We start from the raw sequence: 461,373 nt of genomic DNA, 5'->3' as shown, positions 1-461,373 counted from the left end.
TGTGTGACCGTTTTATCAAAGAAGGATATTTTGTTATTGGAATGGATAACCTCATAACTGGCGATTTAAAAAACATAGAACATTTGTTCAAATTAGAACATTTTGAATTTTATCACCATGATATTACTAAGTTTGTTCACGTTCCAGGACAATTGGATTATATCTTACATTTTGCTTCACCAGCAAGTCCGATTGATTATTTAAAAATACCAATACAAACGCTTAAAGTTGGTTCTCTTGGTACGCATAATCTTTTGGGTTTGGCTCGCGTAAAAAATGCCAGAATCTTGATTGCTTCCACTTCTGAAGTGTATGGTGATCCACTAGTACACCCTCAAACCGAAGAGTATTATGGAAATGTAAATACCATCGGGCCTAGAGGTGTGTATGATGAAGCCAAACGTTTTCAGGAATCAATAACCATGGCATATCATACTTTTCATGGTGTTGAAACTAGAATTGTTCGAATTTTTAATACCTACGGACCTAGGATGCGACTCAATGACGGTCGCGTAATTCCTGCATTTATTGGGCAAGCACTTCGTGGGGAAGACTTAACCATTTTTGGAAATGGTCTGCAAACGCGTTCTTTCTGTTATGTAGACGATCAAGTCGAAGGAATTTTTAGATTATTGCATTCGGATTATGTATATCCAGTAAACATTGGGAATCCAGACGAAATTACTATTAAAGATTTTGCCGAAGAAATCATAAAATTGACGGGAACGAATCAAAAAATTGTCTATCACGCGTTACCGGAAAATGACCCTTTACAGAGACAACCAGACATTACTAAAGCCAAAGAAATATTGGGTTGGGATGTAACTGTAAATCGTGCTGATGGAATGAAAATAACGTATGATTATTTCAAATCTTTATCCAAAGAAGAACTTTCCAAAGAAGAGCACAAAGATTTTACGGCTTATATTAAATAGTAGGTCTATAAAGCAAGCATTAATAATATGCAAAGCATCAAGAACAGGTTAGCCAATCATGACAACATCCAAAATAGGAAGATATTCTAAATATATTAGGCCCATTAGTATTCTAATGGACTTGATGGTGATCTCTTTTTTGGCTTATTTTTTATTTAGTGACCTTAATTTAAACATTCCTTATTACATTATTTACCTCAATATTGGTTGGGTTTTAACTGCAGTTTTTTTGAAATTTTATGCGATTTTTCGTTTTACAAAAACGATAGAAATAATCTCAAAAATAATTAAGCAAGGAATTATTTTTCTTCTAATTGTCATTGCCTTTTTTCCATTTTATGATCAAGCTGTTTTTAATTCAGAGTGCATCGTTTTATTTATTGTAGGTAGCTTGGTTTTGATTACAATTTCAAAATTCTTTTTGTTTTATTGTTTAAAAAAATACCGATTAATAGTAGGAAGTAATTTTAGATATGCTGTAATTGTAGGGTATACACCTGAATCGATTCAATTAAAGGAGCTTTTTGAAACTAGGAAAGAGTATGGATATCAGTTTTTAGGCTATTTTTCAGATAAAAAAATAAATAAAGAGATTAAAGGTAATTTGCTGGATTTGAAAACCTTTGCTCTAACTAATCAAGTGGACGAAATATACTGTTCACTAAACGAAGTTTCTAATGTACAGCTAAAAGACTTGCTTGAATTTGCCGATGAAAACAATAAAACAATAAAATTTATACCAGATACAAAAGATATTTTTTCAAAGAATTTAAAAATAGACTATTACGATTTTTTCCCAGTATTGTCGTTAAAAGAAACTCTTTTAAATGAGCCCGTAATAAAAATTTTTAAACGATTTTTTGACATTGTTTTTTCGTTAACAGTAATTATTGGTATTCTATCATGGTTAGCTCCCTTATTAGCTATTTTAATTAAATTAGAGTCCAAAGGGCCTGTTTTATTCAAACAAGGCCGACCAGGAATTGGTGAAAAACAGTTTTACTGTTATAAATTTCGTTCTATGAGAATGAACGGTTCAACGGAAACAGAAGCTTTAAAAAACGACCCTAGAGTAACTAATATAGGCAAATTGATGCGAAAATCGAGCATGGATGAAATGCCTCAATTTGTAAATGTTTTATTTGGAGAAATGTCTGTAGTAGGACCACGCCCGCATTTATGGTCGCAAAATAAAATATATGGTAGTAAAATTAAAAAATACATGGTGCGCCATTATGTAAAACCAGGGATTACAGGTCTAGCTCAAGTAAGCGGTTTTAGGGGAGAAATTGAGACCGAAAAAGACATGATAAACCGAATAAAAATGGATGTTTTCTACATTGAAAACTGGTCATTAATTTTAGATCTAAAGATAATTTACATGACCGTTATCAATATCTTAAAAGGAGATAAAAAAGCATATTAATATGGGACAACCTTTGGTTTCGATACTAATTCCAACATTCAATTCTGAAAAATTTATTTCAGAGTCTATTCGTTCCGTGCAAAACCAAACATATACAAACTGGGAAATTATCCTTGTTGATGATTGTTCTACAGATTCAACTCTTTGCCTTGTTGAGGAACTAGCTATAAAAGACAACCGAATTCAATATTCTAGATTAGAAAAAAATTCTGGAACTGGTGTGGCTAGAAATTCGGCATTGGCGTTAGCCAAAGGACAGTATATTGCTTTCCTAGATGCCGATGATCTGTGGAAACCTGAAAAATTAAAAAAGCAAATTGATTTTCTTATAAACAAGAATTTGCCATTTACTTTTTCCTTTTATGATTGCATTGATGAAGCAGGAAATCCTTTAAATAAGAGAGTAGAAGCACCAGTACATTTGAGTTATCGCGAATTGTTTTTTTGTAATTATGTGGGGAATCTTACCGCTATTTATGATATCAATTTTTTTGGAAAAATTCCCATTTCTTCCATTCGAAAACGCCAAGATTGGATGCTTTGGTTAACGGTACTAAAAAAGATAAAAATAGCACATGTTGTACCTGAAAGTTTGGCTTATTATAGAGTACGAAACGACTCTATTTCGACTTCAAAGTTGGATTTGATAAAATATAATTTTGCCGTTTATAGAAGGTTTCACGGTTTTAGTTTTCTAATTGCGGTGGCTTGTATGAAGCTTTTTTTATTCACTCAATTATTTATAAAACCAAGGTATATTAAGCAAATTAAACCATCGATTTAAACTGTTTCAATTTTCCTCTTTTGTTTCTTTTTAAACTATTTTTTCTAATGAAACTAAACTTCAAGTTGGGTTCTAGATAGAGAATAATGGCTTTTTCAATTTTTTTAATTTGTGCTAAATTCAATTCCGTTTCACTAACATATTTGATTTCAAAAGTGTCGGTTTGAGTTTGTTTAATGACAAATTCTTTTACATTTCCATCGTCTTCAATGATGCTTTTTGTAATATAATAAAAGGTTAAACCTGGTGCTTTTTTTCCACTTGGTAGCACAGCAACATCATTTGTTCTTCCAATTAATTTTTTCAGAATGGGTTTTTGCAAGGTGCTTTTTTCATCCAAAATTCCAATATCACCAATTTCATATCGAATAAAAGGATGTGCTTTGTTAAAAAGAGAAGTAATTACAATGCGCCCTTCTTGACCATAAGGAAGTACTTTATTATTTTCGTCCAGTATCTCCACAAATAAAGTTTCTGAATTTACTTGCCATTCTCCTTCTGGATTTTGAAAAGCAATTAAATCAAGCTCAGATGCTCCGTATTCATTAATGATAGGTATTCCCAATTGTTTTTCTAACAGTATTTTATCATCTTCAAAAAGCATTTCTGAGGTAACCATACAAGCCTTTAGGGTTGGGCAAATAGTTGTTAATACGATATTCTTTTTTTGTAAAAATTTAGCAAATAACACAATCGAACTAGTATAGCCATTGATGTAATCAAATTTTTTGGTTCTAAAATGAATTATAAAACCCTCCAAAACAGCATCTGATAAGTCAAAAATGGTAAAGCGGAAGCGGTGGCTTAAAAAGTCTTTTAAACGTTCTTTTTTATTGCCAATGAAATCCATAGGAATTCCATAAAAACGCGCTTGATAGGAATGATTGAAATCAATTTCATACCATCCAAAACGATAGATATTGGAAGCCCAGGTTAGGGCATGGCTGTATTTGTCTTTGGCAAAAATAAAAGGATCACCACTAGAGCCTGAAGTTTTATTGAGATAGCTATTTTTAGTATTGTATCCGCTAGAAAGTCTCTCTAATAAAGGTTTTTGGAGATTTTTTTTATTCAAAATTGGTAAATTGGACCAATTCTCATAATCTGAAGTACCAACAAGTTCTTTATAAAAGGAATTATTTTCTAAATGAAAGGATACAATTTCCTTTTTTTTATGTGTTAAAAATGCTTCATATTCTTTTTGAGATAAAGCTGCAATTTGTCGCAATTCAGCAGTGGACTGCTTTATGGGATAACCGTTTAACTGGAGCGATAAGTCAAAAAGTGGTAGCATTTTAGGTGTTTATTTCTTCAAAAATAATATTTAACAACAACTAATTAGGAAGAACCAGCAAGTTTTTAAAAATTAATTATTTTTTACGTCCAAAAGCAATTATTTTTGCACCACAACTAAAAAACACACACATGAATATTTTACTATTGGGTTCAGGAGGAAGAGAGCATGCTTTTGCATGGAAAATGATTCAAAGCCCACTTTGCGATACTCTTTTTGTTGCACCAGGAAATGCAGGAACCGCATCGATTGCGACGAATGTGAACATGAGTCCTACTGATTTTGATGCGATGAAAGCATTTGTATTAAGTAATAATGTAAGCTTGGTAGTTGTAGGACCAGAAGATCCTTTGGTAAAAGGAATCTTTGATTTTTTTAAAAACGATGATCAAATAAACCATATTCCAGTTATTGGGCCATCAAAAATTGGTGCTCAATTAGAAGGAAGTAAAGAGTTTGCCAAAGAATTTTTGGTAAAACACAATATCCCAACCGCTGCTTATGATAGTTTTACAGCTGAGACTGTAGAAAAAGGATGTGACTTTCTTGAAACCTTACAACCGCCTTTCGTTTTAAAAGCGGATGGTCTAGCAGCAGGAAAAGGCGTTTTGATTATTCATGATTTGGCAGAAGCCAAAGAAGAATTACGCAATATGCTTGTGGGTCAAAAATTTGGTGACGCAAGTTCAAAAGTAGTTATCGAAGAATTTCTTGACGGTATCGAACTAAGCTGTTTTGTACTTACAGATGGTAAAAGTTATAAAATTCTACCTACAGCCAAGGATTACAAACGCATTGGCGAAGGCGACACAGGATTAAATACAGGCGGAATGGGAGCAGTTTCTCCAGTTCCTTATGTTGATGCTGTTTTGATGGAAAAAATCGAAACGCGCATCGTTAAACCAACAATTGAAGGTTTCCAAAAAGATGGTATTGAATACAAAGGATTTGTTTTTATTGGGTTAATCAATGTGAAAAATGAACCTATTGTTATTGAATACAATGTGAGAATGGGTGATCCAGAAACTGAGGTTGTTGTTCCAAGATTAAAAACGGATTTAGTAGAATTGTTTTTGGCTGTAGCCAATGAAAAACTAGACGAAATCACTTTGGATATTGATGAAAGAAGCGCCACTACTGTGATGCTGGTATCGGGTGGTTATCCTGAAGAATTTGAAAAAGGAAAAGTAATTTCGGGACTAGAGAACATCACTGATTCTATTGTTTTTCATGCAGGAACAAAATTAGTGAACAATGAAGTAGTTACTAATGGCGGTAGAGTGTTGACAGTTACCTCATATGGAGATGATTTTCAAGAGGCTATAAAAAAATCTTATCAAAACATAGGTAAACTAAGCTTTGATAAGATGAATTTTAGAAAAGATATTGGTAACGATCTTTTATAAATAAAGAAATCTTCCTTAATCCTAAGTAAATAGGATTAGGGAGGTTTTATTTTAAGAAAGAATGTGCCGTAGTATCTTGATTTTCTTCTCCGTTTGCATCAAAAATGCTCAATTGTTTGATCCAGTATACCATTGCTGCTGCGCAGATAGCCATGAAAATCCAGTTGATAGTATTTGCACCAAACCAAGTTCTAAGTTCTAATGAACGTAAGAAATCATGAGGAGCAAATAAAATATTTACAAATAAGTATTGAATTCCTTCAAAAAATGCTTTCATATCGAATAAAGTTATGTTGTTGTTTTTAATTTCTCAAGATTAAAGAACTCTTTTTAAAGAATCTTTTTCAACTTGAGGGTTTCCTTTTTAAACAAGTATTATATTTACAGTCACAAAAGTATAAAATATCCTTATGATAACAAGTGTTTTTAAAAAATCTACACCATTAAATTTCACCTTAGTAGTATTTTTAATACTCGTTTTCTTTTCAATCTATCAATTTCAAGATTTTAGTTGGACGAATTCGACTATTTTAATTTTTGAAAAAATAGGGATAATTACCGTTTTATTGGCGTCTATTTTTATGACCAACTTTATTTCAAAGCGCAACGGACTGAGTAAAGACAGCAGCTACACGATTTTATTCTACTTTCTATTCTTGCTTTTTTTTCCTTCTGTTTTGGACAATATCAATTTGGTTTTTTCTAATTTCTTTATCCTTTTAGCACTGCGTAGATTAATTTCGCTTCAGTCCTTAAAAGCATCAAAAGAAAAAATATTTGATGCCTCCTTATGGATATTTTTGGCGTCTTTGTTTCATTTTTGGAGTATTCTTTATATCGCACTGGTATTTATATCTATAATTTTTCACGTAGCAAGAGATTACAGAAATTGGATTTTACCATTTATCGCTTTTTTTACTGCGGGAATTATTTTTGTTCTTTTTTCAATTGTATTTAATATTGATGCTCAAGGATACATTAATAGCAGTGTAATGACCAATTTTGAAATTAACTATTTTACTAATAATTATCAAAATGCCGCCTTGTCAATCTATGCAACAGTGGTTTTATTCTTTGTTATATCCATGTTTGCAACATTGTCGAATAGGCCTTTAGTACTGCATGCATCTTTTAAAAAAATAATAGCTTCCTTTTTTATTGGGGTATTAATTTATTTGGTTTCTTCGAATAAAAGCAATGATATACTAATTTTTACGATTGCGCCTTTGGCTATAATGGCGACAAGTCATATCGAGATTCCTCAAGTAAAATTAAAAAAAGAAATGGTGTTATTTGTACTGATCGCTTGTAGCTTTTTTGCTTTTTTCTCCCAGTTATAATTTGGTTCCATACGCTAAGTCACCAGCATCACCAAGTCCCGGAACAATATAATCGTGTTCATTTAGTTTTTCATCTATTGAAGCGATCCACAGATGGCAATTATCAGGCAGGTGTTTTTCTAGATAAGCAATTCCTTCAGGTGCGGCAATTACAACAGCGATATGAATAGCTGCCACCGTTCCTTTTTCTATTAACTTATTATAAACAGCAACAATGGATTGCCCTGTAGCAAGCATAGGATCAACAAGGAGTAAGTATTTGTCATTAAAGTCAGCGATAGCTTGGTATTCCACTACAATATCAAAATAGTCATCATTATTAGGATGATGCCTGTAGGCCGAAATAAAACCATTTTCGGCTTCATCAAAATAATTCAAAAAACCAATATGTAACGGTAAACCGGCGCGTAAAATGGAACACAAAACCAATTGATCTTTTATGGCTGTTGTTTTTTTAACCCCAAGAGGTGTTTTTATTTCAACTGTTTTATAATGGAATTCTTTACTCATTTCATAAGCCATGATTTCACCGATGCGCTCAATGTTTCTTCTAAAACGCATGCTGTCTTTATGGATAGTTACATCTCTAATTTGACCTAAAAAATGATTGAGGACACTATTTTTTTCTGATAAATGGTGAATTTGCATGGTATAATTTTATTATTTATTTGGGTGATAAAAGGCAGTTTTTACTGCAAATAGTTATCCTAAAACAGATTTATGAATTGTAATTTTTTTATAAAAGTATAAAAAGTATCTTTGTCTCATTAAAATATATAAATATGTTTTCAAAATTAGCTTATTCCGTATTCGAACAAAGTATTAACGATTATCATCAATTTGATAACGTAGATCAACCAATAAATAATCCTTTTCCAAAAGATAAATTTGAACATTTATTGTACGTGAAAAATTGGATTGATACCGTGCAATGGCATTTTGAAGATATCATTCGTGATCCAAATATTGACCCAATCGCCGCTTTAACTTTGAAAAGAAGGATTGATGCTTCAAACCAAGAACGTACCGACATGGTGGAATATATTGATGGTTATTTTTTACAAAAATACAGCGATGTTAAAGTAAAAGAAGACGCGAAAATCAACTCAGAAAGTCCAGCTTGGGCATTTGACCGATTGTCAATTTTAGCATTAAAGATTTATCACATGAATGAGGAAGCTACTCGTGAAGAAGCATCTCAAGAGCATAGAGATAAGTGCCAAGCGAAACTAAATATCTTACTAGAACAAAGAACCGATTTATCATCAGCAATTGATGATTTATTGACTGATATTGAAAACGGTGATAAATTCATGAAAGTGTACAAACAAATGAAAATGTACAATGACGATGAATTGAATCCTGTTTTGTACCAAGGAAAAAAATAAATTGCCAACTAATATCAAGCATATCGCCGTCATGAGACTTTCCGCAATGGGAGATGTCGCCATGACGGTTCCTGTTTTACGCGCTTTTGTAAATCAGTATCCAGATATAAAAATCACGGTGGTTTCCAGACCCTTTTTCAAACCTTTTTTTGATACGATTCCCACTGTTTCCTTTTTTGCTTTCGATGAAAAAGAAAAACACAAAGGGTTTATTGGATTGTTGCGTTTGTTCCAAGATTTAAAACGGTTGGAAATCGATGCTTTTGCTGATTTGCATAATGTTTTACGTGCTCAAGTAGTCCGTACGCTTTTTGCTTTAAGCGGAAAAAAAGTGGCGGCGGTAGATAAAGGAAGAGCAGAAAAGAAAGGATTGACCAGTCTTGAAAATAAGGTTTTTAAACCACTTGCTTCTATGTTTGAAAGGCATGTTGCCGCATTTGCTAAACTGGGTTTTTCAATTGATTTGTCTCATCCCATGTTTCCTGCAAAAGCAGTTTTAAACGAGGAACTAACCAACATAATTGGAACTGAAAACCAAAAGTTAATTGGAATTGCTCCTTTTGCGCAATATGATTCTAAAGTGTATCCTTTGGATTTAATGCAAGAAGTAATTGCTCAATTGGCTAAAAATCCGCGACACAAAATCTTGCTTTTTGGTGGAGGAAAAAAAGAAATGGAGATTTTAGATGCTATTGCGGCACCGTACAGAAATGTGATTAATATGGCTGGGAAAATTAAATTTCAGCAAGAATTACAATTAATTAGTAATCTTGATGTAATGGTTTCCATGGATTCGGGTAATGCACATATTGCAGCTATGTTGGGGGTGAAAGTCATTACACTTTGGGGTGCCACACATCCGTATGCCGGATTTATGCCTTTTAATCAGCCAATAGAAAACAGTTTGATTTCGGATAGAGAAAAATATCCTTTGTTGCCTACTTCCGTTTATGGAAATAAAAAAGTAGAAGGCTATGAAGAAGCCATGCGAACGATTCCTGTAGACAAAATAGTACTTAGTGTTCAGTAAATAGACTTTGTATATTCTGTTGGTTTGAAAGACAACTGTTAGTTGAAAATCTAAGTGATGAATAACAAATACTCAACAAGAAAATTGCAAGTGAAAATAACTGAAAGAGTAAAAACATATAGTCAACAGGGTTTTCGAGATAGGTTTCTTGAGAATGATATTGCCAAAGACTTTCTTTTTAAGTCAAAATCAGAACAATTCTTTTGCTTAAAATTAGAAGAAATTAATCAACTCAAATTTCCTGTACCACCATCCAAACACATTTCTCACACTTTACTATTTATTATTTCCGGAACCCACAAAATAAAGATTGGGTTCGAGGAATATACTACCCAATCTAATGAGATTATAGTAGTTCCAGCAGGTCAAATTTTTTCAATAGAATCGATACCCATTGACTTAAAGGGGTTTATTTGTCAGTTTCACCCTGATATTCTAATTGGAAAATATGGGAATTTAGAAATGATAAATGATTTTAATTTTTTAAAAATAGGGGGAAATCCAAAACCTTGTTTTCCAGATAAGGAATCTCAGTTTATCCTACAGTTATTACATCGGTTACAGATTGAATATACAGAATCAGGTATCACAAATTTGGATATTTTACAGCCATATTTGATTGCTTTACTTTGTGAGATTAATAAAAATGCTTTAAAAGCAGCTAAAAAAGGGACAGCTGCTACCGTGCTAACATCTAAATTTAAAGAACTCATTTATGCTAATATTAATCAACAGCATCAGGTTGATTATTATGCTTCAATACTTAATGTGTCTCCAAATCATCTAAACAAATCAATAAAATCGGTAACAGATAAGTCGCCTACAAAATGGATTGAAGAGACCATTTTATTAGAAGCCAAATATTTGTTATACCAAACTAATCTGAGTATCAGTGAAATTGCCATGCGGGTTGGTCATTATGATCAGTCTTATTTTAGTAGAATTTTCAAAAAAAACGAAGGTATATCTCCAATTCAGTTTCGTAAAAGGATTGATAAGTCCTAATTATTGATTATGGAATCCTACTATCCTATCTGGTAATTATTGAAATTTGCAGGCCTAAAATAAGCCAAATAATGATTTATATTTTTAAAACATCAGTAGACACAAAATTAAAATTTGAAGAGGCAACGGTTATGCTTAATAGGCTTTTACCAAATACTATCTGGAATTTTGACCTTGAAGATTGCGATAATATTTTAAGAATTGATTGCAAAACCGAATTTTTGGAATCGATATTAAATAATGGCATTTTTGACTGTATAGAATTAGAAGGTTAATCACATTTGAACAAAAATCTGCAACAACGTACTATTATGGATCTCTTACTTCACCAAAACAAAACATTTGAAAATATTGATTATTCAGAACAAAAAATAACGGATAGTGAATATTTTAAGTGTGAATTTATAAACTGTAACTTTTCAAAAAGTGATTTAAGTCATAATGATTTTATGGAGTGTAGTTTTCAAAACTGTAATTTCTCCTTAGCAATACTTAATAACACTGGGTTAAAAAGCATTAAATTTATTGGATGTAAATTAATGGGTTTGGATTTTACAATTTGTAATAACTTCTTGTTTTCAATGAGCTTTGAAGGTTGTATTCTGGACTATTCTACTTTTTTTCAAAAGAAAATGAAAAAGACAAATTTTATGGATTGTTCCTTACAAAATGTAGATTTTTCAAATGCCGATTTAACGATGGCTTTGTTTAAAAACGGTGACCTCTCGGGCGCTATTTTTGCAGGGACAAATCTTGAAAAAGCAGATTTTCGTACTGCTAAAAATTATTCTTTTGACCCAGGAGAAAATAAAATGAAGAGAGCAAAATTTTCAAAATCTCAGCTTGCGGGTTTATTAGATAAATTCGATCTTGATCTTGAATAATTAGTTCTACTATTAATAAAAAAAGTTTGCGTAAAGCAAACTTTTTTTATTAAATGGAGATAAAAACGAGTTTCTAAACATCATCAAAATCGATATAAATATTTTCTGAAGTAGGATGAGCTTGACATGTCAATATCAATCCACTTGCAATTTCTTTATCTGTTAAAATGGAGTTTTTTGTCATTTCAGCAGTTCCTACAGTAACTCGTGCCAAACAGCTGCTACAAATACCGCCTTGGCAAGAATAAGGAGCATCAATCCCTTGTTTTAAGGAAGCCTCAAGTATGGTTTGTTTTTGCGACATTTCAAAAGTAGTTTCTTCATCATCTACCATTACAGTAATTTTTGAATGTCCTTCTAATGATTCTGTAATTACATTTTCATGGGTAGAAGTAGTGAAAAGCTCATATTTTATGGCTGATTCTTTTACATTTTTCTCTTTTAAGACATTTGAAACGGTTTCAATCATTGCTTCTGGCCCACACAAATAAAACTTGTCAAATTCCAGTTCCTTGTGTTTATTGTTTAAAACAAAATTGACTACTGATTTGTCTATACGACCAAACAAGGCATGATCAGCTTTGGCTTGACTGTATACATAATGTACAAATAAGCGACTCACATATTGTAAATGGAGGTCATGCAATTCCTGATGAAAGATCGTTTCTTCAGGTGATTTATTCCCATAAACCAAAACAAATGAACTTTTAGGTTCGCTCTTTAATACCGACTTTAAAATTGATAGTGCAGGTGTAATTCCACTTCCCGACACGAAAGCCACATAATTTTTTTGACGATCTGCTTGGGGTTCAAATGTGAATTTTCCTTCTGGTTTTCCTACTTCAAGTACATCTCCCGCTTTTAGTTTTGTGTTGGCAAATTGAGAAAAAGCACCGTTTTTAACTGCTTTCACTGCAATTCGTAAATCACCACTTTCAGGGGATGAACATATAGAATAGGCACGACGAATTTCTTGGCCGTCTAATGTTAGTTTCAAGTTAACATATTGTCCAGCAACAAATTTATAGTTTGGTTTTAATTCTTCGGGAACATTAAAAAGTATCGAAACGGCAGCAGCGGTTTCGCGTTTTACTTCTTTTATAATTAATTTTAAAAAGGATGGCATAGGATAATTTTTTTACAAAAATAGGAAACGGTAAATAAATGGAAGATATTAATTGAGGATTATTTTAGTAAGACGGTAACTTTTCATTATTTTTATCTACTTACTATTAAACGAAATATAAAAACAACATGTTCAAGCATTTTATAAATTTAGAATTGAAAGCCTTTTTTCGATCGGCAAGTGTTGGAAAAAGTATTGGATTGAAAATTTTAATGGGGTTTTTGGTAGTTTATTTTCTACTTGTTTTTCTTGTTTTGGGAATTGCATTGTATCCTATTTTAGAGAAAAGTTTTCCTGACCAAAAACCATTAGCCATAGTTAATAGTTTTGTTGTTTTTTGGTTGTTTTTTGAATTGGTACTTCGCTTTTTTATGCAAAGTTTACCTGTAATGAACATCAAGCCGTTACTTGTTTTGCCAATTAAAAAACAATCGGTGATTCATTTCGTATTACTTAAAAGTTTGACTTCAATTTATAACATTTTTCCATTGTTAGTCATTATCCCTTTTGGAGTGTACAATATTACCAAGGGAAATTACAATGCACTAAATATGATTGTGTGGATGGTTTCAATGTATGTTTTGGCTTTAGTGGTTAATTATTCTAATTTTTTAATCAAAAAGAAATTCGCTGAAAACATCATCGCCTTTCTTCCATTTGTGGCAATAGGGCTTGTGTTCTTTGGTCTAGATTATTATGGGTTTTTTAAAATTACAATAGTATCAGGAATTCTTTTAAATGGATTAGTAGGGCAGCCCATATTAGTTGTAGTTCCAATAGTAATTTTAGCAGGATTGTATTTTCTAAATTTCAACTACTTAAAAACTAATTTTTATCTGGACAGCTCTTTACAGTCCAAAGTAGAAGAAGCAAAAACGTCTGATTTAACTTGGACGAAACGTTTTGGTGATATAGCGCCATTCTTAGCATTGGATCTAAAAATGATTTGGAGAAATAAAAGGCCTAAAACGGTGATTTGGATCTCGTTAATCTTTCTGGCTTATGGCATGTTGATTTATACCAATCCACATTACAAAGATACACCAGCGTTTTTTGTTGTGGTAGGAGTTTTAATGACAGGTGTTTTTATGCTTAATTTTGGGCAATTTGTGCCGTCATGGGATAGTAATTATTACGGAATGATGATGTCACAAAACATTCCTATGAAACAATACTTAGCATCAAAAGCGGGATTAATGTCGGTTTCAGTAATTGTATTAGCAGTTTTAAGTACGCCCTATCTTTATTTTGGTTGGAATGTATTAGCAATAAATCTGTCTTGTGCTGTTTATAATTTAGGGGTAAACATCCCCATTTTATTATTTGCAGGATCCTATAATAAAAAAAGAATTGATCTCGAGAAAAGTCCTTTCATGAATTACCAGGGAACTGGAGCAACGCAATGGATTGTTGGCCTGCCATTAATGTTGTTTCCTGCATTGATTTTCTTTGCTTTTTATAAATTAGTCAATGTAGAAAGTGCAACAGTTGCTATTGCGACATTAGGTATTATTGGTTTGGTTTTTAGAAGTTTTATTTTAAGTAAAATCGCCGATGGGTACACCAAGAGAAAATACGAAACCATTAGCGGATTCAAACAACAAGAAAATTAGTATTGCTAACTGTGGACTGGAATAACAAATAAGAAAAAGATGATACAAGTAAATAATATTTCAAAAAAATATAACGGAACTACAGTTTTAAAAATTGACATTCTTGAAATTCCCAAAGGACAAAGTTTAGGTTTAGTAGGGAATAATGGAGCTGGTAAAACGACTTTTTTTAGTTTACTACTCGATTTAATTAGACCTACAACGGGTACAATTGTTAACAATGAAATTCAGGTTAATACTAGCGAATCTTGGAAGCCTTTTACGGCTGCATTTATTGACGAAAGTTTCTTGATTGGGTATCTAACTCCCGAAGAATATTTTTACTTTATAGGCGATTTGCGCGGACAAAATAAAGCCGACATTGATGCGTTGTTAACCAAATATGAGGAGTTTTTTAATGGAGAAATTCTAAATAATAAAAAGTATTTACGCGATTTGTCCAAAGGGAATCAGAAAAAAGTAGGGATTATAGCCACTCTTATTGGAAATCCCAAAGTAGTAATTCTAGACGAGCCTTTCGCAAATTTAGATCCGACAACGGTAAACAGATTAAAAAAAGTGATAAAAGAACTGGCTCAAGATCCAGAGACAACCATTTTAGTTTCTAGTCACGATTTGCAACATACCGTTGAGGTTTGTGATAGAATTGTTGCTTTAAATAAAGGAGAAATTGTAAAAGACATACAAACTTCAGAAGAGACACTTCAAGAGTTAGAAGCGTTTTTTGCCGTTTAAAATATATTTTTCAGGGTATGACCACGCCAAAAAAGCGTGGTCGGGCTTTCATTCTCAATCTTTTTTATTTTAAAAAAATAAAATAAAAAAGGATTTCCACTACATCCCTCATGCAGCATCGCTCAAATAACTACATATAATTTTCACTTTCTCAAAAAGAAACGTATTTTTACCAGTCACTATACTAAAAAGCTTTTTTAAAAGTTTAATGATAAAAACGTTTGCCATTGAAAACTAATATATTTAAATATTCAATTCCTGTAGGATTTTTGGTTTTTTTGGTAGCTTGTTCTACCAAAAAGGATAGTTTTTTGTCTAGAAATTCCCACGCTTTGAGCACGAAATACAATATTTTATACAATGGGCAAATAGGTTTAGATAAAGGAGTTGAAGGGATTAAATCTAAAAGTACAGATGATTTTTGGAAGCGTTTGCCAATCGAAAGAATGCAAATAGGCGATGATCCTACAAGCACTGAAAAAACTAAAAATGCAGATTTTGAATTGGCGGAAACCAAAGCTACCAAAGCAATTCAAAAACATTCCATGAATATTGATGGAAGAGAAAGAAATTACCAAGTGGACGAAGCCTATTTATTACTTGGAAAATCAAGGTATTACGATCAAAGGTTTATCCCAGCCTTAGACGCTTTCAATTATATTTTATACAAATACCCAACAAGTAGTAGAATTTACGAAGCTAAAATATGGCGTGAAAAAACCAACATGCGTTTAGGTAATGACGCCGTTGTTGTAAAAAACATGACCAAACTGCTGAAAGAACAAAAACTTAAAAAGCAAGTTCTGGCCGATGCAAATGCATTGCTATCCGAAGCATTTCTAAATCTTGAAGAAAGAGACAGTGCTGTTGCTAAACTAAAATTGGCTGTAGATTATACCAAAAACAATAATGAAAGAGCGAGATATCGTTTTATTCTAGGTCAGTTATACGAAGAATTGGGGAAAAAAGACAGTGCTATTTACAGTTATGAGTCAGTTATAAAAATGAATAGAAAATCCGAAAGGAAATATGTCATTCAAGCACATGCTAGAAAAGCGCAGTTATTCGATTATGAAAAGGGAGACTCTACTGCTTTTTTAAAAACCTATAATAAATTAATTGCTGATCGAGAAAACCGACCTTTTCTGGATGTCTTATACTATCAAAAAGGGGTTTTTTATGATAAAAACAACAATAAAAAACAAGCCTTGCAATTTTATAACCGTTCTCTAAAAAATGCTAAAACAGATCAATATTTAATTGCTTCAAATTATAGAAATATTGGAAATGTGCATTTTAAAAGTGCGGAATATGCTACTGCAGCAAAATATTATGATAGTACTTTAGTAAAAATGCAACCTAAAACTAGAGAGTTTATCCATATCAGTAAAATTAGAAAAGATTTAGATGATGTCATTTTATATGAAGCCATTGCCATGCAAAACGATAGTATCCTTCATGTTGTTTCTTTGTCTGGACCAGATAGAATAACCTACTTCGAGAATTATATTGTTAAGTTAAAAGCAGCTGATGATGTCAAAAGACTTTTAGAAGAAAAAGAAAAAGAAAAACAAGAAAATATTGCAAGAAACAGTTCAGCGGGACCAGTTAACAATGCAATTTCTACTCAAAACCCAGGAGCGCCAACACGAAAATCTTCTCTTGCACCACCTACTATGGCCTCTAGTACTGCAGCTACAAGTGTATTTTACTTTTATAATCCTTCAACTGTTTCATTTGGAAAAGTAGAGTTTAAAAAACTATGGGGAGAAAGAAGTTCAAAAGGAAATTGGAGGTTGTCAGAAGCTGTAGCAAATACAATTTCTAATGACACTTTGAACTCTGGTGTTTCAGTAGCTGATAAAAAAGAAACAGAAGCTGATAAAATAATTCCACAATACACAACCGATTTTTATTTAAAACAATTGCCTACTGCACAAATAGCAATTGATAGCATTGCTAAGGAACGCAATACTGCTTATTATCAACTTGGAGTTATTTATAAAGAAAAATTTAAAGAATACGAACTGGCAACTAACAGGCTAGAGCAATTATTACAAAATAATCCTGAGGAGAAACTCATTCTCCCAACGATGTATAATTTATATAAAATTTACCAAATCACGAATAGCGGCAAGGCGGAATCGATGAAAAGCAAGATAAATGGGCAGTTTCCTAATTCTCGTTATGCACAAATAATTAATAATACAAATCAAGAGGAGACTTCACAAGAAGGAAGTCCTGATGCTGTGTATGAAAAATTATATTCCTTATATGGACAGGAACAATTTACAACTGTTTTAGAACAGGTAAACATCGCTATTACTCAATTTCCAGGTGATGAAATTCTTCCTAAATTAGAATTATTAAGAGCCAATACAATAGGGAAACTAAGAGGCTTACTTGCCTATAAAAATGCATTACAATATGTAGCAGATACCTATTCGAATACTGAAGAAGGAAAAAAAGCGCAGGATGTTTTAACGAATCAAATTCCGCTTTTAGAAAAAATTGATTTTGGAACAGTAGAAACTAAGAACTGGAAAATAGTGTATAAAGTTGCTTCTAGGGAAGCCGAAAATACAAAAAGCATAGAAGAAAAAATAAAAAAATTCATTGCCAATTTAAATCCAAGACTTACCTATTCGTATGATGTCTATACGGAAAATGAAAGTTTTATAGTGATTCATGGTATGTATAGTCAAACCGAAGGGCAAAACGTGATTGATCAATTAAAAGAAAACAAAGAATATAAAATAGTAGATCCGGCAATACTAATTTCTAATGAAAATTATAAAGTGATTCAAATTAAGAAAAATCTTAATGACTATTTAGTTGCAAAAAAATAAAGAATATGTTTAATAAGAAACCAAAGCCTTATACTGAACTTTTAGGAAAAACGAATAGAATTGTTGAAGGAACAATTATTAAAGGCGATATTATTTCACAGGCCGATTTTCGTTTAGATGGTGAGTTGACCGGGAATTTTCATTCTACTGGAAAATTAGTTATTGGACCAACAGGCAGTGTTGTGGGTGATATCAGTTGTAACAATGCCGATATAGAAGGAAAAGTTAATGGAAACATTCAAGTTACTGAGGTGCTCAATGTTAAGTTAAAAGCAAGTATTCATGGCGAAGTTACTGTAGGTAAATTATCTGTGGAACCTGGAGCTGATTTCAGTGCTTCTTGTATAATGAAATCTGATGTAGAAAAATTGATGATTACTGATGGACAAGAAACCCAACAAAAAACAAGCTAGTAAGTGGTTAGCACTTATTAATATTCCCATTCAAATGGGAGTTATTATTTTCCTTTTTGCTTATTCGGGAAATTGGCTTGACGAAAACTACCCCAGCCCAAAAGTGTATTACAATAAAATCTTAGTGATGGTAGGAGTTGTTTTGGCATTATACAATGTAATCAGGCAAGTGAATGAGATTAATAAGTCGCAATAATTGATTTCAAAGAATAGATAATAGTAATTAATATTTAACATAGGTTATTTGTGATAAATTTAATTTAAAATAACTTTGCTACTTACTGTCTTCGGGGCACAAATGAAATCCAATGAATTTTAAAAGTTACAAGCCTTTATTGTTTTTAACAATCTTGGCGGGAATAGGTTATTTGCTTCATAAGCTTATTTTTAGTTATCTAAATATTAATGATAATGCCTTTCTATATTCAATAGAATTTCTGTATTTATTTTATTACAGCTTATCGTTTATTGTTTTTATTATTTTAATAAAAGTAAAAGAACGAAGTTTTGATAATGTAGGAATGTCATTTCTTTTGAGTACAAGTGTAAAAATGATTTTTTGTTATCTAATTTTAAAACCTATCTTGCAGATAAAAATTTACGACAACACAATAGAGAAAATTAATTTTTTTATGACATTTGTTCTCTTTTTAGCAATAGAGACCCTTTTAACGATACGAATATTAAACGAAAAACAGTAATTGGATATAAAGAGGACATAATTAGAAAAAATAAATTTTTATATTCTTTTGAATATTAATAAAAAATGTACCTTTGCACCAAATTTTAGAAACGTAAAAAATTAAGATATTTAACAGTTATGGTGATTTCAAACAAACCACTTAGATTTATAATAGCGACTTTAGTAGCGTGTCTTCCTTTAATGAGTTTTGCAAATCCAGAAGTGGATTCAGTAAAAGTTAAGACCGAAATGACTCACGAAGTAACGGAACAAACACATGAAGGAGCTCATGCTGAACCAACAGATGTAAAATCTAAGATTAAAGCATTTATAGGTCATCACGTGTTAGATTCTCACGACTTCACTTTCTTTTCTGACGAAGTAGAAGGGAAGCATTACGGATTTTCTTTGCCAGTTATTCTTTGGGATAATGGATTACACGTTTTTTCTTCTTCTGAATTCGAACATGGAGAAGCAGTAGCGGAGTCAAACGGAAACTTTTATAAAATCAACCACCACGATGGTAAGATTTACAAAGTAGATTCGGCTGATGGTAAAATAACTGAAAACGAAGAAACAGGTTTCCCTGCTAATGTTCGTCCAATTGACTTTTCAATTACAAAAACAGTTTTGTCTATAATGATTGCTTCATTAATCATGTTTTTGATTTTTGCTGGTTTGGCAAAATCATATGCTAAAAATAAAGGAATTGCTTCTGGAGTTGGAAGAATATTTGAACCAGTCGTATTGTATATTCGTGATGAAATTGCAATCCCTAATATTGGAGAAAAGCACTATAAGAAATACATGAGTTATTTATTGACTATCTTTTTCTTTGTATTGTTCTTAAACATATTTGGTTTGATGCCATTTGGAATTAATGTAACAGGTAATTTAACTATTACTTTTGCATTAGCGATAATGACATTCTTAATCACAAACCTTACTGCTAATAAAAATTACTGGGGACACATTTTCTGGATGCCAGGAGTGCCTAAAGTAATGCGTATCGTATTAGCTCCAATTGAGTTGTTAGGAGTATTTATTAAGCCATTTTCATTAATGATACGTTTGTATGCAAATATCTTTGCAGGACACATTGTATTGATGAGTATTATTGGTTTAATGTTTATTTTTAAAAGCTGGTTAGGAAGTAGTTTGTCATTTGGATTGTCATTTGTACTTTCTATTCTTGAGATATTAGTAGCTTTTTTACAAGCCTATATTTTCACCATGTTATCTGCATTGTACTTTGGTTCAGCTGTAGAAGAGCATCATCATGAGGAGGCTCATCATTAATGGGTTAACCGTTTAGCTGTTTATTTGTTTAAATCGATTAACCGATTAAACAAATAACCGATTGAACAAAAAAATTGAATGTTTAATTTTTAATATATATATTATGCAAATTCCAACTATTGTAGGAGCAGGATTAATTGTAATCGGAGCAGGTTTAGGTATTGGTAGAATTGGTGGTTCAGCAATGGACGCTATTGCTCGTCAACCAGAAGCTTCTGGAAAAATCCAAACAGCTATGCTTATTGCAGCTGCACTTATTGAAGGTATTGGTTTCGCTGCGTTATTCGCTGCTTAATTAAAATCAAAAAAACAATAGTTACAACGGTTGGTTGTAACTATTGTTTTAAATTAAAACATTACAAATTGCCTTTGAGCAATAAAAAAGATAATTTAAAATTTATAATTATATATAATGGATAAGTTAATAAATCAGTTTGAGTTAGGTTTGTTCGTTTGGCAAGTATTAATATTTGTTGGATTAATATTCTTATTGAAAAAATTCGCTTGGAAACCAATTCTTGATGCAGTAAATGATAGAGAAGAAGGAATCAAAAATGCTTTACTTTCTGCTGAAAATGCTAGAAAAGAAATGCAAAACCTTCAAGCTGACAACCAACGTATTTTACAAGAAGCAAGATTAGAGCGTGACAACATGCTTAAAGATGCGCGTGAAATGAAAGAGAAAATGGTTGCTGATGCAAAAAATGAAGCGCAAGTTCAAGGATTGAAAATGATCGAACAAGCTAAAGCAGCAATTGAAAGTGAAAAAAATGCAGCGATGGCTGAGTTGAAACTTCAAGTTTCTACTTTATCATTGAATATTGCAGAAAAATTATTGAAAGACGAATTATCTAACAAAGAAGCTCAAACTAAATTAGTTGAGAAAATGTTAGGTGACGTAAAGCTAAACTAAGATTATGGCAAGTACAAGAGCAGCAATTCGTTATGCAAAAGCAATTCTAGAGATCGCAGAATCTAAAGGAGTAGCAAAAGCAGTTAGTGATGATATGAATTCTATAGCTTCAACTATAAATGGAAATGTAGAATTGAGCACTTTTATTCAAAACCCAACTTTAAGAGTAGAGGTTAAAGAAAATGCCTTATTGGAAGTTTTTGCAAATACTAATAGTGTAACTAAAAGTTTATTTCATTTGTTGTTTGAAAACAAAAGATTTGAAATTCTAGAAGCAGTAGCAGTAGAATACAATGTTTTATTTGATATTATGAATGGTGTTGAAGTGGCTAAGGTGACTACAGCTATTCCTATGGATGCAGCATTAGAAGCTAAAGTTTTAGCTAAAATTGCTTCTTTATCTGATAAGAAAATTACAATTGAAAATACAGTAGATGCTTCAATTATTGGAGGGTTTATTTTAAGAATAGGTGACAAGCAGTACAATGCTTCTGTTGCTAACAGATTACAAGTATTAAAAAGAGAATTAAGTAACTAGTTTTATTGCACATTTAAGTGTCTAAATTATAAATTAAGATGGCGGAAATCAAACCTGCTGAAATTTCAGCAATATTAAGAAAGCAAGTAGAAGGTTTTGAATCTGGCGCAACGCTAGAGGAAGTAGGAACCGTACTTCAAGTTGGAGATGGTATTGCTCGTGTTTACGGGCTTTCTAATGTTCAATACGGTGAGTTAGTAGAATTCGACAATGGCTTAGAAGCGATTGTATTGAATCTTGAAGAAGACAATGTTGGGGTGGTACTTTTAGGACCATCAACAGGAATCAAAGAAGGTTCTACAGCTAAAAGAACACAACGTATCGCTTCTCTTAAAGTAGGTGAGCAAATGGTAGGACGTGTAGTAAACACTCTTGGTTTTCCAATTGATGGAAAAGGACCAATTGGTGGAGACTTATACGAAATGCCTTTGGAAAGAAAAGCTCCAGGAGTTATCTTCCGTCAACCAGTTACTGAGCCATTACAAACAGGAGTAAAAGCAGTAGATGCTATGATCCCAGTTGGTCGTGGGCAACGTGAGCTAGTTATTGGTGACCGTCAAACAGGTAAATCGACTGTTTGTATCGATACTATCTTAAATCAAAAAGAATTTTACGATGCAGGAAAACCTGTATTTTGTATATATGTTGCAATTGGACAAAAAGCGTCAACTGTAGCAGGAATTGCAAAAATGTTAGAAGAAAAAGGAGCAATGGCATATACCATTATTGTTGCTGCTAATGCTTCTGATCCAGCTCCAATGCAAGTGTACGCTCCTTTCGCAGGTGCTGCAATTGGAGAATACTTTAGAGATTCAGGTCGTCCAGCTTTAATTGTTTATGATGATTTATCTAAACAAGCTGTTGCTTACCGTGAGGTTTCTCTTTTATTAAGAAGACCACCGGGACGTGAGGCATATCCTGGAGACGTTTTTTACTTACACAGTCGTTTATTAGAGCGTGCTTGTAAAGTAATTGCTGATGATGGAATTGCTAAAAACATGAACGATTTACCAGATTCATTGAAATCTATCGTTAAAGGTGGTGGTTCATTGACTGCTTTACCTATTATCGAAACTCAAGCTGGTGACGTTTCTGCATATATCCCAACAAACGTAATTTCGATTACTGATGGTCAAATTTTCTTAGATGGAGATTTGTTTAACTCTGGAGTTCGTCCGGCAATTAACGTAGGTATCTCGGTATCTCGTGTTGGAGGTAATGCTCAAATTAAATCAATGAAAAAAGTAGCAGGTACTTTGAAACTAGATCAAGCACAATTCCGTGAATTGGAAGCGTTTGCTAAATTTGGTTCAGACTTAGATGCAGTTACTTTAAACGTAATTGAAAAAGGTAGAAGAAACGTTGAGATCTTGAAACAAGGGTTGAATGATCCTTATACTGTTGAAGACCAAGTAGCAATTATCTACGCTGGTTCTAAAAACTTATTGAGAAATGTTCCTGTAAATAAAGTAAAAGAATTTGAGAAAGATTTCTTAGAATTCTTGAACACTAAACACAGAGCAACTCTTGATGCTTTAAAAGCAGGGAAGTTAACAGACGAAATTACTGATGTAATTCAATCTGTAGCTAAAGAAGTTTCAGCAAAATATAACTAGAAGTTATTTTAAGTTTTGAATTTTAAATTATGAAAAGTCAGTCTTTTTGTAATTTAAAATTTAAAATTTATAATTCAAAATAGAAAAAAATAAATGGCAAATTTAAAGGAAATCCGTAATAGAATTACTTCCGTTTCATCTACGATGCAAATTACATCAGCGATGAAAATGGTTTCTGCAGCAAAGCTAAAGAAAGCACAAGATGCAATTACAGCAATGCGCCCTTATGCCGAAAAATTAACGGAATTATTACAAAACCTTTCTGCTACACTTGAAGGTGATGCAGGAGGAGAGTTTACTACACAACGTGAAGTAAAAAAAGTATTACTAGTTGCTATTACTTCTAATAGAGGTTTATGTGGTGCATTTAATACAAACGTAATTAAAGGTGCTAAAAGTCGTGCTGCTTTTTATGAAGGTAAACAAGTAGATATTTTTGCAATTGGTAAAAAAGGAAACGATGTATTAACTAAAACAAATTCAGTTGTTGCTAACGAAAGTGCGGTATATGACAACTTGACATTTGATAATGTGGCTGCAATTGCAGATACATTAACTCAAAAATTTGTTTCTGGTGAGTATGATAAAATCGAATTGATTTATAATCAGTTTAAAAATGCTGCAACTCAAATCGTTCAAACAGAACAATTTTTGCCGTTAGCACCAATTAAATCTGATTTAACAGTTTCAACAGGAGATTATATATTTGAACCTTCAAAAGAAGAAATTGTATTGACTTTGATTCCTAAATCATTGAAAACGCAATTGTATAAAGGAATTCGTGATTCATTTGCTTCTGAGCATGGAGCGCGTATGACTGCGATGCACAAAGCAACAGATAATGCAACTGAATTGAGAAATCAATTGAAATTAACATACAATAAAGCGCGTCAAGCTGCTATTACTAATGAGATCCTTGAGATTGTTGGTGGGGCAGAAGCTTTAAAAGGGTAAGAATAATTTTATCTTATTTTATAAAAAAAACCAACATACGTTGGTTTTTTTTTATGCCTAAAAATCACGTATAAATACCTAGTCTTTTTTGTAAATAAATATTTACATTTGGTGAATTAAATGATTTATTTATAATAGTACTAGCTATGGATAATTTTCCAATTCAGTTGTCTGAGAATATTTTGTTAGAGGCACAGCTTAGCCGTGACACATCATCTTTAAGAAGAGAACTTTATTATATTAAAGATAAAAAATTAGAGTCTTATTTAGATAGTGATGAATTGAAAAATATCTTTTGGTCTAATATTTACAATGCGTATGTTCTAATTATAGCAAAAGAAGCCAAAGAAGAAACCGCTGTTTTTAAATATAAAAGAATAAAAATTGCCCGTCATCTTTTATCCTTAGATGATATTGAATTTAAAATTTTGGGAAAGAACAATCACAATCCATTACATAAATTTATAAATAATTTATTCAGTCCAAGATTTATTAAAAGTGCGGCAGTAAAGAATGTTGATTCTAGTTATCTAATTCGTTTAGATCGAACAGCTTTGAATACTTCTTTAGTTGTGAATTGATTTTAAACAGTTTTACTTCTATCTTAGCAAGTTCTCTCTACATATTTTGCTGTTTATCTAATATTGCTAATTTTTTTGATACTGTTTTCATTACTATTTAACCCGTTATTTTAATGGTATCGGCACTTGCCAATTATTAGTTTTTGATTAATTTTAACCCAAAATTAATTAAAAAAGTAATCCCTTGAATATTAAAGAATTTACCACTATTGCCGAAATGCTAGCTCAAATTGAAGTGATGCAACAGTTATATCCAAAACTTAGTGTAGAGAAGTATGAAACCTATCTTCAAGAGATGGTTCCTCATAATTATACGCAAATTGCTGTATTTGAAGATGAGATCTGTTTAGGGATAACAGGTTGTTGGTTTTCAACAAAATTATGGAGTGGTAAATATTTAGAAATAGACAATTTTATAGTTCATACAGACCATCGTTCAAAAGGAATAGGTAAATTGTTGACTGATTATGTGGAGCAAAAAGCGATTGATTTAGAATGCACTAATATCGTTCTCGATGCTTTTACTTCCAATTTTTCAGCCCACCGATTTTATTACAATCAGGGATATGGTCCTAAAGGTTTTCATTTTGTGAAAATCTTGAATGAAGAAGGGTTGACTTAAATTTATGTTAGATGCGTTTTATAAACAGAGGTATTGTCGTTGTTATAATCTTGTTTTGCTTTTCATTTTGTGTTTCACAAAATGAGTTTCAAACTCGCTTTCCAGTGCCAATGGATTCAGTTTATTACAGTACGAAGATAGGGAGTCAAGAAAAGGATACTATTAAAAGTGATATTCATATCGTTTTTATCGAAGCGTTACCTAATACAATTCAGTTGATAAAAGTGTATTTCAATAACCAGGTGTCTACCATTGATAAAGTAGATGAAAATAATTTTATGGCTTCTTTTTTTAAATTTGTTCCTAAGCCGGATTTAATTTTAAATAGCGATAGTAAATTAGAATATGGAAATGAAGCGCCCGTAATTACTAAACCAAAATTCATATTAAGTCCCAATGATGCCGTTTTGGAATATAAAATGAAAAACAAAACTTATTTTTTTAAAATCATTAATCTAAAAGAAAGACAATGATTAACAAAGCTTCGGTGATTAAACCAAAGAATTAGTTATTTTTGTTTTTTAAAATTAATAGACACACCACATTTTGGGATTATATAAAAATCTTTTTAAACAAACAGCTATTTACGGACTCGCGACAGTTTTACCGCGAATGTTTAGCTTTTTGCTAGTGCCACTTTATACCGATTTGCTGCCTAAAGCAGAATATGGAAAAGTCTCCATCATTTTTGCTTGGATGATTTTCTTTAATGTTATTCTAGCTTACGGGATGGAAACTGCTTTTTTTAGGTTTTATAACAATGAAAGCAATAAAAAATCAGTGCTAGAAACATCAATGGTTTCTATCTTTTGGACTACTATTTCTTTCTTGTTTATTGCGTTATTATCTAGGAATACATTGGCAGCTTGGTCAGGTATTGATTCACAGTATATTGGATATACCATTTGGATTTTAGCTTTAGATGCTTTGGTAATTATTCCTTTTTCTAAATTAAGGGCTTTTCAAAAACCAATGGTTTATGCGGTTATAAAAATTGGTAATGTATTGGTAAACCTTATTTTGAGTGTCTTTTTTCTACTTTATATGCCTAAGGTAGTCGCTTCAAATCCTCATGGATTTTTAAGCTCTTTGTATGTAGAAAATTTCCAAATAGGCTATATTTTCTTGGCAAACATTATTGCTAGTTTATTAACTTTTGTAGCATTATCTCCAGATTATGTTTTTCTAAAATGGAAATTCGATTTGGATTTATGGAAACGCATGATGCGCTATGCATTGCCAATAATGGTAGCCGGAATTGCATTTGCAATCAATGAACAGTTTGATAAAATTCTTTTAGGACGATTGTTACCAGACAATATTGCTGAAGCCGAAGTGGGTGTTTACTCTGCCTGCTACAAATTAGGCTTGTTTATGGTTTTATATAGAACAGCCTATACATTAGGAATTGAACCGTTCTTTTTTAGTCATGCTTCTGATAAAAATGCGCCACAAACGTATGCTATGGTGACAAAATATTTTGTCATTTTTGGATCGTTCATCTTGCTATCGGTAATCGTTTTTGCTGATTTATTCAAAATGCTTATGATTCGTGATGAATCGTATTGGGTAGCCATGAAAGTTGTGCCCTTAATCATATTGGCCAATTTCTTTTTGGGGATTTACACTAATCTTTCTGTTTGGTATAAATTGATTGACAAAACGTATATTGGTGCTTACATTTCCATTGTAGGAGCTGTGATAACATTAGGACTTAACTTTTTATTGATTCCTACAATGAGTTATTACGGATCAGCAATTGCAACAATAGCCGCCTATGGAAGCATGATGTTTATTTCCTATTACTTGGGGAATAAATATTATCCAATTCCGTATGATTTAAAGAAAATAGGAGGCTATCTGTCATTATCGATATTCTTTTCGGCAATATCGTTTTATGGATTCAGGGAGAATTACTTTGTAGGGATCTTATTATTGATTGTATTCCTCTATTTTATATATCACAACGAAAAAGAAACCCTTTTAAAAATTGTAAAACGTAAAAATAACTAGTATTTCCTTACTGGTTTTTTGGAGCTATTTCCTGCTGTCCGCTATATCTTTTCTTTCCTGAAAAGTCAAGAAAAGGATGTCACTTCCATCAGGGCTAGAAATCCTGCTAACAATTCAAACAAATTAAAATGAAAATAAACATCATCAATAAATCACAACATGCCCTGCCTAACTATGAAACCATAGCTTCAGCAGGAATGGATTTAAGAGCTAATTTAATAGAATCAATAACATTACAGCCCTTAGAAAGAACTATTGTTAAAACAGGGCTTTTTATGGAGTTACCCATAGGGTATGAGGCTCAAGTAAGACCAAGAAGTGGTTTGGCTTTCAAGAACGGTATTACAGTATTGAATTCGCCTGGAACAGTTGATGCCGATTATCGTGGTGAAATTGGTGTGATTTTAGTAAATTTATCCAATCAGGCATTTGTTATCCAAAATGGGGAACGCATTGCGCAATTAATCATTGCAAAACACGAACGGGCTGACTGGATTGAAGTAGAAGAGTTGTCAGAGACTTCTAGAGGAGCGGGTGGTTTTGGTAGTACAGGTGTAAAATAAAATTTATTAATTCAAAGATTGTAATATTTAAAAATTCGAATAGAATTCTTTAATCGTTCAATCATTTAATCTTTCAATATCATTAAAATGAAAATAATAGTGCCAATGGCAGGACGTGGTTCACGTCTTCGTCCACATACAGTTACCGTTCCTAAGCCATTAATCCCTGTTGCTGGAAAACCTATTGTCCATCGATTGGTAGAAGATATTGCTAAAATATTAAAAGAACCAATTGAAGAGATTGCTTTTATTCTAGGCGACGAAGCTTTTTTTGGGGATGATGTAGTAAAAAGTTTAGAAGAATTGGCTCAAAGTTTAGGTGCCAAAGCTTCTATTTATCGTCAGGACTTACCTCTAGGAACTGGACATGCTATTATGTGTGCCAAAGAATCCTTGTCAGGACCAGCAGTAATTGCTTATGCAGATACATTAATCAGAGCTGATTTTGATTTAGACCCTACTGCTGATGCTGTTATTTGGGTAAAACAAGTAGACCAGCCTGAAGCTTTTGGAGTGGTGAAGCTGAACGCTAACAATGAAATCACAGAATTAGTGGAAAAACCAGCTGAATTTGTAAGTGATTTGGCGGTTATTGGGATATACTATTTCAAAGAAGTGGGTAATTTAAAAAAAGAACTTCAAAACGTATTAGACAACAACATTCAAAACGGTGGGGAATACCAGATTAATGACGGAATCAAAGCGATGATGGCTAAGGGTAACGTTTTTAAAACGGGTAGTGTAGATGAATGGATGGATTGCGGGAATAAAAACGTAACTGTAGAAACCAATACTAGAATGCTGGGCTTCTTGCATAATGACGGAATTCATCTGGTGGATTATGATGTTAAGTTAGAAAATTCGACTATTATCCCGCCCTGTTTCATTGGTGAAGATGTTGTTTTAGTAAATGCAATTGTTGGGCCTAACGTGTCTCTTGGCAAAGGAAGTCATGTAGTCGATAGCGCTATAAAAAACAGTTTGATTCAAACTCATGTACACATCAAAAATGCTAATTTAGATAATGCCATGATTGGAAATCATGTTGTTTTTGATGGTAATTTTACCAGTATCAGCATTGGTGATTATTCTGTTTTGGAATAATTTTTTCTAGTTTTAGAAATTACTTTTTATTATGAAAAGATCAGCTTTAGTACTATTGTTTTTTGTTTTGCTTGGCAATCCTGCTTTGGTATTGGCACAAACAGAACCGGACCAAATAAAGCTAGATAATAATAAATTTCAAGATTTGTTTTACGAGTCGTTAAAACAAAAAGCAATAGAAAATTATGATAAAGCAATAGTAGCTTTAGAACAATGTTTAAAGATAGACCCTCAAAACGCGACCGTTCATTTTGAGTTAGGTAAAAACTATTTGGCATTAAAGGATTATAAAAACGCCTATACTTATTTTGAGCAGGCGAGTAAAATAGATCCTACGAACAAATGGTTCTGGATAGGAATGTATGATGTTAATTATGCAACCAAAGATTATGAGCGTGCTATTTACACAATCAATAAACTGATTCCATTTGATCCAAAGTTCAAAGAAGATTTAACTTCGCTTTACATGAATACGGGGCAGTTTGACAAAGCATTAGCACTTATTAATGAACTAAATGAAAGTATAGGTAAATCAGACAGAAGAGAATCTTACAAAATCCAGATTTTATCGCAAGGGAAATATCAAAATACTGAAATCGTAAATTTAATTGATCAGATAAAGAAGTATCCCAAGGAGGAGTCCAATTATATTTCACTAATATATTTGTATTCTAAAAACAATGAAATAGATAAAGTCCTTGAAACGGCACGAAAATTGGAGAGTGAAATTCCAACATCGGAATGGGCACAAGTAAGTTTGTTTAAGTTTCATCTGGATAATAATGATGGGGATAAAGCAGTTAAAGCGATGAACATCGTTTTGGCTAGTTCCAAAATTGATTCAAAAATAAAACACCGGGTTCTAAATGAATTCTTGATTTTTACAAATGCAAATCCGCAATATAACTCCGACTTAGAAAAAGCGATTGGTTATTTTGATTCTGATCCTGAAGTGAATGTGGCAAAGGAAATAGGGAAATTTTATCATGCTAAAAAACAATGGGATAAAGCCATTGTGTACTATGATAAAGCGATTAAAAAAACGGCGGATGTAGATGTTGAAACAAATTTACTTTTGCTTCAAGCGTATATTGAAACCAAACAATTTGATCTAGCAGCAAAAAAAGCCATGGATATGGTAGATGTTTTCCCTACACAGCCACAGTTTTATTATTATGCTGGCTTAGGATACAATCAATTGGTTCAGTTTAAAAAAGCCAAAGAAATTCTCGAAATGGGGTTGGATTATTTAGTTGAAGATGTTGCTTTAGAAATAAACTTCAATATTCAATTGGGAGAATCTTATAATGGTTTAGGAGATAATAAGAAAAAAGAGTTCTATTTTTCAAAAGCCAATCAATTATTAAAACAATAAAAATCGAATGAAAAAAATACTCGCTATTCTGTCAATCCTTGTATTGATTTCTTGTAAGTCAAAAGCCGTGGCTACATCCGCTGCTGTTCCTGTTGATTACTTAGCCGCAAAAAAAATTATAGCAAGTCACTATAACAATAAAAGTGATTTTTCTACATTATATATTAAAGCAAATGCGAGGTATAGTGATGATAAACAATCACAAAATGTTACTGCTGAAATTAGAATTAAGAAGGGCGAACAAATTCTAATAAGCATCCGTTTTTTAGGGATTACAATGGCAAAAGCTTCTATAACTCCAACATCTGTGAGTTATTACGAAAAAATTAAAGGAACCTATTTTGAAGGAGACTTTAGTTCATTAAGCCAATGGTTAGGTACTGATTTGGATTATAATAAAATTCAAAATATGTTGTTGGGAGAAGCTTTAGATGATTTAAAGAAGGGAAAATATACAGAGTCATTAGTGGAGCAATTGTATCGATTGGATGATTTATCGAATGGAAATACAAAAAAGACATTTTATATCAATTCAAATGATTTTAGCGTTAATAAACAAGAAATAACACAAGTAGCCGAGGGTAGGATGATTCAAGTAGCCTACGTTGACATTAAAGAATATAAAGAAGCCTTGATGCCTACAAACGTGCTTATAAATGCCTATCAAGCCAAAGGAAAAACGGAAATTAACTTAGACTATAAAACAATTTCATTCAATGAAGAACTTTCTTTTCCATATAGTGTCCCAAATGGTTACAATAGAATTATAATTAAGTAAATTTGCAAAAAATATATTTTTAAGATGCCAAAATTTCTCCTTAGCTTAATTTTTTTATGCATGACCTCAGTTATATGGAGTCAGTCTTCTCAACAAGAAAAATTAGAACAACGTAAAGCCCAAATCCAACAAGAAATAAGGGATAACGAAAAGTTATTGCAGTCCGTGAAGTCCAAGGAAAAATCGGCGATGAATGTATTTACGATTCAGAAAAATAAAATTAGACTGAAAGAAATATTGATAAATACGACTGAGAAACAAACCAAACTTTTGGCAAATGACATGTATGTTAATCAGGTTAAGATCAATAAGCTTAATAAAGAGTTGATGATTCTTAAAGAAGATTATGCTAAGATGATCTTGAAATCGTATAAAAGCCGATCGGAGCAAAGTAGAGCAATGTTTATTCTGTCGTCTGAGAATTTTTTACAAGCGTATAAAAGAGCACAATATTTAAAACAATATACCAATTTTAGAAAGGCACAAGGAGAAGAAATATTTTCTAAGTCGACTCAACTAATTGATTATAATAAAAAGTTGAATGTTCAAAAAGTGGCAAAACAAAAACTAATCGTTGAAAACGAAAAAGAAAAAAAAGGATTAGTAAAAGAAAAAGAAGAACAGGAAAAACTAGTAAATTCAATTAAAAAAGACAAGAATAGAATTGTTTCGGATATTAGAAAAAAACAAAGAGAATCCAAAACGATTGACAAACAAATAGACCGTTTAATTCGCGAAGCTATTGCTGAGGCCAATAGAAAAGCAGCGATAGAGAGAGCTAAAGCCAAAGCACTAGCATTAGCAAATAGCGCAAAGTCTACAACAAAAGGGGATACTAAAGAAGCCGTACGAGAAGCTGCAAAAGAAGCTGCAAAAGAATCCGTTTCTTCTTCCAGAATTGAATTGACACCAGAGTCAAAAATAATAGCTGATAATTTTAGAGCTAATAGAGGGAATTTACCTTGGCCAGTAGAAAAAGGGTTTATATCGTTGGGTTACGGAGATCAAGCGCATCCTATTTATAATACATTAGTGATTCATAATAGCGGTGTAGAAATAACAACTAGTGAAGGGGCATCTGCAAGAGCAGTTTTTGGTGGTGAAGTAGCAAGTGTTATGGTATTATCGCCTGTTAATAAAGCCGTGATGATACAACATGGAGATTACTTTACTATTTATCAAAATTTAAGTTCTGTATCGGTTAGTAAAGGAGATAAAATAAGTATAAAACAAACGATTGGTAGAGTAAGAACAAATGGTGATACTGGTAAAACAGTAATTAAATTCTTGCTTTTACAAAATACAACGTATACGGATCCAAAAGGATGGTTATCAAATAAATAATATTGTATATTATAAAAAAGGAGGGATCAAGCTTTGATTCCTCCTTTTTTGGTATTAATTACTTTTATTATTATTATTATTGTTGTTGTTGTTGTTGAAGTTGTTGTTTCTCAATGTGATTTAGTTGTTCTTGAAGCTCTGCAGATACTTCATGTAGTAGTACATCATTCACTTCTTCAAAATGCCTGCCGTCTTCATAGCCAATTGAAACTGAAACCGACAGTGTTTGTCTTGCAAGACCTTTAAATGTTCCTTTTACAAGGGTGCAATCATTGAAATTCCTCCCTGTTGAAAGTTTGACATGATTGTCCATTGTCCAAATGTCATTAGTAGGATCTAATCCTAACCAACCTTGATTAGGAGAATATATTTCTACCCAAGCATGTGTAGCACCTTCTCCGCGCAGTTCATTTTTATTGGGACAAATATATCCACTCACATACCTTGAAGGAATTCCCGCGCTACGTAATAGTTGCAATAATAAAATGGCAAAATCTTGACATACTCCTTTTTTAATTTCCAATATTTCATCTATTGTAGTTTCTATATTGGTAATCCCTTTTGTATAAGTGAAATTTGTAAAAACATAGTGATTACATTGTTGGGCAATTTCAATTATGGATTTGTTTTTATAATCGATTTCATCTAATATAGCATCAATTTCGTTTTGTTTGTTGATGATTTCTGGGTAACAAAGTCGAAGTAAAAGGATGCTTTTTTCTTTTTCCTTTTCTAAATCTTTTACCGTCGTATCATCGATTTCTGGAATTTTAAGAGAATGATTGACACGTACCAACATTCTAGTTTCTATGGTTGTTTCAGAATGGGAATGTAAAATATTAAAATTCCCCACTCTATTTCCATAGTAGTCCTCTGAAAGTGCTACCTCAGGTTTTTGAGATATCATTAGCTGATATTGTAACACATCTTGGTTGTCAAAATTATGAGGAAATAAACGAATCTCGTTTATACTTTCCTTAATAGGCCAATTGTATTGGTATTTTGTGGTGTGTACTATTTTATAAATCGCCATTAGTTGTTAGGTATAAGAAAAAAATAATTTAGAAAAATCTTTCGAAAATTGCATCAATTGTTTTTTTGTATTGTGAAGTACTTCCTCTAATTGTTGGTTATCTAAATTTTGATAATCGGTAAATTCAATATAACTTTTGAGTCTTCCAAATTGATTTTGTAACACTCGTCCTTCGTTTAAATAATTTTGTTTCAACAGGCTTTCTAAATATATTTCGATGTACTCTAAAGTATAATAAACAGAATGGGCAAAATCTTTATTAAAAATCACATGTTGAATTACTTTCTGGTTGTGAGGAATATTACTATAACTCTTCATATACATTTCATAACCTGAAAGGGATAACAGTAATTTTCTCCAGTACAGTAAATCTTCATTTCCATTTACGTTATAATTGATAGGAGCATAATAAGCCTGAGTCATTGAAATGGTTTGTAAACAACGCTCAATATGCTTGCCTATGCTTGAAAAGCACCATCCTAATCCTCTTGGCATGGTAACTTGAATGATACCATTATAAAGCAAAAAGTTTTTATTTAATTTGGCCAATACATCTAGTGCTTTGGCTGTTTCTAGTTTTTTAGGCAAGTCTGGAGAATTAATATAAAGGTACATGGAGTTAATATGTTCCCATAATTCTTTTGTTATCTTATCTTGAGAGCCTCTTGCATTTTCACGTGCCTTAGTAATTAGGTTTTTAACCGAGTTGTGATTATTTTCATCACAAATAATATATTTTAGAACAAAATTAGTATCAAACTGAACTTCTCTAATTTTATCATTTGACAATATGGTGTAGTATTCTAATAACGGTTTGTAACCTTGATAATCATTAGTTTCTTTGTCAAAAGATAAAGCATAAAGAGTGTTAAGGGTGAGCAACATTCCATCTGTTCTTTCCATATATCTGTTAAGCCAATACATTCCATCAGCAACACGGCTTAGCATATTTACTTCCATAGTGTGTGTTTTTTTAAGTTCGTAAACAATTGCTTTTATTTTATGATCCAAGTGTCTTTACTACCACCTCCTTGCGAGGAATTTACGACTAAGGATCCTTCGGTAAGCGCAACTCTTGTTAGCCCTCCAGGTACTATTTTAACTCCGTTTGGGCCACATAATGCATAAGGCCTTAGGTCAACGTGTCTCAGTTTAAGTTCTCCGTCGATAAAACAAGGAACGGTGCTTAGCTGGATAATGGGTTGTGCAATGAAATTTCTAGGATTATCAATAATTGCAATTTTGGCGGCTTCAAGTTCTGCTTCGGTAGCTTTATTCCCCATGATCATTCCGTAACCACCACTCTGGTTCGTTTCTTTAACCACCATGTTTTCCATATTAGCAAATACAAGTTCTCTTTCTTCCTTATTACCCATTTGATAAGTAGGCACATTTTTTAAGATAGGTTCCTCGTTTAGATAGTATTTTATCATATCTGGAACATAGGCATAGACGGCTTTATCATCAGCGACTCCATTTCCTACCGCATTTACCAAAGCAACGTTTCCTAATTTATAAGCGCTTATCAATCCAGGAACACCAAGTGTGCTGTCTGGTTTAAAAACAAGGGGGTCTAAATACTCGTCGTCTAATCGTCTGTAAATTACATCCACTTGTTGAAGACCGGAAGTTGTTTTCATATAGACTTTGTTGTTATTCACAACTAAATCTCTTCCTTCAACTAATGGTACTCCCATTTGTCTCGCGAGGAAAGTATGTTCGTAGTAAGCGGAATTATAAACTCCTGGAGTGAGCAAAACTACATTTGGGTTTGATATATTTCTTGGAGAAAGAGATATTAAAATATTATGAAAAATCATAGGGTAATTGACCACCATGCTAACATCATTGTTGCTGAACATTTCAGGAAACACTCTTTTGGTTATTTCTCTGTTTTCCATCATGTAACTCACACCACTAGGGCATCTTAGATTGTCTTCTAAGACATAAAATTCTCCATCGGCTCCTCTAATTAAATCAATACCCGCAATGTGTACGTGGATATTATGGGGTAGTTTTATTCCGTGTACTTCTTGAATATAATGAGGGCATGAAGCAATTAATGCAGCAGGAATAATGCCTTCTTTTATAATAAGTTGTTCGTTATAAATATCTTCCAAAAATAAATTAAGAGCTTTTAGCCTTTGCGCTATCCCTGTTTCTACTTCTATCCAATCTTTCTGGGTAATTATTCTAGGAATAATATCAAATGGGAAAATTCTTTCAATTCCCTGGTCGTCATCGCTATAAACCGTGAATGTTATCCCTTGGTTCATGAAAATATCTGAAGCCTGTTTTTGTTTTTCATTTAGTTGCTCAATACTTAAACTTTCCAATGTTTGTAGTACTTGGCGGTATGAGTCTCTAACACCTTCTTTTGAGAACATTTCATCCCATCCATTTGAATTTAAACTAGGTGTTAATTTTATCATATATTATCGTTATTAAAAAATTAAACAAATGCTATTTATGGTGTGGAAAACACAATTTTTCCTCTAAAATAACTATTTTATTTGTTAAAAAAACTATTTTTATTAATTATTCAATAATAAATATACTATTCCTTTTTTAATATCAATTTTTTGAATGATTTATTTTTATTCTATGTTTTATTGATAATTCAGTAGTGTTTATAGTACCAGTATTATAAACTATCTCCCTTTAAATCATCGTGATTTGGGTCTTTTTATGAAGAATTAGAGCACGGAAAACAGCACAAGTCATTACTAAGATGTTAAATCTAGTTTTTGACATATGCTGTTTTTAAAATGAAGTCTTCTTAAAAAGGATAGTAGGAATATAAATCAGGGCTTGTTAAAACTAGATTCAATTGCTTTTAGCATTCCATCTGCTGTCCAAGTACCGGAAACTATTATCCTTCTTATGGTATAAAGAGGGTCGTTTGGGTCTCTTTTTGTAGATAAAATAAAAGCCATTTGATATCCACTTTTTTTGATTTCTGGGATAACAGAGGTATTCCACAGCCCAAAAGGATAGGCGAAGTACGTTACTGGTTTTCCAATGATTTCTTCCAGTTTAGTTTTTGGTTTATTAAGCTGAATATTCCAGTCATCCCCACTATATTTAGTTACCATATGATGGTCCCAAGTATGTGCTGCAATTACATTACCAGAGTCTGATAAGTCTTTAATTTGTTCTTTACTTAAATATTTTGGTCGATTAATAGAGACGGTCATCACAAAAAACACCCCTTTAAAACCGTATTTTTTCATTTCAGTTGCTCCTAACGTATACTGCTCTTCTCTTGTGTCATCAAAGGTTATCATTATTGGCTTTTCGGGTAGTGGTCCATCATGAAGGAGATATTCATACAATTGATCAGGTAATATGGTATGATAACCATCATCTGCCAATGCTTTCATTTGAGCTGAAAAAACAGCTGGTTTAACAGTATAAGTCTTTATATCTCCGCTAGCTGTATTACTAAATTCCCGAATGTTATGGTAGCATAAGATGGGCACTTCCTTTTTAGCAAGAATAGTGGCCGTATTTGCAGTTTCTTTTTTTGGTGCCTTTTCCGGACTAGCAATTGAAACTTGGGTAGTTTCTTTTTTATCGGTTTCTTTCTGCTCCGTTTTAGATTGGCATCCTATCAAAATGGTAAAGCAGCTTATAACTACTAATATACTCTTTTTCATAGTTCTATTAATTATTGGTATTGAATGTAAAGTGGTTTTGGAGTAAATTTTAACAACTCTTCAGGAGTGTACATTTTCCAATCGTTCCAATTGTCATTTTTATAAAACAATTTAAATCCTGTAAATTGAACAGGTTCTCTATAGATATAAGTAAGGTAAGTAGATCTTTTAAGTACTTTGCTACCAAAACCATCCATATCCATTACTACCTGTACTTCAGGAACTGTTTTTATTTTTTTATAATTAGTGACCATTCCTTGTGTAAAGCGATGTACGATTAACACCTTTGGAGTCAATTTATTTTTTTTGACCAAATTAGCAAGGATATCAATGGCGTCATTAATATCATCTGCGGTAAACGTTCCTATTTTTGAGCCAGGAATTTCTCCGTTTTTCAAAGAAAATTCAGGGTCAATTCCAAGGTGAACATTTGGTAATGCAAGATATTGCTCTAATTGAGTCACTTCAGTTTTAACGTTGCTATGTCCTACTTGAATATCTAAAAAAACTAAAGCATTTATAGGTTTTGCCCAACTTAAAATAGTGTCAATTTGCTTAAAAGGCATTCTCATGCGGTGCATACTTTCTTTCCCAGGTGAGCCTTGAGCAGTAACTGCAATATAATGCAAAGCAGGAATTGTTTTAACTGTAGGGTCAGCTGCTGCCCATTTGGCCACTTCTCCTTGTAATTGTTTAAGCATTTGTTCTTTTGGGATTTCTCCAAGTATCCCCATTCTTTTTGAATACAAATTTCCATAAAAAGCAATAATCCTATTGTATGGTAGTAATGCTCCGGGCAAAGGATAAGGTGTTTTTACAGGCCATCTTCCTGTAGTGTCATTATTGCTAATCGCTAGCATTCTTTTATTATAATCTAAGGTATCTATAGTAGAAACTATTTTTTTCTTTACAGAATCTGTAACGACTTTAGTAGTTTGTTTTTCAATTATTTTTTCGTCCGCGGCTTTACCTTGATTGCAACTAGAAAAGACAATCAAAATAGAAATAGAAAGTGATAGGATAACGGAATTTTTCATAAAAATAAATTAGATGTTTACACAAAGGTAAGTCTATTTATATGCTATTTGTTATGTTTATATGGTATGATTTTATAATATAATCATTAAGAAAGAATTTTTTTTAGCAGCTGTTTTTTTAGCAAAAAATCAGCTACATTTTTTTAACTCTCCTTTTGTTTTTGAATGTTTTTTTAGTTGTATTATCCTTATCTATAGTATTCCTATATTGGTTTTGATTTTACTGCCAATTATTATATGAAATTCCAAGACGTGCTACTTTAGTTGTTTAAAAAAAGGAAACAGTTTTCTCCTGTAAATACCGTCTTAAAATTAAATAGCTGTAATTTTGAAAAATAATTTAAGAGCAACATTTTGAAAACATATTTAGATATTGAAAACTGGCCTAGAAAAGAGCATTTTAATTTTTTTAGAAAATTTGAAGAACCTTTTTTTGGTGTAACCGTAGAAATTGATTGTACTAAAGCCTATCAAACTTCAAAAAAACTGGAAAGCACTTTTTTTATTTATTACCTCTACAAAACGTTAGTGGCAGTGAATACAATTGAACCTTTTAGGTACCGAATTTCAGAGGATAAGATTATTATTTACGATAAAATTGACGGTTCAGCAACGATAGGAAGAACAGATGGTTCTTTTGGTTTTTCATGGATAGAATACGATGCTGATTTTGAAATTTTTACCGCCAATGCGGTATTAGAAATAGAACGGGTTCAAAATGCATCAGGCCTTTTTACTCGTGCTTTTGATACGGATAATGTAATTCATTTTTCGGCAATTCCATGGATTAATTTCACATCCCTTTCGCATGCCCGCAGTTATACTTTTCCCGATAGTTGCCCAAAAATTTCATTTGGAAAAATGAGTACTAATGAAGCTGGGAAAAAAACGATGTCAATGTCAATACATGTTCATCATGGATTAATGGATGGTTTGCATGTAGGGCAATTTGTAGACTGTTTTCAAGAGTTAATGAATCAATAGTCTTTTCTTTTTTGTAACTTTATAGAAAACATTTAGTTATGCTATCAAAAAATATTGAATCCGCACTGAACGATCAGGTTCGTATTGAAGCTGAATCTTCGCAAACCTACCTTTCAATGGCTTCATGGGCAGAAACTCATGGACTAGAAGGGATTTCTAAATTTATGTATGCACAATCAGATGAGGAACGCGTACATATGTTGAAGTTAATTAAATTTATCAACGAACGTGGTGGACATGCTCAAGTAACCCAACTAAAGGCTCCCAAAACAACCTATCTCACTTTTCAGGAAATGTTTGAAGAGTTGTATAAACACGAAGTTTTCGTTTCGGAATCGATTAATGAATTGGTTCATATTGCTCTTTCCGAAAAAGACTATGCGACTCATAACTTCTTACAGTGGTATGTTGCTGAACAAATAGAAGAAGAAGCGCAAGCTAAAAACATACTAGATAAAATACATTTGATAGGAGATGACAAGGGAGGTTTGTATTTGTTTGATAGAGATATCCAACAATTAACGGTAAATAGTGTGACTTCAGGTCATTCGAAGTAAGAGACTCTTAATTTCTGAATTATAATTGCTTTCTTAATTTTAACTCTTTACAAATTGAGTAAAAAGGATAAAAATAAAGCCAAAAAAAAGGATAAAAAAAAACTCCTTAAAAAAGATAAGTCTGATAAAGGGTTAAAGAAAAAGTGTTGTGAGAACTACAAAGACGGAGAAGATAAGCGATGTAAACGTTGCCCTAGATTTGATCAACGATAAGTAAGAACTATTTTAGTGTCCCGTCCTAAAAAAGCGATACAGATTATTAGCTAAAATTAAATATTAAACAGTAGCAAAAACGTTTTTGCTACTGTTTTTTGTTTTATAAGTTCTCATCTTCGTTTTGTTTTGAGAATGCATTTGGTTTGGAGTCAGCATAAAATTCGAATAATGAGGCCTAAGTCCATTGTAAATAGTAACTGATTCCTTGACAATTTGATTTGTTATTTTTGCTCCTTGATTGTATTTATCAATGCTAAATTCTTGTTTTAAAATTCCATTTATTCTTTCTGCAACAGCATTTTCATAAGGATCTGAATTTTGTGTCATGCTGCATAAAACCCTTTTTTTGATGAGCTCTTCTTGGTATTCATTGGCACAATATTGAATTCCTCTATCAGAATGATGTATCAATGGTAAATTAAAATTCTTTCTTTGCTTAAGAGCCATTTTTAAAGCCATTACACTACTTTGAGTATTTAAGTTGTTAGCCACAAAATACCCCATTATCTTCTTTGAATAAGCATCGGTAACCAAACTTAGGTAGCAAGGATTATCTCTTTTTCCAATGTACGTGATGTCTGACACCCAGACTTGTTCAGGCCTGTTTATCTCTAAATCTAAAATTAAATTCTCGTGTTTTCTAAAACGATGATGGGAGTTAGTTGTTATATGATAAGAACGTTTTGGCTGTATTAATAAATGATTGGCTCTTAGTATATCAAAGAATTTATCTCTGCCTATTTTTATCAATAGGAGTTTGTCTGACAAAAGATAATATAGTTTTCTAGTGCCTATTCTAGGCATTATTTTTCTGATAGCATCAACCATCAAAATAACCTGTTCTGTTTTATCTTGTTTAACTATTTTTCTTCGAATTCTTCGATAATAAACCTGTCTGTCTATCCCGAACAAATAACAGGTAAATGCTATTGTTTGTTGTTCTTTTGTCTTGAAATAATCGATTGTTCGGGTACAGAGTTTTTTCGGATATCGATTTGATATTCTTTTTCTGCTAAATCAATCATCATATCAAACAGGGTAGCCTTCTTGTCTGCAACAAAAGCCTGTCGCTCCAGGAATGCCTTTTGTTTTTCTAGAAGCTTGACTTGAACTTCAAGCTCCATAATCTTTTGTTCGGGTGTTTTTTCCATCTTTGAAGGGATTTGGTTCTCCCAATCAAAGTTACCAAATTTAATTAGCCATTGTACAACTGTCTTTCTACATTGAATACCGTAATTCTTTGTTGCTTGGCTAACTGTAAGTTGTCCTCGTTCTATTTCTTGAACGATTTCTAATTTTAAAGACATAGTGTAGTCTTTTTGCGTACGCTTTAAATAGCGCGTTTGTTGTAATGATTCCATAGGATACTTTTTTGTGTATCGCTATTTCAGGACTAGACATAGTTTAAATAAAAAACCATCGACTAGTATCGATGGTTTTGTGTTTATTGACTTGTTAAAAAATAGTTCTTAAATAAAATTACTTTCCTAATAAAAGGAGTTCCGTTACCACTACCTCGGTTACATAGCGTTTTTCCCCATTTTTATCGTCATAGCTTCTGTGGGTTAATTTTCCTTCAACAGCAATTTCCTTCCCTTTAGTTACGTATTTTTCAATTATTTCGGCCGTTTTCCCCCAAGCTATTAGTCTGTGCCATTGGGTTTCCTCTACTTTTTCTCCCTTGTCATTTTTATAGGACTCATTCGTCGCTAATGTAAAATTGGCTAGTTTTTTTCCTCCGTCAAAATTTTTGATTTCAGGGTCGTTTCCTAGGTGTCCGATTAACTGTACTTTGTTTCTTAATGCATTCATGGCGTGTAAATTTTAAATGTTATTGTTAAGTGTAAAAATCGTGCCGATGTTTGTTTGTTTCGACATGGCAAAGATTCGACAATAACTAAAACTTATTCGGTTAGTATTCAATTACTTTCGGTTGTAAATATTTGTAAACGTTTGTAAACGGATAATAAATTCCTTATATTTGTCAAAAAATATTTACATATGCCAAGTACAATACAGTCTATTGAATTAAGAAATTTAAAAATAGAGGATTATAAAGAATTAAAAAAATCAATGATTGAGTCGTATCCAGAAATGGCTGAATCATTTTGGAAAGAAGAACAATTAGAGACCTTATTAAAAATATTTCCAGAAGGACAATTGGTAATTGTTGTTGATGGAATTGTAGTTGGCTCTGCATTATCTATTTTAGTTACAGAAGATTTTGCATTCAAGACTAGAACGTACAAAAATATTACAGGTAATTATACTTTTTCAACTCATAACCCTTTAGGAGAAGTTATTTATGGTATTGATGTTTTTATCAATCCTAAATACCGCGGACTTCGATTAGGAAGACGTTTGTATGATGTTAGAAAAGAATTGTGTGAACAATTAAACTTAAAATCAATCATTTTTGCAGGTAGAATTCCATCTTACGGAAAATATAAGGATGAAATTACTCCAAAAGTATATATTGAAAAAGTAAAGAAAAAAGAAATATACGATCCTGTTTTATCATTTCAATTAAGTAATGATTTCCATGAAGTTCGTGTGCTTAAGAATTATTTAGAAGGAGATACGGAATCTCTTGAGTATGCTGTTCTGTTAGAATGGAACAATATTTATTATGATGACAGTCCAAAGTTAATTAACACAACCAAAAGTGTGGTGAGACTTGGATTAATCCAATGGCAAATGCGTTCATTAGCTAATCTAGATGCGCTTTTTGAACAAGCTGAATTTTTTATTGATACCGTTTCGGGTTATGGAAGTGATTTTGCTTTATTTCCAGAGTTTTTTACTGCGCCCTTAATGGCTGACTTCAACCATTTGTCAGAAGCCGAAGCGATTCGTGAACTTGCAAAACATACAGATGCAGTAAAATTAAAATTTCAAGAATTTGCGATTTCCTATAATATCAATATTATCACGGGTAGTATGCCTTTCATAGAGAATGAACATGTTTATAATGTTGGTTTTTTATGCAAACGGGATGGTACAAACGAAATGTATCGCAAAATACACATTACCCCAAATGAAATTTTCCACTGGGGAATTACAGGAGGAGACACGATACAAACCTTTGATACTGATTGTGGAAAAATAGGAATTGTCATTTGTTATGATGTAGAGTTCCCAGAACTTTCTAGGTTAATGGCTGATGAAGGAATGAATATTTTATTTGTCCCTTTCCTTACTGACACCCAAAATGGATATACACGAGTAAAACACTGTGCACAAGCAAGAGCCATTGAAAATGAATGTTATGTTGCCATTGCAGGTTGTGTAGGTAATTTGCCTAAAGTAAATAATATGGATATTCAATACGCCCAAGCAGCTGTATTTACTCCTTCCGACTTTGCGTTTCCAAGTAATGGAGTAAAAGCGGAAGCAACACCAAATACGGAGATGACTTTAATTGTGGATGTTGACATTAATCTTTTAAGAGAACTACACGAACATGGAAGTGTAAAAATCATGAAAGACAGAAGACACGATTTATATAGTTTGAAAAAAATATAATAAATGAAAAATTGTTTAGAATGTGGTGAGAAAATTGTAGGGCGGGAAGATAAAAAATTCTGTAGTGATGGTTGTCGCAATGCCTATAATAACAAAATAAACAAAGACAACAATAATTTTATGCGCAATGTTAATAATAAATTGCGCAAAAATTATCGCATCCTACTAGAACTTAATCCCGATGGAAAGTCAAAAACAACCCGAGCTAAATTACTTAGTAAGGGGTTTGATTTTGAATTTTTCACTAACATATTGAATACTAAAACAGGAAATACCTACTATTTCTTGTATGATCAAGGCTATATGCTTTTGGACAATGATTTCTATATGTTAGTTAAAAAAGATATTTAATACCACAACACCCCAAATCCCCCAAGTATGAAAAAAGGTTTTTCCTCCCTGTTTTACATTTTGTTTATTCTTATTGTACTAGGAGTACTTTATTTTACAATGATGCCAAAATGGATTTCTAATGATGCCGTTCCACTATCTGAATTTTCAACTAATAGAGCTTTCACTCAAGTAGAAGCGATTTCAAAACAACCCCATTATGTAGGTTCGACCAATCACGAAAAAGTCGCTGAATACTTGCAACAAGAACTACATAAATTAGGACTAGAAACATCTATACAAGAAGGATATACCTTAACTGACTGGGGAAACTTAGTTAAATCTAAAAACATCTTAGCCCGAATAAAAGGGACTCAAAATACAAAAGCCTTATTATTGCTTACCCATTACGACAGTGCCCCACATTCGTCTTCTCGTGGCGCCAGTGATGCTGGTTCTGGGGTAGCTACAATTTTAGAAAGTTTACGTGCTTTTTTATATGCGAAAACACCTCATAAAAATGATGTTATTATTCTTTTTTCGGATGCCGAAGAATTGGGTTTAAACGGAGCCGCTCTTTTTGTAACAGAACACCAATGGGCAAAAGAAATTGGATTGGTTCTAAATTTTGAGGCGCGTGGTTCTTCAGGACCTAGTTATATGCTTATGGAAACAAACGGGGGTAACGCTGGGTTAGTAAAAGAATTTGCTGCTGCGGGGGCACCAATGCCAGTAACCAACTCTTTGATGTACAGTATTTATAAAATGCTCCCTAACGATACTGATTTAACTGTTTTTAGAGAAAAAGGAAACATTCAAGGGTATAATTTTGCATTTATTGATGATCACTATAATTACCATACCGCTCAAGATGATAGTAGCCATTTAAATAAAAACACATTGGCACATCAGGGAAGTTACTTGATGCCTTTATTGCATTACTTTTCGAATGCGGACTTAAACAGCACTCAAATTGCAAATGACGATATCTATTTCACCATTCCTTACACCTTTATACATTACCCTTTTAGCTGGGTTTTACCAATGTTATTCATAGCATTACTTCTTTTTATGTTTTTAATTTTTATAGGAATTGCTAAAAGAATTTTAACTTTTTCAGAAATCATAAAAGGATTTGTCCCCCTTTTAGGTTCAATACTAACTGCTGGATTGGTGACCTTTTTTGGATGGAAAGGACTCTTGATAGTGTACCCGCAGTACAACGACTTACTCAATGGCTTTACCTATAATGGGCATGCTTATATTGCTGCCTTTGTGCTATTAAGTTTAGCCACTTGTTTTGCATTTTATCAAAAATTGTCTGTTGAAAAACGCACAATGAACCATTATGTAGCTCCTTTGTTCCTGTGGCTTGTTATTAATGGATTTATTGCTTTCTATTTACAAGGCGCTGGATTTTTAATTATTCCTGTATATTTTGGAATTTTTGTTTTTGGAATTTTTATCATCACACAAAAATCGAGTCTACTTTTAAACCTTATTTTAATTATCCCTGCTTTATTGTTGATTGCGCCCTTTATTCAAATGTTCCCTATAGGATTAGGGTTGAAAATTCTTTTTGGAAGTGCGATTCTTACGGCATTAACTTTTGCATTGTTATTACCAGTTTTTGGGACTTTTGTTAAAAAGGGAAGATGGGCAGTTGTCTTTTTATTACTTTCTATCGGATTTTTTGCGAAAGCACACTACGAATCAGGCTATGAAAAAGGCAAAGCCAAATCGAACAGTTTGGTTTACATTTATGACGCAGATAAAAATAAAGCCCATTGGGTTACCTATGATAAAAACCTAGATGTTTGGACTAAAAGCTATTTGGGTGAAAACCCAAAACATGCAACTTCTTGGGCTGAAACTCCGTTGTTCAGTAAATACGATTCTCAATTTACTTACGCCACGGAAACGCCTGTGAAAGAATTAGCAAAACCTACCATTGAATTTCTAAAAGACAGTGTAGGTGGAAATCACCGCTATTTTAAAATTAAAATCAGTCCCAATCGTACCGTTAATCGCTATGATATTTTTGCTAATGAAAAAATAGTATTTTATGATTTTAAAGCCAATGGAGCAAAACAACTAGAACAAAATGGATCAAAGATGAATCGCAACGGTAAGAAAATTCTAAGTTATTATGTAGTTAATAACGAACCGCTAGAGATGCAATTTGCCATAGATAAATCAGGGCTGTTTGATATGCAGCTTTTAGAAAGCTCTTTTGATTTAATGTCTAACCCATTATTTAAGATGACTCCAAGGGCGCCCTGGATGATGCCAACTCCCTTTGTTTTAAATGATGCTGTAGTGATTAAAGAAAGAATAAAACCCTCTCCTAAAGTGATTGAAGTTCCAATAATTATAGAGACAATTAAAACGGTCCAAAGAACGCCAGTTTTAAAAGTAAAGGATAGTTTAAGTGTAGAGCAATAATTCTATTTTTTAAATATTTATTTGATTTTAAAGTCTAAAATTAACCGCAAATTCACCAATTAAAGCTGTGAATTTGCGGTTTTTAATTTTAGAATAAAACTAAAAATGACACTAAAATTTTTATCGAAAATCCTTTCGATTTATACTACTTTTGTATTCTCTATTTAAGTTAAAAATGAAACAAATTAGCATTCTAGGTTGTGGTTGGTTGGGTTTGCCTTTGGCGAAAGCTTTAGTTGAAAAAAAATTTATTGTAAAAGGCTCAACAACTTCAGTAGAGAAACTTTCTACATTAGAAAATGCAGAAATTCAACCTTTTTTGTTGGCTCTTGAAAGCGAAAGCGTTCCTGATGCTATTCCTGCTTTTTTTGAAGGAAGTGAAACACTTATCATTGCCATTCCGCCCAAATTAAGAGGAAAGAACAAGGATTATTCGGATGCCAATAACAATTCATTTGTGAAAAAAATAGCAGGTCTTTTACCTTCACTCGAAAAGTCTTCTGTTCAACAGCTCTTGTTTATTAGTTCAACAGCTGTTTATGGCGAGGCCAATGCTGTAGTTGATGAACATACAAAACCGATACCCGTAACTGAAAGTGGCAAACAATTACTAGCAATAGAAGAATTATTAGTAGAGAATACTCATTTTAAAACGACCATTTTGCGTTTTGGAGGTTTAATTGGCAATGATCGTCATCCTGCCCGATTTCTAGCTGGGAAAGAAAATGTTGACAATCCTGAAGCACCTATCAATCTAATTCATCAAGATGACTGTATTGGTATTATCTTGAAAATTATTGAAACTAATATTTGGGGCGACACCTTCAATGCAGTTACTCCATTTCATCCTTCAAGAGAAGAATATTATACTCAAAAAGCATTAGAAGATAACTTAGTCCCACCACAGTTCAATCACGAAAAAGGGTCGGTAGGAAAAACGATATTAAGTGATAAATTAGAACAAACACTTCATTATTCATTTGCAATAAAACAGTTATAGAGTGATAAAAAAAATTCAAAATTCATTTTCAAATAAGATTAATGAAATTGGCTTGCCTATTCTAGCACTTTGTGTTGTGTGTTTTTTTTGGGGAACCACTTGGATTGCTTCAAAAGAAGGAGTGAAGCATATGCCTGCTTTGCAATTGGCAGGAATTAGACAGTTCATTGGTGGGTTACTTTATGTTTGTTTTTTTCTTTATAAAAAAGCACCTTGGCCTAAAGGGAAACAGTGGAAAACAATTATCATATTGAGTTTGCTTAATTTTGCATTGAGTAACGGTTTGAGTACTTGGGGAGTTAAATATATTAGTAGTGGACTGGGTGCAATTATAAATGCTGTTTTTCCTTTATGGATTGTGATTATTACTTTTTTTAGAGGAGAGAAATTAGCTAAACAGGCTATATTAGGTTTGATAGTAAGTTTTGGTGGTGTTTGTGTTATTTTTTACGATCATCTAACTGATTTCTTGCAGCCTGATTTCAGATTTGGAATTCTACTTTCAGTAATATCTACGATAAGTTGGGCTTTTGGAAGTTTATATACTAAGAAAAAAGCGGCCACTTTTAATCCTTATTTCAGCCTCGGATTACAAATGCTTATTTCCAGTATTTTCCTTTTGACGATTACTGGGGCAACAGGAACGGGGGTGAATATAACATCAATTCCAGTAAATTCTTGGTGGGCAATTGCATATTTGGTAATCATTGGATCGGTTATAACCTTTATTGCATTTATCTATATGCTACAAAAATTGCCGCCTGAAATAAATAGTATTTATGCTTACATTAATCCTATTGTAGCGGTGCTATTAGGTGCATTTATCTTTGGAGAACTACTTACAATGGCCATTGCTTTAGGTGGAGCAGTTACGCTTTGTGGCTTGTATATGGTGAATCATTCGATACGAAAAGCCCGTAAAATAGCCTTGGAAAATATAGCATAAAAACATGTTTACTTATAGATACAAAAAAACCCAAGTTCTCACTTGGGTTTTGATTTTATAATACTTTTTCTTACCAGATTTTAACTCTTTTTTCGGGTTCAATATACATACCGTCTCCTTTTTTTATTCCAAATGCATCATAGAAAGCATCCACATTTTGGATAGGTACGTAAGCACGATACATTCCTGGAGAATGCGGATCCGTTTTTACTTGATTTTTTAAGGCTTCATCACGGGATTTAGTTCTCCAAACTGTTGTCCAAGCAATAAAGAAACGTTGTTGCGGTGTAAAGCCATCGATAAGACCTGGGTTTTTATTGTCTTTTAAATACAATTGTAATCCATCATAAGCTGCATTCACGCCTCCCAAATCACCAATGTTTTCTCCCAAGGTAAATTTACCATCTACATGAACTCCTGGTAAAGGTTCTAAAGCACTGTATTGATCCGCAAGTGAAGTTCCTAGTGCAGTAAATTCTTTTAAATCATTAGCAGTCCACCAGTCTACTAGGTTTCCATCAGCATTGTAACGCGCTCCTGAATCATCAAATCCATGAGAAATTTCATGACCAATAACGGCGCCTATTCCGCCATAATTTACGGCTTCATCTGCTTGGTAGTTATAAAATGGAGGTTGTAAAATTGCTGCTGGGAAAACAATTTCATTATAAGAGGGATTGTAATAGGCATTTACCGTTTGTGGTGACATGTACCATTCCGTTTTATCTACTGGTTTGTATAGTTTGTCAATATCTTTTTGAAAGCTCCATCTTGCTAGATTTTTTGAATTTTCAAAATAACTACCACCATCAGTAACTGCTTTAATATCTAATTTGGAGTAATCCTTCCATTTGTCAGGATATCCAATTTTGATGGCAATCTTACTTAATTTTTCAATTGCTTTAACTTTGGTTTCTGCTGACATCCAAGTTAAATCATTAATTCGATTTTGATACGCAATAATAATGTTTCTAATCATTTTCTCCGCTTTTGCTTTTGCTTCAGCAGGAAACATTTTTTCAACGTATAATTTCCCTAAAGCTTCTCCCACAGATCCATTTACGGTTTGTAGTGCTCTTTCTTCTCTTGGTCGTTGCTTAATTGCACCAGTTAATGTTTTACCATAGAAATCAAAATTGGCTGATTCAATTGTAGTAGAAAGTAAGCTAGTAGATTTGTTTAATAATGTCCATTTCATGTATTCTTTCCAAGCTGTAACATTATTTTCTACAAGAATAGTTTGCAATGCTTTCATGTATTTTGGCTCTGAAACTATAACTGTGTCTAATTTTGTAAAACCAAGACCTGAAAAATAATTTCCCCAATTTATTAGCGGAGTTATTTTTTGTAATTGAGCAATAGTCATTGGATTGTATTGCAATCTTCCGTCTCTACGTTCTACTCTGTCTAAACGTGGTTTTGACAATTCAATTTCCAAGGCTAAAATCGCACTAGCACTTTCTTTGGCTTGCTCTGGAGTTTCTCCTATGAATTGTAGCATTCGAGCAATATGTAATTCGTATTTTTGTCTTTTTTCTTTCGTGTCTTTCTCTTCTGATGTATAATAATCTTTATCAGGTAACCCTAATCGAACTACTCCTAAGTTAAGTGCGTTTTTAGAACTGTTTTTATCATCAGCTCCTACACTTACTCCAAAAAAACCAAGGCCACCAATGGGTTCCATTTCAATCAATACTTTCTGAAGGTCTTGAGAGTTTCTTATTTTATCTATTTTGGCTAAGTAGGGTAATAATGGAATGATATCTTGTTTGTCTCTGTTGACTGTGTCTAAAATTGAATTGAAAAGATTAATCGCTTTTCCTTGATCTGTGTTGAACTTATATTTAGGATTTTTTGCAGCTTCTTTCAAAATGGCAAGTGCATCTTTATCCGTTTTTTTAAGTAATTCATTAAAACTTCCCCAAGAAGTTCTATCACTTGGAATTTCTGTTTTGTCTAGCCAAGCTCCATTTACAAATCTAAAAAAGTCATCATTTGACCGAATGCTTTTGTCCATATTTGAAACATTAATCCCAGGATTTTGATGTACCGGAACGTTTTGAGCCTGAATGGTCGCTAATCCAAAAATTGCAGGAATCGTAAAGAAAAGAGTGTTGTTGAAATATTTTTTCATTTTTATAATGGTTTAGACTGATACACAAACATATCAATAATATTTTAAATAAGATGTTAAAATTAACATGTAGTCGATGTTTTGTTAAATAATCTATCCAAAGGCTTTTTTTGAATAACATTATTTCTCCCAGTTATAATGTAAATGGTTGAAAATTATAATACTAATTTTATTAGAGGAGTCGTTTTTCAACTTCTTTTAATAGGAAAACAACTGTTCTAAACAAAAAAATGACTAACTTTATTCTGCAAGAAGAACTTCATTCTTAGAAATAATTTAGCAGTATTGTGTCAAACTCAAATAGGAAATACGATAAAGCTATTTTTGAAAAAGATAAATTTAATAAAAATAGGGATTGACAACGTCTACCAACAAAATGCTCCAAAGTTGATGACTATTTAAAATGCAACTATAAACAAATATTTTATAGAGTTGGTCGAGATCTATCAGGCAAAACTGAAGTGACTATTTTAGTCAACGAATATCAATTAGTAATAAAAAAAGGAACGATGAAAAAGTCTTTATTTATTATATTGGTTCTCACAGTAAATATTGCATTTGCACAACAAATAGTAACTGGGGTAATAAGTGATAAAACAAACAGGCCTATTGAAAGTGTAAAAGTCAGTGTGAAAAATACGGCCCTAAAAACTTTTACAGATGCCGCTGGTAAGTATTCTATTGAAGTGCCAGAAACGTATAGTACCCTTGAATTCACTAAAGAAAACTATAAAGATCAAGTAGTCGAAATTACCAATGATGTTATAAACATAACTATGTCTTTGATTACTGATGTTGATTTATTTGAACTCAGTTTGGATGAACTAATGAATATTGAAGTGATAACAGCTTCGAAAAAACCACAGAATCAAAAAATTGCACCTGCAACAATTTATGTAGTCACCGAAAAAGATATTATAGAAAAAGGATATTATGATTTAACCAGTTTATTAGAAAACATTCCAGGTGTGGTCCCGATAAGAACTGACCATTTTACTTTTGGAGGACAACGAGGTTTTCTAAGTAATTTTTCACAAACACTACTGTTAGTCAATGGGAGAGAAATGCAAAATTTATTTGCTTCCGAGACTTTTATTTCAACACAATTTGCAACGCATAATATAAAGCAGGTTGAAATTCTGCAAGGTCCTGCATCAGCCCTTTATGGTGCAAATGCTTTGGTTGGTGTAATTAATATTATCACAAAAAATGACTCTTCTGATTTTAATAAAACGGAGTATCACACTGAAATTGGAACACAAGGAACACAATCTCAGAGTATTGTTTTTGGGAAAAATTTTGCTGATTTTCGTATTAGTGGTAGTTTTCGATATTTTCGATCTAACCTTTGGGATTACAAAGACTTTATAAAAGACACCGTAAATTTTAGACAAGCAGTTCCTACTAAAGCATTTCCTGTAAATCAAGAATTTAAAAAGAGAAGTTGGTCACTTCCTTATGCTGCCAAAATTTCTTACAAAGGGTTTTATGTGGGAATTGAAGGGTATGAGCTTCAAGGAAGTAAAGGACTTGAAAACATTTCATTAGATTACACAAATCAAAGTGATTTCCGTGAATTGGCCTTGTATTATGCAGGTGTTGAAAAAAACATTACAGCTAAACTTAAAATTAATTCAGAAATTCAATTTTATAAAGAAAGATTTTGGGGAGTGAACTACACTTTTGATAATGTAATCTATGACACTATGGTAAAAAACGGACATAATCCGGAATTTCCCCTTACTGAACAAGAAATTAAAGACAATTTTATGATGGCTTATTCACAACAATCGAGCTCGGGTTCAAAACGATATAAAGGAAATGTACAATTAGATTATGAACCGAGTCAAACGTTATCTATAATCGGTGGCTATACTTTTGATGAGTTTGATTTATTAGGTTTAGCTCTTTCTACAGAGCGATTAAACCCTAGTTTTGATGAAACACGTTCGATCGAAAATAGTATGCGTAAACCCTTTTATCGTCAGTATAAAAACTCATTATTTTTACAATTGCAAAAAACACTATTTGATAAATTATACGTTACGCTAGGTGGACGATTTGACTATCACAATATTTATAAATCTATTTTTACCTTTCGTAGTGGTTTAGTTTACACCCCTTTTCAAAAAACGTCTATTCGATTTCTTTTTGGGCAGGCTTTCCGTGAACCTAATATTTTTGAACTGGGTGCTTCCTCAGTAAATAATGTTATTAACGAGCTTAATCCAGCTAAGATGAATACTTTCGAACTTGGAATAAATCAATCGTTTACAAGTAATTTGATAGCTAATGTTGTTGCCTATCGAAATACAGCAACAAATTTTATTGAGCCTACAGAAACGGGTGGTTTCGTAAATTCTGGTAAAATAATAAATGTCTTTGGTGTTGAGAGTCAATTATTTTATAAAACAGGAAAAATCAGAACCGAAATAAGTTATTCCTATGTTAGAAAAGATGCTGATGAATATGCAGGTGTTAGCACGGTAAATCTAGGTGTTTATCCACATAGAATAACTGGAGGCTTGACGTATAATATAACAGAGGACTTTACAGTCAATTCTAGAATAAATTATTATTCAGAAATAAAAGCAAAACACGGTAATAAAGACATTAATGAAATACTGACGATCCCCTCTTTTTCTAAAGTTGATCTGACATTTTCGTACACAAAAATAAAAGTCTATGATGTCGAAATTACTACACAATTACTGGTTACGAATGTGTTTAATACCCAATTTTATCAACCCAACGTAAGGATAGGCGGGCCAAAACAATTTTTACAGCATGGAAGACAACTATTTTGCAATGTAATTGTTAAATTTTAACAACGAAAAAAAGAATTCAAGAATATGGATTTACAAAACAAGTTTTTTTTTGATATTTAAAATTGATTTCATTGTAGATTCTTTTTTAAAATTACCTTTTCGTATTTTTGCAAAAATTATTTTTTATGAAATCAATTTTCAGTAGATACCGAAAATTTTTAGGTGTTTTTGTTGTACTATCATCCATTATACTATATTTATTTTATACGGCCCTAAAACCAAGTAAAACACTTCCAATATTTAATCCTGCGGATGTAAATCCTGAATTAGTTGACAGTACCGTACAATACATAAGTAAATACCATACGATTGCCGACTTTTCCTTTACAAATCAAAACGGAAAAACGATTACTCAAAAAGATTATGAGGGGAAAATTTATGTTGCTGATTTTTTCTTTACTACCTGTGGTTCTATTTGCCCAAAAATGACGGCCAATTTATTTGATGTTCAAAAAGCCATTCTCAATAACCCAAAAGTAATGTTGCTTTCTCATACTGTATTTCCTGAGGTAGACAGTGTTGCTGCTTTAAAAGCCTATGCTATAAAATATGGTGTTAATGATAGCAAATGGAATTTAGTTACTGGTGATAAAAAGGAAATATACACGATGGCTCGAAAATCATATTTAGCAGTCAAAATGGGAAAGCCAAGTGAATTATACGATATGGTTCACACGGAGAATTTTGTGTTAGTAGATGCTAAACGAAGAGTTCGTGGTTTTTATGACGGTACTAAAAAAGAAGATATTCAAAAGTTAATTGAAGATATTAATTTTTTATCAAACCAATAATTTCTTTTTATTTCCTACTTGTAAAAGTAAAAAGAACAGTCTTGTTTTCAGAATTTTAATTTTCTTGGAATAAAGACAAAAATGATAAATATCATTCATTTTTATATTATAATATGTATTTTTGCAATATTAATTCAATCTAAATAAGACTTGCGCACCACGATAAATTCACTTAAAAAAGGCGAAAAGGCCATTATCAAAGATTTTGATATTGATATCATTCCATTGAAATTACTTGAAATGGGCTGTTTACCTGGTAATATGGTTGAATTATTGCAAATTGCTCCATTTGGAGACCCATTATATTTAAATATTAATGGTTCTCATTTGGCCATTAGAGTGGAAACAGCAAACGAGATTGAAGTGGAAATGATAAAAATCAAGCTATAATGATTAATAAAAACATCAACGTAGCTTTAATAGGCAATCCAAATACAGGAAAAACATCAGTTTTTAATCAATTAACCGGACTGAATCAACAAGTAGGAAACTACCCTGGGATTACTGTTGAGAAAAAAATAGGTTTTTGTAAATTACCCAATAATATAAAAGCCAATATCCTAGACTTACCAGGAACATACAGTTTAAATGCCAGTTCTATTGATGAAAATGTGGTTATTGAACTGTTGCTTAATAAAAACGATAAACTATATCCTGATGTTGCGCTTGTTGTTACTGATGTTGAAAATTTAAAACGTAATTTATTACTTTTTACCCAAATAAAAGACCTTGAAATTCCGACCATTTTAGTCATTAATATGGCTGACAGAATGGAACACAAGGGAATCACTTTGAATATTCCATATCTGGAGGAACATTTAAAAACTAAAATTGCTTTAATCAGTTCTAGAAAAGGATTTGGAATAGAGGAGTTAAAAAAAATGATAATCACTTACAAAACGATATCAAGCGAACCTTGTTTGAATGCATCGGTAATTGATCCGGAGTATTTTGACAGCTTGCGCAAAGCGTTCCCAAACCAATTGTTGTATAAATTGTGGCTGGTTATTACTCAGGATGTTAACTTCTTAAACTTAGAACGTAAAGAAATTCACAGTTCCTTTACAAAATCACATTCGGATTTAAAACGATTACAGCAAAAAGAAACGATAAAAAGATATCAGTTTATCAATGACGTACTCAAAGAAGGATTAAACGTTGATGCCTCAGTTGCAAAAGATTTCCGTTCTAAACTGGATCGTGTTTTAACGCATAAAGTGTGGGGGTACTTCATTTTCTTCGTCATTTTGTTTGTTATTTTTCAATCTATTTTTGATTGGTCAAAAATACCAATGGACTTTATAGACAGCACGTTTGCCTCATTGAGTACCTTGGCAAACGATACTTTACCAGCAGGTGTTTTAACCAATTTAATTTCTCAAGGGATCATTCCTGGTATCGGCGGAATTTTAATATTTATTCCTCAAATTGCATTTTTGTTTTTATTCATATCCATCTTAGAAGAAAGTGGTTATATGAGTAGAGTGGTTTTCTTGATGGATAAAATCATGCGAAAGTTTGGGTTATCAGGAAAAAGTGTTGTTCCATTAATCTCAGGAACTGCCTGTGCTATTCCGGCAATTATGGCTACTCGAAATATTGAAAACTGGAAAGAACGAATCATTACCATACTAGTCACCCCTTTTACAACCTGTTCAGCTAGACTGCCTGTTTATGCCATTATCATTGCGTTAGTAATTCCTGACACTCGTGTTCTGGGAATATTTAATCTTCAAGGTTTAACCTTAATGTTATTGTACCTTTTGGGTTTTGGAATGGCAATATTCTCTGCTTATGTTTTAAATAAAATATTAAAAATTAAAGGGAAAACATTTTTTGTAGTTGAAATGCCAAACTACAAATTACCAATGTTTAAAAACGTAGCTATTAATGTAATTGAAAAAACGAAGGCTTTTGTTTTTGGAGCAGGAAAAATAATCTTAGCTATTTCCATTGTATTATGGTTTTTAGCCTCTTATGGACCAGGAAAGAAGTTCAATAATGCCGACGAAATAATACGCACTAAATCTGAAAACACGACCATTACTCCACAGGAATTAGATAATAAAGTGGCTTCTTACAAATTGGAGAATTCTTATATCGGAATCATGGGAAAAACCATTGAGCCTGCCATTTCACCATTAGGTTATGATTGGAAAATAGGGATTGCTATCATCAGTTCATTTGCAGCTCGTGAAGTTTTTGTGGGCACATTAGCAACTATTTACAGTGTGGGTGGAAGCGATAATGAAGATACCATTAAAAACAAAATGGCTGCGGAAATAAATCCTGAAACTGGAAAGAAAATATTCAATTTTGCCTCTGGAATTTCCTTGTTATTGTTCTATGCATTTGCCTTACAATGTGCCAGTACATTAGCCATAACGCGTAAAGAAACCAATTCATGGAAGTGGCCTTTAGGACAACTTATTTTCATGAGTGGTTTTGCCTACGTTGTAGCATTAATTGCCTACCAAATTTTAAAGTAAAACAGTATGTTCCAGCAAATAATCGCCTTTACAGCTCTCGGAATTGCCCTAGTTTTTTTAATCAAAAAATTCTTTCTTAAAAAGAAAAAATCGGATAAAAATTGTGGTGATGGTACGGATTGTGGTTGTCATTAAAGGAGTATCGTTTTAATACTTTCTTTTAAAGTAGAAACTAACTTAAAGCCAGTAAAATTTTCTTAAAATACTAATAAACACCACTGTAATCAATAAATTTTGATTAAATTTATAGTACAAATCTTGTAGTTAAATGCTTAAAGTCAATTGATTATCTTTTTTTATTCCTAAAAACAATATTTAAGATATTGCAAATAATAGAAGCTGTTTAAAAGTAATTTCAAGACTTCCCGCTTTATATCTACAATAGCAATTGAAATTATAGAACTATTATGAATTTTAAACATTCATAATTTTTAGTGCTTTATCTTATTCGTAAAAAATTATAACTCAAAAAATCACTTCCTTTTGAATTAGTGCTTACTTCTTAGTAAGAGTGTTTTATGCTACTTCTTTTCAAAAATTTTAATAGAAAGGACAAGGAAATAAGCCGTTTTAATTAAAAGTAAGTTTGTTCCGTTTTCTTGATGAGTCTTTTTATTCAATACTTATTCCAAAAGGAAACAGCGAAGTATTGATGAAATCACTTTTATGATTTTATGTTGCCATTGATTTCAAACAAAAGCGAACCAATACCAACACATTATGAAAAAATTTATTTTAATATTATTTTTTCTGAAGGTTGCTTTTCTTTATTCACAAAAAGAAATTTCAGGCTTTGTCATTGACAATGCTGGTGTCGCTTTGGCTGGAGCTAACATCACGGAAAAAGGAACCAATAATAGTGTCTTTACTGATATTAATGGGGCGTATTCAATTATTGTAAAAGAAGGTGCCACTTTGGTTGTTAGTTATTATGGCTTTTCTAAACAAGAATATGAAGCCAGTGAATCTATATTGAATGCGGTATTATCACAAAATGGGGGGCAGAATAGAGATGAGGTTTTGGTTACAGGAACTAGAACTGTACCAAGGAGTAATACTACAAGTTCACTTCCGATAGATGTTTTATCATCGGAAGATCTTATATCTACAGGCCAATTCACATTGGATAAAGCATTGCAATACAAAATTCCCTCCTTCAATACCGTTCAAACACCTGTAAATGATGCCACTTCCTTATTGGATCCCTATGAAATTAGAAACATGGGTCCTAGTAGAACCTTAATTCTTATCGACGGCAAACGCAAAAACCTAAGTGCTTTACTTTATTTGCAAACCTCACCTGGTCGAGGTGAAACGGCTGCCGATATTTCGGGTATTCCAATTGATGCAATTGAGAGGGTAGAAGTTTTACGTGACGGTGCCTCAGCGCAATATGGTTCTGATGCAATAGCAGGTGTGATCAATGTTATTTTAAAAAAAAGACCAAATAACGGGGCAGTTACAGTACGAACTGGAATAACTAAAAAAGGAGATGGAGAACTATTTGGGGTGAGTTTGAACAACGGTTCTACATCGGGTAACAACGGCTTTGTAAACTATACTATTGATTTTTCAAAAGTAAATTTGGCTAATAGACCTGGAAAAGTAGATGCAGAAGGAGAATTTAATGATTTTATCAAAATAGACCCTAATGAACCGTCCAGCTATATAAACGATGATCATACCCTAAACGGAACAAATATTGATGGAATGACCGAGGATGGGATTAGTGCAGTTTTTCAAGGATACAAAGGCTCACCCGATTATAATGCAAAATTTGCAACTATAAATAAAGGGAATGTTTCAGGGAGAGAAGCAGTTGATTCTTTTTTAAAAAACTATCCTGATGCGAAAAACATAAATGGTTCGCCAGAAACTGTTACAGCTAAATTCTTAATTAATGGTGGGTTTGATTTATCCAGTGAAACACAAGTGTACTACAATGCCCTCTATGTGTTTAAAAAAGTTAATTCATTTGCCAATTATAGAACTCCATATTGGAGATCCATACAAAATCCTTTTGAAAATAATTCTATTGCAAACTGGAGTACCGCATCAACATATCCCACTTATTTGAAAGATTTTTTTGGCAATGGAACGGTAGCTTCTTACAATGGATATCTTCCCACATTTACGGGAGATTTAAATGATTATAATGCCACCTTAGGATATAAGTCCATAAGAAATGGATGGAACACTGATGCAAGTGTTACAATTGGGGGAAACTCACAAACCTATACTGTAGAAGATTCACAAAATAAATCAGTCATAAAAGATCAGAATGGGGCGAGCGTTTATCAAGAAAATAGTCCCATAAATTTTAAACCAGGCGGAGTAGCTTTCCATCATGTAGTAGGGAATTTAGATATTTCAAAAGTTGTTTCCGATAAAATTAGTGTTGCATTTGGTTCAGAAATCCGAACTGAAACTTTTGAAATTACCGAAGGAGACCGAGCGTCTTGGGAGGGAGAAGGAGCCGATTCCTTTTCTGGAAATAGACCTGAAAATTCGGGTAAATGGAACCGTTATAATTTTGGAGGGTACATCGATTTGGCATATGATTTCTCTAAAAACTTTATACTAAATGGAACCGTTCGTTATGAAGATTATAGCGATTTTGGGGGCGCAACGGTTTGGAAAATTAGTTCAAGATATAAATTTCCTAATGATAAAGTCATCATTCGTGGATCCTTTTCTACAGGATTTAGAGCACCAACATTGCATCAAATTTATTCCCAAAAATCACAGTATTCATTTGTAGCAGGACAAGGAATAAAAATTAGTGGATTGATCAATAACATTTCTGCTCAGGCGCGCATTTTAGGAATCCCAAAATTAGATGCAGAAAAATCTAGAAATATGACTATGGGTATAGGGTCAAACCCTTTTAAAAATGTAAATTTTACTATTGATTATTATACAATTACAGTGAATGATCGAATACTTTTGGGAGACAAAGTGGAAACACAGTTTGGAACAGTCTCTTGGTTTGAAAACTCATTTGATTCCAGAACATCTGGATTAGATGCAGTTATGAATTATGGAGAGATTCCCATTGGAAATGGGAAATTAGGGATGAATTTATCGGGAAATGTGGTTTTTGAAAACAAAAGAATTTCAGCTGTTACTAGCGATAATTTTAGTCCTACTTTAAGCGCTTTAATGTTTACCTCAAGACCTAAAACAAAATGGGTTTTGGGTGGGGTTTATAAAATTTCAAAATACGAATTCATTCTTAATAACACCTATTTTGGAAAAACAACATTCAAGCAAGACGGTTTAAATCCAAATTTAAGAACAGAGTTTACCCCAAAAATAGTTACTGACTTAGGCATTAATTATTCCCCTACAAGTCAATTGGTTTTTGCTTTTAATGTCAACAATCTATTTAATGTGTTGCCCCAATGGAAATTTAAAGCCGAAAATGAAGCTGGAGCTGCAATTTTAAAAGATTCGTCACAAGTTAAGTCACAATTTAATTTGATTACTTTCAACGGGCGTTATTCTCAAATGACATATGAAGGATATCATTTCAGCCAATTGGGAACCCAGTTTAGTCTGGCACTTAACTATAGATTTTGATTTCAAAAAGAGCTGGTTTATTAAGGCATAAAAGAACTGTTTTAAAAATAAAAGTATGAAAACTATAACTCAATTGTTTTTTTTGTCGTTGACCGTATTGTTGTTGGATGGCAATCTAGTAACCGCCCAAGAGAATGCTGGAGGAAAGGAATATGCTTTAAAAGCGGCTTTTCTGTATCGTTTTATAGATTATGTTAATTGGAAAGATTATTCTAAAAACCAAGCTTTTAAGATCGCTATTTTAGAAGGAAGCCCAATTACAACTTCATTGCTTGCTGTGCCTAAAACTAAAAAAATTGAGATTAACGAATATGGAAATTTGGAGGAAATCGGTTTTTGTAATATTTTATTTGTTCCTTACAATAGCACGATACCAATTGAAACTATTCTTTCTAAATTTTCTGACAAACCAGTATTGATAGTCACTGAGCGAAATGGTTATGGCAAAAAAGGAGCTCAAATGAATTTTGTTATTGTCGATAACAAATTAAAATTTGAGGTAAATCTAAAAGCAATAAATAAAGCGGGAATTGGAATTAGTTCATTCTTATTGCAACACGCGATTATTGTGCAATAGTACTGAAGCTCCATTTGTCAACTTATGGAATGAAAAAGAGTTTTTAAAATATTAAAATAATATACATATGCTTAATCCACGTAACATATCCATTAAAAACAAACTCGTGCTAATGCAAGTATTTACTTCTGCATTTGTACTGATTATTTGTATCACAGCCTTTGTTTTAATCGACATAAAAGGCTTTAAAGACCGTAAGGCAGTAGGTTCGAAAGCCATAGCTCAAGTAGTTGGTTTTAATAGTATTTCTGCACTTGATTTTTTGGACAATTCAGCTGCAAGTAAAATTTTATCTGAATTAAATGTTCAGCATGATATTTTAAATGCGGTAATTTTAGACAAGAAAGGAAAAGTATTTGCCTCTTATGCAAAAGAAGGTACCGATTCAAAATATCAATTTAATGTTTCTAAAGATGTCTCAGATAGATTCGAATTTACTAGTAATGAACTTTTTGTATACAGTAAAATTAAAAAAGACAATGAAGTAATAGGTAGTGTTCTTATTCGATTTGAACTTTCGGAATTGAATAAAATAAAGATGGATGTTTTGCGTCTGGGAATCGTGCTGCTTATAGTGGGAATTGGGCTTGCATTTTTAATTGCCATTTTTATTAAAAAATACATCTCTAAACCATTGCTGAATTTAGTCACTGTTATTCAACAAATAAAAGAAACAGAAGATTATAAAATTAGAATGGCCGTTGAAGGTAAAGATGAAATTAGTACCCTTTCTATTGGTCTCAATGATATGCTAGAAACCATAGAAAAAAGAAGTAATGAAGTAGCACAATCTAAAGAGCAATTAAATAAACAAAACACACTCTTGCAATCCGTTATACAAAACATGGGAGATGGATTAATAGTTGTTGATGAAAGTAATAAATTCCTATTGTGGAATACTGCTAGTGAAAAAATTATAGGAATTGGTGCTATTGATATTCCTAAAGAGAAATGGGCTGATACTTATGGTTTCTTTTTGCCAGATTCCAATACTCTTTTTGCTACTAATGAACTTCCGTTAGTGAAAGCATTAAACGGAGAAGAAGTTGATAATCAGGAAATGTTTATTCAAAATTATAGAAAAACGGCTGGTCTTTTTGTCACTGTAACGGCCAGACCTTTAAAAAACACATCAGGAGAAACAGTAGGTGGTGTTTTAGTTATTCATGATATTACAGAGCGAAAAAATTCTGAAAATCTAATTAAGAAACTCAATGAAGAACTAGAGCAAAAAGTAAGTGAGCGCACTGCGCAATTAGCTGAAGCCATTGAAACCCTTAGAAAAAGTGAAGAGAAATACCGTGAAATTGTTGAAAACACAAGTGACGTGGTACACACTACTGATTACAAAGGCAACTTTACTTACATTAATCCTGCTTGTGAAAAATTAACGGGTTTCAGCCAAAATGAATTGATGGGTACCAATATAATAGATCTTGTTTCGCCAGAATGGAGAGATCGTGTGGCAGAATTTTATTTGAATCAGTTTAAAAATAAAATTGATGAAACATTATTTTCTTTTCCAATTATAACCAAAACCAGAGAACAAAAATGGATTGAACAAACGGTTATGCAATTAAGAGTAGGAAATAGGATAACTGGTCATCGCTCTATAATGAGAGACATAACCGATAGGAAACTTGCAGACCAAAAGCTAAAAGAAAGCGAAGGTCAATTGCAAACCATTTTTAATGAAGCTCCTGATGCTTTGATTGTGATTAATGATGAAGGGGACATTATAAGATGGAATCCGCAAGCCGAAAAAATATTTGGTTGGTCAATTCAAGAAGTTTTAGGTAAAAAAATGAGGGATTTAATTGTTCCGGACCAGTATAAAGAAAGTCATATGAAAGGATTTACACATTTCCTTGAGACTGCAGAAGGACCTTATATTAATAAAACAGTCGAAATCACGGCGCTTAATAAAAAGAAAGAAGAGTTTGAAATTGAATTAACAGTATCTCAAGCAACTATTTCAGGGAAATATATTTTTATTGGATTTATAAAAGACATTTCTCTAAGTAAAAAACTAGAAAACGAAAAAATTGAAGCCGATAAATTGGTACGCCTTAATGAATTAAAATTGAAATTGATTCTAGAAAATATAGGTGAAGGAATTATTGTAACAGATACTCATAAGAGAATTGTGCTTTCTAATCATATGGCCGAAGAAATTATAGGAATTAAACAAGATTCAGGAATGCCAACGACTCTTGATTGGTCGGCTAAATATGATTTATACTATCCAGATGAGCGTACTATATTTCCAGCTCAAAACCTTCCTTTAGAAAAAGCATTAAAAGGGGAGTCTACAGATGATGTTGAAATAGTAATAGAAGACTCGGAAACACGAGATAAAAAAAGAGTAGTAATTAGTGGCCGACCAATAATTGATGACAACAACTATATTATCGCGGCTGTTGCCAATATAAAAGACATTACATCCTACAAAAACATGGAGGTTGCTCTAGAAGAAAGTGAACAAAAAATTAGAAAATTAATAGGTTTTAAAAGCGATAACAAATAGGATGATTTTCTATTTCAAGTAGCCAATTTTCAAGTAGTAATCCTTAGGGTTGATTTTAATACCTTCTTCAGGGTAAGGAAAAACAGTGATGGTTTGTAGGTTCTGTTTATTGATAGGCAAATAACGCACCAACCAATCTTTGTTTTCTTGAAAATTATTTCCAGAAATAGTTACCGCTTCATCCGTAATAAAATGTTTGTCTTGATAAACTGAAACTAGTAATTTTATTTCTCCTGCCCATATGCAGTTTACGCCTTTGGGACAACGGGAATCCGAAACGATTTGTTTTAAAACGAATTGATAGCCTTTTTTTGGGAGACATTCCTTTTGAGTAATTTTAAAATAACTTAGGTTTTTATTTTGAGCAAAAGCGGTTAAATTAAAAGTCAATAATAACAGCAGTATACATTTTTTCATTTCAAATCTATTGATTAGGTTAGGGTCAAGATTACTTGAAAATGGTTAATTTGTCTTTACAAAAAGGTTGCTAGCAATCTTATTTGAAATCGTCAAATTCTTGCCATCTACTTTTATTTTTAGTGATAAATCAAAAGTCTCTTTACTTAAAATTTCAATTTTAGAACCCAAAGCAATTTCTTGCTTGTCCAGATATTTTAAAAACTCAGATGAGGTGTCTTTAACACCAACACACATTCCTTTTTGATTTACCAAAAGTTCTGAAAGTAATTGTTTTTCGATTTTGAATATTTCCCCTTGCGCATTTGGTATCGGATCTCCATGTGGATCTTCGGTGGGGTTGCCTAGAAAATCATCTAGTTTATTGATGAGTTTCTCTGATTTGATGTGTTCTAATTGTTCGGCAATATCATGCACTTCATCCCATGAAAAATCCAATTTATCTACCAAGAAAACTTCCCAAAGGCGGTGCTTTCTCACAATCATTTTGGCAGCTAGTTTACCTGGTTCTGTTAGGGAAACGCCTTGGTATTTTTTATAATTAACCAAGTCTTTTTCAGCCAATTTTTTAAGCATATCTGTAACCGATGAGGCTTTGGTTTCCATCATTTCCGCAATGGCATTAGTACTCACATCAGCATTTGAAACTACGGTAAGATGGTATATGGCTTTTAGGTAATTTTCTTCTGAAAGTGTCATTGTTGTTTTTTTTAGCCCCGATAGCAGCGACATCCTTTATCTTTTTTTCTTTAAAAAAGATAAAGATAAAGCGAATAGCGGGAATGAGCTCCTATGAATATTAATTTTTAACGATATATAAAGGAATGGAAATTTTATGTCTCAATTTATCGACTGTAGTTCCAAAAATCAAATCTTTGAATCCTGTGTGTCCATGCGTTCCCATCACCAAAACGTCAAAATTTCCTTTATTAATGATTTCTGGTATCACTTTGTTTGGTTTACCAAAGCCCAACTGAATACTGACTTTGAATCCTTTTTCAGACAGCATTTCTTGGTATTCTTTCAATAATTTTTCATCTACCAAAGTTTCGTGATCGTCAATATGTTCTCCATAAATGAGCGCTCCAACGGTTTCAACAACATGAATTAATGTATAGTTGGCCGCAATTCCGCCTAATTCAAAAGCACTATTTAAAGCCACTTCATCGGCACTCGAGAAATCTACTGAAACAGCAATATTCTTTTTATCATACGTTTCTGATTTAGAAAAACGGAGTTTTAAGTTGTGCGGAGAATGATTGTGGAATGCAGTTTTGGATTTGGTAATTAAAGGTTTAAACACAATGAACAGCAACAAAATTAAGAAACTTATTGCTAATGGAACTACTGTTAACCACAATATCATTGGGTTATCTGAAGTTTCAAGCCAGCCACTTATTTCATCCAAAACTAATTTTGCGTTCAGCACCACGATAATTGAGGCTACGATCCAAGAGGCAATTTGGGTCCATATTCCAATGTGAAACCCTTTCATTTTTGATTTGTCACTTACAAAATGGATTAAAGGAATGATGGCAAAACCCAATTGTAAACTCAAGATCACCTGACTAAAAATCAGCAATTTTCCGGTTACACCTTCACCAAAAATAGAAATGACAATAACGGCTGGAACTATCGCAATTAATCGAGTAATAATTCTACGTACCCACGGCTGGATTCTTAAATTCAAATAGCCTTCCATGATGATTTGTCCTGCTAATGTTCCTGTAACTGTGGAGCTTTGTCCAGCAGCGATAAGTGCAACGGCAAATAAAATGGGTGCCCATTTAGTTCCTAGAAGTGGTTGCAAAAAGCGATGCGCATCTTGAATTTCGGCTACTTCATGCATTCCTATTTTGTAAAATGTGGCTGCAGCCAAAATTAAAATGGCGGCGTTGACAAAAAAAGCAAGGTTTAAGGCAATGGTTGAATCGATGAAATTGTATTTTAAGGCTTGCTTGATGCCTTCAGTAGTTCGATCAAATTTTCTGGTTTGTACTAATGAGGAATGTAAATATAAATTATGTGGCATAACTGTCGCCCCAATAATCCCGATAGCAATATATAAAGCCGTTTCATTAGGCATGGAAGGTATTAAACCTAGAAGTACCTTATCCATTTCTGGTTGTGCAAAAATCATTTCGAATATGAACGAAACCCCAATGACTAATACCAAAGCGATAATGAACGCTTCCATTTTTCGGATGCCTTTGTTGATTAGAAATAATAACAAAAAAGTATCTAAAACGGTAATCATTACGCCTTCAATCAGCGGAATGTCGAATAGTAAATTAATACCAATGGCCATTCCTAAAACTTCTGCCAAGTCACAGGCGGCAATAGCAATTTCAGCTAAGAAATAAAGAATGTAGTTAATAAACGGGGAGTATGTTTCACGAGAAGCCTGTGCTAAATCACGTTGGGTTACAATACCCAGTCGCGCGCTTAAACTTTGCAAAAGCAACGCCATGATGTTACTCATCAATAAAACCCAAAGCAAAGAATAGCCAAATTGACTTCCTCCAGCAAGGTCCGTTGCCCAGTTTCCAGGATCCATATATCCTACGCTTATTAAGTAGGCAGGACCAAAAAAGGCTAATATTTTTCGGAAAACTGATTTCTTATTTTGAGTGGAAACCGATTGGTTTACTTCTTCTAACGACTTACCCATTTTATAACTGTTTGATGCAAATATAATTATGTTTTTTTGTTTTATCAAATATTTATTTTAGTTTTGTCTAAATATTTATTTAAGCTATTGAAAAAATGAAAAAATCACACCTTTCTATTATAGTAATCATTTTGTTATACAATGTTGGATTTGCACAAAATATGCCTTCCATACAAACTGACAGGCCGGATCAAACCGAATGTCCTTTTATTACTCCTGTGGGTTATTTGCAATTAGAAAATGGATTTTCATTTGAAAAAACAAAACAAAATGCAAATGAAATTCAGGCAGCAGCCGTATTAGTTCGTTATGGAATTAATCAAAATTTCGAATTGAGATTAATTTCTGAATTTATAATCGATAAAAATAATTTGGAGAAAAAAGCGGGAATAAATCCTATTTTAATTGGTTTCAAAACAAAACTGATGAACGAAAAAGGGATTATTCCTACCACTTCCTTTATTGGGCATATTACAATTCCAAAATTGGCGTCAAATCCATACAAACAAAAATATTATACTCCTGAATTTCGCTTTACCATGCAACATACCATTAGTGATAAACAAGCATTGAGTTACAACTTGGGTGCCGAATGGAATGGGGAAACGACCGAACCTACTTTTGTTTATACCTTGACAACAGGGTATTCGATTACGGAGAAATTAGGTGGATATGTAGAACTCTATGGTTTTATCCCTCAAATTGAAAAACCAGATCATCGCTTTGACGCTGGTTTCACTTACTTATTCAACCCAAATCATCAATTAGACATTTCAGGTGGACTGGGATTATCTAAAATTTCACCCGATTATTTCTTGTCTTTGGGCTATTCATTCCGATTTAAAATCTAATTTTAATTGTCTATTTTTGATAAAAATTGGACACCACTTTAAATGAAAAACTACGATTACATTTTTACAGGCACAGGTTTAGCAGCATTGATGACTGTTTATAAAATGATTCAATCAGGTAATTTTAGGGAAAAATCCATTTTGCTTATCGATGAAAATACCAAGAAAACCAATGATAGAACTTGGTGTTTCTGGCAAGTAGAGCAATCAACTTGGGAACAATCAATTACTAAAAAATGGGATTTGGCTTTATTTGCCAATGAAAAATTCAGTAGAGATTTAGAATTAAAGCCGTATCAATACAATAGAGTAAAGGGATTGGATTTTTACAATCAAGTATTTGATTTGATTTCGAAACAAAAAAATATCGACTTCCTTAATGAGAAAGTGACCGATATCAACGAACTCCAAACGCATGTTTACGTTGCTACCGAAACCAAAAATTTTACTGGCGATAAACTGTTTAATAGTATTTATAGAAAGTTTGCCGTCGAAAGCCAAACTAAATATCCCGTTTTGCAACAGCATTTTATTGGTTGGTTTATAAAAAGTAAAGAAGCGGCTTTCAATCCAGTGCAAGCGACTTTCATGGATTTTTCGGTAGAACAAAAAGGGAATACACGTTTTATGTATGTTTTGCCTACTTCCACAACCGAAGCGTTGCTGGAATACACCTTGTTTTCACATGATTTATTAGCCAAAAGCGAGTACGAAGATGAAATTCAAAACTACATTACAAAACTCGGTATCACGGATTATGAAATCATCGAAAAAGAACAAGGTAGCATCCCGATGACCTGCTATCCTTTTTGGAAAAAAAACACCCAACGCGTCCTCAACATTGGAACCGCCGGCGGATGGACCAAAGCCAGTACGGGTTATACCTTCAAGAATTCTGATAAAAAATCGACTGCCTTAATCACTTTTTTACAAAAAGAAAAGGACTTCAGGAAATTCCATAAACAAACTAAATTTTGGTTTTACGACTTGCTTTTGTTGGATATTCTGGATCGAAAAAACGAACTGGGAGCAAGTATATTCTCTTCAATGTTTAAAAAGGGGAGTCCCGTTTTGATTTTTAAATTCTTAGACGAAGAAACATCGCTTTATGAGGATATAAAAGTAATTTTAAAATGCCCTAAAATGCCTTTTGTCATGGCTTTAATGCGATCTGTTCGTTATTTATTCCAGAAAAATCAAATGGCTATCAAACAATAACAAAACTTTATAAAGCAAATAATGGAGTTCTTTTTAAACTTCGTAACTTTGCACTTTCAACAATTAATATTTAAAATACAAAGATATGTATCCAGAAGAAATGGTAAAACCAATGCAAGCTGAATTGACAGTAGCAGGTTTTCAAGATTTACATAGCGCAGATGCGGTAGACAATGCGATCAAAGCCGAAGGAACAACACTAGTAGTTGTGAATTCAGTTTGTGGTTGTGCAGCAAGAAACGCACGTCCAGGAGCAAAAATGAGTTTGGACGGAGCTAAAAAACCAGATCATTTAATCACGGTTTTTGCAGGAGTTGACAAAGAAGCAGTAGATGCAGCAAGACAACACATGTTTCCTTTTCCTCCATCATCACCATGTATGGCGTTGTTCAAAAACGGAGAATTGGTTCACATGTTAGAGCGTCACCACATTGAAGGTCGCCCAGCTGAAATGATTGCTGAGAACTTACAAGATGCTTTTAACGAATACTGCTAGTATTTAAACGCGAAGAACACAAAGTATTGCGCTAAGTTCGCAAAGGTTTTAACCGCAGCTTCACCCATTTTAAATGTGTGGGCTGCGGTTTTTTATTTGGAGCTATTTCCAGCGGTACACTATATCCTATTTTGGCAGTGTTCACCAGAATAGGATATAGTGTACCGCTGGCAAGAGTGAACTGATTAATTAAAATAGCTCTAAAAACCAAATTATCTCAATTAAAATCGTTTTCCTAGTTTAAGACCAGCATAAGGAATTAGAATAGTTCCGTCTTCATTACCAGTGTCTAACCCAGGTCCAACATCTACTCCAAAATTAAAACCTTTCAATCCGTAATAACTAAGTCCGATGGGTAAATAAATAACTACAGCATTACCGTTAAGTAAATAACCATTTCCAAAATCAACATAAGTTGCTGTTAATCCAGTATTAAACATCATTTTTTGCTCTTGGATTTTACTAAAAAAAACTTTGGCTCCAATACCTACACTTGGTAGTCCAACTCCAATTTCTAAACTCACATAGTTCGAGACAATTCGTTCATAAGTCAACCCAATTACAGGGGTTGTTCCTAAAATTGTAAAGGATATAGCATTCTTTTTTAAACCTCCAAAATCGTTTTTGTTTTCCTGAGAAAACACGGTGGCGGAACTTAAAAGTACCAAAATAATAAGGATAAAGTTTTTCATGGTTTTTTGGTTTAGTTAGTTGGTATTGGTTTATGGTTTGATATTTAAGCTAATAAACATTTTTATTTTGGGTAAAACTAAAAACAACTACAAATCAATAAAAGAATCAACAGTTTTTACAATTGAAGTCCTCCTCTTCTTACAAATAGACCTCCTACTAAAATGTGCCATTTCCTTTGTCAAAATTGAATAATTGCAATTCAGAACTCATTGTCAATCCAGATTGCTTCGCTTGAAGTGGTAACATATTATAGTGACGAAAAGCGATATAAAAAGCCTAAACTTTGATTCTCTGCATCTCTGTAACTCTATTTCTCTGCAACTTTGAAACTCTCTAACTTTTCCCTACTTTTGCAAAAATAATTTTTCACACTTAAACCGTTTATAGCATGCAACTGTATAACACTTTAAGCGCAGAAGAAAGAGCCATCATGATTGATGATGCCGGAAAACAAAGACTTACTTTGTCTTTCTATGCTTATGCGCAAATTCAAGATCCAACACAATTCCGTAACGATTTATTCCGCGCTTGGAACCCACTTGTGGTTCTTGGTCGTATTTATGTGGCCAAAGAAGGAATTAACGCTCAGCTATCACTTCCGGCAGATAATTTCTATGCATTCAAAGACACTATAGAAGAATATGATTTTATGAAAGGAATGCGCTTGAATATTGCCGTGGAGCATGACGATCACTCTTTCTTGAAGTTAACAGTAAAAGTACGTGACAAAATTGTTGCTGACGGATTAAACGATGAAACTTTTGATGTTACCAACATTGGAGTGCATTTAAAAGCCAAAGAATTCAATACTATTTTAGACGATCCAAATACAATTGTGGTTGATTTTAGAAATCATTACGAAAGTGAAATTGGTTATTTTAAAGGCGCTATTACACCAGATGTGGATACTTTTAGAGAGTCATTGCCTATCATTAATGAACAATTGCAAGATTTTAAAGAAGATAAAAACCTAGTAATGTACTGCACTGGAGGAATCCGTTGCGAGAAAGCTTCGGCTTATTTTAAACATCAAGGGTTTAAAAACGTATACCAGTTAGAAGGAGGTATAATTAATTATGCCAAACAAATTAAAGAAGAAAATCTAGAGAGTAAATTCATTGGTAAAAACTTTGTATTTGATCATCGCTTAGGCGAAAGAATCACTGACGATATCGTTTCACAATGTCACCAATGCGGAAAACCTTGTGATGTGCATACCAATTGTGTCAATGAAGGGTGTCATTTATTGTTTATTCAATGTGAAGAATGTGCGCAAGCCATGGAGGGTTGTTGTTCCGCCGAATGTGTGGATGTGATTCATTTACCTGAAGAAGAGCAAAAAGCAATTAGAAGAGGAATAAAAAACGGCAATAAGATTTTCAAAAAAGGAAAATCAGATGTGTTGACTTTTAAAAATAGAGAAGCCAATCAAGACCCTTTGGCCGCAGTTCCTAATCTTGCCGATTTGACAAAATCGAAAGCATTGGCTAAAAAAACGCCAAAAATTAAAAAACAATACATTGGGAAAGGAACTCATTTTTATCCAAAACCAAGCATTGGTCAATTCTTGATTGAAGAAAATGAAATAAAAATTGGAGATACAATGCTGATTAAAGGAGAAACTACTGGAGAACAAAAAGTATTAATATCTGAAATGCTTGTAAATGATAAAGTTGCTGAAAAAGCGGTTGTGGGAGATACATGTACTTTTAAGCTTTCTTTCCGAATTCGTTTGTCAGATAAATTATATAAAATTATAGACTAACCCCCTATTTCTTAAAAATTCATTAAGACCTTTTCCAAATAGATGGAAAAGGTCTTTTTTTTTAATAAAACTTTAATTCTTTGTCAGTTGTAACTTTTGCATCTTACGCTTAAAAAATACTATCTTTACGAATTAATCGTTTTAAGAACATAAGTTGTGTTTATCACAACACTATATATAAAATTATGGCATGTACAAGTTGTTCAACTTCTGATGGTGGTTCACCTAAGGGTTGTAAAAATAATGGGACTTGCGGCACCGATAGCTGCAATAAATTAACTGTTTTCGATTGGCTTTCTAATATGAGTTTACCTAATGGGGAAGCGCCTTTTGACTGTGTTGAAGTTCGATTTAAGAATGGACGTAAAGAATTTTACCGCAATACGGAAAAATTAACTTTATCGATGGGAGACATAGTGGCTACGGTCGCTTCTCCAGGTCATGATATCGGAATTGTTACTTTGACGGGAGAGTTGGTTAAAATCCAAATGAAGAAAAAAGGAGCGAATTACAACGGTAATGAAATCCCAAAAATCTATAGAAAAGCATCTCAAAAAGATATTGATATTTGGTCTGCTGCACGCGAACGTGAAGAACCTATGAAAGTTCGAGCACGTGAATTGGCTATAGCCCAAAAACTAGAAATGAAAATATCTGATATTGAATTTCAGGGAGATGGATCTAAGGCTACTTTTTATTATACGGCCAATGATAGAGTCGATTTTAGACTTTTGATTAAAGATTTTGCCAAAGAATTTAGCACTAGAGTAGAGATGAAACAAGTAGGTTTCCGTCAGGAAGCAGCTCGTTTAGGTGGTATTGGATCTTGTGGTAGAGAATTGTGTTGTTCTACTTGGTTGACGGATTTTAGAAGTGTAAATACTTCTGCGGCACGTTACCAACAACTGTCTTTAAATCCACAAAAACTAGCTGGTCAATGCGGAAAATTGAAATGTTGTCTCAACTATGAGTTAGACACTTACATGGATGCGTTGAAAGGGTTTCCTGATTTTGAAACGAAGCTAGTTACTGAAAAAGGAGATGCTATCTGTCAAAAACAAGATATTTTTAAGGGCTTAATGTGGTTTGCTTACACCAATAATTTTGCAAACTGGCACGTATTAAAAATCGAAAAAGTCAAAGAAATCATTGCAGAGAATAAGCTGAAAAACAAAGTTTCATCACTAGAAGATTTTGCTATTGAAATTATTCAAGAAACAGAAAAAGACTTTAATAATGCGATGGGACAAGAGAGTTTAACTCGTTTTGACCAACCTAAGAAAAGCAAAAGACCGAACAAAAAACCGAAGAAAGTAGGTGAAAATGTTATCACTGCGGCTCCTAAAAAAGGTGGGGAAAATGCAATTGTTCCTAATAATAAAAAACCGGTACATAAAAAACAAGGAAATCCAAATCAAAAAACGCCAACTGGAACAGAGCCTGCACCAGCAAGAAAACCAATAATTATTACTAAAAATGAGTCTAAGAAATAGCTTTTTATTGCTTTTGATTACGGCAGTCTTTTTTTCATGTGATAAAAAAAGAGCTTTTGATGAGTATAAATCCGTTGGAAGTGCCTGGCATAAAGACAGTATTGTATCTTTTAATTTACCGGAATTAGATTCTACGAAAAGATATGATTTGTTTATAAACTTGAGAGACAATAACAATTATAAATACAACAATCTTTTTTTGATTGTGACCTTAGAAAAACCAAATGGCTACACGAAAGTAGATACTTTAGAGTACCAAATGGCTGATCCCGATGGAACATTACTTGGGGATGGTTTCACGGATATTAAGGAAAGCAAATTGTTTTACAAAGAAAATGTGCGTTTCAGAGGAAAGTACAAAGTCAATATCAAACAGGTGGTACGGGAAACAGGGAAAGTTCCTGGAGTTGAAAGCCTGGAAGGTATAACAGAAGTAGGTTTAAGAATAGAAAAAAAAGAATAGAATAGATATATGGCTGCTAATAAAAACAATAATAAAGGTAATACTGTAGATAAAGATTTCAAGTATTATACTAAAACATTTTGGAGGTTTTTCTTTTACGGAATGGGAGCTGTCGTTCTTTTTTTCTTGTTTGCTTCTTGGGGAATTTTTGGCTCTATGCCGTCCTTTGAAGATCTAGAAAATCCCGATTCTAATTTAGCTACAGAAATAATCTCTTCTGATGGGGTTGTTTTAGGAAAATATTTTCAGAAAAACCGTTCGCAATTAAAATATTCTGATTTACCTAAAAATCTAGTTGATGCTTTGGTTGCAACTGAAGATGAGCGTTTTTATGAGCATTCTGGGATTGACGGAAGAGGAACATTAAGAGCCATTGCAAGTCTTGGAACTAGCGGTGGGGCAAGTACCTTGACACAACAACTAGCCAAACAATTATTTCACGGTGAAGGGTCTAAATTTTTGCCGTTTAGAATTGTGCAAAAAGTTAAAGAATGGATTATCGCCATCCGATTAGAAAGACAATATACTAAAAACGAGATTCTTGCCATGTATTGCAACGTATACGATTTTGGTAATTATTCCGTTGGGGTGAGTTCAGCTGCACAAACCTATTTCTCAAAAGAACCAAAGAATCTAACGACTGATGAATCAGCAATTTTGGTTGGGATGTTCAAAAATTCAGGATTATACAATCCGGTAAGAAACCCACAAGGGGTGAAAAACCGTAGAAATGTAGTGCTTTCTCAAATGGAAAAAGCGCATATGATAACGGAAGACCAAAAAGTAAAAATGCAAGCAATGCCCATCACTTTACATTTTAAATTAGAAAGCCATAGGGAAGGGACTGCAACTTATTTTAGAGAATACTTACGTGATTACATGAAAAAATGGGTTGATGAAAATAAAAAACCAGATGGATCTGATTACGACATCTACAAAGACGGTTTAAAAATATATACGACTATTGATTCCAGAATGCAATTGCATGCTGAAGAAGCTGTTGCTGCTCATATGGCCAACTTACAACAAGAGTTTTTTATTCAGGCTAAAACCAATAAAAACGCTCCGTTTGTAAATATTTCTGATGCCGAAACCCAACGTATTTTAAACCAAGCCATGAAGTCGTCTAACAGATGGTCCGTTTTAAAATCATTAGATAAAAGTGACGAGGAAATAATCGCGTCTTTTAAAGTCAAAACAAAAATGACAGTTTTCACCTGGAAAGGAGAAAAAGATACCATCATGACTCCAATAGATTCTATTCGTTATTACAAACATTTTTTACAATCTGGTTTGATGGCAATGGAACCACAAACAGGGAATATAAAAGCGTGGGTTGGAGGAATCAATTACAAGTATTTTCAATACGATCACGTAGGGCAAGGAGCTAGACAAGTAGGTTCAACATTTAAACCTTTTGTTTACGCTACTGCAATCGAGCAATTAAATATGTCTCCTTGTGATTCTATCATCGATGCACCATTTACAATTCCAGTTGGTCGTCACCATGTTACTGCTGCTTGGACACCTAAAAACTCTGACAATAAATACAGAGGAATGATTACGCTGAAAAAAGCATTAGCCAATTCTGTCAATACCATTTCGGCGAAATTAATGGATAAAGTAGGGCCAGAAGCTGTCGTTAAATTGACACATAAATTAGGTATAAAATCCGAAATTCCTTTGCAACCTTCTATAGCCTTAGGAGCTGTAGATATTACAGTGGAAGACATGGTAGCTGCCTACAGTACATTTGCTAATCAAGGAGTGTATACTAAACCACAGTTTTTAACACGAATCGAAGATAAAAGTGGGGTTATTATTTATGAGCCCATCCCAGAATCACATGATGTGTTAAATAAAGACATCGCTTTTGCTATTATTAAATTATTAGAAGGAGTTACCGAAGGGGGATCTGGAAACAGATTAAGAACTGAAGGTGGTGGTTATGGTTACAATAGAATCACAGGATATCCTTATAAATTTACAAACCCTATTGCTGGTAAAACGGGTACCACACAAAATCAATCCGATGGTTGGTTCATGGGAATGGTTCCTAATTTAGTAACGGGTGTTTGGGTAGGTTGCGAAGATCGTTCTGCACGTTTTAAAAGCATTACGTATGGTCAAGGTGCCACTGCAGCTTTACCAGTTTGGGCCTATTTCATGAAATTGTGTTATGCTGATTCGGAGCTTAAAGTATCCAAAGAAGAATTTGAAAGACCCGCAAACCTGTCTATAAAAGTAGATTGTTATTCGGCTCCAAAAGTAAAAGATTCTACAGCTGTTCAAAACACAGATGAATTTGAATTTTAAATTTTTTTAGAAGCCATTTCCAGCTCTACGCTTTATCTTTGTGGCTGAACACCAGCCACAAAGGATGCCGCTTTGATCTGGGCTAGAGATTGTACTATTAATTACATCATTAGAACCAAAATATATGATTAATAAAAAAGTAAATACAGTTCAAGACGCACTGAAAGGAGTGCAAGATGGAATGACCATTATGCTAGGTGGTTTTGGCTTGTGTGGAATTCCGGAAAATTCAATTGCCGAGCTTGTTATAAAAGAAACCAAAGAACTTACCTGTATTTCTAATAATGCTGGGGTTGATGATTTTGGACTTGGATTGCTTTTGCAAAAGCGCCAAATCAAGAAAATGATTTCTTCTTATGTAGGAGAAAATGCCGAATTTGAGCGCCAAATGCTCTCTGGAGAATTGGACGTAGAGTTAACTCCTCAAGGAACTTTAGCCGAAAAATGCCGTGCAGCACAAGCGGGTATTCCTGCCTTTTTTACCCCTGCAGGATACGGAACTGAAGTAGCCGAAGGGAAAGAAGTGCGTGAATTTAATGGAAAAATGCACATTATGGAATTAGCCTACAAAGCTGATTTTGCCATCGTAAAAGCATGGAAAGGAGACGAAGCAGGGAATTTAATTTTTAAAGGAACCGCTCGTAACTTTAATGCCTGTATGGCTGGTGGTGCAAAAATTACTGTTGCCGAAGTAGAAGAACTTTTACCAGTGGGTTCATTAGACCCAAATGAAATTCATATTCCAGGAATCATGGTACAACGCATCTTTCAAGGTGAAAAATTCGAAAAAAGAATTGAACAAAGAACTGTTAGACAAAAATAATAGATTCTGTAATCCCAAAATTCATGGTGATTACTTTTATATAAAACACTTAATTATCCTTAATTCCTTAATGGTTTAAATATAAAGTATATGTTAGGAAAAGAAGAAATCGCAAAACGAATAGCCAAAGAAGTAAAAGACGGCTATTACGTAAACTTAGGAATCGGAATTCCTACATTGGTAGCTAACTATGTTCGTAATGATATTGCTGTTGAATTTCAAAGTGAAAACGGCGTTCTTGGTATGGGCCCTTTTCCTTTTGAAGGAGAAGAAGATGCTGATATAATTAATGCAGGAAAACAAACCATAACGACTTTACCAGGAGCTTCTTTCTTTGATTCCGCTTTGAGTTTTGGAATGATTCGTTCTCAAAAAGTAGATTTAACCATTCTTGGTGCAATGGAAGTAGCTGAAAATGGGGATATTGCCAACTGGAAAATCCCTGGCAAAATGGTAAAAGGAATGGGTGGCGCAATGGATTTAGTCGCTTCGGCAGAGAATATTGTTGTGGCGATGATGCACGTAAATAAAAAAGGAGAATCTAAAATTCTTAAAAAATGCAGCTTACCCCTAACTGGTGTAGGTTGTGTGAAAAAAGTAGTTACTGAATTAGCCGTGCTTGAAATAACCCCAAAAGGATTTAAATTACTAGAACGTGCTCCAGGTGTTACAGTAGAATATATTATTGCTTCCACAGAAGCGGAACTTATTATTGAAGGAGATATTCCTGAAATGGTGATTGATTAATGCTTTATTAAACAGCAAAACAAAATAATATAGGTAGAAAATATACTTATAAAAATAGGCTGCCCTTTTTGAGGACAGCCTATTTTTATTTATTGCTATTGTTGTGGTCTATTGTAAGTAATATATATAACCCACATTAAGCCATACTAACCAGTCATTAGCTTTGTTTTCTTTATAAATAGCAGGGTTTGGATTTAAACCATCTACCCAGTTAGAAAAATAATATTGAAATCGTAAGTCAATCATTAAATCACGTAAAGGAGTTAATTTATATCGTGTTCCTACACTTGAAACTACTGACCAAACTGTACCTCCTTCATTTGAAAACCCATAGGGACGATTGTCAGTAGGAGTTAAGTATTTAGGGAAAGTAGTTAATGGTGTTCCTAAAGGACCTAATGTGGAAGAGGCCGTAGCATTGTAATAACTGAATTGACCTCCAAGACTTATAAATGGACCTAGACTACCTATTCTAGAAGTGAAATCTCGAATACTAAAAGGGAAATATTCCAGTTGCATACCAATGTTTGTTACAGCGGTGCTACCTCTCATTGCTCTTAATTGATCAGCACCAAGTGAAGTTCTGTCAGGGCTTACCCATTCTCCAAAATGTTTTAACTCTGTTTTATTGTATGACAATTCACTCCTAAGCTTGAAATGATCGTTAAAATAGGTTTCGGGAGTATAACAGTTACAAGATGCCTTGTATGAAAAGTTAATATAATGAATGATTCCTATCCCTAAACCTGTATTTCCAGCATTTGTAGTTAAATTATAACGTTCTCCATAGTCAGATTGAAAAGCTACTGGACCAGCTATAATTCCTACTTCATGCGAAAAGCCAAATTGAGCATTTGAGCTGTTTGAAAAGCCCAATAAAATCAATAGAGTTAAGGTTATTTGTTTAAGCATTTTTTAGTTAAAATTTCAAGTCTTGACAAATATATAAAAAACATCATTCAACCTTTGAAATTAAAATTAAAAATAAGTAATTAAATTCCTAAAATGGCTAAGAAAAAAGCAACGTTTTCGTTTAAACTACAACTTCAAAAGCTGAATTCTTCAAGAATGATTAATAAAAAGATAAATCGATAAAACATACTTAATAATTAATTTGAAATAGTCGCATTAAATGTATATTTGTACACTCTAACGAAAACGTTTTCTTAAACGTTAATAATCTAATAATCATGTCACAAAGTATTTCTACTTTTATTGAAGAGGTTACTAAAAAAAACCCAAACGAACCGGAATTCTTGCAAGCAGTTTTGGAAGTTGCTGAAACTGTGATTCCTTTTATCGAAGAAAATAAAAAATACCAAAACAAAATGCTTTTGGAAAGAATGGTCGAATCTGATCGTATCATTATGTTTCGTGTAGCTTGGATTGATGATAAAGGCGCTACTCAAGTAAATAGAGGATACCGTATTCAAATGAATTCAGCTATCGGACCATATAAAGGTGGACTGCGTTTTCACCCTTCAGTGAATTTAAGTATTTTAAAATTTTTAGCTTTCGAACAAACATTTAAAAATAGCTTAACTACTTTGCCAATGGGTGGAGGAAAAGGTGGAGCAGATTTTGATCCAAAAGGAAAATCAGATAATGAAGTAATGCGTTTTTGTCAAAGCTTCATGACGGAATTATCTAAACATATTGGTGCTAACACGGATGTTCCTGCGGGAGATATTGGAGTTGGAGGAAGAGAAGTAGGTTATTTATTTGGTCAATATAAAAGACTAAGAAATGAATTTACGGGTGTTTTAACTGGAAAAGGAATTTCTTTTGGAGGTTCTTTAATTAGACCTGAAGCAACTGGATACGGAGCAGTTTATTTTGCTCAAAGTATGTTAGAAACAAAAGGAAATAGTTTTGCAGGTAAAACAGTTGTTGTTTCTGGTTCTGGAAACGTGGCGCAATATGCTACTGAAAAAGCAACTCAATTAGGTGGTAAAGTGGTGACTATGTCAGACTCTGCTGGATATATTTACGATGCTGATGGTATCGATGCAGAGAAATTGGCCTATGTAATGGAAATTAAAAATGAATTAAGAGGTAGAATTAGTGACTATGTTGCTAAATATCCAAAAGCTAAATATTTCGCAGGGAAACGCCCATGGGAAGTAAAATGTGATATTGCTTTACCATGTGCTACTCAAAATGAGTTAAACGAAGACGAAGCAAAAACACTTGTTGCAAACGGATGTCTTTGTGTAGCTGAAGGGGCTAATATGCCAACAACACCAGAAGCAGTTCACGTAATCCAAAAAGCTAAATTGTTATTTGCTCCAGGAAAAGCGTCTAATGCTGGTGGAGTAGCTACTTCAGGTTTAGAAATGTCTCAAAATTCATTGAGATTGAGCTGGACTTCTGAAGAAGTAGATGATAAACTAAAAGGGATTATGTTAAATATTCATGCTTCATGCGTTAAGTATGGTTCTGATGGTAATGGATATGTTGACTATGTAAAAGGAGCAAACATTGCTGGATTTGTAAAAGTAGCTGATGCTATGCTAGCTCAAGGGGTGGTTTAAGTCTTTTTCAAATAATAGATTAAAGTCTTCTAGCCAAATTTTGGTTGGAAGGCTTTTTTTTTGATCCCAACAAAAAACGAATACTTTCGTTTGTGCTATATTTGTGAATCAATTGCAATCCAAAGAATGAAAAAAAACGTTTTACTATTGCTGTTACTCTTGCTAATGCAAATGACATTTGCTCAAAACAATTTGTCATGGCAGGGCTATTTTTCATACAATGAAATTAAAGATGTATCGGCTTCTTCAAATACTATTTTTGCCGCTTCTGAAAATGCACTTTTTTCCAGAAATACTAGCACGAACTTAATTAAAACTACAAACACTGTCGACGGACTCTCGGGTCAAACCATAAGCGCACTGTATTATAGTTCACAATTCAATAAATCAATTGTAGGTTATGAAAACGGTTTACTCATTGTAATTAACGAAGCCGATGGGAGCATGTTAAATGTGGTTGATATTATTAACAAGCAACTTCCTGCCAGCACGAAAAGAGTCAATCATTTTATGGAGTATGAAGGGGTTGTTTATGTTTCTTGTGATTTTGGAATCGTACAATTTAATTTAGAAACGATGCTTTTTGGAGATACTTATTTTATTGGAGATAATGGTGCCGAAATAATTGTTTCACAAACTGCAATTTACAATGGGTTTATCTATGCGTCTACAAATAGTGGGATTCGAAGAGCCTTAATTGCTAATAAGAATTTGAATGATTATGCACAATGGCAACAAGTAGCTGGGGGGAATTGGACAAGTATTGAGACTTTTGACACGGAGTTAATCGCTATAAATTCTTCAGGGGATATTCATAAATACAATTCAAGTACCAATTCTTTTGTAAGTTTTATTGCTCTTTCTCAACCTGTTTTAGATATGAGGGCAAATGATTCTTATCTAATTGTAACCGCAAGCAATAGCATATTTATTTATAATAAACAGTTGGTACTAGTACGTCAAATCAATAGCAATCAAATTCCGGGTACTAGCCCTATTTTTAGTTGCGCTACCAGTATCGAGGATGTAATTTATATTGGAACAAAACAAAATGGATTGTATACAACAGTAATTACAGCTACTGATTTTGAGAATATAACACCAATGGGGCCGCTACGGAATAGTATTTTTTCACTTCAAGCAACTCCAAATCTTTTTTGGGCTGTATATGGGGATTATACGGTAGATTATAATCCGTATCCATTAGACAATTATGGAGTGAGTAAATTTTCGTCCTCGGGTTGGTTAAATATTCCGTATGATGCCGTATTGGGAGCAAAATCAATAAGCAGGGTGACTATTAATCCAAGTAATGAAAATGATGTGTTCGCTAGTTCTTTCTTTTCGGGATTGTTGAAAATTGAAAATGATGTGCCTACTTTTTTATATAACCAAACGAATAGTGGTTTAGAAACATTAACCTTTGCTGGAGCTAATTATTTTGATGTTAGAATTAATGGAGCAGCTTTTGATAAATCAGGTAATCTATGGGTTACTAACAGTAGGGTTAAAAACGGTTTAAAAGTTTTAGGAACCAATGGGCAATGGCAAAGCTTTTCAATGGATAATATTTTAGATGCTAGTCAAGACAATAGTTTTGGTAGAATGGTGATTGATCGCAATGGAACAAAATGGATGACGACAAATCGAGATGGAGTTATAGCATTTAATGAAAGTAATAATACATTTAAGAAAATTACTTTTGGACCAGATACGGGTAATTTGCCCATTTCGGATGTGCGAGCTGTAGCCGTTGACAATAGAAACCAACTTTGGATAGGAACGACAAAAGGACTTCGGGTATTATCTAATGTAGGTAATTTTCAAACCGACAATCAATTGACAACCAATTCCATTATTATATTGGATAATAACCTTGCTCAAGAATTGTTGTATGAGCAGTTTATAACTGATATTGTAGTAGATGGCGCTAATAATAAATGGATAGGAACTGCAGATTCGGGTGTGTTTATGGTGTCGCCAAATGGTCAAGAAACCAAATATCATTTTACCATAAACAACTCACCATTACCAAGCAATGTGATTAATGATATTGATATAAATAGTGCAACAGGTGAAGTTTTTATAGCTACAGCCAAAGGATTGGTTTCTTTTAAAGGAGTTTCTACTGCTGCAAATGAAGATTTGACACAAGCGTATGTGTACCCCAATCCAGTTCGGCCAGAATATCAAGGAACAGTAAAAATTGCAGGTTTGCTTAATAAAGCAAATATTAAAATCACTGATATAGAAGGCAATCTTGTTTATGAAACTACTTCAGAAGGGGGTATGATTGAATGGGATACCACTGCATTTGGAAAATATAAAGTAGCTTCGGGTGTGTATATGATTTTTATTTCGGCACAAGACGGGGTAGAAACCAAAGTGAAGAAAGTAATGATAATCAGATAATTAGTTTTTAGTTTACATTTTGGTCATTAACTACAATCCCAAACTTTAAACTTTAAACTTTAAACAAAAATAATGCTCGTAAAAACCAAAGCCATTGTCATTTCGTCGATAAAATTTCAAGAAAAAAGCTTGATTGTGAAATGCTTTACGCAATCGCATGGTTTGAAATCCTATTTTGTTCGGGATGCTTTTTCGGGTAGAAAATCAAATCAGAAAATTGCTTATTTTCAACCGCTTTCTATTCTAGAAATTGAAGCAGTACATAAGAACAAAGGCACTTTGGAAAACTTCAAAGAAATTAAGTTAAGCACGCCATTTACAAGCATTCATACAGATATTTATAAAAGTACCATCGTTATTTTTATTTCCGAAATATTGTACCATTCCATTCATGAAGAGGAAAAAAACGAATCGCTTTTCAGCTTTCTGGAAGCGGCTTTGCTTTGGCTGGATCATCATGATGAAATAGCTAATTTTCATTTAATTCTAATGCTAGAAGCTACAAAATACCTTGGTTTTTACCCTGATATTTCTGATATAGATATGCCTTTTTTTGATGTAAACGAAGGTGTTTTTTCTCCTTTTCATGCGGTCAGTTCATTGACAGAGCATGAAACCAATTTGTTTAAAAAACTAATTGATTTGCGATTAGATAACGATCAAAAAGTCTTCCATGTAATCGAACGCCAAATTGTGCTGAAAATACTTATTGAATACTACAGTTACCATCTTGACGGTTTTAAAAGGCCAAAATCTTTGGAGGTTTTAAAGGAAGTTTTTTCTTAAATTAAAGGAAGTTTTTAGACTTTAACCCAAGTGTATAAACAAAATTCATGTCAATTCGTGAAATTTGTGTTTAATTATTCAAAATTCCTTACTTTCGCACTTCGATTAAAGAAAAGGATAAAATGAGCACAAAATTTACTGAATACAAAGGACTTGACTTGCCAACAGTAGCGTCAGAAGTACTTGATTTTTGGAAGAAAGAAAACATATTTGAGAAAAGTGTAACTACCCGTGAGGGAAGTACACCATACGTATTTTTTGAAGGGCCACCTTCTGCAAATGGATTACCTGGGATTCACCATGTAATGGCGCGTGCCATTAAAGATATTTTTTGCAGATATAAAACTCAAAAAGGGTTCCAAGTAAAGCGTAAAGCAGGTTGGGATACTCATGGATTGCCTGTAGAATTAGGAACTGAGAAAGAACTCGGAATTACAAAAGAAGATATAGGAAAGAAAATTTCTATCGAAGAATATAACGAGGCGTGTAAAAAAACCGTGATGCGTTATACGGACGTATGGAATGATTTAACCGAAAAAATGGGGTACTGGGTAGATATGGAAGATCCGTATGTGACTTACAAACCCAAATATATGGAGACGGTTTGGTGGATTTTGAAACAAATCTATAATAAAGATTTGATGTACAAAGGGTACACAATCCAGCCGTATTCTCCAAAAGCAGGAACAGGATTGAGTTCTCACGAAGTGAACCAGCCAGGAAGTTATAGAGATGTAACGGATACGACTGTTGTAGCTCAATTCAAGGCAATTAATGATACCTTGCCAGCTGCTTGGCAAGAAATTGGCGAGATTCTTATCTTGGCTTGGACAACAACTCCTTGGACATTGCCTTCAAATACGGCGCTGACTGTAGGTCCTAAAATTGATTATGTTGTTGTGAAAACTTTCAATCAGTATACTTTTTTACCAACGAATGTAGTTTTAGCCAAAAACTTAGTTGGAAAACAATTTGGGAAAGGGTTTTTTGCTAGTGAAGAAGTAGCCGACTTTGAGAACTTCAAAGCAGGAGACAAGAAAATACCATTCCAAGTGATCGCTGAAGCAAAAGGAGCAGACTTAGTTGGAATCAAATACGAACAATTAATGCCATTAGTGCTTCCGTATCAAAATCCTGAAAATGCATTTAGAGTTATTTCAGGAGATTTTGTAACGACAGAAGATGGAACAGGAATTGTACATACAGCGCCCACTTTTGGTGCTGATGATGCAAAAGTTGCTAAAGAAGCCACTCCAGAAATTCCGCCAATGTTAGTTTTAGATGCGGATGGAACACCAGTACCATTGGTAAACTTACAAGGAAAATTCATCGAGGGATTAGGTGATTATTCAGGTAAGTATGTTAAAAACGAATATTATAATGATGGTGAAGCTCCAGAACGTTCTATAGATGTTGAGATTGCCATTCAGTTAAAAGAAGAAAATAAAGCCTTCAAAGTAGAGAAATATGTGCACAGTTACCCACATTGTTGGAGAACAGATAAGCCTATTTTGTACTATCCACTAGATTCTTGGTTTATAAAAATCACCGAAGTTAGAGATAGAATGTTTGAATTGAACGAAACCATCAACTGGAAGCCAAAAGCAACAGGAGAAGGTCGTTTTGGGAATTGGTTAAAGAATGCCAATGACTGGAACTTATCGCGTTCAAGATATTGGGGGATTCCATTGCCTATCTGGAGAACGGAGGACAAACAAGAAGAAATTTTAATTGGTTCTGTTGAAGAATTATACAACGAAATAGAAAAATCAATAGCTGCTGGTTTCCAAAAAGAAAATCCTTTCAAAGGGTTTGAAATTGGGAATATGGACGAAAGTAACTATGATTTAATTGACTTGCATAAAAATGTAGTTGATCAAATTACTTTGCTTTCTCCTTCTGGAAAACCAATGACGCGTGAAGCTGATTTGATAGATGTATGGTTTGACTCTGGTTCCATGCCGTATGCACAATGGCATTACCCTTTTGAAAACAAAGACAAAATTGATGAGAATAAAGATTTCCCTGCAGACTTTATTGCCGAAGGAGTCGATCAAACGCGTGGATGGTTTTATACTTTGCATGCTATTGCCACTTTGGTTTTTGATAAAGTAGCCTATAAAAACGTGGTTTCGAATGGTTTAGTATTAGACAAAAACGGACAAAAAATGTCTAAACGTCTAGGGAATGCTGCGGACCCATTTGAAACTTTATCAGAATATGGACCTGATGCTACTCGTTGGTATATGATCTCTAATGCAAACCCTTGGGATAACTTGAAGTTTGACTTAGAAGGAATTGCTGAGGTGCGCCGTAAGTTCTTTGGGACTTTATACAATACGTATTCTTTCTTTAGTTTGTATGCTAATATAGATGGGTTTAAATACGAGGAAGCCGAAATTCCAGTAAATGAAAGACCAGAAATTGATCAATGGGTTATTTCTGAGTTGAATACTTTGATAAAAGAAGTAGATGGTTTCTATGCTGATTATGAACCTACAAAAGCAGCACGCGCTATATCAGAATTTGTTCAGGAAAATTTGAGTAACTGGTACGTTCGTTTATGTAGAAGACGTTTCTGGAAAGGAGAATATGCTCAAGACAAAATTGCGGCTTATCAAACGCTGTATACATGTTTATTGACGGTAAGTAAGCTTAGTGCTCCTATTGCTCCTTTCTTTATGGATAAGCTTTACAGAGACTTAACTTTAACAACACAATCAGAAAAGTATGACAGTGTACATTTGGCCCAGTTTCCAATTTCGGTTGAAAACTATGTTAATAAAATGTTAGAGAGTAAAATGCAGAAAGCACAGACCATTTCATCACTAGTTTTATCACTCCGTAAAAAGGAAATGATTAAGGTGCGTCAACCCTTGCAAAAGATAATGATTCCAGTACTTGACGAAGCACAAAGGCTTGAAATCGAGGCGGTTTCTGACCTTATAAAAGCGGAGGTAAATGTTAAAGAAATACTACTTTTGGATGATGCTTCGGGTGTCTTAGTAAAGCAAATTAAACCTAATTTTAAAACTTTAGGACCAAGATTTGGTAAAGATATGGGGTTGATTTCTAAGCAGATACAAGGGTTTTCGGCAGATGATATTAACAAGCTAGACAGTGAAGGTACCATAGATGTTGTTATTGGTGAAAAAAGCATAACTTTAACATTAGAAGATGTTGAGATTTCATCTCAAGATATTGAAGGTTGGTTGGTTGCTAATTCAAATGGAATCACGGTTGCGCTTGATATTGTTATCTCACCGGAATTGAAGAAAGAAGGAATAGCAAGAGAGTTAGTGAACAGAATTCAGAACATTAGAAAAGATTCTGGATTTGAAGTGACAGATAAAATAAAAGTACACTTACAGCAAAATGATGTTTTAAAAGAAGCTGTAGGCTCTAATGAAGAATATATAAAATCAGAAACCTTAACAGAAGAATTGGTTTTTGATGAAGAGATTGAAAATGGCATAGAAATTGAATTTGACGAGATAAAAACAAAAATAAAAATTACTAAATAATTAGGATATGGTAGATGCACCAACAAGATACTCTGACGCTGATTTAGCAGAGTTCAAAGAAATAATTCTAAATAAAATTAACAAAGCGCAAGCTGATTTAGATTTGATAAAGAGCGCCTACATGAATGATTTAAATAACGGTACAGATGATACGTCTCCAACATTTAAAGCATTTGAAGAAGGAAGCGAAACCATGTCTAAAGAAGCCAACTCACAATTAGCGATTCGTCAAGAAAAGTTTATTCGTGATTTGAAAAATGCTTTATTCCGTGTGGAAAACAAAACCTATGGATTGTGTAAGGTAACAGGTAAACTAATTAGTAAAGAAAGACTAAAAATTGTTCCTCACGCAACGATGAGTATTGAAGCTAAAAATCTACAACGATAAGCGCTTTTTCAATTTAAATATTTAACGCTCCATTGGGAGCGTTTTTTTTGATAAAATTATTACTTTTACGCCACTTAAAAATTAAAAAATGTCATTACGAAAAGCGTATCTACTTATCTTCATTGTATTAATCGTTGATCAAGTTTCGAAAATATTTGTAAAAACTAATTTTGTATTAGGGGAAGAAGTAGAAGTTTTTAATTGGTTTAAAATTCTTTTTATTGAAAATGAAGGAATGGCTTGGGGGACAAAAATACCCGGAGCATATGGTAAGTTATTCCTTACCCTTTTTAGATTAGTCGCTGTGGGCGGGATTGGATATTGGTTGTGGGACTCTGTAGAGCGAAAACACAGTTCTAATTACTTAATTATAGCCATTGCCTTAATTTTGGCAGGTGCCTTTGGTAATATTATTGATTCTGTTTTTTACGGTGTTATTTTTGACGATAGTAACGCACAATTAGCTACACTATTTTCTGAAAAGCCCTATGGAACATGGTTTCACGGTCAAGTAGTGGATATGTTTTACTTCCCATTTTGGCATGGAAGTTTACCAAGCTGGATTCCTGTTTGGGGCGGAAGAGATTTTACTTTCTTTAATGCTATTTTTAATGTTGCTGATATGGCAATATCAACTGGAGTAGGGATATTGATTTTTTTCAATAAAAAAGCGTTTCACCATAAATTAGATTAATTCTTCAACGAATAATTTGCAAAATAAAAAACAAAGACCCATTCAGTATATTTGAATAGGTCTTTGTTTTTTATTAGATTTATTTGTTGTGTCCTGGTGCATAACGTTTAGCGCTTTTTCCACCATATATTTTTTTAGCTTGACCTGGCGGAAGTTTTTTGGCTTTATAAGTAGACCTGCTGGTTCTGGTTTGAATGCTGCAGCTTGATATTGAAGCAGTAAATAAAATAACCATAAAGGTTAAAGCAAATCTTGAGTATTTAAATGTTTTCATAACTGAATTAGATTTTATCTGATGCGAAAGTACGAATTCAATTTTAAAAAGTGTGAAAAGAATTTGGTGTCACGCAATAATCTAATTTCACATCACCCTCAAAGATATCAGTAATTAATTCTTCGGGTTCAAAGAATGAGAGTCCAATTTTGATTACATCTAGTTTGCAGTCCGAAAGAAACTTGTCATAAAAACCTTTACCATATCCCACTCTATTTCCTTTAATGTCATAAGCCAAAAGAGGAATGAAAACAACGTCAATTTTTTTTGAAGGTACTTCAATACCATCAATTGGTTCTGGAATATTGTATTCGTTTTTCTTTATTTTTGTGTTATCAGTAAGTAAAAAGTGGGTCATTTCTCTTGTCGTAAAATCAGATTTTGAAATAATAATTTCTTTATCTTTCCCTGAAAGAAGATGTAAGATCAATTCAGTATCGACCTCTTTGTGTTCTACAATAGAAAGAAAAATATGGAAATACGTTTTCTCCCAAATGGGGAGTGCTAATAGTCTATTGGCAATAGCTAAACTCATCTCCTCAATTTCTATCTCACTAAGATTTTGTCTTAACTTTTTATACTTAGTTCGTAATTCTTTTTTATTACTTTCCATCACCAATAGTTTTAGAAATATGATAAATTGCATCCCCTTGATATACAATAGGTGAATGATTGGCATTTATTATGTAACCGTCATTGGGTGCTTTTACTTTGCGTTCAAATTTTCCAAATGGATCAGTAATTGTAGCTAAGACAGTTCCTTTTTTTACAAATGAACCAATATAACCACTATCATGTAATAAACCAGAACACTTGGCTCTTATCCAAGCCGATTTTTCAATATAAATGGTATTCTTCTCTTGTTTTTCAATACTATGTTTGGGGTCCAGCATGTTTAAATGTGACAAAATTCGTTTTACTCCATCAATTCCAGCATCAGCGATTGATTCGTTAATGTCCAGTGATTTTCCACCTTCAAAAAGCAGCATTTTTACGTTTAGCTTCGAACTTGAATTTCTAAAGGAACCAGCAATATTTTTTGAGTATAAGGTAAATGGTGCATTAAAAACATCGGCCAATATTTTTAATTCTGTATTATTTGGTGCAAGTCGTATTTGTGGGGCGTTAAATCGGCTTGCGCCTCCAGCGTGAAAATCTACAGCATAATCAACTAATGGCATTATTTCTGTTAGAATATGATAGGCAAATCGACTCGCTAAAGATCCTTTTTTACTTCCAGGGAAAACTCGATTTAAGTCTCTACCATCAGGAAATTGACGGGACATGTTTACAAATCCAAACATGTTGATTATAGGAATACAGATAACAGTTCCTGTTTTAGGCTTATTGATTTTTTTTGTAATTATTTGGCGAACAATTTCTACTCCATTGATTTCATCGCCATGTATCCCAGCTGAAAAAAGGACAATAGGACCGTCAATTTTTGATCGCGAAACAATAATTGGAATTTTAAGTTTTGCCGTATTATGCAGTTTTGCGATTTCCATGTCAATGGTTTTGCTTTCGCCTGGTAAAATAGATTCTCCTAAAATTGTTATTGTTTTTGTGCTTCTCATATTTAATAAAAAAGCTAAATGTAGAGATTATTATTTGGAATTCGTAAATTTGAAATGAATTCAAGAATTAACTTCAAATTAATACAATCACAATAGGTCAATATGTACCACTGTGTATCTTTGTGAAATAATAATACAATGCAAAACCCAACGCTAGATCTTCAAATACAAACATTACCTGATAGCCCTGGAGTTTATCAATATTATGATAAAGAGGGAAAAATATTGTATGTAGGAAAAGCTAAGAATTTAAAGAAAAGAGTTTCATCCTATTTTAATAAAATTCATGATACTGCAAAAACGAATGTGCTTGTCAAGAAAATTGTCACGATAAAACACATAGTAGTTCCTACGGAAACCGATGCGCTTTTATTAGAAAACAACTTGATAAAAACGTTACAGCCCAGATATAATGTGTTGTTACGGGATGATAAAAGTTATCCTTGGTTGTGTATTAAGAAAGAACCTTTCTCGCGGATTTTTGCTACTAGAAGAATGGTTAAAGATGGTTCGGAATATTTTGGTCCCTACACTAGTTTCAAGACTGTCAATACTATTTTAGAATTGATAAAGGAGTTGTATCCCTTACGTACTTGCAATTTTGATTTAAGTAAGTCCAATATAGAAAGTGGTAAATTCAAAGTTTGTCTGGAATATCATATTGGAAACTGTAAAGGACCTTGCGAGGGGCATGAATCTCTCGAAGTCTATCAAAAACAAGTGGATGCTATTCGTGAAATTCTAAAAGGGAATTTTAAGGAAAGCATGAAAGACTTTAAAAAAGTAATGACGGACTTGGCACAGAACATGCATTTTGAAGAAGCGCAGAAAATAAAAGAAAAAATAGAAGTACTCGAGAATTACCAATCGCGCTCTACTATTGTGAATCCAAAAATCACGAATATTGATGTATTCTCCATTGTTTCTGATGAAGCAGCAGCCTATGTCAACTTTTTACAAATTTCTCATGGCTCGATTATTCGTTCACATACCATGGAAATTAAGAAGAAACTTGAAGAAACCGATGAAGAATTATTAGAGCTGGCAATTATTGAGCTTAGAGAGCGATTTCAATTGCTGTCCAAAGAAGTATTGGTGCCATTTGAAGTTGATTTAGGAGAAAATATAAAAGTTACTGTGCCACAGCTTGGAGATAAAAAGCAAATTCTAGACCTTTCTATCCGCAATGCAAAATTTTACAGAATTGAGCAGCTAAAACAATTGCAAATTGTAGACCCGGACCGTCATGCCAATAGAATAATGGCGCAAATGCAAAAAGATTTACGATTGCCTGTGGAGCCAAGGCATATTGAATGTTTTGATAACTCAAATATTCAGGGAACAAATCCTGTTTCGGCTTGTGTAGTTTTTAAAGACGGGAAGGCAAGTAAGAAAGATTACCGCCATTTTAATATAAAAACAGTTGAAGGTCCAGATGATTTTGCATCGATGACTGAAGTGGTGTATAGACGGTACAAACGATTACTAGAAGAGGAAGAGCCGCTGCCGCAATTGATTATTATTGATGGAGGGAAAGGGCAGCTTTCTGCAGCGCTTAAGAGCATTGATGATTTGGGATTGCGCGGGAAGATTGCGATAATAGGAATTGCAAAACGTCTTGAAGAATTGTTTTACCCAGGAGATTCAGTGCCTTTATATTTAGATAAAAAATCTGAAACTTTAAAAGTAATACAACAATTAAGAAATGAAGCGCATCGATTTGGGATTACGCATCATAGAGACAAAAGAAGTAAAGCAGCATTAAATTCATCTATAGAATCAATTCCTGGAATTGGAGAAAAAACGATGTTAGCATTGATTCAACAGTTTAAAAGTGTAAAAAGATTAAAAATAGCAACAGAAAAAGAAATTTCTGACGTTATAGGAGTATCAAAAGCAAAAAAAATTGTCGACTTTTACAAATCTGTAACGAAATGATGGTAAGATAGATACAAAGCAAAATAATTTATGAAAAAATATATTCTTTTAATCTCCCTATTTTTTACAAGTTTTATATTGCTTTCCCAAGTCCAAAACAAACCTAAAGTAGGCTTGGTGTTAAGTGGCGGTGGTGCCAAAGGATTTGCTCATATAGGTGTTTTGAAAGTACTGGAAGAAGCAGGTGTTAAAATTGATTATATTGGAGGAACAAGTATGGGCTCAGTAGTTGGGGGATTGTATGCTTCAGGTTATACAGCATCACAAATAGATTCTATATTTCAATCCACTAATTTTGATGAATTAATAAATGATTTCATTCCTAGGTCTTCTAAAAATTTTTATGAAAAAAGGAATGATGAGTTATATGCATTAGTCTTGCCTTTTGATAAATTTAAAATTGGTATACCGGAAGCGCTTTCTAAAGGGATGTACAATTTTAACTTATTAAGCAGTTTGACTAGAAACGTAAGGCATGTAAGAGATTTTAATAAATTACCAACTCCATTTTTATGTATAGGTTCTAATATAGAAACAGGGAAACAAGTAATTTTAGATAAAGGGAATTTGGCGCAAGCGATGATTGCCAGTTCTGCATTTCCATCTTTGTTTTCTCCAGTTGAAATTGACGGAGCGCTTCTGGTGGACGGAGGAGTTACTAATAACTATCCAATTGATGAAATTCGAAAATTGGGTGCTGATATCATAATTGGGGTGGATGTTCAAGATGATTTAAGGGACAGAAACTCGCTTAAAGATGCTACAAAAATTTTAGTTCAAATTACCAATCTTCATTCGATAGAAAAAATGAAAAGTAATATTGAAAAAACGGACATTTATATAAAGCCTGATATAAAAGACTATGGTGTGATATCATTTGATAAAGGAAAAGAGATAATTAAAAAAGGAGAAGATGCTACTTTTTCAGTTTATGAAAAGATAAAAGTGTTGGGGGAGGGCTCAAATTATTACAGTAAACCTAAATTAAAAATTCAATCGGACAGTTTACAATTAAAGAATATAAATTGTAATGAATTAGATAATTTTACAAAAGAATATGTTTTAGGGAAGTTACGTTTCAAACCAGGTTCAAAAATAACATACCAACAACTAGAAAAAGGAATAAACAACATTAATGCGACTAATAACTTTAGTGTTATAAACTATACATTAAATTCCAATGCTGGAGATGATGATTTAGACCTTAATTTAAAAGAAAACCCAATAAAATCTTATTTGAAATTTGGTTTACATTACGATGATTTATTTAAAAGTGGAGTTTTGGTAAATTTCACTCGCAAAAAAACTTTTTTTAAAAATGACATTGCTTCATTAGATATTGTTTTAGGGGATAATTTTCGATATAATTTTGATTATTATATCGAAAATGGATACAATCTAAGTTTGGGGTTTAAGTCTAATTTCAATCAATTTAGTCGAAACATACCAAGTGAGGTCAGTGGTTTGGATTATGGTGCTTTGGGAGTAAATTCAATCTTTGTCGATTTTTCGGATTTGACAAGCCAAGCTTATTTTCAATCCCTGTTTGTTCAAAAATTTTTAATAGGTGCTGGAGTTGAGTATAAATATTTAAAAATTAAGTCGGAAACCTTAGCAAATACGGATCCTATAATTGACAAAAGTAGTTATCTGAGTGTTTTTGGATATATGAAATACGATACTTTTGACAACAAAGACTTTCCGAAAAAAGGGTTGTATTTTTCGGGAGATATTCAGTCCTATTTCTTGTCATCAAATTATACGGGAAAGTTTAATCCTTTCTCTATTGCCAAAGCTGATTTTGGTGTAGCAGCCACATTATTCAAACATGCCACAATAAAAATTCAATCCGAAGCAGGTTTTTCATTTGGTAATGAGAGTGTCCCTTATTTCAATTTTGTATTAGGAGGGTATGGTTTCAATACCATTAATAATTTTAGACCGTTTTATGGTTATGATTTTTTAAGTATAGCGGGCAATAGCTATATAAAAACAACAGGAACGGTTGATTATGAGTTTTATAAAAAAAACCATTTGAATTTTTCGGCTAATTTTGCCAATTTGGGCAGTAATATTTTTGAAACAGTTGATTGGATATCAGTTCCTAAATATTCGGGTTACGCAGTAGGATACGGTTTAGAAACTATTGTTGGTCCTTTAGAAATTAAATATTCATGGTCACCAGAAAACGCAAAAGGGTATACTTGGTTTAGCATCGGATTTTTATTTTAAATTCAATCTATTTCATTAAAAATTCCGATATTTGTTATAATGAAAACAAAATGGACAGGTTTATTAGAGTATCTTCAATTCCTTATCAAGAGAAATCCTGAATAAGTCACTATTTTTTGATTTAGAATAACGAATAGCAAAGCCTACTCGCTTTATTAGTTACACTTTAAAACAAAAAAATCATGCCATTATATCATAAATTAGGGGTTTTCCCTCAAAAAAGGCACACTCAATTTGAAAAGCCAAATGGAGGTTTGTACTACGAACAGCTCTTTGGTACTGAAGGGTTCCATGGAAACTCTTCATTGCTATATCATGTCCATAGGCCAACACAGGTAAAGGAAATCAATAAGTCCTACTCAGTTGAACCTAAAATTGCTATTGGGAAAAACATAAAATCATTATTGCTTAAAGGGTTTGAATTAAAATCCGCAGATGATTTTTTAGACAGTCGCAAAGCCATGCTAGTCAATAAAGACTGTACAATTGGGCTTGCAGCACCTCGGAAATCATTGACAGACTATTTCTATAAAAATGCCGATGCTGATGAAATGATTTTCATTCATAAAGGAAAAGGAAAATTACGTACCATGATGGGGAATATCCCTTTTGAGTATGGAGATTACTTAATCATACCGCGCGGAATTATTTACCAGATTCAGTTTAACACAACAGACAATCGCTTGTTTTACGTCGAGTCGTTCGCCCCTTTTTATACGCCAAAACGATATAAAAATGAATCGGGACAACATTTGGAGCATTCGCCATTTTGCGAACGAGATTTTATTTTACCAAACGAGTTAGAGACACACGATGAAAAAGGAGATTTTTTAATCAAAATCAAAAAAGAAGGAATGATGCATGAAGTAGTCTATGCTACGCATCCCTTTGATGTTGTGGGTTGGGACGGTTACAATTTTCCATACGGATTCAGTATTCATAACTTCGAGCCAATAACGGGTCGTGTTCATCAACCGCCACCAGTGCATCAAACGTTTGAAACTTCAACTTTTGTAGTATGTTCGTTTGTTCCTAGATTGTATGATTACCACCCAAAAGCAATTCCAGCGCCTTACAATCATAGTAACATTGATAGCGATGAGGTGTTGTATTACGTAGATGGTGATTTCATGAGCCGCAATAATATAGAACAAGGACACATCACATTGCACCCCAAAGGAATTCCCCACGGTCCAGCGCCAGGGGCCATGGAGCGTAGTATTGGTCACACAAGTACTGAGGAGTTAGCCGTTATGGTAGACACTTTTCGCCCACTGATGGTAACCGAAGAAGCTATGGGATTAGACGATGGGCAATATTATAAGTCGTGGGTGGAGTAGTTTAAGGAGCTATTTCCTGCTATCTGTTGCAATCTTTTTTTCGGTAAAAACCTCAAAAAAGGATTTCCACTACTATCAGGGCTAGGGCTTAAGTGCAAATAAATAACAATTTTCAAATCAATAAAATCTGTGTAAATCAATTTGATCCGCAACAGTTGGGTACTAAAAGTAGGTTTCACATAAAAAAATAAATACAATGGCAAAGGAAGTTAAATCAGTAGAATACGGGCTAGAAAAAATATTTGAAGGAGCGCAAGATTTCCTTCCATTATTAGGAACGGATTATGTAGAATTCTACGTAGGAAATGCAAAACAATCCGCACATTATTATAAAACCGCTTTTGGATATCAGTCCTTGGCGTATGCTGGATTAGAAACAGGAGTTAGAGATCGCACTTCTTATGTGTTAAAACAAGATAAGATTCGTATTGTACTTACTACACCGTTAACACAAGATTCTCCAATACATGAGCATTTGAGAAAACACGGAGATGGAGTAAAAGTTGCGGCACTTTGGGTTGAGGATGCTACAAGCGCATACGAAGAGACTATGAAACGTGGTGCACGCTCTTTTATGGAGCCTACTGTTGAGAAAGACGAACATGGAGAAGTAGTGCGCTCTGGAATTTATACCTATGGTGAAACCGTTCATATATTTGTAGAACGTAAAAACTATAATGGTGTTTTCTTACCAGGATATAAAGAATGGAAATCGGATTATAATCCAGAGCCAACAGGATTGAAATACATTGACCACATGGTAGGAAATGTGGGTTGGAACGAAATGAACACTTGGGTGAAGTTCTATGAAGAAGTAATGGGATTTGTAAATTTCCTTTCTTTTGATGACAAACAAATCAATACGGAATACTCTGCTTTGATGAGTAAAGTAATGTCTAATGGAAACGGAAGAATAAAATTCCCAATCAATGAGCCAGCCGAAGGAAAGAAAAAATCTCAAATCGAAGAGTATCTGGACTTTTATGGCGGACCTGGAATACAGCATATTGCCATCGCTACTGATGACATTATTAAAACGGTAAGCCAGTTAAAAACAAGAGGAGTAGAATTTTTATCGGCACCACCTCATACCTATTATGAAGCAATTCCGGAACGTTTGGGAGCGCATATGGGTATGATGAAAGAAGATATCAATGAAATTGAAAAATTAGCCATTATGGTTGATGCCGATGAAGATGGATATTTATTGCAAATTTTCACAAAACCAGTACAGGACAGGCCAACTTTATTTTTTGAAATTATTCAAAGAATGGGCGCTAAAGGTTTTGGAGCAGGTAACTTCAAAGCACTTTTTGAATCAATAGAACGTGAGCAACAATTGCGAGGAACGTTGTAAAATGCGATTTTTTTTGCATAATGTGAAAAAATAACTATTCAAACGAGTGTAATTTTGTCAATGTTTTGTTAAACTTTTTTTTTTGAATATAAAACTAAACTTGTTGGCTACCTTTGCACTCGCAAAATGGAAGGGGTGGTTTCCTTCCGTATTGATATAAATTTCATAATTTATAGTTTTTTGGTTAGTTAATAGCATAAAAACTCAGTCATTATTTGACTGAGTTTTTTTGTTTTAATATATTTGGAACAACTTTTGCAAGAACAGTCAGTAAAAGACAAAGTAAGTTATGAAAAAAATAATACTATTCTTAATATTGATTTTAACTGTAAGTTTTGACTCTCATAATGATGACGCCTATGATGTGGGTGAATGGTTTAAGTTTCGAATCCATTATGGGTTTGTCAATGCAGGTTATGCCACGCTTGAAGTAAAAGACGCCACCATCAATAATAAAAAAGCATTTCATGTAATTGGGAAAGGATATACCACAGGGATGTCTCGATTTTTCTTCAAAGTAGATGATTTATACGAAAGTTATATCGATAAAGAATCTGGGAATCCATCCCAATTTGTAAGAAAAATAAACGAAGGGGGCTATACCAAAAGTCAAGAAGGGTTTTTTAATCAAGCATCTAATAAGATTTTGGTGAAAGATTATAAAAACAAGAATGAAAAAACCTTTGTAATTCCCAAAAATACTCAAGATATCTTATCGGCTTTCTATTATTTAAGAAATTATCCAAGTATTGATAAAATTAATCCTGGGGAATCGATCGTGATTGATATGTTTTTTGATGATGAAACCACAAAATTTAAGTTAAAGTTTATAGGTCGTCAAGATATTACCACTAAATTTGGCGTCGTGTCTTCAATGGTTTTTAGACCATTAGTTCAATCAGGACGTGTTTTTAAAGAACAAGAAAGTTTAACTGTCTGGATTTCAGACGACGACAACAGATTGCCTATTCGAATAAAAGCAGAGCTTGCGGTAGGGTCAATCAAAGCAGATCTAGATGCATTTAAAGGATTAAAAAATCCGTTTAAAAGAAAAAACTAATGAACATTAATGCGAATAAAGAAGCAATTTTAAAAGAAATTGAACTTAAATATGATTCCATAAATCAAAAAACAGAAACGCAACTCGAGGGCTTACTTTGGTCAAAACCCATTACATATTGGGATTATATCCAAACTGATGCCTTATTGAATTTACAAATTCAAAGAACGACACTCCCAGATGAAATGGTTTTTATCATGTATCATCAAGTAAATGAATTAATTTTTAAAATGATTCTTTGGGAAATGAATCAAATTGGTTATTCTCAAAACAGTAATGCCGAATTTTTTTCAGAACGATTAATGAGAGTGAGTCGTTATTTTGATATGCTTACCACATCATTCGGTATTATGGAAGAGGGCATGGATGTTGATCAATATATGAAATTTAGAACTACTCTTACTCCTGCAAGTGGTTTTCAAAGCGCACAATATCGCTTAATAGAATTTTCTTCTACTGATGTAATTAACCTTATTGACTATCGTTTTAGAAATAAAATAAAGGTTAAAGATTCTTATGAAAATGCATTTGAACATTTGTATTGGCAAGCTGCCGGAAAAGATTATCAAACAGGTGAAAAATCCTATTTGCTAGAAGAATTCGAAAAAAAATACAAAGGGATTTTCATGCGTCACATGGAAGAATATAGCACCATTAATATTTGGCAAAAATTCAAACAACTACCAGAAATAGAACAAAAAAAACTGGAAATTATAAAGGCAATGCGTCATTTTGATTATACGGTAAATATTACTTGGGTGATGCAGCATTTAAATGTTGCCATAAAATACATCGATCAAAGCGGTAAGGGAGATGGAGAAGCTACTGGAGGAAGTGATTGGAAAAAATACATGCACCCTAAATACCAACGAAGGATATTTTTTCCAGAATTATGGAGCGATGAAGAGTTGGCTAATTGGGGTGTAGAAAAGTAAGTTGAATTAAAAAAAAGAGACGGTTTGAAGCAGGTATTCATGATTATCATAGTATTAACCACAATACTATCTTGTAATAAGTCTAATGATAAATCCGAAAATGTAGTTAAGGTTAAAACCGTAAAACCAATTGCAGACAATTCTGATTTTGGGTTTAATTATTCTGATTTTAATGTTGTACAAGATACTGTAAAAAGAGGGGATACTTTTGGAACAATTATAGATAAACAAAATATTGGAGATAGAAGAGTATTTGAGATTGTCAAAAGTGTAAAAGACACTTTTGATGTTAGGGTAATACGACCTAATAAACCTTATACGATGCTTCGGTCAAAGGATAAAACAAATAAGTTACAGGTTTTTATTTATCAACCCGATGCTATAAATTATTATATTTTTGATTTACGTGATTCTGTAGTTGTAGCTCATAAAAGAACCAGGCCCATAACCATTAAAAGAAGATCTATTGGCGGGGTTTTAAAAGGATCTCTATCAGAAACCTTAGGTAATGCAAGTGTTGAAGCAGCTTTAGCTAATAAAATAACAAAAATATATTCTTGGTCTATTGATTTTTTTAAACTTAAAAAAGGGGATCGATTTGGTATCATTTTTACGGAAAGATTTATTAATGATTCTGTATATGATGGAGTTGAGGACCTTGAAGCTTCTTTTTTTGAATATAAAGGTAAAATCATATATGCCTTTCCTTTCGCTCAAAACGAATCTTCGGGAAAGATTGAATATTACGATGAAGAAGGTAAGACATTAAAAAACTTCTTTCTTAAAACACCTATTAAGTTCAGTCGAATTACTTCTAGATTTACAATGAGTAGATTTCATCCTGTACAACACAGATGGAAAGCTCATAAGGGGACTGATTATGCTGCGCCAACAGGAACGCCTATTTCAACTACCGCAGCGGGAATAGTTGAAAAGACGGGATATACAGCTGGAAATGGTAATTATGTCAAGGTGAAACACAATGGAACTTATTCTACACAATATTTACATATGTCAAAAATATTGGTGAGACGTGGTCAACATGTAAATCAAGGAGATGTGATAGGAAGAGTAGGTAGTACGGGATTAGCTACTGGTCCTCATGTGTGTTATCGATTTTGGAAAAACGGAAAACAAGTCGATGCCTTAAAATTAAACTTACCAAATGGAGAGCCGATGTATGGAGCTAATAAAACTCGTTTTTTAAAATATATAGAGCCCTTAAAGTTTGAATTAGATAGTATAGCTAATTTATAATTTTAATCATAGTTTACATAATTTAGAGAGAACAGGTCAATTTATAATTGATTTTGTTCTCTCTATTTCATTGTAGCCCTATTATCTTTTCTATTTCTATTAAATTGTTATATAAATCAAAAGTGTTTATCATTTAAAACTAAATTCTGTATTTTTGCAAAAAAAATAATATTAATATTAGAATCTCGATATAAATGGCCTTAAATACAATAAATCCTACAGAAACCCTTTCGTGGGGGAAGCTTCAGAATCATTTTACAGAAATGCAAAAAGTTTCTATGAAAGAAATGTTTGAAGAAGATAAATCAAGAACTGAAAAATTTAATCTACAATGGAATGATTTTTTAATTGATTATTCTAAAAACATTATCAATCAAGAAACAATTACTTTATTGTTGGATTTGGCAAATGAAGTGGGACTAAAAGATGCAATTTCTGAATATTTTGAAGGAGCATTAATAAATCAAACCGAAAATAGAGCGGTTCTTCATACTGCCTTAAGAGCTAAGGAATCAGCTGTTGTAAATGTTAATGGTGAAAATGTAGTCCCAGAAATATATGATGTAAAAAGTAAAATTAAAGCTTTTACAAATGAAGTAATTTCAGGAGCTAGAAAGGGATATACAGGAAAAGTATTTACTGATGTGGTAAATATTGGTATTGGTGGATCTGATCTTGGCCCAGTTATGGTTGTGGAAGCCTTGAAATTTTATAACAATCAGTTAAATATTCATTTTGTTTCAAATGTTGATGGGGATCATGTAAATGAAGTTGTTAAAAAGTTAGACCCAGAAACTACACTTTTTGTAATTGTTTCTAAAACGTTTACAACACAAGAAACACTTACGAATTCTGAAACAATTAGAAAATGGTTTTTAAAATCGGCTACACAAGAGGATGTTGCGAAACATTTTGTTGCGGTTTCTACTAATATTCAAAAAGTTACCGATTTTGGAATTAATCCTGATAATGTTTTTCCAATGTGGGACTGGGTTGGTGGACGATTTTCCTTATGGAGTGCAGTTGGACTTACTATAAGTTTAGCAATTGGCTTTGATAATTTTGATGAATTATTAGGTGGTGCTAATGAAATGGACGATCATTTTAAAACGGCAGATTTTGATAAAAATATGCCAGTGATTTTGGCTTTATTAAGTGTTTGGTATAATAATTTCTTTGGTGCCGAAAGTGAAGCATTGATTCCTTATACACAATATTTACAAAAACTAGCTCCCTATTTGCAACAAGGAACTATGGAGAGTAATGGTAAAAGTGTAGGGAGAGACGGTAAGCCAGTTAATTATGAAACGGGAACTATTATTTGGGGAGAACCAGGAACAAATGCACAACATGCTTTTTTTCAATTAATCCATCAAGGGACAAAATTAATTCCATCAGATTTTATTGGTTATGTAAAGCCATTATATGGAGATGAAGATCACCACGATAAATTGATGTCTAACTTTTTTGCACAAACTGAAGCTTTGATGCAAGGAAAGTCGGCAGTCCAAGTTCAATCAGAATTTGATAAACAGGGACTTTCAGCCGATAAAGCTAAATTCCTTCTTCCATTCAAAGTGTTTAATGGTAATAAACCTACCAATACTATTCTTATTGATAAATTAACACCAAATTCTTTAGGTTCGTTAATTGCATTATATGAGCACAAAATTTTTGTGCAAGGAGTGATTTGGAATATATTCAGCTTTGATCAATGGGGTGTAGAATTAGGGAAACAGTTGGCTAATTCTATTTTGGAAGAAATCAATACTGAAAAAGTTAAAAGTCACGATAGTTCAACTGAATTTTTATTGAATTATTTTTTGAAGAATAAATAAATTATATTTTTTTAATTTGTTATAAAAAAACTCGAATTTTACTAAAATTCGGGTTTTTTTATTTTTCCCAAGTCTGTATTTTATATTTACTTTTTTTACTGAATTGCTATTTTCAGTGGGTTATTGAGGTTTATTTCGCATTATTTTCTGTAAAATGAATGATTTATTGATTTTTTATTTGAAAAAATATTATTTGAAAAAAAAATTTCTTAACATTGCGTTAACTTTTTAAGGTAAAAATGTTATAATTTTGCCAAAAATTAATAAACTAAATAAAAATGAAGACAATGAAAAATTGGTTACTCTCTGGATTACTGTTTTTAGTAGCTGTAAGTGCATTTTCTCAAGGGAAAATAACTGGAACAATTACTGATGGTCAAGGTTCATTACCTGGTGCTAATGTTGCTATTAAAGGTTCAGCAACTGGAGTATCTGCGGATTTTAATGGTAAATTTTCAATTAATACTACAGTTACATCTGGAGAATTAGTTATTTCTTTTATAGGTTTTGAACCTAAAACAATCAAATTCTCTGTTGCAAATGGTACTACAAAAAATGTAGGAGCTATTGTTTTAACTTCAAATTCTAACGATTTAGATGAAGTGGTTGTTACAAGTACTATTCTTGGAATTGCAAAAGACAGAAAAACTCCAGTTGCTGTTTCAACAATTAAAGCATCTGAAATTCAAGAAAAATTAGGAACTCAAGAATTCCCTGAAATCTTAGCAAATACACCTTCAGTATATGTAACTAAACAAGGTGGTGGTTTTGGAGATTCAAGGATTAATATTCGTGGTTTTGATCAAAAAAACGTAGCTGTTATGATAAATGGTGTTCCTGTGAATGACATGGAAACGGGTGCTGTTTATTGGAGCAACTGGGCTGGACTTTCTGATGTAACTTCTGCTATGCAGGTTCAAAGAGGTTTAGGTTCTTCAAAATTAGCTATTTCATCTGTTGGGGGAACAATAAATGTTGTTACTAGAACTTCAGAAATGAAAGAAGGCGGGTCAGTTTCTACAGGTTTTGGTAATGCAAATTATTTAAAAGTTCAAGGTTCTTACTCTACAGGATTAATGAAAAACGGTCTTTCAGCTTCTGTATTGTTAAGTTCAACTACTGGAGACGGTTATGTTGACGGAACTAAATTTGAAGGGAAAAATTATTTTATTGCTTTTGGTTATAAACCAAATGACAAACATGATATTCAATTTACTTTTACAGGTGCTCCTCAATGGCATCACCAAAGAAGTTTTGCAAATCCATTATCAGAATATATTAAATATGGTAAAAATGGAGAGCCAAATATTAAATACAACTCAGATTGGGGTTACAAAAATGGTGAAGAATATTCTTTTTCTAGAAACTTCTATAGTAAACCGGTTGCCTCTTTGAATTGGGATTATAAAATCAATGACAAGACAAAATTATCATCTGTATTCTATGGTTCATGGGGTAGAGGTGGAGGAACGGGAAGTATAGGAAAAAGTCCTTATTCTTCAGCTTATAAAACTGCTGATGGTTTGCTTCCTATTGATGAATTCGTTAAATACAATACTGGCCAATCTAATTCAGTGGGTACAACTGCTGTGCCTTACCTTAAATCAGTTGGTGGAGAACGTATCGCAAGTTCTTCAAGTTCTACTGGTGGTTTTATTAGAAGAGCGTCTATGAATTCACATAACTGGTACGGTGCAGTTATAGATTTAAATACAAAATTATCGGATAAATTGACTCTTGATTTTGGTGTTGACGCAAGATCATATGTTGGATTTCATTACAGAATTTTGACTGACTTACTTGGTGCTGATGGATTTAAAGATACTTCAGATAAAAACAATCCATCAAGAGTGTTATACAAAACGTACGATGCTACACCAAGCTTGAATCCTTTTGTAAATATTAAAGATCAAGAAAAAATTGCTTACAATAACAATGGTTATGTAAACTGGTTAGGTGCTTTTACACAATTAGAATATTCTAATGAAAACCTTTCTGCATTCTTTCAAGGAGCAATTTCTGAGCAAGGATTTAAAAGAGAAGATACTTTCCTTTATTTAGCAACCGATCCTCTTTATAAAACTAAATTTGAAAATTTATTAGGTGGAAACGTAAAAGGTGGAGTTAATTATAACATCAGCGAAAAAAGTAATGTATTTGTAAATTCAGGTTTTTACTCTAAACAACCATTCTTTAATGCGGTTTATCCAAATAGTCAATCTATAGTAGCTTCAAACTTAGTTAACGAAAAAGTTTTAGGTTTAGAAGGGGGATATGGTTTCCGTTCTTCAATGTTTAGTGCTAATTTAAATGTGTATTACACTTCTTGGAAAGACAGATACCAAAGAAATTCTGATTCAGCGGCTGATAATATTGGTGGATATTATGACTTTAATGGTTTGACAGAAATTCACTCAGGTGTTGAGCTTGAAATGAATGCTAAGCCATTACCGAAATTAAGTTTAAACGCAATGATCTCTATTGGAAACTGGATATATAAAGGGAACGTAGCTAGTAATAGATACGATGCTGAAAACAATAAAATAAGTGGTGGTACTTCTACAACTTTATACTTAGATAAATTAAAAGTAGGTGATGCTGCTCAAAATACAGCTAGTATAGGAGCAAGATATGAAGTGTTTGAAAGAGTAAGTTTAGATGCTAACTATAGAGTTGCTGATAAATTATACGCTTCAATTGACCCTACTAAATTTACAACTGAACAAAATGATGGAACATTGCAATTGCCATCTTATGGTTTAATGGATGCAGGTTTTTCATATAAAATGTTAGTTGGTAAAGACAAAAGTGACTCTGTTAGTTTCAGATTAAATGTAAACAACGTTTTAGACGAAGTTTATATCTCTGAATCAAGAACTAATAACTTTGCTACAGGTAATACACCTACTTATGATGGTGTTGCTACTACAAATCAAGTTTATTTCGGATATGGAAGAACTTGGAACTTTAGTTTGCGTTACAACTTCTAAGAGTTAAATTAATATATACTAAAACGGCATTCACTTTAAGTGTAATGCCGTTTTTTTATGCTTTTTTGTTTATATTTGTTTTAAAAAAATAATTACTCTATGTACGAATTTATTGTAAAATTTCATTCTGGTTGGGCATATTTAGCTCTTTTATTGTTAGTTGTTGCAGTTTTTAATGCTGTTCTTGGTTTAGTTGGTAAAAAAGAATTTACTGCTAAAGACAGAAAAATTGCTATTTTTGGATTGATAGGGACACATACGCAATTGTTGATTGGATTGATTTTGTATTTTATTTCACCAAATGGGTTTTCTGCTATTGTTAATTCAGGAATGGGTGAAGTAATGAAAAATGCTTCACTTAGATTAACTGCTGTAGAGCATCCAGTGATTAATATTATTGCAATAACGCTCATTACAATAGGCTGGTCAAAGCACAAAAAATTAACAACAAGCGAATCTAAATTTAAAACATTTACTATTTTTTATACGTTAGGTTTAGTACTAATTTTAAGTAGAATACCATGGAGTTTGTGGTTTTAAAATAAAAAAAAGTCCTTTTTACAGGGCTTTTTTTATCTAGGTACGGTTTTTGTAAAAATGCATTACATAAAAAAGAAATATGAGAAAATTAATAACATTGTTTTTTTTAATAGCTATTATAGGTTTGGCAAGTAGTCAAAGCTCCATTGCGGATAAGATAAAAACATCTCTACAAAAACCTACAATACAAAAAGACACTGTAAAAAAAACAAAAACGATAATTGCACAGCAAGAAGTGGAGAAAGACACTTTGACAGAAAAAATGGGAAAATTGCTTCCTTATAAAAAAGGGTCACATGCTTCTTATTATGCTGACAAATTCCATGGTCGACGTACTGCTAGTGGAGTCCCATTTGATATGAATAAGTATACTGCTGCCCATAAAAAATTCCCTTTTGGTACTAAATTAAAAGTGACAAATGAGGCAAACGGTAAGTCGGTTATTGTAGAAGTTATTGATAGAGGTCCTTTTGTAAGATCAAGAGAAATTGATCTTTCTAAAAGAGCTTTTATGGAAATTGCTAAAAATAAAGGAATAGGAGTTATGACTGTGACAATTGAAGTTTTTACAAAATAGTTACTTCCAGCTTTTATAGGGATTAGTGCTCAAATAGGAGTTATAGTAACGGTTGTCATTTGTTACTTCTTGTCCTAGCCAGTATGGTTTTTCGAAATTTTCATTTTCTGAAGTAAGTTCTATTTCGGCCATAATCAATCCTTCATTCTCTCCGTAAAATTCATCTATTTCAAAGATATGTTTTCCTTTTTTTACTTCAAAACGAGTTTTGTCGATTACCCCTTTTTCACATAGTTCAAGTAATTTAGTTGCTTCGTCGATTGAAATTTCCTTTTCCCATTCAAACCGGGATAACCCTGACTCGCTAGAGGCTCCTTTTACGGTCATAAATGCACGATCTCCTTTTGTTCGAACTCTAACAGTTCGTTCTGGAGCGGAGCTTAAATACCCTTGTTTAATTCTGTTCTGAGTAAAAGCTTCTTTTTTGAATGCTTCTGAGGTAACCAAAAATTTTCGTTCTATTTCAATCATTTCTTATCGATTTGTCTTTTTTTGTAGCTTCTTCCAGCACTTCACTGTATCTTTCTTATACTGAACTAGGTTTCAAAATCTTGAAACTAGTTCAGTATAAGAAAGGATGTCGCTTCGATCTGGGCTAAAAGATGACATCAAATGTATCAAATAATTCCCTTCATTTGAATGTTTTCAAGTAAAACCTATTTAAATTTGTGTCATGCTTGATAACCCAATTAATAGAAAAATTATTCACATTGACATGGATGCATTTTATGCTTCTGTAGAGCAAATGGATAATCCTGATCTACGAGGGAAGCCCATTGCAGTTGGGGGGTCAGAAAACAGGGGGGTCGTTGCTGCTGCTAGTTATGAGGCTAGGAAGTTTGGAGTACGTAGTGCGATTAGCGGTGTCATGGCTAAAAAAAATTGTCCAGATCTTATTTTTGTAAAACCTCGTTTTGATAGATATAAAGAGATTTCTGGAAAAATCCATAAAATTTTTAGAGAATATACGGATTTGATTGAACCGCTGTCGCTAGATGAAGCCTATCTTGATGTAACAATAAATAAAAAGGGAAACCCCAGCGCGAGTTTATTAGCCGAAGAAATTAGATTACGCATTTTTAAGGAAGTAGGGCTAACAGCTTCTGCAGGAATTTCTATTAATAAATTTGTTGCTAAAATAGCCAGTGACTATAATAAACCGAACGGACAGAAAACAGTAAATCCGGATGAAGTTATTTCATTTTTGGAAGTATTGCCAATTCGAAAATTTTATGGAGTTGGAAAAGTGACCACTGAAAAAATGTATCAGTTGGGGATTTTTACGGGAGTTGATTTAAAAAGTAAATCATTGGAGTTTTTAGAGAAACATTTTGGGAAATCGGGTAGTTTTTATTACCATGTCGTACGTGGAATTCACAATAGCGAAGTTAAATCGGATCGGATAACTAAATCAGTTGCTGCAGAACATACTTTTGACGTTAATCTTTCGTCGGAGGTTTTCATGATTGAGCAATTAGATAAAATCGCTACATCATTAGAAAAAAGATTGAAAAAACATACGATTTCTGGAAAAACAGTTACCTTAAAAATTAAATATAGTGATTTTACACAGCAAACAAGAAGTAAAACACTTCCTTATTTTATTTCAGACAAAGGGTTGATTTTGGAAACAGTTAAGGAACTTTTGTATCAAGAAAAGATGAAAGATTCTGTAAGATTACTTGGGATATCCATGGGGAATCTAAATACTGAAGTTAAAAAAGCGGTTGTAGTTCAACTTAGATTTGCATTTTAAGTAAGGGAATGTGTAAGGTTCAACAATAGTTAAAACATTCTTATTGGTGTATTATTTTTCGAATATCAATTATATTTGATAAAAATAAGTCTCATGATTAACTTTGAACACTACGAAAATGCTGTCGCTGAACATCATAAGAGTATAAGAATAAAAACGACTCCAGTATCTTCTTGGGATTTTCATTGTGTCATGATAAATGATATGAAAAATTCATTTATAGATTTTAATATGTTAGAGCAAATTGCCTCTATGTATAAATGGAATAATCCATATTGGGATATAAAAAATAAGCTTTCAGAAGAAGAAGTGATTATTGTAACTGATGCTCAGTTGTCGATTGTTTTTGCCTCGCAAAACATCACTAAAATGAACGGTTATACACCAGATGAAGTGATTGGTAAAAGTCCAAGTATGTTTCAGGGGAAAAAGACTAGTGCTTTTGTATCAAAACAAATTAGAAAAGCAATTCAACTTAAGCAACCATTTGAAAAAAAGATTTTGAACTATAAAAAAAATGGAGATATATACACCTGTTTAATTAATGGTTATCCCATCTATAATGTAAGCGGTGAATTTTCACACTTCATTGCTTTTGAAAAAGCAGCATAAAAAAACCCTTCCAAATTTGAAAGGGTTTTTAAGAGAGCTATTTTTTCAGTCTTTACTTGAAAGCTTAGAGAGTAATCGTAAGAATTCGATATACAACCAAACCAAGGTTATCATTAACCCCATGGCCCCAAACCATTCCATGTATTTTGGCATTTTTTCTTGGACTCCTTTTTCTATTCTGTCAAAATCCAAGAATAAATTTAAAGCAGCAATTATAATTACGAATACGCTAATTCCAATACTCATCATGGAATTTCCGTAGTGTACTGGTTGAAAACTAGTGAACATAGAAAATACCCATGAAATAAGATAATAAGTGGCAATGGCAAGCGTAGCAGCTACCACCACTGATTTAAATTGTTCAGTAACTTTGACGATTTTAAATTTATATAACCCCAAACAAACAATGAATGTTACAAAAGTAGCGCCAACTGCCTGAATAACAATTCCAGGATATTTAGCCTCAAAAATTGCCGAAATCCCACCAATAAAAAGCCCTTCAAATAGCGCATAGCCAGGAGCTAAATAAGGGGAGTATTGCGGTTTGAATGCCGATATAACAACTAACACTAATCCTACAATAGCGCCACCAAAAGCTGGAACCATTGGATTCATGCCATTGAAAGTCATCCACCAGATAACCATCGCAGAAGCAGTAAGTAGCATGAATAAAAGCAGTGTTTTATTGATTGTTCCAGACAGAGTCATTTCTTGATTGTAATCAATGAAGGTGGCCTGATGTACTTGATCTTTGCTTGTAGCAGAAAAAGATTTATTATTTAAAAAAGGATTTTTCGATTTGAATTCCATAGTAGTTGAACTAATTTTTATCAAAGATAAATGAAAAATAAACGAAGCACAAAAAAATCCGTCTTGTTTGATTTCTTACAAGACGGATTTTTTATTATTTTAAAGCTTTACTTATTCTATTTCAGAAACTCTCATGGTATTTACCATTCCTTTTTCTTTGATAGGCATTGCAGCTAAGTTGATAAGAAAGTCACCTTTAGTAACATATCCTTTTTCTCTTGCTATTTCATTTATATCAGTAACAGTCTCATCTGTACTTACTACTTTATCATAGAAATAAGATTTAACTCCCCATAATAAACTTAGCTGAGTTAAGATTCTTTTGTTAGATGTAAATACTAGAATATGTGCTGATGGTCTCCAAGCTGAAATTTGAAATGCAGTATACCCACTATTTGTCAAGGTACAAATTGCTTTTGCTTGAATAGCATTAGCCATAAGGGCAGCGTGACGACAAATTGTTTTAGTAATAAAACGTTTTGTTTTTATTTGTGGTGTGTTTTGTGGTACTTGAATAAGCGGTGAGTCTTCAACTGCTTTAATGATTTGGGTCATTTTTTCAATTACCTGTACTGGATAATTACCTGTAGCCGTTTCTCCTGAAAGCATAACTGCATCTGCACCGTCCATTACTGAGTTCGCAACGTCATTTACTTCAGCACGTGTTGGAGTTAAGCTAGTAATCATAGTTTCCATCATTTGCGTCGCAACAATAACTGGAATACGAGCCATTTTAGCTTTACGTATTAATTCTTTTTGAACTAGGGGTACTTCATGAGCTGGAAGTTCAACTCCAAGATCTCCACGAGCAACCATTAATCCATCACAATAAGCTACAATCTTATCGATGTTTTCTAATGCTTCAGGCATTTCGATTTTCGCAACAATCGGAATTTTATATTCTGAATGTTCTGCAATTAAGTCCTGTAAATCTTTTAAATCTTGAGGTGTTTTCACAAAAGATAGAGCAATCCAATCTACTTTTTGTCCAATTGCAAATATAGCATCAGCGATATCTTTCTCTGTCATTGCTGGAAGAGAAATTTTAGTATTAGGTAAGTTTACTCCTTTTTTTGATTTCAACTCACCACCTTGTATTACTCTTGCAACAACTTCGGTTTTTTTATCAGTTTCAACAATCTCAAAAATAAGTTTTCCGTCATCCAATAAAATTCTTTCCCCAGGATTTACATCGTTTGGGAAATTTTTATATTTCATGAACACTTTTTGTGCTGTTCCAAGAACTTCTTCAGCAGTAGTAAAAGTAATTAAGTCACCGTCATTTACAACTACTCCTTCATTCATTACTCCTACACGAAGCTTTGGTCCTTGTAAGTCTCCAAGTATCGCTGTAGTGTATCCAAATTCTTCGTTAAGTCCTCTTATGATATTGATTTTTTCTGTAACATCAGAATAATCTGCGTGTGAGAAGTTAACTCTAAACACATTTACCCCTGCGTCGATCATATCTTTTATAATCTCTCTGGTACTACATGCAGGTCCAAGTGTGGCTACAATTTTGGTTTTTTTGTTTGTAATCATTTTTATTAAAAAATTAAATTGTTTTTTGATTTTATTTGATTTGTATCTACTGTGTAAACTGTAGATATACTTTCAATGGTATTTAATATTTCTTTAATTTTTGACACATTAATCGTGTCTTGAGTATTTTCAATTTTTAAAAAATAATCTGCTTTTTTAAATTCTGGGAGCAAATAAACTTTTGTCGAAATCTCCATTGTTATATTTGAAAATAGATTTTGAGCTATATCTTTTTTTTGATCTTGATAAACCTCATTTTTATTTTGAATTAAATTCCAAGAAATAGCATTTTCTGAGTCATAATAATAAAATCTAGAAAATTTTGTTTCTCCTTCTTTTATGTTAATTTGAACTTCATCCTTACTTTTTCCTAGAATTATTGGAAGTTTTTGATTGATAAAAAACGCTAATCGATAATCTTCCAGTGCAGTATGTATAGCAATAAGATTATAGTCTATTTCGTCAAATTCTCCAAGATCCAGTTTATGAATAGCCATATTCATGTAAAATATGTTGTAAATATAGTATTTCTATCGAAGTTAAAGAACGGAAAATGTAATGATTTCGTTAATTTATGAACGAAAACGTTGTAGTTTTAGTGGATTTAATATTATTTCTTATCCATTTTTTCTTGAAATGCAAAATAAGCACGTTGTGATGCTTTTTCTTCAGCCTTCTTTTTTGATGTTGCTCTTGCTTTTGCGATGACTTTTTCGTCAATACTTAATTTAACTCCAAAAAGACGTTCTCCATCAATGCCGTTATCTTCATAAATGTCATAATGGAATATTTTCTTTTCTTTTTGACACCATTCGATAACTAAACTCTTATAACTGATTACTTTTCCTTCTAACCTTGAAATATCTACATAAGGAAGAACTACTCTTTTTTGAATAAATTTTTCGCAATATTCATATCCTTTATCAAGATATATTGCACCCACTAATGATTCAAAAATATTTCCATGAATATTTTCTCCAAAATGTTGCACGGGTACTTTGCTTTCGATAAAGCGAATTAAATTTAGGTCTTTTCCTAATTCATTCAAGTGTTCTCTACTTACAATTTTTGAGCGCATCTTTGTGAGGTATCCTTCATCACCATGTGGTGCTTTATTGAATAAATGTGCGGCTATTACAGCACTTAACATGGCGTCACCTAAAAACTCTAGTCTTTCGTAATTTATTGGGTTGCCTTCTGAGTTTAATTTATTTGAAGAACGGTGTGTGAATGCTTTTCTGTAATGGTCAATATTTTTTGGTGCAAAGCCTAAAATTTTTTGAATAGCATCAAAAAAAATCCCGTCTTCTAGAGAACGGGATTTCGAAAATATTTTTCTTATTATACTCATAGGTTGGTTACAAGTCTAATTTTTTTACTAATACGCATGCGTTGTGTCCACCAAATCCAAAAGTATTACTCATAACCACTTTCATGTCTCTTTTTTGAGCTACATTAAAAGTAAAGTTTAATTTAGGGTCAATATTTTCATCATCTGTAAAATGATTTATTGTTGGAGGAACTAATCCGTGTTTCATGGAGAGAATTGAAGATATGGTTTCAACAGCACCAGCGGCACCTAGAAGGTGACCAGTCATTGATTTTGTTGAATTCAAATTCATGGTGTATGCATGATCGCCAAAAACATGCTCAATTGCTTTTGATTCGGCTAAATCTCCTAATGGAGTTGAAGTTCCGTGCATATTTACTCCATCTACATCTGTAGGCTTCAATCCAGCATCTCTTAAGCAATTTAACATTACATTTTTAGCACCTAATCCTTCAGGATGTGGAGCTGTAATGTGATGTGCATCTGCAGACATACCGCCTCCACCTATTTCGCAATATATGTTTGCACCTCTAGCGATTGCGTGTTCGTATTCTTCAAGAATTAAAGCTCCAGCACCTTCTCCAAGTACAAAGCCATCTCGGTCTTTATCCATTGGTCTTGAAGCAGTTTTTGGATCATCATTTCTTGTTGATAGTGCATGCATGGCATTAAATCCACCCATACCAGCAATTGTTACTGCGGCCTCAGATCCACCAGTTACCATGACATCTGCATGTCCTAGTCTAATATAGTTAAAAGCGTCAATAATGGCGTTTGTAGAAGAAGCACAAGCTGAAACGGTTGCAAAGTTTGGACCTCTAAAACCATATTTAATGGAGATATGACCACTGGCAATATCTGAAATCATTTTTGGTATAAAGAAAGGATTGAATTTTGGTGTACCGTCGCCAGCGGCGAAGTTCAACATTTCGATTTGAAATGTTTCAAGTCCTCCAATTCCAGAACCCCATATTACACCCGCTCTGTCTTTGTCTAATTTTTCAAAATCAAACCCTGCGTCACGAACTGCTTCTTCAGATGAAACCATTGCATATTGTGCATAACGATCCATTTTTCTTGCTTCTTTTCTGTCTAGAAAATCTTCGACATTAAAATTTTTCAATTCGCAAGCAAACTGTGTTTTGAATTTTGTAGCGTCAAAATAAGTAATTGGAGCTGCGCCACTAACACCGTTAATAAGGGCGTTCCAATATTCTTGAATATTATTTCCTATAGGAGTAAGAGCACCTAAACCTGTTACAACAACTCGCTTTAATACCATAACTTATGTATTTTGTTATCTTTAAACAAATAAAACCCACGCTTTCTTTACTGTATTGTTATTACAAAAAAGCCGTGGGTATTAGATTATAAATATCTTTTGGATTGAACTTCAATCCCGAATTTCATATTTAAAAAAATAATAACACCCGCTTACAAAAGTTGCAAGCGAGTGTGTGTTTATTATTTTTTAGCTTCTTCGATGTAAGAAATAGCTTGACCAACAGTAGCAATGTTTTCTGCTTGATCGTCTGGAATTTGAATGTCAAATTCTTTTTCGAATTCCATAATAAGCTCAACAGTGTCTAATGAGTCAGCTCCTAAATCATTAGTGAAGCTTGCTTCTGTTACAACTTCGTTTTCGTCAACGCCTAATTTGTCTACGATAATCGCTTTTACTCTTGATGCAATGTCTGACATAATCTTTAATTTTAGAATTTAATTTGTTGGCAAAAATAAAAAACTTTATTTTAAAACAACCAATAAGTTAATAAATGTGTCAACTAAATTATAAAATAAATTAAAACAAAGGCTTCTCAATGTTATTTATTTTCATTTTTTATTCCTTTTTTTGCGTTATTAAAATTGTGTAGATTATGAAAAAAATAGTTGTTTTCGCTTCCGGATCGGGTACTAATGCTGAAAATATCATAAAGTACTTTAAGGAAAATGAAAGTGGGACTGTTGTTGCAGTGTTTACAAACAATTCTAAGGCAATGGTTATTGAGCGTGCAAGTAAACACGAAGTTCCGACGGAAGTTTTTTCTAAAGACGATCTATTTGAAGGTAAAGTACTACAAAAGATTAAGGCAATTCAACCTGATTTGATCGTTCTTGCCGGATTTCTATTGAAATTCCCCGAGAATATTATTCATGCTTACCCCAATAAAATCATTAATATTCATCCTGCATTATTACCTAAATATGGAGGAAAAGGAATGTATGGTATGAATGTGCATAGAGCGGTGGTTGAAAATAGAGAATCAGAAACTGGAATTACGATTCATTATGTTAATGAGCATTATGATGAAGGAGGGATTATATTTCAAAAGAAAGTGACTGTTTTAGGTACGGATACATCAGAAGTTGTTGCCGAAAAAATACACGATCTAGAGCAAAGGTATTTCCCAGAAGTTATAGGGGATCTTTTGAAAAAATAAAACAATACATTTTTTATCGCTAGATAAATTAAAATTCAATAAATGGACTACGAAGTACATATATATACTGATGGTGCTGCAAAAGGAAACCCTGGAAAAGGAGGCTACGGTGTAGTCATGGAAAGCGTTGTGGAGGGTAAGACGTATAGAAAAGAATTTTACGAAGGTTTTAGACGAACTACTAATAATAGAATGGAGCTATTGGCGGTAATTGTAGGATTAGAAAAATTGAAAAATCCCAATACAAAAGTGTTAGTGGTGTCGGATTCGAAATATGTAGTAGATTCTGTTGTTAAAAAATGGGTGTTTGGCTGGGAGAAAAAGAAATTCGTTGACAGAAAAAACTCCGATTTATGGAAACGGCTCCTAATTATCTATAGAAAACACCAGGTTGATTTTAAGTGGATTAAAGGGCATAATAATCATCCTCAGAATGAAAGATGTGATGAACTTGCTGTTATGGCTTCCGTGCAAAAAGAGGTTTCGGTTGATACTTTTTATGAGAAAGAAGAAGGTAAAGTTTTATGAAAATTTTGCGAGTTTCAACCTTTGCAACTCTGAAACTTATAAACTATCTTTGCGCCTTAATTCGAAATTCATAAAATGAACAAATTATTGATTGTTGGAACAGTTGCTTTCGACGCTATTGAAACTCCTTTTGGTAAAACAGATAAAATTTTAGGTGGAGCTGGAACTTATATTGGTCTATCGGCTGCTTTTTTTAATTTACAATCTGCCATAGTTTCTGTGGTTGGGGATGATTTTCCACAAGAATATTTAGATTTATTGACCGAAAGAAATATTGATATTTCTGGTCTTGAAGTAGTTAAGGGAGGTAAGACATTCTTTTGGAGTGGGCGCTACCATAACGATTTGAATTCTAGAGATACTTTAGATACGCAGTTAAATGTATTGGCTGATTTTCAACCCAAAGTACCTGAAAATTATAAAAATGCGGATGTAGTAATGCTTGGAAATTTACATCCGTTAGTACAAAGTAGTGTTTTGGACCAAATGGAAACCAAGCCTAAGTTAGTTGTTTTAGATACAATGAATTTTTGGATGGATTGTGCATTACCTGAATTGCTTGATGTGATTAAACGCGTTGATGTGATTACGATTAATGATGAAGAAGCAAGACAGCTTTCTGGAGAATATTCTTTAGTTAAGGCTGCAGCCAAAATTCAAGCAATGGGACCAAAGTATGTTGTAATTAAAAAAGGGGAGCATGGTGCATTATTATTTCATGATAAACAAGTTTTCTTTGCGCCCGCCTTGCCATTAGAAGAAGTATTTGACCCTACAGGAGCAGGGGATACATTTGCAGGTGGATTTGCAGGGTTTATTACTCAAAGTGAAAATGTATCTTTTGAGAATATGAAAAATGCCATTATCTATGGATCTAATTTAGCTTCTTTCTGTGTGGAGAAATTTGGTACAGAGCGAATGGTTGATTTAGATAAAAATGAAGTGATTTCAAGATTGAAACAATTTAAATCGTTAACACAATTTGATATAGAATTATAACATTCAAACCTCGGAAACGGGGTTTTTTTGTTCAAAATAAAAAGTAAGGATTATCCAGTTAAAAGAAGTTCTTCTTAAGCTAGGTTAAGAGACGGAGAACAAAAAAAGTCGGAATTTTGTAATTTCAAAACATAAAATATTAAAGGTTACGAAAGTGAGTTTAATATTATAAAAATAAACACAACAAACAACTACACAATGAGCGATGCTTTACAACACGAATGTGGAATAGCCTTAGTTAGACTACTTAAACCGCTTGAATTTTACAAAGAAAAATATGGTACTGCTTTTTACGGAATACAAAAAATGTATCTCCTTATGGAAAAGCAGCACAATCGAGGTCAAGATGGTGCTGGTTTTGCAAGCATAAAAATGGATGTTAATCCAGGGGAGCGTTACATTAGCCGCGTACGATCCAATAATGCGCAACCAATCCAAGACGTCTTTGCTCAAATAAATGATAGAATAAATGAGGAGATGTCTTCTCATCCTGAATATGCTGATAACGTAGCGCTTCAAAAAGAAAACATTCCCTATTTGGGGGAATTGTTTTTAGGACATGTTCGTTATGGAACTTTTGGAAAAAATAGTATTGAAAGTGTACATCCTTTTTTACGTCAAAGTAATTGGATGCATCGAAATTTAATTTTGGCAGGAAACTTTAACATGACTAATGTTAAGGAGCTTTTTGAGAACTTAGTTGAATTAGGGCAACATCCAAAAGAAATGGCGGATACGGTTACAATTATGGAAAAAATCGGTCATTTTCTAGATAAGGAAGTGATGCAATTGTATCAAGATTGTAAAGAAGAAGGTTTGTCAAAAAGAGAGGCGTCACCTGTAATTGCAGAGCGATTAGATATCGCTAAAATTTTAAGACGTTCCTCTAAAAACTTAGATGGAGGATATGCTATGGCAGGACTTTTAGGACATGGTGACTCATTTGTGTTTAGAGACCCTGCAGGAATTCGTCCAGCTTATTTTTATCAAGATGACGAAGTTGTTGTTGTCGCTTCTGAAAGACCGGTTATACAAACCGTTTTTAATGTTCCTTTCGAAAAAGTGCAAGAAATTGAGCCTGGAAATGCATTAATAATCAAGAAAAACGGTACTGTTACAATGGAAGAAATTCTAGTTCCAACAGTAAAAAAAGCATGCTCATTTGAAAGAATTTATTTTTCTAGAGGAAGTGATGCCGAAATATACCAAGAAAGAAAAAACTTAGGGAGATTGATATTGCCTGCTGTTCTTGAAGCTATTGATGAAGATACTGACAATACAGTTTTCTCCTATATTCCAAATACGGCCGAGACTTCGTTCTATGGTTTAGTGGAAGCGGCTCAGGATTTCTTGAATCAACGTAAGAATAATTTTATTTTAGAAAATAGAAATACACTAACTAAAGAGACTTTACAAGAGCTTCTTAAAGTAAAAATCCGCACAGAAAAAGTAGCTATTAAGGATGCAAAACTTAGAACTTTTATCACTGAAGATAGTAGTCGTGATGATTTAGTGGCACATGTATATGATGTTACTTATGGTGTTATTAAGCCAACTGATAATTTAGTTATTATTGATGACAGTATTGTAAGGGGAACTACATTGAAAATGAGTATCATAAAAATGATGGATCGTTTAAATCCAAAGAGGATTGTTGTAGTTTCATCGGCACCTCAGATTCGTTTTCCTGATTGTTATGGAATTGACATGGCTAAATTAGAAGGATTAGTTGCCTTTAAAGCAGCTTTGGAGTTATTGAAAGAAAGAAACTTATATCATATTGTTGATGAAGTATATGCTAAATGTAAAGCGCAAGAAAACTTTGTAGACACTGAGGTTGTGAATTATGTAACTGAGATTTATGCACCTTTTCAGCCACAAGAAGTTTCAGATAAAATTTCAGAGATGTTAAGCTCACCTGAAATCAAAGCTGAAGTTAAAATTATTTTTCAAACAGTTGAAGATTTACATATAGCATGTCCTAAAAATTTAGGGGATTGGTATTTTACAGGGGATTATCCAACTCCTGGAGGGAATAGAGTAGTAAATAGGGCATTTATGAATTTTTACGAAGGAAAAGATGCAAGAGCATATTAAGAATTGTTAAAACAGGTAATTTATCGGTTTTATGAGTTGTTTGTCTTAAATATTTGGATTGATGAAGCAACTAGTATAAATTTGAATCACCATAACATTAGTAGGTTAAGTTTATGGTAGATTTGGGGCAAAAAAGGTGGAAGGAATTCCACCTTTTTTATTGGATTAAAGTTTCTGAAAAAGAAAAACAGAAAAAAGAAGAAAGAGAATCGGACATAGAATAAAGACGAGTAAGCTAATTAGTTTGTTCGTCTTTTTTTATTGGAATAAAGTTCTTCAATAACGAGAAAAAAGTGGGTTTAGAGCAAAAAAAATAGACAAACAACTTTCTAGTCATTTGTCTATTCTTGATACTATTTATTTTATGTTCTTGTGAAAAAACTATTTTTCAGAAGCATATCTTCTTGAAACTTCAGTCCAATTGATAACATTGAAAAAAGCTTCAATATAATCAGGTCTTCTGTTTTGGTAATGTAAATAATAAGCATGTTCCCAGACATCCATTCCTAAAATTGGTGTTCCTCCACAACCAATTCCTGGCATTAAAGGATTGTCTTGATTAGGAGTTCCGCAAACATCTAACTTACCTCCTTTATGAACACATAACCAAGCCCATCCTGAACCAAATTGTGTTGCGCCTGCTTTGCTGAATTTAGCTTTAAATTCCTCAAAAGATCCAAAAGCAGCTTCAATTGCAGCAAGTAAATCTCCTGTTGGAAGTCCACCGCCATTTGGTGACATTACAGTCCAGAACAAGTTATGATTATAAAATCCTCCACCGTTATTACGTACAGCAGCGTTTTTCATATCAAGATTAATTAGAATGTTATCGATTGTTTTACCTTCCATATCTGTACCTGCTATAGCAGCATTAAGGTTGGTCGTATATGCGTTATGATGCTTTGAATGGTGGATTTCCATAGTGCGTGCATCAATATTAGGTTCTAATGCATCGTATGCATAAGGTAACTGAGGTAATTCAAAAGCCATGATATATTTGTTTAATGATTTATAAAATTTATTCAAATTTAAACATTTAACTTTGGAATTGGAAATTCTATTTAGTTATAATTTCATTAAAAAAATCTATTACCAAGAAGATATGTGTTTTTTTGTGTTTATTTTTCCTAAGAAAATGGATATTATTTAAATACATTAGTTGGGTATTTGATTCGATTTTAAGATTGTGCCATTGCTATGCAAACAATACTGATTTTTGCACCAGGAATTTTCAGCAATGCACGTGAACATGCTTCAAGTGTTGCGCCAGTTGTTATAACATCATCTATTAGTATAAAATGCTTGTTATGATATTTTTCTATAGTTGATACATCAAATACAGATTCAATTCCTTCTGTTCTACCTAGAAGGTTTTTCTTGGATTGTGTTTTGGAATAGACTTTTCGAATTAAAATGGAGTCGTTATACGCTATATTTAGTTCGTTAGATAATGCTAGCCCAAAAGTGGTGACTTGATTATAGCCTCTTTCACGAAGCTTCTTTTTATGTAACGGAACTGGAATAATTATATCTGCAGTTTGTAGGATAGTAATCTTTTTTAAATCATCGGCATACCAATTCCCTAATACAGTACCTATTTCTTCTTGTCCTTTGTATTTTAATTTATGAATTATTTCTTGTACGATTCCTTTTTTATGAAAATAGAGATGAGCCGACGCATATTCAATCGGAATTCTACCATAGAATTTTTTAAAAGCTTCATTTTCGGGGTTCAAATGATGGTTTGTTAAAGGGATATGATGTCTACAAAGGGTACAAATTGTATTTTCATTGGCAACTAATAAAGAATCACAACCAGCACACGCCTTAGGAAAGAATAGGTTTATAATGTTTTTGAACATACAAATAGTAATTTATTTATAAAAATATGAAAATCAATGCTTCAATCTTCATCAATTTTCTTTTTTTTAAGTTGACTTTTTATATTTTTGCATTACTATGGCAAAACAAGAAGATATATTTAAGAATGTAATTTCGCATGCAAAAGAATACGGATTTATTTTTCCGTCTAGCGAAATATACGATGGTTTAAGTGCAGTTTATGATTATGCACAAAACGGAGTGGAATTAAAAAAGAACATACGTGAATATTGGTGGAAATCAATGGTTCAGATGAATGATAACATTGTGGGATTAGATGCGTCAATATTAATGCATCCAACGACATGGAAAGCATCAGGACACGTGGACGCTTTTAATGACCCATTAATTGATAATAAAGATTCAAAAAGAAGATATAGAGCTGATGTTTTAATTGAAGATTATGCTGAAAAGCTGAATGTAAAAGCAATTAAAGAAGTCGAAAAAGCAAAAGTTCGTTTTGGTGATGCATTCAATGAAGAAGAATTTGTAGGTACAAATCCGAGAGTTGTTGAATACAAAACTAAAGAGAGAGAAATTCTGGAACGATTGGGACGCTCTTTAGGAAATGAAGATCTAGAAGATGTGAAAGCTTTAATTGAAGAGTTAGAGATTGCATGTCCAGAATCAGGTTCTCGAAATTGGACCGAAGTGCGTCAGTTTAATTTGATGTTTGGTACTAAATTAGGCGCATCAGCAGATACAGCTATGGACTTGTATTTACGTCCAGAAACGGCTCAAGGTATTTTTGTGAATTTCTTGAATGTTCAAAAATCAGGTAGAATGAAAGTTCCTTTTGGAATTGCACAAACTGGAAAGGCATTTAGAAATGAAATTGTTGCTAGACAATTTATTTTCCGCATGCGTGAATTTGAACAAATGGAAATGCAATTCTTTGTGCGCCCTGGAGACGAAATGCAGCATTATGAGTTTTGGAAAGATGCGCGTTTAAAATGGCATTTGTCTTTAGGTTTAGGAAAAGAAAATTATCGTTTTCATGATCATGAAAAATTAGCTCATTATGCAAATGCAGCGGCTGATATCGAATTTAATTTTCCTTTTGGTTTCAAAGAATTAGAAGGAATTCATTCTCGTACCGACTTCGACTTAAAAGCACACGAACAATTCTCAGGTAGAAAATTACAGTATTTTGATGCTGAATTAAATAAAAACTATGTCCCTTATGTGGTGGAAACCTCGGTGGGATTGGATAGAATGTTTTTAGCGGTTTTTGCAACTTCATTAAAAGAAGAAGTTTTAGAGGATGGATCAACTAGAACGGTCTTGAAATTACCATCTGTTTTAGCGCCTACAAAAGCAGCGGTTTTACCTTTAGTTAAAAAAGATGGCTTGCCAGAAATTGCTCATAAAATTATAGATGATCTAAAGTGGGATTTCCAAGTAACTTATGATGAAAAAGATGCAGTAGGTCGTCGTTATAGAAGACAAGATGCATTAGGTACGCCATTTTGTATTACTGTTGATCACCAGACAATCGAAGATGAAACGGTAACGATTCGTCATAGAGATACAATGAAACAAGATCGTGTTAAAATATCGGATCTGAACGAAATCATTGAAAATGAAGTTGCAATGAAAAACTGGTTAATGAAGATCTAATAACACTTATTATAGTGCATAAAAAAAGCTTTCCTATTGGAAAGCTTTTTTTATGCACTATAAATAAAAAGCGAAAAAAAAGACATTGTTCGTTTTCTTTCAGCCCCACTGAATATGCGCTTAATCGGATTTATTTGCAGTTCATCAAAATGTATTAACATTTATTTAAAATATGTTAACATTAGAGAGTTAAAATGCTGTAAACATGTATTTTTAAAATGTTAAATAACAATTTCTGAAGTAAAAATCGGTGATTTTATTTAAAATAGTTTCCCAAAACTACTATAATAAAGCTATTGTTTTTGATGTATTCTCTAGTTTAGAGTGTGTATTAATATACCTATAATTTAGGAAAAGCTATAGATGAACTATTCGTACATTATTATTGACGACAATCAAGAAAGTGTTTTGAAAACAAAAGCCATGGCTGATAGTTTTTCGGAGCTTGCTTTTGTAGCTACAGCCCATAACTATGAAGATGGTTTGAATCTTATATTAGAAAATACGCCAGACTTAGTTTTTCTAGAAATTGACCCAACTAATAAAAAAAGTAATTTATCCTTATCGCTTATTAATGAGTTGCATAGGTATTTAAAAGTGGTTCCCAAAATTATTGTTACCACTTCTAAAAAAGACTTAGCTTATGAAGCGATACAATATGAGGTAACGGATTACCTTTTAAAACCTTTAGCACGTATTGATTTTGTAAAATTTATTTTAAAATTAAACAAATCAAATACTGAAGCTGAAGTTCAAATTTTGAAGCCAACAGTTTCTACTGAAGAGCGACCAACCGTTTTTGTTCAGCATGAATCGACAAGTAAGGAAGAACCTCTCATATTGTGTATTAAGTCTTATGGTGATTACAGGTATATTGACGCTAGAGATATTTGTTATCTGCAAGCCGATAATAACTCTACTGATATACACTTAAATAATGGGGAGATGGTCACCGCTTTCAAAACATTAAAGCATTTTGAGGGGGTGTTAACCTATCCTTTTACAAGAATCCATAACAGTTATATTGTTAACAGCCACTACATTTCAAGAATCCATACGGGTAATTCATTGTGTTATATTAAAAACACGACTACAAAACTTCCGTTTTCTAAAACATATAAGGTAAATATTGACCTTATTATCTCTGAAATTTCTAACGGGAATTACCTTGAAATTTAAAAAATAGTCATTCACCCTAATTTGACTATCATTCACTATCAGACGATAGCATTCTACCATTGAGACTCTTTTTTGTAAGAAAAAATGGGATGTCCTGTGTATTTTTACATCGTGATACTGCTGATATGCAGGTCATTAAACAAGTAAACAATTTTAAAAACATAAAATCCCCAAATTATGAAAAAATCAATCTTAACAATCGCTTTATTCTCTTTAGTAATGGTATTAACATCATTTACTACACCAGAAACAAATAATGTAGATATTATTGGCGGAAATGCTACTGGCGGAAATGTAAAAGTAGATATTATTGGCGGAAATGCTACTGGTGGAAATGTAAAAGTAGATATTATTGGCGGGAATGCTACTGGCGGGAACGTAAAAGTAGATATTATCGGCGGGAATGCTACTGGCGGAAACGTAAAAGTAGATATCATTGGTGGGAACGCTACTGGTGGGAACGTAAAAGTGGACTAAATATTAAAATATTTTAAATTATATTAAAGGCTATCAATTATTTGATAGCCTTTTTTTATGTCAATAGTTTTATTTTACTATTTTTGGTGAAACTCATTAGTGGATATTGAAAATTAAATACTACATACTTTTTTTTATTTTTTTTGTTTTTTTTGGGTGCTCCAATAAGAAAACAGAAAGTATAATTGTAACTTCTTCAGAAGATAGTCTTTCTACTTATTTTTCATTAGCCAACAATTTTAGTTTGGCCAAAGAGAAGAGGTTATTGTTTACTCAAAAAGCATTTAACATTGTTGTAAATCAGGAGGAAGATTCTATTAATAGAGTGAACCTTTTTAAAGTGGCCAATCGTTATTATAACATAAACAAATGGGGAGAGTTCAATAAAACAGTCCATTTAGTCTTGGAGAAATCAGAAAAGGCTAAGGATACATTAAATGTAATAAAGGCCTACACGTATTTGGGTGATTATTATGAGTCACAAGCAATTTTAGACAGTTCTTTTCAGTTTTATTATAAAGCAGAAAAAATGTACGAAAAACTAGGGGATAATTTAAACTTAGGTAAGATACTCATAAATAAAGCAAATTTACAGTTTAAAGCAGGGGATTATTTTGGGTCTGAAAAATCAGTTTTCAGTGTTTTACGAATAACTAAGGACAAGAAACAATTTAATAATATTTTGTATGATGCTTATAATCTTTTAGGAATCATATATAGTGAGCTTGGTGAATATGAAAATGCAATTACTTATCTTAATAAAGCATTGTTAATTAGTGATGACGAAATAATACCTGCGGTATTTCAGTCAAAAGCGACTACTTATAATAATATTGGATTTCTGTATCTCAATTCTGGAAAATACTTACTTGCTAAAGAATATTTTCAAAAAGGATTAAAACAACCCAATCTAAAATTACAAAAGCCATACGTATATACTATGTTATTGGATAATTTAGCCTATTCTAAATTTAAGATGGGAGAAAATGATGGGCTTCCTGAACTTTTTTATCAATCTTTGAAAATTAGAGACAGTCTTCAATTAACAGCTGGGATATTTATCAATAAAATCCATTTAGCTGAATATTTTGCTTCTAAAAATAATAAAGTGAAAGCGTTGCAATATTCCAAAGAAGCTTTGTCACTTGCTCAAAGCACTAATATTTCAAGGGATATTTTAGTTGCGCTTAAACTAATGGCTGTGATTGAACCTGAAAAAGCTTCAATTTATACAAAAGAATACATTCAAGTAAATGAAAACTTGCAAAAATCAGAACGCAGTATGGGGGATAAATTTTCACGTATTGAATTTGAAACAGACAAGATAAAGGATGAAAACAGTAGTTTAGCGGATCAAAACAGGAATTTAGTTTATGTTTTTAGTTTCATCACCATTTTAGGATTGTTTTTATATATCATCAAAGCGCAAAAAACCAAGAATAGAGAATTGTTGTACAAACAACAGCAACAAAAAGCAAATGAGGATATTTATAACTTAATGATCTCGCAGCAAAATACGATTGAGACCAACAGGGTAAAAGAGAAAAAACGCGTTGCTCAAGAATTACATGATGGGGTTTTAGGGAGAATGTTTGGGGTGCGAATGAATTTAGATGGTCTAAATAGGTTTAATGATGATATGGCTATTGAACAAAGAATTAGTTATTTATCGGAATTAAAAAATATTGAGCAGGATATTCGTGAAATTTCTCATGACTTAAATAGAGAAAAATCGGAATTAATTAATAACTTCGTAGCAATTGTTGATAATTTATTTGAAAAACAACGTAATACTTTTAAGCCCAGATTGATTTCTAATATTGATAGAAATATTAAATGGGAATTATTAGTAAATGCTGTAAAAATCAATTTATATAGAATCATTCAGGAATCACTTCAAAATATTAATAAATATGCCAACGCTGAAAATATTAATATTGAGCTGAGAAAACAAGGCGATAATTTAGTATTAACGGTAACAGATGATGGCATTGGATTTAATGCCAGAGTTAAAAAAAAGGGAATTGGAATGCAAAATATGTTATCTCGAACTAAAGAATGTAATGGGATATTTAATGTAAAATCCAAAAAAGGAGAAGGCGCAATTATTACTGTTATAGTTCCATTAGAACAAATACAAATACCATCATAGAAATGACAACCGAATCTACTTTAATGCTAAAAGTAAAAAAAAACATATTAATAGTTGACGATCATCCGTTCATTATACAGGGATATAAAAATGCTATAACTAGGTATGATGCTGATAATTATGAGTTTTTTATAACAGAGGCAAAAGATTGTGAGTCAGCTTATCATGTTATTACTAATCCTGAATCGGCTATTTTTGATATCGCTTTTTTAGATATCAGTATGCCTTCGTATGAAGAACAAAATCTTTATTCGGGTGAGGATTTGGCAAAATTGATTTTAGAGAACATGCCAAATTGTAAAATAATTTTGTTGACTATGTTTACTGAGTTTTTAAAGATTAAAACAATCATAAGTAATATAAATCCAAAGGGGTTAGTAATTAAAAATGATTTAACCTTTGATGAACTTTTATTTGCTTTTGATAAAGTGATCAAAAATGAATTTTATTACAGTAAATCTGTTTTAGAGATGTTAGAATCGCATGAAAATGACATCGAAATAGATTTATTTGATAAGCAAATTCTTTTCCATTTGTCAAAAGGAACTAAAGCAAAAGACATTCCTCAATACATTCCAATTTCGTTAAACGCAATTGAAGCGCGAAAATTAAATCTCAAGGAATTATTAAAAGTAACTGATGGAAGTGATATCGAATTGGTTCGGGAAGCTAGAAAAATCGGTTTGTTATTTTAATATTGGAAATTACATAAAAAAAAGCGACACCTAATGATGTCGCTTTTTTTTATTCTTTTATGGCATCCCAACCTCTAGCCTTTAGAGGAATTCGAGTATTTGCTCTTGTCACTAAATGGATTCCTTCACTTTCTTGAACCATGTGTCCAATAATAGAGAAATTTGGATTTGCTTTTATTTTATCAAAATCTTCCATAGCAATAGTGAAAAGCAATTCATAATCCTCACCACCATTTATAGCAACTGTGGTGCTGTCAATATTGAATTCTTCACAAACACTGATGAACTGTGGATCAAGAGGAAGTTTATCTTCATATAAATTACAACCCACTTTAGATTGTTTACATAAATGCATAATTTCTGATGATAACCCATCAGAGATATCAATCATTGAAGTAGGTTTTATTTCTAAAGCATGTAATAAAGTTCTAATGTCTTTACGGGCTTCCGGTTTTAATTGACGCTCAATTATATAAGTATAAGAATCTAGATCTGGTTGTGAATTAGGATTTACTTGAAAAACTTGTTTCTCTCTCTCTAAAACTTGTAGTCCCATGTACGCAGCTCCAATATCACCAGACACAACTAGTAAATCGCTTTGTTTTGCTCCATTTCTATAAACAATTTCATCTTCATTGGCTTCGCCAATAGCAGTTATGCTTATAATTAATCCTTTTTGAGAAGAGGTTGTGTCGCCGCCTATTACATCTACTTTGTATTCATTGGCTGCATGAGTAATCCCTTCAAATAATTCTTCTAAAGCTTCCAATGGGAAACGATTGGATACAGCTACAGAAACTGTTATTTGAGTTGCTTTGGCATTCATTGCACAGATATCCGAAATATTTACCACAACTGCTTTATATCCCAAATGTTTTAATGGCATATATGCTAAGTCAAAATGAACTCCTTCTATTAATAAATCGGTAGAAACCACCACTTTTTTATCCTTGAAATCAAGAACAGCAGCATCGTCACCAATTCCTTTTAGGGTGGATGCTTGGTTGATTTCGAAGTTTTTTGTCAAATGATCTATCAATCCAAATTCTCCTAATTGAGCTATACTAGTACGTTGCGGGTTTTTATCTTCAATCATTATCTTTATTTTAAAGATGCAAAGGTACAAAGTTGTAACCCTTTAATGAGATAAAGTAGAAGAGATTTTAGAATTGCCTTTATGAATATAATTTTTTTTCGCATCTTTAAGAATAATTAAAAAAGTTTACAATGAAATCATTTGATATAATTACACTAACAGTAAACCCCGCTTTGGATAAAAGCGCTCATTTTTCGGGATTAGTTCCTGAACAAAAAATAAGATGTGAAGCACCCCTTTATGATGCAGGTGGAGGGGGAATAAACGTTTCTAAAGCGATATCTCGTTTAGAAGGGAGCTCTTTAGCGGTAATGGCTTCTGGCGGTCCGTCAGGCGAAATTATTAAAGAAATTCTAAATAAAGAGTCAATTTCGTTTCGAGCTATTGAAACTAAAAATTGGACAAGAGAAAGTTTTGTTGCAGTTGATGATAATACCAATTCGCAATACCGTTTTAATTTTCCTGGAACTGCAGTTACGGAAACTGAAAAAAATGAAATTATCCAAGTTGTAGAAGGACTTGAATTTAAATTTCTCGTTTTAAGTGGAAGTTTAAGGGAGGGGTTACCTATTGACTTTTACCAAAAAATGGCCGAAATCGCAAAAAAAACAAATTCAAAACTCATTGTTGATACCGCTGGTGAAGCTTTAGAAAAAGTATTAGAAACTGGCGCTTATTTAATTAAACCCAATGTAGGAGAATTAGCAAAATTGATTGGAGTGGAACGCCTCGAAATGGAGGAAGTAAACGAAGCTGCCAAAAAAATCATTGCTAAAGGCGGTGCGGAAATTGTTGTAGTTTCTCTTGGTCCTCAGGGTGCAGTTTTAGTCACTAAAGATGTGTATGAATATGTTCCCGCTCCTAATGTTGCTAAGAAAAGTACTGTTGGTGCTGGAGACAGTATGGTAGGAGGAATGGTTTGGGCATTGTCTCAAAATAAAAGCTTGAAAGAAGTAATTCGTTGGGGAGTAGCTTGCGGTTCAGCAGCAACTATGAACGAAGGAACACAGCTGTTTAAATTAGAAGATGCGAAACGATTGTTCGTGTGGTTGCAGGATAAATAATGCTCTATAAAAACCCTGATAATTTTTACATCATCAGGGTTCATTTATAATTTAAAATTCAGAATTTAAAATAATTTTTAATCATTCAATTTCAATACAGCCATAAACGCTTCTTGTGGAATCTCAACATTTCCTACCAATCTCATACGTTTTTTACCTTTCTTTTGTTTTTCAAGTAACTTACGTTTACGAGAAATATCTCCACCATAACATTTGGCAGTTACATCTTTACGCAAAGCTTTAATGGTTTCACGAGAAATTACTTTCACTCCAATCGCCGCTTGAACAGGAATGTCAAACTGTTGACGCGGAATCAATTCTTTCAATTTTTCACACATTTTTTTACCAATAGAATAAGCATTATCAACGTGCATCAAGGAAGATAAAGCATCCACAATAGTAGCATTCAATAAAATATCTACTTTAACCAAGTTGGAAGTTCTCATTCCAATAGGTGTATAATCAAATGAAGCATATCCTTTAGAAACTGTTTTCAATCGGTCGTAAAAATCAAATACTATCTCTGCTAACGGCATATCAAATGTCAACTCTACTCTTTCTGTAGTCAAATACGTTTGATTGGTAATCAATCCGCGTTTTTCAATACACAAACTCATTACGTTACCTACATAATCTGCTTTAGTAATGATTGTAGCTTTGATAAAAGGCTCTTCAACATGGTCCAAGCGAGAAGGCTCAGGCAAGTCGGAAGGATTGTTTACAATAAGTACAGTTGTTGGATCTTTCTTAGTAAACGCATGGTACGAAACATTGGGAACAGTAGTGATTACTGTCATGTTAAACTCACGTTCTAGACGTTCCTGGATAATTTCCATGTGTAACATTCCTAAGAATCCACAACGGAAACCAAAACCTAATGCTGCTGAACTTTCCGGTAAAAATACGAGTGAAGCATCATTCAACTGAAGTTTCTCCATTGAGTTTCTCAACTCCTCATAATCCTCAGTGTCTACAGGATAAATTCCAGCAAAAACCATTGGTTTTACATCCTCAAAACCTGTAATTATATTTGTTGTTGGATTTTTCGCATCCGTCAATGTATCTCCTACTTTTACTTCTTTGGCTTCTTTAATTCCAGAAATTAAATACCCAACATCACCAGCTGAAATCACTTGTTTTGGAACCTGGTTTAATTTTAAAGTACCAATTTCATCTGCAAAATATTCATTGCCAGTAGCCATGAATTTAATTTTTTGACCTTTCTTTATTTGTCCATTTTTCACACGGAAAATAACTTCAATACCTCTAAAAGGATTGTAATGAGAGTCGAAAATCAATGCCTGTAATGGTTCGTCAACATTTCCTGATGGAGGTGGAATTTTCTCAATAATTGCAGCCAAAATATTTTCGACACCAAAACCTGTTTTTCCCGAAGCATGAATAATATCTTCCAATTTACATCCAAGTAAATCAATAATATCGTCACTTACCTCTTCTGGGTTCGCACTCGGTAAATCCACTTTATTTAAAACTGGAATAATTTCCAAGTCATTCTCTAAAGCTAAGTATAAATTTGAAATCGTTTGTGCTTGAATACTTTGTGCAGCATCAACAATCAAAAGCGCACCTTCACAAGCAGCGATTGATCTCGAAACTTCATAAGAAAAATCGACGTGTCCCGGAGTATCAATCAAGTTCAAGATGTATTCTTGTCCTTTGTAGGTATACTCCATTTGTATGGCGTGACTTTTTATGGTAATCCCGCGTTCGCGTTCCAAGTCCATGTTGTCAAGCAATTGTGCTTTTTCTTGACGAGCGGTTACTGTTTGTGTAGCACCAAGTAAACGGTCAGCAAGTGTACTTTTCCCGTGATCAATATGTGCAATAATGCAAAAATTCCTTATATGTTTCATCTTCTATTTATGTCAATTTTTTAGGGCGTGACCACAAGGGTCGGGTTATTCGTTTCAATCTTTTCCTTTAAAAAAAGGAAAAGGATTTCCACTGCTACCCCTCACGCGAAAGCGTCGAACAACGACAATTAATCTGCAAATATACGCTAAAATCAATAGCTTCAAAGCCTAGAATTAGTAAACTAATAGGTTAAGTTAGAAGTCTTTTCGATAACTACTTTCTGCGATTCATCTAAATGTTGTAATTTTGCACAAAATTAAACGAAGATGATTAAGATTGGCAACATAGAATTACCAGATTTCCCTTTACTTCTCGCTCCTATGGAGGACGTGAGTGACCCACCTTATCGTAGGTTGTGTAAAATGCATGGTGCCGATTTGATGTACTCTGAGTTTATTTCTTCTGAAGGTTTAATTCGTGACGCAATCAAAAGCCGAATGAAATTAGACATCTTCGACTACGAACGCCCCGTTGGAATCCAGATTTTTGGAGGTGATGAGGAAGCGATGGCTTTGTCTTCTAAAATTGTTTCAACTGTAAATCCAGATCTAATTGATATCAATTATGGTTGTCCAGTTAAGAAAGTGGTTTGTAAAGGTGCAGGTGCCGGAGTCTTAAAAGATGTGGATTTAATGATACGCTTGACGAAAGCCGTTATTGACAGTACTCATTTACCAGTAACGGTAAAAACGCGTTTGGGTTGGGATGACAATTCGATTAATATAGATGAGGTGGCAGAGCGTTTGCAAGATATTGGTGTTGCTGCTTTAAGCATTCATGCTAGAACTCGTGCCCAAATGTATAAAGGCCATTCGGACTGGTCGCACATCGCCCGAGTAAAAAACAACCCTAGAATCACCATGCCTATTTTTGGTAACGGAGATATCGACAGCCCAGAAAAAGCATTGCAATATAAAAATGAATACGGTATCGACGGAATTATGATTGGTCGTGCCGCGATTGGGTATCCTTGGATTTTCAACGAAATCAAACATTACTTCAAAACGGGAGAACATTTAGCTAAACCTACAGTTGCTGATAGAGTAGAAGCCGTGCGCAATCACTTAACCTGGGCAATGGAATGGAAAGGAGAGCGATTAGGAATTGTTGAAACCCGTCCTCATTATACTAATTACTTTAAAGGAATTCACTCTTTTAAACCCTTCAAACAACAATTAGTTACACAAGATAATCCTGCCGAATTGTTTGCTATTTTAAATAACATAGAGCAAGCATATGCTGGTTATGAAGTGGTGTAGAAATTTTTGACAAAATAGTTAAACACGAATTCCACTAATTTACACAAATTGATTTGTGTAAATTAGTGGAATTTTTATTTACATCTGAAATCTTAATCCAATAACTTTTTACTTACTCTACTACTTGCAATCAATGAAGCAATAAAGCCAAGCGTGACTATTGTTCCCATCACAATCAATACATTTTCAAGAGAGAAAACGACAGGATAAGCCAGTGTAGGAGTAATCATAACGAGTTGGAAATGTTGTTGTAACAAAACGATAATTATTCCTAAAACTAATCCGATTATCCCACCAAAAACGCTCAATAAAGTACCTTGAAGTAAAAATATTTTTCTCAAATCTTTTATTTCAGTTCCTAAATTAAATAGGGTTTTCAAATTTCCTTTTTTGTCTAGAATCATCATAATCAATGCGCCAATGAGGTTGAAAAGAGCTACCACTATCACTAAAGTAAATATTAAGTAGACCGCAATATTCTCTGTATTCAACATTTTATACAAGGACTCATTGAGTTGTGCTCGGTTCTTTACGGTGATTTTATTTTTAAAAATAATATTCAGTTTGTCTGTAATCGCATTTTCATCTGCTCCTGCTTTTTCTTTAATTTCTATGCCAGAAATCTGATTGTTTTTGTATTCTAATAATTCTTGGGCTAGACCTAAATCCGAAAAAACATATTTAGAATCCAGATCTTCACTGATAGCATAAATACCAATAGGGAAAACTTCACTTTTGTTAAAAGCCTGTTCCGCATTTTCAATTGTTCCCTTTCCAGGTTTTGGAACTAGAACTTCTAGAGTTTTATTATAATCAAGCAAGCCCATCGAAAATTTTTGTGCAATGCCATAACCTACTACTACTTGATCTGTATTAGACTCAATCCATTGCCCATTGTAAAGTGTTTTTTTGATGTCGTTGACTTTACTAAAGTTTTGATCAACACCTTTCAAATAGGTTACTTCTTGCTTGTCATCAAAAACAAACAAAACGCGCTCTTCTATTATTTTAGAATAAGAAACAACACCTTCTATTTTTTTGATTTGGTTTTCTTGTTCTGGAGTAACAAAAAATGATTTACCTAAAGTGCTACTGATTTTTAGATCGGGATCAATATCATTGGTAAACGAAAGACTAAAAACTTTCAATCCACTAAAAACGGACAACACCACAAACAAAGCCATTGCACCAACAATGATTCCCATACTCGCAATGCGATTAATGATATTTATAGCATTGTTTTTACTGTTACTTAAGATGTAACGTTTGGCTATGTAAAGGGGAAAATTCAAATTATATCAGCTTGCGTTTTTCTAGCAAATCTCTGTTTTCAATAGGATTGTCTCTATTTGCCAAAGCATTATCTATCTTTTCAATATAATCTAAAGAGTCATCAATAAAGAAAACTAAATTAGGTACTTTTCTCAATTGTAAACGCACTCTTTGTGACAAATCATGTTTTATGTTTTTAGCATTTGACTTAACCGCTTCTAAAATCTCTTTTGCTTTATCCTGAGGAAAAACACTTAAATGCACTGTAGCCACTGATAAATCTGTAGTTACAGTAACCTTGGATACCGAAATAATTAAATTACTTACTCCGTTTTTTCTCACTTCACCTTGCAGAATGTCAACCAAATCTTTTTGGATAACCCCGCCTATTTTTTTCTGTCTATTTGTTTCCATAGTGCAAAAATACTACTTTTAAACATTAATCAAACAATTTTTAAAAGCAACCTAATATTAAAGCTGTCTTTTAGTAGCTATTTCCTGCTGTACACTCTATCTTTCCTGCCGAACCCCGGCAGTAAAGGATGCCGTTGCCATCAGGGCTAGGGCATTCGAGAAATCTAAAATCGTTAATCTAAAATTGAAATGCAAAGACCTTCTTTCTCCATATATGACGCATCGGCTGGTTCAGGAAAAACCTACGCATTGGTAAAAGAATACCTGAAAATTATTCTAGTCGCTCATAAAAATGATGCCTATAGAAATATTCTTGCCATTACGTTTACCAACAAAGCAGTACACGAAATGAAAAGCCGTATTGTAGGAAGTCTTTCTGAATTTGCCAAAGATGAACCTTCGCAAAAAGCACAGGATCTAATGCAGGATTTAGCCACAGATACGGAACTTTCAATAATTGAAATCAAAACCAAATCCCAGCAAATTATCAAGCATATTATTCATAATTATGCTGCATTTGATATTTCGACCATTGATAAATTTACACATAAAGTGATTCGCGCTTTTGCGCATGATTTAAATTTACCTATGACTTTTGAGGTAACGCTAGATACCGAAAATTTATTGATAGAAGCCGTAGATGCCATCATAGCCCAAGCAGGAGAAGATGAAACTTTAACCAAGTTACTCATCGATTTTACAATGGAAAAGACCGATGACGATAAATCTTGGGATATTTCGCGCGAAATTCTAGACACAGGTCGCTTGGTACTCAATGAAAATCACCGTAATGAAATCACTCATTTTCACGATAAATCCATTGCTGATTTTGTTGAAATAAAAAAGAAATTAGTCGGAACGTGTAAAGTTCTCGACAAAGAAAACGCTTCCCTTGCAGAAGGGCTTTTAATATTAATAGAAAATAATGGAATCGATTTAAAATCGTTTTCTAGAGGTACTTTCCCAAATCATTTGGTAAGTATTCGAGATGGGAAATTCAACCCAAAAAACAAAACTTTTCATGAATTCGATGACATTGCCATCAATAAAACCGCCAAAGATCGCGCTTTAATAGAAAATCTAATTCCGGAGTTAATCCAGATTCTAGCAACGATTTATAAAAATTTCGAAAAAAGAGATTTTTACAATGCTTTTCTTAAAAATATTACGCCACTTTCTTTATTAAATACGGTAAGTAACGAGTTGGCTAAAATTCAAGAAGAACAAAATGTACTTTCGATAACCGAATTCAATGCCATAATTCACCGCGAAATTCAAAATCAGCCAGCTCCTTTTATATACGAAAGATTAGGAGAGCGCTACCGTCATTTCTTTATTGATGAATTCCAAGATACGTCTGAAATGCAATGGCAAAACTTGATTCCGTTAATTGACAATGCACTTTCGGGTCAAGATGATTTTGGAGAAAAAGGGACTTTGATGATTGTAGGTGATCCCAAACAATCTATTTATCGCTGGCGTGGAGGAAAAGCGGAACAGTTTATTGAGTTAAGCAAAGACAATAATCCGTTTAATAATCCAGATAAAAAGCTAGAACATTTAGATAAAAATTATCGTTCATATTCTCAAGTAATTGATTTTAATAATGAATTCTTTAAGTTGATCTCGGGTGAATTTGAACATCCAGATTATAAAGATTTGTATGAAAACCATAGTCATCAAAAAACGAATAGTAAAACCGGTGGATATGTGAATATTTCTTTTATTCCAAAAGTTGAAAATAGTGAAGACGATGAAGAAGCGCTAGATAAAACAGAATTATATGTTTTAGCGACTTTAAATACCATACAAAAAGTGTTACGTGAAGGTTTTGAGTATAAAGATATTGTGATTTTGACTCGCAAACGAGATCAAGGAGTTGCGATTGCTAATTATTTGACAGAGCAAAACATTCCGCTTTTGTCGTCAGAAACCTTGATGATTCAAAATGCAACTGAAGTGCGTTTGATAATTCATCTTTTAAAATACTTAAAAAATAACGCTGACTTAGAGGCAAAAGCGTATTTTCTGCATTACATCGCAGAGCACGTTCAAGATAAATTAGCGGTTCATGATTTCATCGCCCAAGGTATGGAACAAAAAAACGAAGTGGATTTTGAGAATTGGCTCACGAGTTTTGATATCTCACTTTCGTTTCAAAACATTCGAAAAAAATCATTGTATGAGGCTGTAGAAATTGTGATTTCAAAATTTTTGTCGCCAGAACTCGCTAAAGGTGGCGGAGCGTATGTGCAGTATTTCCTTGATATCGTTTTAGAACGTGATGTTCGTAATCAAGCAGGAATTACTGATTTCTTGAATTTCTGGGATAAGAACGCTGAGAAGTTTAGTATTCCGTCACCAGAGGGAAATAATGCGGTTCGTATTATGACCATACATAAATCAAAAGGACTGGAATTTCCAGTAGTGATTATGCCTTTTGCTGAGGAAGATTATAGTAGGAAACCAAAAGATAAATTGTGGTTGGATGCTTCCGAAATGGATTTTGGTCTGCCTAAGGTTTTAATAGACAATAGTAGTGCTGTTGAAGGTTTTGGTGAAGAGGCAAAATCAGTTTATGATTTAAAAAAACAAGAAGAGCTATTAGATAATATCAATGTTTTATATGTGGCATTAACCCGTGCAGAAGAACAATTGTATATTATTTCAAATATGAACTTAACGAGTAAAGGAGAGGTGAAGACCAATAATATGTCAGCTTTCTTTATTAATTATTTGAATAGCAAAGATGGTTTTGAACCAGAGAAATTCGAATATGAATTTGGAAATTCGGCAAAATTATCATCAGCATCAAAACATGTGGATACTTCAAAAAAGATTGAAGTAGTAGCTGAGACGTTAGATGCAAAAAACATTAAGATTGCCCAACGAGAAGCATTAATGTGGGGGACGCATCAACAAGAGTCCATTGAGTATGGAAATGTCGTACACGAAATTTTATCATTTGTGAAAACTAAAGGAGATATCGTTTTGGCTGTCGAGAAAGCGATTGAAAACGGATTGATCAATTTTGGACAAAAAGAGTTGGTCTACCAAACCATCCAGGATATTGTTAATCATAGGGAATTGGAATTCTTTTTTGCTGAAGGGAATGTTATTTTGAACGAACAAACTATTATTCAAAAAGAAGGAAGTACAATAAAACCGGACCGTATGGTAGTGAATAACAACAATGAAGTCTATTTATTAGATTATAAAACGGGGGGGCATAATGCAAAATATCAAAAGCAATTAGAAAATTATCAATATGCAATTGAGTTAATGGGTTATAAAGTCGTAAAAAAATCATTGATTTACATCGGAAAAGAAATCGATGTAGTAAATTTGTAGCTTAAAAATGAATTATTCGCAAAATCCAAACTTATAAAAAGATAAAAAATGTACGGAAAGATAAAAGAACATCTTCAAAACGAATTACAAACAATAGAAGATAACGGGATATTTAAAAAAGAAAGAATCATTACTTCTCCACAAGGAGCAGAAATTACGATTTCTACAGGTGAAACAGTTTTAAATTTTTGTGCCAATAATTATTTAGGCTTGTCATCTCATCCAGAAGTGATACAAGCTGCGAAAGATGCTATGGATACACATGGTTTCGGAATGTCATCTGTACGTTTTATTTGTGGGACACAAGATATTCACAAAACATTAGAAAGAAAAATCTCGGAATTTTACGGTACAGAAGATACGATTTTGTATGCGGCTGCTTTTGATGCTAATGGTGGAGTTTTTGAACCTTTATTAGGAGAAGGAGACGCAATAATCTCAGATAGTTTGAATCATGCTTCTATTATTGATGGAGTTCGTTTGTGTAAAGCATCGCGCTACCGTTATGAAAACAGTAACATGGAAGACCTAGAACAACAATTAATCAAAGCAAATGAAGCGGGAAGTCGTTTTAAGATAATTGTAACTGATGGAGTTTTCTCAATGGATGGAGTTGTAGCGCCATTAGATAAAATTTGTGACCTCGCTGATAAATATGATGCAATGGTAATGGTTGACGAATGTCATGCCGCTGGGTTTATAGGAGCAACTGGTAAAGGTACGCTTGAAGCAAAAGGAGTAATGGGAAGGGTAGATATTATAACAGGAACTCTCGGAAAAGCTTTAGGTGGAGCCATGGGAGGTTATACTACAGCTAAAAAAGAAATAATCGAATTGTTGCGTCAGCGTTCAAGACCGTATTTGTTTTCTAATTCATTAGCTCCTGCAATTGTAGGGGCGTCAATTAAAGTTTTTGAGCTTTTAGAAAAAGACACTAGTTTAAGAGATCAATTAGAATGGAATACGAATTACTTTAAAGCCGGAATGAAAAAAGCCGGATTTGACATTGTGGAAGGTGATTCGGCTATTGTACCAGTTATGTTATATGATGCTAAGTTGTCCCAGACCATGGCAGATGAATTATTGAAAAAAGGAATTTATGTAATTGGATTCTTTTTCCCTGTAGTTCCTAAGGATAAAGCAAGAATTCGTGTTCAGCTATCTGCAGCACATACAAAGGAACATTTAGATAAGGCGATTTCAGCTTTCATTGAGGTTGGACGTTTATTAGATGTTGTATAATTATTATTGAAAGTTATGAAATTGCCACTTTTTGTGATTTTAAAGGGTTTTTTTTAACATTTAGTTTTGTAATTAATAAATATCGCATTACTTTTGTTTGTAATTAACTAAATTGTAATTAAATAAATTAAGTATGAAACATCTTAACAAAATTTTAGTTGCTGCAATGATGGTGATGGGGTTAAGCTCTCACGCACAAGACAGTAACAACCCGTGGGCTATCTCTTTTGGAGTTAATGCCGTAGACACTAGAACAAGTGCTGGTGGTGGAAATGGATGGTTGGATCAACATTTTTCTCAGCCATTTGCTGTTAAAGATAATTGGAATGTTCTTCCTTCTGTATCTTACATTGGTATATCTAAATACCTAGGAGATAATTTCTCTTTTGGTGTTCAAGGATCTGTGAATAAAATTGAAAAATATGTAAAATTTGATCCTACTGCAACAGGTCATGATTCTCGTGGAATGGTTGTTTCTAATCCTGGAGATTTAATGTATTATGGTATTGACGCAACGGTTAAATATAGCTTCATGAGCTTAATTAACTCTAAAGTTATCGATCCTTCGTTACACGTTGGTGGAGGTTATACTTTCTTTGGAGATAGTAGTTATGGTACTGTAAATCCAGGTGCTGGATTAACTTTATGGTTTACTGAAAACATAGGTTTGTCATTTGAAACAAGCTATAAAAAATCATTTGGTGATAGAGAAGATGCTTCAGGTACTCCTGATGCTCCATCTCACTTCCAACATACCGCTGGTCTTACTTTCAAATTTGGAGGAAAAGATACTGACGGAGATGGAATTTACGACAAAGATGATGCTTGTCCAGAAGTTGCAGGTTTAAAACAATTCAACGGTTGTCCTGATACTGATGGGGATGGAATTATCGACGGAAATGATGCTTGTCCAGATGTATTTGGTTTAGCTGCATTAAACGGTTGTCCTGACACTGATGGAGATGGTATCGCTGATAAAGATGATGCTTGTCCAGATGTATTTGGTTTAGCCGCTTTAAAAGGATGTCCAGATGCTGATGGTGATGGAATTACTGATAAAGATGATAAATGTCCTACTGTTGCAGGTCCAAAAGAAAACGCAGGTTGTCCTTGGCCAGATACTGATGGAGATGGAGTATTAGACAAAGATGATAAATGTCCTACTGTAAAAGGAACTGTTGCTAACAAAGGTTGTCCTGAAGTTACTGCTGAAGTTATCAAACAATTAAACGAATATGGTAAAACAATTTTGTTTGATTCTGGAAAATCTACTTTCAAGAAACAATCTTATACAGTTTTAGAATCTATTGCATCAATCTTAAAAGAATATCCTAATTCTAGATTTATGATTGAAGGTCATACTGATAGCGATGGTTCTAATGCTTTAAACCAAGATTTATCTCAAAATAGAGCTCATGCCGTTAAAAATTACTTAATTGAAAATGGTATTGCTGCAGATAGATTAGAGCACACAGGTTATGGTGAAACTAAACCAATTGCTACTAATAAAACAGCAAAAGGAAAAGCTCAAAACAGAAGAGTTGAAGTTTCTTTAATTAAAGAATAATTTCTTCTAAAATAATTATAGAAAACGCCTCGATTTATCGGGGCGTTTTTTTTATTTTTATGAAATGATAAATACTTCTTTTTTAGATAAAATTGCACATGTTTTAATTCAAGATTACTCCGATAAATTATCGAATACAATAGTAGTCTTACCCAATAAAAGAGCTAAGATATTCTTAATTGAAGCTTTAAAAAAACAAGTGACTTCTAATATACTCTCCCCAGAGATTATTAGCATAGAGGATTTCATTCAAGACATTTCGGCTATTCGTACAGTAGACCCTATCGAATTATTATTTGAATTCTATGAAGTTTATTTATCCATTACTGAAAAATCAAATCAGCAATCTTTTGAGTTATTTGCCAATTGGGCTAAAATGCTTTTGCAGGACTTCAATGAAATTGATCGCTATCTATTAGATCCTACTCATGTTTTGTCTTACCTAAAAGACATTGAGGATATCAAAAAATGGGGAATAGAGGTAGAGAACAAAACCCAACTACTAGAGAACTACATTGACTTCTGGAAATTACTGCCCAATTACTACCAATCATTATATGCTCATTTGCTAAAAAAAGGGATAGGCTATCAAGGTTTAATTTACCGTCAAGCAGTAGAAAATCTTATTCATTTTTCGAAAACAATCACCGATAAGCATTACGTTTTTGCAGGCTTTAATGCCTTAAATGCTTCTGAAGAAAAAATTATTCAACACCTTATTGCTGCTGATCAAGCCAAGATATATTGGGACGCAGATCAAACGTTTCTAAATGATCCCTATCATGATGCAGGGCTGTTTTTAAGACGATTTAAAGCGAACTGGAAACACTATAAATCCAATCCTTTTGAATGGATTGTAAATGATTTTTCGGAAACAAAAAATATCCAAGTCATTGGCACACCAAAAACAATTGGTCAGGCCAAAATTACTGGAAGTATAATTGAAAAAATTATCAACAAGAATCCTTCAGCTTCACTTGATAAAGTAGCAGTTGTTCTTGGTGAGGAAAATGTGTTAGTTCCCCTTTTGTATTCGCTACCCTCAACCGTTGGTGCTTTGAATATTACCATGGGGTATTCGAGTAAAAACAATCCAGCTCAAATTTTGATTGCAAAGCTTTTCAAGATGCACACCAATGCTCTGTCTCGTAATGCTAAAAATTATGTGTTGTATTACAAAGATGTCTTGGATATTTTGACACATCCATTAGTGGAACCCTATGCCAAAACATCAGGATTGGTTACTATCATCAATCAAAATAATTATACATTTATTACCCATCAAAAGGTGATGGAATTAAATCCTGAACCTACTGATTTGTTTCTACTATTATTTAAAAAATGGGAGCAAGGGTCAATTGCAGTTTTAGATACTATTTCCGGTTTATTACTGACCATTAAGAACAACTTGAGTAATGATAATGAAGAAGAAAAAATTACAAAAGCCTTTGTTTTTGCTATTTTTAAGGTCATTAATAAATTGATTAATTATTATTCGCAACACGAACATATTGACAAAATAGACACTTTACATGCTATTTACAAACAAGTAATTGATTTGGCGGAGGTTTCATTTGAAGGCGAGCCACTCAATGGTTTACAAATCATGGGTGTCCTTGAAAGTCGGGTTTTGGATTTTGATACCGTAATTGTTACATCTATGAATGAAGGGAAGTTTCCGGCAGGAAAATCACAGAATTCTTTTATTCCTTATGATGTGAAACGCGAATTGGGATTGCCTACTTTCAAAGAAAAAGATGCGATTTACACCTATCACTTTTATCATTTACTGCAACGTGCAAAAAACATCTATTTGCTGTATAACACCGAAAGTGAAGGACTAGATGCAGGTGAAAAAAGTCGTTTTATTACACAGTTGGAAGTAGAAAAACAACGTAATCACAACCTAACACATGAAATATACAATGCAGTACTGCCAGAAACGGCTTATACGCCAATGAAGATTGAAAAATCGGAAGCAGTGATGACGCGATTGAAGGAAATTGCCACTGTTGGTTTTTCACCTTCGGCATTGACAAGCTATATCAGGAATCCGATTCAGTTTTATTTTCAGAAGATTTTACGCATTCGCGAAGTCGAAGAAGTCGAAGAAAATATTGCGTTGAATACGTTAGGAACTATTATTCATGAAACATTAAAAGTCTTGTATGAGCCTTTTATTGGTAAATTCATAGCCGAACATGATATTCAAAATTGCTTTAAGCAAATAGATGCTGAAGTACTCAAACAATTCAAGGCCGTATACAAAGAAGGAGATATTAAAAAAGGGCGTAATCTACTTGCTTTTGAAGTTGCTAAGCGAAATGTTTCTAATTTCTTGAAAGTAGAATTAGAAAGTATTAAAGCAGGTGATGCGATCAAAATCATTGCCTTAGAACAAACTTTTGAACGGACGTTAACGCACCCAAGCTTGCCTTTTCCTGTATTGATAAAAGGGAATGTCGATAGAATCGAAGAGCGTAACGGCACTATCCGAATTATCGATTATAAAACGGGTAAAGTAGAGAAGTCGAGTGTGACTTTGAAAACGTGGAAAGGACTAACTGAAGAAATTAAAAACGATAAGATCATTCAGGTTTTGGCCTATGCTTTCATGTATGAAAAACTAGCGGATTCAAAACCTATTGAAGCTGGGATAATTTCGTTTAAGAATTTAAAATCAGGATTTTTACCTTTTAATTTTAAGGAGGAAAAAGACAGTGAATATGTGATAAACGATATTATTATGGCTAATTATTTAGAACAAATTGTGCTGCTTTTAAAGGAAATTTTGGATGAGAAACTTCCTTTTGAAGAGAAAGTTTAGTTTTTTTAATCACAAAGAGAACAACGTTTTTGGTTAAGTTTTCTTAAAAAAATGAAGTAAAACGCCAGTCAGTTCTTCTTGGTTTTCAATATGTGACATGTGTCCGTCAGGAAAAGTAATTAATTCTACATTGGTATTTTCAACTTGAACTTTGGTTTCTTCGTAGTCTAAAACAGGATCTTTTTCGCCTAAAATCAATATTTTTGGATAAGGAGTAAGATGCAGTAAAACTTCTCGGTCTTTGCGTATTTTCATGCCTTCTAGTGAAGCAACAATAGCTTGAAGTGGTGTTTTTAAAGCTTCTTTTTTCACAATTTCAATTTGGTCATTTAATCGCTCTCGATTGTTTTCACTGAATAAATTGGTTATCGCCATGCTTACAAATCCTTTGTAGCTTTGTTTAACAGCCTTAATTGCTCGATCTCGATTTGTTTTTCGTTCATTACTATCTGCTTTTGCAGTTGAATTCAGTAAAACTAAACCTTTTACGGCATCAGGATGCATTTCGGCGAAAGCTAGCGCCACATAACCGCCCATAGAATGCCCAACGAAAATCGCTTTACGGATGCGTAACTCGGATAAGACTGCATGAACAGCTTCAGCATTGTCTTCCATGCTTTGCACATAACCCAAACATTCTGTTTCGCCATGACCCAATAAGTCAATCGTGATTACTCGATTTTTTTTGGTAATAGGGGCGATGAGGTTGTTCCACATTTTTTGATTTTCAAGAAAACCATGGAGGAAAACTATTGCGGTTCCTTTTCCAGTATCGGAGTAGGCAATACTTGTATTTTTGAATTGTATGTGATTCACTTTTTACTTTCGTTTTTGAGGGACAGCAAAATTAGTAATTTAATTACGTTTAAATCCTATAAGTTTTTAAGATAGTAGGCAAGATGGTTTTTTAAACGATATAAAGTATAGAAGTACATGTAAGTTTTTAGTTTCTAATTCTAACAACTGTCGTTATTTTGTCATTTAGACGGAGGAGAAATCACATAATAGGAGAAACTAGCGAGATGCCTCCTTCGCTGTATGACATGTTTGAGGAATAGTGTTAGTTGTTAAAATCGATTATCACCATCCAATAAATTTCCTAAACCGCCTAGTAAGCTTCCTTCGTCACGGCTGTTTCCACCTGCTTTGGGTGCGGAGGCTATGATTCTATCGGCTAGTCGGCTGAAGGGTAATGATTGTACGTAAACAGTTCCAGGACCACGTAGTGTGGCATAAAATAATCCTTCACCTCCAAAAACGGAATTCTTGATGCCGCCAATGAACTCGATATCGTAATCGACATCTTTGGTGAATCCTACAATACAACCGGTATCTACTTTTAATACTTCGCCTGCTTTTAATTCTTTTTTGGCTAGCGTTCCTCCTGAATGTACAAATGCCATTCCGTCTCCTTCAATTTTTTGCATGATGAAACCTTCGCCACCAAAAAGACCGCGACCTATTTTTTTAGAAAATTCGATACCAACAGAAACGCCTTTAGCAGCGCATAAAAACGAACTTTTTTGGCAGATGAATTTTCCTTGAAATTCGGTTAGATCAATTGGGAGGATTTTACCTGGGTATGGTGATGCAAAAGAGACTTTTCCTTTTCCGTGATGCTGATTGATAAAGGCTGTCATGAACATGCTTTCGCCTGTTAAGACTCTTTTTCCTGCACTTAAAAGCTTGTCAAAAATCCCTGATTGTTGTTGTGATCCGTCGCCAAAAATGGTTTGCATCTGAATGTTATTGTCCATCATCATGAAACTGCCTGCCTCGGCAATGACAATTTCTTGTGGATCTAGTTCGATTTCTACATACTGCATTTCTTCGCCGAAAATCTGGTAATCTATTTCGTGTGCTGTCATAATTTTGATTGTATTGATTTTTAAAAGATGATTTATGTGTTTGAACCATTAAGGAATTAAGGTTCATTGTATTTTATTCTTTTTATAAGACGTAAATGGAGTGATAAAGTTACATTTTTTGGTGATTTTAGAATTCTTGTTTTGGAAAATTTAACGTTGTTGTAATGCGCAAGGGATGGCAGCGGATAGCCCACAGTCCCGTTTTTTAGGGACGAGGACTAGAAGCGTACAGCCCGACCCTGCCGGAGTTTACGGAGGCGGGATGCGCCCAAGAAAAAATGTTTAATCGTTTATTTGTTTAATGGTTGTTTGTTTATTTGGGTTTTGAATATAAAAAAACGGCTCACATTGCTGTGAACCGTCTTTTTTTTTCTCTTGATTCTATTTTCTTACGAATGCATCAAACTTTCTATTTCGTCTGCCTCGATAGGAATGTTGCGCATTAAATTGAACGGCTCTCCTTTTTCTTGAATGACAACATCGTCCTCAAGACGGATTCCAAAACCTTCGGCTGGGATATAAATTCCAGGCTCTACCGTGAAAACCATATTGGCTTGCATAGGTTCAGTCAAGATTCCGTAATCATGCGTGTCTAGACCCATGTGGTGGGAAGTTCCGTGCATGAAATATTTTTTATAGGCAGGCCATTCTGGGTTTTCATTTTGCACATCGGCTTTATCGATTAAACCCAAACCTAATAATTCTGAAGTCATTAATTTACCCACTTCAACATGGTATTGTTTCCACATTGTTCCTGGAACAAGCATTTTTGTCGCTTCGTTTTTAACGTTTAATACGGCATTGTAAACTGCTTTTTGTCGGTCAGAGAATTTCCCTGATACAGGAATCGTACGTGTCATATCACTAGAATAATTTGCATATTCAGCTCCTACGTCTAGTAATATTAAATCACCCGCTTTACATTGTTGGTTGTTTTCGATATAATGTAACACATTTGCATTATTCCCTGAACCAATGATTGGCGTGTACGCAAAACCTTTGGAACGATTGTAGAGGAATTCATGAATAAATTCGGCTTCAATTTCGTATTCCATTACATTTGGTTTCACAAAAGAAAGGATGCGTCTAAATCCTTTTTCGGTGATGTCACATGCTTTTTGAATAAGGTCTAGTTCTTCACTTTCTTTCACTGAACGGATGCGTTGCAGGATAGGATTGCTTTTAGCAACAGTGTGTGCAGGATATTTTTCTTTCCACCATTTTACAAAACGGGCCTCACGAGTTTCAGTTTCTACTGTCGCTCTATAGTGCTCGTTTGTATTGATATAAATCGTATCAGAATGTGTCATTAATTCGAATAAAACTTTCTCGAATTCTTGTAACCAGTACACAGTTTTGATTCCAGAAACAGATAACGCGCGTTCTTTGGTTAGTTTCTCTCCTTCCCAAACGGCGATATGTTCGTTCGTCTCTTTTAAGAATAATATTTCTCTTTGATGCTCATAAGGAGCATCTGGAAAAAGTAATAAGATGCTTTCTTCTTGGTCAACGCCACTTAAATAAAAAATATCACGGTGTTGCGCAAATGGCATGGTGCTATCGGCACTTATAGGATAGATGTCATTTGAGTTGAAAACAGCAACACTTTTAGGCTTCATTTGAGCCATGAATTTGGCGCGATTTTTTATAAATAAGTCACGGTCAATTTGATGGTATTTCATAACGATCTTGTTTTTTACTTTTATTTATTCAAAAATACTAAGTTTAAATTGTTTCTAGTTATGAATTCGATAATTTTAAGTAAAAAACAACAAAAAACGCATTGGCTTAAAAAGAGTCTTTTTAAACCAATGCGTTTTGCAATTGAATTAGTAAGTTGTTTTATTTAAACTGTGCCGTTTCTGTTGAGTCTTTCATCGCTGTTGTTGAAGATCTTCCAGTGGTAACGGTATTTTGTACGGCATCAAAATAGGATGTCCCTACAAAGCCTTGGTGTTTAACCGCTTTAAATCCGTGCTTTTGCAACGCAAATTCACGCTCTTGTAATTCAGAATATCCTGCCATTCCTCTTTCTTTATAGGCTTTTGACAATTCAAACATACTGGTGTTTAAAGCATGAAATCCTGCCAAAGTGATGAATTGAAATTTGTATCCCATTGCAGCAAGGTCTTCTCTAAAGGTTTCCATTTCTGCAACGGAAAGTTTTGCAGCCCAGTTGAATGAAGGCGAACAGTTGTAGGCTAACATTTTGCCTGGGAATTCTTTGTGAATGGCATCGGCAAATTGTTTTGCATAAGCTAAATCTGGGTTGCTCGTTTCCATCCAAATCAAATCAGCATAAGGCGCATAACTTAACCCTCTATCAATTCCTTGTTGTACACCACAGTTTACATGGAAAAAACCTTCGGATGTTTTTTCACCTGTAATAAATTTGGCATCTCTTGGATCAATGTCGCTTGTTAATAGATTTGCCGCATCCGCATCAGTACGTGCTACAATTAATGTTGGTGTTCCCATAACATCCGTTGCTAAACGTGCAGCAACCAATTTGTTAATAGCCTCTTGGGTTGGAACTAATACTTTTCCGCCTAGATGACCGCATTTTTTAGCTGAACTTAATTGATCTTCAAAGTGAACTCCTGCAGCTCCCGATTCAATCATGGATTTCATTAATTCGAATGCATTTAGGTTTCCACCAAAACCTGCTTCGGCATCCGCTACAATTGGTACTAAATAATCTTTTTTATTTTCTTCTCCGTTTACAACCTGGATTTGATCAGCACGTAATAATGCATTGTTGATTCTTTTTACTACTAGCGGAACGCTATTAGCGGGATATAAAGATTGGTCAGGGTACATTTCACCGGCAACATTAGCATCAGCAGCTACTTGCCACCCACTCAAATAAATAGCTTCTAATCCAGCTTCTACTTCTTGAATGGCTTGATTTCCCGTTAAGGCACCTAATCCAGCTACAAAATCTTGAGCGTTTAGTTTTTTCCATAATTTCTCAGCACCCATTCTTGCAATACTGTGTTCTATTTTATAAGAACCTTGCAAGTTGATTACTTCTTCAGCTGTGTATGGGCGCTCAATGCCTTTCCACCTTGGGTTAGTGATCCAATCCGTAACTAATGCTTGAATTCTTTCTTCTCTAGTTTTCATAATTTCTTTTTTTTTGGTATTTTTTTTGGTTTGTTTATAAGTATTTGTAGCCTGGAATAGTTAGGAAGTCAATAAAATTGGGATTTACAACGAGCACATCTAACAATTGTTCGGCTAGTTTATATTCTCCATTTTCGTGGCAGTCTTCTCCAACTAGTTTTTTAATTTTTTCATATTCTTCCATAGCTAAACGATGGTAATAATTGTTGGTCAGTTTTTTGTTATTGTCCAAAGTGACTCCGTTTTGTAGCCACTGCCATAGTTGTGATCTCGAAATCTCGGCTGTTGCTGCATCTTCCATCAAATGATGAATAGCGGCTGCACCTTGACCATGAAGCCAAGAAGCGATGTACAGAATAGAAACATTGATGTTTTTTCGAATGCCTTCTTCTGTAACGGTTCCTTTTGGCACTTCTAATAAATCACTCTCTGTAATGTGTAAATCGGTTCTTTTTACGTGAATCTGATTTTTTGTTGGCATTTCTCTGCCGAATACTTCCATGGCAAGCGGAATCAAATCTGGATGTGCTACCCATGTGCCATCATGCCCGTTTTTAACTTCTCTTTCTTTGTCGGCAATTACTTTATTGAAAGCAGTTGTGTTTGCTTCTGGATTGTTTTTTATCGGAATCTGCGCAGCCATTCCGCCAATTGCATGAATGTTTCTTTTGTGGCAACGCTGAATTACCAGTTGCGAATACGCGCTCATAAACGGTGAGGTCATGGTTACTTGGTCTCTATTTGGAACAATATAAGCGGGGTTATTTCTTAGTTTTTTGATGTATGAAAAGATGTAATCCCAACGTCCGCAATTCAATCCTACGATATGTTCTTTTAATTCGAATATGATTTCGTCAAGCTGAAAACTCGCTGTTATCGTTTCTACCAAGACCGTCACTTTGATCGTTCCTCTTTGCATACCTAGATAATCCTCGGTAAAATCAATTACTTCATTCCACCAGCGTGCTTCAAGATAATGTTCCAGTTTTGGAATGTAATAGTAAGGTGCTGAACCGTCTTTTAGCAATTGTTTGAAATTGTGAAAAGCATATAATCCAAAGTCAACGAGTGAGCCCGATGTTTCTTGATCTTCAATCAAAATGTGTTTTTCTTGCAAATGCAAACCTCTTGGGCGGACCAGTAAAACGGCAGTCGTATCATTCAGTTGGTATTTTTTATTTTTTGAAACATCTTCCAGAACGATGGTTTTGTTTACAGCATCTATTAGATTTTGTTGTCCTTGCATTAGATTACTCCAAGTAGGCGAGGTGCTGTCTTCAAAATCGGCCATAAATGTTTTTGCACCGCTATTCAAAGCGTTAATAACCATTTTTCTATCGACTGGACCAGTAATTTCGACTCTACGGTCTAATAAATCGTCTGGTGTGGGAGCGGCTAGCCATTCATTTTCACGAATGTTTTTTGTTTCCAATGGAAAAGTTGGCAAGGCGCCTGCATCAAATAATAGTTGTTGTTTTTTGCGATCTTCTAATAATACAATTCTTCGATTGTTGAATTGATGATGCAAATTAGTTAGATACTCCATCGCATCTTCAGTTAATACATCTGGGAATTGTTGATTGGCATTAGCCTTAATTCGCAATGTTTTTTCAATTGTGTGGGTTGATTGTTTCATGGTTAATATGTTTTACATGACAATGTTACGAAAAGTTTTTTACAAAACAAGCGAACGTACGCTAAAAATGTAAAAAACTTTTTTTTGCTGTTTTTATTTTTTAGCGTATATTTGAAATATGAACATGGAAAAGGATTACATCAAGTTAATTTTTGGGTTAAAACTCAAGCAAGCACGCACGAATAAGAATTTGTCTCTATTTGGTTTAGCCAAAATCACCGAGCTCTCTAAATCGTATTTGAATGAAATAGAGAAGGGGAAAAAATATCCCAAGACCGATAAGATTATTCTACTAGCTGAAAAGCTAGAGGTTTCTTACGATCATATGGTGTCTTTGAAATTGGATAATAATTTGGCTCCTATTGGTGAGATTTTGAAATCGGGAATTTTAAAAGAGATACCGCTTGACATCTTCGGAATCCAAGAAAATGATTTGATTGATATTATTGCAAATGCTCCAGCCAAAGTCAATGCGTTTATAAGTACGATTATTGAGATCGCGCAACACTACAATTTAAGTAGGGAAAGTTTTTTCTTGGCCACCTTGAGATCTTATCAAGAAGCGCACAATAATTATTTTGAAGATTTAGAACAAAAGGTTTTGGATTTTTCCAAAGCGTTTCACATTGATATGAACAACAAAATTTCGTTAGATGAATTAACGGCAATTTTGAAAGAAGAATACGGCTATACGATTCAGGAACTTGTTTTTTCGGAGCAAGAAGAGTTGGGGGATTTGCGTTCGATTTATGTTCCCAAAAGCAAAACTTTATTGCTTTCACTTGAGATTGATGAACAACAAAAAGCGTTTATTTTGGCAAAAGAAATTGCCTATAATTATTTAGAAATTCAAGATCGTTTGTATACGTTTAGTTGGATAAAGTTCGATAATTTTGATCAGGTTTTGAATAATTTTTATGCCTCTTATTTTGCAGGCGCATTGTTGATTCCAAGAAAAAAACTTATAGGGGAGCTCAATATTTTTCTGTCTAAGAGTAATCCAACATCACAAGAAATGATTGATTTGATGGGGCAATTTAATGTGTCGCCAGAATCTTTTTATCAAAGGTTAACAAACATTCTACCAAAGGATTTTCAGTTAAAAAACTTATTTTTCCTGCGTCTTTCTCATAAAATAGGAGCGGATACCTATCAGATAAAAAAAGAATTGCATATTACCAATCAGCAAGAGCCTCATGCTAATGAAATGAATGAGCATTATTGCCGAAGATGGATTTCTGTAAAAACAATTGAAGCGGCTATTGCCGAAAAAAAGAGTCATTATTTTGGAGCTCAAATTTCCCGTTATGACAATAGTAGTAATGAGTATTTGGTTTTTTCATCAGCTACCGATGATCCGTTTAAGAAAGATTGTTTAAGAAGTATATCGGTTGGGATTTTAATAAGTCCTGCGATGAAAAAGAAATTCAAGTTTATCGATAATGAAAGTATTAAAAGACAAATTGTTGGTGTTACTTGTGAAACTTGTGCGGTTAAAAACTGCGAAGAACGCGCGTCACCCCCCATTCAATTAGAGCAAAAAAAGCGGAATGAAAATACCGACTTAATTGTACAGCAGTATATGGCTAAATTTAGTTAGTCAAAAATATTTTAATTAAAAAACCTCGATTGTAAACTAGTTGCAATCGAGGTTTTCCGTTGTACTAATCTACCCATTTGTAATAACGAGCACCAAGAAGATTTGGAATTTCTTTTTCCATTCGGTCTAAAACCCATTCATTTTTTGGTTCTTGAATACTAGCACTTTGTTCTTTTTTATGTAGTTTTTCATAAGTGTCAAAGTTTATTTCGTGACTCTGTGCTAACGTTTCAAAAAGCTTGCAATTTGCAATAGCGACTGTCCATTCTGGTTGAATTGTTCCTTCAAAAACTTTTGATTTTGAGCCACTACCATAAGCTAGGAAGCCAAATTTAGCACCATTTATTTCCTTCTCAGTATCCTGAAAATGTGCCAAAGTAGATAATAATCCCATGAAAATAGAACCTGTGTATAAATTCCCAATTAAAGAAGAAGCGAGTTCAGCGGGCATTAATTTTTGGATTACAAAATTCTTGTATTCCTCTGATTTGCTGGTTTCTTTTAGTTTGTTTTGGTACTCTTGAGCGTCTTCGTTTCCAGTGATCGTTTTGTTTTTAGCGTCTAAGGTGTAAATTTCAGATAACATGCGGCGTCCTTGAAAAGCATACGGTAAATGCATGATAATACTTTCCCATGAATTGTAAATAGGATCCTCCGTTTGTTTTAATTTTTTGAAAGAAAAATAAGCGTCACGAGTCCGATCCATATAACATTGATTCGAATATTGTCCATCAAAAACAGGTTGCTCTTTGTGAATTTCTATTTCGGATTCTAGGTTATCAAACCAAGGTTCATTGGAGTTATTTCTGGTAATAGCTTCTTTAGAAATGGTTCTGTAGGGTTTAAAGAAGTCAAAAACGCCTTTGGTACTTGTTGCCCAGTTATTCTCAAAAGAAATAATTCTTGGATTCGACGCTATCAAAATCGCAACTGCTCCAGCGCCTTGGGTGTATTCTCCAGTAGAATTCAAATCGTATTTAGCCAAATCTGTAGTGACAACTATGGCTTTCTTTGTTGGATTTAGTTTTACAAAATCAATGCAGTTGTGCATCGCGTCTACGCCACCAATACAGGCAAAAGTAAAGTCAACTACATCACATTGAGATAAAGTATTTTCTCCAAATTTTTGTTCCATCAATGCTATCAAGAAAGAACTGATGGGTTTTGAGCTATCAATACTGCTTTCGGTACCTATATATATACGGGCAATTTCATTCAAGTTGATGTTGTTGTCTTGAATTAATTTAGTTAAGGCATTAGCTCCAAAAACTACAGTATCTTGATGAACATCTGCTAAAGTCATTTTCAATAATCCGAGGCCTTTTTCTAGTTTTTCGGGTTCAATATTTCGGGCTTTCGCCAAAGTGGTAATGGGTAAATGTATCTTGGCAACATCAAAAGATATGCTATCAATTCCTACTTTCATTTTGATTTTTTTTAACTTGTAAAGTTAAAATCACGCAGGCAGAATGCAATTTTTTAAATGCACAAAATGCCTCTTTTTTGTGTTTTTATTAATTTAAAAGGAAAGGGCGGCTAAAATTATATGATTGATAATTATAACTCTTTATGGAGGGCCATTATTATTTATTTTACAAAACCATATTTAAGACTTTTTTGTCATTTGTTTAACTAACTTACCGTTGTATAAAGGGTTAGCGCTTATTTTTTAGGAATTCAATAGTTTTTTGGCTAAAACACTTTAAAATCATTATAAATAACAACGAAAAGGTTGTAGTTCAAGTCTATTTGCTTTATTTTTGTCCTATTTTTCAAAACAAACTTATTCAAAACTTATGGCACAATCTGCATTATTGAAGTCGTCAATAGCTAAAAAAGTGGCTATGGCGCTTTCAGGACTTTTTCTGATGTTGTTTCTAGCACAGCACTTCTTTATCAACATGACTTCGGTGTTTAGTCCCGACGTATTTAATTCTATATCTCATTTTATGGGGAATAATCCCTTGGTTCAATTTGTAATTCAACCCATCTTAATTGTAGGTGTTGTTTTTCATTTTATTATGGGATTTGTTTTAGATTTTAAAAATAGAAGCGCAAGACCAATCGCTTATGCAAAAAACAACGGAGCTGCAAATTCTACTTGGGCATCAAGAAATATGATTATTTCTGGTTCAGTAATTTTGGCGTTTTTAGGATTACATTTTTATGATTTCTGGGTTCCAGAAATGGTTTATAAGTATGTAGCTTTTAATCCACTAGATGACACTAGATATTTTCATGAATTAGCAGAGAAGTTTGAAAGCCCAGTTCGTACCGCTTTGTACTGTATTTCATTTGTACTGTTGTCTTTACACTTACAACATGGTTTCAGTTCTTCTTTTCAGTCGATAGGACAAAACAACAAATACACAAAAGGAATGAAAAATTTCGGATTAGGTTTCGCAATTGTTATCCCTTTAGGATTTGTATTTGTAGCATTATTTCATCATTTCAATCATTAATATTAAATTATAATGGCATTAGACTCAAAAATTCCAAGTGGTTCGATTTCGGATAAATGGACAGATTATAAAGATCATATTAATTTAGTAAATCCTGCAAACAAGCGTAACTTAGATGTTATCGTTGTTGGAACAGGACTAGCTGGAGGTTCTGCTGCTGCAACATTAGCAGAATTAGGATATAACGTAAAAGCTTTTTGTTTTCAAGATTCACCTCGTCGTGCGCACTCTATTGCAGCACAAGGAGGAATCAACGCAGCAAAAAACTACAAAGGAGACGGAGATTCTGTTTTTAGATTGTTTTATGACACTGTAAAAGGAGGAGATTACCGCGCTCGTGAGGCAAACGTACACCGTTTGGCTGAAGTTTCTACTAATATTATTGACCAATGTGTGGCCCAAGGAGTTCCATTGGCACGTGAATATGGTGGATTGCTTGACAACCGTTCTTTTGGTGGAGCCTTAGTTTCTCGTACATTTTATGCACAAGGACAAACAGGACAACAATTATTATTAGGTGCTTATTCAGCAATGAACCGTCAAATCGGTCGTGGAAAAATAAAAATGCACAACCGTCACGAAATGCTAGATATAGTAATCGTAAACGGTAAAGCAAGAGGGATTATCGCTCGTAACTTGATTACAGGTGAAATCGAAAGACATTCTGCTCATGCAGTTGTTATTGCTTCTGGAGGATACGGAAACGTATTTTTCTTGTCAACAAATGCAATGGGGTCTAATGCTACTGCAGCTTGGAAAATCCATAAAAAAGGAGCGTACTTCGCAAACCCTTGTTACACACAAATTCACCCAACATGTATTCCAGTTTCTGGAGACCACCAATCAAAATTAACGTTGATGTCGGAGTCTTTGCGTAATGATGGACGTATCTGGGTTCCTGCAAAAATCGAAGATGCTAAAGCAATTCGTGAAGGAAAGAAAAAAGCCAAAGATCTAACGGAGGCAGAAAGAGATTATTACTTAGAAAGAAGATATCCAGCATTTGGTAACTTAGTTCCTAGAGACGTTGCTTCTCGTGCAGCTAAAGAAAGATGTGACGCAGGTTTTGGAGTTAACAAAACAGGTGAAGCGGTTTATTTAGATTTTGCAGCAGCAATTCAACGTTACGGAAAAGAGCAAACCTATGTAAAAGGACTTGATTCTAATGATAATGCGCTTGTAACTAAATTAGGTACTGAAGTTGTAAAAAGTAAATATGGGAATTTATTCCAAATGTATTATAAGATTGTAGATGAGGATCCTTATACTTCACCGATGATGATTTACCCAGCGGTACACTACACAATGGGGGGAACATGGGTTGATTATAACTTGATGACTACAATTCCAGGTTGTTTCTCTATTGGAGAATCTAACTTCTCAGATCACGGAGCGAACCGTTTAGGAGCTTCCGCTTTGATGCAAGGTTTAGCTGATGGATATTTTGTATTGCCTTACACAATTGGTGATTACTTATCTCCAGATATTAAAATGGGACCGATCTCTACTGATTCTCCAGAATTTGAAGCTGCAGAAAAAGGGGTAAAAGACCAAATTGTGAAATTCATGAACAACAATGGAACACATTCTGTTGACTATTTCCACAGGAAATTAGGAAAAATTATGTGGGACAAAGTTGGTATGGCTCGTAATGCTGAAGGATTGAACGAAGCTATTACTGAAATTGCTGCTTTACGTGAAGAGTTTTACAAAGATGTTAAAGTACCAGGAACGGATAAAGGTTTCAACCAAGAACTAGAAAAAGCGACTCGTGTTGCCGATTTCCTTGAACTAGGTGAATTATTCGCAAAAGATGCATTACACCGTAACGAATCTTGTGGAGGTCACTTTAGAGAAGAGTATCAAACGGAAGATGGTGAAGCAAAACGTGATGACGAAAACTTCGCATACGTTGCTGCTTGGGAGTACAAAGGGAAACCAAGTGACGCTGTATTACATAAAGAAGATTTGGTATTTGATGCCGTTAAACTAGTTCAAAGAAATTACAAATAGCAATTAGTCGAAAGGCAAAAGTCTTACAGTCAAATGACTCCATGTCAAGCGACTTTCGACTTTCGACTTTATGACTTTCAAACTAAAATAGTATGAAACTTACATTAAAAATATGGCGTCAAAAAAACGCCCAAGATAAAGGAGCAATGGTTGATTATCAAATCGACGGAATTGAGCCAGATATGTCTTTCCTTGAAATGCTAGACGTTTTCAATGAAGATTTAATGAGTAAAGGGGGTGAGCCAGTTGCATTTGATCACGATTGTCGCGAAGGAATTTGCGGAATGTGTTCTTTGTACATCAACGGTGAAGCTCACGGACCAGATAGAGGAGTAACCACTTGTCAATTGCACATGCGTATGTTCAAGGACGGTGATACTATTACTATTGAACCTTTCCGTGCAGCTGCTTTCCCAGTAGTAAAAGATTTAGTAGTTGACCGTAGCTCATTTGATAGAATCCAACATGCAGGAGGATTTATATCAGTGAATACTTCAGGAAATACAATCGATGCCAATACCATTCCAATCAACAAAGAGGATGCTGATAAAGCATTTGATGCTGCAGCTTGCATTGGTTGTGGAGCTTGCGTTGCAACTTGTAAAAACTCATCGGCTATGTTATTCGTAGCAGCCAAAGTTTCTCAATATGCATTATTACCACAAGGGAAAATTGAAGCAGTTGATCGTGTATTAAACATGGTGCACCAAATGGATGCTGAAGGTTTTGGTAACTGTACAAACACTGGAGCATGTGAGGTTGAATGTCCTAAAGGAATTTCTTTAGAGAACATCGCTCGTATGAACAGAGAGTACATGTCAGCAAGTTTAAAAGGATAATAATCCAAAATATTCTTTGTCAGTTCGAGCGCAGTCGAGAACACACAAAGAATCTACATTTTAAAAAACGCATTCATTCATTTGGATGCGTTTTTGTTTTTTGGGGTGTCCTCCGCAAAAGCTCCGGTCGGGCTATGCGTTGCAATCTTTTATTTCATTGCATTTCATAAAAGGATTCCCACTGCTATCCCTCACCCGAGAAAGAACAAAGAGGAGAGAAAAAACAATATACTTTATTAAAAATTCAGTACTCATTTGTAGTAAATTATTTGTTATATTTGATTGAGATGATATAACAAATAAGCAAACGAACCTTCGCTTATAAGATCTAAATTGGATGTAAAGGAGCAAGTTTGCAACTAGTATAAATAAGTTAGTTACTATTGCCAAAAAAACAAACTTCAAAAATGGAACAATTTGATAACGAAGTTTTAAGCCTTTTAGAAGAATTAAAACAGAAACACGATATAAGATTCGAAACACACGACGAGAATTATTGTGGTGTTTCTCAACAAAACAATACAGCTACCGTTTTCTATAATCCAAAGCAGTTTAACAATGCATCAATAGCGCATGAACTTTTACATGTTTGGTTGAGCAAATTTGAATATCATGTTGGAAGTCATATCTATTTGATGTGTTTATCTGATTCGAAATTATCAAAAATCATGACGAAATTTTTGTGCGATTATATTGAAAACCTTTTCGATCATAATAAGATGTACCCAAAATATAAAGAAATGGGATATTCGGATGAAGATTTTATAGTAAATGGTTTAGAACAAAAATGTTCAATTTCTGATATTAAACAACTTTCATTATCTCTTCTAAATGTTTATAACGCAAATTCGATTAATAGATTTATTGGATATTTGCTATCAATTTACGCCGACCATGTTTTTCACGATTATCTTGAACATCTATCTTTGCTAAAAAATAAAAATGCTGAACTTTTTAAAATTGTAACCGTGTTTTGGAATCGTTGGCTGATTTTTGATGTTACAGTTATAGATCCAATTTTTAATTCGTCATATGAAATCTCAAATTCCTTTCTTGATGAAATGGAAACTTGGGTTGCAAATAAAAAGATAAAGTAAAGGCAAAGCCTCCAGACTTTGCGCCTGTAACAATGAGAAGAAAACACAAGTCGGCGGACTAAAACAGCATAATTTTTTTTGATTAAATTTGGGTCTAAATTTCAGATTGAAGTTAGTATAGTGTATTTAAATACGGGTACAAAGTGGGGAGACTTTGCATAGTAAGAAAATATTGAAAAGTTAAATAAACGTGTGAAGCTAAATTAAAACAACTATATAGAAAATGAATCAGCAAAAAATTGAACAAGTTAAGAAGATATTAACGCACTGGAACCCTTTAGGAGACGCTAAACATAGGGTGACTGATTTAAATGACTATGAAACAGAAGTTGAAGATATTATTTTTGGACTTTCAATAGAATATGATTTTCCAGAAAAAGACATTACAATACAGCAGTTGTCTATAATCACTAAAGAAGTTTTGAATCAAGCTTTTAATTTGTATTTAACCAACTCAGAATGTGATGCCTATTCTGAAAAAATATTAAAAATTCTTAAATAGAAATAAATCGCATTTTCGTTTAGCCTTAAACACTCCTATTTTATAACTTAAAAAAAACCCGCTGTCCGAAGTGTTTAGTTTGTCGGTGCGTGCTGCGCAAAGTCTCCCAACTTTGTGCCTACAACAAGGAGCAGGAAATACAAATCGACAAACTAAAATAGCATAATCTTTTTTTAAACCCTTCTTTACTATCCGTGTAAATCCGTTTAAATCCGCGTCATCTGCGTCATCTGCATTCCAATTTCACATGTCATAATTCACGATAAAACACCATCATCTGTATTTCATTTTTTAGTAACTTTATAAAATGAAAGTAGTAGTAATACAGTCGGCCATAGTTTGGGAAAACCCAGATGCAAACAGAACTTATTTTGAAGAAAAAATCAATGCAATTGAGGATAGTATCAATCTCATTGTACTTCCTGAAATGTTTACAACCGGTTTTACGATGGAACCAGGCCAAGTGGCGGAGCCAATGAACGGCAAAACAGTGTTGTGGATGCAAGCTTTGGCGAAAGCCAAAAACTGCGCCATAACTGGAAGTGTTGTCATTGTAGAGCACTCAATTTTTTACAACCGCATGTTATTTGTATTTCCCTCTGGAGAAATACAGCATTATGACAAACGACATTTGTTTACACTCGCAGGGGAAGATAAAGTATACTCTAGAGGTGCTCAAAAATTGATTGTAGACTACCTAGGTTGGAAAATTTGTCCATTGGTATGTTATGACTTGCGATTCCCGGTTTTCTCTCGTAACGTAGAGGATTACGACCTATTGATTTATGTAGCAAGTTGGCCTAAAACTAGGATTAAAGCTTGGGATACTTTACTTGCAGCACGTGCTATTGAGAATATGAGTTATACTATTGGTGTAAATAGAATAGGGAACGACAATAATGGATATGAATATGTAGGTCACTCACAAGTGGTAGATTACTTAGGAGAACATTTGATTGAACCAATGGAACAGGAAGGTGTTTTTATAACCACTCTTGATAAACCTAAATTAATTGAAGTTCGTAAAAAGCTTAATTTTTTAAGTGATAAAGATAATTTTGAAATTATAAATTAAAAACTAGAATTTTTCTTGGGATCTATTTTCTTTTTTGGCTCAGGCGTATAAGGAAGGCTTACATCAAAAACTTGGTCTACATCCCAGTTGGCACGCACATCTATTTCTTTAGAAAAATAAACCACTTCTTCGGCGTATCTTTTTTCTAAATAATTACCAGCGTCATATTGTTTGTTTTTATTATCATCATAAATAATTCGAAGGGTAAATAGTGCGGGGTCAAGTAAATTGAAGTCGACGACATTGTTTTTTTCAGAATATTCTGAAGCGATGACGTCTCCTTTTGCATTGGTAAGCTCCACTATTACTGGAAAATGCTTTACGTTTTGCAATTGTACGCGTAGATTACCATATTCGGCAGTATTCTTTGTAGTTAGATTGTAGGTTAAGCTATCATTAGTTTTTTCATAAAAATCAGTAAGCGCACCTGGTAAAAGTGAAATAGTGTATTTTTCAGCAGGAGATTTTTTGAAATCAAAATATAGTTTTTGATTAAAATCATCATATTCGGTTGTAAAATCTATTGCTGTTGAATCTTTTGAAACTAATTTTATTTTTGAATTGTCAAATTTAATAAGCGGTATTGAGCTTTCTAAAGTGAATCGGTCTCTAAAATTCAATATCCCATTCTGCAAGGCAGATATGTTTAAAGAATCCTTTTTCTGATCTTTAACTTTCAACATGAAATTTTCTTGGTATTTCCCTTTGGAAACAGATAAAGCCAAAGAGTCTGCTTTTATAGGTTTATACCATATTTGTAAAGAATCTTTTTTTGGCATTTGTGTAATGATGGTTGGAATCACATCAGAACCTTTTTTAAGCGTGATTTGAGGTTTTGAGTTCTTTAAGTTTTGTTTGCCATTATAACCGAGTAATAATCGATTACCAGAAGCTTGACTAGGTTTTAAAGCTTTATAATCTAGTGTTTCTTTGAAGAGCTCCAACTCAAAAATGGAGTCGTTTGGGATAGTAATATATTGTTTTCTAAATCCTATTTTATCTTCTTTAGGGTTGAATTTATTGTTACTATTTTTATCTTTTAGAGCTACTAATAGATATTTTCCCGCTTTTAAATTTTCTAATCGAAACGTTTTTAAGCTATCTAAAGTATTAGTAACATATCTTGGAGTGTCTTTGTAGACAACCGAATCTTTAAAGCTGTCATTTACTTCATACAACATGACAGAGACAAAAGACTCTACTTCTTTATCGTAAGCATCTTTTATTTTGCCGCCTATAGCTAGTGAATCAATAAAATCTCCTGTAGAGAAGACATATTTAAATTGATTGTAAGGGTTACCTTCGTTGTTGTCAGCAATACTTTGACCAAAATTAAAACTGTAGGTGGTATTGGGTTGTAAGGTGTCTTTTATTTTTATGGTTAGAAACTTACTAGCAGTTGTAGGTAATATTAGAGGCTCCTGTTTCATAGGAGGTGAAATAATTAATTGCTTGTTTAGGTTTTTTAATTTTATGTTTTCGTCAAAAACTAATTTGATTTCATCGCCTTTAAAATTTGTGCTGAAGTTTTTTGGGAAGCTCATTGTTAAAACGGGAGCAATAGTGTCTTTAAGACCGCCTGTTATAGTTCCTCTTTTAGCACAATTGGCTAGTGATAATGCTAAAAGTATAAATATAATGAGTGTGCTATTTTTCAACATATAGAATTTGAATTTGATAATACAAAATAACAATTATATTTACGGTAATTGAAATTTTTATAGATTTATTATGATTGCCTAATTTGAATTGAAATAGAACGCTTTCATATGCTATAATGAAATAAGTTGTAGTTGTATTTTTGGGTAAAATTTTTTTGAGATTTTAATTAGTAAATTTGGAGTATTGTACAACAGGTTATACAAGATAAAGTTATTTAATAAAATTAGAGGAATGAGAAAAATTGAACATATTGGAATTGCAGTTAAAGATTTGGATGTATCTAATGCTTTATTCGAAAAATTATTTGGAGCTCCAGCTTATAAATCAGAAGAAGTGGCTAGTGAAGGTGTGATGACTTCTTTTTTTCAAAATGGCCCTAATAAAATCGAACTTCTTGCAGCTACAAACCCAGATAGTCCAATTGCTAAATTTCTTGAGAAAAAGGGAGAAGGCATTCATCATATTGCATTTGATGTGGAAGATATCGTTCAGGAAATTGCCCGATTAAAAAAAGAAGGCTTTATAGTATTGAATGATGTTCCAAAAAAGGGAGCAGATAATAAAATAGTAGCCTTTTTGCATCCAAAAAGCACAAATGGGGTGTTAATTGAGTTGTGTCAAGAAATAAAATAATTTTAGAATTCTTATAATCAGTAGTTTTGAATTTTTATGGTTTTATAATTGCAATTATCTAGAAAACTAAGTAAAAAATATTTGGAGTAAAGAAAAAATAGTAGTAATATTGCAAACTCTAAACCGGTCCTATAGCTCAGCTGGTTAGAGCACCTGACTCATAATCAGGTGGTCCCTGGTTCGAGCCCAGGTGGGACCACATTAACCCTTCAAAATTATTATTTTGAAGGGTTTTTTAATATAGGCAAAAACCAGACTAGTTAAAATATCGTATCTTTATATGTTAAAGGAGATTGTATGTTATTTAAGGTTAAATAGATTTTTTTTTGTCAGCTAATTTACTATTTTTGAAGCCAATGAAGATTGTGTCAAACAAATTTTATATTTTATTCATTTTCCTATTTTGGATTATGGACCTTACTGCTGGCAATGGTGCTGGTTCAGGTCCACCGTCTCCGACTGGAAAAAAACCACCACCTCCACCAGGGCTTCCAATAGACGATAATATTATAGTTTTATTTATTTTAGCGCTATTATTTGGGATATATATTATTTATACAAATACGTTAAAAACGAAGACTTCAGTTTAATAGAAGCTCTTGTAATTTTATACAAAAAGCCCCGTCAAAATATTTTGACGGGGCTTTTTGTATAAAATTAATTATGTTGTTATGCTATTAAATCTAGTACTAATGAGGGAAATAAACCTAAAGCAATATTCAAAACAATTGCAATTACCGCAACAGCATATATTACAACTGGCGTTCCTGTTCTTGTTTCATTAGCTTCTTTCGTATACATTGCAAGAATTAATTTAAAGTAGTATCCTACGCTTATAATCGAATTTACTACAGCAACTATTACTAAAGCAATATAACCAGCTTGAATCGTTTGATTGAATAAAACCATTTTTGCAAAGAATCCAGCAAAAATTGGAATACCCGCCATCGATAACAAGGAGGCAGTTAGAATTGCGGCCAATAAGGGATTAGTTTTTCCTAATCCATGAAAATTGGTGATATCTTCATTTTCGGTATTTTTACAAACATACAATATAACACTAAACGCTGCGATTCCTGCTAACGCATAAGCAGATGTATAATACAGTAAACTTCCAGCAGCATTTGTAATACTTAGTAATGTCATCAACATAAATCCAGCATGTGAAATTCCAGAGAAAGCCAACATACGCTTTACATTTACTTGACGCAATGCCATAATGTTACCCACTGTCATGGAAGCCATAGAAATGATTACAATTACGATTTGGAAAGAAGGAGACAAGTCTGCATTCATTACTGTTAGTAATTTAAATAAGGTAGCGATAGCAACAACTTTTGCCAATGTACTCATTAAAGCAGTCGTCAAAGCTGGTGAACCTTCATAAACATCAGGAGCCCAAAAATGAAAGGGTACAGCAGCAATTTTGAAAAACATTCCTATTGTTACTAATGCAATTCCGATAGGAAACCAAACTGGTAATTCAGCTGATCTTGACAATTCACTGATTTCAGTTACATCAAAAGTTCCCATAGCTCCGTAAATTAAACAAATACCGAACAAAATAATTCCTGAAGCAAAAGATCCCATTAAGAAATATTTCAATCCGGCTTCATTACTTTTGATACTTAATCTATTGCTAGCCGCCAAAATATAAAGAGCAATAGACAACACTTCTATTCCTAAAAAGAACATGGCTAAGTTCCCAAATGAAACCATTGCTACAGTCCCTGCCAATAAAAAAACTTTAATGGCGATAAAATCAGATATCTTAGTTTGGTGATTTTCATAAAATTTATGACTCAATGCTACTAAGAAAATCGTTAGTATGATAAACAAACCAGTGAATGCTGTAGAAAACTTACTCACAATAATCATATTATTGTAATACGATTGTGGAGAATTAAATTCAGATATGTTCAGACCAAGAATGGCCAATAATCCAATAATTGTTATAGGAACAATGGCTTTTCTTAATTCGAAAATTTCAAATAAAAGGCATAAAACACCTAATCCTATTATAGCTATTAATGTATTCATTTTTTTTATTTGACTAGTTAATTCTATTAATTTGAGTTAAAATATTTTCCAAACTTGGAGTAATCAAGTCTGTAATTGGTTTTGGATACAATCCGAAAAAAAATAATACTGCAATGATAAGTACCAAAGCTAATCCTTCTTTTAAAGTTACATCAGCAAACACTTTTGTATTGGTTTCTCCTAACATTACTTGTTGGTACATTTTTAACATATAGTAAGCTCCTAGGATAATCGTTGTTCCGCCTAAAAGAGCAAACCAAACATTGATTTGAGATAAACTATATAAAACCGTAAACTCACCCACAAAGTTGAAAGTAGTAGGCAAGGCAACTGATGCCAATACTAAAATCAAGAACATGGAAGCAAATTTTGGTGATTGTGTACGAATACCACCCATTTCAGCAATGGTTCTCGTTTCATATCTTCTGAAGATTATTTCAGAGATAAAGAACAATCCAACTACTACAAATCCGTGCGCAATCATTTGTAAAACCGCACCTCGTAATCCGTCAACAGTCAATGTATAGGTTCCTGCTGCAATTAGCCCTACGTGTGCTAACGAAGAGTAAGCCAGTAATTTCTTTAGGTCTTTTTGTCTTAAAGCGACAATCGATCCGTAGATTACTCCAGCGATTCCTAGAGCGATAAAGATGTTCATGTATTCTTTGGCTGCAAGCGGAGCAATTGGCAACTGCCAACGAATCACACTATATAATCCCATTTTTAACATGATACCAGATAGTAACATCGTACCTGCAGCGGGTGCTTTTTGGTACACATTCGCTTGCCAAGTATGGAAAGGAATAATTGGAATTTTAATAGCATATGCTAAAAAGAACGCCAAAAAGATCCATAATTGTTCTGCTGCGGATAAATTTAATTTATATAAATCTTCGATTAAGAAACTTCCTGCTTTTTGATATAGATAAATAAAAGCAACAAGCATAAATAAAGAACCTGCTAAAGTGTAGATAAAGAATTTTACAACTGCTTTTTTACGCTCTTCAGCATCGCCATTACCCCAAATTAATGCGATAAAGTAGATTGGAATTAAAGATAATTCCCAGAAGATATAATATAAAAGTCCATCTGCTGCAAGGAATGTTCCTACCATGGCAAATGACATAAATAAGATAAGTGCATAAAATGCTTTCGCATTTTTATATTCAGTACCAAATGAAGTGTAAATAATGATCGGTGTCAATGCTGTTGTCAATAAAAGCATGGCAATTGCTAATCCATCTGCCTTTAAAGCAAAAGAAACATTGGGTTGATTTATCCATTGGCATAAAAAGCTTATGTTTTCACCTAAATTATAATGGTTTAACAATACAATCGAACAGCCTAATGCTGCTATTCCAAAGAACAAAGCCACTTTTGAAGCTAGTTTATCACCAGCGATATAAGTTGCAAATGCGCCAACTAAAAGTATAATTAATATTAGAGATACATTCATAGTATAAAATTATTGAGCTAAAAATAAATAGGTTATGATGGCACAAATGCCTAATACAAAAACAAACAGATAACGTCCGATACTTCCGTTTTGTATTTTTTTACCTTGAAAACCTATTTCGTTGGTTACTTTTCCTAGACCGAAAACTAAAGACGATAAAGTAGTTTCTACATTATCTCTAAAGAATTTTGATAAACCGTTTATTGATTTTACAAATATAGAATCATAGATTTCATCAACATAGTATTTATTATAAAGTACTTTGGCAAATCCAGTAATTTGTGAATCTTCTTCTGGAACGCTATTTTGTTTAATGTATTTGGCGTAAGCAATCCCTATTCCAACTAATCCACCAATCACAGCAATTAACATCAAAGTGTATTCTGTTGTTCCAAAATGGTGTTCTTCAGTAGCTACTTTTGTAAATAATGGAGCCAAGTATTCGTTCAACCAGCTATTTGTAGGTAAACTAATTAATCCGCCTATAGTTGCTAAAATTGCTAGAACAATTAATGGGAACGTGATTAAAGAAGGACTTTCGTGTAAATGACTTTTTTGTTCAGCCGTACCTCTAAAATCATTAAAGAAAGTAAGGTATAATAAACGGAACATATAGAAAGCTGTCATTAAAGAAGCTAATGAAGCGATGAACCACAGTATTTTGTTGTGCTCAAAAGCAACCATCAATATTTCATCTTTCGAGAAAAACCCTGAAAAAGGAGGGATTCCTGAGATGGCTAATGAAGAGATTAAGAAAGTAATAAAAGTAATACCCATTACTTTTTTCAATCCACCCATTTTTCTCATGTCTTGTTCGCCATGTAACGCATGTATTACTGAACCTGATCCAAGGAACAAACAAGCTTTAAAGAAAGCGTGAGTGATGACGTGGAATACAGCTACTTCGTAAGCTCCTAATCCTAATGCCAAGAACATTAATCCTAGTTGAGAAACAGTAGAGTAGGCTAGTACTTTTTTAATATCCGTTTGAACTAATGCTATTGTTGCAGCTACAAGAGAGGTAACAGCTCCTACAATGGCAATGATGTTTTGAACATCTGGTGCAAGATCAAATAAGTAATTCAATCTGGTGATCATAAAGATTCCTGCAGTTACCATCGTTGCCGCATGTATTAATGCTGAAACTGGTGTAGGTCCTGCCATCGCGTCTGGTAGCCAAGTGTACAATGGGATTTGTGCTGATTTTCCACAAGCTCCTATGAACAATGCAAAAGCAGCGATAGAAATCCAATACATATTAAGATCAGTAGCACCTGTAATTGCAGTTTTTAAAGTAGCATAATCTAAAGTAGAAAACATAGATCCAATAATGAATATCCCGATTAGTAATCCAAGATCTCCAATTCTATTCATGATGAATGCTTTCTTAGCAGCATCATTGAATTCTTGATTTTTATGCCAGAACCCGATAAGAAGGTAAGAACAAAGTCCAACTCCTTCCCAACCGATGAATAATACCAATAAATTGCTTCCAATTACCAAAGTAATCATGAAGAAGATAAATAAATTCAAATAAGCAAAATACTTGTGCATGTTCTCGTCATCATGCATATAGCTGATCGAGTACATATGAATCAATGAACCAATACCTGTTACAAAAAGCAACCATAAAATAGATAATTGGTCTAAAAGAAAACCAAAGTCTACTTTGTAATTACTAATTTGAATCCAATCAAACAATTGAATTTGGATTGCTTGATGAGTTTGGCTAATCTGCATGAAAAAGTACACAGAAGCTGCAAATGAAGTTGCGACAGTTAATGTCCCAAGAATTCCAGAAGCCGATTTACCGATGCTTTTTCCGAAGAAAACATTAAATAAAAATCCTATAAAAGGAGCTAGTAATAAGAGTAAAGTTAAACTTGTATCCATTGAAATTTATCCTTTTAAGTTTTTTAAATTATTGATGTCAATTGAACCTAAATTTCTAAATATCGAAACTAGTATTGCTAATCCTACAGCAACCTCGGCAGCGGCCACGGCCATAGAGAAAAATACAAAAATTTGTCCTTGTGCATCTTGATGGTAAGTAGAAAAAGCAACAAACAAAAGATTGACAGCATTAAGCATAATTTCGATTGACATAAATACGATGATGGCATTACGTCTATATAATACTCCGAAAACTCCAATACTAAAAAGTATCACAGAAAGGAAGATATAGTTTTCGATGCCTATTTCATTTAAAATATTGTTCATGTTATTTCTCTGTTTTTTCTTTTTTAGACAATAGAACCGTTCCAATCATTGCTACTAAAAGCAAGATAGAGGCAAATTCGAATGGAACCATGTACTCATTCAATAGTACTTTTCCTAAAACTTTTATTGATTGGTAATCTTCACCAGTAAAGTCGTATTCACCAGTAATTGGTTTCGAGTTGATGAAAACAGCAAGTAGAACCAAGCAAATCAAACAAAAGGAAACAATAGCTCCTAAACGAGTGATTCTAGGTTTATGAACTTCATTTTCTTTATTCAAGTTCATTAACATGATCGTGAATAGAAACAAAATCATAATTGCTCCCGAGTATACTATGATATGAACCACGGCTAGAAACTGTGAGTTCAATAATAAATAATGTCCTGCAATCGAGAAAAAACAAACAACAAGATATAGCGCACTGTGAATTGGGTTTCTGCTAAAGATTGTCAAAAATGCAGTTGACAATGTGATGGCAGCTAAAACACAAAATATAATAAGTATAGTTGACATTAGTTGGCGTTTTTAAGTTGTGCATTTTTCATTGCGATATCTAATGGCATAACCAATTTATCTTTTCCAAAAATAAAATCTTCTCTTTCATAACTGGAAGGAACCAATACTTTTGAAGTAGTCAGGTAAATAGCGTCTTTTGGACAAGCTTCCTCACACAAACCACAAAAAATACAACGCAACATATTGATTTCATAAATCGAAGCATATTTTTCTTCACGGTACAAATGTTTTTCTTCCGGCTTACGTTCTTCGGCTTTCATGGTAATTGCTTCCGCAGGGCATGATAAAGCGCATAATCCACAAGCAGTGCAGTTTTCTCTTCCTTGCTCATCGCGTTTCAACATGTGTTGACCACGGTAAACGGGACTCATTTCACGTACTTGTTCTGGATATTGAATCGTAACTTTTCTTGTAAATAAATGCTTGATTGTAATCATCAAACCCTTGACAATTGCAACAATGTACATTCTTTCCAAAAAACTCATCTCTTTATTAGAGACTTGCTTTTTTCTTCCCGATAAGGATATGGCTTCTATTGACATTTTTTTATTTTTTATTTAAAGCTTCTTCCTGCTATTCGTTTCAATCTTTTATCCTGAACTTGTTTCAGGATCCTGAAACAAGTTCAGGATAAAAGGATTTCCACTGCTATCAGGGCTAGGCGTTTTTTTGATGCTATTTAAAATCCGAAATAAATGGCGATTTGATCTCTCAAAATCACAATTCCAGTGATTATAATATTGATGATTGATAACGGAATTAATACTCTCCAACCTAAATGCATCAATTGATCGTATCTAAATCTTGGAATAGTCCATCTTACCCACATGTAAAAGAAGATGAAGAAACATATTTTTCCAAATAAAACTCCAATTCCTATTACGTTAGCAATATTCACTCCCCAGTGTTCTACTGCCCAAGCCATTCCTGGATAGTTGTAAGCTCCAAAGAACAAAACAGCTATAATGGTAGAAGAAATAAACATATTTGCATATTCAGCAAATAGGTAGAATCCCATTTTCATAGAGGAATATTCCGTATGGTATCCACCAATCAATTCACTTTCGCATTCCGCTAAGTCAAATGGTGTTCTATTTGTTTCAGCAAAAGCACAAATTAAGAATATGAAAAATGATAATGGTTGGTAAAATACATTCCAGTGCATTCCGGGTTGTTGCGCAGCAATTTCTCTCAAACTCAATGTTCCTGTCATCATCAACAAAGCAATAATAGACAATCCCATAGCAACTTCATAAGAAATCATTTGTGATGCAGCACGAACCGCTCCCATCAAAGAGAATTTATTATTAGATGCCCATCCACCAATCATGATTCCGTAAACTCCCACTGACATTACACCAAATACATATAATAAGGCTACATCAATATCAGTCGCTTGTAAAATAATGTCTCTACCAAAAAGGTGAAACTTATCTCCCCAAGGAATTACTGCGCTGGTCATCAAAGCAGTACTCATAGCAATTGCTGGCCCTACGAAGAATAAAAATCTATTTTTTGTGTCAGGTTCAAATTCTTCTTTCGAGAATAATTTTAAACCATCAGCTAACGGTTGAAGAATTCCACCTTTACCAGCTCTATTTGGTCCAATTCTATCTTGAAGCCAAGCTGCTACTTTACGTTCAGCAAGCGTAGAATACATCGCCATTACCATTGTAATTGCAAAAACAACTAAGATGATGACACTTTTTTCTATAATTATAGTACTATCGATCATAGGTTAAAGATTTCCGTGATTAAATTTTTCTTGATCTTCTTTATCCAATGGGATAGCAGGCATGCTTATCTTTTTACGATCTTGTTCTCTACCTTTTAGAATTCCTTCTTCGGTAGCAATCGTTACTGTGTCTAGTTTTTGTGTGTAATTGTTTTGATTGATAACCGAATCTTTATCAAATTCTCTTGGTCCTTCAATAACCCAGTCCGCTGGATCTTTGTGGTCAAAACGACATTCATTACAAATGAATTCTTCTACTTCATGGTACACATCTTTACGACCTGTAACTCTTTGAATTTCGTCACCAAACATCCAAACCGTAGTTTTTCCACAACATCCTGGAGTAGTACACTCTCTGTGTGCATCGTAGGGTTTGTTGAACCAAACTCTTGATTTGAAACGGAATGTTTTGTCAGTTAATGCACCTACTGGACATACATCGATCATATTTCCAGAGAATTCATTGTCAATTGCTTTGGAAATACAAGTAGAAATATTCGAATGATCTCCTCTGTCCATAACTCCATGTACACGATTGTCTGTCAATTGATCAGCAACCATTACACAACGGTAACAAAGGATACAACGGTTCATATGTAATTGAATATTTGGACCTATATTTTCTGGTTCGAATGTTCTTTTTTCTTCTATGAAACGGCTTTTTGATTTTCCGTGTTCAAAACTTAAATCTTGTAAATCGCATTCTCCCGCTTGGTCACAAACTGGACAATCTAAAGGGTGATTGATCAATAAAAATTCAGTTACAGATTGTCTCGCTTCTCTTACTCTATCCGAAGATTTGCTGTTTACTTCCATACCATCCATGCATCCTGTTACACAAGAAGCCATCAATTTTGGCATAGGTCTTGGATCTGCTTCACTACCTTTAGCTACTTCCACTAAACAACAACGGCATTTTCCACCGCTTCCTTTTAGTTTAGAATAATAGCACATCGCTGGGGGAACAGATTCACCACCAATCATACGTGCTGCTTGCAGGATAGTTGTTCCTGGTTCTACTTCTATGCTTTGACCGTCTATTGTTACTTTCATTTCTTACTTTTGTTTTTTTAGTTTAAAGTTTAAAGTTTCAGGTTGTTACACTTGAAACTAAAAAAAACTTGAAACTTGAAACTATTTTAAACTGTTTGTTTTGTTACTAAGTGCTTTACTTGAGCAAATGGTTCTTCTACAAAGTGATTTCTATTTTTTATTTTTTCTGGGAAACGAACATGGTATTCAAATTCATCTCTAAAATGACGAATAGCTGCTGCTACTGGCCATGAAGCAGCATCTCCAAGTGGGCAAATCGTGTTACCTTCAATTTTACTTTGAATACTCCAAAGCAAATCAATATCTTCTTCACGACCTTGTCCGTTTTCAATACGCCACAATACTTTTTCTAACCAGCCTGTTCCTTCACGACAAGGGGAACATTGTCCACAGCTTTCATGGTGGTAAAAACGAGCAAAGTTCCAAGTGTTTCGTACAACACAAGAAGTGTCATTGTAAACGATAAATCCTCCAGAACCTAGCATTGATCCTGTTGCAAATCCTCCATCACTTAAAGACTCATACGTCATCAAACGATCATCACCGTTTGCTGTTTTATAAATTAAATCAGCAGGTAAAATGGGTACAGATGATCCTCCAGGTACTAAAGCTTTCAAAGGTCTATCAGAACTCATTCCGCCAAGATATTCGTCAGAATTCATAAATTCATAAACAGATAAGCCCAATTCAATTTCATAAACACCAGGGTTTTTTACATGTCCTGAAGCAGAAATTAATTTAGTTCCAGTAGATCTTCCAATCCCTATTTTGGCATATTCATCACCTGAATTGTTTACAATCCATGGCACTGAAGCAATTGTTTCTACATTATTTACCACAGTAGGATTTGCCCACAATCCAGAAACTGCTGGAAATGGAGGCTTGATACGAGGATTTCCTCTTTTTCCTTCTAATGATTCAATTAATGCAGTCTCTTCACCACAGATGTAAGCACCAGCCCCACAGTGAACGTAAAGTTCTAAGTCGTAACCTGTACCTAATATATTTTTTCCTAACCAACCGGCTGCTTTCGCCTCGGCAATGGCTCTTTCTAATATTTTATAAACCCACATGTATTCTCCACGAATGTAGATATACGATAGGTTTGCACCCAATGCAAAACTAGAAGTAATCATTCCTTCGATCAATAAATGAGGAATAAATTCCATCAAATAACGGTCTTTGAAAGTTCCTGGTTCTGATTCATCGGCATTACAAACTAAATGTCTTGGTTTTCCTGATTTTTTATCAATAAAACTCCATTTCATTCCAGCAGGGAATCCAGCACCACCACGACCACGAAGTCCTGATTTTTTTACTTCTTCAACAACTTCGTCAGGAGTCATTGCTTTCATTGCTTTCTCTACAGATGCGTAGCCACCTTCTTTACGATATACTTCGTAAGTTTTGATTCCGGGAACGTTTATTTTATCTAATAATATTTTTTTTGACATCTTATTTATCGTGTAATATTATTTTATTATCTCTACAATCAGCGATTAACTGATCAATTTTGTCTTCGGTAAGGTTTTCTTTGTAAAAATCACCCAATTGCATCATTGGTGCGTATCCACAAGCACCTAGACATTCAACTCCTTTTACTTCAAATAGACCGTCAGCAGTGGTTTCACCTATTTTAACGCCCAATTTTTCACAAGTATAGTCCATCAAATCTTCAGTTCCTTTTAAACAACAAGGAGAAGTTTGACAAAATTCAAACATATATTTTCCAATAGGTTTTTGATTGTACATGGAGTAGAACGAAACTACTTCATAGACTTCAATTGGTAGAATTTGAATAATTTCAGCGACTTTGTCCATTAGTTCTGTGCTAAGCCAATTTTCATGAGCATCTTGCACTTCGTGTAGAACGGGTAATAAAGCTGATTTTCGTTTGTCTGCGGGATAATGACTAATTAATTCATTGATGCGATTCATCAACTCGTCAGTCATATTTATTTCTTGTTTGTAAGGGGTACATTTCATAATTTATGCGTCTAATTCTCCTGCGATTACATTTAAACTTGATAAAATAACAATCGCATCTGATAGTAATGAACCTTTTATCATATCTGGATAGGCTTGGTAATAAATAAAACAAGGTCTTCTAAAATGCAATCTATAAGGAGTACGACTTCCGTCTGTTACTAAATAAAAACCTAGTTCCCCATTTCCACCTTCAACAGGATGATATATTTCTGCCACTGGAATAGGAACTTCTCCCATTACAATTTTGAAATGATAGATTAATGACTCCATATTAGTGTATACATCTTCTTTTGGAGGAAGATAATAGTCTGGAACATCTGCATGAAAATCATTTCCTTCTGGCATTTTTGCTAATGCTTGACGAATGATACTTAAGCTTTCCCAAACTTCGGCATTACGAACGCAAAAACGATCGTAAGTATCTCCTGATTTTCCAACAGGAATTACAAAGTCAAAATCTTCATAAGAGCTATATGGTTGTGCAACACGTACATCATAATCAACACCTGCAGCACGTAAGTTAGGACCTGTGAAGCCATAAGCCATAGCTTGTTCAGCAGAAATTGCACCTACATTAACTGTTCTATCAATAAAAATCCTGTTTCTTTCGAATAGGTTTTCAAATTCTTTCCAAGCTGCTGGAAACTCTTCTAAAAAAACATCTAATTTTCTAAAAGCTTCTGGTGACCAATCTCTTTCGAAACCACCAATTCTTCCCATATTAGTTGTCAATCGAGCTCCACAAATTTCTTCGTAGATTTCGTATACTTTTTCTCTAAATTGAAATACATAAAGGAAACCAGTATAAGCTCCTGTATCTACTCCTAAAATAGAGTTGCAAATAATATGATCTGTAATTCTGGCTAACTCCATTACAATTACTCTTAAATATTGTGCGCGCTTCGGTACTTCAATATCCAGTAGTTTTTCCAAAGTCATCCACCATCCCATATTGTTAATAGGAGACGAGCAATAATTCATTCGGTCTGTAAGTGGTGTAATTTGGTAAAAAGGACGGTTTTCAGCTATTTTTTCAAAAGCTCTATGAATATAGCCAATAGTAGGTTCCGCTTCTAAAATTCGCTCCCCATCCATCAACAAAATGTTTTGAAAAATTCCGTGCGTAGCGGGGTGAGTAGGACCTAAATTTAGAATTGAAAGCTCGCTTCCATCTTCGTTTAGCTTCTCTTTTATTATTTTAGCATATCGATGCTCTGGTGGTAATAATAGTTCTGACATTTATAGAATGTGAAAAATTATATATTCTGTTTTTAGCAATTGTCTATTGTTCTACCGAAAAAACGGTCGTCTTTATCGGTTCTTCCGCCGTCTTCCATTGGGAACTCTTTTCGCATTGGAAAAGAAATCATCTCATCCATATTTAAAATACGTTTCAATTGAGGGTGACCAATAAAGTTAACTCCATAAAAATCATACGTTTCTCTTTCCATCCAATTGGAGCTTAAGAAAATGTTTGATATTGTTTTTATTTCTGGTTTTTCACCATTAATAAAGGCCTTAATTTTTATGCGTTTGTTTTCGTACCAATTGTGCATATGATATACAATTGCAAACTGTCTGTCTACTTCGTTATCTGGATAATGAATACCACATAAATCAGTTAAAAAGTGAAAACGCAATATAGGGTCATTTTTCAAAAAAAGGATCACTGCCGTTATTTTGTCGGAAGCTACTTCTAATGAAAACACATCTCTTTCTTGATTAAAATTGAAGACCGTAGCACCAAATGTCTCTGTCAATTTATCCTGAATTTCTATTGTTTCTAAAGCCATTTTGTTATTTGATATTATAAGAAGCCAATAATTCTTGGTATTCTGGAGAACTTCTTCTTCTTACAGATTCTGTTCTAACTAATTCTTGTAATTTCATTACTCCATCTACTATTTGCTCTGGTCTTGGCGGACATCCAGGAACATATACATCTACAGGGATTACTTTGTCTATACCTTGTAATACAGAATACGTATCAAAAATTCCTCCTGAAGAAGCACAAGCACCAACAGCAATTACCCAGCGAGGTTCTGCCATTTGCTCGTATACCTGACGTAAAATTGGAGCCATTTTTTTAGAAATAGTTCCCATTACCATTAACATATCTGCTTGACGAGGAGAAAAACTAACTCGCTCAGATCCAAATCGTGCTAAGTCATAATGTGATGCCATAGTAGCCATAAATTCAATTCCACAACATGAAGTTGCAAAAGGCAATGGCCAAAGTGAATTGGCGCGAGCCATTCCTACTACATCATTCAGTTTTGTAGCGAAGAATCCTTCTCCTACAACACCTTCTGGCGGGGCAACCATTTTTATATTCGAATCGCTCATTTTTTATTTTTTTGAATTATATATTAGAAATATAGAATTGAAATTCAATATTTAAAATTATTCTTTATTCCCAAACTAACGCTTTCTTTTTGATGATATAGAAAAATCCAACCAATAGTAAAAGCATGAAAATTACCATTTTCACCATTCCTTCCATTCCTAGTTCTTTGAAGTTAATTGCCCATGGATACAGGAAAATTACTTCCACATCAAATAGAACAAATAATATCGCGACTAGAAAGTATTTAACAGAGAAAGGAATACGTGCATTACCAACGGATTCAACGCCACATTCAAAGTTTTTGTCTTTGATTTCTGACTTTCTTTTTGGTCCTAATTTGCCAGAAACGATAATGGTTCCTACTACAAATCCTACAGCAAGTATAAACTGTATTAAAATGGGAATATAATTTAGTTGATCAGATTGCATAATTATTATTTTTAGGTACTAAAATAAGTGACAAAGATAGGTTTCAAGGAATTAAAACACAAGTTAATGAATGAAATTAGTTTATTTGAAAATGTGTTTTTTAATTAATTTTTAATGATTATAAATAGTAGTGTATTTCGGTTTGAGTATAATCAAAAAAAAACGCTTCGAAATAAATCGAAACGTTTTTAAACATTCGTAGGCAAAAAATAATTTTTGCTTAGATAACTGCTACTTTCGCAGCAACTTTTCCTTTTCTTCCTTCTTCTTCTTCATAGCTAACTCTGTCACCTTCGCGTAATTCTTCCGCGTTGATTCCTGAAGCGTGAACAAAAATGTCTTTTCCTGTTTCTTCGTCTGTAATGAATCCGTAACCTTTTGACTCATTGAAAAATTTAACTGTACCTGTACGCATTGTAATAGTAATAATAATTTATAATGAGGCAAATATAATATATAATATAATACGAATACTATCAATGTCATTTTTTTTATTAAAATAATTGATATTCAACGTTTTCCAACAAATAGTACCGACTAAATACCTTAGCTTAATTTGATGTGTAGTTCTTTTAATTGTGTTTCGTCAATAGGAGACGGCGCATCAATCATCACATCTCTACCTGAATTGTTTTTAGGGAAAGCAATGAAGTCACGTATTGTTTCTTGACCTCCTAAGATAGCAACTAATCGATCTAATCCAAAAGCTAATCCTCCGTGTGGCGGGGCTCCAAACTGGAATGCGTCCATTAGGAATCCAAATTGTGCTTTGGCTTCATCCTCAGTAAATCCTAAATATTTAAACATTAATTGTTGTGTTGCTTTATCATGGATACGTATAGAACCTCCTCCAATTTCATTTCCATTCAAAACCATGTCATATGCATTGGCACGAACTTTTCCTGGATTGGTTTCTAATAAGTGCATGTCTTCTGGTTTTGGTGAAGTAAAGGGGTGATGCATAGCATGATAACGTCCTGATTCTTCATCAAATTCCAATAATGGGAAATCAACAACCCATAATGGTGCAAATTCTGCAGGATTTCTTAGACCTAATCGTGTAGCTAGTTCCATACGCAAGGCACTTAGTTGCGCTCTTGTTTTGTCAGCAGGACCAGATAGTACAAAGATCATATCTCCAGCTTGCGCTCCTGTAGTTTTTGCCCAATTGGATAAATCAGCTTGGTCATAAAATTTATCTACAGATGATTTATAAGTCCCATCTTCGTTACATTTCACATAAACCATTCCTGAAGCACCAACTTGTGGACGCTTTACCCATTCGATTAATGCGTCAATTTCTTTTCTGGTGTAGTTTCCAGCTCCTGGAACGGCGATTCCGACAACTAATTCAGCAGCATTGAAAACCGGGAATTCCTTGCTTTTAGCTACTTCGTTTAATTCTCCAAACTCCATTCCAAAACGGATATCTGGTTTGTCATTCCCGTAGGTTTTCATGGCATGTTCATACGTCATACGAGGAAATTTATCTACTTCAATTCCTTTTATTTCTTTTAGTAAATGACGGGTAAGTCCTTCAAAAACATTTAAAATGTCTTCTTGTTCTACAAATGCCATTTCGCAATCGATTTGTGTGAATTCTGGCTGTCTGTCCGCACGTAAATCTTCATCACGGAAACATTTCACGATTTGGAAATATTTGTCCATTCCACCTACCATCAATAATTGTTTGAAGGTTTGTGGGGATTGAGGTAAAGCATAGAATTGTCCTTCATTCATTCGAGAAGGTACAACAAAATCTCTAGCTCCCTCTGGTGTTGATTTAATTAGGTATGGAGTTTCTACTTCACAAAAATCCAAATCGGAAAGATATTTTCGAACTTCCATGGCTACTTTGTGACGAAAAAGCAAACTGTTTTTTACAGGATTTCTTCTTATATCAAGGTAACGGTATTTCATTCGAATGTCTTCACCACCATCTGTTTCATCTTCAATAGTGAAAGGTGGTGTTAAGGCGGCGTTCAAAATGTTTAGTTCAGTAACTAAAATTTCAATTTCTCCTGTAGCAATGTTTTTGTTTTTGGCTTCACGTTCGATAACCGTTCCTTTAACTTGAATTACAAATTCACGTCCAAGAGTTTTTGCTAGTTCAAATACCGTTTTTTCGGTACGACCTTCGTCAAAAATTAATTGTGTAATACCATAACGATCTCTTAAATCAACCCAATTCATAAATCCTTTGTCACGAGATTTTTGAACCCAACCAGCTAAAGTTACTTCAGTATTTATATGTGAGGCATTTAATTCGCCACAATTATGACTTCTATACATTATTACAATTTTATATTATTTCAACAGTAGGCCATTTGACCCAGCTGCAAATTTAGGACTAATTATGAACAATGAATTGAGAAATTAGATTTTTTAGTAATTCTAAGTTAATATATTTTCAATTTCCAATGTTAAGCTTTCGTCCAATGTTACTAAATTGTTATCAAATAGTTTTTTAATTGTAAATACATCGTTATATTTGTGGAGATAACAATTAAAACCTTATACGATGAAAAAATATATAATGATTGCAGCCGTGTTAATTTCAGGTATGATATTCGCACAAAATAAAGAACCAAAATTAGAAGCTGTTGGAAATATGGTGAAAGTTACTTATCACCATGAAAATGGACAAGTACAACAAGAAGGATTTTATAAAAACGGAAAATTGCAAGGACAATGGGTTTCTTTTGATGCCAATGGGAATAAATTAGCAGTTGCTGAATACGATAAAGGACAAAAAGTTGGTAAATGGTTTTACTGGAATGATTCCGTTCTAAGTGAAGTTGATTATTCGGATAATAGAGTTGCTTCTGTTAAAAACTGGAAAAAAGATAATTTAGTTAACGTTGATTAATTAAAAAATATAATTCAATAAAAAGGCTTTCAGTTTATGAAAGCCTTTTTTTATGCCCGAACAATGGAGCAATCGATTTTGAAGTTTAGAAAATAGTATTAGACATAATTTCGACTTAGTAGTTAGTAATTGTAGAACTCAGATGAATGTACAATTATCATTCAATTGCGGTTTTGTATGTGTTTTAAATGTATCAGACTTTTTTGCTTTCTAGGATTTTAGTATAAAAAAACCTGTTCAAATTAATGAACAGGTTTTTAGAATTATAAATTAAATTAAGGTATTACAGTGTATGTTTTGGATTAAATCCATCTTCACTCAATTCTTTATGCTCATAGTCAGCAACCATTTCTGCTTCGTAATCTATTTTTTCTCCTTTACTGAACTTAGCAATTATTTTTTCCATGATTTCATAAATCACAGGAACTACGATTAGCGTAAGAAAAAGAGAACTGATCAGTCCACCAATGATTACCCAAGCTAAACCATTTTTCCATCCTGCACCTGCACCAGAAGCTAATGCAATTGGGAACATTCCGAAAACCATTGCAATGGTCGTCATCAAAATGGGACGAAGTCGTGCATGATTGGCCTGAATTAATGCTGTTCTTATTGTTTCACCAGCAGCTCTTCGCTGGTTGGTATAATCGACAAGCATAATCGCATTTTTACAAACTAATCCAATTAACATAATGATACCAAGAATGGTAAATATATTCAATGTATTGTTAGTCAATGCTAGGGCTAGTAGAGCTCCAATAAACGATAAGGGAATTGCAAACAATACAACAAATGGATGTGCAAAGCTATCATATAAACCAACCATAATAAGATAAACCAGTATAATAGCTGCTAATAAAGCAATACCTAATGTTCCAAAACCTTCACTTTGGTTCTCTTGATCACCACCCCAAATGTAATTTACACCTACAGGTTTTTCTAATTTATCTAGTTTTACTTGCCATTCAGCTACAATAGTACCAGCAGGAACTCCTACATTTTGTCCTTGAACGGTAACAGATGCTGTTTTATCTCTACGTTCTAATTGACTAGGACCAGAACCTTCACTAATAGTTGCAAATTGTGATAGTTTAATTTGTTGACCCGCATTATTGATAAAAATTAGGTTACTAACATCTGTAATACTTTTTCGATCAAAAGCATTGTATTTAATATTGATATCGTATTCATATTCTCCTGCTCTAAATTTACCATCAGTATTACCGCTATATGCAGTTTGCATTGTCATACCAACGGTTTGAAGAGTTAGTCCTAATGCGCTCATTTTATCGCGATCTACTTGAACATTGATTTCAGGATTTCCATCCTCAACAGTCAATTTGATCTCAGTTGTACCAGGAATAGTGCGCAATTCAGCTTCTGCTAATTTAGCAAACTTCATGGCACTTTCTACTGAAGGTCCCGTAACAATTAATCCAAGTGTTGCATTTTCAGCTGTTCCTAAAATACCAACTGGAACGGTTTTTACTTTTGCTCCAACTAATACTTTTTCCAATTTGCGTTTGATTTTCGCGGCATAAACTGATGCTCCATCTGTACGCTCTTTTTGGTCAATCATTTTTACATCAATCTCCGATTTATAAGCAGTGGCCTGTGAAGCACCCATTCCCTCACTTGTTTGTCCAACTGTTGTAATTTGGCTATAAACATATTGTTCTTTTTTCAAAAATGCTTCTGCTTTTTGGGTCATGAAATTAGTTTGTTCTAATGACGCATCTTTAGGCATTTCAATTTGAACTAAAAATTCCCCACTATCTGATGCTGCAAAAAACTCACCACCAATAAATCCTGCAGGAATTAGTGCAATAGAACTAAAAAATATTAATAGAACAATTGCTAATGTAGTTTTGTAATGATCCAAACACCAAGTTAGTAAACCTGAAATCCAGTTGATAAAACGTGTTAAATAGCTTTCGAAACCAAGAATAATTCTTCCAAACAAGTTTTTACCTTCAATATGCTCTAATTTTCCAAAACGAGAAGACAACCAAGGGATAATGGTAAAGGAAGCCAAAAGGGAAAGCAATGTTGAGATAATCACGGTCACACAAAATTGTGTAATGATATTAGAAACCAGACCAGAACTCATTGCAATTGGTAAAAACACCACCACAATTACTAAAGTAATCGAAGTTACTGTTCCACCAATTTCAGCTGTACCGTCATAGGAAGCTCGAATTCTATTTTTACCCATTTCCATGTGACGGTAAATGTTTTCTAACACCACAATTGCATCATCAACTAATATACCAACAACGAGTGATAGTCCTAATAAACTCATTAAGTTTAACGTATATCCTAAAAGGTAAATTCCTATAAAGGTTGCAATTAATGAAGCAGGTATTGAAACCATTACAATTAATGAGTTACGAATACTGTGCAGGAAAAACAACATTACAAAGGCTACCAAGATAACCGCAATTAATAAATCATGAAGTACAGAATCTGCTGCTTCTAAAGTATATATTGTACTGTCTTTAGCTATTTCTAGTTTTACATCATTCGTTTTATAATCTTTTTCTAATTGGTTGATACTCTTAACCAATTCTTCACTTACTGCAACTGCATTGGCATCAGATTGTTTTATTACTTGTAAAATAATTGCACTTTTTTGGTCTACACGAGATATTTTTTCAGCAATTTTCTGTGCATCTTGAACATCAGCGATGTCTTTTAATCTAATTTGAATTCCACCATTTGAAGAAACCACAAGATTTCTTAATTCTTCAACACTTTTATATTTTCCAGCAAGACGAATTAATATTTTTTGTTCCCGTGTTTGTATGTTTCCTGTTGGGAAATCCAGGTTGGAAGTTAAAATAGTTTGCTGTACTTGGGGAATGGAAAGACCATAACCTTGCATTTTAACGGCATCCAAATTCACTTGAATTTCACGTTCTTGACCACCCACAATATTTACTTGTGCTACACCAGTAACACGAGATAATACAGGAGCTATTTTTTTATCAATCAAATCATAAAAAGCGGCTTCATCCATTTTTCCATTAGCACCAATAGTCATAATTGGTAAATCACTTAATGAGAATTTAGAAAGCGATGGTGCTTTAGCATCATCTGGTAAATCACTTATTATGGCATTTATTTTACGCTGTGCGTCGTTCATCGAAATATCGACATCGGCATTTGAATTCAAAGAGATCGATACAATTGACAAACTTTCGTATGATTTAGAATCAATTTTTTTAATATTTTCTAAAGAAGCAATTGCATCTTCAATTTTTTTAGTTACTGTGTTTTCTACCTCACTTGGAGAAGCTCCAGGATATATTGTTGAAACAGTAATTACGTTTTGTTCGAATTTAGGAATCAATTCGTAGCCCAATTGGCTATAGCTAAAGAGTCCACCTAGGATTAGAATCGTAAATAATACGATTACTAACGAGGGACGTTTTATAGATATTTCTGCTAATTTCATATTTTTTAGTTGTAAGTCGTGAAATGGATTTTAAAATTTAAAATTCATTTTTTAAATTATTTTATGATCTCCACTTTATTGCCGTCTTGTAGATTAATTTGTCCAGTTACAATAACATTTTCACCGTCTGACAACCCATTTATGATTTCTACTTTGTCTCCTAAAATTCTTCCAGCAGTAACGGTTTTTAGTTTGGCGATTCCATTTTCAGCTACAAAAACTTGATTGCTACTCACACTTCCTACAAAAGCATTTCTAGGAACGGTCATCATAGATTGTTTTTGTTGTTTTGAAGCAAATTCAGCAGTTCCATACATACCAGCTTTTAAATCATTGTTGGAATTATTTGCTATTTCTATTTCTACTGGAAAACTTAAACTTGAATCTGCTTTTGGTGCGATAAAAGTTATTTTACCAGAAAAGGTAACGTCAGGGTAAACACTAGCTGTAACGTTTACTGCATTTCCTAGCTTTAAACTAGCAACTTGGCTTTCGTTTACGGATACTTTTAGTTTTAATTTAGATACATTTACAATTTCAAACATTTGAGTTGCAGCTCCTAATACTGAACCTGGTTCAATGTATTTTTTGTTTACAATTCCATTTATAGTTGACTTGATGTTTGTGTCTCCAATATTTACTTTGGCTTGCTGTAATCTTGACTTAGAAGTTACTAAACTTAGTTTTGCTTGATCCAATTGTTGTTTGGTAACACCACCAGTTTTATAAGCATTTTCAAAACGATTGTAATCCGTTACTGCATTTTGGTATGCTGCCTCAGCAGTTTGTAAATCAGCATTTATTGATTCGCTTCGTACAATAGCTAATGTTTGACCTATTCTAACGCTTGAACCTTCATCCACAAGTACTCTAACAACTCTTCCTGGTTTTTCGGCAGAGAAGTTTAATTCTTGAAATGGTTCAAAACTACCATTTACAGAAAAATCCAAAGAAATTTCTTCTGTTTTTACAGGGTTTATTTTTACGGTAACACTAGCGTTTTTTTCTGCAACAATAGCAGTTTTTGCTTCGTTCTCTTTTTTATTACTTGTTAGAGTATATGCTATAAGTCCTAAAGCAGCTATAATTACTATTCCGATTAGTATGTTTTTTTTCATTTTTATTAGTTATTTATAAGTGTTTTTAGTTCTCCTTTTGATTTGATTAATTGTATTTCTGCTAGTTTGTAATCTAATATTGCAGCTGTATAGTTATTTTGTGCTTCAGTAAATGCGTTTTCTGCGTCCAGTAGATCTGTTAAAGAAGCTAAACCTTGAACATAATTGTTTTTAGTATTACTTAAAACTTCTTTTGCCAATTGCGCATTTGCTTTTTGATTTTGAATAGTTATCATACTGTTGTCTATTTGTGTTTTGGCATTAGCATAATCCAGATCAAGAGACAATTTTGTATCCTTTAAATCTTCTTGTAAAGATCGAAGTTCCACATCTGCTTTTCTTATTTTTGATCGGGTTTCAAAACCTGAAAAAATTGGTACTTTTAAATTCAATCCCACGGAAGAGAAATCAGACCAATATACACCGTCAGTAGGTTTTCCTCCCCAAGGCATTTTTGGTCCTTGTCCGATGTAGTTATATCCCGCTGTAAGAGATAGTGTTGGGTAGAGACCTGCTATTACTGACTTTTTTTGAAATTCTAGTAATTGCTCTTGCTTTTTCATTAACAAAAACTCAGTTCGAGTCTCTGTGTTTGGAGTTTCAGTAAATGATTGGGGACTTACTTCAAATGCAGCTTGGGGAATTTCAATTTTAGTCTCAATTGGCATTCCCATATAAAATTTTAAGGCATTTTCTTGAATTTGTACGGCATTCAAAACTTGTTGACGTTGTGTATTTATGTTTGAAATTTTCACCAATATCCTGTCTAAATCAATTTTCTTAGCGAGTCCGTTATCAAATTGTCCTTTAATAATATTCTTTACTTTAGTTGTATTTATAAAAGTGCTGTCAAGCACATTTAAATTTTGTCTTTGTACATATACTTGATAATAGTTATTAGCTACGCGTTCAATAACTTGTTCTTCTGTTAATTGTTCATTAATTTGGTAGAATTCTCGAGTTGATTTGGCAGCTTTTAATCCAGTAAATACGGACTGATCAAATAAATTTTGTGTCAAGGAAAGTCCAGCTGTTGAGCTCCATTTTTGTCCAAAATTTGCTTTTATTGTTTGTCCAGGTGTACCTCCAAAAGATCCTGCATCTAAAAATGTAGTTTGAAGAATTGGATTGTAAGTAAGCCCTCCATTAGCGGATATTTGTGGTAAAGCTCTAGCGCGTACTTCTTGAATTTGGTATTCGCTATTTTCAACTTTTAATTTCGCTTTTTTTGCATCTGCTTTGTTTTCTAATGCATAAGTTATTGCATCTTTTAGCGTTAGCGATTTAATTTCTTGCGATTTTGCTGTAATGGCAAAAGTTAAGAATGTTAATATGATTATTTTTCTCATTATATTTCTGGGTTAAGTAAGTGTTTTTCTAGTTCAATAAGTCCTTCTTGAGTAGCCATGGCTCTGGTGTGGTATTCTAATATTTCAAGCTCTATTTTTTGACCTTCTTTTTCTGAGCTAATGCTTCCTTTGATACTAAAAATGAGGTTGTAATAAAATTTTGTATAGTTTTCAGTATCAATATTTTTTCGATATAAACCTTGTTTAATTCCGTCCTCTATGTTTTTTCTAAAAACGGCATTGCACTCATTTATTTCTCTATCTATTACTTTTTCATATATTTCTGGATAATGTTTTTTCAATTGATAGACAGGCGAGGTGTCGGATGACTTAAACATTTCTTTAAACATTTTTCTAATTTCAAAGTTTTCTTCAATTGCGTTGTAATTATTCGTAATTATTTGATCGATAATCTGATGTACTTCTTTATGAATGGCATTTGTGCTTTCTTCAATCAGTAATTCTTTATTACAAAAATACTTGTAGATTGTTTTTTTTGAAATACACATTTCTCCAGCAATATCATCCATTGTGATGCTCTTAAAACCTAATTTTAAAAACATTTCACTTGCTTTTTTTATTATTTTCTCTTTCATGTTCATTTACTTTTTACACTGAAAACTCTAAATTGGCAATCAGCTTTATATCTTGCCCCATCGCTATACCTCCATTGTGATTGTAAGAGTTCGAGCTTAATTTAAAATCTTTTCGTTGTATTTGACCAACCACTTCAAAAACAGCTTTTTCGATACCGTTATAAGTTTTTATGCCTATAAATTCAGCATCTAGTTCAACTATTTTTGTTATATTATTGATTGTTAATTCTCCTTTTAGAAAATTAATATTGTTGTTTATTTTTTGAAAAGATGTAGATCTAAAATGGATGTATGGGAACTCATTGATATCTAGAAAATCATTTAGTTGTAAATGAGTGTCCATTTGCTCCAGTTTTGTATCCTTGTTGTTTACATCTAAACAAAATTCAATAGATGCATCTTCAATTGCATTTTCATGAATGTCGATGTGTCCTTTGAACTTATTAATTGATCCGGCTATATATGCAATTATTGAATGTCTTGCTTTTATTAAAACGTCAGATTGATTTGAATCAATAGTCCATTTTGTTGCTGATAGTGGTAGAGTAGTATTCATAACTTTAAATCCTAGTTTTGATTTCGAGGGCAAATGTAATATGGAAACTTTGAATACCGAAATAGTTTCCATTGTTTTTCTATTGTTTTTCCATTTTTTTAACGTTTCATTAACAAAAGGAGTTTGCATTCAATTGTGAATGCAGTAAATTAGCCAAAAATTACTTTTTATGCATGCCATTTTTCAGTACCAAGATTTTTTTATAAATTTCCTACAAAAACAGTCAATAACTAAAGAGCCAAAGAATCTTTACGATCCTATTACCTATATTTTAGGCCTAGGAGGAAAAAGAATGCGACCGGTATTAACGCTAATGGCAACAGAAGTTTTTAATGCCAATTATGAAAAAGCCCTTCCTGCAGCGATGGCTGTTGAAGTTTTTCATAATTTCTCCTTAGTTCATGATGATATTATGGACGATGCTCCTTTACGACGTGGTAAAGTAACAGTACATGAAAAATGGGATATTAATACTGGTATTTTATCCGGTGATGCAATGCTTATTTTAGCCTATCAATATTTTGAGCAATACGAACCTTTAGTTTTTAGAGACTTAGCGAAGTTGTTCAGCAAAACAGCACTTGAAGTTTGTGAAGGGCAACAATGGGATGTGGATTTTGAAACACGTACTGATGTTACTATTCCGGAATACCTCAAAATGATTGAGTATAAAACGGCTGTTCTTGTTGCTGCTGCAATGAAAATGGGCGCTATAGTTGCTCAAACCTCAGATGAAAATGCAAACTTAATCTATGAATTTGGATTAAATTTGGGACTGGCTTTTCAGTTGCAAGATGATTATCTAGATGCTTTTGGAGATCCGGAGACTTTTGGAAAACAAGTGGGTGGAGATATTATCGAAAATAAAAAAACGTATTTGTACTTGAAAGCAATTTCTTTTTCTTCTAAAGAGGATCGCGATAAATTGATGGCTTTGTTTTCAACTCAACCAGATGAGTATGTAGAAAAAGTCAATCATGCAAAAGATATTTTTAATAAATCTGGTGCATCAAAAGCAACTCAAGATGCTATTCAAGAATATACTTTTAAGGCTTTTGATACATTAGAAAAAATGAATATCACTGCCGATAAAAAAGCAATCTTAAAGAGCTTTGGTGAAAACTTAATGGATAGGAAGGTCTAGTGCGTAACTAGTATTGTTGAAAGAATTCAATGAATCGCAAATACAAATCACTTTAGATGTTTATAGCTCCACAAAATACCGATTTATTGTTATCTGAGGCCGAAGGGGAATCATTGTATCTTAAGTTAATTGAACAAATTAATAAGGATTTTAATTTGGCAAATGAAGGAATTGATTTCCCAATGAGTATCTCACCTAATGAATTGAAAATTCAAATGCATGAAAAAATCTATAGATTAATTCAGTATAAATTTGCCGAATATCTGAATCTTCTTTATATTATTGATGTGTCTGAAGAAGAGATAAAAAGATTAGATGGTTCAGATCTAGTTGCGCTTGCGGAACAGGTTTCTTTTTTAGTTTTAAAAAGAGAATGGCAAAAAGTGTGGTTTAGAAATAAGTTTAGTTAGTTCATTTTAAAAATAAACTCTTACAAAAGGCATGAAGGCGTCACTATAAACACTTTTTGTGTTGTCTTGTAATACATTGTAACGTGCACCAATAGTGACATTTCCGGCTCGATAACCGGCTCCTAAAAACAAACCAGTATTCCAATAATCTTGAGAATTACTATTAGAACCGTCTAAATTTACATTGACACGTAATTCTTCTAATTCTACTGAGAGTTGAATTTGATTGATAGGATTGAATAAGGCTATAATACTGCCGCCGTACAAATGGGAGGCGTAATAATCTCGCTGTTTTATATAAGTATATTGTGCGCCCAATCCCAAAGCTACATATTCATTAAAATTGTAAATCGCACTAGGTGCTATTGAAATGTCTGTGTAGCCAGATCCAAAACCTAAACCTAGGCCACCGCCAAACTGTACATGATTCCAAAAATCGCTTCTTGATTTACGAGTAGAAGGTTGTTGTTGAGCAATTAAATTATTGCAAACAAATAAGATAATGGTAAGTGAAATTGATTTTGAAACCCTCATAAAGGCACTTTTTTTCATAAGTATCTAGTTTTTTAACATTTTAATACATAAAATGTATTTAAAAGTAAATGTAAATTTAGTTGATTATTGTACTTTTGCCAAACTATTTTAACAAAAAGTATATTCAATAAATATTATGGATAGGTTTTCATTTTTAAACGCAGCACATACAGAATTTTTTGCACAATTATACGATCAGTACTTAGAGAATCCAGATAGCGTTGAGCCAAGTTGGAGAAGTTTTTTTCAAGGTTTTGACTTTGGAATGGAAACTTATAACGGTGAAAATCCAGTTCAGCATATAATCAGTGAAACCTCAGGCAACGTTGACTATTCTCAAATTTCTGAAAAACTTCAAAAAGAGTTTAATGTTTTGAAATTAGTTGAAGGATATCGTTCTCGTGGACATTTGTTCACCAAAACTAATCCAGTAAGAGACAGAAGAACATTTGAGCCAACACTTGAGATTACTAATTTTGGTCTTTCAACTGCAGATTTAAATACTGTTTTTGATGCAGCAAAAGTAATAGGTATAGCTCCTTGTACATTAACAGATATAATAAAACATTTAGATAACATTTACTGTCAACACATTGGTGTGGAGTATATGTATATTAGAAAACCAGAGATTATTCAATGGATTCAAGATAAACTAACTGTAAACGACAATCAGCCTAATTTCTCTGCAGACGAAAAGAAATCAATTTTAAATAAATTGAATCAGGCCGTTTCTTTTGAAAATTTCTTACATACTAAATATGTAGGACAAAAACGATTTTCACTAGAAGGGGGTGAGTCTATTATTCCTGCACTTGACGCTTTAATCGAAAGAGCAGCCGAAAAAGGAGTGGAGCAGTTTGTAATGGGAATGGCACACCGTGGCCGTTTGAATGTTTTAGCAAATATATTTGGGAAGTCTACTCAAGATATCTTCGGAGAATTTGACGGGAAAGATTACGATCAAGAATATTTTGATGGGGATGTTAAGTACCACTTAGGACTCACTGCTGATAAGATCACGAGCACAGGTAAAAAAATTAATATCAATTTGGCTCCAAATCCTTCTCACCTTGAAACAGTAGGTGCGGTAATTGAAGGAATTACAAGAGCAAAACAAGATAAATATTTTCCAAATGATTTTTCTAAAGTATTACCAATCGCCGTTCACGGTGATGCTGCGATTGCAGGACAAGGGATACTTTACGAAATTGTGCAAATGGCACAGTTAGATGGATACAAAACAGGTGGGACCATACATATTGTAATTAACAATCAAGTAGGGTTTACTACAAATTATTTAGATGCTCGTTCGTCAACTTATTGTACGGATGTGGCCAAAGTAACATTGTCACCAGTATTACACGTAAATGCAGATGATCCTGAAGCGGTAGTTCATGCTATTGATTTTGCTTTGGATTTCAGAATGCAATTTGGTCGTGATGTATTTATTGATTTATTAGGATATAGAAAATACGGTCATAATGAAGGTGATGAACCTCGTTTTACACAACCCGTATTGTATAAAATTATAGCGAAGCATAAAAACCCAAGGGATCTTTACGCAGAGAAATTATTAGCAGATGGTGTTATTGATTCTAATTTTGTAAAAGGACTAGAAGTTGAATACAAATCTAGAATGGAAGAGAATTTGGAAGCATCTCGTAAAAAAGATTTGACCATTATAACTCCATTTATGAGAAATGAATGGTTAGGTTTTGAGCAAGTTACCGATAAACAAATGTTGCAAAATGTTGAAACTTCTTATTCAAAAGAAGGTTTGACTCAAGTAGCCAATGCGGTTTGTAATTTACCTTCGGATAAAAAATTCATCAGCAAAATCCAAAAACTAATCAACGACAGAAAAACGATGTTTTTCGAAACGAATAAATTAGATTGGGGAATGGCGGAACATTTAGCTTATGGCTCGTTATTACAAGAAGGATATGATGTACGTATTTCTGGGCAAGACGTAGAAAGAGGAACTTTTTCTCACCGTCATGCCGTAGTAAAAGTGGAAGATTCTGAAGAAGAGGTAACATTAATCAATAGCTTAGAAGGTAAAAAAGGAAATTTTAATATCTTTAATTCTCTTTTATCTGAATACGGAGTACTGGGATTTGATTATGGTTATGCTTTAGCAAATCCTAATACGTTGACTATTTGGGAAGCTCAATTTGGAGATTTCAGCAATGGAGCTCAAATCATGATTGACCAATACATCTCTTGTGGAGAAGATAAATGGAATAATCAAAACGGTATCGTGTTGTTATTGCCACATGGATATGAAGGGCAAGGAGCTGAACATTCATCAGGAAGAATGGAGCGTTACTTACAGCTTTGTGCAAGACAAAATATGTTTGTGGCCGACTGTACCACTCCAGCGAATTTCTTTCACTTGCTAAGAAGACAAATGAAAACAAAATTCCGTAAACCATTAATTGTGTTTACACCTAAGAGTTTATTGCGTGACCCAAGATGTATATCTACCATTGAAGAGTTAGAAAACGGAAGTTTCCAGGAAACTATAGATGATACTGCAGTAAATAAAGCAGATGTGAAAACATTGGTTTTTTGTACAGGAAAATTCTACTATGATATTACAGCCGAAAGAGAAAATAACGGTCGTAAAGATGTTGCAGTAGTTAGAATCGAACAATTATTCCCGTTACCAGTAGAACAATTAAAAGCGATTATTGCATTATATCCTAATGCTGATGATTATGTTTGGGCGCAAGAAGAACCAAAAAACATGGGAGCTTACAGCTTTATGTTGATGAACTTCAACTTGGTAAAATGGAGATTAGCTTCGTTAAAAGCATATTCAGCATCAGCATCAGGAAGTTACACAAGAGCAAAACGTCGTCAGGCCGATGCGATAAAAATGGTTTTTGATAAAAATTTATTCAATTAGAAGCTATTTCCTGCTGTACGCTGTATCTTTCTTGTCCAGAACTTGTTTCTGGATCCTGAACTAAATTCAGGACAAGAAAGGATGCCGCTACCATCAGGGCTAAAAAATAAAACAAACAATAAACAGTAGTTGTTTCAATAACAACTCAAACAATAAAATTCATAATTTAAAAATTATACAAGATGATTTTAGAAATGAAAGTCCCATCACCAGGGGAATCTATAAAAGAAGTTGAAATTGCAACTTGGTTAGTAAAAGACGGAGATTATGTAGAGAAAGACCAAGCAATCGCTGAGGTTGATTCTGACAAAGCAACTCTTGAATTACCTGCAGAAGCTAGTGGAATTATCACATTAAAAGCAGAAGAAGGTGATGCAGTAGCAGTAGGGGCAGTAGTTTGTTTAATTGATACTGCGGCAACAAAACCATCTGGTTCAGCTCCTGCACCAGCAGCAGCTCCAGTTGCCGAAGCACCAAAAGCAGCTCCAGCTCCAGTAGCAGCAGCTCCAGCAGCGACATATGCTTCAGGAACGCCTTCTCCAGCAGCAAGAAAAATATTAGACGAAAAAAATATAGCTCCAACAACTGTAACAGGAACTGGTAAAGACGGAAGAATAACTAAAGATGATGCTGTAAATGCAGTACCATCAATGGGAACTCCTACAGGAGGAAGCCGTGGAAGTGAGCGCACTAAATTATCAATGTTGCGTCGTAAAGTAGCGGAGCGTTTAGTTGCTGCCAAAAATGAAACGGCTATGTTAACTACTTTCAACGAAGTAAACATGACGCCAATCAACTTGATCCGTAATCAATATAAAGACGAATTCAAAGCAAAACATGCTGGTGTAGGTCTTGGATATATGTCTTTCTTTACAAAGGCAGTAACAAGAGCGTTAAAATTATATCCAGATGTGAACTCTATGATGGATGGTGATTATAAAATTGCTTACGATTTCTGTGATATTTCTATCGCAGTATCTGGACCAAAAGGATTAATGGTTCCTGTTGTTCGTAATGCGGAGAATTTAACGTTCCGTGGTGTTGAAGCGGATATCAAAAGATTAGCAATTAGAGCACGTGATGGACAAATCTCTGTTGATGATATGACTGGTGGTACATTTACTATTACTAATGGTGGTGTATTTGGGTCTATGTTGTCTACACCTATTATCAATCCTCCTCAATCTGGAATTCTTGGAATGCACAACATTATCGAGCGTCCTATTGCAGTAAATGGGAAAGTAGAAATTCACCCAATGATGTATGTAGCACTTTCATATGACCACAGAATTATTGATGGTCGTGAGTCTGTTGGTTTCTTAGTAGCTGTAAAAGAAGCTTTAGAAAACCCAATGGAATTATTGTTAGACAACAATCCTAAAAGAGCTTTTGAACTATAATTTACTAGTTTGAAATTTTAAAAAAAACTGCCTCAATAATTGAGGCAGTTTTTTTTTAATTATAGTAAATACAAAAAATGGTTGTAATAATCTACAATTGCTTTTCCTTTCATCAATACATCGGCGCCAATGATACCATGTACTGGTTTTGATTTATGCTGAATTAATGCTTCATTGACATGAGACAAATCAAAAATCACCAAATTGAATTCAACATCTTTCCAGAAGCCCAATTGTAGCGTATTATTCGAAGCCATCTGTGTTTGCATTCCTGTAGCTCCTGCTCCTGAAGCCAATGTTTTTGAGTCCTCAGCTTCGACTTGAAATAAGGTTACACTTTCAAAACCAATACAACTATTGGAAGCTCCTGTGTCCAAAATAAAATTCCCTTTCACACCGTTAATCTTTGCCTTTAATAAAAGATGTTGTGTTTTAGTAATTTTAAATTTAATTTTTTTATATTTTTCCTTTTTTAAGACTTCGTGGAGGTTTTTCATAGTTTGAAACTGATATTCAAAAGTAATCTAAATTACCAAGAATCTAAAAAAACAACAATTCAAAATAGTAACTTTGCTTCTTTAAATTAATAGAATGATACTAACGGATACGCATACCCATTTATATTCAGAAGAATTTGACCAAGATCGAGACGAAATGATACAAAGAGCTATTGAAGCTGGAGTTTCTCGTTTTTTTATTCCTGCCATAGATTCTAGTTGCACAAATGCAATGTATGAGTTAGAAAAGAAACATCCCAATCATGTTTTCTTGATGATGGGATTGCATCCTACCTATGTGAAAGAGAATTATCTGGAAGAATTACAACACGTAGAAGAAGAATTAGCCAAAAGGAAGTTTTATGCTATAGGAGAAATTGGAATTGATTTGTTTTGGGATAAAACCCATTTAAAGGAGCAGCAAGACGCTTTTAGTAAACAAATTCAATTGGCTAAAAAATACAGGTTACCCATTGTGATTCACTGCCGAGATGCTTTTGATGAAGTTTTTGAAGTTTTAGAACAAGAAAAAGGAGATGATTTGTTTGGAATTTTTCATTGTTTTACGGGAACGCAAGAACAAGCTTTACAAGCTATTTCGTATAATATGAAACTAGGAATAGGTGGGGTTGCGACTTTTAAAAATGGGAAAATAGATCAGTTTTTGAAACAAATTGATTTAAAAAATATTGTGTTAGAAACAGATTCTCCTTATTTAGCCCCTATTCCTTATAGAGGAAAACGAAATGAAAGTAGTTATTTGTTAAATGTAGCTGATAAATTATCTCAGATATATGAATCTCCGATAGAAGTTATTGCTGCAATAACAACTGAAAATTCTAAAGCAATTTTCGGTATTTAAAGCTAAATTCGCTATAAATTGATATTTTTTTTGTTCATTTGCCCACTTAAAATTACCAAAATGCAAAAATTTGACGCTATTCGGCCATTTTATGATTCCGAAATTAATGATGCCATTCTAGATGTAGTGAATCATCCGATGATGAAAGCTATGATGAATTTTACTTTCCCTGATTCAGATGATGAAGTTTGGAAAGAACAGCTTAGAAAAACACATTCTATTCGTGATTTCCAATGTAATTTTATCTATCATACGATACAAAAAGTATTAGAAAAAAGTTCTGACGGATTGACGACTTCTGGTTTTGAAAAATTAGACAAAGGAGAGTCTTATTTGTTTATTTCTAATCATAGAGATATCCTTTTGGATACGACCCTGCTAAATGTTGCATTATTTGAACATGGATTGGTAATGACAGCTTCGGCAATTGGAGATAATCTGGTTAAGAAAGATTTCTTAAATACGTTAGCTAAACTAAATCGTAATTTTTTGGTTCAAAGAGGGTTGACACCAAGGGAAATGTTACTAAGCTCCAAAACACTTTCTGAATATATTGGCCACTTGTTGCAACATGAAAACCGTTCTGTTTGGATTGCGCAAAGAGAAGGTAGAACAAAAGATGGGAATGACGAGACAAATCCAGGTGTTTTGAAAATGCTCGGAATGGGTTCTGATGAGTCAAATTTAATGGATTATTTTAAAAAAATAAAAATTGTTCCCGTTTCTATTTCTTACGAATACGATCCAACGGATGTTTTAAAAATTCCGCAATTAATGGCTGAGGCCAATAACGAAGTTTATATTAAGGAAAAAAACGAAGACTTCATGACGCTTCTTAGTGGAGTAATGGGTCAAAAGAAGCGAATCCATATCCATATTGGTGACGTTCTTGATAAAGAAATTGATGGTATTAAAAATGAATTTGAAAATTCAAATAAGCAAATACAAGCTTTAGCTCAAGTTATTGATGATGCAATACTTCGCAATTATAAGCTTTATCCTACCAATTTCATTGCGTATGATATTTTGAATAAAACGAATACTTATTCTCATTTATATACTGAAAATGAAAAATCACTGTTTGAACGTAGATTAGAGATGAGGATAGATGCCGAAAACCCGGTGGCTTTGCAAGGGATTTTGAATATGTATGCTAATCCAGTTGTTAATCAATTAAAACACATTTAATGAATACAAAAGCTAGGATTTTATTGATATATACTGGTGGTACAATCGGGATGAGTAAAGATTTTGAAACTGGCGCACTTAAGGCGTTTAATTTCAGTAAATTATTGAAAAACATACCTGAATTGAAACAACTAGATTGTGCAATTGAGACCTATTCTTTTGAAGATCCAATAGATTCATCCAATATGAATCCAGAACAGTGGTGTAATATTGGTTCTGTCATTGAAGAAAATTATGCCTCATTTGATGGTTTTGTAGTTTTACATGGGTCAGATACGATGTCCTACTCAGCATCTGCATTGAGTTTTATGCTAGAGAATTTGTCTAAGCCAGTCATTTTTACAGGCTCTCAGTTGCCTATAGGTGATTTGCGTACAGATGCCAAAGAAAATTTAATTACCGCTATTCAAATCGCTTCTTTATTGGAAAATGGTAAGCCCGTTATTCAGGAAGTTTGTTTGTATTTTGAATATAAATTATACCGAGGAAACCGTACAACTAAAATTAATGCGGAACATTTTAGAGCCTTTACATCTCCTAATTATCCTGAATTAGTGGAGTCAGGAGTACATTTAAAATTATATCCTGAATTGTTTCTTTCAGAAATCAGCGACAAGCCTTTGCAGCTTCATAAAAAAATGGATAATAATGTGGCTATTGTCAAAATGTTCCCAGGAATGAGTGAAACAGTTTTGTCAGGTATTTTATCAATAAAAGATTTAAAAGGAATTATTTTAGAGACCTATGGTTCAGGAAATGCTCCTACCGAAGATTGGTTTTTAAACCTAATGCGCAAAGCAATTTTAGACGGAATACACATTGTTAATGTTACTCAATGTTCGGGCGGAAGCGTGAATATGGGACAATATGAAACAAGTACCGTTTTAAAAGAAATAGGTGTTATTTCTGGTAAAGACATTACCACTGAGGCTGCAATCACAAAATTAATGTACCTATTAGGACATGATATTGCGCCAAATGCTTTTAAAACAGTTTTTGAAACCTCTTTGAGAGGAGAAATTGCATAATAAATTGATTTTGCTTTTCTAACTCATTTTTTTTCATGTTATTTGCAGCCTCAAATAAAAAGAGAGGTGTCCGAGTGGCTGAAGGAGCTAGCCTGGAAAGCTAGTATGTGGGTAACTGCATCGTGGGTTCGAATCCCATCCTCTCTGCAAAATTATTTATGCTTCCTAAAAGGGAAGCATTTTTTGTTTTATAGCTTTTATAACCTATTTTTCGTATGCGTTTAAAGGCAAAAAGGAATTTGGAAAGCATAAACGATTATTTCTTTGGGAAATACTCTCCTTACGATGCTACCTAATTAATCACTTCCTTTCAACAATAAGAACAGACTTTCTTTTTAGAAGCTTTTTTGCTTAAATTTTTAAACTTTCCAAAACGGACAAATAATGTATTTTGCTAATAAAAAATTGCTAATAAACAATCTTTATTTTTTGATTTTTGTTTTGCGTATTTCTGAGTGTGGAATGTTTGTTTATTCTTTAAAACCTGTACCTCTTTATTTAATTTTTTTAAAGTTTTAGTGATTATTTTGAGCCAATTATGAAGTCAAGATTTCTTTTGTTAGGATTGTAGTATGTCTTGTAGTTGTATAAAATTAAAATATAAGAAAAAACACATTTAAAATGATAAAAGATGTATTTAATCGATTTAATTTGTTGTTTAAACGGATTATTCCGTAGATTTAACTAACAAAAAAATTGAATACTAACGAATAATAATTTACTAATGAAAATGGAAAATAAAAAAAACGAGATGTTTTTATACATAGGAAGCTTTTTTGTTATGGCAGCTAGTCTTTCCATAGGTGTATTAATTTTGATGGTTTTTTAATTTATATCGGTATCAGGGTATGCGGTTTTTTGAATTAAAAAAACGGCTGCAACAAGATATTACGAATTGATAAATTAAAAGAATTGTACTGAGTTTTATAATTCTACGCAAATACCCCACTAAATATATTTAGTGGGGTATTTGCATTTATATAAATGACAGTTTTTTTTAAAAACATTAGGTAGCATAAACCTGTCAAAATCCTATATTTGTACTGCTATAAAGAATAGCAATAGTTGAGAATATATTTAATTATGATTATGGAAATGTCATCAAACAAAAATAAGACTATGCGATTTTTTTTAAGTTGTTTCCTTTTAATTCCCTTTTTTAATGCTTTTTCGCAAGAAGAAAGTGTGCCGTTAGCGGAAAAAGCACCAACTAAGATTGATTCTTTATATAGAGAAGATCAGTTTTATTTTGGCTTTACATACAACACTTTACAACAAAAGCCTGCTGGGTTATCTCAAAAAAAATTCTCAACAGGACTTTCTTTGGGGTTTCTTAGGGATATGCCTATAAATAAAGACAGAACCGTTGCAATTGCATCTGGATTGGGTTTTTCATACAATAATTACAATCAAAATGTAGCAATTACAGGAACGAATCAATTGCCGGTTTATGACATAATCGATTCTAAAGCAACATATAGCAAAAATAAATTCACCCAGCTATTAATAGACCTACCTGTTGAGTTTCGATGGAGAACCTCTACATATGAGAGCCATAAGTTTTGGAGAATTTATGGAGGAGTTAAGTTTAGTTATTTAATTTATGACAAATCTGTTTTTAGTGATGGTGATGGAAAAACGACCATTACAGGAAATAAAGATTTTAATAAATTTTTATATGGATTGTATGTGTCTTCGGGCTACAATACAATAAATGTTTATGCTTATTATGGTTTAAACTCAATTTTCAAAAAAACGGCTCAAATTAATGGGGAGCAACTAGGTATTAAATCACTTAATATTGGAGTTATTTTTTACATTCTATAGCCATAAGTACATTAGCAATACTTGAGGAAGTGCACCTATTAAAAAGCCAATAATTAATTCTTTAACGGTATGTGCGTTCATTTCTAATCGGGATGAAGCTATAAAACCGTTCATCAGAATTAAAAATAGTATCGAAAAAATATTTTGTGTTTGAAAGTGTAAATTTAAACCCAATACAAAAAATGTCAAAGCACTTATTCCAATCATATGCAGGCTTACTTTCATTTTAGCAAATAAAAGAAGCAACGCTATTAGAGTACTTAATAAAGCCCCCAAAAAGAAAAAATGCAATTCTGGATAACGTTCGATTGTGATGTTGGTGCGAACCAAAAAAATGATTAAAAAACATTGAAGTACTAATGGAATTTTACGTTCAGAGAGAAGCGGCGCCATTGCCGAACTGATTTTCCCTGTTGAGCGCAACCCCCAGAAGAACAAAATCGGAAGGAACACGGTGATTATTACAACTTGTAGTAAAACTAAATATTTTTCTTTATTTAAAAAGTAAGAATTATTTGAAAAAAGATAGAACAAGGTGGCGTAAACAGGAATAAAAATCGGGTGCAAGATATAAGAAAATAGGGGAAGGATTTTTTTCAAGACTTCTATATTTGGTTAGCGTAGCAAAGATAAGAAATCTAGTAAAATAGGAAATCAAATCTACTCTAGAATTGATAATGATTTTAATTTAAGAGGAATTTGAATGAAATTGTTGTAAAGTGAATACTAGCATTATAAAAAGAAGTCTTATTTTTGAGGGAGATTAACCAATCCGTAAAAACATACGTTTAAAACGTTAGCTATAAATGAGTATATTAATAAAAAACATAATACCAATTCTTGAAGCCAAATGGTTTGGCACTGATTCGGATGCTGCAGTGGATACGGTTTCTATTGATAGTCGATCCTTGCAAAATAGTTCACATACTTTGTTTTTTGCGTTAATAGGGCCTAATAATGATGCACATTTGTATATTAAAGAGTTGATTGCTATTGGTGTTCATAATTTTGTTGTGAATTATATTCCTGAGGGTTGTGAGAGTAAAGCTAATTTTTTGGTTGTCAAAAATACTTTGGATGCTTTGCAACAATTTGCGTCTTATTACCGCAATTTATTTCATTTTCCAGTTATTGGTTTAACAGGCAGTAATGGAAAAACAATTGTAAAAGAATGGCTCAATTTTTTATTAAGTCCCGATTTTAATATTATTCGGAGTCCTAAAAGTTATAACTCACAGGTGGGTGTGCCTTTGTCTGTAATTGCTATTAATGAAAAACATAATTTAGGGGTTTTTGAAGCAGGGATTTCCACTGTGGATGAAATGGGAAAACTTGAAAAGGTAATTCGACCTACAATAGGAATTTTGACAAATATTGGTTCTTCGCATGATGAAGGGTTTCAAAATTTAGAGGAAAAAATAAAGGAAAAACTAACACTCTTTAAAAGGGCTGAAGTTGTTATTTATCAAAAGAATAGTTTAGTTGATAACTATATTCTACCAACATCAAAAAAGTTCAATTGGAGTTTTGAAAATGAAGATGTAGATGTTTTTGTATTTAAAAAAGAAATAAAAAGCGAAAGCATAATATTGTATTATAAGTACAAAGGGAATCAGTTTACATTAGAAATTCCTTTTCTAGATAGCGCATCCATTGAGAATGCTGTGTGCTGTTTAATGACCCTGTTATATTTCAATTATGACAACGAAACAATTCAGGCAAGAATGTTATTACTTTATCCTGTAGAAATGCGGTTGAAAGTAAAAAACGGAATCAACAATTGTAGTATTATTGATGATAGTTACAGTTCGGATTTTCAATCTTTAAAAATAGCATTGGATTTCTTGGAGAGTCAAAAACAATTCCAAAAGAAAACGATAATTCTATCGGATATTTTTCAAAGTGGGTTGGCCAATGAGGAGTTATATTCCCGAGTTGCCACCTTAATTGTTTCCAATAATATCAATCGAATTATTGGAATTGGAGAAACTATATCAGCATTTAAAGATAAATTTGCCAATTGCATTACGTATAAAAATACAGCTGAATTTATTGCTGATTTTGAAAATCTTGAATTTGCAAATGAAACGATTTTGATCAAAGGAGCACGTTCTTTTCAATTTGAAGAAATCGTTCAATTATTAGAAGAGAAAACGCACGAAACAGTTTTAGAAATTAACCTAAATGCCATTAGTTACAATCTCAATTTCTTTAAGTCCAAGCTGAAACCCAAAGTGAAAATCATGGTTATGGTAAAAGCTTTTGGTTATGGAAATGGAGGTCTTGAAATTGCTAAACTGTTAGAACATCATAAAGTGGATTACCTGGGTGTGGCTTTCGCTGATGAAGGTATCTCATTGAAAAACGGAGGAATTCATTTGCCTATAATGGTTTTGAATCCAGAGAACACTAGTTTTTCGGCCATTATACAACATCAGTTAGAACCTGAGATTTATTGTTTGAAAGGACTTTATGCTTTTTTAAAAATTGCAACTCAAAAGAAACTAAAACATTTTCCTATTCATATTAAATTAGATACGGGAATGCATCGTTTGGGTTTTGAAGAAAATACGATTGAAGAGCTTATTACTACTTTGAAAGGAAATGAAACTGTTGAAGTCAAAAGTGTCTTGTCGCATTTGGCCACTAGCGATGATTTGAAACATCGTGAATTTGCTTTAGCACAGATTGCATTATTTGAAAAATTATCGTCCAGAATTTGTACTGAATTGGAAATAAATCCCATCCGACATATTTTGAACACCTCTGGAATAAGCAATTACCCCGACTCTCAATTTAATATGGTTCGTTTAGGAATAGGGCTTTACGGTGTTTCTAATGATCCATCAGAACAAAAGTACTTAGAAAACGTGGGTACCTTAAAATCGGTTATATCACAAATTAGAACTATTTCTGCTGGTGAAAGTGTAGGATATGGACGGAAATTCATCGCCAGTAGAACAACCAAGGTAGCAACAATTCCCATAGGTTATGCCGATGGCATTTCAAGAGCTTGGGGAAACGGACTAGGGTTTGTCACTATAAAAGACGAAAAAGCGATGATTTTAGGAAGTATTTGTATGGATATGTTGATGGTTGATGTTACAGATATTGATTGTACAGAGGGAGATTCTGTGATTATTTTTGGTGAAAACCCTACAGTATCATATATCGCAAAAAAACTGCACACGATACCTTATGAAATACTAACCAGTATCTCTCAGCGGGTAAAACGTGTTTTTTATCGTTAATTTCTTATAATTATCGATAAATGGTTCAATACTGTTGAAACTTTATTATTTTAGATGTTCAAAAATATTTTTTTAACCTAAAAAACAAAATTATGGGATTTTTCAGTGATTTTAAAGCCTCTTTAATGAAGGGGGATGTATTAAGTTTAGCAACTGCTGTAGTTATTGGTGGTGCATTTGGTAAAATTGTAGGTTCTGCAGTTGATGATGTTATTATGCCTATTGTGGGTTTAATAACTGGTGGAATTGATTTTACTACAAAATTCATAACATTAGATGGTAATAGCTATGTTGATTTAGCTGCAGCAAAAACGGCGGGCGCTGCTGTAATTACTTATGGTAACTTAGTTCAAGCTGTAATTAACTTTGTTATTATTGCATTGTTTGTTTTCATTATATTGAGAGCTGCTGAAAAAATGAAAAAGAAAGAAGAAGTTGTTGCAGCTGCTCCAGCAGGACCATCTCAAGAAGAGTTGCTTACTCAAATCAGAGATTTGCTAAAAAAATAATACCGCTACACTTTATATTCTAACTAAACCGCTTCTTAATTGAGGCGGTTTTTCTTTTTTTAGCTTTAAATGATAAGGAAACTATAAAAACATACAAAATGTTTTATTTGTAACATTTTGTTATTTTTTGTGAACACTCTTGTTTTGATTTGAATATTACTTACTTTTGTACTTCAAAAATTAATATTCAATAATAAAAATATAAGATGAGAATAGCAGTTGTAGGCGCTACTGGAATGGTAGGCGAAGTAATGTTAAAAGTTTTGGCTGAAAGAAATTTCCCGGTTACTGAATTAATTCCTGTTGCTTCTGAAAGATCAGTTGGGAAAGAAATTGAATACAAAGGAAAAAAATATAAAGTAGTTGGAATGCAAACTGCCGTAGACATGAAAGCTGATATTGCTTTGTTTTCTGCAGGTGGAGATACATCTTTAGAGTGGGCTCCAAAATTTGCTGCGGCCGGAACAACAGTTATTGATAATTCATCTGCTTGGAGAATGGATCCTTCTAAGAAATTAATTGTTCCTGAAATCAACGCAGCCTCTTTAACCAAAGACGATAAAATTATTGCAAACCCAAACTGTTCGACTATTCAAATGGTTTTGGTTTTAGCACCATTACATAGAAAATACAATATCAAGCGTGTAATTGTTTCTACTTACCAGTCTATTACTGGAACTGGAGTTAAAGCAGTACAACAATTAGAAAATGAATACGCAGGTGTTCAAGGGGAGATGGCTTACAAATATCCAATTCATAGAAATGCTATTCCTCAATGTGATTCATTTGAGGAAAACGGATATACTAAAGAAGAGATGAAATTAGTTCGTGAGACTCAAAAAATTCTTGATGATAAAACCATTGCGGTTACAGCAACTGCTGTTCGTGTGCCTATTGTAGGTGGTCACAGTGAAGCGGTAAATGTGGAATTCTCTAATGATTTTGTGGTTTCGGATATTCAAAACATTTTGCACCATACTGATGGAGTAGTGGTTCAAGACAATAACGATACGTATACTTACCCAATGCCAATGTATGCACAAGGGAAAGATGAAGTTTTTGTAGGTAGAATTCGTCGTGACGAAAGTCAAGCGAATACATTAAACATGTGGATTGTTGCTGACAATTTACGTAAAGGTGCAGCTACAAATACAATTCAAATTGCGGAATACCTGATTGCAGCTAAATTGGTATAAGTAGAAATACCATACTATTTTAAACCATCTAAGTTAATAATTCTTTATGTTTTGTTAATTTAGATGGTTTTCTTTTTGATGTTTTCCTACATTTGCAGTGTATGAAAAAGAAACAGCTCTTACTCAGTTTTTCTTTGGCGTTGATTATAGTGTTTTCTATACTATTTCAATCGTTACATACTTATGAGCATTTTGTAAAGCAATTTTCGCAAACAGAATGCCACCACAAATACAATGTTACCCATACCGAAATAACACACAAACATCATAATTTTGATAATTGTAAAGTATGTCATTTTACATTTGGTTCCTATGTTTCTCCGCTACAGTTTTATTACACACTACACTCTAATTACCAGTCGCTTCCTTATTTTTTTGAAAATGGCGAGACTGTTATTTCCTTTTCAGGAAGCTTATACTCCCATCGTGGTCCCCCAACTTTAATTGTTTAAACTGCTCTGTTATTTAAACTAAAAGATAATTTTAAATCATTAAGCTCTAAATTGAGTGATTCAATTCGTGATAAACGATTTCAATCCTTAGTTTTTAGACTATTTGGGTTTTTATAAATTGCCTTTGTTTTAAATCGCATTATAATTTCAAATACAATTAAAAACAATCTCACGCATGGAGTGCTGTTACTTTGCACCCATGAGAATACAATCATTTTCAATGAAAAAAATTATAATTACACTATTGTTAGGGTTTTCGGCTCTGCTACAAGCGCAAAATACAGTATCAGGTACCGTTTTAAATTTGGCAAATCAGCCTATAAAAGGAGTTTCTGTTTCTGCTCCAGAATTGCATAAAGGAACCACAACAGATGCAAATGGAAAATACAGTTTAACAAACCTTCCTAATGGGGATTTAAAACTGGACTTTACCTTCGTCGGTTTCACTACTCAAAATAAAACCATTCAAAAAGTACAAAAAGAGAATACACTAGATGTCATCTTAGAAGAAAGTATTTTTCAAATGGATGAGGTAATTGTTTCTACTGCTTTCAATAAATTGCAGTCGCAAAACGTGATGAAAGTAGAGCATGAGAGTATGAAGTCATTGCAACAAAAAGGAACGTCTACCTTGATCGAAGGATTAGCTACGATACCAGGAGTTTCGCAAGTTTCAACAGGAACATCTATCGGGAAACCGGTGATTCGTGGTTTGAGTGGCAATCGTGTTTTAGTATATTCTCAAGGAGTCCGTATGGAAAATCAACAATTTGGAGACGAACATGGTTTAGGATTAAACGACGCGGGAGTAGAAAGTGTTGAGGTGATAAAAGGGCCTGCTTCCTTATTATATGGTTCGGATGCGCTAGGAGGTGTTTTGTATTTCAACCCAGAGAAATTTGCCGACGCTAATACGTTCAAAGCTAATTTTAGCCAAAAATTATTTTCTAATACTTTAGGAAGTAATTCATCTCTTGGATTAAAAACATCCACAGACAACTGGAAATTTCTAGCTCGTGGGAGTTACAATACGCATTCAGATTACCGTATTTCTGGTGGTGATCGAGTGACAAATACGCGTTACAATGAAACCGATTTCAAAACAGGAATTGGATATAGTAATGCAAAGTTTTCTAGTGTGTTGCGTTACAACTTCAATAAACTGGATTTGGGAATTCCTGAAGATGGAATAGCAGCTCAATCTTCGAGCAAAAAGACGGGTTTTCCTAGACAAGGAGTTTTTAATAATTTACTGAGTTTAAACTCTATTTTCTACTTCAAAGATTCAAAACTGGATGTCGATTTAGGATACATCGCAAATGATCGTTCAGAGTTTGTAGATAGTAATGTGGCCGGTTTACATATGAAACTGAAAACCTTTAATTACGATGCAAAATACCATTTGCCTAAAATGGGCAAACTAGAATCAATTGTGGGAATTCAAGGAATGCATCAAACGAATACCAATTTCGGAAATGAATATTTAATTCCTGATGCTACAACGAATGATTTTGGTGTTTTTGGTACCGCTAATTATGAATGGGGGAACAATAGTGCAGTTCAAGCAGGTTTGCGATTTGATAACAGACAAATTTCAAGTGTCGAACACGGAACTGTTGGTCAAGAGGGGTATTTCAAAGCGGTTGATAAATCATTTGACAGCTTTAATGCTTCGTTAGGATATAAAACAAACTTAGCCGATGATTTTACTTTAAGATTAAATCTAGCTTCTGGATTTAGAGCGCCTAACTTGGCTGAACTTACTTCAAATGGGATTCATGAAGGAACCAATCGTTACGAAATAGGAAATAGCGATTTAAAAACGGAACAAAACGTACAAACGGATTTGAACTTGGAATACAAGGCCGATCACTTTGAGTTTTTTGTCAACGGGTTTTACAACCACATCAACAATTATATTTATACTTCACCTACAGGAACCATGTTGTCAAACACGGACGTATTTAATTATATTCAAAATAATGCGAAACTGTATGGAGGAGAAATTGGGTTGCATTTTCACCCACATCCTTTAGATTGGTTGCATTACGAAACCAGTTTTGAAACCGTTACAGGAAAGAAACAAAACGGAGACTATTTACCGTTAATTCCTGCGAATAACTGGAGCAATACCCTGAAAGGAGAATTCAAAATCAAAGAGTGGCTTGAAGATGGATTTGCTACTTTTAATGTCAATACCACTTTAAATCAAAGTAATGTAAGCGGTTTTGAAACTAAGTCCAATGGGTATACATCAATAAACTTAGGCCTTGGTGGAACAGTGAAATTAGGAAAAACGGTTTTTGATGTCAATTTAAATGCAAATAACCTTTTAGACAAAAGATACATTGCTCATTTATCAAGATTAAAAAATGATGGTGTTCCTAATATAGGAAGAAACATCGTGCTTGGGGTGAACTTCGGCTTGTAGTTTTTACAGTCTAAAGCTTTTTAAACCATTAAGGGATTAAGTTTCATTAAGTATTTATAACCATGTAAGGCTTTTAAGGTCATATAAGTTATTAGCTTAATTTTCTTAATTTCTTAATGGTTTTTGTAAATCTGCTTGTAGTTTTTGTTTCACAAAGAGCCGCAGAATAACCGCAAAGTCTCGCTGAGGCTTTTTAACCTATAAGTCATATAAGTTTTTTAGTTGTTTGTTTCGCAAAGAATCACAAAGTAAACTCAAAGTCCCGCTGAGCTTCATTTTCTTAATTCCTTAATGGTTTAATAACAAAATCTTTGTGATTCTCTGTGAAACAATCTTCTCTCACAATCTAATAAGAAAAGCGTATCTGAGTTGTATGTTTAAGATAGCGATTGTTTGAAATACTTTTTACACAAAGCTTATATGGCCTTAGATACTTTATATGGTTTGTTTTTTATTGCTTTGCGACTCCAGTTAAAATACTTTTCAACACAATCAGCTAAAAAAAACTTATATGACTTATATGCTTTAAAAAAAACAAGCCCAAAACGGTCAAAAAACGTATCTGACTTATCTCTTTATATTTTGATTGTCTATTTTTGTTTTAACCAATTCCTTTTTTTAATGAAAAAACTACTCTTTATAATGGCAATACTTCCAACAATAACAACTTTTGGACAAAACAACAATCCAATCCAATACCCTAAAACTCCAAAGGGAACAGTTGTCGACCAGTATTTTGATACAGTTGTCAATGATCCGTATCGTTGGCTAGAAGACGACCGCTCTACGGAAACCGCAGCCTGGGTAAAAGCACAAAACGAAGTCACTTACGGCTACCTAAGCCAAATTCCTTTTCGAGAAGCACTAAAAAACCGAATGGAAAAACTATGGAATTATGAAAAAATAGGTGCGCCATCCATAGAAGGGAAATTCACCTATTATTCTAAAAATAACGGACTGCAAAACCAGTCGGTGGTGTATCGCAAAGACGCCTCGGGTATTGAAGAAGTTTTCCTAGATCCAAATACTTTTTCCAAAGATGGAACGACTTCTCTAGGCGGAATGGATTTTTCCAAAGACGGTTCTATAGTAGCCTATGCGATATCCGAAGGAGGAAGCGACTGGCGAAAAGTAATTATTATGGATGCTTTGTCCAAAAAAGTAATTGAAGACACCCTTGTCGATATCAAATTCAGTGGCATTTCATGGCTTGGAAACAAAGGATTTTATTACTCTAGTTACGAAAAACCAAAAGGAAGCGAACTGTCGGCCAAAACGGACCAACATAAACTCTATTTTCATCAGCTAGGAACCGCTCAAAAAGAGGATAGAATCATCTTTGGTGAAGACCAAAAACGAAGATATGTAGGCGGTTATGTGACCGAAGACGATAATTTCTTGGTCATCACAGCGGCCAATTCGACTTATGGAAATGAATTGTACGTCAAAGATTTAAGAAAGGCTAATAGTCCTATTGTGACACTTGTTGATAATTTCAATAGTGATAATACCATTCTTGACAATCAAGGAAGTAAACTCTTTATCGTTACCGATTGGAAAGCACCCAATAAACGCGTGGTAGCGGTAGATATAAAAAATCCAACACAAGAAAACTGGAACGATTTTATCCCCGAGACTCAGGATGTTTTATTTCCATCAACAGGAGGCGGATGCATTTTTGCAAATTACATGAAAGATGCCGTATCAGTAGTGCAGCAGTACGATTACAATGGCAAAAAGATTCGTGAAATCCAGTTGCCGGGACTAGGAACAGCAGGAGGTTTTGGCGGAAAGATAAACGACAAAACACTCTATTATTCATTTACAAACTATACAACTCCAGGAACCATTTTCTCATTTGAACCCAAATCAGGAAAATCAGCGGTGTATGCCAAGCCAAAAGTAGATTTCAATAGCGACGATTACGAGTCAAAACAAGTGTTTTATACGTCAAAGGATGGGACCCAAATCCCCATGATTATCACTTACAAAAAAGGATTAAAACGAAACGGACAAAACCCAACCATGCTTTACGGTTACGGTGGATTCAATGTGAGTTTAACCCCAAGTTTTAGTATTGCCAATGCCGTTTGGATGGAAAACGGAGGTATTTTTGCTGTTCCTAACTTGCGTGGAGGAGGAGAATACGGTAAAAAATGGCACGATGCCGGAACCAAAATGCATAAACAAAACGTCTTTGATGACTTCATCGCTGCAGCTGAATATCTAATTGACCAACAGTACACCTCTCCAAACTTTCTTGCCGTTCGTGGTGGGTCAAATGGAGGTTTGCTAGTAGGAGCCACCATGACCCAGCGTCCTGATTTGATGAAAGTCGCTTTGCCGGCCGTGGGCGTTATGGACATGTTGCGCTACCATACCTTTACGGCAGGAGCGGGCTGGGCGTACGATTACGGAACCGCGCAGGACAGCAAAGAAATGTTCGAATACATCAAAGGGTACTCACCAGTGCACAACGTAAAATCAGGCACACACTATCCCGCGACGATGGTCACTACGGGCGATCATGATGACCGAGTGGTGCCGGCACATAGCTTCAAGTTTGCTGCCGAGTTGCAAGAAAAACAAGCGGGAAGCAACCCAACCTTAATTCGCATTGATGTCAAAGCGGGTCACGGCGCAGGAAAATCGGTGGCGGCAACCATTCAGGAAAACGTCGATATCCAAGCCTTTACCTTATACAACATGGGCATCACCCAATTGCAAAAAGAAGACAACTAAGATTTGCATTTCATTTATTTTTAGGAGCTTTTTCCTGCTGTCCGCTGTATTCCCGATAAATAAAAACTACGGCTTGAAAAAAGCCTTGTTTTTCTAAATCGGGAGATGCCGCTCCCATCAGGGCTAGGGACAAAGAGGAATTAACAACTTTATTTTCATAAAACGCTATTCGAAAGAGTAGCGTTTTTTTGTTACTAGTCATCAAGTTCTCTTTGTCATCTCGAAGCAAGAGAGATCACATAAAGAAAATAGAAAAGGATAATAAGATTGATTCTTTCCTTGCAATGGCGAGAAACGGAGTCGCTTTACGTTTTGACAAAAATAACTCTGACAAACTACAACCACCAAATCCCTGCCCGTTATTTAATTACTTGAACTACAATAGATAACAGTCTGTAAATAGGGCTTGTTTTAAACTTTTTTAGTATCTTTAATATCCTAATAATGAAAGTTTAGTTGCTATAATAAGGCAAATAACACACTGTATTTAAAAGACTTTTTACCACGATATTTAAAAGCCTCACTTATTTTTATTTTAAAAATGAAGCTATGAGAGTTGCTGTTACCCGAAAAAATGTAAAATTCACCCCAGATTCCAGTAGAGTGGTGGCTCGCTATTTTATGAATGGCGAGCAGCGAACCCGCGATATGGTAAGTCATATCATGGTGTTAGACGAAAAACAAGTCATTCATACTCTGGAACACACACTACGCGAGTTTGCTAGAAGACACCGTAATATTTCACGTATATTCTTCAAGCATTGTGAAAACATTCGTGGCATCATTGAAGAAATGCAAATCAACTATGACGGCATTTCTGAGGAACGAAAAATGCTCATTGGTTCGTACTGCACGATGGAATACGCCATTGAATCGGCTGCTTTTTTCAATCCTTCCATGATGGAGGATTTCGATCAGTCTTTTCTGGGAAAACAGGAAAAGCGGGTTATTATTTCTTTCAGGGCCACAGGAGAAGGCCATATTTCTTCGGTCGTTTTTAGAAGAGGAATTCTCGATAAAAACAACGACCTCCAAATGATGAAGATAGGTGCTAATATCGATAAGGCCGAGATTGTACACAAATCCTTGTTTGACAAAAATAGATTTGTCAAGAAATTAGCCGAGATGAATACGCCAGATAAATACACGGCCATGATATTGCAAGACATGCCCGAGAAATTTGGATATGAAATTATAAAAAACGCCATCAATAAGGTGCTGAAAGATCCATCTATAAGCCAAGATCAGCGCAGGGCATTGGAAGAAATCATCTGGTTGGCAGATTCTTTTTATGACATACAATTCAAGCACGACTCGGATATCACGGAACGGGTTATATTTCCCATTTCAGACTCTGAAAGCCGGGGTATTGAAGATGCCCGTTTTGTACGATTCTTTGACGATGGCACATCCCACAAAATTTTTGGAACCTATACTGCATACAACGGCCACGTGATTATGCCAAAACTCATTTCAACCGAAGACTTTTATTCCTTTCATATCATGCCTTTATATGGAGAAGGGGCAAAAAATAAAAACCTGGCGATGTTCCCTAGAAAAATAAAAGGCAAGTACGCCATGCTTTCTAGAATCGATGGGGTCAATAATTACCTCATGTATTCAGACAGGCCTACGGAATGGAATAATCCTTTGCTCATCCAGCAACCCCGATATCCTTGGGAATTCACACAAATAGGAAACTGTGGTTCTCCCATCTGGACCGCCGAAGGTTGGCTAATAATCACTCACGGAGTAGGTGCCATGAGACGCTATTGTCTAGGCGCTTCCTTGTTTGATCTTGACGATCCTTCAAAGGAAATTGGCCGACTGGCCGAGCCCTTGCTTGCCCCACTAGAAGACGAGCGCGAAGGTTATGTGCCTAATGTGGTCTATTCGTGTGGTTCGATTATCCATAACAACAACCTCATATTGCCCTATGCCGTATCTGACTATTCCTCCACTTATGGAGTGGTTGACATGGTAGAATTACTCGATGCTTTAAAAAAGAGTAAATAATAAAACCAAGAACCTCTTTTTTTGTTTGGAGTTATTTCGTGCTTTTCATTGCAAGCCGTCGCAAAAATAAAAATCAATCCGTAAACAACAATTCGGCGAGTTTTTCATCATGGCCATAGATATCGTCATAAAAATGTACTTGGCCTTCCCGATCCACCCAAGCGGTGAAATAGCCTATGTAAACGGGGATTTTGGTCTTGAGGTTGTAGGTTTTTTCTACTTCACGATTCATGGCTGCGTCAATTTTTTCTATAGGCCAGTTGGTATCTCCTTCTAAAACCATAATTGCCAAATCGCGAGGGCGAGCCACACGAATACAACCGTGACTAAAAGCCCTTGTATCTTGGTCAAACAAGCTTTTGGAAGGTGTGTCATGCATATAAATAATATGCGAATTAGGGAATACAAACTTCACCTTACCCAAAGCATTTTGCTCTCCGGGTCGCTGCCTTACGCGGTTGCCCACCCATTCCATATCGTGTTGTACTAGGTAGTTGGAGTTCTTGGCAATGGCGGGTAAAATCTCTTTTCTTAAAATACTGGGAGGCACGTTCCAATAGGGACTAAAAATAACCTGACTCATCTGACCACTAAAAACCGCTGTTTTATTCATGGATTTCCCCACGACTACTTTGGATATCAAAGCAGGTTTGCCGTCCTTAAAAAAAGTAAGGGTAAAAGCAGGAATATTCACGATAATGTAGCGGTTGTTTTGAGTTAAGCTAGGGGAAATCCATCGGCAGCGCTCCATATTAATCATAATGGTTTTAATGCGTTCACTCACGGTAACATTCATTTCTTTGATGTGTTTGGGCAGTAGGACAGAGTCAGTGGTAAAAGCATTGCGTTCTTTGTATTTCAAAATACCAGTTAGGAGCTCATTGTCAAACACGTTTTTTTGAGAATCTGTTTTTAAATCCCCACTTATAAAAAGCCGTTTCCTAATTTGGAGCACCACAGCCGAGGTGTCGCCTAGTTGCAATGATTTCATTTTTTTGGGAATTTCAATGGGATTCCATCCTCCTTTTTTTTCAATGTTTCGGTAGTTTTGGAGCGCTTCTTTTAATAAATAATATTGCCCTAAAACCCCTTTGTTTGGTTTGTTGATCAGTGCAGGATCTTGTAATAATGAATCCAAGCGGTTCACATAGGATTGTTTTTTTCGAGGCAAGTACCAACCCAGTTCCGTACTTTTCTGGATGTCCAATCCTTTGAATACATTGTCAGCATAAAAAAAATATAGTGTGGACAGTAAGAGCTCTACCTCTAAGTTTGATTTGTTCATTTTCTCTTCATCCTGAAAAATGTCGCGCAACTCTTGTTGATACGGAACCTTGATGCGCACCCCTTCTTGATCCAAGTTGTTGATTTTGTTATACAATAAATCAGCAAACTCGTTGATGCCTTTGCTGTCGTACCATAAATAGTGAAACTGGTGTTTACTATAGAGTTCCATCACCTCTGGCTTGAGGAAATTGAATTTGGAATATTTTTTAAAAAAAGGAGCAATCAGCGTACTATCAAATGGGGTAAGTGGAAAAGCAGGGATTCTTTGGTATTTGACAGCTAGGTTTAGTAACAACACTTTTTTAGTGGTGGCCTTTGACTCATTGGTCATACCCAACAAAAAAAAGAACCCAGCAAAAAAAAAGAATGAAATAGGGAAGTGTTTCATGTTGTTACTATTTGATAATCAGTTATAAAGATACAAAAAAGGGAGATGAATATAGGGTTCTGATTCCTTATTAACAGTAGGTGTTTTAGTCTAAATTAGAGTCAAATAGCAGTTCGGCTAGTTGATTGTCTTTGAAATAAATATCAAAATAAAAATTAATTTCTCCCGCTTCGTTTACCCAAGCAGTAAAATAGCCAATATGAATGGGAATTGGTTTTTTTAGAACACAGGTGGTTTCAACTCCACTATTCATGGCTTCATTTATTTTTTCTAACGGCCAGTCCGGATAATCTGCCAAAATCAAATAGGCTAATTCTTTGGCTTTTTGCATATTAATGCAACCGTGACTGAATCGAGGAAAATCATAATTAAAATTGAGTTTGTAAGGAGTGTCATGTAGATAGATGCTATAGGTATTAGGAAAAACAAACTTGACGACTCCCAATGCATTGTCAGGTCCTGGTCTTTGTCTGAGACTTTTTTTGTTCCATTCAAAATGGTGCCTGGTCATATAAGTTGAATCTTTTTCCATAGCAGGTTTTATCTCGTTGTCGAGAATGCTTTGGGGAACATTCCAATAGGGACTAAAAACCACACGGCTTATACTAGAACTGAAAAGTACCGTTTCCATTAGGTTGAAGCCCACGAAGACTTTAGAAACTAAAATATTTTGACCGTTTTTTTTATAGATTAAAGTAAACGACGGAATGTTTATAATAATAAATTCGTCCGCTTTTGCTAATTTGGGAGGAATCCATCGACAGCGTTCCATATTAACCATAATGGTTTTTATGTAGTGTTCGATGGGGAGGTTCATGCGGTTGAGGTGTTGGGAACCTATGGTATAATCGGGTTTGTAACCATTTCTTTTTTTGAAATTCAGTATTCCTGCCATCAGTTCGGCATCATAGATATTGCTTTTAGAATCGGTATTCAAATCTCCCATAACAAGCAATCGATGCCTGATTTGAGCAATAGTTTTTGAACTGTCGCCCGGCTGGAATTCTTTAACTCCAGATTCGGTTTCAATGGGTGTCCATTCGCTATTTTTTTCAATTTGGCGGTACTGCTTCAAGGCATCTCGCAGTTTGTAATATTGCCCAAAAAGTTGTTTTTCATTTTTATCTAACAATTGCGGACGGGTTAATAACGAATCCAGTAGCGTTTTATAGGAAACATTTTTTTGGGGTAAAAACCAGCCCGTTTCATGAATTTTTTGGCTGTCGATACCATGAAATACTTTTTTAGCATAATAGATATATAGTGTGGACAGTAGCAGCTCTTTTTCGGTCTTTGTAATTTCAATTGCTGATTCCGTATTAAAAATAGAATGAATTTTATCTTTGTAAGCCAAGTTGAACTTCAATCCCTCATTCTCAAGTTGGTTGACTTTCGAATATAATACATTCGCAAATTCAATAAGCTGCTTATCATCATACCAAATGGATTTGTAGTTTCGGTTTTTGTACAAAAGAATCACATCTGATCGGTATTTTTTTAAATTGGAATAGGTATTAAAAAAACGGTTGAGAGTAATCAAGTCAATAGTAACGAGGGAATTGTTGGTAGTAATTTCCTTAGAGTTAGAAATGCAATACAAAGCTTTGTCCGTGACATTTTTTGTAGTATCACGGTGAATTGCGGCATCAGCATAGTCCGATAATAAAACGATAAGGAACCAAAAAAAAGGTCTCATGGCAAAAACGTTTCTTAAAGTTAAGAAAAGTATTGGGAATTTTAAAGTGTATTAGGATGGAATTAACGGTAGGATTGTTTTTTGGTTTTTTATTCGAAAATCTTGCTTTCTTTTCATAATGTTTTATTAATTGCTTCGTTTTTTGAGGGAATTAACCTTAGTTTTGAAAGACAATCTTAAAATATTTAATACTATGAAAATACAGATTAACACAGACAAAAATGTAGAAGGACACGATAGACAAGAAGCTTATTTTTCTACTGAATTAGCAAAATCACTATCTCGTTTTGATGATAAAATTACACGTATAGAAGTTCATTTTACGGATGAAAATGGAGAAAAAGTGGGAACTCATGATAAAAAATGTCTTATAGAAGCACGTCCTGCAGGAATGCAACCTTTAGTAGTTTCAGATTATGCTGATGTTACTGAGAAAGCATTTCATGGTGCTCTAGACAAAATGAAAAAGATCCTAACTACTGCTTTTGAAAAACAAAAGGCACACTAAAAAAAATTAAGGGTTAAAATATATATTCAAAAAAAATGACACTTCCTTTTCAATAAGGAGTGTCATTTTTTTTTTTTGACTCTAAAAAAGTAAAGGTTTTATTTTACAAATAACAAAGAAGCTAAGGCTTCGTCTCTTTTATACACATCGTCATAAAAGTGAACCGTATTGTCCTCATCTACCCAAGCGGTAAAATAACCAATGTAAACAGGAATTTTATTTTTTAGTGTGTACCAAGATTCTACTCCGCTGTTCATTGCCTCTTCAATTTTTGCAGCATCCCATTTTGTATCGTTTCTAAGAATCGTTTCGGCTAGTAAATTAGGGTTTTGTATGCGAATACATCCATGGCTAAAGGCTCTATCCTCACGATTAAACAAACTTTTTGAAGGCGTATCATGCAGGTAGATGTCATTAGAATTAGGGAATAAAAACTTGATGAGTCCCAATGAGTTTTTTGGACCTGGTTTTTGTCGGACACTATTGTTGTGCCATTCCATATTGTGTTCTGTAAGGTAGTTTTCGTTTTTCTCAATCCCAGGAAGGATTTCTTTATCAAGAATACTTTTGGGAACATTCCAGTACGGACTAAAGACGATGTATTTCATAGGTGCACTAAAAATGACCGTTTTATTCAGTGCTTTCCCTACAACAGCCTTTAATCGTAGCGCCGGTTTTCCATCAATAAAATAACTTAGTTGATAGGAAGGAATATTGATGGCAATAAATTCTTTGGCTTTAAAGATGTCATTCGAAATCCAACGGCAACGCTCCATATTGATAGTAAGGGTCTTTATGCGTTCTGCTACAGAAATATTCAGTTCTTTAATGTGTTTTTGTAAAATAATGGTGCTGGCAAAAGTGCCCATTCTTTTTTTATATTTTAAGACGGCTTTAGATAATTCTTTATCGTAAACAGCACTTTTAGAATCAGTTGTGATATCGCCAGAAATAAATAGACGCTGCCTTATTTGGGCGATGACTTTGGCGCTGTCGCCTACTTTATAAGAAGTAACGGTAGAATCTATTGAAATCGTTTTCCAGCCTCCCTTTTTTTCCATTTCGCGGTATTTTTTTAATACCTTTTTTAATAGAAAATATTGGGCAATTAGCCCTTTTTCATTCTTGTTGATTAATCCAGGATTGGTTAATAGGGAATCTAAATAATTGACATACGATTGTTTTTTTCGAGGTAGATGCCATTCCATTTCTGTAGATTTTGTGGCGTCGAGTCCATGGTAAACAGTGTTGGTGTAATAGAAATACAAGGCGGAGTTTAATAACTCGGTTTCTATATTTGGCTTTTTCGAGTTCGTGGGATTGACGTAAATTAAATCTACTTCTTCTTTATATGGAACTGAATTTTCAATTCCTTCCTCTTCGAGAGTGTTGATTTTATTATGCAACAGATTACCAAATTCATTGACGCCACTTTTGTCATACCAAATATAATGGTACTGGTGTTTGCGATATAGTTGTAGTACTTCGGCTTGGTAGTCTTTCAGTTTAGGGTGTTTCTCAAAAAAAGTTTGTACTAATGTGCTGTCAAAAGGAGAGGCAAGGTCATCCGTAATAATAGCAATGGATTTGTATTCTTTTTTCTTGCAGGATAGGATTGTAAGGAAAAGAATAGAAACCATAAGGGCAAATGAAAAGAATAACTTTCTCATACTTGGGGACTTTCTTGATAATAGGATGCCGTAAAAATAAGTAAAATTGTATTCATTTGAAGTTGCTATTAGCGCATTAAGGACTAATATCCAAAAATTATATAAGAATGGTCACTTATGTCAGTTTTGATTAATAGCTATTTTTTTTTCCACAGTTAAATTAGATATTCCTATTTTTGATAAAAATCAAATTTGTTATGAAAAATACAATGGTACTGTTTTTAAGTTTTTTATTATTTTCTGCCTTTACTACAAACAGTCCAGAGCAAAATAAAGAGAAAGACAAAATTAATTGGATGCTGAATTCATGGCATAAAGCTGCTGCTGATGCAAAATATGACTCTTATTTTAGTATGATGACTGCTGACGCCATTTTTATTGGCACAGATGCTACCGAGAATTGGAATAAAGCTGATTTTAAAGTGTGGGCAAAACCTTTTTTTGATTCAAGGAAGACGTGGAATTTTACGATGTTGGAACGCCATATTTATTTTGATGAAACGGGTAAAACAGCTTGGTTTGATGAATTACTGAATACACAAATGAGAATTTGCCGCGGTTCAGGTGTTTTAGTCAAAATAGGAACGGAATGGAAAATAAAACAGTATGTTTTGTCTATGACTATTCCAAATGATGATGTTGATGCTGTAATTAAAATAAAAGCACCTATTGAAGATGGATTAATTAAAAAGATATTGGAAAAAGGAAGTAAATAGACTCTTTTAAATTGGATGTGAATTTAATTTAAACATAATTCTCAAAAAAGAGCTCAAATTACGGTCGTAAAATCAAGTACTCGTATTGAACGGTACTATAAATTATTAATTTGACTTAAATCAATTCTTGCTCCCCTCTTTAGCTCCGTTTTTTTAATAAAATTCAATTTTTTTTTACCTTTGCCCCCTATTTTGAAAGGGTAAATTAAATTAAAATGAAAATTGAGAAACGCTGGGTTATTTCGTTTATAATTATAAGTATTGTTTGTATTTTTGGAGTTTTATGGCCAGCAGTAACCGAAAAGAATCCTGTTCTATTGCAATTTGGAACTATGGATCAAATTGTTCCAGCTGATGTTGCTTGGATGTTAACGTCCTGTTGTTTGGTTTTAATCATGACTCCTGGATTGTCTTTTTTTTATGGAGGAATGGTAGGAAAGAAGAATGTAATATCGACCATGTTGCAAAGTTTTATTTGTTTGGGAGTTGTTACGTTGTTATGGGTTGTTGTGGGATTTAGCTTGGCTTTTGGTGAACCTATGGGAATACATATAGGGACTGGTTTTTATAGTTTTGTAGGGAATCCTACTACTTTTGCCTTTATGGATTATGTGGGTATTTTACCTCATAAAGAAATAGCTACTACGGTCCCTTTTATGTTGTATGCTTTGTTTCAAATGAAGTTTGCAGTAATTGCACCTGCAATTATTACAGGTTCGTTTGCGGAGCGGGTTCGTTTTATCTCGTATCTACTTTTCATATGTTTGTTTACGCTGTTTATTTATGCTCCATTGTGTCATGCGGTTTGGTATCCTACTGGAATTTTGGGTTCGTTTTTTGGAGTTAAAGATTTTGCGGGAGGAACGGTTGTACATATGAGTGCAGGGTTTGCTGCACTAGCAGGAGTAATTGTTTTAGGTAAAAGAAACAATAGCAATCATGTACCTACCAATATTCCTTTTGTATTATTAGGAACGGGAATGCTGTGGTTTGGTTGGATTGGTTTTAATGCAGGTTCTTCCTTAGAAGCCAATGGAGTTGCAGCAATGGCTTTTGCAACGACTACCACAGCCTCTGCAGCAGCCATGCTAACTTGGATTTTCTTTGATCGAATTAATGGTAGAAAAGTTTCGGCATTGGGTGCTTGCATTGGTGCGGTCGTTGGTTTGGTTTCCATTACGCCAGCAGCTGGTTATGTATCAGTTCCAGAGAGTATGTTTTTTGGATTTATTGCAGCGATAGTTTCTAATTTTGTGGTGCATGCTAAATTTCTAAATAGAATTGATGATACCTTAGATGTATTTGCTTGTCATGGTGTTGGGGGAATTATGGGAATGATTCTTACTGCTATTTTTGCTCATGGTGAAGAGGCTAGTTTACTTCATGGCGGTTGGGGTGTTTTTGGGCATCACATGGTGGCTTTAGTACTGGTGTCAATTTTTACTTTTTTTGGTGCGTATATTTTATTCAAAATTACCAATAGAATTATTCCGATGCGTGTTTCTGAGGAATCAGAAATTATAGGTTTGGATTTATCGCAACATGACGAAACCTTGTTTCCAATTGAATGCACTGAATAACTGATTAATTTTTTGCAAATAGTAGTCTAAGAAGTCAAAAACGTATCGAAGAGTTTTATTAAGAAATCCGAGTTAGTCAAATTAAAAAATTTGCTATCATGTCCTTCGGTCTTATATATTTCCTTAATTTTGCGCAAATATTCAAAAAATCGTGGGAAGCAAAAATAAGTTAAAGAGATTCAAGGAAAACGAAACATTTACAAATGTTTTTCAACCAACAAGGGAAGAGGTAGTAGGAGATTTGTTTCCTTTAAAGGGGAACTGGAATACTGAATTCTTCAAGAATGACAATCCTTTAGTGCTGGAATTAGGTTGTGGTAAAGGAGAATATTCCGTTGGATTGGCTGAAAGATATCCAAATAAAAATTTCGTTGGAATTGATATTAAAGGAGCTCGTTTTTGGCGTGGTGCTAAAACGGCTGTAGAAACTGGGTTGCATAATGTGGCGTTCATTCGTACACAAATAGAACTAATCAATCATATTTTTGCCGAAAATGAAGTAGATGAAATTTGGATTACTTTTCCAGATCCACAAATAAAATACAAGAGAACAAAACACCGTATGACGAATTCGGAGTTTTTGCAATTGTATAAAAAAATACTTAAAAAAGACGGTGTTGTCAACTTGAAAACGGATAGTGAATTTATGCATGGATACACACTTGGTTTGCTACATGGAGAAGGGCACGAAGTATTGTATGCCAATCATAATGTGTATGTAAATGAGGGAAGTCCAGAGGAAGTTACTGCTTTTCAGACCTTTTACGAAAAACAATATTTGGAAGTTAACAAAGCAATTACGTATATTCGATTTAAAATTAAAGAATAATAATACGTTTTTTGCCGGAATAGGTAACCCATTTTGAATGTTTGACAACCAATAAATGAATTTTATTTTACCCTTATTTTTAGGATTTATTACAGCAGTTATAGGGATTATTCCGCCTGGATTAATCAATATGACGGCTGCCAAAGTGAATCTAAAAGAGGGAAGAAGAAATGCCTATTGGTTTGTTCTTGGGGCTATAATTATCATTTTTTTTCAAGCCTATCTAGCGATTCTATTTGCTACTATTATAAATATACGCCCAGATATTGTCATTTTGTTCCGAGAAATTGGGTTTGGTATATTTGGCGCTTTAACGGTTTATTTTTTATGGATAGCCAAAAAACCAAAAATCAAGAAAGCTAAAATTGACAAGAAAAGTAAAAAGAAACGTTTCTTTTTAGGGATGTTATTATCTGCTTTGAACTTTTTTCCCATTCCTTATTACGTTTTTATCAGTATTACATTGGCATCTTACGGTCTTTTTACCTTTGATACGCTTACTATTTTTACCTTTGTCAGTGGTGTAGTTTTGGGCTCTGCTTTTGTTTTTTACTGTTATATTCGTTTCTTTCAAAACATTGAAAATAAGGCGGATTATCTGTTAAAAAATATGAACACGATCATTGGTAGTATTACTGGTGTTATTTCTATCATTACCTTGTTTAATATTATACGATTTTATTTAGAAAAATAAAGAAAGAACCTAAAAGTACCTTTCTTATTACCCCATAAAGTCATGTCAAACGATAATTTTTTTGAACGTGTTTATGCTGTTGCTAGACTTATTCCTTATGGGAGAGTAACCTCTTATGGTGCTATCGCAAAAGCATTGGGCACAGCTCGTTCAGCAAGAATGGTGGGATGGGCCATGAATGCGTCGCACAATATAGAGGATGTACCTGCGCATAGAGTGGTGAATAGAAAAGGATTGCTTACCGGGAAATTCCATTTTGACGGTACTAATCTCATGCAGCAGTTGTTAGAAAGCGAAGGGATTCAAGTAATCGACAATCAAATCATCGAGTTCGAAAAACATTTTTGGGAGCCCGAGGTCCTAAGATAGTTAGGATTGTTTCATTTTTCTTTCGAGAAATGGTGTTTTTTAAATCCATAACTACAGTTAATCTGCGCATCAATAAATGCAATACAAAAACCTTTAGAATAAGAACTTAATCTGTTATCTTTGTAATCTGAAATCAGTTTAAATAAAGATAATATTCGGGTGCTAAAACGCCTTTGGAAAACAATAAACTAAAAATGAAATTAGACAGGAAAGATATTCTGAAAGCTTTAGAAACAATTACTATAGCTGGAGAAGGAAAAAACATGGTGGAAAGTGGAGCAATAGCAAATGTAATCACTTTTGGCGATGAGGTAGTAGTGGATTTAGTTTTACATACACCTGCAATGCATATAAAAAAACGTGCTGAAGACGACATCAAAAAAGCAATTCTTGAATTGGTATCTGCTGAAGCAAAAATAAAAATCAACAGTAAAGTAGAGGTTCCAGACAAACCTGAGATAAAAGGAAAAATGATTCCTGGAATAAAAAATATTATTGGAGTAGCTTCTGGTAAAGGGGGAGTAGGAAAATCTACTGTTACGGCAAATTTGGCTGTTTCTTTGGCCAAAATGGGGTTCTCAGTTGGTATCCTTGATGCTGATATTTACGGACCTTCTATGCCAATCATGTTTGATGTAGAAAACGAAAAACCAATTTCGGTTACTATTGACGGGAAATCAAAAATGAAACCAGTAGAAAGTTACGAAGTAAAAATACTTTCTATAGGATTTTTTACGGCACCAAGTCAAGCAGTAATCTGGAGAGGTCCTATGGCTTCAAAAGCATTAAACCAAATGATCTTTGATGCTGATTGGGGAGAATTGGATTTCATGTTAATCGATTTACCTCCAGGAACAGGAGATGTACACCTTTCTATTGTGCAATCATTGCCTATTACAGGAGTGGTGATCGTAAGTACACCACAAGCTGTAGCTTTGGCTGATGCTAAAAAAGGAGTTTCCATGTTCATGTCTGAAGCAATAAATGTCCCAGTATTGGGTATCGTGGAGAACATGGCGTATTTCACACCTGAAGAACTTCCTGAAAATAAATACTATATCTTTGGTAAAGAAGGAGCTAAAAACCTTGCTGCCGATTTAGAAGTGCCTTTCCTTGGAGAAGTGCCTATCGTACAATCGATTCGCGAAGCGGGTGATTACGGTCGTCCTGCTGCCATGCAAACAGGATCGTTAATTGAGTCTGTTTTTCAAGAAATAACACGTAATGTAGTTCAAGAAGTAGTGAGTAGAAATGAAAATTTACCAGCTACTGAAGCAGTTAAAATTACGACTATGGCAGGTTGTTCTGCAGTAAAAAAATAAAAAATTAGACTATTTGAAATGATTTCTAATCTTTCAATCTTTAAATAAAGAAAATGACAACAGAAGAATTAACAATAGAAGTTCAAAAAGCACTCGAAGAAATTAGACCTTTTTTGAATTCAGATGGTGGCGACATAACATTGATTTCCATAGAGGAAGACAAACATGTCAAAGTTAGACTGGAAGGAGCTTGCACTAGCTGTAGCGTAAACCAAATGACGCTTAGAGCAGGAGTGGAAACGACCATCAAGAAGTTTGCGCCCCAAATTGAAACTGTTGTTAATATCCTATAATTTTTGTTGGGCATGTCCCTTTTCATAAAAAAGGCTAATCCACTTTGTGTTGATAGGCCTTTTTTATGAAAACGGTCGGGCTATACGCACTACTTTGGTAGCTTGCTTCTATCCCTCATGCAAACCCTATAACACACAACTAACTAACTAACTAACTAACTTATAACTCATAATTTGTTTATGGATGTATTAATAAAAATCAAAGATAGAGAAGGAGTAGTGCATGACCTGCAAGCTCCTACTGATATGGCCATGAATATCATGGAACTGTGTAAAGCATACGAACTTCCAGTAGAAGGAACTTGTGGCGGAATGGCCATGTGTGCCTCATGTCAATGTTATGTTCTTAATGACGTTGCCTTGCCAGAAATGGGAGATGATGAAGAAGCGATGTTATCTGAAGCGTTCTATGTAAAACCAAACAGCCGTTTGGGTTGTCAAATCCCAATCACTGAAAGTCTTGAAGGTTTAGAACTGGAGTTGGCTCCAGAAAGTTAATATAAAGTCCCGATAGCATCGGGACTTTTTTATTTTTTAATGGCAGTAATAGCTTTAGGTAAAATACGTTCTACAAATTTAGAATAAGCGAGCTGAGATGGATGTAGTCCGTCTTGTGCTACAAGATTGGGATCGGTTAATCCTTCTCGAGTGATGTCAGTAATGTTGATGAACTCAATCCCATTGTCGATGCAATACTTTTTCGCAAAAGCATTGTAGGCGTCGATTTCAGTTGAAATCCGACCTTGATTGCCTGTTTGTTGACCAAACGGAGTGTAAGCATAATCCGGTATAGAAACCACGATCACCTTTCCTTTGTCACCTTTTGCGAAAGCAATAGCTTTAGTTACTAATTCGGGAAACTCCTTTTCATACAAAGCAAAAGACCTGTTTTGATATTGATTGTTTACGCCAATTAATAGTGTAACTAAATCATACGTTGAAGGAGGATTCTGAGAATCAATTGCCGAAAGTAAATTGGAAGTAGTCCAGCCCGTTTGTGCGATAATCGTTAATGGGTAAGTATTAGTTGGATTTGTATTGCCCAAGCTTTTCTTGAGTTGTTCTGGAAATCGACAACTTTCACATACGCTTTGCCCTATTGTGTAACTGTCGCCAAGGGCTAAATAGCTATAGGATTTTCCTTCTGTTTGTGAGGAAGGGGTTGCTATTGGTGTTGTTTCTGTGATAACAGCTTCGGTGCTGCAACTTGCTGCGAAAAGAAGGGGTAGAAACAGAACTAGTATTAGAATTTTGTTTTTCATTAGTTTGAAAATTGGGATTAAATCAATTCTAATACTAGTTACGTTGTTCTGCTTTTATTGGTTTTAAATTTTAAGCCATTTCTACTTTCATCGTAATTGTTTCTTCTATGGCATCCCATAGACCGATTCTCTTTTCTAAAGCCAGTATTGATACTTCTTCTACATCGGCCCATTTTTGAGGATCGTCACCACAAAGTTCGGTAATCATTTTCATCGCCATTGGTCCGTGCTCATCGGCGTCTAATTCGATATGTCTTTCAAAATAATAAATCAATTTGCTTAGATCAGTGTCTGGGAAATTAGTTTGAAAGTTTTTTAAGATTACGGTAAACATATTTGGAATCAAATCTTCTCTACCAAAAGTAAAAGCGGCAGCAATTTCATGTGGTTTTCCTTCTTCAATAACACGAAATGTAAAGTCGAGAAATGCTTTGATATTAGGATGTAAGTTGCTTGTTTTTATCGCGACAAAAATGTTTTGTAAGGAATTTAACTCAGTTAAAAAATTGTCAATTTCCATTGTATTGGCGCCACAATCTTTCATGGCTTCTATGTACATTTCGTAATGACTTTGTCTGCGACCATCTAACGTCAAATCAGATTCTTCGGCAAGTACAATTTCATTAATTAAATATCTTGTTTCAGGATTTGGTGTGGCAAACCAAGGCGTAGTAGTACAGGTTAACTTGGATTGTAATGCTTTTAATAAGGACATAAAATCCCAAACAGCAAAGACATGGTTTTCTAAGAAACAATGTAAGTCAGTAATTGTTTTTACTTTCTCGTATAACGGGTGTTGTAATAATATTTTTTTTTGAGGTGTAATTGTGTCCTCGATATGCTGAATATTCATAAAATTTATTTTGGGTGTAAATATAAAAAAGCTTCTTGTTTCCAAGAAGCTTTTGCTATCAATTTTATAAATACTTTAATAGTTTTTCACATTATTTAAATGCTGGAATTCCAGTAATATCCATTCCTGTTATCAATAAATGAATGTCATGTGTTCCTTCGTAAGTAATTACTGATTCTAAGTTCATCATGTGTCGCATGATGGAATATTCTCCAGTAATTCCCATTCCGCCAAGAATTTGTCTCGCTTCACGAGCTATGTGAATAGCCATGTCTACATTGTTTCTTTTAGCCATTGAGATTTGAGCTGTAGTTGCTCTTCCTTCATTTCTTAAAACACCCAATCTCCAAGTCAATAATTGCGCTTTTGTGATTTCAGTAATCATCTCGGCCAATTTTTTTTGTTGCAATTGAGTTCCAGCAATTGGTTTGTCAAATTGTATTCTTTCTTTGGCATAACGCAAAGCCGTATCATAACAATCCATTGCAGCACCAATAGCACCCCAGGCAATACCATAGCGAGCAGAATCTAAACAACCAAGTGGGGCTCCCAATCCAGATTTGTTGGGTAATAAATTAGCTTTAGGAACTTTTACATTATCAAATATTAATTCACCAGTAGCTGATGCACGTAGTGACCATTTGTTATGTGTTTCAGGAGTAGTAAATCCTTCCATTCCGCGTTCAACTATTAATCCATGTATTCTTCCTTCTTCACTTTTTGCCCAAACGATGGCAATGTCTGCAAAAGGGGCATTAGAAATCCACATTTTGGCACCATTTAATAAATAATGGTCTCCCATATCTTTAAAGTTGGTGATCATGCTTCCGGGGTCAGATCCATAATTAGGTTCTGTCAATCCAAAACACCCAATGAATTCACCAGTAGCTAATTTTGGAAGGTATTTCATTCTTTGTTCTTCGTTTCCGTATTTCCAAATAGGGTACATAACTAAAGAGGATTGAACTGATGAAGTAGAGCGTACTCCTGAATCACCTCGTTCTATTTCTTGCATGATTAATCCGTATGATATTTGGTCTAAACCTGCACCACCATATTCCACAGGGATGTAAGGGCCAAAACCACCAATTTCACCTAAACCTTTTACGATTTGTTTTGGAAATTCCGCTCTTTGCGCATATTCTTCAATAATAGGAGAAACTTCTTTTTTTACCCATGCACGTGCAGAATCACGGACTAGTTTATGTTCTTCTGTCAATAAATCGTCTAATAAGTAATAATCTGGCGCTTGAAATAAATCTGGTTTCATAGGTAGCTTTTATTTGTTTAGTAATTAAATAGCGTTTGGGTACCTTTTGTAATTCTTTTTTAGAATGGATCAAATGGTAATTTTAAAAAACAAATTTACGCAAAGAAATATAACAAAACCATTATAAATTGTTATATTTTTATATTTGAATAAAAAAACTATCCTATATAACATTTTATAGTATTGGAATGGTAAGAATTTGAAAAAACAACAAGTTAAAAGCATTTTCTAAATAAGAAAAACTAACTTTTGTAATGGAGAAAAAGAGGTTTTGAATTACATCTTCAAATAAAACTCCTTTGTTAATTCAATGTATTCAGGTGTATATATATGTCTGGCTGTTTCAATGATTAATTCATCGATAGGAAAATCAGAAATTTCGTTTCGTGTAAAAGCCATCAAACTGCGTTTAACTTCTGTAGTAGGTGTTCCTTTGACACGGGTGATTTTCATAGGATACAATTCGCTTTCTTTGGCTAAAGCCAAAAAATGATCTTCTTCTTTAAAAGGAATGATGATAGATAAAATTCCGTTTTCAGAAAGTAATAAGTCGGCTGCTTCTATTAAATCTTCAAAAGGCATCGCATCTTGAAAGCGTGCTTTATCTCTTTGGTCAGTTTCGGTTTTATAATCTTCACTATAAAAGGGAGGGTTGGAAACGATTAAATCATATTCGTCTTCCGGTTCTTCTATGAATTCATCTAAGCCAGCATGAAAACAGAATAAGCGATCCCTCCAAGGGGAGTTTTCAAAATTATCAACCGATTGTTCATAGGCTTCTTCGTCAATTTCCAAAGCGTCAATCTGTTCTGCTTGACTTCTTTGTGCCAGCATTAAGGCAATTACACCTGTTCCTGTTCCAATGTCTAAAATGCTAAAGGGATTGTTTTCAATTGAAGTCCAGGCGCCCAGTAAAACTCCATCGGTGCCAATTTTCATGGCGCAACGGTCTTGTTCAAGAGAGAATTGTTTGAATTGGAATGTAGACATAAAGAGTTTAGTTTTTTTCGATTAAACGATTAAACAACTAACCGATTGAATCTGTCTATAAATACATTTCGATCAAACCTTCAGGAAGGTCCATGATGACTTTTTTATTCTCACGATCAATTTTTACAAGAAAATGATCAATCATAGGAATGAGAATTTCTACATCACCTTTGAGAACTTCAAATAAAGGTTGGGCAGTAGTATCGTTTATGGATTGGATGTCTCCAACATAGCCTAAGCGTTTGTCTTCCACTTCAAAACCAATTACTTCATGGAAATAGAATTTATTACCGGTAAGTTTTGGCAACATTTTCAAAGGAAGGTATAGGTCATTTCCTAATAAGGCTTCCGCTTCTTCTTCTGTATTTACATCTTCAAAACGAATTCTAAGAAAATCGTTTTTGTGTAGTGAGCTATTTTCAATAAAAAAAGGAACCAAGTGTTTGTTGCATTCAACAAACACTGATTCCAAGTTTTCGTATAACTCAGGTTCATCCGTGTCTAAATAGGCAAGAACTTCCCCTTTGAAACTAAATTTTTTAGCGATTTTACCTAAGTAGAAACAATCTTCTTTACGCATCGTCGCTTATAAAATTATGCTTGAGTTTCTTCGTTGTTTTCTTCAGCAGCAGGAGCTTCTTCTTCAGTTGAAGCTTCAACTTCTTCAGCAACTGGATTTGCAGCAGCAATTGCGTCAGCTTCTGCTTGTGCAGCTGCAGCTAAACGTTTTGCATTTACATCTTGTTCTGCTTTGAAAGCTTTTGCTTTAACATCAGCTTGTGCTTTAGTTAAACCATCTTTCTTAGCATCAACAGTTCCGTTTTTTGCTTCTAACCAAGTAGCTAATTTTGCATCAGCTTGTTCTTGAGTTAAGGCACCTTTACGAATACCACCATCAAGGTGATGTTTCAATAAAGCTCCTTTGTAAGAAAGAATTGCTTTAGCAGTATCAGTTGGTTGTGCACCATTGTGCAACCATTTCACTGCGCTATCAAGGTTTAAGTCGATAGTTGCTGGGTTTGTGTTTGGATTGTAAGTACCGATTTTCTCTAAGTATTTACCATCTCTTTTTGAGCGTGCATCTGCAGCTACAACCCAGTAAAAAGGTTTTCCTTTTTTACCGTGTCTTTGTAATCTAATTTTTACTGACATAATCTTGTATGATTAAATTTTGAGGTACTCGACCTCTGTTAATTAAGGGTGCAAAGATATTAAATTTATTTGAAATAACTAATAGGTTGTTATTATTATGAAAGAGAATGCTTTAGGTCTTTTTTAATGGTTTTTTTGGCTCCTAATTCTGTTTTTTAATGTATAATGTTATACTTTTGTTTGTTTAAAGACGCATTTTATGAAAAAACATTTTCTGTTTATTATCGTGCTATTTTCCGTTATATCTTGTCAAGAAGATATAAGGTTTAATAATCCTTCTTTTCAAGGAGTAAAAGACAACGTTTTTTGGCGTGCTATCCAAACGAAAGCATCGTTAGGCGCTAATGGGTCTTTGATTATTGAAGCTTACTCTGGAAATGAAGTTGTTACTTTTAAAACAACATCTAAGTTGCCTCAAACTTACCTTTTAGGAACTAGTTCTTCTAAAACGGCTACTTATGTCTTAACAGATAGTAATGGGTCTATTACGTTTGCCACTGGTTCTGGAATTGGTGACGGTCAAATTAAGATTACCGAATATGATGCTGTAAGTAATACCGTTTCGGGGACTTTTAAATTCAATGCGGAAAATATATACAATAATCCGTTGGCTGGACCAGTTTTAAATTTCCAACAAGGAGTTTTTTATAAGATACCTATAACTACAACAGTCCAGTAGGAGTAGTGGGAGGTTAATTTTAACATACACTTTAGGGTTTAGTTTTAGTAGTTTGTTTCTTTTTAAATCAAAATAAAAACATAAATAAGCTAATTTATAGTTGTTTAGAAAAAAATTAGACTACATTTGTTGCAATTATTATAAATAAGTACATATGAATATTTTTGTTGGAAGCCTTCCATTCAGTATTGAGGAAGCAGATTTAAGAGAGTCTTTCGAGGCTTACGGAGCAGTTGATTCAGTTAAAATCATTACTGATAAATTTACTGGAAGAAGTAAAGGATTTGGTTTTGTTGAAATGACAAATGATGATGAAGCTCAAAAAGCGATTGACGAATTGAACGGAGCTACTGTTCAAGGACGTGCTATTGTGGTTAACAAATCTGAGCCAAAACCAGAAGGAGAAAGAAGAAGTTTTAATAACAACCGTGGTGGAGGTGACTCTCGTGGTGGTTATGGTGGAAACAGCCGTGGTGGAGATAACCGTGGTGGTGGAAACAGAGGAGGATATTAATATTCTTTTTAACAACTATAAAAAAAGGGGACAATTTACATTGTCCCCTTTTTTGTTTGATATATTCCTTTTAGAGATGCACTACAGTGTATCTCTAAAAGGAATTATTATTTTTATAGATTAGCGACTAACCAATCTCCAACATCACTTGTTTTATATGCTGTAGCTCCTTTTGGTGCTAAATCTTCGGTAACGATTCCTTGTTCCAATGATTTATTAACTACAGCTCTAATCGCTTCCGCTTCTTCTTTTAAACCAAAAGCATCTTCAAACATCATTGCTGCCGATAATATGGTTGCTAATGGATTTGCTATATTTAATCCAGTAGCTTGCGGGTAAGACCCGTGAATTGGTTCGTATAGCGAAGTATGTACTCCTACTGATGCAGATGGCATTAATCCCATAGATCCTGAAATTACAGATGCTTCATCAGTTAAAATATCTCCAAATAAATTCTCAGTAATCAATACGTCATACGAATTTGGCCATTGTACCAAACGCATTGCAACAGCATCAACAAATTCATAGCTAACAGTTACTTCAGGATAATCTTTTTCCATAGCTTGCACTGTTTCTCTCCATAAACGAGAAGTCTCTAGAACATTAGCTTTGTCAACGCAACACAATTTTTTTGTGCGTGTCATTGCTAATTCAAAACCTTTTTTTGCCAAACGTTGTACTTCTGCTCTTGTGTAAACACAGTTATCAAAAGCGGTTTCTCCACCGTCTCTTCTTCCTTTTTCTCCAAAGTAGATTCCTCCGGTTAATTCTCTTAAGAAAACCAAATCAGTTCCTTCAATACGTTCTCTTTTTAAAGGAGAATTGTCAATTAGAGAAGGGAAAGTGAAAGTAGGGCGAACATTAGCAAATAAACCTAGTTTTTTACGCATCAACAATAACCCTTGTTCTGGTCTAACTGGTGCAGAAGGATCATTATCGTATTTTGGGTGACCAATAGCTCCAAATAAAACGGCATCAGCAGCCATACATATTTCATGTGTTTCATCTGGATAAGGAACTCCAACAGCATCAATTGCACAGGCTCCAGTAAGAGCTGGTGTCCAAGTGATTTCATGGTTGAATTTTTTTGCAATGGCATCCGAAACTTTTACAGCTTCATTGATTACTTCAGGTCCAATTCCGTCTCCTGCCAAAAGTGCGATAGTATATTTCATTATGATATTTTTTTATTACTGATTCTTTCTTCTTTTTTTGTAAAAATAGTGCTTTAGTTGGTAACTACGTTAAGCATTTTTTGAGTTGCTATAATTGCAGCAACAGTTTGATCGGAGTCTAGTCCTCTCGTTTTAAACTCTTTTCCATTGTTGGTCCAAGTGATAATGGTTTCACACAAAGCATCTGAGCTACTACCAGGAGGGATACGTACTGCATAATCAATCAGCTTTGGTAAAACCAATTTTTTGCTAGTATATATTTTCGCTAATGCATTCATAAAAGCGTCAAACTGTCCGTCACCTTGTGCATGTTCTTCGATTATTTCGCCATCAATTTTCAAGCACAATGTAGTTGAGGGGCGCATACCTTTGGCGTGTGACAGTAAATAAGATTCTACCGAAATTTTTTCTTCATAGGAATGACTGTCCAGTACATCCGAAATGATATAAGGCAAATCTTCTTTGGTTACCGTTTCTTTTTTATCACCTAGTTCAATGATTCGTTGTGTAACTAGTTTTAAATCTTCTTGGTTTAATTTCAGTCCTAATTCTTGAAGGTTTTTTTCAATATTGGCTTTTCCAGAAGTTTTTCCTAGCGCATATTGCCTTTTTCTCCCGAAACGTTCTGGAAGTAAATCATTAAAATAGAGATTATTTTTATTGTCTCCATCGGCATGGATGCCCGCGGTTTGTGTAAAAACATTATCTCCTACAATAGGTTTGTTAGCAGGAATTCGATATCCAGTGAAGGTCTCTACTAATTTACTCACAGAGTATAAAGAAGATTCTTTTACGCCAATTTCTATCTGAGGTAAAAAGTCATTAATAACTGCAACGGTACTTTCAAGCGGTGCATTTCCAGCACGTTCTCCCATTCCGTTTACCGTTACGTGTAGCCCTTGAATTCCAGCTTTTACCGCTTCCATAACATTGGCAATACTTAAATCATAATCGTTATGAGCGTGAAAATCAAAATGGGTATTTGGGTATCTTGCTATGATTTTTGAAATAAATTCAAAAGTTTCTGAAGGAATTAAAACTCCTAAAGTATCGGGTAATAAGACTCTTTTGATAGGTTGTTTAGTCAAAAAGTCTAAATATTGAAATACATATTCGGGTGAATTACGCATTCCATTACTCCAGTCTTCTAAATAAACATTTGTTTCAATATTATTTGCTGAGGCTAAAGTTATTGCTGTTGCAATTTCGGAAAAATGTTGTTCGGGAGTTTTTTTTAATTGATGTGTCAAATGATTCAATGAGCCTTTGGTCAATAAATTTTGAACTTTGGCTCCTGCTTTTTTCATCCATTCAATTGATAATCCGCCGTCTACAAAAGTCAAAACTTCTATGCGGTCCGTATACCCTTTTTCTTTGGACCAAGCCATAATGCCTTTTACGCCTTGAAATTCTCCTTCGCTTACTCGAGCAGAAGCAATTTCTATTCGATCAATATTTAATTCTTCCAGTAATAATTGGGCAATGGTTAGTTTTTCTGCGGCAGAAAAAGATACTCCTGAGGTTTGTTCACCATCGCGGAGTGTCGTATCCATTATTTCAATTTTTCTTTTTTCCATATTCCTGTTCTAAATTCCTTTTAAAGGAAAATTATTGTTGTGGTGATTGGTTTTTTCCTCTCACCTCATTTAATTTCATTGTCATCGAAATCGCTTCTGTTTCTATCCAATTATTATATTCTTCAATGGCTTTCAATCGCAAATTATTGTCTAAATAACCTTCTTCTACCATTTGTGTTGAGCCTGCCACTTTTGACCAAATACTTATTTTCGATTTAAAATTGGAATCTTCTTTATTGTAAAACTCATCTGAGTTAATTTTTTCAATCGAATGAAAACCTACTTCTTTAAATAAATTAGGTAAATCTTCTGCAATTCTGTTATTCATTCCAGCATCTGCTCTCCATTTTAAGAACGTATTGTAAAATGTTTGCATACTTTCTGGTGGGGATGGATTCCATATCATATTTATGTGGTCATAATCAAGAATCGAAATTTGTCCGTTTGACTTTAATAATGATTTCATTTTTATCAAAGCTTCTTTTGGATTGCTCAACCATTGTAATGTTCTGGCTGAAACAATTAAATCAAATTTTTCATTTGGATGGAAATCAAATAAATCAACATGAATAAGTTCTAGATTTACGCTATTACCATACGATTTTTTGCCACTTAAAATAAAATTTTCTGTATTGTCGATTCCGGTTATTTTTCCTTTTGGTCCTATAATATTGGCAATATCCTTCGAAATTGTACCTGTCCCGCAACCTACATCTAAAACCTTCATACCAGGTTTCAAAATTTGAATCAAGTGCCTGTAATCTTTTTTTAGACTTCTATTATCAAATATTTTATTAGCTTCTTCGTCTCTTTGTATGTGTTTGTTAGCTTTCATTTATAATTGAATTATTTAAATTTATTTTTTGTCGAATAATTTTAAACAATTATACTGATTTGCTTAATTTAGAAAGACCCGACAGCTTTTAAAAATCTGTCAGGTCTAAATATACTGAACTCGATTTTTTAGTATGGCAGTTTATCTGCAAAACCTACTATTTCTGGTTTGATATTTTGTAAATAATCAATATCATCAAAACCATTGATCATATTGTTCTTTTTGTATCCATTAATATCAAAAGATTCTTTTTCTCCAGTAGCTTTCAAAGTAATCGTTTGCTCCTGCAAGTTGATTTCTAATTCTGTTTTTGGATCCGCTTCAATTGCTTTGAAGATTGCATCAGCAAATTGAGGGCTCACTTGAACAGGTAAAACACCAATATTTAAACAGTTTCCTTTGAAGATATCTGCAAAGAACGAAGAAACTACTGCGCGAAATCCATAATCGTAAACCGCCCAAGCAGCGTGCTCACGTGATGAACCTGAACCAAAGTTTTTCCCTCCTACCAAGATTTTTCCTGAGTAAGTTGAGTCGTTCAAAACGAAATCTGCTTTTGGAGTATCGTCTCCGTTGTATCTCCAGTCTCTGAAGAGATTGTCTCCAAAGGCTTCACGTTTAGTAGCTTTCAAGAAACGAGCAGGGATGATTTGATCTGTATCTACGTTTTCTATAGGTAGTGGCACTGCACTACTGGTAAGGATGTTAAATTTATCGTATGCCATTTTTTGTAATTTTAGATTTTAGAATTCATATTTTAGATTCTCTTTTGAAAGACTAAATTGATATTCCAAAATGTTTTTTATTAATCATGTAAATCATTTTTCGATTGAAGATTTTAGGTTGTAATTCAGTAAAAGCTATTCGTTAGCGAAATCTGAAATCTAAAATCTGCATTCTGAAATTTTTAAAACAAATCTCTAGGATCTGTTAATTTTCCAGTAACTGCCGCTGCTGCTGCCATGATTGGTGAAGCTAACAGAGTTCTTGAACCTGGACCTTGACGCCCTTCGAAGTTTCTGTTTGAAGTACTTACCGCGTATTTTCCTGCGGGTACTTTGTCATCATTCATTGCTAAACAAGCAGAACATCCTGGTTGACGCAGTACAAAACCAGCTTCAGTAAGAATGTCTAATAATCCTTCTTCTTTGATTTGTGCTTCGACAACGTGAGATCCTGGAACCAACCAAGCTGTTACGTTATCTGCTTTTTTACGTCCTTTTACAATTTCTGTAAAAGCTCTAAAATCTTCAATACGACCATTTGTACAACTACCTAAGAAAACAAAGTCAATAGGTTTTCCTATCATTACATCATCCTCTTCAAAGCCCATGTAGGCTAATGATTTTTTATAGGTTTCAGCTCCACCTTGAACTTGACTAGCATTTGGGATACTTTTAGAAATACCAATTCCCATACCTGGATTAGTTCCATAAGTAATCATTGGTTCGATATCTGCTGCGTCGATGTTTAATTCGGCGTCAAAAATAGCATCCGCATCTGTTTTTAATGTTTTCCAGTATTCAACTGCTTTTGTCCAAGCTTCTCCTTTTGGCGCATATAATCTACCTTCAAGGAAATCGAATGTTTTTTGGTCTGGAGCAATCATACCTCCACGAGCACCCATTTCGATACTTAAATTACAAACTGTCATACGACCTTCCATAGACATGTCTTCGAAAACGTTTCCGGCATATTCAGCAAAATAACCTGTTCCTCCAGAAGTTGTCAATTGAGAAATGATATAAAGTGCTACGTCTTTTGGACCTACACCTTTACTCAAAGTTCCGTTTACGTTGATACGCATTTTCTTTGGTTTTGGCTGCATAATACATTGAGTAGCCATAACCATTTCTACCTCAGAAGTTCCTATTCCAAAAGCAATCGCTCCAAAAGCTCCATGAGTAGAAGTGTGTGAATCTCCACAAACAATGGTAGCACCAGGTAAAGTAATTCCGTTTTCAGGACCAACTACGTGAACGATTCCGTTTTTTTGATGACCTAGTCCCCAGTGTGAAATTCCATATTCAGCAGCGTTATCCTCTAATGCTTTCAACTGATTTGCTGATAAAGCATCTTCAACTGGTAAATGTTGGTTTATTGTTGGTGTATTGTGATCGGCAGTAGCAAAAGTGCGCTCTGGATATAAAACTTTAATTCCTCTTTCTTTTAAACCTAAAAAAGCAACAGGACTAGTCACTTCATGAATGAAATGACGGTCAATAAAAAACACGTCTGGTCCATCCTCAATTTTACGCACCACGTGCGAATCCCATACTTTGTCAAATAATGTAGTACTCATTTTTAATATTTTTTAAGTGTATTTCTTTAGTTCCAATCAAGTTAACTTTCTAAAATTGTAAACATGGAGAGCAAATTTAATAAAACAATTAAAGTTGTCAATTTCGATTCTTCATTATATACGATACCCAAACTGTTTTTACGGTTGCTTACCACTTCCTTTTATCTATTTGGTGTTTTGTAAACTGTTTTTATTTTTATTTTTATTTTCTTTCGCGGATGGTTAAAAAAAGAGGTAACGGGATTTTAAAGTTTTGATGATTTAATGCCTAAAACACTAAAAGCAAACTTTTTTATGATTAAAAAACTAATATTTAGGTATTTTTGTATCGAATAGTCAATGATTGTTTGTTTTTTATTTTTGGAGTAGACCTCTTTTTATTTGATTTTTAGTAGAATTAAAATTGCTTTTTCGACTTGATTGTATTTGTTTTTTTTAAGTAAATACTACGACATCCAAAAAAATGGCAGTGCAATTTTTTGTGACTTTGCCCTTCCTTTTTTGAGTTTAGCAGTATTGAAATTGAATTTAATTTACGAATTGTGAAGAGCAATAAGATTTTTATAGTAGTGTTCTTTTGTTGATAACTTGCGTTAGTTTTTACTTAAAAAAACAACTAAATTTGACATTCATTTTTTGTAATTCACACAAATTGCAATCACCTCATTTACAGCTATGTATTTAATATTCGATACGGAGACCACAGGATTACCAAAGCGTTGGGATGCCCCTATAACCGATACAAACAACTGGCCTCGATGTATACAAATCGCTTGGCAGCTGCATGACGATATGGGAAAACTCATCGAGCATCAAGATTATTTGGTCAAGCCCGAAGGTTTTAATATTCCGTATGATGCAGAACGAATTCATGGAATTTCTACCGAATTGGCTCAGGAAAACGGGATTTCTTTAGCTGAAGTTTTAGAGAAGTTCAATGAAGCGTTAGGTAAAGCTAAATTTATTGTAGGTCAGAACTTAGGTTTTGACGTCAACATTATGGGTTGTGAGTTCCATCGTTTAGGAGTTGAAAGTCCAATGGCTTCCATGCCTGTCCTTGATACTTGTACGGAAGTGACTGCAAAATTACTGGAACTCCCAGGAGGTCGTGGGGGACGTTTCAAGTTGCCAACGCTAACCGAATTACATCAGTATTTATTCAATAGGCCTTTCTCTGAAGCGCACAACGCTACTGCCGATGTAGAGGCAACTACCCGATGTTTCTTTGAATTGATTAGAAGAGAAAGTTTTACTAAGGAAAAACTAGATGTTCCAGCTGGTTATTTTCAGGATTTTCAATCAAAGAATCCAAGGGAAATTCAGCTTATTGGGTTAAAACATATTAATTTAAAAGAAGCTTCAGATAAAATTCGTCAGCAGTTTGGCGAAAAGCAAGCGGCTGTACTTTCTAAACAAGAACTTACTGAGAATAAAAAAGTACTTGTAGATACTGACTTTGTTCATTTACACAATCACACCCAGTTTTCGGTTTTACAATCAACTATTAGTATTGCACAATTGGTGAAAGCGGCTGCGCAACAAAAAATGCCTGCTGTCGCGATGACGGATCATGCGAATTTAATGGGAGCCTTTCACTTTGTTAGAGATGTTTTAAATCATAATAAAGCAGCTGAAGCTAAGAATGCAACTTTAATTGCTGATGGTGAAGAACCAACTGAGGTTCCTATGAAACCAATTGTGGGTTGCGAGTTTTTTGTATGTGAAGATCACAAAGATAAGTCTCGAAAAGACAATGGATACCAAATAGTACTTTTGGCGAAGACCAAAAAAGGGTATCATAACTTGGCTAAAATGTCTTCAATCGCGTATACTGAAGGTTTTTATTATGTTCCCAGAATTGATAAAAAAGTCATTCAGCAGTACAAAGAAGACATCATTGTTTTATCAGGAAATTTGTATGGAGAGATACCAAATAAAGTTTTAAATCTTGGTGAAAACCAAGCTGAAGAAGCCTTATTGTGGTGGAAAGAACAATTCAAAGATGATTTCTATATTGAGGTAATGCGCCACAATCAAGAAGATGAAAATAGGGTGAATACCACTTTGATTTCATTAGCGAGAAAGCATGAGGTCAAAATTGTAGCGACAAATAACACCTTTTATATTGATAAGGCCAATGCCAATGCGCACGATATTTTACTTTGTGTGCGAGATGGTGAAAAACAAACTACACCTATAGGTCGTGGTCGGGGTTATCGTTTTGGGTTACCCAACCAAGAATACTATTTCAAGACCGGTGAGGAGATGAAAAAACTCTTTACCGACTTGCCAGAATCGATTTCGAATCTAACTGAAATTGTTGATAAAATCGAAATTTACAATCTGGCACGGGAAGTTTTGCTGCCTAAGTTTGAAATCCCAGTAGAATTTAATGTTCCTGAAGATGCAGTAGATGGTGGAGTTCGAGGGGAAAATGCGTATTTAAGACATCTTACTTACGAAGGAGCTAATAGACGATACCCAGAAATCACGGAAGAGGTAAGGGAGCGTTTGGATTTTGAATTATTAACTATTTCAAATTCAGGTTATCCAGGTTATTTCTTGATTGTACAAGATTTAATTGCCGAAGCGAGAAGAATGGGGGTTTCTGTAGGTCCTGGACGTGGATCTGCAGCGGGTTCAGTAGTGGCGTATTGTTTAAAAATCACCAATATTGACCCTTTAAAATACAACCTGCTTTTTGAGCGTTTCTTGAATCCCGATCGTGTGTCATTACCCGATATTGATATCGATTTTGATGATGAAGGACGTAGCAGTGTGATGGATTATGTGATTCGAAAATACGGGTCAAAACAGGTAGCGCAAATTATTACTTACGGAAAAATGGCAACCAAATCAGCGATACGTGATACGGCTCGTGTATTGGATTTGCCTTTGTTTGAAGCGGATAAAATTGCAAAACTAATTCCTGGGATGATGCCATCCAAATGGAATTTAGCACGATTCCTGAATGAGGATGAGGCGCTTATTAAAAAAGCGGTTCGCCCTGAAGAATATGATAAAATAAAAGAACTAATTGAGCTGGCTGGGGAAGATGGATTAGGTGGTGAGACGATTCAGCAAGCCAAAGTGTTAGAAGGAAATCTTAGAAATACAGGGATTCACGCCTGTGGTGTAATTATTACGCCTAGTGATATTACCGATTTTGTGCCTGTAGCTACGGCCAAAGATTCCGATTTATATGTAACCCAATTTGACAACTCCGTTGTTGAAACTGCTGGTTTGTTAAAGATGGACTTCTTGGGTTTGAAAACCCTGACCTTAATAAAAGACACGGTTAAACTAGTTAAATATAGAAGTAATATCGATTTGAATCCGGACGAGTTTCCAATTGATGATTTGAAAACGTACGAGCTTTTTCAACGTGGAGAAACGGTAGGGATATTTCAATATGAGAGTCCTGGAATGCAGAAATACATGAAGGAATTGAAACCGACAGTTTTTCCCGATTTGATTGCCATGAATGCACTCTATCGTCCTGGACCAATTGCTTATATTCCAAGTTTTGTTAAAAGGAAAAATGGAGAAGAAGAGATTATTTATGATCTTGATGCTTGTGAGGAACTGTTGAAAGATACTTACGGGATTACAGTTTACCAAGAGCAGGTAATGCTTTTGTCTCAAAAATTAGCCGACTTCTCCAAGGGTGATGCTGACGTTTTACGTAAAGCAATGGGAAAAAAGCAAAAGGATGTATTGGATAAAATGAAGCCTAAATTTATTAATCAGGCTGCAGCCAAAGGGCATGCTGAGGATAAATTAGAAAAAATATGGAAAGACTGGGAAGCCTTTGCGGAATATGCCTTTAATAAATCACACTCCACTTGTTATGCATGGATTGCGTATCAAACGGCCTATTTAAAAGCGAATTATCCGGCTGAATACATGGCAGCAGTACTCTCGAATAACATGAGTGATATCAAGCAAGTTTCGTTTTTTATGGAGGAATGTAAACGTATGGGCTTAGAAGTTTTAGGTCCAGATGTCAATGAATCGTACTATAAATTTACTGTAAATGACAATTATGCAGTTCGTTTTGGGATGGGAGCCATAAAAGGAGTGGGACAAGGAGCCGTGAATACTATTGTTGAAAATAGAAAAGACGGTCGATATAAATCAGTGTTTGATTTAACCAAACGTATTGATTTGCGTGCTGCCAATAAAAAGGCCTTAGAAAATCTGATACTGGCAGGCGGTTTTGACTCTTTTGAAGGGACTTTACGCTCTCAATATTTTCATGATGATGGCGATGGAATTACTTTTTATGAAAAAGCCATTCGTTATGGTGCCAAGTTTCAAGAGAACGAAAACTCCTCACAGGTAAGTTTGTTTGGCGAAAGCAGTGATGTTCAAATTGATGAGCCTATTGTGCCGCCTTGTGAAGATTGGAGCACTATGGAAAAACTGGCTAAAGAAAAAGAAGTAGTTGGAATTTATATTTCGGGACATCCATTGGATGATTATAAATTTGAGATGAAATATTTTTGCAATGCTAAGTTAGAAGCGCTTAAAAACTTAGAACTTCATGTAGGTAAAAATTTGACCTTTGGAGGAATTATAAATAATGTGCAACATCGAGTTGCCAAAAACGGGAAAGGCTGGGGGATATTCAATTTGGAAGGATATGACGAAAGTTACGAGTTCAAGATTTTTGGAGAAGAATATTTAAAATTCAGGCATTTCTTCATTCAAAATAATTTTACTTATATGAAAGTGTTAGTAAAAGAAGGCTGGGTAAATCAAGATACGGGTAAAAGGAGTGAGCCAAGAATTCAATTTATGTTGGTTCAATATTTACAAGATGTATTGGATACGTTTGCTAAAAAATTGGTTGTTTTATTGAATATCACCGATTTACAAGCAGAGTTTATCCATAAATTAAGTCATCTTTTTCAGGAAAATAAGGGAGACGGTCAAGTTTCTTTTGAAATTATGGAATTGGAAAAGATTAAAAAAATTGTAGAAACTGTTGCTGAACTGCCAGAAGGAGAAGATTTTGTAGAAGAAAACGAAGATGTTGAGGTGTCAGATGAAGTAGGAAATAAGGCGATTAGCGTTACTGAAGTGGAAGAAATTAAAGTAGTGACTAAGTTGACCATGCCTAGTAGAAGGCTTAAAATTAAGATTTCAAATGAATTGTTATTTGAATTAGAAAAATTACAAATTAATTTCAAGTTGAATTAGTAACTTAATAAATAAGGACTTTTTTTAACGGTTAAATTTTTGGTTTTTTTATGTTTTAATATGTTAAATCGTACTCAAATAGGGATTAATTTATCTAATAACTTGGGGTATTTGTATTAATAGTTTATGTTTTAAAATGACTTTAATTTACTACAAATTTAATTTAAATTTGTAGTAAATTAAATATAGAAAACATGAAAAAGAACCTATTTTTATTAGGATTTATAGCTTTTACAATGTCTGTTTTTGGTCAAACTGAAAAGAAGGAAAGTTGGTATTTTAAATTAGGAGGATCGTATTTTGTACAAGCCGCTGCGACTGAGTTTCCAAGTGTTAACGGTAGAGAACCATTAAAACAGGTGTATGAAAATGGAGTGCTCGTTTCGAAAGAAAGTATAACAGGATCGTTTGGAGAAGGATTTAGAACTGGTTTGTCAATTGGATACCGTTTTACGGATCGTTTAGGTGCTGAAATGGGGGTTAATTATTATGCGAGCAATAGTAAAACTATGGTAGAGACCATTTCTCAGGATGTAACGGTTTTACAAGCTAAAGGTCAAGTAAGGGCACTAGATTTAGCTCCTGCATTAGTATTGTATTTAGGTAAAGTAAAAGGATTTGAACCGTATACGAAAGTGGGGGTAATTGTGCCAGTTAATGGTAAACTAGATATTAAAACCAATGCAATATCTAATGGAGCTGTGATTTATCGTGAAGATGTAATTAAGCCAAATCCGACCGTAGGGTTCCTTGCTGCATTGGGGACTTCCTATAAAATTTCCGGAAAACTAGCCGCTTTTGGAGAAATTGAATACCGTAATTTTACAGTTCATGGTAAAGATAAGGAAGTAACAGCCTATACTTATAATGGTACGGACCGTTTGACTTTGCCAGAGGGGCATCCGCTATATGTAACTACTGCTGAGCGATATACTAATTATTCGGATCATATAGATCGTAACTCAAACAATCAAGAGACTAACGCATCTGGTTTTGATAGTTCAAAGCCAACAGATGATTTAAGTTCTTATATTAGTATTAGTGGTGTTGGTTTAACTTTAGGGTTAAGATATAGTCTATAAGCAGTGAGTTGATTTTATAAAAAGGAGTGGTAGGTTATCTCTTTTTTAGCCCTGATGGTAACGGCATCCTTTTATGGACTGTTTTGACGAGGTACGAGGCAATCAGGTCATAAAAGATATAGCGGACAGCAGGAATAGCTTCATAAAAACAAGAAAACAATTCATTTGCAGGTTTTTTAAGATTAAAGATTTCACAATAAATCTAAGATTTTGGAGGTATAACGAATTACAATGCTTTTATAATCAAAACTAATTTACGAATAGTGTTTGGTTTGTTTTTAATTTCTAAATTTGTACTCTAGTTTTGAAATCGATTAAAACTTTAAACTTTAAATAAAGATAATATGGCTTTAGCAATAACAGACGCTACTTTTGAAGAAGTAGTTTTGAAATCAGACAAACCAGTGATGGTGGATTTTTGGGCAGCATGGTGCGGACCTTGTAGAATGGTTGGACCAATCATTGACGAATTGAGTACTGAATACGACGGGAAAGTGGTAATTGGGAAAGTTGATGTTGACGCAAACCAAGAATTTGCTGCAAAATACGGAGTGAGAAACATCCCAACAGTTTTGGTTTTTCATAACGGAGAAGTAGTAGGAAAGCAAGTAGGAGTAGCTCCTAAGCAAACTTACGCAGATAGTTTGGACGCTTTGTTGTAATCGGTAGATTATGATTTATTATAGAATTTTTAAATAAATTCAGATTAAAGGTTTGGCGCAAGTCAAGCCTTTTTTTGTATCCGATAAATATGTTTTGAGCCTCTGTGGTTCTATTTATTGTGCGTTTGCGTTTTGTAATCTTTTAATTTTTAATTCATTCAATCTTTTAATAACTTTGGAATATGAAGATCGAATCGCAAATAGAGAAAATTTCCAGTTTTCAACATCTAGAATTGTTGGCAAACCAAGTGGTCGAAGGATTTATATCGGGCATGCATAAAAGTCCGTTTCATGGTTTTTCGGCTGAATTTGCAGAACACAAGGTGTATAACGTGGGCGAGAGCACCAAACACATTGACTGGAAGTTGTTTGCCAAAACGGATCGATTGTATACAAAACGGTTTGAAGAAGAAACTAATTTGCGTTGTCATATTATTATTGATAACTCTTCGTCCATGCATTATCCCAAATTAAAAGCAGATCAAAATTTCTACGAAAATAAGGTGGGCTTCTCTGTTTTGGCCTCAGCGGTCTTAATGAATCTTTTAAAGAAGCAAAGAGACGCGGTGGGCTTGAGTGTGTTTTCGGATAGTTATGAGTACTATGCTCCCGAAAAAGGGAGTGATCGTCACCATAGAATGATTCTGAATACATTGGAGAATTTGTTGGTTACCCCTACAATTAAAAAAAGTACGGATACGGTTACTTTTTTACATCAAATAGCGGAGAAAATGCATCGCCGTTCGATGATTATTCTATTTACGGATATGTTTCAAATGGGTGAGGAAGAAGTGTTGTTAAATGCTTTGCAACATTTGAAGCATAATAAACACAAAGTAGTCTTGTTTCATGTGGTGGATAATAAAACCGAATTGAATTTTGACTTTGACAATGGACCAAGAAAGTTTATTGATGTAGAGACTGGGGAAGAAATTTCGGTTTTTGCCGATAATGTGAAGCAGGAATATGAAAAACAGATGCAATCGTACTTTAAAAAACTAGCGTTAACTTGTGCTCAAAATAGAATTAAATACGTTCCTGTAAGTGTAAGTGACGATTTTGAAAAAATACTAATGACATACTTGGCTGAGAAACAAAACTTTGGATAATACTTCGAAAAAAAAGCTATTTTTTAAGTAAAAACGTTTGTGTAACTCGAAATCTATTGTATCTTTGCCACCGCAATACGCAGCTGGTCTGGTAGTTCAGTTGGTTAGAATACCTGCCTGTCACGCAGGGGGTCGCGGGTTCGAGTCCCGTCCAGACCGCATATTGGGGAGAGCCTTTCTTAACGGAAAGGCTTTTTTGCCCCTAAAAGGTTTTTAAGATTAGTTGTGTTGTTTGGTCGAGTTGGTAGCAACGAGACCGGGTTTAGTAGTTAGACCAATGAAAAGCTTTCCCGTTTCTCGGGATGGCTTTTTTGATTTAAGGGCATTTTTAATTAACAGCTATTGGATAGGAATCCAATTTAAAGCTTGTTTTTGAAGTAATTTTACTTTTATTTGGTTTTAAAACAATAGTAATCAGAAGGTTGTGTTTTTTCTTTATTATTTTATTTAAAAAAGGCATAAACTATTGTATTATTCGAGTTCTATTGTATCTTTGCAACCGCAATAATGAGTGGGTCTGGTAGTTCAGTTGGTTAGAATACCTGCCTGTCACGCAGGGGGTCGCGGGTTCGAGTCCCGTCCAGACCGCATATTGGGGAGAGCCTTTCTTAACGGAAAGGCTTTTTTGCCCCTAAAAGGTTTTTAAGATTAGTTGTGTTGTTTGGTCGAGTTGGTAGCAACGAGACCGGGTTTAGTAGTTAGACCAATGAAAAGCTTTCCCGTTTCTCGGGATGGCTTTTTTGATTTTAAACTGTTTTGGAAATTAAAACAAGGCCGATTTGTATTGCCAAACAATCGAAATAAACAATCCCAAATAAAGGATTGCAACTAAAAACTGCATAAAACTAGAAACCAGAAAACCTATCAATGATCCTGTCGCAGCTTTTAGTGCGCGCGTATGGTTTTTTGAATCATATAGTAATTCGCCAAGGAAGGCTCCAAGAAAAGCACCTATTATAAACCCAAAAGGGATTGGAATAAGGAGTCCGATAAATAAGCCAATATTTGTTCCCCAAATTCCATAAGAACTTCCCCCGAATTTTTTAGCGCCTTTGGCAGGAATGAAATAATCTAAAACAGAAAGAAGGAGTGTAATTAGTAATGTAATTCCCAAAACCCAGTAATTTACGGGAATAGTATTTGTAAAATAAAGTAATAATAAGCCAAACCAACTTACACTTAATCCAGGAATTACAGGCATAAAACTGCCAAAAACACCTATAATCATGCAAATAAAACCAATGATTAAAAGTAGTATGTCCATAATTTAATTTTTTAGTAATTTTGCATTAATATAATAGCTTTTAATTTAGAAACGAATATGAGAAAAATTAAATTAATAATAGGGTTAATGTTGTTTTTCAATATTTTTTCAGGAACGCTTTATGCTCAAACGAAAGCCATTAATACCGAAGATAGCTTGTTGAAAGATTCTATTTATATTGCGAATAAAAAGAAAGTTTCTAATTTTTCATTGAAACAATTTGATCAACTTTTTTTTGAATTTTCTAGTAAAAAAGGAATGCCTGATTTCATATTAACAAAGAAAGAGTTTTATAATTATACCATTCAAATTGGAGCATTCTCCGATAGATTGGCAGTTTTATATCCAGCGGAAAAAGAAGCTGCTGAGGCAAGTAAAAGGAAATGGTTCGCCGAAAGCTATCAAGATTATTTGCTTTCGAAAGCATCACATAAATAATAATTGTATTTTTATAAAATATTAGCCCAATTCAAAACCAAAACATTGAAGCACTATTACTTTTTTTTAGTATTCTTACTTTTTTCTTCCTGCCAATATTTCGAAAAGCAAGTGCCTTCGGAAAAAGAATTGTTGCAAAAAGAGTTGAAAGCCATCAATTGGAAAGAAGTCGATGAATTTCCTTCTTTTGTTGATTGTGATAAATTGGAGAATAAGGAGCGCAGACAACAGTGTTTCTTTACCTTTTTAACTCAACTAATACAGGAAAAATTAAGCAGTGATACCCTTTCAATCTTGTATCCTGAATTAGACACTATCGAAGTAAAAGTCACGATATTTCCAAATGCAAAAATGAAATTTGAGCCACTATTTCCTAAAGATTCAGTTGCTTATGACACCATAAAAATTGATAGTATATTGCATGTTAGGCTCGTTGATTTTCCTAAAGTGAATCCAGCTATAAAACGAGGAATACCTGTGACAACACAATTTATTCTTCCAGTAATTCTTAAAGTAGAATAAATAATGCCTTTTACCTTATCACATCCAGCTATTATTTTACCGTTTTTAAAAAACAAAAAATTGTCAGCTACCGCTTTGATAGTAGGTTCTATGTCACCTGATTTGGAGTATTTCTTCCGAATGAGAATGCAAAGCGAGATCAGTCATACTTTGCTTGGTATATTTCTAATTGATTTTCCCTTGGGCTTTATAGTGATGTTTACTTTTCATGAAATTATAAAAAGACCATTTATAGAGAATACTCCTGTTTTTTTTCAAAAAAGAATGCAAGAATTAAAAGAATCAAATTGGGTTAATTATTTTAAAAATAATATTTTCACCGTTTTAATTTGTTTCTTTTTAGGAGCTGTATCTCATATTTTATGGGATTCTATGACACATTGGGATGGCTTTATGGTTCAAAATTTTTCTTTTTTTAATATAGAAATTTACGGGATCCCTGTATATAAGATTGCACAGCATGTTAGCTCAATAATTGGTTTGATATGGATTGCATATTATATTTATAATTTGCCCGAAAAAAATAAAGATATCAAAAGAATTAACTTGAGTTACTGGTCGATAGCTGTACTTTTTGCTATGGTTTTGATTGCGATGCGATTTTATTTTGGGACAGAATTGGAAAAAATCGGGAATGCCGTTGTGAGTATTATTTCTCCAATGGTGATTGCCATTACTTTGACAGGTTTAATTTTTAGAAATAAAAAAACTATTTAGAAAATGGTCGTCCTTTCCATTCGTATTTTCCAAATAGAGAATATAAGGCCACACTAACACTAAAAAAAGGATAGAATAAACTACTCAGTAGAAGATAAGATGTTTTTTTTGAATTTAAAAAGTGATTGGATTGCAAGATTAAAATGGCATCGACAATAATTTTAAATGCAAGCAAATTTAAAAAAAGAAGACTACTGCTAAAGTGTAAAAGCCCATATCCAAGAGTCCAAATGCAAGCTAAATTACCAGTAAATACAATTATACCTAGTGTTTTTCCAAAAACACTTTGATACGAACTTGTCTTTGAAGCCCAACGCACTCTTTGATAAAATAAGGATTTCCAATCGTCCAAAGGTTTTGTAACTACAATATTATTTTTTGATTTTAGATAATGCACTTGCTTTGGGAATGCAACAATCGCTTTTTGCAATAAAAAGACATCATCACCGCTGGCAATTTTATCATTTCCTTCAAAACCATTTAATTTTTGAAAAAGGGATTTGGTGTAGGCCAAGTTAGCGCCATTGCACATGAACCCTTTTTTTATTCCAAAACTTCCTATTGTGGCGCCTTGTAAACTGGCGATGTCTAGTTGTTGAAACTGATGTAAAAAAGTGTTTTGACAATCGTAAGTCACAGCACCAGCAATCATAGTAACCTTATGCGTTTGAATGTAATTATCGAGAATTAATAACCAGTTTTTATCAACTACACAATCAGCATCAGTGGTAATAATCCAATCCGTTGTTACGGTATTCATTGCCGTTACGATAGCATCTTTTTTTGGCGATTTTGAAATTCTGATGTTGTTTAGTACCGAAACCTGAAAGGTGAAAGTTGGAACCAGAAATTTTTCTTTAGAATCATCATCTACCAGAATTACTTTGAATAAGTTTGTTGGATAATTGAGTTTGGATAAGCTAGCCAGAAGAAGGGGTAAGTTATCGGTTTCATCTCGAAACGGAACAATAATAGTGAATTCCGTCTTTGGTTCTAAGCCAATAGCATCATACTTTTTTATTTTTGTAAAGCCATAAATTAAAGCACCAATAGTTATGAAATAAATGGATAATATGATGATTAAAATAAGCATTATGCAATTTTTTGGGATTTAAAACTCAGTACATAGTAACTACCTATGAATACTGGCAAAACTACATTTAGAAACCACATCAGTGTAGATACAAATATGACAATCCATTCATTTACACCTAATATTCCAAAGAAAAAGATGGCGACACTCCCTTTTACTGCAAAGTCCAAAAACTGAAAAGTAGGTAGCGAGGAAGCTAAGAAATAAACACTAGTTACGGCAGCCATCAAAGTCAAGTAAGGTAAGTCGACATCAAAAGCCAAGAATAGAAAATAATATTGATGCGAAAAAACGAGGTAACGGGAAAAGCCTAATACTATGTTTTTCTGGTGAATTCGTTTTGGTATTTCATTGATTTTATGAATCAGTTTTTCGATAGAATAGCCTTTAATCGCAATTTTTTTCACTGAAAATAACACTATAAATGTTAGTAATAATGCTCCAAAAATAATGGCAACCGTTTTTGTAGTAATCACATTGTATTTAGCATTAAAATACAACAAGCCAAATATTCCTATGATTACTGTCAATACCATTTGGATACCATTGCAAATCAGGTTAAGGAATACTACTTGCTTCGTATCTTGTTTTTCATAGTACAATGCTTTTCCTGCATATTCACCTACACCATTTGGCGTAAAAATTCCCGCTGTTAACGCGGCCAAAACTTGTTTAGTAGCTTCAGATAGGGAAATAGGTTTAATATAGGAAGCCAGGTTTTGCCATTTTAAAATCTCAAAATAGCGATTCAAAACACTCAAAAGTAATATAAAACCAATTCCAAGTACAGATTGGTTCTTTTTGAATTTAACTATAAACTGAACCCAGTCTAGTTTGTCATTATTGGCGAGTTGATTGTAAATGAAATAAAATGCGCCACCCACAATCAAAACTTTGATTAGAAGTACGAGGAATTGCTTAGTTTTGTGAGGAATTGAAATCATGAGTGCAAAGAAACAAAACTTTAAACTTTGAACTTTAAACTTTAAACAAATCTTTTGGCAAAATCTTCTTTCATATTATTATTTCTGGTTCTGTTGTTTATTTCTTGTAAAAAAGGAAAAATTGTAGAAAATTCAGCTGTTTATGTAAGAGTTCATGGAGATAATTCGTGGGGATTTAATGACTCAAAAGGAAATGTGGTTATACCTCTTGGAAAATATACTTTTTTGAATCCTATTGATGAACATAAAATGATTCATGCTATGAAAGGGAATAAATATGGTTATATTGATATTCATCAAAATGAAATCGTCCCCATTATATATGAAGAATTAGATTTGTATTCAGAAGGGCTTGCAGCTGCAAAAATTAAGGGGAAATATGGTTTTTTGGATAGAAAAGGGAAAGAGATTATCGTTTTTCAATTTGAAGAAGTTGAAGACTTTAATCATTTAGGACTAGCCAAAGTTAAGATGGGATCTAAATATGGAATAATTAATGAAAAAGGAGAACCGATTATTTCTTTTGAGTTTCAAAATATTATTTTGTTAGAATCAATTAAGTTAATTGCAGTGTGTAAAAATAATAAATGGGCATTTTATTCAAATTTAGGAAAACAATTATCTGATTTTATTTATGATGAAGTAAGTTTTTCTAAAAGCAGTTTGATTTTAGTAAAGAAGGAAGGGAAAGTAGGATATTTAGATTCTAATTTATTTGATAGAATTCCATTTGGAAAGTATCGTTCGGGAACTATTTTTAATAAAAACGGCTTGGCAATTGTAGCCTTAAAAAACGGTTATGGTGTAATTAATGAAAAAGGGATTCAAATAATTAAAACCGAATTTGATTCTATTGGGTACCTTCAAGAGCAATATAATGAATCAGATAGTTATGTAGGGTTTAAAAATAATAATCTCACTTTATTTGACGAAAAAGGAAATTTAATAATTGATAATGTAAAAGATTATTTTAAGGACTATTCTAAGATAAATAATAAAATCAAAGGAATCTATCAGGTTAAAGGGTTAAATGGACTTACGGGAGTTGTTGATGGCAAAGGGAAACTTTTAATTCCTTTGAAATACCAAGAAATAGAACGATTTGGCGGTTCGAAAAAAACAGTTGTAAAGAAGAATGGGAAATATGGATTGATAGATTCTAATAATAACATAGTGTTGCCGATTGATCATGAATACATCGAATCATATAAAGGAGAACAGTACTATATTATAAAGAAAACGGATCAAGTGGGGATTGTAGATTATAATTTTAAAAAAATATTTGATTTTATTTATCAAGATATTTCACCTTGTACTTATGATAAAGAAAATCGTTTCATTGTTAAGTTAAATGATAGATACGGTGTAATAGATAGATTAGGTAACGTGATTATTCCTTTCGAATATAGTGAAATATCAAATTGGGTGGAGTATGGACCGGGTTCTAATTATCATTTTGTTACAAAAAACCAGAAGTTTGGTTTAATTACAAAAGATGGAAAAGTTGTTATTCCAGTTATTTATGATAAATTATATTATAAAAGTAATCAAACGATTATTTTGGTTAAAAATAAAAAATATGGAGTTGTAACAATAGAAAACAGTCTCGTTATTCCTTTTGACTATGAGATTATTTGCTCTCAATCATTTGCTCCTAATAAAGGTAATGAAGAGTTTTATGTTCGGAAAAAAGAACATTTTTTTGTTATAAACAACAAGAATGAAGTTATTAGAAATAAAATTTCAAGGAAGGAAAAAGAAGTGATAAATTTAGAAATGAAATTTTTAAAATAATAATGGCAAACGAACGCATCATATTAGGAATTGATCCAGGAACCACCATAATGGGGTTTGGTTTAATACGTGTTATCAATAAAAAAATGGAATTTGTACAATTGAACGAATTGCAATTGTCTAAATACGATAACCATTATCAAAAACTAAAAATCATTTTTGAGCGCACTATTGAGTTAATCGACACCCACAATCCAGACGAAATTGCCATTGAAGCACCTTTCTTTGGAAAAAACGTACAGTCAATGTTAAAATTAGGTCGTGCTCAAGGTGTAGCTATGGCTGCGGGATTATCAAGAGATATTCCAATAACGGAATATGAACCCAAGAAAATAAAAATGGCTATTACCGGAAACGGAAACGCCAGTAAAGAGCAAGTGGCCAAAATGCTACAGCAATTATTAGGCTTGAAAGAATTACCCAAGAATCTAGATTCAACCGATGGATTAGCTGCAGCCGTTTGTCACTTTTTTAATTCTGGAAAAGTCGTAGGCACGAAAAGCTATATCGGTTGGGATGCTTTTGTAAAACAAAACGAAGAACGAGTTAAGAAATGAGCGGCATCTACATTCACATACCCTTCTGCAAGCAAGCCTGTCATTACTGCGACTTCCATTTTTCGACTTCCATGAAGAAAAAAGAGGAAATGGTTTTGGCTTTGGTCAAAGAAATTCGCTTACGCAAAAGTGAATCAAGTAACGAGAAGGTGGAGACTATTTATTTTGGAGGTGGTACGCCAAGTGTTATGAGTTCGGATGAAATTGATTTTTTGATTGCGGCAGTTTATGAAAATTATACAGTAATAGAAGATCCTGAAATCACATTGGAAGCCAATCCGGACGACTTGTCAAGCGAACGAATTTTGGAGCTTTCGAAAAGTAAAATCAATAGGTTGAGCATTGGAATTCAGTCTTTTTTTGAAGATGATTTACAAATGATGAACCGCGCGCACAATTCGGTGGAAGCCCGAAAATGTTTGACAGAAGCCACGCAATGTTTTGATAATATTTCGATTGATCTCATCTATGGAGTTCCAGGAATGAGTAATGAAAAATGGCAGCAAAATATTGAAACGGCCTTGTCTTTTGGTATTCCTCATATTTCTAGTTACGCTTTGACGGTAGAGCCCAAAACAGCTTTGAAAAAGTTAATTCAAACTGGAAAAATAGCAGAGCCAAATGACGAAGTCGCTCAAGAACATTTTATGATTCTGGTGGAAACACTTCAAGCAAATGGTTTTATTCATTATGAACTATCCAATTTTGGTAAAGAAGATTACTTTTCTAAAAATAATTCGGCTTACTGGCTAGGTAAAAAGTACATTGGTATAGGACCTTCAGCTCACAGTTATGATGGGATTTCTCGTAGTTGGAATATTGCTAATAATCCGTTGTATATAAAGTCAATTAATTTGAATCAATTGCCAAATGAGATTGAAATTTTATCCCTTTCTGATCGATATAATGAGTATATTATGACAGGATTGCGAACGATTTGGGGCGTTTCTTTAGACAGAATTGAATCAGAATTTGGACCAACTTATTTGGATTATTTAAAGAAACAAGGACAAAAATATTTGGATGACGATTTACTTTTGATAGAAAATAACATTTTGAAACCTACTAAAAAAGGAAAGTTTCTGACTGATGGAATTGCAAGTGATTTGTTTATCCTGAACTAGTTTCAGGATCTGTTGAACTAGTTTCAGGATCTGTTGAACTATTTTAGGGTGAAACTTTTTAATTTTTATTATGGAAAAAGGATTTACATATATCTTGACTAATAAGAACCATACTGTTATATATGTTGGCGCCACTAAAAATTTAAAAAACAGAATTGATTGTCATAGAAACGGTACTGGCGAGCTTTTCACAAAAAAATATAATGCAACTATTTTGATTTATTTTGAAGAATTTTGTAATTCTTCGGAAGCGTTTAAAAGAGAAAAACAATTGAAGAATTGGCATAAAGATTGGAAATGGAATTTAGCAAAATTATCTAATCCTGAATTAAAAGATTTATATTTGATATTATAAAAGTATCTCAAGATGAGATGCTGAAATAAATTCAGCATAAATGAAAACTACCATTCAACACAACAATACAACATTTCAAGTCGATTTGTCAAAACCCATTGATATTTCTATTCCACTAACTAATACTGATGAAAATCCAATTGCGTGGTATATTAGTAAACCCGTAATGGAACCCGTGAAATTTGATGAATGGATAGGGAAAGTTGCATCAGGAATGTCTTCAACTAATTTCAATAACATTCAATTCAATCCGCATGGTCACGGTACGCATACGGAATGCTTGGGTCATATTACCCATGATTTTTATAGTGTAAACCAATCTTTGAAAAAATTCTTTTATATAGCAGAATTGATTTCAGTAGAGCCGGAATTGATTAATGGCGATTTGGTAGTCACTAAAAATCAGATTGAAAATGCCTTAAATGGGAAAACACCTGAAGCTGTTGTAATTAGAACTTTACCTAATAACGTAAACAAACTTTCCAAAAAATACTCCCATACGAATCCGCCCTATTTGGCTGAAGATGCGGCAGGTTTCATTTGCGAAAGCGGCATTCAACATTTATTGATTGATTTACCAAGTGTAGATAAAGAAAAAGATGAGGGGAAACTTTTGGCTCACAAAGCCTTTTGGAATGTAACGGATGTTAAAAATTTGAATGCAGATGCAAGATTGGATAGTACCATAACCGAAATGATTTTTGTTGCTGATGAAGTGCAGGATGGAAGTTATTTGTTGAACTTACAAATTGCCTCTTTTGAAAATGATGCCAGTCCCAGTAAACCCGTTTTGTATAAAATATGATAACCATTTCTACAGTAAAAAGTAAATTAGATGTTCCTTTCATTCAGCACTTTTTGAAAGACATTTATTGGGCCGCCGGACGTACAATCGAAGAAGTTCAAACAACGATTGACCATTCGTTTTGTTTTGGTATTTATTTAAATGACCAGCAAATTGGTTTTGCCAGGGTAATTACGGATTATGTTGTTTTTGCTTATGTGATGGATGTTTTTATCACTGAGGAACATCGTGGCAAAGGGTATTCTTCTCTTTTAATCGAAGAGATGATGAAAGAACCAAAACTGCAAGAGGTAAAGATTTGGCGTTTGGCCACATCTGACGCCCATTTTTTATATAAAAAATTTGGATTCAATGCATTAGCATGTCCAGAAAAGATGATGGAAAAAACAATCAAATGAAAACAATACTCAAACTAGAAGAATTAGGCTTATTCGTTTTTGGAATCTTTCTTTTCAGCCAACTGGATTATGCTTGGTGGTGGTTTTTGGTTCTGATTTTGGTTCCTGATTTCTCTATGATTGGTTATGCTTTTGGTAATAAATCTGGAGCTGTGGCCTATGATTTATTTCATCATAGAGGTATTGCTGTACTTGTTTATTTAATTGGAATTTACAGTTCGAATCAAGTTGTTCAGCTTATTGGGATTATTTTATTTGCCCATTCTTCCATGGATAGAATGTTTGGATATGGGTTAAAATATGATACTGGATTTAAATTTACACATTTAGGTGAAATAGGTAAAAAATAAAATTATGAATTTAGAAAGTTATTATCAATATTGCTTGTCTAAAAAAGGTGTGACGGACCATTTTCCTTTTGATGAAGACACTTTAGTTTTTAAAGTTGGGGGGAAAGTATTTGCTTTAAGCTCTTTAAAAAAGTGGGAAATTGGCGAGCCGTCTGTCAATTTAAAATGTAATCCGGATTATGCACAGGAATTACGTGCGCAGTACGAAGCTATTGAGCCAGGGTTTCATATGAATAAGAAACATTGGAATACCATTGCTATAAATCAAGAAGTTCCAGATACGCTTGTTAAAGAGTTAATAGATCACTCGTATGATTTGGTTTTTAAGAGTTTGACTAAGAAAATTCAAGAAGAGATTTAAAAAAGAGTAAAACCATTCGTCGACACTTTATTACGATTGAACTATAGTATTTTTTTAATTAACGAAAATTAAATTCATTGTTTTTATAATTATAGTACTTTTAAAGTCCACGAATTATATATAAAACAAATGAACAGATCCCTAAATATTTTATTAATTGAAGATGACGCAATTGAAGTAATGAAATTCAATAGAGTTTTAAGTACGATGGATTTAAAACATAAAATAATTGAAGCAAATAACGGTGAAGAAGCACTAACCATTTTAAAGGTTAAAGAGATCATACCGGATATCATTATATTAGATTTGAATATGCCTAAAATTAATGGGATTGAATTTTTAGAGATTTTAAAAGGAGATGATCATTTAAAATATATTCCATCTGTAATTTTAACAACTTCTAATAATCGGAAGGATGTTATGGAATGTTATCGAATAGGAATTGCAGGTTATCTATTGAAACCTCTTAAGTATGATGATTATGTGGATCGAATAAAAAAATTAATCGACTATTGGAGTTGTAATGAATTAATATCTCAGTAAAATATGTACGGAATTGTAAATAAAGCAATTGAAGAGTTGGTTGTTGCTAATTTTGGAGAAGATAAATGGGATGCTATTAAAATTCGTAGCGGTATAGATATTGATTATTTTATAAGTAGCGAACCTTATGATGACGACATTACTTTTAAGTTAGCTCAGGCCGTTTCTGAAGAAATGGGAATGACATTAAGTGCCGTTTTAATTGCATTTGGTGAATGGTGGGTTATAAAAACAACTAAAGAAAAATATGGTGGTTTAATGGAAGCCGGCGGAGATGATTTAAGAGAGTTTTTAATAAATTTACCACTCTTCCATAATCGGGTCATGCTTATTTACCCTAAATTGACACCTCCGGAATTTAAAGTAAGCGATATTACTAAAAACAGTATTAATTTACATTATTTGTCAAAAAGAGAAGGGCTTCAAGATTTTGTTAGAGGTTTAATTCAAGGATTAGGGATAATGTATAATACGCCAGTTACTATTAATTTAATCCAAAGTCGTGACGAAGGCAGCCCACATGAAATTTTTAATGTAATTTGGTAAAAAAAGGATGAAAAAGGTAGAATTTAATTTTGATGAAGATAGTTTCAATAAACTATTCCCTTTTTATATTCTAATTAGTTCAGATTTAAAAATAAAAGGGTTTGGTAAAAGTTTAGCAAAGACTTTACCATTGATTAGACTGAATGATGATTTTGCGACCTCTTTTAGAGTTAAAAGACCCCAGATTGACACTCCTACTTTTGAAAACTTAGTAGCTATTTTTAATCAATTAGTAGTAATAGAAGCAACGGCTGAATCTATTGATTTGAGAGGCCAATTTCAGGAACATAACGGAGCTATCTTATTTGTTGGATCTCCGTGGTTTGTTTCTATGAATCAAGTGAGGGAAAGAAAATTAACACTACACGATTTTGCTTTCCATGATCCTTTATTGGATTTATTACATGTGCTAAAGACGCAAGAAATTACTACCCAAGAATTAAAAGAATTATTAATTAAAATTAATAATCAAAAAAAAGCATTAAAAAGCGATCAAGAGGAGTTAAATCGACTATCACTTGTGGCAAGTGCTAATGAGAATGGAGTTGTTTTTACTAAACCTAATGGTGAAATTTTTTGGTGTAATGAATCCTATTTAAAATTGACTGGTTTTTCAAGAGAGGAAGTAATTGGGAAAACACCTATTCAACTTGGTAAATGTGATGAAACCAGTGAAGAAGAGTTACTTAAAATGGTAGTTCCGTTCATAAATGGGGATCTGTTTAATGTTGAACACCTTCATCGCCGAAAAAACGGTGATAACTTTTGGGTTAAAACTAAGGGGCAACCTATATTAGACTCCGATGGAAAAGTATTAGAATACTTTGCCATGATTGAAGATATAACCGAAAAAAAGAATGCTGATTTTAAATTAATTGAATCAGAGGATCGACTTTCATTTTTAATACGGAATCTACAAACGGGTATTATTTTAGAAGATGAAAACAGAAAGCTTTTATTGACGAATAAAAAATTTTGCTCCATGTTTGATTTTGAAGAAGATCCAGATGTTTTAATAGGGATGGACTGTTCAAATTCAGTAGAAGATTCTAAACGATTTTTCAAAAACCCAGATTTGTATACGGAGCGACTTAGAAATGTTTTTAAAAGTAAAAAATCTACTTTTAATGAAGTGTTGGAACTTGTTGATGGTCGGTTTTTTGAGCGAAGCTATATTCCTATTTTTAGAGATGGTATTTATAAAGGAAACCTTAGGGCGTACGTAGATATTACTTTAAAAAAGAAACACGAAGAGATATTACGAAACGAAAAAGAGAAATACAGTAACATTATTGCCAACATGAACTTAGGTTTGATTGAAGTTGATCAAGATGAAAGGATTGTTTTAGCCAATAATAGTTTTTGCGATTTTAGTGGATATAGCTTAAAAGAGTTAATTGGTAAAGAAGCATCAAGTTTACTTTTTACAAATGAAAGTAAGGAATTAATTAAGGCTAAAAATGCATTAAGGATTAAAGGGGTTACGGATTCTTATGAAATACAGGTAAAGAATAAAAGTGGAGAACTAAGACATTGGTTAGTCAGTGGTGCACCAAATTATGATATAAAGGGTGAAGTGACAGGGTCTATAGGGATTCATTTAGATATAACGGAACAGAAAGAACAGGAAGAAAAGCTTTATTTGTTATCCTTGATAGCTGAGAAAAATATAAATGCAGTTATCATCTCAGATATAGAGGGTAAAATTGAATGGGTTAACTCCAGTTTTGAAAAAATGTCTGGATATTCTAAAGAGGAATTGGTTGGAATAAAACCAGGCCATTTATTACAAGGGGAAGAAACAAATCTAGAAACAGTTCATTATTTGAAAAATCAAATAAGAAAAGGACAACCTTTTACATGTGAAATTATAAATTATTCCAAAGCTGGAGAGAAATATTGGGTAAAAATTCAAGGTCAAGCTTTGTATAATAAAAAAGGAGAAATAGTTCGGTTTTTTGCAATTGAAGAGAACATAACCAATAAGAAATTATTAGAAAATCAAAGAGAAGAATTAGTAGCCAGTTTAGCAAAATCAAATAAAGAACTAGAGGATTATGCACAAATAGTATCACATGATTTAAAATCACCTATGCGTAGTATACATTCTTTAATCTCATGGATTAAAGAAGATAATGACAAAGCCTTTAGTGAGCAAACCTTACAGTATTTTTCAATGATTGAAAATAAAGTAGAAAAAATGGATCATTTAATTGAAGGAATCTTGACTTATTCTAAAATTGATAAAGAAGAGATGGCCATTGAAAAGGTAAATACACAACAAATTATTCAAAGTATAATTGATATTATCCATATTCCCCAGCACATTACGATCACTATAAAAAACACCTTGCCAGTAATTAATGCTGATCGGTATAGGATCCAGCAATTGTTTCAAAACATAATTGGGAATGCTGTAAATTATATTGAGAGAACAGTAGGTTTAGTTGAGATTTCTTCGGAAGAATTTGATTCTTACTATGTTTTTTCTATTAAAGATAATGGGGTTGGAATTGCAAAAAAACACCACGATAAAATATTTAATACTTTCCAGTCGTATTCCACAAATGAACATTCAACAGGACTAGGTTTATCTATAGTTAAAAAAATTATAGAAACGTATAATGGAGAAATTTGGATTGAAAGTGAAGAAGGAGTAGGTTCAACTTTTTTCATAAAACTTAATAAATAAATAATGAAAATCATTCAAGCTTCTAAAATTGAAAATCAAGAATGGAACTATTTTCAGCCGAAAAAAGTATTAAACAACCCTTTAGTATTGGTTTTTGGGAATCGAATTCTTTTAGAAAAGGAAGAAATCATAAATAATATTAGGCAAGAATTCCCGTATGAACATATTGTTTTTGGGTCAACATCGGGAGAAATATTATGTTGTAATGTAAACGACAATTCGATCTCTGTAACTGCAATTGAATTTGAAAAAGGTTCCTTTATTGTTGAAAGAGAAAATATTCTAGACTATGATAAAAACGCAAAAAAACTAGGTGAAACACTCTATCATAAAATTCCAAAAAAGAATTTAAAACACTTATTTGTTTTATCAGAAGGGAGTTTTGTAAATGGAAGTTCTTTAATAAACGGTTTAGAAAGTGATGTTGATTTAGCAGTGTCTATAACAGGTGGTATGTGTGGTGATGATGCCCGTTTTGAAAAAACTCTAGCTTCCTATAAAGAGAATCCAAAAGAAGGTGAAGTTATTTTAATTGGGTTTTATGGCGAAACTTTGGAAGTCTCTTATGCTAGCTTTGGCGGATGGATTCCGTTTGGACCTGAACGCATAATAACAAAATCAGAAGCGAATATTCTTTATGAAATTGATGGACAGCCTGCGCTAGATTTATATAAAAAATACTTAGGTGATAAAGCGGAAGAGTTACCGCAAGCTTCTCTATTATATCCTTTAAATGTAACTCCTGAAGGAAAAAAAGAACCTGTAGTGCGTACGATTTTGAATATTGATAACGAGAATCATTCCATGACTTTAGCGGGAGATGTTCCAATGAATTCAAAAGTTCAATTAATGATGGCTTCCGTTGATGGTATTGCAAATGGAGCACATATTGCAGCTGAATTTGCTATGAAAAACAGAAGGAACGCTCCAGAAATTGCAATATTGGTTAGTTGTATAGGCCGAAAATTAGTGATGAATCAAAGGGTAGAAGAAGAAGTTGAGCAAGTTAGAGAGTCAATTGGAGAGAAAATACCAATGACGGGGTTTTACTCCTATGGAGAAATGGCCCCTTTTAATGGAAGTGCCTCCTGTGAACTGCACAATCAAACAATGACATTAACCTTAATAAGTGAATAATGAACCCATTACTAAAAAGGCAAATTGATAAAAAACTAAAAGGAGGATTGAATGATCTGGATCTTTTTCTAGATGCAATTGATGATTCATACAAAAATTTTGAAGATCAGATCGCATTATTGCAAAGAGCTATGAAAATTAGTTCTGATGAGCTTTTTGAAGCCAATCAAAAATTACGAGATGAGGCAGAGAGTCTAAAAGAAGTGAATAAAAACCTTGAATTTATTCTTAATTCAATGAGCCTTGACGAAGGAATTGTTTCAAAAACAGCCGTTTTTAATTCGTCGGATTACATTAAACAACAATCTATAGAAATTGTAAAAATCAATAAACAAAGAGAGGAATTGTTAATGAATCTTGAAAAACAAAATCAGGAATTAAATGAGTATGCTCATATGGTTTCACATGATTTGAAAGCACCTTTGCGAAGTATTGACACGCTAATCAATTGGTTTATGGAGGATAACCCAGAAATGATGAATGAAGTTAATATTAAATCGTTAAATCTAATACTCTCTAATGTGGAGAAGATGGATTTATTGATTAAAGGAATTTTAGATTATTCATCAATAGAAAAACAAGAGGCAGAGAATAGAGTAATAGATTTGAATAATTTGGTAGACGAGATTTTAAGAACAATTCATATTCCGGATCATGCTGATGTTACTGTAAAAAATCAATTACCTAAGGTGTATGGTAATGACTTTAGATTCAAACAGTTATTTCAAAATCTAATTCAAAATGCCTTAAAATATAATGATAAAGAAAAGATTTTGATTGACATTGGTCATTCAGAAAAGGATAATGAGTTCTGTTTTTTCATTAAAGACAATGGAATAGGAATACCAAAACAATATCAAACTAAAATTTTCGATATTTTTTCTAAATTGGAAAACAATGATCCTTCATCAGGAATTGGACTTTCTATTGTGAAAAAAATTATAGATTTATATAAAGGGAAAATTTGGCTTGAAAGCCAAGAAAATAGTGGAACAATTTTTTATTTTACAATAGCTAAAGAAAATGGAACAGCCTAATTTGAATTATATAAACGAGCTCTCAGGAGACAATTTGGAATTTAAGAATAAAATAATAGGGATTCTCAAAAAAGAGCTACCACAGGAAATTATAGTTTATGATGGAGAATTTAAAAAGGGCAATTATTTATTAGTGGCACAATCTGTACATAAATTAAAACATAAAATATCTATACTTGGTTTAGAAAAAAGTTATTATATTGCTGAAGAATATGAAAATAACTTAAAAAAGAACTCAACAGATTTGAATGCTGATTTTGAAAATATTTTAAAAAGCATGGAAGAATTTGTAGATCATTTGTAACACTCTTTGACTTATGAATTGCATTATAATTGACGATGAAGAAATGGCAAGAGCAATTATTGCACAATTCATTTCAAAGAATACAGAGCTAACAATTGAAAGTGAATTTTCAAATGCTTTGCAGGCTATCAAATATTTAAATCAAAATGATGTTGATTTAATATTTTTGGACATTCATATGCCTGATTTTACTGGTTTTGATTTTATTCAAACGATCAAAAATCCACCCAAAGTAATTTTAGTTACTTCAGATAAAAACTTTGCCATAGAAGCATTCGAATATGAATGTATAGTAGATTATTTAGTAAAACCTATTACTGAAGAGCGTTTTCAAAAAGCAATTCAAAAAGCAAGCGCATATAAAATAAATTCAAACTCAAAAGAAACTACCGTTGTTGCTGAGGACAACGTAAATGAATTTTATATCAATATTGACCGAAGGTTGATTAAAATTGAAATGGCTTCTGTTAATATTGTTGAAGCCAAAGGAGACTATATTCATATAAAAACGGAGGGTAAAAATTATATTGTGCACTCTACGCTTAAAAAGATTGAAGATAAATTACCTAAAGATTTATTTTTAAAAGTGCACCGTTCTTTTATAATTAACACTAAAAAAATCATTGATATTGAAGATAATAGTGTCTTAATTGCCAAAGATGTAATTCCTGTAAGCCGGGCCAATAGACCTGAATTAATGAAAAGGTTAAATCTACTATAATCGATTCATCGTCATTAAACCGCATTTCAACTATAGTAAATACGGACTAAACTAATAGTTAATTTTAGATCACATTGATTTCATAATTTCGAGTAATAAATTTAGATAATTTAAACTTGAAATCTATGATCAACTCTACTCAATATAAAAACGGAAATTCTTTTTTAGGTATTTTTACTTTTATTTCTTTCTTGTTGCTTTTTGGATTTGTAAGTAAATTAAGTGCTCAAACCGCACCAAATTTTGGATCGGTAGCTAAATTTGTACTTTTTTCTGGAAATGGAGCAGTATCAAATACGGGAAGCTCTACTTTAAAAGGAAATGTTGGAGCAAATATTGGAGCAGTAACTGGATTTCAATCTCCTACAACAATAGATGGAACTATAGAAAATGTAAATGCGCTTACAGCACAAGCTGCTTTAGACTTGAAAGCAGTTTGTATTCAATTGCAAAATACTATAGCAACAAACACAACCCACAGCACAATTTACGGAAATGGAGAAACGCTAGTTCCAGGTGTATATTCTGCTGGAGCAGCAGCATCCATCGCTGGTACTCTTACGTTAGATGCTCAAGGAAATCCAAATGCTTTGTTTATTTTTAAAATTGGAGGAGCGCTTACGACAGCTGCTGGCGCTACCGTTACTTTGAGGAATGGTGCTGTAGCAGCCAATGTTATTTGGATTGCAAACGGGGCAATTGCTATGGCTGCGGGTACTACTATGAATGGTACTTTAATTGGATATGATGGCGCGGTTTCTATGGGTGCGGGTGGTATTCTTAACGGAAGGATGTTTTCTAATGTTGGAGCTGTTTCTGTATATGGAACAATAGCAACAATTCCTCCAGTACATTTATCTTATAGCTTTTTAGGTCCCTATACTTCAGATGGAACACCACAATATTTTGCAACGAGTGACGTAGTAAATTCATCAACGATAGATCTAGTTAAAAATTCATTACCAGAAAGTTTTCCAGTTCCAGTCTATAACCCACAATACATTTCTTCGGGTTATGATACGGATTTAGTTTTGGAAAAAGCAGCTGATGTATGGGTTACCTTTATTAGTGAGGGGGCAGGATATAGAAATGTGCTTGGTTTTTATACATACGATATAAATAATCCACCAACCACTGTACCAACAGTTGATCAAATAACGATAGTTTTTCCTAACGTATCTGGAGCTGGAAGTGGTGGGAGTTTAATTGCGGGAAATAAAGTAAAGATTGGAACTTTTACTGCTGGTACAGGGATTGGTTGGGTTTTATTAGCCAATGGATGGGATGGAACTAAAGTAACTCCAGGATTATGGCAGTTATTCTCTAATCCTAATTTTAATCCAGAAGCAACGGCTGCTTTAAGACAGCACAACGTGCTTTTAAGCGATCCTGCTAATGAGAGAATTATTCTTGGTTTTGAAGATATTAGAAGAGATTATTCTTCTTGTGATAATGATTTTAATGATGCGGTTTTTTACGTTTCGGCAAATCCTTTTGATGCGATAAGAATTAATAATGTTGCTGATGTGAGTATTGCGGCAAAGGTGACGTCGGGTAATAACGGTGGTTTGGAGAGTAATGGTGATTTGGCTACATTAATTGCTAAAAGAAATTTTAACAGAATCAAGGCTAACAGTTTTGCTGATAAAAAAACAACACAAAAAAAGTTCATTTCTTCTTCCATCACTGCTAAAACATCAGGTTCAAGTGTTGATTTTTCAACCATTATCCCAAATACAGGTATGTTTGGTACAGAAACAACTTATGTTTCCAGTCCTACTGATTTAATTGGAATTACAAATGCTAGTCAAGTATATTCAGTTGATTATTATGAAGGTGATAACCGGTTGGCAGCTGTATTAGCAACTGCAACTACGGGATCTATTTATGGACATTCAAAAGCAATTTGTGATCGTTTGAATAATTCCTCTTTGGAAGATATTAGAACCATTAATTTAAATGGGTACGAAATAATTATGGCCAAATTAAAAAGAGCCAATGGGGAGATGGAATATGCTTTGAATTTTTCGATCCAAGACTTAGGTGCCGAAAATAAACTACATAGTTATTGGAATATTGACCAATATCCGAAAGGAGATTACCTTAATTTTCAAGTTTGGGGTTCATCAATGGGACAAATTTGTAGCATTACAAATGCTATTCTAACTAAATTTCAACAACAAGGAACCTTGTCTTCAGATGCAGTTGATAATAGAATTCCAACTGTTTTTGTAAAAAAAGGGTTGTATAGTAACGGTAAACTGTATTTGACATTAATTAATAAATCTAAAAATACCAATGTGTCTTTTCAAGGCAATAAAAAAACAACCGAATTGACTACTTCTGATTTTGTGGATCAAAATATATCTTTAACTGGTGCTTACGAAGAGCATGTTGAAGTAGAATTAGGAAGGTTATTTGACATTGGATTTTCAATAATTGGGGATACATCAAAACAGCTAGACGCCTTATATTTAGCAGATGGCCCTTGGGGTTTAGATTATTCTAAAACGGAGACTACAATTACATCTTATGGGATTGACAATGATGCTAATGACGCTATTGCAACAGATGAATATGGTATTGAAAGAAATACATCTGTTACAGGAGAGCTATATGGTACATTGAATGTGTTTAGAAACATTCTTCCTGGTGAATTAGTATTTGATGCTAGTTTATATTCTACTGTAGGTTTTGCGGTTCATAATTCATTGCCTATTGAGGTTGTTTTGGTAACGGAAAATACAACAGACTGGAATAACAGATTGCGTTTTCAAATACCTGTAAATACTTCTACTGCCGAAATGAATATTCTATTAGATCAGTTTACAAATCCTCAAGGGCAGAAATACACTAATGAAAAAATCAAAGGGATTGTGTTTTCTGTTCAAGGAGATTACAAGGTTTTTCAACCGTTTGCAGTTAACGTTTCCCAGTTAACATTTAAAAATGCAAGCACCTTAAGCGTACCTAGTTTTGTTACTTCTAATGCTAAAAATATTTACATCTACCCTAATCCTTGTGTGCAATCTACGACAATTGTATTGCCTAAGGTTACCGAAAGTGCTCATGTACAAATTGTAGATATGACAGGAAGAATCGTAAGTAGTAAAAATGTTATTCCTTATAATAATGAGATTACAATGGGATTAGACAACTTGAGTAAAGGAGTTTATTTATTTATTGTAACTACTGAAGAAAAAGAACAATTCCAAAACAAATTTTTAATCAATTAGTTAATTAAGATTTTTGTTTAAAAGGCTGCCAACCACGGGCAGCCTTTTTTATTGACCTAATTGCTATACATTTCATTACGCTACTATCTAAATATTTGATTGTTACTGGTGTTTTAATTTTTTGTAGCTAAAAAAGTACATTTAAATCGTATTAGTGTATTTAATCGTTTTAATTATGTATTTGAGCTGATTTTTATTATTTTAGGTAAAGAAATTTAATAAGAAAAGGATGAAAATATTAGAACCTAAAGTAAATAAAGATACGGCATCTAAGTTTTCGGATAGTGATAATGGGTGTTTTTTAGTCTCCATAAAATGGTCTATTTTAAATGATGAGTACATTACTTTTGTGAGAAAAAGTGCTATAGGCTACTGTTATAATGTAGATTGGGCTGGACCTAAAAGTAAGTTTGAATTAGAGCAGTATGTGAAAAAGGAAGAAACAATTATAGTACAACTTTTTCAAATTCAACCATTTTTAATTCAATGCCGTGTTGAAAACAACGATTGTTTTATGTTGCCCAATACTGATGAAGTAAGAGAATCCATAGGGTTTAAAAGTACGGACTTTCAACTTGTAATTTAAAATCAATTACTTAGTATAGTGCTAATTATAGTTAAATTATAGAATATTAAATACAGTTTAACCTTAGCTGTATAACTCCTCAAATGTTTATTTTAAACAAAAAATTACCCCCAAATAGTACGTTACTTTTTGGGGGTAATTAGGGAGTAAATCTTTTTATTATGTGGCTCTGTTTTAATTTAATTTAAAAATAGGCTTGTCAAACAAACTCCATTTTAATCGCAATCCAATTTCATTAAAGGTAAATCCAGCGGCTGTAGTGGAGGCAATATTACTTCGGGTTCCATAAATGTTAGTCAATAATCGATCTGAGAATTTATAACCAAATTTTGCTTGTACTCTGTATGTCCATTGCTTACTATTGTCTTCAATAAATTGAAAACCTGTAGCCACATTAGCATTATAGAACCACGACTTTGCTTCTACAATTTTTTCGTCTTTTAGTATTTCTAAAAAAAGTTCTACAGCATTGAATTTCTTTGGACTAAAATAATCCGTTGGAACTTGGTTTTTGAAAGCAATATATTGATAGTTAAGTCCCCCTTTCAACACAGGTTTAGACATGAAATTATAATAGAAAGAAGTAAACAAAAGGTTTCTTGTATTGTTATCCGTTTGTGAAGTATAGAAATATTGGGTAAACCAACCAAAATTAAAATTGGTCCCCATGTTATAGTTAAAATAATAATTATTGGCAGCAATTTGTTTGTCAATCAAATCCGAGTTGAAATTTTGAACTTCTCTTTTATACCCAATTTCTAAATCTTGTAATTTAAAAGGTTTGATTTTAAAATAAGTATTGATCAATAATTGATTGTATTTAGTCGTATTTGAGTTGGCTGAGGTTACCCCAGCATCCAAAGTATAACTGATTTTAGGCAGGAACTTATAATCAATTCCCAATAGAAAATCGTTGGTTTTTGCGCTTACCTTAGTTGTTGTGTTTTCCGTTTCGCGATATTGGTATGTTGTATTTATGGTAAGTTTTGTAGATAATGGAAGTGAAATTAATGTTCTGGTTGCTTTTGCTGTATTGTCGCCGTTATCAAATGAGTAACTTAATTTTTCTTCAAGATAGGGTGTGAATTCTTGGTTGATTTTCTTCATGAAATTCATAGCGTCATTTTGGTTTTTAAAAATCTCCAATGTTGTATTTGCGGCAGCAACTGCATTTGAAACTTCTCCTGAAGCATAATAAGCATTAGCAATTCCTAGATTTCCATCAAATGATTTGGAGTCGTTTTCTAAAATTGTTGAATAGTATTTTATACTGTCTTTAAAGTCACTGCGGTATATTGCTAAAGTTGCTGAAAGTGCTAATAACCAATTTTCATTGGCATACTTGGTGTTCAGTTCGTTTATTTTGGCTTCGGCCAAAGTGTATTTTTTATTCCATATTAACGCTTGTACATAACGCTCTTGTGTTTGTTTTTTTATGGTTTCGTCATTTGTATTTTGTGCTTTTTGAATTGCTTCTTGAGCCAGTGTCAACGCTTGTTTGTCTTTTCCATCAATATGTTCAATTAAAGACAATCCATTTAATGCAATAATAGGGTCGTTTTTAGCAATTATATTATACGTTTCTTTTCCCTTTGTGATGTTTTTGGTGATTAAATATAAGTTGGCTTTATTTAACAAGGTTTCTTTATCATTAGGAAAGTCCACTAAGATTTCATCGTAAAATGCATCGGCCTCTGTGTAGCTTTTTTCATTTACTTTTTGATTGGCATATCCTAATTTAATGTATTTTCTTGAAATCAAAGCGCCAGGATTGGCAGGAGATAATTCTAATGCTTTATTAACATTGATTAAAGCTTCTTTGAATTCTTTTAGATTCGATAATGTATTTGCAAACCCAAGGTGAGCTACAAAACTAGTTGGGTTTTTTGCTACAAGAGCAGTGTAAAAGACTTTAGCTTCATCAAATTTTTTGTTCCAAAGTAAGGCTTCAGCATAATTGAGTTCAATTTCCAGATCGCCAGGATTTTCTTTTTTTAAATCTATAAATAGATCTAAGGCTTTTTCGGCTTGTTTATTAAGACCAATTGCTCTAGCATAACACAAGCGAGCGGTTTTGTTTTGAGGATAGTCTTTTAAAATGTTTTTGAAGAATACTTCCGCTTGAGCAAATTCTCCTTTTTCCAGATTACTGAACCCTTTACTCATATCTTGAGCGTTTGTTACATTACTTAAAATAAGGAGCAGAAAAAAGATTGTTTGTTTTAATATTTTCATTCGTTTTGATTCTTGATTTATATAGATGCAAGTTAAGTATAAAGCTGTGATATTTCACCTACAGCAACTTGCCATTCATCGAAGAATTAAATGCTTTCATGTGAATTCGAAAGATATTTGTGTCAGTATTAACAAATAAACACAAATAAGATGGCAATTCAAATCACATACAATGCAGGAGTTTATGAAATCAATGGGACGTTAGTTTCGCAAAATGGGAATGCTCTAAAAAGCCATATTGAGACTTTGTTGAACTTCTCGAAGGGGATTGTTATTTCTTTAAATAAAGTTTTAGAAATTGATAGTGAGGCTGTAAAAAGCATAGAATCATTATATAATAAAGCTTGGGGAAATGACAAGATGTTTTATATCGTAGGGATGGAAAATAAAAAGGTAAGTGACCTCTTTACTTCATTAAATTTAAATGATATTTTGCTTTAATATTTTTTGTAATTTTTAAAAAATTAATAGAAATGAAAATAGCTTCTTTTACAATTCCTGCTATCCCAAGAAAATTAAGTCCAGAACAACTCTTTATGGTTACAATTCTTTTTGTAAACGGGGGGAATTATCTATATAATTTATTGTTAGGCCGTATACTAGGACCAGCCGCTTTCTCAGATGCAGCTATTTTAATCACTTTTTTATTGATTTTATCCTTTGTGGGAATGACTTTTCAAATCGTTTCGGCCAAGTATGCCGTTTTATATAAAGATAAAAAACTATCCTTATTTACACAGAGCATTACAAAATATGCAGCTTTGACAGGGGTATGTATAGGTGTTTTAATATTTGTTTTTAATAAAGAACTGCAAGAATTATTTCATACTAAAACAGCAACAATGTTCGTGATTTTTAGTTTTGGAATTCCTCTTTATTTTTTAATGAGTATCAATAGGGGATTGTATCAAGGCCAAAATGTAATGAACAAACTAGCTTTTACCTATCAAACCGAAATGGCTAGCCGATTATTGCTTACCATAGCGGCTATTTTATTATTTCCTGATTTTCCACCTTCTATCATAGTAGCAACAGGAATTACGGTATCATTTGTTTTTGGGCTTTATCCTTTTCAAAAAAATATTGTAGGAGATTTAAAAATTAAGAAAGAGTTGGTTTCTGCAGATGATTTAATTGATAGTAAAGGGGTTTTTACTTTTTTCATGTTAACTGCTTTTTATGAACTAACACAAATCATTATCAACAACAGTGACATCATACTTGTAAAACACTATTTTGATAATGAGCAGGCAGGATATTATGCTTCATTGGCATTAATAGGTAGGGTCGTTTACTTTGTCGCTTGGATGTTTGTGATGTTGTTATTGCCCAAAGTAATTCAGCTAAAAAAGGACGGAAAGGAAACCCAACCTCTCTTAATGAAATATGTATCTTATATTGCTGTTTTATCTACTGTAATTGTTTTGGTCACTTTTCTTTTTCCAGAAACGGTAGTGAACTTAATGTTTGGAAAAGAATACCTTTCTATAGCCTTCTTATTATGGAAATACGCTTTGGCTACTTCAATTTTTGCCATAGCTAATATTTTTGCCTATTATTTTTTATCTATAAATCAATACATTCCAGTTGTAGTTTCGGCAATAATAGGATTAACTCAAATTGGGTTGATTGTATTTTTCCATGACTCACTAGAACAAGTGGTTCATGTACAAATCATTGCTATGGTTATCCTGTTGTTTTCCCAATTATCGTTTTTCTTTTATCAGAACAAAAAGAATGTTCGTCTACGCTAAGTTTCCATTCACCGAAAATTAAAAAATAGCCCTTGTAAAATAAAGATATTCGTACTGTAATTAAAAACAGAACAAATATGAAAGTAGCTATTATAACGTCGTTTCCACCAAGTAAAGTAACCTTAAATGAATATGGATATCACTTAGTGAAGAATTTTGTACAGAATGAAGATGTATCGGAATTGGTTTTAATAACAGATAAAACAAAAGAACCAAAACAATTGGATTTTGAAAATAGTAATAAAGTTAATGTTAAAGACTGTTGGTCTTTTAATAGTTATTTTAACTTCTTTACCATTATCAAAACGGTATTAAAAGAAAAACCAGATGCTGTTTTATTCAATTTGCAGTTTGTAAAATTTGGTGATAAAAAAATCCCTGCAGCAATGGGATTGTTAATTCCTATGTTTTTAAAATTATTAGGATGTAATACAGTTGTTTTATTGCATAACATATTAGAACAAGTAGATTTAGAAAGTGCTGGTTTTACCAAGAATAAATTAGCTTCAAAAATCTACAACTTCATTGGGACTAACCTAACTAAATGCATCCTTAAAGCAGATATTGTTGCCGTTACGATCAGTAAATACGTTGATGTGTTAGGAGATAAATATAAAAGTGAAAACGTATCATTGATTCCTCATGGTTCTTTTGAAAAACCACAAACACCTAATTTTAAATTACCAGCTGGACCTAAAAAAGTTATGGCTTTTGGAAAATTTGGAACGTATAAAAAAGTAGAAATTTTAATTGAAGCCATTGAAATCATCAGAAAAAAATCAACTGAAGCGATCGAAATTGTGATTGCGGGGACAAATAGTCCTAACACTCCAGGTTATTTAGAACAAGTACAAGAAAAATATGCACATGTTCCTGGGATTACATTTACAGGGTATGTAGAAGAAAATGAGGTTCAAAATATTTTTAATGACAGTACGATGGTAGTATTTCCTTATACTTCAACTACAGGAAGTTCTGGAGTATTGCACCAAGCAGGAAGTTATGGTAAAGCGGTTGTAATGCCAGATCTAGGGGATTTAAGCCTATTAGTTAAAGAAGAAGGGTATAATGGTGAGTTTTTCAATCCAGAGTGCGCAGAGTCATTAGCAAAAGCCATTTCAGCCATTCTTAATAATGATGAGTACAGAGTGCAACTGGCCAAAACCAATTATAGAGCCGCAAGCGCCTTATCAATGGATAAAATTGTTGGAATGTACATGGAAAGCTTTAGACAAATTGAATACAGTAAATTAGAAGGACAATTAGTAAGTAATATATAAAAAGGATGGTTTTTTATTTCCTTTACTATCTAAGAAACCAAATTTTTTCTGTCTGATTTTTTGCCAAGGCCATTTCCCAGCCACTTGACTTGGAACTTGAGGAAAATCATATAAAGTCCACGACATAAATGCAAGCTTGTTCTTTTTGAATAAGGCTTGCATTTTTTTATGGTATTGCGCTTGATCTGCTTCACTATATCCTCTTAAATTCCATATGCCATTATAAGAAGGAACACCAAACTCTTGAATTACTACTGGTTTTTTTACTGCTTTTTCTAAGGTAGTATTTTCTTTTTCAAAATCCTCGATTGCATTATAAAAGTGGTAGGATACAAAATCTACTTTATTGGATAAATGTGTTGCTTCGTAGGCATTAGACCAACCAATAGTTACTAAATGATTAGGGTCAAATTTTTTAATGACAGCAACCATATGGTTCAACCAGTTGAGTACATTATCCTTGTCTCTGTTTTCAAAATCCAGATTGGGTTCGTTTTTTAAATCCCAGGCCAAAATAGCTTTGTGATTCTTGAATGTGGAAACTATTTTTTCGGCATGACGGTGGGTTAACGTCCAGTTTTCTAACGTGTAATCGCTATAAAAGTCAAAAAGAGTAACGATTACAGCCAAATTTTTGGATTCAGCCAAATCTAATATCTTTTTTAGCTTGTCTAATTTTTCTTGTTTTACATCGGCTTTGCCAAAGTCATCATACTGTATGAAAATCCGAATGGAATTAAGTTTTGCTTTCTTGATAATGTCAAAATCTTTAGCAATGGTATCGATGTTAAATAGTGGTCCAAAAGTATCCCAAGCCGAATTTTTTGGGTAATAATTAATTCCTTTAATCGTATAATTGACTTTGTCTTTGAGCATGTTTTTACCTTGAATTGTATAAGTAGGATGCGATTTTATAGTATCTGCAGCTAAAGTTTCTTTTTCCATTTTTTGCATATGCCTCACTCTCCAAAACCCATCTTCAAGAAGCATCATTACCTTATAAGTCGCTGTATCTTCAACAGTAGTAATTAGTTTATCTTGTTGGTAAATTTTTTGAAATTCGACTACATTTTTATCCGTAAAAACGACTAGCTGCCCGTCTGCACTATAAAATTCTAATGTGGGATGATGCTCTAATGTAGTGCTCTCAATAGTAATTTTATTTTTTTTATTGTAATTGATGGTGTTGTATAGATTGGCACGGGTATTTTGGGTATAATAATCTTCAATGCCTTCTTTAGTGTTGTCTTTAAAAGATTTGTTTTTAACAACCCATGAAAAAAGATAATCTTTTTCTACCTCTTTAAGTGTGTTGGCCTCCATTGCTCTACCCACATTTGTAACAGTTTCCCATATTGTTTTTGGTAAATACGTATTAATGGTTTCTTTTTCTAAATGGAGCATTGAAATTCTCTCGGCACCTGTATTTAAAAATATCAAGGTCTTATTGATTCCTAGTAATAATAAAAGGTTCAATAAAATAAAGGAGACAATTAGAATAGTCCTATAAACGCTTCGGTTATTTATTATAGACATAATTTTTAGTTTCAGTTTTTTTAATAATACCTAGAGTTTGAATTTCAAAGCGATAGTTTTTTTCTTTATAAAAGTCCGAAGGAATATAAAATTGTACCATTCCTTTTGAGCTGTCTTCTTGTAAACTGCTGATTAATTGATTATCATGGAATATTTTTAGAACTACTTTAATTCCATCGGGTACTAATTGTCCCATAAAGCTGTTTAATGGCCCGACTGTAAGTTTTCGATTATAATCAGAAAAAGAATATGTAAAGTCAGAAAGTATGGGTTTGTAATCAATTTCCAAAATGTTACTTTTTGCAATTCCTGTGATATATCCTTTTACGCTATAATGGTCTGGATGGTCTGGATGAAGGATTTGTCCTGAAGCAATTCCGTTTATAGTGGTGCCAAAGGTTTTTAACGCCATATTGTTTTTGGTAGTAATGTGAAAAACGACCATAGTTCCATCACTTACAGTATTGTTGTACGCATCTTTAATCAGTGAAGTAGTTAGAGTTGTAATTTGATTGCCATCTGCATAATCGTGATTTCTGGTATAATAAATTGAAAAATCAGTGGCTATATTTGGATAGACTTCGGTTTCTATTTCTTTAGTGACCGTTTTTTTACAGGCTGTAGAAGCCAGAATTTGTCCTGATTGAGTATTCGAATATATATTTTCCCAAATTATAAAGTCTTTTGTATTTTTTGAAATGGTAGTTACATTGTTTAAAAATTGATGTTTTATAACCACGGGCGTATTTTCTAATTTTGGATTGTCAAATCCGTCAGTAGGAACTGCAACCATCATTGTAAATTCCTTTCCACCAGCCAAGATACTTCTTGGGCCCAGATAATTTTCCATCTGAGTTTTGGTTTTTTCATTTGGAATTATTTCAAATGTACCGTTTGTAACTGTTTTTTCGTTGTCTATTAAAAACCAAGAAACAGTTCCTGTTTTTTTTGTGTAAACTGTAGGAATTGTAAAGGTGATTTTCCCATTAGAATTTTTTCCATCTATAATAGTTTTTCCATACGAATGAATGATGAAAAGTTGTGGTATAGTCGTTTTTGATGTTGAAGAAAAGGTTAGTTTCATATTGTCTCCAGCAACAAATACTTTATTTGTTGAGCTCAAATAAATAGTATTTTCTTTTGCAATAAAAGCAGCCATCTCAAATGCGAATAAAAGCAAAAGAGCGAAGGAAAGTACGATGTATATTGTTTTCTTCATTATTTTGGATTTCCAATATAATTATTGATTTCTACTTTTATATAGCTAAATCCTTTTCCATTTACTTTTTGGAGTTGTTCTCCTTCTTGATCCAATCGTCTATTAGGAACAACTTCTTTCGCAATAACATCATTTGGTAATCCATTGACAAAACAGTTCTTTAAAGAAGACTGAATAAGAGTTAATCTCTCTAAATTTAATAAATTATATTCAAAATATTGTTTGCGTTGCACTCTAACTCCTTCACGAATAAAAAAATGATCTACATAAATCAATTTTTTGTCACTGTTGTAATAGGAGATTAATAATCCGGGAATGGTTACTTCTTGAATGCCATAATTAAACAATGTCCCTTTGATTTTGTTGTTACTTATTTCAAAATCAGATAAGGCCACTTGAGTGTATAAGTCAGTAATGGCAACATTTCCAGCACATTGAATATTGAAGTTTACAGGGTTTCGTTTTATTTCTAATGGAGTAAACTCATTTGGATTAAAAGTGGTAGGTTTTACATCGGTCATTTTTAACCAAGCTGTTTCTTCAAAATTAACTTTAAAGCTGGTTATTTCTTTAGGCATCAATTTGTGTTTGATTACAAATTTGGCATTAAAAGAGGCTAGCTTTTTATCTAATTTATCATATAAAGTTGCTTTCAAAACAACATCTGCGGGTACGTTGTCTACGTTTTGGACTTCGCCAATTACGATATATTGTTTGTCAAGCTGGATTAAATTTGCCGAAAGGATTTCAAGTACAGGTTGTTTTAAAACATCATCATGATAGGTTTGCTGAGTAGATATAACTCTTCGACCGTGCTTAAAGAATTCAGTAGTATTAGAGGATAAAAACTGGTTTGGTGGGATATCTAAATCTAGTTTTTTAGGTTTTATGTACCATTTCCCATTTATTTTTACGACATCATGGCGGTACTCTTTATTTATAATCTCTAGTGGAGTAATCCATTTTGTTTTGGCAAGCAGGATGGCTTCGTTTTCGGTTTGTGCCATTATTTTTACTTCTATGGCGTCCAGTTTTGCATAGGAGTTTAGGATTCCATCGGCTACTGATGTTTCTAACATAAATTGAGATACCGTCAATTTACTTTCAGGACTGATAAAGGAATAGGCCTTTTCGAATTCTTTAAAATCAATGGCATCATAATAGGAGCGTACTACGTTTTTTGGGCTTATTTGGTAAGCCGTATTGATATAGAACTGGTAGATAAAATAACCTATAACCAACAATAAAAGGGCTGCCCATACATGTAAATAAGATATTAATCGATTGGAGAATTTGGTGTATGAAATGCCTAGTGATAAAAACTGAGGTTTCTCAATAACTTTTAGTTTAAGGGTTTTGTAAAACATCATTTGTATGTTTAATACAAATGCTATCACAACAGTTAACATTGGGATAATTCCCCACATTAATTTTTGATATAATGGAACATCCTCATATGGAAGTATTTTTGATAAGGGAGGGACATTCAATTTTTCCCAAACCATAATCCCATTTTCCAACTGTGACAAACGATGCCAACCACAGAAATACAATATGGGGTCGTAAAACTTATCATTCGAAAAGACATATTTTAAATTGTATTTTTCAGGAACGGTCAAGAATTGTTGTAGGGAACCTAGCCCTTCCAGTCCTCTAAATTTTGAATTTTCTAGGCGTTCTACAGCTCTAGATGTCAATTCAGGAAGTCTCCTTGCCGAGTGGTAATTACCGTCAACGGTTAACGCTTTGGTTTGATAAGATAAAGTGGCCATTTGATCTCCAAAACCCAATGGTAAATACCGCCATTGATCATGCTGGTCTTGATTTAGGAAATTGATAATGGGTAATGTATTTATCTTTTGGGGCTGAAACGGTCTAAAGTATCCTAATGTAATTGTAAAAACAGCCATGGTTAGAAAGGTACCTGCAATAAAACCACCAATGATTCTATGGTAAACGAGTCCAAAGCGCGCTTGCATTGCATCTTTCAAGTCCCCTTCAACAAAACGATATATGAATTCACCAAATAAGGGTAAACACATAATAGATGCCCATAACGTAAAGCGGTCAAGAGTAAGTATGTTAAATGCATTTTCACCTAATACCATTAATGGAATTGGTGTTGTACCACCCGTCCCTAATATTAATAATAAAGTTAATGACAAGCCAAAAAACAAATACCGTTTACTATAAAAGCGATAAAAAAGATACGGTAAAAAGAATAATAAAATTCCCCAAGGAATTAAAAAAAACATCAAACCGGAAGAAGTTACCTCTAGAAAATTATCCCTGCTTCCATGAGGAATAGGAACTTGGGTTATTGGGTTTTTCTTTGAATTAATCCAATAGGGTAAAATACATACTATAATTAAAATCAAAGAAGCACCGCCAAAAGAGACTATTCTTTTAAATAAACGGAGGAAAGATTGGAAAAATATTTTAAAAGTGATGTCTTTATAATTGGCTGTTTTTTCTCTAGAAACATCCATAATGACCATACCTATTAATGGGAAAATAAAAAATACCATTCCAAAAATAGGGGTAACATGATGGGAACATATGGTTACTGCAAGAAGCGACAATGAAGTAAAAAAGTATTTTAATCTACCTGTTTTTAACCAAAGATATATTTCGGGGAAAGAGTGCATTAATAGCGACATGGCTATCACACTAGGTAATTGACCGAATATATGTAATGTTTCTACAAATGAAGATGAAAACACAGCTACTAGTGCCGTATATCCGGCAACGTTTCTATTTCCAGTGAGGAGCAAAGAAAAACGGTACGCACCAGTTATAAATAGGATTACGCCAATTATTGCAACGGCAAACATCCCAAATTTCAAACCACCTATTAAAGATAATAATGCAATAGCTTGGTGAACTAATGGGGGATAACCCATAACTGTAAAGCCAGTGTACCAACTGTAATTCCAAGGTTCAAACCAACTATGAGCATAATGGTTAGCAAAAAACAGATGTATTAAAGCATCGTATGTATTTTCTAAAGTAAAGAAAATAGCACTGGAGTGAAATACGACTCCTATCAATAGCGCAACGATTAAATATTTGTTAGTTTTTTCCTCCACTTAAAGCTGACTTAGTATCATAATTGTAAATATAGGAAATAAACAATACACAGTAGAATTTATAATATCTACATCATTTATCCATTCGTCGTACCATTCACCTCCACTGGTCTAATTTATAAAAATAAACAAGGGTTTCGAAATATATTTGTATAGAAATAACAATGAAAAACACAACACCATGAAAATATTAGTAATCGACGATCAAGAATTAGTTATCCTTTCTTTAAGCAAATGTCTAACAGATTTAGGATATGAAGTTAAAAGTGCTAATAACGTTTTTAATGCAATCATTGCCTATGATGAATTTCAACCGAATCTTGTAATTGCAGATATTAACATGCCTGTTTTAACTAATTCAATAGATACGAATCAGCCTTTTAGTGTGAACGATAAAGCATCAGGATTGGAAATTGTGAAATACATTAAACAAGTAAAAAAACACGACACACCAGTTATGATTTTATCTGGAAATAATGATGAAGAGGTTATTTTAAAAGGGTTTGAATTGGGAGTTTCAGATTATATGAAAAAACCATTAAGCTTAAACGAAATTGGAGCAAGAGTAAAAAGATTAATTGGATCAAATAATGTTGTAGCTGTTGATAATAGCAATAGGTTGATTCAAAACAACTGTATAGGTGTTGTAATTCCATGTTACAATGAAGAAGAAAGATTATCAAGTGAAGAATTTAAGAAATTTGTTCATTCTAATTTAGGATACCATTTGTGTTTTGTAAATGATGGAAGTAAGGACAATACGCTTGGAGTGTTACAAGAATTATGTAAAGGAAATGAGGACAGAATAAGTATTTATAATTGTGAAAAAAATGGTGGAAAAGCCGAAGCAGTTAGATTGGGGATGTTGCATTTGGCAAAAGACAGTCAATACAACTACATTGGATTTCTTGATGCAGATTTGTCGACAAATTTTGATGATTTCCAAGAGTTAGTGAATACAATTTCAAATTCTAAATATAAAATAGTTAGTGGTTCTCGTATCAACAGAATGGGAGCTGATATCGCAAAAGAATCGGCTAGAAAAATTATTAGTCAGGGGATTAATTTTATTATTAGAAAAACGTTAGGAATGGATTTTAAAGACACACAATGTGGTGCTAAAATCATGCACAAAGAGATTGTTGAAAAAACATTCCAAAAAAAGTTCTTGACTAAATGGTTGTTTGATGTAGAAATTTTCATGAGAATGAAAAAGATTTACGGGAAACAAGGAGCAATAGATTTAATATGTGAACAGCCTTTAAATAGATGGGTACATATGGATGGTTCTAAACTTTCGTTTAAAGATTCGTTTAAAATTGTAGGTCAAATTGGTCAAATTGCTTTTTATTATAATTAAAAATTAGATTACATATATTTTAGGGTTATTTCAAAGAGGTTGTGCTTTAAATAGTACAACCTTTCTTTTTTTATTTAAAATGTTTGGTTTACATAACTTTAACGAAGAAATTCCTGAATGAAATTACGGAAATATAGAATTAGGTATTACTTTTGCATTGGATTTTCTGGATGATGAAATACATTCAATATCCAAGAACAAATTGGAAATAAATTCAGCTTAAAATGAAAGAACAAATCAAGAAATTTTTAAACGAGGAACAAGATCCTAAAGCTATCGAAAAAATCACTTCAAAGCTGAATGACTTATTGATGAAAAATGAAGAAATAGGGTATATAGGTGTTCAAAAAAAACCAGCTATTACGGTGTTTCCAGATAGTATCGTTTTAACCGATAAGCGAATTATTTTATGCAAACCTAAAAATCTAGGATTGTCTATGGATTTTATTGATTATGACTGGGAAGATGTGGCTGCCGCTTTTGTGAAAGAAAATATTTTAGGTTCTGAATTTTCATTTTCGACCAAAAGTGAATTGACTATTTCAATCGATTATATCCCAAAAACACAGGCTAGAAAATTATATACTTTTGCCAAAGAGCAAATGGACCTTATAAAAACAGGGAATACTATAAATACTAGTGGTGTTGCGGAAGAAATTCTTGAAGCGCAACCTGTTGAAGTAGTGGAAGAAATTGAAGAAATGGAAACAGAAGAGGTGACTAATTATGCTGAAATAATTCCCGTTTCTCAACCTGATTTCAGTACCGACAATCAACATTATAATGAAACTTCAAAAGACAAAACCTTAAGTGAGTTGTCACAAGATGAGTTGTTTGAAAAACTACAGAATTACAAAAAACTTTTAGATAATGGTTTGATTCTTCAAGGCGAATATGATAACTATAAAAAAGAAATTTTAAGTCATATGTAATGTTCTTAAAATGGAAATAAAAACGAAACCCGACAACTTTTAAATTGTCGGGTTTTGTTTTGTTATAAAGTGCGTTTTTGCTTTTCTACAAAGTTATTAGATTGTAATTCTAATAAATCAGTTGTGTTTTTTCGCTGTAAATTATAGAGATTTTTATCCTGAGCAATATCTTCATATACTTTGTCATGCATGGATGCGCTTGTTTTAACCAACAGACTGCGTTGGTATTTGTCTTGTTCTAAGGTAGCTTTTAGTGCCGTTTCTAAATCTTCTAGTTTAAAATCATATTCTCCTTTTGGTGAGAGTAGTTTAGCAATAATAGGAGAGGTCTCGATAGCTAGAAATAATAACATGATAAAGAAAGAAGGAATCCAAGGTAGTTTATCCAAAGCATTAATTCGGGCCATTAAACCATCAAATCCATCAATAATGGGTTGGGTTTCGGTAACTTTTTTATCTAAATCAGTTTGAAGTGTTTTGGTAGTTTTATCTAATACAGCAATTTTGGCCATATTGTTTTTTTGCAAAGTATCTAATTCTTTTTTTGCTAGATCGTGTTTGGCAATCTTCTCTTTAAAAACGGGGCCTTTACCTAGTTTTTTAGTTCCAGCAGTTCCTTCGGCTTCTGCAATGTAAGTTTCGTAATAGCTGTTAACTTCTTTTTCTTTGTTGTTTATTTCTAATTTTAAACGTTCGATTTCTGATTTGTTTTTGTCTAAATCCGATTTAAAGTAATTAGCTACTTCTTTTTTATTTTCAAGTGCCATAGCATTTTTCTCTTTCAATAAAACGGTATTGATTTCTTTTTCAAATATTTTAATTTCTAAAGGTTTAGATATTACAATCGCAATGATAATCGCCAGAATAATTCGAGGTGTCGCTTGAAGAAATTCACTGCCTATTTTGTCTCTTTTTCGAATAGTAGAAACAATAAAACGATCCAGGTTGAAGATTAGTAAGCTCCAGACTAATCCAAAAATTAGTGCAGGATATACATTGTCAAAAACAGTAAATAAAGCATAAGTACTTGCAATAAATGCCATTACGGCTGTAAAGAAAACAGTAGCACCAATACCTACATATTTGGTTTGTTCTCCTTCTGAGCATCCTTCTAGGATGTTTTTGTCTGCCCCAGAGCAAACAATAAAAAATTGTTTTAACATGATTGATTAATTTGATTGATTGATGACTGCAAATGTAACGCCAAAAAAACTATTTTGGTATAATTCACTGATTAGTTTTTGGTTAGGGACTTTTGTAAAACAAAAAAGAGCCGTTCCTAAGAACAGCTCTTTTTAATTTTGAATTAAAAATTAACTTATATTTGGGGTGCGCCAGCCATAATTTCGGCATTGGCAAATTCTTCAAATTTGGCAAAATTAGCTTTGAATTTTTGTCCCAATTCAATTGCTTTTTTATCGTATAAATCTTTGTCTTCCCATGTGTTTCTAGGGTTTAATATTTCGCTAGGCACATTAGGGCAAGATTGAGGAATTGCAATTCCAAAAACAACATGATTTCTATAATCGACTGCGTCTAGTTCTCCATTAAGAGCGGCAGTAATCATCTCGCGAGTATATTTCAGTTTCATGCGGCTACCAGTTCCGTATGCGCCACCTGTCCAGCCAGTATTGATTAACCATACTTTCACATTAGCATCTTGTATTTTCTTACTTAACATTTCTGCATATTTAGTAGGATGCAAAGGCATAAAAGGCGCTCCAAAACAAGCCGAAAAATTAGGCTGAGGTTCCGTTACACCAGCTTCGGTTCCAGCTACTTTAGCAGTATATCCAGAGATAAAATGGTATGCAGCCTGTCCTGGTGTTAATCTTGAAATAGGAGGTAAGATTCCAAAAGAATCCGCTGTTAAGAAGAAGATGTTTTTAGGATTTTTACCTATTGATCCTGGTTGGATATTATCAATATGATAAATAGGGTAACTTACTCTTGTATTAGGAGTGATGGAAACATCTTTGTAATCAACTTCATTTGTTCCTTCTTTGAAAACCACATTTTCTAAGATAGCCCCTTTACGAATGGCTCTAAAAATATCAGGTTCATTTTCTTCGGATAAGTTGACTACTTTGGCATAGCAACCTCCTTCAAAATTGAAAACTGTGTTTTCGCTAGTCCAACCGTGTTCATCATCCCCAATTAATTTTCTTTTTGGATCTGCAGATAACGTAGTTTTACCTGTCCCAGATAAACCAAAGAAAATAGCGGTGTCGCCATTATCACCTACGTTAGCACTACAGTGCATAGGTAATGTGTTTTTATCTACAGGGAGAATGAAATTCAATGCGGAGAAAATACCTTTTTTCATTTCTCCAGTATATCCAGTTCCTCCTATAAGTACTATTTTTTTTGTGAAATTTAAAATCGCAAAATTACTTTGACGAGTTCCATCAGTAGCTGGATCAGCCATAAATTCAGGAACACATATTACGGTCCATTCTAGTTTAAAATTTTCTAACTCTTGCTCTTCAGGTCTTAAAAACATGTTGTAGCAAAATAAATTGGCCCAAGGTGTTTCAGTAACTACTCTTACATTTAAACGGTAATTGGGGTCTGCACATACATAAGAATCTCTTACAAAAACTTCCTTGTTAGATAAATACGTTGTGACCTTTTTATACAAAGCATCAAACGCAGTTGGCTCAAAAGGGATGTTGACTTTTCCCCACCAAACTTGATTCTCAGTGATGCTGTCTTTTACAATAAATCGGTCTTCAGGAGAGCGTCCTGTAAATTCTCCAGTGTTAATGGCTAAAGCTCCTGTTGAATTTTCAATTCCTTGGCCTAAAGCTAAGGTCATTTCATGTAATTCGTTGGCTGATAATTGATAATGAATCTTTGCGTTTTCGATTCCTAAGTTTTTTAGCGAAATCGATTGCGTAAACGGTGTGTTATTATTCATAAAATTATGTATTGTGTAGTTTAATTTATTATTTGCAAAAGTAGAACATATATTTAAGATACGATTTGATTATCTTAATTTTATGATTTTTTATTGATAATATTCATTAATAAGACACCCCAGCCCAGTATTAATAGGAGTCCGCCGATGGGAGTTATGAAACCAATACTTTTAAAATCAAAAGGAGTAAGTTCGTTTGTAGCTAATAAATAAATGGATCCTGAGAATAAAACAACGCCAGAAATCACCAAATTGTAAATTATTCTTTTGGTTTTTTCGCTTAGTTCAATTAGGGTCCCAATTAAGATTAAAAATAGGGCGTGGTACATTTGATAGCGTACACCGGTTTCAAAAGTGATAAGATGATCTGCTGATAGTATTTTTTTTAGGGCATGAGCGCCGAAAGCACCTAATATAATTGCTATCATACCCAAAAGGGCTCCCGTTGAAATTATTTTTTTATTCATTATTTTTAAATTTTATGTAAAAGTATTTCATAAATCGCCAAACTAAAAGAAATTTTCGGATACTTTTTTATGTATTTTATTTTAATTTTTTACGCAATAAGTGTTTGTTATAAATACAACATTTTCGTATGTTTGTGTTATATTTTTATAATCATGAGACAAATTTTAATTATTGGTGCAGGTAGATCGGCATCTTCATTGATACAATATCTTTTAAATAAATCCGAGAAAGAAAACTTGCATCTTGTCATTGGTGATATAGCGTTGGATTTAGCACAAAAGAAAACGAATAATCATCCTAATGCTACGGCAATTGCTTTGGACATTTTTAATGCTAGTCAAAGGAAAGAGGCCATAGAAAAAGCAGATATAGTAATTTCGATGTTACCTGCTCATTTACATATAGAAGTGGCTAGAGATTGTATTCTATGTAAAAAGAGTTTGGTTACCGCTTCTTATGTTAGTGATGCCATGCAGGAATTGGATGCTGCAGCCAAAGAAAATAATCTTATTTTTATGAATGAAATTGGTCTTGACCCTGGGATAGACCACATGAGCGCCATGAAAGTGATTGATGAAATTAAAGAACGTGGTGGTAAAATGTTATTGTTTGAGTCTTTTTGTGGTGGCTTAGTAGCACCAGAATCAGATACGAATCGTTGGAATTATAAATTTACTTGGGCACCTCGTAATGTGGTTTTGGCTGGACAAGGTGGTGCGGCTAAATTTATTCAAGAAGGTGCTTATAAATATATACCGTATTGTAATTTATTTCGAAGAACGGAGTTTTTGGAAGTAGAAGGCTACGGTCGGTTTGAAGCGTATTCAAATAGAGACTCCTTAAAATACCGATCTGTTTATGGACTAGATGATGTACTTACATTGTATAGAGGAACGATACGTAAAGTAGGTTTTTCAAAAGCATGGAATATGTTTGTGCAGCTGGGAATGACGGATGATAGTTATGTTTTGGAAAATTCAGAAACAATGAGCTATCGTCAATTTGTCAATGCATTTTTGCCTTATCATCCCACGGATTCTGTTGAAATTAAAACCCGTTTAATTTTAAAAATAGATCAAGATGATATTATGTGGGATAAATTATTGGAGTTGGATTTATTCAATGACAAAAAAATTGTAGGTCTTAAAAATGCTACTCCTGCCCAGATTTTGGAAAAAATATTAAGTGATAGCTGGACGCTTCAACCTCAAGATAAAGACATGATTGTGATGTACCATAAATTTGGGTATGAATTGAATGGAGTAAAACAACAAATTGACTCCAAAATGGTATGTATTGGAGATGATCAAACGTATACTGCCATGTCTAAAACAGTAGGTTTGCCTGTGGCTATGGCAACTTTACAGATATTGAATGGAAAAATAACTACTCCAGGTGTGCAGTTACCTATAAATAAAGAAGTGTATTTACCTATTTTAAAAGAATTAGAAGAATATGGTGTTGTTTTCAAAGAGCAAACCATGCCTTATTTTGGGTATAAACCCGATGCCGTTTTTTAGTTTTTAGTTTTTTAGATTTTTAGTTAGATAAATCCGTTTCGAATAGAAACGGATTTATTGTTTATATGATAGATTTTTTTATCTAAAATATAAAGTTTTATTTTTGCGTTAAGGATTGAAGAGAAAATCCTTTTTATTTTATTTTTCATAAAATAAAAAGATTGCAGCGGAAAGCCTGACCCGCTTTTTTCGGCGGGGAACGCCCAAAAAAAAATCCGCTCATTTCTGAACGGATTGTGTGTTTATTGAAATATAATTTATTTGCTAAGCTCCACGAAATATTTGTAAAATAACGGAATAGTTTCAATCCCTTTTAAGTAATTGAAAATCCCAAAATGCTCGTTAGGAGAGTGAATGGCATCGCTGTCTAAACCAAATCCCATCAAGATGGTTTTGCTTTTTAATTCTTTTTCAAATAAGGCAACGATAGGAATACTTCCTCCTGAACGAACGGGAATGGCAGGAATTCCAAAAGTTTCGGTATAAGCCATATTTGCTGCTTTATAACCTATGCTGTCAATAGGTGTTACGTATCCTTGACCTCCATGATGCGGTTTTACCTTTACGGTAACGCCAGCAGGAGCAATGCTAATGAAATGCTTGGTAAACAATTCTGTGATTTGTTCCCAGTCTTGATTAGGAACTAATCGCATAGAGATTTTGGCAAAAGCCTTGCTTGCGATAACGGTTTTTGCACCTTCTCCTGTATAACCACCCCAGATTCCGTTTACGTCAAGCGTAGGACGAATGGAATTTCTTTCATTTGTTGTGTATCCTTTTTCACCATAAACGTCATTTAGGTCTAGTGCTTTTTTATAATCTTCTAAGCTAAAAGGCGCTTTGGCCATCTCAGCTCTTTCTTCTAGTGACAACCCTTCTACATTGTCATAAAATCCTGGAATAGTAATGTGATTGTTTTCGTCATGAAGGGACGCAATCATTTTGGCCAAAATATTAATTGGATTTGCAACGGCACCTCCATAAAGTCCAGAATGTAAATCGCGGTTTGGCCCTGTAATTTCTACTTCGACATAGCTTAAACCACGAAGTCCAGTGGTGATAGAAGGTTGTTGATTAGAAATCATTCCTGTATCAGAAATAAGAATGACGTCGTTTTTTAGTTTCTCGGTATTGTTTTCTACAAATGTTTTTAGGTTTACACTACCTACTTCTTCTTCGCCTTCAATCATGAATTTCACGTTACATGGCAAGTTGTTGTTTTGAATCATGTATTCAAAAGCTTTTACGTGCATGTACATTTGACCTTTATCATCACAAGCACCACGTGCAAAAATGGCTCCTTCAGGATGAATATCGGTCGTTTTTATAACGGGCTCGAATGGAGGCGAGGTCCATAATTCAATTGGATCTGCTGGTTGAACATCGTAATGTCCGTACACTAAGATAGTTGGCAATGCAGGGTCAATTGTTTTTTCACCATATACAATTGGATAGCCATCTGTTTCACAAATTTCGACTTTATCGCAACCTGCTTTTTCCAAACTTAGTTTTACTGCTTCTGAAGTGTCTATTACATCTTGCGAGTAGGCGGAGTCAGCACTTACAGATGGTATTTTTAGCAATTCAATTAATTCGTTGATAAAACGATCTTTATTTTCTTGAACGTATGCCTTTATATTTTCCATTTATGTGTTTTTTATTGAGTCTCAAAAGTACAAAAAATTGAATAAAAAATTTTTTTAAAAAATTACTTTGAATGTTGGAAGATATGATTATATTTGCACCCACAATTACGCGGATATGGTGAAATTGGTAGACATGCCAGACTTAGGATCTGGTGCCGCAAGGCGTGTAGGTTCGAGTCCTATTATCCGCACCAAAAAAGCTTCTCAATCGAGAAGCTTTTTTTTGTTAAATACTTTTGAATAAAGGGGTTGATATTTGAGTTTTTGACTCTTTATGATGAATGCATCCTCGTTTACCCCATAAACAATAATAAATATCCCGCTAGTGCGCCATAAATTACAATAAAGGCACTATTGACTTTCGGAAAGCCAAATGTTACTATAACGCTGGTTATGGCGATAAGTAAGGTGCGCCAGTCTAAAATGGAATCGCTGCCCATTTGCCAACAGATTGCTACAATAATAGCAACAGAAGCAACATTAACTGCATCAAGAAAAATAGAAATGGAAGGTGAAGCCCGAAGTTTTTTAACCAATGGGTTTAACAAAGCTACAAATAAGAAGGAGGGAATAAAGATGGCTATTGTTGCTATAGCAGCGCCTACAAAACCATTAATTTGATATCCAATGAAAGTAACTGATGAAAAAACGGGTCCAGGCGTAAATTGACCAATTGCTATGGCGTCTACTAAGATTGCTCTTGATATAATGCCAGTTGAAACTAATTCGGTATCTAGAAAAGCAAAAAGAACATAGCCACTTCCGTATAAGAGAGCCCCAATTTTTAAAAATATCAAAAATAGATTCCAGTTGGTTGCTGTTACTATGGTCGTTTTTGTGACTTGAAATAATGTAAGCGGAATTATGTTGAATGTTTGTGGACTTTTGATTTTAGAATACAACAAAGCTACTAATCCAGCTCCAAAAAGTAAGTAGATTTCATTAATTTTCAATAGCGATAAAACCAATGTTAGGATTCCAATGAGAGCCAGTTCTTTCGTTTTTACTGATTTCTTAGTTAAAGGATAGATAGCTGCTAGAATTATAGCAATAATCGCTGGTTTGATTCCATATAAAAAGGCTTGGGCTTCGGGTTGTTGTCCGTATTCTTTGTATAAATAGGCAAAAAATCCAGTGATAAGCACTGCGGGCAAAATGAAACATATTCCAGCAACAAGTAATCCTTTTGTGCCACCTCTTTCACGACCAATATGAATAGCCATTTCGGTGCTGTTGGGACCAGGAATTAAACTGGTTGCTCCTATAAGGTCTAAGAAGTGTTGTTCAGTCAGCCACTTTTTTTTTATTACCACTTCTTGTCGCATCATGGCAATATGAGCTGCAGGACCTCCAAAACCAATTACACCTAATTTTAAAAATAATTCAGCAATTTCTTTTAAAGAGTTTTTTTCACTCATTATCATTTTTTGTTTCTATAATGGCCGATAAAATTACTATAAATTAAAATTTCTATTTATTATTTATACAAAAAAAAGTCTCGTTGTTTAATTTCAATGAGACTTTTTTGGTATTCTTTTTAATATGTGAATTAAAGCTATTTTTCAGCTATCCATGCATCAATTTTTTTCTCTAATAAAGCTAATGGCATAACACCTGATTCTAAAACTTTTTCGTGGAATTTTTTAATGTCAAATTTGTCGCTCATTTTATCTTGAGCTCTTTTGCGTAATTCTATGATTTTCATCTGCCCAATTTTGTAAGACAAAGCTTGTCCAGGAATAGCCATATAGCGTTCTATTTCGGTAGTAATACTCGCTTCGCTTTCGGCTTCATTTTCTAGAGAATATTTGATTGCTTGTTCTCTAGACCAACCTTTACTATGTAATCCAGTATCAACTACTAATCGAACTGCTCTGTGCATTTCGTTTCCTAAATTCCCAAAATACTGATACGGATCAGTGTATAATCCCAATTCTTTTCCTAGGCTTTCTGTATACAACGCCCAACCTTCTCCATAGGCACCAAACCAATTGAATTTTCTAAAATCAGGAAGGCTAGCATTTTCTTGTTGTAATGAAATTTGGAAATGATGTCCAGGAATTGCTTCATGCAAAAACAAGTCTTCATCACCATACATATTGTATTCTTTTACATCTGGGATGGGAACATAAAAAATTCCAGGGCGAGAACCATCAGCAGTTCCTTGCATGTATTCTGCACTAGCTGTTTTTTCTCTAAATGCTTCGGTTCTTCTAATTTCAAATTTTGTTTTGGGTTGTAGCGAAAACAACTTGTCTACATTTGGTTTGATGATGCTATATATTCTTTCAAAATTAGCGATGATTTCCTCTGGTTTTTTGAAAGGTTTTAATTCTGGTTTGTTTCTTACATACTCAAAAAATTCTGGTAAAGTTCCTTTAAATCCTACTTGGGTTTTTACCTTTTCCATTTCAGCATTAATACGAGCTACTTCTTTAAGTCCTAATTCATGAATTTCCTCAGGAGTCATTTCGGTTGTGGTCCATTGCTTTACATAGATAGCATACAATTCTTTTCCAAAAGGCAAACTACCTATTCCGCTTGTAGTTCGTGAGGCAGGTAAGTATTCGTTTTTAAGAAAATCAGCCATTTTTTTATACTGCGGAATTAATTTTTCATTAATTATTGCAGTGTATTTTGCTGTAAAATCCTTTTGGGTTTCTTCAGAAAAAGTTGCCGGCATTATTTTTATGGAAGAATAGAATAAATTATCTTCAATGTTGGGAGTCGCCATTTCGGCAAATTGCGGAATTACTTTCTCCGTTAAGGATTTAGGTAAAACAGTTCCTTTTTCAATCCCCTTTTTCATGTAAACCATTGCTGAGTCTATCCAAACACTATATAAGTTCATTCTTTTTAAGAAGTTAGTATAGTCTTTTTCTGTTTTAAAAGGTTGTCCACTTGTGCCTCCTGCATATTGTCCCATGGTCAAGTGTGTTCCCCAAAACTGGTGAATGGGCATTAAATTGGTAGGTTGATCCAATAATTTTTTTCCAATTTCTACCTCCCATTTAATGATTTCGTAACTATTCATTTCTTCTGCGGATAAGTCTTTTACATCGACAGAATCTAATGTTGTTTCGTATTTATTGAAAAATGCCAATTGGGATTTTCGATAACTATCAGTCATCTCAAATACGAGCTGATCATTATACTCATTTTGCCCATTTTGAGTGGCGTTTAATGGATCTAATGCATTTTTATCATCAAAATATTTTTTTGTAACACTAGAGAAATCTTGTTTTCTTTTTCCCGATTTGCAGTTAAATAAAAGTACTGAAATCAGAATTGCGATTAAAACTACAGGCGTTTTTTTCATGATTTACTTGAATTAATGTTATGTAAAGCTATAATAAAATTTGATAAAACAATAATTTATCCGTGATAGACTCTTGAAGCTACAATTTTATCGTTTCTAATATCAAGTACTTCCGCAATAAGCATTTCCTCTTCGTTATCTACTGTTCGTATGTATTCCATAAAAACACGATCGCCATTGGCAGTAAGTGAGGTTACTTTATAGTTTAAACTAGGCAATCGGTCAAATGCTCCTTGCCACCATTGGCGTAAAGCCTCTTTCCCTGATACAAAACCATTAGTCTCTGGTTGGTGTATTTTTAGTTTAGGGCTAAAGTGTACTGCGTCGTCATCATATAATGCCAACAGTTTTTCTAATTCTTTATTATTAAAAGTCTCAAACCATTTAAAGGCAATTGATTGTAGTTTTTCGGGTGTCATAGAGGTCTATTATTAAAAAATCCCATTTCGATAAACACGAATGGGATTTTTATGAGTAAAAAAATAAAGAATTAAACGTTCTTTAAATTGATAATTTCTTGTTCTGTAAGTAATCTCCAGTTTCCTCTTGGTAAGTTTTTCTTTGTCAAACCTGCAAATGAAACACGGTCAATTCTTAAAACATCATAACTAAAATGTTCAAAAATAGAACGAACTACTTTTACATTTGATGATCTCAGTTTTAAACCTATTTCACTTTTTGCTTCTCCTTCAATATAACTTACGTCTTCTACAAAAACACGGTGTCCATCAAGAACAAGTCCTTTGTTGATTTTTTCTAAATCTTCAAATTTTAAGTTTTTGTCAAGAGAAACTTGATAAATTTTTGATGATTTTTGACTAGGTAAAGTAAATTTACGAATCATGTCTGTGTCATTGGTAAACAATAATAGACCAGTCGTATTTTTATCCATTCTCCCTACAGCTCCAATTTTTGAAGTTGTAGAACCTTTTACCAGTTCCAAAACATTACGAAATTCTTGACCTTCGTCAAGAGCTGTCGTGAAGTTTTTAGGCTTGTTCAATAAGATGTATACTTTTTTCTCTGGAGTTAATTTTACCCCGTCAAAGTTAACGACGTCACCTGGTTTTACCATATATCCCATTTCGGTAACGGCAATTCCATTTACTTTAACAGTACCTGATTGAATGTAAATATCAGCATCACGACGTGAGCAAGCACCAGAATTTGCGATATATTTATTCAAACGAATTTCATCTTTTACCTTAGGTCTCTTTGGAGCCTGATTCGGTTTTTTCTCTACTTTATCCGAAACGACTTCAGCAACCTTAGTATTTACCTTTACTTTTTTAGGCCCTTGTGCCCTTTTTTGCATCGCAGGTTTTGGCTTATTAGAGCTAGGTCTAGAACTCGTTGGTCTAGCACCGCTTTTTTTATTATTGCCTTCCTTATTATTCATAATATTCTATAATTTGTGCAAAGATAGTATTTATATAGTTGACAATCGATATATGGTAATTATAAAACGCTAACGATCTATCTAATAGGTTTTTGTTTCGTTTTTTTGGAGCTTTTTCCCGCTTTTCACTCTATCTTTTACTTTTTAAAGGAAAAAGTAAAAGAATGCCGTTGTAAACAAGGTTCACTGAACTCCAATTTAAATAAATATTATGTGAAGTAATCGGGGCTAAGAGTACAAGTTAATTAGGTATTCCTGAATTGTATTTTTTAAATAAGTAATAATAACTTTTTACCATTCCATAATACAGATGGATTAATCAATACAATACAAAAAACACCGGCAACAATTAGGAATTTCAAAACATTATGAAGTAATAAATACTGTTCTTTTTTATTAGATTTCCACAGGTATAGTATGAAGAAAATTAGAATAATAAAACAACAATAAAAGTAAATATCCATATAACCAACGTCGTAGATGTCTACTAAAACGTAAACTGGAAAAATAGTTAAAAGTGTCAAAACAGTAATTATCTTTTTAGAAACCGTTTCTCCAAAACGAATTGGGATGGTTTGGTAATCATTAGCCAAATCTCCTTTTAAATTTTCTAAATCCTTAATCATTTCTCGAATAAGTAATAGTAAAAATAAAAAGCAAGCATGTGCAAAAATTACAGCAAAATGGCCTTTGTAATTTTCAATCTCTTCAAAACTGAGGTTGTAATAATAATGCAGTAAAATGGCAAAAAATGGAATGACAGCCATTACTGTAGCAGTTAGATTGCCTACAACCGCATATTTTTTAATTTTATGAGAGTAAAACCAAATTAGAAAAATGTATCCTGAAAAGAATATAAATGCTTGCCAAGAAGCAAATATGGCTAACAATACAGCTAAAAAGTTTAATGCAAAATAAACTTTTAGTTTTGTGGATTGACTAACTAATCTGTCTAGCATTGATTTGTTAGGACGGTTGATTAGATCTTTTTGGCTGTCATAAAAATTATTGATAATATAGCCGGAAGCAATGGTAATAGCAGATGCAAATACGAGTAAAAACAAATTAAAATCCAATAGAATAGCAATGGCTCTTTTCTCTGGTGCCAGAATAAAAATTGCCGAAAGATACTGCGCTAGTATAATGATAGGGATATTATATCCTCTTACTACTGAGAATAAACTGACTATCTTCATTAATAAAAGCTTATACTTTCTGCTTAATGCCATACTTTTTTAAAATAATAAAGCTTAAAACCACAAAGAATTTTAAGCTTTAAATTTATTTTTCAGGTTCTATTAGAATTGATAGACCACTTCTAATTTATAATCTTGTAAAGATGCTTTGGCGCGTTCTAAATCTTCGGTAAAACCTAGAATATAACCGCCTCCACCAGAACCACATAATTTTAAATAATAATCATTGGTGTCAATTCCTTTTTGCCAAATGGCATGAAATTGCTCTGGAATCATAGGTTTGAAGTTATTCAAAACTACTTTTGATAATTTTTTAGTATTCATGAACAAAGATTTCATGTCACCACCCAAGAAATTCTCTACACAAGCGTCAGTATATTTTACAAACTGATTTTTCAACATCGTACGGAATCCTTTGTCTTTTAGGTTCTCCATAAAGATATTAACCATAGGTGCCGTTTCTCCTACAATTCCTGAGTCCAGCAGAAATACAGCTCCTTTCCCGTCAAAACTTTGATTTGGGATTCCAGTTGCTTCAATGTTGTCTTTGGAGTTTATTAAAATAGGAATACTCAAATAGCTGTTTAAAGGATCTAAACCAGAACTTTTTCCGTGGAAAAAACTCTCCATTTGAGAAAATATATTTTTTAATTGCAAAAGTTTTTCACGTGTCAAATTTTCAAGAACAGTGATTTTATCTTGCGCATATTTATCGTAAATAGCTGCTACAAGCGCTCCACTACTTCCTACACCGTATCCTTGCGGGATACTAGAGTCAAAGTACATTCCTGTTTCGATATCTTGCTTCAAAGTAGCTAGGTCAAATGTTACAAGAGTAGGTTGTTCTTGTTGTAAAGCTTCAAGATACACAGCAAAACGGTTTAAGCTGGCATTTGATGCAATTGCTTCTGCCGAAGGATTTTCATTTCTTTTCAATGCTCCATTATAAAAATTATAAGGAATAGACAAACCCTTAGAGTCACGAATAATTCCGTATTCTCCAAAGAGTAATATTTTTGAGTAAAATAATGGTCCTTTCATATTTATTTAGGAATTAACAATTTGGGGTTGGTAATTATTTCTTGTTTTTTTTATAAATCTACTTGATCTCCTCGATTCTCTTCTAGAATTTTAGAGTCAATTTTTTCTTGTTGCTCAGGTGTTAATTCGTTCCAAACAACTCTCTTTTGTAATTCGAAAATGTTTTTTATTGCCTCAATTATAGTCTTGTCATTAGTATCTAATAACAATTTAATTATTTCTAATTTTTCAGACTCAATATCCATAATTTCAAATCTTTAAAAAAATAAAGATAAACAAAAAAATAGACTAATTCAATACAGCCCCAATTCCAATTTCGTCACAAAGGTACTGCCCATTTTGGCAAAAGCCAACTAATTCGTCCTTAATAAATTGTAAAACTGTTTCGCTAACGTTTTCGGGATATAATACATGAACATTTGCTCCTGCATCTAGAGTAAAACAAACAGGAATATTGGTTTCATTTCTAAATTTCCAAATCGCATTGATAATTTGCAAGGTATTGGGTTTCATTAAAATGAAATACGGCATTGAAGTCATCATCATAGCATGTAAAGTTAAGGCTTCACTCTCCACCACTTTAATGAATTCGTTCAAATCACCACTTTCAAAAACAGCAATTAGTTTGTCTAAGTTTTCATGTGCCTGTTCGAAACGTCTTTCGGCATATGGATGGTTGTGCATTAAATCATGACCTACGGTGCTCGAAACTTGTTTTTCGCCTTTATCTACTAGTAAAATTGTGTCTTGGTGATTCTTGAAGTTATCGTGTATCTTATTTGGAAATTCAACTCCAAATAAATCAGAACTCCCTTGAATATTGGCTTGATTTCCCCAAACAACTACTTTTCCTTTTACACTTCGACAAGCACTTCCTGATCCCAATCTGGCAAGGAATGACGCTTTTTGATAAAAGTATTCTTCAGTCATTGCTGGATTTAGTACTTTTTCTAAACTCATTAAATTCATTGCCAAAGCTGCCATTCCAGATGCCGACGAAGCGATTCCAGAACTATGCGGAAACGTATTTTGAGTGTCAATTGTAAAATGGTAGTGCTTCAAAAAGGGAAGGTAAACTTCTATTCGTTCCAAGAACTTTTGAATTTTTGGTTTGAAATCTTCTTTTGGTTTTCCTTCAAATAGCAAATCGAAAGAAAAGGTGTCTTGGTTTTCTTTTTTGGCGAAAGCTAATTTGGTAATCGTTTTACAGTTGTTCAAAGTAAAACTCACCGATGGATTAGCCGGAATCTGATTGTCCTTTTTTCCCCAATATTTTACTAGAGCGATGTTACTGGGTGCACTCCATTGAAAATTACCGCTTTCTATAGTATGAGAATATGTAGTAGGTATAAAATCGTTTGTTGTCAACATGAATTGTAAAATTTTCACAAAGATACTTTTTTTGCTTTATAGGTTTATTCGTTTAATTGATTTAATCATTAGAAAGTTTTAAGTAAATTTGGCTCACATTAGAAAAACGTAAAAATGAATAAACTTACTAAAATACTTACTATAGTTGTCACCTGTCTTGCTATTGGTTATTTGTCTGGAACTGTTACTCGTTCTGCAATTCTTACTTGGTATCCTACATTGGTAAAACCTAGTTTTAATCCGCCCAATTGGATTTTTGCTCCTGTGTGGAGTATGCTTTATATTATGATGGGTATTGCCGCAGGGCTGGTTTGGGATCAAATTGATTTTGAAAAAGAGTTAGTAAAAAAGGCTTTAATTATATTTGCAATTCAGTTGGGATTAAATGCTTTGTGGTCGTATTTATTCTTTGGTCTACACAACCCCATGTTGGCGGGAATAGAGATTATTCTTTTGTGGTTAATGATATTTGAAACCTATACTCAATTCTCCAAAATCAATAAAATAGCGGGTTATTTATTTATACCGTATTTGGCTTGGGTCAGTTTTGCAATGGTGTTGAATGCAAGTATTTGGTGGTTGAATAGATAAGTTAGTCGAAAGATAAAAGTCGTAAAGTCAAAAAGTCTCAGTATTGAAGACTTTAGTTGGAAATTAAACGATTCCGTTGCCAATAAATATTAACTATAGTTTTTTGAATTCGATATTTTTGGTAAATAAAAAATCCATTACGCTTAATGCATTATTAGTTTCTGCAATTGTTTTAGATTTTGGGTCTGCTTCACAGAATTGAAGGAACAGTTCTATTTCATCTGGTTTTAGTTTTAAGGTTTCTAGAAAATAGTTCTGATCACAAGTTGTATTAACTAAGTCTTTGAATTTTATTTTTGGCACCTCTTTTTTTTGAGGTTCTTTTTCTTTTGCCAAAAGACCAAAAAGCATACCTCCAATTCGCATGAAATTAGCCTCGTTTTCAATTGTTCCAGTGTTCACTCCAATTACTTTAATGGAGCTGGTAGCTTTTTCTAAAGCGTATTCATCTAATTTTTTTTGCTCGTAATTGGCATCTGAACATAAATGAATTGAAGGTATATTTGTAATTACCACTTCATTTAGCTCTTCTGCTTTTAAAAGCAAATCAATAATTAATTCGCCATTTGTAAATAGTTTAGGGTTTGTGGTAAGTTTTTTTAATTGATGTTCTTTCGATATAAATACAAGAACATCATTCGTTTTTGCGACAATTGAAAATTCACCGTTTGGATCAGAAACAGTAATAATTTTTGAATTTGCATTAATTACTTCCACTTTTGGGACAGCATAATTATTAAATACGACTTTGCCTTTGATTGTTTGTGAGAAGCTAAATTGAGAAGTGAATAAAATTAGGGTGCTGAGTAGTTTTACTTTCATAGGTTTCGAATGGAATAACTTGATAGTAAAATTATTAGATTCGTCTTAATGAAAACTTAGCAAAGGTGTAATTTCTTGTTAATTAATGGTTTGTAAAATGTTTTTTATATGGCATTCGCCAATATAAATCCGCTTGTCCATGCATTTTGAAAGTTAAATCCTCCTGTAATGGCATCAATATTTACTATTTCTCCAGCAAAATATAGATTTTTATGCAATTTGCTTTCCATAGTTTTGAAGTTGATTTCTTTTAAGTCAATTCCGCCAGCAGTTACAAACTCTTCTTTAAAAGTGCTTTTTCCATTGACTTGAAAAGTTCCATTTGTCAATTGATTGGCTAAGTTTTGCAATTGAGTTTTTGATAAATCAGCCCATTTTGTAGTACCGAGCGTAGTCGAGGTATCAATTCCTGAGGAAAGAACTAAACTTTCCCATAAACGGTTGGGGAAGTCAAATGGTGATTTCTTAGAGACCGCTTTTTTTGCGTGTTCTTGTTTTAATTCCTTTAATTTTTTCTCTGCATCAGTAGCGTCAACATCATTCAGCCAATTCACGAATATGGTGAACTGGTAATTTTTGTCATGTAGTATTCGGGCACCCCAAGCGGATAGTTTTAAAACTGCTGGTCCACTCATTCCCCAGTGCGTAATCAATAGAGGACCTGTCGATTCGAGTTTGCTGTCTTTTACTTTTACTGTTGCTAATGCAGCAACTCCGGGTAATTCCTTGATTCGTGAATCCTTGATGTTAAAAGTGAATAGGGAAGGGACTGGGCTTACAATGGCGTGACCATACGTTTGTAGCATTTCCCATATTTTAGGATTGCTTCCGGTGGCAAGAATTAATTTCTCCGCAATGTAATTCTCGCTTTGCGTTTCTATTTTCCAAATATTTTCTTTTTTGAAAATAGATTGTACACTTTGTCCTGTCAAGACTTTTATGCCTAGTTTTTGTGTTGCGGTTAAAAAACAATCAATTATGGATTGTGAGGAGTTAGAAACGGGAAACATTCTTCCATCGTCTTCCATTTTTAATTCTACGCCATGTTTTTCAAACCATTCAATTGTATCTCCAGAACAAAACTGATGGAAGGGACCGCGCAGTTCCTTTTCTCCACGAGGGTAAAATTTCACCAATTCATTGGGTTCAAAACAAGCATGTGTCACATTACATCTTCCTCCGCCCGAAATGCGTACTTTTTGCAATACTTCTGCTCCACGTTCTAGGATGGCGACTTTGAGTTTTGGGTTTTTCTCAACGATGTTAATGGCAGTAAAAAAGCCTGCTGCACCACCACCTACTATTATTATATCAAAATCTTGATTCATATTTTTGTTGTTTTTGCTTAAAGCAAAATTTATAATCTATCGGGAAAATCAGATATGATTCCGTCTACTTGATATGTTTTTATTCTTTTTATGTCTTCAGTTTCATTGACCGTCCAAGGGAATACTTGAAATCCTTTTTCCTGTAATTGGGCCGTATTTTCTTTGTTTAACAAATGAAAATAAGGATGAATGGATTTTGCTTGGATAACTTTGGCGAAAGCCAATGCCAGATCCAAATCCGTTTCTGTTATAACCCCAATAGGAATTAGTGCGTTTGCAGCAGCCACTTTTTGTAAAGCGTTCCAATCAAAACTAGAAACCAAAAATTGACTGTATATCCAGTTTTTTTCTGAAACGTATTTTTCAATTAGATCCACTACTTTATCTGCAGTTTCAAAACTTTTTAACTCAATATTGATGTCACATTTTTGATCAATCAAGTTTAGAACTTCTGATAAAGTTGGAATATGATGTTCTTTTTCTATGAGAAAACGTTTTAATTCAAGCAATGAAAACTGTTTTACAAAACCTTTACCATTGGTTGTTCTATCGATTGTTTCATCGTGAATAACCATTAATTCATTATCTACACTTAAATGAACGTCAAGCTCAATTCGATTAGCATGAAGGTCGATGGCTTTTTGAAAACCTATTAAGGTATTCTCGGGTTTATGCCCTTTTGCACCTCGATGCCCAATTTTTAACATGGTATAGATTTTTTACAAAGGTAGCTAAAATAAAAAAGCACAAACCGTGTTTGGATTGTGCTTTTCATATTTTATGGGACTGTTTATTTTTCTAATAGAATAATATCAAATGGAGAATCGATGGTCACCTTACCATTTGTTACTGTAGTTTCTTTTCCAGAATAGGCATCTTTTAATTTTGTTCCATTAGCAAAAATAGTTCCTACTGAAAGTTCTTTTTTGCCTATTGGTAAATCCAGTCCAATAACTACTTTATCAGTGTAATTCCCTTTAGAATACGTTCTTGAAAAAGTATAAGGTTGCGCAGAAATTTCTTGGTGAACTCCAGCTCCAATTGCGGGATGATTTTTTCTAAACTGTCCTAGTTTTTGCCAGTGTAAAAGTGCTTTTTGCGTATCAGAATTTGTTGTTATATCGTCCCAATTCATCATGGATCGCAAGGTGGCATCGCCTTCTGTACCTTCGACAATTAAAGAACGCGCTGACTCGTCTCCGTAATAGACTTGTGCAAGTCCTGGAGAAAGCAATAATTTTGTTGCAGTTTCTTTGTTTTTGGTTCTTGCCGCATCAAAAGGGCCTCCATCATCATGTGAAGACAAATAGTTTAAAACACTATATCCTTTTAATTCTCCGTTTAAGATTTTAGAATATTTAGAGAATATAAATTCATAGTCTTTTTGTGCATCCCATTTGAATTCGAAATTGATCATGTTGTTAAATCCGTTTTCGTAATAGTTTACTTTTTTATCTCCAAAATCAAAATATTTACCTGCACTAATGTTGTAATTGTAGACTTCGGCAATGGTGTAAAAAGAGTTGTTATCTAGTACTTTCGTAGGATTGTTTTTTTTCCAAGTTGCAAATGCATAATTACATTGTGTTTTGAAATCGGACCAAACACTTTCATTAGTATGTTTAACCGTATCAGCTCTATAACCATCAATTCCGTATTCAGCGATATAATCGGTTAGCCATTTTATGATATAATTTTTTGGGGTTCTAGGGTATCCCGTTCTTTTGAAAAATGCATCCAATGAAGTGACTTCTTTTTCATAACGCCCTTCTTTTTTCCATTTTTCGATTAAAAAAGGAGGAAGTGTAACTTCTTGATTGCTTTCGGTTTTTACATCGGGAAGGTTTTTTACTAAGGTACAAACGGTTGTAGTTTCAAAGGATTTATAATCACATTGTGGTCCTGTTCGCACCCAATCCGAAGGCCAAATAGTGTCATCATTTGTTACTGGTCCAGTGTGGTTTATTACGCCATCTAGAATAATACGAATGCCATGTGCATGTGCTTTTTGAACCAAAGCGGCCAAATCTTTTTTAGTTCCAAAGTTAGGATCTAAAGCAGTCCAATCCCTAGCCCAATAGCCATGAAAGCCATAGCTTAAGCCAGTTCCTTCGTCAACGGCATCATGTATTTGTTCTACAATAGGTGTAAACCAAATGGCATTTATTCCTAATTTATCAAAATACCCTTCGTCAATTTTTTTAGAAATACCTAGAATATCTCCCCCTTCAAAACCACGAAGTTTTCCAGCAGTTTTATTTCGGTTAAAGTTTAAATCATTGGATTTATCTCCATTGTTAAAACGATCAGTCAATAAAAAATAAACACTTGCTGACTCCCAAACAAATGGGGTTTCACTTATTGAATTATTTTTCTTAATTGTTTTTGTACTGGAACAGCTAGCAAAGAATGCCATTGTAAAAAGTAAAATGAGGGCTGTATTTTTTTTCATATTTTTATTCGAAAAGTAAATTAAAGAGATGTATCAAGTATCTAAAACTATTCTAATTCTAATATCAAAACAGATTTACTGTTTATATTAATTTCATTAGATAAGTTATAAGTATGATCAGTTAAGATATCTTTTCCTGTTTTATGGGTTTTGATGTTTTCTTGAAAACGATCTGTTTTTATAGTATGATCTTCCTTACTATTGTTCATAACAATCATTACCGTTTTGTTTTCGGTATATCTAAAATAAACATAGACATTGTGTTCGGGGATATAGTGGGTCATTTTTCCGAAATGAACCGCTTCATTGGTTTTCCTCCAATTAAAAAGTTTCGAAGTAAAGTCGAAGTATTGATTTTGCCAGTCTGTTCTTCCTTCTTTTATGAATGCATTATTTTCATCATTTTTCCAACCTCCAGGAAAATCTTGTCTAATATCAGCATCTCCTTTGTTTTTATCTCCTCTCATTCCTATTTCACTACCGTAATATAATTGAGGAATTCCTCGTACAGTAGCGATCAAGGCCATTGCCATTTTATACTTGTTGAAATCATTATTGTAGAGTTCGTTAAATCGACTGGTGTCATGATTTTCAGCAAAAACCATAATGTTATTTGGATTTGGATATAAAAAATCTTCTGTAAAATTATCATACATTTTCACCATCCCTTTGTTCCAATTTCCATCATCTTCGTTAAAAACAGTCTCAATAGCATCATGTAACGTAAAATCCATTACACTTGGTAAGTTTGAATTGAAGTTTTGGATGGCTCCAATTTTACTATCTTTTTGCCAATACGCCATTTGAGCTTGACTTTGCATCCAAATTTCCCCTACAATATTAAAATTTGGGTATTCATCAGTAATTGCTTTTGTCCAAGAGGCAATTCCTTTAGGGTCAGAATAGTTGTAGGTGTCTACTCTAAAGCCATCTACATTTGCATATTCAATCCACCAAATTGCATTTTGTTTCAAATAATTTAACACCAAAGGATTTGATTGGTTCAAGTCGGGCATTGAGGGAACAAACCAGCCATCTAAACATACTTTTTTATCAAATTCAGAGGCGTTGATGTCGGTGATTGTTGATCTTTTATGATTGGTTTGCGTATAATTATCAAATTGATGTACCCAGTCTTTTGTTGGCAAGTCTTTCATCATCCAATGTTCAATTCCCCAATGATTGGTTACATAGTCCATGACTAATTTCAAATCTTTTTTATGCATTTCTGATGACAGACGAACATAATCTTCATTGGTTCCATAACGAGGGTCAATTTTATAAACATCAGATTGCGCATAAGTATGATAAGAGAAAGCGGGGTCATTATCCTCACAAAGTGGTGTACTCCATATTGCTGTTGCTCCCAGCGATGAAATGTAGTCTAAATTGTTTATAATACCTTGTATGTCTCCTCCATGTCTTCCACCAGGTAAATCACGATTGTATTTTTCGACAGTGTTGTCGTTACTGTCATTGTCCGGATTTCCATTAGCAAAACGATCGGGCATTAATAAATATAACATATCAGAGGCATCAAAACTTTTGCGTTGAGCAGAGTTTTCACGTCTTTTTTTGATGGAATATTTTTGAGTAAATAGTTCTTTGTTGTTGCTTTTAAAGCTAAAAACTAAATCGGTAGAAAGTGTTTTTTGTGTGTCAATAGTCACAAAAATATAGTTGGGATTTTCTGTTCTTTTGACATTGATTATTTTGGTTTCATTTGAAACGGTGACTTGATATTTAGCTATGTCTTTGCCATAAAACATAATCTGTAAATTTGGATTATGCATTCCCGCATACCAAAATGGAGGTTCGATTTTATCGATTTGAGCATTTATGGATAGGGACATAAAAAAAAGGAATAGGGTTATTTTTTTTATAAAAGCTTTGTTTTTTGACTGCGTGTAACCAAATTTATTCATATTTAAGGATATTTTGAACATTATTGAAATTATTTTATGGTAGATGGTTAGAAAAGTAGGATTACTAAAGAAGTATTAGTTTAAATTAAACAATCCCAATAAAATTGGGATTGTTTGTAGGCAAATTAGCCTTTTCTAAGAGAAAGAATTATCTACAAGTTCTTTACAATTAAATTGTTATAGAGTAGGGGAAACAACAACTGGTTTGCCATTTACGATTATTGTCAATTCCTTTGTTCCATCTACTGAAAAAGTGGTTTGATTGTGATTGATAGCCACTTTTAGAATTTGATTTCTGAAATTTATTTTAAAGGAGTACCCTTTCCATTCTTTTGGAATTTTTGGAGAAAAGTGCAGCGTGTCATTTTTTACTCGCATTCCGCCAAATCCTTCTACGATACTCATCCAGGTACCGGCCATTGATGTAATATGACACCCTTCTTCTACTTCTTTGTTGTAATCATCTAGATCTAGTCGCGATGTTCTTAAGTAGAATGTATATGCCATTTCCATTTTGTCAAGGGAAGCCGCTTGAATGGAATGAACACAAGGCGAAAGAGAGCTTTCATGTACTGTGAACGATTCGTAAAACTCAAAATTACGTTTCAGTTCCTCTTTAGAGAAATGCTCTTCAAAGAAATAGAAACATTGTAATACATCGGCTTGTTTGATATAAGGAGAACGTAATACTCTGTCCCAAGACCATTTTTGATTGATAGGGCGTTGTGATTTGTCTAAGTCTTTTACAGGAACAAGATCTTTATCTAAAAAGCAATCTTGTTGCAAGTAGATTCCTAGTTCTTCTGATTTTGGGAAATACATATTTCCTGCTACTTTCTTCCATTCTTGCAATTCAGCATCAGATAATTTTACTTTCTCAATAATACGTTTATGATCTGATGGGTATTCTAAAGAAACTTTCTGAATTTGTTCTTGCGCATAATCAATACACCATTTAGCAATATAATTGGTGTAGAAATTATTGTTGATGTTGTTTTCATATTCATTAGGACCTGTAACTCCTAGAATAACATATTGATTTTTGTCTTTGGAGAAATTTGCTCTTTGATGCCAAAAACGAGCGATACCTATTAATACCTCTAATCCTTTTTCTGGGATGTAAGAATAATCGCCAGTAAAACGGTAGTAATTGAAGATTGCAAAAGCGATAGCCCCATTTCTATGTATTTCCTCATGCGTGATTTCCCATTCATTATGGCACTCTTCACCATTCATGGTAACCATCGGGTATAATGCTGCGCCATCTTTGAATCCAAGGTTTTTCTCGGCATTCTCAATTGCTTTATCCAGTTGATTGTAACGGTACGTCAATAAGTTTCGAGCTACTTGTTGGTCTTTGGTCGCCATATAAAATGGAATACAATACGCTTCAGTATCCCAATAGGTTGATCCTCCGTATTTTTCTCCAGTAAATCCTTTTGGACCGATGTTTAATCGGCTGTCTTTACCTAAATAAGTTTGGTTCAATTGGAAAATATTAAATCGGATACCTTGTTGCGCTTTCACATCACCATCAATAGTAATATCTGACATTTCCCAAATTTTTGCCCAAGCATCAATTTGATCTTGTAACAATTGATCGTACCCTTTTGTTAAAGCAAGTTGGATTGCTTTTTCGGCTGCTGTAAAAGTATTTGTATGATTTAAAGAAACGGTATATCCCCCTATTTTTTGAATAGATGATTTTTTGCCTTGAGCGACAATAACAGCATAACTACTTTGAATTTTGTCTGTACCTGTTTCAAAGTTGCTAGGTGAAATATTTAAGTTTCGACCATTTTCTAAGATGCTGTTTTGCATAAAAGTGGTCACTTTGAAATGTGTTTTGAAGGTTTGTGCTGTAACAAAAGCTTCGTTGCCTACATGTTTTACTTCAAGTGGCTCCCAGAATTTTTCATCCCAGTTGGCGTCCTCATTTGTTACACCTGCATCGATGTACGGTTTGTAAACTATTTTTGCGTCTTTATTTAATGGCGTAATTTCATAATTTATGATACCTACTTCGTCCAAATCCAGTGAAAGTAAGCGATGTACGTTTACGGCGATTTCAGTACCATTTTTTAGCTTGGCTTCAAATGAACGGTTGTACCATCCTTCTTTCATATTCAATTCACGACGAAAATGGTTTACTTCAACACAGGTGTTTAAATCTAAATTCTCGCCATTGATTTCAATATCAATTCCAATCCAGTTGGGTGCATTCAATACTTTCGCAAAATATTCAGGGTAGCCATTTTTCCACCAACCCACTTTAGTTTTATCTGGATAATAAATCCCAGCAATATAACTTCCTTGAAAAGTAGGGCCAGTATAATTTTCTTCAAAATTAGCACGTTGTCCCATAGCACCATTTCCAATACTAAAAAGGCTTTCTGATGATTTTACGCTTTCTGAATCAAATCCTTCTTCAATGATGGACCAATTGTCTGGTTTTATATAATCTTGGTTCATTTTTTTAATTTTATTTAAATACTGAAAATTAGCTTTCCAATAATTTCAATTCTTTATTTATTAATCAATTTTTCGATGAAAGCAAATTCAATATGAGTGAAATCCTCAAAAATATACTTAGCTTCATGAAGTGTTTTTTCTTCGCCAATTCCTATGCTTGTCATTTTACCAATATTGGCTGCTTGAACACCAGCAACAGAGTCTTCAAAAACAATAGCATCTTCCGGTTTTGATCCTAATAATTTTGCTGCTATCAAGAAAACTTCTGGATCAGGTTTGGCATTGGTAACATCATTCCCGTCAACAATAGCATCAAAATAATGTATGATTCCTGTTTTTTCAAGAATAGGTCTTGCATTCTTACTTGCTGATCCTAATGCTATGGGTTGGTTTTTATCTTTTAAAAACTGTAGAATAGGCATTACTCCGGGTAAGATTTCACTTTGATCCATATCAACAAGATAGGTGAGATATTCTTCATTTTTTTGAATCAACCATTTGTTTTTATCTTCTTGTGACGCTTCAACTTTTCCTAATTCTAATATAATATCAAGAGAACGTACACGACTTACTCCTTTTAATAGTTCATTGTGTTCTAGTGTGAAATCAATATTTAATTCTTGTGCAATTTTTTGCCATGCTAAATAATGGTACTTCGCGGTATCTACTATAACTCCGTCAAGGTCGAATATGAATGCTTTTTTATTCATTGATTGTAATTTTGGATTCGTCATTAATAATAAGAGCAATAATTCCGGCAAGAATCATGGAAGCTCCACCAATTAATAATGCGTATATGGGTTCATTGTTAAAAATTTGGGATACTAAAAATCCTAGAATGGATGCAGCAACTAGTTGCGGAATTACGATAAAGAAGTTAAAAACTCCCATGTAATACCCCATTTTGGCAGAAGGTAAAGAGCCAGATAACATAGCATAGGGTATTGATAAAATACTTGCCCATGCAATTCCAACTCCTATCATTGGAAGCCATTCCATAGTAAATGTGGTAGGTTCTTTTATGAAATAGATAGATATAAGACCAATTCCACCGCAAACTAATGCAGCAAAGTGGGTGAATTTTCTACTCGTGTATTTTGCTAATAAGGGCAATAAAAAAGAAGCGATTGCGGCAATTAAATTGTAGTTAGCAAACATTTCTCCCACTTGATTTGCTCCTGTATTGTAGGCAACTGATGTGGTATCAGTCGTTCCGTAAATATGTTGTGTTACGGCAAGAGTGGTGTAAATCCACATGGAGAAAAGGGCAAACCAAGAAAAGAATTGTACCCAAGCCAACTGTTTCATGATTTTTGGCATAAACTGGAAATCATTCATAATGGTAACAAAACCATTTTTGGTGTTATTGGTTTTTTGCATTAATCCTGAAGCAACCATTGCGAGACCACCTAAGCCAATAAGCCCAAGAGATAAAACGTATAAATCTTTCTTTAAATCAAAATGATAAATTACAAATGAAAATAGGATACTTACAATTAAAAATAGAGTTCCCTTAGTTAAATGAGATTTTCCGTTGGAGGTAAACCATTCTGCTGAATGATCTTCTTTTACAAACGTGATTTCTTTGTGTTTTTCAAAAGCGGCTAATTCTTCTGGAGAATATTCTTTGGACGTAATTACAGTCCATAGAACAGTAACTATAAATATAATACCACCAAAATAAAAGGAATATTTTACAGAGTCTGGAATAATACCTAAAGGAGCAGTGTTTTGAACACCCAAATGAGTAAAAATTAAAGGCAATTTTGACGCAAAATAGGCACCAATTCCAATGAAGAAACTTTGCATAGCAAACCCCATGGTACGTTGCTTTTCAGGAAGATTATCTCCTACAAATGCACGGAATGGCTCCATAGAGACATTGATCGAAGCGTCCATAATCCAAAGCATTCCTGCCGCAATCCATAACACTGGAGAGTTTGGCATAACAAATAGAGCTGCCGAAGCTAAAATTGCTCCTGCTAAAAAATAAGGTTTTCTTCGTCCTAATTTGGTCCAAGTTCGATCAGAGAAATAACCAATAATTGGTTGAATAATTAATCCAGTTAAAGGAGCAGCAACCCATAAAATAGGGATGTCATCAATGTTTGCACCTAAAGTCTGAAATATTCTACTAACATTAGAGTTTTGCAATGCAAATCCCATTTGTATTCCTAGAAATCCAAAACTCATGTTCCAAATTTGCCAGAAACTTAACTTACGCTTTTCCATTATCGTAATTTATATTAATAATACGATAAGCGCGATGCTTATCAAAACTTGTTCTTATTTTCGAAGTAAAAGTAAAAGCTTTGAGGTGGGTGTAAATATAAAATTTTTTTCCAAACTTCTATTTTTAACTTTTAAAAAATAGGAAAATATTTTACTACAAGGTTGTAGTAATGAATTATATAGAATTAAAAAGCTAATTTGTGGATTCTCTCTCTATAAGATGTGTTTCTATCACTTCAGTTTTATAATTTTCCTCTTCGTCTTCTTCTAATTCCAATCGGTCAATAAGCATTTTTGCCGCTTTATTGCCCATTTTTATTCCATTTTGACTTACAGTTGTAATAGTTGGCGTAGAATATTTTGAAATAATCCCATCCGTAAAAGCAATTACTGCAAAATCTTCAGGAACGCTTAAGCCAATTTTACTGGCTGTCTTTATACAAGTTACGGCAAAAAGTTCATTTACGGCGAAAACTGCATCAATGGCCTTGTCTTCCAATAATTTTCCAATAATGATTTCGCATGTATCAATATCTTCAATTTTGATAATTAGGTTTTCGTCGAAAGGGATGTTATTGTCTAATAATGCTTTGGTATACCCATCGGTCCTTAGTTTACCTACACTTACATAATCTACGGTGGTGACTAATGCTATTTTTCTCTTGCCTTTATCTATTAAACTTTGAACGGCTTCGTAAGCTGCAGATTTGTCATCAATAATAACTTTGTCACAAAGAATATCGTTAGTGACACGATCAAACATAACTACGGGCATCCCTTGATTAATGACTTCGGTAATATGATTGAAGTCTCCTTTTAATTGGGTTTCTTTAGAAAGAGACATGATAAATCCATCGATACTTCCGTTTGCTAGCAGTTCCATGTTAAGTACTTCTTTGTCAAAAGAGTCGTCAGAGAGACATATAATTACACTATATCCATATTCATTGGCTACTTGTTCAATTCCGTTGATGACTGTCGAAAAGAAATGATGGACTATTTCTGGTATAATAATTCCTATGGCTTTCGTTTTTCGATTTTTTAAGCTTAGGGCAATATTGTTTGGTTTGTAATTATAAAACTTAGCAAAAGCTTGCACTTTTAATCGAGTTTCTTCACCAATTTCTAAACTATTTCTAAGCGATTTTGAAACGGTGGAAATAGAAACATCAAGTTCTTTTGCAATTTGTTTGAGTGTTACTTTCCTTTTCATAATTGTAAAGTGAATAATTATTTTAATATTCGTAATAAAGACAATGTTTGTTTTTATTTATGGCAATTTAACCCTTATAAAATTAAATAATGTAGAAACTTTTCAACACTATCACGTTTTCGTAAGCCAATATGAAAGGGGCTTCGTTGGGCACATCAAATTTTACATAAATTTAACGCTCGAAGTAAGAGTAAATCTCAAAATAAACAAATTAATTTAAACAAAAAGTATGAAAACAATTTATAAAAAGTTGTTATTTTTAGTACTGCTATTGCCTTTTAGTATTCTTGCTCAGAATACTCTTGAAGGGACTGTTCTTGATAAAATATCGGGACAGCCAATTCCTGGGGTAAATGTAAATGTACAAGGCGCAGTAACTGGCGTTTCAACAGATTTTGATGGAAATTTTAAAATATCAAATGTAAAGAAGGGTGATCAAATCGTTTTTTCTTTTATCGGATATAAAAGTACAGTTATAAATTATACAGCTCAAAAATCTGTAACAGTTTCTTTAGAAGAAGATCAAAATCAATTAAAAGAAGTTGTAATCCAAGTAGGTTACGGTACTGTTAAGAAAAAAGATGCAACTGGAGCCGTAACTGTTTTATCAGCAAAAGATTTTAACAAGGGGCCTGTAACTTCTGCAGATCAAATGATTCAAGGAAAAGTAGCTGGTTTACAAATTATTAATGGTGGTGGTTCACCTGGAGTTGACCCGGTTATTAGAATTAGAAGTGGGTCTTCACTTTCAGCAAGTAATGATCCATTATATGTAATTGATGGTGTGCCAGTTGCAAATGGTGGTGTAGAGGGTGGTAGAAATCCATTATCTACTATTAATCAAAATAATATTGAATCTATTTCAGTATTAAAAGATGCTTCTGCTACTGCAATTTATGGATCACGTGCTTCTAATGGTGTAATCATTATTACTACTAAAAAAGGAAAAGCAGGAGAATTGCAAGTTTCTTATAATGGTAATCTTCAGGTTTCTGAAATTACTAAAAAAGTAGATGCATTATCAAGTACTCAATTTAAAGAGTTTGTTGCAGCAAATGGAAATGCAGCTCAACAAGCACTTGTAGGTACTGCTAATACAGATTGGCAAGATGAAATTTATAGAACAGCAATTGGAACGGATCATAATGTTGCCTTAAGTGGTGGTGTTGATAATGTAGTGTACAGAGCTTCTGTAGGATATGCTAATTTGAATGGAATTTTAAAAAGAGATAATATGCAAAGAACTTCTCTTGGGGCTAATGTTACAGGAAATTTCTTTGATAAACATTTGAAAATTGAAATAAATAATAATACATCTGTTATAAAAAGTAATTACAGTACTACAGGTGCTGTTGGTGGAGCGGTTAGCTTTGATCCTTCACAACCAGTTAGAAATGCTGATGGTACTTATTTTCAATGGCAAACTTCTCCTACTGAAATCAATCAATTAGCGGGAGTTAATCCACTTTCTCAAATCGAACAACAAAACAACTATGGTAGTTTCTATAGAAGTATTGGAAACGTTCAGTTGGATTATAAGTTGCATTTTTTTCCAGACTTAAAAGCCGTAGCTAATTTTGGATATGATCAAATGACTGGAACTGGATATGGTAATACAGCGGCAGATTACCGTAATGGGTTTTCAGGTTCAGGATATAACAATATGTATAAAAATTTAGAGTCTCGTGATAATAAATTAATGGACTTGTACTTGAACTACAATAAGAAGGTTGAGTCTATTGATACACAATTTGATGTGACAGGGGGATATACGTACCAAGATTTTAAAGAATCAAAAAACAAGTCTTCTTATAATTTTGAAAGAGGAGTGACTAATAATGAGTTGTTTACGCCAACACGTATCAACTTGCAATCGTTTTTTGCAAGAACAAACATTACCATTGCAGATAAATATTTATTGACAATGTCTTTGAGACGAGATGGTACATCTAGATTTACAGAGAATTACCGTTGGTCAAACTTCCCAGCAGTTGCTGTGGGATGGAAATTAAACGAAGAGAACTTCTTGAAAGATGTGGAAGCTATTTCTAGTCTTAAATTAAGAGGAGGTTGGGGTATAACGGGACAACAAAATATTGGTAAATCGTATCCTTCAATTCCGTTGTATTTAGCGTCTAATAATGCTGCTCAATATCAAATAGGGGATACTTTTTATACTACTTATAGACCAGAGCCGTACAATAGCAATTTGAAATGGGAACAAACAACAACAGTAAACGTTGGTCTTGATTTTGGATTGTTCAATAATAGAATAACAGGTAGTGCTGATGCTTATCAAAGAATTACTAAAGATCTCTTATTGTTTACTTACAATCCGGCTTTCTTTGGTTTCTCAAATCAAGACAACTATAATATTGGGACAATCGACAACAAGGGAATTGAGTTAGCTGCTGAAGTTATTCCAGTGAGAAATGATAATTTTCAATGGACTATTGGTGGGAATGTAACTTTTCAAGATTCTAAAATCACTAAATTAACTACGACTCAAGACAACACTCCTGGTATAACTGATGTGGGGTCAATTGACGGAGGTACAGGAAACTACATTCAAAGTCATCAAGTTGGTTATGCGCCAAATTCATTCTTTGTTTATGAGCAAGCGTATGGAGCCGATGGTAAACCACTTGAAGGCGTTTTTATCGATAGAAATAAAGATGGTATCGTTAATGAAAGTGATAAATACCGTTTTCATAAACCAGCAGCTGATGTCTTTTATGCTTTTAATACAAGTGTAACTTATAAAAACTGGGATATGGGAATGAACTGGAGAGGTTCATGGGGTAATTATAATTATAACAACGTAGATTCTAATAAAGGGGTTTATAATAATGTTTTAACGAGAAATACCGATTTAAATAACGGAGTTGCTAACCTTTTAGAAACCGGTTTTACTAAATCAAATGATTTTCAATTGCATTCAGATTATTACATCCAAAATGCTTCATTTATCAGATTGGATAATGTGAGTGTTGGATATACTTTTAATCAAAAAGAAAATGCTACATCATTAGTTAAATTAACATTATCTGCACAAAACATTTTAACAATCACTAAGTATGATGGTTTAGATCCAGAGATTTCTGGAGGTATTGATAAAAATTTATATCCTAGACCAATCACATTTACGTTAGGTTTAAACGTTAATTTCTAATACAAATAATAAGAAAAATGAAAAATATATATAAACAACTATTGGGTATTTCTTTGTTACTGTTGGTCCTTACATTTCCATCATGTACCAATGATTTAATCCAATCTCCAGACAACGGAGATTCGGTTTCTGGTGATGAGTTTTTCAGCACGCCGGAATCGTATAAGCAAAATTTGGCCAAACTATATGCAGGTTTTGCCACTTCAGGGCAGCAAGGTCCTGCAGGAAAACCTGATATTTCAGGAATCGACGAGGGAACAAGTCAATACATTAGAGGGTATTGGATGATGCAGGAATTAACAACTGATGAGGCAGTTATAGGATGGAATGATGGAACTATTAAAGATTTTCATTCACAATCATGGACATCTTCGGATAGTTTTATTAACGCTACTTTTGCTCGTTTCTCTTTTCAAATTGTGAACTGTAACGAATTTTTGCGCCAAACTACTGATGAGAAATTGGCAGCTAGAGGTGTGGATGCAACTTTAAAAAGCGAGATTGCTACTTACAGAGCTGAAGCCCGTTTTTTGAGAGCAATGACGTATTGGCATTTGATTGATACATTTGGTGCTGGGTCATTAGTTACCGAAGATTCTCCAACTAATTTTTACTATCCAGATTATGCTACTAGAGCAGAATTATACAAATTTGTTGACGAAGAATTAACTGCAATAGCAGGGCAATTAAAAGCGCCAAAAACAAATGAGAAGTATCGTGTAGATCAAGCTGCTGATTGGATGTTACAGGCTAAATTGTATATGAATGCAAAAGTATATATTGGTGTAGATCATTATGCTGAAGCAGTGCCGTTAATTACTAAAATAAATGGATCAGCATATAGTCTACATGCAAATTACAACCAATTGTTTTTTGCTGATAATGATAAAAATGGAGCTCAAAACGAATTCATTTTTGCCATTGCATTTGATGGTATTCATACCCAAACGTATGGGGGAACAACTTTCTTAACTCACGCTGCAGTAGGCGGTTCAATGAATGCTGCACAATTTGGTATTAACGGTGGTTGGGCAGGAATAAGAACTACAGCTGCTTTTGTAGATAAATTTGACGCAAATACGGCTGATACACGTGGACAATTTTATACAGACGGTCAAACTAAAGAAATAAAAGATTTAGGAACTTTTACGGATGGATATGCAATTCAAAAATTTAGAAATGTTGATGTCAACGGAGTACAAGGTTCTGATAAATCTGGAGATTTTTCAGATTCAGATTTTCCTATTTTCCGTTTAGCAGATGCATATTTAATGTATGCTGAATGCGCCGTTAGAGGTGCAGCAGGTGCTAATATGGTTACTGCAACAACATACGTTAACGCTTTACGTACAAGAGCAAAAGGAGCAACAATTTCTGAAGGTGATTTAAACCTGAATTTTATTCTTGATGAAAGAGCAAGAGAATTGCACTGGGAAGGACATAGACGAACGGATTTAATTCGCTTTGGTAAATTTACTGGTGGAGCTTATTTATGGCCTTTTAAAGGTGGAGCCGCTAGTGGATCTCCAACACAATCGTATAGAAATTTATTCCCGATTCCTGCAACTGCATTGGCATCAAATCAAAAGTTACAACAAAATCCTGGATACTAATAATTTAAAAAATATATAAAATGAAAAATATAACTAGATCAATAATTGCTTTATTTGCGGTAGTTGCTTTGTCATGTAGCGTTGAAGACGTTCAAGATAGACCAGTTATCGAAGGTGTTGATTCACCTGTTTTAACAGCTCCAACAGACGGGGTGGCTTACATATTGACTCCAGAAAATGCAGCTGCACAAGCGGAACGTTTTACTTGGAAATCAGCTAATTTTGGAGGAGATGTTCAAGTGAACTATGTAGTCGAAATGGACACTAAGGGGAATGAATTTAAAACTCCTAAAGAAATAGGGAGTGCTTTGCCTTCTGATAATCAAGTTTCGGTATCAGTAGAATCAATGAACGGTGCTGCATTGGCACTTAATGCTACTCCATTTTCTCCTTCTGAAATGGAAGTTAGAATTAAAGCAACTGTAGGAACAACAAATATGTTTTCTAATGTAATTGGAATTGTTGTAACTCCTTATACTACCGAAAGCCCTAAATTATGGGTTCCAGGAGGATATGCAGAAGCTTCTGGTTACGCTAAAGATTGGGATCCTGCTTCATCTCCTAAATTAGCTGCTTCGGGTTATGGAAAGGTTGATTTTGAAGGGTACATTAATTTTAATGATGCTAATGCTGAATATAAATTTACTAGCGCTCCTGCATGGTCACAACCAGGAGAATATGCTGCTGGAGCTACACCAGGAACATTATTGTTATCTGGACCTGATAATCTTAAAATTCCTGCTGCAGGATTTTATAAAATGGAAGTTGATACTGAAAAATTAACTTACAAAGCCACTAAACAAGTTTGGGGAATTGTAGGTAATGCTACACCAGGAGGTTGGGATGCTGATACGCCAATGACTTATGATAAAGTTACAAAAAAATGGACTTTGATAGCTACTTTAACTACTCAATCAGCTCCAGATAATGGAATGAAATTTAGAGCTAATAACAATTGGGATTATAACTTTGGTGATACTGGAGCCGATGGAACTCTTGAAGGTGGAGGTACAAATATTGGAACTACTGCTGGGACTTATTTGATTACTTTAGATTTAAGTAACCCTAGAGCTTATACTTATACTATGGTTAAACAATAATATTTTTTAATATTTGAAAAGGCTATCTTTACGGTAGCCTTTTCTATTAAAACCAAAAAACCATGAAGAAATTTTTACTTTTATTATTACTTTTTTTAATCTCCTCATTAAGTTTTGCGCAATTTACTAGTAACCCATCACCTGCAATCGCAAATGGAATCGTTACTCTTAATTTTAATAAAACAGGAACTACTTTAGCTACTTATTCAGGGACAATCTATGCGCATATTGGATTGACGGTGAATGGAACAAGATGGCAAAACGTGAAAGGTACTTGGGGAAATAATACTACACAACCCAAATTAATTTTGGTTTCTGGAACTACTTATAAATTAGATTTAACACCTGATTTATATACCTATTTCGGTGTTCCAACGACAAGCTCTATTACTGAGATATGTGTGGTTTTAAGGAATGATGCTGGAAATATGCAAACCGCTGATACTTTTTTTAATGTGGGAGCCTTTCAAGCGACATTGACCTCTCCAACTGAAAATAGCTCAACAATAATTTCATCAGGTAGCAATTTTACTATCAGCGCATCTAATACTGGCGGAAATGCAAGTTATAATTTGAAATCAAACGGTTCAAGTATTAATACAAATGGTGCAACTGCAAATTATACTTACAGCCATACTAATATAACTGCAAACCAGAATTATGTATTGGAAATTACGCAAGGAGCCACTTCAGTTTTAAAAAAGTTTTCGGTTATTGTAAATCCAGGAGCAGCATCTGTGGCAATGCCTTCGGGATTATTAGATGGAATTAATTATAATTCAACGGATCCTACAAAAGCGACATTAGTTTTAGATGCTCCATTGAAGGATTTTATATATGTTGCGGGGACCTTTAACGATTGGCAACCTAATTCTAATTATGCAATGAAAAAGGATCCAGTATCAGGAAAATTCTGGTTGGAATTGACCGGATTAGTTTCTGGAACGAATTATAGTTACCAATATTGGGTGGGTGAAACAACCCCAATTGCCAATTCTCCAGCATTAGTAAAAACAGCTGATCCTTATTCGACATTAGTTCTTTCTCCTTATGACGATCCTTATATTCCTTCTTCAACTTATCCTAATCTTCCTGCTTATCCAGTAGGCCAGGAGAGAGAGGTAACTGTTTTACAAACGGGTCAAGCTCCCTATGCATGGAGTACGGCAACTACAAATTTTGTAAAGCCAGAGAAAGAAAAATTAGTTGTTTATGAAGTTTTAGTAAGGGATTTTGATACAAATAGAAATTTTCAAGATTTGATTAATAAAATTGATTATTTCAAGAATTTAAAAATAAATGCAATTGAATTATTACCCGTAATGGAATTTGAAGGTAATGAGAGTTGGGGTTACAATACCTCTTTTCACATGGCTTTGGATAAGTTTTACGGACCTTCAAATAAATTAAAAGAATTTATTGATTTGTGTCATCAAAACGGAATTGCTGTTATTCTTGATGTAGCTTTAAATCATGCTTTTGGAAGAAATCCAATGGTAAGGATGTGGATGAATGATCCAGATGGGGATGGCTTTGGAAGCGCAACTGCCGAAAATCCTTATTTTAATACAGTAGCTAAACACAGTTATAGTGTTGGTGAGGATTTTAATCATACTTCTTTATTGACAAAAAATTATGTAAAAAGAGTGGTGAAGCAATGGATTGAAGAGTACAAAATTGATGGTTTTCGTTGGGATTTAACCAAAGGGTTTACGCAAAATTGTACTGCAAATGATGAGTCTTGCACAAATGCGTATCAAGCGGACAGAGTTGCGATTTTGAAAGATTATGCGGATTATTCGTGGAGTTTGGATCCAACACATTATACTATTTTTGAACACTTAGGAACAGATACTGAGGAAAAGGAATGGGCAAATTATAGAATTACTGAATCACCTAGTAAAGGGATAATGATGTGGGGAAAGATGACTGATCCTTACAATCAATTGACTATGGGATACAATTCTAATAATGATATTTCTAGAATGAACAGTACGGCTCATGGATTTACTAAAAATAGATTGATGGGTTATGCTGAAAGTCACGATGAAGAACGATTGATGTATAAAAACATACAATATGGGGCTAATCTAAATGGTTATAATGTAAAAACACCAAGTACTGCTCTTACTAGAATGTCAGCTTTAGGTGCGGTTACATTATTAGTTCCAGGACCAAAGATGATTTGGCATTTCGGAGAATTGGGTTGGGATTTGTCCATTTTTTCTTGTAACAATGGAACAGTAAACACTTCTTCTGATGCAACGGCTGGAGATTGTAAACTAGATATTAAACCACAACCACAATGGGTTAATAATTGGTTAGGGGATGCTGGCAGAGGTAAAATCTATACAGATTGGGCTAAAATGATTGCTTTAAAAATAAATGAACCCGTTTTCGTAGGTACTGCAACTATGGCTAGTGGGACTTCGCTGACTCCAAATATTAAGATTACCAACAGTGCTTTGGCATCGACTCAACTTAAAGATGTGTTAATTTTGGCTAATTTTGACCTGTCAGCTCAAAATGTAGCAACGGGCTTTCCATATACTGGAACTTGGTATAACTTGATGGATAATACTTCTATTAATGTTACAAACGTTAGCGCTACAATTAATATTCCAGCTGGAGAATTTAGAATATACGGAAATAAAGTGGCTGCTTTGGCAATTGCTAATTTCGAACATAAGGATAATTCAATTTATTTGTATCCTAATCCAGTCGAAAATTACTTTACACTCAACAGTGATGTAACTAAAGTAGAAATTTTTTCTATTACAGGACAATTGATGAAGAGTTTCAAAACGAATAAAAATGCTACTTTTCAATATGGGGTAAGCGATTTAGGTCAGGGAATATATGTTGTGAAAGCGTATACCGAAGAGAATCAAGTGAAAGTTATGAAGTTTATTAAGAAATAATTAAGTTGTTTTGGTTTGTTTGAAAAGCTGTTCTGAAAAGACAGCTTTTCTTATTTATAAAAAAAGCGACTTCATGAATGAAGTCGCTTTTTGCTATAATAAAAATTATAAAATTAAATTTTGCCGTTTTTTATTTCATCCACAATTTCAGGATTTAATAATGTAGAGGTATCCCCAAAATTAGAATAATCTCCTTCGGCTATTTTACGAAGAATCCTTCTCATAATTTTTCCTGAACGTGTTTTGGGTAGACCAGAAACAAATTGTATTTTATCTAACTTGGCAATTGGACCAATTTGATTTGAGATTTGTTGGTTGATTTCTTTCATCAAATTTTCTCTGTCGCGAGATTCCCCTGATTCTTTTAGAATAACATAACCATATAATGCATTTCCTTTTATGTCGTGTGGGAAACCTACAATAGCGGACTCAGCAACTGCTGGGTGCTCATTGATGGCGTCTTCAATAGGAGCTGTTCCTAAGTTATGACCAGATACAATAACTACATCATCTACACGACCCGTAATTCGGTAATACCCTACTTCATCACGTAAAGCACCATCCCCAGTAAAATATTTGCCTGGAAAGGCTGAAAAATAAGTTTCTTTATAGCGTTGATGATCGCCCCAGATCGTTCTGGCAATTCCTGGCCAAGGAAATTTAATACATAAAGATCCTACTACTTGATTGTCTTCAATTTCATTTCTTTTTTCATCCATTAATACCGGTTGAATTCCGGGTAATGGTAACGTGGCATAAGTTGGTTTTGTTGGGGTAACAAATGGGATTGGTGAAATCATGATTCCTCCCGTTTCTGTTTGCCACCAAGTATCTACCACGGGACATCTTTTATCTCCTACATGATCATTATACCAGTGCCAAGCTTCTTCATTGATTGGTTCTCCAACTGAGCCAATTACTTTTAAAGATTTAAGTGGGAATCGTTGTACATAATCTAAGCTTTCTTTTGCCAAAGCACGAATTGCGGTAGGAGCTGTGTAAAATTGATTTACTTGATGTTTTTCGATAATTTCCCAAAAACGACTAAAGTCAGGATAGGATGGTACGCCTTCAAATATAACTGTAGTTGCGCCATTTAGTAATGGTCCGTATAGAATGTAAGAGTGTCCGGTTATCCAACCAATATCTGCGGTACACCAAAAAACATCGTTCTCTTCATAATTAAATACATTTTTGAATGTGTAAGCAGTATAGACCATATAACCTGCGGTAGTATGTACCATTCCTTTTGGTCTTCCAGTTGAGCCAGAAGTATAAAGAATGAATAAAGGATCTTCGGCATCCATTATTTCAGCAGTATTGTTATCTGATGCTTGATCTAAAAGGGGTTGCAACCATTGGTCGCGACCTTCTTTCATTTTTATATCCGTTTTGGTTCTTTTTACCACTAACACTTTTTCGACACAAGTAGTGTTTATTAAAGCCTCGTCAATAATCCCCTTTAAGTCAATTGTTTTGTTACCACGATATCCACCATCTGACGTAATTACCATTTTGCAATCACTGTCATTTATTCTAGTTGTTACAGCTGAAGCCGAAAACCCTGCGAAAACAACAGAATGAATGGCTCCAATTCTAGCACAAGCCAGAGTGGTAATAGCTAGTTCAGGAATCATGGGTAAATAAATACACACGCGATCCCCTTTTTGAATGCCTTGATCTCTCAACACATTTGCCATTTTACAAACACGTTGATGCAATTCAGTATAAGAAATATGTAATGCTTCTTCTTTTGGATCATTAGGTTCAAAAATGATAGCCGTTTTATCACCTTTTTTTGCAAGATGTCTGTCGATACAGTTTTTAGTAATGTTTACTTTTGCATCTTCAAACCATTTTATTTCGGCTTCAGCCATATTAAAATCGACAACTTTACTCCATTCTTGGTACCAAGTGAAGTTTTCTGATGCGATTTTGTCCCAGAATTTTTTAGGTTCACGAACTGATTTTTTATATTCTTTAAAGTATTCTTCTAGGTTATTTATTTTGTAACGACTCATTTTTGTAATTTTTAATATAGTTAGTGTTATTTTTTATTATAAATGCCAATCTCATATTTTATTAAAATAGCATCGATTTCCTCAACTATAGCCTCGTCGTCTATAGTAGATGGAATTTGGAAAGAATCACCGTCTGCAATACTACGCATTAATTTTCTTAAAATTTTCCCCGAACGTGTTTTGGGTAATCGTTCTACAATCACTACGTTTCTTAATGATGCTACTGCTCCAATTTGTTTTCGGACTAATTTTATAATTTCCTGCTCTAATTGAAAATGTTCAATATCTTCATTTAACTTTGTAACTACAAGAGCTAGAGGTATTTGTCCTTTTAGTGCGTCGTTTATTCCTATTACTGCACACTCAGCAACGGATTGATGGGATGAAACAATTTCTTCCATTTCAGAAGTGGATAGGCGATGCCCTGCTACATTTATAACATCATCGACTCTTCCAGTGATAAAAATGTAACCATCATTATCTTTGTAACCACCATCTCCAGAGAAGTAATATCCAGGAAATTGGGTTAAATAACCCACTTTAAATCTAGGGTTGTCATTCCATAAATCAAGTAAGGTTCCAGGAGGTAAGGGTAATTGTATAACTACATATCCTTGTTCATTTGGGCCAACTTCTATTCCTTCCTCATTAAATATTTTAATGTCATACCCGCACACTGCTTTACCTACCGAACCCGGTTTAACTGGTAATTGTTCTATTCCCATCATGTTAGCTATCATAGGCCAACCCGATTCTGTTTGCCACCAATGATCAATCGCGGGAACAGATATGTGTTTTGAATACCATTCTAAAGTAGCAATATCACAACGTTCACCAGCTAAAAATTGTGTTTTTAAAGAACTTAAATCGTATTTTTTTATAAAATCGCCATTAGGATCTTCTTTTTTGATAGCTCGAATTGCAGTAGGAGCGGTAAACATGGCATTCACTTTGTGCTCTGCAATAATTCTCCAAAAAGTGCTTGCATCTGGCGTTTTTATAGGCTTTCCTTCGAAAATGACAGTAGCATTTCTATTGATTAAGGGGCCATAAACAATAAAACTGTGACCCACAACCCAACCCACATCTGAGGCCGCCCAAAACACTTCATCTTTTTTTGCATTATAAATGTATTGCATTGAAAATTGCAGTGCTACAGCATAACCACCAGTATCTCTTACCACTCCTTTCGGTTTTCCCGTTGTTCCAGATGTGTATAAAATATATAAGGGGTGTAAAGTATTTACAGGAATACAAGGGGTCTCTTCTGAGCCATACACTAAGGCATCATAATCAACATCGTATTTTTTAAACGGAACTTTAGCGCCTAATTTTCGATTGAATACAATTACTTTTTTAGGTCTATGTGATGCTAATTCAATTGCTTCGTCTACTAATGGTTTGTAGGTTATGAGACGGTCGATTTCAATTCCTGAAGAAGCAGTAATAATTAGTCTAGGTTTACAATCATCAATTCTAATTGCCAATTCGTGCGGAGCAAATCCGCCGAAAACAACCGAATGTGTTACTCCAATTCTGGCACATGCTAGCATTGCAAAAGCGGCCTGAGGAATCATAGGCATATAAATTATAGCCGTGTCTCCTTTTTTTAATCCTAATGATTGCATGCCTCCAGCAAGTTTGGCAACTTCTGTTTTGACTTCTTCAAAAGTATATTTTTTGACTGTTTGAGTTACAGGAGAGTCATAAATTATTGCCGTTTGATCTCCATAGCCATCCTGTATGTGTTTGTCTAATGCCAAATAACAAATGTTCAGTTCCCCATCTTTATACCAAAGCGGGTAGCCCTTTTCATCTTTTGATAAAATTATTTGTGGTTTATTGTACCACTCAATAGTATCTGCTTGTGCTGCCCAAAATTCTTCGGGCCGCTTAATGCTTTTATTATAAAAATCGTTGTAATTCATGATTTGGTTACTTCTAAATTATTGCAATAAATCGTGTACTTGTTCTACTAATTTTTTTAATGAAAAGGGCTTGACTACATATAAATTAGCACCTAATGAGAGGCCTTTTTCTATGTCTTTTTCTTTGTTTTTTGCAGAAAGGAATATCACTTTGCAATTTTGTAATCGATCATCTTTTTTTATTTGTTCTAATGTGGCAAAACCGTCAACCAGTGGCATCATTACATCGAGAATGATTATGTCTGGTAGTTGGTTTTGTAAAATGTCTAAGGCTTCTTGACCGTCACGTGCTATGAAAACTTCAAAATTATTTTTTTTGAAAGTATACTCCAAAGACATAACAATATTAGGTTCGTCATCTACAATTAAAATTTTCTTCATGGCAGTGTAGTTTCAGTAGTATTGTAATTAGGTAATGTGAAAATAAAAGTGGCCCCATCGGCATTTGTCTTTTTGGCCCAAATTTTCCCTTTGTGATGTTCAATTATTTGTTTGCAAATGGCTAGGCCTAAACCACTTCCAATGGGTTTTTTGACATTTTGGTTTCTAGATTGATAGAATTTATCAAAAATAGCTTCAAAATCTTCTTCTTTAATTCCTTTGCCATTATTGTGAATTTGGACTTCAATAACATCTTTATTTTCGACTATAGTAATGGTAATTTCCCCTTCTTTTTCAGGGCAAAATTTTATAGCATTCGATAATAAATTGTGAATTACTTGAACAATCCGTTCTTCATCATAAAAGGCTTTTATTTCTTTTTGAGCTTGATGAAATTCTACCTCAATATTCTTATTTTTTATCAATTGTTTTACCGATTCTATAGTATTTTTTATTGTTTTAGAAATGTTGTTTTTTGATAAATACAGTTTTTGTTTCCCAGTTTCAAATTTCTCTAAATCCAGAATTTTATCGATTAAACGATTCAATCGATCGGACTCGGAAATAATATTTTGCAAAAATCGTTTTTTCAATTCTTCTGGAATGTCTTCGTCATCATGAAGGATTTCACTTGCAGCTCGAATGGCTGTAATTGGTGTTCTTAATTCATGTGTGACTGTGTCAAGAAATTCATCTTTTTGAATGTCTTTATTTATTAATTCTTGATTGGCATTTTTTAACTGCTGGGATATTTTTTTTAATTCATTCGAAGTATCCGTTAGTTTTTTATTGATGATAATATTTTCTTTTGACTCTTCTAGAATTCGAAGTACTTCTGGCAAACTGATTTTGTCTTCTTTAATTACACTTGATATTAAAATTTTGGCGGAAGCCGTACCAATATGACCCGTTAATAAGTTTTCAGCAAATTTTATAAATCGAGCATCGGCTGTTGTAATGTTTTTATCGATATTGTATTTTAAATTAAAAATAGTAAGTGCACGTTTGGTTCTTTCTTCACCCAGGAAACGTTGCAACACTTTTTGAATGTCTGATATGTATGCCGTTCCTTTCCATACAAAAGCATTCTCATGATTGGTGATGTATTTGTCAATATCGACAAACATTTCGGCATAATTGCGTTCTCTGTAATTTCCTTTAAAACTTACAGAAATGGCAGCATAGCTCATTAAGTTGAATAATAAACTCCAAAAAACTGCATGCGGAATGGGGTCTAAATAATTTAATCCAAAAAGCTGGAATGGTCTCAGTAGTCCAATGCCCCAAGGTCCTTCTTGAATAAATAAGCTGGTCGATTTTGTAATTCCAATAGCATATGGAGCAAGAAGTGTATAACAACAAATAGTGAAACCAAGTATAATTCCAGTTACAGCACCATTTTTAGAACCTCTTTTCCAGAATAGAGCACCAAAAAAAGAAGGGGCTAATTGTGCAATAATCACAAAAGATACTAATCCAATAGATACCAATGTATAATCCAGAATAAAAATTTTATAGATAGCATATGCCAAAAGGATAAGTAAAAAAATACCTATTTTTCTACTGTTTAGGATTCGTTTACTGTTTTTTTCTTGTAAAGAATTTTCTAAGGAACCTATGAATCCATAAGGAATTAAAAGATTGTTGCTAAGCATAGTAGCTAAGGCGATAGATGAAACAACAATCATTGATATTGCCGCCGAAAACCCACCAAGAAATACTAATACGGTAAGCGTACTATTATTGAAAAATTGAGGGATTAATAAGGAATACGTATCTGAATTTAATCCTTGTCCTTCAAATAAAATATTTCCTCCCCAAGCAATTGGGAATACAAAAATATTGAAAAGTAATAAGTACAATGGAAATAACCAAATCGCTGTTCGAATATGAGTTTCTTTATTGTTTTCAATAATTGCGGTATGAAACTGTCGAGGTAATAGAAAAATAGCAAACATGGATAATACACAAAGAAAAAACCAATTAATGCTTTCACTCAACCCGCCGATAGAATTTTTTTTCTCAAAATTTTCAAGAATAGCTGCTTTAGTGTAAATGTCCTCAAAACCATCATAAACAAAATAGGTTACGTAAATCCCGATGATTAAAAAGAAAACTAATTTTAAAATAGATTCTATTGCTACTGCCGTTACTATTCCACGTCTTTTTTCGGAGGCATCTACATAGCGCGTCCCATAATAAGAAGCAAATAATGCCAAAGCAAGACAAACATAGGTAGTGGTATCATTGAAAATATTAGAATTTGATTGTGTTTTAGTGACAATATGAAAAGTATCTGAAATCGATTTTAGTTGTAAAGCGATATAGGGAACAATCCCAAAAATGCAAATCAAGGTAACTAATGCTCCTAGAAATCTACTATTCCCATAACGAAGGGAAATAAAATCGGCAATACTGGATATTTTATTCACTCTTGAAATTCGGATAATTCTCTTGAGGATAATCATCCAAGTGGGTATAATTATGATTGGACCTACATAAATTGGTAAATAACTTAATCCTGAATTTGCAGCAAGACCTATACTGCCATAATAAGTCCAAGCAGTACAATAGACAGCTAGTGAAAAGGAATAGATGTAGGGATTGTTTGTCCATTTAGAATGGCTTCTTTTTTCTGCCCAATAGGCAATATAAAAGAGTATGGACACATAAAGTGCTAAAATAAATAAAAGACCTATACTACTCATAATATTTTTTTATGATTAGAAAGGTTATAGCAATTGAAAAAAGCCAAGCCGAAAAAATATAGATATACACGATTGGAAAGCCAAAAAGGGGTTTTGAACTGTCAAATAAAAGTAAAAGAGGAATGTTCAATACTAATAACATTAGTATTGAAAGGATAACCAACTTTTGTTCGTGTCTTTTTTTCATATTAAAGAACTTTTTGCTCTACAACAGAATTAGTGTATCACCATCTTTATGCCTTGTTTAATATATGAATCAAGGGATTTTAATGGAAATTAAAATAAGCAATCTCTACATGTAAATGTAGAGACTGCGTATTAAAAAAATGGTTTGGTTGTTATTTTTTTTCGTCGTAGTCACCCATTAAAGCATAATAGCCAAATGTGCCTAACCCTAAAACTATTAATGGTGTAAGTATGAAAAGGATAATAATTCCAAATACTAAATCGTCTTGTTTACCTGACATAAATTTGGGCAACCCAAAAGTGAAGATGCAAAAATAAGCAGCGGCTAATGCTAAGGCAATCCAAACTAATCCTAAAACTCTTTTTATTTGATTCATAGCTTTTTTTTTAAATGTGAGTGTTTTTTGTGTCTTTGTTTTTAATGTAAACCATACCTACTACAAAGCATACAGAGGCAATGATAATTGGATACCAAAGTCCTTCTAAATAAAACTCAGCATCGCCAGCGTTTTTGCCGTTAATAACTAAGTAAGTGGATATAGCCGGAAGTAATCCTCCAAAAATTCCATTTCCTACATGATATGGTAATGACATAGAGGTATATCTAATTTTTGCAGGGAACATTTCTACTAAGAATGCAGCAATTGGTCCATAAACCATGGTGACAAATATAACCTGTACAAATATTAAGAATATCAATACCCACTTGTCATCCCAATTGATGTTGATTGTTGTTTTTGTCTCTATCTTAGGTTTTCCATCAATTATCATTGCTTTACCGTTCTCTAAAGATACGGTTTTTATTTCCAGCAAAGTGGTGCCATCAGAATACTCTTTATTAGTTGTATAAATAGAATCCATGGTTTGTTTTTTGTTCTCTTTCAGTTCAGAAACTATTTTTGTGCTAGCAACTAATTCTGTTTTATTTTTCACATTTGTTGTTTCAAACATTTGTTTATAAATAGGTCTGTATAGTAAAATAGCCAAAAGCATTCCTCCCATCATAATGTATTTTCGGCCTATTTTATCACTTAGCCAACCAAATACAATAAAAAATGGAGTTCCTAATATCAATGCAATTCCTAATAAAGTATCTACTTGAGAAGAGTCGATTGACATTACCGTTTTCATGAAACTCATGGCGTAGAATTGTCCGGTGTACCAAATAACCCCTTGACCCATAGTAGCTCCAAATAAAGCTAATAAAACAAATTTTAAATTGTAACGATTTCCAAAACTTTCTTTTAATGGATTTGTACTTGTTTTTCCTTCTGATTTTGCTTTTGCAAAAACGGGAGACTCATCCATGTTTTTTCTAATTAGATAAGAAACCCCTACCATGATTATAGAAACCCAGAATGGAACTCTCCATCCCCATTCGTCAAATTGTTCAGGAGTAAGGACGTTTCTTGTAGCTAAAATCACCATTAAAGAAATAAATAAACCAACTGTTGCTGTGGTTTGAATCCATGAAGTCCAATACCCTCTTTGGCCTACAGGTGCATGTTCGGCTACATATGTCGCAGCTCCACCATATTCTCCACCAAGTGCAAGACCTTGAAGCATTCTTAATATTAAGACTAAAACTGGTGCCATGAATCCTATTGTTTCATAACTAGGGATACAACCTATAAGAAATGTTGCTCCACCCATTAGTAATAAAGTAACCATGAAAGTGTATTTTCTTCCAATTAAATCCCCTAATCTTCCAAAGAAAAGTGCTCCAAATGGGCGCACTACAAAACCAACTGCAAATGTTGCTAATGTTGCTAAGAAGGCTGCGGTTGGGTTATCGGCTGGGAAAAATTTAGTTGAAATGACAACGGCTAAACTTCCAAAAATATAGAAGTCATACCATTCTATCATTGTTCCCATTGAGGATGCGGAAATTACTTTCCAAATTCCTTTTGTTGATTTAGTACTCATAAATTATTGGTTTTTTTGGTTTGTTAATTATAGATAAATCATTGCTTGAAGCGTGATTGTGTTTACAGCTTTGTCTGTTGCGTATTTTAAAGATTGGTATTCTAGTGTTAATTTAGAATTATGGCCACTAAAAAAAGCATTAGCACCAATGCCTATTTGAGTAGCATTATCATTTAAAGCGTCAATTTGTCTTTCGTCAATTGATAAATAAGGCTGAAAACGTGTTTTTGATTTTCCTGGAAGCACATATCCTAGGTGTGCGTGAATCATTGATCCCGTTTCGTAAGTTGTACCAAGTCTATAATTTTTTCCGTAATCTGTATTTTGATATAAAGCGTAAGCGGTAACTGCAGCGCCATTTTTTCCAACAGGTACATCGTAAAATGCGTCTAAGCCAAAAATAGTTACATTTTCACCACTTAGATTTCCGCTAAGGTCTGCAATCACAGATCCATTTGGATGAGAAAAGAATCCTGCTCCAATGTTGAATACTTTTTTAGTCCCTAGATAAGTTCCTACTTTGTATGGTAAAAAGTTACTCTCTGAATCTAAAAATCCGTATTCAAAATAACCTGCATAAGTTCTTCCTGCTTCTTTGGATCCAAGTAATCGAGCACCGGTATAAGTTGCTGCACCTCCATTTGTAGGTACTGTTGTTGCTTGTAAGTTATTTGTTGCGGCGCCATTTACTGCAACGCGATATTGAAATTTACCTAATCCCCCTTTTGCAAATATCCCTATATGTCTAGCAAACTGGTCGGATAGCCCTAGGGTAGCCCATGCTTGACGCTGATTATCTAAGGTCATTATGTTTAAAGTACTTTGGTTGTTTAATCGAGAAATTCCATTCCAGTAATGCAAACCTGCTCCAATCGCATTGTTTTTGCCAAGGCTATATTGCGTCCAAACATCATGTAAGAATAGCTGAGAGCTTTCTCCTTTTCCAGTAGGAGTTATGTTAGAAGCGTTAAGACTGTTTAGGCCAAAATGTGTTACGATTAAAAAATCTTTGTTTATTTGTGCATACATTAAAACACGAGCTCTTCTTACGCTGAAATCTAAATCAGCTTGTTTATTCCCGTTTCCGTCCAATGGGCGGTCAGAATTGTATTGTCCCCATATTTGTGCCCAAGAGATTATCCTAAGGTACTTTGAGCCCTCTTCGTTTAAGTTGAATTTCATTCCGGCTCCGTAATCGGGAGATCCTTGCGAATATCCTTTTAAACTGATTAACAGTATAACTGTAATCAAATATATTTTTTTCATAATTAATTAGGTTTGGTTGGTAAGGTGGTTGGTTATAACGGTGCCAAATTCTAATTTTTTGTTAATAAAAAAAATTATGATATATATACTTGTTAAGTACTATAGTTAATCTTTAAAACGTTCCCACTTGATAAGCATAAATTTGTCTCCTAACTCGGTTATTATCATACCGGCTCCAGATAATAATTCCTTTTTTTTAATGTATTCTACTAGTTCTAAATGATTAAATATCTTATAAGTAGGATGGTAATTAGCATGGGATGGTTTTTTAATGTTAAAACTTTTTACCCAATTACTTACAGTTACATGTGAAACCCCAATAATACGCTCGATTTCTCTATAACTCAGTCCTTCTAAATACAATTGTAATGCCTTTGTAACATAATAATCATCTATCTTTTTGCCCATTTTAGCTACAGTGAAAAAGTAATTGCATTTTTTGCATAAATACCTTTGTTTACTGTTGATTACGCCACTTTTTATAATTTGATTGCCTTGACATTTTGGACAGGTTAAAATCTCCATGTATATAAATTTTGCATAAATATATTAAATTAGCAAGTATTATTTTCTGAATTTATCATTAATAATAAAAAATAAATGCGAACCTTTCATTTTTGTCAGCAAATAGAAGGATTATTAGCAAAAAAAAGGAATTTATTAGAGTGTGGGTTAATTATGGAATTAGTTTAGGTCAGATAAATAAATGGAGGCTTGTAGATATTTAAGACGCTTTTTGCAAGAAGTAAAAAGAGGAAGGGTATTTAAATAGATTTAAAAACAAAAAACCCAAACATTGCTGTTTGGGTTTTGTGGTACCTCCAGGGATCGAACCAGGGACACATGGATTTTCAGTCCATTGCTCTACCATCTGAGCTAAGGTACCGTGCTTATTGCGGGTGCAAATATAGAATGATTTTTAGTATATCCAAAACATTTTTTTAAAAAAATCAATTCGTACCTTCGCCAAACAAAGATTTAAATTATGATTTTAACCATTGACGTAGGGAATACGAGAATAAAAGGTGCTGTTTTTGAGGGTAATACTGCTTTGGAGTATTTTGTTTTTGATGCTATTGAACTTGAAAAAAGTATTAAAAATATTTTAAATACTTATAAAAAAGTGACCCATTTAGTGGTTGCGTCTGTTGGAAATGTTAAAAAAGAGGCTTTTTTGATATTTGAAAAACAGATTTGCATCCATTTTGTTTCTCATACGGATTCTTTTCCTTTTGTCAATGCATACGAAACGCCTCAAACGTTGGGAATTGATAGGATGGTGCTTGCTTCGGGAGCGACTTTGCAGTTTTCTAAGCAAAATCGGTTGGTTATCGACGCAGGAACTTGTGTAACTTATGATTTTATTGATCAGGATGATAATTATAGAGGTGGTGCAATAACGCCAGGATTGCGATTGCGATATGAAGCCTTACATAATTATACTTCCAAATTACCGTTGCTAGAATTGGAAAGGCCTAAAGATTTTATTGGAAACTCAACTTCTCAGTCGATTCATTCAGGGGTAGTAAACGGACTGGTCTATGAGATTGACGGTTTTATCGATGAATATAAAGGACTAAGTCTAAATTTTATAATAATTTTAACGGGTGGAGACACAGAATTTTTGGCTAAACGATTAAAAAATACCATATTTGCCAATTCAAATTTTCTTTTAGAAAGTTTGAATCAAACATTTCAATATAAAATCAAAAATGATTAAAAAAATTATAATAAGCGCTTGTTTGCTTTTATCACTAGTTTCCTTTGCTCAAGAAGGTACTTCATCGCCTTATTCTTTTTATGGAATTGGAGATGTAAGATTTAGAGGGACGGCAGAAAGTCGTTCTATGGGTGGCGTATCGGTTGAACAAGACAGTATTCATATCAATTTAGAGAATCCTGCTAGTTTTGCTAATTTAAAGCTGACTACTTTTGCTCTTGGCGGGACTTATGCAACAAATAAATTAAAATCGGATTCAAAATCTGAAAGTGCAAAACGTACTACGTTGGATTATTTAGCCGTTGGATTGCCTTTAGGCAAAGTAGGTGTTGGATTTGGTTTAATTCCTTATTCATCTGTTGGTTATAAAATAGAGTCGCTTTCAGCAGATGTTAATGCTAATAATAGAAGATATAGCGGTACTGGGGGATTAAATAAAGCTTTTTTAGGGGTTGGATATAAAGTGACTTCTGGTTTTAGTTTGGGAGCAGATGTAAATTATAATTTTGGTAAAATTTCTACAAGTAGCTTAGAATTTATCACAGGTGTTCCAGTTGGAACTCGTGAACTGAATACAGCTGATTTGTCTGGAGTGAATTTTAATATTGGTGCGATGTATCAAACTAATTTAACAAAAAAACTTACTTTGTTTACTAGTTTGAATTATTCATTAGAAAGTTCACTGAATTCTAAAAACACGAGAAATATCTCTACGGTAATTTACAATTCAGGATTTGATGTGGCGGTTGTAGATGTTTTAGATCAGCAAAACAGTAAAGTCACAATGAAGTTCCCAAGTAAAATATCTTTAAGTGCAGGAATTGGAGAGTCAAAAAAATGGCTTATTGGAGGTAAAATAGCGTATCAAAAAAATCCAGGAGAGGCTAATGATTATAATGCTTCAAGTAATGTAGGGTATGGAAAATATGGAAGTGTAAGTTTAGGAGGGTATTTTATTCCAAACTACAATTCATTTTCTAGTTATCCAAAAAGAATAGTGTATAGAGGAGGTATTAGATACGAAAAAACAGGTCTAGTTGTTAATGGTGAATCTATAAATGATATGGGAGTAACGGCAGGACTTGGTTTTCCAATAACAGGAGTTTTCTCTAATGTAAACCTTGGGGTTGAACTAGGTAAAAAGGGGACTACTACTGCAGGTTTAGTTCAAGAAAATTATTTGAAATTTAGTTTAGGTTTTTCATTGAATGACAAATGGTTTGTTAAGTCTAAATTTAATTAATTACTACAAGCACACCTTTTTTATAAACTCAGCTAACTTGTTACGTTTATTAAATGACTTTACTAAAAAAATATAGCATGTTTCCAGTAGTCACAGTTTTAGCTGTGACTCTGTTTTTTGGTTGTGAAAGTAATTTTAAAGAAGTTCAAAAAATAAATTTTACTGAATTCACTCCAAGTAGCGATGCTGACAATGTGAATTTAAAATATACAGATTCAGGTCTTATAAAATTGATTTTAATAAGTCCTAAAATGTTAGATTTTGGAAGTGTTAATTTTCCTTTTACTGAATTTCCAAAAGGGGTGGATGTTACTTTATTTGATAACAAAGCTAAAAAAACCCGGATAACATCTAAGTATGCGGTTTCATATAGTCTCACGGGTATAATTGATTTGCAAGGAAAAGTTAAGATTGCTTCTCAAGAAGGGCAAACGTTAGAGACGGAGCAATTGTACTACGATCAGAAAAACGAGTGGTTTTTTACTGAAAAAAAGTTTAAATTTACAGATGTTAAAGGGTCTTCTAATGGACAAGGAATTGACTTTAGTAAAGATTTTAAAGTTATAAACTCACAAAGAATTACCGGCGAATTCGATTCAGCCGAATAAATTTCAAATTATAATATTATGGGTTACTTAAAATACACGCCTTACATTTATCTTATTTTTGCATTGTACTTTATGTATGAAGGGATTGTAAAGTGGAATGATACTGAAACTGGACCTTGGTTAAGTTTTATGATAGCCGGACTGGCTATTTTTATGTTTTTCTTCAGGAGGAAATTCGCAAAAAAATTGGGAGACCGTAATAATAAATTATAATCCATGGAAATTAGTATTATAATAATATGCTTAATACTATGTGCCTTTTTTTCTGGGATGGAAATAGCATTCATTTCTTCCAATAAGATTTATCTGGAAATAGAAAAAAAGCAAAATAATTTCCTTTCAAAAATCCTTACTAAACTTACTGAAAAACCTTCTAAGTTTATTGCTGCCATGCTTATTGGTAATAATATTGCATTAGTAGTGTATGGTTTTTTCATGGGGGATTTGTTAATGCGTTGGGTAGATTCTTTTAAATTTCATTTTTCAGATTTATCAAATTTATTTTTGCAAACCCTATTATCAACCTTAATTGTTTTGATAACGGCTGAATTTATGCCAAAGGTTTTCTTTCAGATTTATGCTAATGTGCTTATAAAATTCTTTGCAATACCTGCTTATTTTTTTTATCAGTTATTCTATTTCATTTCTACTTTTTTCATTTGGGTTTCTGATTTTATTCTAAAAAAATTCTTTAGAACTGATGGTGATCAAGTGCAGCTTTATTTTAGTAAAGTGGAGTTAGGGAACTACATCACGGAACAAATGAGTACGGTGGAGGATAATGATGAAGTCGATTCAGAGATTCAAATGTTTCAAAATGCATTGGAGTTTTCAGGTGTAAAAGCTAGAGATGTAATGAGTCCTAGAACGGAGATTGTTGCAATAGATTTGTTTGACTCTATAGAAGAGCTCAAAGAGTTGTTTATAGAAACAGGTTATTCTAAAATTGTGGTTTATGAGAATTCCCTCGATGAAATTGTGGGTTATGTTCATTCATTTGATTTATTCAAAAAACCTAAAAGTATCAAATCAGTAGTCATTTCAGTCGAATTTGTTCCAGAGACAATATATATAAAGGATGTCATGAATTTGCTTACTAAAAAAAGAAAAAGTGTTGCTGTTGTGCTAGATGAATATGGAGGGACATCAGGTATTATCACGATAGAAGATATTGTGGAAGAACTTTTTGGTGAAATTGAAGATGAGCACGATTCGGATGAGGAATTAATCGAAAAAGAACTTGGAGATGATAGCTACCTTTTTTCAGCACGATTTGATGTAGAGTATTTAAACCAAACTTACAAATTGAACATTCCTGAAAGTGATTCTTATGGAACTTTAGGCGGTTTTATTGTTGATTTCACAAAAGAAATTCCTCTAAAAGGAGAGGTAATTACCATTGGAAACTATCATTTTGTGATAGAAGAAGCTACAAATAAGAAAATTGAATTGGTTAATATGACCGTAAAAGAGTGATTTGTTTTGTAAAAATATTTTTTTTGTAAAATAAAACGCTACTAGTATAATTATTAATTAGATAATTGTATTTTCGCAAACTGAATATAAAATTAACAACAATAAAAATGGCAGTTTTATCAAAAATTAGACAACGTTCCGCTTTAATGATTGCAGTTATCGCATTGGCTTTATTTGCATTTATCATAGGTGATTTATTTAAAAGTGGTAGTTTCAACAGTACATCAAAAGATGTAGGAAGTATCAATGGAAAAGATATTTCATTTGAAGATTTTAGAATTAAAGTAAGTAATGTTGAAAAAAGTGGTCAAGGTATCACTTCTACAGCAGCAGCTAATAAAGTATGGGATCAAGAAGTTTCTGTTGCTTTATTGACATCTGAATTTGATAAATTAGGATTAAGAGTAGGAGAAAAACACTTATTAGAAGTTTTAAAAGCAGATCCAAATATTGGTAAAAACCCAATGTTTTTAAATGCTGCAGGTATGTTTGATTTGGCTAAATTTAAAGAATATTTCAAATCAAATCCTTCTCAAGCACAATATTTAAAAGACAGAGAGAAAGATGCAGAACTGAATGCGAAGTATCAAATTTATAATACATTGATTAAATCAGCTATCTACACAACTGAAAGTGAAGGGAAATTGAGATATGAAATGGAAGCTAATAAAGTGAATTTTGCTTTTGTAGCTGGTTTATATTCAACTATCAAAGACAGTGATGTTAAAGTTACTGATGCTGATATTGTGGAATACATGAAGAAAAACGAGAAAAAATTTAAGGCTGATGAGTCTCGTGAAGTAGAATATGTTTTAATTGAAGATAAAGCTTCGAAAGAAGATGAGGCTGAAGTTAAGTCTAAAATCAATGCATTATTGTCAGGAAGTGTGGTTTATAACCAAGCTACTGGTAAAAACGATACATTATCAGGATTCAAATCGGCTAAAAACACTATTGAGTTTGTGAATTCAAATTCAGATGTTCCTTATGATTCTACTTATATTGCTAAAAAAGATTTGCCAGCTATTGATGCAGATCAATTGTATAACCTTGCTCCGGGAGAAGTATATGGTCCTTATGTTTTTGGAAAGTACTATTGTATTTCAAAATCAATGGGTAAAAAATTAGGTGTAAATGCAAAAGCGAGTCACATTTTAATTAGCTATGAAGGGACACAAGTTCCTAATCAAAAAGAGAAAAGAACGAAAGAAGAAGCAAAAGCGAAAGCAGAAGCAATCTTAGCACAAGTAAATGCTAATCCAGATAGTTTCTTGATGTTGGCTTTTACAAATTCTGATGATTCATCAGCACAACAAGGTGGTGATTTAGGATATTTTGGTCCAAACCAAATGGTAAAACCATTCAATGACTTTGTTTTCAATAATGGTATTGGTAAAGTAGGTTTGGTTGAAACTCCTTTTGGATTTCATATTATCAAAATTACAGATAAGCAAGACGGAATCCGTTTAGCGACTGTAGCTCAAAAAATTGAAGCGTCAGAAGCTACTTCTGATAAAGTATTTACACAAGCGACCAAATTTGAAATGGATGCTACTGATAAGGGGTTTACAAAAGTTGCTAAAGATATGGCTCTAACAGTTGCAGCTCCTGTTACTGTAAGCGTGATGGATGAAAATTTTGGACCTTTAGGAAATCAAAGAGCTATTGTAAGATGGGCTTTTGAAGATGGTACTAAAGTTGGTGCAGTAAAACGTTTTGAAGTACCTAATTTAGGTCATGTTATTGCAACGGTTAAAAATATTGACAATTCAGGATTAGTTCCAGTTATTCAAGCAAGATCTTATGTTGAGTCTATTCTTAAAAATAAGAAAAAAGCGGAGTTGATAAAAGCGAAGATGACAGGAAGTTCACTTGAAGCTATTGCAAAAGCAGCTGGTTCAACTGTTCAACAAGCTTCTGATGTTACATTGCAAAACCCAGTTTTAACTGGTGGAGTTGGTCAAGAGCCTAAGGTTGTTGGTACTGCATTTGCTTTAGCAGCAAATAAATTATCGGCTCCTATAGAAGGAAATACAGGAGTTTATGTTGTGAAAAATATAAGTACTGTTAAAGCGCCAGTTTTAAAAGATCATGCTACGTATGTTGCACAAATGAAAGCACAATCTGCAGGAGATGTAAACAGAGTTTTACCTGCTTTGAAAGATAATGCTGAAATTAAAGACAATAGAAAGCAATTCAATTACTAATAAATAGTTAGTTATTATTTCATAAAAAAAACTCGATACTAAGTATCGAGTTTTTTTATGCATTGAATTAAAGAGTTTTTATTTTGATATAATTAATAGTTATTTCAATATCATTTCGTCGTAAGTAAGGATCGTATTGAATCCTTTAGAATTAAAATACGTTTTTGGGTTCACCTCTGAAACAACCATTACAAAATCTCCGCCCCAAGCTCCTAGGCTTTTTACTTGTCCGTTGAAATCAGAAAATAAGCTTTCCTTTACAGTACTTGTTTCTAAAACATAACTCATTTCAGCTTCATGTTTTTCTAATGCGTGTCCAAAAGAGGTAACTGCTTTAGCTTGTAAAACTTCAGTTGTTAGTTTATTAATCGTAATTATACTTTTTTCTATATCCACCGTTTTGTTATTTTGATAATTGGCAATAGCCGTTTTGCTATTTTGTTTTTTATTGAGATAAATAAAATAAATGGTATCCGTAAAATCAGGTCGGAATTTTATATTTTCAACTTTAGGTTTTCCTTTTTGTAGCTGATATGTAATAGGACTGTCATTTTGTGCGCAGGCGATGTCGTAGCCACTACCTCCAAAACTTGTTTTAAGCAGTTCAAAAGCGTCAATTTGTAGCCATTGGGCAATGTTGTTAATAAGAGTAGAAGAGGTTCCTAATCCCCATTTTTTTGGAAAACTCAGTTCAGTAGTAATTTGATACCCTTTAGATGTATTTATAAATGCAGGTTGCATTTTATATGCTTCATTTAGTATGGTAATTAAAGTACTTTTTACAGATGGTGTTGCAGCAATTATAGGATTTATAATTTCCGAAAAAGGAATGGTGTCTTGAAACCAGATTGTTCCATCTTCGTTGTAGCTTTTCCAGGAAAATTCTTGATTTTCTCCTTCTTCAACATTTAGATTCTGGCCAAATTTTGTAGGTAATGCAAATGCTTTTGCACCATCTAAAACAAGGTATTCTCCCGTTATCAATAATTTTCCGTTGCTGTAAAATGTTTTCTTCATTTATGCTGAATTTAGTTCAGTGTTTTTTTATAGCCCCGATAGCAGCGATATCCTTTACTTGATTTTTTTAATCAATTAAAGATTAAGCGTATAGCGGGAATAGCTCCTGAAAATTATTTTCGTAATGTTTCTATATAATCAACCACTGCGCTGTGTGAAATGGCGTGGTGTTTAAAATGCTTTCTAATAGTGATTCGTTCATTTTCATTAGCATCAAATTGATTTAAAATATTATTTAAATGCATTTTCATATGACCATCTTGTATGCCTGTTGTAGTCAAGGAGCGCAAGGCGGCAAAGTTTTGTGCCAATCCAGCAACGGCTACAAACTGCATTAGTTCTTGTGCTGAAGGGTTTTCCAGCATTTCTAATGATAGTTTGACTAATGGATGAAGTGAAGTTAGTCCGCCTACAGTTCCTAATGCAAGTGGGACTTCTAGCCAAAAAGTAAAAATACCGTTCTCCACTTTAGCATGAGATAAACTGGAATATTGACCAGATTTTGCTGCATAAGCATGTATTCCCGCTTCCACAGCTCTAAAATCGTTTCCTGTTGCCAGTACAACGGCATCAATTCCGTTCATGATTCCTTTATTATGGGTAACAGCACGATAGGGTTCTACTTCGGCAATTTGAACCGCTTGTACAAATCGTTCTGCAAAAGCTTGAGGGTTTTCTATATGTTTTTCTTCTAGATCTTCAATTGGGCATGAAACTTCGGCACGAACGATACAGTTGGGTACGTAGTTAGAAAGGATACTCATGATCACCTGAATGTCTTTCTCTGTTTCTGTAAACAATTCGTAGGTTATAGCTTCTTCTTTTAAGGTTTTAGCAAATTGCTCTAAACAAGAATTGATGAAGTTGGCTCCCATACTGTCTTTTGTGTCAAAAGTCGCGTGAAGTTGAAAGTAATTATCAAGTAAATTAGTTTTGTCATTTAGTTGAATGTCAAGAATTCCACCACCTCTTTTTTGCATGTTTTTGGTGATGGTTTCGGTATCTGAGAAAAATTTAGATTTCACTTGCGCAAAAAACAAGGTTAATTTAGATTCGTCTCCTTTATAGATAAAGTGAACTTGTCCATTCTTTTCATTATTAATAATAGTTGCTTTGAAGCCGCCACGAGTGGACCAAAATTTAGCTGATTTTGATGCTGCAGCAACTACCGAACTTTCTTCAATTGCCATTGGGATGGTGCTGTATTTTCCGTTGATTAAGAAATTAGGGGCAACTCCAAGTGGGATATAAAAATTGGTTATGGTGTTTTCTATGAATTCATCATGTAATTTCTGTATTTTTTCATCCGTATTCCAATAATTTTTCAGCAATTCGATTGCTTCTGACGGAGTTGAAAAGTATTCTTTGGCAATCCAGTTTATTTTTTCTTGTTTGGATAATTTAGAAAATCCTGCAACGGCGTTATTCATTCTCAATAGATTATAATATAATTAGCTACAAAGATACGTTTTTAGCCCTTTTGTTACTCATTAAATTATCTGCATTAAAGTTGTGTTTTGGACTTTATTTTTAACATTTAACATATCATATGTGAGATAATTGTAAAATTTTCACTAAAATTGGACTCTTTTTTACATATAAAGCAATAGTATGAAATCTAAACAATTTTCGATCTTATTTTTATTTTTGTGTTTCACTGTTTTTGGACAACAAAAAATAAATGTTACTGAAATTTATAACGGAACTTTTCGTGCCAAAGGAATGGACGAATTGCAATCTATGAAAAATTCAAATCAATATACCGTTTTGAATTTGGATCACGCAAACAGAAGCATGCAAATTGATTTGTATGATTTTGCTAGCTTGAAAAAAACAGCAACTTTAATTGATACTAAAGATCACGCAGATTTGCCAATGATCGACAGTTATACTTTTGATGCTTCGGAAAAAATGATTTTGTTAGCCTGTAACACGAATCAAATTTTTCGTCATTCTTTTACAGCGGATTATTATTTATATAATACGACTAACAAAGAATTGACTAAGTTGTTTGATTTTCAAATTCAAGAGCCATCATTCTCTCCTGATGGTAATAAAATAGCTTATGCAAAAGACAACAATCTTTTTGTCTATGAATTGGCAACAAAGAAAACGACTCAAATTACTACCGATGGTAAGAAAAACGCCATTATAAATGGAATTACGGACTGGGTTTATGAGGAAGAATTTGCTTTTGTAAAAGCATTTGACTGGAGTAAAGACAGTAAAAAACTAGCTTATATCCGTTTTGATGAAAGTGAAGTTCCTGAATTCTCGATGTCCATCTTTGGAAAAGAGTTGTATCCTACTATTGAAACGTTCAAATATCCAAAACCAGGTGAAAAAAATTCAGTAGTGTCGTTACATGTATATGATGCTACTTTAAATGCAACTAAAGAAATCAATCTAGGAAAATACAATGATTTTTATATTGCTCGCATGCAATGGACAAATGATGCTAATGTATTATCGGCTCAGGTTTTAAATCGTCACCAAGATAATTTAGATTTATTATTTGTTGATGGAACAACGGGAACGACTAAAGTGGTTTTGAATGAAAAAGACAAAGCATACGTTGATGTTACTGATAATCTAACTTTCTTGAAAGATAATAGCTTTATTTGGACTAGTGAAAAAGATGGCTTCAACCATATTTATGTTTATGATAAAAATGGAAAGTTGAAAAACCAAGTGACCAAAGGGAATTGGGAAGTAACGTCCTATTACGGTTTTGATGAAAAAACAAGTACCCTTTTTTATCAATCTACAGAGAATGGTTCAATCAATAGATCAGTGTACAGTATTGCATTGAGTGGAAAAAATAAAAAAGTTTTATCTAATGAAGTTGGGACAAATGACGCGACACTAAGTCCGAATTTTCAATATTATATCAATACATTTTCTAGTACAACGCAACCTACTAGATATACGCTAAATGACGCCAAGTCAGGAAAACAATTGCAGGTTATTGAAGATAATGCAGCATTGGCTTCAAGCCTGAAAAAATATGATGTACCTACCAAAGAGTTTTTTGTTTTAAAAACAGCTAAGGGGCATGAGCTAAATTCTTGGATAATGAAACCAAAAGATTTTGATGCTACTAAAAAATATCCTGTTTTTATGTATCAATATTCAGGTCCAGGATCTCAACAAGTAGCAAATCAATGGAATAGTGCTAATGATTATTGGTTTATGATGTTGACACAGCAAGGGTACATTGTTGCTTGTGTAGACGGTAGAGGAACTGGTTTTAAAGGAGCCGATTTTAAAAAAGTAACTCAATTGCAATTAGGGAAATATGAAGTAGAAGATCAAATTGATGCTGCTCAAGTAATAGGGAATTACAATTATGTAGATAAATCTAGAATTGGAATATTTGGATGGTCTTATGGTGGATTTATGGCTTCTAACTGTCTTTTTAAAGGAAATGATACTTTTAAAATGGCAATTGCAGTTGCTCCAGTAACAAACTGGAGATTCTATGATAGTATCTACACCGAAAGATATTTGCAAACACCACAAGAAAATGCAAATGGATACGATGATAATTCACCAATTAATTATGTGGATAGACTAAAAGGGAAGTTTCTTTTAATTCACGGAAGCGGAGATGATAATGTACACGTTCAAAATTCTATGCAAATGATGGAAGCTTTAATTCAAGCCAACAAACAATTTGATTCACAAATTTATCCAGATAAAAACCACGGGATTTACGGTGGAATGACTAGAATACAGTTATTCAATAAAATGACTAATTTTATCAAAGAAAATCTATAATCTGTAAATGAATACGATAAGTCCAACTTTAGAAGAGATTCAAAACTTTGAAGGCAAGTACCCAAAACAATTGTGGTATTTGTTTATGGTAGAGATGTGGGAACGGTTTTGTTTTTATGGAATGCGGGGAGTTTTGACCTTCTTTATGGTCGATCAACTTTTCTTAAAAGACGATGCTGCCAATTTACAATATGGAGCCATTCAGGCTTTTGTATATGCGTTTACTTTTATTGGGGGTATTTTTGCCGATAAAATTTTAGGATTTAGAAAGTCTTTGTTCTTTGGAGGTATTATTATGATTTTAGGGAATTTACTAATTGCTTATTCTCCTCAAGAATTGTTTTATTATGGGATCGCTTTTTCGATAATTGGCACTGGTTTTTTTAAACCAAATATTTCTTCCATGGTGGGAGAGTTGTATCACGAGAGTGATCATCGTAGAGATGCTGGTTATGGAATGTTCTATGCGGGTATTAATATAGGAGGTCTTTTAGGAGGTGCATTATGTATTTATTTAGGTAAATATTATTCTTGGAGACTGTGTTTTTTATCTGCTGCGGTAGTAATGATTCTGGGTCTTTTTACCTTTTTATTTACTAAAAAACATCTTGGTCCCATTGGAAATTCTCCTTTATTACTTTTGGATGCATCCAAAAGGAAAATGCAAGAAATTGCTGTATATATTGGTTCGTTAGTATGCATACCCTTCATATTTATAATGGTAAAAAACACGGATTATACAGACTACTTTATGTATACCATTGGTGTTATTGCTCTTTTATACTTTGCTTTTGAAGTTATTAATTTAAAGCAAATTACCCTACAAAAAAAGCTTTTAGCTGCTTTCCTATTTGTGTTTTTCTATTTTTTGTTTAATGCAATTTTTGAACAAAGTGGCGGTTCTCTTTCTCTTTTTGCAAAAGATAATCTTAATGACAGCTTGTTATTCTTTAAGATTGACCCAAATGTGGTTAATAATAGTTCGAATTCATTATTTGTAATTATATTTAGCCCTTTAGTAGGGCTGTTATGGTTGTGGTTAGCCAAAAAGAAAATAGAACCTAATACGGTAATTAAGTTTGGAATCGGGTTTTTGTTTCTAGGATTGTCATTCTATATCTTTTATTACACTCGCTTTTTTGCTGATGTAAACGGGATCACATCATTGAACGTATTTACATTTGCTTACTTAATCACAACATTAGGAGAACTATGCTTAGGACCGATAGGAATGTCAATAATTACAAAACTTTCTCCTAAACGACTTTTTGGAATGATGATGGGATTGTGGTTTTTGGCTAGTGCTTTTGGGCAGTTTGCAGCGGGTAAATTAGGTGCGGAAATGTCTAGAGGAAATAATGGAGCAACTTTAGTAACAAAGCTTCAGTCCTATACCGAAGGATATTATGAATTGGCCATATATTCTATTATAGCAGGAGTCATCTTAATTTTCTCGGCTCCAATTATTAAAAAATTAATGCAAGAAGTTAAATAAAAAAAATAGTAATCTAAAAATAAATTATGTCAAACACCACTACAGTAGATCATTCTAAATCGACCTTATTCGGACATCCAATTGGGTTGTTTATATTGTTTTTCACCGAAATGTGGGAGCGTTTTTCCTATTATGGAATGAGAGCTTTGCTGGTTTTGTATATGACAACAGAAACATTGGGAGATGCAAGAGGACCAGGTTTAGGATGGACTAGTCAAGAAGCGTTGGCTTTATACGGTTGGTACACAATGTTAGTCTATGTGATGTCTATTCCAGGAGGAATGATTGCTGATAAATTATTGGGACAAAAGAAAGCCGTTTTATTAGGTGCAGTAATCCTTTGTATAGGACATGGTGTTTTGGTACTAACAGATACATGGGCTTTTTATACAGGGTTAGGTTTGGTGATCTTAGGAGTTGGGTTGTTAAAACCTAATATATCTACTATGGTAGGTGGGTTATATGCTCAAGGAGATATAAGAAGAGATAAAGGATTTAGTATTTTCTATATTGGGATTAATACAGGTTCACTACTAGCTACTATGGTAATTGGATTTGTTGTTGCTCAATGGGGATGGCATGCTGGTTTTGGATTAGCAGGAATTGCGATGGTATTGGGATTAGTTGTTTACTTATGGGGTCAAAAATACTTAACGCATGTGGGAAATCTTGAGGTTCAAGAGACTGCTGTAGTTGACGAAAGTTCATATGGTTTACTTTTTAAAAATTTATTGAAATCAAAAACACAATTGTTTATTACAGGAATTCTTACTGTAGTTTCTGTTTTTGGATGGTATAGTTTAGGTTGGGGGTTTGGATTGTTGTTTGTTTTTTTAACAGTAATCGCTGCTTTAATGATGATGATTTACAAAGAATTAGATTCGCAAAAAGATAAAGATCGTTTTTTAGTTTTACTTCTTTCTTTTATTATGGTGATTATTTTCTGGGGTGCTTATGAGCAAGCTGGAGGATTAATGAACTTATATGCTGATTCAAAAACAGATAGAATGCTTTTAGGAATGCAGGTTCCTACGGTTATGTTCCAAAGTTTAAATGCAGGGTTTATCATTATATTTGCAGCAATTGTAGCATCTTATTGGGCTAAACGTAAATTAAAAGGAAAAGAAGCTTCTTCAATTTTCAAAATGGCAATTGGTATTGTAATCATGGGATTTGGATTTTTATTCATGGTTTTTGCTACCATGGAATTTGAAAAAGTAGGTTCGTCAAGTATGTTATGGTTGGTTATGGCTTATTTATTTCATACCATCGGGGAATTATGTATTTCTCCAGTGGCTTTATCATTTATAACCAAACTATCGCCTGTTAAATATGCTTCATTAATGATGGGTGTCTATTTTGCAGCGACTGGGCTAGGAAATAAAGTGGCTGGTATCATTGGTGAATCAGCAAGTGAATTAGGAGAATACGCTGTGTTTTTAGGAATCTTAGTTTTTACTATTATAATTGGTGCGTTGTTTTTAATGTTATTAAAACCATTAAAACGATTAACTCATGGGGCAGAGGATAACGAAAAATAATTTATAATTTAAACACCTAAATAAAACGAACACCATGAGTCAAAATACTAAAGATGAGTTTTTCGAAAATAATGTTTTAGGACATCCGGCAGGGCTGTTTGTGTTATTTTTTACTGAAATGTGGGAGCGTTTTTCTTATTATGGAATGCGTGCTTTATTGGTTTTGTTTTTAACTACATCTCTTATTAAAGGAGGATGGGCTTGGAGTGTTGAAGATGCTTTGGGTTTATACGGTACCTATACAATGTCTGTTTATTTTACGCCTGTTATTGGAGGTTTTTTAGCTGATAAATATTTAGGGTATAGATGGGCAGTTATTTTAGGTGCGTTGGCAATGACTTTGGGTCATGCTTCTATGGCAGTCGAGACACCTTTATTTTTATATATTGGTATTGGATGTCTAATTATAGGTAATGGTTTATTTAAACCAAATATGACTTCTATAATCTCAAATGCTTATGATGGGCACGAAGAAAAAAAAGATGGTGCTTTCTCTTTATATTATATGGGAGTTAATGCTGGTGCTTTTTTAGGAATCATGCTTTGTGGTTATATAGGAGAAAAAATATCTTGGAGTTGGGGATTTGGTTTAGCGGGTATATTTATGTTTTTCGGAATGTTGCAATTCTATTTTACCCAAAATATTTTTGGCGATATTGGTTTAAAACCAACAGCTGCTTCTAAACAAGAATCAAAAGATAAAGCAGCGAAAGAGAATACAACACCAAAAGTCATTCGAGACAGAATTATTGCTGTAATCATTTTTTCTATTTTTACTGTTTTCTTTTGGGCAGCATTTGAACAAGCTGGAGGGTCAATGACCATTTTTGCTGAAAAATTTACCCAAAGAGAATTATTTGGAAGCAATGCTTCCATTTTTAAAATTGCGGATACCTTATTGACGATTATACCGTTATTGATTATAACTTATGTATTGATTAAATTGTTTTCTAAAACGTTTAAGAAATACTCTACGGGAAATCTTATACTTTCTTTAAGTTTTGTAATCATTTGGGGAATCGTACTTTGGAAAGTAATGAGAGAATATAATTCGCCAGAAACAGAAGTGCCAGCCACTTGGTTCGGAATTTTAAACTCCTTATTTATTGTTGTTTTTGCCCCTATTTTTTCTAAATGGTGGGAAAGTAAATACAATCTTTCTGGACCGATGAAATTTGGTTTAGGACTTACTTTACTAGGGTTAGGATTCGGTTTTTTAGCATATGGAAGTATGGGTATTGATACTGATTCTGTTGTTAGGGTAAGTATGTTTTGGTTAATAGCAGCGTATTTGTTTCATACATTAGGTGAATTATGTATTTCTCCTGTAGGATTGTCTTATGTTAGTAAGTTGGTTCCTGCAAGTTGGATTGGAATTATGTTTGGAGTTTACTACTTGTTTATTGGTATGGGAAATAAATTAGCAGGTTCCATGGGAGGTATGATTGAAACCATTACAGCGCAATATAGCTTAACTACTTTTTTCCTTATTTTTACAATTGTTCCTGTAGGAGCAGGGTTATTGATGGTGCTATTGTCTCCATTAATGAAAAAATTAATGCACGGAGTAAAGTAGGCGACATTTTGTGGTATTATTTTTGCTTAAATTTGTAGAAAATAAATCAGTTATGAAAAATATATATTTAATTGCAGTATTCTTTATAGGAATTGTTGCTACACAAGCACAAGATTTGAAATGGCATACAGATGTTAAAGAAGCTATTGCTATTGGAAATAAAGAACACAAACCTTTACTATTGTTTTTTACGGGTAGTGATTGGTGTGGATGGTGTATCCGTTTGCAAAAAGAAGTTTTGTTAACTCCTGAATTTGCAAAATGGGCCAAAGAAAACGTTGTTTTAGTTGAATTAGATTATCCAAGAAGAACACCTCAGACTCCCGAAATAAAGAAACAAAATAATGATTTACAACAAGCTTTTGCTATTCAAGGATTTCCTACTATTCATTTTGCTAACGGTATTGACAAAGATGGTAAAGTGAACTTTGAAGGTTTAGGAAGTACTGGATATGTTCCTGGAGGCCCTACTGCTTGGCTTGCAGTAGCAGATGGAATCATTAAAAAAAAATAAGTTCAATTTAGTTTAAAAAATCCCTTTTCGGCAGTAGCGTGGAAAGGGATTTTTTGCTTTAAGCAACTTTCTTTCCAGTTATTTTGAATTTTTTTATAGTTTGATCCATCTGCCACTATAATTTTTGGTTTTAGAATGGCTAACATTCGATCTATATTGATTTTTGGTGATTGAATAAGAATAACTATATCAGGTCTTATGTCTTTTGGGTACAATCCTAAACTGTCTAGTATTAGAATTTTATTTCTGTGAAAATAAGCTAGGTTTTTTAGCTTTTCATTGTTTTTTACATCACTAAAGTTACCTACTAAGTAAGACTTAAGTATAGTGTTGTTTTTGGGTTTTATTTTAGTGTCATTTGTAAATAGTGTTGCCTTTTCTCCATGGCGTTCTACAATTATTGTTTTTCTTTTTTGGTTAAAAACAATCCATTCGTTTTGATTTTGAACGTCCCATTTTGTTTTTATATATGAAACTTGAAAAGCAATGATTGAAATTAGTACAAGGATTAATTTGTTGAAATTTGGTTTTTTGAACCAAATAATACTTGCAATTATTAGAAGGTAAGAACTTAATAAGAAATAAAAATTAAGTGGAATGTCATGAATTACAAATTCTTCAAATGAAGCGATGGTGGTGATTATTTTATTTAAATAATAGATACTCCATTCTAATGGTTTTACTAATAATAAAGGAACATAATCAAAAGCAGCCAATATCATGACCAAAACCCCTACTACCATGATGAAACTCAATAAGGGCATAATTATTAGATTTGTTATAAAAAATAAGCCAGGAAATTGATGAAAGTAATAGATGCTCAAAGGCAAGGTTCCAATTTGTGCAGCAAATGAAACGGTAAGTGCTCCCCAAATATATTTATGTAACTTTTGCTTTGGCAACCATAAGGAGGCTAATAGGGGTTGAAACCAGATAATAAAAAACAACGCGACATAACTCAGTTGAAAACCGACATCAAATAAAAAGGAAGGTTGAAAAAGAAGTATCAGTAATATAGAAACTAGTAAAGTATGATAGATATTAACGGATCTTCTTAAATGATATCCAATGGCTACAAAGGAAAACATGGTTACAGATCGTACAATCGATGGGGACAAACCTGCAATTAGGGCAAAAATCCATAAGCATGTTATGATAATTACTAATTTTAATAAAGCACCTTTTTTTGTATTTGGAATTGGTTTAAGGATAAAAGTTAGGAATAGCAAAATAAAACCAACATGAAGTCCTGATACCGACAAAATATGGATTGCGCCTGCATATTGGTATTCTTGTATAATTTGGGGTGAGATGTCTTGTCTCTGCCCCATTATTAAGGCAATAGCTACACTGAGTTCTTTTTTGTGGAAATTATTTTTTTCTAAATTGTGAATTATGCTATTTCTCAATTTGGATATGTAGTACCAAATGTCTTTTTTAAAAACAGAGCCAATAGTTATGGCTTCGGTATCAGCATAAAGTTGGGCATAAATCTGTTTTTGCTCTAAATAGTTACCGTAATCAAACTGATTGGGATTGTCAGGATTTTTGTTTCGAATTAAAACGCCTTTAATTTGAAGGCAAGATCCCGTTTCAAATGTGTGGTTCAAACTGTCTTTAGGTAGGTTTACTATTATTTTACCCGAGTTTTTTTCGGAGCCTATTTGATTTATTATTGCAATGTAACGGTCGTTAAAATTGGTTTTTTTTAATTGCTCTCGGATGATAAGTGTTATCAGTTGTGGCTTTTCAAAAGCAGAAACGTTATGAATATAATTGTTTTTTTGATACGAATCGGTATGGACTGTCTGAGTAATTGTTCCTAAGCATACTACGAATAAGTAAGTGCATATTCCGAAATAAATCGTTCTTTTATGAGTGAAGTAGCTAACAATAAAAAGGGAAAAGGAAAGAAAGAGCAATCCAAGAAGATAATTTATATCTGGTTTGGCATAAAATGCAACTAGTATTCCTAGAATAAATCCAAAAGTAATTCGGGCCAAAGGGAATTGCAGTACTTTCATAGTTCTAAAGTACAGCTTTTTAACAAGAAATAAATTATTTTTTTTTATTCTAAAATTCGATTGATCTGAGCAAATGTTTTTTGGTAGTAAGGTTGTTTTGTTGAAGAGATAATTACTCCTTTGGAAGTAGAGGCATGAACAAATTTCACTTCGTCATCAGTCACTTCTGTAATGATTCCCACATGATTAATTTGGGATCTGTTGTTGGTTCTAAAAAATATTAAATCTCCTTTATGTGCTTTGTCAGTGTTTTTTCCTAAATCGGTTCCTGTTTTAGATTGCTCAAAAGAAGTTCGAGGGAGTGTAATATTATAGTGTTCAAAAGTAGCAAACACTAATCCAGAACAATCAAAACCAGATCTGGTTGTTCCTGCAGTTTTGTATTTCACACCAATATTATCTGTTGCTGATTCTACTATATTGTCAATAAGTTGGTTCATTTTTCTAGTCGACAAACTGTTGTTGTCTTTGCCTTTCGTTGTTACAATTTTCGAAGAAGTTTTACATGAAGTAAATAAAACAATCAGGAGAAGAAAGCAGAGTACTTGTTTCAAAATTAGTTTTTTAAGGTTAAGTTTATAAAATGGCTTTTAAATCCTTAATGATTAACCCAGCGGTTTTTTCACTAGCTCCAATTCCACCTAATTTTTTTTCTAACGAGTCATATTTTTCCAAAAGTTGTTTTCGGTAATTGTTTTCTAGAATTTTTGTCAATTCTTTTTTAATATTTTTAGTTGTAAAGTTTTCTTGAATCAATTCAGTTACCACTTCTTCATCCATTATTAGGTTGACTAGCGAAATGTATTTTAGTGTAATAATGCGCTTAGCAATCTGGTATGAAGTCCAACTTCCTTTGTAGCATACTACTTCGGGAACTTTAAATAACGCAGTTTCTAGTGTTGCTGTTCCTGAAGTGACTAATGCTGCTGTGGCATTCTTCAATAAATCATAGGTTTTATTCGAGATGAATTTTATGTTTTCATTCTGTATGAATTGCTTGTAAAAAGAATAATCTTGACTGGGTGCGCCTGCAATTACAAATTGGTAATCTGGAAAATCATCAACAATGCTTAACATTCCCGAAAGCATTTTAGTAATTTCTTGTTTACGGCTACCTGGCAGTAATGCTATTATTGGTTTTTCACTCAATTGATTCTCCCTTTTAAAAACTGCAGAGTCTATAGCTGGGTGATTATGAATGGCGTCAATTAATGGATGTCCCACATAAGTGACTTTATAATTGTATTTTTCGTAGAATGGTTTTACAAAAGGCAATACCACATACATATGATCAATTGTTTTTTTTATGGTTTCGACTCTGCCTGGTCTAGATGCCCAAACTTGCGGACTTATATAGTAAAAGGTGTTGTATCCTGCTGGTTTTGCCCACTTTGCAATTCGGAGATTAAATCCTGAATTGTCAATAAATATTAAAGCATCTGGTTTGTAATCTTGAATATCTTGTTTACAAAGCTTAATGAATTCTAAGATAGAAGAGAGGTTTTTTATAATCTCTGCAAAGCCCATAAAAGAACGTTCTTTGTAATGAGAAACTAATTCGGCTCCGGCTTGTTGCATTAAATCACCACCCCAACATCTTATTTGAGCGCTAGTATCTTGTTTGAATAGTTCTTTTATCAAATTCGATCCATGCAAATCTCCTGATGCTTCTCCGGCTAGAATGTAGTATTTCATTTTTATGATTTGAGTTTAATAAAAACTTCAGTATTCAAAATTAGGTATAGAATAGGGATCAATCAAATAAATTGTTTCTTATTTTATAGGAACACGGTAATTATTGTTAAAATAATAACAGACAAAACGACACCTCTAGCCATCACCTCTTTGTTTGATTTTAATAAAATAGCAAATAGGATTAAGTCCAAAATGGAACCGAGTGTAACAAGTTTACCCAAAGAGCCTTGCGATTTCATAATTTGTACACCCGAAATAAAATTATATTGAGTTGCAGAAACAATAAATAAGTAACAACCAAGAAAGGAAGCTAAAAGGCCAAGTAGGAACCCAATAAATAAGTCTGTTTTATTCATTCCAATTCCAGGTGTTAAGTTCTTGTGTTGCATGGTGAGCAGTTAAGTCAAATTGTACCGGAACTACTGAGATATATCCGTTTCCTAACGCCCATTCATCAGTATCTTCACCTTTGTCTTGGTTCACAAATTCTCCAGCAAGCCAGTAATAATCTCTTCCTTGCGGTGTTTGTCTTTTGTCGAATTTTTCAACCCAAAGTGCTTTTGCTTGACGGCAAATTTTTATCCCTTTGATGTTTTCTTTTTTTAATTTGGGAAAATTTACATTCAATACAACGTCTTTTGGCAATCCTTTTTCTAAAACCTCTGTTGTTATTTTTTTTACAAATGGTTTAATAGTTTCGAAATCAGCATTCCAATCATAATCTAAGAGTGAGAACCCAATGGCTGGAATGCCTTCAATTCCTGCTTCGACAGCAGCACTCATTGTACCTGAATAAATAACATTTATGGATGAATTTGACCCGTGATTAATTCCAGAAACACACAAATCAGGCTTTCTTTTTAATATTTCATTTACAGCTAACTTCACACAATCCACTGGAGTACCAGAGCAGCTATATTCCGTAATTCGATCTTTGTCCTTTGAAATTTTATTTAGATATAATGTATTGTTGATTGTAATAGCATGTCCCATTGCACTTTGTGGCTTGTCAGGTGCGACAATTACAACTTCGCCAATTTCTGACATAACGTCAATTAATGCTCGGATACCTGGTGCCGAAACACCATCGTCATTTGTAATTAAAATTAAGGGTTTAACTTGAGTCATGATTTTATATTTTTAGTCTTCAAAATGGAATGAAAATTGGGGTCTATTTTATCAAACAAAGTAAAACAAAAAATAGTGATTGGCGAAGATATAAAGAGAAAACAAAAATCATTTTTTATATCTTTAACAAAAAATTATGGCGTGTCTATTATTGTTGGCACAGTTTTTACCGTAACTTAGTTTAAAAATTTTGGATGAATACTATTCTTAACTTTATGAAAAGAAATTATAAAATACTCCTTGCAATTGTTTTCCTTTCGGCTACATTATTTGCTTTTAAAATTAAATCTTCTAACGAGAATGATCCTGATAAAGATAAATTACTTTTAGAATTATTAACTTTTGTTATTGAAAAAGGACACTATAACCCTGCGGCAATTGATGATACATTCTCAAAAGGAATCTATAAAGATTATATTCAAGCTTTAGATCCCTCAAAACGATTTTTTCTTCAATCAGACATCGATGAATTTTCAAAGTATGAAACTGAATTAGATGATGAATTGATCAATAAGGATTTAACGTTCTTTAATTTGACGTATGATCGCTTGATGAAGCGAATGGAGGAAAGTAAAAAATTATACAAAGATATTCTTGCAGTGCCATTTGATTATTCAGTTGATGAAAGCTTTAACACGGATTATGTAAAAGCACCTTATGCTAAAAATAATGCTGAATTAAAGGATAGATGGCGCAAACAAATTAAATTATCTACACTATCTTCTTTGACAGACCGTCTTAGAATTCAAGAGAATAAAAGTAAAGGAATTACGGCATCAGCTGATTCTGATAGTTTAGTTGGCTTAAAATCTGGAGATAAAATTGACGATGATTTTTATAAAAAAAACAATACATCTGCTGATACAGGTAAGGTGAAAACGGTTGCTGAATTAGAAAAAGAAACTCGTGAAAGTGCTAAGAAATCACTTGATGAATATTTTGGTTTCATGAATGATTTGGATAGGAATGATTGGTTCTCTGTTTATGTTAATTCAATTACGGCTCGTTTTGATCCACATACTAATTATTTTGCTCCAGAAGAAAAAGAGCGTTTTGATGTTAGTATTAGTGGGAAGTTAGAAGGCATAGGTGCTCGTTTACAAAAGAAAAACGACTTTACAGAGATTTCTGAGTTAATTTCTGGTGGTCCAGCATGGAGAGGCAAACAATTAGAATCAGGAGATTTAGTAATGAAAGTAGCACAGGGAAATGCGGAGCCAGTAGATGTGGTAGGAATGCGTCTTGATGATGTTGTAAAAAAAATAAAAGGGCCAAAGGGAACTGAAGTTCGTCTTACCGTAAAAAAAGTGGATGGAACAATTAAAGTTATTTCTATAATTAGAGATATTGTAGAAATTGAGGAGACATACGCCAAGTCAAGTGTTGTAGAGAAAAACGGATTGAAATATGGTGTAATCTATTTGCCTAAGTTTTATATCGATTTTGAAAATAAAGACGGTAGAGATGCAGGTAAAGATATCGCTCTTGAAGTAGAACGACTTAAAAAAGCAGGAGTTAGCGGAATCGTTTTGGATGTACGTGATGATGGTGGTGGATCTTTATCAACGGTTGTTGATATTGCTGGATTATTCATTGAGCAAGGTCCAATTGTACAAATTAAATCTGCTGGAAGAAAAAAAGAGGTTTTATTCGATAGAGATAGTAAAATAGAATGGGACGGTCCTTTAGTGATAATGGTCAATAGTTTTTCAGCTTCAGCTTCAGAAATTTTAGCGGCAGCTATTCAAGACTACAAAAGAGGAATTATTATTGGTAGTAAACAGACCTACGGTAAAGGAACAGTACAAAATGTGATTGATTTAAATCAGTTTGTACGTAATAGTTCAGTAGGAGATTTAGGTGCGTTAAAAACAACTACTCAAAAATTTTATAGAATTAATGGAGGTTCAACTCAGTTGGACGGCGTGAGTAGTGACGTTGTAATGCCAGATCGATATGCTTATTTAAAAATGGGTGAACGCGATGTTGATAATGCAATGCCATGGGATAAAATAGATCCAGCTACTTATACTGTTTGGAATAAAACAGAGAACTTTAATAAGGCTATTTTAAATAGTAAGACAAGAATTGAGAAAAACCCTCAGTTTAAATTAATTGAAGAAAATGCAAAATGGATTGATAGCAGAAGTGAAGATAACACCTATAGTTTGAATATAGATAAGTTTAAAATTGCTCAAAATGATATAGAGGAGAAGTCTAAAAAATACAGACCTATTTCGCAATATAAAAATACATTGCACTTTTCTTCGTTACCTTATGAAGTAGCTCAAATGGATAAAGACAGTATTTTGAAAGAGAAAAGAGATCGTTGGCATGAAGGATTATCTAAAGATATTTATGTAGAAGAAGCTTTGAATGTTTTGGATGATTTGCAATCTAAGCCTATTGTGAAGAAAAATATGTCAGAAAAATTAAAAAAAGAAAAACTGGCTAAATCCTAAAAAAAACTTTCATTTATATAGATCGGGGTCCAACTTTAAACATAAAGTTGGACCCTTTTTTAATATGTTTCAATACTTATTATTTATTCTTATGTTTATAGAAATTATTTAAGAACATGGGAAAACACATTTTTAAAGCAGTACTATTTATTTTAATTGGTGGTTTTGTTTCTTGTAAGATGGATAATAAAGAGGTAGATTCATTTTCTTTAGAACAAGTAAATAGCCCAAAAGAGATGGTTACTACTGCTTCAACGGAAAAGTTAACTAGTAGAACTGTTCTCGATTACTTACCTACATCTACAACTCACCAAGTCATTAAGCATTCTTATTTCACACTTTCATATAATGAAGAAGCGGAGCAGGCTGAATGGTTGGCCTATCAGTTAAAGAAGGATTATGTGAAGAATAACAATTTTAAACGACCTTTCTTTATAGTTGATCCAAAAGTTAGAACAGGTTCTGCAGATTGGAGAAATTATAAGAAAAGTGGATATGACAAAGGGCATCTTTGTCCAGCAGGAGATATGGAGTTTGAAGAAAATGCGTATAATGATACTTTTTTCACTTCGAATATTTCTCCTCAAGACCATGAATTCAATGCGGGAATTTGGAATAGATTAGAGCAAAAAGTACGCTATTGGGCATCACGATATGACGGTGTTTATGTGGTTACAGGAGGAATTCTTAATAAAACTAGCAAGACTATTGGAACCCAAAAAGTAGTTGTTCCAGAATATTTTTATAAAATAATTTTAGATGATTCCAATGGTAATTGTAAAATGATTGCTTTTTTAATTCCTAATAAAGGAAGTGATAAGCCATTATATACTTATGTAGTTTCAGTTGATAGTATTGAAAACTTAACGGGCATAGATTTTTTCCCTAAACTTGATGATGAATTAGAATCAAGTCTAGAAAAACGAACTGATTATAAATCGTGGATTTTCAATTAACTGTACACTATATTTTACCATTCATTGACTTTGTTTGCATCCATCTTTAAAAAGATAAAAAGCAAAATAGTGAATCCCCAAAGACCAGAGCCTCCATATGAAAAGAAAGGTAAAGGCACCCCAATTGTTGGGAAAATGCCAATAACCATGGCGATGTTGACAAAGAAATGTATAAATAGAATTCCTGCTACACAATAACCATAAACTCTACTGAATTTCGTTTTTTGTCTTTCAGCAAGATAAATTACTCTTAGAAATAAACTCACGAATAGCGCAATTACTACTAGAGAGCCTGCAAAGCCCCATTCTTCTCCTACAGTGGTAAATATGTAATCAGTATGTTGTTCTGGTACAAAACCACCTTTTGTTTGCGTTCCTTCTAGAAAACCCTTTCCTAACCATCCTCCAGAGCCTATAGCAATTTCTGATTGATTCGTATTATATCCAATTCCCTTTAAGTCGACAGTTTTTCCCAATAAAATGTTGAAACGATCGCGGTGATGCTGTTTGAATACATTTTGAAACACATAATTTACGGATAAAACAAAGCCAGAAATGACTGAAAAAAGAATTGCACTTAAGACTATGTTTCTATCGCCAAGCCTTGATTTAAAATGAACGATTAAAATAACTAATAATGCTAATAGAATAACATATTGAGGTTCTAAGACAAGCGTTAATACAAATAAAAGGATAGTAACAAAACCAGTCCATACGTACCATGATGGAAGTCCTTCACGATATAAAACAATTATAAAAATACTATAAATAAGGGCACTTCCCGGATCGGGCTGTGGTAATATTAGAAGTACTGGAAGAAAAACAATTGCAAGTGCTTGTATTTGCCTGTTTACATCTTTTAGATTAATTTGTGAATCACTTAAATATTTTGCAATCGCTAGTGAAGTAGCTGCTTTCGCAAATTCAGAAGGTTGGATAGTGAAACTTCCGATGGCATACCAGCATCTTTGTCCTGCTATTGTTTTTCCAAAAAGGAAAAGCCCTGCCAAAGTAAGTAAAGCAAATCCAAAAATAATACTGGCATATTTTTCATAAAATTTACCGTCAATGGCGAGTATTATGAATATTAAAGGAATCGTTAGTAAGATAAAAACAAGCTGTTTTTGGTAAGTATCTTCAATAGAGGATAGAGATGATGAATAGATGTTTAACCAACCCATTATCACTAATACGCTATAAATGATGACACATGTCCAGTCAAGATTTTTCTTTATACTTTGGTTTTTCATTTGAAACGAATCGCTTATTAATTTTGATTTGTTGAGTCTATCTGAACAGTTGAATTTGTCGTTACCTTTAATTTAGATATTGAATCTTTAGGTGTTGTTTCAATGGCACTAGCTTCTTTCATTCCACCTAGTTTTGCATAGCGGTCTTTTAAGCTTCTTTCTAGTATTCTCTTTTCTAAATCGGTTCTTGTTATTTTTTTTCTTAGGTACTTTTCAATCATTAAACTCGCAATGGGACCTGCAATCGTAGCTCCGTACCCACCATTTTCGACAAGGATCGCAATTGCAATCTTAGGGTTGTCTTTTGGTGCAAAGGCAACAAAAATAGAGTGATCTTCTAGTTTTACTCTTTTCCCATCAATTTTGGCATAATTTTCAGCTGTTCCTGTTTTACCACAAATGTCAATACCAGGTACATTAAGTCCTCTTGCAGTTCCTAAATTGTATACGTCAAACAAGCCACTTATCATTGGTTTGAAATATTTTTTGTCAATGGTGGTCTGATGTTTTACTTTGAATTTAGGATCTATATTTGTTCCTTTTATTTTTTTTATAATGTGAGGCGTATAGTAGTATCCTTCGTTTGCTACGGTAGCCATCATATTAGCTAATTGTATTGGTGTCATTAAAACTTCCCCTTGTCCAATAGAGTTTGAAATAATCGTTGTACTTCTCCATCCACCATTAGGGTAAATTTTCTTATATGTTTTAGAATCGGGAACATTTCCTCTTTTTCCAGTAGGTAAGTCGTATCCCATAAAATCACCCAATCCAAAACTTTTCACGTGATCGCTCCATACATCAACTGCATAGGCTGGTTTTACAAATTTGTTTATGGTACGCATATACACATTTGCAAAATAAGTATTACAAGAGTTATAGATTCCATTATGTAAATTATGAGGGCCAAAACCATGACATTTCATAAAACGACCTCGTGCATAACTAAAACCATGATGGCACATAAAAGAAGTTTGTTCATCAATAACACCTTCTTGCAGTCCAATCAATCCAGTCAGGATTTTAAATGGTGATCCTGGAGGATATTCCGCTAGTAATCCTCTATCATATAGCGGTTTTGCTATCGAGTCTCTATATAGTAAGGTGTAATTTTTAGAACGTTGTCTACCAACTAAAATAGAAGGGTCATAAGATGGAGCAGTTACTAGTGCTAATATTTCACCTGTACTAGGTTCAATAGCTACAATTCCACCTCTTTTATTTATCATTAGCTGTTCTCCATATCTTTGAAGTTCAGCGTCTAAAGTTAAATTGATATCTTCTCCTTGAACGGCAATCGTATCGTATTTTCCGTCTTTGTAAGAGCCTATTTCACGATTGTATTTGTCTTTTTGAAAGTATTTCACCCCTTTAATTCCGCGCAAAATGTTTTCATAGCTTTCTTCTACTCCTTGTTTTCCTATTAAGTCACCGCTGTTATAATATGGGTTTTTTGCTATTAATTTGTCATTAACCTGTGTGATAAAACCAAAAACATTTGCTCCAAAATCGACTTCATAGTCGCGTAGAGAACGTTTTTGAAAATAGAAACCTTCAAATTTTCGTATTTTCTCTTGAAAAGCAGCAAATTCACTTTTGTTTAACTGAGGTAAGAAAACAGAAGGCAAGCGTGGGCTGTAAATTTTAGCTTTTGCAATTTTTTTAATATAATCTTCTTTGGTGATATTTAGTAGTTGACAGAACTCTAAAGTATCGATATTCTTTAATTCTCTAGGAATTACCATGATATCGTATGACGCTTGATTTGCTACTAATAGTTTTCCATTTCTGTCGTAGATATAACCTCTTTCAGGGTAATCGTATTTTATCTTAATCGCATTATTATCGGATTTTAATTTGAAGGTATCATTGATAACTTGCAAATAAAAGATCCGAATCACTAGCAATGATGCTGCAACAATAATTAAAGAAGGCAGCAATAATTTTCTCATCGTTTGTTAGGCTTAATAATGTAAATGATAATAATACAACTAATTATGGTAAAAACTGCACTCAAAAGAGTTCGGATTAGTATGTCCAAAAAGAAACTGACTTGAAAAGCTTCTAATAAGAACATTGTTATGTGATGAATAATAACAGAAAGGAATATAAACGAAAACCTTTCGGGTGTTAAAACATCATTGATTTTTATGGTCTGGTATTCATAACTCACTCCAAATGAAAATTTAAAAATGGACGGTCTCATGTATGCTAGGACTAAACAAGCAGTTGCGTGAACTCCGCCTGAATTTAGAAAAAGATCCATTGTCAAACCCAATAAAAAACTAGCAAAAAGTAAGCCAGATTTGTTCCCGTTCACGGGGTATAATATTATAAATAAGATATACGGAAGTGGAATTATAAACCCCAGAAAATTCATATTGTTAAATATAATTATTTGGATGGCTAATAATAAAATAAACCGAGAAACATTGACTAACAAAGTGCTATTCATTTTTCGTTGTTTTTTCTAGGTTATTAAGTTCATCTCTATCTTTACTTTTTATGATATAAACATGGCCTAAATTAGTCATGTCGTTAAAAAGTTTAATATCTAAAGTATAATAATTGGTTTGATTATCAATGTAAATTTTGTTAATTGTACCAATGTTAATGTTTTCTGGAAAGATTACTGATTGTCCACCAGTTACGATAGTGTCTCCTTTTCTTACAGATGCAAGCCTAGGAACGTCTATCAATTGAACGTAACCTGTACTTTTTCCATTCCAAACTAAAGATCCAAAATGATTTGATTTTTTAATTTTAGCATTGATTTGAGACTTTACATTCAAAATGCTTATAACTGTAGAATAGCTTGGAGAAGTATTATCAATTATCCCCACTATTCCAAGGTTGTTAACGACTCCCATATCTGATTTAACTCCTTGAAGAGAGCCAGAGTTTAAGGTCAGGAAATTTTCATGAACGTTATAGGAATTGTGGATTACTTTCGATACAATGATATCTTCAGGCAAGGTTGTTTTTTGGTTTTCAAAATTTTTGATGGCAGAAGAGTCTACAGTTTTAAATAATAGACTTTTTAGTCTAGCATTCTCAATTGCTAATGCATCATTTTGTGTTCTCAAATTGAAATATTCACTTACGTCATTGATTTTCTCATAAACACCCCCGCTTAAAAAATTAGCGGAACTTATTATTTTGCTTTTGTGATAAGAATGAGATTGTATCGTTAACGAAAACGAAATGCATAATAACAGCAAAAACAGTATTCTATTACTGTTTTTAAATATAAAATTAAATATTTGCTGCATTTCTAAGTTTGTTATTTTGTTTCAAGATGTAATTTCATTAAACTTTAAAAATTATTTTCAGAGTTTAATGAAATTGTGCATCTAAGAAAGGTCTTATTTAATTAAGATACTTTTAAATTTTGTAATGTTTTTAAGTGCCATTCCTGTTCCACGAACTACTGCTCTTAAAGGGTCTTCTGCAATATAAACAGGTAAGTCTGTTTTTTGAGAAATTCTTTTATCTAGACCTCTTAACATTGATCCACCACCAGCAAGGTATATACCTGTGTTGTAAATGTCGGCAGCTAATTCTGGAGGGGTTTGTGATAGAGTTTCCATTACAGCGTCTTCAATTCTTTGAATTGATTTGTCTAATGCTTTTGCTATCTCTCTATAGGAAACTTCTACTTGTTTTGGTTTACCAGTAAGTAAATCTCTTCCTTGAACAGACATGTCTTCTGGAGGAGTTTCTAAATCTTCTATAGCAGCACCAATTTGGATTTTTATTTTCTCAGCAGTACTTTCTCCAACAAAGAGGTTGTGTTGTGTACGCATATAATATACGATGTCATTTGTGAAAACATCACCAGCAATTTTTACTGATTTGTCACACACGATTCCGCCTAACGCAATTACAGCAATTTCAGTAGTTCCACCACCTATATCTACAATCATGTTTCCTTTTGGTTGCATAATGTCGATTCCAATACCGATTGCCGCAGCCATAGGTTCATGGATTAGGTACACTTCTTTACCATTTACTCTTTCACAAGATTCCTTAACGGCTCTCATCTCCACTTCGGTAATTCCTGATGGAATACAAACCACCATCCTAAGCGCAGGAGTAAACATTCTTTTTTTCAATGCTGGTATGCTTTTTATAAACATACTAATCATTTTTTCTGAAGCATCAAAGTCGGCAATTACACCATCTTTCAAAGGCCTTATTGTCTTAATGTTTTCATGTGTTTTACCCTGCATCAAGTTGGCTTCTTTACCAACAGCAATTATTTTACCAGAAATTCTATCTCTGGCAACAATTGATGGGCTGTCTATTACAACTTTATCATTGTGTATGATTAAAGTGTTTGCGGTTCCAAGGTCTATCGCGATATCCTCGGTCATGAAATCAAAAAATCCCATAAGTTTTTCAGGGGTTTAAAAGTTAAAAATTAGGAGCATACAAAGTTAGACAAATTAATGTTTAAAATGACGTGTTCCAGTAAATACCATTGCAACTTTATTTTCATTACAATAGTTGATGCTTAATTCGTCTTTTATCGATCCTCCAGGTTGAATTACGGCTGTTATACCCGCTTTTTTTGCAATTTCCACACAGTCTGGGAATGGAAAAAAAGCATCGCTTGCCATTGAAGCGCCGTGTAAATCAAATCCAAATGTTTTTGCTTTTTCAATTGCTTGTAACAAAGCGTCTACTCTTGAGGTTTGTCCTGTTCCAGAAGAAATAAGTGTTCCGTTTTTAGCAAAAACGATCGTGTTAGATTTAGTATTTTTACAAACTTTAGATGCAAAAATTAAATCCTGAATTTCTTGTTCAGTAGGACTTGTTAGGGTAACGGTTTTTAAATCGTCTTTATTGTCTGTGATATTATTTCTTTCTTGAATAAGCAATCCGTTTAAACAAGTTCTCACTTGTTTTGCTGGTAAAGCGACTTCATTTTGAACTAATATAATTCTGTTTTTCTTTTCTTGTAAAATGCTAATTGCATCTGCATCATATTCAGGTGCGATAACAACTTCGCAAAATAATTTATTAATTTCGGTAGCAGTTGCTACATCAATTTTTGTATTTGCAATTAATACTCCACCAAAAGCGGATGTTGGGTCACAAGCCAGTGCTGCGTTGTACGCTTCGCTAATTGTATTTCTAGATGCTAATCCACATGCATTATTGTGTTTTAATATTGCAAAAGTAGGACCGTCAGTTTTGAATTCATTAATTAAATTTACTGCAGCATCAACGTCAAGTAAATTATTGTATGATAATTCTTTACCGTGTATTTTATTGAACATGGCGTCAAAATCACCAAAGAAATATCCTTTTTGATGAGGGTTTTCACCGTATCTTAAAACTTGACCATTAGAAATACTTTCTTTATAAATAGTTTCGTCAGTATTGAAATAATTAAATATTGCAGTATCGTAGTGTGAAGAAACGTGAAATGCTTTTGTTGCTAATAATTTTCTATCGGCAAGAGTAGTTGCTCCATTTTGTTTTGTAATTAAATCTAAAAGAGAACTATATTCATCTACAGAAGCTACAATGACAGTATCGTTAAAGTTTTTTGCAGCAGCACGAATTAAAGAGATTCCACCAATATCGATTTTTTCAATAATGTCAGATTCACTTGCTCCAGAGGCTACTGTTTTTTCAAAAGGGTATAAATCAACAATTACTAAGTCAATTTGCGGAATATTAAATTCTTCCATTTGTTGCACGTCACTTGGATTGTCTTGACGATTTAAAATTCCACCAAAAACTTTTGGATGCAATGTTTTTACTCTTCCACCTAGAATTGAAGGGTATGATGTAACATCTTCAACTGGGATAACGGGGATTCCTAAGTTTTTTATAAAATCTTCAGTTCCTCCTGTTGAATAAAGTGTAACATTTTGACTATTTAGTAGTCTTACAATTGGTTCAAGGCCTTCTTTTGAAAAGACTGAAATTAACGCAGATTGAATTGTTTTTGTTGTGTTCATGTGTAGTTATAATTATAAAGTGCAAAAATAGTTTTTTAATGTGAAAATTGGACTATTTGAAAAAGAGATAATTTAGAAATTATACTGTTATTTTTATAAATGATGAAATAATGATGCTGAATTACAATGAATATTTATTTCATTAGGTTTTTGAATTTAATTTATAGAATTTTACTTTAATAGAAAATGTATTTTTATGCTAGTTTATCTACGATTATTGAAAGAGAGTTTTGGTTTTGCAATAAATGCATTAACAAACAATAAGTTAAGAACACTTCTTTCTTTGCTTGGTGTTACTATCGGGATTTTATCCATAATTGCAGTTCTGGCTGCAGTTGATTCTTTAGATAGAAAAATAACAAAGGATTTAAGTAGTTTAGATAAAAACACTATTTATTTAATGCGTTTTTCTTTTGGGCCCTCTGATATACCGCAATGGAAAAGAGAGCAGTTTCCCAATGTTAAATTTGATGAATATACATATTTGAAAGAGTCATTGAATAATACAGACCAAGTAGGGTATCAATTATTTGTAAAGCGCGAATCTATAAAATATGAATCTAAACTAGTGAGCGATGTAAATGTTGTTCCTGTATCTAGTGAGTTTATCGATATTCAAGGTCTTGAGTTTGAAGATGGTCGTTTTTATAATGAATCAGAGTCTAATTCTGGGACAGCTGTTATCGTTTTAGGCTATGAAATTGCTCAGGGACTTTTCGAAAATTCTAATGCAATTGGAAAAAACATTCGTTTATACGGACAAAGATTTACTGTTATTGGAGTTTTAAAGAAACAAGGAGCAGGATTGTTTGGGGATAGTAATGATACATCTGTCTTTTTACCCGTTAATTTTTTAAGGCGTTTATATGGAGATAACAATGATGCAATGACTCCAGTTATTTTGTTAAAGCCTAATAAAGGGGTTGATATGGATGCTTATAAAGCGGAAGTGAGTTATAAATTAAGAAGTATGAGGGGATTGAAAGCAGGTGAAATTGATAATTTTTTCATCAATGTGTTATCTGGTTTTACCGATCTTATTGATGGCATTATTGGGCAGATGAATGTTGTGGGCTGGATAATAAGTGGTTTTTCATTACTTGTTGGTGGTTTTGGAATCGCTAATATTATGTTTGTTTCTGTAAAAGAGCGAACAAATTTAATTGGAATTCAAAAGTCTTTAGGTGCTAAAAATAGATTTATCTTGTTTCAATTTTTATTTGAGGCAGTTATATTGTCTGTTATTGGTGGTGTAATTGGTTTGATTTTAGTGTGGATTATTTCTGTTATTTTGACGAAAGTATTAGACTTTGAATTTGTTCTAAGTATGGGAAATATTATGTTAGGGACAGGATTGGCTGCCTTAATAGGATTGATTTCCGGAATTCTTCCTGCTATTACAGCGTCAAAATTAGATCCTGTTGAAGCGATTCGAACTGGGATGTAGACTTAGGTTTTCAATAATAATAATAATAATATAATTAATAAAAACAAAAAAATCCCATCTGCACAGATGGGATTTTTTGTTTTAGAAGTTTTAAAACTATCTTATAGTATTGTTTTGAATTAAATCAATGTACAAGTTAATCTTGTCTTTCAATTCTTTTCTAGCTGTTATAAAGTCTAGGAAACCATGTTCAAGAAGAAATTCAGCCGTTTGAAAACCTTCTGGTAAATCTTTACCAGTTGTGTCTCTTACAACACGTGGTCCTGCAAATCCAATTAAAGCTCCAGGTTCAGAGATGTTAATGTCTCCTAGCATAGCATAAGAAGCGGTTGTCCCTCCTGTAGTTGGGTCCGTACATAATGAGATATAAGGAAGTTTAGCGTCTGCCAGTTGTGCTAGTTTAACAGAAGTTTTTGCTAATTGCATTAAGGAATAAGCAGCTTCCATCATTCTTGCTCCACCCGATTTTGATATCATAATAAATGGAAGTTTATTTTTTATAGCATGATCAATCCCTCTTGAAATTTTTTCTCCAACTACTGCACCCATAGATCCGCCAATAAAAGCAAAATCCATACAGCAAATAACAACATCTTTTCCTTTTGATTTACCAACTCCAGTACGCACTGCATCTTTAAGTTTGGTTTTTTCCATAACATCTTTTAATCGATCTGCATATTTTTTTGTATCAACAAAATGCAAAGGATCTTTGGAAGTTAAGTTTTTATCTAATTCAACAAACTCATTGTTGTCAAACAAGATTTCGAAATAGGTAGCGCTACCAATTCTAACATGAAAACCATCCTCAGGACTAACAAACAAGTTGCGTTCTAGCTCATCGGCATCAATAATTTTTCCTGTTGGAGATTTGTACCAAAGTCCTTTTGGGACATCCATTTTGTCTTCGGTAGCAGTAGTAATTCCTTTTTCTTTTCTTTTAAACCAAGCCATTTCTTAAGTGTTCAGTGTTCAGTAATCAAGTAATCAGTCAAGTCAATGTTTGTAGTCAGTTTTAGTACTCAGTAACCTATTACTGAATACTAAAAACTGAGTACGGAATACTTTTTATAGCGTATTAACATTGTTTAAGTCAGCAAATGCTTGTTCTAATCTTGCATTGAACGTCATTTCGCTTTCACGCATCCATTTTCTTGGATCGTAGTATTTTTTATTTGGTACATCAGAACCTTCTGGGTTTCCAATTTGGGTTTTTAAATAATCAATATTTTTAACCATATAATCACGAATACCTTCTGTAAATGCAAATTGCAAATCAGTATCGATATTCATTTTTATTACACCGTAGCTAATTCCTTCTCTTATTTCTTCTAAAGTAGAACCTGAACCTCCGTGGAAAACAAAATCAACTGGGTTGTTTCCAGTGTTGAATTTCTTTTGAACGAAATCTTGAGAATTTTTTAAGATTTTTGGAGTCAATTTTACGTTACCTGGTTTGTAAACACCATGTACATTTCCAAAAGCTGCCGCAATTGTAAACTTAGGACTTACTTTTGATAATTCTTCGTAAGCATAAGCAACTTCTTCTGGTTGAGTATATAGTTTTGAGCTATCAACATCTGAGTTGTCAACACCATCTTCTTCACCACCTGTAATTCCAAGTTCGATTTCTAGTGTCATTCCCATTTTGCTCATTCTCTCTAGGTATCCTTTGCAAATTTCGATGTTTTCTTCGATAGGCTCTTCAGATAAATCGATCATATGAGAACTGAATAAAGGCTTTCCAGTTGTAGCAAAATGTTTTTCAGATGCATCTAATAATCCGTCAATCCAAGGTAATAATTTCTTAGCACAGTGATCCGTATGTAAAATTACTGTTGCTCCATAAGCTTCAGCTAAGGTATGAATGTGTAATGCTCCAGCAATTCCACCAGCGATAGCTGCTTTTTCACCTGCATTTGAAAGTCCTTTTCCAGCATTAAATTGAGCTCCTCCGTTTGAAAACTGGATGATTACTGGAGCATTTAATTTTGCTGCAGTCTCAAGAACGCCATTTATTGTGTTTGAACCAGTAACATTTACTGCAGGTAGAGCAAAGCCTTTTTCTTTTGCATAATTGAAAATTTCTTGAACTTGATCTCCTGTAGCTACGCCCGGTTTGATGTTATGTGCCATTGTAATTTTTTTTAGTTGTTTTTTTAGTTTTTAGTTTAAGACTGCAAAAATAAGAATTAATTAGCATTAGAAGGGGTAATTTATTCCAAAATTTAAAACAGAGTGTCCAAAATTGTACTCACGAAACCATTTTTTGCCAGTTTCATTAGCTGGATTGTAGGTTTTAAAACCGAAATCAAATCGAATTACGAAGAAGCTTAAATCATATCTTAATCCAAATCCAGATCCTAATGCAAGATCTTTCAGACTTTTAAAACCTTTGAAAACTGATTTATCGTCAGTCACATTATCATATACATTCCAAATATTTCCAGCATCAGCAAATAAGGCTCCTTTAAAATCGCCTAATATTTTAAATCTAAATTCGCTACTAAATGCAATTTTCATGTTTGCCTCATTAAAGTCATTAGTAGCTCCACTTCTTCCTGGTCCTAAACTGTAGGGTTGCCATGCTCTGTTGTCATTAGAGCCTCCTGAAAAATAACTTCTTGAAAAAGGAACATTATCTGAATTTCCAAACGGGATTGCTATACCGAAAAAGGTTCTTACAGCAAATACTTTTTCTTTGCTTAAATCCCAATGTTTGATATAGTCAAATTCTGTTTTTATATATTCTGAATATTCTAAATTGAAAAGTTCAAAATTATTATTTTCGTTTTTAGGTTGATTTGCTGCTTTTGAAATAAGTGATAAAAGAGAACCTGCTGATTCGATTTTTGTTTTGAAAAGATAGAAAGTATTGTCTTGTAAGTCTGTTTTAGTCGTTTTACTAAAGGTGAAGCTTGTTGCTAATATAAAATCATTTTCGGTTAGTCTCACTCTTCTTTCTTCAATGCTTTTTACCGATTTAAAGGCATCATCTGACGGTGTTAATGCGGTACCCTCATTTAATACATTCTTTATAAATCCAGAAGTTCCCGATTCGATAATTAAATCGCCATTATCAACATAAGATGCTTCTGTATTATAAATTTTACCAATTTCATTTAATGCATTGTAGGAGGAACCATATACATTGAAATAGTTTTCTGGATTTAGATTTCGAACAAACTGTACATTGAATAGATCAAAACGGGCAGTGTTGTTTTTTTTAGGTGTCCAATTATAAGAAAATGAACCTGTGAAATTTTCTTTATCTAATCCAATATTTGTTTGTCTGGCAAATCCTACGGCCATAAGTGTTGAAGGAATCATGCTCTTTGGGATGATTTTTTCAGTAGAGAATGGCATGAAAATTCTTGGAAAATTTAATTTTAAATCTACTCCATATTCTGATACATTAAAGAGTTGATTGTTTGGGTTTGCAAGGTCTTTTGATGATCCTATATTTCCACGACCTGAAATTTCAAGAGTTTCGGCACCATTAAATACATTACGTATTGATAGTGAAGGGCTGAACGAGATACCTATATCTTGAATGTTGGAATGTGTTACATCCACTGATGCGCCAAAACTATATTTTTTTCGAGGAGTCAAATATATTTTAGCTATCAAGGAACTGTATGTTGTGTCTCTTTTATCTACTTCATATTGAATGCTAGGGTAATTGAAAATTTTAAGATTATTTAAATAACGTGTAGTTAAAACCGTTTTGTTGTCAGCAAAAAGAGATCCTTTTGTTATGAAAATTGCATCCGTAATTGCATGTGGTTTGTATCTTAGTTTTTTATGACTGTATAAATTGAAGTTTTTGTAAGTGGTGCTATCCGTGATTTTTTGATTATTATTGTTAGGTGCGTAATCAGTGTATATATTAACATCACTAATGGTATACATTTTAAAAGGCTCCGTTTTTGTTGAGTCGTTTTCTTGATAAGAATAGTTGTTAATAATTAAATTAACGTTAGCCTGGTTTACTTTTTTAATGGTATCTATATCAAAAGTCACATAGGTAGGTTGGAAATAATAAACCCCATTATTTCTAAAGTGAGTTGTAATGCGATTTTTTTCATTTTCAAAATCGATTGTTTTATACTGTTTGCCTGATTTTATTATCGTGTTGGATTTAGCAGTTTCGTATAAGGAGTCTAAAGCAGGAGTAGATATAGATGTCTTTAAGGAATCTAATAAGTAGGGTGATCCTGTAGTAATGTTGTATTCTATTTTTCCTCTTTTTGGCTTTATAGAGTCTAATTTGGATAATGCTTTTACATTAAAAAAACCATTGTTAAAATAATAATATTTTAAACGCAATACTGATTTATCAGTTTTAGATTGATCAATTATGACAGGCGGTTCACCTGTTTTTTTTAAAAAATCATGAATACCATGATACCAGAATGATTTACCAAGTCTGTCCACCTGTTTCGCGGATAGCCATTTAGATTTTCGTTCGTATTTTCCTGGGTTATTTGTAAATTTAGCTTGATATGTTGAATCAGGGTTTAAATTCGCTAAATTGTATAGATTCAATCGCAAACGAAATCCTAATAATGTACTGTTTGGTTTTTGATATAGTTGTGTAAATACATTTTCTTCCTTGATGGATTTCCCGTTTACTATGATTTGATTTTTAGTAAGGAGCTTTTTTCCATCAGGAACTCTTTTTTCAGCATTACAAGCGCATATAAATATTGCAATTAGAATAAATGCTGTTATTTTTGTAGAGATTTTTTTCAAGTGTTCTAAAATATTTAATTCAAAAGTACATATTTTTATGGTTAGTAAAAACCAAATAAAACTTATAACTAGTTTACAGCAAAAAAAGTATAGAATAGTAAATCAATTATTTTTTGCCGAAGGGGTAAAAGTGATTCAGGAATTGTTGCAATCTGATTTTGAACTAGACCATTTGTATACTACTCAAAATGATTTTGAGGATGTTTTGATAAACAAGAAAACGTTAATTCATGAAAATGATTTAAAAAAAATTAGTGCTTTATCAACAGCTAACAGCTGTTTGGCTGTTTTTAAAATGCCTGCAGAAAAAGATATTGTTGAATCAGGTTTGATTATAGCCTTGGATAGTATTCGGGATCCTGGAAACCTGGGGACCATTTTGAGATTGTGTGATTGGTTCGGAATTAATCAAATAGTGTGTTCAAAGGAAACGGTGGATATTTATAATCCCAAAGTAGTGCAAGCTACAATGGGGTCGATAACGAGAGTAAATGTAAGGTATATTGATTTAAATGACTTTCTCTCTCAGACAAAATTGCCTGTTTTTGGTACTTTTATGGATGGAGCTAATATTTATAAAGAATCCTTGCCTCAAGAAGGAATCATCGTAATGGGGAATGAAGCTAACGGTATCTCTGATGAACTTGAAGAAATAATCCAAAAAAGACTCTCTATTCCTCGTTTTGGAGATCTTAGAAAAACGGAAAGTTTAAATGTTGCAACAGCGACTGCAATTATTTTAAGCGAATTTAGAAGATAATTAGTTTTTTTTGGAATCACTTAATAGTATTTCAATTAATGAAAAGAAAAATTAATTAATACGGCTCTGCTTTTTATGGATTGAATATTTCCTGTCCAAGGACTGTTAGGATCATTATCGCGAATCAACTCGTCATTTATACCAAATGAACCTCGAATGGAAGGAGAGAATATGAAATATTCCGAAAATATATCAATACCAAATCCTATTTCGTAGCTCGTGGTCCAAGGTTTTACTCTAAATCTTTGTTCTTTATTATCGTCTATTGATTTCGAATTACTTGATAAATTCAAAGTGGAAGCTACTCCACCTACTAAATAGGGGCGCACATTTCCAGTTCTCAATGAAGAGAATTTTAATAATAGTGGGAAATGAATGTAAGTGCTGTTTACTTCTCTTAGTGCGTCTAGTTTTGTTGTGAAGTCAGGATAATATAAATCTCTCTTTGTGTAATATAATCCAGGTTCAAATCGTAAGTTTATATACTCCTGTAACTTTAGATCTCCTATTATCCCTACATTAAACCCTGTTGTTCTTTTTACAAGAATGTCAGGGCCTACGGTTTTATAGTCTATTTTGAAGTCAAATGAATTAAACCCTAAATAATATCCATAGTATACTCGTGCTTTTTGAAAATTCTCCAAATTTATTATTGGGTCTTTTCCAAACATGCTTTTTTTAAACTGAGAGTTGCCCTTAATAGATAAAGCAAGTAAAATTAAGAGAGCAATTTTTTTCATATAGATGCTAAATAACAATCAATATTATTTTTTAGAAGCGGAATAAATTGTAGCTACTCCAAAAGTTTGTGGCATAGCTACTACATCTATAAACCCAACTTTTCTTAAAATATTGTTCAAAGCCTCTCCATATGGAAATGCCGCTGCTGATTCAGATAAATAACCATAGGCAACATCATCTTTTGAAAATAACTTTCCAATAAGTGGTAGTATGTTTTTACTATAAAAATTGTAGCCTTGTTTGTAAGGAGTTTTATCTGGAACTGATGTTTCTAAAATAACAAAAACACCATTAGGTTTTAATACTCTTAGGATTTCAACAAGTCCTTTTTCAAGAGTTTCAAAATTTCTAACGCCAAAAGCGACTGTTATTGCATCAAAAAAGTTGTCGTCAAAGGGCATTTTTTCTGAATCTCCTAATACCATTTCAATTGTATTAGAAAGTTTTTTATCGGCTATTTTTTTTACGCCAACTTCTAGCATTCCAGCAGAAATATCTAGTCCTATTATTTTTGTTGCTTTTGTTTGAGCCATTAAAATAGCTAAGTCTCCTGTTCCTGTTGCAATGTCTAAAATTACATTTGGATTTGCCTTAGATACTATATCTAAAACTTTTTTACGCCATTTAACATCTATTCCAAAGGAAATAACACGATTCAAATTATCGTAATTACCAGAGATTGTATCAAACATTTTTGCAACTTGTTCTTTTTTGCCTAGAGAAGAGTCTTTATATGGAGTTATGTTTTTTGACATTTTTTATTTTTTTACAAATATAATACAATCTATTTTGAACTGTAATTGACTATTCTAAAATATATAAAAGTTTTAGGACAGTTTTTTGTTTCGTTTTGCCGCAATCATGAGAATCCATTATTAATAAAAAAAACGAAATATCACTAAAAGTGGGTATTGTGGCGTCCATTAATATTGCCGAATTTTACAAAATAAAAGTATGATATTATTCAATGATTAAAAGGGAATTAATGATCCAAATCAAGTGGTTACTTCTTGCGCTAGTAATTTCACTTGTTCTTGTGAGCTGTTTTGATGGTGCTGTTTTAAAAAACAGTAATGTATTTTTAGCGCAACATACGTTCTTAGGATTAAATTTGTTTTTGGAAATTTTAATTTTCTTTGTCTTTAGTACCTTCGTGGTATTTGGTATTAAAGGCTTTTTTGAGATGTATTCTCAGAAAACAGCAAATGTTATCACCTTCATTTCTGGAGTGTTGTTGACATTTGTGATTTTTTTATTATGTTATCAAATTATGTTTCAAGAGTAAATCATTTTTTCCCAATCATTGAGTTTAATAAAAACACCCCAGTAAAATGGGGTGTTTTTATTTATTTTCTAATGTAAGTTTGATAAGTAAAATCAAAAAGATGCTTTTCGTCTTTTTGTTGAAACTCAGAATTTATTATCTCCCATTGTTCCTTGTTTATTATTGGGAAAAAGGCATCGGCTTCAAAAGTATGGTGAACCAATGTCAGTTCTATTTTATCTGAAAAGGGAATTCCTAAATCATATATTTCTCCTCCTCCAATTATATACGTGTTCTCCTCTTTTGGGCAAATTTCAATTGCTTTTTCCATGCTGTTAACTACAATACATCCCTCTGGGGCATAGTTTTCTTGACGGGTTATTACAACATGTGTTCTGTTAGGAAGTGGCTTTGGGAAGCTTTCAAATGTTTTTCTTCCCATAATGATATGATGTCCCGAAGTAAGGTTTTTAAATCTTTTGAAATCATTAGGTAAATGCCAAACTAATTCATTGTTTTTTCCAAGGGCATTATTTTCAGCGGCTGCCGCAATCATTATAATCATTTTCTATTGTGCTAGTTTAGAGGGTTCTTCGGTTATTTGTGATTGTAATTCTTCTATTTTTTTTTGCTGTAAAGCAACAAGACGATCTATTTGGTCTCGTTCCCAGTTCTTATTCATAAAGCGATCGGTAATGTATACTTTAATAAAGTGTAAAAGAAATAAGAAAAACCAAATCGTAATTATCCAGATATACCAGTTTGAATTAATTCCAAAATTTAAAATTTTAGTAGAAACGAATAGAAATAAACTAGCTAAAAACAAAACAACAAAATGAAAATACAGCCTTTTTTTTTGTTTTAATCTTTTCCTGGCATATTCATATAATTCATGTTGTTCCCTTTCCATAAGTTGAATTTTAGTTTATAAAGATAAAATTTTAAATTTAAAGTCACTATTCAGCTAAGGTAATATTTATTAAGAAAACGTTTTCTCTTTTTTTTTATGTAATTTAACATTTGAATGATTAGAAAATTGTTTATAATTTAACATTCTTTAGACTATACTCTTAAAAGTTCGTGCCGATTGTTAAAAGTTCAAATGAATTTGTTTTCTTTGTCGCATAATATTAAAAATGAAATAGTTATGTCTGTTAAGAAACAATTTATAAAAACGAAACCAGTTTGTAAAGTTACTTTTTCTGTAGAAGCAAAAGAGGCAAGTAATGCTTCAGTTATTGGAGATTTTAACAATTGGTGTCCAGAAGAAGGTGCATTAAGTAAGTTGAAAAATGGTACTTTTAAAGGAGTCTTTAATGTGGATAAAGGTGCTTCTTATGAGTTTAAATATGTAATTGACGGTGTTTTCGTTAATGATGATGAAGCTGATTCTTTCAAATGGAATGAATTTGCTGGAGCTGAAAATAGTGTTTTAGAGGTGTAGGCTTCTAAAACATTTTTTTTATACAGCAACACTTCCTTTTATTAGAGCGTGTGGTTCGTAGCCTTCTAATGTAAAATCATCATAACCAAATTGGAAGATGTCTTTTATAGCAGGGTTTAAAATCATTTTTGGTAATTGTTTTGGTTCGCGAGACAATTGTAGTTCTAATTGTTCAAAATGATTGTTGTAAATGTGCGCGTCTCCAAAAGTATGGATAAATTCTCCAGCTTCTAAATCGCAAACTTGAGCAATCATCATGGTAAGCAATGCATAGGAAGCTATGTTAAAAGGAACTCCTAGAAATATATCTGCACTTCTTTGATACAATTGGCAAGAAAGTTTGCCGTTTGATACATAAAATTGAAAAAATGCATGGCAGGGAGGAAGTGCGGCCTTATTGTTGGCTACATTTTCGTCAAATGTTTTTGAAGTATCTGGTAGAACAGATGGATTCCATGCTGAAACGATCATTCTTCGGCTATTTGGATTGGTCTTTAGTTCAGTAATTAGATCTTTTATTTGATCTATTTCTTCACTATTCCAATTGCGCCATTGATGCCCATAAACAGGGCCTAAATTACCATTTTCATCAGCCCAAGCATCCCAAATTTTAACACCGTTGTCTTGTAAATATTTTATATTGGTATCTCCTTTTAAGAACCAAAGTAGTTCATAAATGATTGATTTTAAATGTAGCTTTTTTGTAGTAACCATGGGGAACCCTTCACTTAAATCAAAACGCATTTGGTGACCAAATACACTTTTTGTACCAGTTCCAGTTCGGTCTCCTTTTTGACAACCGTTTTCCATTACGTGTTGTACTAAATCTAAATATTGCTTCATTTTTTTATACTTTGTGCTGAAGTTTATTTGCTTTAAATATATAGCCTATTGCTTATCTTAATTACGATTCTCTTTTTGAAATTTCGTCTCTAATTTTTGCTGCTTTTTCATAATCTTCTTGAGCAACAGCTTGTTCTAGTAGTTCACTTAATTCTTGTAGACTGTGTTTAATATAGGCTCTGTTTGATTGACTGCTTTCTTCTTCTTGTCCAAAAGTTTCAGGATTTGAAAGAATGTCATCAATTTCTTGCGAATCTTTGTCAGCTTCTTGTGGGTTTGCTTTTAAGTATATACCCGCCTTGTCAAGAATATTTTTATAAGTATAAATGGGCGCATTAAAACGCAATGCTAAAGCAATAGCATCGGATGTTCTTGCATCAATTATTTCTTCTATTTTGTCTCTTTCGCAAATAATACTCGAATAAAAAACGCCGTCAACTAGTTTGTGTATGATAACTTGTTTCACCACGATATCAAATCTCTCAGCAAAATTTTTAAACAAATCGTGTGTTAATGGACGTGGTGGTTTGATTTCTTTTTCTAGTGCAATTGCTATTGATTGCGCTTCGAAAGCTCCTATTACGATAGGTAACTTTCTCTCACCATCAACTTCATTCAAAATTAAAGCATATGCTCCATTTTGTGTTTGGCTGTATGAAATTCCTTTGATGGATAATTTTACTAAGCTCATAATTGCTGAAATGAATAGTACAAAGTACTTATTTAGAGATTGGGAATTGTTGTTAAATTCAGTGCAATTTTAATAAAAAAAAAGGACACAAAAAAACTGCCTGTTTACAAAGATACAATTATCTTGTTTCAGGCAGCTTATTTATTTAACAATATAGTATTATTAAGAGTGTTGTAATTTGAATGCTTTTAGTTTTTCTATCAATCTGGGTACGATGTCAAATGCGTCTCCTACAACTCCATAATCAGCAACTTTAAAGAAAGGTGCATCTGGGTCGCTATTGATAACAACTTTTACTTTTGAAGAGCTAATTCCTGCAATATGCTGTATAGCTCCAGAAATTCCAATTGCTATATACAGGTTCGTTGCAACTGGTTTACCTGTTTGCCCTACGTGTTCACTGTGAGGTCTCCAACCTAAATCAGAAACTGGTTTTGAACATGCTGTAGCGGCTCCTAGAACTGATGCTAATTCTTCAATCATTCCCCAATTTTCAGGTCCTTTTAATCCGCGACCTGCAGATACTACAATGTCTGCATCTGCAATAGATACTTTTCCAGATACTTTTTCTACTGATTCTACTTTTACACCAAAATCATTTTCTCCAATTGTTGGGTTGAAATCTTCTTCAGTTAATGTGGAAGCATTTTCAAAAATCCCGTAGGAGTTTTTAGCAAGTCCTAATACTTTTACATCCGTTGTGATTTCTGTTGTGTTGAATGCTTTGTTTGAAAAAGCATTTCTTTTTACTTGAAATGGAGCAGTGCTTACTGGAAGTCCAACTACATTTGAAGCATAACCAGCTTCTAAAGCTACTGCTACAAGTGAAGATAAGTAAATGCTGTCAGTTGTTGAAGATAGTAGAACTACTTTAGCATTTTCTTTTTGTGCTGCTTGTTTAATAACATCAGCGTAAGCTTTGGCTGTAAAACCACTCAACTTATCATTGCTAACTTTTAATACTTTGTCCACTCCGTATTTTGCTAATTCTGAAACGTCTCCTGCGTTAACAGTGACAGCTGTCACAGTTGTTCCTAATGTTTCAGCTACTTTTTTTGCATAAGAAGCCAATTCAAAAGCTACTTTTTTGAATTTTCCTTCTGCTGATTCTGCATATATTAATATTGACATGATTTTTTATTTTAAATGTTGAATTATAAATTTTAAATGTATTTGAGAATGTTAATTCACAATTTAAAATTCATAATTTAAAATTATATTACTTTTGCTTCGTTATGTAATAAGTCGATTAACTCATCTAAATTATCTGCAGAAATTAATTTTACTGCTGATTTAGCTGCTGGTTTTTCAAACTTTACTGCCTTTGTGTTTATTGGAGCATCAACAGGTTCTACAACTGCTAAAGCTTTTGATCTCGCGGTCATAATTCCTCTCATGTTTGGAATGCGTAAGTCTTTTTCTTCAACTAATCCTTTTTGACCACCAATAATTAATGGTAAACTAGTTGAGACAGTTTCTTTACCTCCATCAATTTCACGAACTGCTTTTACATTTGTACCATCAACTGTAATATCTGTACATGAATTAAAGAAGTTATAGCCTAAAATTCCTGCAATCATTCCAGGAACCATTCCTCCATTATAATCTAGTGATTCTTTTCCTGCTATAACTAAGTCATAACCTCCAGTTTTGATTACTTCGGCTAGTTGTTTAGCAACAAAAAAACCATCAGTTGGATTGGCGTTGATTCGAATTGCTTCGTTTGCACCAATAGCTAACGCTTTTCTTAACGTAGGCTCCGTCTCTGGACCTCCAACATTGACAACAGTTACTGTAGCTCCTTGTTTTTCTTGGAACCAAATAGCTCTAGTTAAACCAAATTCATCATTTGGATTGATTACATATTGTACGCCATTGGTGTCAAATTCTGAGTCGCCATTGACGAAATTAATTTTCGAAGTAGTATCAGGAACATGGCTGATGCAAACTAATATTTTCATGGTTGTATGTTTTATTTTCTTAATTTCTGTTACAAATTTAAAATAATAATTCGAATAATATACTATGCATGCATAATATTTTCAATTAACTATTACGATTTCGGAACTAGGAAATGAAATGAGTATATATTTGGGTTCTTTATTAATCAGGATGATATAACAAATTACTGAAAATAACATATCATTATTTTGTTGTAATTTTGCATTAAATGATTTTAAATATTTATTTTTGCTTTTCGAAAATTACACTGATACAATATCAAATATGAGAACGATACAATTTAGAGAGGCCATTTGCGAAGCAATGAGCGAAGAAATGCGTCATGATGAGTCTATTTACTTAATGGGTGAAGAAGTTGCTGAATATAATGGTGCTTATAAGGCATCTAAAGGAATGTTAGCCGAATTTGGAGAGAAAAGAGTTATTGATACTCCTATTGCAGAGCTTGGTTTTACAGGGATTGCAGTGGGTTCGGCAATGAATGGTTGTAGACCAATTGTAGAATACATGACTTTCAATTTTTGTTTAGTTGGTATAGATCAAATTATTAATAATGCTGCCAAAATGCGTCAAATGACAGGTGGACAATTCAATGTTCCTATCGTTTTTCGTGGTCCTACAGCTTCTGCTGGACAATTAGGAGCAACACACTCGCAAGCTTTAGAAAATTGGTTTGCTAATACTCCTGGTCTTAAAGTAGTAGTTCCATCTACTGTTTATGATGCAAAAGGATTATTAAAAGCGGCGATTCGTGATAATGACCCAGTTATTTTCATGGAGTCAGAGCAAATGTATGGTGACAAAGGCGAGGTTCCTGAAGGAGAATATACGATTCCACTAGGAGTTGCTGATATTAAACGTGCAGGGACTGATGTAACTATCGTTTCTTTTGGTAAGATTATTAAAGAAGCACATATAGCTGCTGAAGAATTAGCTAAAGAAGGAATTTCTTGTGAAATCGTAGATTTAAGAACGGTTCGTCCGTTAGATTATGAAACAGTTTTAACTTCGGTACGAAAAACAAATAGATTAGTTGTACTTGAAGAAGCTTGGCCTTTTGCAAGTGTTGCTTCTGAGATTACTTATGTAGTTCAAGAACGTGCTTTTGATTTTCTTGATGCACCAATTCAAAGAATTACTACTGCAGATACTCCAGCACCATATTCTCCAGTTTTGTTGAAGGAATGGTTGCCAAACGCTGATAATGTAATTAAAGCGGTTAAAAAAGTGATGTATAAAAAATAATACGTTTACAAATACTATAAAGGCTTCATCATGCGTTAGTGTGATGAAGTTTTTTTTTTAAAGTTGAATTATGAAGAAGAATATACTATTGTTTTTGTTGTTGTTAACAAATGTCATAATAGGGCAAACTAAAGTTAGTGGGATTGTTGTTGATAAATCAAATCAACCAGTTCCTTTTGCAAATGTAATTTTTAAGGATTCTAATACTGGTGTTTTGTCAAATGAAGACGGGCGTTTCTATATCGAGTCTGTTAAAAACTACACCGCCTTAATTGTTACTTCGGTTGGATATTCGGATAAAGAAATTTCGTTGCCAAAATTAATTAACTATGATTTTAAAGTACAAATAAACGAAGCCGAAAGTTTAAAAGAGGTTGTTATTTTTACTGGAAAAACTTCAAAAAAAAACAATCCTGCTCTTGATATTCTTCGAAAAATTTGGGAGAGAAAACGTAAAAATGGTCTTTCTCAATTTGATCAATATCAAATGGAGAAATATGAAAAAGTAGAATTTGACATGAACACAATTGATAGTGCGTTTATGAAGAATAAACTTTTCAAAGGAATGGAGTTTATTTTTAATCACATAGATACTTCAAACGTTACAGGGAAAACGTATCTGCCCATTTTTATAAATGAGTCCTTATATGATGTTTATGGAAATAATAAAATTAATAAGGTTAAAGAGAAAATAAAAGCAAATAAAAACTCTGGATTTAGTAACAACCAACAAATTTTATCATTTGTAAAAGATTTGTATTCTGATTATGATATTTACAATAATCACCTTACTTTTTTTGATAAAAGTTTTACCAGTCCATTGTCTAAAACGGGGATAGATACCTATAATTATATCCTAAGAGATAGCGCGTATATTGATAAAAAATGGTGCTATAATATTTTATTTTATCCGAGACGGAAAAACGAATTGACTTTCAAGGGGGACTTTTGGGTTAGTGATACCACATTTGCAATTAAAAAAATTAATATGGCAGTGACAAAAAGTGCCAATATTAACTGGGTGAAAGATATTTATATCGAACAAGAATTTGAAGTGCAAAACGACTCTATTTTTCTCTTAACTCGAGATTATATGATGTCGGATTTTGCCTTGAATAAAAAAGACGAATCAAAGGGGGTCTATGGTAAGCGAACTACATTGTATCAAAATCATAAATTTAATATAGAAAAACCTACTGCTTTTTATAAAGATGAGGTAAATTATATTGATAATGAAGTTTACAATAAATCAGATGAATTCTGGGAAGAAAACAGGTTTGAAAATCTGAATAAAGATGAAAAAGGGGTTTATAAAATGCTGGATACCTTGCAAACCGTCAAGAAGTTTAAGCAAATTTATAGTTTAGTTCAGGTACTTGGGAGCGGTTATATACCCATAGGTCATTTTGATTATGGTCCAATTTTTTCTTCTTTTGGTTACAATGAAGTAGAAGGAGTGCGTTTGAGAGCAGGAGGAAGGACTTATTTTGGGCCTAATGATGCTTGGAGATTACAAGGGTATACTGCTTATGGTTTTGATGACAATAAATTCAAGTATGGCCTGTCTGGGAAATGGATGGTGGATAAGAAAAAGAGAATCATAATTTCTGGGGGTAATAGAAGAGATATTGAACAAATTGGAGCAAGTTTAACCACAACAAATGATGTTTTGGGTAGAAGTTTTGCTTCGTCATCTGTTTTTTCATCAGGAAGTAATGGTAAATTGACTAATATAAACCTGACAAATGTGGGTGTCGAAATGGAACCCATTAAAAATCTTACGTTCCAAGCTGGTTTTTCATATAGAACATTAGAGTCTGCATCTCCTACTTTTAGTTTGGATTATTTTACAGATGCAACAAATACATCTATTAAAAGTGATGTAAAACAATCCGAAGTTAATTTTCAGGTTGAATATACACCTAATAGGAAAACAATTGGTTATGGAGTAGAACGTTCTAATGTTGATAGTCCATTTAGTCGTTTTTATGTCAATTACAGTCATGGTTTTAAAGGTTTGTTGAATAGTGATTTTAAGTACGAAAAAATTCAATTGTATTATAAGCAACCTATAATTATAGGACCACTAGGTCGTTCAAATGTGATTATGGAAGTGGGTAAAACTTTTGGTACTATTCCACTTGGTTTGATGAGTGTGATTCCAGGAAATCAAACTTATTTTACAATTGAAAATACGTTTAGCAATCTTAATTTTTATGAGTTTGTAACAGATCAATATGCTACATTACAATGGGAACATAACTTTGGAGGACGAATTTTCTCTAGAATTCCATTTATGAGAAAACTCAACTGGAGAGAAATAATAGGGGCAAAAGGTGTTTATGGAACCATTTCAGATGCCAATAGAGCCATTAACGCTTCGGGTTTAAATTATGTAGCTCCAGAAAATGTGTATTGGGAATATAGTGCTGGAATCGGTAATATCTTCAAAGTATTTAGAATCGATTTTGCTTGGAGAGGAAGTTATTTAAATACACCAGATACACAGCGTTTTTCAGTGAAAGGATCTTTTGGTTTCTATTTTTAATTTATGCTGAACTTGTTTCAGTATCTGGAGCTATATCCAGCTATTCGTTTCAATCTTTTCTTTTTTAAAGAAAAAAAGAAAAGGATTTTCACTGCTATCTGGGCTAAAAAAATAGAGTTCAAAGGCGATGGTAATATTCTTTTTAATTGTAACATTATTATTTAAAGAAAACACTTTTGTCCTTTCTCGTTGATAAATTGTAAAGCTTTTGTCTCATTGTGTTTTAAGATAAATAATTCTTGTAATAAATGTGTTTTTACCTTACTTTTGCTCACGCATAGATATAGAATTTAAGACAATATAATAAAATGACTGCAGACAAAATAACAACTTTCGATGTGTTAATCGAAATCCCAAGAGGAAGTAGAAATAAATACGAGTATGATTTCGAAATAAAAAGAATGCGTTTTGATAGAATGTTATTCTCTTCAATGATGTATCCAGCTGATTATGGTTTCATTCCTGAAACTTTAGCTTTAGATGGAGATCCACTTGATGTATTGGTTTTAGTAAATGAACCCACTTTTCCAGGATGTGTAATGGAAGTAAAGCCAATTGGTGTTTTCCACATGGCAGATGATAAAGGACCAGATGAAAAAGTAATTTGCGTACCAGTTTCAGATCCAATTTGGAATTCATTAAATGACTTGTCTGATATGAATCCACACTTACTAAAAGAAATTGAACATTTCTTTCAAGTATACAAAGATCTTGAAAATAAAACAGTTGATGTTGGTGGATGGGGAGATGTAGGTGAAGCGTATGACATCATAAAAAAATGTACAGATCGTTTTAATCAAATCGAAAACAAACCAGAGGGATTATTTAGTATTAAATAATTTTATCCTATAAATTTTACAAAAAAAGCAATATTCTATAAAGAGTATTGCTTTTTTTATTTAAATTCGTTTCCTATACTATTGATTATTAACCAAAAACCAAAACGAATTTATGAATACAATTATGATTTACTTGCCAATAGTAATGGCATTTGTTGGACTTCTGTTTATGTGGGTTAAAAGAGCTTGGGTGTTAAAACAAGATCCTGGAGATGGAAAAATGAAAGAGATTTCAGATCACATCTACGAAGGAGCATTAGCATTTCTTAAAGCAGAATATAGGTTATTAACATTTTTCGTAATAGGAGCAAGTATTGCATTGGCAGGGGTTTCTTATTTCGTGCCGACTACAAATATATTAATCGTGGTAGCTTTTGTTTTTGGAGCGTTTTTTTCTGCCCTCGCGGGGAATATGGGAATGAAAATAGCAACTAAAACAAATGTAAGAACAACACAAGCTGCTCGTACCAGTTTGCCACAAGCTTTAAAAGTTTCTTTTGGTGGTGGGACTGTAATGGGATTAGGTGTAGCGGGGTTGGCCGTTTTAGGGTTAACTTCTTTCTTTATTTTCTTTTTTCATTACTTCATGAATGGGGTTTGGACTTCTAATGAAGACATGACAATTGTTCTAGAGACATTGGCAGGGTTCTCACTTGGTGCTGAATCTATCGCTTTGTTTGCTCGTGTAGGAGGTGGTATTTATACTAAAGCAGCCGATGTTGGCGCTGATTTAGTAGGTAAAGTAGAAGCAGGTATTCCTGAAGATGATCCTCGTAATCCAGCAACTATTGCTGATAATGTGGGCGATAATGTGGGTGATGTAGCAGGTATGGGGGCCGATTTATTTGGTTCTTACGTAGCTACCGTTTTAGCGGCTATGGTACTAGGTAATTATGTTATCAAAGATATGGGTGGGAAGATCGAGGATGTCTTTGGAGGAATCGGTCCTATATTATTACCAATGGCTATTGCTGGATTTGGGATATTATTTTCTATCATAGGAACGATGTTAGTTAAAATTACGGATGAAAATGCTAAAGAACCACAAGTTCAAAAAGCGTTAAACATTGGAAATTGGGTTTCCATTGGTTTAACAACTATAGCTTGTTATTTTTTAGTTCAATATATGCTACCTGCAACAATGAAAATGGAATTTTTTGGAGAAGGAATACAAGATATTTCGTCAATGAGAGTATTCTACGCTACCATTGTAGGTCTAGTAGTTGGTGCAACTATTTCATCAGTAACGGAGTATTATACAGGATTGGGAACAAAACCAGTAATGGCAATTGTACAAAAATCAAGTACTGGAGCTGGAACTAATGTAATTGCTGGTTTAGCAACTGGAATGATTTCTACTTTTCCAACTGTTTTGTTATTTGCCGCTGCAATTTGGTCTTCTTATGCTTTTGCAGGTTTTTATGGTGTGGCATTAGCCGCTTCAGCTATGATGGCAACTACAGCAATGCAATTAGCAATTGATGCTTTCGGACCTATTTCTGACAATGCAGGTGGAATTGCAGAAATGAGTGAATTACCAAAAGAAGTTCGTACAAGAACTGATATTCTTGATTCTGTTGGAAATACTACCGCAGCTACAGGGAAAGGGTTTGCAATCGCTTCGGCAGCTTTAACTTCACTGGCTTTATTTGCTGCTTACGTAACTTTTACAGGGATTGATGGAATTAATATTTTTAAAGCACCTGTTTTAGCCATGCTATTTGTGGGTGGAATGATACCTGTTGTTTTCTCTGCATTAGCGATGAATTCAGTAGGGAAAGCTGCTATGGATATGGTATACGAAGTGCGTCGTCAGTTTAAAGAGATTCCGGGAATTATGGAAGGAACTGGTAAACCTGAATATGCAAAATGTGTTGATATTTCTACAAAAGCTGCATTACGTGAAATGATGTTGCCAGGAATATTGACAATTGGTTTTCCGATTGCAATTGTAATACTTGGTAAAATAGTTTATGGAGATAATAACCAATTGATTGCGGAGATGCTTGGAGGTTATATGGCTGGAGTAACTGTTTCTGGTGTACTTTGGGCTGTTTTTCAAAATAATGCAGGTGGCGCTTGGGATAACGCTAAGAAGTCTTTTGAGGCAGGAGTTATGATTAATGGAGAAATGACGTATAAAGGATCTGAAGCGCATAAAGCTGCAGTCACTGGAGATACTGTTGGAGATCCATTTAAAGATACATCAGGACCATCAATGAACATTTTAATTAAACTTACTTGTCTAATAGGATTAGTAATGGCGCCGATTTTAGGTAATGGCAGTCATACTATTTCTGACACTAAGGCTTCTTGTTGTATGACAACTGGGGCATGTACTTCAATGTCTAAAGAAGAATGTATTGCTAAAGGATGTACTAATCCATCTTGTGAACACATGATGTCAGGAAATAAAATGATGCATGAAGAAGTATCTAAACAAATAATGATCGAAAAATCAAGCGTAAACGGAACAGTTGTAGGAACAGTGACTACAACTGTTAATGGAAAAGTTGATACTCAAGTTTTTGAAGGGACTGACACTGAAGTTCAAGCGAAAATTGATGCTTTGAAATAAGTACTCTTATTAATTAAATAAAAAATGCCTTGCAATTGCAGGGCATTTTTTATTTAATAATTTCATCTAATTTTAGCTGTCTTTTTTATTGGGGGAAACCGAAAATTAGAACTAAAATAATCCGTTTATTTCAGTATCTATACGGTGTATGATTCCTCCTAAATCTTCTGGATTATCTACAAAATTGATGTTATCAACATCTATAATAAGTAATTTTCCTCTATCATAAGTATGAATCCATGCTTCATAGCGTTCGTTCAAACGACTCAAATAATCAATAGAAATTGTAGATTCGTACTCACGACCCCGTTTATGTATTTGGCCCACTAAGTTAGGAATGGAACTTCTTAAATAAATCAATAAATCGGGTGCTTTAACTGTTGATTCCATTAATTCAAAGAGAGAACTGTAATTCTGGAAATCACGATTTGTCATCAATCCCATAGAATAAAGATTGGGAGCAAAGATGTGAGCATCTTCATAAATGGTTCTATCTTGAATTATTTTTTTACCACTTTCACGAATTTGCATTACTTGACGAAAACGACTATTCAAGAAATAAATTTGTAAATTAAACGACCAACGTTCCATTTGATGATAGAAATCATCCAAGTAAGGATTGTCGACAACATCTTCAAAATGGGGTTCCCACTTAAAATGTTTTGCTAATAAACGTGTTAAAGTTGTTTTTCCTGATCCAATGTTTCCTGCTACTGCTATGTGCATTATGGTATTGTGATTTTATAATTTGTAATTCCCTCTGATGTAAAAATAGATAAAATTTGGTCTTTGTAGCTGAAATTTTTAAAGGTTTTTTCTAAAATTTCAATTTCATATTTTTCATTTTTGTCAATATCTTCAATACTAAGGATTGAATTCTTAGAAATGAGGTATTGATTTTCGGTGATGATTTTTATTTGATCAAAATCAATGGTTTTTATCTTTGTAGTTATTTTGCCAAAACGGTCACATGAATACCAATTATTTTTTTTATCGACCCAATAAAATGTTGTAAGATTGGATTGGTAGTATTTTATACTTTCAGGAAACGAAGTTGAGATAGATTTATATTCGTTTTTTAAATAATCATATAAACCTATTTGCTGATTCAAACTATTGTACATCCACAATTGGTTTTGGGAAGCTATTCCTACTGCATTTGCAACTATTGGAGTTGGGTTTTCTGAAAAGTTTATTTTTTGAATTTCATTCAATTGATTGTCTAAAATGATAACTGAATTGAAGTTTTCGTAGAATAAAATAATTTTCAAAGGATTTTGAATGTCCACTTTTGTGATTTTGCCTAAAGCAATATTTTTATAGTCTAACGATTCACCGTCTTTAGTTTTGGTGAACACATTATTTTTAATGGTGTAATGAAAACCAAATTGGTCATAACCTATAAATTCATCAGCATCGATTGCAATGTAATTTAACTTTGAAGCAAATAGCATTTTGTTCTGTCCAAAAACAGTAGCGATCGAGCTAAAAAAAAATAATACAATCAAGTTTTTCATAATGCAGGCAAATTACAAAAAAAGCATTATACTATTTTTTTTATTTTATAAGAATATAACTGGTGCAAAATGAAAAACCCAGCTTAAGAGCTGGGTTTTTTGTATAACTGAATTTAAATTAATTACAATCCAAAAGCCGTTTTAACTTGGTCAACAAAGTCTAATTTTTCCCATGTGAACAACTCAACTTCAACAGTTTTTGTTAATCCTCCTGGAGCAGAAAAAGTTTTCGTTACCGTTTCAGGTGTACGTCCCATATGTCCGTAAGCAGCTGTTTCACTGTAGATAGGGTTTCTTAATTTTAAGCGTTGTTCAATAAAGTAAGGACGCATATCAAAGATTGCTTCTACTTTTTTAGCAATTTCACCGTCAGTCAAGTTCAATTTTGATGTTCCGTAGGTCTCAATAAAGATTCCCATAGGTTTAGCAACACCAATAGCGTACGATACTTGTACTAAAATTTCACTAGCAACACCAGCAGCAACCAAGTTTTTAGCGATATGACGAGTTGCATAAGCAGCACTTCTATCTACTTTACTAGGGTCTTTACCTGAGAATGCACCTCCACCATGAGCACCTTTTCCACCGTAAGTATCCACAATGATTTTTCTACCAGTCAAACCAGTATCTCCATGAGGTCCACCTATTACAAATTTACCTGTTGGGTTAATGTGATAGTGAATCGCATCGTTAAATAAATGAGCGCTTTTTGGGTTTTTTGCAATGATTCTAGGAATCAAGATTTCCACAATGTCTTTCTTGATTTTAGCAAGCATAATCGCTTCTTCGTCAAAATCATCATGTTGAGTTGATATAACAATCGCGTCAATACGAGTTGGGATGTTATCATCACTATATTCAAGTGTTACTTGAGATTTAGCGTCAGGACGTAAATAAGTGATTGCTGTATTTTCACGTCTTAATAGCGCTAATTCTTGTAATAATTTATGAGATAAATCAAGTGCCAATGGCATATAATTCTCTGTTTCGTTTGTAGCGTAACCAAACATCATTCCTTGATCTCCAGCACCTTGCTCTTCAGGGCTTGAACGGTCAACACCTTGATTAATATCTGCAGATTGTTCGTGAATTGCCGAAAGAATACCACAAGAATTGGCTTCAAACATATACTCGCTTTTTGTGTAACCAATTTTTCGAATTACATCACGAGCAATTTGTTGTACATCTAGATAGGTATTAGATTTTACTTCACCTGCTAAAATTACTTGACCAGTAGTCACTAAAGTTTCACAAGCTACTTTTGAATCAGCGTCAAATGCTAAAAAGTTATCAATTAATGCGTCTGAAATTTGATCTGCAATTTTGTCTGGATGTCCTTCGCTCACAGATTCTGACGTAAATAAATAAGCCATAATAATTTTTATTTTAAAATTAAGCGAGGAAAAATAATTGCAAATATCGAGCTAAAGGAGAGTTTCTGCTTTAGCATTTTTTCTACTGAAAAATTTTCAGTATTCATAATGAATTCGTTTCATTATGAAGAGGTTGCAATCAGTTCAAATTTTTCCTCTTGTATTTGGGTGCAAATGTATGAAACCATTTTGAATTGCAAATTAAACTTAACTATTTTTTAAATTAAAAATCAAATTAAATAGTACAACTGGTTTGAGGTCGTGATTTTTAAAAAAGTAACAGGAGTGCCAGTTTAAAACGAAAAAGTAATTGATTTCATAACATTATCAGTGTTATTTGTTAATAGTATCTCTGTTTTTCATTTTAAAGATGAAAATATCGTTAAATAGTTGTGAATTATTTGGAAGATACAGAATTAAATAAGATATTTGTTTCAGTAAAAAATACCAAAGATGAATTTTAATATTTGTAAACAATTTGTAGTCCTATCGAAGAAATTCGGGAGCTAGTTATTGCTTTAAATTATATATAATATAATATAGCAAAAGCCTCCCAAGACAATTGGGAGGCTTTTTTAATTTATACAAATAGTACGATTCATAAAAATAAATAAATGAAAATATTTTCAAATAAAAAGATTCAGATAGTTGTCGCAATGTTTTGCGATAAGGTCTGTTGATTCCAAAAGTATAAGTTTTATATAACTTGAATCCTTTTGGTATTTTGTCCAAAAGGATTTTTTTTATTCTGGTATCTAAATTTTTTTAAAATAATAAAGAGAAAACAAACTAACTTAAATATAATTATCATGAGTACAACTAACAAATTTTCAAGAACATTGGGGTTTCTAAGGAATTTAAGAGGCAAAAAAAATACGGACAACGGACTAGTTGTTGATGAATTAGTGAATCCAAGATTGGGAATGGAAATACCAGACTCAAAAAAATCTAAAAAAGCAGTCAATTCATTACAACTTTTAATGTATTCAAAAGAAAATGATACACTTTTCATTTAATTGGAAGTTGTTCAACATCCCTTTTGTACGCGAGTAATTTCTGAATAGTTATATTCAGCGATGCCTTGCGTTTTTTTGTTAAATATATTTTTAGCTAAAAATCAGAATGTTTAAAATTTGTTTGTTTAAAAAATTAGTAGTTAATTTGCATCATTAAGTTCACAAACGTATTGAAATGTTATAAAGAAAGGACGAGGGATTAGACCCGATGAAGCCTTAGCAACCCTTTGAGAAATCGAAGAAGGTGCTGCATTCTACCACTCCCAAAAGTGGAAAGATAACAACAAGAAATTCTCTAGTAATTCCCTAGTTTTTTCTTTCTAATATTTCCAAATACAAATCAAAATCAATAAAAGATTTGACATTGGAAAATAAACCAACACATATTACCTTACAAAATTTCACCACCCATAATGGTGCATTATACGCTAGCCTCAACTTAAGTTATCAAGTTTTTGGTGCTCCGCTGCATACAGCTCCCATTATTTTAATAAACCATGCCTTGACCGGAAATTCACAAGTTATTGGTGAATCAGGTTGGTGGAATGATATCGTGGGTGTCGATAAAACAATTGATACTAGAAAATATACTATTGTCTCTTTTGATGTACCAGGTAACGGATTCAATTCGGCTACCATAGAGAATTACAGAGATTTTATCGCCAGAGATATTGCTAGGATTTTCATCGAAGGACTTCGGTTTTTGAAAATTGATAGTTTATTTGCTCTCATTGGCGGTTCTGTGGGTGGTGGAATTGCTTGGGAAATTTTAGCTTTGGAACCTAAATTGGCACAAAACTTTATTCCTATTGCTACTGATTGGAAAGCGACAGACTGGTTGATTGCTAATTGTTATTTGCAAGAGCAAATCCTTAATAATTCTAAAAAACCAATTGAAGACGCGCGTATTCACGCCATGTTGTGCTACCGAACACCTGAATCTTTCAAAGAAAAATTTAATAGGGATATCAATGTGCAACTCGAAACATTTCAAGTAGAAAGTTGGTTGAATTACCACGGAGAAAAACTAGAAAAAAGGTTTCAACTATCTGCTTATAAAATGATGAATCAATTGTTGAAAACGATTGATATTACTCGGAATCATGAGTCTTTAGAATCGATTATTTCAAAAGTAGATGCCAATATATACATTGTAGGAATCAATTCGGATTTGTTTTTTACAGCAAAAGAAAATCGAGAAACCTATAATGAAATTAAAAAATTTAAAAATAATGTATTCTATAGTGAGATTGACTCACAACACGGGCACGATGCCTTCTTGATGGAATACGAACAATTAGACAATTTATTAGAAGTTGTTTTTAAAAATAAAAAGCAGATGAAAATAGTAAAATTTGGTGGAAAATCTTTGGCTAACGGCGAAGGAATCAATACAGTTTTGGATATTATTGAAAGTAAAGTAAAGCAAGAAGAAAAAATTGCTGTTGTAGTTTCGGCACGTGGCAAAGCAACAGATGAGCTTGATGATATTTTAACCATCGCTGCCAAAAACGGAAACTATAAGCCTTTACTAGAAAGTTTTAAAACCTATCAAAAAGACGGTTTTGACGCAGTAGATTTCTCGGCTGAATTTGATAAACTAGACAAACTATTTGAAGGGGTAAGTTTAATTGGCGATTATAGCCCTAAAATCAAAGACCAAGTTTTAGCGCAAGGTGAAGTGCTTTCGGCAAAATTACTTGTGTTTTTATTGAATCAAAAAAACATTTCTGCAAAGCTGGCTGATACAAGAGAGTTGATTGTAACCGACTCTAATTTTGGTGATGCACAACCATTAGACGCTCTTTCTAAAAAGAATATTATCCAAGTTTTTAAAGAAAATAAAGATTTCGTTCTAGTACTTACTGGTTTTATTGGTTCTAATGGGAAACAAGAAACAACCACTTTGGGTAGAAACGGAAGTAATTATACTGCTTCATTAATCGCTAATTATATTAATGCCGAGGAATTACAAAATTTCACGCATGTTGATGGGATTTATACTGCTAATCCAGAATTGGTTTTAGACGCAAAGAAGATTGAATCGTTGTCGTATAACGAAGCGAATGAAATGGCTAATTTTGGCGCGAACATTTTACATGCGAAAACAATTATTCCGTTATTAGAAAAAAATATTCCACTTCGAATTCTGAATACGTTTAATCATGAAAATAAAGGAACGTTAATTACTTCTAACTCTAATGCTGCAGGAATTAAAACATTGTCTGTTTTAGAAAATGTGTCTTTGGTAAATTTAGAAGGAAGAGGATTACTAGGAAAAACGGGTGTTGATGCGCGTATTTTTAGAGTGATGGGTGATAATGATATTAGTGTAAGTATTATTTCGCAAGGTTCTTCTGAAAGAGGAATTGGTCTTGTGGTTGCTGCTGATAAAGCGACAAAAGCCATGATCGAATTAGAAAAAGAATTCGAAAATGATTTTTATTCTAAGGATGTCAATAAAATCACGGTGACTGATAATGTATCGGTTATTTCGATTATTGGTCAGGATCTAAGTACGTTTCACAAGCCTTATACGGCTTTGATAAAAAATAAAATTGTTCCTATTTTATTCAACAATACTGTTACAGGTAAGAATGTCAGTTTAGTGGTTAAAAAATCAGAACTAAACAAAGCATTGAACGTAATTCATGGAGAGATTTTTGGAGTGGCCAAGAAAATCAATATTGCCATTTTTGGTCATGGATTAGTAGGGGGAACTTTGATAAATCAAATTTTAGAATCGGCCAAAGCCATCGAAAAAAGAAAAGACGTTAAGCTAAATGTGTTTGCTATTGCTAATTCTAGAAATGTCCTTTTGAATAAAAATGGAGTTTCGGCTAACTGGAAAAATGAAATTCAAACTAACGGTGCTTCATATACGATTGATGATGTAATTGCTTACGCAAATGAGCACCATCTAGAGAATTTGATTGCCGTTGATAATACAGCTAGTGCAACGTTTGTAGAGAACTATATTCCGCTTGCCGAAAATAGTTTTGATTTAATCTCTTCCAATAAAGTGGCCAATACCTTGAGTTATGGTTTTTATAAAGAACTGAGAAAAGTATTGGCTGATAATCAAAAGAATTATTTGTATGAAACCAATGTTGGTGCAGGTTTACCGTTAATTGACACGATAAAATTATTGCATCTTTCGGGTGAAAATATTACTAAAATAAAAGGAGTTTTCTCAGGAACATTGAGTTATTTATTCAATAATTTCTCGGCTAAGGATGTTCCTTTTAGCGAAATATTGAAAGAGGCTATTGATAATGGATATACTGAACCAGACCCAAGAGAGGATTTGTGTGGGAATGACGTAGGAAGGAAATTGTTGATTTTGGCAAGAGAATTGGACTTACAAAATGAATTTGAAGAAATTGATATTCAGAATTTAATTCCAGAGCATTTACGTGAAGGAAGTGCCGCTGATTTCTTGACTAAACTGAAAGAATTTGATCCTATTTACGATAAAATAAAAAGCGATCAAAAACCAAATCACGTTTTGAGATACATTGGAGAATTATCAGGAGATTTGCAACATGACAAAGGGATTTTGGAAGTAAAATTAGTTTCCGTACCTTCGGATACCGCTTTGGGAGGCTTGAAAGGTTCTGATTCTTTCTTCGAAATTTATACAGAATCCTACGGAGATCGACCAATTGTAATTCAAGGAGCAGGAGCCGGTTCAGCAGTTACTGCTAGAGGAGTTTTTGGAGATATATTAAGACTATCGGATAAAGGGTAATGATTTAAGATTGTAGAGTAACTATTTTTGATTTCAGATTTAAAAAAATAATAAAATCCGCGTTTGCAAATCCGTTTCATCCGCGTTCAAATAAATGCATAACTATGAAAATCACATTAAATAGAGTAAATGACAATTTCCATTTCGAATTAAAAAACGAACGTGGGCATATTGTAAACGTAGATAGCCGTCCAGAATTTGGTGGCGATGATCAAGGACCAAGTCCGATGGAATTAGTATTAATGGGAGTTGCAGGATGTAGCGCCATCGATATGATTTCGATTCTAAAAAAACAAAGACAAGAAATTACTTCTTTCAAAGCTGAGGTTGAGGGAGAGCGCGTGCAAGTAGGAGAAGCAAAACCTTTTAAAGATATTCACTTGGTTTTTTACTTAGAAGGAAACATAAAAGAAGATAAAGCAGCCAAGGCAGCACAATTGTCTTTCGATAAATATTGTTCCGTTTCTAAGACATTAGAACCTACAGCAACAATTCACTATAAAGTGGTATTGAATGATATCGAATTAGCTAAAATTTAAAAATAAAAATTATTCGTTTATAGATGGAGTGTTGTAATACTAGTTTCCAGCAACTTTAAACTTTAAACTTTAAACAAAAGATAATGAGCGAACAAGAATACGGTTTTGAAACACAAGCCATACGTAACCAATTAGAAAGAACACAATATTTAGAACATTCAGTTCCTTTGTACTTAACATCAAGTTTTGTATTTGAAGATGCCGAAGACATGCGTGCTTCTTTTGCTGAAGAGAAAGATAGAAATATTTATAGCCGTTACAGCAATCCCAATACTAACGAATTCATAAACAAAGTTTGTAAAATGGAAGGTGCTGAAGCGGGATTTGCTTTTGCATCTGGTATGGCAGCGGTTTATTCTACTTTTGCAGCTTTGTTGCAATCAGGGGATCATATTGTGTCTTCTAGTAGTGTTTTTGGAGCGACACATTCATTGTTTGTAAATTATTTTCCAAAGTGGAATATTGAAACAACGTATTTTGATATCAATAAACCTGAAACAATTGAGAGTTGTATAAACCCTAATACGAAGATTCTTTTTGCTGAATCACCAACTAATCCCGCAGTTGATATTATAGATTTGGAACTGTTAGGGGCTATTGCTAAAAAGCACAATTTGATTTTGATTATTGATAACTGTTTTGCAACTCCATATATTCAGCAACCTATAAAATGGGGAGCACATTTAGTAGTGCATTCTGCAACTAAATTAATGGACGGACAAGGTAGAGTTTTAGGTGGAGTAACAGTTGGTGATGCCGAATTGATTCAAAAAATCTATTTATTTTCACGACTTACCGGTCCTTCGTTATCACCATTTAATGCTTGGGTATTATCAAAAAGTTTAGAAACATTGGCGATTCGTTTAGATAGACATTGCGAAAACGCATTGAAAGTAGCAGAGTTTTTAGAACAGCATCCTAATATAAATAGAGTAAAATATCCATTTTTAAAATCGCATCCACAATATGAAATTGCTCAAAAACAGATGAAGTTGGGTGGAAACATTGTGGCTTTTGAAATAAAAGGCGGACTAGAAGCAGGACGAGCGTTTTTGGATAAAATAAAACTATGTTCGCTTTCGCCAAATTTAGGAGATACAAGAACAATCGTGACGCATCCGGCATCAACAACGCATACCAAATTATCTGTTGAGGAAAGATTAGCAGTAAGTATTACTGATGGATTAGTGCGTGTTTCAGTAGGATTAGAAACCGTAGCCGATGTTATTGCCGATTTAGAGCAAGCACTTTCGTAACGATTATTGAATGTAGAGTAACGATTTTTGATTTCAGATTTTCTGTAAATCAAAAATCGTTTTTTTTATGTGATTTGTATTAAAAATAACATATTTTTGTTTTTATTCAAGTGTTAACTGATTATTTAAATCAAAAATCGCTATTCTTCACTAAAGAATCAAAACTCTTTAACATGCTTTCAAAGAAAACAAAATACGGAATTAAAGCTTTGACTTTTTTGGCCCGCCAAGAAGATCAAACTCCTGTTGCTATTGCTGATATTGCAAAAAGTGAAAACATTTCGATAAAATTTTTAGAAAGTATTTTGTTGCTTTTGCGTCATTCAGGTTTTTTGGGTGCCAAAAAAGGAAAAGGGGGCGGTTATTATTTAATCAAAGATCCGAAAGAGATCAATATGGCTAAAGTGTACCGTATTCTCGAAGGGCCAATCGCTTTATTGCCTTGTGCTAGTCATAATTTTTATGAAAAATGTGATGACTGTACTGATGAAGCTGCTTGTGCAGTGCGTAAATTAATGACAGAAGTGAGGGATAATACACTGAAGATACTCGAAAACAATTCCTTGGCTGACATTGCTTTTTAAGTAATATACAATCAAAAAAAGACCATTTCATTGTGTTCAAGCAATGAAATGGTCTTTTTTTACTCTTTTATTTTATTAAACTCTCGCTTAATCTAAAAAACTAGTTTGTATCCAACGAAGAATAACATTATTGCTATAGCATTTCTAAGGAATAAATCGGGTACTTTCCCACTCAGCATACTTCCTATATAAATTCCAGGAAGAGAACCTATTAACAATTGACCTAATAATCCAAGATCTAAATTACCCATTGTTGCATGTCCTAAACCTGCTACAAGCGTTAAAGGGACTGCGTGCGCAATCTCGGTACCAACCAATTTAGGTGTTGCTAAAATTGGGTATAGAAAAAATAAAGTGACTGTCCCTAGTGCTCCAGCACCTATTGAAGTCAGGGTTACTGTTGCCCCTAGCAATACACCAATGGCAACGGTTAGTGCATTTTGAGTTTTACTTTCACTGTGAAACTTGTCACCAGAATGTTTTTGAGAAAAAACTAAAAGTTTCTTTTTAAACAAAACGGCTATAGAGGTTAATAGTAATGCCCAACCTAAGCTGTATTTGATTACTGCATTTAGTGCTGTAATGTCTGTTTTTATGCTATGTAGTATCCATAGAGTTAGTAATGCCGCGGGAACACTACCTAGAGAAAGCCAACCTGTAATTGTCCAATTGATATTTTTTTTCTTATGGTGAACATAAACCCCACCCATTTTAGTAAAAGCAGCATATAATAAATCAGTCCCTACAGCTGTTGTTGGAGGGATACCAAACCATAATAAAATGGGCGTCATCAAAGAACCGCCTCCTACACCTGTCAGTCCAACAATGAAACCGACGGTTAAACCTGCAACTACTAATCCTATTTGAAAATCCATAAAAAATATTTTGGACAAAAATAACAACTATTTTATAATTATCCTATAGGCAAGATAGACTAATGAGAAAAATATTTGTACCAAATTAAAATTAAGCACAAAAAAGGAAAAAAATATTTTGTTATTTAGAAATAAGTACTACTTTTGCATAGTAATCTACTAAACCGATAGGGTAATAGATTTTTTAATTAAAAAAAGTGAAATGAGTGCATCAATAGTACATACGCTAATAGAAAAAACAAAAGACTTCTCGATTGAGGAAACTTTTAGCTTTTTGGCTAATGAATATAAAGATAAGGTGGTTTTTTCAACTTCTTTTGGGCAAGAAGACCAAGTTATAACCGCTTTAATTGCAAATAGCGATGTAGCTATTAATATCTTTACTTTAGATACTGGGCGTTTGTTTCAAGAAACTTACGATGTTTTTCATAAAACATTAAAGAAATATAAAAAACACATTGAAGTTTATTTTCCTGAAGCGTCAGATGTTCAAAATCTTTTAAATGCAAAAGGACCAAATAGCTTCTACGAGTCGGTTGAAAATAGAAAAGAGTGCTGTTTCATTCGAAAAGTAGCGCCATTAACTAAAGCTTTAAAAGGAAATTCAGTTTGGATAACTGGTTTAAGAGCGGAACAATCTGAAAACAGAAATGATTTGCAATTTTTTGAATATGACGCCAATTTCAATATTATAAAATTTAATCCTTTGTTAAAATGGACTTTAGAAGAAGTTCAAAAATATATAGACGATAATAATGTACCACAAAATGCATTACACAAAAAAGGTTTTGTAAGCATCGGTTGTGCGCCTTGTACAAGAGCAATTGCAGAAGGAGAAGACATAAGAGCCGGAAGATGGTGGTGGGAATCAAGTCACAAAGAGTGTGGTTTACATCAGAAGTAATTATAAATTATAAATTGTGAATTATAAATTATAAATGATTGTTGAGATCTTTAAATTTTTCAATCATTTAATCTTAAAATAATAAAAATGAGTTCAATATTAAAAACAAACGCATTAGAAAGCGAAGCAATATACATTTTCAGAGAAGTTATTTCTCAATTTGATAAGCCGGTATTGCTTTTTTCTGGAGGAAAAGATTCAATCACACTGGTAAGATTAGCACAAAAAGCATTCTTTCCCGCCAAAATTCCTTTTCCACTATTGCACGTAGATACAGGACATAATTTTCCTGAAACTATTGAATTTAGAGATCGATTGGTTAAAGAATTAGGATTGGAATTAATCGTTCGTAATGTGCAAGATGCTATCGATGAAGGAAAAGTAGTAGAAGAAACTGGTAAATATTCGAGTAGAAACAGTCTGCAAACAACAACTTTACTTGATGCAATTGACGAATTTAAGTTTGATGCTTGTATTGGTGGTGCGCGTAGAGATGAAGAAAAAGCAAGAGCTAAAGAACGTATTTTTTCTGTTCGTGATGATTTTGGTCAATGGGATGAAAAAAACCAACGTCCTGAATTGTTTGATTTATTGAATGGCAAAATTGAAAATGGACAAAACGTACGTGTTTTTCCTATTTCAAACTGGACAGAATTAGATGTATGGAGCTATATAGAGCAAGAACAAATCGAGATACCATCAATTTACTTCTCACACAAACGTAAAGTTTTCTTGAGAGACGGAATGATTTGGTCACACTCTCCATACGTATACCAAGAAGAAAACGAAGAAATTGAAGAACGTATTGTTCGTTTTAGAACAGTTGGCGATATGAGCTGTACTGCAGCAGTTGATTCGTATGCAGCAACAATATCAGAAGTAGTAGGTGAAATCAGATTGTCTACTATTTCTGAACGAGGAGCTAGAATTGATGACAAACGTTCAGAGGCAGCGATGGAGAAAAGAAAACAACAAGGATACTTTTAGGATTATTTTAAATGTTGAATTTTAAATGTTGAATGAAAAGACACTCATTTTAAAATTCAAGTAACGATTACCATTTAAAATTCAAAATTTATAATTTAAAATAATAGAAACTGATGGAAGTTTTAAAAATAGCAACAGCAGGAAGTGTAGATGACGGAAAGAGTACATTAATCGGGAGGTTATTATATGATACGCAATCCTTAACTACAGATAAATTAGAAGCAATAGAAAAAAGCAGCAAGCAAAAAGGATATGATTATTTAGATTTTTCTTTGGCTACTGATGGTCTAGTTGCTGAGAGAGAACAAGGGATTACGATTGATGTGGCGCATATTTATTTTTCTACAGCTAAAAAAAGTTACATCATTGCAGATACGCCAGGTCACGTAGAATATACACGTAACATGGTTACTGGAGCTTCAACTTCACAAGTTTCAATCATTTTGATTGATGCTCGTAAAGGAGTGATTGAGCAAACCTACCGTCACTTTTTTATCAATAATTTATTGAGAGTAAAAGAAGTAATTGTTGCTGTTAATAAAATGGACTTAGTTGATTATTCGGAAGAAGTATACAATAAAATTAAAGCCGACTTTCAAGCATTAAATGCTAAAAGTACTTTTAAAGAGCAAAACGTAAGTTATATTCCGTTGAGCGCTTTAACAGGAGATAATGTGGTGGAATCATTAGGCGGAATGCCTTGGTATGAAGGGCAAACTATTCTAGAACACCTGGAAGCTTTAGAGCCAGCAGATGTGTATGAAAAAGGAAAAGCACGTTTCCCAGTTCAAACAGTTATCAGACCAAAAACCGAAGAGTACCACGATTTTAGAGGTTATGCTGGTAAGCTTTATGGTAACAATATCAAAGTTGGAGATGCAGTAACGGTTTTACCTTCTTTAACAGAATCTAAAGTGTCAAACATTCACTTTTTTGACAAACAATTTGACGAAGCTTCAGTAGGTTCTTCAATTACAATCGAATTAGAAAATGATATCAATGTAACTAGAGGAGATATGATTGTAAAATCATCTGAATTGCCTAAAGTAGAAAAAGATATTAATACAACAGTTTGTTGGATGGACAGTAAAAAACTAGTTCCGGGAGCCAAATATTTTGTACAGCACAACACGAACCGAGTTTTAGCTAAAATTGACAGCGTGAAAAATGTAATTGCAACTGATTTTTCAGGAACCACAGCAGCGTCTCAATTAGCGATTAACGAAATAGGAGAAGTAAACATCAAGTTAAGCAAAGCAATATATTTTGATGCTTACAATGATAACAAATCAAATGGTGCTTTTATCTTAATTGATGCAGCAACAAATACAACTGCGGGAGTTGGATTTATCCGTTAGTTTTTGGCTTTAGCCAATAAAAAAATCCAGATTTAAGAATTACAGTACTTAGCTAATAAGCCAACACAGATGGAAAGTTTTAGAACCGAAATAGAGAATCCGATTGTTCAAAAAGAAATAATCGATTTAGAAAGAAAAATTGCATTATTCAAAGACGGTAAAATTGATGACGAACGTTTTCGTAGTCTTCGTTTAGCACGTGGTGTTTACGGTCAACGTCAAGAAGGGGTGCAAATGATTCGTATCAAATTACCTTATGGTAAAGTGAGCAGCGAACAGTTGGAGCGTATTACAAAGGTTTCAGATGAATATTCTACTGGACGTTTGCATATTACAACCCGTCAAGATATTCAAATTCACTATGTGAGTTTAGATAGAACTCCGGAACTTTGGGCACAATTGGCAATAGACGATATTACACTTCGTGAGGCTTGTGGTAATACAGTGAGAAATATTACGGCTAGTGAATTAGCGGGAGTAGATGTTGACGAACCGTTTGATGTTTCGCCTTATGCACACGCCATGTTTCAGTTTTTCTTGAGAAATCCTGTTTGTCAAGAGATGGGGCGTAAATTCAAAATGTCATTTTCGTCTTCTGATAAAGATACAGCACTAAGTTACCTACATGATTTGGGTTTTATTCCAAAAATTGTTAATGGTGAGCGCGGATTCAAAGTAATGTTAGGTGGTGGATTAGGTTCTCAACCAAGCCACGCTGAACTATTATCAGAATTTATTCCTGTAAACCAAATTATCCCAACAACAGAAGGGGTTTTAAGAGTTTTTGATCGTTATGGCGAAAGAGCCAAACGTTTAAAAGCACGTATGAAATTCTTAATCAAAGATTTGGGGCGTGACGAATTTTTGAGATTGGTAGACGAAGAGAAAAAAGCATTGTCTTACCAAACAGTTGAAATTGACACCACTGATTTTGATGGTGCTATTCCAGCCACTTTATTAGAAGTGCCAAAAGTTACTATTGAAGATACAGCTGCATTTGAAGCGTGGAAAAAATCTAACGTTATTGCCCAAAAACAATCGGGATATGTAGCTATTGGAATCAAGGTACTTTTAGGAGATTTTTATACGGATAAAGCGAGAATTTTAGCCAATTTAATTAAAAATTACGGAGCTAATGAACTGCGTTTTTCACTAAGACAAAACATTGTTCTTCGAAATATAAAAGAAGAAAACTTAGGGTTCTTCTACCAAGAATTAGCCAAATTAGATTTTGTAGCTTTAGGCTATGACACTATTGGTGATATTACAGCTTGTCCTGGGACTGATACTTGTAATTTAGGTATTGCAAGCAGTACAGGAATTGCCGAAGAATTAGAAAGAGTGTTGAAATTAGAATTCCCTCAATATAAAGACAACAGAGAAATTACTATAAAAATTAGTGGTTGTATGAATGCTTGTGGGCAACACAACATGTCGCAAATTGGTTTTCAAGGAATGTCTATCAACTCTGGTAAACTAGTGGCGCCAGCGTTGCAAGTGTTACTTGGAGGTGGGATTTTAGGTGATGGAAAAGGTCGTTTTTCGGATAAAGTAATTAAGATTCCAAGTCGTAGAGGACCTGATGCATTGCGTTATATCTTAAATGATTTCGAAGCAAATGCAAACGGATTGTCGTTTTTAGATTATTACGATGCAAAAGGGGAAAAATATTTTTATGAGTTCCTTAAACCATTAGCAGATGTTACCAATCTAACAGACGAAGATTTTATCGACTGGGGAAATGCAGATAATTATGTAAAAGCGGTTGGAGTAGGAGAATGTGCTGGAGTTGTAATTGACTTAGTAGCTACTTTAATCTTGGAAGCCAAAGATAAATTGACTTTCGCTCAAGAAGCTTTTGAAGACAAAAAATGGGCTGATGCGATTTACTTGGCATATGCAGGATTTGTAAATGGAGCAAAAGCATTGTTATTGGCTGAAAACCAAAAAACAAATCACCATGCAGGAATCATCAATTTGTTTGATACTGTTTTTGTTGAAACAAACAAAATTATTTTAGATTCTAGTTTTAAAGACTTGGTGTATCAAATCAATCAAAATGAACCATCTGAAGTGTTTGCACAAAAATACATTCAAGAAGCAATTGCTTTTTTTGAAAATATTGAAACATACAGAGCCAAAGATTTAGCAAATGCATAATACCATAAAACCCATAGTAACTTTAGTAGGTGCAGGTCCGGGAGATCCAGATTTGTTGACCATAAAAGGTGCGAAAGCATTGGCTGAAGCTAATGTGGTTTTATACGATGCTTTGGCTAATGAAGAATTATTAAGTTATGCTCCAAAGAGGGCTTTAAAAATATTTGTCGGAAAAAGGAAAGGATGTCACGCTTACACACAAGACCAAATCAACCAACTAATTGTAGATAATGCCTTGACTTATGGTCATGTCGTTCGTCTTAAAGGAGGAGATCCTTTCATTTTCGGCAGAGGAAGTGAAGAAATAGAGTATGTAGAAAGCTTTGGAATTCCTACATTTGTTGTTCCTGGAATTTCATCGGCTATCGCAGTTCCAGCATATCAAGGTATTTCGTTGACAAAAAGAGGAGTTTCGGAGAGTTTTTGGGTAATAACAGGAACGACTTCGGCTCGACAATTATCAACTGATGTGGCCTTGGCAGCTCAATCTTCAGCTACTGTAGTAGTACTGATGGGAATGAGCAAATTAGAAGAAATTGTTGCTATTTTCCAAAAAGAATCCAAAGGTGAAACACCTGTAGCGATCATTCAAAACGGTACGACTCCAGAGGAAAAAATAGGAATTGGAACAATAAATACGATTCAAAAAATTGTTGTTGAACAAAAGTTAAGTTCTCCAGCCATTATTGTAATCGGAGCGGTAGTAGGTGATAGTAAGAAAAGGAAAGGGTTTTACAAAGAGTTAAAATCCAATCATAACAAACTATTAGTTTATGGAAAGGAATGAATTATATCCCGTGTTTTTGAAGCTGCACAATATGAAAGTATTGATCGTGGGAGGAGGAAATGTAGGATTAGAAAAATTAAGTTTTTTGCTGAAATCAAGTCCGAATGCTAATGTTGAGGTGGTAGCACCACGATTTTTACCTGAATTGGTAACATTGGCAGATAAGCACGAAACGGTTACATTGACCGATAAGAAGTTCAAGAAAAAAATGCTCAAAAAACGGCATATGGTTATTGCTTGTACGGATGATCTTGAAGTGAATAGAAGGATTTACAATTTGTCTAGAGAAAGGTATCTCATTTGCAATATTGCCGATACGCCTGATTTATGTGATTATTACTTGGGTGGAATTGTAACCAAAGGAAATGTGAAAATTGCTATTTCAACCAATGGAAAATCACCAACAACAGCCAAAAGATTACGAGAATTTTTTGAAGAGGTTATTCCAGAAGACATCAATAAAATGGTCGAAAATCTAAACGAATATCGCAAAACCTTAAAAGGAGATTTCGAAGAGAAAGTTCAGAAGATGAATGAAATTACAGAATCGTTAAAGAATAAAGAATAGAACCGAGATAATACAGTCAACATTAAAGAACAAAGAATCCTAATGATATTTATCATTTATTTTTGAGATATTCATTCGTTCCTTTGTGAAAAGAATAATAAGTAAGAACAAGTATAACAAAAGAAACTCTACCCAGTCTCCCCCTCCTTGGGAAGGGGGCTGGGGGGAGGAATAAAAGTATTGAACATGATTGAAACAGATATCCTTATAATAGGAGCCGGTCCAACTGGTTTATTTGCCGTTTTTGAAGCAGGATTATTAAAATTAAAATGCCATATATTAGATGCTTTACCACAACCAGGTGGTCAATTATCAGAATTATATCCTAAAAAACCTATTTATGATATTCCAGGATTTCCTGATGTATTAGCAGGAGATTTAGTAGATAATCTAATGGAGCAAATCAAGCAATTCGAACCTGGGTTTACTCTTGGTGAACGTGCTGAAACAATTGAAAAACAAGAAGACGGAAGTTTTATTGTAACTTCAAATGAAGGAACTGAGTTTCATGCAAAAGTAATTGCAATTGCAGGTGGTTTAGGAAGTTTCGAACCTAGAAAGCCGCTTATTGATGGAATTGATTTCTATGAAAATAAAGGGATTAAATATTTTATAAAAGATCCTGAAGAGTTTAGAAACAAAAGAGTAGTAATTGCTGGTGGAGGAGATTCAGCATTGGACTGGAGTATTTTCCTTTCTAATGTGGCTTCTGAGGTGACATTGATTCACCGTCGTAACGAATTTCGTGGTGCATTAGATTCTGTTGAAAAAGTACAAGAATTAAAAGATGCCGGAAAAATTCGTATGATTACCCCTGCTGAGGTCGTAGGAATAAACGGAGCAGAACATATTGAATCAATTGACATTGATGAAAATGGAGCGCATCGTAAAATTGAAACAGATTTCTTTATTCCTCTTTTTGGTCTTACACCAAAATTAGGTCCTATAGGACATTGGGGATTAGAAATTGAAAAAAATGCAATCAAAGTAAACAATGCTTTAGATTATCAAACTAATATTCCGGGTATTTTTGCCATTGGAGATGTGAATACCTATCCAGGTAAATTAAAATTAATTCTTTGTGGTTTCCATGAAGCAACATTAATGTGCCAGGCAGCGTACCAAATTATCAATCCAGGGAAACGATATGTGTTGAAATATACTACAGTTTCTGGTGTTGACGGTTTTGACGGAACTCGTAAAGAGGCGCCAAAAGCAGTGGTAAAAGCTATAGTATAACAATTTATCACATTCAAGTTAAAAAATATAGCGCTAATACTTGCAAGTATTAGCGCTATGTCTTTACTTTGCACTGTTCCTATATTTATTGAAAGTTATCACGAAAGGCGGAGGGAAAGACCCGATGAAACCTTAGCAACCCTTTATCTTTAAAGAAGGTGCTACATTCTACTTTATGCTGAACTTGTTTCAGCATCCAAGATAGATAACACAAGAATACTTTTATAGTATTTCTCAAACCTTTTCTTGACAACATATCGATATTTTTTTAGAGCGAATGATTGGTGCTTTTTTACCATCATCCTTCCTGCTTTCCGTTTCAATCTTTTATCCTGAATTTAGTTCAGGATCCTGAACTAAATTCAGGATAAAAAGGATTTTCACTGCAATCAGGGCTAAAAAGAAACAATAGTGAACTTTTGTAATTAATAATCAAAAGTATAAATCACAACAAATCATTGTGGTTTACAAGAAATAAAAAGTTATGTCAAGTATTCAAGAAGCCATTAAAAAAAACATACTCATCCTCGATGGAGCGATGGGAACCATGTTGCAGCGCTACAATTTCTCCGAAGAAGATTTTCGTGGAGAGCGTTTCAAAGATTTTCCACATTCCTTAAAAGGAAACAACGATTTATTGTCACTTACACAACCACAAGCCATAAAAGCGGTTCACGCAGCTTATTTTGAGGCTGGAGCTGATATTGTTGAAACCAATACCTTCTCAGGAACGACTATCGGTATGGCCGATTATCATCTGGAAGATATTGTATATGAGTTGAACTATGAATCGGCAAAATTAGCCCGTGAAGTAGCCGATGAATGGACAGCTAAAAATCCAGACAAACCTCGTTTTGTAGCGGGTTCAATAGGACCAACAAACCGTACTGCCAGTATGTCACCAGATGTAAACGATCCAGGATATAGAGCCGTAACTTTTGATGATTTGCGCATTGCGTACAAGCAACAAGTGGAAGCATTAATTGACGGAGGAAGTGATTTATTGCTCGTTGAAACTATTTTCGATACCTTAAATGCGAAAGCAGCGCTTTTTGCTATTGAAGAAGTAAAAGACGAACGCAATATCGATATTCCCATCATGGTTTCAGGAACGATTACCGATGCTTCAGGAAGAACACTTTCGGGGCAAACAGTAGAGGCTTTCTTGGTTTCAGTTTCTCATATTCCATTATTGAGTGTAGGTTTCAATTGTGCCCTTGGTGCCGATTTGTTGAAACCATACTTGCAGACTTTATCACAAAATACTTCTTTCAATGTATCAGCGCATCCTAATGCAGGATTACCAAATGCCTTTGGAGAATACGATGAAACACCACAAGAGATGCAAGCGCAAATTAAAACCTATTTAGACGATAATTTAGTAAACATTATAGGCGGTTGTTGCGGAACAACGCCAGAACACATCAAGTTAATTGCTGATATCGCCAAGGATTATAAACCAAGAGTATCTTCGGCAACAATGTAAACGGGGATAGAGACGCAATTTATCGCGTCTAAAACTGCTACATTATAAGTAAATAGCTTTTCCTGCAAGGTTTTTTTAACCTTGTAGGTATAAATTGAGAAAGTGAATCGAGAAATAAACCTACAAGGTTAAAAAAACCTTGCAGGATTGTAGGACGAGAGAATTCGTTTCTCGTAATGATAGGGGCATTGCCCGCGTGAGGGATAGCAGTGAAAAGCCCACAGACAAATGAAGCGAAAGCGGAATTAGTCGAGGACTTGTAACGAATAGCCCGACCCTTGTGGTCACGCCCAAAATAAGAAGAATTAAAAAGTTAAACCTACATGGTTTTAGAAACCTTGCAGGACAAATAAAAATAAAAAATGGCACAAGAAACTAGAAAAAACCTTGTATTATCGGGATTAGAGCCTTTAATCATTACGCCTGATAGCGTATTTGTGAATATTGGAGAACGTACCAATGTAACAGGTTCTAGAAAATTCCTTCGATTAATCAAAGAAGAAAAATACGAAGAAGCACTAAGTATTGCTAAGGAACAAGTAGAAGGTGGTGCGCAAATCATCGATATTAATATGGATGAAGGAATGCTGGATGGTGAATATGCCATGACAAAATTCCTAAATTTAATTGCTGCCGAACCCGATATTTCTCGTGTGCCTATTATGATTGATAGCTCAAAATGGGATATTATCGAAGCAGGTCTAAAAGTAGTACAAGGAAAAAGTGTGGTAAATTCTATTTCTTTGAAAGAAGGAGAAGAGCAATTTATTCACCATGCAAAACTAATTAAGCGCTATGGTGCTGCAGCAATTATCATGGCTTTTGATGAAACAGGGCAAGCGGATAATTACGAACGCCGAGTTGAAATTTGCCAACGTTCCTATGATATTTTGGTGAATAAAGTGGGTTTTCCGGCTCAGGATATTATTTTTGATTTAAATATATTTCCAGTTGCAACTGGAATGGAAGAACACCGCTTGAATGCGTTGGACTTCTTTAGAGGGACTAAATGGGTTCGCGAAAATTTACCGCATGCACACATTAGTGGAGGGGTAAGTAATGTGTCGTTTTCTTTTAGAGGAAATGATACTGTTCGTGAAGCGATGCACTCCGTTTTCTTGTATCATGCCATTCAAAATGGAATGACGATGGGTATTGTAAATCCAGAAATGCTTTCAATTTATGATGAGATTCCAAAAGATTTATTAGAACATGTTGAAGATGTAATTTTGAATAGACGTGATGATGCTACAGAGCGTTTATTGGATTTTGCCGAGAATGTAAAAGGAGATGTAAAAAGTAATGAAAAGGCTGTTCAAGAATGGCGTTCAGGAACTGTTCAAGAAAGAATTACACACTCACTTGTAAAAGGGGTGGATCAATTTATAGAGGAAGATGTTGAAGAAGCTCGATTAGCAGCTACAAAACCAATTGAAGTTATCGAAATCAATTTGATGGCGGGAATGAATGTGGTGGGAGATTTATTTGGTTCTGGTAAAATGTTTTTACCACAAGTAGTTAAATCAGCTCGTGTGATGAAAAAAGCAGTGGCTTATCTATTGCCTTTTATTGAAGCCGAGAAAGATGGTGTTTCCAGTTTTGCAGGCCGTATTTTAATGGCAACTGTAAAAGGAGACGTACATGATATTGGAAAAAATATTGTTTCAGTGGTGCTTGCTTGTAATAACTATGAGATTATTGATCTTGGTGTAATGGTGGCTCCCGAAAAAATTATCGCGGCGGCTATTGAACACAATGTAGATATTATTGGACTAAGCGGATTGATTACGCCTTCACTTGATGAAATGGTTTATTTGGCTAAAGAATTAGACAAAAGAAATATAAAAATACCAGTAATGATTGGGGGAGCAACAACTTCACGAGCGCATACTGCTGTAAAAATTGCACCTCAATATAGAGAAACTGTAATTCACGTCAATGACGCTTCTAGAGCTGTAACGGTGGCTGGAAATTTATTGAATAGTGAAAAGAAAATATACGCAAGTGATATACGAGCGGAGTACGATGCATTTAGAGAAACGTTTTTGAATCGTTCACGAGACAAAAATTTCTTGACTATTGAGCAAGCCCGTAAAAATAAATTGCAATTGGATTGGGATAATTTTACGCCTGTGAAACCAAATATAATAGGCGAGCAAGTGATCGAAGTTGATTTAGAAATTCTAGTTCCATATATCGACTGGACGCCGTTTTTTAGAACATGGGAATTGTTTGGTAAATATCCAGCGATTTTGACCGACAATGTTGTGGGTGAGCAAGCCACTTCGGTTTTTGCGGATGCACAAGAAATGTTAGCCATTATTTTGAAAGAAAAGAAATTGACTGCTAAAGGAATCTACGGAATTTTCCCTGCAAATCAAATCAACGATGATGATATTGAATTGACAGACGAAAACGGAAAACCATTTCAAACGTTCTTGACGTTGCGCCAACAATCTCAAAAAACAAAAGGAGCACCAAATATCGCTTTAGCTGATTTTATTGCTCCAAAAGACAATGGGAAGGTAGATTATATGGGTGCTTTTTGTGTGACTACCGGTTTTGGTGTTGATGAATGGGCTGCAGAATTTGAAAAAGATTTAGACGATTATAATTCGATTATGGTGAAAGCATTAGCAGACCGTTTTGCAGAAGCTTTTGCCGAATACCTACACGAAAAAATACGTAAAGAAGTTTGGGGATACGCATCAGATGAGAACATGAGTACCGAAGCGATGATTGCCGAAGATTACAAAGGGATTCGTCCTGCACCAGGTTATCCTGCTTGTCCTGACCATTTAGAAAAACCTACAATTTGGAAATTGCTAAATGTAGAAAAAGAAATAGGAGTGACTTTAACAGAGAGTATGGCGATGTGGCCAGCATCTTCCGTTTCAGGATATTATTTTGGAAATCCAGAAAGTAAGTATTTCGGACTTGGAAAAATAAAAGAAGACCAAGTTATTGATTATGCTAAACGTAGAAGTATTTCTACCGATATGGCAATGAAATGGTTGAATCCTAATATCGCAGATTAAAAAACTTGTTTAAAGTTTAATGTTTCAAGTTACTCAAGAGAACTTTAAACATTAAACTTTAAACCTGAAACAAAAAATAAAATGAAAGTAACTGAACATATAGAAAATGCCAAAGGAGAAACATTATTCTCTTTCGAAATCATTCCACCTCAAAAAGGAAAAGGGATTCAAGAATTATACGATAATATTGATCCGTTAATGGAGTTTAAGCCCCCATTTATAGATGTAACGACTTCTCGTGAAGAGTATATTTATGTGGATAAAGGCAATGGTTTATTAGATAAAAAACTAACGAGAATGCGTCCAGGAACTTTGGGTATTTGTGCTTCGATTAAGCATAAATATACTGTTGATACAGTACCACACGTACTTTGTGGAGGTTTTACTAAAGAGGAAACAGAGTATTTATTGGTGGATTGTCATTATTTAGGAATTAATAATGTAATGGCATTACGTGGCGATGCAATGAAAGACGAACAGTCTTTTGTTCCAAAAGCTGGTGGAAATAATTATGCTGTTGACTTAGTATCTCAAATTCATCAATTGAATGAAGGGAAGTACTTACATGACGTAATGCATGTTGATAACAAAGCTGATTTTTGTATCGGTGTTGCAGGTTATCCAGAGAAGCATTTGGAATCTCCTTCTTTAATTTCTGATTTAAAAAGACTGAAAGAAAAGGTTGATGCAGGAGCAGATTATGTGGTTACACAAATGTTTTTTGACAATTCAAAATATTTTGAATTTGTTGCTAAAGCAAGAGAAATGGGAATCACCGTACCTATTATTCCAGGAATTAAACCTATTGCAGTGCAAAGACATTTACAAATTTTACCTCAAATTTTCCGTATCGATTTACCCGAAGATTTAATTCATGCAATTGATCAGTGTAAAAATAATACGGAGATTAAACAAGTGGGAATAGAATGGGCAATTCAACAATCATTGGAATTAAAAGCGGCGGGTGTTCCTGTATTGCATTATTATTCTATGGGAAAATCAGAAAATATTAGACAAATAGCCTCTAAGGTTTTTTAATTATAAAATAAAATCGATGTTGTTCTACTAGTCCTGACAGGTTTTATATACCTGTCGGGACTTTTTTTTTAATTTAAATTAACTAAGCAAATGAACCCAATACTCCAACAAGACTTAAATGAAGTTAAAAATATTCTTGAAAAAGTAAAGCAACAAGGAATTGATTTTTTAAACTCAATTGATACCGTACCTACTTCAAATAAAAATAAGATAACAACAGATCGAAATCTTAATGATGTTGGGTTAGGTTCTTTGTCAACTTTGGAAGAATTTAATGAACGGTTAGCACCATTGATGGTTTCACAAACGGGCCCGAGGTATTGGGGATTTGTAACCGGAGGAGCAACTCCAGCTTCTATTGTTGGGGATTGGTTGGCTACCATTTATGATCAAAATACACAAGCTACTAATGCACAAGGAGGTGTTTCTGCGTTGATAGAAATAGAAACAATTAATCTGTTGTTGCAGTTATTAGATTTACCGAAAAATTATCTTGGAGGATTTGTAACCGGCGCGACTATGTCTAATTTCACTTGTTTAGCAGTAGCGAGACAATGGATTGGTAGTCAATTAGGAAAAGATTTTGCTAAAAACGGAATTTCGGAACCCATTCATGTTCTGTCTGCAACACCGCATTCTTCTTCTGTAAAATGTTTGGCGATGTTAGGAATGGGTAGTCAAAATTTCACTAAGATAAAAACAATTGAAGGAAATCGTGAAGCGATTGATATTGCCGATTTAGAAAAAAATATTGAAAGCTTAAATGGGAAATCTTTTATTTTAATCTCTAGTGCAGGAACCGTAAATACAGCTGATTTTGATGATTTCAATGCTATTACTAAACTGAAAAGTAAATACAATTTCTGGTGGCATATCGACGCAGCTTTTGGAGGTTTTGCTGCTTGTTCGCCTAGATACAGTCATTTGGTTAGTGGTTGGGAAAATGCGGATAGCATTACAGTGGATTGTCATAAATGGTTGAATGTACCTTATGAAAGTGCTTTTTATTTGGTAAAGGAAAAACATAAAAATCTTCAAATTGAATCTTTTCAAAATTCTAATGCACCCTATTTAGGGAATCCTCTTGATAATTTTAGTTACCTCAATTTTTTACCTGAAAATTCTCGACGTTTAAAAGCTTTGCCAGTTTGGTTTTCATTATTGGCATATGGAAAACAAGGCTATCAAGATATAATAGAAAATAGCGTTGCGATGGCATTGCGGTTTGATGCTTTTATTAGTGAAAACGAAAACTTTGAATTATTAGCACCAACGCGTTTGAATAACGTTTGTTTTACTTTGGCGGGAGACCATAACCAAGAAAAAGTAAATCAATTTTTGACACATCTAAATGAAAAAGGAAAAGTATTTATGACACCAACAGTTTATCAAAACCGAAAAGGGCTTCGGGCTTCTTTTGTAAATTGGAGAACTAATGAAAATGATATCCAAATTGTGATGAACGAAATGAAGGAAAGTCTGTTGTCAATTTAAGAATTAAAGTGGTCAAATGAGAAGTTATTCTGGAGCTTGCTTACGAGTTTTTAAATTCTTATATTTGATTATCAGCTCTTAATGATTTTAGTATGAGATATTTTAATTATTCCCTTCTTGCAGTTGCGATACTAATTATTTCTTGTAAAAATAATGATGTTGCGCAAGAACAAGGTGACCCAAGGTTAGTTGTGCCTTTCACTCAACAAACAAATACGGGGCTTCAAAGCCAGTCAACATTAGTTGCGACCCAAAATCATAACTTGTTTCATGAAAATAATAATGGAATAGCAAGTTCAGTTGCAGCAGGAATTAATCCAGCACATGGACAACCCAATCACCGTTGTGATATTGCTGTTGGAGCACCATTGAATTCGTCAGTAAATGAAAGTATTGCGGTACAACCTACAAATGGACAATCTACTCCAATGGGGCCCACACAAAATAGTCCAGCCAAAACGGTCACTGCAAAAGGGATGAATCCACCACATGGAGAGAAAAATCATCGTTGCGATATTGCTGTTGGTGCTCCGTTAAATTCGTCTTCAACAACCGCAAAAGCAACAAACTCAACTCAATCTTCACAAGAATATACAGTTCAGCAACCAGTGCCCACTTTATTGTCAACTGCTACCGCCGATACGGAAACACCTCCAGGTATAAATCCTGCACACGGAAAAGAGGGACATCGTTGTGATGTAGCGGTTGGAGATCCTTTGCCAAAATCATAAATCATATTTAGTATCTTTAAAAAAGCTCGTTTAAAATAATTTTAAGCGAGCTTTTTTTTATCTGGTAACTTGATTCCTTTTGCTAACTTATTTTGTAATCTCTCTAAAAATAGCTTCTAGATTTTATTCTATTTATAGCACTTAAACTGAATAGTCTTGTTTGTAATTTTTTACTGCAATAATCAGAAAAGTGTGAAAATGGGATTGCGGTTAGTTTAATGATGATTATAAAAGCAATCATTTGATTAGTACAAAATTTAGAGTTTTATAGTTATATTTATAAATCAATAATTTAAAAGTCTAATAGATGAGATTCAATCTTTATTTTCTTTTGTTTTTTGTATTTATTTTTAATGTTGGATTTTCACAACAAAGTGGTTTGACAATTCCTCTTTGGGAAAATGGAGCTCCTGGTTTTGAAAACCGTAAAAACGAACCAGAACAGGCTAAAGACTGGTGGGTAAGAAACATTCATAATCCATCTATAACAGCTTATTTACCTAAGAAACCTAATGGAATGGCTGTTCTTATTTGTCCTGGAGGAGGTCATGAAAATTTAGTATTCAATTCAGAGGGGAAAGATGCTGCTGAGTATTTAAATAGTTTGGGTGTTACTGCTTTTGTTTTAAAATATCGTTTAGCAAGAGAGAAAGATTCACCGTACAAACTAGAAATTCATGTGAAGCAAGATGTGGAAAGAGCCATGAGATTAATAAGAAGTAAGGCTGATGACTTCAAAATTGATTCAAATCGTATTGGTGTCATGGGGTTTTCGGCAGGAGGAGAAGTAGTAGCATTGGTCGCATACACTTCAAATAATGGTATTGAAAATTCCTCTGATTTGATTGACAAACAAGATGCACAACCTAATTTTCAAATATTAATTTATCCTGGCCCTTTGTTTATACCAAAAGAAATAAAACCAGATGCGCCTATCGCTTTTTTATTGGCAGCAAATGATGACCTGTGTTGCTCCTCTCCTATAGTTGACTTACTTAATAAATACCGTCAAGCAAATGTATCCGTAGAAATGCATTTGTATTCAAAAGGATCACATGCTTTCAATATGGGAAAAAGGGCTACGACTAATGCTTTGAAAACATGGCCACAAAGATTAACAGATTGGTTTGAAGAAAATAATTATTTTGCGGAGTATTGATGTTTCTTTCCAGCAAGACCATTAATCAATAATTTTTTGATATGATAAACTTTCCAATCATAATGGGGATTACCTCTGGAGCTGCTTTTCTACTGGGATTTTTACTTATTGCGCGTCCTCAGAAAAGTAATTTAATTGCAAATAAATATTTGGGATTGTTTATTATGACGCTCGGATTAGCAATGCTTGAAATACCTATGTCTTATCAAAAAATCTATCTAAGACATCCTAATGTATTTGAATTAATTGGCTTGGTCAGGTTTCTAACTGCTCCTTTCCTTTATATTAGTATTTTATACTTTACTTCATTACAGAAAAAAATTGACAAGAAAAATGTATGGCATTTTTTACCCTTTTTGATTTTTTTGCTTTTCAGATTCCCGTTTTTTATTACAGGTAAAAATATTGAATTCAGTTATGTTTTTGGCAAAATTATATTTTTTATTCTGCAAACAGCATTACCGCTCCAAGCAATAATTTATTGGTATTTATCTTTTAGCAAATTGCAAAAACACATAAAATACATACGTCAATTTTCATCGTCAACGGAGAAAAGTGATCTTTCTTGGCTCAAATATTTTTTATTGGTTTTGATGCTAATTGTAATTGTTTGGTTCAATCTTATTTTTTTCGACTTAAAAAGTTTAATTAAGCTTACGCCTTTACTCTATTTTGTAGCTGTATTTTTGTTAGCTTATTTTTCTTTACAGCAAAAAGAAGTTTTTGATTTTAATAAAAACGATTTAAATGAACTTTCGACAATTAGAGAGTATAAAAAAGATAATCCTAAAAGAGTTTCAGAAAAACGATTGAATGAATTAAATGAAAAATTGCGGATACTTATGAATTTTGAAAAAGTGTACTTAGAGAATGATTTAAGTTTACCAAAATTAGCCAACAGTATGAATGCTAGTTGTAATGAAACTTCATTTGTGATTAACGAATTATACGGAGATAACTTTTATAATTTTATAAATAAATACCGAATAGAAGAGGCGAAAATTTTGTTGTTGTCTGAAAAATACAAGCTACTAAATGTTTTAGGGATTGCTTATGAATCGGGATTTAATTCCAAAACCACTTTTAATACTACTTTTAAAAAGTATGTGGGGATTTCTCCAACGGCATTTGTGAAAGCAAATTTAGTTTTAGAAAAAAAGTAGTTTAAATAGGTTCGAACGGGTACATCGGAACAGTTGATATTTGATTAATAACCAAATTTGTGGACTATTAATTCAAATATAAAACGATATGTTAGAACAATCAACTTCATTATCAAAAAAAATTAGCACTTCTTTAACCCTTGGTATAGTGTTTTCGGCTTTAGTCTTAATGTTGGGTAACGGCGGGAATATTTCTTGGTTTCCTCCAATAATAGTTTTTTCCTTAGTTGGGATTTCTTTATTGGTTACGCTACTATTTCCGTTTATATGGCATTATTTAGAACAAAAGCAAAAAGTGGAATCGGATAAGATATATGGTTTTACGTATAGTACTATCCGATATTGTCTTGCTTTTAATATTGCCAGTTTTGGGTGGAAAAAATTTTACGGACTTCAATTTATAGTTCCTACTGAAATTGCAAGTTTACCTATCAATAAGCTATCAGGTGAATGGCTGACTTGGTTTTATTTTGGACATTCACAGACTTTTGGAATTATAGTAGCAGTGATCCAAATTGGGAGTGGTTATTTATTATTGTTTCGAAGAACTGTATTGCTTGGATCCATAATTTTATTTGCACTACTAGCTAATTTGACTTTAATTAATGTTTTTTATCAAATGAATGTAGGTGCATTATTGCAATCTGTAGTGTTAACGATTGGTGTTTTGTTCTTGATTTCGTTAGATTATAAGAGTCTAGTTGACTTTTTTCTAAAAACAAAATCCAATTTACCCTCGTTAAGTTTTAATAGTGTTTTTGTAAAAAATATAGTTCGGCTGTCGGCAATTGTGTTATCATTGTTGTTTACAATCTATTTGAAATCATTGATAAATTAAAAAAAAGCTCGTTTAAAATAATTTTAAACGAGCTTTTTTTATCGGGTAACTTGATTCCTAATACTAACTTATTTTGTAATCTCTCTAAATATAGCTTCTAGATTTTTATTTTTCTGATTCAATTGTAATGTTTTTAAACCATTTGCTGTAGCAAAATCAAAAACTATAGGGCGCATGTCTTTGTCCGTTTTAAAAGTCAGTTCCCAAATCATGTCATGAGTATTTTTATAAGAAGATATGTTTTCGATTTTAGCAATCACTTGTTCTTCGATTTTATAATCAAATTCTACTTCGATTACTTGTTCCTTATCTTCAGAAATTAAGTTGTCCAGTTTTTTGTCGGTTACAATCTTACCATTATTGATGATAATGACACGATCACAAAGTGCTTCCACTTCTTGCATAATATGTGTAGAAAGGAAAACCGTTTTATCTTTCCCTACGTTTTTAATCACATTACGAATTTCGATTAATTGATTCGGATCTAAACCTGTTGTAGGTTCATCAAGAATTAAAACATCAGGATTGTGTAATAAAGCATTGGCAAGGCCAACACGTTGACGGAATCCTTTGGATAACTGTCCTATTTTTTTATGACTTTCAGTGCTTAAACCAGTTAGTTGAATTACTTCTTCGATTCGGGATTTAGCAACTTTATAGACTTCGGCATTAAAGGCAAGATATTCTCTAACATACAAATCCAAGTATAAGGGATTGTGTTCTGGTAAATAACCTATAGAAAGCTGCACTGCTTTTTGATTTGAGTTTACATAGTTCCCATTCACTTGCGCAGTACCTTCATCGGCATTGATATAGGTCGTCAATATTTTCATTAAAGTTGATTTTCCAGCACCATTAGGACCAAGAAAACCTACAATTTCTCCTTTGTTAATAGAAAATGAAACGTTGTCAAGTGCTTTTTGGGCACCATAACTTTTAGAGATATTATTTACTGCTATTGACATGATGAATTATTTGTAGCAAAAGTAAAAAGAAAAAGATTGATTTATTGTTTTTATTAGACAATATCAAAAAGGGATTACTACTTAATCTTTAATTATTGGTATTTGAGAAATAGAATGATATATTTATAAAAAATTATAAAAAGCAAATCTAAAAATGGAAGAAAGTAAGAGTTTGTTTAAAACCTATAGTGGTATTATATGGTTATTATGTGGTATAACTGCAGGAAGTATATTAGGTTTGGTTTTTGGGAAAGATGTAGAAGTGATTAAGCCACTTGGCGATATATTTCTAAATTTACTTTTTACGGCTATTATTCCTTTGATTTTCTTTACGATAGCGTCGTCAATTGCCAGTTTAGAAAAATCAGAAAAATTAGGAAAGTTATTTGTAGTCGTTATTGGAGTATTTTTAAGTACGGTATTGGTATCGGCTATAATTATGATAATAGGTGTTTTGCTTTTTCCAATTCATCAAGATATTATCATTTCCAAAATTCCATTGGAGAGTATGCAAACCACTAGTCCTGGATCACAAATCACTCAATTACTGACTGCCAATGATTTTTATGAATTGCTTTCTAGAAAAAGCATGTTGGCTTTAATCATTTTCTCCTTTTTAATAGGATTTGCCAGTTTACGTTCGGGAGAGAAAGGAGAAAGTTTTAGAGGGTTCCTAAATTCAGGAAACGAGGTAATGAAACAATTACTACACTTGATTATGAAAACGGCACCGGTAGGTTTGGGTGCTTATTTTGCGTATCAAGTAGGTATTTTTGGACCGCAGTTATTTGGAGCCTATGCTAAGCCATTAGGACTTTATTATGCAGTATGTGGATTCTACTTTGTGGTGTTCTTTAGTTTGTATGCTTTCCTTGCAGGAGGAAATAACGGATTGAAAGTGTTTTGGAGTAATAATATTGCACCTTCCTTAACAGCTTTGGGAACTTGCAGTAGTATTGCAACAATTCCAGCAAATCTGGAGGCAACAGAGAAAATGAATGTTCCTTCACATATCCGTAATATTGCAATTCCATTAGGAGCTCCTTTGCATAAAGATGGATCAAGTATGTCATCTATTATAAAAATTGCTGTAATTTTTGCCATGTTCGGTAAAGATTTTACAGATCCCAATACCTTACTTTTAGCATTAGGGATTACGGTTATCGTTTCGGTAGTTGAAGGAGGAATTCCTAATGGTGGATATATTGGGGAGATTCTAGCAATCACTATTTATGGTTTTCCAATGGAACAAGCTTTACCTGCAGCCATGATTGTAGGAACATTAGTTGATCCCATGGCTACTTTGCTAAATGCGAATGGAGATGTAGTCTCGGCGATGTTAATCACGCGTATTTCAGAAGGAAAAGAATGGCTTTCAGTAAAATTAGCTCGCTAAACTGATTTATTAGTCATAAATTTAACCCAAAGCACTTTTCAAATATTTAAAAAGCAATGGATTAAAACCTATTTTTTTAAGTATTTGGTAATCAAAAGTCGCTTTCACAAAGAATTCGTTTTTTGTTAGATAAAATCATATTTTTTTATGTGTTTGTATTGAATATGTTTATACATTTGCATTGATAACATTGAAAAAAAACATCAAAATGTCAACTAATAACCGTTTTTATTTTAGCAACACTTATTTCTTCTTTTATAGGAAGTAAGGATTGTGCTATGGTTATTTGAAATAAAAGAAACAAATAAAAATAATATACAATCCTGATGAAAATCAGGATTTTTTTTTGGAATAAATGGGAACAAAAATTGCAATTCAAGGGATACTAGGTTCTTTTCACCATCAAGTGGCACAAGAATATTTTGAGCAAAATATAGCAGTAGACGAGTGTCTGTCATTTGAAGAATTAGTGGACAGTCTATTGTCAGGAAAATCGGAGCAGGCAGTTATGGCCATTGAAAATTCAATCGCGGGGCCTATTATTCCTAATTATGCGTTGATTGATAAGAATAATTTGCACATCATTGGAGAACATTATTTAAGTATTCATCAAAATTTGATGGCGCTTAAGGGACAAAAATTGGAAGATATTGTTGAAGTACATTCTCATCCAATGGCATTATTACAGTGTATGGATTTTTTAAAAAAATATCCTAATATAAAATTAGTTGAAGATAAAGATACAGCCGAAACAGCTCGTAGAATTCAGGAGAAACAATTAAAAGGAATCGCTGCAATTGCCAGTAAAACGGCTTCAATTATGTATGATTTAGAAATTCTGGCACCAGAAATTCAAACGATTAAAAATAACATGACTCGTTTTGTTATAATTAAAAAAGAGAATGCATTTGTAGCAAAGGAAGATATTAACAGAGCGTCTTTGAAATTTGAATTGGATCATAAAAGAGGGAGTTTAGCAGCTGTACTTAATGTAATGAGTGATTGCAAAATGAATTTGACCAAAATTCAATCCTTGCCAAAAATTGAAACACCTTGGAAATATTCCTTTTTTGTGGATGTAACTTTTGAAAAATATGCAGATTACGAAAAAGCAAAATCGTTATTAGAAATAATGGCAGAGTATTTTAAAGTTTTGGGCGAATATAAAAATACAAAGCCATAATTAGTCAAAAGTTATAAACTCATCAAGGTCAAAAGAATTTAAAAAACAGTAATGATTACAACAGCAAAAAGATTAGATATCATTGAAGAATACTATTTCTCCTCTAAATTGAGAGAAGTAAGACAATTGGCATCCGAAGGGAATCCAATAATAAATATGGGAATTGGAAGTCCGGATTTGCAACCTTCACAAGAAGTTATTGATGCAGTGGTTCTTGCCGTGAAAGAGGAAAATGCTCATGGTTATCAAAGTTATCAAGGATTACCGGAATTGAGAAATGGAATGGTTGATTTTTATAAAAACAACTATAATGTGGATTTGAATCCCAATACTGAAGTTTTGCCTTTGATGGGTTCTAAGGAAGGTATTATGCATATTTCATTGGCTTTCTTAAATGAAGGAGATCAAGTATTAATACCAAATCCAGGATATCCTACTTATACTTCAGTAACTAATTTAGTGGGTGCTGTTCCCGTTTATTATGATTTAAAAGAAAGTACAAATTGGGAACCTGATTTTGACGCTTTAGAAAAATTAGATTTATCTAAAGTTAAAATTATGTGGATTGGTTATCCACATATGCCAACAGGGGCGAGAGGAAGTTTGGAGTTATTTGAAAAGTTAGTGGCTTTCGCCAAAAAACATACTATTTTATTAATCAATGACAATCCATATAGTTTTGTTTTGAATGATAAGCCAATGAGTTTGTTACAAGTGGAAGGCGCGAAGGACGTAGCATTAGAGCTAAATTCTTTAAGTAAAACGTTCAATATGGCAGGATGGAGAGTAGGAATGGTTCTGGGGAATGCAGCTTGTATTGATGCTGTTTTGAAAGTAAAAAGCAACATGGACAGCGGTATGTTTTTTGGAATTCAAAAAGGGGCTATAGCTGCTTTAAAAAGTGATAAAGCGTGGTTTGATTCGATGAATGAAATTTACAAGAAACGTCGTGTTTTGACAGAACAATTAGCGGAGAAATTAAACTGTAAAGTATATAAGGAAGGTGTTGGATTGTTTGTTTGGGCCAAATTGCCAGAAGGAATAACTTCAGCTGAAAAATTTATAGACCAAATCTTACATGAGAAACATCTCTTTATAGCACCAGGAACAATTTTTGGAAGTAACGGAGAAGGATATATTCGTTTTGCATTATGTGTAGGGGAAGAAAAAGTACAGGAAGCAATTGATAGATTTAATTAAATGAAAGTTTATATAATAGGAATAGGATTAATAGGAGGATCGATGGCGTTAGACATTAAAACCTTAGATCCATCAGCCACTATTTATGGTATCGATCATAACGAAAGTCATGTGAAACAAGCATTGGATTTAGGGGTTATTGATGAAGCCGCCCAATTCGAAGATCTATCGAATGCTGATTTTGTAATTGTATCGGTTCCAGTGGATGTCGCTTTAACGCTATTGCCTAAGGTATTGGATGCTGTAGGAGAAAATTCTATTGTTTTTGAAGTGGGTTCTACCAAAGCGCCTATTTGTGAAGCGGTAGCTAACCATCCTAAAAGAAGAAATTTTATTGCAACACATCCTATTGCAGGAACAGAATTTTCAGGTCCATCAGCAGCAATACATGATTTGTTTAATGGTAAGACAAATATAATTTGTGAAGTAGAACGTACGGCTTTTAAATTGCAAGAGAAAGCATTAGATCTTTTTAAAGCAATGGGAATGAGAATACGTTATATGGATCCAAAATCACATGACAAACATATTGCTTATGTGTCGCATTTGTCTCACATTAGTGCTTTTATGCTTGGAAAAACAGTAATAAACAAAGAAAAAGACGAGCAGGATATATTTGATATGGCGGGTTCTGGTTTTGAAAGTACAGTGCGTTTGGCAAAAAGTTCGCCTGCTATGTGGACCCCAATTTTCAAACAAAATAAGTTGGAAGTGGTGGAAGCTTTAGAAGGATATATAGCCAACTTGACTCAATTTAAAGATTTATTGGTAAAGGATGAATACAATGCCATTTTTGATGAAATGGAAAGTGTAAATAAAATAAAAGAAATATTGAATGGAATGAATGTAAAAAAATAATTTTTGCAAAGATTAAATAAAGAAGAACAACACAAAAAAAAATAATAAAATAAATAATTAGAAAAGATGGAAAACAAGAAAGAAATGAGAAATTGGTTGAATGAATTTAATTTAACTCATCCATTTGTAATTGCAGGACCTTGTAGTGCTGAAACTGAAGATCAAGTATTAAAAATTGCTCATGAATTGAAAGATTCAGATGTAAGTGTTTTTAGAGCAGGTATATGGAAACCAAGAACACGTCCAGGAGGATTTGAAGGTGTGGGAGAAATTGGTTTGAAATGGTTGCAAAAAGCAAAAGCAGAGACAGGTTTATTGATGGGAACTGAAGTAGCAACAGCGGCACACTGTAAATTAGCTTTGGAGCATGATATTGATGTTTTGTGGGTAGGTGCTCGTACAACTGCAAACCCGTTTGCAGTTCAAGAAATTGCTGATACATTGAAAGGAACGGATAAAATTGTATTGATCAAAAACCCAGTGAATCCAGATATGGCTTTGTGGTTAGGTGGTGTAGAGCGTTTATATGCTGCTGGAATTAAAAATCTTGGAGTAATTCACAGAGGATTTTCTACTTACGAAAAAACAAAATACAGAAACATTCCAGAATGGCAAATTGCTATTGAATTACAAAATAAATTCCCTGATTTACCATTAATCATTGATCCATCTCATATCACTGGAAACCGTGATATGATTCTTGAAGTAACTCAAGAGGCATTAGATTTAAACTATGATGGAATGATCATTGAAACACATATTGATCCAGATAATGCATGGAGTGATGCTGCACAACAAGTAACGCCAGATGCTTTGAAACAAATTTTCAAAGATTTGAGAGTAAGAAAAGTAAGTGGAGACACGGATGAATATGCTAATAAAATGACAAAATTAAGAGCAAACATTGATGTTCTTGATGCTAATTTATTAGAGTTATTAGGAAAAAGAATGAAAGTGGCTGACGAAATTGGTCAAGTGAAAAAAGACTCAAATGTGGCTGTTTTACAAAACACACGTTGGAACGAAATTCTTGGAAAAATGATTCTTGAAGGGGAGAAAAAAGGACTTTCAGAAGAATTTATTCTTAGAATGTTCAAAGCAATTCACCAAGAAAGTATTGGTCATCAAGACAAAGTACTTAATGCATAATTAAAATTAGGATTTTATAATAGTAATCTCCACAGCTTTTAAATTAAAGTTGTGGGGATTTTTTTATTTGTAGACACTATTAAAAACTTTAAACTTTAAACTTTAAACTTGAAACAAAATTTTACCTTTGCAACATGACAGGACTCGTATATAAATCTACAGGAAGTTGGTACACTGTAAAATCAGAACAAGGTGATTTTATAGAATGCCGTATGAAAGGGAAATTCCGTATCAAAGGAATTAAAAGCACTAATCCAATTGCTGTGGGTGATGTTGTGGATTATGAACTCGAAGAATCATCGGATACGGTTACTGGAACAATTCATAATATTCATGAAAGAAAGAATTATATTGTACGTAAATCAGTCAACTTATCCCATCAGATGCATATTATTGCGTCAAATATTGATCGTGTTTTTTTATTGGTTACGGTAAATAATCCTCCAACGACTTTTAATTTTATTGATCGTTTTCTAGTAACTGCAGAAGCATATGGGATTGAAACTATTTTGGTTTTTAATAAGATAGACACTCTTGACGAACCAACACTTGACGAACAGTTGTATATGCAACATGTGTATCAAGAAGTAGGTTATAAATGCCTTAGAGTTTCATCTACCGAAATGAAAGGAATCGATGCCTTGAAAGAAATGATGATTGGTAAAGTAAGTATGTTCTCGGGACATTCGGGTGTTGGGAAATCAACGTTGGTGAATGCTATGGAACCGTCTTTGCACTTAAAAACTAAAACAATTTCAGACGCCAGTAAACAAGGGCAACATACAACTACATTTGCAGAAATGTATGATTTATCTTTTGGCGCAAGCATTATAGACACTCCAGGAATTAAAGGTTTTGGAATGGTAGATATGGAAAAAGCCGAGATTAGTGGTTATTTCCCTGAATTTTTCAAATTAAAAGATCAGTGTAAATTTAATAATTGTTTGCATAAAGACGAACCAAAATGTGCTGTAAAAGAAGCCTTAGAAAAAGATGAAATTGCATGGTCGAGATACAATAGTTACCTTAAAATTTTAGAAGGAGATGACGAGCATTATCGTACCGATATTTACAATGAAGATCGAATGGAAAGCGATGAATCGAGAAAATAATTTACAAGTAACCATTTATAATTCACCATTAATTTGAAAGTAGTCCTTCAAAGAGTTTCTTCCGCCTCTGTTACAGTAGATCATAAAGTAATAGCCGATATCCAAAAAGGGCTGTTGATTTTGGTAGGTATTGAGGATGCCGATGTGCAAGAGGATTTAACTTGGTTAGTAGGTAAGATTACAAAAATCAGAATTTTTGATGATGAAAACCACGTCATGAATCACTCGATTCAAGATATTAAAGGCGAAGTAATTGTCGTGAGTCAATTTACACTGCATGCCGCAACTAAAAAAGGCAATCGCCCTTCTTATATTAAAGCAGCAAAACCAGAAGTTGCTATTCCGCTATATGAAAGCTTTATTGAAAAATTAGAGTTGGAGCTAGGAAAGAAAATCCAAACCGGAATCTTTGGAGCCGACATGAAAGTGAGTCTTTTAAATGACGGACCAGTTACCATAATCATAGATAGTAAAAATAGAGAGTAGAACTTGTTTATTGTCAGAATTATTCTATTTTTGATAGCCACGAATACTTAAAATTCCCAAAACATAAAGTAAAAATTCCCTTAGAGGGTTTTGTTACACTATGTAGTCCTTCTTATTTGGTAATTATTCAAACTCTCAAAACCTACTATGAAAATAAAAATGCTATTGGTATCCCTAGTTGTTTTTACAACTTTTACCGTACAATCCCAAAAAAATGATTATTCGGCATTACTTATTGCTGATAGTTTAAAAGAAAATGCCAATGCTGTTGTTCGTTTGAATCAAATAGATATTGTTATCGCTTCCCAACGAGATATGACTATCAATTCAACTAGAGTAATTACGGTTTTAAATGAGAAAGGGCTGTCGGAGATTGATGCTGTAGAGAATTACGATAAAAAAACAACTGTCAAAGATATTCAGGCAACCATTTATGATGCAGCAGGCAAAGAAATAAAAAAAATAAAAAGGAAAGATTTTAAAGATAACAGTGCTGCAGGTGGAAGCACTTTATTCTCTGATAGCCGTTATATTTATTTAGATTATACACCTACACAATATCCTTTTACAGTTGTTTATGAAAGTAAACTGGAAACGTCTACTACAGCCTTTATTCCGCAATGGTACCCTATTTCCAATTTTTTTGTAAGTGTAGAGAAAAGTGTTTTGAATGTGACTTATCCAGATAATCTGGGTTTTAAAAAAATGGAATTTAATTTTGCGAATTTCAACATTCAAAAAACGATAGACACTTCAACTCAATTGTCTTATACAGCCATAAATATTCCAGTGCAAAAGCAAGAAGATTACAGCCCGTCCTATAGTTCTCTTTTTCCAAAAGTCATGATGGGTTTGGAACTTTTTCATTTAGAAGATGTTGATGGAAGAGCCAAGACTTGGAAAGAATTCGGAAAATGGTATTATGACGATATTTTATCAGGAACAACTAGTCTACCTGAAGGTACAAAAGAAAAGATGAAAACATTAATAGGAGATGAAACAGATCCAATAAAGAAAGCACAATTGATTTATGATTATGTTCAAAAAAAATCTAGGTATGTTAGTATTCAAGTAGGAATTGGAGGTTGGAAACCAATGTTTGCCAATGATGTTGATCGTTTAGGATATGGAGACTGTAAGGCTTTGACTAATTATACAAAAGCACTTTTAGAAACAGTTGGCGTGCCGTCCTATAATACCGTTTTATATGGAGATAGTCATAAGAAAGATATTGAATCACAATTTGTGTCTATGCAAGGAAATCATATGATTTTAGCCATCCCAAATGGAGATGATTATACTTGGCTCGAATGTACAAGTCAAGATGCCCCTTTTGGGTTTCAAGGAACTTTTACTGACGATAGAGATGTTCTAGTTATAAAACCAGATGGAGGTCAAATTGTACATACTCAAAAATACATCGATAAATACAATAGCCAAATCAGTTCAGGAAATTATTCTTTGGCTGCTAATGGTGATTTGGCAGGTAAAATTGAAATAGTATCCAAAGGGTCGCAATACAGTCAAAAAGAACCAATAGAAAATCTTCAGCCAACAGAAAAAGAACAACATTATAAAGAGTATTGGAATACTATTAACAATTTAAAAATCAACAACTTATCTTTTTTAAATGATAAGTCAAGTGTCAGTTTTGCTGAAAAGGTTGAAATAAGTGCAGCAAACTATGGTAATTTATTGTCAGGTAAAATGATGTTTGCCATAAATGCTTATAACCAATACACTACAAGTATAAAAAGAATAAGAAACAGAAAAAACCCATTTGAAATTCAAAGAGGTTTTGCTGATAGTGACGAAATAACGGTTGCTTTACCAAGTGAGTTTGCCATCGAATTTCTGCCGTCTAATTTTGAATTGAAAAATAAATTTGGGGAATATAAAACAGAATTTATTAAAAAAGATGACAGTACTATAGTATATAAACGCAGTTTATCTATTAAAAAAGGATTGTATTCTAATACAGAATATGATGAATACCGTCTCTTTGTAGAGCAAGTATCAAGAAACGACAACGCCAAAATTATATTAACCAAAATCTAAACCAATGAAATTAAAACTATTTGCTCTTTTATTATTTATGCCTGCTTTTTTTTCAAGTTTATGTGCACAAGAATTCAAGCTAGGTAAAGTTTCTATTGCGGAACTTCAAGAAAAAAATCATCCAAAAGATACTGCTGCAGTTGCTGCAATTTTATACAAAAAAGGAGAAACTAATTTTGAATATACAAATGACGCTGGTTTTACCGTAGTTACTACTGTTGATGTTCGTATTAAAATCTATAAAAAAGAAGGTTATGATTGGGCAAATCAACAGGTAATATTTAGAATGGGAAGCTCTTTTAAAGAAAAAGTCACTTTTTCAGATGCAATTACTTATAATTTGGTTGATGGAAAAATAGAAAAGACAAAACTAAAAAGTGAAGGTGAATTTGAAGAAGTAGTTGATAGATATTGGAGTAAAAAGAAAATTACGATGCCTAATGTAAAAGTAGGTTCAGTAATAGAATACCAATATACTATTAAATCTCCAAACGTAGGTTCCCTTAGAGATTGGTATTTTCAGTCAAGAATACCAGTGAATTATTCTGAATATAAAACTTATATACCAGAATATTATACTTATTCAACCCATTTTAAAGGGTTTGTAACTCCAACAATTACTTCTGACAAAAAAAACAAAGAAATAGTTATGGTTGACAAGGAAATAATTATTGGGCAAGGAACCAAATTTTCGGAAAGAAAGACTTTTTATCAAGAAACGAATACAAACTATGTGGCTAAGAATCTTGCTGCTGTGAATGAAGAGGTTTATGTCAATAATGTCGATAATTATATTAGTAGTGTGTCGTTAGAATTGTCAATGATTAAATCTCCAAACAAACCTTTAGAAATGTTATCTACAGATTGGAAATCGGTTGTAAAGACCATCTATGATTATGAAGATTTTGGCCCTGAATTAAATAAAACAGGCTATTTTGAGGATGATTTAAAGGGTGTTATTGCTGGTTTAACAACTACTGATGAGAAAGTGTCAGCCATTTTTAATTTTTTAAAAACAAAGGTAAAATGGAACGATTATTACGGGTATTCTTGTAATGATGGAGTGAAAAAAGCCTATAAAGATAAAACAGGAAATATAGCTGAAATTAACTTGATGCTTACCGCTATGTTGCGCTATGCGAATTTAACTGCTAACCCAGTTTTAGTAAGTACCCGTTCTAATGGAATTGCTATGTTTCCCAATAGAACTGCTTTCAATTATGTTATAGCTGCTGTTGAAACTCCTACTGGGGTTATATTGCTTGATGCTTCAGATAAATTCTCAACACCAAACGTTTTGCCTTTTAGAGCGTTGAACTGGATTGGCAGGTTGGTTAGAAAAGATGGAACATCAGATGAAGTGAATCTAATGCCTAACTCATTGTCTAATACGACAGTGATGATGAATTATTCTATTGATGCTAATGGACTTATAACAGGAAAACTAAGAAAACAACAAACAGATTATAATGCAATGGTTTTTAGGGACAATGTTAATAGCGTTACTGAAGATGCTTATTTAGAAAAATTAGAGAACAATAACAATAGTATTGAGATAAAGGAATATTCTAGAAATAATGAAGCAAATCTTGGATTGCCAATAATGGAAACCTATGCCTTTTCGGGATCTAATTTGAGTGAGCGTATTGGAGGAAAAATTTATGTAAAACCCTTGTTGTTTTTTACTAATCTAAAAAATCCTTTTAAACAAGAAGTAAGAGAATATCCTATTGATTATGGATTTCCTTTTTTAGAAAAATATACAATAAATATTAATATTCCTGAGGGATATAAAGTAGAACAGCTTCCAGCTCCAACTGTGATTACAATGGAAGATAACCTAGGAAGTTTTAAATTTATGACCACTTCATCTGATAATTCAATTCAGTTAGCAATTACGCATCAAATAAATGAAGCAATCGTTTCTTCAGAATATTATTCCATGCTTAAATCCTATTATCAAGGGATGATTGATAAACAAAGTGAAAAAATAATATTAACAAAAATCTAATTACAAATGCATCTAAAAAAAACTTTCTTGCTTGTTTTATTTGTTTTTCTATTTTCTAAAACAAATGCCCAAAATTTCGAATTAGGAAAAGTATCTATTGAAGAACTACAAGAAAAAGCACATCCAAAAGACAATGATGCTGTTGCTGCGGTATTATTTAAAAAAGGAAAAACTAGTTATGATTATTCCAAAAGTAACGGATTTGTAATGACTACTGAGGTGCAAACACGAATTAAGATTTACAAGAAAGAAGGATATGATTGGGCTAATCAAAAAGTAAGATACTATATAGGCAATAGTTCCAAAGAAAATGTCACCTTTTCAGATGCGATTACCTATAATCTTGTCGATGGAAAAATCGAAAAAACAAAACTGAGTAAAGACGGTGAATTTGATGAGGTTGTAAATCGATATTGGGGCCAAAAAAAAATATCTATGCCCAATGTGCAAGAAGGTTCAGTAATTGAATTTGAATATACTATAAAAACGCCTTATGTAGGCAGTCCAAAAGACTGGAGTTTTCAAGCGAGTATTCCAGTCAATTACTCGGAGTATCGTACTTTTATTCCTGAATATTATACTTTTAATGTTAATTATAAAGGATTTATATTTCCAAAAGTAACAGCTGAAAAAAAGGCAAAAGCAGTTCTTTTTTCTACAATGGAAAGAGATGAAGGTGCTGGATTAATGAAAGGACAAGCCAGTAATTACAGTCAAAGTAAATTATCGTACGAAGAAACGAGAACCACTTATTTAGCTGAAAACTTGCCTGCAATGAAAGAGGAAGCGTATGTTAATAATATTGAAAATTATACGTCTAGTTTAATTCAAGAACTTTCTCTTATTAAATATCCAAATCAACCACTGAAATCGTTATCCACCGATTGGAAAGCAGTGGCCAAAACAATTTATGATTATGATGATTTTGGTTTAGAATTGGAAAAAACGGGTTACTTTGAAAATGATGTAAATGCTGTAATCGCAGGTCTAAATACACCAGAAGAAAAAGTGGCAGCCATTTTTAATTTTGTTAAGGCTAACGTAAAATGGAATAATTATTATGGATATTCTTGTAATGACGGAGTTAAAAAAGCCTACAAAGATAAAACGGGGAATATTGCCGAAATTAACCTAATGTTAACCGCTATGTTGCGTTATGCAGGATTAACTGCTAATCCAGTATTGTTGAGTACACGTTCTAACGGAGTTGCGATCTTTCCAAATAGAACTGCTTTTGATTATGTAATAGCAGCAATAGAAACACCTAGTGGATTAGTTTTACTGGATGCTACCGAAAAATTTTCATTGCCAAATGTGCTTCCTCTAAGAGATTTAAACTGGTTTGGTCGCTTAATTAGAAAAGATGGTACATCAACAGAAGTAAGCCTAACTCCAACAACGCTTTCGAGGGAAACGGTGAATATGAATGCTGTTGTAAGTAAAGAGGGTTTTATATCAGGGAAGTTAAGAAAACAATTTACGGATCAAGAAGCATTATCGTTCCGACAAAAAAATGCAGCAACGAAAGAAGATACTTATTTAGAAGAATTAGAGAGTGATAACAATAGTATTGAAGTCAATGAATATACAAGAGAAAATGATTTAGACTTATCAAAACCTATCGTAGAATCGTATGCATTTAAAGACACTAAGGATTTTGAGAGAATCAATGATAAAATTTATATTACTCCGTCCTTATTTTTAGGAGTCAAAGAGAATCCTTTTAAACAAGAATCAAGAGAATACCCTGTTGATTTTGGTTTTCCTGTTCAAAGTAAATACAATATTACGCTTGAAATTCCGGAAGGATATGTGGTAGAAACCATTCCTACAGGCTTGAATATTGCCGGTGTTGACGGAATAGGAACTTTTAAGTATGTTATTGCCAATACAGGAAATAAAGTGCAAATTATTATGACATCTGAGATTAGTAAAGCTATTGTTGCAGCCGATTATTATCAAGCATTAAAAGAGTTTTTTCAAAAAATACTTGACAAACAAAACGAAAAAATTATTTTAAAAAAAGTATAATTAAATGAAGTATTGCAAAGTTGGAATTGTTTTAGTTGTTTTTCTTCTCTTTTCAAAAAGCAGTGCCCAGAATTTAGAATATGGTAAAGTAACAAAAGAGGAGTTGCAAGAGAAAGTACATCCTCTAGATTCAACTGCAGCAGCTGCAATTATTTTTAAAAGAGCAAGAACATATTTTGTGTATGAACGAGGAAATGGCTTTTATCTATACCATGATTTTAATATTAGATTTAAAGTGTACAAAAAAGAAGGTTTAAAATGGGCCGACTTTAGCGTCATTTATCTCAATAAGAGAGAGGGGTTTGAGGAAGAAATTGTTAAGTTTTCAAATTGTGTTACTTATAATTTAGAAAATGGAGAATTAAAAGAAACACCGCTCAGAATGGAGGGTAATTTGAAAACTAATATTAATAAATATTTGGAATCAGACATTAATTACCATTCCAAACGTAAAAGTGGGTTCCATATTTCAAATCAATTATACTGTGAAATCTAGAAATAATGTGCGGTTTCCCGTATTTAATTTCCAGTATGAAATCCCTGTTAATTATGCAGAATATCAAACGGATATTCCAGAAGTATTCATCTATAAAACACTTTTAACGGGGTATAATAAAGTAGAAGCCACTTCAAAGATTGTAAAAGAAACGGAATCATTTTCTCATAAATACAATCAGCAATCTGATTTTCCGTATAAATATCAATTGGCAAGCTATAAAGCAGAGAATATTCCTGCCTTAAAAGAGGAGGCTTATATTGATAATATAAAAAATTACAGATCTTCCATACAGCATGAATTAGAAACTACTCGGTTTCCGTTTGATGGAGTAGTTGACTATTCAATGACTTGGGATGGAGTAGCTAAGAATATTTTTGATTACAATAGTTTCGGGAGAGAACTCAATAAAGACAATTATTTGGATGCATATGTAAAAGCACTCAATTCCAATGTTACTACTGAAATAGATAAGCTGGAAACCATTTTCAAATTTGTTCAAGCTAAAATGAATTTTGATGGAGATTACAGTATTTTGACAGATAAAGGAGTTAAAAAAGCATATAAGGATGGTACTGGAAATACCGCCGAAATAAATCTCATTTTAATTGCAATGCTTAAAAGTGCTGGAATCAAAACTGATCCAGTATTAATAAGTACAATACAGCATGGAGTTCCAGTTTACCCAAATAGGACCGTTTTTAATTCAGTTATTGCAGCAGCAGAAATTGATGGAAAACAAATTTTAATGGATGCTTCCAATAAATATTCTTCAGTTGGTATTTTGCCATTAGAAGATTTAAACTGGACGGGTCGTTTAATAAAGGAAGAGGGAGATTCCCAAGAGATAAATTTAGTACCAGATAAAAATTCCAATGAAAATGTAAATATTGTAGTTGCTTTAGATGCTCAAGGGAAAATGGTTGGACAAACTAGAATTCGCAAAACAGACTATGTAGCTCAAAGGTTTAGAGAGAGTACCGCTTTATTGACTGATGATAAATATCTTGAAAAATTAGAATCTGATTTAGGTGGAATTCTAATTGATGATTATAAACAAGTTAACGATGATACTAACTCATCTACTGTCATAGAAAGTTTTAAATTCACATCAAACAAACATTGCGAAATCATAGCGGGTAAAATATACATAAATCCTTTGTTGTTTTTTAATAGTACTCAAAATCCATTTGTGTTGGAAAAAAGACAAATGCCTGTTTATTTTGGATATCCAAAAACGGACAAGTATAATATCAACATTGAAATCCCAAAAGGATATAAAGTAGTTTCTGTTCCGCAGCCCATAAAAATTTCAACAGCTAATTCAGTTGGGTCTTATTCAATAAATATAGCATATGACAATGATAAAATACAAATTGTAATTGTAAAAGAAATAAACTTAGCTGTTGTTCCTCCTGATTTATATGATGCTTTAAAAGATTTCTTTCAAAAAATGATGGAGAAGCAGAATGAAAAAATTGTTTTAACAAAAATCTAATAACAGATGTCTTTAAAAAAAATAGTGTTTATTTTTTTATTTATTTTTTCTTTTTCGAAAAGTGACGCCCAGAATTTTGAATACGGTAAGGCCTCTCAAGAGGAATTGCAACAGAAAGTGCATCCACTAGATTCAACAGCAGCTGCCGCAATTATATTTAAGAAAGGTAGGACGTTTTATACTTATAGAAGAAATAATGGATTTATCTTAAATCATGAATATACTTTTAGAATAAAAATTTATAAGAAAGAGGGTTTAAGCTGGGCTACTTTTCAAGTTCCCTATTATGTAGGGTATGAAAAATACAATGATGATGTAGTTAAATTTTCAAATTGTGCAACTTATAATCTGGAAAATGACATTGTAGTTAAAACAAAGCTTAAAGGAGAAGGGGTTTTTAAGAATGAGATAAATAAGAATTGGGCTGAGGCATCAATTTTGTTGCCAAATGTAAAGGTAGGCTCAGTGATAGAGATCAAATATTTGCTTAAATCAGAAAATTTAGTAAAATTTCCTGTTTATAATTTTCAATATGATATTCCGGTAAATTACGCGGAATACGATACGGAAATTCCAGAATATTTTGTATACAAGCCAATTCTTACAGGATATACATCAATAAAATCAGAGGCTAAATATGCGCAAGGAAGTCAAAATTTTGAAGATGAGCATGGACAATCGGGAGGTTTTCGTTATAGCCAAATAAACAGCAAGTATAGTGTTGAAAATATGCCTGCATTGAAAGAAGAGGCTTTTGTTGACAATATTATAAACTATAAAACAGCGTTGTATCATGAGTTGGAAAGTACTCGTTTTCCTAATGAAAAAGTAAAGGACTATTCGATGACTTGGGAAGGAGTGACAAAAACCATTTTTAAAGATAATGATTTTGGAAAGCAACTGGAGGAGCGAGATTTTTTAATGCAAGACATTAAATTGATTCTTAAAGATGTTGAGGAAAAGAATAAACTAAATGTGATTTTTGAATTTGTAAAAAACAAAATGAATTGGAATAACGAATATGGTTATTTTACTAATAGAGGAGTGAAAAAAGCCTATTTGGAAAAAACGGGTAATTGTGCCGAAATCAATTTCATTTTAATAGACATGCTTAAATTAGCAGGAATAAAAGCAAATCCTGTTTTAATAAGCACGGTAGATCACGGAGTTCCTGTTTATCCGAACCGAACAGTTTATAATTATGTAGTTGCTGCAGTTGAAAGGGAGGGAAAACAAGTTTTATTAGACGCTACTCAAAAATACACCACCCAAAATATTTTACCTCTAAATGCTTTAAATTGGAACGGGCGACTGATTAGAGCAGACGGTACGTCGGAAGAAATTATTTTGGCGCCCACTTTTCAATCGAATATCAATTATACCGCTTTAGCAAATATTGATTCCCAAGGAAAAATTTCAGGAAAATTAAGAATTCAAAAAACAAATTATGAGGCATATAGTTTTAGAGAAAAAAACAATGCTATCAACACCGATACCTATCTTGAAAAATTAGAAAATGAATTGGGTGGAGCACGCATTACTGATTACAAAATAGAAAATAGAGAAACAGATTTAATGAATCCTATTACTGAAACATTTACTTTTGTGTCCAACAATCATTATGAAAGAATAGGAGGAAAGTTGTTTATTAATCCGTTATTGTTTTTTGCTTATCAAAAGAATCCTTTTGTTATGGAAAAAAGGCAAATGCCAATCTATTTTGGATTTCCAAAACAAATGCGGTACAATTTGACCTTGGAAATTCCAGAAGGATATGAAGTCGAATCATTACCAACAGCTATAAAATTAACTACTGAGGATAATACGGCCGTTTTTAGTATTCTTTCGGCTAGTTCAGGAGATAAAATTCAAATTTCTATAATTAGGGAAATTAATAAAAGTGTTATTTCTCCAAGTTACTATAACACGATAAAAGATTTTTTTCAAAAAATGATTGTTGCACAAAACGAAAAAATTGTTTTAAAAAAAATATAAAATGGACTTGAAAAATTCGCAATTAGACGTAGACAACTGGATCAAAGAACATGGAGTTCGTTATTTTAATGAACTGACTAATATGGCACAATTAACCGAAGAGGTAGGTGAAGTAGCTCGTATTATTGCCCGTCGTTACGGAGAACAATCAGAAAAAGAAAGCGATAAAAACAAAGACTTAGGGGAAGAATTAGCTGATGTCGTTTTTGTAGTTTTATGTTTGGCAAACCAAACAGGAATTGATTTACAAGCGGCTTTCGATAAGAAAATGGATTTGAAATCGGTTCGTGATAAGGATCGTCATAAAAACAACGATAAACTTAAATAATGTGATTTATAAATTATGAATTATAATTGAGGAGTAGTAAATTGCGCCCGAAAGTTTTTGAGTTCAAAGCTACAGCCACAACTCATAATTCATAACTCATAATTAAAACCATGAATTTACTGTTACAAACTACCCACTCTAATTTACAAGCGCAAATTGCTGTTACCGGATCAAAAAGTGAAACCAATAGACTTTTGTTATTGAAAGCACTTTTTCCTAATATAACATTAGCAAATACATCCAACTCTGACGATAGTGAGGTGATGGAGAAAGCATTGAAAGGAAAGGAAGAAATTGTAGACATTCATCATGCAGGAACAGCAATGCGTTTTCTTACTGCTTTCTTTGCAGTAAACGAAGGACGTGAAGTGGTGTTGACTGGTTCACAACGTATGACAGAGCGTCCTATAAAAGTGTTGGTGGAAGCATTGGAACAATTAGGAGCAAAAATCACTTACGAAAAAGAAGTAGGATATCCACCTATTCGAATCAAAGGACAAAAAATTACCGCTTCAAAAGTAAATATTCCAGCTAACGTAAGTAGCCAATACATTTCGGCTTTAATGTTGGTTGCACCAAAATTAGAAAACGGAATCGAAATAAATTTAGTTGGTGAGATCACATCAGTACCTTATATCAAAATGACTTTGGCTTTGCTAAATGATTTAGACGTAAAAACAAGTTTTGAAGGAAATGTAATTAAAGTTTTTCCAAAAGCAACAGTAGAGCCAAAAGTAATGACAGTAGAATCCGATTGGAGTTCAGCTTCGTACTTTTTCAGTTTGGTGGCCTTGGCCGATACGGCTTCAATATCATTGAGTAGTTACAAGGAAAATAGTTTACAAGGAGATTCCGCTTTGGTTGAAATCTATAAACAAATGGGTGTTATTTCTCGATTCGAAAATAATACGTTAACATTGACAAAAGACACCAACTTTAAACCGGAGACTTTAAACTTAGAGTTAAACAACACACCCGATATTGCACAAACTATCGTGGTTACTTGTCTAGGACTAGGAATTGGTTGTCATTTAACAGGACTGCATACCTTGAAAATTAAAGAAACAGATAGACTGGAAGCGTTACGCATTGAGTTGACAAAACTAGGTGCTACTATTTCGGTGACGAATGATAGTTTGACATTAATCGCATCTACAAATATCTATCATAATATTAAAATCGCCACTTATAATGACCATAGAATGGCAATGGCATTTGCACCATTAGCATTAAAAGTGCCAATAATAATTGAAAATGCCGAAGTAGTTTCTAAATCCTACCCTGATTTCTGGGAAGATATGAAAAAACTAGATTTTATTATTTCCTAAGTTTTTCAATATTTATCAATGTTTATGGCATCTAACCCTTTATGGTTTTAAACTGTAATGTGGTTTGCTTAAAATAAACAGCAAAACACTTGACAACGCCTATCTCACAGTCGTATATTTGCATCCGCTTAGTTATTTGATTTTCAATTAACTTTTTGTCACCCTATGCTCGGTCCTAGGGTTCAACTTAAACAAAAAAATAAAGATGAAATTATCACATTTTCAATTTGATTTACCAAAAGAACTTCTTGCAGAATTTCCCGCAGAGAATAGAGACGAGGCTCGTCTAATGGTTATTGATCGTAAAAAACAAACAATCGAACATAAAATGTTTAAAGACGTTATCGATTATTTTGATGATGGTGATGTTTTGATTTTGAATAATACTAAAGTTTTTCCAGCACGTTTGTACGGAAATAAAGAAAAAACGGGTGCTAGAATTGAAGTTTTCTTATTAAGAGAACTAAATGCAGAACAACGTTTATGGGATGTTTTAGTAGATCCAGCTCGTAAAATCAGAATCGGAAATAAATTATATTTTGGTGATGATGACTCATTAGTTGCTGAAGTAATTGACAATACTACTTCTCGTGGTAGAACATTGCGTTTTCTTTACGATGGTTCTTACGAAGAATTCAGAAAAAAATTAACGGAACTTGGAGAAACTCCAATCCCAAAATACATTTCTAGAGACGTAACTCCTGAAGATGCGGAACGTTACCAAACTATATACGCTAAAGAGGAAGGAGCTGTTGCAGCACCTACTGCAGGATTGCACTTCTCTAAGCATTTATTGAAAAAATTAGAAATTAAAGGAATTAAATTTGCTGAGGTGACACTTCACGTAGGTTTAGGAACTTTTAATCCAGTTGAGGTAGAAGATTTATCTAAACATAAAATGGATTCTGAGGAATTAAAAATTACTCAAGAAGCGTGTGATATTGTAAATGATGCTAAAGCTAAGAAAAAACGTATTTGTACTGTAGGTACTACTTCTATGCGTGCAGTTGAAAGCTCAGTTTCTTCACATGGAACGCTAAATCCTTTTGATGGTTGGACAAATAAATTCGTTTTTCCTCCTCATGATTTTAGTTTAGCAACGTGTATGATTACTAATTTCCATACACCAAAATCTACTTTATTAATGATGGTTTCTGCATTTTGCGGACACGATTTAATGAAAAAAGCATATGAAGAAGCAATCAAAGAAAAATATAAATTCTATTCTTACGGTGATGCCATGTTGATCATCTAATAAGAAATAAAGGTTAATTCACTAAATCTCGTCAGCAATGGCGAGATTTTTTTTTTGGGCGTGCCCCAAGGGTCGGGCTATTCGCTACAATCTTATTTAGTATTTCGCTATCGCTCCATAATAAATAAGGATTTTCACTTCACACGAGCGATAGCGAACTGGCGAAGCAATCCCTCACGCAACAATGCATTTAGAATGAATTAGTCTACTTGATACACTAGTTTTACAGTAATGGTCGCGGTTTTGTTTTTGGAACTCGTATTAAAGGAGCCGCCATAAGAAAAATCTTCTGATGAATTTTGGCCAATAATTTGAAAAACACCCATATCTGATTTTTTTAAATTTCCAAGACTGGCATCTGCATTTTCGGCAATGCTCTTTGCTCTTGTACTAGCGTCTTTCGTTGCTTCAGCAATCATCTTGATTTTTAATTCCGCAAGTTTTGTATAATAATATTCGGGAGCACTAGAGTAAAATTCAACTCCGGAATTAATTAACTCAGTAGATTGTCTTGATATTTCTTCAATTTTATTCACATCCTTAGATTGGATATTTACACTTTGAGTTAAAGTAAAACCAGTAAAAATCTGTTGTCTGGTCGTGCCATTTTCATTATAAGTAGTTTCAAAATCTTTGTTGAAATTCACTGCCGAAAACACCATTTCAGTAGTTTGGATGCCCTTTCCTGTAAGATATGTTTTTATTTTTTCTCTATCATTATCAAGACTGGCGTAAGCGTCTTTCAACGTACTACTTTTTTTAGAAAAAGAACCATTCCAAACAATTAAATCAGACACAAAATCTTTTTTACCTAGTCCTGTAACACTAATAATATCATTATTTTTATTTCGATTCTGAAAAGCATTCGAAAATAAATAGGCAGAAATCACCATTGCAATGGATAGAATAAGGACGTTCAAATTATTTTTAAGCATATTTTTATTTTTAGGCGCTATCAAATATAGTTAAATATTGAACTGGTTTATAAATATTTATAGAAGCTTTTGTGTTTTGGTAATTAGTTATAGGAATATATTAAGAGGGTCCATTTTGTAGCAGAATAAATAAAACCTAATTTTACGACACAAATAAGATACATACCATGACTTTCGAAAATACTAAAGAATTTGCACGAAAATTAGATGCGCAAGATGCCTTAAATAAATACAGAGAAGAGTTTATTTTTCCAAAAGTAAACGGAAAAAATGTAATTTATTTCACTGGGAACTCTTTAGGACTACAACCCAAAAGTGCTAAGGCCTATGTTGATGAAGTTATGGATGATTGGGCAAATCTAGCTGTCGAAGGGCATTTTTATGCCGAGAAACCGTGGTGGGATTATCAAGAACGTTTTGCTGAACCATTAAGCAAAATTGTGGGAGCTTTGCCATCTGAAGTAACGGTTATGAATACGTTGACCGTAAATCTTCATTTATTGATGGTTTCTTTTTACCGTCCTACAAAAACCAGATATAAAATCATTTGTGAAGAAAAAGCTTTTCCTTCAGATCAATATATGTTTCAATCTCAAGTTCATTTTCACGGGTATAAACCAGAGGAAGCTATAGTCGAAATTAAACGTCGAGAAGGAGAACACAATATTCGCATTGAAGATGTATTAGCCAAAATTGATGAAGTAGGAGAGGAGCTGGCTTTGGTTTTAATAGGAGGAGTAAATTATTATACGGGGCAAGTTTTTGACATGAAAACAATAACGGCTGCAGGTCACAAAGTAGGTGCAACTGTAGGTTGGGATTTGGCTCATGCAGCTGGGAATATTAAACTGGAATTACATGATTGGAATGTGGACTTTGCTGCTTGGTGCAGTTATAAATATATGAATTCAGGCCCAGGAAATGCATCGGGTTGTTTTGTGCATGAAAAACACCATAACAATCCAGATTTACCAAGATTTGCAGGTTGGTGGGGACATAATAAGGAAAGACGTTTTAAAATGGAACCTGTTTTTGATCCTGTTCACGGTGCAGATGGTTGGCAAATAAGTAATTTGCCAGTCCTTTCTTTGGCTCCTTATTTAGCTTCTGTCGAAATGTTTGATGAAATAGGGATGGACGCTTTAATTGAGAAAAGAGATAGAATAACTTCTTATTTGGAATTTATTCTACATGAAATAGATAAAGAAGTAGATAGTACTTTCGAAATTATTACTCCAATAAACGTATCTGAAAGAGGATGTCAATTGTCAGTTCTTCTTCATGGTGAAGGACGCACATTGTTTGATTATCTAATGAAAAATGGGGTAATTACGGATTGGAGAGAGCCCAATGTAATTCGTCTAGCGCCGGTTCCTTTGTATTGTTCCTTTGAGGACATGTACAATTTTGGGCAAATTTTGAAAGCTGGAATTCTAAGATAGATTTAGAGTTCTGATAATTTTATAAATTTTGCTCGGAATTATATAAGTTATTATAGGTGGTTAAACCGTTTCTTTGTAATGTATTAATAAATAAAATTAAAAATCATGAAAGCTTTATACATACTAGTATTATCAGTTGTGCTATTTTCTTGTAAAAATCAAGTAAAAATGGATGCTCAAGCAACTAAGGAAGAAACAATCGATTCAATGAAAGTAGCAATAGAGAAACAAAAAGTGATTGATTCGATGCAAGTTGAAATGGCTAAAGTAGAATCTCAAAAAGAAGTTGTTGTCGTAAATCAGCCAGCAACATCTAGTTCTACAACTTCCACTACCACGACTACCACTCAGAAGAAAGGGTGGAGTAGTACTGCCAAAGGCGCTGTTATTGGAGCGGGTGTAGGTGCTGCAACTGGAGCTATTATTAGTAAGAAAAAAGTTCAGGGAGCTATAATTGGTGGTATTGCTGGTGCTGGTGTAGGTGCAGGTACTGGAGCGATTATAGATGGAAGTAAAAAATAAATAAAGTTGTTTATAAAAAAAGTGGTTTAGGTCATATGATCTAAACCACTTTTTTGTGCTGTTTTTTTAAATCTATTTTAAAAATGATTGAGTAGGTGTGTCTTTTCTAGCATATTGGAATCGGTCAATTAATTTAGGTAAGCAATATCCATCTAAGCCATTTAGCGCTACAACATTTCCTTTGTCGATTTGTAACCATCCATCATCATGTCTCAAGTTTTCTTCAAAAAATAAATCCTCAATGGATGCAATGACATGTATAGTGTCATTTTCTTTAATATAATATTCATTTACATATTTGCAATACAATTGAATGGGACTTCCTTTTGCAAAGGGTACTTTTATATTATCCTTGTATTCTTCTTCCAAATTAGTCTTTTCAAATTCTGAAACTCCAGTGTCATAATTGGCAGATGTATGATGCGCATCAGCAATCATCGATTCGGTCACGTGATTTACAGTAAAATAGCCAGTCTCTTTAATGTTTTTATAAGTATCTCTTGGAACTGTTGTAGGTCGAACGATGAATCCAATCAAGGCAGGGTCACTGCCTAGATGAGTAACACTACTAAAAATAGCAATATTTGATTTTCCATAGATAGATTTTGTTGCAATTAAATTAGCCGATTTATATCCAGTACACGAATTAATTAAATTCAATCGTTCTACTCGTCCCATTTTGGATAGATCTAATATTGATAATTGTTTCATTTTAAGTTTTTACACAAAGATACTTTTTGTTTATTATTTTCTATAATAAATTAAACAAATTAATTGTGTTTTTGTGTTTGCTTCCTCTTTATTGAGATAAAATTTCATCTCGTTTAATAGCGAAATCGTTTATATTTGTCAGTATAATTTCTGTAAATATGAAAATAGTCAAAAAAACGTTGCTCTTTGTTGTGTCATTAGTAGTTATTCTTTCCATTGCGATACTTGCCTATGGAATCTATCTAAGGCCAAAATATGATGGAAAAATAGAATTAAAAAATATTCAGAAAGAAACGACCGTCTATTTTGATGACTTTGGCGTACCTCATATTTATGCTTCAAATTCTAAGGATGCGATGGTTGCCCTAGGTTATGTGCATGCTCAAGATAGATTATGGCAAATGGAATTAATGCGACGCATAGCTCCTGGACGCTTGTCTGAGATTTTCGGAAAAGTAGCCTTAAAGAATGATAAATTTTTTGCAGGGCTCGGTATAGAAGAAGCTTCGGAAAAGGCGATTGCTAATTTAGATAAAAATAGCCCAAGTTATCAATTGACTATGGCCTACCTTGATGGAATCAATCAATATCTTGAAGAAGGAAAGACCCCAATTGAGTTTCAGTTGGTGGGAGTTAAAAAGGAAAAGTTTACAATAAAAGACGTTTATAATATTTTTGGCTATATGTCTTTTAGTTTTGCGATGGCTCAAAAAACGGATCCTTTGATGACTGATATCAAGAATAAATATGGAATGAATTATTTGAAAGATTTTGGTCTAGACGATTCGTTTAACACCGTAAAAATTAAAAATGCAAAAGAAAAGCCAGAGGAATATACCGCTATTTCTAAATCTATTACAGCATTATTAGATCAATCTCCTATTCCTCCTTTTATAGGAAGTAACAGTTGGGTTATTGGCGGAAAGAAGACCAAAAGTGGCAAAGTTATTTTTGCAAATGATCCGCATATTGGATTCTCACAGCCAGGAACTTGGTATGAAGCGCATATTGTAACGCCAGAATTTGAATTGTATGGATGTTATCTTGCTGGAACCCCATATCCCTTATTGGGACATAATAGAGATTATACATATGGCTTAACTATGTTTGAAAATGATGATATCGATTTGTATCAAGAAGAAAATAATCCTACCGATGGAAATAAATATAAAACACCAGAAGGGTTTTCGGATTATAAAACTAGAAAAAAAACAATAAAAGTTAAAGACAGCGCAGATGTTGTTTTGAATGTAAAAGTGACTAGACATGGTCCTGTCATGAATGATTTAATTGATGGTCTAGATGTTAAAAAGCCAGTGGCAATGTCGTGGATTTATACACAACAGCCTATTCATATTCTCGATGCCGTATACATGCTTTCTCATGCTAAAAGTAAAGCCGACTTTCAAAAAGGGGTATCGCTAATTGCTGCCCCAGGATTAAATGTAATGTATGGTGATGCAAAAGGGAATGTAGCTTGGTGGGCAACGGGGAAATTATACAAGCACAATCAGGGAGTCGACACTCATTTTATTTTAGATGGTGCTTCAGGTAAAGACGATATAACAGATTATTTAGATTTCTCCAAAAATCCATCAGCAGAAAATCCAGACTGGAATTACGTTTATTCGGCCAATAATCAACCAGAAGCTATAGATGGTTTTTTGTATCCAGGATATTATCTCCCTGAAGATCGAGCCAAAAGAATAACCCATTTATTGGATCCTAAATCCGATTGGGACAAAGAAGCAGTGAGTAAAATGATAACTGATAATACTTCTTCAGTTGCTCCTGAAGTTGTGAGTAACCTAATAGCAAATCTTGACCTAAAATCCCTTTCTAATAATGAGCAAGCTGCGGTTACAGTTTTGAAAACTTGGAAAGGAACGAGTAATTTGAATGATGTTGCACCTACAATTTACAATAAATGGATTTATTTGTATCTAAAAAATACTTTTGAAGACGAACTTGGAGCTACTGGTTTCAAGCAGTTTTTGTCGACACACGTAATGAAACAAATGATTGCGAAGCAGCTTCTCAATGCTACTTCACCATGGTGGGATAACATTTCGACTAAAAACAAAATGGAAAGTAGGGAAGAAATCATATCAAATTCTTTTAAAGAAGCTGTTGCTACTTTAGAGAAACAGCTAGGGAATTCAGTTGCTGATTGGACCTGGAATAAAGTACATGTTGTAGAATATGAGCATCCTTTGGGTAAAATAGCCGCTTTAAGAAAAATATTTAATGTAGGTCCATTTGAAGTTTCAGGTTCAAACGAGGTGATCAACAATCAAATGTTTGATTATTCAAATGAAGAAAAATATACAATTAAGGGAGGTCCGTCAACAAGAAGAATTGTCGATTTTTCGGATATAGAAAATAGTTGGAGTATTTTACCTACAGGTCAGTCTGGAAATCCATTAAGCTCTCATTATAGTGACCAAGCCGAGATGTATAATCAAGGAAAATTCAGGAAAATGAAATTAAATAAAGAGGAAATTGTTAAAACTTCAACAAAATTAATTTTTATGCCAAGTAAAAACTGAGTTTTTTAAACTCCTTAAAATAATAAATCAGTAATTTTGCCTAACTTTTTATAAAAAATAATGCAAACTCCAAAAAGAATAGCAGTAGTCGGGTCTGGCTTAGTCGGATCTTTATTAGCTATCTACTTACGCAAAGCAGGTCATATTGTTCATATTTATGATAGAAGTCCTGATATTAGACAAATACAATTTTCTGGACGTTCTATAAATTTAGCAATGTCTAATCGAGGTTGGAAAGCCTTAGATGGAGTTGGTGTCGGTCAAGCAGTACGAGAGATTGCAATCCCAATGGATAAGCGTGCTATTCATTTAGTTGATAAACTTAATTTTCAAAATTACGGACAAGAGGGAGAAGCTATTTATTCTATTTCTAGAGGAATTTTGAATAGAAAGATGATTGATCTTGCTGAAGAGGCTGGCGCAGTGTTTTTCTTTGATCAAAAAATTTGGGATGTAACTTTGAAAGAAGCTACGTTACATATTGGAGAAACGGAAAGAGGAATTTGGGAAGAAAAAAAATACGATATGGTTTTTGGTGCCGATGGTGCTTTTTCAAGAATTCGTCATCGCATGCAACGTCAAAGTATGTTTAATTACTCACAAGAGTTTTTAAATATGGGGTATAAAGAATTAAATATTCCTGCAAATCCCGATGGGACTCATAAATTAGATAAGAATTCATTTCATATTTGGCCTCGTGGGGAGTATATGTTAATTGCTTTGCCTAATCTTGACGGGAGCTTTACGTGTACTTTGTTTATGCCTTTTGAGGGAGAAAACTCTTTTGATTCTTTAAAAGAACAAAAAGATGTGGAATTCTTTTTTGAGAAAAACTTCCCAGATTCAATTGAAGTAATTCCAAAGTTGGCTGAAGATTTTTTCAAGAATCCAACAAGTACGTTGGTAACTATGAAATGTTTTCCTTGGACGTATCAAGATAAAGTGGCTTTGATAGGAGACGCTTGCCATGCAATTGTTCCTTTTTATGGGCAAGGCATGAATGCGGGTTTTGAAGATATTTCAGTATTGTATGAAATGATTCAAAAATATGGAGACGATTGGGAGACTATTTTTTCTGAATACCAAGATTCTCGTAAACCGAATGCAGACGCTATCGCTGAGCTTTCTTACCGCAATTTCATGGAAATGAGTTCTAAAACGGCTGATGATAATTTTCTTTTACAAAAGAAAATAGAAAAGTTGTTTTCAGATAAACACCCTGACAAATGGATTCCTTTATATAGTAGAGTAACTTTTAGTGACCGTCCATACACGGAGGCATTAGCTATTGGGGATTTACAAAATGAAATTATGCAAAAAGTGTTGAAAACCGAGAATATTGAAAAAATCTGGGATAGTAAACTAATTGAAGACAAGATATTAGAATTACTTAAGTAAAGTTTCTAAAACAGAATAGACTGTAAATTAAAATTCCTGCTTATTTTTATAAATATAAGCAGGAATTTTTTTTATTCTTCTCGATGTACTTTAGTAAAGTCAAATGCAGGTTTGCAAATGGCAATGTACTCACATTCTTCCTCAAATGGATTGGAATACTGGACACGGGTGTTTTTTTCTATGTGAATAGATTGACCAACTGCTAGGATTACAGTTTCGTTGTCAATAATAAATTGTTTTTTTCCTCTTATTATATAGGTGTATTCGTCAAATTCAGGAGTTTGAAATGGTTCGCTCCATTTAGGAGGGGCAATCATATGAGCAATGGATAGCTCTTGATTGCTCGTGGAAGCTAGGCCGTGATGTTCTTCAATTAATTTTCCGTCAGTTGTTGGGACTACAAATGGAGCGTTTTGAATGAAATATTTTTTCATCTTGTGTTTTATAAAACAACCCTTTCCAATTTTTAAAATGAGAAAGGGTTATTGATTAATTGTAAAATTTTATTTTATGATCAAATCCAGTTTTATTTCTTCATAATTTTCGAAAGAACGCCAAAAAAACCTCTAATGAAAGTGGCGCTAGTTAGGACTTTTAAAACCGACTTACCTACTACTTCAGTAGTGCTAGGTCCAGATTTAGTTTTTGTTTCTACCGTTTTTTGTTCTTCTTTTTCTTTCTCTTGTTCTACAGCTATTTTTTCTGCTGCTAAAATTTTGTCGTTAAGTATTTCGTAAGCACTTTCGCGATCAATAAGCTCACTATATTTTTTAACTAGTTTTGATTTGCTGTTGATTTCCTGAATTTCACTTTCAGTAAGGACGTCCATTCTACTCATTGGGGCTCTAAGCATTGTTGCTACTAGTGGAGTAGGGATTCCTTTTTCGTTCAATGCAGTTACAAGTGCTTCTCCAATTCCCAAACTAGTTAAAACTTCACTTGTGTTGTAGTAATCGGAACTAGGGTAGTTATCAGCAGTTTGTTTTATGGATTGCCTGTCTTTTGCTGTAAAAGCTCTTAAAGCATGTTGTATTTTTAGACCTAGTTGTGCTAATATACCACTTGGAACATCCATTGGATTTTGAGTTATGAAATAAATTCCAATACCTTTTGAACGAATCAATTTTACAATAGTTTCTATTTGTTCTAACAAGGCCTTACTGGCTTCATTAAAAATTAAATGAGCTTCATCAATGAAAATAACCAACTCTGGTCTGTCAGAATCTCCTTTTTCTGGCATCTGTTGGTATATTTCAGCAAGTAAACTCAACATGAAAGTAGAGAATAATTTAGGTTTGTCTTGAATATCTGTTAACCGAAGGATGTTGACATATCCTTTTCCGTTTTCGTCAATTCGCATAAGATCATCAATTTCAAATGATTTTTCACCAAAAAATAGTTCTGCGCCTTGCTGTTCAAGTTCAATTATTTTTCTAAGAATGATTCCAGTAGTGGAGGTTGAAATCTTTCCGTAGCTTTTTGTAATTTCTTCTTTTCCTTCTTCAGTTATATAGTTAATTACCTTTTTAATGTCTTTAAGGTCTAATAAAGGCATTTTGTTATCATCACAGTATTTAAAAATAACGGATACAACTCCTGACTGCGTGTCATTTAAATCTAGTATTCTTGAAAATAATACAGGTCCAAATTCGGAAACGGTTGCTCTTAGTCGCACCCCATTTTGTTCTGATAGCGTAAGCAGCTCAACTGGGAATTTGGATATCTGGTAAGGAATTCCTATTTTAGCATGACGCTCTGTGATAAATGATTTTTCTTCACCCTCTTTAGCAATTCCGCTAAAGTCTCCTTTAATGTCCATCATTAAGATTGGAACACCAAAAGAAGAAAGCTGTTCGGATAAAACTTGAATAGTTTTAGTTTTTCCTGTTCCTGTAGCTCCAGCGATTAAGCCATGTCTATTCAGAGTTTTTAGTGGTATTTTTACATAAGTATTAGCTAAAGCTTGTCCGTCAAGTATAGCGCCACCAAGAATAATGCTTTCACCTTTAGAGGTATACCCTTCGTTTATATATTTTGTAAAGTTATCTGTATTATTCATAATGTTATCTGAAATTAATTATCTGCAATATATTATTATTATTTGAAATTTAATAATTTAAGTGTTTACTGTAATATTATTACTTTTTTGTTGCTAATAATTAAAAAAAGCATTTTTAATCGATTTCAATATTTTGTTGGGTTTTTCTTTGTTTTTGTCACAAAATAATATGTATTTTTTTTTAAAATACCGATTTCGTGGAATCATATTGATAAAAAGGCAAAGAAAAAAATGGGCTAAGTTAATTTTGTTTAAAATTAATTCGAATAAAATTAAAAAAAGTTTTTTTATTTGAACTAAACATATAAATTTGCGGGACTACAAGTTTATTATAACTAAAAATAAATTATTTAAAACTATTAAAATTAAAAAAAATGGCAAACGTTAAAAAAGAAAGCAGTTCAAACGGAGGAGGAATGGTTTCGGGTATCATTATTGTATTATGTGTTTTTGTTGGTGTTTTGATCTGGAAATTTATCATGGGATCTCCAACAAATTTTGAAGGTGGAAACCCAGAAACTGGTCACCCAATAAATACTTTAGGTCAAGTTTACAAAGGAGGATTTATAGTACCAGTATTGTTAGGAATGTTATTAATGGTTATCGTATTTTCAATTGAAAGATTTTTCGTGATTTCTAAAGCTGCTGGAAAAGGTAACTTAGATGCTTTTATGAAAAAAGTACAAGGAAGTATCAAAGAAGGTCATATTGATGACGCTATTGCTTCTTGTGACAAACAACAAGGTTCTGTTGCAAATGCAATTAAATCTGCTTTGGTAAAATACCAAGATGTTAAAAAAGAAGGATTCAACAGCGAAGAAGCTTCTGAAACTATCCATAAAGAAATCGAAGAGGTTACTTCACTTGAAATGCCAATGTTAGAGAAAAATATGACTATTATTTCATCTTTAGTTTCTTTAGGAACACTTGGTGGATTATTAGGAACTGTATCAGGGATGATTAAAGCGTTTGGTGCATTAGCTTCTGCTGGTACTCCGGATCAAGCTGCTCTTGCAACAGGTATCTCTGAAGCACTTATTAATACTGCAACAGGTATCTCTACTTCTATCTTAGCTATTGTTGCTTACAACTTCTTTACTGCAAAAATTGATGATTTAACTTATTCTATTGATGAGGCAGGTACTACAATTGTAAATACTTACAGAAGATTCAGAGGAAGTTTGAAACAATAATAATTTTTGATATAATTGATATCAGAATAAAAAATAAAAAGAATGGCTAAAATAAAAATGAAAAAAAAGTCAACATCGACTGATATGACTGCCATGTGTGATGTTGCGTTCCTTTTGCTTACGTTCTTTATTTTGACAGCTACTGCTAAAATTCCTGAAGCGTTACCAGTTGATACACCTTCATCTACTGTTCAGACTAAAATACCTGAAACTGATTTGGCTACGTTGACTGTTGGTAAAGGAAAAGTGTTTTTTGACCTAAAAGGAAGAGAAGTTCGTGTTAGAACTTTGGAATTAATGGGTGAAAAATACAATGTTACTTTTACTGATGAAGATAAAAAAATGTTTTCTTTAATGGAAGGTTTTGGTGTGCCAATTACTAACTTGAAGCAAATCATTGAAATGAAGTCAGCAGATAGAAGTAAAGCGGGTCAGCCTGGTGTGCCTATGGATTCTCTTGATAATCAATTGAAAGATTGGATTTACAATGCACGTATAGCAAATATAGAGGTGAATGACAAAGAGTTGCAAATTGCTATAAAAGGCGATGCAAAAGAAGAGTATCCAGCTATTAGAAAAGTAATGGATATTTGTCAAGATCAAAAAATCAATAGCTTTAGTTTAGTTACTGGTTTGAGAACAGAAGATTTTTAATTAAAAAAAAGACACTAAAATGGCTGAATTAAATACCGACGGCGGTGGAGGCGGAAAAGGTGGCAAAGTAAGAAGTAAAAAACAAAACTCAAAAGTAGATTTAACTGCTATGGTGGATTTGGCTTTCTTATTAATCACATTCTTTATGCTTACCACTACGTTGTCTAAACCTCAATCGATGAGTTTGGGGTTGCCAGATAAAGATGAAGATCCTACTAAAAATAAAGATATCAAAGTGGATGAAAATCGTACGATGACTCTTTTGTTAGGAGCAGATAATAAACTTATAAGATATGTGGGTTTATTAGCTACACCTGTTGAAGGTGGAGCTCCTAAAGATTTTTCTTATGGTAAAGATGGTATCCGTAAGGAACTAATTGCTAGAAACAGAATGGTATTAGAATATTCTGCTGCTAAGGGGAAACCTAAAGATGGTATTATTGTAATTATCAAACCGAGTAAAAAATCAACCTATAAAAATGTTGTTGATATACTTGATGAAATGGCAATTGTTAAAGTAGGGGATAATGGTTCGTATGCTATTGTTAATGATTTTACGCCTGAAGAAACAAAATTGTTAGAAGGAAAATAAGAGCAATCTTGTTTTCTTAATAACCTAATAATTAAGAAAGATGAAATTAGATATATTAAAAAACCAATGGGTTGATATCGTATTCGAAGGACGTAATAAAACTTACGGTGCTTATGAATTAAGAAAGTCAAATACAAAAACTACTACTAGAGCACTTATCCTTGGTGCGATATTTTTTAGTTTAGCTGTAGCTGCTCCTCTTATCATAGACTTAATCCCTAAAGGTGATGACTCAGAAATGGATAGAGATGTAAAAATCACTACTATAAAGTTACCACCTAAGAAAAAAGAAGAGCCTAAATTGAATGTTCCACCACCTCCACCACCACCACCGAAAGTGGATCAAGTGAAGTTTGTGAAACCAGTTGTTGCAAAAGCAGAAGAAGTGACAGAAGAGCCACCTAAAATTGCTGAAATTAAAGATAAAAAAATTGGTGCTGAAACAGTAAAAGGCGATCCAGATGCAGTTTTAACTGTAGCTCCAGTAGGTCCTGGACCAACTAAGATTGTTGAAGAAGATAACCAAATTTACAACACTGCAGGTATTGAGGTTAAACCGGAATTTCCGGGGGGTATGGATAAATTTTACACTTACGTTGGTAAAAATTATCGTGCACCTGAAGAAGAAGGTCTTAAAGGAAAAGTGTATGTTACTTTTGTAGTAGAAAAAGATGGTTCATTAACTGATATCAAAGTATTAAGAGATATAGGTTACGGAACAGGAAAAGAAGCTATCAGAGTTTTACAAAAATGTCCGAGATGGAATCCAGGTGTTCAAAATGGAAAACCGGTTAGAGTATTATACTCTTTGCCGATTACTATTCAAACAGCGGATTAATGTTGGATAAAATATATAGAAATATTCAGAAGAAATCGCTAAAAGAGCGATTTCTTCTCGTTATAGGGATTTTGTTTTTTCTTCTTTATTTCATCTTAGGATTATTTATTATATTTATGAAGAATTTTCCAATTGTGATGCCAATGAATTATAGAATTGCATTTGGAGCTCTTTTAATAGTATATGCCTTTATAAGGTTTGTGCGAATAATTAATGATAATAAAGATTAAAATGAAAAAGACAGCTAAACTTTCAAGTATTTTTGTTTGTTTGTTTGTATTGGTTTTTTTAGGTTGTAAACAATCTGAAAATTCTAACAAGAATAAAGAAACTATTCTAAAAGGTTCTACTTCTATTCTTGTCGATGAGACTTTAAAACCGATCATTGAAGAACAAATTGAAGTATTTCAAAGTGAATATAATGCTAAAATTACCTTGATTGCGAAATCTGAAAATGAGGTTATAAAATCTTTTTTAAAAGATAGTACAAGAATTGTAGTGTTATCTCGAACATTAAATAAAGAGGAAGAGAAATATTTTGAATCTGTAAAAATTAAACCTAAAACAACTATTATTGGTACAGATGCAATTGCATTTGTTTCAAATAAAAGCAATAATGACACTTTAATTGCGTTGCAAGATGTAGTTTCTTTTATGCAAGGTAAATCTCAACAGAAGATCAAAGGGTTGGTTTTTGATAATCTGAACTCTAGTACCCTTCGTTATTTGAAAGATGTTGCAGGTTTAACTACAAATCCTTCAAAGGGAATTTATTCTTTTAAAACGAATGAAGAAGTCTTGAAGTACGTTTCTGAAAATGAAGGAATGTTAGGTGTAGTTGGTTTAAACTGGTTGTACCGACCTTCATCAACTGTTACTGAGTATTTACAAAAACTTAATGTTTTAAGTGTAAAAGGGCTCAATGAGAAGACATATGTTTCGCCAACTCAAAATAATTTGGCGGAAGGGACTTATCCTTTGGCACGTGATTTGTATATAATAAATTGTCAGGGATACTCTGGATTAGGAATGGGCTTTGCTTCATTTATGGCGGGAGATATTGGGCAACGTATAATTTTAAAGTCTGGGTTATTACCAATTCGTACTCCTGGAAGAAAAATTATAATTACAACTAAATCAAAATAAAGGAAAAATGAAAATGTATATGAATAAATCAAATAAAGTTAAAATGAACAAATTTAAAATTTTAAGTGTTGCCTTTCTGGCTTCAGTTACGGTAAGTCATGCTCAAGATATTGATCAAGCAAAGAAAGAAATTGATGCCGAAAAATACCAAAACGCGAAAACAACTTTAAAATCTATAATTAAATCGGATCCTTCTGAAGGTGAAGCTTTCTTTCTTTTAGGGAATGTTTATCTTTATCAAAACGTTGCTGACTCTGCTAAGATTACATATCAAAACGGATTAGCGGCTAAAGATCATGCTCATTTAAATAATATTGGTCTTGGTCAGATTGACCTTGATAATGGTAATGTAGTTGCTGCAAAAACTAAATTTGCTGCTGCTATTAACGAAAAAAGGAAAAAAGATTTTGCTGAATATGTTTATGTTGCAAGAGCATACATGAATTCGGAAAAACCAGATTATAAAGCGGCACTTGCTACTTTAGAATTAGCGAAAGAAAAGAGTGGTCAAGAACCACAAGTTCTTTTAGCTTTTGGAGATGCATATTATGGAGATAAAAATCAAAATGCAGCTTATTCAGCGTACCGTAATGCTTTTCAAGCTGACAATAGTTTAATTAGAGCAAAAATGCAACTTGGTGTTTTATTAAAAGGGGCTAAGGCTTATACTGAAGCAGTAGCTGCTTATCAAGCTGTTGTAGGTACTAATCCTAATTATGGCCCAGTTTACAGAGAATTAGCTGAAACATATTACTATTGGGGACTTAATGTTCCTGGAAGACAAGAACAATATTTTAAAGAAGCCCTAGGTTATTATGAAAAATACATGGACCTTACTGACTATTCATTAGCTTCTCGTATGCGTCATGCTGATTTCTTGATTCTGACTAAAGATTATAAAGCTTTAGAAGTTGAAGCTAATAAAATGAAAGAATTGGATAAAGTAAATCCTAGAATCTATCGTTATTTAGGATATTCTGCGTATCAAAACGGAAACTATGATTTGGCTATTAAATCATTGGGAGAATTTACTGCTAGTGCTACTAACAGAGTGATTTCACTTGATTATTTATACTTAGGGTTGGCTAATATTAAGAAAGCAATCAGTGCTGATGGTGTTACTGTTGATCAAGCTCTTTTTGAAAAAGGTATAGCAAGTGTAAAAAAAGGTGTTGAGATGGATAATGCTGTAACTAGTGAACTTGGAGAAGTAGGTAAAGGTCTTTACGAGCAAAAATTGTATAAAGAAGCTGCTGCAGTATTAGAAATTGCAACTTCAAACCCTGCATCAAATGGTTATTTATATGACAATTACTATTTAGGAAATGCAATTTATTTTGACAATACTAAACCAGGAATTGTTAAAGATACTATCGCATTGAAAAAGGCTGATATTGCTTTTGGAAATGTTATTACTGCATCACCTGATACTCAAGATGTTTATCTTTCTCGTGCAAGAACAAATAGTTTATTAGAGAATGATGAAGCAATGATTATGTATTACCAACAGTATATTGATATTGTAACTAAAAAAGGGGAAACTGAATTGGCAAAACCATCAGTGAAATCTAAATTAATTGAATGTTATAACTCAATGGCAGCAGGATATGCTAACTTTGATAAAGTTAAAGCTAAAGAGTTTTTCGGAAAAACTTTAGCTATTGATCCTGAAAATGCATACGCTACTCAATCTTTGAAATTACTGAAATAATTAATTTTAGATATAATAATATTTTTAAACCCGATAGTTAACGCTATCGGGTTTTTTATTTTGTGTAACGAGCTCTTTAGTTTTTAGTAATTATACTATTTTACAAAACCATTTTCATATTATAAATTAACTCCTTTTCAAATTAGTTATCTTTGCACTTTAAATTACAAAAATGTTATCAAAAGAAATACAATTAGAAGTAAATAAAGGGGCAATGCTTCCGTTAATGGAGGAGTTTTATACCATTCAAGGAGAAGGTTTTCATACGGGTACCGCGGCGTACTTTGTAAGAATAGGTGGTTGTGATGTGGGATGTCACTGGTGTGACGTGAAAGAGAGTTGGAATGCTGAATTGCATCCTCCAACTGCTGTCGATAGGATAGTTGAAAATGCTAGTAAATATGCAGAAACTGTTGTTGTAACTGGTGGAGAGCCTTTAATGTGGGATATGAGTTTACTAACGGAAAAGTTAAAAGAGAATAATCGAAAAGTTCATATTGAAACTTCGGGTGCATATCCTTTGACAGGAACTTGGGACTGGATTTGTCTTTCACCGAAAAAGAATAAGTTGCCAACTCAAACCGTTTATGATAACGCGCATGAATTGAAAGTTATCATATATAATAAACATGATTTCATTTTTGCAGAAGAACAAGCGGAGTTGGTAAATGGTAACGCAATTTTATTTCTTCAGCCTGAATGGAGTAAAAAAGAAGAAATGACTCCCCTTATTGTTGACTATGTGATGAACAATCCAAAATGGAGAGTTTCATTACAAACACATAAATATTTAAATATTCCTTAATATAAACTAATTATTATGAAAAAAGTACTATTTGCTTTAGCTCTATTTTCTATTTTCCAATTGGGTTTTGCCCAACAAGCTGCTTCGAAAGCAGATGTAATGAAATTAATAAACTTGAGTGGTAGTGATGCTTCCATGAAAGTGGCTAAAGAACAAATTCTAAAAATGATACCTACTGACAAACAAGGTGAGTTTTTAAAAGAATTTGATGCGACATTACCAAGTTTATATGATTCTTTGGCTAATATCTATATTGAAATGTATAGTGAAAAAGACATCAAAGAAATGATTGCATTTTATGAAAGCCCTATTGGGAAAAAGATAAACGGAAACATGGGGGATTTTACAAAGAAAATGATGGGTGCCTCAAAAGAATGGGGAGGAAGTTTACAAGGAATTATGATGAAATATATGAAACAATAGTTAGTCGTTTTATAAAGTTAAAAAGCCAAACAATGATTTTCATTGTTTGGCTTTTTTATTAGTCCCAATTATTTCTTTTCTTTAATTCAGTGATATGTGCTAAGTGGTGATTCCCGTGCCAAGCATAAGTGCCTATTATTTCTCGTAATTGAAAACTAGCGCCATGTTCTGGGTGAATAAATGATCTTTCTAAATCTATATTAGATAAATTCTTCATGATAAAAGCCAGTCTAAAATGCAATCCTTCTAATAGTGATAAGGTAGGTTCAATAGGCATTGTTAAACTGTCATCAAGTGCTGACCACAAATCTTCATGGTAATATTTTATCGTCGGGGTATCTTCTGTCAGTGTCCATTTTATTCGTATGTAACAATTCATATGACTTTCGGCACAATGATGAATCACTTGTCTTATAGTCCAACCCTCTTTGCGATAAGGAGTATCAAGTTGTTCTTCTGTTAAATGTTCTACTTCTCTTTTTAGTCTTTCTGGGAATGTTGCTATTTTGGCTATTTTATTTGATATGTATTCACTTGAATATGATTCAGGGGTGACAAATTTTCCAATAGGATACTTTAATTTTTCTAATTCTATTTCTTCCATCAGTTTTTCGTTATAAAATTAATTTATTAAGTAAGTTTTGCTAGATAATCATAATGCTCTCCTTCAAGGATTAATTCGGACTTTAAATTATTGGCGAAAGCGGCATTTTGTAATGTATTATAATCAATATACATCCAGTTAAATGGTTTTTCCTTTTCACCTTTATAAGCAATGTTAAAAATAACTTCTCCATAGTAGTTATTATTCGATGGAATCCATTTTCCTCCATCTTCGTCGTCATCGAACATGTAAATGATATCCGAACTGTCTAATAGAATTTGACCCCCAGGATTCAAAAGGGCTTTGAGTTGTAATAGGAATTTTGGAATATTAGTAAGTTTGCCACACATTCCAGCTCCATTCATTAGTAGTAAAATAGTGTCAAACTTTTCATTTTCTAAGGTCATAACATCCTGCACGCGCGCGTCTTTTATCCCACGCAATGAACAAGCTTTAATAGCATTTGGTGAAATGTCAATTGCAGTTACTTCTAAGCCACGTTCGTTTTGTAGGTATAAACTGTGACTTCCTGCTCCACAACCCACGTCAAGAATTTTACCGGTGGCAAGTTGTAGTGCGTGTTGTTCCATTTTTGGCATTTCATTATAGGAACGGAATAAGTAAGCTACACTCATCTCATCTTCTTCGGATATAGTTGTTTCTGTTATTAAATCCTCAGGTGAATTATTTGTTTGATAATCAAGGATGGCTTTGCCAAAAAGGTCTTTCATCTTTTTTGTTTAAAATTTCAGGTTTCAGGTTGCAAGTTTGTTACTTTTGTGTTCCCAACTTTAAAATTTAAACTTGAAACATATTTTAAACAATCTTCCTAAAGAAGCCAAAGATAAGCATATTGAAAACAAAAAGTATTTCGATAAGCTTAAAAAGAAAACGCCTAAAAACTTAGATTATGTAATGCAAGACATTCATGATGCAGAGTTCAAGAAAACGGATTGTTTAAAATGTGCTAATTGTTGCAAAACTACAGGCCCTCTTTTTACTTCGGCAGATATTGAGCGTGTGTCAAAATATCTAAAACAAAAACCACAACAGTTTATTGAGCAATATTTGCGTATTGATGAAGATCAGGATTATGTATTGCAAAGTGTTCCTTGTACTTTTTTAGATACGGATAATACTTGTTTTATTTATGATGTACGTCCTAAAGCTTGCAGAGAATTTCCGCATACAGATAGGAAGAAGTTCCAGCAGATAACGGATTTAACATTAAAGAATGTAACGATTTGTCCCGCGGCATTTAATATTGTGGAAGAAATGAAGAAGAAATTGCCTTTGTAAGTTTTGCTTTTTGAAGTCTAATTAGTAAATCAAATATTTTTCTCTCATTTCTTTAAACTTTAACAATCCTTCGTTCCAGCTTGCTCTTATTTCTACTTCAGAAATATTATTTTCTATTTGTGCCTGCAGTTTTTTTGTTCCAGCTAATTTGGTGAAAAAGGAATTAAAGAATTTTGATTTATCGTCTGTGTTTTTATAAGCCTTAATTATCCATTTTAATTCTAGTTGGTTTACTTTGGCAATATCCGATAAATCTTCACCATAACATATTACACCATTGTAAATTGGATTTTGTGCTCCGATATTTGGTTTTGGAATAAAACTAAAATTAGATTTTGGTAGAAATGGGGATCCATAAATTTGGAATTGTTGCTCAGTTCCTCTTCCTACGCTTACATTTGTCCCTTCAAAAAGACATAAACTTGCATATAAATTCACCGCTTGATCATTCGGAAGATTTGGAGAAGGTTTTACAGGTAAACTATATGATAAATTGTGATTGTAATTTGAACAAGGAATAACAGTCAATTTGCATTGAACTCTATTTTTCAACCATTTCTCACCATTTATCATTTGGGCATATTCACCAATGGTCATTCCATGTAATAATGGAACAGGGTGCATTCCTACAAAACTGGTGAATTCTTTCTCTAAAATAGGCCCGTCAACTATTCCGCCATTTGGGTTGGGTCTGTCTAGAATAAGAAGTGGAATATTATTTTCTGCACATGCTTCCATAATATAGTGTAAAGAAGAGATGTAAGTGTAAAAACGAGCACCTACATCTTGCAAATCAAAAACCATAATGTCGATACTGGCTAACTGTTCCGTTTTTGGTTTTTTATTATCACCGTAAAGGGAGATAATTGAAAGCCCAGTTTTAGAATCTTTTCCATCTACTATATGTTGACCAGCATCAGCGGTGCCTCTAAATCCATGTTCGGGAGCAAAAATATTTTGTACATCGATATTCTTAGATAGTAAAAAATCTACTAAGTGAATTTTATTAGATAAAATACCTGATTGATTGGTAACGATGCCAACTTTTTTGTTTTTTAACATAGGTAAATAGAGTTCAAAATTATCTGCACCCGTTTTAATGCTTAATAGGTTGTGCGCTTTATTTTGTAATATATCCATTTTTGGATATACTGCAGTTGCAATAGTATCTTGAGTCCAGTCCCAATTTGAAGTTTTCTTTTTATCTATGGCACTAGAGCACGCACATAAAAGAATAAACGGAATGATTGTAAACGATATTTTTTTTAGAAATAAAAGCATATTTACTGAAGTAGAATAAATTAGTGTCAATTAGTGTAATTCGTGTTTTAGCTGTATTTTTGAATCCAAATCAGAAACTCATCAAATTGAATTTAGAATATTTTATTGCCAAAAGACTCATCACTGCTAAAGATTATAAAAGTAGTATATCTGCCCCAATTATAAAAATTGCAATTTCGGCTATCGCAATTGGTATGATTATGATGATTATTTCTGTGGCGACTGGTATTGGATTACAACAAAAAATTCGAGAAAAGATATCAGCCTTCAATGGTCACATTATTATTTCAAATTTTGATAGCAATCAGTCGGAGGTTACTTTAGTCCCCATTTCTAAAAAGCAAGATTTTTATCCAAATTTCACTTCAGTTCCAGGAGTGAGTCATATTCAAGCTATCGCTAGTAAAGCAGGAATTATTAGAACAGAAACCGCTTTTGAAGGAATTGTATTCAAAGGGGTAGGTCCGGATTATAAATGGGACAACATAAAGGAGTACCTCGTTGCGGGTAAACTGCCTGATTTTTCTAAGAACCTAAATGAGGATGTTGTTATTTCTCAATTTCTGGCTAATAGACTTCATTTAAAAGTAGGGGATGCTTTTAATACGTTCTTCATGAAAGAAGGTCAGAATAAACTACCCAATATTCGTCGATTTAAAATTATAGGAATTTTTAACTCTGGTTTTCAGGAATTCGATGCGACCTATATAATAGGTGATATTCGCCACATGCAACGCATTAATAAGTGGACTGCGGATCAAGTGGGTGCATTTGAGGTCTTTGTTTCTGACTTTGATAATATAAAAACAGTAGGAGATCAAGTGTATCAACAAACAGGCTCCACTCTTGATACCAAAACAATAATTGAAAAGTACAGCTATATATTTGAATGGTTGCAATTATTTGATTTCAATATCATCGTTATATTAGTAGTCATGATAATTGTAGCAACTATTAATATGGTTGTAGCACTTTTGGTTCTAATTCTTGAACGCACGCAAATGATTGGAATCTTAAAAGCACTTGGGGCTAATAATTGGTCGGTTCGCAAAATATTCCTATATAATGCTTCTTATCTTATTCTACGTGGATTGTTTTGGGGGAACTTAATCGGAATCGCAATTTTATTGATTCAGAAGTATTTTGGGATAATCAAACTTAATCCAGAGAATTATTATGTAGACCAAGCTCCTGTTTACCTTAATTTTGGGTATATAGCATTACTAAACCTACTCACAATTAGTGTTTGTTTCTTGGTATTATTAATTCCTTCCTATATAATAACCAAAATCTCTCCTGTAAAAGCCATTCGTTTCGATTAAAATATTGGTTTGTCATTAAATAGAGTAATTATTTCAGGAGCTTTTTCCTGCTATTCACTTCAATCTTACCTGGCGAACACCGCCAGATAAGGATTTTCGTTACTATCAGGGCTAGGGATGTTAGATTAAAAGAGTGCTTTTTGTTTATATATTAGTATATAGTATAGGTAGGTTCTATTTAATAATGATGGAAAATGTATCAGTAATTCCATTTCTATTTAAATCTTCTCTAATTTTTAAAAATAATTAAATTCAAAAACCACATTTTCAACAACTTAAAAACAAAGTTTCGAAAAGGTTAAAAAAAAGGCATTAAAAGTATTGAATAACGGTATAAAGGTGTTATTTTTGCACCCGCAACAACGCAGACGTTCTTTAAAATACTGGCAAGCAAACGGAATTAATTAGGAAATTTATTTTCTAAAAAAGTTTCAAAAAAGCTTGTGAGGTTTAAAAGTAATATCTACTTTTGCACCCGCTTCGAGCGACACGTTAAGTGTTGCTACGAGTGAAAAACAAGATAAGACACGTTCCTAGACATATTGAATTGACAGCCGTTTTAAGAGAGATCTTAAGACAAAAGAATAAAGAGTAATAGAATCGAGAGATTTGAAAAAACCACTAGACCTTCAGTCAAAAATAAATAGAGAATCATTTATGGTTCTTGCATAATATACGATGAAGAGTTTGATCCTGGCTCAGGATGAACGCTAGCGGCAGGCTTAACACATGCAAGTCGAGGGGTATAGTTCTTCGGAATTAGAGACCGGCGCACGGGTGCGTAACGCGTATGCAATCTACCTTTCACAGAGGGATAGCCCAGAGAAATTTGGATTAATACCTCATAGTATAATTGAGTGGCATCATTTAATTATTAAAGATTTATCGGTGAAAGATGAGCATGCGTCCCATTAGCTAGTTGGTATGGTAACGGCATACCAAGGCTACGATGGGTAGGGGTCCTGAGAGGGAGATCCCCCACACTGGTACTGAGACACGGACCAGACTCCTACGGGAGGCAGCAGTGAGGAATATTGGACAATGGGCGCAAGCCTGATCCAGCCATGCCGCGTGCAGGATGACGGTCCTATGGATTGTAAACTGCTTTTATACGAGAAGAAACAACTCTACGTGTAGAGTCTTGACGGTATCGTAAGAATAAGGATCGGCTAACTCCGTGCCAGCAGCCGCGGTAATACGGAGGATCCAAGCGTTATCCGGAATCATTGGGTTTAAAGGGTCCGTAGGCGGTTTAGTAAGTCAGTGGTGAAAGCCCATCGCTCAACGGTGGAACGGCCATTGATACTGCTAGACTTGAATTATTAGGAAGTAACTAGAATATGTAGTGTAGCGGTGAAATGCTTAGAGATTACATGGAATACCAATTGCGAAGGCAGGTTACTACTAATATATTGACGCTGATGGACGAAAGCGTGGGTAGCGAACAGGATTAGATACCCTGGTAGTCCACGCCGTAAACGATGGATACTAGCTGTTGGGAGCAATCTCAGTGGCTAAGCGAAAGTGATAAGTATCCCACCTGGGGAGTACGAACGCAAGTTTGAAACTCAAAGGAATTGACGGGGGCCCGCACAAGCGGTGGAGCATGTGGTTTAATTCGATGATACGCGAGGAACCTTACCAAGGCTTAAATGTAGATTGACCGGTTTGGAAACAGACTTTTCGCAAGACAATTTACAAGGTGCTGCATGGTTGTCGTCAGCTCGTGCCGTGAGGTGTCAGGTTAAGTCCTATAACGAGCGCAACCCCTGTTGTTAGTTGCCAGCGAGTCATGTCGGGAACTCTAACGAGACTGCCAGTGCAAACTGTGAGGAAGGTGGGGATGACGTCAAATCATCACGGCCCTTACGCCTTGGGCTACACACGTGCTACAATGGCCGGTACAGAGAGCAGCCACTGGGCGACCAGGAGCGAATCTACAAAACCGGTCACAGTTCGGATCGGAGTCTGCAACTCGACTCCGTGAAGCTGGAATCGCTAGTAATCGGATATCAGCCATGATCCGGTGAATACGTTCCCGGGCCTTGTACACACCGCCCGTCAAGCCATGGAAGCTGGGGGTGCCTGAAGTCGGTGACCGCAAGGAGCTGCCTAGGGTAAAACTGGTAACTAGGGCTAAGTCGTAACAAGGTAGCCGTACCGGAAGGTGCGGCTGGAACACCTCCTTTCTAGAGCCTTAGTGTTAGTTGATTTATCAACACGCTGGGGAAAGAGACGAAAAGAGAAGTCGGAAACAAAGATTAAGAATTTATTACTCTTGCTGTTAGTTCAAATAATACCATTTAAGAATAAGAGTGTCTCGTAGCTCAGCTGGTTAGAGTACTACACTGATAATGTAGGGGTCGACAGTTCGAGTCTGTCCGAGACAACTATTTACACTTAAATAAAAAAGAAGAAATTCTAGAGTTGAAAAATCACGATATACATCGTAATTCGTAATTCACAATTCATAATTAAAAAAAGATTGGGGGATTAGCTCAGCTGGCTAGAGCGCCTGCCTTGCACGCAGGAGGTCAACGGTTCGACTCCGTTATTCTCCACTATCTGAAGAAGATAGAGAAAAGAAGAAAGAAACAAGATTAGTCTTGTCTCTATTATCTTGACTCTTTACTCTAAAGAAAAAGTTCATTGACATATTGAGATAAGAAAAATATTAAAAAGTAGAAAGCATTTTTCTGTTTTATAGTAATATTAAACAGAAGAAAGAACGGCATTCTTAATTGAATGTTGGTACAATAAGCAAAATAAGGGCGTATGGGGGATGCCTTGGCTCTCAGAGGCGATGAAAGGCGTGATAAGCTGCGAAAAGCTACGGGGACGGGCACACACCGATTGATCCGTAGATACCTGAATGGGGCAACCCACTAGATTGAAGATCTAGTACACCGATAGGTGGGCAAACCCGCTGAACTGAAACATCTAAGTAGGCGGAGGAGAAGAAAACAAAAGTGATTCCGTAAGTAGTGGCGAGCGAACGCGGATTAGCCCAAACCAATGTTGTTACGGCAATGTTGGGGTTGTAGGACCACGATATTCAATGTAAAACGAACTAGAATCTACTGGAAAGTAGAACCAAAGAGGGTGATAGTCCTGTATAGGTAAGTGATATAATTGATAGTGGTATCCTGAGTAGGGCGGGACACGAGAAATCCTGTCTGAATTTGGCGGGACCATCCGCTAAGGCTAAATACTCCTGAGAGACCGATAGTGAACCAGTACCGTGAGGGAAAGGTGAAAAGAACCGTGAATAACGGAGTGAAATAGATCCTGAAACCATACGCTTACAAGCGGTCGGAGCCCTTTCGTGGGGTGACGGCGTGCCTTTTGCATAATGAGCCTACGAGTTAACGTTGCTGGCAAGGATAAGTGGTTAAGCCACGGATCCGTAGCGAAAGCGAGTCTGAATAGGGCGCTTTAGTCAGTAGTGTTAGACGCGAAACCGTGTGATCTACCCATGGACAGGTTGAAGCTGTGGTAACACATAGTGGAGGACCGAACCCGTTGACGTTGAAAAGTCTTGGGATGATCTGTGGGTAGGGGTGAAAGGCCAATCAAACTCGGAAATAGCTCGTACTCCCCGAAATGCATTTAGGTGCAGCGTTAGTTATAAAGTTATATAGAGGTAGAGCTACTGATTGGATGCGGGGGCTTCACCGCCTACCAATTCCTGACAAACTCCGAATGCTATATAATGTTCACTAACAGTGAGGGCTTGGGTGCTAAGGTCCAAGTCCGAGAGGGAAAGAACCCAGACCATCAGCTAAGGTCCCCAAATATATACTAAGTTGAAAGAACGAGGTTTGTCTGCATAGACAGCTAGGATGTTGGCTTGGAAGCAGCCATTCATTTAAAGAGTGCGTAACAGCTCACTAGTCGAGCGGACGAGCATGGATAATAATCGGGCATAAGTATATTACCGAAGCTATGGATTTACAATTTATTGTAAGTGGTAGGGGAGCATTCTCACAGGGTAGAAGGTGTATCGTAAGGTATGCTGGACCGGTGAGAAAAGAAAATGTAGGCATAAGTAACGATAATGCGGGCGAGAAACCCGCACACCGAAAGACTAAGGTTTCCACAGCTATGCTAATCAGCTGTGGGTTAGTCGGGACCTAAGGCGAACCCGAAAGGGACAGTCGATGGACAACGGGTTAATATTCCCGTACTACTGTTAACTGTGATGGGGTGACGGAGTGATGAAAGTGCCGCGAACTGACGGAATAGTTCGTTGAAGTACCTACCTATAAGACCCGCAGGCAAATCCACGGGTTTTGGGGAAATACGATAGTACTCGGCGTCTTCGGACAAAGAGATAGTGCACCTAAGGGCTTCCAAGAAAAACCTCTAAACTTCAGGTTAATAGTACCCGTACCGCAAACCGACACAGGTAGTCGAGATGAGAATTCTAAGGTGCTCGAGAGATTCATGGCTAAGGAATTAGGCAAAATAGACCCGTAACTTCGGGAGAAGGGTCGCCAGCAGCAATGCTGGCCGCAGTGAAGAGGTCCAGGCGACTGTTTATCAAAAACACAGGGCTCTGCAAAATCGTAAGATGAAGTATAGGGCCTGACACCTGCCCGGTGCTGGAAGGTTAAGTGGAGATGTTATGGGTAACCAGAAGCATTGAAATGAAGCCCCAGTAAACGGCGGCCGTAACTATAACGGTCCTAAGGTAGCGAAATTCCTTGTCGGGTAAGTTCCGACCTGCACGAATGGTGTAACGATCTGGACACTGTCTCAGCCATGAGCTCGGTGAAATTGTAGTAACGGTGAAGATGCCGTTTACCCGCAGTGGGACGAAAAGACCCTGTGCACCTTTACTATAGCTTAGTATTGACCTTGGATAAATGATGTGTAGGATAGGTTGGAGACTGTGAAGTGGCGTCGCTAGGCGTTGTGGAGTCATTGTTGAAATACAACCCTTTGTTTATCTGAGGCCTAACCCCGTTTTGCGGGGGACATTGCTTGGTGGGTAGTTTGACTGGGGTGGTCGCCTCCAAAAGAGTAACGGAGGCTTCTAAAGGTTCCCTCAGTACGCTTGGTAACCGTGCGTAGAGTGCAATGGCATAAGGGAGCTTGACTGAGAGACATACAGGTCGATCAGGTACGAAAGTAGAGCATAGTGATCCGGTGGTTCCGCATGGAAGGGCCATCGCTCAAAGGATAAAAGGTACGCCGGGGATAACAGGCTGATCTCCCCCAAGAGCTCATATCGACGGGGGGGTTTGGCACCTCGATGTCGGCTCGTCACATCCTGGGGCTGGAGAAGGTCCCAAGGGTTGGGCTGTTCGCCCATTAAAGTGGCACGCGAGCTGGGTTCAGAACGTCGTGAGACAGTTCGGTCTCTATCTACTGTGGGCGCAAGAAATTTGAGTGGATCTGATTCTAGTACGAGAGGACCGAATTGGACAAACCTCTAGTGTATCTGTTGTCACGCCAGTGGCATGGCAGAGTAGCTACGTTTGGAAGGGATAAGCGCTGAAAGCATATAAGCGCGAAACCCACCACAAGATGAGATTTCTTTTAAGGATCGTGGGAGATGACCACGTTGATAGGCTATAGATGTAAAGGCAGTAATGTCATAGTCGAGTAGTACTAATAATCCGTAAGCTTATGTACACCTTTCCAGCCTCGCAAGAGGCTGGGGAAACTTTCTTTTATCCTGAATTTATTTCAGGAACTACAATATTTTTTTCTTTATCTCAGTATGTTAAGATATTGTTCAATAGATTTTTATCATAAGATAAACAATCATTGAAAAATTGCCCAAAGCAATTATAACTTCTTAAGGTGGTTATTGCGGCGGGGCTCACCTCTTCCCATCCCGAACAGAGTAGTTAAGCCCGCCTGCGCAGATGGTACTGCAGTTATGTGGGAGAGTATGTCGTCGCCTTTCTTTAAAAACCCTATTCATTTATTTGGATAGGGTTTTTTTGTGCGCAAAAAAATCGATTTTTCTTCAAGGAATGGGTATTAGAGAAGAAATAGTAATCCTAATGATTTATGTGTTTTCAGAACAATATATCTAATCCAACCGTAGTTCGGCAGATTTTGCTATGTAAATCACCTTTTTTTCTGAATATAAAAATGTACCAAAGCAGTAATTATTAGATTTTGGTATGGGTAATAGTTTTATTATTTATAGTGACGAAAGCATTTGTTATGTAATGAAGTGGTTTTTGATTGAGATTAAATAAGGGAATATCAACTTAATATATTTTAGTCTGACAATTGACTTTAGTTTAATTTATTCTCTAGTAAATAAGTCAATAGGAACATAAACGAAATTCTCACTGAATTATAACACTAAAGGTTTGGAATGTATTTTTACTGCAAACAATTTACGGGTATTTTTGAATGATTCGATGACAGTATCCGATTTTCGTGGTCAGACTAAAAAAATCAGACCTCTCAAGGGTTCGTTTAATTGTTATTGAAATTTAAATGGAACAGGAGTTGTCTAAAGTGGATTTCTTAATTTCATTTTGCATTCTTTTAAAAGAATATTTTTGGATAAGAGCTACGAGAGTATTGCTTTGTTATGTCAATGAAGCGCGGTTTGGGTAAAGATTGGAACTGATTGCTGACAATTTTAAGGACTTGCTTTGCTTTAGGGAGTTGCTACTGTCTGTTTTTGGTTTTTGATTTAGGGTTGATCAGACTTTAAAAGGGGCTTGGGCGTATCTCATATGGTCATTCTTTTTTTTAGAGAAGCTTTTATGGGATAAAATACGATTGAAAGAGCGTAGTTAGTCTGTCTTGTTAGGACGATAGAAGTGCTATTGGGAAAGGCTATATTTTGCGGAGGTAGTTCAAACTGCTTTATTAAAGCTTCTCTGTCGATAAGGGAGTATTGGATGGATAAAAAAACTTTATTTAAAATACGGGTTTTCAACAACTTAAAAACAAAGTTGCGAAAAGGTTAAAAAAAAGGCATTAAAAGTATTGAATAACGGTATAAAGGTGTTATTTTTGCACCCGCAACAACGCAGACGTTCTTTAAAATACTGGCAAGCAAACGGAATTAATTAGGAAATTTATTTTCTAAAAAAGTTTCAAAAAAGCTTGTGAGGTTTAAAAGTAATATCTACTTTTGCACCCGCTTCGAGCGACACGTTAAGTGTTGCTACGAGTGAAAAACAAGATAAGACACGTTCCTAGACATATTGAATTGACAGCCGTTTTAAGAGAGATCTTAAGACAAAAGAATAAAGAGTAATAGAATCGAGAGATTTGAAAAAACCACTAGACCTTCAGTCAAAAATAAATAGAGAATCATTTATGGTTCTTGCATAATATACGATGAAGAGTTTGATCCTGGCTCAGGATGAACGCTAGCGGCAGGCTTAACACATGCAAGTCGAGGGGTATAGTTCTTCGGAATTAGAGACCGGCGCACGGGTGCGTAACGCGTATGCAATCTACCTTTCACAGAGGGATAGCCCAGAGAAATTTGGATTAATACCTCATAGTATAATTGAGTGGCATCATTTAATTATTAAAGATTTATCGGTGAAAGATGAGCATGCGTCCCATTAGCTAGTTGGTATGGTAACGGCATACCAAGGCTACGATGGGTAGGGGTCCTGAGAGGGAGATCCCCCACACTGGTACTGAGACACGGACCAGACTCCTACGGGAGGCAGCAGTGAGGAATATTGGACAATGGGCGCAAGCCTGATCCAGCCATGCCGCGTGCAGGATGACGGTCCTATGGATTGTAAACTGCTTTTATACGAGAAGAAACAACTCTACGTGTAGAGTCTTGACGGTATCGTAAGAATAAGGATCGGCTAACTCCGTGCCAGCAGCCGCGGTAATACGGAGGATCCAAGCGTTATCCGGAATCATTGGGTTTAAAGGGTCCGTAGGCGGTTTAGTAAGTCAGTGGTGAAAGCCCATCGCTCAACGGTGGAACGGCCATTGATACTGCTAGACTTGAATTATTAGGAAGTAACTAGAATATGTAGTGTAGCGGTGAAATGCTTAGAGATTACATGGAATACCAATTGCGAAGGCAGGTTACTACTAATATATTGACGCTGATGGACGAAAGCGTGGGTAGCGAACAGGATTAGATACCCTGGTAGTCCACGCCGTAAACGATGGATACTAGCTGTTGGGAGCAATCTCAGTGGCTAAGCGAAAGTGATAAGTATCCCACCTGGGGAGTACGAACGCAAGTTTGAAACTCAAAGGAATTGACGGGGGCCCGCACAAGCGGTGGAGCATGTGGTTTAATTCGATGATACGCGAGGAACCTTACCAAGGCTTAAATGTAGATTGACCGGTTTGGAAACAGACTTTTCGCAAGACAATTTACAAGGTGCTGCATGGTTGTCGTCAGCTCGTGCCGTGAGGTGTCAGGTTAAGTCCTATAACGAGCGCAACCCCTGTTGTTAGTTGCCAGCGAGTCATGTCGGGAACTCTAACGAGACTGCCAGTGCAAACTGTGAGGAAGGTGGGGATGACGTCAAATCATCACGGCCCTTACGCCTTGGGCTACACACGTGCTACAATGGCCGGTACAGAGAGCAGCCACTGGGCGACCAGGAGCGAATCTACAAAACCGGTCACAGTTCGGATCGGAGTCTGCAACTCGACTCCGTGAAGCTGGAATCGCTAGTAATCGGATATCAGCCATGATCCGGTGAATACGTTCCCGGGCCTTGTACACACCGCCCGTCAAGCCATGGAAGCTGGGGGTGCCTGAAGTCGGTGACCGCAAGGAGCTGCCTAGGGTAAAACTGGTAACTAGGGCTAAGTCGTAACAAGGTAGCCGTACCGGAAGGTGCGGCTGGAACACCTCCTTTCTAGAGCCTTAGTGTTAGTTGATTAATCAACACGGTAGGGAAAGAGACGAAAAGAGAAAGTGGAAACAAAGATTGAGAATTTATTACTCTTGCTGTTAGTTCAAATAATACCATTTAAGAATAAGAGTGTCTCGTAGCTCAGCTGGTTAGAGTACTACACTGATAATGTAGGGGTCGACAGTTCGAGTCTGTCCGAGACAACTATTAAACTTAAATAGATTCTGAAATAAATTCAGAATAAAAGGAAATTTTAGAAGTATGAGTATGAATTATACATTAATTCAAAATTCACCATTCATAATTTAAAATTTGAAACGGGGGATTAGCTCAGCTGGCTAGAGCGCCTGCCTTGCACGCAGGAGGTCAACGGTTCGACTCCGTTATTCTCCACAAATCAAAAGTTGATACGTTGATTTGTTAAATCGGTTAAACGATTAAACGAAAAAACGATTAAACTAGCGATAAAAGTTCATTGACATATTGAGATAAGAAAAATATAAAAAGTAGAAAGCGTTTTTTACTATTTATAGTAGAAAACAAACAAAAACGGTCTTAATTAAATTTAAGATTGGTACAATAAGCAAAATAAGGGCGTATGGGGGATGCCTTGGCTCTCAGAGGCGATGAAAGGCGTGATAAGCTGCGAAAAGCTACGGGGACGGGCACACACCGATTGATCCGTAGATACCTGAATGGGGCAACCCACTAGATTGAAGATCTAGTACACCGATAGGTGGGCAAACCCGCTGAACTGAAACATCTAAGTAGGCGGAGGAGAAGAAAACAAAAGTGATTCCGTAAGTAGTGGCGAGCGAACGCGGATTAGCCCAAACCAATGTTGTTACGGCAATGTTGGGGTTGTAGGACCACGATATTCAATGTAAAACGAACTAGAATCTACTGGAAAGTAGAACCAAAGAGGGTGATAGTCCTGTATAGGTAAGTGATATAATTGATAGTGGTATCCTGAGTAGGGCGGGACACGAGAAATCCTGTCTGAATTTGGCGGGACCATCCGCTAAGGCTAAATACTCCTGAGAGACCGATAGTGAACCAGTACCGTGAGGGAAAGGTGAAAAGAACCGTGAATAACGGAGTGAAATAGATCCTGAAACCATACGCTTACAAGCGGTCGGAGCCCCTTCGTGGGGTGACGGCGTGCCTTTTGCATAATGAGCCTACGAGTTAACGTTGCTGGCAAGGATAAGTGGTTAAGCCACGGATCCGTAGCGAAAGCGAGTCTGAATAGGGCGCTTTAGTCAGTAGTGTTAGACGCGAAACCGTGTGATCTACCCATGGACAGGTTGAAGCTGTGGTAACACATAGTGGAGGACCGAACCCGTTGACGTTGAAAAGTCTTGGGATGATCTGTGGGTAGGGGTGAAAGGCCAATCAAACTCGGAAATAGCTCGTACTCCCCGAAATGCATTTAGGTGCAGCGTTAGTTATAAAGTTATATAGAGGTAGAGCTACTGATTGGATGCGGGGGCTTCACCGCCTACCAATTCCTGACAAACTCCGAATGCTATATAATGTTCACTAACAGTGAGGGCTTGGGTGCTAAGGTCCAAGTCCGAGAGGGAAAGAACCCAGACCATCAGCTAAGGTCCCCAAATATATACTAAGTTGAAAGAACGAGGTTTGTCTGCATAGACAGCTAGGATGTTGGCTTGGAAGCAGCCATTCATTTAAAGAGTGCGTAACAGCTCACTAGTCGAGCGGACGAGCATGGATAATAATCGGGCATAAGTATATTACCGAAGCTATGGATTTACAATTTATTGTAAGTGGTAGGGGAGCATTCTCACAGGGTAGAAGGTGTATCGTAAGGTATGCTGGACCGGTGAGAAAAGAAAATGTAGGCATAAGTAACGATAATGCGGGCGAGAAACCCGCACACCGAAAGACTAAGGTTTCCACAGCTATGCTAATCAGCTGTGGGTTAGTCGGGACCTAAGGCGAACCCGAAAGGGACAGTCGATGGACAACGGGTTAATATTCCCGTACTACTGTTAACTGTGATGGGGTGACGGAGTGATGAAAGTGCCGCGAACTGACGGAATAGTTCGTTGAAGTACCTACCTATAAGACCCGCAGGCAAATCCACGGGTTTTGGGGAAATACGATAGTACTCGGCGTCTTCGGACAAAGAGATAGTGCACCTAAGGGCTTCCAAGAAAAACCTCTAAACTTCAGGTTAATAGTACCCGTACCGCAAACCGACACAGGTAGTCGAGATGAGAATTCTAAGGTGCTCGAGAGATTCATGGCTAAGGAATTAGGCAAAATAGACCCGTAACTTCGGGAGAAGGGTCGCCAGCAGCAATGCTGGCCGCAGTGAAGAGGTCCAGGCGACTGTTTATCAAAAACACAGGGCTCTGCAAAATCGTAAGATGAAGTATAGGGCCTGACACCTGCCCGGTGCTGGAAGGTTAAGTGGAGATGTTATGGGTAACCAGAAGCATTGAAATGAAGCCCCAGTAAACGGCGGCCGTAACTATAACGGTCCTAAGGTAGCGAAATTCCTTGTCGGGTAAGTTCCGACCTGCACGAATGGTGTAACGATCTGGACACTGTCTCAGCCATGAGCTCGGTGAAATTGTAGTAACGGTGAAGATGCCGTTTACCCGCAGTGGGACGAAAAGACCCTGTGCACCTTTACTATAGCTTAGTATTGACCTTGGATAAATGATGTGTAGGATAGGTTGGAGACTGTGAAGTGGCGTCGCTAGGCGTTGTGGAGTCATTGTTGAAATACAACCCTTTGTTTATCTGAGGCCTAACCCCGTTTTGCGGGGGACATTGCTTGGTGGGTAGTTTGACTGGGGTGGTCGCCTCCAAAAGAGTAACGGAGGCTTCTAAAGGTTCCCTCAGTACGCTTGGTAACCGTGCGTAGAGTGCAATGGCATAAGGGAGCTTGACTGAGAGACATACAGGTCGATCAGGTACGAAAGTAGAGCATAGTGATCCGGTGGTTCCGCATGGAAGGGCCATCGCTCAAAGGATAAAAGGTACGCCGGGGATAACAGGCTGATCTCCCCCAAGAGCTCATATCGACGGGGGGGTTTGGCACCTCGATGTCGGCTCGTCACATCCTGGGGCTGGAGAAGGTCCCAAGGGTTGGGCTGTTCGCCCATTAAAGTGGCACGCGAGCTGGGTTCAGAACGTCGTGAGACAGTTCGGTCTCTATCTACTGTGGGCGCAAGAAATTTGAGTGGATCTGATTCTAGTACGAGAGGACCGAATTGGACAAACCTCTAGTGTATCTGTTGTCACGCCAGTGGCATGGCAGAGTAGCTACGTTTGGAAGGGATAAGCGCTGAAAGCATATAAGCGCGAAACCCACCACAAGATGAGATTTCTTTTAAGGATCGTGGGAGATGACCACGTTGATAGGCTATAGATGTAAAGGCAGTAATGTCATAGTCGAGTAGTACTAATAATCCGTAAGCTTATGTACACCTTTCCAGCCTCGCAAGAGGCTGGGGAAACTTTCTTTTATCCTGAATTTATTTCAGGAACTACAATATTTTTTTCTTTATCTCAGTATGTTAAGATATTGTTCAATAGATTTTTATCATAAGATAAACAATCATTGAAAAATTGCCCAAAGCAATTATAACTTCTTAAGGTGGTTATTGCGGCGGGGCTCACCTCTTCCCATCCCGAACAGAGTAGTTAAGCCCGCCTGCGCAGATGGTACTGCAGTTATGTGGGAGAGTATGTCGTCGCCTTTCTTTAAAAACCCTATTCATTTATTTGGATAGGGTTTTTT

At 33.6% G+C, this 461,373-nt stretch carries 381 protein-coding genes, 10 tRNA genes, 6 rRNA genes and 2 riboswitches (1 of these 399 only partly in view); of the genes, 243 read left to right on the top strand and 154 right to left on the bottom strand.

Annotated features, from left to right (window positions below; all coding sequences use genetic code 11):
• The 3 genes in view from AB3G39_RS01985 to AB3G39_RS01975 are tightly spaced (at most 58 nt apart) and all read left to right on the top strand, a layout consistent with a single transcriptional unit that may run on beyond the window.
• Positions 1-935, top strand: the 3' portion of a protein-coding gene (locus tag AB3G39_RS01985; RefSeq protein WP_367772866.1) for a UDP-glucuronic acid decarboxylase family protein. It extends 49 nt beyond the left edge of the window; only the last 935 of its 984 coding nucleotides appear in the window; its start codon lies beyond the left edge, outside the window; its stop codon occupies positions 933-935.
• Positions 936-993: 58 nt separating this feature from the next.
• On the top strand, positions 994-2,361 hold the full coding sequence (locus tag AB3G39_RS01980; protein ID WP_367772868.1) for an exopolysaccharide biosynthesis polyprenyl glycosylphosphotransferase: 1,368 nt from the start codon (positions 994-996) through the stop codon (positions 2,359-2,361).
• 1 nt (position 2,362) lies between these two features.
• Positions 2,363-3,145 carry a glycosyltransferase family 2 protein gene (locus AB3G39_RS01975; protein ID WP_369765883.1) on the top strand — a complete coding sequence of 261 codons (783 nt, stop codon included), beginning with the start codon at positions 2,363-2,365 and terminating at the stop codon, positions 3,143-3,145.
• On the opposite strand, the gene AB3G39_RS01970 is transcribed toward AB3G39_RS01975, so the two are convergent.
• Positions 3,129-4,439: a phenylacetate--CoA ligase family protein gene (locus tag AB3G39_RS01970; RefSeq protein WP_369765882.1), complete on the bottom strand. Its 1,311-nt coding sequence runs from the start codon at positions 4,437-4,439 to the stop codon at positions 3,129-3,131. The two genes, AB3G39_RS01975 and AB3G39_RS01970, sit on opposite strands and share 17 nt — an antisense overlap.
• A 131-nt stretch (positions 4,440-4,570) precedes the next feature.
• On the opposite strand from AB3G39_RS01970, the gene purD reads away from it, so the two are divergent.
• On the top strand, positions 4,571-5,845 hold the full coding sequence (gene purD, locus AB3G39_RS01965; RefSeq protein WP_367772874.1) for a phosphoribosylamine--glycine ligase: 1,275 nt from the start codon (positions 4,571-4,573) through the stop codon (positions 5,843-5,845).
• 46 nt (positions 5,846-5,891) lie between these two features.
• On the opposite strand, the gene AB3G39_RS01960 is transcribed toward purD, so the two are convergent.
• Positions 5,892-6,122: a uracil phosphoribosyltransferase gene (locus AB3G39_RS01960; RefSeq protein WP_367756339.1), complete on the bottom strand. Its 231-nt coding sequence runs from the start codon at positions 6,120-6,122 to the stop codon at positions 5,892-5,894.
• A gap of 133 nt (positions 6,123-6,255) precedes the next feature.
• Here AB3G39_RS01960 and AB3G39_RS01955 point away from each other — a divergent pair, with 133 nt between their 5' ends.
• Complete coding sequence (locus tag AB3G39_RS01955) at positions 6,256-7,185, top strand: DUF6427 family protein (RefSeq protein ID WP_367756341.1); 930 nt, start codon at positions 6,256-6,258, stop codon at positions 7,183-7,185.
• Here the strand turns inward: AB3G39_RS01955 and upp are convergent.
• On the bottom strand, positions 7,180-7,833 hold the full coding sequence (gene upp / locus AB3G39_RS01950) for a uracil phosphoribosyltransferase (protein WP_369765880.1): 654 nt from the start codon (positions 7,831-7,833) through the stop codon (positions 7,180-7,182). The two genes, AB3G39_RS01955 and upp, sit on opposite strands and share 6 nt — an antisense overlap.
• A gap of 134 nt (positions 7,834-7,967) precedes the next feature.
• On the opposite strand from upp, the gene AB3G39_RS01945 reads away from it, so the two are divergent.
• The 5 genes from AB3G39_RS01945 (at position 7,968) to AB3G39_RS01925 (ending at position 11,492) form a co-directional block, all read left to right on the top strand.
• On the top strand, positions 7,968-8,573 hold the full coding sequence (locus AB3G39_RS01945) for a DUF4254 domain-containing protein (RefSeq protein WP_369765879.1): 606 nt from the start codon (positions 7,968-7,970) through the stop codon (positions 8,571-8,573).
• 31 nt (positions 8,574-8,604) lie between these two features.
• Positions 8,605-9,603, top strand: a complete 999-nt coding sequence (locus AB3G39_RS01940) for a glycosyltransferase family 9 protein (RefSeq protein ID WP_369765878.1) — start codon at positions 8,605-8,607, stop codon at positions 9,601-9,603.
• Between the two features lie 57 nt (positions 9,604-9,660).
• On the top strand, positions 9,661-10,608 hold the full coding sequence (locus AB3G39_RS01935) for a helix-turn-helix domain-containing protein (protein WP_367772884.1): 948 nt from the start codon (positions 9,661-9,663) through the stop codon (positions 10,606-10,608).
• 71 nt (positions 10,609-10,679) lie between these two features.
• Positions 10,680-10,883, top strand: a complete 204-nt coding sequence (locus AB3G39_RS01930) for a hypothetical protein (protein ID WP_367772885.1) — start codon at positions 10,680-10,682, stop codon at positions 10,881-10,883.
• Between the two features lie 36 nt (positions 10,884-10,919).
• A complete protein-coding gene (locus AB3G39_RS01925) occupies positions 10,920-11,492 on the top strand; it encodes a pentapeptide repeat-containing protein (protein WP_369769665.1) in 573 nt (190 codons plus the stop codon).
• A 73-nt stretch (positions 11,493-11,565) separates the two neighbouring features.
• Here the strand turns inward: AB3G39_RS01925 and AB3G39_RS01920 are convergent, their stop codons facing one another.
• Positions 11,566-12,618, bottom strand: coding sequence for a 2Fe-2S iron-sulfur cluster-binding protein (locus AB3G39_RS01920; protein ID WP_367772889.1), 1,053 nt, complete (start codon positions 12,616-12,618; stop codon positions 11,566-11,568).
• Between the two features lie 128 nt (positions 12,619-12,746).
• Here AB3G39_RS01920 and AB3G39_RS01915 point away from each other — a divergent pair, with 128 nt between their 5' ends.
• From AB3G39_RS01915 to AB3G39_RS01820, 20 genes are all read left to right on the top strand, one after another.
• A complete protein-coding gene (locus AB3G39_RS01915) occupies positions 12,747-14,231 on the top strand; it encodes a DUF5687 family protein (RefSeq protein WP_369769664.1) in 1,485 nt (494 codons plus the stop codon).
• Between the two features lie 39 nt (positions 14,232-14,270).
• Positions 14,271-14,966, top strand: a complete 696-nt coding sequence (locus AB3G39_RS01910; RefSeq protein WP_369769663.1) for an ABC transporter ATP-binding protein — start codon at positions 14,271-14,273, stop codon at positions 14,964-14,966.
• A 227-nt stretch (positions 14,967-15,193) separates the two neighbouring features.
• Positions 15,194-17,815, top strand: coding sequence for a tetratricopeptide repeat protein (locus tag AB3G39_RS01905; protein WP_367772895.1), 2,622 nt, complete (start codon positions 15,194-15,196; stop codon positions 17,813-17,815).
• Positions 17,816-17,820: 5 nt separating this feature from the next.
• Positions 17,821-18,228 carry a polymer-forming cytoskeletal protein gene (locus AB3G39_RS01900; protein ID WP_367756357.1) on the top strand — a complete coding sequence of 136 codons (408 nt, stop codon included), beginning with the start codon at positions 17,821-17,823 and terminating at the stop codon, positions 18,226-18,228.
• A complete protein-coding gene (locus tag AB3G39_RS01895; RefSeq protein WP_367756359.1) occupies positions 18,197-18,424 on the top strand; it encodes an AtpZ/AtpI family protein in 228 nt (75 codons plus the stop codon). Before AB3G39_RS01900 ends, AB3G39_RS01895 begins: the two co-directional genes overlap by 32 nt.
• Positions 18,425-19,048: 624 nt before the next feature.
• Positions 19,049-20,209 (top strand): F0F1 ATP synthase subunit A, encoded by a 1,161-nt coding sequence (gene atpB, locus AB3G39_RS01890; RefSeq protein WP_367772897.1) that lies wholly within the window; start codon positions 19,049-19,051, stop codon positions 20,207-20,209.
• 103 nt (positions 20,210-20,312) lie between these two features.
• Entirely contained in the window at positions 20,313-20,504 is a 192-nt protein-coding gene (atpE, locus tag AB3G39_RS01885; RefSeq protein ID WP_077374818.1) for an ATP synthase F0 subunit C, read from the top strand.
• A 117-nt stretch (positions 20,505-20,621) separates the two neighbouring features.
• Positions 20,622-21,122: a F0F1 ATP synthase subunit B gene (locus tag AB3G39_RS01880; RefSeq protein ID WP_367756363.1), complete on the top strand. Its 501-nt coding sequence runs from the start codon at positions 20,622-20,624 to the stop codon at positions 21,120-21,122.
• 4 nt (positions 21,123-21,126) lie between these two features.
• Entirely contained in the window at positions 21,127-21,660 is a 534-nt protein-coding gene (gene atpH / locus AB3G39_RS01875; protein ID WP_367756365.1) for an ATP synthase F1 subunit delta, read from the top strand.
• A gap of 38 nt (positions 21,661-21,698) precedes the next feature.
• A complete protein-coding gene (gene atpA / locus AB3G39_RS01870; RefSeq protein WP_367772901.1) occupies positions 21,699-23,276 on the top strand; it encodes a F0F1 ATP synthase subunit alpha in 1,578 nt (525 codons plus the stop codon).
• A 93-nt stretch (positions 23,277-23,369) separates the two neighbouring features.
• The gene (gene atpG / locus AB3G39_RS01865; protein WP_369765875.1) at positions 23,370-24,230 is read left to right on the top strand and encodes an ATP synthase F1 subunit gamma; all 861 of its coding nucleotides are present in this window, start codon (positions 23,370-23,372) and stop codon (positions 24,228-24,230) included.
• Between the two features lie 146 nt (positions 24,231-24,376).
• A complete protein-coding gene (locus AB3G39_RS01860; protein WP_367772905.1) occupies positions 24,377-24,811 on the top strand; it encodes a DUF547 domain-containing protein in 435 nt (144 codons plus the stop codon).
• 217 nt (positions 24,812-25,028) lie between these two features.
• Complete coding sequence (locus AB3G39_RS01855) at positions 25,029-25,433, top strand: GNAT family N-acetyltransferase (RefSeq protein ID WP_367774086.1); 405 nt, start codon at positions 25,029-25,031, stop codon at positions 25,431-25,433.
• A gap of 11 nt (positions 25,434-25,444) precedes the next feature.
• Positions 25,445-25,906: a hypothetical protein gene (locus tag AB3G39_RS01850; RefSeq protein ID WP_369769662.1), complete on the top strand. Its 462-nt coding sequence runs from the start codon at positions 25,445-25,447 to the stop codon at positions 25,904-25,906.
• Between the two features lie 73 nt (positions 25,907-25,979).
• The gene (locus AB3G39_RS01845; RefSeq protein ID WP_367772909.1) at positions 25,980-27,446 is read left to right on the top strand and encodes a lipopolysaccharide biosynthesis protein; all 1,467 of its coding nucleotides are present in this window, start codon (positions 25,980-25,982) and stop codon (positions 27,444-27,446) included.
• Positions 27,447-27,574: 128 nt separating this feature from the next.
• Positions 27,575-28,009, top strand: coding sequence for a dUTP diphosphatase (dut, locus tag AB3G39_RS01840; RefSeq protein WP_367756377.1), 435 nt, complete (start codon positions 27,575-27,577; stop codon positions 28,007-28,009).
• An 87-nt stretch (positions 28,010-28,096) separates the two neighbouring features.
• Positions 28,097-29,113 (top strand): sugar phosphate nucleotidyltransferase, encoded by a 1,017-nt coding sequence (locus AB3G39_RS01835; protein ID WP_369752908.1) that lies wholly within the window; start codon positions 28,097-28,099, stop codon positions 29,111-29,113.
• 31 nt (positions 29,114-29,144) lie between these two features.
• Positions 29,145-30,488, top strand: a complete 1,344-nt coding sequence (locus tag AB3G39_RS01830; protein ID WP_369769661.1) for a tetratricopeptide repeat protein — start codon at positions 29,145-29,147, stop codon at positions 30,486-30,488.
• 7 nt (positions 30,489-30,495) lie between these two features.
• Entirely contained in the window at positions 30,496-31,266 is a 771-nt protein-coding gene (locus AB3G39_RS01825) for a DUF4292 domain-containing protein (protein WP_369769660.1), read from the top strand.
• A gap of 60 nt (positions 31,267-31,326) precedes the next feature.
• Positions 31,327-32,610, top strand: coding sequence for a murein hydrolase activator EnvC (locus tag AB3G39_RS01820; RefSeq protein WP_369752911.1), 1,284 nt, complete (start codon positions 31,327-31,329; stop codon positions 32,608-32,610).
• A gap of 76 nt (positions 32,611-32,686) precedes the next feature.
• Here AB3G39_RS01820 and AB3G39_RS01815 read toward each other — a convergent pair whose 3' ends face one another.
• From AB3G39_RS01815 to AB3G39_RS01795, 5 genes are all read right to left on the bottom strand, one after another.
• Positions 32,687-33,643 (bottom strand): transglutaminase domain-containing protein, encoded by a 957-nt coding sequence (locus AB3G39_RS01815; RefSeq protein WP_369769659.1) that lies wholly within the window; start codon positions 33,641-33,643, stop codon positions 32,687-32,689.
• 6 nt (positions 33,644-33,649) lie between these two features.
• A complete protein-coding gene (locus AB3G39_RS01810; protein ID WP_367772923.1) occupies positions 33,650-34,603 on the bottom strand; it encodes an alpha-E domain-containing protein in 954 nt (317 codons plus the stop codon).
• 35 nt (positions 34,604-34,638) lie between these two features.
• Positions 34,639-36,075 carry a circularly permuted type 2 ATP-grasp protein gene (locus AB3G39_RS01805; protein ID WP_367772925.1) on the bottom strand — a complete coding sequence of 479 codons (1,437 nt, stop codon included), beginning with the start codon at positions 36,073-36,075 and terminating at the stop codon, positions 34,639-34,641.
• Between the two features lie 372 nt (positions 36,076-36,447).
• Positions 36,448-37,302 (bottom strand): polysaccharide deacetylase family protein, encoded by an 855-nt coding sequence (locus AB3G39_RS01800; RefSeq protein ID WP_369765867.1) that lies wholly within the window; start codon positions 37,300-37,302, stop codon positions 36,448-36,450.
• An 11-nt stretch (positions 37,303-37,313) separates the two neighbouring features.
• On the bottom strand, positions 37,314-38,339 hold the full coding sequence (locus AB3G39_RS01795; RefSeq protein WP_367756397.1) for a hypothetical protein: 1,026 nt from the start codon (positions 38,337-38,339) through the stop codon (positions 37,314-37,316).
• Between the two features lie 354 nt (positions 38,340-38,693).
• On the opposite strand from AB3G39_RS01795, the gene AB3G39_RS01790 reads away from it, so the two are divergent.
• Entirely contained in the window at positions 38,694-39,323 is a 630-nt protein-coding gene (locus AB3G39_RS01790) for a CatA-like O-acetyltransferase (RefSeq protein WP_369765866.1), read from the top strand.
• A gap of 38 nt (positions 39,324-39,361) precedes the next feature.
• A complete protein-coding gene (locus tag AB3G39_RS01785; RefSeq protein ID WP_367756400.1) occupies positions 39,362-39,880 on the top strand; it encodes a ferritin in 519 nt (172 codons plus the stop codon).
• A 276-nt stretch (positions 39,881-40,156) separates the two neighbouring features.
• Here the strand turns inward: AB3G39_RS01785 and AB3G39_RS01780 are convergent, their stop codons facing one another.
• From AB3G39_RS01780 to AB3G39_RS01770, 3 genes are all read right to left on the bottom strand, one after another.
• On the bottom strand, positions 40,157-41,008 hold the full coding sequence (locus AB3G39_RS01780) for an IS3 family transposase (protein ID WP_369765865.1): 852 nt from the start codon (positions 41,006-41,008) through the stop codon (positions 40,157-40,159).
• A gap of 14 nt (positions 41,009-41,022) precedes the next feature.
• The gene (locus tag AB3G39_RS01775; RefSeq protein WP_369765864.1) at positions 41,023-41,457 is read right to left on the bottom strand and encodes a transposase; all 435 of its coding nucleotides are present in this window, start codon (positions 41,455-41,457) and stop codon (positions 41,023-41,025) included.
• Between the two features lie 118 nt (positions 41,458-41,575).
• Positions 41,576-41,908: a single-stranded DNA-binding protein gene (locus AB3G39_RS01770; RefSeq protein ID WP_367756402.1), complete on the bottom strand. Its 333-nt coding sequence runs from the start codon at positions 41,906-41,908 to the stop codon at positions 41,576-41,578.
• Between the two features lie 189 nt (positions 41,909-42,097).
• On the opposite strand from AB3G39_RS01770, the gene AB3G39_RS01765 reads away from it, so the two are divergent.
• The 5 genes from AB3G39_RS01765 (at position 42,098) to AB3G39_RS01745 (ending at position 48,342) form a co-directional block, all read left to right on the top strand.
• Entirely contained in the window at positions 42,098-43,621 is a 1,524-nt protein-coding gene (locus AB3G39_RS01765) for a carbon-nitrogen hydrolase family protein (RefSeq protein ID WP_367756404.1), read from the top strand.
• A gap of 3 nt (positions 43,622-43,624) precedes the next feature.
• The gene (locus AB3G39_RS01760; RefSeq protein ID WP_367772934.1) at positions 43,625-43,972 is read left to right on the top strand and encodes a hypothetical protein; all 348 of its coding nucleotides are present in this window, start codon (positions 43,625-43,627) and stop codon (positions 43,970-43,972) included.
• A gap of 27 nt (positions 43,973-43,999) precedes the next feature.
• Positions 44,000-46,396, top strand: coding sequence for a M28 family peptidase (locus AB3G39_RS01755; RefSeq protein WP_369765863.1), 2,397 nt, complete (start codon positions 44,000-44,002; stop codon positions 46,394-46,396).
• A 175-nt stretch (positions 46,397-46,571) separates the two neighbouring features.
• Complete coding sequence (locus AB3G39_RS01750; RefSeq protein ID WP_367772936.1) at positions 46,572-47,396, top strand: SDR family oxidoreductase; 825 nt, start codon at positions 46,572-46,574, stop codon at positions 47,394-47,396.
• A gap of 1 nt (position 47,397) precedes the next feature.
• Positions 47,398-48,342: a DMT family transporter gene (locus AB3G39_RS01745; protein ID WP_367772938.1), complete on the top strand. Its 945-nt coding sequence runs from the start codon at positions 47,398-47,400 to the stop codon at positions 48,340-48,342.
• Positions 48,343-48,412: 70 nt separating this feature from the next.
• Here AB3G39_RS01745 and AB3G39_RS01740 read toward each other — a convergent pair whose 3' ends face one another.
• A complete protein-coding gene (locus AB3G39_RS01740) occupies positions 48,413-50,476 on the bottom strand; it encodes a M13 family metallopeptidase (RefSeq protein ID WP_367772941.1) in 2,064 nt (687 codons plus the stop codon).
• Positions 50,477-50,985: 509 nt separating this feature from the next.
• On the opposite strand from AB3G39_RS01740, the gene AB3G39_RS01735 reads away from it, so the two are divergent.
• The 7 genes from AB3G39_RS01735 (at position 50,986) to AB3G39_RS01705 (ending at position 63,270) form a co-directional block, all read left to right on the top strand.
• Positions 50,986-53,304 carry a TonB-dependent receptor domain-containing protein gene (locus tag AB3G39_RS01735; RefSeq protein ID WP_369765862.1) on the top strand — a complete coding sequence of 773 codons (2,319 nt, stop codon included), beginning with the start codon at positions 50,986-50,988 and terminating at the stop codon, positions 53,302-53,304.
• Positions 53,305-53,429: 125 nt separating this feature from the next.
• Positions 53,430-54,095, top strand: a complete 666-nt coding sequence (locus AB3G39_RS01730) for an SCO family protein (RefSeq protein ID WP_367756416.1) — start codon at positions 53,430-53,432, stop codon at positions 54,093-54,095.
• Positions 54,096-54,245: 150 nt separating this feature from the next.
• Positions 54,246-54,485 (top strand): ferrous iron transport protein A, encoded by a 240-nt coding sequence (locus tag AB3G39_RS01725; RefSeq protein WP_367756418.1) that lies wholly within the window; start codon positions 54,246-54,248, stop codon positions 54,483-54,485.
• Positions 54,485-56,584, top strand: a complete 2,100-nt coding sequence (feoB, locus tag AB3G39_RS01720) for a ferrous iron transport protein B (protein WP_367756420.1) — start codon at positions 54,485-54,487, stop codon at positions 56,582-56,584. The genes AB3G39_RS01725 and feoB overlap by 1 nt, the downstream gene beginning before the upstream one ends.
• A gap of 720 nt (positions 56,585-57,304) precedes the next feature.
• Positions 57,305-60,166 (top strand): TonB-dependent receptor domain-containing protein, encoded by a 2,862-nt coding sequence (locus tag AB3G39_RS01715; RefSeq protein ID WP_369765861.1) that lies wholly within the window; start codon positions 57,305-57,307, stop codon positions 60,164-60,166.
• Between the two features lie 55 nt (positions 60,167-60,221).
• Positions 60,222-60,743 carry a YfiR family protein gene (locus AB3G39_RS01710; RefSeq protein WP_367772947.1) on the top strand — a complete coding sequence of 174 codons (522 nt, stop codon included), beginning with the start codon at positions 60,222-60,224 and terminating at the stop codon, positions 60,741-60,743.
• Positions 60,744-60,855: 112 nt separating this feature from the next.
• On the top strand, positions 60,856-63,270 hold the full coding sequence (locus AB3G39_RS01705) for a PAS domain S-box protein (protein WP_369765860.1): 2,415 nt from the start codon (positions 60,856-60,858) through the stop codon (positions 63,268-63,270).
• Positions 63,271-63,279: 9 nt separating this feature from the next.
• Here AB3G39_RS01705 and AB3G39_RS01700 read toward each other — a convergent pair whose 3' ends face one another.
• The 3 genes from AB3G39_RS01700 to AB3G39_RS01690 all read right to left on the bottom strand — a co-directional run bounded on the left by AB3G39_RS01700 (position 63,280) and on the right by AB3G39_RS01690 (position 66,358).
• On the bottom strand, positions 63,280-63,687 hold the full coding sequence (locus tag AB3G39_RS01700; protein ID WP_367772952.1) for a hypothetical protein: 408 nt from the start codon (positions 63,685-63,687) through the stop codon (positions 63,280-63,282).
• 45 nt (positions 63,688-63,732) lie between these two features.
• Positions 63,733-64,386, bottom strand: a complete 654-nt coding sequence (locus AB3G39_RS01695) for a metal-dependent transcriptional regulator (protein ID WP_367756432.1) — start codon at positions 64,384-64,386, stop codon at positions 63,733-63,735.
• A gap of 100 nt (positions 64,387-64,486) precedes the next feature.
• A complete protein-coding gene (locus AB3G39_RS01690; RefSeq protein WP_367756434.1) occupies positions 64,487-66,358 on the bottom strand; it encodes an Nramp family divalent metal transporter in 1,872 nt (623 codons plus the stop codon).
• 95 nt (positions 66,359-66,453) lie between these two features.
• On the opposite strand from AB3G39_RS01690, the gene AB3G39_RS01685 reads away from it, so the two are divergent.
• From AB3G39_RS01685 to AB3G39_RS01675, 3 genes are all read left to right on the top strand, one after another.
• A complete protein-coding gene (locus AB3G39_RS01685; RefSeq protein ID WP_369765859.1) occupies positions 66,454-67,209 on the top strand; it encodes a transporter in 756 nt (251 codons plus the stop codon).
• 42 nt (positions 67,210-67,251) lie between these two features.
• Positions 67,252-68,427 (top strand): lycopene cyclase family protein, encoded by a 1,176-nt coding sequence (locus AB3G39_RS01680; RefSeq protein WP_369765858.1) that lies wholly within the window; start codon positions 67,252-67,254, stop codon positions 68,425-68,427.
• An 85-nt stretch (positions 68,428-68,512) separates the two neighbouring features.
• Positions 68,513-68,923: a BrxA/BrxB family bacilliredoxin gene (locus AB3G39_RS01675; protein WP_367772957.1), complete on the top strand. Its 411-nt coding sequence runs from the start codon at positions 68,513-68,515 to the stop codon at positions 68,921-68,923.
• A 221-nt stretch (positions 68,924-69,144) separates the two neighbouring features.
• On the opposite strand, the gene AB3G39_RS01670 is transcribed toward AB3G39_RS01675, so the two are convergent.
• Positions 69,145-69,615, bottom strand: a complete 471-nt coding sequence (locus AB3G39_RS01670) for a hypothetical protein (RefSeq protein WP_367772958.1) — start codon at positions 69,613-69,615, stop codon at positions 69,145-69,147.
• Positions 69,616-70,004: 389 nt separating this feature from the next.
• Here AB3G39_RS01670 and AB3G39_RS01665 point away from each other — a divergent pair, with 389 nt between their 5' ends.
• The 6 genes from AB3G39_RS01665 to AB3G39_RS01640 all read left to right on the top strand — a co-directional run bounded on the left by AB3G39_RS01665 (position 70,005) and on the right by AB3G39_RS01640 (position 77,223).
• Positions 70,005-71,381 (top strand): rhodanese-related sulfurtransferase, encoded by a 1,377-nt coding sequence (locus AB3G39_RS01665; RefSeq protein WP_369765857.1) that lies wholly within the window; start codon positions 70,005-70,007, stop codon positions 71,379-71,381.
• A gap of 185 nt (positions 71,382-71,566) precedes the next feature.
• Positions 71,567-72,874, top strand: a complete 1,308-nt coding sequence (locus AB3G39_RS01660; RefSeq protein WP_367756446.1) for a stage 0 sporulation family protein — start codon at positions 71,567-71,569, stop codon at positions 72,872-72,874.
• A complete protein-coding gene (locus tag AB3G39_RS01655) occupies positions 72,858-73,337 on the top strand; it encodes a gliding motility lipoprotein GldH (protein ID WP_367772961.1) in 480 nt (159 codons plus the stop codon). The genes AB3G39_RS01660 and AB3G39_RS01655 overlap by 17 nt, the downstream gene beginning before the upstream one ends.
• 9 nt (positions 73,338-73,346) lie before the next feature.
• Complete coding sequence (locus AB3G39_RS01650; RefSeq protein WP_367772962.1) at positions 73,347-75,653, top strand: penicillin-binding protein 1A; 2,307 nt, start codon at positions 73,347-73,349, stop codon at positions 75,651-75,653.
• Positions 75,654-75,777: 124 nt separating this feature from the next.
• Positions 75,778-76,476, top strand: coding sequence for a CoA transferase subunit A (locus AB3G39_RS01645; RefSeq protein WP_367756450.1), 699 nt, complete (start codon positions 75,778-75,780; stop codon positions 76,474-76,476).
• A 90-nt stretch (positions 76,477-76,566) separates the two neighbouring features.
• A complete protein-coding gene (locus AB3G39_RS01640) occupies positions 76,567-77,223 on the top strand; it encodes a 3-oxoacid CoA-transferase subunit B (protein ID WP_367772964.1) in 657 nt (218 codons plus the stop codon).
• A gap of 108 nt (positions 77,224-77,331) precedes the next feature.
• On the opposite strand, the gene AB3G39_RS01635 is transcribed toward AB3G39_RS01640, so the two are convergent.
• Positions 77,332-78,135 (bottom strand): glutamate dehydrogenase, encoded by an 804-nt coding sequence (locus AB3G39_RS01635; RefSeq protein ID WP_369765856.1) that lies wholly within the window; start codon positions 78,133-78,135, stop codon positions 77,332-77,334.
• Positions 78,136-78,413: 278 nt separating this feature from the next.
• Between AB3G39_RS01635 and gdhA the strand changes: the two genes are divergently transcribed.
• The 6 genes from gdhA (at position 78,414) to AB3G39_RS01605 (ending at position 87,561) form a co-directional block, all read left to right on the top strand.
• Positions 78,414-79,757, top strand: coding sequence for an NADP-specific glutamate dehydrogenase (gene gdhA / locus AB3G39_RS01630; RefSeq protein WP_369765855.1), 1,344 nt, complete (start codon positions 78,414-78,416; stop codon positions 79,755-79,757).
• Positions 79,758-79,883: 126 nt separating this feature from the next.
• Positions 79,884-82,169: a T9SS type A sorting domain-containing protein gene (locus tag AB3G39_RS01625; RefSeq protein WP_369765854.1), complete on the top strand. Its 2,286-nt coding sequence runs from the start codon at positions 79,884-79,886 to the stop codon at positions 82,167-82,169.
• A gap of 72 nt (positions 82,170-82,241) precedes the next feature.
• Positions 82,242-82,955: a DNA repair protein RecO gene (gene recO, locus AB3G39_RS01620; RefSeq protein WP_367756459.1), complete on the top strand. Its 714-nt coding sequence runs from the start codon at positions 82,242-82,244 to the stop codon at positions 82,953-82,955.
• Between the two features lie 122 nt (positions 82,956-83,077).
• Positions 83,078-86,479 carry an isoleucine--tRNA ligase gene (ileS, locus tag AB3G39_RS01615; RefSeq protein WP_369769658.1) on the top strand — a complete coding sequence of 1,134 codons (3,402 nt, stop codon included), beginning with the start codon at positions 83,078-83,080 and terminating at the stop codon, positions 86,477-86,479.
• Between the two features lie 7 nt (positions 86,480-86,486).
• A complete protein-coding gene (locus AB3G39_RS01610; protein ID WP_367756463.1) occupies positions 86,487-86,867 on the top strand; it encodes a TraR/DksA family transcriptional regulator in 381 nt (126 codons plus the stop codon).
• An 88-nt stretch (positions 86,868-86,955) separates the two neighbouring features.
• Positions 86,956-87,561, top strand: a complete 606-nt coding sequence (locus tag AB3G39_RS01605; protein ID WP_367756465.1) for a lipoprotein signal peptidase — start codon at positions 86,956-86,958, stop codon at positions 87,559-87,561.
• A gap of 79 nt (positions 87,562-87,640) precedes the next feature.
• Here AB3G39_RS01605 and AB3G39_RS01600 read toward each other — a convergent pair whose 3' ends face one another.
• From AB3G39_RS01600 to AB3G39_RS01590, 3 genes are read right to left on the bottom strand one after another with little or no spacing between them, the layout of a single operon-like run.
• The gene (locus AB3G39_RS01600; protein WP_367772976.1) at positions 87,641-87,835 is read right to left on the bottom strand and encodes a hypothetical protein; all 195 of its coding nucleotides are present in this window, start codon (positions 87,833-87,835) and stop codon (positions 87,641-87,643) included.
• Between the two features lie 43 nt (positions 87,836-87,878).
• Positions 87,879-88,448, bottom strand: coding sequence for a 5-formyltetrahydrofolate cyclo-ligase (locus AB3G39_RS01595; protein ID WP_367772978.1), 570 nt, complete (start codon positions 88,446-88,448; stop codon positions 87,879-87,881).
• Positions 88,438-89,412: a succinylglutamate desuccinylase/aspartoacylase family protein gene (locus AB3G39_RS01590; RefSeq protein WP_367772980.1), complete on the bottom strand. Its 975-nt coding sequence runs from the start codon at positions 89,410-89,412 to the stop codon at positions 88,438-88,440. Before AB3G39_RS01590 ends, AB3G39_RS01595 begins: the two co-directional genes overlap by 11 nt.
• 138 nt (positions 89,413-89,550) lie before the next feature.
• On the opposite strand from AB3G39_RS01590, the gene uvrC reads away from it, so the two are divergent.
• The 11 genes from uvrC (at position 89,551) to AB3G39_RS01535 (ending at position 105,476) form a co-directional block, all read left to right on the top strand.
• A complete protein-coding gene (gene uvrC, locus AB3G39_RS01585) occupies positions 89,551-91,350 on the top strand; it encodes an excinuclease ABC subunit UvrC (RefSeq protein ID WP_369752930.1) in 1,800 nt (599 codons plus the stop codon).
• 30 nt (positions 91,351-91,380) lie between these two features.
• The gene (locus tag AB3G39_RS01580; protein ID WP_367772983.1) at positions 91,381-93,582 is read left to right on the top strand and encodes a patatin-like phospholipase family protein; all 2,202 of its coding nucleotides are present in this window, start codon (positions 91,381-91,383) and stop codon (positions 93,580-93,582) included.
• Positions 93,583-93,764: 182 nt separating this feature from the next.
• Positions 93,765-94,922 (top strand): homogentisate 1,2-dioxygenase, encoded by a 1,158-nt coding sequence (locus AB3G39_RS01575; RefSeq protein WP_367772985.1) that lies wholly within the window; start codon positions 93,765-93,767, stop codon positions 94,920-94,922.
• A gap of 196 nt (positions 94,923-95,118) precedes the next feature.
• Complete coding sequence (hppD, locus tag AB3G39_RS01570; protein ID WP_367772986.1) at positions 95,119-96,279, top strand: 4-hydroxyphenylpyruvate dioxygenase; 1,161 nt, start codon at positions 95,119-95,121, stop codon at positions 96,277-96,279.
• Between the two features lie 289 nt (positions 96,280-96,568).
• Positions 96,569-97,339: a DUF3108 domain-containing protein gene (locus AB3G39_RS01565; RefSeq protein WP_369765852.1), complete on the top strand. Its 771-nt coding sequence runs from the start codon at positions 96,569-96,571 to the stop codon at positions 97,337-97,339.
• Entirely contained in the window at positions 97,339-98,274 is a 936-nt protein-coding gene (locus tag AB3G39_RS01560; RefSeq protein WP_369752931.1) for a tryptophan 2,3-dioxygenase family protein, read from the top strand. The genes AB3G39_RS01565 and AB3G39_RS01560 overlap by 1 nt, the downstream gene beginning before the upstream one ends.
• A 39-nt stretch (positions 98,275-98,313) precedes the next feature.
• Positions 98,314-99,531, top strand: a complete 1,218-nt coding sequence (locus tag AB3G39_RS01555; protein ID WP_369765851.1) for a peptidoglycan DD-metalloendopeptidase family protein — start codon at positions 98,314-98,316, stop codon at positions 99,529-99,531.
• Positions 99,532-99,725: 194 nt separating this feature from the next.
• Positions 99,726-101,369: a glucose-6-phosphate isomerase gene (gene pgi / locus AB3G39_RS01550; RefSeq protein WP_369765850.1), complete on the top strand. Its 1,644-nt coding sequence runs from the start codon at positions 99,726-99,728 to the stop codon at positions 101,367-101,369.
• A 278-nt stretch (positions 101,370-101,647) separates the two neighbouring features.
• The gene (locus AB3G39_RS01545; protein WP_369765849.1) at positions 101,648-104,359 is read left to right on the top strand and encodes a TonB-dependent receptor; all 2,712 of its coding nucleotides are present in this window, start codon (positions 101,648-101,650) and stop codon (positions 104,357-104,359) included.
• Between the two features lie 99 nt (positions 104,360-104,458).
• Positions 104,459-104,899, top strand: coding sequence for a hypothetical protein (locus AB3G39_RS01540; protein ID WP_367772991.1), 441 nt, complete (start codon positions 104,459-104,461; stop codon positions 104,897-104,899).
• Between the two features lie 79 nt (positions 104,900-104,978).
• A complete protein-coding gene (locus AB3G39_RS01535; RefSeq protein WP_369765848.1) occupies positions 104,979-105,476 on the top strand; it encodes a septal ring lytic transglycosylase RlpA family protein in 498 nt (165 codons plus the stop codon).
• Here AB3G39_RS01535 and AB3G39_RS01530 read toward each other — a convergent pair whose 3' ends face one another.
• Positions 105,477-105,947, bottom strand: coding sequence for a CYTH domain-containing protein (locus AB3G39_RS01530; protein ID WP_369765847.1), 471 nt, complete (start codon positions 105,945-105,947; stop codon positions 105,477-105,479). It lies immediately after the preceding gene.
• 202 nt (positions 105,948-106,149) lie between these two features.
• Here AB3G39_RS01530 and dinB point away from each other — a divergent pair, with 202 nt between their 5' ends.
• Together dinB and AB3G39_RS01520 are read left to right on the top strand one after the other, a co-directional pair.
• Entirely contained in the window at positions 106,150-107,232 is a 1,083-nt protein-coding gene (dinB, locus tag AB3G39_RS01525; protein ID WP_369752936.1) for a DNA polymerase IV, read from the top strand.
• Between the two features lie 93 nt (positions 107,233-107,325).
• Positions 107,326-107,844 carry a PAS domain-containing protein gene (locus tag AB3G39_RS01520; protein WP_367772997.1) on the top strand — a complete coding sequence of 173 codons (519 nt, stop codon included), beginning with the start codon at positions 107,326-107,328 and terminating at the stop codon, positions 107,842-107,844.
• Positions 107,845-107,889: 45 nt separating this feature from the next.
• On the opposite strand, the gene AB3G39_RS01515 is transcribed toward AB3G39_RS01520, so the two are convergent.
• The 6 genes from AB3G39_RS01515 to AB3G39_RS01490 all read right to left on the bottom strand — a co-directional run bounded on the left by AB3G39_RS01515 (position 107,890) and on the right by AB3G39_RS01490 (position 113,227).
• Positions 107,890-108,654, bottom strand: a complete 765-nt coding sequence (locus AB3G39_RS01515; protein WP_369752937.1) for a Bax inhibitor-1/YccA family protein — start codon at positions 108,652-108,654, stop codon at positions 107,890-107,892.
• A gap of 111 nt (positions 108,655-108,765) precedes the next feature.
• Entirely contained in the window at positions 108,766-110,196 is a 1,431-nt protein-coding gene (pyk, locus tag AB3G39_RS01510) for a pyruvate kinase (protein WP_367773001.1), read from the bottom strand.
• Between the two features lie 5 nt (positions 110,197-110,201).
• Complete coding sequence (locus AB3G39_RS01505; protein ID WP_369769657.1) at positions 110,202-110,693, bottom strand: IPExxxVDY family protein; 492 nt, start codon at positions 110,691-110,693, stop codon at positions 110,202-110,204.
• A 113-nt stretch (positions 110,694-110,806) separates the two neighbouring features.
• Complete coding sequence (gene rnc / locus AB3G39_RS01500; RefSeq protein ID WP_367756507.1) at positions 110,807-111,547, bottom strand: ribonuclease III; 741 nt, start codon at positions 111,545-111,547, stop codon at positions 110,807-110,809.
• Positions 111,548-111,554: 7 nt separating this feature from the next.
• Entirely contained in the window at positions 111,555-112,808 is a 1,254-nt protein-coding gene (gene fabF, locus AB3G39_RS01495) for a beta-ketoacyl-ACP synthase II (protein ID WP_367756509.1), read from the bottom strand.
• Positions 112,809-112,990: 182 nt separating this feature from the next.
• Positions 112,991-113,227 (bottom strand): acyl carrier protein, encoded by a 237-nt coding sequence (locus tag AB3G39_RS01490; RefSeq protein WP_007137004.1) that lies wholly within the window; start codon positions 113,225-113,227, stop codon positions 112,991-112,993.
• 176 nt (positions 113,228-113,403) lie between these two features.
• Here AB3G39_RS01490 and purN point away from each other — a divergent pair, with 176 nt between their 5' ends.
• The 4 genes from purN to AB3G39_RS01470 all read left to right on the top strand — a co-directional run bounded on the left by purN (position 113,404) and on the right by AB3G39_RS01470 (position 117,591).
• A complete protein-coding gene (purN, locus tag AB3G39_RS01485; protein ID WP_369752940.1) occupies positions 113,404-113,967 on the top strand; it encodes a phosphoribosylglycinamide formyltransferase in 564 nt (187 codons plus the stop codon).
• Positions 113,968-114,009: 42 nt separating this feature from the next.
• Positions 114,010-114,495 carry a ribonuclease HI gene (rnhA, locus tag AB3G39_RS01480; protein WP_367773007.1) on the top strand — a complete coding sequence of 162 codons (486 nt, stop codon included), beginning with the start codon at positions 114,010-114,012 and terminating at the stop codon, positions 114,493-114,495.
• A 75-nt stretch (positions 114,496-114,570) separates the two neighbouring features.
• Entirely contained in the window at positions 114,571-115,494 is a 924-nt protein-coding gene (locus tag AB3G39_RS01475) for a PfkB family carbohydrate kinase (RefSeq protein ID WP_367756525.1), read from the top strand.
• A 198-nt stretch (positions 115,495-115,692) separates the two neighbouring features.
• Positions 115,693-117,591: an amidophosphoribosyltransferase gene (locus AB3G39_RS01470; RefSeq protein ID WP_367773009.1), complete on the top strand. Its 1,899-nt coding sequence runs from the start codon at positions 115,693-115,695 to the stop codon at positions 117,589-117,591.
• A 381-nt stretch (positions 117,592-117,972) separates the two neighbouring features.
• On the opposite strand, the gene AB3G39_RS01465 is transcribed toward AB3G39_RS01470, so the two are convergent.
• Positions 117,973-118,581: a superoxide dismutase gene (locus tag AB3G39_RS01465; RefSeq protein WP_367773011.1), complete on the bottom strand. Its 609-nt coding sequence runs from the start codon at positions 118,579-118,581 to the stop codon at positions 117,973-117,975.
• A gap of 188 nt (positions 118,582-118,769) precedes the next feature.
• Positions 118,770-119,453: a ComF family protein gene (locus AB3G39_RS01460; protein ID WP_367773012.1), complete on the bottom strand. Its 684-nt coding sequence runs from the start codon at positions 119,451-119,453 to the stop codon at positions 118,770-118,772.
• A 97-nt stretch (positions 119,454-119,550) separates the two neighbouring features.
• Here AB3G39_RS01460 and AB3G39_RS01455 point away from each other — a divergent pair, with 97 nt between their 5' ends.
• The 5 genes from AB3G39_RS01455 to AB3G39_RS01435 all read left to right on the top strand — a co-directional run bounded on the left by AB3G39_RS01455 (position 119,551) and on the right by AB3G39_RS01435 (position 125,595).
• Entirely contained in the window at positions 119,551-121,092 is a 1,542-nt protein-coding gene (locus AB3G39_RS01455; RefSeq protein WP_369765845.1) for a glycine--tRNA ligase, read from the top strand.
• 363 nt (positions 121,093-121,455) lie between these two features.
• A complete protein-coding gene (locus AB3G39_RS01450; protein WP_369765844.1) occupies positions 121,456-122,271 on the top strand; it encodes a LytR/AlgR family response regulator transcription factor in 816 nt (271 codons plus the stop codon).
• A gap of 177 nt (positions 122,272-122,448) precedes the next feature.
• On the top strand, positions 122,449-122,748 hold the full coding sequence (locus AB3G39_RS01445) for a 3-oxoacyl-ACP reductase (RefSeq protein WP_369765843.1): 300 nt from the start codon (positions 122,449-122,451) through the stop codon (positions 122,746-122,748).
• Between the two features lie 106 nt (positions 122,749-122,854).
• Positions 122,855-124,900: a tetratricopeptide repeat protein gene (locus AB3G39_RS01440; protein WP_369765842.1), complete on the top strand. Its 2,046-nt coding sequence runs from the start codon at positions 122,855-122,857 to the stop codon at positions 124,898-124,900.
• Positions 124,901-124,902: 2 nt separating this feature from the next.
• A complete protein-coding gene (locus AB3G39_RS01435; protein WP_369765841.1) occupies positions 124,903-125,595 on the top strand; it encodes a response regulator in 693 nt (230 codons plus the stop codon).
• A 49-nt stretch (positions 125,596-125,644) separates the two neighbouring features.
• Here the strand turns inward: AB3G39_RS01435 and thiL are convergent, their stop codons facing one another.
• Positions 125,645-126,691: a thiamine-phosphate kinase gene (gene thiL / locus AB3G39_RS01430; RefSeq protein WP_369765840.1), complete on the bottom strand. Its 1,047-nt coding sequence runs from the start codon at positions 126,689-126,691 to the stop codon at positions 125,645-125,647.
• Between the two features lie 131 nt (positions 126,692-126,822).
• Here thiL and AB3G39_RS01425 point away from each other — a divergent pair, with 131 nt between their 5' ends.
• Complete coding sequence (locus tag AB3G39_RS01425) at positions 126,823-127,755, top strand: 1-phosphofructokinase family hexose kinase (RefSeq protein WP_369765839.1); 933 nt, start codon at positions 126,823-126,825, stop codon at positions 127,753-127,755.
• A gap of 77 nt (positions 127,756-127,832) precedes the next feature.
• Here the strand turns inward: AB3G39_RS01425 and lepA are convergent, their stop codons facing one another.
• Positions 127,833-129,629 carry a translation elongation factor 4 gene (gene lepA, locus AB3G39_RS01420; protein WP_367756547.1) on the bottom strand — a complete coding sequence of 599 codons (1,797 nt, stop codon included), beginning with the start codon at positions 129,627-129,629 and terminating at the stop codon, positions 127,833-127,835.
• Between the two features lie 267 nt (positions 129,630-129,896).
• Between lepA and dusB the strand changes: the two genes are divergently transcribed.
• On the top strand, positions 129,897-130,889 hold the full coding sequence (gene dusB, locus AB3G39_RS01415) for a tRNA dihydrouridine synthase DusB (RefSeq protein WP_367756549.1): 993 nt from the start codon (positions 129,897-129,899) through the stop codon (positions 130,887-130,889).
• Between the two features lie 92 nt (positions 130,890-130,981).
• Here the strand turns inward: dusB and AB3G39_RS01410 are convergent, their stop codons facing one another.
• Complete coding sequence (locus tag AB3G39_RS01410) at positions 130,982-132,181, bottom strand: ABC transporter permease (RefSeq protein ID WP_369769656.1); 1,200 nt, start codon at positions 132,179-132,181, stop codon at positions 130,982-130,984.
• Between the two features lies 1 nt (position 132,182).
• On the bottom strand, positions 132,183-132,575 hold the full coding sequence (rbfA, locus tag AB3G39_RS01405; RefSeq protein WP_369769655.1) for a 30S ribosome-binding factor RbfA: 393 nt from the start codon (positions 132,573-132,575) through the stop codon (positions 132,183-132,185).
• Between the two features lie 189 nt (positions 132,576-132,764).
• On the opposite strand from rbfA, the gene AB3G39_RS01400 reads away from it, so the two are divergent.
• The 4 genes from AB3G39_RS01400 (at position 132,765) to AB3G39_RS01385 (ending at position 141,562) form a co-directional block, all read left to right on the top strand.
• Positions 132,765-135,926, top strand: a complete 3,162-nt coding sequence (locus tag AB3G39_RS01400; protein WP_369769654.1) for a UvrD-helicase domain-containing protein — start codon at positions 132,765-132,767, stop codon at positions 135,924-135,926.
• Positions 135,927-135,974: 48 nt separating this feature from the next.
• Complete coding sequence (gene kbl / locus AB3G39_RS01395) at positions 135,975-137,168, top strand: glycine C-acetyltransferase (protein WP_367773029.1); 1,194 nt, start codon at positions 135,975-135,977, stop codon at positions 137,166-137,168.
• 133 nt (positions 137,169-137,301) lie between these two features.
• Positions 137,302-138,735 (top strand): OmpA family protein, encoded by a 1,434-nt coding sequence (locus AB3G39_RS01390; protein WP_367773030.1) that lies wholly within the window; start codon positions 137,302-137,304, stop codon positions 138,733-138,735.
• A gap of 64 nt (positions 138,736-138,799) precedes the next feature.
• Complete coding sequence (locus AB3G39_RS01385) at positions 138,800-141,562, top strand: PD-(D/E)XK nuclease family protein (protein ID WP_369765838.1); 2,763 nt, start codon at positions 138,800-138,802, stop codon at positions 141,560-141,562.
• 33 nt (positions 141,563-141,595) lie between these two features.
• Here the strand turns inward: AB3G39_RS01385 and AB3G39_RS01380 are convergent, their stop codons facing one another.
• The 5 genes from AB3G39_RS01380 to aceB all read right to left on the bottom strand — a co-directional run bounded on the left by AB3G39_RS01380 (position 141,596) and on the right by aceB (position 148,192).
• On the bottom strand, positions 141,596-142,378 hold the full coding sequence (locus tag AB3G39_RS01380; RefSeq protein ID WP_369765837.1) for an alpha/beta fold hydrolase: 783 nt from the start codon (positions 142,376-142,378) through the stop codon (positions 141,596-141,598).
• A gap of 251 nt (positions 142,379-142,629) precedes the next feature.
• Positions 142,630-143,430 carry a TIGR00266 family protein gene (locus tag AB3G39_RS01375; RefSeq protein ID WP_369765836.1) on the bottom strand — a complete coding sequence of 267 codons (801 nt, stop codon included), beginning with the start codon at positions 143,428-143,430 and terminating at the stop codon, positions 142,630-142,632.
• A gap of 389 nt (positions 143,431-143,819) precedes the next feature.
• Positions 143,820-145,112, bottom strand: a complete 1,293-nt coding sequence (locus tag AB3G39_RS01370; RefSeq protein WP_367773039.1) for an aminopeptidase P family protein — start codon at positions 145,110-145,112, stop codon at positions 143,820-143,822.
• Positions 145,113-145,272: 160 nt separating this feature from the next.
• A complete protein-coding gene (gene aceA / locus AB3G39_RS01365) occupies positions 145,273-146,559 on the bottom strand; it encodes an isocitrate lyase (RefSeq protein WP_367774090.1) in 1,287 nt (428 codons plus the stop codon).
• Positions 146,560-146,590: 31 nt separating this feature from the next.
• A complete protein-coding gene (gene aceB, locus AB3G39_RS01360) occupies positions 146,591-148,192 on the bottom strand; it encodes a malate synthase A (RefSeq protein WP_369769653.1) in 1,602 nt (533 codons plus the stop codon).
• 118 nt (positions 148,193-148,310) lie between these two features.
• Between aceB and AB3G39_RS01355 the strand changes: the two genes are divergently transcribed.
• Positions 148,311-149,792 (top strand): helix-turn-helix domain-containing protein, encoded by a 1,482-nt coding sequence (locus AB3G39_RS01355; RefSeq protein ID WP_369765834.1) that lies wholly within the window; start codon positions 148,311-148,313, stop codon positions 149,790-149,792.
• Between the two features lie 64 nt (positions 149,793-149,856).
• Here the strand turns inward: AB3G39_RS01355 and AB3G39_RS01350 are convergent, their stop codons facing one another.
• Positions 149,857-151,218, bottom strand: a complete 1,362-nt coding sequence (locus tag AB3G39_RS01350) for a hydroxymethylglutaryl-CoA synthase family protein (protein WP_369765833.1) — start codon at positions 151,216-151,218, stop codon at positions 149,857-149,859.
• A gap of 370 nt (positions 151,219-151,588) precedes the next feature.
• Between AB3G39_RS01350 and AB3G39_RS01345 the strand changes: the two genes are divergently transcribed.
• The 6 genes from AB3G39_RS01345 (at position 151,589) to AB3G39_RS01320 (ending at position 157,780) form a co-directional block, all read left to right on the top strand.
• Positions 151,589-152,254 carry a succinate dehydrogenase cytochrome b subunit gene (locus AB3G39_RS01345; RefSeq protein ID WP_367756579.1) on the top strand — a complete coding sequence of 222 codons (666 nt, stop codon included), beginning with the start codon at positions 151,589-151,591 and terminating at the stop codon, positions 152,252-152,254.
• Positions 152,255-152,266: 12 nt separating this feature from the next.
• Positions 152,267-154,267: a fumarate reductase/succinate dehydrogenase flavoprotein subunit gene (locus AB3G39_RS01340; RefSeq protein WP_369752956.1), complete on the top strand. Its 2,001-nt coding sequence runs from the start codon at positions 152,267-152,269 to the stop codon at positions 154,265-154,267.
• Between the two features lie 92 nt (positions 154,268-154,359).
• Positions 154,360-155,106, top strand: a complete 747-nt coding sequence (locus AB3G39_RS01335; protein WP_367773049.1) for a succinate dehydrogenase/fumarate reductase iron-sulfur subunit — start codon at positions 154,360-154,362, stop codon at positions 155,104-155,106.
• A gap of 407 nt (positions 155,107-155,513) precedes the next feature.
• Positions 155,514-156,203: a hypothetical protein gene (locus tag AB3G39_RS01330; protein ID WP_369765832.1), complete on the top strand. Its 690-nt coding sequence runs from the start codon at positions 155,514-155,516 to the stop codon at positions 156,201-156,203.
• 223 nt (positions 156,204-156,426) lie between these two features.
• The gene (locus AB3G39_RS01325; RefSeq protein WP_367773053.1) at positions 156,427-156,705 is read left to right on the top strand and encodes a hypothetical protein; all 279 of its coding nucleotides are present in this window, start codon (positions 156,427-156,429) and stop codon (positions 156,703-156,705) included.
• A 307-nt stretch (positions 156,706-157,012) separates the two neighbouring features.
• On the top strand, positions 157,013-157,780 hold the full coding sequence (locus AB3G39_RS01320) for an amidohydrolase (protein ID WP_369765831.1): 768 nt from the start codon (positions 157,013-157,015) through the stop codon (positions 157,778-157,780).
• Here AB3G39_RS01320 and AB3G39_RS01315 read toward each other — a convergent pair.
• Positions 157,777-159,441 carry an Ig-like domain-containing protein gene (locus AB3G39_RS01315; RefSeq protein WP_369752959.1) on the bottom strand — a complete coding sequence of 555 codons (1,665 nt, stop codon included), beginning with the start codon at positions 159,439-159,441 and terminating at the stop codon, positions 157,777-157,779. The genes AB3G39_RS01320 and AB3G39_RS01315 overlap by 4 nt on opposite strands.
• 232 nt (positions 159,442-159,673) lie before the next feature.
• Between AB3G39_RS01315 and mce the strand changes: the two genes are divergently transcribed.
• Complete coding sequence (mce, locus tag AB3G39_RS01310; protein ID WP_367773060.1) at positions 159,674-160,075, top strand: methylmalonyl-CoA epimerase; 402 nt, start codon at positions 159,674-159,676, stop codon at positions 160,073-160,075.
• 125 nt (positions 160,076-160,200) lie between these two features.
• Positions 160,201-160,274, top strand: a tRNA-Ile gene (locus tag AB3G39_RS01305).
• Between the two features lie 470 nt (positions 160,275-160,744).
• Here the strand turns inward: AB3G39_RS01305 and AB3G39_RS01300 are convergent.
• The 16 genes from AB3G39_RS01300 to aspS all read right to left on the bottom strand — a co-directional run bounded on the left by AB3G39_RS01300 (position 160,745) and on the right by aspS (position 176,153).
• On the bottom strand, positions 160,745-162,115 hold the full coding sequence (locus tag AB3G39_RS01300; protein WP_369765830.1) for an NADH-quinone oxidoreductase subunit N: 1,371 nt from the start codon (positions 162,113-162,115) through the stop codon (positions 160,745-160,747).
• A gap of 13 nt (positions 162,116-162,128) precedes the next feature.
• On the bottom strand, positions 162,129-163,571 hold the full coding sequence (locus AB3G39_RS01295) for a NuoM family protein (RefSeq protein WP_369765829.1): 1,443 nt from the start codon (positions 163,569-163,571) through the stop codon (positions 162,129-162,131).
• A gap of 9 nt (positions 163,572-163,580) precedes the next feature.
• Positions 163,581-165,464, bottom strand: a complete 1,884-nt coding sequence (nuoL, locus tag AB3G39_RS01290) for an NADH-quinone oxidoreductase subunit L (RefSeq protein WP_369765828.1) — start codon at positions 165,462-165,464, stop codon at positions 163,581-163,583.
• A 6-nt stretch (positions 165,465-165,470) separates the two neighbouring features.
• The gene (gene nuoK / locus AB3G39_RS01285) at positions 165,471-165,791 is read right to left on the bottom strand and encodes an NADH-quinone oxidoreductase subunit NuoK (protein ID WP_007137055.1); all 321 of its coding nucleotides are present in this window, start codon (positions 165,789-165,791) and stop codon (positions 165,471-165,473) included.
• A gap of 1 nt (position 165,792) precedes the next feature.
• Entirely contained in the window at positions 165,793-166,305 is a 513-nt protein-coding gene (locus tag AB3G39_RS01280) for an NADH-quinone oxidoreductase subunit J (protein ID WP_367756597.1), read from the bottom strand.
• The gene (locus AB3G39_RS01275) at positions 166,305-166,850 is read right to left on the bottom strand and encodes an NADH-quinone oxidoreductase subunit I (RefSeq protein WP_367756599.1); all 546 of its coding nucleotides are present in this window, start codon (positions 166,848-166,850) and stop codon (positions 166,305-166,307) included. The genes AB3G39_RS01280 and AB3G39_RS01275 overlap by 1 nt, the downstream gene beginning before the upstream one ends.
• 137 nt (positions 166,851-166,987) lie before the next feature.
• Positions 166,988-168,040: an NADH-quinone oxidoreductase subunit NuoH gene (gene nuoH, locus AB3G39_RS01270; RefSeq protein ID WP_367774093.1), complete on the bottom strand. Its 1,053-nt coding sequence runs from the start codon at positions 168,038-168,040 to the stop codon at positions 166,988-166,990.
• A 6-nt stretch (positions 168,041-168,046) separates the two neighbouring features.
• On the bottom strand, positions 168,047-169,096 hold the full coding sequence (locus AB3G39_RS01265) for a 2Fe-2S iron-sulfur cluster-binding protein (protein WP_367773067.1): 1,050 nt from the start codon (positions 169,094-169,096) through the stop codon (positions 168,047-168,049).
• An 86-nt stretch (positions 169,097-169,182) separates the two neighbouring features.
• Positions 169,183-170,550 carry an NADH-quinone oxidoreductase subunit NuoF gene (nuoF, locus tag AB3G39_RS01260; RefSeq protein WP_367773068.1) on the bottom strand — a complete coding sequence of 456 codons (1,368 nt, stop codon included), beginning with the start codon at positions 170,548-170,550 and terminating at the stop codon, positions 169,183-169,185.
• Position 170,551: 1 nt separating this feature from the next.
• Positions 170,552-171,082, bottom strand: a complete 531-nt coding sequence (gene nuoE / locus AB3G39_RS01255; RefSeq protein WP_367756605.1) for an NADH-quinone oxidoreductase subunit NuoE — start codon at positions 171,080-171,082, stop codon at positions 170,552-170,554.
• A 3-nt stretch (positions 171,083-171,085) separates the two neighbouring features.
• Positions 171,086-172,324 carry an NADH-quinone oxidoreductase subunit D gene (locus AB3G39_RS01250; RefSeq protein WP_367756607.1) on the bottom strand — a complete coding sequence of 413 codons (1,239 nt, stop codon included), beginning with the start codon at positions 172,322-172,324 and terminating at the stop codon, positions 171,086-171,088.
• 32 nt (positions 172,325-172,356) lie between these two features.
• The gene (locus AB3G39_RS01245; protein WP_367773069.1) at positions 172,357-172,878 is read right to left on the bottom strand and encodes an NADH-quinone oxidoreductase subunit C; all 522 of its coding nucleotides are present in this window, start codon (positions 172,876-172,878) and stop codon (positions 172,357-172,359) included.
• 4 nt (positions 172,879-172,882) lie between these two features.
• Positions 172,883-173,431 (bottom strand): NADH-quinone oxidoreductase subunit B, encoded by a 549-nt coding sequence (locus tag AB3G39_RS01240; protein WP_367756611.1) that lies wholly within the window; start codon positions 173,429-173,431, stop codon positions 172,883-172,885.
• Positions 173,432-173,495: 64 nt separating this feature from the next.
• A complete protein-coding gene (locus tag AB3G39_RS01235; protein ID WP_367773071.1) occupies positions 173,496-173,861 on the bottom strand; it encodes an NADH-quinone oxidoreductase subunit A in 366 nt (121 codons plus the stop codon).
• Between the two features lie 220 nt (positions 173,862-174,081).
• Positions 174,082-174,276 carry a cold-shock protein gene (locus tag AB3G39_RS01230; protein WP_007137066.1) on the bottom strand — a complete coding sequence of 65 codons (195 nt, stop codon included), beginning with the start codon at positions 174,274-174,276 and terminating at the stop codon, positions 174,082-174,084.
• Positions 174,277-174,407: 131 nt separating this feature from the next.
• Positions 174,408-176,153 (bottom strand): aspartate--tRNA ligase, encoded by a 1,746-nt coding sequence (aspS, locus tag AB3G39_RS01225; RefSeq protein ID WP_369765827.1) that lies wholly within the window; start codon positions 176,151-176,153, stop codon positions 174,408-174,410.
• Between the two features lie 229 nt (positions 176,154-176,382).
• On the opposite strand from aspS, the gene AB3G39_RS01220 reads away from it, so the two are divergent.
• On the top strand, positions 176,383-176,730 hold the full coding sequence (locus AB3G39_RS01220; RefSeq protein WP_367756620.1) for a toxin-antitoxin system YwqK family antitoxin: 348 nt from the start codon (positions 176,383-176,385) through the stop codon (positions 176,728-176,730).
• Positions 176,731-177,013: 283 nt separating this feature from the next.
• On the opposite strand, the gene AB3G39_RS01215 is transcribed toward AB3G39_RS01220, so the two are convergent.
• Genes AB3G39_RS01215 through AB3G39_RS01195 form a run of 5 tightly spaced genes read right to left on the bottom strand, consistent with a single transcriptional unit; the run spans position 177,014 to position 183,806 of the window.
• Positions 177,014-180,187 carry an efflux RND transporter permease subunit gene (locus AB3G39_RS01215; RefSeq protein ID WP_367773075.1) on the bottom strand — a complete coding sequence of 1,058 codons (3,174 nt, stop codon included), beginning with the start codon at positions 180,185-180,187 and terminating at the stop codon, positions 177,014-177,016.
• 56 nt (positions 180,188-180,243) lie between these two features.
• A complete protein-coding gene (locus tag AB3G39_RS01210; RefSeq protein WP_367756624.1) occupies positions 180,244-181,305 on the bottom strand; it encodes an efflux RND transporter periplasmic adaptor subunit in 1,062 nt (353 codons plus the stop codon).
• A gap of 5 nt (positions 181,306-181,310) precedes the next feature.
• Positions 181,311-182,654 (bottom strand): TolC family protein, encoded by a 1,344-nt coding sequence (locus tag AB3G39_RS01205; RefSeq protein ID WP_367756626.1) that lies wholly within the window; start codon positions 182,652-182,654, stop codon positions 181,311-181,313.
• Positions 182,654-183,250: a TetR/AcrR family transcriptional regulator gene (locus AB3G39_RS01200; protein ID WP_367756628.1), complete on the bottom strand. Its 597-nt coding sequence runs from the start codon at positions 183,248-183,250 to the stop codon at positions 182,654-182,656. Before AB3G39_RS01200 ends, AB3G39_RS01205 begins: the two co-directional genes overlap by 1 nt.
• 13 nt (positions 183,251-183,263) lie before the next feature.
• Positions 183,264-183,806, bottom strand: a complete 543-nt coding sequence (locus AB3G39_RS01195) for a YceI family protein (protein WP_367756630.1) — start codon at positions 183,804-183,806, stop codon at positions 183,264-183,266.
• 169 nt (positions 183,807-183,975) lie between these two features.
• Here AB3G39_RS01195 and AB3G39_RS01190 point away from each other — a divergent pair, with 169 nt between their 5' ends.
• Positions 183,976-184,950, top strand: coding sequence for a polyprenyl synthetase family protein (locus AB3G39_RS01190; RefSeq protein ID WP_367756632.1), 975 nt, complete (start codon positions 183,976-183,978; stop codon positions 184,948-184,950).
• A gap of 56 nt (positions 184,951-185,006) precedes the next feature.
• A complete protein-coding gene (locus AB3G39_RS01185; RefSeq protein ID WP_367756634.1) occupies positions 185,007-185,360 on the top strand; it encodes a hypothetical protein in 354 nt (117 codons plus the stop codon).
• A 6-nt stretch (positions 185,361-185,366) separates the two neighbouring features.
• Here the strand turns inward: AB3G39_RS01185 and AB3G39_RS01180 are convergent, their stop codons facing one another.
• Positions 185,367-185,912, bottom strand: coding sequence for a hypothetical protein (locus AB3G39_RS01180; protein ID WP_367756636.1), 546 nt, complete (start codon positions 185,910-185,912; stop codon positions 185,367-185,369).
• 118 nt (positions 185,913-186,030) lie between these two features.
• Between AB3G39_RS01180 and AB3G39_RS01175 the strand changes: the two genes are divergently transcribed.
• Positions 186,031-188,805 (top strand): 2-oxoglutarate dehydrogenase E1 component, encoded by a 2,775-nt coding sequence (locus tag AB3G39_RS01175; RefSeq protein WP_367756638.1) that lies wholly within the window; start codon positions 186,031-186,033, stop codon positions 188,803-188,805.
• Between the two features lie 182 nt (positions 188,806-188,987).
• Positions 188,988-190,205: a 2-oxoglutarate dehydrogenase complex dihydrolipoyllysine-residue succinyltransferase gene (gene odhB, locus AB3G39_RS01170; RefSeq protein ID WP_369769652.1), complete on the top strand. Its 1,218-nt coding sequence runs from the start codon at positions 188,988-188,990 to the stop codon at positions 190,203-190,205.
• Positions 190,206-190,264: 59 nt separating this feature from the next.
• On the opposite strand, the gene AB3G39_RS01165 is transcribed toward odhB, so the two are convergent.
• Complete coding sequence (locus AB3G39_RS01165) at positions 190,265-190,702, bottom strand: retropepsin-like aspartic protease (protein WP_369752966.1); 438 nt, start codon at positions 190,700-190,702, stop codon at positions 190,265-190,267.
• 94 nt (positions 190,703-190,796) lie between these two features.
• Between AB3G39_RS01165 and AB3G39_RS01160 the strand changes: the two genes are divergently transcribed.
• The 5 genes from AB3G39_RS01160 to AB3G39_RS01140 all read left to right on the top strand — a co-directional run bounded on the left by AB3G39_RS01160 (position 190,797) and on the right by AB3G39_RS01140 (position 195,607).
• On the top strand, positions 190,797-191,564 hold the full coding sequence (locus AB3G39_RS01160) for a TatD family hydrolase (protein WP_369769651.1): 768 nt from the start codon (positions 190,797-190,799) through the stop codon (positions 191,562-191,564).
• Between the two features lie 60 nt (positions 191,565-191,624).
• Positions 191,625-192,752 carry a 1-acyl-sn-glycerol-3-phosphate acyltransferase gene (locus AB3G39_RS01155; protein WP_369765822.1) on the top strand — a complete coding sequence of 376 codons (1,128 nt, stop codon included), beginning with the start codon at positions 191,625-191,627 and terminating at the stop codon, positions 192,750-192,752.
• On the top strand, positions 192,752-193,780 hold the full coding sequence (locus AB3G39_RS01150; RefSeq protein WP_367773090.1) for an asparaginase: 1,029 nt from the start codon (positions 192,752-192,754) through the stop codon (positions 193,778-193,780). The genes AB3G39_RS01155 and AB3G39_RS01150 overlap by 1 nt, the downstream gene beginning before the upstream one ends.
• A gap of 60 nt (positions 193,781-193,840) precedes the next feature.
• Positions 193,841-193,927 (top strand) — tRNA-Ser (locus tag AB3G39_RS01145).
• A 948-nt stretch (positions 193,928-194,875) separates the two neighbouring features.
• Complete coding sequence (locus tag AB3G39_RS01140; protein WP_369769650.1) at positions 194,876-195,607, top strand: porin family protein; 732 nt, start codon at positions 194,876-194,878, stop codon at positions 195,605-195,607.
• Here AB3G39_RS01140 and AB3G39_RS01135 read toward each other — a convergent pair.
• Positions 195,602-196,207: a hypothetical protein gene (locus tag AB3G39_RS01135; protein WP_367773093.1), complete on the bottom strand. Its 606-nt coding sequence runs from the start codon at positions 196,205-196,207 to the stop codon at positions 195,602-195,604. The two genes, AB3G39_RS01140 and AB3G39_RS01135, sit on opposite strands and share 6 nt — an antisense overlap.
• A gap of 206 nt (positions 196,208-196,413) precedes the next feature.
• On the opposite strand from AB3G39_RS01135, the gene AB3G39_RS01130 reads away from it, so the two are divergent.
• The 6 genes from AB3G39_RS01130 to AB3G39_RS01105 all read left to right on the top strand — a co-directional run bounded on the left by AB3G39_RS01130 (position 196,414) and on the right by AB3G39_RS01105 (position 206,188).
• Positions 196,414-198,858, top strand: a complete 2,445-nt coding sequence (locus AB3G39_RS01130) for a bifunctional UDP-N-acetylmuramoyl-tripeptide:D-alanyl-D-alanine ligase/alanine racemase (protein ID WP_369769649.1) — start codon at positions 196,414-196,416, stop codon at positions 198,856-198,858.
• A 92-nt stretch (positions 198,859-198,950) separates the two neighbouring features.
• Positions 198,951-199,367, top strand: a complete 417-nt coding sequence (gene mscL, locus AB3G39_RS01125) for a large conductance mechanosensitive channel protein MscL (protein WP_369769648.1) — start codon at positions 198,951-198,953, stop codon at positions 199,365-199,367.
• Positions 199,368-199,573: 206 nt separating this feature from the next.
• Entirely contained in the window at positions 199,574-200,563 is a 990-nt protein-coding gene (locus AB3G39_RS01120) for an aspartate-semialdehyde dehydrogenase (RefSeq protein WP_369769647.1), read from the top strand.
• A gap of 101 nt (positions 200,564-200,664) precedes the next feature.
• Positions 200,665-201,015: a hypothetical protein gene (locus tag AB3G39_RS01115; RefSeq protein WP_369769646.1), complete on the top strand. Its 351-nt coding sequence runs from the start codon at positions 200,665-200,667 to the stop codon at positions 201,013-201,015.
• A gap of 220 nt (positions 201,016-201,235) precedes the next feature.
• Complete coding sequence (locus AB3G39_RS01110; protein ID WP_367773102.1) at positions 201,236-203,446, top strand: TonB-dependent receptor domain-containing protein; 2,211 nt, start codon at positions 201,236-201,238, stop codon at positions 203,444-203,446.
• A gap of 642 nt (positions 203,447-204,088) precedes the next feature.
• Entirely contained in the window at positions 204,089-206,188 is a 2,100-nt protein-coding gene (locus tag AB3G39_RS01105) for a prolyl oligopeptidase family protein (protein ID WP_369769811.1), read from the top strand.
• Between the two features lie 10 nt (positions 206,189-206,198).
• Here the strand turns inward: AB3G39_RS01105 and AB3G39_RS01100 are convergent, their stop codons facing one another.
• On the bottom strand, positions 206,199-206,390 hold the full coding sequence (locus AB3G39_RS01100) for a hypothetical protein (protein ID WP_369769645.1): 192 nt from the start codon (positions 206,388-206,390) through the stop codon (positions 206,199-206,201).
• Between the two features lie 347 nt (positions 206,391-206,737).
• Here AB3G39_RS01100 and AB3G39_RS01095 point away from each other — a divergent pair, with 347 nt between their 5' ends.
• On the top strand, positions 206,738-208,204 hold the full coding sequence (locus AB3G39_RS01095; RefSeq protein WP_369769644.1) for a glycoside hydrolase family 130 protein: 1,467 nt from the start codon (positions 206,738-206,740) through the stop codon (positions 208,202-208,204).
• A 73-nt stretch (positions 208,205-208,277) separates the two neighbouring features.
• Here AB3G39_RS01095 and AB3G39_RS01090 read toward each other — a convergent pair whose 3' ends face one another.
• The gene (locus AB3G39_RS01090) at positions 208,278-209,879 is read right to left on the bottom strand and encodes a murein L,D-transpeptidase (protein ID WP_369769643.1); all 1,602 of its coding nucleotides are present in this window, start codon (positions 209,877-209,879) and stop codon (positions 208,278-208,280) included.
• An 85-nt stretch (positions 209,880-209,964) separates the two neighbouring features.
• Complete coding sequence (locus AB3G39_RS01085; protein ID WP_369769642.1) at positions 209,965-211,575, bottom strand: murein L,D-transpeptidase; 1,611 nt, start codon at positions 211,573-211,575, stop codon at positions 209,965-209,967.
• Positions 211,576-211,768: 193 nt separating this feature from the next.
• On the opposite strand from AB3G39_RS01085, the gene AB3G39_RS01080 reads away from it, so the two are divergent.
• Positions 211,769-212,083 carry an HPF/RaiA family ribosome-associated protein gene (locus AB3G39_RS01080; protein WP_367773111.1) on the top strand — a complete coding sequence of 105 codons (315 nt, stop codon included), beginning with the start codon at positions 211,769-211,771 and terminating at the stop codon, positions 212,081-212,083.
• Positions 212,084-212,181: 98 nt separating this feature from the next.
• Here AB3G39_RS01080 and AB3G39_RS01075 read toward each other — a convergent pair whose 3' ends face one another.
• Positions 212,182-213,753: a murein L,D-transpeptidase gene (locus tag AB3G39_RS01075; protein WP_369765810.1), complete on the bottom strand. Its 1,572-nt coding sequence runs from the start codon at positions 213,751-213,753 to the stop codon at positions 212,182-212,184.
• Positions 213,754-213,950: 197 nt separating this feature from the next.
• Between AB3G39_RS01075 and AB3G39_RS01070 the strand changes: the two genes are divergently transcribed.
• From AB3G39_RS01070 to AB3G39_RS01035, 8 genes are all read left to right on the top strand, one after another.
• Complete coding sequence (locus AB3G39_RS01070) at positions 213,951-214,469, top strand: nuclear transport factor 2 family protein (protein WP_369752982.1); 519 nt, start codon at positions 213,951-213,953, stop codon at positions 214,467-214,469.
• Between the two features lie 215 nt (positions 214,470-214,684).
• The gene (locus tag AB3G39_RS01065; protein ID WP_369752983.1) at positions 214,685-216,049 is read left to right on the top strand and encodes an ammonium transporter; all 1,365 of its coding nucleotides are present in this window, start codon (positions 214,685-214,687) and stop codon (positions 216,047-216,049) included.
• A gap of 151 nt (positions 216,050-216,200) precedes the next feature.
• Entirely contained in the window at positions 216,201-216,878 is a 678-nt protein-coding gene (trmB, locus tag AB3G39_RS01060; RefSeq protein WP_367773118.1) for a tRNA (guanosine(46)-N7)-methyltransferase TrmB, read from the top strand.
• Between the two features lie 55 nt (positions 216,879-216,933).
• Entirely contained in the window at positions 216,934-217,572 is a 639-nt protein-coding gene (locus tag AB3G39_RS01055) for a LysE family transporter (RefSeq protein WP_367756687.1), read from the top strand.
• 42 nt (positions 217,573-217,614) lie between these two features.
• On the top strand, positions 217,615-217,941 hold the full coding sequence (locus tag AB3G39_RS01050) for an MGMT family protein (RefSeq protein WP_369752984.1): 327 nt from the start codon (positions 217,615-217,617) through the stop codon (positions 217,939-217,941).
• Positions 217,942-218,135: 194 nt separating this feature from the next.
• Complete coding sequence (locus tag AB3G39_RS01045) at positions 218,136-219,263, top strand: P-loop NTPase (protein ID WP_367756691.1); 1,128 nt, start codon at positions 218,136-218,138, stop codon at positions 219,261-219,263.
• A gap of 53 nt (positions 219,264-219,316) precedes the next feature.
• On the top strand, positions 219,317-219,556 hold the full coding sequence (locus tag AB3G39_RS01040) for a NifU family protein (RefSeq protein WP_007137123.1): 240 nt from the start codon (positions 219,317-219,319) through the stop codon (positions 219,554-219,556).
• 180 nt (positions 219,557-219,736) lie between these two features.
• Positions 219,737-220,054 carry a ferredoxin gene (locus AB3G39_RS01035; protein ID WP_367756694.1) on the top strand — a complete coding sequence of 106 codons (318 nt, stop codon included), beginning with the start codon at positions 219,737-219,739 and terminating at the stop codon, positions 220,052-220,054.
• Positions 220,055-220,083: 29 nt separating this feature from the next.
• Here AB3G39_RS01035 and AB3G39_RS01030 read toward each other — a convergent pair whose 3' ends face one another.
• From AB3G39_RS01030 to AB3G39_RS01005, 6 genes are all read right to left on the bottom strand, one after another.
• Positions 220,084-220,818, bottom strand: coding sequence for an SGNH/GDSL hydrolase family protein (locus tag AB3G39_RS01030; RefSeq protein WP_367773122.1), 735 nt, complete (start codon positions 220,816-220,818; stop codon positions 220,084-220,086).
• Positions 220,819-220,888: 70 nt separating this feature from the next.
• The gene (locus AB3G39_RS01025) at positions 220,889-221,671 is read right to left on the bottom strand and encodes a DUF3050 domain-containing protein (RefSeq protein WP_367773124.1); all 783 of its coding nucleotides are present in this window, start codon (positions 221,669-221,671) and stop codon (positions 220,889-220,891) included.
• 91 nt (positions 221,672-221,762) lie between these two features.
• Complete coding sequence (locus AB3G39_RS01020; protein WP_367756700.1) at positions 221,763-222,941, bottom strand: acyl-CoA dehydrogenase family protein; 1,179 nt, start codon at positions 222,939-222,941, stop codon at positions 221,763-221,765.
• A 276-nt stretch (positions 222,942-223,217) separates the two neighbouring features.
• A complete protein-coding gene (locus tag AB3G39_RS01015) occupies positions 223,218-223,931 on the bottom strand; it encodes a tRNA1(Val) (adenine(37)-N6)-methyltransferase (RefSeq protein ID WP_369769641.1) in 714 nt (237 codons plus the stop codon).
• 55 nt (positions 223,932-223,986) lie between these two features.
• Positions 223,987-224,511 (bottom strand): ribosome maturation factor RimM, encoded by a 525-nt coding sequence (rimM, locus tag AB3G39_RS01010; RefSeq protein ID WP_367756702.1) that lies wholly within the window; start codon positions 224,509-224,511, stop codon positions 223,987-223,989.
• Between the two features lie 14 nt (positions 224,512-224,525).
• Positions 224,526-225,083 carry a 30S ribosomal protein S16 gene (locus tag AB3G39_RS01005; RefSeq protein ID WP_367773128.1) on the bottom strand — a complete coding sequence of 186 codons (558 nt, stop codon included), beginning with the start codon at positions 225,081-225,083 and terminating at the stop codon, positions 224,526-224,528.
• A gap of 199 nt (positions 225,084-225,282) precedes the next feature.
• Here AB3G39_RS01005 and AB3G39_RS01000 point away from each other — a divergent pair, with 199 nt between their 5' ends.
• Positions 225,283-225,762 carry a DUF6252 family protein gene (locus AB3G39_RS01000; protein WP_367756706.1) on the top strand — a complete coding sequence of 160 codons (480 nt, stop codon included), beginning with the start codon at positions 225,283-225,285 and terminating at the stop codon, positions 225,760-225,762.
• A gap of 154 nt (positions 225,763-225,916) precedes the next feature.
• Positions 225,917-226,276 (top strand): RNA recognition motif domain-containing protein, encoded by a 360-nt coding sequence (locus tag AB3G39_RS00995; protein WP_367756708.1) that lies wholly within the window; start codon positions 225,917-225,919, stop codon positions 226,274-226,276.
• 113 nt (positions 226,277-226,389) lie between these two features.
• Here AB3G39_RS00995 and leuB read toward each other — a convergent pair whose 3' ends face one another.
• From leuB to leuC, 5 genes are all read right to left on the bottom strand, one after another.
• Positions 226,390-227,451, bottom strand: a complete 1,062-nt coding sequence (leuB, locus tag AB3G39_RS00990) for a 3-isopropylmalate dehydrogenase (protein WP_369769640.1) — start codon at positions 227,449-227,451, stop codon at positions 226,390-226,392.
• A 53-nt stretch (positions 227,452-227,504) separates the two neighbouring features.
• A complete protein-coding gene (locus AB3G39_RS00985) occupies positions 227,505-229,028 on the bottom strand; it encodes an alpha-isopropylmalate synthase regulatory domain-containing protein (RefSeq protein WP_367773132.1) in 1,524 nt (507 codons plus the stop codon).
• Positions 229,029-229,059: 31 nt separating this feature from the next.
• Complete coding sequence (locus tag AB3G39_RS00980; protein WP_367773134.1) at positions 229,060-229,863, bottom strand: methyltransferase domain-containing protein; 804 nt, start codon at positions 229,861-229,863, stop codon at positions 229,060-229,062.
• 128 nt (positions 229,864-229,991) lie between these two features.
• Entirely contained in the window at positions 229,992-230,588 is a 597-nt protein-coding gene (gene leuD, locus AB3G39_RS00975; protein ID WP_367773136.1) for a 3-isopropylmalate dehydratase small subunit, read from the bottom strand.
• A gap of 182 nt (positions 230,589-230,770) precedes the next feature.
• Positions 230,771-232,165 carry a 3-isopropylmalate dehydratase large subunit gene (gene leuC / locus AB3G39_RS00970; protein WP_367773138.1) on the bottom strand — a complete coding sequence of 465 codons (1,395 nt, stop codon included), beginning with the start codon at positions 232,163-232,165 and terminating at the stop codon, positions 230,771-230,773.
• 675 nt (positions 232,166-232,840) lie between these two features.
• On the opposite strand from leuC, the gene dnaE reads away from it, so the two are divergent.
• The 6 genes from dnaE (at position 232,841) to AB3G39_RS00940 (ending at position 240,811) form a co-directional block, all read left to right on the top strand.
• The gene (dnaE, locus tag AB3G39_RS00965; protein WP_369752986.1) at positions 232,841-237,370 is read left to right on the top strand and encodes a DNA polymerase III subunit alpha; all 4,530 of its coding nucleotides are present in this window, start codon (positions 232,841-232,843) and stop codon (positions 237,368-237,370) included.
• 194 nt (positions 237,371-237,564) lie between these two features.
• Positions 237,565-238,452, top strand: coding sequence for an outer membrane beta-barrel protein (locus AB3G39_RS00960; RefSeq protein WP_369769639.1), 888 nt, complete (start codon positions 237,565-237,567; stop codon positions 238,450-238,452).
• A gap of 344 nt (positions 238,453-238,796) precedes the next feature.
• Positions 238,797-239,114 (top strand): thioredoxin, encoded by a 318-nt coding sequence (gene trxA, locus AB3G39_RS00955; RefSeq protein WP_073244015.1) that lies wholly within the window; start codon positions 238,797-238,799, stop codon positions 239,112-239,114.
• A 182-nt stretch (positions 239,115-239,296) separates the two neighbouring features.
• Positions 239,297-240,223 carry a DUF58 domain-containing protein gene (locus AB3G39_RS00950; protein ID WP_367773143.1) on the top strand — a complete coding sequence of 309 codons (927 nt, stop codon included), beginning with the start codon at positions 239,297-239,299 and terminating at the stop codon, positions 240,221-240,223.
• 85 nt (positions 240,224-240,308) lie between these two features.
• Positions 240,309-240,382, top strand: a tRNA-Asp gene (locus tag AB3G39_RS00945).
• Positions 240,383-240,737: 355 nt separating this feature from the next.
• Positions 240,738-240,811: transfer RNA gene (locus AB3G39_RS00940), tRNA-Asp, on the top strand.
• Positions 240,812-240,986: 175 nt separating this feature from the next.
• On the opposite strand, the gene AB3G39_RS00935 is transcribed toward AB3G39_RS00940, so the two are convergent.
• Positions 240,987-241,487 (bottom strand): DUF456 domain-containing protein, encoded by a 501-nt coding sequence (locus AB3G39_RS00935; protein WP_367756728.1) that lies wholly within the window; start codon positions 241,485-241,487, stop codon positions 240,987-240,989.
• 57 nt (positions 241,488-241,544) lie between these two features.
• Between AB3G39_RS00935 and AB3G39_RS00930 the strand changes: the two genes are divergently transcribed.
• From AB3G39_RS00930 to AB3G39_RS00920, 3 genes are read left to right on the top strand one after another with little or no spacing between them, the layout of a single operon-like run.
• Positions 241,545-241,925, top strand: a complete 381-nt coding sequence (locus tag AB3G39_RS00930) for a hypothetical protein (RefSeq protein ID WP_367773145.1) — start codon at positions 241,545-241,547, stop codon at positions 241,923-241,925.
• 45 nt (positions 241,926-241,970) lie between these two features.
• Positions 241,971-242,447: a hypothetical protein gene (locus tag AB3G39_RS00925; RefSeq protein ID WP_367773147.1), complete on the top strand. Its 477-nt coding sequence runs from the start codon at positions 241,971-241,973 to the stop codon at positions 242,445-242,447.
• A 3-nt stretch (positions 242,448-242,450) separates the two neighbouring features.
• On the top strand, positions 242,451-243,164 hold the full coding sequence (locus tag AB3G39_RS00920) for a DUF4184 family protein (RefSeq protein ID WP_369765804.1): 714 nt from the start codon (positions 242,451-242,453) through the stop codon (positions 243,162-243,164).
• On the opposite strand, the gene AB3G39_RS00915 is transcribed toward AB3G39_RS00920, so the two are convergent.
• Together AB3G39_RS00915 and AB3G39_RS00910 are read right to left on the bottom strand one after the other, a co-directional pair.
• Positions 243,157-244,260, bottom strand: a complete 1,104-nt coding sequence (locus tag AB3G39_RS00915; protein WP_369766254.1) for a glycosyltransferase — start codon at positions 244,258-244,260, stop codon at positions 243,157-243,159. The genes AB3G39_RS00920 and AB3G39_RS00915 overlap by 8 nt on opposite strands.
• On the bottom strand, positions 244,257-245,201 hold the full coding sequence (locus tag AB3G39_RS00910; protein WP_369752989.1) for a hypothetical protein: 945 nt from the start codon (positions 245,199-245,201) through the stop codon (positions 244,257-244,259). Before AB3G39_RS00910 ends, AB3G39_RS00915 begins: the two co-directional genes overlap by 4 nt.
• Before the next feature lie 54 nt (positions 245,202-245,255).
• Between AB3G39_RS00910 and AB3G39_RS00905 the strand changes: the two genes are divergently transcribed.
• The 17 genes from AB3G39_RS00905 to AB3G39_RS00825 all read left to right on the top strand — a co-directional run bounded on the left by AB3G39_RS00905 (position 245,256) and on the right by AB3G39_RS00825 (position 261,747).
• Positions 245,256-246,995: a WG repeat-containing protein gene (locus AB3G39_RS00905; protein WP_369765803.1), complete on the top strand. Its 1,740-nt coding sequence runs from the start codon at positions 245,256-245,258 to the stop codon at positions 246,993-246,995.
• Positions 246,996-246,997: 2 nt separating this feature from the next.
• Positions 246,998-247,552 carry a crossover junction endodeoxyribonuclease RuvC gene (ruvC, locus tag AB3G39_RS00900; RefSeq protein ID WP_369765802.1) on the top strand — a complete coding sequence of 185 codons (555 nt, stop codon included), beginning with the start codon at positions 246,998-247,000 and terminating at the stop codon, positions 247,550-247,552.
• Positions 247,549-248,676, top strand: a complete 1,128-nt coding sequence (gene hemW, locus AB3G39_RS00895; RefSeq protein WP_369765801.1) for a radical SAM family heme chaperone HemW — start codon at positions 247,549-247,551, stop codon at positions 248,674-248,676. Before ruvC ends, hemW begins: the two co-directional genes overlap by 4 nt.
• 70 nt (positions 248,677-248,746) lie before the next feature.
• Complete coding sequence (locus AB3G39_RS00890; RefSeq protein ID WP_369765800.1) at positions 248,747-249,031, top strand: GIY-YIG nuclease family protein; 285 nt, start codon at positions 248,747-248,749, stop codon at positions 249,029-249,031.
• 40 nt (positions 249,032-249,071) lie between these two features.
• The gene (locus AB3G39_RS00885) at positions 249,072-249,836 is read left to right on the top strand and encodes a cyclase family protein (protein ID WP_369752993.1); all 765 of its coding nucleotides are present in this window, start codon (positions 249,072-249,074) and stop codon (positions 249,834-249,836) included.
• Positions 249,833-250,234, top strand: coding sequence for a GNAT family N-acetyltransferase (locus AB3G39_RS00880; protein WP_369765799.1), 402 nt, complete (start codon positions 249,833-249,835; stop codon positions 250,232-250,234). The genes AB3G39_RS00885 and AB3G39_RS00880 overlap by 4 nt, the downstream gene beginning before the upstream one ends.
• Positions 250,231-250,584, top strand: a complete 354-nt coding sequence (locus AB3G39_RS00875; protein ID WP_367773163.1) for a DUF4260 domain-containing protein — start codon at positions 250,231-250,233, stop codon at positions 250,582-250,584. The genes AB3G39_RS00880 and AB3G39_RS00875 overlap by 4 nt, the downstream gene beginning before the upstream one ends.
• A gap of 4 nt (positions 250,585-250,588) precedes the next feature.
• Positions 250,589-250,945: an MmcQ/YjbR family DNA-binding protein gene (locus AB3G39_RS00870; RefSeq protein ID WP_367773165.1), complete on the top strand. Its 357-nt coding sequence runs from the start codon at positions 250,589-250,591 to the stop codon at positions 250,943-250,945.
• Positions 250,946-251,074: 129 nt separating this feature from the next.
• On the top strand, positions 251,075-251,488 hold the full coding sequence (locus tag AB3G39_RS00865; protein WP_369752994.1) for a response regulator: 414 nt from the start codon (positions 251,075-251,077) through the stop codon (positions 251,486-251,488).
• Positions 251,489-251,491: 3 nt separating this feature from the next.
• Positions 251,492-252,034, top strand: coding sequence for a heme NO-binding domain-containing protein (locus AB3G39_RS00860; RefSeq protein WP_367773169.1), 543 nt, complete (start codon positions 251,492-251,494; stop codon positions 252,032-252,034).
• Between the two features lie 7 nt (positions 252,035-252,041).
• On the top strand, positions 252,042-254,726 hold the full coding sequence (locus tag AB3G39_RS00855) for a PAS domain S-box protein (RefSeq protein ID WP_369765797.1): 2,685 nt from the start codon (positions 252,042-252,044) through the stop codon (positions 254,724-254,726).
• A 3-nt stretch (positions 254,727-254,729) separates the two neighbouring features.
• A complete protein-coding gene (locus AB3G39_RS00850; RefSeq protein WP_367773173.1) occupies positions 254,730-255,863 on the top strand; it encodes an FIST signal transduction protein in 1,134 nt (377 codons plus the stop codon).
• Positions 255,863-256,900 (top strand): ATP-binding protein, encoded by a 1,038-nt coding sequence (locus tag AB3G39_RS00845; RefSeq protein ID WP_369752996.1) that lies wholly within the window; start codon positions 255,863-255,865, stop codon positions 256,898-256,900. Before AB3G39_RS00850 ends, AB3G39_RS00845 begins: the two co-directional genes overlap by 1 nt.
• A complete protein-coding gene (locus AB3G39_RS00840; protein ID WP_367773177.1) occupies positions 256,887-257,204 on the top strand; it encodes an Hpt domain-containing protein in 318 nt (105 codons plus the stop codon). The genes AB3G39_RS00845 and AB3G39_RS00840 overlap by 14 nt, the downstream gene beginning before the upstream one ends.
• Before the next feature lie 13 nt (positions 257,205-257,217).
• Complete coding sequence (locus tag AB3G39_RS00835) at positions 257,218-257,925, top strand: LytR/AlgR family response regulator transcription factor (RefSeq protein ID WP_367773179.1); 708 nt, start codon at positions 257,218-257,220, stop codon at positions 257,923-257,925.
• A 125-nt stretch (positions 257,926-258,050) separates the two neighbouring features.
• Positions 258,051-261,161, top strand: coding sequence for an ice-binding family protein (locus AB3G39_RS00830; protein WP_369769638.1), 3,111 nt, complete (start codon positions 258,051-258,053; stop codon positions 261,159-261,161).
• 229 nt (positions 261,162-261,390) lie between these two features.
• Entirely contained in the window at positions 261,391-261,747 is a 357-nt protein-coding gene (locus AB3G39_RS00825) for a hypothetical protein (protein ID WP_367773183.1), read from the top strand.
• Positions 261,748-261,921: 174 nt separating this feature from the next.
• On the opposite strand, the gene AB3G39_RS00820 is transcribed toward AB3G39_RS00825, so the two are convergent.
• Complete coding sequence (locus AB3G39_RS00820; RefSeq protein ID WP_369752999.1) at positions 261,922-263,982, bottom strand: tetratricopeptide repeat protein; 2,061 nt, start codon at positions 263,980-263,982, stop codon at positions 261,922-261,924.
• A gap of 150 nt (positions 263,983-264,132) precedes the next feature.
• Between AB3G39_RS00820 and AB3G39_RS00815 the strand changes: the two genes are divergently transcribed.
• The 3 genes from AB3G39_RS00815 (at position 264,133) to AB3G39_RS00805 (ending at position 267,016) form a co-directional block, all read left to right on the top strand.
• A complete protein-coding gene (locus tag AB3G39_RS00815) occupies positions 264,133-264,423 on the top strand; it encodes an STAS domain-containing protein (RefSeq protein WP_367773187.1) in 291 nt (96 codons plus the stop codon).
• Positions 264,424-264,455: 32 nt separating this feature from the next.
• Positions 264,456-265,736, top strand: a complete 1,281-nt coding sequence (locus AB3G39_RS00810) for an oligosaccharide flippase family protein (protein WP_367773189.1) — start codon at positions 264,456-264,458, stop codon at positions 265,734-265,736.
• Positions 265,737-265,813: 77 nt separating this feature from the next.
• The gene (locus AB3G39_RS00805; protein WP_367773191.1) at positions 265,814-267,016 is read left to right on the top strand and encodes a glycosyltransferase; all 1,203 of its coding nucleotides are present in this window, start codon (positions 265,814-265,816) and stop codon (positions 267,014-267,016) included.
• Here AB3G39_RS00805 and AB3G39_RS00800 read toward each other — a convergent pair.
• Genes AB3G39_RS00800 through AB3G39_RS00790 form a run of 3 tightly spaced genes read right to left on the bottom strand, consistent with a single transcriptional unit; the run spans position 266,999 to position 272,860 of the window.
• On the bottom strand, positions 266,999-268,552 hold the full coding sequence (locus AB3G39_RS00800) for a glycoside hydrolase family 2 TIM barrel-domain containing protein (protein WP_367773193.1): 1,554 nt from the start codon (positions 268,550-268,552) through the stop codon (positions 266,999-267,001). The two genes, AB3G39_RS00805 and AB3G39_RS00800, sit on opposite strands and share 18 nt — an antisense overlap.
• A complete protein-coding gene (locus AB3G39_RS00795) occupies positions 268,536-269,771 on the bottom strand; it encodes a hypothetical protein (protein ID WP_369765794.1) in 1,236 nt (411 codons plus the stop codon). The genes AB3G39_RS00800 and AB3G39_RS00795 overlap by 17 nt, the downstream gene beginning before the upstream one ends.
• Positions 269,771-272,860 (bottom strand): hypothetical protein, encoded by a 3,090-nt coding sequence (locus AB3G39_RS00790; RefSeq protein ID WP_369765793.1) that lies wholly within the window; start codon positions 272,858-272,860, stop codon positions 269,771-269,773. Before AB3G39_RS00790 ends, AB3G39_RS00795 begins: the two co-directional genes overlap by 1 nt.
• A gap of 181 nt (positions 272,861-273,041) precedes the next feature.
• On the opposite strand from AB3G39_RS00790, the gene AB3G39_RS00785 reads away from it, so the two are divergent.
• Together AB3G39_RS00785 and AB3G39_RS00780 are read left to right on the top strand one after the other, a co-directional pair.
• Positions 273,042-274,220, top strand: a complete 1,179-nt coding sequence (locus tag AB3G39_RS00785) for a glycosyltransferase (RefSeq protein ID WP_367773199.1) — start codon at positions 273,042-273,044, stop codon at positions 274,218-274,220.
• A gap of 224 nt (positions 274,221-274,444) precedes the next feature.
• The gene (locus tag AB3G39_RS00780) at positions 274,445-275,152 is read left to right on the top strand and encodes a PH domain-containing protein (RefSeq protein ID WP_369765792.1); all 708 of its coding nucleotides are present in this window, start codon (positions 274,445-274,447) and stop codon (positions 275,150-275,152) included.
• A 62-nt stretch (positions 275,153-275,214) separates the two neighbouring features.
• On the opposite strand, the gene AB3G39_RS00775 is transcribed toward AB3G39_RS00780, so the two are convergent.
• The 3 genes from AB3G39_RS00775 to AB3G39_RS00765 form a co-directional block, all read right to left on the bottom strand.
• Positions 275,215-276,315: a DUF4407 domain-containing protein gene (locus AB3G39_RS00775; protein ID WP_369765791.1), complete on the bottom strand. Its 1,101-nt coding sequence runs from the start codon at positions 276,313-276,315 to the stop codon at positions 275,215-275,217.
• 155 nt (positions 276,316-276,470) lie between these two features.
• Positions 276,471-278,072 carry a phosphoenolpyruvate carboxykinase (ATP) gene (pckA, locus tag AB3G39_RS00770; protein WP_367773204.1) on the bottom strand — a complete coding sequence of 534 codons (1,602 nt, stop codon included), beginning with the start codon at positions 278,070-278,072 and terminating at the stop codon, positions 276,471-276,473.
• Between the two features lie 80 nt (positions 278,073-278,152).
• Complete coding sequence (locus tag AB3G39_RS00765; RefSeq protein WP_367773206.1) at positions 278,153-278,539, bottom strand: DUF423 domain-containing protein; 387 nt, start codon at positions 278,537-278,539, stop codon at positions 278,153-278,155.
• Positions 278,540-278,692: 153 nt separating this feature from the next.
• Between AB3G39_RS00765 and AB3G39_RS00760 the strand changes: the two genes are divergently transcribed.
• Positions 278,693-280,060 carry a saccharopine dehydrogenase family protein gene (locus tag AB3G39_RS00760; RefSeq protein WP_367773208.1) on the top strand — a complete coding sequence of 456 codons (1,368 nt, stop codon included), beginning with the start codon at positions 278,693-278,695 and terminating at the stop codon, positions 280,058-280,060.
• A 257-nt stretch (positions 280,061-280,317) separates the two neighbouring features.
• Here the strand turns inward: AB3G39_RS00760 and AB3G39_RS00755 are convergent, their stop codons facing one another.
• Positions 280,318-281,706: a dipeptidase gene (locus tag AB3G39_RS00755; RefSeq protein WP_367773211.1), complete on the bottom strand. Its 1,389-nt coding sequence runs from the start codon at positions 281,704-281,706 to the stop codon at positions 280,318-280,320.
• 109 nt (positions 281,707-281,815) lie between these two features.
• Here AB3G39_RS00755 and AB3G39_RS00750 point away from each other — a divergent pair.
• A tRNA-Leu gene (locus AB3G39_RS00750) sits at positions 281,816-281,900 on the top strand.
• Positions 281,901-281,999: 99 nt separating this feature from the next.
• Here the strand turns inward: AB3G39_RS00750 and chrA are convergent.
• From chrA to AB3G39_RS00710, 8 genes are all read right to left on the bottom strand, one after another.
• Positions 282,000-283,124, bottom strand: coding sequence for a chromate efflux transporter (gene chrA / locus AB3G39_RS00745; protein WP_369765790.1), 1,125 nt, complete (start codon positions 283,122-283,124; stop codon positions 282,000-282,002).
• A gap of 137 nt (positions 283,125-283,261) precedes the next feature.
• Entirely contained in the window at positions 283,262-285,025 is a 1,764-nt protein-coding gene (locus AB3G39_RS00740; protein ID WP_369765789.1) for a DUF885 family protein, read from the bottom strand.
• Positions 285,026-285,081: 56 nt separating this feature from the next.
• On the bottom strand, positions 285,082-285,444 hold the full coding sequence (locus AB3G39_RS00735) for a nuclear transport factor 2 family protein (protein WP_369753010.1): 363 nt from the start codon (positions 285,442-285,444) through the stop codon (positions 285,082-285,084).
• Positions 285,445-285,515: 71 nt separating this feature from the next.
• Positions 285,516-286,424, bottom strand: coding sequence for a pseudouridine synthase (locus AB3G39_RS00730; RefSeq protein ID WP_367756768.1), 909 nt, complete (start codon positions 286,422-286,424; stop codon positions 285,516-285,518).
• 269 nt (positions 286,425-286,693) lie between these two features.
• Positions 286,694-287,653, bottom strand: a complete 960-nt coding sequence (locus AB3G39_RS00725; protein ID WP_367773217.1) for a geranylgeranylglycerol-phosphate geranylgeranyltransferase — start codon at positions 287,651-287,653, stop codon at positions 286,694-286,696.
• A 69-nt stretch (positions 287,654-287,722) separates the two neighbouring features.
• Positions 287,723-288,661, bottom strand: a complete 939-nt coding sequence (locus AB3G39_RS00720; protein WP_367773219.1) for a mevalonate kinase — start codon at positions 288,659-288,661, stop codon at positions 287,723-287,725.
• A gap of 50 nt (positions 288,662-288,711) precedes the next feature.
• Positions 288,712-288,906: a hypothetical protein gene (locus tag AB3G39_RS00715; RefSeq protein WP_367756774.1), complete on the bottom strand. Its 195-nt coding sequence runs from the start codon at positions 288,904-288,906 to the stop codon at positions 288,712-288,714.
• 43 nt (positions 288,907-288,949) lie between these two features.
• Positions 288,950-290,032 carry a diphosphomevalonate/mevalonate 3,5-bisphosphate decarboxylase family protein gene (locus tag AB3G39_RS00710; RefSeq protein WP_369769810.1) on the bottom strand — a complete coding sequence of 361 codons (1,083 nt, stop codon included), beginning with the start codon at positions 290,030-290,032 and terminating at the stop codon, positions 288,950-288,952.
• A gap of 114 nt (positions 290,033-290,146) precedes the next feature.
• Here AB3G39_RS00710 and AB3G39_RS00705 point away from each other — a divergent pair, with 114 nt between their 5' ends.
• Positions 290,147-290,623 (top strand): TspO/MBR family protein, encoded by a 477-nt coding sequence (locus AB3G39_RS00705; RefSeq protein WP_369765787.1) that lies wholly within the window; start codon positions 290,147-290,149, stop codon positions 290,621-290,623.
• A gap of 93 nt (positions 290,624-290,716) precedes the next feature.
• Here AB3G39_RS00705 and AB3G39_RS00700 read toward each other — a convergent pair whose 3' ends face one another.
• The 9 genes from AB3G39_RS00700 to AB3G39_RS00660 all read right to left on the bottom strand — a co-directional run bounded on the left by AB3G39_RS00700 (position 290,717) and on the right by AB3G39_RS00660 (position 303,067).
• Positions 290,717-291,445 carry a hypothetical protein gene (locus tag AB3G39_RS00700; RefSeq protein ID WP_369765786.1) on the bottom strand — a complete coding sequence of 243 codons (729 nt, stop codon included), beginning with the start codon at positions 291,443-291,445 and terminating at the stop codon, positions 290,717-290,719.
• Between the two features lie 104 nt (positions 291,446-291,549).
• Complete coding sequence (locus AB3G39_RS00695; RefSeq protein ID WP_369765785.1) at positions 291,550-292,773, bottom strand: NAD(P)/FAD-dependent oxidoreductase; 1,224 nt, start codon at positions 292,771-292,773, stop codon at positions 291,550-291,552.
• Positions 292,774-292,802: 29 nt separating this feature from the next.
• Positions 292,803-293,480 (bottom strand): glycerophosphodiester phosphodiesterase, encoded by a 678-nt coding sequence (locus tag AB3G39_RS00690; RefSeq protein ID WP_367773230.1) that lies wholly within the window; start codon positions 293,478-293,480, stop codon positions 292,803-292,805.
• Positions 293,481-293,563: 83 nt separating this feature from the next.
• A complete protein-coding gene (locus AB3G39_RS00685) occupies positions 293,564-295,225 on the bottom strand; it encodes an alpha-amylase family glycosyl hydrolase (RefSeq protein ID WP_369765784.1) in 1,662 nt (553 codons plus the stop codon).
• A 47-nt stretch (positions 295,226-295,272) separates the two neighbouring features.
• Entirely contained in the window at positions 295,273-297,150 is a 1,878-nt protein-coding gene (locus AB3G39_RS00680) for a glycoside hydrolase family 13 protein (RefSeq protein ID WP_369765783.1), read from the bottom strand.
• A 177-nt stretch (positions 297,151-297,327) separates the two neighbouring features.
• Positions 297,328-299,622, bottom strand: coding sequence for a glycoside hydrolase family 65 protein (locus tag AB3G39_RS00675; protein WP_369765782.1), 2,295 nt, complete (start codon positions 299,620-299,622; stop codon positions 297,328-297,330).
• A gap of 53 nt (positions 299,623-299,675) precedes the next feature.
• Entirely contained in the window at positions 299,676-300,332 is a 657-nt protein-coding gene (gene pgmB / locus AB3G39_RS00670; protein WP_367756796.1) for a beta-phosphoglucomutase, read from the bottom strand.
• On the bottom strand, positions 300,325-301,854 hold the full coding sequence (locus AB3G39_RS00665; RefSeq protein WP_367773238.1) for an MFS transporter: 1,530 nt from the start codon (positions 301,852-301,854) through the stop codon (positions 300,325-300,327). The genes pgmB and AB3G39_RS00665 overlap by 8 nt, the downstream gene beginning before the upstream one ends.
• A 193-nt stretch (positions 301,855-302,047) precedes the next feature.
• Positions 302,048-303,067 carry a LacI family DNA-binding transcriptional regulator gene (locus AB3G39_RS00660; RefSeq protein ID WP_369765781.1) on the bottom strand — a complete coding sequence of 340 codons (1,020 nt, stop codon included), beginning with the start codon at positions 303,065-303,067 and terminating at the stop codon, positions 302,048-302,050.
• Positions 303,068-303,296: 229 nt separating this feature from the next.
• On the opposite strand from AB3G39_RS00660, the gene AB3G39_RS00655 reads away from it, so the two are divergent.
• From AB3G39_RS00655 to AB3G39_RS00640, 4 genes are all read left to right on the top strand, one after another.
• The gene (locus tag AB3G39_RS00655; RefSeq protein ID WP_369765780.1) at positions 303,297-306,239 is read left to right on the top strand and encodes a SusC/RagA family TonB-linked outer membrane protein; all 2,943 of its coding nucleotides are present in this window, start codon (positions 303,297-303,299) and stop codon (positions 306,237-306,239) included.
• A 17-nt stretch (positions 306,240-306,256) separates the two neighbouring features.
• Entirely contained in the window at positions 306,257-307,852 is a 1,596-nt protein-coding gene (locus AB3G39_RS00650) for a RagB/SusD family nutrient uptake outer membrane protein (protein WP_369769637.1), read from the top strand.
• Positions 307,853-307,872: 20 nt separating this feature from the next.
• Positions 307,873-308,952: a SusE domain-containing protein gene (locus AB3G39_RS00645; RefSeq protein ID WP_367773247.1), complete on the top strand. Its 1,080-nt coding sequence runs from the start codon at positions 307,873-307,875 to the stop codon at positions 308,950-308,952.
• A 62-nt stretch (positions 308,953-309,014) separates the two neighbouring features.
• Positions 309,015-311,873, top strand: coding sequence for an alpha-amylase family glycosyl hydrolase (locus AB3G39_RS00640; RefSeq protein WP_369765779.1), 2,859 nt, complete (start codon positions 309,015-309,017; stop codon positions 311,871-311,873).
• Between the two features lie 113 nt (positions 311,874-311,986).
• Here AB3G39_RS00640 and acs read toward each other — a convergent pair whose 3' ends face one another.
• The 10 genes from acs to AB3G39_RS00590 all read right to left on the bottom strand — a co-directional run bounded on the left by acs (position 311,987) and on the right by AB3G39_RS00590 (position 323,175).
• Positions 311,987-313,894, bottom strand: coding sequence for an acetate--CoA ligase (gene acs, locus AB3G39_RS00635; RefSeq protein WP_367756809.1), 1,908 nt, complete (start codon positions 313,892-313,894; stop codon positions 311,987-311,989).
• Between the two features lie 26 nt (positions 313,895-313,920).
• A complete protein-coding gene (locus AB3G39_RS00630) occupies positions 313,921-315,822 on the bottom strand; it encodes an acetate--CoA ligase (RefSeq protein WP_369765777.1) in 1,902 nt (633 codons plus the stop codon).
• 18 nt (positions 315,823-315,840) lie between these two features.
• Entirely contained in the window at positions 315,841-316,203 is a 363-nt protein-coding gene (locus AB3G39_RS00625) for a response regulator transcription factor (protein WP_367756813.1), read from the bottom strand.
• Positions 316,200-318,911 (bottom strand): ATP-binding protein, encoded by a 2,712-nt coding sequence (locus AB3G39_RS00620; RefSeq protein ID WP_369769636.1) that lies wholly within the window; start codon positions 318,909-318,911, stop codon positions 316,200-316,202. The genes AB3G39_RS00625 and AB3G39_RS00620 overlap by 4 nt, the downstream gene beginning before the upstream one ends.
• Positions 318,904-319,098 carry a hypothetical protein gene (locus AB3G39_RS00615; RefSeq protein ID WP_369753026.1) on the bottom strand — a complete coding sequence of 65 codons (195 nt, stop codon included), beginning with the start codon at positions 319,096-319,098 and terminating at the stop codon, positions 318,904-318,906. The genes AB3G39_RS00620 and AB3G39_RS00615 overlap by 8 nt, the downstream gene beginning before the upstream one ends.
• Before the next feature lie 151 nt (positions 319,099-319,249).
• On the bottom strand, positions 319,250-319,474 hold the full coding sequence (locus AB3G39_RS00610) for a DUF6814 family protein (protein WP_367756817.1): 225 nt from the start codon (positions 319,472-319,474) through the stop codon (positions 319,250-319,252).
• Between the two features lie 10 nt (positions 319,475-319,484).
• The gene (locus AB3G39_RS00605) at positions 319,485-321,023 is read right to left on the bottom strand and encodes an MFS transporter (protein WP_367773255.1); all 1,539 of its coding nucleotides are present in this window, start codon (positions 321,021-321,023) and stop codon (positions 319,485-319,487) included.
• 27 nt (positions 321,024-321,050) lie between these two features.
• Positions 321,051-322,289 carry a hypothetical protein gene (locus AB3G39_RS00600; protein WP_369769635.1) on the bottom strand — a complete coding sequence of 413 codons (1,239 nt, stop codon included), beginning with the start codon at positions 322,287-322,289 and terminating at the stop codon, positions 321,051-321,053.
• A gap of 105 nt (positions 322,290-322,394) precedes the next feature.
• On the bottom strand, positions 322,395-322,697 hold the full coding sequence (locus AB3G39_RS00595; RefSeq protein ID WP_367756822.1) for a helix-turn-helix domain-containing protein: 303 nt from the start codon (positions 322,695-322,697) through the stop codon (positions 322,395-322,397).
• Positions 322,698-323,102: 405 nt separating this feature from the next.
• Positions 323,103-323,175: transfer RNA gene (locus AB3G39_RS00590), tRNA-Phe, on the bottom strand.
• A 99-nt stretch (positions 323,176-323,274) separates the two neighbouring features.
• On the opposite strand from AB3G39_RS00590, the gene AB3G39_RS00585 reads away from it, so the two are divergent.
• From AB3G39_RS00585 to AB3G39_RS00560, 6 genes are all read left to right on the top strand, one after another.
• A complete protein-coding gene (locus AB3G39_RS00585) occupies positions 323,275-324,009 on the top strand; it encodes a type III pantothenate kinase (RefSeq protein ID WP_367773260.1) in 735 nt (244 codons plus the stop codon).
• A complete protein-coding gene (locus AB3G39_RS00580; protein WP_367756826.1) occupies positions 324,002-325,252 on the top strand; it encodes a hypothetical protein in 1,251 nt (416 codons plus the stop codon). The genes AB3G39_RS00585 and AB3G39_RS00580 overlap by 8 nt, the downstream gene beginning before the upstream one ends.
• A 53-nt stretch (positions 325,253-325,305) precedes the next feature.
• The gene (gene lptC / locus AB3G39_RS00575) at positions 325,306-325,860 is read left to right on the top strand and encodes an LPS export ABC transporter periplasmic protein LptC (protein WP_367773262.1); all 555 of its coding nucleotides are present in this window, start codon (positions 325,306-325,308) and stop codon (positions 325,858-325,860) included.
• Positions 325,861-325,878: 18 nt separating this feature from the next.
• Positions 325,879-326,073, top strand: coding sequence for a hypothetical protein (locus AB3G39_RS00570; protein ID WP_367756830.1), 195 nt, complete (start codon positions 325,879-325,881; stop codon positions 326,071-326,073).
• A 3-nt stretch (positions 326,074-326,076) separates the two neighbouring features.
• The gene (locus AB3G39_RS00565) at positions 326,077-327,336 is read left to right on the top strand and encodes a hemolysin family protein (RefSeq protein ID WP_367756832.1); all 1,260 of its coding nucleotides are present in this window, start codon (positions 326,077-326,079) and stop codon (positions 327,334-327,336) included.
• Positions 327,337-327,443: 107 nt separating this feature from the next.
• Positions 327,444-329,543: a peptidylprolyl isomerase gene (locus tag AB3G39_RS00560; protein ID WP_369769634.1), complete on the top strand. Its 2,100-nt coding sequence runs from the start codon at positions 327,444-327,446 to the stop codon at positions 329,541-329,543.
• A 99-nt stretch (positions 329,544-329,642) separates the two neighbouring features.
• On the opposite strand, the gene AB3G39_RS00555 is transcribed toward AB3G39_RS00560, so the two are convergent.
• Positions 329,643-330,560, bottom strand: a complete 918-nt coding sequence (locus AB3G39_RS00555; protein ID WP_369769633.1) for a GYDIA family GHMP kinase — start codon at positions 330,558-330,560, stop codon at positions 329,643-329,645.
• A 113-nt stretch (positions 330,561-330,673) separates the two neighbouring features.
• Positions 330,674-331,990, bottom strand: a complete 1,317-nt coding sequence (locus tag AB3G39_RS00550) for a hydroxymethylglutaryl-CoA reductase, degradative (protein ID WP_367773268.1) — start codon at positions 331,988-331,990, stop codon at positions 330,674-330,676.
• 181 nt (positions 331,991-332,171) lie between these two features.
• Between AB3G39_RS00550 and AB3G39_RS00545 the strand changes: the two genes are divergently transcribed.
• The 5 genes from AB3G39_RS00545 to AB3G39_RS00525 are packed head-to-tail and all read left to right on the top strand — an operon-like array spanning position 332,172 to position 339,466.
• The gene (locus tag AB3G39_RS00545) at positions 332,172-334,340 is read left to right on the top strand and encodes a S9 family peptidase (protein WP_369765770.1); all 2,169 of its coding nucleotides are present in this window, start codon (positions 332,172-332,174) and stop codon (positions 334,338-334,340) included.
• A 7-nt stretch (positions 334,341-334,347) separates the two neighbouring features.
• Positions 334,348-335,835 carry a peptide MFS transporter gene (locus AB3G39_RS00540; protein WP_367756842.1) on the top strand — a complete coding sequence of 496 codons (1,488 nt, stop codon included), beginning with the start codon at positions 334,348-334,350 and terminating at the stop codon, positions 335,833-335,835.
• A gap of 26 nt (positions 335,836-335,861) precedes the next feature.
• Positions 335,862-337,376 (top strand): peptide MFS transporter, encoded by a 1,515-nt coding sequence (locus tag AB3G39_RS00535; protein ID WP_367756844.1) that lies wholly within the window; start codon positions 335,862-335,864, stop codon positions 337,374-337,376.
• 34 nt (positions 337,377-337,410) lie between these two features.
• On the top strand, positions 337,411-338,952 hold the full coding sequence (locus tag AB3G39_RS00530; protein WP_367773274.1) for a peptide MFS transporter: 1,542 nt from the start codon (positions 337,411-337,413) through the stop codon (positions 338,950-338,952).
• A 52-nt stretch (positions 338,953-339,004) separates the two neighbouring features.
• Positions 339,005-339,466, top strand: coding sequence for a thioredoxin family protein (locus AB3G39_RS00525; RefSeq protein WP_367773276.1), 462 nt, complete (start codon positions 339,005-339,007; stop codon positions 339,464-339,466).
• A gap of 2 nt (positions 339,467-339,468) precedes the next feature.
• On the opposite strand, the gene AB3G39_RS00520 is transcribed toward AB3G39_RS00525, so the two are convergent.
• The 5 genes from AB3G39_RS00520 to surE form a co-directional block, all read right to left on the bottom strand.
• A complete protein-coding gene (locus AB3G39_RS00520) occupies positions 339,469-341,490 on the bottom strand; it encodes a ComEC/Rec2 family competence protein (protein ID WP_367773279.1) in 2,022 nt (673 codons plus the stop codon).
• A 44-nt stretch (positions 341,491-341,534) separates the two neighbouring features.
• Positions 341,535-342,044, bottom strand: a complete 510-nt coding sequence (locus tag AB3G39_RS00515) for a C40 family peptidase (RefSeq protein ID WP_369765767.1) — start codon at positions 342,042-342,044, stop codon at positions 341,535-341,537.
• A 22-nt stretch (positions 342,045-342,066) separates the two neighbouring features.
• On the bottom strand, positions 342,067-343,185 hold the full coding sequence (gene lpxB, locus AB3G39_RS00510) for a lipid-A-disaccharide synthase (RefSeq protein WP_369769632.1): 1,119 nt from the start codon (positions 343,183-343,185) through the stop codon (positions 342,067-342,069).
• A gap of 83 nt (positions 343,186-343,268) precedes the next feature.
• Positions 343,269-343,574, bottom strand: a complete 306-nt coding sequence (locus tag AB3G39_RS00505; protein WP_369769631.1) for a hypothetical protein — start codon at positions 343,572-343,574, stop codon at positions 343,269-343,271.
• On the bottom strand, positions 343,534-344,313 hold the full coding sequence (gene surE, locus AB3G39_RS00500) for a 5'/3'-nucleotidase SurE (protein WP_369769630.1): 780 nt from the start codon (positions 344,311-344,313) through the stop codon (positions 343,534-343,536). Before surE ends, AB3G39_RS00505 begins: the two co-directional genes overlap by 41 nt.
• Positions 344,314-344,507: 194 nt before the next feature.
• Here surE and AB3G39_RS00495 point away from each other — a divergent pair, with 194 nt between their 5' ends.
• Together AB3G39_RS00495 and AB3G39_RS00490 are read left to right on the top strand one after the other, a co-directional pair.
• Positions 344,508-346,775: a carboxy terminal-processing peptidase gene (locus tag AB3G39_RS00495; protein ID WP_369753035.1), complete on the top strand. Its 2,268-nt coding sequence runs from the start codon at positions 344,508-344,510 to the stop codon at positions 346,773-346,775.
• A 116-nt stretch (positions 346,776-346,891) separates the two neighbouring features.
• Positions 346,892-347,731 (top strand): DNA/RNA non-specific endonuclease, encoded by an 840-nt coding sequence (locus tag AB3G39_RS00490; RefSeq protein WP_369769629.1) that lies wholly within the window; start codon positions 346,892-346,894, stop codon positions 347,729-347,731.
• 14 nt (positions 347,732-347,745) lie between these two features.
• On the opposite strand, the gene rodA is transcribed toward AB3G39_RS00490, so the two are convergent.
• From rodA to purH, 6 genes are all read right to left on the bottom strand, one after another.
• The gene (gene rodA / locus AB3G39_RS00485) at positions 347,746-348,981 is read right to left on the bottom strand and encodes a rod shape-determining protein RodA (protein ID WP_367756862.1); all 1,236 of its coding nucleotides are present in this window, start codon (positions 348,979-348,981) and stop codon (positions 347,746-347,748) included.
• 17 nt (positions 348,982-348,998) lie between these two features.
• Positions 348,999-350,933 carry a penicillin-binding protein 2 gene (mrdA, locus tag AB3G39_RS00480; RefSeq protein WP_367756864.1) on the bottom strand — a complete coding sequence of 645 codons (1,935 nt, stop codon included), beginning with the start codon at positions 350,931-350,933 and terminating at the stop codon, positions 348,999-349,001.
• Positions 350,930-351,436 carry a rod shape-determining protein MreD gene (locus AB3G39_RS00475; protein WP_367756866.1) on the bottom strand — a complete coding sequence of 169 codons (507 nt, stop codon included), beginning with the start codon at positions 351,434-351,436 and terminating at the stop codon, positions 350,930-350,932. The genes mrdA and AB3G39_RS00475 overlap by 4 nt, the downstream gene beginning before the upstream one ends.
• Positions 351,429-352,253, bottom strand: coding sequence for a rod shape-determining protein MreC (gene mreC, locus AB3G39_RS00470; protein WP_367756868.1), 825 nt, complete (start codon positions 352,251-352,253; stop codon positions 351,429-351,431). Before mreC ends, AB3G39_RS00475 begins: the two co-directional genes overlap by 8 nt.
• Before the next feature lie 93 nt (positions 352,254-352,346).
• Entirely contained in the window at positions 352,347-353,375 is a 1,029-nt protein-coding gene (locus AB3G39_RS00465) for a rod shape-determining protein (RefSeq protein WP_367756870.1), read from the bottom strand.
• A gap of 54 nt (positions 353,376-353,429) precedes the next feature.
• Positions 353,430-354,956, bottom strand: a complete 1,527-nt coding sequence (purH, locus tag AB3G39_RS00460) for a bifunctional phosphoribosylaminoimidazolecarboxamide formyltransferase/IMP cyclohydrolase (protein WP_369769628.1) — start codon at positions 354,954-354,956, stop codon at positions 353,430-353,432.
• Between the two features lie 196 nt (positions 354,957-355,152).
• Here purH and AB3G39_RS00455 point away from each other — a divergent pair, with 196 nt between their 5' ends.
• The gene (locus AB3G39_RS00455; RefSeq protein WP_367756874.1) at positions 355,153-356,403 is read left to right on the top strand and encodes an ABC transporter permease; all 1,251 of its coding nucleotides are present in this window, start codon (positions 355,153-355,155) and stop codon (positions 356,401-356,403) included.
• Between the two features lie 96 nt (positions 356,404-356,499).
• Here the strand turns inward: AB3G39_RS00455 and accD are convergent, their stop codons facing one another.
• The 3 genes from accD to AB3G39_RS00440 all read right to left on the bottom strand — a co-directional run bounded on the left by accD (position 356,500) and on the right by AB3G39_RS00440 (position 361,155).
• Positions 356,500-357,354 (bottom strand): acetyl-CoA carboxylase, carboxyltransferase subunit beta, encoded by an 855-nt coding sequence (gene accD, locus AB3G39_RS00450; RefSeq protein WP_367756876.1) that lies wholly within the window; start codon positions 357,352-357,354, stop codon positions 356,500-356,502.
• 114 nt (positions 357,355-357,468) lie between these two features.
• The gene (fbaA, locus tag AB3G39_RS00445; protein WP_367756878.1) at positions 357,469-358,536 is read right to left on the bottom strand and encodes a class II fructose-bisphosphate aldolase; all 1,068 of its coding nucleotides are present in this window, start codon (positions 358,534-358,536) and stop codon (positions 357,469-357,471) included.
• Positions 358,537-358,602: 66 nt separating this feature from the next.
• The gene (locus AB3G39_RS00440) at positions 358,603-361,155 is read right to left on the bottom strand and encodes a BamA/TamA family outer membrane protein (RefSeq protein WP_369769627.1); all 2,553 of its coding nucleotides are present in this window, start codon (positions 361,153-361,155) and stop codon (positions 358,603-358,605) included.
• Positions 361,156-361,192: 37 nt separating this feature from the next.
• Here AB3G39_RS00440 and AB3G39_RS00435 point away from each other — a divergent pair, with 37 nt between their 5' ends.
• Positions 361,193-361,915 carry a TrmH family RNA methyltransferase gene (locus AB3G39_RS00435; protein WP_367756882.1) on the top strand — a complete coding sequence of 241 codons (723 nt, stop codon included), beginning with the start codon at positions 361,193-361,195 and terminating at the stop codon, positions 361,913-361,915.
• A gap of 35 nt (positions 361,916-361,950) precedes the next feature.
• Here AB3G39_RS00435 and AB3G39_RS00430 read toward each other — a convergent pair whose 3' ends face one another.
• Both AB3G39_RS00430 and ubiE read right to left on the bottom strand, forming a co-directional pair.
• The gene (locus AB3G39_RS00430) at positions 361,951-362,655 is read right to left on the bottom strand and encodes a porin family protein (protein WP_369769626.1); all 705 of its coding nucleotides are present in this window, start codon (positions 362,653-362,655) and stop codon (positions 361,951-361,953) included.
• A 24-nt stretch (positions 362,656-362,679) separates the two neighbouring features.
• Positions 362,680-363,411 (bottom strand): bifunctional demethylmenaquinone methyltransferase/2-methoxy-6-polyprenyl-1,4-benzoquinol methylase UbiE, encoded by a 732-nt coding sequence (gene ubiE / locus AB3G39_RS00425; protein ID WP_367756886.1) that lies wholly within the window; start codon positions 363,409-363,411, stop codon positions 362,680-362,682.
• Between the two features lie 230 nt (positions 363,412-363,641).
• Here ubiE and AB3G39_RS00420 point away from each other — a divergent pair, with 230 nt between their 5' ends.
• Complete coding sequence (locus AB3G39_RS00420; protein ID WP_367756888.1) at positions 363,642-363,941, top strand: hypothetical protein; 300 nt, start codon at positions 363,642-363,644, stop codon at positions 363,939-363,941.
• 61 nt (positions 363,942-364,002) lie between these two features.
• Here the strand turns inward: AB3G39_RS00420 and AB3G39_RS00415 are convergent, their stop codons facing one another.
• Both AB3G39_RS00415 and AB3G39_RS00410 read right to left on the bottom strand, forming a co-directional pair.
• Positions 364,003-364,485, bottom strand: a complete 483-nt coding sequence (locus tag AB3G39_RS00415) for a dihydrofolate reductase (RefSeq protein ID WP_369769625.1) — start codon at positions 364,483-364,485, stop codon at positions 364,003-364,005.
• 3 nt (positions 364,486-364,488) lie between these two features.
• The gene (locus tag AB3G39_RS00410; RefSeq protein WP_367773304.1) at positions 364,489-364,830 is read right to left on the bottom strand and encodes a 2TM domain-containing protein; all 342 of its coding nucleotides are present in this window, start codon (positions 364,828-364,830) and stop codon (positions 364,489-364,491) included.
• Between the two features lie 237 nt (positions 364,831-365,067).
• On the opposite strand from AB3G39_RS00410, the gene AB3G39_RS00405 reads away from it, so the two are divergent.
• Positions 365,068-365,364, top strand: a complete 297-nt coding sequence (locus AB3G39_RS00405) for an isoamylase early set domain-containing protein (RefSeq protein WP_369769624.1) — start codon at positions 365,068-365,070, stop codon at positions 365,362-365,364.
• An 18-nt stretch (positions 365,365-365,382) separates the two neighbouring features.
• Here AB3G39_RS00405 and AB3G39_RS00400 read toward each other — a convergent pair whose 3' ends face one another.
• The 4 genes from AB3G39_RS00400 to AB3G39_RS00385 all read right to left on the bottom strand — a co-directional run bounded on the left by AB3G39_RS00400 (position 365,383) and on the right by AB3G39_RS00385 (position 368,859).
• Positions 365,383-366,207, bottom strand: a complete 825-nt coding sequence (locus AB3G39_RS00400; protein WP_367756894.1) for a thymidylate synthase — start codon at positions 366,205-366,207, stop codon at positions 365,383-365,385.
• Positions 366,208-366,268: 61 nt separating this feature from the next.
• A complete protein-coding gene (locus AB3G39_RS00395; protein WP_369769623.1) occupies positions 366,269-366,898 on the bottom strand; it encodes a bifunctional nuclease domain-containing protein in 630 nt (209 codons plus the stop codon).
• Between the two features lie 162 nt (positions 366,899-367,060).
• On the bottom strand, positions 367,061-368,029 hold the full coding sequence (locus AB3G39_RS00390) for an electron transfer flavoprotein subunit alpha/FixB family protein (RefSeq protein WP_367773308.1): 969 nt from the start codon (positions 368,027-368,029) through the stop codon (positions 367,061-367,063).
• Between the two features lie 83 nt (positions 368,030-368,112).
• On the bottom strand, positions 368,113-368,859 hold the full coding sequence (locus AB3G39_RS00385; protein WP_369769622.1) for an electron transfer flavoprotein beta subunit/FixA family protein: 747 nt from the start codon (positions 368,857-368,859) through the stop codon (positions 368,113-368,115).
• A 265-nt stretch (positions 368,860-369,124) separates the two neighbouring features.
• Between AB3G39_RS00385 and AB3G39_RS00380 the strand changes: the two genes are divergently transcribed.
• From AB3G39_RS00380 to AB3G39_RS00365, 4 genes are all read left to right on the top strand, one after another.
• Entirely contained in the window at positions 369,125-370,105 is a 981-nt protein-coding gene (locus AB3G39_RS00380) for a pyruvate dehydrogenase complex E1 component subunit beta (RefSeq protein ID WP_369769621.1), read from the top strand.
• Positions 370,106-370,175: 70 nt separating this feature from the next.
• Entirely contained in the window at positions 370,176-372,653 is a 2,478-nt protein-coding gene (locus AB3G39_RS00375) for a DUF5686 family protein (protein ID WP_369769620.1), read from the top strand.
• A gap of 308 nt (positions 372,654-372,961) precedes the next feature.
• Positions 372,962-373,492 (top strand): inorganic diphosphatase, encoded by a 531-nt coding sequence (locus AB3G39_RS00370; RefSeq protein ID WP_367756906.1) that lies wholly within the window; start codon positions 372,962-372,964, stop codon positions 373,490-373,492.
• Positions 373,493-373,604: 112 nt separating this feature from the next.
• A complete protein-coding gene (locus tag AB3G39_RS00365) occupies positions 373,605-376,070 on the top strand; it encodes a sodium-translocating pyrophosphatase (protein ID WP_369765758.1) in 2,466 nt (821 codons plus the stop codon).
• Positions 376,071-376,181: 111 nt separating this feature from the next.
• On the opposite strand, the gene AB3G39_RS00360 is transcribed toward AB3G39_RS00365, so the two are convergent.
• The 3 genes from AB3G39_RS00360 to metK all read right to left on the bottom strand — a co-directional run bounded on the left by AB3G39_RS00360 (position 376,182) and on the right by metK (position 378,960).
• The gene (locus tag AB3G39_RS00360; protein ID WP_367756910.1) at positions 376,182-376,796 is read right to left on the bottom strand and encodes a deoxynucleoside kinase; all 615 of its coding nucleotides are present in this window, start codon (positions 376,794-376,796) and stop codon (positions 376,182-376,184) included.
• Positions 376,796-377,587, bottom strand: coding sequence for a hypothetical protein (locus tag AB3G39_RS00355; RefSeq protein WP_369765755.1), 792 nt, complete (start codon positions 377,585-377,587; stop codon positions 376,796-376,798). The genes AB3G39_RS00360 and AB3G39_RS00355 overlap by 1 nt, the downstream gene beginning before the upstream one ends.
• 122 nt (positions 377,588-377,709) lie before the next feature.
• Positions 377,710-378,960 (bottom strand): methionine adenosyltransferase, encoded by a 1,251-nt coding sequence (gene metK, locus AB3G39_RS00350; protein ID WP_369765754.1) that lies wholly within the window; start codon positions 378,958-378,960, stop codon positions 377,710-377,712.
• 809 nt (positions 378,961-379,769) lie between these two features.
• Between metK and AB3G39_RS00345 the strand changes: the two genes are divergently transcribed.
• The 5 genes from AB3G39_RS00345 to AB3G39_RS00325 all read left to right on the top strand — a co-directional run bounded on the left by AB3G39_RS00345 (position 379,770) and on the right by AB3G39_RS00325 (position 386,106).
• Positions 379,770-379,976 (top strand): hypothetical protein, encoded by a 207-nt coding sequence (locus tag AB3G39_RS00345; protein ID WP_367773321.1) that lies wholly within the window; start codon positions 379,770-379,772, stop codon positions 379,974-379,976.
• A gap of 175 nt (positions 379,977-380,151) precedes the next feature.
• Positions 380,152-380,260, top strand: a riboswitch (SAM riboswitch).
• 80 nt (positions 380,261-380,340) lie between these two features.
• On the top strand, positions 380,341-383,727 hold the full coding sequence (gene thrA, locus AB3G39_RS00340; RefSeq protein ID WP_369765753.1) for a bifunctional aspartate kinase/homoserine dehydrogenase I: 3,387 nt from the start codon (positions 380,341-380,343) through the stop codon (positions 383,725-383,727).
• 104 nt (positions 383,728-383,831) lie between these two features.
• Positions 383,832-384,266: an OsmC family protein gene (locus AB3G39_RS00335; protein ID WP_369753047.1), complete on the top strand. Its 435-nt coding sequence runs from the start codon at positions 383,832-383,834 to the stop codon at positions 384,264-384,266.
• Positions 384,267-384,349: 83 nt separating this feature from the next.
• Positions 384,350-385,522, top strand: coding sequence for a PLP-dependent aspartate aminotransferase family protein (locus tag AB3G39_RS00330; protein ID WP_369753048.1), 1,173 nt, complete (start codon positions 384,350-384,352; stop codon positions 385,520-385,522).
• Between the two features lie 173 nt (positions 385,523-385,695).
• Positions 385,696-386,106, top strand: coding sequence for an Rrf2 family transcriptional regulator (locus AB3G39_RS00325; protein WP_367756925.1), 411 nt, complete (start codon positions 385,696-385,698; stop codon positions 386,104-386,106).
• A 92-nt stretch (positions 386,107-386,198) separates the two neighbouring features.
• Here the strand turns inward: AB3G39_RS00325 and AB3G39_RS00320 are convergent, their stop codons facing one another.
• Positions 386,199-386,981: a sulfite exporter TauE/SafE family protein gene (locus tag AB3G39_RS00320; RefSeq protein ID WP_367756927.1), complete on the bottom strand. Its 783-nt coding sequence runs from the start codon at positions 386,979-386,981 to the stop codon at positions 386,199-386,201.
• A 202-nt stretch (positions 386,982-387,183) separates the two neighbouring features.
• Between AB3G39_RS00320 and AB3G39_RS00315 the strand changes: the two genes are divergently transcribed.
• From AB3G39_RS00315 to AB3G39_RS00245, 15 genes are all read left to right on the top strand, one after another.
• Positions 387,184-387,885, top strand: coding sequence for a phosphoadenylyl-sulfate reductase (locus tag AB3G39_RS00315; protein ID WP_367756929.1), 702 nt, complete (start codon positions 387,184-387,186; stop codon positions 387,883-387,885).
• 87 nt (positions 387,886-387,972) lie between these two features.
• Positions 387,973-388,872 (top strand): sulfate adenylyltransferase subunit CysD, encoded by a 900-nt coding sequence (gene cysD / locus AB3G39_RS00310; RefSeq protein WP_339920630.1) that lies wholly within the window; start codon positions 387,973-387,975, stop codon positions 388,870-388,872.
• A 113-nt stretch (positions 388,873-388,985) separates the two neighbouring features.
• The gene (locus AB3G39_RS00305; protein WP_369765752.1) at positions 388,986-390,230 is read left to right on the top strand and encodes a sulfate adenylyltransferase subunit 1; all 1,245 of its coding nucleotides are present in this window, start codon (positions 388,986-388,988) and stop codon (positions 390,228-390,230) included.
• A 69-nt stretch (positions 390,231-390,299) separates the two neighbouring features.
• Entirely contained in the window at positions 390,300-392,390 is a 2,091-nt protein-coding gene (locus AB3G39_RS00300) for a nitrite reductase (RefSeq protein ID WP_367773335.1), read from the top strand.
• Positions 392,383-393,177 (top strand): uroporphyrinogen-III C-methyltransferase, encoded by a 795-nt coding sequence (gene cobA, locus AB3G39_RS00295; protein ID WP_369753052.1) that lies wholly within the window; start codon positions 392,383-392,385, stop codon positions 393,175-393,177. The genes AB3G39_RS00300 and cobA overlap by 8 nt, the downstream gene beginning before the upstream one ends.
• Positions 393,164-393,745: a bifunctional precorrin-2 dehydrogenase/sirohydrochlorin ferrochelatase gene (locus AB3G39_RS00290; RefSeq protein ID WP_369753053.1), complete on the top strand. Its 582-nt coding sequence runs from the start codon at positions 393,164-393,166 to the stop codon at positions 393,743-393,745. Before cobA ends, AB3G39_RS00290 begins: the two co-directional genes overlap by 14 nt.
• 186 nt (positions 393,746-393,931) lie before the next feature.
• The gene (locus AB3G39_RS00285; protein ID WP_369753054.1) at positions 393,932-394,984 is read left to right on the top strand and encodes an NAD(P)/FAD-dependent oxidoreductase; all 1,053 of its coding nucleotides are present in this window, start codon (positions 393,932-393,934) and stop codon (positions 394,982-394,984) included.
• 92 nt (positions 394,985-395,076) lie between these two features.
• Positions 395,077-395,196, top strand: a riboswitch (SAM riboswitch).
• Between the two features lie 272 nt (positions 395,197-395,468).
• Positions 395,469-396,470: a homocysteine S-methyltransferase family protein gene (locus AB3G39_RS00280; RefSeq protein WP_369765751.1), complete on the top strand. Its 1,002-nt coding sequence runs from the start codon at positions 395,469-395,471 to the stop codon at positions 396,468-396,470.
• Between the two features lie 362 nt (positions 396,471-396,832).
• Entirely contained in the window at positions 396,833-399,508 is a 2,676-nt protein-coding gene (metH, locus tag AB3G39_RS00275; RefSeq protein WP_369765750.1) for a methionine synthase, read from the top strand.
• Positions 399,509-399,589: 81 nt separating this feature from the next.
• The gene (gene metF, locus AB3G39_RS00270; RefSeq protein ID WP_367773347.1) at positions 399,590-400,546 is read left to right on the top strand and encodes a methylenetetrahydrofolate reductase [NAD(P)H]; all 957 of its coding nucleotides are present in this window, start codon (positions 399,590-399,592) and stop codon (positions 400,544-400,546) included.
• A gap of 90 nt (positions 400,547-400,636) precedes the next feature.
• Entirely contained in the window at positions 400,637-402,040 is a 1,404-nt protein-coding gene (locus tag AB3G39_RS00265; protein WP_369765749.1) for an aspartate aminotransferase family protein, read from the top strand.
• Positions 402,041-402,132: 92 nt separating this feature from the next.
• Complete coding sequence (locus AB3G39_RS00260) at positions 402,133-402,771, top strand: hypothetical protein (RefSeq protein ID WP_369765748.1); 639 nt, start codon at positions 402,133-402,135, stop codon at positions 402,769-402,771.
• A gap of 307 nt (positions 402,772-403,078) precedes the next feature.
• On the top strand, positions 403,079-403,930 hold the full coding sequence (locus tag AB3G39_RS00255; RefSeq protein WP_367773353.1) for an alpha/beta hydrolase: 852 nt from the start codon (positions 403,079-403,081) through the stop codon (positions 403,928-403,930).
• 41 nt (positions 403,931-403,971) lie between these two features.
• Positions 403,972-405,093 carry a helix-turn-helix domain-containing protein gene (locus AB3G39_RS00250; protein ID WP_367773355.1) on the top strand — a complete coding sequence of 374 codons (1,122 nt, stop codon included), beginning with the start codon at positions 403,972-403,974 and terminating at the stop codon, positions 405,091-405,093.
• Between the two features lie 88 nt (positions 405,094-405,181).
• Complete coding sequence (locus AB3G39_RS00245; protein WP_369753059.1) at positions 405,182-405,931, top strand: hypothetical protein; 750 nt, start codon at positions 405,182-405,184, stop codon at positions 405,929-405,931.
• Positions 405,932-405,999: 68 nt separating this feature from the next.
• Here AB3G39_RS00245 and gldA read toward each other — a convergent pair whose 3' ends face one another.
• Positions 406,000-406,896, bottom strand: a complete 897-nt coding sequence (gene gldA, locus AB3G39_RS00240) for a gliding motility-associated ABC transporter ATP-binding subunit GldA (protein WP_367773359.1) — start codon at positions 406,894-406,896, stop codon at positions 406,000-406,002.
• A gap of 154 nt (positions 406,897-407,050) precedes the next feature.
• Here gldA and AB3G39_RS00235 point away from each other — a divergent pair, with 154 nt between their 5' ends.
• The 16 genes from AB3G39_RS00235 (at position 407,051) to queA (ending at position 427,280) form a co-directional block, all read left to right on the top strand.
• Positions 407,051-408,292 (top strand): dicarboxylate/amino acid:cation symporter, encoded by a 1,242-nt coding sequence (locus AB3G39_RS00235; RefSeq protein ID WP_367773361.1) that lies wholly within the window; start codon positions 407,051-407,053, stop codon positions 408,290-408,292.
• 355 nt (positions 408,293-408,647) lie between these two features.
• Positions 408,648-409,475: a prephenate dehydratase gene (locus AB3G39_RS00230; protein WP_367773363.1), complete on the top strand. Its 828-nt coding sequence runs from the start codon at positions 408,648-408,650 to the stop codon at positions 409,473-409,475.
• A 51-nt stretch (positions 409,476-409,526) separates the two neighbouring features.
• Positions 409,527-410,675 (top strand): pyridoxal phosphate-dependent aminotransferase, encoded by a 1,149-nt coding sequence (locus tag AB3G39_RS00225; RefSeq protein WP_367756957.1) that lies wholly within the window; start codon positions 409,527-409,529, stop codon positions 410,673-410,675.
• Positions 410,676-411,533: a prephenate dehydrogenase gene (locus tag AB3G39_RS00220; protein WP_369765747.1), complete on the top strand. Its 858-nt coding sequence runs from the start codon at positions 410,676-410,678 to the stop codon at positions 411,531-411,533.
• 66 nt (positions 411,534-411,599) lie between these two features.
• Positions 411,600-412,682 (top strand): chorismate mutase, encoded by a 1,083-nt coding sequence (locus AB3G39_RS00215; RefSeq protein ID WP_367756961.1) that lies wholly within the window; start codon positions 411,600-411,602, stop codon positions 412,680-412,682.
• A gap of 134 nt (positions 412,683-412,816) precedes the next feature.
• The gene (gene rsgA, locus AB3G39_RS00210) at positions 412,817-413,794 is read left to right on the top strand and encodes a ribosome small subunit-dependent GTPase A (RefSeq protein WP_367756963.1); all 978 of its coding nucleotides are present in this window, start codon (positions 412,817-412,819) and stop codon (positions 413,792-413,794) included.
• 33 nt (positions 413,795-413,827) lie between these two features.
• Positions 413,828-414,280, top strand: coding sequence for a D-aminoacyl-tRNA deacylase (gene dtd / locus AB3G39_RS00205; protein WP_369753062.1), 453 nt, complete (start codon positions 413,828-413,830; stop codon positions 414,278-414,280).
• Between the two features lie 147 nt (positions 414,281-414,427).
• Positions 414,428-416,338 (top strand): DUF3857 domain-containing protein, encoded by a 1,911-nt coding sequence (locus AB3G39_RS00200; protein ID WP_369765746.1) that lies wholly within the window; start codon positions 414,428-414,430, stop codon positions 416,336-416,338.
• Positions 416,339-416,342: 4 nt separating this feature from the next.
• The gene (locus AB3G39_RS00195; protein WP_369765745.1) at positions 416,343-418,349 is read left to right on the top strand and encodes a DUF3857 domain-containing protein; all 2,007 of its coding nucleotides are present in this window, start codon (positions 416,343-416,345) and stop codon (positions 418,347-418,349) included.
• A 6-nt stretch (positions 418,350-418,355) separates the two neighbouring features.
• Positions 418,356-420,380, top strand: coding sequence for a DUF3857 domain-containing protein (locus AB3G39_RS00190; protein WP_367773375.1), 2,025 nt, complete (start codon positions 418,356-418,358; stop codon positions 420,378-420,380).
• Between the two features lie 4 nt (positions 420,381-420,384).
• Positions 420,385-420,876 (top strand): hypothetical protein, encoded by a 492-nt coding sequence (locus tag AB3G39_RS00185; RefSeq protein ID WP_369765744.1) that lies wholly within the window; start codon positions 420,385-420,387, stop codon positions 420,874-420,876.
• Positions 420,866-422,374, top strand: a complete 1,509-nt coding sequence (locus AB3G39_RS00180; RefSeq protein ID WP_369765743.1) for a DUF3858 domain-containing protein — start codon at positions 420,866-420,868, stop codon at positions 422,372-422,374. Before AB3G39_RS00185 ends, AB3G39_RS00180 begins: the two co-directional genes overlap by 11 nt.
• A 6-nt stretch (positions 422,375-422,380) precedes the next feature.
• Positions 422,381-424,369, top strand: coding sequence for a hypothetical protein (locus AB3G39_RS00175; RefSeq protein WP_367773379.1), 1,989 nt, complete (start codon positions 422,381-422,383; stop codon positions 424,367-424,369).
• A 1-nt stretch (position 424,370) separates the two neighbouring features.
• On the top strand, positions 424,371-424,697 hold the full coding sequence (locus tag AB3G39_RS00170) for a nucleotide pyrophosphohydrolase (RefSeq protein ID WP_367756977.1): 327 nt from the start codon (positions 424,371-424,373) through the stop codon (positions 424,695-424,697).
• Between the two features lie 110 nt (positions 424,698-424,807).
• Positions 424,808-426,025 (top strand): 3-phosphoshikimate 1-carboxyvinyltransferase, encoded by a 1,218-nt coding sequence (gene aroA / locus AB3G39_RS00165; RefSeq protein WP_369765742.1) that lies wholly within the window; start codon positions 424,808-424,810, stop codon positions 426,023-426,025.
• A 205-nt stretch (positions 426,026-426,230) separates the two neighbouring features.
• Positions 426,231-427,280 (top strand): tRNA preQ1(34) S-adenosylmethionine ribosyltransferase-isomerase QueA, encoded by a 1,050-nt coding sequence (gene queA / locus AB3G39_RS00160; RefSeq protein ID WP_367756981.1) that lies wholly within the window; start codon positions 426,231-426,233, stop codon positions 427,278-427,280.
• A gap of 200 nt (positions 427,281-427,480) precedes the next feature.
• Here queA and AB3G39_RS00155 read toward each other — a convergent pair whose 3' ends face one another.
• A complete protein-coding gene (locus AB3G39_RS00155; protein ID WP_369753069.1) occupies positions 427,481-428,215 on the bottom strand; it encodes an SIMPL domain-containing protein in 735 nt (244 codons plus the stop codon).
• 167 nt (positions 428,216-428,382) lie between these two features.
• On the opposite strand from AB3G39_RS00155, the gene kynU reads away from it, so the two are divergent.
• Together kynU and AB3G39_RS00145 are read left to right on the top strand one after the other, a co-directional pair.
• The gene (gene kynU, locus AB3G39_RS00150) at positions 428,383-429,657 is read left to right on the top strand and encodes a kynureninase (protein ID WP_367773385.1); all 1,275 of its coding nucleotides are present in this window, start codon (positions 428,383-428,385) and stop codon (positions 429,655-429,657) included.
• A 105-nt stretch (positions 429,658-429,762) separates the two neighbouring features.
• Complete coding sequence (locus tag AB3G39_RS00145; RefSeq protein ID WP_367773388.1) at positions 429,763-430,179, top strand: YMGG-like glycine zipper-containing protein; 417 nt, start codon at positions 429,763-429,765, stop codon at positions 430,177-430,179.
• 72 nt (positions 430,180-430,251) lie between these two features.
• Here the strand turns inward: AB3G39_RS00145 and AB3G39_RS00140 are convergent, their stop codons facing one another.
• Entirely contained in the window at positions 430,252-430,890 is a 639-nt protein-coding gene (locus tag AB3G39_RS00140) for a flavin reductase family protein (protein ID WP_367773390.1), read from the bottom strand.
• A 158-nt stretch (positions 430,891-431,048) separates the two neighbouring features.
• Between AB3G39_RS00140 and AB3G39_RS00135 the strand changes: the two genes are divergently transcribed.
• Both AB3G39_RS00135 and AB3G39_RS00130 read left to right on the top strand, forming a co-directional pair.
• On the top strand, positions 431,049-433,439 hold the full coding sequence (locus tag AB3G39_RS00135) for a penicillin acylase family protein (protein ID WP_369765741.1): 2,391 nt from the start codon (positions 431,049-431,051) through the stop codon (positions 433,437-433,439).
• Between the two features lie 60 nt (positions 433,440-433,499).
• Entirely contained in the window at positions 433,500-434,837 is a 1,338-nt protein-coding gene (locus AB3G39_RS00130) for an FAD-dependent oxidoreductase (RefSeq protein ID WP_367773394.1), read from the top strand.
• Between the two features lie 71 nt (positions 434,838-434,908).
• Here AB3G39_RS00130 and AB3G39_RS00125 read toward each other — a convergent pair whose 3' ends face one another.
• Both AB3G39_RS00125 and AB3G39_RS00120 read right to left on the bottom strand, forming a co-directional pair.
• Complete coding sequence (locus tag AB3G39_RS00125; protein WP_367773396.1) at positions 434,909-435,271, bottom strand: cupin domain-containing protein; 363 nt, start codon at positions 435,269-435,271, stop codon at positions 434,909-434,911.
• A gap of 92 nt (positions 435,272-435,363) precedes the next feature.
• Positions 435,364-436,896, bottom strand: coding sequence for a helicase HerA-like domain-containing protein (locus AB3G39_RS00120; protein WP_367773398.1), 1,533 nt, complete (start codon positions 436,894-436,896; stop codon positions 435,364-435,366).
• A gap of 374 nt (positions 436,897-437,270) precedes the next feature.
• Here AB3G39_RS00120 and AB3G39_RS00115 point away from each other — a divergent pair, with 374 nt between their 5' ends.
• The 8 genes from AB3G39_RS00115 (at position 437,271) to AB3G39_RS00080 (ending at position 444,258) form a co-directional block, all read left to right on the top strand.
• The gene (locus tag AB3G39_RS00115) at positions 437,271-438,089 is read left to right on the top strand and encodes a MotA/TolQ/ExbB proton channel family protein (RefSeq protein ID WP_367756999.1); all 819 of its coding nucleotides are present in this window, start codon (positions 437,271-437,273) and stop codon (positions 438,087-438,089) included.
• A 42-nt stretch (positions 438,090-438,131) separates the two neighbouring features.
• Positions 438,132-438,743: an ExbD/TolR family protein gene (locus AB3G39_RS00110; RefSeq protein WP_367757001.1), complete on the top strand. Its 612-nt coding sequence runs from the start codon at positions 438,132-438,134 to the stop codon at positions 438,741-438,743.
• Between the two features lie 19 nt (positions 438,744-438,762).
• Positions 438,763-439,335 carry an ExbD/TolR family protein gene (locus AB3G39_RS00105; protein ID WP_367773400.1) on the top strand — a complete coding sequence of 191 codons (573 nt, stop codon included), beginning with the start codon at positions 438,763-438,765 and terminating at the stop codon, positions 439,333-439,335.
• A 40-nt stretch (positions 439,336-439,375) separates the two neighbouring features.
• Positions 439,376-440,173 carry an energy transducer TonB gene (locus tag AB3G39_RS00100; RefSeq protein WP_367757005.1) on the top strand — a complete coding sequence of 266 codons (798 nt, stop codon included), beginning with the start codon at positions 439,376-439,378 and terminating at the stop codon, positions 440,171-440,173.
• A 231-nt stretch (positions 440,174-440,404) separates the two neighbouring features.
• Positions 440,405-441,319, top strand: a complete 915-nt coding sequence (locus AB3G39_RS00095) for a PstS family phosphate ABC transporter substrate-binding protein (RefSeq protein WP_369765740.1) — start codon at positions 440,405-440,407, stop codon at positions 441,317-441,319.
• Between the two features lie 43 nt (positions 441,320-441,362).
• On the top strand, positions 441,363-443,030 hold the full coding sequence (locus AB3G39_RS00090) for a tetratricopeptide repeat protein (protein WP_367757009.1): 1,668 nt from the start codon (positions 441,363-441,365) through the stop codon (positions 443,028-443,030).
• Positions 443,031-443,202: 172 nt separating this feature from the next.
• On the top strand, positions 443,203-443,835 hold the full coding sequence (locus tag AB3G39_RS00085; protein WP_367773404.1) for a 7-carboxy-7-deazaguanine synthase QueE: 633 nt from the start codon (positions 443,203-443,205) through the stop codon (positions 443,833-443,835).
• A gap of 15 nt (positions 443,836-443,850) precedes the next feature.
• Complete coding sequence (locus AB3G39_RS00080) at positions 443,851-444,258, top strand: DUF2059 domain-containing protein (RefSeq protein WP_367757013.1); 408 nt, start codon at positions 443,851-443,853, stop codon at positions 444,256-444,258.
• A 58-nt stretch (positions 444,259-444,316) separates the two neighbouring features.
• Here AB3G39_RS00080 and AB3G39_RS00075 read toward each other — a convergent pair whose 3' ends face one another.
• Both AB3G39_RS00075 and AB3G39_RS00070 read right to left on the bottom strand, forming a co-directional pair.
• Positions 444,317-444,862: a YfiT family bacillithiol transferase gene (locus AB3G39_RS00075; protein WP_369765739.1), complete on the bottom strand. Its 546-nt coding sequence runs from the start codon at positions 444,860-444,862 to the stop codon at positions 444,317-444,319.
• Positions 444,863-444,888: 26 nt separating this feature from the next.
• Complete coding sequence (locus AB3G39_RS00070; RefSeq protein ID WP_369765738.1) at positions 444,889-445,593, bottom strand: class I SAM-dependent methyltransferase; 705 nt, start codon at positions 445,591-445,593, stop codon at positions 444,889-444,891.
• A 73-nt stretch (positions 445,594-445,666) separates the two neighbouring features.
• Between AB3G39_RS00070 and AB3G39_RS00065 the strand changes: the two genes are divergently transcribed.
• Positions 445,667-446,161, top strand: coding sequence for a YkgJ family cysteine cluster protein (locus AB3G39_RS00065; protein ID WP_367773410.1), 495 nt, complete (start codon positions 445,667-445,669; stop codon positions 446,159-446,161).
• Between the two features lie 21 nt (positions 446,162-446,182).
• Here AB3G39_RS00065 and AB3G39_RS00060 read toward each other — a convergent pair whose 3' ends face one another.
• A complete protein-coding gene (locus tag AB3G39_RS00060; RefSeq protein ID WP_369765737.1) occupies positions 446,183-447,442 on the bottom strand; it encodes an exo-beta-N-acetylmuramidase NamZ domain-containing protein in 1,260 nt (419 codons plus the stop codon).
• Between the two features lie 86 nt (positions 447,443-447,528).
• Here AB3G39_RS00060 and AB3G39_RS00055 point away from each other — a divergent pair, with 86 nt between their 5' ends.
• The 11 genes from AB3G39_RS00055 (at position 447,529) to rrf (AB3G39_RS00005) (ending at position 461,335) form a co-directional block, all read left to right on the top strand.
• Positions 447,529-448,764: an ABC transporter permease gene (locus AB3G39_RS00055; protein ID WP_367773412.1), complete on the top strand. Its 1,236-nt coding sequence runs from the start codon at positions 447,529-447,531 to the stop codon at positions 448,762-448,764.
• 675 nt (positions 448,765-449,439) lie between these two features.
• Positions 449,440-450,953: ribosomal RNA gene (locus tag AB3G39_RS00050) — 16S ribosomal RNA — on the top strand.
• 127 nt (positions 450,954-451,080) lie between these two features.
• A tRNA-Ile gene (locus tag AB3G39_RS00045) sits at positions 451,081-451,154 on the top strand.
• Between the two features lie 97 nt (positions 451,155-451,251).
• Positions 451,252-451,325, top strand: a tRNA-Ala gene (locus AB3G39_RS00040).
• Positions 451,326-451,518: 193 nt separating this feature from the next.
• Positions 451,519-454,404, top strand: a 23S ribosomal RNA gene (locus AB3G39_RS00035).
• 167 nt (positions 454,405-454,571) lie between these two features.
• Positions 454,572-454,681 (top strand): 5S ribosomal RNA (rrf, locus tag AB3G39_RS00030).
• A gap of 1,403 nt (positions 454,682-456,084) precedes the next feature.
• Positions 456,085-457,598: ribosomal RNA gene (locus AB3G39_RS00025) — 16S ribosomal RNA — on the top strand.
• Between the two features lie 127 nt (positions 457,599-457,725).
• A tRNA-Ile gene (locus tag AB3G39_RS00020) sits at positions 457,726-457,799 on the top strand.
• Positions 457,800-457,914: 115 nt separating this feature from the next.
• Positions 457,915-457,988: transfer RNA gene (locus AB3G39_RS00015), tRNA-Ala, on the top strand.
• A 184-nt stretch (positions 457,989-458,172) separates the two neighbouring features.
• Positions 458,173-461,058, top strand: a 23S ribosomal RNA gene (locus AB3G39_RS00010).
• Between the two features lie 167 nt (positions 461,059-461,225).
• Positions 461,226-461,335, top strand: a 5S ribosomal RNA gene (gene rrf / locus AB3G39_RS00005).
• The 16S, 23S and 5S rRNA genes sit together here with 4 tRNA genes alongside, the layout of an rRNA operon.
• Positions 461,336-461,373 lie beyond the last annotated feature (38 nt).

Source organism: Flavobacterium sp. WC2416 (genome assembly GCF_041200095.1).
Classification (GTDB): Bacteria; Bacteroidota; Bacteroidia; order Flavobacteriales; family Flavobacteriaceae; genus Flavobacterium.
Note: the sequence above shows the minus strand (reverse complement) of the source record. Positions and strands in the feature narration are given on the sequence as shown.

What these genes read in the sequence shown, in the direction of transcription:
- AB3G39_RS01980 (WP_367772868.1), top strand. Translation starts at nt 994, where the DNA reads ATGACAACATCCAAAATAGGAAGATATTCTAAATATATTAGGCCCATT.
- AB3G39_RS01975 (WP_369765883.1), top strand. Translation starts at nt 2,363, where the DNA reads ATGGGACAACCTTTGGTTTCGATACTAATTCCAACATTCAATTCTGAA.
- AB3G39_RS01970 (WP_369765882.1), bottom strand. Translation starts at nt 4,439, where the DNA reads ATGCTACCACTTTTTGACTTATCGCTCCAGTTAAACGGTTATCCCATA.
- purD (WP_367772874.1), top strand. Translation starts at nt 4,571, where the DNA reads ATGAATATTTTACTATTGGGTTCAGGAGGAAGAGAGCATGCTTTTGCA.
- AB3G39_RS01960 (WP_367756339.1), bottom strand. Translation starts at nt 6,122, where the DNA reads ATGAAAGCATTTTTTGAAGGAATTCAATACTTATTTGTAAATATTTTA.
- AB3G39_RS01955 (WP_367756341.1), top strand. Translation starts at nt 6,256, where the DNA reads ATGATAACAAGTGTTTTTAAAAAATCTACACCATTAAATTTCACCTTA.
- upp (WP_369765880.1), bottom strand. Translation starts at nt 7,833, where the DNA reads ATGCAAATTCACCATTTATCAGAAAAAAATAGTGTCCTCAATCATTTT.
- AB3G39_RS01945 (WP_369765879.1), top strand. Translation starts at nt 7,968, where the DNA reads ATGTTTTCAAAATTAGCTTATTCCGTATTCGAACAAAGTATTAACGAT.
- AB3G39_RS01940 (WP_369765878.1), top strand. Translation starts at nt 8,605, where the DNA reads ATGAGACTTTCCGCAATGGGAGATGTCGCCATGACGGTTCCTGTTTTA.
- AB3G39_RS01935 (WP_367772884.1), top strand. Translation starts at nt 9,661, where the DNA reads ATGAATAACAAATACTCAACAAGAAAATTGCAAGTGAAAATAACTGAA.
- AB3G39_RS01930 (WP_367772885.1), top strand. Translation starts at nt 10,680, where the DNA reads ATGATTTATATTTTTAAAACATCAGTAGACACAAAATTAAAATTTGAA.
- AB3G39_RS01925 (WP_369769665.1), top strand. Translation starts at nt 10,920, where the DNA reads ATGGATCTCTTACTTCACCAAAACAAAACATTTGAAAATATTGATTAT.
- AB3G39_RS01920 (WP_367772889.1), bottom strand. Translation starts at nt 12,618, where the DNA reads ATGCCATCCTTTTTAAAATTAATTATAAAAGAAGTAAAACGCGAAACC.
- AB3G39_RS01915 (WP_369769664.1), top strand. Translation starts at nt 12,747, where the DNA reads ATGTTCAAGCATTTTATAAATTTAGAATTGAAAGCCTTTTTTCGATCG.
- AB3G39_RS01910 (WP_369769663.1), top strand. Translation starts at nt 14,271, where the DNA reads ATGATACAAGTAAATAATATTTCAAAAAAATATAACGGAACTACAGTT.
- AB3G39_RS01900 (WP_367756357.1), top strand. Translation starts at nt 17,821, where the DNA reads ATGTTTAATAAGAAACCAAAGCCTTATACTGAACTTTTAGGAAAAACG.
- AB3G39_RS01895 (WP_367756359.1), top strand. Translation starts at nt 18,197, where the DNA reads ATGGACAAGAAACCCAACAAAAAACAAGCTAGTAAGTGGTTAGCACTT.
- atpB (WP_367772897.1), top strand. Translation starts at nt 19,049, where the DNA reads ATGGTGATTTCAAACAAACCACTTAGATTTATAATAGCGACTTTAGTA.
- atpE (WP_077374818.1), top strand. Translation starts at nt 20,313, where the DNA reads ATGCAAATTCCAACTATTGTAGGAGCAGGATTAATTGTAATCGGAGCA.
- AB3G39_RS01880 (WP_367756363.1), top strand. Translation starts at nt 20,622, where the DNA reads ATGGATAAGTTAATAAATCAGTTTGAGTTAGGTTTGTTCGTTTGGCAA.
- atpH (WP_367756365.1), top strand. Translation starts at nt 21,127, where the DNA reads ATGGCAAGTACAAGAGCAGCAATTCGTTATGCAAAAGCAATTCTAGAG.
- atpA (WP_367772901.1), top strand. Translation starts at nt 21,699, where the DNA reads ATGGCGGAAATCAAACCTGCTGAAATTTCAGCAATATTAAGAAAGCAA.
- atpG (WP_369765875.1), top strand. Translation starts at nt 23,370, where the DNA reads ATGGCAAATTTAAAGGAAATCCGTAATAGAATTACTTCCGTTTCATCT.
- AB3G39_RS01860 (WP_367772905.1), top strand. Translation starts at nt 24,377, where the DNA reads ATGGATAATTTTCCAATTCAGTTGTCTGAGAATATTTTGTTAGAGGCA.
- AB3G39_RS01855 (WP_367774086.1), top strand. Translation starts at nt 25,029, where the DNA reads ATGCTAGCTCAAATTGAAGTGATGCAACAGTTATATCCAAAACTTAGT.
- AB3G39_RS01850 (WP_369769662.1), top strand. Translation starts at nt 25,445, where the DNA reads ATGCGTTTTATAAACAGAGGTATTGTCGTTGTTATAATCTTGTTTTGC.
- dut (WP_367756377.1), top strand. Translation starts at nt 27,575, where the DNA reads ATGAAAATAAACATCATCAATAAATCACAACATGCCCTGCCTAACTAT.
- AB3G39_RS01835 (WP_369752908.1), top strand. Translation starts at nt 28,097, where the DNA reads ATGAAAATAATAGTGCCAATGGCAGGACGTGGTTCACGTCTTCGTCCA.
- AB3G39_RS01830 (WP_369769661.1), top strand. Translation starts at nt 29,145, where the DNA reads ATGAAAAGATCAGCTTTAGTACTATTGTTTTTTGTTTTGCTTGGCAAT.
- AB3G39_RS01825 (WP_369769660.1), top strand. Translation starts at nt 30,496, where the DNA reads ATGAAAAAAATACTCGCTATTCTGTCAATCCTTGTATTGATTTCTTGT.
- AB3G39_RS01820 (WP_369752911.1), top strand. Translation starts at nt 31,327, where the DNA reads ATGACCTCAGTTATATGGAGTCAGTCTTCTCAACAAGAAAAATTAGAA.
- AB3G39_RS01815 (WP_369769659.1), bottom strand. Translation starts at nt 33,643, where the DNA reads ATGGCGATTTATAAAATAGTACACACCACAAAATACCAATACAATTGG.
- AB3G39_RS01810 (WP_367772923.1), bottom strand. Translation starts at nt 34,603, where the DNA reads ATGGAAGTAAATATGCTAAGCCGTGTTGCTGATGGAATGTATTGGCTT.
- AB3G39_RS01805 (WP_367772925.1), bottom strand. Translation starts at nt 36,075, where the DNA reads ATGATAAAATTAACACCTAGTTTAAATTCAAATGGATGGGATGAAATG.
- AB3G39_RS01800 (WP_369765867.1), bottom strand. Translation starts at nt 37,302, where the DNA reads ATGAAAAAGAGTATATTAGTAGTTATAAGCTGCTTTACCATTTTGATA.
- AB3G39_RS01795 (WP_367756397.1), bottom strand. Translation starts at nt 38,339, where the DNA reads ATGAAAAATTCCGTTATCCTATCACTTTCTATTTCTATTTTGATTGTC.
- AB3G39_RS01785 (WP_367756400.1), top strand. Translation starts at nt 39,362, where the DNA reads ATGCTATCAAAAAATATTGAATCCGCACTGAACGATCAGGTTCGTATT.
- AB3G39_RS01775 (WP_369765864.1), bottom strand. Translation starts at nt 41,457, where the DNA reads ATGGAATCATTACAACAAACGCGCTATTTAAAGCGTACGCAAAAAGAC.
- AB3G39_RS01770 (WP_367756402.1), bottom strand. Translation starts at nt 41,908, where the DNA reads ATGAATGCATTAAGAAACAAAGTACAGTTAATCGGACACCTAGGAAAC.
- AB3G39_RS01765 (WP_367756404.1), top strand. Translation starts at nt 42,098, where the DNA reads ATGCCAAGTACAATACAGTCTATTGAATTAAGAAATTTAAAAATAGAG.
- AB3G39_RS01760 (WP_367772934.1), top strand. Translation starts at nt 43,625, where the DNA reads ATGAAAAATTGTTTAGAATGTGGTGAGAAAATTGTAGGGCGGGAAGAT.
- AB3G39_RS01755 (WP_369765863.1), top strand. Translation starts at nt 44,000, where the DNA reads ATGAAAAAAGGTTTTTCCTCCCTGTTTTACATTTTGTTTATTCTTATT.
- AB3G39_RS01750 (WP_367772936.1), top strand. Translation starts at nt 46,572, where the DNA reads ATGAAACAAATTAGCATTCTAGGTTGTGGTTGGTTGGGTTTGCCTTTG.
- AB3G39_RS01740 (WP_367772941.1), bottom strand. Translation starts at nt 50,476, where the DNA reads ATGAAAAAATATTTCAACAACACTCTTTTCTTTACGATTCCTGCAATT.
- AB3G39_RS01735 (WP_369765862.1), top strand. Translation starts at nt 50,986, where the DNA reads ATGAAAAAGTCTTTATTTATTATATTGGTTCTCACAGTAAATATTGCA.
- AB3G39_RS01730 (WP_367756416.1), top strand. Translation starts at nt 53,430, where the DNA reads ATGAAATCAATTTTCAGTAGATACCGAAAATTTTTAGGTGTTTTTGTT.
- feoB (WP_367756420.1), top strand. Translation starts at nt 54,485, where the DNA reads ATGATTAATAAAAACATCAACGTAGCTTTAATAGGCAATCCAAATACA.
- AB3G39_RS01715 (WP_369765861.1), top strand. Translation starts at nt 57,305, where the DNA reads ATGAAAAAATTTATTTTAATATTATTTTTTCTGAAGGTTGCTTTTCTT.
- AB3G39_RS01710 (WP_367772947.1), top strand. Translation starts at nt 60,222, where the DNA reads ATGAAAACTATAACTCAATTGTTTTTTTTGTCGTTGACCGTATTGTTG.
- AB3G39_RS01705 (WP_369765860.1), top strand. Translation starts at nt 60,856, where the DNA reads ATGCAAGTATTTACTTCTGCATTTGTACTGATTATTTGTATCACAGCC.
- AB3G39_RS01700 (WP_367772952.1), bottom strand. Translation starts at nt 63,687, where the DNA reads ATGAAAAAATGTATACTGCTGTTATTATTGACTTTTAATTTAACCGCT.
- AB3G39_RS01695 (WP_367756432.1), bottom strand. Translation starts at nt 64,386, where the DNA reads ATGACACTTTCAGAAGAAAATTACCTAAAAGCCATATACCATCTTACC.
- AB3G39_RS01690 (WP_367756434.1), bottom strand. Translation starts at nt 66,358, where the DNA reads ATGGGTAAGTCGTTAGAAGAAGTAAACCAATCGGTTTCCACTCAAAAT.
- AB3G39_RS01685 (WP_369765859.1), top strand. Translation starts at nt 66,454, where the DNA reads ATGAAAAAATCACACCTTTCTATTATAGTAATCATTTTGTTATACAAT.
- AB3G39_RS01680 (WP_369765858.1), top strand. Translation starts at nt 67,252, where the DNA reads ATGAAAAACTACGATTACATTTTTACAGGCACAGGTTTAGCAGCATTG.
- AB3G39_RS01675 (WP_367772957.1), top strand. Translation starts at nt 68,513, where the DNA reads ATGTATCCAGAAGAAATGGTAAAACCAATGCAAGCTGAATTGACAGTA.
- AB3G39_RS01670 (WP_367772958.1), bottom strand. Translation starts at nt 69,615, where the DNA reads ATGAAAAACTTTATCCTTATTATTTTGGTACTTTTAAGTTCCGCCACC.
- AB3G39_RS01665 (WP_369765857.1), top strand. Translation starts at nt 70,005, where the DNA reads ATGCAACTGTATAACACTTTAAGCGCAGAAGAAAGAGCCATCATGATT.
- AB3G39_RS01660 (WP_367756446.1), top strand. Translation starts at nt 71,567, where the DNA reads ATGGCATGTACAAGTTGTTCAACTTCTGATGGTGGTTCACCTAAGGGT.
- AB3G39_RS01655 (WP_367772961.1), top strand. Translation starts at nt 72,858, where the DNA reads ATGAGTCTAAGAAATAGCTTTTTATTGCTTTTGATTACGGCAGTCTTT.
- AB3G39_RS01650 (WP_367772962.1), top strand. Translation starts at nt 73,347, where the DNA reads ATGGCTGCTAATAAAAACAATAATAAAGGTAATACTGTAGATAAAGAT.
- AB3G39_RS01645 (WP_367756450.1), top strand. Translation starts at nt 75,778, where the DNA reads ATGATTAATAAAAAAGTAAATACAGTTCAAGACGCACTGAAAGGAGTG.
- AB3G39_RS01640 (WP_367772964.1), top strand. Translation starts at nt 76,567, where the DNA reads ATGTTAGGAAAAGAAGAAATCGCAAAACGAATAGCCAAAGAAGTAAAA.
- AB3G39_RS01635 (WP_369765856.1), bottom strand. Translation starts at nt 78,135, where the DNA reads ATGCTTAAACAAATAACCTTAACTCTATTGATTTTATTGGGCTTTTCA.
- gdhA (WP_369765855.1), top strand. Translation starts at nt 78,414, where the DNA reads ATGTCACAAAGTATTTCTACTTTTATTGAAGAGGTTACTAAAAAAAAC.
- AB3G39_RS01625 (WP_369765854.1), top strand. Translation starts at nt 79,884, where the DNA reads ATGAAAAAAAACGTTTTACTATTGCTGTTACTCTTGCTAATGCAAATG.
- recO (WP_367756459.1), top strand. Translation starts at nt 82,242, where the DNA reads ATGCTCGTAAAAACCAAAGCCATTGTCATTTCGTCGATAAAATTTCAA.
- ileS (WP_369769658.1), top strand. Translation starts at nt 83,078, where the DNA reads ATGAGCACAAAATTTACTGAATACAAAGGACTTGACTTGCCAACAGTA.
- AB3G39_RS01610 (WP_367756463.1), top strand. Translation starts at nt 86,487, where the DNA reads ATGGTAGATGCACCAACAAGATACTCTGACGCTGATTTAGCAGAGTTC.
- AB3G39_RS01605 (WP_367756465.1), top strand. Translation starts at nt 86,956, where the DNA reads ATGTCATTACGAAAAGCGTATCTACTTATCTTCATTGTATTAATCGTT.
- AB3G39_RS01600 (WP_367772976.1), bottom strand. Translation starts at nt 87,835, where the DNA reads ATGAAAACATTTAAATACTCAAGATTTGCTTTAACCTTTATGGTTATT.
- AB3G39_RS01595 (WP_367772978.1), bottom strand. Translation starts at nt 88,448, where the DNA reads ATGGAAAGTAATAAAAAAGAATTACGAACTAAGTATAAAAAGTTAAGA.
- AB3G39_RS01590 (WP_367772980.1), bottom strand. Translation starts at nt 89,412, where the DNA reads ATGAGAAGCACAAAAACAATAACAATTTTAGGAGAATCTATTTTACCA.
- uvrC (WP_369752930.1), top strand. Translation starts at nt 89,551, where the DNA reads ATGCAAAACCCAACGCTAGATCTTCAAATACAAACATTACCTGATAGC.
- AB3G39_RS01580 (WP_367772983.1), top strand. Translation starts at nt 91,381, where the DNA reads ATGAAAAAATATATTCTTTTAATCTCCCTATTTTTTACAAGTTTTATA.
- AB3G39_RS01575 (WP_367772985.1), top strand. Translation starts at nt 93,765, where the DNA reads ATGCCATTATATCATAAATTAGGGGTTTTCCCTCAAAAAAGGCACACT.
- hppD (WP_367772986.1), top strand. Translation starts at nt 95,119, where the DNA reads ATGGCAAAGGAAGTTAAATCAGTAGAATACGGGCTAGAAAAAATATTT.
- AB3G39_RS01565 (WP_369765852.1), top strand. Translation starts at nt 96,569, where the DNA reads ATGAAAAAAATAATACTATTCTTAATATTGATTTTAACTGTAAGTTTT.
- AB3G39_RS01560 (WP_369752931.1), top strand. Translation starts at nt 97,339, where the DNA reads ATGAACATTAATGCGAATAAAGAAGCAATTTTAAAAGAAATTGAACTT.
- AB3G39_RS01555 (WP_369765851.1), top strand. Translation starts at nt 98,314, where the DNA reads ATGATTATCATAGTATTAACCACAATACTATCTTGTAATAAGTCTAAT.
- pgi (WP_369765850.1), top strand. Translation starts at nt 99,726, where the DNA reads ATGGCCTTAAATACAATAAATCCTACAGAAACCCTTTCGTGGGGGAAG.
- AB3G39_RS01545 (WP_369765849.1), top strand. Translation starts at nt 101,648, where the DNA reads ATGAAGACAATGAAAAATTGGTTACTCTCTGGATTACTGTTTTTAGTA.
- AB3G39_RS01540 (WP_367772991.1), top strand. Translation starts at nt 104,459, where the DNA reads ATGTACGAATTTATTGTAAAATTTCATTCTGGTTGGGCATATTTAGCT.
- AB3G39_RS01535 (WP_369765848.1), top strand. Translation starts at nt 104,979, where the DNA reads ATGAGAAAATTAATAACATTGTTTTTTTTAATAGCTATTATAGGTTTG.
- AB3G39_RS01530 (WP_369765847.1), bottom strand. Translation starts at nt 105,947, where the DNA reads ATGATTGAAATAGAACGAAAATTTTTGGTTACCTCAGAAGCATTCAAA.
- dinB (WP_369752936.1), top strand. Translation starts at nt 106,150, where the DNA reads ATGCTTGATAACCCAATTAATAGAAAAATTATTCACATTGACATGGAT.
- AB3G39_RS01520 (WP_367772997.1), top strand. Translation starts at nt 107,326, where the DNA reads ATGATTAACTTTGAACACTACGAAAATGCTGTCGCTGAACATCATAAG.
- AB3G39_RS01515 (WP_369752937.1), bottom strand. Translation starts at nt 108,654, where the DNA reads ATGGAATTCAAATCGAAAAATCCTTTTTTAAATAATAAATCTTTTTCT.
- pyk (WP_367773001.1), bottom strand. Translation starts at nt 110,196, where the DNA reads ATGATTACAAACAAAAAAACCAAAATTGTAGCCACACTTGGACCTGCA.
- AB3G39_RS01505 (WP_369769657.1), bottom strand. Translation starts at nt 110,693, where the DNA reads ATGGCTATTCATAAACTGGATCTTGGAGAATTTGACGAAATAGACTAT.
- rnc (WP_367756507.1), bottom strand. Translation starts at nt 111,547, where the DNA reads ATGAGTATAATAAGAAAAATATTTTCGAAATCCCGTTCTCTAGAAGAC.
- fabF (WP_367756509.1), bottom strand. Translation starts at nt 112,808, where the DNA reads ATGGTATTAAAGCGAGTTGTTGTAACAGGTTTAGGTGCTCTTACTCCT.
- AB3G39_RS01490 (WP_007137004.1), bottom strand. Translation starts at nt 113,227, where the DNA reads ATGTCAGACATTGCATCAAGAGTAAAAGCGATTATCGTAGACAAATTA.
- purN (WP_369752940.1), top strand. Translation starts at nt 113,404, where the DNA reads ATGAAAAAAATAGTTGTTTTCGCTTCCGGATCGGGTACTAATGCTGAA.
- rnhA (WP_367773007.1), top strand. Translation starts at nt 114,010, where the DNA reads ATGGACTACGAAGTACATATATATACTGATGGTGCTGCAAAAGGAAAC.
- AB3G39_RS01475 (WP_367756525.1), top strand. Translation starts at nt 114,571, where the DNA reads ATGAACAAATTATTGATTGTTGGAACAGTTGCTTTCGACGCTATTGAA.
- AB3G39_RS01470 (WP_367773009.1), top strand. Translation starts at nt 115,693, where the DNA reads ATGAGCGATGCTTTACAACACGAATGTGGAATAGCCTTAGTTAGACTA.
- AB3G39_RS01465 (WP_367773011.1), bottom strand. Translation starts at nt 118,581, where the DNA reads ATGGCTTTTGAATTACCTCAGTTACCTTATGCATACGATGCATTAGAA.
- AB3G39_RS01460 (WP_367773012.1), bottom strand. Translation starts at nt 119,453, where the DNA reads ATGTTCAAAAACATTATAAACCTATTCTTTCCTAAGGCGTGTGCTGGT.
- AB3G39_RS01455 (WP_369765845.1), top strand. Translation starts at nt 119,551, where the DNA reads ATGGCAAAACAAGAAGATATATTTAAGAATGTAATTTCGCATGCAAAA.
- AB3G39_RS01450 (WP_369765844.1), top strand. Translation starts at nt 121,456, where the DNA reads ATGAACTATTCGTACATTATTATTGACGACAATCAAGAAAGTGTTTTG.
- AB3G39_RS01445 (WP_369765843.1), top strand. Translation starts at nt 122,449, where the DNA reads ATGAAAAAATCAATCTTAACAATCGCTTTATTCTCTTTAGTAATGGTA.
- AB3G39_RS01435 (WP_369765841.1), top strand. Translation starts at nt 124,903, where the DNA reads ATGACAACCGAATCTACTTTAATGCTAAAAGTAAAAAAAAACATATTA.
- thiL (WP_369765840.1), bottom strand. Translation starts at nt 126,691, where the DNA reads ATGATTGAAGATAAAAACCCGCAACGTACTAGTATAGCTCAATTAGGA.
- AB3G39_RS01425 (WP_369765839.1), top strand. Translation starts at nt 126,823, where the DNA reads ATGAAATCATTTGATATAATTACACTAACAGTAAACCCCGCTTTGGAT.
- lepA (WP_367756547.1), bottom strand. Translation starts at nt 129,629, where the DNA reads ATGAAACATATAAGGAATTTTTGCATTATTGCACATATTGATCACGGG.
- dusB (WP_367756549.1), top strand. Translation starts at nt 129,897, where the DNA reads ATGATTAAGATTGGCAACATAGAATTACCAGATTTCCCTTTACTTCTC.
- rbfA (WP_369769655.1), bottom strand. Translation starts at nt 132,575, where the DNA reads ATGGAAACAAATAGACAGAAAAAAATAGGCGGGGTTATCCAAAAAGAT.
- AB3G39_RS01400 (WP_369769654.1), top strand. Translation starts at nt 132,765, where the DNA reads ATGCAAAGACCTTCTTTCTCCATATATGACGCATCGGCTGGTTCAGGA.
- kbl (WP_367773029.1), top strand. Translation starts at nt 135,975, where the DNA reads ATGTACGGAAAGATAAAAGAACATCTTCAAAACGAATTACAAACAATA.
- AB3G39_RS01390 (WP_367773030.1), top strand. Translation starts at nt 137,302, where the DNA reads ATGAAACATCTTAACAAAATTTTAGTTGCTGCAATGATGGTGATGGGG.
- AB3G39_RS01385 (WP_369765838.1), top strand. Translation starts at nt 138,800, where the DNA reads ATGATAAATACTTCTTTTTTAGATAAAATTGCACATGTTTTAATTCAA.
- AB3G39_RS01375 (WP_369765836.1), bottom strand. Translation starts at nt 143,430, where the DNA reads ATGACAGCACACGAAATAGATTACCAGATTTTCGGCGAAGAAATGCAG.
- AB3G39_RS01370 (WP_367773039.1), bottom strand. Translation starts at nt 145,112, where the DNA reads ATGAAATACCATCAAATTGACCGTGACTTATTTATAAAAAATCGCGCC.
- aceB (WP_369769653.1), bottom strand. Translation starts at nt 148,192, where the DNA reads ATGAAACAATCAACCCACACAATTGAAAAAACATTGCGAATTAAGGCT.
- AB3G39_RS01355 (WP_369765834.1), top strand. Translation starts at nt 148,311, where the DNA reads ATGAACATGGAAAAGGATTACATCAAGTTAATTTTTGGGTTAAAACTC.
- AB3G39_RS01350 (WP_369765833.1), bottom strand. Translation starts at nt 151,218, where the DNA reads ATGAAAGTAGGAATTGATAGCATATCTTTTGATGTTGCCAAGATACAT.
- AB3G39_RS01345 (WP_367756579.1), top strand. Translation starts at nt 151,589, where the DNA reads ATGGCACAATCTGCATTATTGAAGTCGTCAATAGCTAAAAAAGTGGCT.
- AB3G39_RS01340 (WP_369752956.1), top strand. Translation starts at nt 152,267, where the DNA reads ATGGCATTAGACTCAAAAATTCCAAGTGGTTCGATTTCGGATAAATGG.
- AB3G39_RS01335 (WP_367773049.1), top strand. Translation starts at nt 154,360, where the DNA reads ATGAAACTTACATTAAAAATATGGCGTCAAAAAAACGCCCAAGATAAA.
- AB3G39_RS01330 (WP_369765832.1), top strand. Translation starts at nt 155,514, where the DNA reads ATGGAACAATTTGATAACGAAGTTTTAAGCCTTTTAGAAGAATTAAAA.
- AB3G39_RS01325 (WP_367773053.1), top strand. Translation starts at nt 156,427, where the DNA reads ATGAATCAGCAAAAAATTGAACAAGTTAAGAAGATATTAACGCACTGG.
- AB3G39_RS01320 (WP_369765831.1), top strand. Translation starts at nt 157,013, where the DNA reads ATGAAAGTAGTAGTAATACAGTCGGCCATAGTTTGGGAAAACCCAGAT.
- AB3G39_RS01315 (WP_369752959.1), bottom strand. Translation starts at nt 159,441, where the DNA reads ATGTTGAAAAATAGCACACTCATTATATTTATACTTTTAGCATTATCA.
- mce (WP_367773060.1), top strand. Translation starts at nt 159,674, where the DNA reads ATGAGAAAAATTGAACATATTGGAATTGCAGTTAAAGATTTGGATGTA.
- AB3G39_RS01300 (WP_369765830.1), bottom strand. Translation starts at nt 162,115, where the DNA reads ATGAATACATTAATAGCTATAATAGGATTAGGTGTTTTATGCCTTTTA.
- AB3G39_RS01295 (WP_369765829.1), bottom strand. Translation starts at nt 163,571, where the DNA reads ATGAATGTATCTCTAATATTAATTATACTTTTAGTTGGCGCATTTGCA.
- nuoL (WP_369765828.1), bottom strand. Translation starts at nt 165,464, where the DNA reads ATGGATACAAGTTTAACTTTACTCTTATTACTAGCTCCTTTTATAGGA.
- nuoK (WP_007137055.1), bottom strand. Translation starts at nt 165,791, where the DNA reads ATGAACAATATTTTAAATGAAATAGGCATCGAAAACTATATCTTCCTT.
- AB3G39_RS01280 (WP_367756597.1), bottom strand. Translation starts at nt 166,305, where the DNA reads ATGTCAACTATACTTATTATATTTTGTGTTTTAGCTGCCATCACATTG.
- AB3G39_RS01275 (WP_367756599.1), bottom strand. Translation starts at nt 166,850, where the DNA reads ATGTCAATAGAAGCCATATCCTTATCGGGAAGAAAAAAGCAAGTCTCT.
- AB3G39_RS01265 (WP_367773067.1), bottom strand. Translation starts at nt 169,096, where the DNA reads ATGAAAGTAACAATAGACGGTCAAAGCATAGAAGTAGAACCAGGAACA.
- nuoF (WP_367773068.1), bottom strand. Translation starts at nt 170,550, where the DNA reads ATGTCAAAAAAAATATTATTAGATAAAATAAACGTTCCCGGAATCAAA.
- nuoE (WP_367756605.1), bottom strand. Translation starts at nt 171,082, where the DNA reads ATGAAATGTACCCCTTACAAACAAGAAATAAATATGACTGACGAGTTG.
- AB3G39_RS01250 (WP_367756607.1), bottom strand. Translation starts at nt 172,324, where the DNA reads ATGTCAGAACTATTATTACCACCAGAGCATCGATATGCTAAAATAATA.
- AB3G39_RS01245 (WP_367773069.1), bottom strand. Translation starts at nt 172,878, where the DNA reads ATGGCTTTAGAAACAATAGAAATTCAGGATAAATTGACAGAGACATTT.
- AB3G39_RS01240 (WP_367756611.1), bottom strand. Translation starts at nt 173,431, where the DNA reads ATGAGCGATTCGAATATAAAAATGGTTGCCCCGCCAGAAGGTGTTGTA.
- AB3G39_RS01235 (WP_367773071.1), bottom strand. Translation starts at nt 173,861, where the DNA reads ATGCAATCTGATCAACTAAATTATATTCCCATTTTAATACAGTTTATA.
- AB3G39_RS01230 (WP_007137066.1), bottom strand. Translation starts at nt 174,276, where the DNA reads ATGCGTACAGGTACAGTTAAATTTTTCAATGAGTCAAAAGGTTACGGA.
- aspS (WP_369765827.1), bottom strand. Translation starts at nt 176,153, where the DNA reads ATGTATAGAAGTCATAATTGTGGCGAATTAAATGCCTCACATATAAAT.
- AB3G39_RS01220 (WP_367756620.1), top strand. Translation starts at nt 176,383, where the DNA reads ATGAAAAAATATATAATGATTGCAGCCGTGTTAATTTCAGGTATGATA.
- AB3G39_RS01215 (WP_367773075.1), bottom strand. Translation starts at nt 180,187, where the DNA reads ATGAAATTAGCAGAAATATCTATAAAACGTCCCTCGTTAGTAATCGTA.
- AB3G39_RS01210 (WP_367756624.1), bottom strand. Translation starts at nt 181,305, where the DNA reads ATGAAAAAAAACATACTAATCGGAATAGTAATTATAGCTGCTTTAGGA.
- AB3G39_RS01205 (WP_367756626.1), bottom strand. Translation starts at nt 182,654, where the DNA reads ATGAGAAAAATAATCATATTAACATTCTTAACTTTTGCCATTACAGCA.
- AB3G39_RS01200 (WP_367756628.1), bottom strand. Translation starts at nt 183,250, where the DNA reads ATGAAAGAGAAAATAATAAAAAAAGCAAGTGAAATGTTTTTAAAATTA.
- AB3G39_RS01195 (WP_367756630.1), bottom strand. Translation starts at nt 183,806, where the DNA reads ATGAATACTACTCTACCACTATCAGCAACAAAATGGACTATTGATTCA.
- AB3G39_RS01190 (WP_367756632.1), top strand. Translation starts at nt 183,976, where the DNA reads ATGCATGCCATTTTTCAGTACCAAGATTTTTTTATAAATTTCCTACAA.
- AB3G39_RS01185 (WP_367756634.1), top strand. Translation starts at nt 185,007, where the DNA reads ATGTTTATAGCTCCACAAAATACCGATTTATTGTTATCTGAGGCCGAA.
- AB3G39_RS01180 (WP_367756636.1), bottom strand. Translation starts at nt 185,912, where the DNA reads ATGAAAAAAAGTGCCTTTATGAGGGTTTCAAAATCAATTTCACTTACC.
- AB3G39_RS01175 (WP_367756638.1), top strand. Translation starts at nt 186,031, where the DNA reads ATGGATAGGTTTTCATTTTTAAACGCAGCACATACAGAATTTTTTGCA.
- odhB (WP_369769652.1), top strand. Translation starts at nt 188,988, where the DNA reads ATGATTTTAGAAATGAAAGTCCCATCACCAGGGGAATCTATAAAAGAA.
- AB3G39_RS01165 (WP_369752966.1), bottom strand. Translation starts at nt 190,702, where the DNA reads ATGAAAAACCTCCACGAAGTCTTAAAAAAGGAAAAATATAAAAAAATT.
- AB3G39_RS01160 (WP_369769651.1), top strand. Translation starts at nt 190,797, where the DNA reads ATGATACTAACGGATACGCATACCCATTTATATTCAGAAGAATTTGAC.
- AB3G39_RS01155 (WP_369765822.1), top strand. Translation starts at nt 191,625, where the DNA reads ATGCAAAAATTTGACGCTATTCGGCCATTTTATGATTCCGAAATTAAT.
- AB3G39_RS01150 (WP_367773090.1), top strand. Translation starts at nt 192,752, where the DNA reads ATGAATACAAAAGCTAGGATTTTATTGATATATACTGGTGGTACAATC.
- AB3G39_RS01140 (WP_369769650.1), top strand. Translation starts at nt 194,876, where the DNA reads ATGTCATCAAACAAAAATAAGACTATGCGATTTTTTTTAAGTTGTTTC.
- AB3G39_RS01130 (WP_369769649.1), top strand. Translation starts at nt 196,414, where the DNA reads ATGAGTATATTAATAAAAAACATAATACCAATTCTTGAAGCCAAATGG.
- mscL (WP_369769648.1), top strand. Translation starts at nt 198,951, where the DNA reads ATGGGATTTTTCAGTGATTTTAAAGCCTCTTTAATGAAGGGGGATGTA.
- AB3G39_RS01120 (WP_369769647.1), top strand. Translation starts at nt 199,574, where the DNA reads ATGAGAATAGCAGTTGTAGGCGCTACTGGAATGGTAGGCGAAGTAATG.
- AB3G39_RS01115 (WP_369769646.1), top strand. Translation starts at nt 200,665, where the DNA reads ATGAAAAAGAAACAGCTCTTACTCAGTTTTTCTTTGGCGTTGATTATA.
- AB3G39_RS01110 (WP_367773102.1), top strand. Translation starts at nt 201,236, where the DNA reads ATGAAAAAAATTATAATTACACTATTGTTAGGGTTTTCGGCTCTGCTA.
- AB3G39_RS01105 (WP_369769811.1), top strand. Translation starts at nt 204,089, where the DNA reads ATGGCAATACTTCCAACAATAACAACTTTTGGACAAAACAACAATCCA.
- AB3G39_RS01100 (WP_369769645.1), bottom strand. Translation starts at nt 206,390, where the DNA reads ATGACTAGTAACAAAAAAACGCTACTCTTTCGAATAGCGTTTTATGAA.
- AB3G39_RS01095 (WP_369769644.1), top strand. Translation starts at nt 206,738, where the DNA reads ATGAGAGTTGCTGTTACCCGAAAAAATGTAAAATTCACCCCAGATTCC.
- AB3G39_RS01090 (WP_369769643.1), bottom strand. Translation starts at nt 209,879, where the DNA reads ATGAAACACTTCCCTATTTCATTCTTTTTTTTTGCTGGGTTCTTTTTT.
- AB3G39_RS01085 (WP_369769642.1), bottom strand. Translation starts at nt 211,575, where the DNA reads ATGAGACCTTTTTTTTGGTTCCTTATCGTTTTATTATCGGACTATGCT.
- AB3G39_RS01080 (WP_367773111.1), top strand. Translation starts at nt 211,769, where the DNA reads ATGAAAATACAGATTAACACAGACAAAAATGTAGAAGGACACGATAGA.
- AB3G39_RS01075 (WP_369765810.1), bottom strand. Translation starts at nt 213,753, where the DNA reads ATGAGAAAGTTATTCTTTTCATTTGCCCTTATGGTTTCTATTCTTTTC.
- AB3G39_RS01070 (WP_369752982.1), top strand. Translation starts at nt 213,951, where the DNA reads ATGAAAAATACAATGGTACTGTTTTTAAGTTTTTTATTATTTTCTGCC.
- AB3G39_RS01065 (WP_369752983.1), top strand. Translation starts at nt 214,685, where the DNA reads ATGAAAATTGAGAAACGCTGGGTTATTTCGTTTATAATTATAAGTATT.
- AB3G39_RS01055 (WP_367756687.1), top strand. Translation starts at nt 216,934, where the DNA reads ATGAATTTTATTTTACCCTTATTTTTAGGATTTATTACAGCAGTTATA.
- AB3G39_RS01050 (WP_369752984.1), top strand. Translation starts at nt 217,615, where the DNA reads ATGTCAAACGATAATTTTTTTGAACGTGTTTATGCTGTTGCTAGACTT.
- AB3G39_RS01045 (WP_367756691.1), top strand. Translation starts at nt 218,136, where the DNA reads ATGAAATTAGACAGGAAAGATATTCTGAAAGCTTTAGAAACAATTACT.
- AB3G39_RS01040 (WP_007137123.1), top strand. Translation starts at nt 219,317, where the DNA reads ATGACAACAGAAGAATTAACAATAGAAGTTCAAAAAGCACTCGAAGAA.
- AB3G39_RS01035 (WP_367756694.1), top strand. Translation starts at nt 219,737, where the DNA reads ATGGATGTATTAATAAAAATCAAAGATAGAGAAGGAGTAGTGCATGAC.
- AB3G39_RS01030 (WP_367773122.1), bottom strand. Translation starts at nt 220,818, where the DNA reads ATGAAAAACAAAATTCTAATACTAGTTCTGTTTCTACCCCTTCTTTTC.
- AB3G39_RS01025 (WP_367773124.1), bottom strand. Translation starts at nt 221,671, where the DNA reads ATGAATATTCAGCATATCGAGGACACAATTACACCTCAAAAAAAAATA.
- AB3G39_RS01020 (WP_367756700.1), bottom strand. Translation starts at nt 222,941, where the DNA reads ATGAAACCAGATTTATTTCAAGCGCCAGATTATTACTTATTAGACGAT.
- AB3G39_RS01015 (WP_369769641.1), bottom strand. Translation starts at nt 223,931, where the DNA reads ATGTCTACATTCCAATTCAAACAATTCTCTCTTGAACAAGACCGTTGC.
- rimM (WP_367756702.1), bottom strand. Translation starts at nt 224,511, where the DNA reads ATGCGTAAAGAAGATTGTTTCTACTTAGGTAAAATCGCTAAAAAATTT.
- AB3G39_RS01005 (WP_367773128.1), bottom strand. Translation starts at nt 225,083, where the DNA reads ATGTCAGTAAAAATTAGATTACAAAGACACGGTAAAAAAGGAAAACCT.
- AB3G39_RS01000 (WP_367756706.1), top strand. Translation starts at nt 225,283, where the DNA reads ATGAAAAAACATTTTCTGTTTATTATCGTGCTATTTTCCGTTATATCT.
- AB3G39_RS00995 (WP_367756708.1), top strand. Translation starts at nt 225,917, where the DNA reads ATGAATATTTTTGTTGGAAGCCTTCCATTCAGTATTGAGGAAGCAGAT.
- leuB (WP_369769640.1), bottom strand. Translation starts at nt 227,451, where the DNA reads ATGAAATATACTATCGCACTTTTGGCAGGAGACGGAATTGGACCTGAA.
- AB3G39_RS00985 (WP_367773132.1), bottom strand. Translation starts at nt 229,028, where the DNA reads ATGGAAAAAAGAAAAATTGAAATAATGGATACGACACTCCGCGATGGT.
- AB3G39_RS00980 (WP_367773134.1), bottom strand. Translation starts at nt 229,863, where the DNA reads ATGAAAGCTAACAAACACATACAAAGAGACGAAGAAGCTAATAAAATA.
- leuD (WP_367773136.1), bottom strand. Translation starts at nt 230,588, where the DNA reads ATGGCATACGATAAATTTAACATCCTTACCAGTAGTGCAGTGCCACTA.
- leuC (WP_367773138.1), bottom strand. Translation starts at nt 232,165, where the DNA reads ATGAGTACTACATTATTTGACAAAGTATGGGATTCGCACGTGGTGCGT.
- dnaE (WP_369752986.1), top strand. Translation starts at nt 232,841, where the DNA reads ATGTATTTAATATTCGATACGGAGACCACAGGATTACCAAAGCGTTGG.
- AB3G39_RS00960 (WP_369769639.1), top strand. Translation starts at nt 237,565, where the DNA reads ATGAAAAAGAACCTATTTTTATTAGGATTTATAGCTTTTACAATGTCT.
- trxA (WP_073244015.1), top strand. Translation starts at nt 238,797, where the DNA reads ATGGCTTTAGCAATAACAGACGCTACTTTTGAAGAAGTAGTTTTGAAA.
- AB3G39_RS00950 (WP_367773143.1), top strand. Translation starts at nt 239,297, where the DNA reads ATGAAGATCGAATCGCAAATAGAGAAAATTTCCAGTTTTCAACATCTA.
- AB3G39_RS00935 (WP_367756728.1), bottom strand. Translation starts at nt 241,487, where the DNA reads ATGGACATACTACTTTTAATCATTGGTTTTATTTGCATGATTATAGGT.
- AB3G39_RS00930 (WP_367773145.1), top strand. Translation starts at nt 241,545, where the DNA reads ATGAGAAAAATTAAATTAATAATAGGGTTAATGTTGTTTTTCAATATT.
- AB3G39_RS00920 (WP_369765804.1), top strand. Translation starts at nt 242,451, where the DNA reads ATGCCTTTTACCTTATCACATCCAGCTATTATTTTACCGTTTTTAAAA.
- AB3G39_RS00910 (WP_369752989.1), bottom strand. Translation starts at nt 245,201, where the DNA reads ATGATTTCAATTCCTCACAAAACTAAGCAATTCCTCGTACTTCTAATC.
- ruvC (WP_369765802.1), top strand. Translation starts at nt 246,998, where the DNA reads ATGGCAAACGAACGCATCATATTAGGAATTGATCCAGGAACCACCATA.
- hemW (WP_369765801.1), top strand. Translation starts at nt 247,549, where the DNA reads ATGAGCGGCATCTACATTCACATACCCTTCTGCAAGCAAGCCTGTCAT.
- AB3G39_RS00890 (WP_369765800.1), top strand. Translation starts at nt 248,747, where the DNA reads ATGGAAAAAGGATTTACATATATCTTGACTAATAAGAACCATACTGTT.
- AB3G39_RS00885 (WP_369752993.1), top strand. Translation starts at nt 249,072, where the DNA reads ATGAAAACTACCATTCAACACAACAATACAACATTTCAAGTCGATTTG.
- AB3G39_RS00880 (WP_369765799.1), top strand. Translation starts at nt 249,833, where the DNA reads ATGATAACCATTTCTACAGTAAAAAGTAAATTAGATGTTCCTTTCATT.
- AB3G39_RS00875 (WP_367773163.1), top strand. Translation starts at nt 250,231, where the DNA reads ATGAAAACAATACTCAAACTAGAAGAATTAGGCTTATTCGTTTTTGGA.
- AB3G39_RS00870 (WP_367773165.1), top strand. Translation starts at nt 250,589, where the DNA reads ATGAATTTAGAAAGTTATTATCAATATTGCTTGTCTAAAAAAGGTGTG.
- AB3G39_RS00865 (WP_369752994.1), top strand. Translation starts at nt 251,075, where the DNA reads ATGAACAGATCCCTAAATATTTTATTAATTGAAGATGACGCAATTGAA.
- AB3G39_RS00860 (WP_367773169.1), top strand. Translation starts at nt 251,492, where the DNA reads ATGTACGGAATTGTAAATAAAGCAATTGAAGAGTTGGTTGTTGCTAAT.
- AB3G39_RS00855 (WP_369765797.1), top strand. Translation starts at nt 252,042, where the DNA reads ATGAAAAAGGTAGAATTTAATTTTGATGAAGATAGTTTCAATAAACTA.
- AB3G39_RS00850 (WP_367773173.1), top strand. Translation starts at nt 254,730, where the DNA reads ATGAAAATCATTCAAGCTTCTAAAATTGAAAATCAAGAATGGAACTAT.
- AB3G39_RS00845 (WP_369752996.1), top strand. Translation starts at nt 255,863, where the DNA reads ATGAACCCATTACTAAAAAGGCAAATTGATAAAAAACTAAAAGGAGGA.
- AB3G39_RS00840 (WP_367773177.1), top strand. Translation starts at nt 256,887, where the DNA reads ATGGAACAGCCTAATTTGAATTATATAAACGAGCTCTCAGGAGACAAT.
- AB3G39_RS00835 (WP_367773179.1), top strand. Translation starts at nt 257,218, where the DNA reads ATGAATTGCATTATAATTGACGATGAAGAAATGGCAAGAGCAATTATT.
- AB3G39_RS00830 (WP_369769638.1), top strand. Translation starts at nt 258,051, where the DNA reads ATGATCAACTCTACTCAATATAAAAACGGAAATTCTTTTTTAGGTATT.
- AB3G39_RS00825 (WP_367773183.1), top strand. Translation starts at nt 261,391, where the DNA reads ATGAAAATATTAGAACCTAAAGTAAATAAAGATACGGCATCTAAGTTT.
- AB3G39_RS00820 (WP_369752999.1), bottom strand. Translation starts at nt 263,982, where the DNA reads ATGAAAATATTAAAACAAACAATCTTTTTTCTGCTCCTTATTTTAAGT.
- AB3G39_RS00815 (WP_367773187.1), top strand. Translation starts at nt 264,133, where the DNA reads ATGGCAATTCAAATCACATACAATGCAGGAGTTTATGAAATCAATGGG.
- AB3G39_RS00810 (WP_367773189.1), top strand. Translation starts at nt 264,456, where the DNA reads ATGAAAATAGCTTCTTTTACAATTCCTGCTATCCCAAGAAAATTAAGT.
- AB3G39_RS00805 (WP_367773191.1), top strand. Translation starts at nt 265,814, where the DNA reads ATGAAAGTAGCTATTATAACGTCGTTTCCACCAAGTAAAGTAACCTTA.
- AB3G39_RS00800 (WP_367773193.1), bottom strand. Translation starts at nt 268,552, where the DNA reads ATGTCTATAATAAATAACCGAAGCGTTTATAGGACTATTCTAATTGTC.
- AB3G39_RS00795 (WP_369765794.1), bottom strand. Translation starts at nt 269,771, where the DNA reads ATGAAGAAAACAATATACATCGTACTTTCCTTCGCTCTTTTGCTTTTA.
- AB3G39_RS00785 (WP_367773199.1), top strand. Translation starts at nt 273,042, where the DNA reads ATGAAAATATTAGTAATCGACGATCAAGAATTAGTTATCCTTTCTTTA.
- AB3G39_RS00780 (WP_369765792.1), top strand. Translation starts at nt 274,445, where the DNA reads ATGAAAGAACAAATCAAGAAATTTTTAAACGAGGAACAAGATCCTAAA.
- AB3G39_RS00775 (WP_369765791.1), bottom strand. Translation starts at nt 276,315, where the DNA reads ATGTTAAAACAATTTTTTATTGTTTGCTCTGGGGCAGACAAAAACATC.
- pckA (WP_367773204.1), bottom strand. Translation starts at nt 278,072, where the DNA reads ATGAATAATAACACACCGTTTACGCAATCGATTTCGCTAAAAAACTTA.
- AB3G39_RS00765 (WP_367773206.1), bottom strand. Translation starts at nt 278,539, where the DNA reads ATGAATAAAAAAATAATTTCAACGGGAGCCCTTTTGGGTATGATAGCA.
- AB3G39_RS00760 (WP_367773208.1), top strand. Translation starts at nt 278,693, where the DNA reads ATGAGACAAATTTTAATTATTGGTGCAGGTAGATCGGCATCTTCATTG.
- AB3G39_RS00755 (WP_367773211.1), bottom strand. Translation starts at nt 281,706, where the DNA reads ATGGAAAATATAAAGGCATACGTTCAAGAAAATAAAGATCGTTTTATC.
- chrA (WP_369765790.1), bottom strand. Translation starts at nt 283,124, where the DNA reads ATGAGTGAAAAAAACTCTTTAAAAGAAATTGCTGAATTATTTTTAAAA.
- AB3G39_RS00740 (WP_369765789.1), bottom strand. Translation starts at nt 285,025, where the DNA reads ATGAAAAAAACGCCTGTAGTTTTAATCGCAATTCTGATTTCAGTACTT.
- AB3G39_RS00735 (WP_369753010.1), bottom strand. Translation starts at nt 285,444, where the DNA reads ATGACACCCGAAAAACTACAATCAATTGCCTTTAAATGGTTTGAGACT.
- AB3G39_RS00730 (WP_367756768.1), bottom strand. Translation starts at nt 286,424, where the DNA reads ATGAATAATAAGGAAGGCAATAATAAAAAAAGCGGTGCTAGACCAACG.
- AB3G39_RS00725 (WP_367773217.1), bottom strand. Translation starts at nt 287,653, where the DNA reads ATGGCATTAAGCAGAAAGTATAAGCTTTTATTAATGAAGATAGTCAGT.
- AB3G39_RS00720 (WP_367773219.1), bottom strand. Translation starts at nt 288,661, where the DNA reads ATGAAAGGACCATTATTTTACTCAAAAATATTACTCTTTGGAGAATAC.
- AB3G39_RS00715 (WP_367756774.1), bottom strand. Translation starts at nt 288,906, where the DNA reads ATGGATATTGAGTCTGAAAAATTAGAAATAATTAAATTGTTATTAGAT.
- AB3G39_RS00710 (WP_369769810.1), bottom strand. Translation starts at nt 290,032, where the DNA reads ATGTTGACAACAAACGATTTTATACCTACTACATATTCTCATACTATA.
- AB3G39_RS00705 (WP_369765787.1), top strand. Translation starts at nt 290,147, where the DNA reads ATGAATAAACTTACTAAAATACTTACTATAGTTGTCACCTGTCTTGCT.
- AB3G39_RS00700 (WP_369765786.1), bottom strand. Translation starts at nt 291,445, where the DNA reads ATGAAAGTAAAACTACTCAGCACCCTAATTTTATTCACTTCTCAATTT.
- AB3G39_RS00695 (WP_369765785.1), bottom strand. Translation starts at nt 292,773, where the DNA reads ATGAATCAAGATTTTGATATAATAATAGTAGGTGGTGGTGCAGCAGGC.
- AB3G39_RS00690 (WP_367773230.1), bottom strand. Translation starts at nt 293,480, where the DNA reads ATGTTAAAAATTGGGCATCGAGGTGCAAAAGGGCATAAACCCGAGAAT.
- AB3G39_RS00685 (WP_369765784.1), bottom strand. Translation starts at nt 295,225, where the DNA reads ATGAAAAAAAATACAGCCCTCATTTTACTTTTTACAATGGCATTCTTT.
- AB3G39_RS00680 (WP_369765783.1), bottom strand. Translation starts at nt 297,150, where the DNA reads ATGAATAAATTTGGTTACACGCAGTCAAAAAACAAAGCTTTTATAAAA.
- AB3G39_RS00675 (WP_369765782.1), bottom strand. Translation starts at nt 299,622, where the DNA reads ATGAACCAAGATTATATAAAACCAGACAATTGGTCCATCATTGAAGAA.
- pgmB (WP_367756796.1), bottom strand. Translation starts at nt 300,332, where the DNA reads ATGAATAAAAAAGCATTCATATTCGACCTTGACGGAGTTATAGTAGAT.
- AB3G39_RS00665 (WP_367773238.1), bottom strand. Translation starts at nt 301,854, where the DNA reads ATGGAAAAGCGTAAGTTAAGTTTCTGGCAAATTTGGAACATGAGTTTT.
- AB3G39_RS00660 (WP_369765781.1), bottom strand. Translation starts at nt 303,067, where the DNA reads ATGAAAAGGAAAGTAACACTCAAACAAATTGCAAAAGAACTTGATGTT.
- AB3G39_RS00655 (WP_369765780.1), top strand. Translation starts at nt 303,297, where the DNA reads ATGAAAACAATTTATAAAAAGTTGTTATTTTTAGTACTGCTATTGCCT.
- AB3G39_RS00650 (WP_369769637.1), top strand. Translation starts at nt 306,257, where the DNA reads ATGAAAAATATATATAAACAACTATTGGGTATTTCTTTGTTACTGTTG.
- AB3G39_RS00645 (WP_367773247.1), top strand. Translation starts at nt 307,873, where the DNA reads ATGAAAAATATAACTAGATCAATAATTGCTTTATTTGCGGTAGTTGCT.
- AB3G39_RS00640 (WP_369765779.1), top strand. Translation starts at nt 309,015, where the DNA reads ATGAAGAAATTTTTACTTTTATTATTACTTTTTTTAATCTCCTCATTA.
- acs (WP_367756809.1), bottom strand. Translation starts at nt 313,894, where the DNA reads ATGAGTCGTTACAAAATAAATAACCTAGAAGAATACTTTAAAGAATAT.
- AB3G39_RS00630 (WP_369765777.1), bottom strand. Translation starts at nt 315,822, where the DNA reads ATGAATTACAACGATTTTTATAATAAAAGCATTAAGCGGCCCGAAGAA.
- AB3G39_RS00625 (WP_367756813.1), bottom strand. Translation starts at nt 316,203, where the DNA reads ATGAAGAAAATTTTAATTGTAGATGACGAACCTAATATTGTTATGTCT.
- AB3G39_RS00620 (WP_369769636.1), bottom strand. Translation starts at nt 318,911, where the DNA reads ATGAGTAGTATAGGTCTTTTATTTATTTTAGCACTTTATGTGTCCATA.
- AB3G39_RS00615 (WP_369753026.1), bottom strand. Translation starts at nt 319,098, where the DNA reads ATGAAAAAAAGACACGAACAAAAGTTGGTTATCCTTTCAATACTAATG.
- AB3G39_RS00610 (WP_367756817.1), bottom strand. Translation starts at nt 319,474, where the DNA reads ATGAATCAAATAAAAAGAGTTTTAGGATTAGTTTGGATTGCCTTAGCA.
- AB3G39_RS00605 (WP_367773255.1), bottom strand. Translation starts at nt 321,023, where the DNA reads ATGAGTACTAAATCAACAAAAGGAATTTGGAAAGTAATTTCCGCATCC.
- AB3G39_RS00600 (WP_369769635.1), bottom strand. Translation starts at nt 322,289, where the DNA reads ATGAAAAAAATATATTTGATTACAGTTATACTGTTAATCAGTTTAAAA.
- AB3G39_RS00595 (WP_367756822.1), bottom strand. Translation starts at nt 322,697, where the DNA reads ATGGGCAAAAAGATAGATGATTATTATGTTACAAAGGCATTACAATTG.
- AB3G39_RS00585 (WP_367773260.1), top strand. Translation starts at nt 323,275, where the DNA reads ATGATTTTAACCATTGACGTAGGGAATACGAGAATAAAAGGTGCTGTT.
- AB3G39_RS00580 (WP_367756826.1), top strand. Translation starts at nt 324,002, where the DNA reads ATGATTAAAAAAATTATAATAAGCGCTTGTTTGCTTTTATCACTAGTT.
- lptC (WP_367773262.1), top strand. Translation starts at nt 325,306, where the DNA reads ATGACTTTACTAAAAAAATATAGCATGTTTCCAGTAGTCACAGTTTTA.
- AB3G39_RS00570 (WP_367756830.1), top strand. Translation starts at nt 325,879, where the DNA reads ATGGGTTACTTAAAATACACGCCTTACATTTATCTTATTTTTGCATTG.
- AB3G39_RS00565 (WP_367756832.1), top strand. Translation starts at nt 326,077, where the DNA reads ATGGAAATTAGTATTATAATAATATGCTTAATACTATGTGCCTTTTTT.
- AB3G39_RS00560 (WP_369769634.1), top strand. Translation starts at nt 327,444, where the DNA reads ATGGCAGTTTTATCAAAAATTAGACAACGTTCCGCTTTAATGATTGCA.
- AB3G39_RS00555 (WP_369769633.1), bottom strand. Translation starts at nt 330,560, where the DNA reads ATGAAGAAAACATTTTACAGCAACGGAAAATTATTGATAACGGGAGAA.
- AB3G39_RS00550 (WP_367773268.1), bottom strand. Translation starts at nt 331,990, where the DNA reads ATGAATAACGCCGTTGCAGGATTTTCTAAATTATCCAAACAAGAAAAA.
- AB3G39_RS00545 (WP_369765770.1), top strand. Translation starts at nt 332,172, where the DNA reads ATGAAATCTAAACAATTTTCGATCTTATTTTTATTTTTGTGTTTCACT.
- AB3G39_RS00540 (WP_367756842.1), top strand. Translation starts at nt 334,348, where the DNA reads ATGAATACGATAAGTCCAACTTTAGAAGAGATTCAAAACTTTGAAGGC.
- AB3G39_RS00535 (WP_367756844.1), top strand. Translation starts at nt 335,862, where the DNA reads ATGTCAAACACCACTACAGTAGATCATTCTAAATCGACCTTATTCGGA.
- AB3G39_RS00530 (WP_367773274.1), top strand. Translation starts at nt 337,411, where the DNA reads ATGAGTCAAAATACTAAAGATGAGTTTTTCGAAAATAATGTTTTAGGA.
- AB3G39_RS00525 (WP_367773276.1), top strand. Translation starts at nt 339,005, where the DNA reads ATGAAAAATATATATTTAATTGCAGTATTCTTTATAGGAATTGTTGCT.
- AB3G39_RS00520 (WP_367773279.1), bottom strand. Translation starts at nt 341,490, where the DNA reads ATGAAAGTACTGCAATTCCCTTTGGCCCGAATTACTTTTGGATTTATT.
- lpxB (WP_369769632.1), bottom strand. Translation starts at nt 343,185, where the DNA reads ATGAAATACTACATTCTAGCCGGAGAAGCATCAGGAGATTTGCATGGA.
- AB3G39_RS00505 (WP_369769631.1), bottom strand. Translation starts at nt 343,574, where the DNA reads ATGCAACACAAGAACTTAACACCTGGAATTGGAATGAATAAAACAGAC.
- surE (WP_369769630.1), bottom strand. Translation starts at nt 344,313, where the DNA reads ATGACTCAAGTTAAACCCTTAATTTTAATTACAAATGACGATGGTGTT.
- AB3G39_RS00495 (WP_369753035.1), top strand. Translation starts at nt 344,508, where the DNA reads ATGAATACTATTCTTAACTTTATGAAAAGAAATTATAAAATACTCCTT.
- AB3G39_RS00490 (WP_369769629.1), top strand. Translation starts at nt 346,892, where the DNA reads ATGGGAAAACACATTTTTAAAGCAGTACTATTTATTTTAATTGGTGGT.
- rodA (WP_367756862.1), bottom strand. Translation starts at nt 348,981, where the DNA reads ATGAAAAACCAAAGTATAAAGAAAAATCTTGACTGGACATGTGTCATC.
- mrdA (WP_367756864.1), bottom strand. Translation starts at nt 350,933, where the DNA reads ATGAGAAAATTATTGCTGCCTTCTTTAATTATTGTTGCAGCATCATTG.
- AB3G39_RS00475 (WP_367756866.1), bottom strand. Translation starts at nt 351,436, where the DNA reads ATGAATAGCACTTTGTTAGTCAATGTTTCTCGGTTTATTTTATTATTA.
- mreC (WP_367756868.1), bottom strand. Translation starts at nt 352,253, where the DNA reads ATGCAGCAAATATTTAATTTTATATTTAAAAACAGTAATAGAATACTG.
- AB3G39_RS00465 (WP_367756870.1), bottom strand. Translation starts at nt 353,375, where the DNA reads ATGGGATTTTTTGATTTCATGACCGAGGATATCGCGATAGACCTTGGA.
- purH (WP_369769628.1), bottom strand. Translation starts at nt 354,956, where the DNA reads ATGAACACAACAAAAACAATTCAATCTGCGTTAATTTCAGTCTTTTCA.
- AB3G39_RS00455 (WP_367756874.1), top strand. Translation starts at nt 355,153, where the DNA reads ATGCTAGTTTATCTACGATTATTGAAAGAGAGTTTTGGTTTTGCAATA.
- accD (WP_367756876.1), bottom strand. Translation starts at nt 357,354, where the DNA reads ATGGCTTGGTTTAAAAGAAAAGAAAAAGGAATTACTACTGCTACCGAA.
- fbaA (WP_367756878.1), bottom strand. Translation starts at nt 358,536, where the DNA reads ATGGCACATAACATCAAACCGGGCGTAGCTACAGGAGATCAAGTTCAA.
- AB3G39_RS00435 (WP_367756882.1), top strand. Translation starts at nt 361,193, where the DNA reads ATGGTTAGTAAAAACCAAATAAAACTTATAACTAGTTTACAGCAAAAA.
- AB3G39_RS00430 (WP_369769626.1), bottom strand. Translation starts at nt 362,655, where the DNA reads ATGAAAAAAATTGCTCTCTTAATTTTACTTGCTTTATCTATTAAGGGC.
- ubiE (WP_367756886.1), bottom strand. Translation starts at nt 363,411, where the DNA reads ATGTCAAAAAACATAACTCCATATAAAGACTCTTCTCTAGGCAAAAAA.
- AB3G39_RS00420 (WP_367756888.1), top strand. Translation starts at nt 363,642, where the DNA reads ATGATCCAAATCAAGTGGTTACTTCTTGCGCTAGTAATTTCACTTGTT.
- AB3G39_RS00415 (WP_369769625.1), bottom strand. Translation starts at nt 364,485, where the DNA reads ATGATTATAATGATTGCGGCAGCCGCTGAAAATAATGCCCTTGGAAAA.
- AB3G39_RS00410 (WP_367773304.1), bottom strand. Translation starts at nt 364,830, where the DNA reads ATGGAAAGGGAACAACATGAATTATATGAATATGCCAGGAAAAGATTA.
- AB3G39_RS00405 (WP_369769624.1), top strand. Translation starts at nt 365,068, where the DNA reads ATGTCTGTTAAGAAACAATTTATAAAAACGAAACCAGTTTGTAAAGTT.
- AB3G39_RS00400 (WP_367756894.1), bottom strand. Translation starts at nt 366,207, where the DNA reads ATGAAGCAATATTTAGATTTAGTACAACACGTAATGGAAAACGGTTGT.
- AB3G39_RS00395 (WP_369769623.1), bottom strand. Translation starts at nt 366,898, where the DNA reads ATGAGCTTAGTAAAATTATCCATCAAAGGAATTTCATACAGCCAAACA.
- AB3G39_RS00390 (WP_367773308.1), bottom strand. Translation starts at nt 368,029, where the DNA reads ATGTCAATATTAATATATGCAGAATCAGCAGAAGGAAAATTCAAAAAA.
- AB3G39_RS00385 (WP_369769622.1), bottom strand. Translation starts at nt 368,859, where the DNA reads ATGAAAATATTAGTTTGCATCAGCCATGTTCCTGATACTACTTCGAAA.
- AB3G39_RS00380 (WP_369769621.1), top strand. Translation starts at nt 369,125, where the DNA reads ATGAGAACGATACAATTTAGAGAGGCCATTTGCGAAGCAATGAGCGAA.
- AB3G39_RS00375 (WP_369769620.1), top strand. Translation starts at nt 370,176, where the DNA reads ATGAAGAAGAATATACTATTGTTTTTGTTGTTGTTAACAAATGTCATA.
- AB3G39_RS00370 (WP_367756906.1), top strand. Translation starts at nt 372,962, where the DNA reads ATGACTGCAGACAAAATAACAACTTTCGATGTGTTAATCGAAATCCCA.
- AB3G39_RS00365 (WP_369765758.1), top strand. Translation starts at nt 373,605, where the DNA reads ATGAATACAATTATGATTTACTTGCCAATAGTAATGGCATTTGTTGGA.
- AB3G39_RS00360 (WP_367756910.1), bottom strand. Translation starts at nt 376,796, where the DNA reads ATGCACATAGCAGTAGCAGGAAACATTGGATCAGGAAAAACAACTTTA.
- AB3G39_RS00355 (WP_369765755.1), bottom strand. Translation starts at nt 377,587, where the DNA reads ATGAAAAACTTGATTGTATTATTTTTTTTTAGCTCGATCGCTACTGTT.
- metK (WP_369765754.1), bottom strand. Translation starts at nt 378,960, where the DNA reads ATGGCTTATTTATTTACGTCAGAATCTGTGAGCGAAGGACATCCAGAC.
- AB3G39_RS00345 (WP_367773321.1), top strand. Translation starts at nt 379,770, where the DNA reads ATGAGTACAACTAACAAATTTTCAAGAACATTGGGGTTTCTAAGGAAT.
- AB3G39_RS00335 (WP_369753047.1), top strand. Translation starts at nt 383,832, where the DNA reads ATGAAAATCACATTAAATAGAGTAAATGACAATTTCCATTTCGAATTA.
- AB3G39_RS00330 (WP_369753048.1), top strand. Translation starts at nt 384,350, where the DNA reads ATGAGCGAACAAGAATACGGTTTTGAAACACAAGCCATACGTAACCAA.
- AB3G39_RS00325 (WP_367756925.1), top strand. Translation starts at nt 385,696, where the DNA reads ATGCTTTCAAAGAAAACAAAATACGGAATTAAAGCTTTGACTTTTTTG.
- AB3G39_RS00320 (WP_367756927.1), bottom strand. Translation starts at nt 386,981, where the DNA reads ATGGATTTTCAAATAGGATTAGTAGTTGCAGGTTTAACCGTCGGTTTC.
- AB3G39_RS00315 (WP_367756929.1), top strand. Translation starts at nt 387,184, where the DNA reads ATGAGTGCATCAATAGTACATACGCTAATAGAAAAAACAAAAGACTTC.
- cysD (WP_339920630.1), top strand. Translation starts at nt 387,973, where the DNA reads ATGAGTTCAATATTAAAAACAAACGCATTAGAAAGCGAAGCAATATAC.
- AB3G39_RS00305 (WP_369765752.1), top strand. Translation starts at nt 388,986, where the DNA reads ATGGAAGTTTTAAAAATAGCAACAGCAGGAAGTGTAGATGACGGAAAG.
- AB3G39_RS00300 (WP_367773335.1), top strand. Translation starts at nt 390,300, where the DNA reads ATGGAAAGTTTTAGAACCGAAATAGAGAATCCGATTGTTCAAAAAGAA.
- cobA (WP_369753052.1), top strand. Translation starts at nt 392,383, where the DNA reads ATGCATAATACCATAAAACCCATAGTAACTTTAGTAGGTGCAGGTCCG.
- AB3G39_RS00290 (WP_369753053.1), top strand. Translation starts at nt 393,164, where the DNA reads ATGGAAAGGAATGAATTATATCCCGTGTTTTTGAAGCTGCACAATATG.
- AB3G39_RS00285 (WP_369753054.1), top strand. Translation starts at nt 393,932, where the DNA reads ATGATTGAAACAGATATCCTTATAATAGGAGCCGGTCCAACTGGTTTA.
- AB3G39_RS00280 (WP_369765751.1), top strand. Translation starts at nt 395,469, where the DNA reads ATGTCAAGTATTCAAGAAGCCATTAAAAAAAACATACTCATCCTCGAT.
- metH (WP_369765750.1), top strand. Translation starts at nt 396,833, where the DNA reads ATGGCACAAGAAACTAGAAAAAACCTTGTATTATCGGGATTAGAGCCT.
- metF (WP_367773347.1), top strand. Translation starts at nt 399,590, where the DNA reads ATGAAAGTAACTGAACATATAGAAAATGCCAAAGGAGAAACATTATTC.
- AB3G39_RS00265 (WP_369765749.1), top strand. Translation starts at nt 400,637, where the DNA reads ATGAACCCAATACTCCAACAAGACTTAAATGAAGTTAAAAATATTCTT.
- AB3G39_RS00260 (WP_369765748.1), top strand. Translation starts at nt 402,133, where the DNA reads ATGAGATATTTTAATTATTCCCTTCTTGCAGTTGCGATACTAATTATT.
- AB3G39_RS00255 (WP_367773353.1), top strand. Translation starts at nt 403,079, where the DNA reads ATGAGATTCAATCTTTATTTTCTTTTGTTTTTTGTATTTATTTTTAAT.
- AB3G39_RS00250 (WP_367773355.1), top strand. Translation starts at nt 403,972, where the DNA reads ATGATAAACTTTCCAATCATAATGGGGATTACCTCTGGAGCTGCTTTT.
- AB3G39_RS00245 (WP_369753059.1), top strand. Translation starts at nt 405,182, where the DNA reads ATGTTAGAACAATCAACTTCATTATCAAAAAAAATTAGCACTTCTTTA.
- gldA (WP_367773359.1), bottom strand. Translation starts at nt 406,896, where the DNA reads ATGTCAATAGCAGTAAATAATATCTCTAAAAGTTATGGTGCCCAAAAA.
- AB3G39_RS00235 (WP_367773361.1), top strand. Translation starts at nt 407,051, where the DNA reads ATGGAAGAAAGTAAGAGTTTGTTTAAAACCTATAGTGGTATTATATGG.
- AB3G39_RS00230 (WP_367773363.1), top strand. Translation starts at nt 408,648, where the DNA reads ATGGGAACAAAAATTGCAATTCAAGGGATACTAGGTTCTTTTCACCAT.
- AB3G39_RS00225 (WP_367756957.1), top strand. Translation starts at nt 409,527, where the DNA reads ATGATTACAACAGCAAAAAGATTAGATATCATTGAAGAATACTATTTC.
- AB3G39_RS00220 (WP_369765747.1), top strand. Translation starts at nt 410,676, where the DNA reads ATGAAAGTTTATATAATAGGAATAGGATTAATAGGAGGATCGATGGCG.
- AB3G39_RS00215 (WP_367756961.1), top strand. Translation starts at nt 411,600, where the DNA reads ATGGAAAACAAGAAAGAAATGAGAAATTGGTTGAATGAATTTAATTTA.
- rsgA (WP_367756963.1), top strand. Translation starts at nt 412,817, where the DNA reads ATGACAGGACTCGTATATAAATCTACAGGAAGTTGGTACACTGTAAAA.
- AB3G39_RS00200 (WP_369765746.1), top strand. Translation starts at nt 414,428, where the DNA reads ATGAAAATAAAAATGCTATTGGTATCCCTAGTTGTTTTTACAACTTTT.
- AB3G39_RS00195 (WP_369765745.1), top strand. Translation starts at nt 416,343, where the DNA reads ATGAAATTAAAACTATTTGCTCTTTTATTATTTATGCCTGCTTTTTTT.
- AB3G39_RS00190 (WP_367773375.1), top strand. Translation starts at nt 418,356, where the DNA reads ATGCATCTAAAAAAAACTTTCTTGCTTGTTTTATTTGTTTTTCTATTT.
- AB3G39_RS00185 (WP_369765744.1), top strand. Translation starts at nt 420,385, where the DNA reads ATGAAGTATTGCAAAGTTGGAATTGTTTTAGTTGTTTTTCTTCTCTTT.
- AB3G39_RS00175 (WP_367773379.1), top strand. Translation starts at nt 422,381, where the DNA reads ATGTCTTTAAAAAAAATAGTGTTTATTTTTTTATTTATTTTTTCTTTT.
- AB3G39_RS00170 (WP_367756977.1), top strand. Translation starts at nt 424,371, where the DNA reads ATGGACTTGAAAAATTCGCAATTAGACGTAGACAACTGGATCAAAGAA.
- aroA (WP_369765742.1), top strand. Translation starts at nt 424,808, where the DNA reads ATGAATTTACTGTTACAAACTACCCACTCTAATTTACAAGCGCAAATT.
- queA (WP_367756981.1), top strand. Translation starts at nt 426,231, where the DNA reads ATGAAATTATCACATTTTCAATTTGATTTACCAAAAGAACTTCTTGCA.
- AB3G39_RS00155 (WP_369753069.1), bottom strand. Translation starts at nt 428,215, where the DNA reads ATGCTTAAAAATAATTTGAACGTCCTTATTCTATCCATTGCAATGGTG.
- kynU (WP_367773385.1), top strand. Translation starts at nt 428,383, where the DNA reads ATGACTTTCGAAAATACTAAAGAATTTGCACGAAAATTAGATGCGCAA.
- AB3G39_RS00145 (WP_367773388.1), top strand. Translation starts at nt 429,763, where the DNA reads ATGAAAGCTTTATACATACTAGTATTATCAGTTGTGCTATTTTCTTGT.
- AB3G39_RS00140 (WP_367773390.1), bottom strand. Translation starts at nt 430,890, where the DNA reads ATGAAACAATTATCAATATTAGATCTATCCAAAATGGGACGAGTAGAA.
- AB3G39_RS00135 (WP_369765741.1), top strand. Translation starts at nt 431,049, where the DNA reads ATGAAAATAGTCAAAAAAACGTTGCTCTTTGTTGTGTCATTAGTAGTT.
- AB3G39_RS00130 (WP_367773394.1), top strand. Translation starts at nt 433,500, where the DNA reads ATGCAAACTCCAAAAAGAATAGCAGTAGTCGGGTCTGGCTTAGTCGGA.
- AB3G39_RS00125 (WP_367773396.1), bottom strand. Translation starts at nt 435,271, where the DNA reads ATGAAAAAATATTTCATTCAAAACGCTCCATTTGTAGTCCCAACAACT.
- AB3G39_RS00120 (WP_367773398.1), bottom strand. Translation starts at nt 436,896, where the DNA reads ATGAATAATACAGATAACTTTACAAAATATATAAACGAAGGGTATACC.
- AB3G39_RS00115 (WP_367756999.1), top strand. Translation starts at nt 437,271, where the DNA reads ATGGCAAACGTTAAAAAAGAAAGCAGTTCAAACGGAGGAGGAATGGTT.
- AB3G39_RS00110 (WP_367757001.1), top strand. Translation starts at nt 438,132, where the DNA reads ATGGCTAAAATAAAAATGAAAAAAAAGTCAACATCGACTGATATGACT.
- AB3G39_RS00105 (WP_367773400.1), top strand. Translation starts at nt 438,763, where the DNA reads ATGGCTGAATTAAATACCGACGGCGGTGGAGGCGGAAAAGGTGGCAAA.
- AB3G39_RS00100 (WP_367757005.1), top strand. Translation starts at nt 439,376, where the DNA reads ATGAAATTAGATATATTAAAAAACCAATGGGTTGATATCGTATTCGAA.
- AB3G39_RS00095 (WP_369765740.1), top strand. Translation starts at nt 440,405, where the DNA reads ATGAAAAAGACAGCTAAACTTTCAAGTATTTTTGTTTGTTTGTTTGTA.
- AB3G39_RS00090 (WP_367757009.1), top strand. Translation starts at nt 441,363, where the DNA reads ATGAACAAATTTAAAATTTTAAGTGTTGCCTTTCTGGCTTCAGTTACG.
- AB3G39_RS00085 (WP_367773404.1), top strand. Translation starts at nt 443,203, where the DNA reads ATGTTATCAAAAGAAATACAATTAGAAGTAAATAAAGGGGCAATGCTT.
- AB3G39_RS00080 (WP_367757013.1), top strand. Translation starts at nt 443,851, where the DNA reads ATGAAAAAAGTACTATTTGCTTTAGCTCTATTTTCTATTTTCCAATTG.
- AB3G39_RS00075 (WP_369765739.1), bottom strand. Translation starts at nt 444,862, where the DNA reads ATGGAAGAAATAGAATTAGAAAAATTAAAGTATCCTATTGGAAAATTT.
- AB3G39_RS00070 (WP_369765738.1), bottom strand. Translation starts at nt 445,593, where the DNA reads ATGAAAGACCTTTTTGGCAAAGCCATCCTTGATTATCAAACAAATAAT.
- AB3G39_RS00060 (WP_369765737.1), bottom strand. Translation starts at nt 447,442, where the DNA reads ATGCTTTTATTTCTAAAAAAAATATCGTTTACAATCATTCCGTTTATT.